Below are 461,373 nucleotides of genomic sequence, written 5' to 3'. Positions count from 1 at the left end.
ACGTGACGTATCGGCCGGTCACTTTCGAAGACTTGCACAAAGGTGCCAGCAGCCCGATTGGCGAGGTGATTCCCGACCTGTCGTGGTACTTGCTCGATGCAGCATTGAACCCGATTCTGCCGGGTTGCACGGGGGAAATGTTGATTGGCCAGGCGGGCCTGGCGCGTGGCTATCATGGCCGCCCCGGGCTGACAGCCGAGCGCTTCGTACCGAACCCGTTCGATGGCAATGGCGGGCGCCTGTACCGCTCGGGCGACCTGGCGCGTTACCGCAGCGATGGCGTCATCGAGTACATCGGGCGAATCGATCATCAAGTGAAGATTCGCGGTTTCCGTATCGAGCTGGGCGAGATCGAAGCACGCCTGATCGAACAACCAGCGGTACGGCAAGTGGCGGTGCTGGCGGTGGATGCCGCCAGTGGCAAGCAACTGGTGGGTTACGTGGTGCCAGTTGAGTCTGAGGTGCTGCAGGACACCGAGCAGCAGGCCAGGCTACGTGACAGCCTGCGAAGCGAACTGAAGGCAAGCCTGCCCGAGCATATGGTGCCCGCGCATTTGCTGTTCCTGGAGCAGCTGCCGCTGACCGGCAACGGCAAGCTCGACCGCAAGGCCTTGCCTGCGCCTGATGCGAGCTTGTTGCAGGGCGAGTACGTGGCACCGCAAACCGAGCTGGAACGAGAGATCGCGGCCATCTGGGCCGACGTGCTCAAGCTGGAAAGAGTCGGCCTTGCCGACAACTTCTTCGAGCTGGGCGGCGATTCGATCATGTCGCTGCAGGTGGTCAGCCGTGCTCGCCAGGTGGACATACAGTTCACGCCCAAAGACCTGTTCCAGCACCAGACCGTGCAAGGTTTGGCTGCGGTTGCTCGGCGTGAGGTGAGTACGTTGATCGACCAGGGACGGGTAGTGGGGAGCATGCCGCTGACGCCGATCCAGCACTGGTTCTTCGAGTCAGATATCGTCGAGCGCCACCACTGGAACCAATCGGTGATGCTGCAAACCAGCGAGGTGTTGGACGAACATCACCTACAAGCGGCCGTGCAGGCGTTGGTGGCGCACCATGATGCCTTGCGCTTGCAGTTTACCCAGGCGCATGGCCGCTGGCAGGCCGAGTTCGGCGATGCAGAGCACGCCCTGTTATGGCGTCGTACGGTGGTAGATTCCGAGGCGTTGACGCAGCTGGCTGACGAGGCGCAACGCAGCTTGAGTCTGACGCATGGGCCGCTGCTGCGCGCCGTTCTGGCCGATTTGCCAGACGGCGGCCAGCGCTTGCTGCTGGTCATCCATCATCTGGTGGTGGACGGTGTGTCGTGGCGTGTGCTGCTGGAAGATCTGCAGCAGGCTTATGAGGCGCTGCGCGATGAGCAGCCGTTGAAACTGCAGCCCAAGACCACCTCGTTCAAGGCCTGGGCCGAGCAGCTGCAGGACTATGCAGCCAGCGCGCAGCTGCAAGCGGAACTGGGGTATTGGCAGGCGCAACTGCAAGGCGCCAGTGATGCCTTGCCGTGCGACCGCCCGCAAGGCAGCAACCTCGAACGCCATGCCGCCTCGGTCAGCACCCAGCTGGACCGCGAACTGACCCGACAACTGCTGCAGGAAGCGCCGGCCGCCTACCGAACGCAGATCAATGACTTGTTGCTGACAGCCCTGGCGCGAGTGATCAGCCGCTGGACCGGTCGTGCCGAGGTACTGGTACGCCTGGAAGGCCATGGCCGTGAAGACCTGTTCGAGGGCGGCGACCTGAGCCGCAGTGTGGGCTGGTTCACCAGCATGTACCCGGTCAGGCTCAGCCCACAGGCCGGGCTGGTCAACTCGCTCAAGACCATCAAGGAGCAGTTGCGCGCGGTACCCAACAAAGGCCTTGGCCATGGCCTGCTGCGCTACTTGGGTAGCCCTGAAGCGCAAGCGACCCTGGCGGCATTGCCACGGGGTGAGGTCGTGTTCAACTACCTCGGCCAGTTCGACGCCAGCTTCGACCAGCAGGCAGGGTTGTTCGTGCCGGCCAAGGAGTACGGCGGTGCCACCCAAGATGAAAGTGCCCCGTTGGGCAGCCTCTTGGCACTGAACGGGCAGGTGTACGGTGGGGAGCTGAAACTGGGTTGGCGCTTCAGCCGGGACATTTTCGATACAGCCACCATCCAGCACCTGGCCGACGATTATGCGCAAGAGCTGGCGCTACTGGTCGATCATTGCCGCCAACCGCAGCACCGTGGCGTGACGCCTTCGGACTTCCCGTTGGCTGACCTTACCCAGGCGCAACTGGACAACCTGCCGATAGAGGCCGAACAGATAGCCGATGTGTACCCGCTGTCGCCGATGCAGCAGGGCATGTTGTTCCATACGCTTTACGAACAGCAGTCCGGCGACTACATCAACCAGTTGCGCGTGGATGTTCAGGGGCTGGACGTGGAACGCTTCCGCCAGGCCTGGCAGGCGGCGGTGGATAAGCACGCGATCCTGCGCAGTGGCTTTATCTGGCAGGGAGAGCTCGACCAGGCTGTGCAAGTGGTACACAAGCAGGTCGTGCAGGCCTTGGCCGAGCACGATTGGCGTGGTCAGCCAGCGTCGGAGCAGCTGCAACGTCTGGCCGAGAGCGACCGACAAACCGGCTTCGCGCTGGACCAGGTTCCGTTGCAGCGGCTGACCCTGGTGCGCACGGCAGATGACAGCCACCACCTGATCTATACCAACCATCACATCCTGATGGATGGCTGGAGCACTTCGCGCCTGCTGGGCGAGGTGTTGCAGCATTACGCCGGGCAGCAAGCAACGGCGCCGGCCGCACCTTATCGTGACTATATCGCTTGGCTCCAACGCCAGGACGCGGCAGCAGCCGAAGCGTTCTGGAAGGACCAACTGGCACCGCTGGAGGAGTCGACCCGGCTGGCTCAGGTAGTACGCCGAAGCACTGCGCCGCAGTCAGGCCAGGGTGAGCACTATCAGTTGTTCGACCACTCGACGACCCAGCGCATCGAAAATTTTGCACGTGCCAACCGGGTCACCGTCAATACCTTGGTGCAATCAGCCTGGTTGCTGCTGCTGCAACGCTATACCGGTCAATCTGCCGTTTGCTTTGGCGCCACTGTGGCTGGGCGTCCGGCGGATCTGCCAGGGGTGGAAGAACACATCGGCCTGTTCATCAATACCCTCCCAGTCGTCGGTGCGCCGCGCAGCGAACAGACCGTTGCCGAATGGGTTGCCCAGGTGCAAGCCTGCAACCTGGCCTTGCGTGACTTCGAGCATACCCCGTTGAATGAGGTACAACGCTGGGCCGGCTTGGGTGGCGAAGCGCTGTTCGACAGCTTGCTGGTGTTCGAGAACTACCCGGTTTCCCAGGCCTTGCAGGAAGGTGCACCCGATGGTTTGCGCTTTGGTCCGGTGGCCAACCTGGAGCAGACCAACTACCCGCTGACCCTGGCGGCCACCTTAAGTGACACCTTGGCCATTCAGTACAGTCACAACCGCGGCAGTTGGGACGACGAGGCTATCCAGCGTTTGGCCGAGCACTTCGGCAACCTGCTGCGGGCGCTGGTAAATGATGCCTCGGTGGCGATCGGCGAGCTGCCGATGCTGGGAGATGCAGAGCGCCAACTTTTGCTGCATGACTGGAGCCAAAGCGAGGCAGTTAGCCCGTCGGGCCTGTGCGCTCACCAGTTGTTCCAGTTGCAGGCCCGAGAGCGCCCCGGTGCGACAGCGCTGGTGTTCGGCGAGCAACAGCTGACTTACCGAGAGTTGGACCTGCGCACCAATCGTCTGGCGCATCTGCTGACTGCGCACGGTGTTACCGCCAACAGCCTGGTTGGGGTTGCCGCCGAGCGTGGGTTGGCGCTGGCCGTGGCCTTGATTGCCATCCACAAAGCCGGGGCGGCATACGTCCCGCTGGATCCGGATTACCCGCAGGACCGCCTGACCTACCTGATCGAGGACAGTGGCATCGGCCTGCTGCTGGGTGACGCCGAGGCGATGGCGCGCATGCCGGTCCCTGCTGAGTTGCCATGTATCGAGCTACAGTCAGGTGAGGACTGGCTGCAAGACTGCAGTGAGCAGCCGCTGTCATGTGAGGTCTCGCTCGACAGCCTGGCCTATGTCATCTACACCTCCGGCTCCACGGGCATGCCGAAAGGGGTGGCCATTGCTCACCAGGCACTGTCAGTCTTCTGTGAAGTTGCCAGTGGTTATTCGCGACTGACGCCGGATGACCGGGTGCTACAGTTCGCCACGTTCAGTTTTGACGGGTTCATCGAGCAGTTCTTCCCGCCATTGTCACGGGGCGCCTGCGTGGTGATGCGCGATCAGCAGCTGTGGGACACAGACACATTCAGCACGCAGGTCATCCGCCACGGCATTACGGTGGCTGACTTGCCGGCAGCCTACTGGCGCTTGTTGGCGCTGGACCGTCGCGCTGCAGCTGCCTATGGCCAGCTGAAGCAGATTCATGTGGGGGGTGAGGCGGTGGCCTTGGACGGGTTGCAGGCCTGGCTGGAGGATGGGCCGGCGCAGGTGCGTCTGCTCAACACCTACGGCCCTACCGAGGCCACCGTGGTGGCGACCACGTACGATTGCTCACGGCTTGCGCAGGTGCCTGCGGCACATAGCGGTGTACCGATTGGCCGCGCGTTGGCCGGGCGTACCCTGCGTGCCTTGGACGACGGCCTGTTGCCTACACCGATTGGCGTGCCGGGTGAGTTGTACATCGGTGGTGACGGCTGCCTGGCACGCTGTTATCACCAGCGCCCGTCGTTGACGGCGGAGCGCTTCATCCCTGACCCGCTGGCCGAAACAGCGGGGGCTCGCTTGTACCGCACCGGCGATTTGGGTTACTTCGATGAGCAGGGTGAACTTGCCTACCGTGGTCGGGCCGACCATCAGGTGAAAGTTCGCGGTTTCCGCATCGAGCTGGGGGAAATCGAGCAGCACTTGCAGGCGCACCCACAGGTTCGCCAGGCTGCAGTGATCGTTGTCGACCACGCCGGCGTCAAGCAGCTGTGCGGCTATGTGGTCGCGGTTGACCAGGGCGCGGATCAGGCGGAGCTGCGGGCAACGCTGAAGCAGTCTCTGAAGGCCGGCTTGCCGGATTACATGGTGCCGACCTACCTGATGCTGCTCGAGCACATGCCCATGACGCCAAGTGGCAAGCTCGACCGCAAACGCCTCCCGGATATCGATCAGACGCAGTCGCAGGGCGAGCATGTGGCTCCGCGCAACGCGCTCGAGCGGCAGTTGGCGGATATCTGGGGTGCCGTATTGAAAGTGGCGCAAGTCGGGGTAACGGACAACTTCTTCGAGCTCGGTGGTGACTCGATCATTTCGATACAAGTGGTGAGTCGCGCGCGCCAGGCGGGTATCCGCTTCACACCCAAGCAATTGTTCCAGTATCAGACCGTTGAGCAATTGGCCGCTGTAGCCGAGGTGGGTGAGCAGGTTGCCGATGACCCGGTGACAAGTAGCCAACAACCTTCGCTGGCCGGCCTGACCCAGACGCAGTTGCAGCACTTGCCGGTGCCGGTGGCGCAGGTTGACGCTATCTACCCTCTGTCGCCGATGCAGCAAGGCATGTTGTTCTACAGCGACCAGGGAGGGGACGCTGCGCTCTATCTCAACCAGACATCGGTTGCGGTCGACGGCCTGGATATCGAACGCTTCACCCAGGCATGGAAGCAGGTGGTGGCGCGTCATGACATTCTGCGCACCAGCTTCTGGTCAGACGCGCAACTGACACAGCCACTGCAAATCGTCCATCGCCATGTCGAGCTGCCGATCCGTGTGCTGGACTGGCGTGCGCGTGATGACCAGGCCGACGCTTTGCAGGCACTGGTCGATGCTGATGCCGAGCTGGCCTTCGACCTGTCGCAGGCACCGTTGATGCGGGTAACGCTGGTGCGCCTGGATGAACAGCGCATGCAACTGATCTGGACCCGCCATCACATCCTGATGGATGGCTGGAGCAACTCGCGGCTGTTGGGTGAAGTGTTCCAGGCTTATCACGGGCAAGCGCTGGATACCCTGGTACCGCGCTTCGGAGACTATATCCGCTGGCTCGAGGCGCAGCCCCAGGATGAGCTGGAGGCGTTCTGGACGCGCAAGCTTGGCAGCCTTGAAAGCTCGACCCTGCTGGAGCAGACGTTGCTGCCACGACCGGATGCCAACTTGCCTGGGCATGCCGCGCTGTACCTGCATTGGGATGCCAGGCGAACCGAGCGCCTGCGCGCCCAGGCTCAACGCTTGCGGGTAACGCCCAATACGCTGGTACAGGCTGCCTGGTTGCTGCTGCTGCAGCGCTATAGCGGGCAGCAGGCTGTCTGTTTTGGCGCCACCGTGGCTGGCCGGCCGGCGAATTTGCCGGGGGTGGACAACATGCTCGGTTTGTTCATCAACACACTGCCTGTCGTCCAGGCGCCTGCTGCACATTGGCGTGTCAACGACTGGTTGCAGCAACTGCAAGCCTACAACCTTGAGCTGCGTGACCATGAACATGCCACGCTGTCGAATGTTCAGCGCTGGGCGGGGCGCCCGGGGCAACCGTTGTTCGATAGCATTATCGTGTTCGAGAACTACCCGCTGGACGAACGCCTGAACGACAGTGGCGACAGTGCGTTGCAGTTTGGTGCAGTGAGCGAGCGCGGCGTCACCAACTATGCGATGGACCTGGCCGTGCACTTGAGCGAGACACTTTCGGTAGAGTTCATGTACCTGCGTGGCAGCTTCAGCGAGGCCGCAGTGGCTGTTATCCGCGGCAGCTTCGAGCGGCTGCTCGAGGGCATGCTGGATAACCCGGATGCCACGCTGGGCAGCCTCGACATGCTGACACTGGAGCAGAGCCAGCAGGCCCGTCAGCGCAACACGCTGGCGGCAGCTACGACGCATGTTGCGCATCTGGCCCGGAGCATTGCCGAGCACGCTCGGTTGCGGCCTGACGCCCTGGCCGTCGTATGTGGTGATCAGCAGTTGAGCTATGCGCAACTCGACCAGCGCGCCAACCGCCTGGCGCACCATCTGATCGCCTTGGGCACCAAGCCGGAGAGTACGGTCGGTATTGCCCTGGAGCGTTCGGTCGAGGTGATCGTTGCCTTCCTTGCCGTGATGAAGACCGGTGCTGCCTATGTACCGCTGGACATTGATTATCCGCAGGACCGTTTGCAATGGATTGTCGAAGACTCGGCCATGCACCTGCTGCTGACCAACAGTGCCTTGAGCCAGCGTTTCGACACGGTTGGGCGAATCGTAGAGCTTGACCGCCTGGCGCTGGCGGGCCTGCCCGACGGTGTGCCACGCGCGCGGGTGGAAGATGACAACCTGGCGTACCTGATCTACACCTCGGGTTCGACTGGCAAGCCCAAGGGGGTGGCCGTCAGCCATGGGCAGATCCGCATGCACTGCCAAGCCATTGCCGAACTTTATGAGATGGACGAAAGCACCCGTGAGCTGCTGTTCATGTCATTCGCTTTCGACGGCGCGCAAGAGCGCTGGCTGTCGACGCTGTCGTCGGGTGGCTGCCTGGTGATCCGTGGCAATCGCCTGTGGACGGCAGAGGAAACCTGGCAGGTGCTGCATGAGCAACGCATCGATATCGCCTGCTTCCCTCCGGCGTATCTGCAGCAGTTGGCCGAGTTCGGCGAGAGCCAGCAACAGGTTGCACCGCCAGTGCGTATCTACTGCTTTGGTGGCGATGCGGTGCCCGATGCGTTGTTCGAGCTGGTCAAGCGCACGCTAAGGCCACAGTACCTGACCAACGGGTACGGGCCTACCGAGACGGTGGTGACACCCCTGCTGTGGAAGGTATCGGCCGATCAGTCCTGTCAGGCGGTGTATGCGCCGATTGGCGATCGTGTGGGCCTGCGGACCTTGCAGGTACTCGACCAGGACCTCAACCCGTTGCCTGATGGCGTGGCGGGTGAGCTCTATATCGGCGGTGAAGGGCTGGCGCGGGGGTATCACCAGCGTGCAGCGCTTACCGCCGAGCGTTTTGTCGCGGACCCGTTCGCGGAAGGCGCGCGTCTTTATCGCACTGGTGACCGCGTACGCCGCCGTGCCGATGGCACCTTGGACTTCATCGGCAGGCTGGACAACCAGTTGAAAATCCGCGGGTTCCGTATCGAGCCGGGCGAGATCGAGGCGCGCTTGCGCAACTTGGCCGATGTCCGTGATGCGGTTGTGGTGGCGCGTGAAGGCGCCACCGGCAAGCAGCTGGTGGGTTATGTGGTCAGTGGCAGCGAGAATACGAACCCGGCACAACTGCGTGAAGCCCTGCGTACCGAGCTGCCGGACTACATGGTCCCGGCGCAACTGGTGGTGCTGGAGGCGATGCCGTTGACGCCCAATGGCAAGGTCGACCGCAAGGCGCTGCCGGCGCCTGATTTTGCCGCGCATCGGCAGCACCGGGCACCGCGCAATGAAGCCGAGTTGGCCTTGGCGCACATCTGGCAAGACGTGCTGGGTGTTGAGTCGATTGGAGTCGACGACAACTTCTTCGAGCTGGGGGGGGATTCGCTTCGGGTGCTGAAAATGCTCTCCAAAGTGCGTGCGCACAGCGATTTGGCGCTGGATCTGAAGTTGCGTGACGTGATGGCCAAACCGACCATTGGTGAGCTGTCAGGTTATTCGGCGGATGAAGCCTGCCTGGATCCTGTGTTGTTGCTCAACACCCGCGTGGCCCATGCCACACCGTTGTTCTGCCTGCATGCAGGTTTCGGCACGGTATTCGATTATGAGCCGCTGGCGCGTCGCCTGGAGGGGCATTGCAGTGTTTATGGCGTGCAGTGCCGAATGCTGCTCGACCGCACGTGGCAAGATGAATCGTTGCAGGCGATGGCCATCGACTATGCCCAATACATCCGCCAGAAGCAGCCGGCAGGCCCATACCGCTTGGCAGGCTGGTCGTTGGGGGGAACCCTGGCGGTGCTGGTAACCAAGGAGCTGGAGCGTCAGGGCCAGACGGTAGCATTGCTCGGCCTGGTGGACAGCTTCGTGCCCTGTGCATTGCACACCGAGGTGGCCGAGGACTGGACGGAGGATTTGCAGGGCTTCCTCAGTGTATTGCTGTGTGTGCCAAAAGACCGCCTGGCAGTCCCTGAGCTGGCCGTGGGGACGGACGTTTCGACGTTGCAGGGTGCCATCGAGGCCGTTCGTGCTGCGCAGACCGAGCCATCGCTTTATGCCGATATCGACAGTTCGGAGCTGGCCCATACCTTTGCGGTGGCGATGCGTCTGAAAGCCTTGTCATTGAACCTGACCAGCCTGCCTCCCACCCAAGCCTTGGCGACATGCTGGTGGGCGGGCCGCAATGGCGACGCGGCCTGGGCTTTCGCAACGAAGGCAAGCCATGCAGTGGAGGCAGGGCACTACGACATTCTCAGGCAGCGTGAAGTTATCGACGGTCTGGCCATGCACTGGTTGAAAGAGGGCTCCATGGTCGAGTAACGGTCACTGTCAGGTTTACAGGGCACCATCACCTCTCGCCCCACGCCGACAGCACACAGGCTGTCGGCGTGGGGCGATGTCGTTTGCTCAGCGCGTAGACGTGACCTTGCTGTCCTGGGTAAACATGCGCAAGGGCAGCGCTTTAGGTGTGCGGCGGGAAGTTGAACGCAGTGACGGGGAGGTGACGCGGGGAGTGCGTGGCCAGACCCAGGACTTGCGTGGGTCTGGCCAGCGCGGCTTAGAAGTCGTAGCGCAGTGACACCGTAGCGTTGCGTGGTGCACCGTAGTGGCCATAACTGCCGGCCATGCCTGCATAGTACTTCTTGTCGAATACGTTGTTGACGTTAAGCGTGGCCGCCAGGTTCTGGTTGATGCGGTAGCGAGCCATCAGGCTGGTGACGAAGTAGTCATCCTGGGTGACGTGGCTGTTATAGCGCGCATATTGCAGTGTGGATTTGGAGTTCCAGTTCACGCCCCCACCCACAGTCAGCTTGTCCCATTCGCCTGGCAGGCGGTAGGTGTTCCAGAGGCGGAAGGTGTCCATTGGCAGTTGGGTGGTCAGCCTGTTGCCGTCAGCATCCTCGGTGCGGGAGTGGCTGTAGCCGGTGAAAACGTTCCAGCCAGGTAGCACTTCGCCCGAGAGCTCCAGATCCACGCCTTTGGTTTGCGCACCATCCACTGCTTTGTAGGCATTACCGCCGTTGGGTGCAGGTTCGGTGGTCTCTTCGGCGAAGTTATCCCTTTGTACCAGGTAGATGGCAACGTTGGCGTTCAAGCGGCCATCCAGGAATTCGCCTTTCCAGCCCATTTCGTAGTTCTTGCCGACTTCCGGGTCAAGTGGTTTGCCGCTGGCGTCGATATTGCTTTGTGGCTTGAAGATGTCGGTGTAGCTGACGTACACCGATTGCTCATGGGTCAGGTCATAGACCAACCCCGCATACGGCGTCACTACACCATGCTCTTTCATGTTGTAGGTGGTCGGCGCATCGGGGCTGTCGATGATGCCAAGGCTGTAGTCGAAGCGGTAGTCGGAAGCTCGCGCGCCCAGAATCAGATGCAGGTCATCGGTGAAGTTGAACCGCCCGGCTAGGTAGTAGCCGCTTTGGCGGTTGAAAATGTCATATTTGATGCTTGGCGAAAGCTCGTCTTTACCGGGTTTTGGGGTCACGTTTTCCCACGTGAAGTAGTTGATATCCTGATCAGGCCCGGCGTATTCGCGATGTTTGTTCTCGTACTCAAGATAGTTGTAGCCAAAAATGAGTTCGTGACTTTGGCCAAACAGTTGAAACGGCCCTTGCAGGGAGGCGTCAACACCTTTTTGGTATTGATCCGCCGAGGCCACGCCAGCACTGATGGTTGTTGAGCCATCCGGTTCCAGGTATGACCTGTTGGTTCTTGTCGAAACGTAGGAAGAGAACGTATTGCGATCAACGTCCATGTACAGGGTCGAGACTTTCAACTGCCAGTCGTTGGCCAGTTGCTGTTCGAGCGTCATGGTGTAGTTGGTGGTTTCGTAGTCGTCATAACCCCAGCGAGCGTCGGAACTTTTCGAACGAGAAAAGTGGGTGGGCTGGCCGTTGGTGAAAATGAGTGGAACACCCGAGGCACCGTTGACCTTGTAAGTTTGCCGGTCAATGCCGAAGCGAACCAGGGTGGTGTCGGTCAGGTCGGCCTCCAGGGCACCGTACAGGATGCTGCGGTCCTGGGTGTACCAGTCCATGAACGTGTGGTTGTTTTGCTGCGCAGCGACAAAACGCCCGCGCACGTTGCCTTCCTTGGTCAGGGGACCAGAAACGTCAGCCTCGGCACGGTAGTAGTCCCAGGAGCCGATATCGCCCTGGATGTAGGACTTGAACTCGCGCGTCGGGCGCTTGCGGATCAGGTTGACCACCGCACTGGGGTCACCGGCACCCGTCATCAGGCCCGTTGCACCACGGACGATCTCCACTCGGTCATAAAGGGCCATGTCCAGCAGGGTGCTGGGCATGTTGCGAGTCTGGTTGTCCTGAAACGTGGTAACACCATCGAACTGGTACGTGTTGATGGCACTGCCACGAGAATAGATGTTGAAGCGCTCACCACCATCCTGGGACATGGTGATGCCAGGTGTCTGCTTCAGCACATCGGTCATGCTGCTCAGGTGCTGGTCATCCATTCGCTGGCGGGTCACCACAGTGATGGTCTGTGGCGTCTCGCGGATCGACAGGTTCATTTTGGTGGCTGTATTGGTCACACCCGTGGTGTAGGAACCAGTGCCTTCGGTAGTGGCGCCAAGGCCAGTGCTATTGACGTTGGTCGCCGAAAGCTCGACCTGACCGTCCTTTCCCGCCGAACTCGCCGTCACGGTCACGGTGTTGCCATCGATCTGATAACGCAGCCCGGTCCCCTGCAGCAGGGTGCGCAGCGAGGACTGCAGGTCATGCCGGCCCTTGAGCGCCGTGGAACGCAGCCCGCTGATGTCCTCCGGGCTATACAGCAATTGCATATCGGTCTGCTTGGCCAGTGCCTGCAACGCCGAATTCATCGACTGTGCCGGAATATCCAGGGTCCACTCCTGTGCCTGCACCTGGGCAACCAGCGCCGTGGACAGCGCCAGGCCCAGACCGACGCGAGACAACGCGTGCCGGGGGCGAAGGGAGTGACGGATCAGTAACGCTTTGGCAAGCGGGTTGAGCGGGCCGGGCAAGGACTTGGACATCTATTGCGGTCTCGTTGGCAGAGGGGTTTTTTTCTATGTCTGGTATGTGACGCAGCAACCGTGAAAAACCGGAACGATTCTTATTGACTGTATTTTTCACCACTGCTGCGTTAACCGCGTCACAACTTCACAATTCGCGTGCTACACGAAAACCGAGGAAGTCGCCGCGGGTGGTCTTGAGGCGGTCGTTGCGGTTGGCTGAGCGCGAGAAGATCGGCGGCTCGCCCCAGTCGTTGCCACGCATGTGCGCGCGGATGCACGTGGGGTCCTGGATCCAGGCGCTGCCGTCGCTTGGGGCGCCTTCGTAGCTTTCGTGGTAGCAGTCGGCAACCCACTCGTAGACGTTGCCGTGCATGTCGTACATGCCGAAGGCATTGGCCGGGTAGCTGCCCACCGGCGCGGTGTAGGTGTAGCCGTCGCGGGGGCCGTAGGTGTTGGCGTGCTTGCTGATCTCATACTTGCCCGGCTCGTCGAAGGGGAAGGGGAACGGCCCGGTGGAACCACCGCGGGCGGCGTATTCGCGCTCGGCCTCGCTGACCATGCGGTAGGGTTTGCCGGTGGTCTTGGCCAGCCACTGGGCGTAGGCCTGCACTTCGTCGTAGTCGACGCACACCGCCGGCTGGCGGGGGCCTTGCTTGTAGGTCGGCTTGCTGGCCTCGCACCAGCGGCCGGGGCGGTCGTCACCGCTTTTGATGACGGTGCCGGTGGCCTTGATATAGGCATCCAGTTCGCCGGCGGTAACCTGGTAGCGGCTCATGGCGAACGGCTTGGCGAAGGTCACGGTGTGCAATGGGCCTTCGTCGGGCTGGCGGCCGACTTCGTCGTCGGGCGCGCCCATCACGTAGCTGCCGGCGGGCAGCACGACCATTTCCGGGCAGTCCCTGCAGTCTTTGAACACGTCGCCGGGCTTGGCGGCGTGGGCGTAGGCGCTGACCAGCAGCAGGCAGGTGATCTGGGCTGGCCGGTAGAGCCAGGTGGATACGTTCATCGGTGATCCTCGAAACGGGTGAATGCGTGCTGCGTTTCGCATTCAGACGAGCCGGGGCGGTGGAAAATTAACCAGCACTGGCGCCGCACCTATACCGACGAGGTTGTCAGCCGTGAGTCGCCGGGCTATAGTCCAACCCATTGTTCTCTTCCCGAAGACCTGTTCATGCCAGCCAGCCCTTCCACCCCATGCTTTGCCATCGCGCCCGTCGCGGGCATGGTCGTGCGTGGTAGCCAGCAGCCGGTCATGATCAGTCATTACCCACCACCTGTCAGTGGCGTTGTAGGCGGCGTAGCTCCGCCTCCTTGCGTGGTCGTGCTGGGCTGATCGGCTTCTGGCCGCCCCCTTTCGCACACGCAACCTACTGAACACGGTCGGCTACTTCCCTCGCTGAAGCGCACGCCGTCCGTTTGGCTTATCTGCCTATATCAGGTGGCAATACATGTCTGTCTTTAACAAAGCATCCGTGGCCTCGGCGGCCACTACCAGCCTGTTCGTCCTGCTGTGGAGCAGCGGGGCGATCGTCTCCAAGCTGGGCCTGGCGCATGCCAGCCCGTTCGCCTTTCTGCTGTTGCGCTCGGCGCTGGCCCTGGCCGGCCTGTTGATGGTCAGCCCGCTGCTGGGGCTGCGCTGGCCGCGTACACGCGGGGGCATTCTGCGCGCCCTGGGTACTGGGTGTGTGCTGCTCGGCGCTTACCAGATCTTCTACTTGCTGGCGCTCAACACCCACGTCACCCCTGGCGTCATGGCCACGGTGATGGGGGTACAACCGATTCTCACCGTGGTGCTGATGGAGCGTCAGCGCTCCTGGAGCCGCCTGTTCGGCCTGGGGTTGGGGCTGGGCGGCTTGATCATGGTGGTCTACCAGGGCATCAACCTGGGCGGGGTGTCGCTGGCGGGGATGCTGTTCGCCCTGCTGGCGCTGGTCAGCATGACCTTTGGCTCGATCCTGCAGAAGCGCATTACCGACAACCCCATGGGCACGCTGCCGCTGCAATACCTGGCGGGCTTCGCCATGTGCGCGCTGTTCGCACCGCTGCAGCCACTGCAGGTGGCGTGGACCGGCGGTTTTGTCGGTGCGCTGCTGTGGATGGGGCTGGTGGTTTCGCTGCTGGCGACCTTGCTGCTGTACCGCTTGATCGCCAAAGGCAACCTGGTCAACGTCACCAGCCTGTTCTACCTGGTGCCAGCGGTAACCGCGGTGATGGACTTCCTGATCTTCGGTAACCGCCTGGCACCGCTCAGCCTGCTGGGCATGGGGCTGATCGTGGTGGGCTTGCTGTTCGTGTTTCGCAAACCCGCCGCGCGCTTGGCAGAGGCGTAGGCCTTAGCGGAACTCTTCGGGGATGGCGTGGTGCAGTACGCCTTCCTCGAAGTCCAACAAGCCGGCCTCGCGCTGGGTGAGCAGGTAATAGAGCAGGGTGTCGAGCGAACGCTGCGGCGGGACCTCGACCGCCAGCATCTTCACTGCCTGCTCGGTTTCGCAGTTGCAGCCGAAGTCCTGCAAGGCGGCGCGCACCTGGTCGAGGGTTTCCGGTGGTTTGACGATCACCCGGAACACCGAGCTGCCGCTGCTGTGGCACAGTTCGGCGAACCAGGTCTCGCCTTGTTCTTCACGGGTAGCGATGACGTCACCCGGGGCGATGCCGTAGACATGGAAGGGAATGTTGTCGACGGCGTAGCCACCTTCCACGGCCTTGGCCCACAGGCCCTCGACCGAGGCCGGTGGGTAGCCGTTTGCGTCCTGCTCCAGGCGGAACAGGACCTTCTTGTTCGCGCTGCTCATCGTATGCTCCGCCTCAACTGCGCGCCGGCCGCAGTACCAGCCACAGTGCCATGCCAATCAGCAAGCCGCCGTACAGGTGTGCCATCGACAGCGGCTCGTCCAGCAACCACGCCCCCCACAATACGCCGAATACCGGGATCAGGAAGGTCACGGTGCTGGCTTTGACCGGGCCGATTTCTTCGAGCAGGCGGAAGTACAGGATGTAGGCGAAGGCGGTGCACAGCAGGCCCAGGCCCAGCAACGACAGCCATACCTGCCAGCCGCCCCAGCTGGCGGGCGGCTGGCTGAGCGCGCTCCAGGCGAACACTGGGCTTAGCAGCAAGGTGGCGCCAAGCATGCTGCCCAGCGCCGACAGGCGGCTGTCCAGGCCGCTGACCCAGCGGCGCGCGAGGAACCCGGCAAAGCCATAGCAGGTGGTGGCCGCCAGGCAGGCGAGGGCGCCTTGCAGCAAGGCCATGTCCAGCTCTACCGGGCCGGCGCCGCTGAGGATGCCGACGCCAAACAGGCCCAAGAAGATGCCGCACAGCTTCGGCAGGGTCATGGGTTCGCGGAAGAACAGCATGCCGATCAGCACGCCCATCAGCGGCGTGGTGGCATTGAAAATCGCCGAGTAACCGGCCGGCAATACCTGAGCGGCGACGGAATAGAAGGTGGCGGGGATACCGGAGTTGATCATGCCCAACACCAGGCAGGCGCCGAGCTTGCCCTGGAAGTCCCAGCGCACGCGGGCGGCGGCAACGATGGCGACCAAGCCGAGGCAGGCGATGGACACACGGAAGAACGCCGTCGGCACCGTGCCGAGTTCGGGGGCGATGATGCGCATGAACAGGAAACTCGCCCCCCAGACGGCGGCAAGGGTCAGCAGGCGGGCTAGGGCGATGGGGCTCACGGCGGTCTCCGGGTACAGGGCAGGGGCGCGAGTGTACGTCAGGGGCAGGGGGATTCTTGTGCTTTCTTGCGGTGCAATTCGGATCCCTCGAACAGGCCGGTGCTGGCGACACTCCCTCGAGAGTGCGGCTAAGCTGTCTATCTCACCCCGCACCGAGGTGTCCCGCATGACTCAGCACTGGCCTGCCGGCGAGATCGCCCGGATGATCCTCGATGGCTTCGACGACTATCGCGAGCACTTCCGCCGCATCACCCTCGGCGCGCGCGAGCGCTTCGAACAGGCGCGTTGGCAAGATATCCAGCGGGCCGCCGCTGCACGGATCAACCTGTACGAACAGAAGGTCGGCGAGGTCAATGGCTGGTTGCGTGATGCATTCGATGATGAGGTGCTGCTGGAGGTGGAGCAGTGGCCTCTGGTGAAAAGTGCCTACATCCGCCTGATCGACCCACGGCTGGACGATGAACTGTCGGAGACCTGGTACAACTCGTTGTTCTGCAGTTTGTTCAGCCATGACCAGATCAGCGACGGCTGCATGTTCATCCACACCACCCGGCCATCGATCCGCAGCCACCAGCGCGCTGCGCAAACCCGTACCTATTGCCTTGATGCCAGCCTCCAGAGCCTGTTGCGGGCAATCTTCGCTGACTACGCGTTCGCTTATGGCGACCTTGAAAGCGACGTGTCACGGCTTGAAGCGCAACTGCGTGAACACCTGCCGGACTGGGTATGCAAGGACTCGACGCTGACGGTTGAGCTGTTTTCGCCTGTGCTGTACCGCAACAAGGGGGCCTACCTGGTCGGCAGGCTGTACAACAGCGATGAGCAGTGGCCGCTGGTGATCCCGCTGCTGCACCGCGAAGGCCATGGGGTGGAGGCCGATGCGTTGATCACCGACGAGGCCGAGGTGTCGATCATCTTTTCCTTCACCCGCTCGTACTTCATGGTCGATGTGCCGGTGCCGGCGGAGTTCGTCAACTTTCTCAAGCGTATCCTGCCGGGCAAGCATATTGCCGAGCTGTACACGTCGATCGGTTTCTACAAGCACGGCAAGTCGGAGTTCTATCGGGCGTTGATCAACCACCTGGCCAACAGCGATGACCGCTTCATCATGGCGCCGGGGGTGCGTGGCATGGTCATGAGCGTATTCACTCTGCCGGGCTTCAATACGGTGTTCAAGATCATCAAGGACCGTTTTTCGCCGTCGAAAACAGTCGACCGGGCCACGGTGATCGACAAGTACCGGCTGGTGAAAAGCGTCGACCGAGTGGGGCGCATGGCCGATACCCAGGAGTTTGCCGATTTTCGCTTCCCACGTGACAAATTCGAGCCGGAGTGCCTGGCCGAACTGCTCGAGGTAGCACCGTCGACGGTGGTGCTGGAGGGCGACACGGTGCTGATCCGACATTGCTGGACCGAGCGGCGCATGACGCCGCTGAACCTGTACCTTGAGCATGCCAGCGAGGGCCAGGTGCTGGAGGCGCTGGAGGATTATGGCCTGGCCATCAAGCAGTTGGCGGCGGCGAACATCTTCCCCGGCGACATGTTGCTGAAGAACTTCGGCGTTACCCGCCATGGCCGGGTGGTGTTCTACGACTATGACGAAATCAGCTTTTTGACCGAGGTGAATTTCCGCCACATCCCGCCGCCGCGTTACCCGGAGGACGAAATGTCGGGCGAGCCGTGGTACTCGATCGGGCCCCATGACGTGTTCCCCGAGGAGTTTCCGCCGTTTCTGTTTGCCGATATGGGCCAGCGGCGGCTGTTCAGCCGTTTGCATGGTGAACTGTATGACGCGGATTACTGGAAGGGGCTGCAGGCGGCGATACGCGAGGGGAAGGTGATCGATGTGTTTCCCTATCGGCGCAAGGGGCGTTAGGCCTCAGCGAGCGTTGGTCCGCCGAGACCTGGGGTGTTGTTACAGCAGCCTGAGTACGAGGTTGGCACCGGCCCGCAGGTACTCGACCTGGGCCATCAATGCATCGCGGACAATCGCTTCGCCAGTATCCGTGAGTTTGGCGTTCTTGGCCTGTAGCGCTGTCAACTGCAGCAGTTGCATGGTGACGTCCATGGAGTTCATGTAGGCTTTCAGCGTGCTGTTGCGTGTGCCGAACAAGCCAATGAGGTTTTCCATGCGTTTGTCCGCTTCTTCGCGGACCTGCTGGTATTCTTCTATTGATATCACACCGTCTGACGCTATGGTCTTCAACAGTTCGTCAAGCGTGCCTGAAATGAAAGGGTTGAACTCTTTTTTGATTGTCGATTCAGCGTTCATGCACCTGATCCTCGCGATAATGGTAGGGGCATGGCCTGGGTTTCAGGCCAAGCCGACAGCGTGCATGAGCCGATCCAATGCTTGTGTTAGATAGCTGCCACACCGCTACCGCATCAAGGTGATAGCTCAGGCGGGTGCACCTTTCAGGCACTTCAAATCACTGAAATCGGTACGTACTTTGCCCAACCGCTCCTGTAAGAACCGCCGCTGCTGCGGGTGCTTTGCTGCACCAGATCCACCAGCAAGCTGCGCGCCTGCCGCTCGGTGTTCTGATAGGCCGCCTGGTATTCGGGTGTCCACAAACTCTCCTTGTGCTGCAACAAGGTCGCCAGGCGCGGCTCGAAGCTCGCGTCGTTGCGTTGGTTCATCGCCAACAGCAATTGCTGCTGCCAGTGGGCCCGGTTGGCGATCCATTCTCGGTTCTGATCGCCCAGCGCTTCGGACCAGGCCCGCACACGTTGTTTTTGCACCGGGGTCAGCTCGCCAAACCACGGTGTCAGGCGTTTTTCCATACGTTCGGTTCGGCGGGCGATCTGCTTCGGCAGAGGGGTATCCACGTATTGCTTCTGCCGCTCACTGATGTCGTCGCGGAAGGCCGCGCGCATCTCCGCTACCTGGCTGTCGCTCATACCACGCAGCAACTCGGTGGCCGAAGGGGTGATTTCCTCGGCCACCCGGCCAATCGCTTCGCGGGCCTCGCGGGTGCGTTGCTGCAGGGCCTGGTCGGTAACCTGGTCGTCGGCGACCATGCCGCGTATCCGGTCCAGCCAGTCGAGGTAGCCGGGCAGCTGAGTCTTGCAATGCCAGGCCAGGTGCTCCTTGAGCCGGTCGTCGAGCAAAGCCTTCTGCTCGCGGTTCATGTCCAGGTAATCACCCAGCGACCATGGCACCAGGCGGTCGAGGTTGCGGTAGGCCAGGTCGATACGGCTGCAGGCGGCCAGGGCCGCAGCGAAGCCGATGGTGATGAGCAGGGCTTTGGACAGGCGTAGGGGCATGTGCTGTTCCTTGCATTGGCAACCAATCGGTAGAGGTAAGGGTAGCCGCAGGGTTCCACCGTATCGTTGCAATGGCGGTTTCCTTCCATCGGCAATCTCACTATTATTGCGACTAATTCTTATCCGCATCGTTACAAGGATGATTGCGTGTACAAGGTCCCGCCTGCACCGCACGATGACATGCACTGCCTGTACCGCGACCACAGCGGCTGGCTGCAAGGCTGGCTGCGCCGGCGTCTGGGCGATCGCGAGCGGGCGGCGGACCTGACCCATGACACGTTCCTGCGCCTGATCGCCAGCACGGTGGCCCACCCGCTGCGCGAGCCGCGTCATTTTCTGGCGACGGTGGCCAAGCGGGTGATGGTCGACCATTTGCGCCGGCGCTCGCTGGAGCAGGCCTATCTGGAAGCCTTGGCGCTGGAGCCAGAACTGGTTGAGGCGTCACCCGAGCAACGGGTGCTGCTGCTGGAAACGCTGTTGCAACTCGATGCCATGCTCGATGGCTTGAACCACAAGGTGCGCCAGGCGCTGTTTCTTTCCCACCTCGAAGGCTTGAGCTACGCCGAAATTGCCGAACGCCTTGGGGTGTCTGTCAGTTCGGTGACCAAATACATCGCCAAGGCCACCGAGCAGTGCCTGCTGTTTGCGCTGGATGCCGAACTGTGAGCCCGGCGCAGCAACGCCAGGCCCTGCGTGATGCGGCGCAGTGGCATGCCCGCTTGAGTGCCGGGGCGGACTATCAGACGCTGTACCAGCGTTGGCAGGCCTGGCATCAGGGCGACCCGATTCATCAGTGGGCCTGGCAGCGCCTGGAGGCCTTTCACGCCGAGTTGAGCAGCGTGCCGTCGACTGTGGCACAACGAACGTTGGCGGTGGAACAGCCGTTGACTGGCCGGCGCACTGTGCTCAAGGGCCTGGTGCTAGGCCTTGGCGTGTCGGGCCTGGCCTGGACCGGCTACCGCCAGACGCCACTGTGGCTGGCCGATGTACGCACCGCTACGGGGGAACGGCGCCAGCTGCGGTTGGAGGATGGCACACAGCTCACGCTTAACACGGCCAGTGCCGTGGACATACGCTATGACCACCAGCAGCGGCTGATCATCCTGCGCGCTGGAGAAATCATGGTGACCACGGCCAAGGATGCACGGCCACTCAGCGTGCGCAGCCAGCAGGGCGAGATGCGTGCGCTGGGCACGCGCTTTGTCGTGCGCCAGTTGGACGGGCAGACCGAACTGGACGTGCTGGAACATGCCGTTGCCGTGCGTAACCGCCCAGAGACCGAGCCGTTGCGGGTGGAGGCGGGCATGAGCCTGCGCTTTGGTTCCGGGCCACTGCCTGCGCCACAAGTGCTCGACCCCAATCGGGATGAGTGGGTGAATGGCCGGCTGGTGATCGACAACTGGCCGCTGGGCCAGGTGCTGGATGAGTTGCAGCGCTATCGCCCCGGCTTTATCGAGTGTGCCAAGGAGGTTGCCCATCTACGCCTGTCTGGGGCCTTCCCGCTGGACGATACCGCGCGCGCGTTGCAGGCGATTGCCCAGGCGCTGCCGGTGCGGATCGAGACCCGCACGCGATTCTGGGTGAGGGTGCGGCTTTTGGCCTGAAACTGTCATTGGGGCAGCAGATCGTTTTTAAAAATATTTCTCGTTTGCATTGTCGGTTTTCCAATTTCACACGACCCCTCCTGCAAACCGCCACCACAGGCCTTTGAAGGAGCCCCTCATGCCACGCCGCGTTACCCCTCACTGCTACCCCAGAAAACCCCTCGTCGTTGCCATGTTCAGTGCCGCCTTGCTGCTGCAGGCCACGGTGATTCATCCGCTGAGTGCGGCAGGGCAGGCCCGTGCCGTCGAAGCCACTCGCAGCTATGCCATTGCCAGCGGGCCATTGGGCGCGGTGCTCAGCCGCTTTGCCAGCGATGCCGGGGTGGTGCTGTCGTTCGAGGCCGAGCTGACCCAGGGTAAGCACAGTACGGGTTTGCAGGGGACATACAGTGTCGACCAAGGGTTTGCCCGGTTGCTGGCAGGGAGCGATCTACAGGTGATGGCCGCCAGTAATGGAAATTACCTGCTTTTGCCGCGTACGAAGGATGGCGCACTCGAGCTGGGCGCAACCAGCATCAATGCCTCGGGCCTGGGGGCTACGACGGAAGGGACGGGGTCTTATACGACCGGGTCGACCAATACGGCGACCAAGATGAACCTGTCGATTCGAGAGACACCGCAGACGATTAGCGTCATTACCCGCCAGCGCATGGATGACCAGCAACTGCATACCATGAGCGAAGTGCTGACACAGGCCCCCGGAATTACCATGTCCCAGGACGGCGGCGAGCGCTTCAATATCTATTCACGCGGCAGCCAGATCAATACTTACCAGATTGATGGGGTGACCACGACGCAGGAAAACCAGACACGCACCATGCCTGGCACCTTGTTGGACATGGCCCTGTACGACCACGTGGAAATTGTGCGTGGTGCTACCGGCCTGATGACCGGTGCAGGCGACCCCAGCGGCGTAGTCAACGTCATTCACAAGCGCCCGACTGCGTATTTTCAATCCTACGTGCAAGGCACAATCGGCTCTTGGGACTACAACCGCCTCGAAGCAGACGTCTCCGGTCCGCTGATCGACAGCGGCAAGCTGCGTGGCCGCTTCGTGGCTGCCAAGCAGGACAACAACACCTTCATGGACTGGTACAGCCAGGATAAGAACATTGCCTATGGCGTCATCGAAGCCGATGTTACCGATACCACCTTGGTGCGTTTCGGCGTCGACTATCAGACCTACAAGGCCACTGGCGCCCCTGGCGTACCCTTGATGTACAACAATGGCCAGCAAACCAACTTCTCGCGCTCGACCAGCGCCGGGGCACGCTGGGCCTACGATGACTATGAAACCTTCAACTACACCATCAATGTCGAACAGCAGCTTGCCAACGATTGGCAGTTGAAAGTGGCCGCAAACTACATGGACGTAGACCGGGACGTCGGCGTAGCCTACTACGCAACCAACAGCCTGACCTCCAGCCTGGACCCGGCAACCAACCGTGCTAACGCTGAGCGAGGGAAATCGTGGGCTGACCAGACCCAAAAAGGGGTGGACGTGACCCTGCAAGGGCCATTTCAAGCGTTTGGACAGACCCACGAGCTGATAATCGGCTACAACTACCAGCAATATGACAACACGCACTTTTCCTACACCGGCGGCACCCAAGGTTTCGATTTCGATACGTGGGATAACGAACTGCCGAAACCGGCCAGCTACACGCCACTGCTGGACTTCAACATCAACTCACGGCAAAGCGGTTACTTTGCGGCAACACGCCTCAACTTCACCGATGATCTCCACGTGATCCTGGGGGCGCGCGGCAGCAACTACGAATACAACTATTACTCTAAGGTGCTCAATGCCATCCCCGAACGGGACCCTACCGTGTATGGAATGCGCGAACGTGGCGTGGTCACACCCTATGCCGGCATCGTCTACGACTTGACGCCTGAGCAATCGGTTTATGTCAGCTACACCGACATTTTCAAACCGCAATCGAACCGGGACATCGACAACAAACCACTGGATCCCGTGGAAGGCACCAACTACGAGGCCGGTTGGAAGGGTGAGTTCTTCGACCGCCGCCTCAATGCCAACGCCGCGATCTACTACATCAAGCGTGACAATCTGGGTGTTGCCACGGGCGAGACGATTCCAGGTACCAGCGACATCGCCTATAAAGCTGTCAGTGGTGCCGAAACCAAAGGTGTCGACCTGGAGCTTTCCGGCGAGGTACTGCCAGGCTGGAGCGTACAATCCAGCTACAGCTGGTCCCGTACCGAAGACTCCGATGGCAACCGCCAGCTGACCCAGTTGCCCACAGACACGTTGCGTTTCTGGACTACCTACCGCCTGCCTGGCGAATGGGACAAGCTCACCGTCGGCGGTGGCGTCAACTGGAACTCGGGTACGTCACTGTACTTTAGCCGCTACCAGACTCGGGCTAAACAGGATGACTACTATGTGGCCAGCCTGATGGCACGCTACCAAGTCACCGATCACCTCAGCACCACCCTCAATATCAACAACCTGTTCGACGAAAAGTACTATGCGGGCTTTGCTGGCAACTACGGGCACTACGGTGCACCGCGTAACGCCATGTTGAACCTGCGCTACGATTTCTGATCCAGCGCCCCAAAAGCTCAAGCGCAAAGGGGCAACCGTCCGGAAGCTTTGACACCACCCCATGTCTATCCGGAAAATAGCCCCCTTGTCTTGAGGATCATCGGAAATGGCTCTGCTTGGGCGTTACAACAGTTTGCAAATCGTGAAACACGTGGACTTCGGTCTGTACCTGGACGGCGGCGCCGATGGCGAGATCCTGCTGCCCGGGCGCTATATCCCGAAAAACGCCGAGACCGAGGTCGATGACTGGCTGAACGTGTTCATCTACCTGGACAGCGAAGACCAGCTGATCGCCACCACCGAGAAGCCCAAGGTGCAGGTGGGCGAGTTCGCCAGCCTCAAGGTCAAGGACATCAACGGTGCCGGTATCTTCCTTGACTGGGGCCTGTCCAAGGACCTGCTGATGCCGTACTCGGAAGAGGCACGGCCGCTGAAGATCGGCGATTACTGCGTGGTGCACGTGTACCTCGACAAGCGCACCCGCCGCATCACCGCCACCTCGCGTCTGGACCGCTACCTCGACGTTACCCCGGCCGACTACAAGGTTGGCCAGCCGGTCGAGTTGCTGGTGGCCGGCGAAACGCCGATGGGCTTCAAGGCCATCATCAACAACCGCCACTGGGGTTTGATCCACAAGAACGAGGTGTTCAAGTGCCTGCGCTCGGGCATGCACGAGAAGGGCTTCATCAAGGAAGTGCGCCCGGACGGCAAGATCTCGCTGAGCCTGCAGCCGGTCGGCGCGGCCCTGGCAGACACCCTGCAAGAGCAGATCATGGCGCGCCTGGAGGCCGAAGGCGGGGTGTTGGGTGTGTGTGACAAGAGCGATCCTGCGTTGATCAGCAAGCTGTTCAACGTCAGCAAGGGCAACTTCAAGAAGGCCATTGGCGGGTTGTTCAAGCAGGGCCTGATCGTCATCCATGACGATCGGATCGAAAAGGCCTGATCAGGCCTGCACGAAGGTACGGAAGTCTAGCTGCTCACCACCGGGACGGGTGTCGCGCAGCAGCGAGTCGCGGTCGGCGCTGAGGGCCAGGCTGATGGTCGAGCGGCGCTTGCCGGGGTTGCGCACTTCCATTTGCTCCTGGTGAGCTTTGAGGAAGTTGGTAGGCACCTTCAGGTGCTGCAGCTCATCGCTTTCTGGGTTGTGCAGCAGCAAGTTGACCCAGTCGGGCTGGCCCTTGCGCAGCAGCGCCACCGGCACTTCGAACCACCACAGGTTGCGCTTGCGGTCGAGGATGGCGAACAGGGTATTGCTGCTGGTCAGCACCGGCCGGGCCAGTGCTTCGTTGCGCCGGGCAATGGCGGCGGGTTTGTCGAGTTTCATGCAGGTTCCTGCGGGTTGACGCTATGAAGGCCTGCATTGTGAGGGGTGGCACCGGGCGGGGCAAGGCTTGTAACGTGCGGTGCGTATGCGGGCCCTTTCGCGGGCAAGCCTGCGAAAGGGCCGGTACTTCACCGGCGAACCGGCAGGCTCAATTCAGACGTTGCCCCATCGGCAGTGGTCACCGTCGCAGTAAAGCTGCGCAACTCGCCCATATTCTCCAACACCTGCGCAAACCGCGCCTCGCCCTGCGGGTCGCTGTTCACCAGCACGTCCCCAAGGTACTGCTGCGCCTCGGTGCCATCGGCCTCGGCATTGCCAAAGAACTCCACCCGCAGCAGGCTCGACGCCGGCCCCTGCACTTCTCCACGCAACACATTGCCTTCCAGCGCTAACAGCCGTGGTGCCTGCTGGTTATGGTTGGGTAGCGGCTGGCAAGGCTTGGGCTCGCCCTTGGCATCGCAGATGATCGCCTGGTCTTGCTTGGCAAGGTCGGCCCCCACCCCACGCGACCCCACATACAGCGCATGCGCCTGGGCCGGCACGCCAAACACGATGGCGCCGGTGTGCTGGTCGGGCACGCATGAACCGCCGGCCTCGCAGCGGCGGATGTCCTGGCTGTTACCCCAGATGCGGTTGGCGCTCAGGCGCGTGGCGGTAATGTCCGGCTCCGGGCGCAGGGCCACGCCGATGCGGTTGCCGTGGATCAGGTTGCCGTCGAGGATGTTGCCCTCGCCGGTGACGCTGACGCCGATCGAGTTACCGCTGAAGGTATTGGCCGCCAGGTAATTGCGCTTGCCCCAGTTGATCTGCAGGCCGTCGGAGTAGTTTTCGAACCGGTTGCGCACCACGCTGTTGTCGTTGCCCAGCAGAATCTCGATGCCTTGGGAGGGCTCAGGGTTGGCTGCGGTGGAGCGGAACAGGTTGTCGGCCACCAGGTTGAACGCCGCACCGCGGGTCAGCTCCAGGCCGTCGCCGTTGTCGATCAGCTGGTTGCGCAGCACCTTGTTGTTGTTCGTGGTGGTGGCGGTGGGGTTACCGGCGCCGTCGTCGCCGGTCAGCATGATGCCCGCGCCGCCCTTGTTGGCGACGATGCGGTTGTCTTCGATCACGTTGTAGCTTGCGCGGTTGACCAGGATGCCGATGCAGAAATTGCGCACTTCCAGGCCGCTCAGGTGCACGCCCTGGGTGTCACGCAGCACCAGCCCGGGGTTGGTGGTGGTGCGCACGTTGGTGCCGAACTGGCCGGGCAGGGCGCCGGGGCAGGTGTGTACGCCCTGGTCCTTGATGTAGGCCGAGCCGTCGATGGCGATGTATTGGCCGTTTTGTGCCCAGGGCAGGCCGGTGATACGTACCGGGCCTTTGATTTCCGGCAGTGCGCGGCTGGGGCGGATGACATAGGGCGGCTTGCCCACGGCCGCAATATCGATGCGGTAGTGGCCTGGGTTCTGGTTGCTGGTTTCGATGGCCCAGCGCAGCGAGCCGGGTTGGCCGTCGTCGGCATAACGCTCGACACGCAGGGTTTCGGGGCTGGCCGGTGCGGCGGCCAGGGTGGGCAAGGGGAGCAGTGGCAGCAAGGCCACCAGCGCAGGCATCAAACGCATGGGTGTGGGTATCCGAAAACATTGTTCTTATCGAGTGTCCGCCTGCTTCGGGCGGACGTTTGCGGGGATTCTAGGGCAGCCGTACTGACTGCGCAGGGGCGCGGTGGCGATTGGGTGCGGTATTCGCCCGCAGATTTACCGCTCGGCTTATGGAAGGAAAATTCGTTGAAACTCCTGATGAAGGCGTTGGGTCCACCTACTGTCGACACGGTCCACGTGTCTCCATTTGCAGGAGTTTTGCCATGAGCGGTACCAAAGACAAAGCGAAAGGCCTGGCCAACGAAGCGATCGGCAACGTGAAGCAGGGAGTCGGCAAGGTGACCGACAACGACAAGCTGCGGGCCGAGGGCAAGGCACAGGAACTCAAAGGCGAGGCGCAGCAAATCAAGGGCAATTTGAAGGATGCGGTGAAAAAGCCTTGATTCGAGGTGGTTTGTGCCGCCCCCTTCGCGGGCAAGCCCGCAAAGGGGGCGGCACTGTCGTAAGCAAATTCTTCAATCATGGCCGGGAGCAGCACAGCAACGACAGGGTCTATTAGACTTGCCTGTTGTAATGATCAAGCGGCGAAAGGAGACGCTATGATTTTCCCCGACCTGCGCGGCCTGCCCCTGCACCGCGTGCTGGTACGCACCGTCAAGGAATTCCTCGACGACGAGATGTCCACCTATGCCTCAGCGCTGGCGTATCAGGCGCTGTTCTCGCTGTTCCCCTTCCTGTTGTTTCTGATTGCCCTGATCGGCTTTCTGCACTTGCCGGACTTCTTCTCCTGGCTGCGCTTGCAGTCGGAACTGGTGTTACCGCCCCAGGCGCTGGAGCAGGTCAACCCGGTAATCGACCAGCTGCAGCAGTCCAAGGGCGGGCTGTTGTCGGTAGGTATCGTGATTGCCTTGTGGACTGCCTCTGCCGGCGTGCGCCTGATGATGAGCGCCATGAACGCCGCCTACGACGTGCCTGAAGGCCGCCCGGTGTGGAAGCGCATCCCGCTGTCCATTTTCTACACCGTGGGCCTGGCCGGTATGCTGCTGGCGGCCGCGGCATTGATGGTGCTGGGCCCTCAGGTGATGGAGTGGATCGCTGCCCAGATCGGTATGCAGGAATTCATCGTCACCCTGTGGACCATCCTGCGCTGGCCGGTGATCATCATCCTGTTGATGGTGGCGGTGGCGCTGATCTACTACGTGATGCCCGACGTGAAACAGAAGTTTCGCTTCATCACCCCAGGCTCGGTGCTGGCGGTGGTGGTGTGGATCGTGGCCTCACTGGGCTTTGCCTATTACGTGAAGACCTTTGCCGACTACAACGCCATGTACGGCAGCATTGGTGCAATCATCGTGCTGTTGCTGTATTTCTATATCTCGGCCGCCGTGCTGCTGCTCGGCGCCGAAATGAATGCGGTGATCGAGCACATGTCAGCCGAAGGCAAGAACCCGGGCGAAAAAGACTTCGACGGGGAAAAGCCCAAGGAAACCTTGACGGTACTGGGCCACGAGCACCCGAACCCGAGCGAGCCTCATACCGTCGAGCCGAACCCCCGATGATCCGTGACATTCTCAAGATGGGCGATGAACGCCTACTGCGCATCGCCCCGCCAGTGCCTGAGCACATGCTCGGCACTGCCGAACTGCAGCAACTGATCGACGACATGTTCGAAACCATGCGCCATGTGGGCGGTGTGGGCCTGGCCGCGCCGCAGATCGGCATCGACCTGCAACTGGTGATTTTCGGCTTCGAGCGCAGCGAGCGTTACCCCGATGCCGAGGCGGTGCCGCAGACCATTTTGCTGAACCCGGTCATCACCCCGACCTCCAGCGAGGTCGAGGACGGTTGGGAAGGTTGCCTCTCGGTGCCCGGCCTGCGTGGCGTGGTGCCGCGCTTCAAGCATATCTGCTACGAAGGCATCGACCCCCAGGGCAACCCGATCAACCGCTTTGCCGACGGCTTCCATGCGCGGGTCGTGCAGCACGAGTGCGACCACTTGATTGGCCGACTGTACCCCTCGCGTATCCAGGACTTTGCCAAGTTTGGTTACACCGAGGTGCTGTTCCCTGGGCTTGAGGTCAGCGACGACTGACCCCGCTGCAAGGCGACAAGGCATTTGCTGCGCTGGTAGCGTTGCAGGCGGCCGGCCAAGGCTTCTGGCAGTTGTTGAGCCAGGTCGAAACCCAGGCGCTGATAGAAGGGGACAAGGTCGGGATGGCAGAACAGCCAGACAGGCCTGCGAGCCTGTACCAGCGCCGCCTCCACCAACCGTGCTGCCACCCCCTGACTGCGCTGCTGTGGGTCGACGAACAGGCCGGTCAGCCAGAAACCCTCACCCACCGCACTCAGGCTCAGCCCGGCAATGATGCCTGGGGCCCTTGCTACCCACAGTTCGGCGTCGCTTGCCGCGCGCATGCGTGAGCCGTGCTGGCGATAAAAGTGGTCCAGTAAACGGCGTTCTATGTCCGAAAGTTTCGAACAGGACATTTTTTCAGAAATGGCGAGCCCTACCCTGAAACGTGGCCAGAGGCTCTGGCCTGATGATTTGCGGCCACTTTGTCGCAGATTGTTGCAAAACCGGCAAGGGTGAATATCCGACTCTGGGGTTCAACTATTGCTGGCCGGGAGTAGAATTTTACTCGTCCCCCCTGGCAGTACGAAGCGGGATCGGTACTTCGTGCCATCTTCACCGTAGATGGCAACTTCTCCGCGCCGGATACGGCAATAGAAGTCAATCGATCAGCTTGAATGCTCAAAAGGCAAACCCACATGAAACCATTACTGATTCTTGCATTGGTCGGTATGTCCTCGTTCGCCCTTGCCGATGAGGTCACACCCGTCTCCAGCCAGCCTGTGGCCCAGCAGTACGACTACTCCATGAACCTGGACATCAAGCGGGTGATCAACTTGTCGACCATCCCCAATGTCTGCGAGGTGGTACCTGCGACCATGACTTACGAAGACCACCAGGGCCAGGTGCACACCATCCAGTACCGAGCCATGGGTGAGGGTTGCCAGCAGGGCTGATCGACAAATATCCATTCTACTAGGTGATGGCTCCATCGCCGGCAAGCCAGCTTGCCGGCGATGGAGCCATCACCTTTCAGAATTTTCTACAAGCCATGTCGATTCCTTCAGACATCGTTCGACAATAGGTGAAGGTACGCTCCACGCCGTGCCCAAACCCATTGTCCTGTCGGAGGAACCCCGATGAGCACCGCAGCCGAAACCGAGATCCGCCAACTGATCGAGCGCTGGATGCAGGCCGTGCGCGATCGCGACATCCCCAACATCACCGCCCCCTATGCCGATGACATTGTCGCCTTCGATGCCATCCAGTCCCTGCAATTCAAAGGCAAGGCCCCCTACACCGCGCACTGGGAAATGTGCATGAACATGTGCACGGGCCCCATGGTCTTCGAGCTTGCCGAACTCACCGTGCACGCCGCTGGCGACCTGGCCCTGGCCCATTGGCTAAACCGCTGCGGGCCGGGGGATGACGAAAGCCAGTGCGGCTTCATGCGCGCCACCGTGGGCTATCGTCGTCAAGGTGGCCAGTGGCAGGTGATCCACGAGCACTGGTCGGCACCGTTCGACATGGAAACGCAAAAAGCCCTGTTCGATCTCAAGCCCTGAGCCGTTATCGCCAAACGCACTTTGCCAATGCTCTGGAGGTGACCATGAAATACCTGTGCCTGGTCTATTGTGACGAGGGGTTGCTGCACAGCCTTCCCGACAGCCCGGAAGACGCCGAATGCATGGCTTACGCCGAAACCATTCACGGTTCTGGGCGCATGCTGGCGGCCGAGGCGTTGAAGCCGGTGCAAACGGCGACCACGGTGCGCGTGCGCAAGGGGCACATGAGCCTGACCGATGGCCCCTTCGCCGAAACCAAGGAGCAACTGGCCGGCTTTTACCTGGTGGAGGCCCGCGACCTCAACGAAGCACTGAATATCGCCAAGGGCATCCCTGCCGCGCGGGTTGGCAGTGTTGAGGTGCGCCCGGTGCGCGAACTGCAACCCTGATAGCCAAGGAGAACAACCAGCATGAGCCTTGCACCCACTGCGCAAGCGCAACACGAGTTGTCCATCAGCCGCCTGATCGACGCACCACCGGCCAAGGTATTCCGTGCCTGGACCGACCCCCAGTGGCTGATGCAGTGGTGGGGGCCGCACGGCATGACCACCCCGGAGTGCGAGATGCAGTTATGGGCCGGCGGCCTGTTTCGCACCCTGATGCGGGCCCCGGATGGCAGCGAGTACCCGAACCAGGGCGTATTTCTGGAAATTGCCGCGCCGCGCCGGTTGGTGTTCACCGATGCCTTCGGCCCCGGTTGGGTGCCGTCGGACAAGGCCTTCATGACTGCCGTGATCAGCTTTGACGAGGAACAAGGCAAAACTCGCTATACCGCCCGTGCCTGGCACTGGACTGCCGCTGACTGCCGTGCCCACGAGGAAATGGGCTTCCACCAGGGCTGGGGAGAAAGCCTGGACCGCCTGGTGGAGGTGGTGACCCAGCGGATGCCCGACTGATGACGGCACTGGCGCAGGTGCGCGCCGAAGTCGAGGCGGTGTACCGGCGTGAGTCGCGGCGCATCCTGGCGACGTTGATCCGCTTGCTGGGTGACTTCGACCTGGCCGAGGAGGCCATGCATGATGCCTTCTTCATCGCCGTCGAGCGCTGGCAGCGCGACGGCATACCCGATAACCCAAGGGCATGGCTGGTTTCCACCGGGCGCTTCAAAGCTATTGATGCGTTGCGCCGACGCGCCCGTTTCGACCGCTCCCAGGCAGACCTGAGCATGCTGCTCGAAGGCCAGGCGCAGGATCCCAGTGATGACGAACTGCTGGCCGATGACCGCCTGCGGCTGATCTTTACCTGCTGCCACCCGGCACTGTCGGCTGACGCCCAGGTGCCATTGACCCTGCGCGAAGTGTGCGACCTGACCACCGAGCAGATCGCCCGTGCCTTCCTGCAAAGCCCGGCCACCATTGCCCAGCGCATCGTCCGCGCCAAGGCCAAGATCCGCGAGGCCGGCATCCCTTATCAAGTGCCGGAACTGAACGAACTGCGCGAGCGCCTGGATAGCGTGTTACGGGTGATCTACCTGGTGTTCAACGAGGGCTATTCGGCGTCATCGGGCGAGGCACTGCTGCAGCAGGACCTCAGTGATGAAGCCATTCGCCTGGCGCGGTTGCTTGTGCAGTTGCTGCCCGACCCGGAAGCGGTCGGCCTGCTGGCCTTGATGTTGCTGCAGGCGTCCCGGCAGCAGGCACGTATCGATGCCCAGGGCAACCTGGTGGTGCTGGAACAGCAGGACCGCAGCCTGTGGGACCGGCCACGCATTGAAGAGGGCTGCGAACTGGTGCGCCAGGCCCTGCAGAGCCGGGCGTTTGGCGCCTATACCGTTCAGGCGGCGATTGCTGCCGTGCATGCCGAAGCGGCAACGGCTGAACAGACAGATTGGGCTGAGATCGTTGGGCTTTATGACGTGTTGCAGCGTCATTGGCCGTCGGCGGTGGTGGAGTTGAACCGGGCGGTGGCGCTGGCGAAGCGAGATGGGCCGGAGGTTGGCCTGCGGGTAGTCGAAGGGATTCTGGCGCGGGGTGAACTGCTGGACTATCACCTGGCGCATGCGGCGCGGGCCGAGCTGCATTATCAGCTGGGGCAAATGGAGGAGGCGCGTGCGGCCTGGCGGCAGGCACTGGCGTTGACCCGACAGGCGCCGGAGCGGCGGCATATCGAGCAGCGGTTGAAACTCATTGAATGATGTTGGCGATACCGGCCTCTTCGCGGGCTTGCCCGCGAAGAGGCCGGTATTGGCTTATCAGTTTTCAGCTAGCCACAAAATTCGGCGGCGACACCAGCTCGACGGTCTGCTGCTTGCGCGGTGCCAGGATCTCGGCTTCACCCTGGACCACCAGCTCATCGTTCTGGTTGTACACATTGGTCGCGATGCGCACCTTGAACTTGGGCAACTTCTCGAGAATTTCCAGCCGCACGGTCAGGGTGTCGCCAATTTTCACCGGTTTCTGGAAGCTCATCTGCTGGCCCAGGTAGATGGTGCCAGGGCCAGGCAGGGTGCAGGCCACTGCAGCACTGATCAGCGCGCCGCTGAACATGCCATGGGCAATCCGCTCGCGGAACATGCTCTTTGCGGCGAACTCGGCATTCAGGTGAACCGGGTTGTGGTCACCGGACATCGCAGCGAACAGCTGGATGTCGCGTTCTTCGACGGACTTCTTGTACTCGGCTTTCTGGCCGACTTCGAGGGCTTCGTAAGGCGTGTTGGTGACCTGGGACATCGGTGCTTCCTTAAGCGTTGGGCGAGGGCGGCTATCATTCACTGCGCACAGGGCGGCCAAGGGCCAGCGCCTGTTCAAGCCAGCCGAGAATATCGGCGGTGACCTCGTCACGGTTGGTTTCGTTGAGTACTTCATGCCGCGCATCAGGATAGACGCGTAGCCGTACATGTCGATTGCCGGTCGCGCGCAGGGCGTCGGCCAGATGGGTAAGACGCTTGCCAGCACTGACCGGATCACATTCGCCACCAATTACCAGTATTGGCAGGTTGGGGTCGATCTGCGCGAGGTTACTCGGCTGGCTGATCTGCGCCAACCCTTGCAGCAGGTCCAACCACAGCTGGTTGCTGCAGCGAAAGCCGCACAACGGGTCGTTGACGTACTGGTCGACCTCGCCGGGGTCGCGGCTGAGCCAGTCGAATGCTGTGCGGTTGGGCTTGAAGGCCTTGTTGAACGAACCAAACGACAACCACTCGATCAGTGCACTTTTACCCAACGGCCCTTGGCGCCAGGCCTCAAGCCGGGCAATCAGCCGTGCCACGCGGTACAGCGCCGCCGGCTGGTAGTTGGAGCCGCTGAGGATCGCCCCGTGCAGGCTGCCACTGTGGTGCAACAGGTAGGCCTGGGCGATATAGCTACCCATGCTGTGGCCAAGCAGGAACAGTGGCGTGCACGGGTATTGCTGGCCGATGTGCTGGGCCACGCGTCCGAGGTCGTTGACCACGGCATTCCAGCCATGATGGCGGGCGAACAGGCCGAGGCTGCCCTGTTCGGCGGTGCGCCCGTGGCCGCGTTGGTCGGCAGCGAACAGGGCAAAGCCGGCCTCGCTCAGGGCATGCCCCAGGCGTTGGTAGCGCCCGGCATGCTCGGCCATGCCATGGGCCAGCAGCACCACGGCCTTTACTGGCGTGGCCGGCAGCCATTGGTGTACGTACAGGCTGCAGTGCTCGCTGGCGGGTAGCCAGAAGGCGTCGTGGGGCATGGCGGGTCCTTGTGCGCGCGGTTACCCGGACAGTGTATGCACAACCGGCCGGATTGCAGGAAGGGCACAAATAAGATTCACAATGTTAATGGCGGCACTTGGCGTATATGCCGCCTTGGGCTTACCTGCTAACGTCGGATCAACGCCTTTTTGCCAGCAGGCAATCGGGTAGAGGACAAAAGGACGCAGTGCAGGTCCAGGCAGAGGAACAATAATAAATGCAAGCCGAATTCTGGAATGACAAGCGCCCGGCGGGCGTGCCTTCCACCATCGACATCAACGCCTACGCCTCGGTCGTCGAGGTGTTCGAACGCTCCTGCAAGCGCTTTGCCGACCGCCCGGCGTTCAGCAATCTGGGCGTGACGCTGAGTTATGCCGAGCTGGAGCGCCATTCGGCAGCCTTCACTGCCTGGTTGCAGCAGCACACCGACCTCAAGCCGGGTGACCGCATCGCGGTGCAGATGCCCAATGTGCTGCAGTACCCCATCGCCGTGTTCGGTGCCATGCGCGCCGGGCTGATCGTGGTCAACACCAACCCGCTGTACACCGAGCGCGAGATGCGCCACCAGTTCAAGGACAGCGGCGCCCGTGCGCTGGTGTACCTGAACATGTTCGGCAAGCGCGTGCAGGAAGTGCTGCCCGATACCGGTATCGAATACCTGATCGAGGCGAAGATGGGCGACCTGCTGCCCACCGCCAAGGGCTGGCTGGTCAACACTGTGGTCGACAAGCTGAAGAAGATGGTGCCGGCCTACAATTTGCCCCAGGCGGTGCCGTTCAAGCAGGTGCTGCGCGAGGGCCGTGGGCTGTCGCCCAAGCCCGTGCCGCTGAACCTCGACGACATCGCCGTGCTGCAGTACACCGGCGGCACCACCGGCCTGGCCAAGGGCGCCATGCTCACCCACGGCAACCTGGTGGCCAACATGCTGCAGGTGCTGGCGTGCTTCTCGCAGCACGGCCCCGATGGGCAGAAGCTGCTCAAGGACGGCCAGGAGGTGATGATCGCGCCCCTGCCGCTTTACCACATCTATGCCTTTACCGCGAACTGCATGTGCATGATGGTCACCGGCAACCACAACGTGCTGATTACCAACCCTCGGGATATTCCCGGCTTCATCAAGGAGCTGGGCAAGTGGCGATTCTCTGCGTTGCTGGGCCTCAACACCCTGTTTGTTGCGCTGATGGACCATCCTGGTTTCCGCCAGCTGGATTTCTCGGCGCTGAAAGTCACCAACTCCGGCGGTACGGCGCTGGTCAAGGCAACCGCCGAGCGCTGGGAAGCCCTTACCGGGTGCCGCATCGTCGAAGGCTACGGCCTGACCGAAACCTCGCCTGTGGCCAGCACCAACCCCTATGGTCAATTGGCGCGCCTGGGCACAGTGGGTATTCCGGTGGCGGGTACGGCATTCAAGGTCATTGATGATGACGGCAACGAAATGCCGCTGGGCGAGCGCGGCGAGTTGTGCATCAAGGGGCCACAGGTGATGAAGGGTTACTGGCAGCAGCCCGAGGCCACGGCCCAGGCCCTGGATGCCGAAGGCTGGTTCAAGACCGGTGACATCGCGGTGATCGACCCGGACGGCTTCACCCGCATCGTCGATCGCAAGAAGGACATGATCATCGTCTCGGGTTTCAACGTGTACCCCAACGAGATCGAGGACGTGGTGATGGGCCACCCCAAGGTCGCCAACTGTGCAGCCATCGGCGTGCCGGACGACCGCTCCGGCGAGGCGGTGAAGCTGTTCGTGGTGCCGCGCGAGGGCGGGCTGAGCGTGGATGAGCTCAAGGCCTACTGCAAGGCCAACTTCACCGGCTACAAAGTACCCAAGCACATCGTGCTGCGCGAGTCGTTGCCGATGACGCCGGTAGGCAAGATTCTGCGACGGGAGTTGCGCGACATCGCTTGAGGTAAGTGTTGGCTACTTTGCGAGCAAGCCCGCTCCTACGTCGGTCTTTGTAGGAGCGGGCTTGCCCGCGATTGCCTCGAACAGCTCTAACAGGCCAATTACAGCCTGATCTGCGACATTTTGGTTAAAAACTCTAAAAATGACCTGTATTGTTCATTGAGTCATTTTTGTGACCGCAAGGCCTGTTTTGGCCTCTAGGCGACCCCAGGCAAAGCTGTTACTCTCGGCCCGCTTTCAGATGATCCGGTTTGCAACGAACCGTCATCTCATATCAATAATAAGCGCATCGACGCGTGAATCGAACTTCGCTGTTGCTGAAGGAGTGGGCTTCCATGATCGAAAATTTTTGGAAGGATAAGTACCCAGCCGGGATTACGGCGGAAATCAATCCTGACGAATTCCCCAATATCCAGGCAGTACTCAAGCAATCCTGCCAACGCTTTGCCGACAAACCGGCCTTTAGCAACCTGGGCAAGACTATCACTTATGGCGAGTTGTATGCGCTGTCGGGGGCGTTTGCCGCCTGGCTGCAGCAGCATACCGACCTCAAGCCGGGTGACCGCATTGCCGTGCAACTGCCCAATGTCCTGCAATACCCGGTCGCGGTCTTCGGCGCCATGCGTGCCGGGCTGATCGTGGTCAATACCAACCCGCTGTATACCGCGCGGGAGATGGAACATCAGTTCAACGACTCCGGCGCCAAGGCCCTGGTGTGCCTGGCCAACATGGCCCACCTGGCCGAAAAGGTGGTACCCAAGACCCAGGTCAAACACGTCATCGTCACTGAAGTGGCCGACCTGCTGCCGCCGCTTAAGCGCCTGTTGATCAACAGCGTGATCAAGTACGTGAAGAAGATGGTGCCGGCCTACAGCCTGCCACAAGCCGTGCGCTTCAACGACGCCCTGGCGTTGGGCAAGGGCCAGCCGGTTACCGAGGCCAACCCGCAGGCCAACGATGTGGCCGTGCTGCAATACACCGGCGGTACGACCGGCGTGGCCAAAGGCGCCATGCTGACCCATCGCAACCTGGTGGCCAACATGCTGCAGTGCCGGGCGCTGATGGGCTCGAACCTGCACGAAGGCTGCGAGATCCTCATCACCCCGCTGCCGCTGTACCACATCTATGCCTTTACCTTCCATTGCATGGCGATGATGCTGATCGGCAACCACAACGTGCTGATCAGCAACCCGCGTGACCTGCCGGCCATGGTCAAGGAACTGGGCAAGTGGAAGTTCAGCGGTTTTGTCGGCCTCAACACACTGTTCGTTGCCCTGTGCAACAACGAGGCGTTCCGTGCCCTGGACTTCTCGGCGCTGAAAATCACCCTGTCGGGTGGTATGGCCCTGCAACTGAGCGTGGCCGAGCGCTGGAAGGCCGTTACTGGTTGCGCCATCTGCGAAGGTTACGGCATGACCGAAACCAGCCCGGTGGCGGCAGTGAACCCGGCGGAGGCCAACCAGGTGGGCACCATCGGTATTCCGGTGCCATCGACCCTGTGCAAGATCATCGACGACGCCGGCAACGAGCTACCGCTGGGCGAAGTGGGCGAGCTGTGTGTGAAGGGCCCGCAGGTGATGAAGGGCTACTGGCAGCGCGAAGACGCCACTGCCGAGATTCTCGACAGCGAAGGCTGGCTGAAGACCGGTGACATCGCCCTGATCCAGGCGGACGGTTACATGCGCATCGTCGACCGCAAGAAGGACATGATCCTGGTTTCTGGCTTCAACGTGTACCCCAACGAGCTGGAAGACGTGCTGGCGGCCCTGCCGGGCGTGCTGCAGTGTGCAGCCATTGGTGTGCCGGACGAGAAGTCGGGTGAAGTGATCAAGGTATTCATCGTGGTCAAGCCGGGCATGACCGTGACCAAGGAGCAGGTGATGGAGCACATGCGTGCCAACGTTACCGGCTACAAGGTGCCGCGCCAGATCGAGTTCCGCGACGCACTGCCGACCACCAACGTGGGCAAGATCCTGCGCCGCGAATTGCGCGATGAAGAACTGAAGAAGCAAGGCTTGAAGAAGATCGCCTGATCAGAAGCCTGCACGGCCAGTGTGGGAGCGGCGCAAGGCCGCTCTCACACTGGCCGAGATACTTCTAGAGAAGGTGAAATCAGCGCAGTTTTTCAAGCATCTGGTAGTACCACATCCCCGCCGCCAGCAGCGGGTTCCCCAACAAGTCCCCCATCGGCACCCGCACATGCTTGCACTGGGCAAAGGTGTCGAACTTCTCCAGCGTCCCGGTCAACGCCTCGGCCATGATCTCGCCCATGATGTGGCTGGTGGCAATGCCATGCCCCGAATAACCCTGGCAATACCACACGTTGTCCGACAGCTTGCCCAACTGCGGGATGCGGTTGACCACGATACCCATGGCGCAGCTCCACTGGAACTCGATCGGCACGCCTTTCAATGCCGGGAAGGTGCGCTCGATGCACGGGCGCAGTTCGCCTTCGATGTCCCGTGAGTCACGGCCGGAATAGTTGGCGCCACCGCCGAACAACAAGCGCTTGTCGGCGGTCAGGCGGTAGTAGTCGAGCACGAAGCGGCAGTCGTACACCGCCAAGTCCTGCGGGTTGATCTGTTCGGCCAGCTCACCCAGCGGCGCAGTGGTGACGATGCCGCCCATGGCCGGGAAGATCTTGCCCTTGAGCTGGCGCTTTTCCAGTTTGTGATACACGTCGCCGGCCAGCATCACCTGGCGTGCCTCGACCCTGCCGTGGGCAGTGACTACCGCCGGGCGCGGGCCATGGACGATGTCCAGCACTTCGGAGTTTTCGAAAATCAGTGCGCCCAGGCTGTGCGCAGCTCGGGCTTCACCCAGGCACAGGTTGAGCGGGTGCAGGTGCAAATTGCGCAGGTTTTTCAACGCGCCCAGGTACAACGGGCTTTGCAGGTGCTCGGCCACGGCAGCGCGGTCGAGCAGTTGCACCTGCTCGCCCATGCCACGCCGACGGGCCTCGGCCTCGAATGCGCGCAGCTCGTTCATGTGCGAGGGCTTCATCGCCGCATGCAGATGGCCGTGCTTGAGGTCGCAATCGATGCCATAGCGCGCCACGCGTTGCTCGATCACCTGGTGCCCGCGCCAGCGCAAGCGCCAGATGAAGTCATCGACTTCGCTGCCCAGGTGGCTGCGCATCTGCGAGCGCATGGCCTCGTCGCCCGACAGGCTGCCGGTGACCTGGCCGCCATTGCGCCCGCTGGCGCCCCAGCCGATGCGGTTGGTTTCGACGATGGCGACCTTCAGGCCTCGCTCGGCCAGCTCTACCGCGGTGGCTACGCCAGTGAAGCCACCGCCGATGATGGCTACATCCACCTGTACGGTACCCTTGAGTTGGGGGTACTCGGTGTGGTCGTTGAGGGTGGCGGTGTAGTAGGACGGCGCGCGCTGCGCCGGGCCGTTGTTCAATGCTGCGTTCATGGGTGTTCCTTGTTATGTAGGGGCTCAGGCCTGGTGCAGGTACCAGCGCCAGTCCTGTTCGCTGACTTCGGCCATGAACTGGCGGTACTCGGCGCGCTTGACCTTCAGGTACACGCCAAGGAAGTCTGCGCCCAATGCTTCACGGGCCCAATGGGAGTTTTGCAGGGCGTCGAGGGCGGTCAGCCAGTCGGTGGGCAGGTGTTCGGTGGCCTGGGCATAGCCGTTGCCTTCGACCGGTGCGCCAGGGTCCAGCTGTTCGCGGATGCCTCGGTGGCTGGCTGCAAGGATCGCGGCTGCAGCCAGGTAAGGGTTGGCATCGGCGCCGCAGATGCGGTGTTCCACATGTCGGCTGTTGGCCGGGCCGCCTGGCACGCGCAGGCTCACGGTGCGGTTGTCCACGCCCCAGGTCGGCGCCAGGGGCGCATAGCTGTTGGCCTGGAAGCGGCGGAACGAGTTGGCGTTGGGGCAGAACAGCAGCAGCGAGTCGCGCAGGTGGCGCAGCATGCCAGCCACCGCCTGGCGCAGCAACGGGGTGCCGGCTTTGTCTTCGCTGGCGAACAGGTTGTTGCCCGCGCTGTCGGCCAGGCTCAGGTGCATGTGCATGCCGGTGCCGGCCAGTTGCGCGAATGGCTTGGCCATGAAACAAGCCTGCATGCCGTGGGCATGGGCCACACCTTTCACCAGGCGCTTGTAGCGCACCGCCTGGTCCATCGCCTGCAGTGCATCGCCGTGCTCGAGGGTGATTTCCACCTGGCCGGGGGCGTACTCGGAGATGGCCGTGCGCGCAGGGATGCCCTGGGCCTTGCAGGCGGCGTACAGGTCGGCGAGAAACGGCTCGATCTGCTCCAGTTCGCGCAAGCCATAGACCTGAGTGCTGCGAGGGCGACCGCCATCGTTGTCCAGCGCCGGTTGCGGGCGGCCCTGGGCATCACGCTGCTGGTCGAGCAGGTAGAACTCCAGTTCGCAGGCCATCACCGGGTGATAGCCGTCGGCCTTCAATGCTTCGATGGTGCGCAGCAGCACATGGCGTGGGTCGGCGATGCTCGCCGGCAGGCCCTCGCTCGGGTGCATGCTCACCTGCACGGCGGCGGTAGGCACCCGGCGCCAGGGCAGGCGCACCAGGCTGCCGTCAAGCGGGTAGGCGCGGCAGTCGATATCGCCGACGTCCCACACAAGGCCTGAGTTTTCCACGTCGTCGCCGTTCAGGGTCAGGCCGAGGATGGTGCTGGGCAGTGGCCGGCCGGTCTGGTACACGGCCAGCAGTTCGTCGCGGTGCAGCAGCTTGCCGCGTGGTGCGCCGTTGGCGTCGAGGATGAACAGCTCGAACAGCTCGATATCGGGGTTGTCGGCCAGGAAACGGGTAGCCTGCTCTACGGGTGCAAAGTGCATGATGGATTCGCTCACGAGCGCACAGGGCCTCCGCGCAAGCAGGCGGCCCAGTTGAGTCAAACGGCCAGGGGGAGGCCGGGTTTGGTCACAATGGCGTCAGCGAAGTGTCCGGTGGGCGTGCGTGGCGGCAGTGCCACAGGGCCCAGAAGGCGAGGATGACATGCACCAGCGGATTTTCCCGGCACGTCTCCGGGCCTTCGCTAGCGAAGGGCGGCACGACGGTGGGGCGATGGGCTGGGCGGGAGTCATGCCTTTGATACTCACATGCGGCGTAAGGTTGATTAAAGCAGTGAATGGCAACCTTTACATCGTACCTGGCTAAACATTGCCTGGAAGGCCGCTCGTTCAATGTGGGAGCGGCCCTTTCGCGACTCAAGGCCGCTCCCACAGGGATCGTGCAGGCAGCAGAAAATCGGCAAATCTGCGACAATCGCCCGACTTACCGAATGCCGATCATGAAAAAGCAGGCTCACCTGCATCACTAAAAAGCCCCATGACTGACCACGCCATCGACAAACTGCTGCAAAACCTCGACCACGCCATGATTGCCGACCGTCATCGTCTGCGCCGGCAACTGCACGAACTGCGCAAGCGTCCCGATGAGGCAAAGCTGGCGCAGTGGGTGGAAAAGGTCCAGGCCTCCTGCGCCCAGGTCACCGCGCGCCAGCAAAGCGTGCCAACCGTGCGCTACGACGACAACCTGCCGATCGCCGCCAAGCGTGAGGAGATCAAGAAGGCCCTGGCCGAACACCAGGTGCTGGTGATTGCCGGTGAAACCGGCTCGGGCAAGACCACCCAGTTGCCGAAGATCTGCCTGGAACTGGGCCGTGGCAGCCATGGGTTGATCGCCCACACCCAGCCACGCCGGATCGCCGCGCGCAGCGTGGCGGCGCGGGTCGCCGAAGAGCTGGGCACACCCTTGGGCGGGCTGGTTGGCTACCAGGTGCGCTTCGAAGACCAGAGCGATGCCAACACCCTGGTCAAGCTGATGACTGATGGCATCCTGCTGGCTGAAACCCAGCATGACCGCTTCCTCGAGCGCTACGACACGATCATCGTCGACGAGGCCCACGAGCGCAGCCTGAACATCGACTTCCTGCTCGGCTACCTGAAGACGCTGCTGCATCGCCGGCCGGACCTGAAACTGATCATCACTTCGGCCACCATCGACCTGGAGCGCTTCTCCAAACACTTTGACGGCGCGCCGATCATCGAGGTGTCCGGGCGCACCTTCCCGGTGGAAACCTGGTACCGCCCGCTGACCAGCGAGCAGGACGAGGAAGGTAACCAGATCGAGGACGACCTCACCGTCGACCAGGCCATCCTCGCCACCCTGGATGAAGTGGCGCAGCATGAGCGCAGCGAGGGCAAAAGCCCCGGCGATGTGCTGATCTTCCTGCCGGGCGAGCGGGAAATCCGCGATGCCGCGGAGATCCTGCGCAAGGCGCAATTGCGCCACACCGAGATTCTGCCGCTGTACGCGCGGCTGTCGCCTGCCGAACAGCAGCGCATTTTCCAGCCGCACACCGGGCGCCGCGTGGTGCTGGCCACCAACGTCGCCGAAACCTCGCTGACCGTACCTGGCATCCGCTATGTGATCGACACCGGTACCGCGCGGATCAGCCGCTACAGCTACCGCGCCAAGGTCCAGCGCCTGCCCATCGAAGCGGTGTCGCAGGCCAGCGCCAACCAGCGCAAGGGCCGTTGCGGCCGGGTCGAACCGGGCATATGCGTGCGGCTGTACAGCGAAGAGGATTTCAACAGCCGGCCAGCGTTCACCGACCCAGAGATCCTGCGCACCAACCTGGCGGCGGTGATCCTGCAGATGCTGCACCTGCGCCTGGGCGCTATCGATGCCTTCCCGTTCATCGAGCCGCCGGATGGCAAGGCCATCAGCGACGGCTTCAACCTGCTGCAGGAGCTTTCGGCGGTCAACCGCGAGAACCAGCTGACGCCTATCGGCCGCCAGCTGGCGCGTTTGCCAATCGACCCAGGTTAGGCCGCATGCTGCTCGAAGGCGCACGCCAGGGCAGCTTGCAGGAAGTGCTGATCGTCACCAGTGCGTTGTCGGTGCAGGACCCGCGCGAACGCCCGCCAGAGCGCCAGCAGGCCGCCGACCAGGCGCACGCACAGTGGAAAGACGTGGACTCCGACTTCGCCGCGCTGGTCAACCTGTGGCGTGGTTTTGAGGAACAGCGCCAGGCATTGACCGCCAACCCGCTGCGCAACTGGTGCCGCAAGCACTTCCTGAACTACTTGCGCCTGCGTGAGTGGCGCGATGCCCATCGTCAGCTGGCGCTGATCTGCCGCGACCTGCAGTTGACGGTGAACAAGGAACCGACCGACTACCAGAAGCTGCACAAGGCGATCCTTAGCGGGCTGCTCAGCCAGATCGGCCAGAAGACCGAAGAAGGCGACTACCAAGGCGCCCGCCAGCGGCGCTTCTGGGTGCACCCGTCGTCGGGCCTGGGGCGCAAGCGCCCGCAGTGGGTAATGGCTGCCGAGCTGGTCGAAACCACCAAGCTGTATGCACGCATGGTGGCCAAGATCGAACCGGACTGGATCGAGCCGCTGGCCGGTCACCTGATCAAGAAGAACCACTTCGAGCCGCACTGGGAGAAGAAGCGCGGGCAGGTGGTGGCCTATGAGCAGATCACCCTCTACGGGCTGATTCTGGTCGGCCGTCGGCCTGTGCATTACGGCCCGATCGACCCGGTCACCGCACGCGAGCTGTTCATCCGTGAAGGCCTGGTGGGCGGCGAGATTCAGTCACGGGCCAAGTGCCTGGCGGCCAACAAACGCCTGCTTGAAGAGCTCGACGAGCTGGAGGCCAAGGCTCGTCGGCGCGACATCCTGGCTGACGAAGAAACGCTTTATGCCTTCTACGAAGCGCGTCTGCCGGCGGAAATCCATCAGACCGCGACCTTCGACAGCTGGTACCGCATGGGCAGCCAGAAGGACGCCAACCTGTTGATCATGCGCGAGGAAGACGTGCTGGCCCGTGAGGCTAGCGAAGTGACCGCCGCGCAGTACCCTGACAGCCTGCAAGTGGGCGAGCTGCGCCTGCCGCTGAGTTACCACTTCGAGCCCGGCCACCCCCGCGATGGCGTTACCGTGCGGGTGCCGGCGCCGCTGCTGCCAAGCTTGCCGGGCGAGCGCCTGGAATGGTTGGTGCCAGGCCTGCTGGAGGCCAAGTGCGTGGCGCTGGTGCGCAACCTGCCCAAGGCCCTGCGCAAGAACTTCGTACCGGTGCCGGACTTCGTCAAGGCGTCGCTGGCGCGCATGACCTTCGGCCAAGGGGCACTGCCGCAGGCCCTGGGCCAGGAGCTGTTGCGCATGACCGGTGCGCGCGTGCCGGACGAGGCCTGGGACGAATCGGTCAACTTGGTCGAAGGCCATCTGCGCATGAACATCGAGGTGGTCGATGGCCAGGGCAAGTTCCTGGGCGAAGGCCGTGACCTGGCCGAACTGACCGCGCGCTTTGCTGCCGCCAGTCAGGCTGCCCTGGCCGTGCCGCGTGATGCGAAAAGCGAACAGCCGGTGCAGGCCAAGGCCTTCAGCGAAGTGAAGCAGACCGCTCAGCAGAAGATCGCCGGCCTGTCGATGACCGTGTACCCGGCGCTGGTGGAAGACAACGGCACTGTACGTGAAGGGCGCTTCTCGACCCAGGCCGAAGCCGAGTTCCAACACCGCCGTGCATTGCAACGGCTGTTGTTGCAGCAATTGGCCGAGCCGGCCAAGTTTCTGCGTGGCAAGCTGCCGGGGCTGACTGAACTGGGCCTGCTGTACCGTGAATTGGGCCGGGTCGAGGCGCTGGTCGAAGACATTCTGCTGGCCAGCCTGGACAGTTGCATCCTCGAAGGCGAGCAACCGTTGCCACGTGATGGTGCGGCCTTGGCCGGGCTGGCCGAGCGTAAGCGCGGTAGCTGGGCCGAGCATGCCGAGCGCCTGGCACGCCAGACGCTGGAGGTGTTGAAACTGTGGCATGGCCTGCAGAAGCGCTTCAAGGGCAAGATCGACCTGAGCCAGGCGGTGGCACTGAACGACATCAAGCAGCAGTTGGGCAACCTGGTTTACCCGGGCTTCGTGCGCGAAACGCCAGGGGCCTGGTTCAAGGAACTGCCGCGTTACCTCAAGGCGGTGGAGCTGCGCCTGGAGAAGCTGGGGTCGCAAGTGCAGAAGGACCGGGTGTGGAGCGGTGAGCTGGCCAACCTGTGGGCGCAGTACAAGGCCCGTGCCGACAAGCATGCCCAGGAAGGCAAGCGCGATGAGCAACTGGCCTTGTACCGCTGGTGGCTGGAGGAATATCGGGTGTCGCTGTTTGCCCAGCAGCTGGGGACCAAGGTGCCGATTTCCGACAAAAGATTGAGCAAACAATGGAGTCAGGTGGAAGGCTAAACTTCCACAGTTGTGGCAATATTGATGCAATTTGGGGCCGCTTTGCGGCCCTTCGCGGGCACGCCCGCTCCCACAGGTACAGCAGTGTTCTCGGGGGCGACGCGATCCTTGAGGAGCGGGCTTGCCCGCGAACGAGGGCGCAGCCCTCGCCTTTAAATTGGTACTAAAGTGCCATTATCCTGTCATGTTTCCAGCCAGCGCCCTGTGGCGATGGCCTTTGACCAGAGGAACGACCGTGCATAACGTCGTGATCAGCGGCACCGGCCTGTACACCCCGGCCCAGAGCATTTCCAACGAAGAACTGGTGGCCTCCTTCAACGCCTGGTCGCAGCAATTCAACCAGGACAACGCCGCCGCCATCGAGCGTGGTGAACTCGAAGCGGCGCCGCTGTCCGATGCGGCATTCATCGAAAAGGCCTCCGGCATCAAAAGCCGCTTTGTCATGGACAAGGCCGGTATCCTCGACCCGCAGCGTATGAAGCCACGCCTGCCAGAGCGCAGCAACGATGAGCCGTCGGTGCTCTGCGAAATGGCCGTGGCTGCTGCCCGCCAGGCCCTGGAGCGCGCTGGGCGCACCGCTGCCGATGTCGACGGGGTGATCGTCGCCTGCTCCAACCTGCAGCGCCCGTACCCGGCCATTGCCATCGAGGTGCAGCAGGCGCTGGGTATCCAGGGCTTTGCCTTCGACATGAACGTGGCGTGTTCGTCGGCCACCTTCGGCATCCAGACCGCCGCCAACAGCGTGGCCCTGGGCCAGGCCCGGGCAGTGCTGATGGTCAACCCGGAGGTGTGCACCGGCCACCTGAACTTCCGTGACCGTGACAGCCATTTCATTTTCGGTGATGCCGCCACCGCGGTACTGATCGAGCGTGCCGACCAGGCCACCTCGGCGCACCAGTTCGACATCGTCAGCAGCAAGCTGTGGACCGAGTTCTCCAACAACATCCGCAACAACTTCGGTTTCCTCAACCGTGCGGCGGAAGAGGGCGAAGGCGCAGCGGACAAGCTGTTCATCCAGGAAGGCCGCAAGGTGTTCCGTGAGGTGTGCCCGAAAGTGGCCGAGCTGATCGGTGAGCACCTGCAGGAAAACGGCCTGCAACCGAGCGATGTGAAGCGTTTCTGGCTGCACCAGGCCAACCTCAGCATGAACCACCTGATCGTCAAGAAACTGCTGGGACGTGAAGTGGCCGAGCAAGATGCACCGGTGATTCTGGACCGTTACGCCAATACCAGTTCGGCCGGGTCGGTGATTGCCTTCCACCTGTACCAGGATGACCTGGCCAAGGGCTCGCTGGGTGTGTTGAGCTCGTTTGGTGCGGGGTATTCGATTGGTAGCGTGATTCTGCGCAAGCGCTGATTGCTTGGGGCCGCTTTGCGGCCCATTCGCAGCACAGTTTCACAGGCAAAAAAAAGCGGGAAACGCCGTATGGGTCGGCGTTTCCCGCTTCAGGTGAAGCAGAGGCGTTTGCAGCTTAGAACTTGGCTTCCAGGTCTACCTGCAGGGTGTCTACGTCAGCATCGCTGTTCGGCAGGTTGGAGTAGTCGGTCTTGGCCATCATGTAGGCCGCGCCCAGGGCGAAGTTCTTGTCGATTTCGTAACCCACTTTGAACTTGTGGCCACGGGAACCGGTGAAACCGTTGCCGAAGTCAGAGTCGGTGAACAGGCTGACGACACCGTTGCGCTGCACGTCGCGGTAGTTGTAGTCCAGGCTCCAGGCACCGATCTTGCTCTTCAGGCCGGCCAGCCATGCCTTGTCCTTGCCATCGGTGCTTTCGGTGTTCTTGACGAACTGGCCGTAAGCCGACAGAGGGATGGCGAAGCCGGTAAAGTCGACCTGACCGAAGCCTTCCACCAGGTTGAATTCGTCGGTGGTGTTGCCCAGCGAGCGCAGGGCTGCCGAGGCCTTGTCGTTGTCGTAGCCGTAGATGCTGCCACCAACGGTAACCTTGACGGTATCCGCCGCGTTGAACTTGGTACCCAGCTGGGCCGCATACAGCTGTGCGTCGTGCTTGAACTGCACGCCGTCGCCGTCGACGTTGTCCTTCAGGTTGTAGTGGCCGATGCTGCCGAACACTTCGGCCGGGCCGAGGTTGGTCTTGTAGGTGGCGGCCACACCTTCCGGGTTGATGTCGCTGTCCCAGATGATGTCGCCCATGCTCACCCATGGCTGCATCATCTTGCCGCCGATCAGGTGCAGGTTCGGCACGGCGGTCGGGTGCCAGTCGAGGTACGCCAGGTCGACCCACAGCGATTTCTTCTCGAAGTAGTTGTCCAGGCTCTGGTTGGTCGAGCGGGCGTCGGCGCTGCTGCCGGTGGCCACACGCACACCGGCGTCGACCTGCGGGTTGATCTCGCTGTAGAAGCCGACACGGGCACGTACGCGCTCACGGTCCTGGTTACCACTGCGGGAGATCGGGTTGTCGACGTTGACGTCTTCGTAGCGCAGGCGCACGTCACCCTTGATCTGGGTCTTGGCGGCCCATGCCACTTTTTGTTCAAAGGAGCTCATACGTTCGGACTGAGCTTTCTGGTCGGCCTTTTCCTTGGTTTCTTTTGCCAGGTCGCCCTGCAGTTCGTTGTACTGCGCCTGGTTGATCGAGCCATTGGCGCGGAGCATTTCGAGCAGCTTGGCGTCGACAGCAGCACTGGCCGGGGCGCTCAGAGCCAGCATCATGCCGGTGAGGCTCACTCCGGTAAGTGTAGAAACAAGACGCATAAGGTTCTCCCTACTGAAAAAAATGGGGGAGGCTCAAGCGCCTGCCCCTGCGTTGGCATGTCTTCGGAAAGGGCCTGAATAGACAGGTTCTGGGGTTCCGGAAAACAGGCGCAAGTATTGCGGGGGCAATGACAGATTAATGTCTAATTAGTGGCACTGTTGTTAAGTAATTGAGAATAAAAGGATCAGCCTGGCGATCGTCATTTGAGTGGCGGGCATTCCTTGGGGATACTGAAGGCCTTCAGACAGCGAGCCGAAACCGTGACCAGCCTGTACAGCCTTGCCCATTTACGTGATCTTCCGGCGACCACCTGGGATGCCCTGGTGCCAGCCGGTCAACCGTTCCTGCGCCATGCATTTCTCAGTGCCATGGAGGACAGCGGCAGCGTGGCGCGCAACACCGGCTGGGCCGCCGAGCACCTGGTGCTGGAGCGTGACGGGCAGGTAAGGGCGCTGTTGCCGGCGTACCGCAAGTGGCACTCGTTTGGCGAGTACGTGTTCGATCATGGCTGGGCCGATGCCTGTGAGCGGGCCGGCATCGCCTACTACCCCAAGTTGCTCGGCGCGGTGCCGTTCAGCCCGGTCAGCGGGCCACGCCTGCTGGCGGCTGACCCGGCTGACGGCTTGCTGATGCTGCAGGCCCTGCCGGAGTATCTGGGCAAGGGCGGGCTATCCGGTGCGCACATCAATTTCACCGACCCGGCACTGGATGCGCAGCTGGCTGGCTTGCCTGGCTGGATGGAACGCCTGGGTTGCCAGTTTCACTGGCAAAACAGAGGGTATCGCGACTTCCAGGACTTTCTCGACAGCCTCAGCTCACGCAAGCGCAAACAGATGCGCAAGGAGCGCGAGCAGGTGGCGGGGCAGGGCATCGACTTTCGCTGGTACCGCGGCGATGAGCTGGACGAGGCGCAGTGGGATTTCGTCTTCCTGTGTTATGCCAACACCTATGCGGTGCGCCGCCGTGCACCTTACCTCACCCGCGATTTTTTCAGCCTGCTGGCCGAGCGCATGCCCGAGGCCGTGCGTGTGGTAATGGCGCGCCAGGGCGGGCGTGATGTGGCGATGGCCTTGAGCCTGGTAGGTGGCGACAGCCTGTTCGGCCGTTACTGGGGCTGCCTGGATGAGTTCGACCGGCTGCATTTCGAGACGTGTTTCTACCAGGGCATGGACTTTGCCATTGCCGAGGGCTATCAGCGTTTCGATGCCGGGGCACAGGGTGAGCACAAGCTGATTCGCGGGTTCGAGCCGGTGTTGACGCGCTCCTGGCACTACCTGCTGCACCCAGGACTACGGCGGGCGGTGGAGGAATTTCTGCAGCAGGAGCGGGAAGGGGTGAAGGGGTATGCCGAGGAGGCCAGGGAGATGTTGCCCTATCGTCGGGACTGAGTTGTTTCAGGCTGTCACCCATCCTGTGGGAGCCTAATCGACCCCGACAAAGCCCCCGGTCTGGTGGTGCCACAAGCGGGCATACAAGCCTTGTTGCTCCAGTAGCTCACTGTGGCTGCCACTTTCGACAATCCGCCCCTTGTCCAGCACCACCAGCCTATCCATGCGGGCAATGGTCGACAGCCGGTGGGCGATGGCAATCACTGTCTTGCCCTGCATCAGCGTCTCCAGGCTTTCCTGAATCGCTGCCTCCACTTCCGAGTCCAGCGCCGACGTGGCTTCGTCCATGATCAGGATCGGCGCATTCTTCAACAGCACCCGGGCGATGGCGATGCGCTGGCGCTGGCCACCCGACAACTTGACCCCGCGTTCACCTACATGGGCATCGAAGCCGGTGCGCCCCTGGGCGTCCGACAGCTGCGGGATGAACTCGTCGGCGCGGGCACGACGCACGGCTTCGAGCAACTCGGCCTCGCTGGCGCCGGGGCGGCCATATAGCAGGTTGTCGCGGATCGAGCGGTGCAGCAACGAGGTGTCCTGGGTGATCATGCCAATTTGTGCGCGCAGGCTGGCCTGGCTCACTTGGGCAATGTCCTGGCCATCGATGAGGATGCGCCCACCCTGCACGTCGTACAGGCGCAGCAGCAGGTTGACCAGGGTCGACTTGCCCGCCCCGGACGGGCCGATCAAGCCGATTTTCTCGCCTGGGCGAATGTTCAGGTCAAGCCCTTCGATAACGTAGGCGGCTTTGCCGTAGTGGAAATCGACGTCCTCGAATCGCACCGCGCCTCGGCTGACCTTGAGTGCCGGCGCATTGGGCAGGTCGGTGACCGTGACTGGCTGGGCGATGGTCTGCAGGCCGTCCTGGACCATGCCGATGTTCTCGAAGATGCCGTTGACCACCCACATGATCCAGCCCGACATGTTGACGATACGGATCACCAGGCCGGTGGCCAGGGCGATGGCGCCGACCGTGATCATTGATTGGCTCCACAGCCACAGCGCAAGCCCCGTGGTGGTGACCACCAGCAGGCCATTGAGGGTGGTGATGACCACGTCCATGCTGGTGACCACGCGCGATGCAAGCTGGGTTTTTTCGGTCTGTTCGCGGATCGCTTCGCGTGCGTATTGCTGTTCGTAATCGGTGTGGGCGAACAGCTTCAGGGTGGCGATGTTGGTGTAGCCATCGACGATGCGCCCCATCAGCTTGGAACGGGCGTCGGAGGAGATCACCGAGCGTTCCTTGACCCTTGGCACGAAGTAGAAGAGCGCGGCGATGTAGCCGACGATCCACAGCAGCAGCGGCAGCATCAGGCGCCAGTCGGCCTCGGCGAACAGCACCAGCGAGGTGATGGCGTAGATCAGCACGTGCCACAGCGCGTCCACGGCCTGCACAGCGGAGTCGCGCAGGGAGTTGCCGGTCTGCATGATGCGCTGGGCGATGCGCCCGGCAAAGTCGCTTTGGAAGAAGTTCAGGCTCTGCTTGAGCACGTAGGTGTGGTTTTGCCAGCGGATCAGGCTGGTCATGCCGGGGTTGATGGTCTGGTGCACCAGCAGGTCGTGCAGGCCGAAAAACACCGGCCGCAGCAGCAGGATCACCACCAGCATCCAGATCAGCTCGCCACTGTGCTCGCTGAAGAAGTTGGCATTGGGCGTGCCCTGGGCCAGGTCGATGATGCGGCTGAGGTAGCTGAACATCGCCACCTCGATCAGCGAGGCGAACAGGCCGACCACCAGCAGGGCCAGGAAGCTAGGCCACACCTGGCGCAGGTAATACAGGTAGAACGGCCACACGGTAGTCGGCGGTGACTCGCTGGGGGCTTCGCGAAAAATGTCGATCAGTTGCTCGAAACGGCGGTACAGCATGGGTAACGGCACTCCTGTTCCATCCTGCCCTCAGGCGGTTTCACGTCCCTGTGAAGCCTGCGGTCAGTCGATGCGTTTGGCCGACTTGATGTACACCGGGTCCGCCGGTACATCGCGCATGCCTTTCTTGATGGTGGTCGGCGAATTGACGATCTGGTCGACCACTTCCATGCCCTTGGTCACCTTGCCGAATACGGCGTAGCCACGGTCACGCCCTGGGTTGAGGAAATCGTTGTCGGCCACGTTGATGAAGAACTGGCTGGTGGCGGAGTTCGGGTCCGAGGTGCGCGCCATCGACAGGGTGCCACGGGTGTTCAGCAGGCCATTGCTGGCTTCGTTCTTGATCGGGTCGTTGGTGTTCTTCTGCACCATCTGGTCAGTGAAGCCGCCGCCCTGCACCATGAAGCCCGGGATCACCCGGTGGAAAATCGTGTTGTTGTAGAAACCGCTGTCGACGTACTGCAGGAAATTCTTCGTGCTGACCGGTGCCTTCTCGGCGTTCAGCTCGATTTCGACCTGGCCGAAGCTGGTGTCCAGCAGAACGTGCGGGGTCTTGTCAGAGGCCATGACGCTGGTGGCGAAGGCGACCGAACAGGCGGTGAGCAGGAGTTTTTTCAGCATGGGCTCAAAGATCCTTGAGAGGTGGAGGCGGCTGCGAGGAACTGCAGCAGGGTCTGGTTGAAGACCTCGGGTTGATCGAGGGGTGTAGCGTGCCGGGAATCGTCGACGACGACCAGCCTGGCATTGGGCATAAGGGCGACGTAGCGTTCTTTCAGTTGTATCGGGGTGTAATCGTGGTCGGCGGCGATGACCAGGGTAGGACAGTGGATCTGCCCGATGCGTTCCTGCACGCCCCAGTCGACAATGGCGTCGAAACTCTTGAGGTAGGCGCGTTTGTCATTGCGTGCCCAGCGCTGGGCCATCGTCTGCCGCAGGTTTGCTTGTCGGGGCTTGGGGAACAGCCGCTCGGCCAGGCCCTTGCCAACGGTTTCGACACTCAGGACACGCGCCAGGCCCCAGCGCTTGAACCACCATACCCAGTCACTGCGGGTGCGGCGCTTGACTTCGGGGGCACTGTTGACGATGCACAAGCTGCGCAGCCATTGCGGGTGGTCGACGGCAAACTGGAAGCCGATCATGCCACCCATGGACAGGCCGACGAAGTGTACGGGGCCTGTGTGCAGGTGTTCGAGCAAGGCCAGCAGGTCGGCACTGAAGGTGGCGATCTGGTAACCGTCGCGGGGTTTGTCGGAACGGCCGTGGCCACGGATGTCCATGAGGATTACCCGGTAGTGGCGGCTGAGCGCCGGCACCTGCAACTCCCAGTCCTGGCAGCTTGAGCCCAGACCGTGCAGCAACACCAGGGGTTCGCCCTGGCCATATTCCTCGTAATGCAGTGCGCATCCTTCGTGTTCGAAATAGGCCATGGGCGCGGTCCTCTCAAGCTTGTGGGGGGGCTGCGAAGGGCACGTCCAGTGGCGCGGTGTCGAAATTGCGCAGCAGGTCGATGAGAATCTGCGTAGCCGGGCCCAGGGTCTTCTCTTTGCTCGAATAAAGGTAGAACAGCGGGTGACGGCTGCCACCCTGATCTAGCGGTAAAGGCTTGAGCACGCCTTCGCGCAGTTCACGCTCGATCATGTGCCGGGGCAGCCAGGCAAAGCCCAGGCCGCTGCTGACGAAGGTGGCAGCGGTGCCCAGGCTGCCGACGGTCCAGCGTTGTTCGGCACCCAGCCAGCCGACGTCGCGTGGCTGGGCGCGGCCGGAGTCGCGGATCACCACCTGCAGTTGGCTTTCCAGGTCCTGGAAGGTCAGTTCGCGGCCCAGGCGGTGCAGGCTGTGTTCGGGGTGAGCGACGGCGACAAACTCGACCGCGCTCAGTTCGGCGCCCAGGTAGCCGCCGATGCTGTAACTGCTGATGGCCAGGTCGGCGATGCCTTCGTGCATCACTTCTTCTACGCCAGACAGCACTTCTTCACGCAGGCGCACCCGGCAGCCGCGGCTCTGTGGCATGAATGCGGCCAGCGCGCGCACCAGGCGGGCACTGGGGTAGGCGGCATCGACCACCAGGCGCACTTCGGCTTCCCAGCCCTGTTCCATGTGGTGGGCAAGGTCTTCGAGCTGGCTGGCCTGCTTGACCAGGTGGCGCGAGCGGCGCAGCAGCACATTGCCGGCCTCGGTCAGCACCGCCTTGCGGCCATCGATGCGCAACAGCGGCACACCCAGTTGCTCTTGCATGCGGGCCACGGTGTAGCTGACCGAGGACTGCGAGCGGTGCAACGCCTCGGCGGCCTGGGCAAACCCGCCGTGATCGACCACTGCTTGCAGGGTTCGCCACTGGTCTAGGGTTACGCGCGGCGCTTTCATCTTTCGCTCCTGTTGTCCTAAGCTGCGCTCTTTCAAGGAGAGCGGCCGATGAAGAAATGTTGTGCGGCAATACTTATGTGCCTGCCCCTCGCGGCCATGGCGTACCCCATCGATGTGGAGAAAGAGCTGACCGGGGTCAAGCTCGACTACACCGCCTATGACACGGCCTACGACATCGGCGCCATCACCCTCAACAACTATGGGCAGGTCCCGGCGGCGTGCAAGGTGACCTTTCGCAATGGCCCGGAGGCACCGCGCGTGCGACGGGTGAACGTACCGGCCGGTAAAAGCGTCGATGTCACCGCCAAATTCAATCGGCAGATCATCAAGCTGCGGATCGCCTTGAGCTGCAGCGCGGAACAAACTGATTAATCGATTGATTGAACCCACTTTTTACGCTTTTTTATCGATAGGTCAAGCCTTAATCTCACCTCCATCGAATCGCAACCCTATTTGCCGATGGAGGCACCCCATGTCCCGCGTACTGATCATCGAAAGCAGCGCCCGCCAGCAGGATTCCGTTTCCCGTCAGCTGACCGCTGATTTCATCCAGCAATGGCAGGCTGCTCACCCGGCCGATCAGATCACGGTGCGCGACCTGGCGGTCAACCCGGTGCCGCATCTGGATGCCAACCTGCTGGGTGGCTGGATGAAACCCGAAGAACAGCGCAGCGCCGCCGAATTGGATGCCCTGGCCCGATCCAACGAATTGACTGATGAGTTGCTGGCAGCCGACGTGCTGGTGATGGCCGCACCGATGTACAACTTCACCATCCCCAGCACCCTCAAGGCCTGGTTGGACCATGTGCTGCGCGCCGGCATCACCTTCAAGTACACGCCTACTGGCCCACAAGGCCTGCTGACCGGCAAGCGCGCCATCGTCCTGACTGCCCGCGGCGGTATCCATGCCGGTGCCAGCAGCGACCACCAGGAACCGTACCTGCGCCAGGTGATGGCCTTCATCGGTATTCATGATGTCGACTTCATCCATGCCGAAGGCCTGAACATGAGCGGCGAATTCCACGAGAAGGGCCTCAACCAGGCCAAGGCCAAGCTGGCGGCGGTAGCCTGAGATTCACTGAATTCCCAACCCTGACACCTGTTGTTGCTCCTTTGGGTGTATCTGCCCGGCCTGCATGGCCGGTTTTTTTTTGCCCGGCATTTTGTGCAGGCCAGTGCAGCCCCTACATTCCTCATGGTTGAACTCATTTGCCGCAACCCGCTAAGGTCGCGGCCTTGATTCACGAGAGGCAACCATGGGCTACCTGATAATCGTCGCGCTGATCCAGGCGTTTTCCTTCAGCCTGATCGGCGAGTACCTGGCCGGGCACGTCGACAGCTACTTCGCTGTGCTCGCACGGGTACTGTTGGCGGGCCTCGTGTTCCTGCCGCTGACCCGCTGGCGCCAGGTCGAGCCGCGCTTCATGCGCTCGATGCTGCTGATCGGCGCGCTGCAGTACGGCATCACCTACGTCTGCCTGTACCTGAGTTTCCGCGTGCTCACGGTGCCAGAGGTGCTGCTGTTCACCATTCTCACGCCGTTGCATGTGACCCTGATCGAAGACGCCATGAACCGGCGCTTCAACCCTTGGGCGCTGCTGGCCGCGCTGGTTGCGGTGGCGGGCGCCGGGGTGATCCGCTTCGACAGCATCAGCGGCGAGTTCTTCATCGGCTTCCTGTTGCTGCAGCTGGCCAACTTCACCTATGCCGCCGGCCAGGTGCTGTACCGCCACCTGGTTGCGCGCTACCCCAGCGACCTACCGCACTACGCCCGCTTTGGCTATTTCTACCTCGGCGCCTTGCTGGTGGTGCTACCGGCCTTTTTGTTGTTCGGCAACACGCAACACCTGCCGAGCACCGATGTGCAATGGCTGGTGCTGCTGTTCCTGGGCCTGTGCCCGACCGCGCTGGGGCTGTACTGGTGGAACAAGGGCGCATGCCTGGTTTCTGGCGGCACACTGGCGGTGATGAACAACCTGCATGTGCCGGTCGGGCTGCTGCTGAACCTGCTGATCTGGAACCAGCACGAGCCGCTGGGGCGGCTGTTCATCGGCGGCGGGATCATCCTGGCGTCGGTGTGGCTGAGCCGCCTGGGTGGCCGTGCGCAGGCGCCGATGGCCGGCAAGGCCTGACATGCACACCATCTTCGTCATCGTCGCACCGATTTTCGCCTTGATTCTGGTCGGCTACTTGTGCCGCAAAACCAACAAGCTGGGCGACAAGGCCGCCGCCGAAATCAACAAGATGGTGGTCTGGCTGTGCCTGCCGGCGTTGCTGTTCAAGGTGACGGCCACTGCCACCTGGAGCGAGATCTGGCACCCGGGGTTCATCGCAGCCTTCGTCGCGGGGGCCCTGGCCATGTTCGTAATCACCTTGCTGTGGCGCTTGACCAGTGGCCATGGCCTGGTGGCGTCGAGCATCGACGGGCTCAGTGCCGGGTATGCCAACACCGGCTATATAGGCATCCCGTTGTGCCTGCTGCTGTTCGGCCAGGCGGGCTTGCAGCCGGCGCTGATCTCCTCTTTGATCGTGGTGTGCCTGGTGTTTGCCATTTCCCTGACGCTGATCGAGGTCGGGCTGCAGGAAGAACGGCAAATCGGCCGCGCCATCGTGGTGGTTGGCAAGGCGCTGGCGAAGAATCCGTTGGTGATCTCGCCATTGGCGGGGGCGGCCTGGGCGGTGTCTGGCTGGGGATTGGCAGAGCCGGTGATGCATTTTCTCGACATGCTGGCGTTGGCGACCACGCCGTGCGCGCTGGTGTCGTTGGGCGCCTTCCTGGCCGAAAAGCGCCCAGGTGCGCAGGCCAGCCCATGGCCGCTGGTGGTCATGAAACTGGTGGGGCAGCCGGCGCTGACCTGGGTGCTGGCGTACAAGGTGTTCAGCCTGCCGAGCATGTGGGCGGCTTCGGCGGTGCTGCTGGCAGCGCTGCCGACCGGGACCGGCCCGTTCATGCTGGCGGAGTATTACAACCGTGAGGCGGGGCTGATTTCGCGCACGATCCTGCTGTCGACGGTGGCGTCGCTGGTGACCTTGACCGGGTTGCTGTACCTGCTGGGGTATGCGGGGTAGCGGCTGCTGTACTATGGCCGCGCGGCGCAGGCTGTGATAATGGGGGCAATCACAGGGGCCTTATCATGCTGACCATCTCCAACAATGTGCATCTGCCGGATGCCGACATCGAACTGACCTACATCCGTGCGCAAGGCGCGGGTGGGCAGAATGTCAACAAGGTGTCCAGCGCCGTGCACCTGCGCTTCGACATTCCGGCCTCGTCACTGCCCGAGTTCTACAAGGAACGGCTGTTGGCGCTGCGTGACAATCGCATCACCGGCGACGGCGTGTTGATCATCAAGGCCCAACAGTACCGCACCCAGGACCAAAACCGCGCTGACGCCCTGGCGCGTCTTGCCGAGTTGATCATCGCGGCCACCAAGACCGAGAAGAAACGCCGCCCCACCAAGCCCACCCTCGGCTCGAAGACCCGCCGCCTTGAAGGGAAAGCCAGGCGGAGCACTGTCAAGGCGGGCAGGGGCAAGGTGGACTTCTAGTGCAGCCCCGGTAATCTCAAGCTTCGCTCAGCTGTTCCAGGCGATGCTGGACAGGCTCTTGCGCCAAACGCCCGCTCAACCCCACCCGCATGTCATTGCCGCTCGGCTGCTGATACAGGCTCAAGCCGAACTCTGGCAACACCGCCAGCAGGTAGTCGAAGATATCCCCCTGGATCCGCTCATACTCCGCCCATGCCGTGGTGGTGGTGAAGCAGTAGATTTCCAGCGGCACGCCTTCGGCGGTGGTCTGCATCTGCCGCACCATGCAGGTCATGTTCGGGTGAACGTTGGGGTGGTTCTTCAGGTAAGCCAGGGCAAACGCGCGGAAGGTGCCGATGTTGGTCAGCTTGCGGCGATTGGCCGACAGCTCGGCGACAGGCCCCAGGGCTTCGTTCCAGTTCTGCAGCTCCTGGCGCTTGCCTGCCAGGTAATCGCCAAGCAACTGAACCTGGCTCAGGCGCTGTTCCTCTTCGCGGGTAAGGAAGCGCACGCCGGCGGCATCGATGAACAGGCTGCGTTTGATTCGCCGGCCCCCGGATTGCTGCATGCCGCGATAGTTGCGGAACGACTCGCTCATCAGGCGCCAGGTGGGGATGGAAACGATGGTCTTGTCGAAGTTCTGCACCTTCACCGTGTGCAGGGTGATATCCACCACGTCACCATCGGCACCTACCTGCGGCATTTCGATCCAGTCACCCACATGCAGCATGTCGTTGCTGGTCAACTGCACGCTGGCGACGAACGACAGCAGGGTGTCCTTGTACACCAACAGCAGCACCGCCGACATGGCACCCAGACCCGACAGCAGCAGCAACGGCGAACGGTCGATCAGGGTGGCGACGATGACGATCGAGGCGAAGATCCACAACATCATCTTGGCCAGTTGCACGTAGCCCTTGATCGAGCGGGTGCGGGCGTGTTCGGTGCGAGCATAGATGTCGAGCAGGGCATCCAGCAGGCACGACAGCGCCATGGTCATGAACAGCAGGGTAAACGCCAGGGCGACATTGCCGAGGAAGTGCTGGGCGGTGTCGGACAGCTCCGGCACCAGCTTCAGGCCGAACTGCAGTACCAGCGACGGGGTGGTTTGCGCCAGGCGGTGGAACACCTTGTTGTGGCGCAGGTCGTCCAGCCACTTCAGCGCTGGCTGGCGGGCCAGCAGGCGCGCGCCGTGCAGCATGAGGAAGCGCGCCAGGCGGCCGACCACCAGAGAAATCAGCAGCAACACCGCCAAGCCGATGGCAGCGTGCAACATGGGATGTTGGTCGAGGGTGCCCCACAGGTCGAGGGAGTCACGCCAGATTCTTTGTATATCCATGGGCTTGCGTACAGTCTTGTTGCGAAACGAAGCATCATTAGAGCGCGGATGGCGACAAAGTTGCCAAAAGAAATTCGGCTAAGGCGGCAGAAAACGTTACCCTATGCAACTGAATTTCCCGCACTTGCCTGAGGTTACCTCCGTGTTCTCCCAATTCGCCCTGCATGAACGCCTGCTTAAAGCCGTGGCCGAGCTTAAATTTGTCGAGCCAACCCCGGTGCAGGCCGCGGCCATCCCCCTGGCCCTGCAAGGGCGTGACCTGCGCGTGACCGCGCAGACCGGCAGCGGCAAGACCGCGGCTTTCGTGCTGCCGCTGCTCAACCGTCTGGTCGACCTGAGCGGCCCGCGTGTCGAAATCCGCGCGCTGATCCTGCTGCCGACCCGCGAACTGGCCCAGCAAACCCTCAAGCAGGTACAGCTGTTCTCGCAGTTCACCTACATCAAGTCGGGCCTGGTCACCGGCGGCGAAGACTTCAAGGAACAGGCCGCCATGCTGCGCAAAGTGCCGGACGTGCTGATCGGCACCCCGGGCCGCCTGCTTGAGCAACTGAATGCCGGCAACCTCGACCTGTCCCATGTGAAGGTGCTGATCCTCGACGAAGCCGACCGCATGCTCGACATGGGCTTTGCCGAAGACATGGAGCGCCTGTGCAAGGAGTGCGAGAACCGCGAGCAGACCCTGCTGTTCTCCGCCACTACCGGTGGCGCGGCCCTGCGCGACATCATCGGCAAAGTGCTGAAAGACCCTGAGCACCTGATGCTCAACAGTGTTTCGCAACTGGCCGAAGGCACCCGCCAGCAGATCATCACCGCCGACCACGACCAGCACAAAGAGCAGATCGCCCAGTGGCTGCTGGCCAACGAAACCTTCGACAAGGCGATTATCTTCACCAACACCCGCGCCATGGCCGACCGCATCTACGGTCACCTGGTGGCCAAGGACGTGAAAGCCTTCGTGCTGCATGGCGAGAAAGACCAGAAGGACCGCAAGTTGGCCATCGAGCGCTTCAAACAGGGCAGCTCCAAGGTACTGGTAGCCACCGACGTGGCAGCCCGTGGCCTGGACATCGACGGCCTGGACCTGGTGATCAACTTCGACATGCCACGCAGCGGTGACGAGTACGTACACCGTGTGGGCCGCACTGGCCGTGCCGGTGGTGAAGGCCTGGCGATCTCGCTGATCACCCACAACGACTGGAACCTGATGTCGAGCATCGAGCGCTACCTCAAGCAGCAGTTCGAGCGCCGGGTGATCAAGGAAGTGAAGGGCACTTACAGCGGGCCGAAGAAGGTCAAGGCTTCGGGCAAGGCTGTTGGGGCCAAGAAGAAGAAAGTTGACAAGAAGACCGGTGACAAGAAGGCTGCCGCCAAGCGCAAGCCAACCGCCAAGCCGAGGGCCAACGCACCGCTGGCCAGCGCTGATGGCCTGGCGCCGCTCAAGAAGCGTAAGCCTGCTGCCGAGTAAATTTCAGTAGGTGTACTGGCTTCTTCGCGGGCAAGCCAGCTCCCACAAGAACATCACGGGTTCTGATGGCTGTGTTGTTCCTGTGGGGGCGGGTTTGCCTGCGAGAGGGGCGCAGGCGGCCACTAATCGGCCTTCTTCTCTGCCGTTTTCAATTCCTTGATCCGCTGATCGATCAGCTGACACTTGTCGGGCAAGTCCTTGCTCGCCGTCTCCAAATCCATCCCCTGAAGCTCGTCATTGATCTCCTTGGCCTTCTGCGGGTTTTGTTCGGTCAATTGCGTGACCAACCCGGCAAGCTCTTCACGTTTTTGCGTTGCTTCTTCCGGTGTGCAGGCCCAGGCGGGCAGGGCGCAGAGCAGGGCTGTGGCGCAGGCAATGGGCAGTAGCGGTTTCATCCTTTCTACCTCCAGCGGTGGCTATGCGCGGTGGAGGGCTAAAGGGGCGTGGTAGTTCAGCGTTAACGACCGATGGCGGAAACAGTCACTCAGCCAGCAAGGTGGGGGCGCGCCGTCATGTCTATGCCTAATGCCTTCATTACGGTCAGGAACGACTTCAGGGTCGGGTTGCCGTGCTCGCTGAAAGAGCGGTAGAGCTGTTCGCGAGACAGGCCAGTTTCTTTGGCCAGTTCGCTCATGCCCTTTGCACGGGCCACCACGCCAACCGCTTTGGCAACATAGCCGGCATCGCCAGTCTCAAGTGCGTCGGTCATGAACTGCGCGATTGCTTCGGGCGTTGTGAGGTACTCGGCGGGGTCGAATTCGGAAAAGGTTTCAGTCATTTTGCATCCTCCACGAACGCAGAATCTGGTGGGCTGCCTTGATGTCACGCTGTTGGCTGCTTTTGTCGCCACTACATAACAGAATGACGAAAGTGTTGCCCGTCTGATGGAAGTACACCCGGTAGCCAGGCCCGTAGTGAATCCTGAGTTCACTGACGCCATGGCCAACCGGAGATACGTCGCCAGGTAAACCCTCCATTAACCGGTTGATCCGAGAAATGATGCGGGCTCTGGCGCTGCTGTCCCGCAGGCCGGTCACCCAATGTCTGAAACTGCTGGATTCGATTTTCTTCATCGAGTGAATGTAGTTTATAAACTACAGGCGGCAAGTCAGCAAATGGTTTCTGCCTGTTGCCGCCTAAGCGGCTTCTAGCAATGGCATTTCTTCCAGCGTTCATTTTTCGGAACACCGTCCTCACCGGCAGGTCCCAACCTGTGTACCCCTTCCGTCTACAGCAGGAGCCCATCAACATGAGCATCGCCTACGACTGGGACCTGATCGAACGCTTGCTGCACGAAGTGCAGAATGGCGCCGGTCACAGCTTCACGCCCCGCCCTTATGCCGAGCAGCATGCCGCAGCGCTGGCCGCCAAGGGTGAGCCACTGGGCGACTTGGACCACCTGAAAACCCGCGCCTGCGAGTATGAAAAGCTGCTGTTCGAGCGTGGCTTTATCGAGAGCCGGCACGAAGACGACGGCGGCAATGGAGAAAACTTCGTGCTGACCGAACGCGGTTCGCGCTTGATGAGCCTGATCGACAGCAGCATCCCCGGCTTCGAGCACCCGCGCCAAGTGCTGGATGAGCAGGAAGATGCCTTGGACGAAGCGACGTTCGAACGGGTATCTGCGAAGGCACAGATTGCTTGATGTCGTTTTAAGGCTGGCAAGTGCGGCGCTGGAAACCCGATAATCGGTAGCTTCTGAACGCTGCCGAGCCTTGCCCATGCCCACGACGACCCCAGAGGCCCGCTTATGAGCGCGGTCCGCAAGAACCCAGACGCCTTTGCATTCCAGGTGATGCTGGGGCTGTGCCTGATCTGGGGTTGCCAGCAGGTGCTGATCAAGACCGCTGCTGTCGACATCGCCCCGGTGATGCAGGCTGCGCTGCGCAACGGTATCGCTGCCGTGCTGGTGGGCCTGATGCTGTGCTGGCGTGGCGGTTGGGAGCAGGTCGGCAGCACCTGGCGCGCCGGGCTGGTGGCAGGCGGGCTGTTCGGCGTGGAGTTCCTGTTCATTGCCGAGGGCCTGAAACTGACTTCGGCGGCGCATATGTCGGTGTTCCTCTATACCGCGCCCGTATTTACCGCATTGGGCCTGCATTTTCGGCTACCCAGCGAACGCCTGCGGCTGCTGCAGTGGGTGGGCATTTTGCTGGCCTTCGGTGGTATCGCCATGGCCTTTGCCGGTGGCATGTCGTTCGAACACATGGATGGCCGTACCCTGTTGGGTGATGCGTTTGGCGTGATCGCCGGGCTGGCCTGGGGCGCGACCACGGTGGTGGTGCGCTGTTCACGGCTTTCGGAGGCGCCAGCCACCTTGACCCTGTTCTATCAGTTGGCGGTCGGTTTTGCCGGGCTGCTGTTGATTGCCCTGCTCAGCGGGCAGATCGGCGCGGTGTCGCTGACGCCGCTGGCGATGGGCAGCGTGCTGTTCCAAGGGATTGTGGTGTCGTTCATCAGCTATCTCACCTGGTTCTGGTTGCTGCGCAAATACCTGGCGTCGAACTTGGCGGTGTTTTCGTTCATTACCCCGCTGTTCGGGGTGACGTTTGGTGTATTGCTGCTCGATGAGCCACTGAGCGTGAATTTTGTGGTTGGGGCGTTGATGGTGCTGCTGGGGGTGATTCTGGTGAGTGCCGAGCCTTGGGTTAAGCAGCAGTTGCGGCGGTTTGTAGGCTAGTACGGGCCATTCGCACTAGCCCCCCGGCCACTACCAACCCGGCTGCAGCCAGCATCAGCGCCGGCTGTAGCCCGCCGCTGTAATGGCTGCTGAGCGCCGCCAGCAACGGCCCGCTCAACTGCCCCAGGGCAAAGCACGCGGTCAGCAGCCCGGCATTGCGCTGGGTGGCATGTGGTGCCAGCTCCCGCGAGCGCTGCATCACCAATTGCATGCAGGCCAGGAATGGCCCGCCGCACAGCACTACACCCAGCGCCAACCCGATGCCTCCGCCCATCAGGCAGGCCAGCACGCCCAGCCCTTGCAACCACAGGGTGGCCGCGAGCCAGCGCGCGGTGCTACTGCCACGGCGCAGGCTCACCAACAGCACACCCAGCGCCGCCGCCAGGCCGAACGCCGGCCAGAACAGGTCGGCCAGCCACTGCCCGCGAAATTGCTGATTGGCCATCTGTGACAGGAAGGTGGCCGGCAGGATGTAACCCACGCCATACAGTGCATACACCAGCCCCAGGCGGCCAATGCCGCCGCTGCGGGTCGGGCCTTGCTGCTCTGGCGACGGAGCTGGCGCGGCTTGCAGCGACCGTGGCAGCCAGGGCCGCACGGCCAGCAGCATCACCAGTGCAGCCACGGCATAGATCAGCCACAGTGCTGCCGAGCCCAGCCCCAACAGATGCGCCACCAGTGCCAACAGCCCCGTCACGGCGATGCCCAGGCCGGGCCCTGCAAACACCAGGGCACCTAGCCGTTGGCGGTTGTGGGCATTGGCCACCTGTTGGCTGAGGCTGGTGATCATCACCAGCACCCAGGCACTGGCCACGCCGGTGCCAAAGCGCAGCAGCAGGTGGCCCCAGAAGCCTTCGGCAGCCCAAGAGGCCAGTGTCAACAGCACGCACAACCACAGCCCGCCATGCAGGCGCAGACGCACCTGGCCTGGCGAGCGAGCGAACATGGCGTCCACCGCGCCTATGAAATAGCCCAGGTAGTTGGCCGCCGCCACCAGCCCTGCGACTGTCAGGTCGAACTGGCCTTCGGCAATCAGTTGTGGCAATTGCGGGGTGAGGGCGAAACGGCCGATGCCCATGGCCATCATCAGCGCCACGGCGCTGGCCAGCAGTTGAATGAGTGGCGACATGACAGGTCTCCTGCACGGATGTAAGCGATGGTTGGCAGGTTAGGGCGATTTCATTTTCAATAAAATTGAATAATGATGATCAAGTTGTTCTGTTTTGGAGAATGCTGTGGAGTTCAGCCAACTGCGTATCTTTCAAGCCGTAGCCGAGGAAGGCTCGGTCACCCGTGCCGCCGAACGCTTGCACCGGGTGCCATCGAACCTCTCGACACGTTTGCGCCAGCTTGAGGAGCAACTGGGTGTCGAGCTGTTCCTGCGCGAACGCCAGCGTTTGCAGCTGTCGCCTGCGGGCAAGGTGCTTCTGGACTATGCCCACCGCATGTCGGCCCTGCGCGACGAGGCGCTGGCTGCCGTGCGAGGCGGTGAGCCGGCCGGGGACTTCGTGCTTGGGACCATGTACAGCACGGCGGCGACCCATCTGCCGGCATTGCTGGCGCGTTATCACCAGGCATACCCGGCAGTGAACCTGCAAGTGCGCGCCGCACCCAGCGGCGAGCTGCTCGAAGGCCTGCTCAGCCACCGCCTGGATGCCGCTCTGGTGGATGGGCCGCTGAACCTGGCGGGGCTGGATGGCGTGCCGCTGTGCGATGAGCAACTGGTGCTGATCACCAGCCCCGAGCACCCGGCGGTGCATACTGCCAAGGACGTGGCAGGCAAGGCGGTGTTCACCTTCCGTCAGGGCTGCTCGTACCGCATGCGTCTGGAGGCGTGGTATGCCCATGCCCATACGCCGATGGGCCGGGTGATGGAGATCGAGTCGTACCAGAGCATGCTGGCCTGTGTAATCGCCGGTGCGGGTGTGGCGATGATGGCCCAGTCGATGCTCGACAGCCTGCCCGGGCGCGACCGGGTGAGGGTACACCCGCTGCAGGCGCCGTTCGACCAGGCGGTTACCTGGCTTATGTGGCGTCAAGGGATGCGCGGGGCTAATCTGCAGGCATGGATCGACCTGCAACAAAGCGAAACGATTAGCCAGTCGTCGGAATGCGCCGCCACGGCTTGATCCGCGTCAAAATGGCCCTTATCTGTAGGAGCAGAGGCATGCGTAATACAGGACATCGGGCTATGATCTGTATGAAGCATCGCAGGATTGATTCGCCGTGAGGTTGACCCGTCAAGGGGGCATTATGAATAAACCACTGTCAAACTGGCTCCACGACCTGGCGGTCGCCTTGGGGCTGATTCCACCACCCTTGCAGCCGGTGCCGATCCCGACTGATGAAGAGCAGCGCAAGCGCCAACCGCGTCGTCGCTGATTAAAGACAAAGGCCGCTGCACCTGGGTGGGTGCAGCGGCCTTTTAGTGTCTGCTGATTGTCTATTGCCAGTGCAGGCGATACCTATCAGGCCAGATTCACTGCACCGACTGGTTTGCGCGACATCAGGCTAACCACCACAAAACTCACCAAGCCAATCGCCAGGCTGTAGTAGATCGGTGTATTGGCCTCCAGCCCGTCCTTGAACATGAACAGCAGCGCAGTGGCAAAGCCCAGCGACATGCTGGCAATCGCACCGGCAGTGGTCGCACGTTTCCAGAAGATTGCCCCGATCAGCGGGATCAGCATGCCGCCGACCAGCAGGTTGTAGGCCAGGGTCAGGGCGTTGATCACATCGTTCACCATCAGCGCGATGCCCAGCACCACCAGGCCGGTGAGCAGGGTGAACAGGCGGCTGAGCCCCAGGCTCGATTGCTTGCCGCCACGCAGCTTGGGCAGCAGGTCTTCGGTCACAGTGGTCGAAGCGGCCAGCAGGCCGGCACTGGCGGTGGACATCATGGCTGCCAGTGCTGCGGCCATCAGCAGGCCACGGATGCCATCGGGCAGGGTGCTCTTGATCATCTCGGCAAAGGCGTTGTTCGGGTTGGCCAGGTCGGGCATCAGCACATGTGCCGCCATGCCGATGGCAGCGCAAGCCAGGCCGTACACCACACAGTACACACCGGCGACGGTGCCGGCACGCTGGCAGACCTTTTCATCGCGAGCAGTGAATACACGCTGCCAGATGTCCTGGCCGATGAGAATGCCGAAGAAGTAGATCAGGAAGTAGGTAACGATGGTGTCCCAGCCAATGGTGGTCAGCTGGAAGCTGGCCGCTGGCAATTTGGCCACCAGGGTGTCCCAGCCACCGGCCTTGTACAGGCACACCGGCAGCAGGATGAACATCAGGCCGACGGTCTTGATCACGAACTGGACGATGTCGGTCAGGGTCAGCGACCACATGCCGCCAATGGTCGAATACAGCACCACCACACCGCCGCCGAGCAGCAGCGAAGCCCAGAACGGCAAGTCCAGCAGCACTTGCAATACGGTGGCCATGGCCAGGGTCGAGGTGACGCCGATCATCAGCGCGTAAGCCAGCATGATCACGGCGCTGGCCTGACGTGCGGTAGGGTTGTAGCGTTGCTCAAGCACCTGGGTCACGGTGAAGATGCGCAGGCGCAGCAACGGTTTGGCCAGGAACAGGTTGATGGCGATGATGCCCAGGCCCAGGGCTGCGCACAGCCAGAAACCGGAAATGCCGTGAACGTAGCCCAGGCGCACAGTGCCAACGGTAGAAGCGCCACCGAGCACGGTGGTGGCCATGGTACCCATGTACAGCACCGGGCCGAGGTTGCGCCCGGCTACCAGGTAGTCTTCATGGGTTTTCGCGCGTCGCATGCCGTACCAGCCCAGCCCGAGCATGCCGGCGGTGTAGATCATTACAACAATGATGTCCAAGGCCATTGGGGGTCTCCCGATTATCTTTATTATGGCGAGATCGACCACGCGGGCGGCTTACGGCGCCCGGCGGTCTTGTCGTGTTGTTGGCGGGCCTCTGTGGCCCTCCCTCATGGCTCCTGCCGGGGTATTGCAAGTACTGCCAGCTCTTTTGTAGGAGCGGCCTTGTGTCGCGATTGGGCCGCAGAGCGGCCCCGGCAATCTATGCATCACGGCCACAAACCGGGGGCCGCTTTGCGGCCCGATCGCGACACAAGGCCGCTCCTACAAAGGGCCGTCGGTCAGCGGCGCACGACGCCTGGTAGCACGCAGAGCATTTCGAACAGCAGGTTGGCACCGAGCAGCGAGGTGTTGCCGGTGGTGTCGTAAGGCGGGGAGACTTCGACGAGGTCACAGCCGATCAGGTCCAGGCCGTGGCAGCCGCGAATGATCTCCATCGCCTGGATGGTGGTCAAGCCGCCAATTTCCGGGGTGCCGGTACCGGGCGCCCAGGCCGGGTCGATGCCGTCGATGTCGAACGACAGGTAAACCGGGCCGCCGCCGACCTTTTCCCGTACTTCGGCCATCAGTGGCTCCAGCGATTTGTGCCAGCACTCTTCGGCCTGAACCACGCGGAAGCCCTGGCGGCGGCTCCAGTTGAAGTCATCGGCGGTGTAGCCCTGGGCGCGCAGGCCGATCTGTACCACGCGGTCGCAATCGAGCAGGCCTTCTTCCACGGCGCGGCGGAAGGTGGTGCCGTGGGCGATCTTCTCGCCGAACATGTGGTCGTTGACGTCGGCGTGGGCGTCGATGTGTACCAGGCCGATCTTGCCGTGCTTCTTGTGCAGCGCACGCAGGATCGGCAGGGTGATGGTGTGGTCGCCACCCAGGGTCATGGGGATGACGTTGTGCTCGACGATCTCGTCATACGCCTCTTCGATGATGCGCACGGCGTCCAGCAGGTTGAAGGTGTTGATTGCCACGTCACCGATGTCGGCTACCGACAGCGAGTCGAACGGGGCGGCACCGGTGGCCATGTTGTAGGGGCGGATCATCACCGACTCGGCGCGGATCTGCCGTGGGCCGAAGCGGGTGCCGGAACGCAGCGAGGTACCGATGTCCAACGGTACGCCGACGAAGGCGGCATCCAGGCCTTTGGCGCTTTGCAGGTGGGGGAGACGGAGCATGGTGGCGATGCCGCCGAAACGCGGCATTTCGTTGCCGCCCAGTGGTTGGTGGAGAGTCTTGTCCACGGTGGGCCTCATCAGTCGGTCGATTGTTCTGTTTGTTCGAACCTGTGCCGCCGCGCGCCTTTCAAGTGTGGTTTTGCCGGCGGGCAGGGACATTTCGGCCAAGTCTGCTCAAGGTAGTGCCCGGGAAGAATCGCTACCGACAAATACTTAGTTCAGGATTTTCTGAACTAAAGGCTGGCGCAGCGGTTAAACTGCGCGCAAATACCCTCGTGGAACCGTTGCACCATGGCCTCGACCCTGCCCGACCTGAAACTGCTGCGCATCTTCATCAGCGTGGTGCGCCACCAGGGCTTTGCCAACGCCCAGCGCGAACTGAACCTGTCCACCTCGGCCATCAGCACCTACATGAGCCAGCTGGAGGGTGCTTTGGGTATCGTGCTGTGCCACCGTGGGCGTGGGGGCTTCAGCCTGACCAGCAAGGGCGAGCTGTTCCATCAGGAAACCCTGCGCCTGCTGGCCGAGCTGGACGGCTTCGAGCAGTATGCCGCCGCCCTCAAAGGCGAGTTGCGCGGCACCCTCAATCTTGGGGTGATCGACTCCACGGTCGGCGACCGTGCCTTGCCGCTGGCCGAGGCCATCGGGGCCTATAGCCAGGAACACCCGGCGGTGCACCTGCATCTGTCGGTGTCCAGCCCTTACGAGCTGCAACTGGGTGTGCAGGACAACCGCCTGGACCTGGCCATCGGCGCGTTTTCTTCGCGCATGAGCGGGCTGCTTTACCAGCCGCTGTACCGTGAACAGCATTGGTTGTACTGCAGCAGCCGCCATCCGCTGTACACCGAGCGGCGCATTCCCGAGCAGGTGGTGACCCAGCAGCGCATGGTCGGGCGCGGCTACTGGAGCCAGGCCGAACTGGCCCGGCATGGCTTCAAGCACAGCGCGGCAACAGTGGAAAGTATGGAGGCGCAGTTGATCCTGATCCTTTCCGGCGCCTACATCGGCTACTTGCCCGAGCACTACGCCCAGGCCTGGGTCGACAAGGGCGACTTGCGCGTGCTGTCGCCGTCGACCTTCGGTTACCAGGCCCCGTTCTCGCTGATCATTCGCCGTGGGCGTAGCCGTGAACCGTTGATCCAGACCTTCCGTGACCTGCTGAAAAGCCAACTCAACGTGGGCTGAGATGCGACGTATTCATGCATTCCGTCGGGAGGCGTTAAATTCTGGCAAAAGCTGACCGCTATCCTGATAGCGCTCTGCTACACATCAACTTGCGCTGATGATTTTCCCTTCATTTCATCCTGCAAGGATCGCCCAAGATGCGCATGAATTTGCCCGTCACTGAGCACGAAAGAACCTTCTCCAGCGATCAACGCCTGATTTCCACCACGGACCTCAACAGCCGCATCACCTACTGCAATGACGCCTTTGTGGCGATCAGCGGTTTTACCTACGACGAGCTGGTCGGCCAACCGCACAACCTGGTACGCCACCCAGATATGCCGCCGGCGGTGTTCGACCATATGTGGGAGACGATCAAGCAGGGCAAGCCGTGGATGGGGGTGGTCAAGAACCGGGCGAAGAATGGCGATTACTACTGGGTCAGCGCCTACGTCACGGCGATTTACGAACAAGGCCGCATCAGTGGCTACGAGTCAGTACGCTCGGTGCCCACAAGGGATCAGATTCGCCGTGCCGAAGCGCTGTACGCGCGCTTGCGCGATGGGCGCGGGCCGGTGCCGTGGGCGGCTCGCCTGGGGCACGGTCTGGGCCATGGCTGGCCACTGATCGGCGCAGGCCTGGTGTCGGCGGCGGGTTACCTATGGCTACCGCCCTATGCGGCGCTTGGTGTACTGATGGCCAGCTTGCTGCTGGCCTGGTACCTGATCGAGCACCGGCAGAACCAGGTCATCCGCCGCACGCTGGCTGAGCACCCCAAGGCCTTTACCAGCCCGTTGGTGGCGTTGACCTACAGCGACAATCCAGGGCTGCAAGGCCAGCTTGACCTGGCCATCATCAGCGAGGAAGCACGCCTGCAAACGGCCCTCACCCGGCTTGTGGATGCCGGGGTCGGGGTGAAGTCGCGGGCGGCGCAATCTTCCGATCTGTCCGATGCCCAGGCGCAGATGCTCGACCGCCAGCGCAGTGAAACCGATCAGTCGGCCACGGCCATTGCGCAAATGGCGGCCACCATCCAGCAGGTTACCCACAACGTGCAGAGCACGGCACATGCGGCGGGTGATGCCGACCAATTGGCGCAGCAGGGTAGCGAGCTGGCGCTGCAGAGCCTGAAGGCCATGGGTAGCATGAGCGATGCGGTCAATGACATTGGCCAGGCAGTGAATGCCCTGGCAGAGCAAACCCAGTCGATAGGCAGCGTGGTCGACGTGATCACCTCGATTGCCGAGCAGACCAACCTGCTGGCGCTTAATGCCGCCATTGAAGCGGCGCGTGCCGGCGAACAGGGGCGCGGGTTTGCCGTGGTGGCTGATGAAGTGCGTTCGCTGGCCCAGCGCACCCGCGCTTCGACCGACGAGATTCACCACATTATCGCCTCCTTGCGGGCCGGGGCAGAGCGGGCAGTGAGCACGGCCAGCCGGGGCGAGCAGATCTCTCGGGACAGCGTGCACAGTGTCGAGGCGGTGCAGGCGGCGCTGAGCGGGATTGCCCAGGCGGTCAGTCGCATCACCGGCATGAGCCAGCAGATGGCGACGGCATCGGAGCAGCAAAGCCATGTGGCCGAGGACATCAACCAGCAGATCGTGAGGATTGCCCAACTGTGTGACCAGAGTGCCGGGCAGGCCAGGCAGGGCGCGCAGATCAGCCAGGACCTGGAGCGCATGGCGGAGTACCTGCATAGCCTGGCGGAGCGGTTCAACCGCTGAGAAGGCCGGGCCCGCCAAGCGGGCCCCGGTTCTGTGGCAAACTGTCTCCGCCAAGGAGAACCCCATGCCCAGACCCCGCTGCGAGCGCTGTCAGCGCCCGCTCGACCACTGCCTATGCCCACTGATCCCCGCACTCGACAGCAATACCCGCGTGATTCTGCTGCAGCACCCCAGTGAAACTGCCCATGCCCTGAATACTGCTCGCCTTGCGGCCCTTGGCTTGAACAATGCCGAGTTGCGGGTGGGTGAGGTTTTCAACGACTTGGGCGATTTGCTCGCGACGCCTGGTTACCGGCCGGCCCTGCTATTTCCGGGCGACGATGCTCGGGTGCTGACGGCTTATGGTGAGGCCGAGGACAAACCGTTGCTGCTTATCGTGCCCGACGGCACCTGGCGCAAGGCGCGCAAGTTGTTGTACATGAACCCGCTATTGGAAGGGTTGCCGCGGGTCACGCTGGGGGCTGTCGCGCCTTCACGTTACCGGCTGCGCAAGGCGCCTGAGGCGGGGGCACTGTCGACTATCGAAGCGGTGGTGGGAGCATTGAACGCGTTGGAGCAACCCGTTTGCTTTGATGCACTGCTGGCGCCGTTCGAAGCGTTGATCGAGGGGCAGATCAGGGCCATGGGCGAGGAGACGTTCCAGCGTAACCATGGCACCGAGTGAGGGCTGGGGGCTGCAATGCAGCCCCGGCTGATTCAAGCCCGATCAGCGCATCTCAGGCAGACGCGCCTCAGTGCGCACTTCGGTAGTCGCCAGCGCCTCTGGTGGCAGCGAAATACGCTGCTTGGTCAGCAACTCACCCATGGTCGCCAGCACGCGGTAGCGCGAGAACTCCTCGGTATAACGCACCTCGGTATAGCGGCGGTCTGCGTTGTACAGCTCGTTCTCACTGTCCAGCACGTCCAGCAAGGTACGCTGGCCCAGGCCGAACTGGTCCTGGTAGGCCGCACGTACGCGCTTGGTGGTCTCGGCGTATTCACGCGCGGTCGGCAGCTGTTTGCTGGCATTGTTCATGGCGTTCCACGCCAGGCTCAGGTTCTCGGTCAACTCACGCAGGGCGTTGTTGCGGATGTCCAGGGCCTGGTTGATCTTGTGCGCGTCGGACTGCAGGCGCGCCTTGTCACTACCGCCGCGGAACAGGTTGTAGTTCATCTCCACGCCAGCTTGCCAGTCGTTGTTGTTGTGGCCTTTTTCGCCGCCGGTGTTGTTGTTGGCACCGGTTGCCAGAATGGCGTCGAAGCGCGGGTAGAAGGTCGACTTGCCCACTTCGTACTGCTGCTCGGCCGCATTGACGTCAGCCTGTGCAGATTTGATGTAAGGGTTGTTCTGGCGCATGCTGTCGCGTGCCCCCTCGAGGCTCTCAGGCACCTCGCCCTTGATGGTTTGCGGGCTTTCCAGCTCGTCCGGCGCGCGGCCGATCACGCTGAAGAAGTTGGCCTCGGCATCGGCCAGGTCGACTTCGGCGGTGTCCAGGTTGTTTTCCGCCAGGGCGCGACGGGCGCGGGACTGGTCAAGGTCGGCGGTGCTGCCAACGCCGCGCTCGTTACGCAGGCCGATCTGGTCGTTGACGCGCAGGTGGGCTTGCAGGTTGTTCTTGGCCAGGGTCACCAGCTCGCGCCGCTTGAGCACTTCCAGGTACACCTCGACCGCACGCAGGGCGACATCCTGGGCAACAGCCTGGGTGTAGTAGGCGCGGGAGGTAGAGACAGCCTCGGTGCGGCCCACTTCATTCGAGGTGTTGAAGCCGTCGAAGATCATCTGCCGCAGGCGCAGCTCGGACTGGGTGTAGCTGAGGGTTTCCTTGTTGTGGTTACCCTCGGCACGGGTGGTGGTGTTGTCCGAACGCTGGCGGCCGTAGCCGGCGACCAGGTCCACGGAAGGGTAGTAGCCACCACGCGCAAACTTCACGTCTTCATCGGCCGACAGCTTGCTGTTACGGTTGGAGCTGACTTGTGGGTGGTAGTCCACGGCGCTTTGGACGGCCTCGGTGATCGACATCGCCTGTACGTTGGCACTCGCCAGGGCCAACAGTAATGCACTGGTGATGGGGTTCAAAACGCGCATGGTACATCTCCCTGATCCTGGAATTTATCCTGCTGTTCGCCAAAAAAATGACGATAAAGTTATCGCGTATAGTGTTGCAGGTTTTTAACAAGACAGCTAAGTACATTCAACGCGATAGATAAGAAGATTTATTCATATCAAATTGCCATATAAGACTTTTATTGTCTAATCAATTTCACTTACAGCCCTCGGAACGATGCTGTTAGTCGCCCTGAAAACCAATGTTTACAAGGCTTGCACACGGTTCCAGAACTATTTCCGATAAAGAAGGTGGCAGTTAGGCGAAAGTGATATTTGGCGACAAAATATTGTCACCTTGGCTTCTGAAGTGTTTTTTGCTTGAGGATATACAGGCTGACGAGTACAGCGCTGGTCAACATGAAGGTACGCGCCCAGAACAGCGGCACCAGGTAGCACGACAGGCCAATGCTGGCCCACATCAGGCCGATGGCGTAAACCTTGCCCTTGAGGGGGATGCCTTCACCACTGAGGTAGTCACGGATCCATGGCCCGAGCTTGGGGTGATGGACCAACCAGTGGTGAAAGCGCGGTGAGCTGCGGGCAAAGCAGGCCGCCGCCAATAGCAGGAACGGGGTGGTGGGCAGTACCGGGAGAAAAATCCCCAACACCCCCAGCGCAACGCTGAGCCAGCCGGTGGCCAGCAGCAGGTAGCGCATAGGCAGCTTAGTGGTGGCGTGGCTTGAGCAGCGCCGGTTTTTCGTCAGGGGCGTGCAGCAGCAGGAACAATGCACTCAGCGCCTCGGGGATCTGTACGATCATGTCGTCCTGCAGGTTGGCGTTGCTGGCAATGTCGGCGAACTCTGGTTGTTCATCGAACAGGCCCGAGCCAACCATGATCGGCAGCAGCATCTCGCTGACTTCTTCCTCGGCGTTCTCGAACCAGGCCTCTTCACGCAGGAACACGCCTTCCATGAAGCCGATGCACCAGCCGCGCAGGTCGGAATCGTCCGGCTCGACGGTCAGGTCGAGTTCGCATGGCAGGTCGAATTCTTCGTCGCTGGCCAGCTGGCGGGCAATGTGCGCTTTCAATGCCACCAGGGTGGCTTCGATTTCGGTGCGCTGGGCGTCGCTGGCGTAGTGCGGCTCTTCGGCGAACAGGGCGTCGATCCATTCGCGCTCGGGCACGTCCTCGGCGTTGATCGACAGGGCGGTGAGGTAGCCGTGTGCGGCGACATAGTCCAGCGCTTCTTCGTGCAGCTCGTCGGCGTCGAGGAAGGCTTGCAGGCGGGTCAGTTGCTCGGCGAAGGACATTACAGGGCTACCTTGGGGAATAAACGATAACGAATTCTAGCACCTTGCAGCGGCAGCGGGGCAAAGGGAACGTCTATCGCCGTGGTGCCTGTGCAGGACGGCGCTGCGGTATACTCCGCGATTTTTCATCCAGGGGCAGGTTTTACCGGTCGCCTGGCAAAAACCGCTTACGCATTTGGCGTGTGCGGGGCGGGTTTTTCGTCCAGCCTGTTGTATTCAGGGTGGTACGGCGATTTGGAGTTGCACATGCTCGAACAGGCTCAGCGCGTTCTCAAGGACATCTTCGGCTACGACAGTTTCCGTGGGCGCCAGGCAGCGATCATCGAATGCGTGGCCAATGGCGGCGATGCCCTGGTGCTGATGCCCACCGGCGGCGGCAAGTCGTTGTGCTTTCAGGTGCCGGGGCTGCTGCGTCCGGGCCTGACGGTGGTGGTCTCGCCACTGATCGCGTTGATGGACGACCAGGTCGCCACGCTTGACGAACTGGGCGTTTCGGCGGCCGCGCTGAATTCCACCCTGAGCGCGGAACAGCAGCGTGAACTGGCCGGGCGCCTGCGCCGTGGCGAGGTAAAAATGCTCTACCTGGCGCCGGAGCGCCTGGTGCAGCCGCGCATGCTGGATTTTCTGCGTGACCTGGACATCTCGCTGTTCGCCATCGACGAGGCCCACTGCGTTTCGCAATGGGGCCACGATTTCCGCCCCGAGTACCTGCAACTGGGCCAACTGGCCGAACTGTTCCCGCATGTGCCGCGCATTGCGCTTACTGCCACTGCCGATATGCGCACCCGCGAAGAAATCGTCCAGCGCCTGCACCTGCAAGGCGCCGAACGCTTCCTCTCGAGCTTCGACCGACCCAACATCTTCTACCGCATCGTGCCCAAGGAAGCGCCGCGCAAGCAGTTGATGGCTTTTCTCGGCGAGCGCCGCGGCAACGCCGGTATCGTTTACTGCCTGTCGCGCAAGAAGGTCGACGAAACCGCCGCATTCCTCTGCCAGCAGGGCTTCCCGGCGCTGCCGTATCACGCCGGCCTGGCTGCCGAGACACGCGCGGCCAACCAGCACCGCTTTCTCAACGAGGAGGGGCTGATCATGGTCGCGACCATTGCCTTCGGCATGGGTATCGACAAGCCCAACGTGCGCTTCGTTGCCCACCTCGACCTGCCTAAATCGCTTGAGGCCTATTACCAGGAAACCGGCCGCGCCGGCCGTGACGGCCTGCCGTCCGATGCCTGGATGGCCTATGGCCTGCAGGACATGGTGATGCTCAAGCAGATGCTGCAGAACTCCGAAGGCGATGAGCGCCACAAGCGCATCGAACAGCACAAGCTCGACGCCATGCTGGCGCTGTGCGAAGAAACCCGCTGCCGCCGCCAGTCGCTGCTGGCCTACTTCGATGAAACCCTCGAACAACCGTGCGGCCACTGCGACAACTGTGTCGACAACATCCAGACCTGGGACGCTACCGAGCCGGCGCGCCAGGCGCTGTCGGCGGTGTTCCGCACCGGCCAGCGCTATGGTGTCGGCCATCTGGTCGATGTACTGCTGGGCAAGGACAACGAGAAGGTGCGCAATTTCGGCCACGAGAAGCTATCGGTATTCGGCGTTGGCAAGGGCCTGGCCGAGGTCGAATGGCGTTCGCTGTTCCGTCAGTTGGTGGCGCGCGGCCTGGTCGACATCGACCTGGAAGGTTACGGCGGCCTGCGCCTGTCCGACAGCTGCCGGCCACTGCTGCGCGGCGAGGTGACCTTGCAACTGCGCCGTGACCTCAAGCCGCAGACCACGGCCAAGGCCTCGTCGTCCAGCGGCGGCAGCCCGGCCAGCCAGCTGGTGCGTGCCGAAGAGCGCGAACTGTGGGAAGCGTTGCGCACGTTGCGGCGCAAGTTGGCCGAGGAGCACAGCGTGCCGCCGTATGTCATCTTCCCCGATTCGACGCTGCTGGAAATGCTGCGCAGCCAGCCGGTTAGCCTCAGCGACATGGCCCAGGTAAGCGGTGTGGGCGCGCGCAAGCTGGAGCGCTATGGCCAGGCGTTCCTCGAAGTACTGAACAACAGTGGCGGCACCGAAGAGGCACCGAAAGTGGTGCTCGACCTGCGCCACGAACTGGTCAGCCTGGCCCGAGCCGGCATGACCCCGGCGCAGATCGCCGGGCAGCTCAACTGCAGCGAGAAGAACGTGTATAGCCTGCTGGCCGAGGCACTGGGCCGCCAGGAGCTGAGCCTGGAGCAAGCCATCGACCTGCCGGAAGACCTGATGATGGAAGTGCAGGACGCGTTCCTGGATGGCGAGGGCGAGTTGCCGCCGGTGTCGGCCATTGCGCCGCAGTTCGGGGCCCGGGTACCGGAGGGCGTGCTGTATTGCGTGCGCGCGGCGCTGGCGGCGGAATTCGAACTGTAAACGCAGGCAGGATCGAAGGCAGAAGCGCCATCTGCTGACCTTTGTCATGCTTTTTGACGATTATCGAACAAGTAAGCAGGACCGAGCCTTGCCTCGTGGGGCAGGGCATGGTTAGCTGCCTAATAATTAGATCTACTCAATGAGTTACTTATGCCCCTGACCGACAACCAACACCGCTTCGGCATGCAGCTGGCCCAGATGTCCCGGGGTTGGCGCGCCGAACTGGACCGCCGCCTGGCCGGGCTCAACCTGTCCCAGGCGCGCTGGCTGGTGTTGCTGCACCTGGCCCGTTTCGAAGAAGCCCCGACCCAGCGTGAGTTGGCCCAGAGCGTGGGCGTTGAAGGCCCGACCCTGGCGCGTCTGCTCGACAGCCTGGAGGCGCAAGGGTTGGTGCGCCGGCAAGCAGTGGTAGAAGACCGGCGGGCCAAGAAGATCTTGCTGTGCCCCCCGGCCAAGCCACTGATCGACCAGATCGAGACCATCGCCAATCAACTGCGGGTGGAACTGTTTACCGGCGTGGATGAGGCGGAATTGCAAGTTTGCATGCGGGTGCATGCGAAGATTCTGGCCAACCTCGAGAAGTCCTGAAGGCCCTTGGGGCTGCAACGCAGCCCCAAAAAATCAGAAGGTATGCCCCAGGTTCAGATACACCGCATGCTCATGCGCACTGTTGGTGCCGTAGGTGAAGTTCAACGGCCCCAACGGCGTCTCCAGCCCCAGGAAGATGCTCGCCGCATTGATGTACCCACTGTCGAACTCGTTGTCGTTGTTCCATGCCCGCCCACGCTCCAGCGACCCGCCGATGTACAACGGGAAGTCCAGCGGCACATAGGCCCTTGGCGTCAAGCGGCGGTAGTAGACCATGCGCAGCAGGCTCACGTTCTGCCCCGACACCGAGTCCTGGCGAAAGCCTGACAGCTCTCGCGCTCCGCCCATCACGAAGCTCGACGTCACCACTTCGGTGTCATCCAGCGTGCGCCCATAGCGACCGCCCAGCACGAAGGTGTTCGGCCCACTGCTGATCGCCTTGTCCAGGTTGAACAGCCACTGCCGGTAATCCTGGTCGGAGTCCAGCGACTTGTCGTATTTGCGCAAGGTCAGGCCGATGTCCTCGCCTCGGTGCGGGAAGTATACGTTGTCGAGGGTGTCGAACGAGTACTTCAGCTCGTAGAAGCCTTCGTTGAAACTGACTTTGGGCAGGTCCTGGTCGCCGATGCGCACCTCGGCCTCGCCCCAGGCCTTGCCCACGCCCAGGCGCACTTCACCGCTGGTGCCGATCTGCCGGCCCACGTTCAGGCCAAAGCCGTAGCGCTCCAGGCGGTATTCGGCGACCGGGTCGTTGTCCAGGGTGGCTTCGATGTTCTGCGAGCTGAAATCCAGGTAAGGCGCGACAAAGTAGCGCGAGCCCACGTCCAGCGGTTGGTAGAACTCGCTGTACAGCTCTTGCTGGTCGCCGATCTGGCCACGGGTCAGCCATTCTGCGCCGAGGCTGTTGATGCCGTTGACCCGGTAGCTGGCACCCAGGTTGAAGGCGCTGTCGCCACGCAGGTCATCGGACAGGTTAAGGCCCAGACGCAGGTAGTCGGTGCCGCCGCGCCGGCCACGGGCGTTGATCACCAGGGTGTTGTCGTCGCCCTTGTGCACCACGCGGTACTGCACCCGGTCGAAGTAATCCAGGCCGTACAGCGTACCCATGTCGGTCTGCAGGCGGTCCAGCTCCAACGGCGCGTCGATCGGTTGGCGGATGTACGAGCGAATCACGTCGTCGCTGACCTTGGAGTCGTTCTCGATTCGGATCGCGGTGATCACCGGTGTGCGCTGGCGCGGCGAGCGGGCCACGGCCAGGCTGCTGTCGCCTTCGGGCTGGCGCAGGGCAGCCAGGCGAGGGTCGAGCAGGCGGGTGGCGCGGTAACCGGCGTCGATCATGTCCCTGGCGCGGCCAAAATCGGTCACGCCGAAGGCAGTCAGCGATGGTTGGATGAGGATGTCGTCGCGGTGCAGGCTGGCCAGTTGTTCTTCCGAGTTGCGCCGGGTCATCAGGGTGATCGACTGGTTGAGCACGTCGACCACGGTCAGTAATTGCTTGCGATCCTTCAGTGGGGTGCCGATGTCGACCACGATGGCCAGGTCCACGCCCATTTCGCGGGCCACGTCGACCGGAATGTTGTCGACCATGCCACCGTCCACCAGCAGTCGGCCGTCCAGCTCGACCGGGGCGAACACGGCAGGGATCGACATGCTGGCGCGAATGACCTGTGGCAGGTGGCCGCGGCGAAACACTACTTTTTCGCCACTGGCGATGTCGGTGGCCACGGCGCGGAAGGGGATAGGCAGCTTGTCGAAGTCGCGGGTGTCGGCGGTGTGCGCCAGTTTGCTTTCCAGCAGCAGTGACAAGTTCTGGCCTTGGATTACCCCCAGTGGCAGGCCCAGGCTGCCGTCGTCACGAAAGCTGAGCTTCTGTTTGACCAGGAAGTCGCGGTCATCCTGCTTGCGCCTAAACGGCACGTCCTTGCGTGGCGGGGCATCGGACAGCGCCTGTTGCCAGTCCAGGGTGGTGGCGAGCTTTTCCAGCTCTTCGACACTGTAGCCCGAGGCGTACAACCCGCCGACCACTGCGCCCATGCTGGTGCCGGCGATGGCGTCGATGCGCACACCCTGTTCTTCCAGCGCCTTGAGCACGCCGATGTGAGCCAGGCCACGGGCCGCACCACCCGACAGTACCAAACCGACCTTGGGCCTGGCAGGTTCGGCGGCGGTTGCCGCAAGCGTGGTGAGGGCAAGCAGAAAACAGAACAGCAAACGGCGCATCGTGAGTCTCAAACCGTGGGCTAAAGACCGCTAGTATAAGCGGCCCCTTACCTGGAGATGTTTCACCATGGCCGACAGCAAGCCGGAAATCGTTATCACCTATTGCACCCAGTGCCAGTGGCTGCTGCGTGCTGCCTGGCTGGCTCAGGAACTGCTCAGCACCTTTGCCGACGACCTGGGCCGGGTAGCGCTGGAGCCGGGCACCGGCGGCATCTTCCGCATCACCTGCAATGGCGTGCAGATCTGGGAGCGCAAGGCCGACGGTGGTTTCCCCGAGGCCAAGGTATTGAAGCAGCGGGTGCGCGACCAGATCGACCCACAGCGTGACCTTGGCCACAACGACCGCTGATCAAGCCCCCTCGGGCAGTGGCCGCTGCCTGGGCGGTTGCTCGGCAGCCAGGCGGCTGGACAGCACGATGGCGAAGATGATCAGTGCGCCGCCCAGCAGCATGCGCACGGTGGGGGTTTCGGCGAACACCGCCCACGCCACGGCAATCCCGTAGACCGGCTCCATGCCGAACACCACGGCGGCCGTGCGCGCCTTGATCACTGCCAGGCTGGCGACGAACAGGCTGTGCGCAACGCCGGTGCAGAAGACGCCGAGCAGGGCGATCCACAGCCAGTCCACGGGGGCTACGCCGCCCAGGCCAGGGGCCGCGAACGGCAGCAGGCACAGGCCCACTACCAGGTTCTGCCACAGCGCTGCCTGTACTGCAGGCAAACGGCCGGAGCCGGCCCGGTTGGTGAGTGACAGCAGCGAGAACAGCAGGCCCGAGAGCAGTGCCCAGAGCAGGCCGCCAGTGGCTTCGCTGGCCAGGTCGAATGCCGGCGTGACCAGTACCAGGCCGAGGCTGACCAGCACGACCAATACGGTTTCGTTGCGGCGGATACGCTCGCGGAACAGCAGGCCTTCGAGGATCACGGTGAAGGCCGGGAAACTGGCGAAACCGAGGGTGGCGATGGCCACGCCGCCGACTTTGACGGCGATGAAGAAACTGACCCAGTGGCCGGCCAGCAGCACACCGCCGAGCAGCAGGCGGCGTGCGTCCTGGCCGCTGAGGCGTTGCCAGCCCGGGCCGGCCAGGCTGGCGAACAGAGCCAGGGCGAGCACGGCGAAGGCGGCGCGGCCAAAGACGATGATTGCCGGGCTGGCGCTGGCGGCCAGCTTGCCGAAGACGCCGGTAAGGCCGAAAAACAGCGCGCCAATGTGCAGGGCGCCTAGGGCTGTGCGGTGGTTCATGGTAGTCCTTGCTCAAGATCTCTATTGGCTGTGCCGGCCTCTTCGCAGCACAGGCAAAGTGTAAAATCACAGGCCAACGATTTCTGTCGCAAGACTGCTGTCAATTGTCGCCGGGCTCTCGCCGCAACGCCAAAGGCGTACAACCGAACGCCCGCAACATCGCTGCCGAAAACGCACTCTGTGAGCTATACCCCACCTGCGCTGCAATCTCACCCATGGGTAACGAAGTCTGCACCACCAGCCGCCGTGCCTTGAGCAAGCGTCGCTGGCGAATGTAGTCCATCGGTGTCATCCCGCACTCGGCGGTAAAGCGCGCATGCAGCCGGGCACTGGACAGCCCGGCAATGCGCGCCAGGTCGGCGACCTGCAACGGGTAGGCAGCCTGTTGCTCGATATGGGTATCGAACGCGGCATAAGGTAAGCGCTGGCTGGCCCGAACGTTGGCAGCCGCCGTTGGATTCAGGCTGGCCAGTAACAGCGCTGCGCCTTGCCGGGCGATCAACGGGTCGTCCATGGGGCTGGCCGCCAGCCAGTCCACCAACTGCTGCTGACGGTCGTCCAGGCCCAGCGCGGCAGGGCGATCGAGCAGGCGGCGGCTGGCATCGGCATGCTCGCCCAGTTGCTCGTGCAGCCAGCGCTCCCCAGGCACATCCAACACCAGGCAGTGGCTGCCGCCATCGCTGGCGCAGGTGTGATGCGCGCCCGCCGGTACCACGATCAGCCCCTGCCGGTCGATCCCGGCGCCTTGCCCCTGGACCTCGAACTCCAGGCGGCCGCGCAGGCCGAACACCAGTTGCGGGTGTTCGTGGCTGTGGGCGATCAGGCTGTCGCGGTAATGGCGCAGCGAGAGGATCGGGCCGGCGGTCATGGGGGCTTCCTCGCAGGGCAGGCGCTCATTGTGCCTCAAACCCCGCACGCCATCACTCGTCACCGTTTTGCCATGGCGCTGTCATGCCTGCCTGCCAGTCTCCAGCAAACTGCGCCGGAGCCTGCCCATGACCCATGCCGAACTGTCTCGTCCCTCGCGCAAGCAACGCGTGCGTACCCTGTGGATCTCCGACGTGCACCTGGGCACCCGCGACTGCCAGGCCGAACACCTGTCGCGGTTCCTCAAGGGCTACCAGGCCGACCGCGTCTATCTGGTGGGCGATATCATCGATGGCTGGAAGCTGCGTGGTGGGATCTACTGGCCGCAGGCCCACACCAACGTGATCCGCCGGCTGCTGACCATGAGCAAGCGCGGCACCGAGGTGATCTACGTCACGGGCAACCATGACGAGTTCCTGCGCCGCTATTCAAAGCTGATTCTGGGCAACATTCAGCTGGTGGACGAGGCCGAACACTTGACCGCCGATGGCCGTCGACTGCTGGTGATCCATGGCGACCAGTTCGACGTGATTACCCGTTACCACCGCTGGTTGGCGTTTCTGGGCGACCGTGCCTACGAGTTCACCCTGGTGCTCAACCGTTGGCTCAACCACTGGCGGGCGCGGTACGGCTATGGGTACTGGTCGCTGTCGGCGTACCTCAAGCACAAGGTGAAAGGTGCGGTGAATTTCATCAGCGACTTCGAGGATGCCATTGCCCACGAGTGCACACGGCGCGGTTTTCATGGGGTGGTGTGTGGGCACATCCACCATGCCGAGATCCGCAAGGTGGGGGAGGTGGACTACCTCAATTGCGGGGATTGGGTGGAGTCATGCACGGCGCTGATCGAACATTGGGATGGCAGTATCGAACTGTACCGGCTGGCTGAGGCTCAGGCGCGCGAGGCGCAGGCGGCTGCGGTGGTGCGCGAGCCGGTGTAGGGCGTGAGGGCCATGGGGCTGCTTTGCAGCCCTTTCGCGGCACAAGGCCGCGCCTACAGCCGGATCTTGCCCAGCAGGATATCCCGGAACATCACGAAATCACCGGCCAGGCTGTACAGCGGATAGGTAAAGGTCGCTGGCCGGTTCTTTTCGAAAAAAAAGTGCCCGACCCAGGCAAAGCCATAGCCGAACACCGGCACGGCCAGCAGCAGCAACCATTTGCCACTGCCAATGGTGTAGGCCAGCAGCGCGATCACCAGGCTGGTGCCGACGAAGTGCAGGCGGCGGCAGGTGGGGTTGCTGTGCTCCCCCAGGTAGTAAGGATAGAACTCGGCAAAACTGCGAAACTGCGCTTTGCTGTTCATGGCGGTGCTCCGGGATTAATACTTCTGGACAAGATGCACGGCGTGGAGCCTGATTCGAGTCTAGAGTGACTGACGGGGCCTACCAGTGACAATAGGCGCCAAATGAGTATCCTTGGGGTTCACCGCAGGAGCGGTCGGTAAAAGAAGCCTGTCATGAGCGAAAGAACCACGTCAGCCAGTTGGGCATCAGGGATTGTGAAGGCACTTGAACTGGAGGGGCTGGATTGCCGGGCCATGTTCAAGCAGCTAGGGCTGGACTTTGCCGCACTCGACGACCCGGATGCACGTTTTCCGCAAGACTCCATGACCCGGCTATGGCAGCTGGCAGTGGAGCTGTCAGGCAACGAGGCCATCGGTCTGAACATGGCGCGGGTGGTGCGCCCGGCGTCGTTCCATGTGGTGGGCTATGCGTTGATGTCCAGCCGCACCTTGGCCGAGGGCTTCGAACGCCTGGTGCGCTACCAGCGCATCATCGCCGAAAGCTCCGACCTCAGTTTTGTCCTTGGCGCCGAGGGCTACTCGCTGATCCTGACCGTCCACGGTGACCACCTGCCGCCGACCCGGCACAGTGCCGAAGCGTCGCTGGCCTGCGCATTGGCGCTGTGCAAATGGCTCAGTGGCCGGCCGGTGCAGCCGCGGCGGGTATTGGTGCAAGGGCCGCAGCCAAAGAACGTCGAGCCGTACAAGGTGGCGTTCCATTCGCCGCTGGTTTTCGGCGCGCCACACGATGCCCTGGTGTTCGAGCGGGCCGACATGGAAGCCCCGCTGCCTACCGCGAACGAGGCCATGGCGGTGCTGCACGACCGGTTTGCCGGGGAGTACCTGGCACGTTTCTCCGAAAGCCGGGTAACCCACCGGGTGCGCCAGGTGTTGTGCCGCATTCTGCCGCAGGGTGAACCGAAGCGTGAAACCCTGGCCCAGGCCCTGCACCTGTCGCAGCGGACCTTGCAGCGGCGGCTGCAGGAGGAGGGCACCAGCTTCCAGACCCTGCTTGACGATACCCGCCGCGAGCTGGCCGAACAGTACCTGGCGCAGCCGGGCATGACTTTGCTTGAGGCCGCCTACCTGCTCGGCTTCGCCGACCCCAGCAACTTCTATCGGGCGTTCCGCCGCTGGTTCGACGCCACACCCAGCGAGTACCGCGCCCGCCTGGGCACCGAAGCCGAAGTGGTCAATGACGCCAGAACGCCGGCATGCACAACACTAGCACCGTGATGATTTCCAGGCGGCCAAGCAGCATGCCGGCCGCCAAGATCCACTTGGCCGCGTCAGGCAGCGTGGCGTAGTTACCCGAAGGGCCGATCACTTCACCCAGGCCCGGCCCCACACCCGAAACCGTGCCAGCGGCGCCGGTCAGTGCAGTCATCCAGTCCACGCCCAGCAACGACAGCAGCAAGGCCATGACGCAGATGGTGATGGCGAAGAAGAACGAGAACGTCAGGATCGAACGCACGATGTCTTCGTCGAGGCGATGGCCGTTGTATTTCTGCTTGATCACCGCACGCGGGTGAATCAGCTGGTTGAGGCTGGCCTTGAGCAGGATATAGGCCACCTGGAAGCGGAAAATCTTGATGCCGCCCGCGGTCGAGCCGGAGCAGCCGCCAACGAAGCCCAGGTAGAAGAACAGCATCAGCGAAAAATTGCCCCACAGGCTGTAGTCACCCAGGGCGAAACCGGTGGTGGTGACCACCGAGGTCACGTTCAGTGCCACGTGGCGCAGGGCGTCGAGCCAGTGCAGGTTGGTGCTGTACCAGTACCAGGTGCCCAACACCAGCCAGGTGACCACCAGCATGCCCAGCAACCCTTGCACCTGCTGGTCGCGGATCAGCGCCTTGCGGTTGCCGCGCAGGGTGGCCACGTAAAGGGTGAACGGCAGGCTGCCCATGATCATCACCACCACCGCAACCCAGTGCACGGCGGGGATATCCCATTTCGCCAAGGATTGGTCGGAGGTGGAGAAACCGCCGGTGGAGATCGCCGACATGGCATGGTTGATCGCATCGAACGGGCTCATGCCTGCCCACCAGAAGGCCAGCGAACCCAGGATGGAGAAACCGACGTAAACCCCCACGATCGATTTGGCGACCATGTGCGAGCGCGGCATGACCTTTTCCGAGCGGTCGGACGATTCGGTCTGGAACAGGCGCATGCCACCGATACGCAGCAGTGGCAGGATTGCCACCGCCATGGCGATGAAGCCGATACCGCCGAGCCAGTGCAGCATCGAGCGCCACATCAGGATACCCGGTGACATGCTATCGAGCCCGCTGAGCACGGTGGCGCCTGTGGCGGTAATGCCTGACATGCTTTCGAAGAAGGCGTCGGTGTAACTGATGTGCTGAGTCAGCAGGAACGGCAGCGCGGCGAACACGCACACCACCAGCCAACTGCTGACCGTCAGCAGGTACATGTCGCGCGGGCGCAGGTGTACATGCTCCGGGCGCCCCGGTATTACCAGGGCAAGGCCTGCGATGAAGGTGATCAGGCTCGACCAGAGGAACGACGGCATGTCACCGGTACGCTCGAAGATCACCAGGGTAGCCATGGGCACGGCCATGCCCACGGCCAGGGTAATCAGGAAGATGCCGATGATGAAACCAATGATCCTTAAGGTCGGCAACGCCATGTGATCTGCTCTGACTCGAAACGGAAGGGCGCCATTCTACCTATGGGTCTGGTGATGTAAACGCTAGAATGGCCGCACATTCAACTGCCAGGAGGGTAGCCGATGGAGGCTCTCGACGCATTGCTCAACCGTGTTTCCGTGCCACGCCTGACCGATCCGGCGCCCAATGCCGCTCAACGCGAGGCGCTGTTCCAGGCCGCCCTGCGTGCTCCGGACCATGGCCAGCTGCGGCCATGGCGTTTCCTTACCATCGAAGGCCAGGGCCGCGAGAAACTCGGCGAGCTGTTCGCCGAAGCCGTGCAGCACAAAGGTGATGCCAGCCAGGCGGCACTGGACAAGGCTCGTGCCATGCCCCTGCGGGCACCGTTGCTGATCGTGGTCATCGCCAAGTTGCAGGACCACTTCAAGGTGCCCAAGTCCGAGCAGCGCCTGGCTGCGGGCTGTGCGGCGCACGGCATTCTGATCGCCGCGCATGCGCAAGGCGTCGGGGCGGTGTGGCGCACCGGGGACATGGCTTTTGATGCCCATGTGCACAAGGGGCTGGGGTTGGCCGAGAATGAAGAGTTGATCGGTTACCTGTATGTCGGTACGCCGTTGACCGAGCCACGCACTGCGCCGGTGCTGGAAACTGCTGATTTTGTCAGTGCCTGGGGCGAATAAACCGCCTTCAGGCAGATTGATTTATTGAGGCTTCCGGCCTCTTCGCGGGTTTACCCGCGAAGAGGTCAGTGGCCTTTACATCACATCAACTGCCAGCCGCATCAGCCAGGGGCAACTCCAGCCGAGCTACAAATCCTTCCTGTGGGTGATTGTCCAGCACCAGGCTCCCGCCATGGCGCTCCGCCGCCTTGCGCGCAATCGCCAGCCCCAGCCCATGCCCCGGCGCGTCCTGCCCCGGTGCGCGGAAGAACGGTTCGCCCAGTTGTGCCAGGTGCTCCGCTGCCGCCCCGGGGCCATGGTCACGCACGCTGATCACAATACGGTCCTGTTCACGCACGGCGCTGACTTCGACCGGCTGCCCTACCGGGTTGAAGCGCAGGGCATTGCGCAGCAGGTTGTCCACGGCCCGCTCGATCAGCGTTGGCCAACCCTGCAAGGTCAACCCCGGTTGCGCCTCCAGGCGCACATCCTGGTCCGGCGCACTGAGCAGGGCGTCCTTGCGCACGCTGCCGAGCAGGGCGTTGAGGTCGACCGGTTCGGCATGAGCCTGTTCGGCATCCACTCGGGCCAGGGCGAGAATTTCGCTGATCAGGTCTTCCAGGCGGTCGCATTCGCGGGTCAGGCGCGGCCACAGGGTCTCCCGCTGCTCGGGCCCTGCGCGCTCGGCCAAGGCCAGGGCGATGCGCAGCCTGGCCAGGGGCGAGCGTAGCTCGTGAGACACGTCGCGCAGCAGCTGGCGCTGGCTGCCGATGGTGCTTTGCAGGCGCGCCCCCATCTTGTTGAAGTCCTTGGCCAGCACGCCGAACTCGTCACGCCGCGCAGCCAGACGCGCCAGGCTGTTCTGCTGGTAGGTGGTCTGGCCCAGGTCGTGTACAGCGCTGCGCAGGCGGCTTAACGGGCGGGTGATGGACAGGGTTACGAGCAGGCTGAACAGGGTCAGCACGACCAGGGCAATGCCCAGTGCACTGAGCGGCCACATCAGGCTCTCGCGGTGCCAGGCATCCAGCGCCGGGTGAGGGATGCGGTAGATCAGCAAGTAGGTATCGCCGGTCTCGGGGCTGGTGTATTCCTCGGTCAGCCGACGCCATGGCAGGCGTCGCTGGTCATTGTGCTGACGCGCCTCGAAGGCGGCCGCACGGCGCGGGAAGGTCCCGGGCACCACGGCCTCGCCACTGTCGTCGAGCACCTGCACGTCGATCTTGTAGCGATCTTTGCGCCTTTCCAGGAAGTGCTGAGCCGAATCCAGGCCTTCCTGCTCGTAATGCTTGGCCCACTTGCTGGCCAGGGTATTCAGGCCCGGATGGCGGCTAAGGATCCAGGCGTCCTGGTTGAGCATGTGGCCCAGCAGGATCGACAGCCCGGCGACCAGGGTGATGGCGAGCCAGAAGCTGGCCAGGATGCGCCAGAACAGTGAACGCAAGTGCACCTCCTAAACGGGAAAAGCCCGGCCCGCAGTGACGCGGGCCGGGCATGGGGTGGACAGCTTACTGGGCCTTGGTGCCTTTTTCAGCTTTCCAGGCCTGGAACTCCTGCCACTCGGCTTTCTTGGCGGCGCGTTCCTTTTGCAGTTCGTCGAACTTCTTCTGCTGGTCAGGCTTGAGCAGGTTGCGTACCGCGCTGTCGGTCTTGTCGCGGTTGGCCTGCAGTTCGTCCTTCATGGCTTTCTGGTCGGCGGCCGGCAGTTTGGCCAGGTAGCGCTCCGTAATGTCGCGGCGCTGTTGCATCTGCTCGCCCATCAGCTTGCCGATCTGCTGGCGCTGGTCGCGGCTCAGGTCCAGTTGGTGGAAAGGCGCATCACCGCGATGATGCGGGCCGTCGTGGCGCGGGCCGCCGTCAGGCATGGCCATGGCCACGGTCGGCAGAGCGGCGGCGAACATCAGGGCGATAAGGGTCTTGCGCATGGTGTCTCTCCTTTCATAGGCCGGTGGTTACCGGATGAGCACAGTCTAGGGAGATCACCGTCAAGCGCAGTCAGGGGATGGTAAAGGCTCGGTAAAGATGCTCAGAGGCAGTAGTAATAACCACGGCTACGCAATGCCACGATGCGTGGCCGGCCATCGGCATGCGGGCCGATCTTCTTGCGCAGGTTGCTGACATGCATGTCCAGGCTGCGGTCATACAGGGTCAATTTGCGGCCCAGGCCGATCTGCGCGAGTTCCTGTTTGTCCAGTGGCTCGCCGGGCTGGCGCAGCAGGGCTTCGAGGATGCGGCTTTCGGACAGGGTCAGGGTCATTTCGCGGCCATCGATACTGGCCACGCCACGTGCAGGGCTGTACACCAGGTCACCCAGCTCCACTTGACTGGTGGTGGCGGTGGGGTGGCTGCGGCGAAGTACCGCGCGCAGGCGAGCGGTGAGCTCACGCGGGTCGCAAGGTTTGGCCAGGTAGTCGTCGGCGCCCAGTTCCAGGCCGAGGATGCGGTCCAGCGGCTCGCCACGGGCTGACAGCATCAGTACCGGCAGCTCGGCATGCTCGCTGCGCAGCTGTTTGAGCAGCTCCAGGCCGCTGCCGTCGGGCAACATCACATCCAGCACCACGGCAGCAGGGGCATGCTCGGCCAGGGCCCGGCGTGCGCTCTGGCCATCGTGGCAGGCACGCACCGTGAACCCTTCCTGGGTCAGCCAGCTGCCGAGCAGCTCGCACAGTTCCTGGTCATCATCAATCAGTAACAGCTCGCTCATGACTCACTCAATTCAACCATTGACGGCGGCTATTCGGCCCGCCAGTGGCAAAGATACCGCAGACTGATGGCAACCGTATAACTGCCAATACCGCATCAGCTTCTTCGCGGGCTTGAGCGCAAAAAAGCTGTGCGGCTTCAGATCAAGGCAGTACTTGCTTGAACGGCTTGACCACTACCTTGTCGTAGACGCCTGCGGCAATGTACGGATCGGCATCGGCCCAGGCCTGCGCCGCCGCCAGCGATTCGAATTCGGCAACGATCAGGCTACCGCTGAACCCTGCTTCGCCCGGGTCGTTGCTGTCGATGGCCGGGTGTGGGCCGGCCAGCACCACGCGGCCTTCGGCCTTGAGCTGCTGCAGGCGTTCGATGTGCGCCGGGCGGGCAGCCAGGCGCTTTTCCAGGGAGTTTGCGACGTCGCTGGCGATAATGGCGTAGAGCATGTCAATCCTTGGGTTTGGAGGTAGAAGGGTCGTCGTGCAGGTGGCGCGACAGGTACACGCCTTGCGCCACCAGGAAGATCACGGTCATGCCCAGGCTGCCGAACACCTTGAAGTCCACCCAGAAGTCCTGGAAGGTGAAGGCGACGAACAGGTTGGCCGCGCCGCAGAACAGGAAGAAAGCGATCCACGCCAGGTTCAAGCGCGACCAGATGGCATCCGGCAGGGTCAGGGCATGGCCCATGATGCGCTTGATCAGCACCCGGTCGCCGATGAAGTGGCTGCCGGCAAAGCCCAGGGCGAACAACCAGTTCACCACGGGTGCTTTCCACTTGAGGAAGGTTTCGCTGTGGAAGGTCAGGGTCAGGCCGCCAAACACCAGGCAGGCGATCAGGGTTAGCCACTGGCCCTTTTCCAGCTTGCGCTGGCGCAGGAACAGCGCACCGTACACCACCAGCGAGCTGATGATCAGCATGGCCGTGGCGCTGTAGATACCGCCGAATTCGAAGCTGTGGCCGGCGACCTCCATGGGGCGCGGGTCGAGCTTGTAGACGATGAAGAACAGCAGCAGCGGGATGAAATCGATGAATTGTTTCACAATGGCAGCCAGAATCGGGATGTGACGGCATAATAACAAACATCGAATCCAGCGAAAGCGCTCCCCCATGAATGTTGATCTGCACTGTCACAGCACGGCCTCCGACGGCGCCCTGTCGCCTTCGGTACTGGTTGCCCGGGCCCATGAGCACGGGGTGCAAACGCTGGCACTGACTGACCATGACACCATCGAAGGCCTGCCTGAAGCGCGCCAGGCCTGCGTTGACCTGGGGATGCGCTGGGTCAGCGGGGTAGAGTTGTCCTGCACCTGGGGTGGTGCGACCATCCATGTGCTGGGCTATGACTTCCCACTCGACGCACCGCCGTTGCTGGCTGCGATCGAGGCATTGCACCGCGGCCGCTGGTTGCGCGCCGAAGAAATAGACAAACGGTTGGCGGGCAAAGGCATGCCCGGCACCCTTGAAGGTGCGCGCGCCGTGCAGCAAGAACTGGGTGACAGCGGCAACGCACCGGCGCGCCCGCATTTTGCCGAGCACCTGGTGCGTGCCGGGCACGTCAAGGACCGGGGCGAAGCGTTTCGCAAGTGGCTGGGCGCCGGTAAGCTGGGCGACGTCAAGCAGCACTGGCCGTCCCTTGACGAAACCGTTGCCACGCTAAGGCAGTCCAACGCTTGGGTAAGCCTGGCGCATCCCATGCATTACGATCTGACCCGCAGCAAGCGCAGACGGCTGATTGCCGACTATATTCAGGCAGGAGGGCAGGCGCTTGAGGTGGTCAATGGGATGATGCCTGCCGAGCAAGTGGGCACCATGTCCATCCTTACCCGTGAGTTCGGCCTGCTGGCAAGCGCTGGCAGTGACTTCCACGGCCCCGGCACCTGGGGCGAGATCGGTGCCTATCGGCCTTTGCCCGAGGACCTGCCACCTTTGTGGCGTCGATTCAGCCATGAACAGCCTTTGGCGCTATGAACAGGACGACTACGTGAGCCAATTTTTCCAGATTCATCCGGAGAACCCACAGGCGCGCTTGATAAAACAGGCCGTCGAGATCATCCGCAAGGGGGGGGTGGTGGTGTATCCGACGGATTCGGCCTATGCCCTGGGTTGCCAGATGGGCGACAAGAACGCCATCGAGCGGGTGCGGCGCCTGCGCGGGCTGGACAAGACGCACAACTTCACCCTGATGTGCTGCGACATGTCGCAACTGGGCTTGTACGCCAAGGTCGATACCGGCACTTTTCGCCTGCTCAAGGCGCATGTACCGGGGCCTTACACGTTCATTCTCAACGGCACGCGTGAAGTGCCGCGCCTGCTGTTGCACGACAAGCGCCGCACCATCGGGCTGCGTGTACCGAACCACGTCATTACCCTGGCCTTGCTGGCCGAGTTGGGCGAGCCACTGATGAGCGTGAGCCTGATCCTGCCGGGCGACAGCGAGCCGATGACCGACCCCTACGAGATCCGTGAGCGGCTGGAGCACCATGTCGACCTGGTGATCGACGGCGGCTTCGGCGATCTCAAGGCGTCGACCATCATCGACCTGTCCGGCGACGAACCGGAACTGATCCGCGAAGGTTGCGGCGACCCCACGCCGTTCCTGGTCAACGCGTGAGCCAGGTGGAAGCGCCCGAGGCACCGGCCGAACAGGCCGAGTTGCCTCGGCAACTGCAACTGGCTTTGGTCTACGGCGAAGCCCTGACCGAACTGCCGCTGGACCTGTACATCCCACCAGACGCCCTGGAAGTCATCCTCGAAGCCTTCGAAGGCCCGCTGGACCTGTTGCTGTACCTGATCCGCAAGCAGAACATCGACATCCTCGACATCCCCGTGGCCGAGATTACCCGGCAGTACATGGGCTACGTGGAATTGATGAAAAGCGTGCGCCTGGAACTGGCCGCCGAGTACCTGGTGATGGCCGCCATGCTCGCCGAGATCAAGTCGCGCATGCTGCTGCCGCGCTCTGCCGACGTCGAGGAGGAAGAGGGCGACCCGCGTGCCGAACTGATTCGCCGCCTGCAGGAGTACGAGCGTTTCAAGGCCGCGGCCGAGGGCATCGATGAACTGCCACGGGTGGGGCGCGATGTCGTGGTGCCGCGCCTGGAAGCACCGCAGGCCAAGGTGCGCAAGCTGTTGCCGCAGGTCAGCCTGGAAGAGTTGCTGATGTCCATGGCCGAGGTGATGCGACGCAACGACCTGTTTGAAAGCCATCAGATCAGCCGTGAGACGCTGTCCACCCGCGAGCGCATGAGCCAGGTACTGGAGCGCCTCAAGGGCGGTGCGTTCGTGCCATTCGTCGAGCTGTTCGCCGCCGAAGAGGGCAAGCTGGGGGTGGTGGTCACCTTCATGGCGGTGCTCGAACTGGTGAAGGAATCGCTGATCGAACTGGTGCAGAATGAACCCTTCGCCGCCATCCATGTGCGGCTTCGCCCGGCGCTTGTTGAAGAACCTGATGAATTTGAATGACCCCCGCGACCTGGCGTCGCTGATCGAAGCTTTTTTGCTGGCATCGGGCAAGCCGCAATCCCTGGAGCGCCTGTACGAGCTGCTCGATGAGGCCGAGCGTCCCGAGCCGCACGTGTTCAAGCAGGCCCTGGAGGTACTGGGCAAGTCGTGCAGCGGCCGTGCCTTCGAGCTCAAGGAAGTGGCCAGCGGTTACCGCCTGCAGATCCGCGAGGACTATGCGCCCTGGGTCGGGCGCCTGTGGGAAGAACGCCCGCAACGCTATTCGCGTGCGTTGCTCGAAACCTTGGCCTTGATCGCCTACCGCCAACCGATCACCCGTGGCGAGATTGAAGACGTGCGGGGTGTTGCAGTGAACAGCAACATCATCAAGACCATGATGGAGCGCGAGTGGATCCGCGTGGTGGGCTATCGGGAAGTACCGGGTCGGCCGGCGATGTTCGCCACCACCAAGGCGTTTCTCGACCATTTCAACCTCAAGAGCCTAGAGGAGCTGCCGGCTTTGGCCGAGTTGCGCGAAATGGAGCCCGAGCCGCTGCTCGACCCGGACGATGCGCCAGTGCCGGCGCACTTGCAGGCGTTGGCGGATGCCAGCCTGGGCGAGGAGGAAGAGGCTGGCGAGCCGAAGGAAGAGACCAGCTTCCGTAGCCTGTTGGTGGAGCTGGATGCCATGGAAGAGGGGCTGAAGACCGATTTTGATGACTTGCGCGAGGATGAGCCTGAGGCTTCCGCGGAAGAAGAGGGCAAGTTGCAGCCCTGACCTGCTGCTGCCTGTGACGGCCTCTTCGCGGGTAAACCCGCTCCCACAGGGATACCACAGGCCTTGAAAGTGATGCAGTACCTGTGGGGGCGGGTTTACCCGCGAAAGGGCCGGCACTGCCAATGCACCACCATTAGGCAGAAACCCCTGCCAAAGCCCATAAAACCCTCTACCCTCCAGTGCGTTATCCCCCTGAACCGCGTATGATGCGCGACCTTTTGGCGCGTTCGTCGCCAAGAACCTGTTTTCATTCCTACACCGGGAGGTGCCCAGATGAGTGAGCAAGACCTGCAAGATACCGAAATCACCCCTCCATCCGGCGAAAAGCTGCAGAAAGTGCTGGCGCGCATTGGCGTGGGCTCGCGCCGTGACGTCGAGGCCTGGATCAGCCAGGGCCGCATCAAGGTCAACGGCGTCGAGGCCACCCTCGGCCAGCGCGTCGACCTGCACGATGCCATTGCCGTTGACGGCAAGCTGATCAAGCGCGAGGAAGCCGCCGAGGCCACCCGCCGGGTGATCATGTACAACAAGCCCGATGGCGAAATCTGCACCCGTGACGACCCGGAAGGCCGCCCGACCGTGTTCGACCGCCTGCCACGGCCAAAAGAAGGCCGCTGGATCAACATCGGCCGCCTCGACATCAACACCACCGGGTTGCTGCTGTTCACCACCGACGGTGAGCTGGCCAACCGCCTGATGCACCCGTCCTACGAGATGGACCGTGAGTACGCGGTGCGTGTGCGTGGTGAAGTCGACGACGAGATGATCGAACGCCTGAAAGCCGGGGTGATGCTGGAAGACGGCCCGGCGAAGTTCACCGACATCCAGAAGGCACCGGGTGGCGAAGGCTTCAACCACTGGTACCACTGCGTGGTGATGGAAGGCCGTAACCGTGAAGTGCGTCGCCTGTGGGAATCCCAGGGCATGGTGGTCAGCCGCCTGAAGCGTGTGCGTTTCGGTCCGGTGTTCCTCAACTCCGACCTGCCGATGGGCCGCTGGCGTGAAATGACCCAGGGTGAAATCGACATCCTCGCCGCCGAAGTGGGCCTGCAGCCAGTCGCGCTGCCTGCCATGAAGCTCAAGGCCAAGGACAAGATGGAGCGCCTGCAGCGCAAGTCGACCCGCCCGCTGGGCCGTGGTGAGCGCGTGCGCAACCTGCGCCCGGCTCACGAAGGTGCAGCCACCGGCGAGCGCCCGGCGCGCCAACCGCGTGAAGAGGCCCCGCGTAAGAACACCCGTGGCAGCACGGTGGCCGAGCGTCCGAGCGAAATGCGCAAGCGTCCGGGCAAGCCGGAGGGTGACAAGCCGGCAGGCCGTGGCCGCGGCAAGCCGCGTGGCTGACAAGCCGGTGTGGTAAACAAGAAACCAGCCTTCGGGCTGGTTTTTTTATGTCTGTGGAAACCTGAGGCTGCGCAGCAGCCCCAAGATATTGAACAAAAAGAATTTTTCTGACGACTGGCAAGTTCTTGAACCGGCCTGTAAAGAAATTTTTACGAATGCAGCCGTTTTCAGTCTGCATTTCAGATCGCATCCGATCCTGTAAACAAACCTTGCCGGCGCCCGCAGGCCAAAGCAGCCGTAGCGGCACTGCTCGCCCTTGCCCAAACCCCCGTCCCCACGGTGTTATAGCCGCCATTGCCGTGTGCAAGAGCCCATCCACAGAGCCGGGCTGACAAAACAACAAATGGAGGCGCCATGTACGCCGATCACTCCGCCTTTCAAGGCCCACACCACAGGATCGCTGCGTTTTTTCCGGATGGAAGGACGCAACGCGTTGACGCCTGCGCGCTTGCAGGGGTATACAGTGCGCCGCGTTTTACCTGTGACCCTTTTGCGTACCGCGCACTCTTGATCACGCCTGGTTGACCCGCCCCGGCGGCACCTGAGGTCAAGAAACCCAAGGTAACCACCTTGCCCATTCCGCTGCGCCACGAGCGCGGTGGGTCCGATTCCGTCACAGATAAAAACAATGCAGGTGACTTCGTTCATGAGTGGACAAAACATGCATTCAGGCGAGCTAAAGCGGGGCCTGAAGAACCGCCATATCCAATTGATCGCCCTGGGTGGTGCGATTGGTACTGGCCTGTTCCTCGGCTCGGCAGGCGTGATGAAATCCGCCGGCCCGTCAATGATTCTTGGCTACGCCATTTGCGGCTTCATCGCCTTCATGATCATGCGCCAGCTTGGCGAAATGATCGTCGAAGAGCCGGTGGCCGGCTCGTTCAGCCATTTCGCCCATACCTACTGGGGTGGTTTCGCCGGCTTCCTGTCGGGCTGGAACTGCTGGGTGCTGTACATCCTGGTGGGCATGTCGGAGCTTTCGGCGGTCGGCAAGTATGTTCACTACTGGTGGCCGGAAATCCCTACCTGGGTCACGGCGGCGGCGTTCTTCGTGCTGATCAACGCCATCAACCTGATGAACGTGAAGTTCTTCGGTGAAGCTGAATTCTGGTTTGCCATCATCAAGGTGGTCGCCATCGTCAGCATGATCGGCCTGGGTGCCTACCTGCTCACCAGCGGCAGCGGCGGCCCGGACGCCACTGTCGCCAACCTGTGGTCCCATGGCGGCTTCTTCCCGAACGGTGTCAGCGGGCTGGTGATGGCCCTGGCGTTCATCATGTTCTCCTTTGGTGGCCTGGAAATGCTCGGCTTTACCGCCGCCGAGGCCGACAAGCCGAAGTCCGTGATCCCCAAAGCGATCAACCAGGTCATCTACCGCATCCTGATCTTCTATGTGGGTGCCTTGGTGGTGCTGCTGTCGCTGACCCCGTGGGACAACCTGGTCGCCAGCATCGATGCCTCGGGTGGCAGCTACGGCAGCAGCCCGTTCGTGCAGGTGTTCTCGCTGCTGGGCAGTGACGTGGCCGCCCACCTGTTGAACTTCGTGGTACTGACCGCTGCGCTGTCGGTGTACAACAGCGGCACCTACTGCAATGCCCGCATGCTGTTGGGCATGGCCGAGCAGGGCGATGCCCCGGCGTCGCTGGCCAAAGTCGACAAGCGTGGCGTGCCAGTGCGTTCGATCCTGGTGTCGGCTGCCTTTACCTTCGTCGCCGTGCTGCTCAACTACCTGATGCCTCAGAACGCCTTGGAGCTGCTGATGTCGCTGGTAGTGGCGACCCTGGTGATCAACTGGGCGATGATCAGCTATTCGCACCTGAAGTTCCGTCAGCACCTCGACCGTACCGGCCAGAAGCCGCTGTTCAAGGCGCTGTGGTACCCCTACGGCAACTACCTGGTACTGGCCTTCGTGGTGCTGATCCTTGGCATCATGCTGATGATCCCGGGTATTCAGGTGTCGGTGTATGCCATTCCGTTCTGGCTGTTCGGGATGTTTGTGATCTACATGGTCAAGCCGCGCCGCAAGCTCAATGCCGGTGGTGCTGCGGGTCACGTGGCCAAGTAACGTAGCTACGGCAGCATGCAGAAACCCCAAGTCTGGTGACCGGCTTGGGGTTTTTCGTTGCCTGTGCTTCAGATTTGCTCCAGCAACCAGCTCCTGAATGCCCGTAGCGAAGGCAAGGCCTCATTCCTGGGCGGGTAGATCAGGTAATAACTGCGCTGGCTGGCAAACGCCACCCCCGGGCTGTACAGCTCACCTTTGGCCAACTCTTCCTCCACCAGAATGCGCGGCACCAGCCCGATACCAATCCCGGCGCGCACCGCCTGGATCAGGTGCGAGGTCAGTTCGAAACTCGGGCCCAGGCGCATCGACCGGTGCGGCAGGCCATGGTGCGAAAACCACTCGCCCCAGGCGTGTGGGTTGTTGGCCACATTCAACAACACCTCTTCACTGATCCTTGTCGGGCTCCAGTTCTGGCTGGCCGCGCCAGCCTCGGGCGGCAGGATCACCACCAGTTCCTCGGCATGCAGGCGATGGCAGATCAGCCCCGGCAGGTCGTGGCTGGCCACGCCGATGGCAGCGTCGATTTCGCTGGTGTCGAAGTTGATGGCTTCGATGCGTGAATGAATGTGTACCAGCATGCCCGGATGGGCACTGTAGAACGCATGCAGCCTCGGCAATAGCCATTTCGAACCGAAGGTAGGCAGGGTGGCCAGGCGCAAGGTGCCCACCCCCGACTGGTAGGCCAGCGCCTGCAGGGTGGCGCTGCGGATGCGCCCCAGCGCCTCGCTGAGCTCACGCTGGTACAGGCGGCCGACATCGGTCAGCTGTACTTGGCGCCCCTCACGGCGGAACAAGGTCAGGCCCAGCTGCTGCTCCAGCGCCTGCACCTGGCGGCTGACCGCGCTCTGGGTCAGTGACAGTTCGGCAGCGGCGCGGGTGTAGCTTTCATGCCGGGCGGCGGCCTCGAAAGCCAGCAGCAACGACATGGATGGGGTCAGGTGGCGGTAATTCATTCATAAAAGTCATTGATAGCGGCAGGATTATCCATTTGCCCCTGAAGCGAAACTACAGGAACATTGGCCTATACGTCATCCCTGCATGCATCAACCCATGCCGGAGCGACAGGAATCCCGTGAATAAGCCAATATCAAGAGGCCATCCTTCGATGATCGCCCAGCTGTCGACCGTTGCACCGAGCGCCAATTACCCCGAATTCCTCGAAGCCCTGCGCAACAGCGGCTTCCGTGGCCAGATCAGTGCTGACTACGCTACCCGCACCGTGCTGGCCACCGACAACTCGATCTACCAGCGCTTGCCGCAAGCGGCGGTGTTTCCGCTGGATGCCGACGATGTGGCGCGGGTCGCCACGCTGATGGGCGAGCCGCGCTTCCAGCAGGTCAAGCTGACCCCGCGCGGCGGTGGCACTGGCACCAACGGGCAGTCGCTGACCGACGGTATCGTCGTCGACTTGTCGCGGCACATGAACAAGATCCTCGAAATCAACGTCGAGGAGCGTTGGGTACGGGTGCAGGCCGGTACGGTCAAGGACCAGCTCAATGCTGCGCTCAAGCCGCACGGGCTGTTCTTCGCCCCTGAGCTGTCCACCTCCAACCGCGCCACGGTTGGCGGCATGATCAACACCGACGCCAGTGGCCAGGGCAGTTGCACCTACGGCAAAACCCGCGATCACGTACTGGAGCTGCACAGCGTGCTGCTCGGTGGTGAGCGCCTGCACAGCCTGCCGATCGACGATGCCGCGCTGGAGCAAGCCTGTGCCGCGCCCGGCCGGGTCGGCGAGGTGTACCGCATGGCCCGGGACATTCAGCAAACCCAGGGCGAATTGATCGAAACCACCTTCCCCAAGCTCAACCGTTGCCTGACCGGCTACGACCTCGCGCACCTGCGCGACGAGCAGGGGCGCTTCAACCTCAACAGCGTGTTGTGTGGCGCCGAGGGCTCGCTGGGCTACGTGGTCGAAGCCAAGCTCAACGTATTGCCGATCCCCAAGTACGCGGTGCTGGTCAACGTACGCTACACCAGCTTCATGGACGCGCTGCGCGACGCTAATGCGCTGATGGCGCACAAGCCGCTGTCGATCGAGACGGTTGATTCCAAGGTGCTGATGCTGGCGATGAAAGACATCGTCTGGCACAGCGTTGCCGAGTACTTCCCGGCCGACCCCGAGCGCCCGACCCTGGGTATCAACCTGGTGGAGTTCTGTGGCGACGAGCCGGCTGAGGTCAACGCCAAGGTGCAGGCGTTCATCCAGCACCTGCAAAGCGATACCAGCGTCGAGCGCCTGGGCCACACCCTTGCCGAGGGGGCGGAGGCAGTCACTCGCGTGTACACCATGCGTAAACGTTCGGTAGGGCTGCTGGGCAACGTCGAAGGCGAGGTACGCCCGCAGCCGTTCGTTGAAGACACCGCCGTACCGCCGGAGCAGTTGGCCGACTACATCGCCGATTTCCGCGCGCTGCTCGATGGCTACGGCCTGGCCTACGGCATGTTCGGCCATGTCGATGCCGGCGTGCTGCACGTGCGCCCGGCACTGGACATGAAAGACCCGGCGCAGGCCGCATTGGTCAAGCCGATTTCCGACGCCGTTGCCGCTCTGACCAAAAGCTACGGCGGCCTGCTGTGGGGCGAGCACGGCAAGGGCCTGCGCTCGGAATACGTGCCGGAGTACTTCGGCGAGCTGTACCCGGCGCTGCAGCGTCTGAAGGGTGCGTTCGACCCGCACAACCAGCTCAATCCCGGCAAGATCTGCACCCCACTGGGCAGCTCAGAGGGCCTGACTCCGGTCGATGGCGTGACCCTGCGCGGCGACCTCGACCGTACCATCGACGAGCGCGTGTGGCAGGACTTCCCCAGTGCCGTGCACTGCAACGGCAACGGCGCCTGCTACAACTACGACCCCAACGACGCCATGTGCCCATCCTGGAAAGCTACCCGCGAACGCCAGCATTCGCCCAAGGGCCGCGCCTCGCTGATGCGCGAGTGGCTGCGCCTGCAGGGCGAGGCGAACATCGACGTGCTGGCGGCGGCGCGTAGCAAGGTGTCGTGGCTCAAGGGCCTGCCGGCGCGCCTGCGCAATAACCGCGCACGCAGCCAGGGCCAGGAAGACTTTTCCCATGAGGTATACGACGCCATGGCCGGCTGCCTGGCGTGCAAGTCGTGCGCCGGGCAGTGCCCGATCAAGGTCAACGTGCCGGACTTCCGCTCGCGCTTCCTCGAGCTGTATCACGGTCGCTACCAGCGCCCGCTGCGTGACTACCTGATTGGCTCGCTGGAGTTCACCATCCCGTACCTGGCCCATGCGCCGGGGCTGTACAACGCCGTGATGGGCTCGAAGTGGGTGAGCAAGCTGCTGGCCGACAAGGTGGGGATGGTCGACAGCCCGCTGATCAGCCGCTTCAACTTCCAGGCCACCCTGACCCGCTGCCGCGTTGGCGTGGCCACGGTGCCGACACTGCGCGAGCTGACCCCGGCCCAGCGCGAGCGCAGCATCGTGCTGGTGCAGGATGCCTTCACTCGCTACTTTGAAACGCCGCTGCTGTCGGCCTTCATCGACCTGGCCCATCGCCTGGGCCACCGGGTGTTCCTGGCGCCTTACAGCGCCAACGGCAAACCGCTGCACGTGCAGGGCTTCCTGGGTGCGTTTGCCAAGGCGGCGATCCGCAACGCCACCCAGCTCAAGGCCCTGGCCGAATGCGGGGTGCCGCTGGTAGGCCTGGACCCGGCGATGACCCTGGTGTATCGCCAGGAGTACCAGAAGGTGCCGGGCCTGGAAGGTTGCCCGCAGGTGCTGTTGCCGCAGGAGTGGCTGATGAATGTGCTGCCTGAGCAGGCGCCGACCGCACCGGGTAACTTCCGCTTGATGGCACACTGCACCGAGAAGACCAACGTGCCGGCCAGTACCAAGCAGTGGGAGCAGGTGTTTGCCCGTTTGGGGCTGAAGCTGGTGACCGAGGCCACGGGGTGCTGCGGCATGTCCGGCACTTATGGGCACGAAGCGCGCAATCAGGAAACCTCGCGGACCATCTTCGAGCAGAGCTGGGCGACCAAGCTGGACAAGGAAGGAGAGCCGCTGGCGACCGGTTATTCGTGCCGTAGTCAGGTCAAGCGCATGACCGAACGCAAGATGCGCCACCCGCTGGAAGTGGTGTTGCAGTACACCCAGCGTTAACCTTCAGGGCCTCGGGGGCGCAAAGCGCCCCCTGCTTTCAATGATCTCGATGCCGCCGCGCTTGTCTGTACAGATACAAGCTCAACACCAGCCCGCAAGCTGCGGCAGTCGCCGCAAACAGAAACATCGAAGCAAACCCGAACCCCGCCGCCACCGCGCCCACCAGTGGTCCGGTCACCCCCAGCGACAAATCGATGAACAGTGAATACGCCCAACCGCGGCCCCACGGTTGGCCGCCGACACCTGGTTCACTGCCTCCACGCCCAGCGCCGGGAACACCAGCGAGAAACCAAACCCGCTCAGTGCTGCACCCGCCAAGGCCATTTCGGCACTGGGGGCCAGCCACAGCATCAGCAGCCCGAGTGTTTCCACCGACAGGCAGGCGATTGCCACCCTGAAGCCGCCGATACGGTTTATCAGGTTGCCGAACAGCAGCCGCGCGCTGATGAAGCTGGCGCCGAACAGGCTCAGGGTCAACGCCGCATCGGACCAGCCTCGGCTGGCGTAGTACAGGGTGATGAAGGTGGCGATGGTGCCGAAGCCGATCGAGCCCAGGGCCAGGCCCGAACCATGCGGGAACACCTTGCCCAGCACCCGCAGGAATGGCAGGCGTACGCCGCTGACGATGGGGGCGGCCTGCTTGGGCCAGGCCAGCAGCAGGCCGATGATGCACAGCAGGATGATGCTCACACCCATGCTCCACAACCCCAGCCCCTTGACCATCAGCACGCCCAGTGGAGCGCCGATGGCCAGTGCGCCATAGCTGGCGATGCCGTTCCAGGAAATGACCTTGGCTGTGTTGGCGGCGCCTACCCGGCCGATACCCCAGCCGATCGCACCCGACCCCACCAAGCTTTCAGCGCTGCCCAGTACCAGGCGGCCGACCAGCAGGCAAGCCAGGCTCAGCCAGGGCAGGTGGGTGAGGAAGGCGCACGCCAGCATGAACACCCCGCTGAGGCCGCAGCCGGCAAGGCCGTACATCACGGCTTTCTTGCTGCCGTGGTTGTCGATGATGCGGCTGGCGGTAGGGCGGCTGAGCAGGGTGGCCAGGTATTGCACGCTGATTACCAGGCCAGCGACCACGGCGCTGAAGCCCAGGTCGTTATGCACATAGCCAGGTAGCACGGCCAGTGGAATGCCGATGTTCACGTAGCCGATGAAGGTGAAGAGAACGATGGAAACGACTTGCAGGGTGACCGCAAGGGGGCGCGGTGAGTCGGGCATGGGGGCCTACATGTGTTCAGGACGGTGTGAAAACGTGATGACGGGGGTGGCCCGCAGGTCAGCCGTTTTCACACAGTCGGGGATGCGCGGTTAGTCCTGGTCAGCGCTGGATTGATCGTCACCATCCTGCTCGACGGCAGTTGCCGGTTCGGCGTGAACGGTCACGGTTGGCTCTTCTGGGTTCAGGCTTGGGAAGGGAAGATTCGGGATCTCATGCATCTCGTCGTTCCTCGCAAGTGTGAGTGAAAAGTCTGCGCCAGGCGCGTTTGGAGCTTCGCAAAGCTGGGCAGGATACACAAGTCTGGATGACAGTTTGGATTTTTTCCCGTTCGTTTGTCGGTTTTGCGGGCGAACAGCGCACATTTCTCTCATGAAAAAAGGGGCCTTTCGGCCCCTTCAGTCAGTGATTACTTACGGCCTTCAGCCGTTTCCGCCACCTTGTCAGTGCGTGCACACATGATGAAGTCGTTGCGGTGCAGGCCTTTGATCGAGTGGCTCCACCAGGTCACGGTAACCTTGCCCCACTCGGTCAGCAGCCCTGGGTGGTGGCCTTCGGCTTCGGCGATTTCGCCACGGCATTGGTGAATGCCAGGGCGTGCTTGAAGTTCTTGAACAGGAATACGCGCTCCAGCTCCATATGGCCGTCGCGTACTTCGATATTCCAGTCCGGGATTTCGCGAATCAGCTCTGCCAGCTCTTCGTCGGTGACTTTCGGCGCATCGGCGCGGCAGGCTTCGCAATGGGCTTGGTTCAAGGCATTCATGAGGTGTTTTCCGGTTCGAGTTGTTATCGGCAAGGTCGCTCAGGCAGCGACCTTGGGTGGAAATTTCGGTGCGTGCAGGCCCAGCTTCATGGCTTCGTGGACCATGCCCATGATGTCTTCATGGGCAAGGTCGAACAGGCGCTTCATGTTCGGCAGCACGAAATACAGCGGCTGCAGGATGTCGATGCGGTACGGCGTACGCATGGCCTCGATCGGGTCGAAGGCCTGGTGCTCGGGCTCGCCAGACAGACTGTAGACGGTCTCTTTAGGCGACGAGAGGATGCCGCCGCCATAGATCTTGCGGCCCTGCGGGGTTTCCATCAGGCCAAACTCGATGGTCATCCAGTACAGGCGCGCCAGGTACACGCGTTGTTCCTTGGTCGCAGCCAGGCCGAGCTTGCCGTAGGTGTGAGTGAATTCGGCGAACCAGGGGTTGGTCAGCAGCGGGCAGTGGCCGAAGATCTCGTGGAAGATATCGGGCTCTTGCAGGTAGTCCAGCTCTTCCGGGGTGCGGATGAACGTGGCGACCGGGAAGCGCTTGCTGGCCAGCAGCTCGAAGAAGGTTTGGAAGGGGATCAGCGCCGGCACCCGGGCAACCTGCCAACCGGTGGTGGCGCCCAGCACCTTGTTGACCTCGCCCAACTGCGGAATGCGGTCATGGGGCAGCTTGAGCTGGTCGATGCCGTCCAGGTATTCCTGGCATGCGCGGCCTTCGATCACTTTCAGCTGGCGGGTGATCAAGGTGTTCCACACCGCATGCTCTTGCTGCGGGTAATCGATAAAACCATGCGCATCGGGCTCGCGTGCCACGTATTGCGTCTGTTTCATGAGGCTCTCCTGGTGAGGGCTTTTCTTGTTATGTGCAGGACATACCCAAGAAATATCCCTTCACCGGCGATTTTGCACGGGGGCTGACCGCTGTCGCGAAGCGTCGCAAACGGGTTTTTCGTAACGATAATTTTACAAAGTTGCGCGGGTGTCGGAAAATCCGAGGCATCTGGCTGATGTTTGCGCAGTTTTTGTCAGCTTATCTTTACGACTTTTCCGCGCGGTGTTGAAAAACATTGGCGCTTCGAGAGCCCTCATGCGTATCAAAGTGCATTGCCAGAACCGCATTGGCATCCTGCGCGACATCCTCAACCTGCTGGTCGAGTACGGCATCAACGTACTGCGTGGCGAGGTGGGCGGTGACCATGGCAACGCCATCTACCTGCACTGCCCGAACCTGATCAATCTGCAGTTCCAAGCCTTGCGACCGAAGTTCGAGGCCATAGCCGGGGTATTTGGCGTGAAGCGCGTGGGCCTGATGCCCAGTGAGCGCCGGCACATGGAGCTGAATGCGCTGCTCGGGGCGCTGGATTTCCCGGTGCTATCGATCGACATGGGCGGCAGCATCGTTGCCGCCAACCGTTCCGCCGCACAGTTGCTAGGGGTGCGGGTAGACGAAGTGCCGGGCATGCCGCTGGCGCGCTATGTAGAAGACTTCGACCTGCCGGAGCTGGTAAGGGCCAACAAGTCACGCATCAATGGCCTGCGTATCAAGGTCAAGGGTGATGTGTTCCTGGCCGATATCGCACCGCTGCAGTCCGAGCACGACGAGAGCGAGGCGCTGGCTGGCGCGGTACTTACCCTGCATCGGGCGGATCGCATCGGCGAGCGTATCTACAATGTGCGCAAGCAGGAGCTACGCGGTTTCGACAGCATCTTCCAGAGCTCACGGGTGATGGCTGCGGTGGTGCGTGAAGCGCGGCGCATGGCGCCGCTGGATGCGCCGTTGCTGATCGAGGGCGAAACCGGTACTGGCAAGGAGCTGCTGGCGCGCGCCTGCCATCTGGCCAGCCCGCGTGGGCAGTCGCCGCTGATGGCGCTCAACTGCGCCGGGTTGCCCGAGTCGATGGCCGAGACAGAGCTGTTCGGTTACGGCCCTGGAGCATTCGAAGGAGCGCGGGCCGAAGGCAAGCTTGGGCTGCTGGAGCTGACCGCAGGTGGCACGCTGTTCCTTGATGGGGTAGGGGAGATGAGCCCGCGCTTGCAGGTGAAGCTGCTGCGCTTTCTGCAGGACGGCTGCTTTCGCCGGGTCGGTAGCGATGAAGAGGTGTACCTGGATGTGCGGGTGATTTGCGCGACCCAAGTGGATTTGTCCGAACTGTGCGCCCGTGGCGAGTTTCGCCAGGACCTTTATCACCGCCTTAACGTATTGTCGCTGCACATTCCGCCTTTGCGTGAATGCATGGATGGGCTGGAGGGGCTGGTGCAGCACTTTCTCGATCAGGCCAGCCGACAGATCGGCTGCGCCATGCCGCGCCTGGCGCCGGCGGCAATGGAAAAACTTGGGCAATACCATTGGCCGGGCAATGTAAGGCAATTGGAAAACGTATTGTTCCAAGCGGTTTCTTTATGCGAAGGCGGCGTGGTCAAAAGCGAGCATATACGCCTGCCGGATTATGGCGTGCGGCAGCCGTTGGGCGAGTTTTCATTGGAAGGGGATCTTTCGCAGATTGTCGGGCGCTTTGAGAAAGCGGTACTGGAAAGTTTGATGGTGGAATTTTCGAGTAGTCGGGCGTTAGGGAAAAGATTGGGTGTTTCGCACACGACAATTGCCAACAAGTTGAGAGATTACGCGCTTAACAAGTCGACGGATTAGTTATTGGCCAAAGAACCTGGGACTGCTTCGCAGTCCTTTCGCGACACAAGGCCGCTCCCACAGGTAATGTGCTGCTCTTCGGTAGAGCACAATACCTGTGGGAGCGGCCTTGTGCCGCGAAAGGGGCCCGCAGGGCCCCTGATTCGGAAGGTATCAGCCGTTAGAGCAGCCGTTCCCCATCACGCGGTATTCGAGAATGTGCTTCTGGCCCTTGGAGTCCTCGTAGGTCATACGGGCTGGCACGACTTCGCACACATTGGGCACTTCGCTCATGGAGATGACACGGGCAATGTCCAGGTGTTGCGAGTAACTGTACTGTTCAACCGGAATCTGCTCGGCATCTTTAGCTTCGCCGGCCATCGCCGCGCCGCAAAGACTGCCAAGTACCAATACCAGTAAAGCTTTCATTTTCTATTTACCTGTCTAAGGTCGTGAGGGGGCACGCGGCGCTTATGGCGCCGCGAGTACTGCTAGTTTTAACTATCGGGATGAGATGGAGATCAACGCTTGCCTTCGTGGGGGCTGTTACCAGTTGTTAATCGCCTTGCCGTTGCTGGCGAGGTGAATTTTATGGCTGTGGCCAAAGCTGAAACAGTGGGTCTTTTGATAAAGTGTTTTGACAGAATCTGTAACAATCCTGTGGCAAAGCCCCTCTTTTCCTCTCTGCCTGGGCTGTAATGCCCGCGCCAGAGCGCTCTGCCGGAACGGGCGTACCAAATTACTACCAACGTCGAATGGCTTTTGTCGCTCTGGTACAGTTACAAACGGTTCCATACAAAAACAACTATTACACCGAGGTAACACAGATGAGTGCGGCTCCACTGTATCCCGTTCGTCCCGAGGTTGCGGCCACTACCCTGACCGACGAGGCCACCTACAAGGCCATGTACCAGCAGTCGGTGATCAACCCGGACGGCTTCTGGCGCGAGCAGGCCCAGCGCATCGACTGGATCAAGCCGTTCACCAAGGTCAAGCAGACCTCCTTCGACGACCACCATGTCGATATCAAATGGTTCGCCGACGGCACTCTGAACGTTTCCTCCAACTGCCTGGACCGCCACCTTGAAGAGCGCGGCGACCAGTTGGCCATCATCTGGGAAGGCGACGACCCTTCCGAACACCGCAACATCACCTACCGCGAACTGCACGAGCAGGTCTGCAAGTTCGCCAACGCCCTGCGCGGCCAGGACGTGCACCGGGGTGACGTAGTCACCATCTATATGCCAATGATCCCCGAGGCTGTGGTTGCCATGCTGGCCTGTGCCCGTATCGGTGCGATTCATTCGGTGGTGTTTGGCGGTTTCTCGCCCGAGGCGCTGGCCGGCCGTATCATCGACTGCAAGTCCAAGGTGGTGATCACCGCCGATGAAGGCGTGCGTGGCGGCCGTCGTACCCCACTCAAGGCCAACGTCGACCTGGCACTGACCAACCCTGAAACCAGCAGTGTGCAGAAAATCATCGTGTGCAAGCGCACCGGTGGCGACATTGCCTGGCACCAACACCGCGACATCTGGTACGAAGACCTGATGAAAGTGGCTTCCAGCCACTGCGCGCCGAAAGAGATGGGTGCCGAAGAAGCGCTGTTCATCCTTTATACCTCCGGCTCCACCGGCAAGCCGAAGGGCGTGCTGCACACCACCGGCGGTTACCTCGTGTACGCGGCACTGACCCATGAGCGCGTTTTCGACTACCGCCCGGGCGAGGTGTACTGGTGCACCGCCGACGTCGGTTGGGTCACCGGCCACAGCTACATCGTCTACGGCCCGCTGGCCAACGGCGCCACTACCTTGCTGTTCGAGGGCGTGCCTAACTACCCGGACATCACCCGCGTGTCGAAGATCGTCGACAAACACAAGGTCAACATCCTCTACACCGCGCCAACTGCCATCCGCGCCATGATGGCCGAAGGGCAAGCGGCTGTAGAGGGAGCAGACGGCTCCAGCCTGCGCCTTCTGGGTTCGGTGGGTGAGCCGATCAACCCAGAAGCCTGGAACTGGTACTACAAGACCGTAGGCAAGGAGCGTTGCCCGATCGTCGACACCTGGTGGCAGACTGAAACCGGTGGCATCCTGATCAGCCCGCTGCCTGGCGCCACGGGCTTGAAACCCGGGTCGGCAACCCGTCCGTTCTTTGGCGTGGTGCCGGCATTGGTTGATAACCTGGGCAACCTGATCGAAGGTGCCACCGAAGGTAACCTGGTTATCCTGGACTCCTGGCCGGGCCAGTCGCGTTCGCTGTACGGCGACCACGACCGCTTCGTCGACACCTACTTCAAGACCTTCCGTGGCATGTACTTCACCGGCGACGGTGCGCGCCGTGACGAGGATGGCTACTACTGGATCACCGGCCGTGTGGACGACGTGCTCAACGTCTCCGGCCACCGCATGGGCACTGCCGAGATCGAAAGTGCCATGGTCGCGCATGCGAAGGTTGCCGAGGCCGCAGTGGTTGGCGTGCCGCACGACATCAAGGGGCAGGGCATCTATGTCTATGTCACCCTCAATGCCGGTATCGAGGCCAGCGAGCAATTGCGTCTGGAGCTGAAGAACTGGGTGCGCAAGGAAATCGGCCCGATCGCTTCGCCGGATGTGATCCAGTGGGCGCCTGGGTTGCCGAAGACTCGCTCGGGCAAGATCATGCGCCGTATCCTGCGCAAGATCGCCACCGGTGAGTACGATGCCTTGGGCGATATTTCGACCCTGGCCGACCCTGGCGTAGTGCAGCACCTGATCGATACTCACAAGGCGATGAACCTGGCTTCGGCCTGATATCAAGGCAGAGCGCGGGCCGCTCCTACAGGGGGTGTGCAGGCATCAGAGAACCCCGCCCGGGCAACCGGCGGGGTTTTTGCTTTACTGTTACCCGACATTCATCGGTAACTCTTCTGTCACCGTTTCCGCACAGGTTCGGGCGCCAGGAAACAAATCCGGGCCATTTCGGTGCATTCCAGTAGCCATTTTGTGCAACACAGCACGCTACACTTGCCGTAGTACAAGGCTTTGCCAATAATAGGCCCAGGAATTGCTAGGTCTAAAGGTTCTATTTCTTGCGCTTTTGCATAATTTGCAATGGCTGTCAACATCGCCCGCAGCGGTTTCAGGCGCTTCTGTAAGTAGTTGTCGCTTTGAAGAAATATCGACTACCGGGCTGTCGTTAAAATGCCACTCACTCGCTCGTGGTATGCGGCCTTGGTCGAACCCTGCGCGGCTCGCGTTGTACTCATTCGCATATCGGGCAGCCGTTACCTGCCTTGTATTGCCCCGTACCGATGGAGTTACCTGATGAAGAAGCTCGCACTGCTTGGCGCCCTGGCGCTGTCTGTGTTTTCCCTGGTGTCGCAGGCCGATGAAAAACCGCTGAAAATCGGCATCGAAGCCGCCTACCCACCCTTCGCCTTCAAGCAACCTGACGGCAGCATCGCAGGTTTTGACTACGACATCGGCAACGCCCTGTGCGAAGAGATGAAAGCCAAGTGCACCTGGGTCGAGCAGGAGTTCGACGGCCTGATCCCGGCGCTGAAAGTACGCAAGATCGACGCCATCCTGTCGTCCATGTCGATCACCGATGACCGCAAGAAATCGGTTGACTTCACCAAGCGCTACTACCTGACCCCGGCGCGCCTGGTCATGAAGGACGGCACCACTGTCAGCGACAGCCTGGATGAACTCAAAGGCAAGAAGATTGGCGTGCAACGCGGCTCGATCCACGATCGCTTCGCCAAGGAAGTGCTGGGCGCCAAAGGTGCCACCGTCGTGCCTTACGGCACCCAGAACGAAATCTACCTCGATGTGGCGGCTGGTCGTCTCGACGGTACCGTGGCCGATGCCACCCTGCTGGAAGACGGTTTCCTCAAGACCGACGCCGGCAAGGGCTTCGCCTTCGTAGGCCCGGCCTTCACCGACGCCAAGTACTTTGGTGACGGCATCGGCATCGCCGTGCGCAAGGGCGACAAGGCCAACGTCGATCGTATCAACGCGGCGATCGACGCCATCCGTGCAAACGGCAAGTACAAAGAAATCGAGAAGAAGTACTTCAACTTCGACATCTACGGTCCAGACTCGAACTAAGACGTCGGGTTTCACCTGTGCAATGGTGCAAACAGCAGAGGCTCTGAGGTTTGCACCATTTTTCATTCTCTAGGTCGAGGACCTCATCATGTTGAAAGGCTACGGGGCAGTCATCCTCGACGGGGCGTGGCTGACGCTGCAGCTCGCCCTGTCGTCGATGGCCCTGGCCATCGTGCTCGGCCTGATCGGCGTAGCGCTGCGCTTGTCGCCGGTGCGCTGGCTGGCCTGGCTGGGCGATCTGTATTCCACGGTGATCCGTGGCATTCCGGACCTGGTCCTGATCCTGCTGATCTTCTACGGCGGGCAAGACATCATCAACCGGGTGGCGCCGCTGCTCGGCTACGAAGACTACATCGACCTGAACCCGCTGATTGCAGGTATCGGTACGCTGGGCTTCATCTTTGGCGCCTATCTGTCGGAAACATTCCGCGGCGCGTTCCTGGGTATTCCCAAGGGCCAGGCCGAAGCGGGCGTGGCCTATGGCATGAGCAATCGTCAGGTATTTTTCCGCATCCAGGTGCCGCAAATGATTCGCCTGGCGATCCCTGGCTTCACCAACAATTGGCTGGTACTGACCAAGGCTACCGCGCTGATCTCGGTGGTCGGTTTGCAGGACATGATGTTCAAGGCCAAGCAGGCGGCGGATGCCACCCGCGAGCCGTTCACCTTCTTCCTGGCGGTGGCGGCCCTGTACCTGGTGCTGACCAGTGTCTCGCTGCTGGCCCTGAAGTATCTGGAGCGCCGCTACTCGGTAGGCGTCAAGGTGGCTGAACTATGATCTTTGACTACAACGTGGTCTGGGAGGCATTGCCGCTGTATTTCGGCGGGCTGCTGACCACCCTCAAGCTGCTGGCGATCTCGCTGTTCTTCGGCCTGCTGGCGGCTATTCCACTGGGCCTGATGCGGGTATCCAAACAGCCTGTGGTCAACCTGGCTGCATGGCTGTACACCTACGTGATCCGCGGCACGCCGATGCTGGTGCAGTTGTTCCTGATCTATTACGGCCTGGCTCAGTTCGAGGCCGTGCGCGAAAGTATTTTCTGGCCGTTGCTGTCCAGTGCCACCTTCTGCGCCTGCCTGGCGTTCGGCATCAATACCAGTGCCTACACCGCCGAAATCATCGCCGGTAGCCTCAAGGCCACGCCGCACGGCGAGATCGAGGCGGCCAAGGCCATGGGCATGTCGCGCATGAAGATGTACCGCCGCATCCTGCTGCCGTCCGCCCTGCGCCGGGCGCTGCCGCAGTACAGCAACGAAGTGATCATGATGCTGCAGACCACCAGCCTGGCGTCGATCGTTACCCTGATCGACATCACCGGTGCCGCACGCACGGTCAATGCCCAGTACTACCTGCCTTTCGAGGCCTATATCACGGCGGGCGTGTTCTACCTGTGCCTGACCTTCATCCTGGTGCGCCTGTTCAAGATGGCCGAACGCCGCTGGCTCGGCTACCTGGCGCCGCGCAAGCACTGACCGCTTTGTGAGAATCGACAGCATGTACAAACTCGAAGTCCAAGACCTGCACAAGCGCTACGGTAGCCACGAAGTGCTCAAGGGCGTTTCTCTGGCGGCCAAGGCCGGCGACGTTATCAGCATCATCGGCTCCAGCGGATCAGGCAAGTCGACCTTCCTGCGCTGCATCAACCTGCTGGAGCAGCCGCACGCCGGCAAGATCCTGCTCAACAACGAAGAGCTCAAGCTGGTCGCCGGCAAGGACGGCGCGCTGAAGGCTGCCGACCCGCGTCAGTTGCAGCGCATGCGTTCGCGCCTTTCGATGGTGTTTCAGCACTTCAACCTGTGGTCGCACATGACCGCGCTGGAGAACATCATCGAAGCCCCAGTGCACGTGCTGGGCGTGAGCCGCAAGGAGGCGCTGGAGAAGGCCGAGCACTACCTGGCCAAGGTCGGTGTCGCTCACCGCAAGGATGCTTTCCCTGGGCATATGTCGGGTGGTGAGCAACAACGTGTGGCAATTGCCCGGGCGCTGGCGATGGAGCCGGAGGTTATGCTGTTCGACGAGCCGACCTCGGCGCTCGACCCCGAGCTGGTAGGTGATGTGCTCAAAGTGATGCAGGCGCTGGCCCAGGAAGGCCGGACCATGGTGGTGGTGACCCACGAAATGGGTTTTGCTCGAGAGGTGTCCAACCAGCTGGTGTTCCTGCACAAAGGCCTGGTGGAAGAAACCGGCTGCCCGCGTGAAGTGTTGGCCAACCCGCAGTCGGAGCGCCTGAAGCAGTTCCTCTCCGGCAGCCTGAAGTAAAAGCTGCATTTTTGCACCAGAATAGGGCATGCTGCGCGGCAAGCGCAGCCTGACCCGGCGCACAGACTCGAACGACCTCAGGTTTCGGACCGCACCCTATGACCACCCAGCGAATCGGTTTTCTCATCTGGCCCAGCACCAGGCCTTTGACCCTGGCGCTGGCCGAGGAAGTGTTGCAGGTGGCGCAGCGGGTGCATCCGGATGTGATCTACGAGTTGTCTTTCCTGCAAGCTGAACCCGCGCAGGATGGCGCCTGGCGTCTACCAGGCGAGCCGTGGACCGGCCGCCTGGAGGGCTGCCACAAGCTGTTTCTGCTGGCTGACGAGCCGCCTGCGGCGATGGGGGCTGCCTTGTCGGCGGCGCTCAAGCAGCTGGCGCGCAGTGGCTGCATGATTGGCAGCCTGTCTGCCGGGGTGTATCCCTTGGCAATGCTGGGGCTGCTCGATGGCTACCGCGCTGCGGTGCACTGGCGCTGGCAAGATGATTTTGCCGAACGCTTCCCTAAAGTGATCGCCACCAGCCACTTGTTCGATTGGGATCGTGACCGCCTGAGCGCCTGCGGCGGCATGGCCGTGACTGACCTGCTGTTGGCGGTGCTGGCGCGCGATCACGGGGCGGAACTGGCCGGGGCGGTGTCGGAAGAGCTGGTGGTCGAGCGCATTCGCGAGGGTGGCGAGCGCCAGCGAATTCCGCTGCAGAACCGCCTGGGTCCAGCCATCCCAAGTTGACTCAGGCAGTGCTGCTGATGGAAGCCAACATCGAAGAGCCGCTGACCACCGACGAAATTGCCCAGCATGTTTGCGTGTCGCGTCGGCAGTTGGAGCGCATTTTCAAGCAGTACCTGAACCGCGTGCCCAGCCAGTACTATTTGGAGCTGCGGCTGAACAAGGCGCGGCAAATGCTGATGCAGACCAGCAAGTCGATCATTCAGATCGGGTTGTCTTGTGGCTTCTCTTCGGGGCCGCATTTTTCCAGCGCCTATCGCAACTTCTTTGGTGCAACGCCACGGGAAGACCGTAACCAGCGGCGCAGCAGCAGCCCGTTCGAGCTGAGTTCGGCGCCTGCCGAAAAAGGCTGATCTTTCGGGGATTCCGGGCGTATGGCTTGGGGGTGAAGGCAGCGCTCGATCTCACAGGCGCCAGACGAACATCGCCGGACATCCTGCCCCTCACAAACCTATGTGAACACCCGTTCACCCAGCCCCCTCTCCCGTACACTGCGCGATTGCGACAGTGTTTGTCGCATTGCCGAAAACCTTGTCCAAACAGGGTTTTGCGCTGTAACAAGTTGTCGCTTGGCCGCAAGGACAGGCGCGGATCAGTCCTTACAATCCCCCCATCGCTCGCCACTTCCAGGCCAGCGTTCCTCTTCAGGAGACTCAGATGTCCGTTGAGCAAGCCCCGGTGCAACGTGCCGATTTCGACCAGGTCATGGTTCCCAATTATTCTCCGGCGGCCTTCATTCCTGTGCGAGGCGAGGGTTCCCGCGTCTGGGACCAGTCGGGTCGCGAGTTGATCGACTTTGCCGGTGGTATCGCGGTAAACGCCCTGGGTCACTGCCATCCGGCACTGGTCAAGGCCCTGACCGAACAGGCCAACACCCTCTGGCATGTATCCAACGTGTTCACCAACGAGCCGGCCCTGCGCCTGGCTCATAAGCTGGTGGACGCTACCTTTGCCGACCGCGCGTTCTTCTGCAACTCTGGCGCCGAGTCCAACGAGGCTGCTTTCAAGCTGGCCCGTCGCGTTGCCCATGATCGCTTCGGCCCTGAAAAGCACGAAATCATCGCCACCGTGAACAGCTTCCACGGTCGCACCCTGTTCACTGTCAGCGTCGGTGGCCAGCCGAAGTACTCCGACGGCTTCGGCCCGAAGATCACCGGTATCAGCCACGTGCCCTACAACGACCTGGAAGCACTGAAGGCGCAGATTTCCGATAAGACCTGCGCCGTGGTGATCGAGCCGATCCAGGGCGAAAGTGGCGTGGTGCCGGCCGACAAGGCCTACCTGGAAGGCGCGCGCAAGCTGTGTGACGAGCACAACGCCCTGCTGATCTTCGACGAAGTGCAGACTGGCGTGGGCCGCACCGGCTCGCTGTATGCCTACCAGCATTACGGCGTGACCCCGGACATCCTGACCAGCGCCAAGAGCCTGGGCGGCGGCTTCCCGATCGGTGCCATGCTGACCACCACCGAGCTGGCCAAGCACCTGGCCGTTGGCACCCACGGCACCACCTATGGCGGCAACCCACTGGGCTGCGCCGTTGCCTGTGCGGTGCTGGACGTTATCAACACCCCGCAAACCCTGGCCGGCATCAAGGCCAAGCACGAACGCTTCAAAACCCGCCTGGAGCAGATCGGCCAGAAGTACAACCTGTTCACCCAGGTGCGTGGTGTCGGCCTGCTGCTGGGTTGCGTGCTGACCGAAGCCTGGCAAGGCAAGGCCAAGGACGTGCTCAACGCGGCCGAGAAAGAAGGCGTAATGGTGCTGCAGGCCGGCCCGGACGTGGTCCGCTTCGCGCCAAGCCTGGTGGTTGAAGACGCCGACATCGATGCAGGCCTGGACCGCTTCGAGCGCGCCGTGGCCACACTGACCCAAGGCTGACCCGCCTGCGGTCCTCTCGCCGGTCCCAGCCATGGCTGAACCGGGCCGGCGATACCCGATTCCAGTGCAGGTGCCCAAGCGCCTGCCGTTTATCCGTGCCGCCGTCAGCGGCCCGTATTCCAAAGGAGTGACACCATGCTGGTGATGCGCCCCGCGCAAATGGCTGATCTGAACGAAGTGCAGCGCATGGCTGCAGACAGCCCCATTGGTGTCACCTCGCTGCCGGACGACACTGCTCGCCTGGGCGACAAGATTGCCGCCTCCGAGACATCCTTCGCCGCCGAGGTCAGCTTCAACGGTGAAGAAAGCTACTTTTTCGTGCTCGAAGACAGTAACACCGGGAAGCTGGTCGGCTGTTCGGCCATCGTCGCTTCGGCCGGCTACTCCGAGCCGTTCTACAGCTTTCGTAACGAGACCTTCGTGCACGCCTCGCGCGAGCTGAAGATCCACAACAAGATCCACGTGCTGTCGCTGTGCCACGATTTGACCGGCAACAGCTTGTTGACCAGCTTCTATGTGTTGCCGGAGTTGGTGAACAGTGGCTGGGCCGAGCTCAACTCGCGCGGTCGCCTGCTGTTCATGGCCGCGCACCCGGAACGCTTCGCCGACTCGGTGGTAACCGAAATCGTCGGTTACAGCGACGAACAGGGCGAATCGCCGTTCTGGGATGCCATCGGCCGCAATTTCTTCGACCTCAACTATGCCCACGCCGAACGCCTGTGCGGGCTCAAGAGCCGTACCTTCCTCGCCGAGCTGATGCCGCACTACCCAATCTACGTGCCGCTGCTGCCTGACCTGGCGCAGGAAGCCATGGGCCAGGTGCACCCGCGCGCGCAAATCACCTTCGACATCCTCATGCGTGAAGGCTTCGAGACCGAGCACTACATCGACATTTTCGACGGCGGCCCGACCTTGCACGCGCGCACCTCGGGTATTCGCTCGATCGCCCAGAGCCGGGTGGCACCGGTGAAAATCGAAGATGCCCCGATCAAGGGCGGGCGCCCGTACCTGGTGTGCAACGGCCAGTTGCAGGACTACCGCGCAGTGCTGCTGGACCTCGACTGGGTGCCCGGCAAGCCGGTCAGCCTGAGCGTGGCTGCAGCCGACGCGCTGGGCGTGGGCGAGGGCGCCAGCGTGCGCCTGGTCGCGGTCTGAGGTCTGGCAACAGACGTTTCGGGATTGATGCGTTAGCAGAGTTTCGCGCCGGCAGATGCCGCCGCACAAGGAGATAGCATGATCGTTCGTCCTGTACGCAGCAGCGATTTGCCTGCGTTGATCGAATTGGCACGCAGCACCGGCACCACCGGGCTGACCACGCTGCCGGCCAACGAAGAACGCCTGGGGCATCGCGTTGGCTGGGCGGAAAAAAGCTTCCGCGGCGAAGCGGAGCGTGGCGACACCGACTACCTGTTCGTGCTGGAAAACGACGAAGGCCTGGTGGTGGGCATCAGTGCCATTGCCGGTGCCGTAGGCCTGCGCGAACCCTGGTACAACTACCGGGTCGGCCTGACGGTCAGTGCCTCGCAGGAACTGAAGATCTACCGCGAAATCCCGACGCTGTTCCTGGCCAACGACCTGACCGGCAATTCCGAGCTGTGCTCGCTGTTCCTGCGCAGCGACTACCGCTCCGGCCTCAATGGCCGCCTGCTATCGCGCGCACGTATGCTGTTCATTGCCGAGTTCCCTGAGCTGTTCGGCAAGAAGATCATTGCCGAAATGCGCGGTATGTCTGACGAACAGGGCCGTTCACCCTTCTGGGAAAGCCTGGGCCGGCACTTCTTCAAGATGGAGTTCAGCCAGGCCGACTACCTGACGGGGGTGGGCAACAAGTCGTTCATTGCCGAACTGATGCCCAAGTTCCCGCTGTATACCTGCTTCCTGTCCGAGGCAGCGCGCAACGTGATCGGCCGCGTGCACAAAGACACCGAGCCGGCGTTGGCGATGCTCAAGCAGGAGGGCTTCAACTACCAGGGCTACGTCGATATCTTCGATGCAGGCCCGGCCATCGAATGCGACACCGCCAAGATCCGCGCCGTGCGCGAGAGCCAGACCCTGGTGCTGGCGGTAGGGACGCCAGGCGATGACGCCACCCCTTTCATCATCCACAACCGCAAGCGCGACGACTGCCGCATCACGGCTGCACCTGCGCGGCTGGCCGCCGGCACCCTGGTGGTCGACCCGCTGACCGCCAAGCGCCTGCGCATGGGCGCTGGCGACAATGTGCGCGCCGTGCCGCTGTCGGCTAGCCGGGAGGCCCAGTAAATGACTACGCATTACATCGCAGGCAATTGGCAGGCCGGCCAGGGCGAAACCCTGCAGTCGCTGAACCCGGTGACGCAAGCCGTGGTCTGGCAAGGGCAGGGTGCTGAGGCTAGCCAGGTGGGTGCTGCCGTGCAGGCAGCGCGGCAAGCCTTCCCGGCCTGGGCGCAATTGAGTCTGGAGGCGCGTATCGATGTGCTGGAGAAGTTTGCCGCGCAGTTGAAAGTGCATGCCGAAGCCATGGCCCAGTGCATTGGCGAGGAAACCGGGAAGCCGCTGTGGGAATCGGCGACAGAAGTCACCAGCATGATCAACAAGGTCGCGATTTCGGTACAAAGCTACCGCGAGCGCACCGGTGAAAAGAGCGGCCCGCTGGCCGATGCCACGGCCGTTCTGCGGCACAAGCCCCACGGTGTGGTGGCGGTGTTCGGCCCCTACAACTTCCCCGGGCACCTGCCCAATGGCCATATCGTGCCGGCGCTTTTGGCAGGTAACTGTGTGGTGTTCAAGCCCAGCGAGCTGACCCCCAAGGTCGCTGAGCTGACCGTCAATTGCTGGATTGCCGCCGGCCTGCCGGCGGGTGTGCTGAACCTGGTACAGGGCGCGCGCGAAACCGGTGTGGCGCTGGCCGCCAACCCGGGTATCGATGGCCTGTTCTTCACCGGCTCCAGCCGCACCGGCAACCTTCTGCATCAACAGTTCGCCGGGCGCCCAGACAAGATCCTGGCCCTGGAAATGGGTGGCAACAACCCGCTGGTGGTGGATGAGGTCAAGGACCTGGACGCGGCGGTGTACACCATTATCCAGTCGGCGTTCATTTCCGCCGGCCAGCGTTGCACCTGCGCGCGTCGCCTGCTGGTGCCGCAAGGGAGCTGGGGCGATGCGCTGATCGCGCGCCTTGTCGACGTGTGCAAAACCATCACGGTGGGGGCGTTCGATGAACAGCCGGCGCCGTTCATGGGGTCGGTGATTTCGCTGCAGGCAGCGCGGGCGCTGATTGCAGCTCAGGCCGAATTGGCCGCCAAAGGTGGCGTGAAGCTGCTGGAAATGACCCAACCACAGGCCGATGCCGCACTGCTGACCCCTGGCATCATCGATGTCACTGCCGTGGATGAGCGCCCGGACGAGGAGTTCTTCGGCCCGCTGCTGCAGGTGATCCGCTACGTCGACTTCGATGCTGCGATCGATGAAGCCAACAACACCCAGTACGGCCTGGCCGCTGGTTTGTTGTCCGATTCGCGCGCCCGCTACCAGTACTTCTGGCTGCGCAGCCGCGCCGGCATCGTCAACTGGAACAAACAGCTGACCGGTGCCGCCAGCAGTGCGCCGTTCGGTGGCGTGGGTGCCAGTGGCAACCATCGCGCCAGTGCCTATTACGCGGCTGACTACTGCGCTTACCCCGTGGCTTCGCTGGAGACTGCCAGCCTTGCCTTGCCGGCGACCCTGACGCCGGGCGTCACCCTATAACAACAGGTCACGGAGCCTAGCCGATGAAATCCTATGAAGTGAATTTTGATGGCCTGGTGGGGCCAACCCACAACTATGGCGGCCTGTCCTACGGCAACGTGGCTTCGCAGAGCAACAGCCAGCAGGGGTCCAACCCGCGTGAGGCGGCGCGCCAGGGCCTGGCGAAGATGAAAGCGCTGGCCGACATGGGCTTCAAGCAAGGTGTGCTGGCGCCGCAGGAGCGCCCGGATGTGGCCGCGCTGCGCCGCCTGGGGTTCAGCGGCAGTGATGCCGAAGTCATCCAGCGCGCCGCCGCCGATGCCATGCCGCTGCTGGTGGCCAGTTGCTCGGCTTCGAGCATGTGGGTGGCCAACGCCGCAACCGTAAGCCCCAGTGCCGACACTGCGGACGGCCGCGTGCACTTCACTGCCGCCAACCTCAACTGCAAATACCACCGCAGCATCGAGCATCCGACCACCAGCCGGGTGCTGGGCGCCATGTTCAACAACGAGAAACACTTTGCCCACCACCCGGCGCTGCCTGCCGTGGCACAGTTCGGTGACGAGGGCGCGGCCAACCACACGCGCTTCTGCAGTGCCTATGGCGAGGCGGGTGTGGAGTTCTTCGTATACGGCCGCAGTGCCTTCGACAGCCGTTACCCGGCGCCGCAGAAGTACCCGGCGCGGCAAACCCTGGAGGCCTCTCAGGCCGTGGCTCGGCTGCACGGCCTGAGCGATGACGGCGTGGTCTACGCTCAACAGAACCCGGCGGTGATTGACCAGGGTGTGTTCCACAATGATGTGATTTCGGTGGGTAACGGCGAAGTGCTGTTCTACCACGAGGACGCGTTCCTCGAGACTGACGCAGTGCTTGGCCAGCTGCGAGCTAAACTGGCCAGCAAGGGTGGCAACTTCCAGGCCATCTGCGTGCCACGGGCAGCGGTGACGGTTGAGGACGCGGTGCGTTCCTACCTGTTCAACAGCCAGCTGCTAAGCCGCGACGATGGTTCCATGCTGCTGGTGGTGCCGGAAGAGTGCCGCAACAACGAGCGGGTCTGGGCCTACCTGGGCCAGTTGACCAGCCAGGGCGGCCCGGTGAATGAGGTCAAGATATTCGACCTCAAGCAGAGCATGCAGAACGGCGGTGGCCCGGCCTGCCTGCGTTTGCGCGTGGCTTTGAAGGAAACGGAACTGGTAGCGGTCAATCAAGGCGTTATCATGACGGCCTCGCTGTATGACACGCTGCTGCAGTGGGTCGACAGGCATTACCGCGATCGCCTTGGCGAAGCAGACCTGGCCGACCCGCAATTGCTGGTGGAATGCCGTACGGCACTGGACGAATTGACCCATCCTGAAGTTGGGCTCGGTGTATCCGTTCCAACGCCAACCTTGAAGAGAGACTTTGTAATGACCGACGCCCTGCGCCTGATCCTTGAAGATGAAGACGGCACCCAGCTGGAAACTTCCTGCACCCGCTTTGCCGTGGTCTGGCAAGGCAAGGAAGTGTGGATTCAGCAAGACGGCCGTGGCCAGTTGCTGATCGGTGTGGATGTCGAGGAAGACGACACCGAATATGCCAACCTGCTGCTGCGCCCGATGGCCACCAACCTGGTCAGCCTGCAGCTGGAAATGGAGCCGGCGGAGCTTGGCGAAGGCGACGATCACGTCCATGGCCCTGACTGCGGCCACCACCACTAAGGAAGTACCTATGCTCGCCCTTGGCAAATTGCTTGAGCTGACCCTCACCGATCACGAACCGGCCGAGAAGACCCAAGTGACACCCAAGGGCGCGCGTTTGCGCTGGCTGGGGGAGGGTGCGCTTGAAGTGCGCCCGGCTGAAAGCGAGGATTGCGGGCTGGATTTGCTGCTGTCCGCCGGCATTCATGGCAACGAGACGGCGCCGATCGAATTGCTGGAGCGGCTGCTGCACGGCGTGGCCAACGGCAAGATCAAACCCAGGGCGCGCCTGCTGTTCCTGTTCGGCAACCCGGTGGCAATCCGCAAGGGCGAGCGCTTCATCGAGCAGGACATCAACCGCCTTTTCAATGGCCGTCACGAGCTTTCCAGCGGTTTCGAGGCGTTGCGCGCCGCTGAGCTGGAACAGTTTGCCAGGGTGTTCTTCAGCAAGCCGGGGCGCAGCCGGCTGCATTACGACCTGCATACGGCCATCCGTGGTTCGAAGATCGAACAATTCGCCTTGTATCCCTATAAAGAAGGGCGCAAGCACTCCCGTCGCGAACTGGCGCGCCTGGCGGCGGCGGGTATGGAAGCGGTGTTGCTGCAAAGCAAGTCGTCCATCACCTTCAGCGCATTCACCTATGAACAGCTGGATGCCGAAGCCTTCACGCTGGAACTGGGCAAGGCCCGCCCGTTCGGCCAGAACGAGCAGGTCAACCTCGACAAGCTGGAAGAGCGGCTGATCCGCATCATCGAGGCGACCGAACCAGAAGGCGAAAGCTCGCTGGATGGCCTGCAACTGTTCAGTGTTTCCCGTGAAATCATCAAGCACAGCGACAGCTTCCACCTGCACCTGCCGGCGGATATCGAAAACTTCTCCGAGCTGAGCAAGGGCTACCTGCTGGCCGAAGACCTGGCCGAGATGCGCTGGGTGGTCGAGGAGGAGGGCGCGCGCATCATCTTCCCCAACCCCAAGGTCAGGAACGGTTTGCGCGCCGGTATCCTGATCGTGCCGGATTCGGGGCAGCGGCTAGGCTGATGCGCTATGGCTGCTGCTGTGGGAGTCGCTTTTTGGGGAGCGGCCTTGCGTGATGATTCCCATGAAACTCTTTTAATTCACCGCCTGTTCCATTTTCCCTTCCCATAAGCGGTAATTGGCTTGCCAGTGGCGAAACACAGGATTTAGCATCCGGTCATGTCATTTTCGTTTGCATAGCCCGAAAAACCGTCCAAACGACAGTTTCTATCGTATAAACACACTGCATCGAGCTTGCAGGACCGATATAATGCGGCCCTTTGCCGTCGTTTCGTCGACGTGTTTGCCCAACAGGGCCGCCGTTTCCGTGGAAGAACCTATGAAAAGCGCAGAAATCCGTGAAGCCTTCCTTCGCTTCTTCGAAGAGCAAGGCCATACCCGAGTCGCCTCCAGTTCGCTGATCCCGAACAACGACCCGACCCTGCTGTTCACCAACGCAGGCATGAACCAGTTCAAGGACTGCTTCCTCGGTGCAGAGAAGCGCGCCTACACCCGCGCCGTCAGCAGCCAGAAGTGCGTGCGCGCCGGTGGCAAGCACAACGACCTGGAAAACGTCGGTTACACCGCGCGTCACCACACCTTCTTCGAAATGCTGGGCAACTTCAGCTTCGGTGACTATTTCAAGCGCGATGCCATCACCTTCGCCTGGACCTTCCTGACCTCGGAGCAGTGGCTGAACCTGCCCAAGGAAAAGCTCTGGGTCACTGTCTACGCCACTGACGACGAAGCCTACGACATCTGGACCAAGGAAGTCGGCGTGCCGGCCGAGCGCATGGTGCGCATCGGCGACAACAAAGGCGCCCCGTACGCCTCCGACAACTTCTGGACCATGGGCGACACTGGCCCGTGCGGCCCATGCACCGAGATCTTCTACGACCACGGCCCGGACATCTGGGGCGGCCCACCCGGCTCGCCAGAAGAAGACGGCGACCGCTACATCGAGATCTGGAACAACGTCTTCATGCAGTTCAACCGCACCGCCGATGGCGTGCTGCACCCGCTGCCAGCGCCGTCGGTGGACACCGGCATGGGCCTGGAGCGCGTCAGCGCCGTGCTGCAGCACGTGCACTCGAACTACGAGATCGACCTGTTCCAGAACCTGCTGGCGGCCGCGGCCAAGGCCATCGGTTGCAGCAATGACGGCCAGGCCTCGCTGAAAGTCGTCGCCGACCACATTCGTTCCTGCGGCTTCCTGATTGCCGACGGTGTGCTGCCGTCCAACGAAGGCCGTGGCTACGTGCTGCGCCGCATCATTCGCCGCGCTTGCCGTCACGGTAACAAGCTGGGCGCCAAGGGCAGCTTCTTCTACCAGATCGTTGCGGCACTGGCTGCTGAAATGGGCGAAGCCTTCCCGGAACTGAAGAGCCAGCAAGCGCACATCGAGCGCGTGCTCAAGGCCGAAGAAGAGCAGTTCGCCAAGACCCTGGAGCAGGGCCTGCGTATCCTCGAGCAAGACCTGGCCCAGCTCAAAGGCGACGTGGTGCCGGGCGACGTGGTGTTCAAGCTGTACGACACCTACGGCTTCCCGATGGACCTGACTGCCGACATTGCCCGTGAGCGTGAGCTGACCATCGACGAAGCCGGCTTCGAGCGCGAGATGGATGCCCAGCGTGAGCGTGCCCGTTCCGCCAGCGCCTTCGGCATGGATTACAACAGCCTGGTTAAAGTCGACAGCGCCACCGAATTCCTCGGTTACGACGCCACCGAAGCCCAAGGCAAGATCATTGCCCTGTACAAGGACGGCCAGGCCGTCGACCAGTTGGGTGAAGGCGAGCAGGGCGTGGTCGTGCTCGACCGCACGCCGTTCTACGCCGAGTCCGGCGGCCAGGTGGGTGATACCGGCTTCCTGCAGGCTGGCGCTGCACGCTTCGACGTGCGCGACACCACCAAAACTGGCGGTGCCTTCCTGCACCACGGTGTGGTCGCCAGCGGTGCGCTGGTGATCGGTTCGCCAGTCGAGGCCAAGGTCGATGCCGACGTGCAGCATGCCACCTCGCTGAACCACTCCGCCACTCACCTGTTGCACGAAGCGCTGCGTCAGGTATTGGGCGAGCACGTGCAGCAGAAGGGCTCGCTGGTCGACAGCCAGCGCCTGCGTTTCGACTTCAGCCATTTCGAAGCGCTGAAGCCAGAGCAGATCAAGCAACTGGAAGACATCGTCAACCGCGAAGTGCGCAAGAACACTGCCGTTGAAACCGAACTGACCGACATCGAAACCGCCAAGGCCAAAGGCGCCATGGCGCTGTTCGGCGAGAAGTACGGCGACACTGTGCGCGTGTTGAGCATGGGCGGCGATTTCTCGGTGGAGCTGTGCGGCGGTATCCACGCCAAGCGCACCGGTGACATCAGCCTGTTCAAGATCATCAGCGAAGGCGGCGTGGCCTCTGGCGTGCGCCGTATCGAAGCGGTGACCGGCGCCGCTGCGCTGGCCTACCTGAACGCTGCCGAAGAGCAGGTCAAGGAAGCCGCGCAACTGGTCAAAGGCAACCGCGACAACCTGATCGACAAGCTGTCGGCTGTGCTTGAGCGCAACCGCCAGCTGGAGAAGCAGCTTGAACAGCTGCAGGCCAAGGCCGCCAGCGCCGCCGGGGACGATCTCTCCAACGCGGCCGTTGAGGTCAAAGGTGCCAAGGTGCTCGCCGCCCGCCTGGATGGGCAGGACGGCAAGGCCCTGCTGGCCCTGGTCGATCAGCTGAAGAACAAGCTCGGCCACGCAGTGATCCTGCTGGGCAGCGAGCATGAGGGCAAGGTCGTGCTGGTGGCCGGCGTGACCAAGGACCTCTCCAGCCAACTCAAGGCTGGCGATCTGATGAAACAAGCCGCTGCGGCGGTGGGTGGCAAGGGCGGTGGCCGTCCGGACATGGCCCAGGGTGGTGGCGTCGACGTCGCCGCGCTGGACCACGCCCTGGCGCTGGCCGTGCCATTCGCAGAGCAGGGACTTTGAGATGAAGGGGCCGGTGGTCTAGTCACCGGCCTCTTCATGTTGGATTGTTTTTTGGGGCCCTGTATGGGCTGAGGCACCATTGAAATGGCGTTGATCGTACAGAAATTTGGCGGCACCTCTGTCGGTTCCATCGAGCGGATCGAGCAGGTAGCCGATAAGGTCAAGAAACACCGTGAGGCGGGCGACGACCTGGTGGTTGTGTTGTCGGCCATGAGCGGTGAAACCAATCGCCTGATCGACCTGGCCAAGCAGATCACCGATCAGCCGGTTCCGCGTGAACTGGATGTGATCGTGTCGACCGGTGAGCAGGTCACCATTGCCTTGCTGACCATGGCCTTGATCAAGCGTGGTGTGCCAGCGGTGTCCTACACCGGCAACCAGGTGCGCATTCTCACCGACAGCGCGCACAACAAGGCGCGCATCCTGCAGATCGACGACCAGAAGATTCGTGCCGACCTCAAGGAAGGCCGCGTGGTCGTGGTAGCGGGCTTCCAGGGCGTCGACGAGCACGGCAGCATCACCACCCTGGGCCGTGGTGGCTCCGACACCACGGGCGTGGCCCTGGCGGCTGCGCTGAAGGCTGACGAGTGCCAGATCTACACCGACGTCGATGGCGTCTACACCACCGACCCGCGCGTTGTGCCACAGGCCCAGCGCCTGGAGAAGATCACCTTCGAAGAGATGCTGGAAATGGCCAGCCTCGGTTCCAAGGTGCTGCAGATCCGTTCGGTGGAGTTCGCCGGCAAGTACAACGTTCCGCTGCGCGTGCTGCACAGCTTCAAGGAGGGTCCGGGTACCCTCATTACCATTGATGAAGAGGAATCCATGGAACAGCCGATCATTTCCGGTATCGCCTTCAACCGTGATGAAGCCAAGCTGACCATTCGCGGCGTGCCGGACACCCCGGGCGTGGCCTTCAAGATCCTCGGCCCGATCAGCGCCTCGAACATCGAGGTCGACATGATCGTGCAGAACGTTGCCCACGATAACACCACCGACTTCACCTTCACCGTACACCGCAACGAGTACGAGAAGGCGCAGAGCGTGCTGGAAAACACTGCCCGCGAAATCGGTGCCCGTGAAGTGATCGGCGATACCAAGATCGCCAAGGTCTCGATCGTCGGCGTCGGCATGCGTTCGCACGCCGGTGTTGCCAGCCGCATGTTCGAAGCCCTGGCCAAGGAGAGCATCAACATCCAGATGATCTCCACCTCCGAGATCAAGGTTTCGGTCGTGATCGAAGAGAAGTACCTGGAGCTGGCCGTACGCGCGCTGCACACCGCGTTCGAGCTCGACGCTCCGGCACGACAGAGCGAGTAATACGCTGCCTGGAAGGGCGCGGCTTGCCGCGCCCTTCGCGTTTCTGCTCGCCACACAGGCCTGTCCTGCCCTGTGTGGCGAGTAACCGGGCCCTGGTCGTCGTCCACGACCAGGCCGCGACACCCAAGACTGTTACCCCTGAATGTTTTGCGTAAGGAGAAAGCTATGTTGATTCTGACTCGTCGGTGCGCCGAGAGCCTGATCATTGGAGACGGCGAGATCACCGTGACGGTGCTTGGCGTCAAAGGCAACCAGGTGCGTATTGGCGTCAGCGCCCCGAAAGAAGTGGCTGTGCACCGCGAGGAAATCTACCTGCGGATCAAGAAAGAGAAGGACGAGGAGCCAAGCCTTTAATTTTTTTGAAGTTTTTTTCAAAAAAAAGGGTTGCAAACGAGGAAGAGCCTGTTTAATATTCGCCTCGTGTTGCGGTGAGGTGGCCGAGTGGCCGAAGGCGCTCCCCTGCTAAGGGAGTATACCTCATAAGGGTATCGGGGGTTCGAATCCCCCCTTCACCGCCATTATTCGCTTAGGGCGCTGTAAACAGTAAGAACGCTAAGTAGTTGATTTTAAACGAAAAAGTTCTTGCAAAAATGTTTCAGCGACCTATAATGCGCGGCAAGACACGGACTCATAGCTCAGCTGGATAGAGTACTCGGCTACGAACCGAGCGGTCGGAGGTTCGAATCCTCCTGAGTCCGCCACTTTTGAAGTGGCTTTGTTTGCAAGGCTGCTTCAAACAACCAGTGGTAATCTGGTCTAAAACTACCATCGCGGACTCATAGCTCAGCTGGATAGAGTACTCGGCTACGAACCGAGCGGTCGCAGGTTCGAATCCTGCTGAGTCCGCCACTTTTTGAAGTGGCTCTGCTTGCAAAGGCACTTCAACCAACCAGTGGTAACCTGGTCTAAAAAATACCACCACGGACTCATAGCTCAGCTGGATAGAGTACTCGGCTACGAACCGAGCGGTCGGAGGTTCGAATCCTCCTGAGTCCGCCACACCAAATCAAGAAGCCCGCTCAAATGAGCGGGCTTTTTGTTTTTCTGCGCCAATGAATTGTTGGTGATGTCGATCTAAGCTCTTCTGTAGATTGAGCCTGTGCCTTTGGGGCCGCTGCGCGACCCTTTCGCGACACAAGGCCGCTCCTACAGAAGTACGCGATCCCTTGTAGGAGCGGCCTTGTGTCGCGATGGGCTGCAAAGCAGCCCCAGTATCGATCAGGCACCGCATACACATCCAGGCACACAACAAATGTAACTTGACCGCCAGACCCACCGTCGCACTGATAGCTTCGAGCGTTGTCCCAGCTTTATCACGCAAACGATTGTTCTGGCCAAAATTTTAAGCGATCTGACAGCTTTAGCAGTGTATGATTGCGCCCGTCAGCCCCGCCGGGGCTTGTGGAAAACCACCATGGACTTACCCAGTAGTTACTCGCTAACAAGATTCATACAGAAAGATCTGACCGATTGATTCTCCCGGCGTGCTCCGCTGCTGGGAGTGGAGTTCGCCTATGACTGAAGTAGAAGTAAAAAAAGCGCAGGAAAGCCTGCAGGACCGCCTGGCCCAGGTGGTCGAACTGCTGCAACGCCAGCGCGTGGTCGAAGACCTGACCCACCGTCAGGAAGGCGCCCACAACGACCTGGTGGAAAACCTGGTCCACCGCCAGAACCTCGTCGAGCTGCAGCGCAAGCTCGATGACCTGCACCCCGCCGACATCGCCTACATCCTCGAAGCCTTGCCTCTGGAAGACCGCCTGACGGTCTGGCAGCTGGTGCGCTCGGATCGCGATGGCGACATCCTGCTGGAAGTGTCCGACGCCGTGCGGCAATCGCTGATCGCCGACATGGACGATCACGAACTGCTCGCCGCCGCCAAGGAAATGGACGCCGACGAGCTGGCCGACCTGGCTCCTGAGCTGCCGCGTGACGTTGTTCACGAGCTGATGGAAACCCTCGATGCCCAGCAACGCGAGCGCGTGCGTTCGGCGCTGAGCTACGACGAGGAGCAGGTTGGTGCGCTGATGGACTTCGAGATGGTAACCATCCGCGAAGACGTCAGCCTGGAAGTGGTGTTGCGCTACCTGCGCCGCCTGAAAGAGCTGCCGAACCACACCGACAAACTGTTCGTGGTCGACTATGACGGCATTCTCAAGGGCGTATTGCCGATCAAGCGCCTGCTGGTCAATGACCCGGAAAAGAAGGTGGCGGAAGTGATGGCGACCGACCCGGTCTCCTTCCACCCCGAGGAAGATGCCTATGATGCGGCGCAGGCCTTCGAGCGTTATGACCTGGTATCTGCGCCGGTCGTGGACAAGAACGAACGCCTGATCGGCCGCTTGACCATCGACGAAATGGTCGACCTGATTCGTGAAGAAAGCGAAAGCGAAGTGCTGAACATGGCCGGTTTGCGCGAGGAAGAAGACATCTTCGCCTCGGTCTGGCGTTCGCTGCGCAACCGCTGGGCCTGGTTGGCCATCAACCTGATTACTGCTTTCGTTGCGTCGCGAGTGATCGGCCTGTTCGAAGGTTCGATCGAGAAGCTGGTGGCCCTGGCTGCGCTGATGCCGATCGTGGCGGGTATTGGTGGCAACTCCGGTAACCAGACCATCACCATGATCGTGCGCGCCATGGCGCTGGACCAAGTGTCGCCGGGCAACACCAGCCGCCTGATGCGCAAGGAGCTGGCGGTATCGCTGCTCAACGGCCTGATCTGGGGCGGGGTGATCGGCGCGGTGGCGTTCTGGCTGTATGGCAGCTGGTCGTTGGGCCTGGTGATGACTGCGGCGATGACCTTGAACCTGCTGTTGGCGGCCTTGATGGGAGTGTTGATCCCGATGACCCTGACGCGCCTGGGACGCGACCCGGCGATGGGCTCCAGCGTGATGATTACCGCGGTGACCGACAGCGGCGGGTTCTTCATCTTCCTCGGGCTGGCCACGCTGTTCCTGCTGTAGCCCGCGGTCCCCAAACAAACGGATCGCGTCTCTTGCAGGATCACCATCCACAAAAAAGCCAGCTTACGCTGGCTTTTTCATGTTCGGCTGCAAACCTCAGGAGGCGTCGGTAGCCATTTCCACATCGTGAGCGATGAGGGCGACCAGCGCGTTCTGCTGGCGGTGCGACAGTTGGCGGAAGCGTTGCAGCAACTCGCGTTCATGCAGGGACAGTTCAGGGCTGTCCAGGCGCATGCTCAACTCGTCACCCAGCGCACCTTCCTGGATAAGGCTCTGTTCCAGGCGCGCGATGATTTCGGAGTTCATGCTGCGGTGATGGTTGCGCGCTACCTCGGCAATGCGCTCACGCATCCCGTCTGGCAGGCGGACGACGAACTTGTCAGCGGTGCGGCTCGAATAAATAGCCTGTTTCATTGGGCGCATATAAATTGACCGGATTTTGGTTCAGGGGAAGCGGTTCTCAAATTGGCCGCACGGGGTGGTAGTACGACCGTGGCGACGACGAAATGTTCAACCGTCTGTGAAAAATGGATGCTCATCTTGCCTCATGGTCGCCGTTTCCTTGGCGTCAATTCTGTGACAAATAGTGAGCCGGATAAAGGCTTTGTGCCAGTACCAATTATCAGAAATGAGTACTGGTTTGAAAAGTTTTACATGTTCCGACTTGTCCAATCGTCAGACTTTTGCCGTCAAAAACTGGTAAAAAGCAGCAAAAGGCTGGGAAAGCCCCTAGAATGTGCCGGTTTCCCTCCATAGAGCATAGTGGCTATGCAACATGACGCAAGCGACCGCCAATCAGGGACAGGTCGGTTGATATATCTGGTAGGACCGTCGGGTTCCGGGAAAGATTCCCTGATCGATGCTTCTCGTGAGCGATTGGCAGCCGCCGGGGTGGAAATCGCCCGTCGCGTCATTACCCGGTCGGCCGAAGCCAAGGGCGAAGCCGCCCATGGAGTCACGGCCGAACAGTTCGAAGCACTGCGCGCGCAAGGCGCGTTCGCCATGCATTGGCGAGCCAATGGCCTGGATTACGGCATTCCACTGCAGGTGGACCAGTGGCTGGCGGAGGGCAGGGCGGTGCTGGTGAATGGTTCGCGGGCTTATCTGGCCGAGGCGCGTCGGCGCTACCCGAACCTGTTGGCAGTGCTGGTCGAGGTCCGGCACGAGGTGCTGCGCGAGCGCTTGGTGGCCCGCGGCCGGGAAAGCGCAGAGGAAGTCGAGCAGCGCCTGGCACGTAATGCTCGCTTGCAGGCGCTGGCCGATCCGTCGCTGCATGTGCTGGACAACTCCACCACCCTGGAAACCGCGGTCGCGGCATTGTTTGCGCTGCTGCGTGATGAAGGCGTGCTGCCGCAGGTGTAGCATTGGCAGAAAAGGATTACGCGAAAAAGCCCGCATGAGGCATGACAAACGCCAGCATGCTGGTTAACATGCTGGCCGTCCTGCTGTGCAGCGTCCGCTGCCGGTACTTGCGTCTCAGTAGCTCAATTGGATAGAGCATCCCCCTCCTAAGGGGAAGGTTGCAGGTTCAATTCCTGCCTGGGACGCCATTTCCTATTCCCTGTCGCGTATCGGTGCCGCCATCGGCACCTACCTGGTGCCCACGTCGCTGTAGTCGCTCGGCATTGCCAACACCATGATCGTGGCGTTTGGCATTTCAATGGTCGGGCTGCTCTGCACCTGGCTGATGGCGCCCGAGACACGCTCGCTGGACCTGGCCAAGGCCAGCGCGGTCTGATACTTCAAGAAGCCGCCGAGCTGACGCTGGCCGTGTAGGAGCGGCCTTGTGTCGCGAAAGGGCTACATCCCCAAATGCTTCAAGGCCCACAGCACTCCCATGCCCACAATCAGCGTCAGCATCGTGCTGCGCGTACGCCACGCCACCAGCGCGGCCAGTATCGCCGCTGGTATCTGCGGGTTCATCCAGTCGAACCCTGCCTGCCGGTCGGGGAATACCACGGCCGGCAGTACCAATGCCGCCAACACGCTGGCCGGCACATACGCCAGGGCGCGGCGAAACAGTGGGGGGATGCGCAGCACCGTGTGCAACTCGATGAACGACAGGCGGATGGCGAAGGTGCCCAGGCCTATCAGAATGAAGGTTATCCACTGGGTCGTTTCGCTCATGATGCTTCCTGCTCGGTATTGGCGTCTGCCACGGTTTGCTGTTTTTGCCAGCTCTCGATGGCCAGCCCGGCGATGATGCCGCCCAGCGCGCCAGCCAGCAGGCCGAGGTTGTAGGGCAGGTTGGCGGCCAGCACGGCGAGCACGCCGCCGGTCAGCGCTGCGCCAAGCGTGGCCGCATTGCGAATGCCGGGTATCAAAAGGGCCAGGAATGACAATGGAATGGCAAAGCCCAGCGACCAGTCTTCAGGAATGCTCGCGCCCAGGTACATGCCCGCCAGCACCGAGAGGTTCCAGCCGAAGAACATGGTGATTGCCGTACCGGCATAGTAGGGGTAGGCATACTGCCCGAGCCCGCCCGAGCCCATCTTCAGCGTGCACAAGGCGAAGGACTGATCTGACAGCATGTACGCCATCGGCCACTTTTGGCGGCGCGGCAGCTGGCCCAGGTGCGGGGCCAGGCTGGCGCTGTACATCAGGAAGCGCAGGTTGATCACCAGCGCGGTGACCACCATGGTCACCGGCAGGGCGGCGCTTTGCATCAACTGCATCACCACCATTTGCGCCGAGCCGGAGTAGAACAGCAAGGTCATGCCGATGGCATCGGTTGGCGACAGGCCCATGCCGATCGCCGTGACCCCGGTGATCAGGCCGAAGGGCACGATGCCGGAGGTCAATGGCAGGGCGCTGTGGGCACCTTGCCTGAACGCTTGGGTCCCGTTTGGATACGGCATTTGAAATCCTTGAAAGAGTGCAGACGGTGCAAGGGCGGTACGTCCACGTTAATGCGCGCGACAGTTGGCCTCAACGTCAGATTTCTGGAATAGTAGGCCTAAAAAAAATAGGCCTTAAACCGTGTACCTCGATACTCCTACCCGGCACTCGCTGCAGCTCAATGCCCTGCGTGCCTTCGAAGCGTCAGCCCGCCTGGGCGGTTTTGCCCGTGCCGCACTCGAGCTGAAGGTGACCCCGGGGGCCATCGCCGCCCTGGTCAAGACCCTGGAAAGCGAATATGGCGCAGCCTTGTTCGAGCGCCATGCCAAAGGCGTGCGCCTGACGCCCTTGGGTGAAAGCGTGAAAGGCCAGTTCACCGAGGCGTTCGACGCGGTCGAAGCCGCTGCACGCACACTGCGCCGCCTGGCCGCACCGCAGCGGGTGCATATCGTCACATCGCCTGCCCTGGCGCAGTTGTGGATAGGGCCACGCCTGCCGGAACTGACCCGGTTGCTGGCACCCATCGAGATCTCGGTGACGGCGGTGGATGAGCCGCCCAACCTGAAACGCAGCCCGTTCGACCTGTGCCTGTTCTACACCGAAAAGCCCGAGCGCTGGCAACGCAGGATAGCCACGGAAGAAGTCCTGCCCGTGTGCGTGCCGGCCCTGGCCGCCAGCATCGCCAAGCCCGAGGACCTTGCCGACGCCCGTTGCATCGCCGATGTGGGCTGGAACGACTGGGCGGTGTGGACGGGGGCGGTGATGCCCGGGCAAGAGTTCGTTGCCCGTGGGCCGGGTTTTTCCCTGTACTCGATCGCCCTGCAGCAAGCCTTGCTGGCCGCCGGGGTGCTGATAGGGCGCAGAAGCCTGGTACAACGCTACCTCGACAGCGGCGAACTGGTCGCCCCCATCGACCGCGCGGTGCCACTGGGCATGACCATCGCCGCATGGCGGCTGCCGGGTGCCAAGGGCAACCAGGTGGTTGCCGCAGTGGAGGAGGCGCTGTTGCAGTTGGCTTGAGCGTCCTCGATCCATGCCTGTCCTCAGCGCCGCAAAAACAGGGCGTCGGGGCTATTCTGTTCGGGTGCGCCAGGAGCCAGGGAGAGCGTCCATGAGTCAGGAAACCCGGCCGGTACCCGCCGGCTTCAGTGAACAGCAGTTGCATACGTTGTTCGATCTGATCAGCGATGGTATCTGGGACTGGAATGCCAATACCGGCTACGTCTATCGCAACCCGGGCTGGTACGCCATGCTCGGCTACCCCAGTCACTCCATGGCCAACTCGGTGCTCACCTGGGAAAGCGTGATCCACCCGGAGGACTACTCGCGGGTGATGGCGCATTTCGAGGCGTACATCAACCAGCGCAACGAGCACTACCTGGTCGAATACCGCTGCCGTTGCCACGATGGCAGCTACCTGTGGATCGAAGACAGCGGCCACATCATCGCCCGTAACGAGGACGGCTCGGTGGCGCGCATGCTCGGTGCCCACCGCAACATCGACGCCAACAAGCGCCTGGTGGCGCAACTGGAGCAGAGGAACCAGTCGCTGGAAAGCCAGGTGGCCGAACGCACCCGCGAGCTGTCCTGGGTGAACCAGCAGTTGCAGCGGCAGCTGGATGAAAACCGCGAGCTGGCCGAGCGCGACGCGTTGACCCGCATTGCCAACCGCTATCGGCTGGAGAAGGCGCTGCAACTGGAGTGCGAGCGTGCCAAGCGCTTTCGCCAGCCGTTGTCGCTGATAGCCATGGACCTGGACGACTTCAAGCCGATCAATGACCGCTATGGCCATGCCCGTGGCGATGCGGCGCTGGTGCGGGTGGTCGACGTTCTGCATACCTGCCTGCGGCAGCAGGACCTGCTGGCGCGCTGGGGTGGGGACGAGTTCGTCATCGTATTGCCGCAGGCCTCGCTGGGCGAGGCGCTGGAGGTGGCAGCACGCTTGCGCCAGGCGATGGTGCAGGTGGAGCCGGTGGGCGATTGCCGGCTGACCATGAGTTACGGCGTGGTGCAATGGCAGGAAGGAGAGGACCAGCATGCACTGCTGGCGCGTGCCGACACGGCGCTGTACCGGGCCAAAGATGCTGGCAAGAACGCGATAGCCGAATAGGCCGCCTGGCGCAGATCCCCTGTAGGAGCGGCCTTGTGTCGCGAAAGGGCTGCGAAGCAGCCCCAGGGTTTCAGCGAGGATGCACAAATTGCCGGGGCTGCTACGCAGCCCTTTCGCGACACAAGGCCGCTCCTACAGCGGTCGCGCGAGCTTCAGCGTCTTGGACCGCCGTAAGGCCCGAATGAAAAAAGACCCGCAACGCCTTGGGCGCTGCGGGCCAAATCGGCCTGGGCCGCTTCAGTGTCAGATATGCAGGGCGTGGCCCAGGGCGCGCAGTGCCGCTTCCTGTACCGCTTCACCCAGTGTCGGGTGGGCATGGATGGTGCCGGCCACATCCTCCAGGCACGCGCCCATCTCCAGCGACTGGGCAAACGCCGTCGACAACTCGGAAACCGCCACGCCAACCGCCTGCCAACCCAGGATCAGGTGGTTGTCACGGCGCGCCACCACCCGCACGAAACCGCTTTTCGATTCCAGGCTCATGGCCCGGCCATTGGCAGCAAACGGGAACTGCGCGACGATGCAATCCAGCCCTTGCTGGCTGGCTTGTTCCGGGGTCTTGCCGACCACCACCACTTCCGGGTCGGTGAAACACACCGCGGCGATCGCGCTGGGTTCGAAACGGCGTGCCTTGCCCGCGATGATCTCGGCGACCATCTCGCCCTGGGCCATGGCCCGGTGCGCCAGCATCGGTTCGCCGGCCACGTCGCCGATGGCCCAGACATTGCGCATGCTGGTCTGGCAGCGCTCGTCGATGGCGACGGCGGCGCCGTTCATCTTCAGGTCCAGGCACTCCAGGTTGAAACCTTGCGTGCGCGGCCGACGGCCCACGGCCACCAGCACCTGGTCGGCTTCCAGGCGCAGTTGCCCAACCTGGCCATCACGGGCCAGCAGGCAGCCGCCTTCGTAACCCTCGACGCTGTGGCCCAGGTGCAGGGTGATGCCCAGTTTCTTCAGCGAATCGGCCACCGGTGCGGTCAGCTCGCTGTCGTAGGTCGGCAGGATGCGCTCGCGCGCTTCCACTACGCTGACCCGTGCGCCCAGCTTGCGGTAGGCGATGCCCAGCTCCAGGCCGATGTAGCCGCCGCCCACCACCACCAGGTGCTGCGGCAGGGTTTTCGGCGCCAGGGCTTCGGTCGAGGAAATGATCGGCCCGCCCAGCGGCAGCATCGGCAGTTCGACACTGCTGGAGCCAGTGGCCAGCAACAGGTGCTCGCACTGGATACGCTGGCCATCGACCTCGACCTGCTTGCCGTCGAGCACCTTCGCCCAGCCATGGATCACCTTGACCCCGTGCTTTTTCAGCAGGGCGGCGACGCCGGTGGTCAGGCGGTCGACGATGCCTTCCTTCCAGGCCACGCTCTGGCCGATGTCGAGGCGCGGCGAGGAGACGCTAATGCCCAGCTCCGACGGGCCGGCAAAGCGCGAGGTCTGGTGGAACTGCTCGGCCACGTGGATCAGCGCCTTGGACGGGATGCAGCCGATGTTCAGGCAGGTACCGCCCAGTGCCTGGCCTTCCACCAGCACGGTGGGTATGCCCAGTTGCCCGGCGCGGATGGCAGCCACGTAGCCGCCAGGGCCGCCGCCGATGATCAACAGGGTAGTCTGGATAGTCTGTTGCATGCTCACTCCACGAACAGGCAGGCGGGTTGTTCGAGCAGGCCACGCACGGCCTGGATGAACAGCGCGGCGTCCATGCCATCGACCACGCGGTGGTCGAACGAGCTGGACAGGTTCATCATCTTGCGCACGACGATCTGGCCGTCGATCACCACAGGCCGCTCGACCATGCGGTTGACGCCGACGATCGCCACTTCCGGGGTGTTGACCACCGGTGTGCTGACGATGCCGCCCAGGGCGCCCAGGCTGGTCAGGGTGATGGTCGAACCGGACAGCTCGTCGCGGCTGGCCTTGTTGTTGCGGGCAGCGTTGGCCAGGCGCGAGATCTCGCCGGCATTGCTCCACAGGCTGCCAGCTTCGGCATGGCGCAGCACCGGTACCATCAGGCCGTTGTCACCCTGGGTGGCGATGCCCACATGCACCGCGCCATGGCGGGTGATGACCTGGGCTTCGTCGTCATAGGTGGCGTTGATCTGCGGGAAGTCGCGCAGTGCCACGACCAGGGCGCGCACCAGGAACGGCAGCAGGGTCAGCTTGCCGCGGCTGTCGCCGTGCTTGCTGTTGAGTTGCTGGCGCAGGGCTTCCAGGGCGGTGACGTCGATTTCTTCCACATAGCTGAAGTGCGCGACCCGGCGCTTGGCGTCCTGCATGCGCTGGGCGATCTTGCGGCGCAGTCCGATCACCGGCACCTGCTCGCTGTCGGTGCGCTTGGCATAGCCGCTCGGCGCTTGTCCGCCAGTGCTGTGCGGCTTGCTCATGAAGGCGTCGAGGTCTTCGTGCAGGATGCGCCCGGCCGGGCCGCTGCCATGCACGTAACGCAGTTCGATACCGGCATCCAGGGCACGCTTGCGCACCGCCGGCGAGGCCAGCGGCTTGTCGCCTGGCTGGCGCGGCACGATCGGGGCTGCCTCGTGGTTGACGGGCGCCTGGCACGCGGCCGGTCTTGCTTCCTTCTGCGGCTCTGGCTTGGCGGCTACCGGGGCAGCGGGAGCCTCGATCTGTTCGCGCTTGGGCACATCCTGGGTGGGCACATCCACATGGTTGCCGCTGCCTTCCACTTCGATGCGGATCAGCTCGCTGCCGACCGCCATCACTTCACCTGGCTGCCCACCCAGGGCCAGCACCTTGCCGCTGACCGGCGAAGGGATTTCAACGGTGGCCTTATCGGTCATGACGTCGGCCACTACCTGGTCTTCGGCGATCATGTCGCCGACCTTGACGAACCACTCGACCAACTCGACCTGCGCGATGCCTTCGCCAATGTCCGGCATCTTGATGACGTGCGTGCCCATTCAGACCTCCATGACCTTTTTCAATGCCGCACCTACCCGCGAAGGCCCTGGGAAGTAAGCCCATTCCTGTGCGTGGGGGTAGGGGGTGTCCCAGCCAGTGACGCGCTCGATCGGCGCCTCCAGGTGGTGGAAGCAGTGTTCCTGCACCAGCGACACCAGTTCGGCGCCGAAGCCGCAGGTGCGGGTGGCCTCGTGTACCACCACGCAGCGGCCGGTCTTTTTCACCGACTCGACGATGGTGTCCAGGTCCAGCGGCCACAGGCTGCGCAGGTCAATCACCTCGGCGTCGACGCCGGTTTCTTCGGCAGCCACCTGGGCCACGTACACCGTGGTGCCGTAGGTCAGCACGGTCACGTCGTTGCCGGGGCGGGTAATGGCCGCCTTGTCCAGCGGCACGCTGTAGTAGCCATCGGGCACGGCGCTTTGCGGGTGCTTCGACCACGGTGTGACAGGGCGGTCGTGGTGGCCGTCGAACGGGCCGTTGTACAGGCGCTTGGGTTCCAGGAAGATCACCGGGTCATCGCATTCGATCGAGGCGATCAGCAGGCCCTTGGCGTCATACGGGTTGGACGGCATGACAGTGCGCAGGCCGCACACCTGGGTGAACATCGCTTCCGGGCTCTGGCTGTGGGTCTGGCCGCCATAGATCCCGCCACCGCAGGGCATGCGCAGGGTCAGCGGGGCGATGAACTCGCCGGCCGAACGGTAACGCAGGCGCGCCATCTCGGAAACGATCTGGTCGGAGGCCGGGTAGAAGTAGTCGGCGAACTGGATTTCCACCACCGGGCGCAGGCCGTAGGCACCCATGCCCACGGCGGTGCCGACGATGCCGCTTTCGGAGATCGGCGCGTCGAACACGCGGGACTTGCCGTACTTGTTCTGCAGGCCTTCGGTGCAGCGGAACACGCCGCCGAAGTAACCGACGTCCTGGCCGTAGATCACCACATTGTCGTCGCGCTCGAGCATGACATCCATGGCCGAGCGCAGGGCCTGGATCATGGTCATGGTAGTGGTGGCCATGGCGGTTTCCGGGTTGATGCTGTTGTTGTGGTCGTTCATGTCAAACCCCCAGTTCCTGGCGTTGACGGCGCAGGTGGTCGGGCATTTCCTTGTACACGTCCTCGAACATCGAGGCGGCACTCGGGATGTGACCGTTGGCCAGGGTGCCGTACTGCTCGGCTTCCTTCTGCGCGGCGATCACCGCGGCTTCCAGCTCGGCAGTGGTGGCCTGGTGTTCTTCCTCGGACCAGTGGCCGATCTTGATCAGGTGCTGCTTCAGGCGGGCGATCGGGTCGCCGAGCGGGAAGTGGCTCCAGTCATCGGCCGGGCGGTACTTGGACGGGTCGTCCGAGGTCGAGTGCGGGCCGGCACGGTAGGTGACCCACTCGATCAGGCATGGGCCCAGGCCGCGACGGGCGCGTTCGGCGGCCCAGCGCGAGGCGGCGTACACGGCGACGAAGTCGTTGCCGTCAACCCGCAGCGAGGCAATGCCGCATCCCACGCCACGGCCGGCGAAGGTGGTCGACTCGCCACCGGCGATGGCCTGGAAGGTGGAAATCGCCCACTGGTTGTTGACCACGTTGAGGATCACCGGGGCGCGGTACACGTGGGCGAAGGTGAGGGCGGTGTGGAAGTCCGACTCGGCGGTTGCGCCGTCGCCGATCCACGCCGAGGCGATCTTGGTATCGCCCTTGATCGCCGAGGCCATGGCCCAGCCGACCGCCTGCACGAACTGGGTCGCCAGGTTGCCGCTGATGGTGAAGAAACCGGCGTCGCGTACCGAATACATGATCGGCAGCTGGCGGCCCTTGAGCGGGTCGCGCTCGTTGGACAGCAGCTGGCAGATCATCTCGACCAGCGACACGTCGCGGGCCATCAGGATGCTTTGCTGGCGGTAGGTGGGGAAGCACATGTCGGTGCGGTTCAGCGCCAGGGCCTGGCCGCTGCCGATGGCTTCTTCACCCAGGCTCTGCATGTAGAAGGACATCTTCTTCTGGCGCTGGGCGACCACCATGCGGCTGTCGAAAATCCGTGTCTTGAGCATGGCGCGCATGCCCTGGCGGAGAACTTGCGGGTCGATGTCTTCGGCCCACGGGCCTTGCGCGTCGCCTTGCTCGTCGAGCACGCGGATCAGGCTGTAGGACAGGTCCGCGGTGTCGGCAGCGTCGACATCGACTGGGGGTTTACGGGCTTGACCTGCATCGTTCAGGCGCAGGTAAGAGAAATCGGTCTGGCAGCCTGGCCGGCCGGTAGGCTCGGGCACATGCAAACGCAGGGGGCGTACTCGTTCATGCTTTTTACGCTCGCTCGGGTATTTGTTTTTGTGAGCTCTGAAGCGGCCGCCGCTGAGTACCGGCTTGTGACTGGTAGGTCAGCGTCCCCTACATCTTAGTGGGCCGGCAGGAGAATTTTTCTCTCAAGTTGATTGCCTTTGCGGAGCAGGGCAGATAAACATTCCGTATAAACACAAAAAACCGGTGATTTTGTCTCATGCGCAAACTCGATCGTACCGATATCGGCATTCTCAACAGCCTGCAGGAAAATGCCCGCATCACCAACGCCGAGCTGGCCCGCTCGGTGAACCTGTCCCCCACACCCTGCTTCAACCGGGTGCGGGCCATGGAAGAACTGGGGGTGATCCGCCAGCAGGTGACCTTGCTGTCGCCCGAGGCGTTGGGGCTGGACGTGAACGTGTTCATCCACGTGAGCCTGGAAAAACAGGTCGAGCAGTCGTTGCACCGTTTCGAGGAAGAAATTGCCGAACGGCCCGAAGTGATGGAGTGCTACCTGATGACGGGCGATCCGGACTACCTGTTGCGCGTACTGCTGCCCAGTATCCAGGCGCTGGAACGGTTCCTGGATTACCTGACGCGGTTGCCAGGGGTGGCCAACATCCGTTCCAGTTTCGCCTTGAAGCAGGTGCGCTACAAGACGGCCTTGCCGCTGCCGGCCAATGGCATGACCTTGCGGGAATAGGTGTGGCCTGACTGATGATTTGGCCTTGGCAACGCCTCATTGATTCCATCAGGCAGGGCACCTCCTGGCAGGGTCTTCGCAGTGATGCTGGGTGTCAGGCTAGCCGGATGTTCTTCAAGTAGAACGTGAGTATCTGTCCCGGCGTTGCGCTTGCATTCAGAAATCTGTCAAAGGTGAGGGACAGGTCTGTGGATGCATCTTCAGGCCTTGTCGATGCCACACGATGGCCGTGTTTGTCGCGCAGGTAGAACGGAACTCTTTCGGCGCTGTTCAGGTCGCCGTTCCAATAATCTTGTGTATCGATTTTCCAGTAGTCGCCAAGGCCTGCCAGTTGCGGCTTGAAGTTTGCCACGGCATCCGTGACTCTGCCGATCACGCCTGTTCCATACAGGCCGAGCCAGCCTCTGGAATTTTGCTCAAGCCTCGCGCCTGCGAATTTCCAGTGGTTGTTGCACGAGATGTAGTAGAGGTCCCGTCCCTTCTCCGATGTGATGTACTTGAAATCGAACGCGATACGTACGATCTCGTTCCGCGCATGCGCCTTTCGGTGATTATCGACACACAACCAGCCGTCCTCATCCAGCCATGTGAATGGGTGTTGCCCGACGGATGATTCTGCAACTACCACTCGGCCTGCATGGGTATGCAGTTCGGCGGTGAAGTCAGCTTTGATCATGTAACCTCCAGTCTCAGTTGCTCCCGGGATGGGAAGAGGCAAGCTAAACCTTCGGCTGGTGAACAATGAGATGGAAACGCTTGGAGCGCAGCTTGGTCCCATGATGCAAGTGCATGATCACGACATGACCGACACTGGACGCGCCCTTGATTCACGATTTGTCAGGCAGGGGACTGCGCCGCAGCAATTTTGCTTTTATGCTTGGCTGCAACCCATCGCCACCTGACCCGGGAGCCGCAAGGGACCTATGCGAAATATCTGGAAGCCGTTTCAGTCGTTGTATTTCGCCGCGCTGATGATGTTGATCGGCTCGGGCCTGCTCAGTACCTACCTGGCCCTGCGCCTGGCAGCCGATCATGTCGACAGCCTGTGGGTGGGTGCCTTGATGGCGGCCAACTACTTTGGCCTGGCGGTAGGCGGCAAGGTCGGCCACCGGTTGATTGGCCGGGTAGGGCACATTCGCGCCTATGCCACTTGCGCCGGCATCGTCGGCGCGGCGGTGCTCGGCCATGGCTTGACCAGTTGGCTGCCGGCCTGGGTCGGGCTGCGGATGATCGTCGGCCTGGGGATGATGTGCCAGTACATGGTCATCGAGAGCTGGCTGAACGAGCAGGCCGACGTGAAGCATCGCGGCGCGGTGTTCAGCGGCTACATGATCGCCTCGTACCTGGGCCTGGTGCTCGGCCAGCTGATCCTGGTGGTGCACCCACAGCTTGGCCTGGAGCTGCTGATGCTGGTGGCCATGTGTTTCACCCTGTGCCTGGTGCCGGTCGCCATGACCCGGCGCATACACCCCGCACCGTTGCGCCCGGCCCCGATGGAGCCGAAGTTCTTCATCAAGCGCGTGCCGCAGTCGCTCAGCACGGTGCTGGGTTCGGGGCTGATCGTCGGCTCGTTCTATGGCCTGGCGCCCTTGTATGCCTCCAGCCAGGGCATGACTACCGAGCAGGTCGGTCTGTTCATGGGTAGCTGCATCTTTGCCGGCCTGCTGGTGCAGTGGCCGCTGGGCTGGTTGTCTGACCGCTACGATCGGGCAGTGCTCATCCGCAGCGTGGCGGTGGGGTTGGCGCTGGCCTCGGCGCCGCTGGCGATGTTGCCCAGCGTGCCGCTGGAGTTGCTGTTCGGCATAGGTTTCGTGATTTCGTTGCTGCAGTTCTGCCTGTACCCGCTGGCGGTGGCGTTTTCCAACGACCATGTGGAAAGCGAACGGCGGGTGTCGCTGACCGCGATGCTGCTGGTGACCTACGGCGTGGGCGCGTGTATCGGGCCGCTGGCGGCAGGCGTGCTGATGAAGGTGCTGGGCCCGCAGATGCTGTATGCCTTCTTCGTGTTCTTTGCCCTGGTGCTGGTGTGGCGCATTCGGCCGAAGGCGGTCACCGGGCTGCACCAGGTGCAGGATGCGCCTTTGGGCCACGTTGCCATGCCGGCTGCCGGTTCGCCACTGTCGGCGGCGCTGGACCCACGGGTGGATGAGCAGACGGTACAGGAGGTGATGCAGGCACCGGTGGCGGCGGAGGATACCGAGGCGGAAGAGAAGGGGGCTGACAAGGAGCCTGAGCCGGAAGGTGAGGTCAGCAAGTCGGTGTAGGCCTGTGCCGGCCTCTTCGCGGGCACGCCCGCTCCCACAGCGACCGCGCCGGGTTCGAAGCATGCGCTGTACCTGTGGGAGAGCTTTCGCGTAGATAACTGGATCTGCAAGCAGTACGCGTACCCTGTGGGAGCGGCTTTAGCCGCGAAGAATCCAACGCGGTGCATGGCACCGGCTGCGCCGGTGTTCGCGGCTAAAGCCGCTCCCACAGAGTCCCTGCTAATTCAATGAGTTATGTGCAGTTCTGTGGGAGCGGGCGTGCCCGCGAAGAGGCCGGCACAGGAGAAGCACAAATGAAAACGCCACCTTGATAGGTGGCGTTTTTGTACTCGACCGACGATCAATAGTCGTCCTTGTCGAACCGCCGCGCTTCACGCTGCAACTGGTACACGAAGCTCTCGACCTTGCGCTGCGCCTGCCCGGTAAAGTTATGGAAGCGCACGCCGGCAAAGGTGGTGTTGATCCGCTCTTCATAGTGCAGGTGGCGCAGCTCGACCATGGTGTCGACCAGGCCCAGCGGGTTGCCCGCCTTGAAACGCTCGTACACCTGGCCCAGTTGCAGGCGATCCTCGACATTGCCTTCGAAGCGCAGTTTGCAGCCGGTGGCGGAGATGTCCAGCAGCTTGCCACGCAGGGCGCCGTTGCCCTTGAGGTGGGCACCATCGAGGATGACATCGACCAGCTGCGACAGCTTCAGCGCGGCGCGGAACGCATTGCGGCGCTGGTGGTAGGTCATCTCCAATGGCATGGCGCCGCGGTAGCAGCGGTTGCCGTCGACTTCGCTGATCTTCAGCTCGTGGTTGCAGTCCCAGGCGATGCGCACGCCATCGTGGAAGCCTTCGACGCGGAAGTGTTCGCCGTTCTCGATGAACTTTTCACCGTCGCGCGGGATCATCTCGTCCAGCGCCAGGGTGTTGCTTTCACGGTCCACGTGCACCACGTAGCTCTGGAAGCGCTGGCTGCGGTCGTGGAAGGTGATGATCAGGGGGTCGTGGCTTTCCTGCAGCTGCCGCAAGTTGGCCGCAATCTCCAAAGGGGTGTTCAGCACCTTTGGCGGCTGCGGGGCATCGGATTCATTGAACACGGCTTATCGTTCTCCAGGCAAAAGCGACACACGCAATTAACGGCATTTTGCCAGTATGTTCCGTGCCTTGATAGAAAAAATCACACTTGGCTGAGCGCCCGTGGCTTGGCCAGTGGCGAGGTGCTGCCGCGGCTGTCGTAGAGCGACGGAGAATCGCCGCCCATGAGGATCCGGATCTGGTTGTTGGTGACGTGTTGCTGCACCTGGATGATCCGGCCATTGGTCTGGTTGACCTGCTGGCAGTTGTCCATCAGCTGCGAGAGCATGTCGAGCCGCTGCAGCATCGCTTCGCCATGGGGCGATTGCGCAGCCACCGCCTGCACACCGGCCCGATCGGCGCTCAGGCCCAGGCTGCCGAGCAACTGGCTGCGGCGCTGGCCGTGCTGCTCGAGCAAGATGATCAACGACTGCTTGCGCGCCAGGATCTGTTCCAGCAGCGGCATGTCGCGGCCATGCAGGGCGATCGCTTCCTTTTGCAGAAGGTCAAGCAGTTCCTGCATGGGGGCAATGTCATCTTCGATCAGTTGCAGCAAGGTGGTGTCGTGCATGGCTAACTCTTGGCTTTTCTAGCGTCCGTGAAGTCAGCGCGCCGAACGGTCAGCGCTGGGCTTCGAAATCGAGCAGTTTGCTGGCGACCCGGCCGGCATCGACCTGGTAGCTGCCGTCGGCGATCGCCTGTTTCAACTGGGCCACACGGGCACTGTTGACCACTGGCTCGTCGCGCAGCTTGTCGCTGATCTTCTGCAACTGCTGGGCCTCTTGGCTGAGGTGTACCGCTTCTCCGCTGGCGCTGGTGGCGGTTGCCGCTTCCTGGCTGGCTGCCGGTTTTTCGGCGCTGCCGTTCGCGGTGTTGCCGCGCACGCCGCCCGTGACGGACGGAGAGTTATTCAAACGACTGAAGTCGATGACCATGATCAGAAACCTCTGGGTATTTGGACGCTTGCCTTGTTTTCGGCCAACCCGAAAGAAACTTTAGGCACAAATGCATAGCCGCCTGTCAGCAAGCTCGCGAACCCGTTTTCTGACACAGTTTAGGAAAAGCGGTTCCTCACCGCCAGCGCAAATCAATGGGCTGGCTACATACTTACTTCGACCTGGCCGGGGCCGGTCACCCTGGCCTTGATCACCCGTTTGGAATTGAGGTTGCGCACCCGGATCTGTTCGCTCAGGCCGCCCTTGCTCAGGGCTTCTCCGGGCATGCGCACACTCAGGCTGCCACTGCGGGCGATGATCACCACGTGGTCGCCCTTGCGCACTACCTCGGCCTGTTCCAGGTGTTGCGGGGTGAGTACCTGGTCGATCACCGTGGGGCGCAGCATCTTCATGCCTATCGCCTGTTCCAGTTCGGTCAAAAAGCCTTGGCCCAGGGTGCCGACATCGCGCTCGCGCAGGGCCACGTCGCCTTCGCCTACCACGTTGTCGCGCTTGAGCGGCCGGGTCACCACCACCACATCGCGGAACAGCCGCACGGTGGCCGGCACGAACACGGTCCAAGGCGCCGTGCCTTCGCAGCGTACCTTTACCGTGACGCGGCCCAACGGCTGGGCCGGGCTTTCCAGCGAGGCGTCCAGCTGCTGGCTGCACAGCGGCATGCGCAGGCGCGGGTCCAGCGGGTTGACCTGGATCTCGTAACGGCCGGCGGTCTGGGTGGTGGCCAGATAATCTTCGACGCTGAATTCAAGAAACCCTTGAGTGACACCGATAAGCTGTTCAGGCAAGGTAAACGCGTCCGCTACCGTGCGAACGCCGGGCACCAGAAGGCACAGCATGGCCAGCGAGCCAGGCAGCAGGCGCGTCAATCGTCGGAAAAATGTCGTTTTCGTGTACATGGCGCTCAAAAAAGCAAAGCCCGTGCCGACTCGCTACCTGAGTTGCAACGAAAGGCTGAAACATAAAGGAGTCTGGCATGGCAGGTGTTATGGATTCGGTCAACCAGCGCACACAGCTGGTGGGGCAGAATCGCCTGGAATTGCTGCTGTTCCGCCTCAATGGCGAGCAGCTTTACGGCATCAACGTATTCAAGGTCAGGGAAGTGCTGCAATGCCCTGCGCTGACCCTGCTGCCCAAGGCGCACCCGGTGGTGCGCGGTGTTGCCAATATTCGCGGGGCGACCATCCCGATCCTCGACCTGTCGATGGCCACCGGGTTGCGGCCGCTGCAGGAAGACACGCGCAACAGTTTCGTGATCATCACCGAGTACAACACCAAGACCCAAGGCTTCCTGGTGCACTCGGTGGAGCGCATCGTCAACATGAACTGGGAAGAAATCCATCCGCCACCCAAGGGCACCGGCCGCGACCACTACCTGACCGCGGTCACCCGGGTGGACAACCGCATGGTCGAGATCATCGATGTGGAGAAGGTGCTGGCCGAAGTGGCGCCGTCGTCCGAGTCGGTGTCGGCCGGGGTGATCGATGCCGAGGTGCAGGACAAGGCCGTGCTGTTGCGGGTGCTCACCGTCGACGATTCGTCGGTGGCGCGCAAGCAGGTCAGCCGCTGCCTGCAGACCGTGGGGGTCGAGGTGGTGGCGCTCAATGACGGCCGTCAGGCCCTGAACTACCTGCGCCAGCTGGTGGATGAGGGCAAGAAGCCGGAGGAAGAGTTCCTGATGATGATCTCGGACATTGAAATGCCGGAAATGGACGGCTATACGCTAACGGCGGAGATCCGCAGCGATCCGCGCATGCAAAAATTGCACATCTGCTTGCATACTTCGCTTTCCGGGGTGTTCAACCAGGCGATGGTCAAGAAGGTCGGTGCCGATGACTTCCTGGCCAAGTTCAAGCCGGACGACCTGGCCCAGCGGGTGGTCGACCGGATCAAGGCAGCGCATTGAAGCAGCCGGGGCAGGCCCCGGCACCAGTGATTTAAAAGAGGCGGCAGTAGTGTCTACGGGTAATTTGGATTTCGAACAGTTCCGGGTCTTCCTGGAGAAAGCCTGTGGCATCCTGCTGGGCGAGAATAAGCAGTACCTGGTTTCCAGCCGTCTCAACAAGCTGATGGAGCAACAGGGTATCAAGAGCCTGGGCGAGCTGGTGCAGCGCATCCAGGCCCAGCCGCGCGGCGGCTTGCGCGAGCAGGTGGTCGATGCCATGACCACCAACGAGACCCTGTGGTTTCGCGATACCTACCCGTTCGAGGTGCTGAAGAACAAGGTCATCCCCGAGTTCATCCGCAACAACCCCGGCCAGCGCCTGCGCATGTGGTCGGCGGCCTGTTCGTCGGGGCAGGAGCCGTATTCCATCTCGATGGCCATCGACGAATTCGAGCGCAGCAACCTCGGCCAGTTGAAGATGGGCGCGCAGATCGTTGCCACCGACCTGTCCGGCACCATGCTGACCAACTGCAAGACTGGCGAGTACGACAGCCTGGCGATTGCCCGTGGCTTGTCCCAGGAGCGCCTGCAGCGCTACTTCGACACCAAGGGGCCGGGGCGTTGGGCGGTCAAGCCGGCGATTCGCAGCCGTGTCGAGTTCCGCTCGTTCAACCTGCTCGACAGCTATGCCAGCCTGGGCAAGTTCGATGTGGTGTTCTGCCGTAACGTGCTGATCTATTTCTCGGCGCAGGTGAAGAAGGACATCCTGTTGCGTATCCACAGTACCTTGAAGCCGGGTGGGTATCTGTTCCTCGGGGCTTCCGAGGCGCTGAACGGGCTGCCGGACCATTACCAGATGGTGCAGTGCAGTCCGGGATCATCTACCAGGCGAAGTAAGCACAAAGGCCGGCAGCGAAAGTTGCCGGCCTTTTTGTTTGCCTGTGCCGGCCTCTTCGCGGGTAAACCCGCTCCCACAGGTACCGCACCGACTTTTAAAGCTGTGCAGAACCCTGTGGGAGGGGGTTTACCCGCGAAGAGGCCGGCGCAGGAAAAATACTGACGTCAATTTTTTGTTTTGCCGCTTTTGCCGCCCGGCAATTGCCGCTTTCGCCGCTCAAGGCGGAAGGCCTTTGCCGCTTTTCTGGCATCACTCTGACAGCACCTTGCCCTGCAAGCCCGTATTTCCGGGCTTTATGTTGGTTGGCACAGCCCTTGCTATACCTTGCCCAACGATATTCCGGCCAACCTCCGAAGGTTTCCCCGACATGAGCATCAGTTTCGACAAGGCGCTTGGTATTCACGAAAAGGCCCTGGGCTTCCGCGCCCAGCGTGCCGAAGTGCTGGCCAACAACATCGCCAACGCCGACACGCCCAACTACAAGGCGCGCGACATGGACTTCGCCTCGGTGCTCGCTGCCGAGAGCGACAAGCAGCAGAGTGGCGGCCGTTTCAGCCTCGATCGTACCAACAGCCGCCATATCGAGGCCGAGGGCCTGGCCATGGCCGACGATACCCTCAAGTACCGCACGCCAACGCAGCCGTCGATCGACCAGAACACCGTGGACGCGCAGATCGAGCAATCGAACTACACCGAAAACGCCATCGGCTTCCAGGCCAGCTTCACCTTGCTCAACAGTAAATTCAAAGGGCTGGTTTCGGCCCTGCGGGGAGAATGACCATGTCCCTTTCCAGTGTCTTCAACATTGCCGGTAGCGGCATGAGTGCGCAGAACACGCGCCTGAACACCGTTGCTTCCAACATCGCCAACGCCGAGACCGTGTCCTCGAGCATCGACCAGACCTACCGCGCCCGTCACCCGGTGTTCGCCACCACCTTCCAGGACGCGCAGGCCGGCGGCAGCCAGTCGCTGTTCGATGACCAGGGCGAGGCAGGGCAGGGCGTGCAGGTAAAAGGCATCGTCGAGGACCAGAGCAACCTGGAGGCGCGCTACGAGCCGAGTAATCCCGCCGCCAACAAGGACGGCTACGTGTACTACCCGAACGTTAACGTGGTCGAGGAGATGGCCGACATGATCTCCGCCAGCCGTGCGTTCCAGACCAACGCCGACATCATGAATACTGCCAAGACCATGATGCAGAAAGTGCTGACCCTGGGTCAGTGAGGGGGATAGCCGATGACCACTACTACCGACGCCACAAGTGCTTCCGCGATCTATTCGCAATATGCGCTGGCCAGTGACACCTCCAGTAGCAGCAGTACCGACACGCTTGGCAAGGACACCTTCCTGCAGTTGTTGGTGACCCAGCTGCAGAACCAAAACCCGCTCGACCCCCAGGACAACTCCGAATTCGTCGCCCAGTTGGCGCAGTTCAGCAGTCTGGAATCGATGCAGACCCTCAACGACACCGTGGACACCCTGCTCGGCAACTATGCCTCGACCCAGGCCTTGCAGGCTTCGTCCCTGGTCGGGCGCTCGGTCATCACCGAGGCGGACGCTGCAACGGTCGCTGCCGGTACCGGCTTGACTGGCCAGATCGACGTCACCTCGTCGACCACCGGCCTGACCGTGAACGTGTATGACGCCGACGGCAATGTAGTGAAGAACATCGACCTGGGTTCGCAAAGTGCCGGCACGGTCAGCTTCAGCTGGGATGGCACCGATAACGATGGGCTGGCGGTGGATGCCGGTACCTATACCTTCGAGGCCAAGGCTACCGTCGATGGCAAGGAGGTCGCGCAGACCACCTACCTGCCGTCGGTGGTCAACAGCGTCACCGTGGGCAGCACTGCAGGTTCGTACACGCTCAATCTGGCAAGTGGCGAGAGCATCGCGCTTTCGGACGTCAAAACTATCGGATCGTAAGCCGGGCATCGGCACAGGAGTCAATCAATGTCGTTCAATATCGGTCTCAGTGGCCTTAACGCAGCCGCCACCAGCCTGGATGTCACGGGTAACAACATCGCCAACGTCGGCACCACCGGTTTCAAATCGGCGCGCGCCGAGTTTGGCGACCTTTACGCCAACTCCCTGTTCCTGGGCGGTTCGCGCTACACCGTCGGTAGTGGTGTAACGACCCAGGCGATTTCCCAGCAGTTCACTCAAGGCAACGTCAGTACCACCGGCGCTAGCCTGGACCTGGCCATCAATGGCAACGGCTTCTTCATCACCAGCAACAACGGTTCGACCACCTACACCCGTGCCGGTGCCTTCGGTACCGACAGCTCGGGTAACATCGTCGATGCCAGTGGCAACCGCCTGCAGGGTTATGGCGTGGATGCCGATGGTAACGTTGTTGAAGGCATTCTTGCCGACCTGACCGTCAGCACTGCAGCGGTGGCGCCCAAGGCCAGTACCAGCCTGAGCGAAACGCTGAACCTCAATTCGTCGGACACGGTGCCCACCGAAACCCCGTTCGATGCCTCGGACACCGACACCTACAACTACACCTTCAGCACCGACATCTACGACAGCCAAGGCAACGCCCACAGCCTGAGCCAGTATTTCGTCAAGACCGACCAGAATACCTGGACCATGTACGTGACCGTCGATGGCGTGAACCCGGCCGATCCGACCTCCACCACGCCTTACACCGCCGACCTGACCTTCAACTCGGCGGGTGTCTTGACCGCTTCGACCAGTTCCGACTTCACCGTCGACAGCCTGGGCAATCTGACCCTGACCGACTGGGTTCCCGCAGTCAAGAGCGCTGCTGGCACCATGGCCAGCAACGGCGCCTCGGCAGCTACCAATGGTGTGACCATCGACATGTCGGCGACCAGTCAATACAACGCCACCTCGGCGGTGACCGCCAAGTCCCAGGACGGCTACGCGCCGGGTAACCTGTCGTCGCTGTCGATCGACTCCGATGGCAATCTGTTCGGCACCTACAGCAACGGTCAGTCGAAAGTCATCGGCCAGGTTGCGCTGGCCAACTTCGCCAACGTCCAGGGCCTGACCCCGGTTGGCGGCACTGGCTGGAAAGAATCGTACGCCTCGGGTGTGCCGGTTGTCGGCGCGCCGAACACCGGTGTAATGGGTTCGTTGACTGCAGGGGCCCTGGAAGACTCCAACGTCGACCTGACCTCCGAGTTGGTCAACCTGATCAAGGCCCAGAGCAACTACCAGGCCAACGCCAAGACCATTTCCACTGAAAGCACCATCATGCAAACCATCCTCCAGATGACCTGATGAAAATGCTGTTCAGGTTGGTGCGGGTATTGTTGCTCGGGCTGCCTCTGGCGGCCCTGGCAGCGCCGGCGCCCTGGTACAAGTATCAGAGCATCGAGACCGGCGTGTTCATCTGCACCCAGGTCGATCCCGGCAAGGCGTTCATCCGCTTTGCCGGGCCTTTTCGTAACGCCGCCTGCCGTTGAGCGCCAGGCGGCGTTTTTTCGAGCGTCAACACGTTGCCGCCTACCGGCAAACAATCGCCGATTTGCCGGCGCGCCTGTGCGTCGCCTGCACCGTTGGCGGCGTGTAAGGCCTATGAATACTGGGGTAGCGCCTTTGCCTCGGTTTTGGCCCGAGACTTGCTAGCACCTCATCAGCATGTCAGTGGCGGCGAAAGTCCGTCGAGGGAGAGTTGAAGTGGACAAGATGCTGTACGTGGCCATGACCGGCGCCAGCCAGAATGCGCTGGCGCAAAAAGCCCATGCCAACAACTTGGCTAACGTTTCGACCAATGGTTTCCAGCGTGACCTAGAGCAGGCCCGCTCAATGCCGGTATTCGGCGAAACCTTGCCCTCGCGCGCTTTCGCCATGACTGAACGGCCGGCCACCGACTTCGACCATGGCCCGTTGATTGAAACCGGGCGTGAACTCGATGTTGCGGTAGATGGCGATGGTTGGATCGCAGTCCAGGCCCCTGACGGCAGCGAGGCCTACACCCGCACCGGCAGCCTCAACATCGACGCCCTGGGCGTGCTGCGCACCGGTAACGGCATGGCCGTGCTTGGCAATGGCGGACCGATCGCGATTCCGCCGGAAGAGCACGTCGAAGTCGGCTCGGACGGCACCATCAGCATTCGTTCCCTGGGCGAGAGCCCATCGGTGATGGCTGAGGTCGACCGGATCAAGATGGTCAAGCCCGACCTCTCTACCCTGAGCAAGGGCACCGATGGCCTGATCCACAGCAACACCGGCCAGCCCCTCGTGGCGGATGCCTCGGTAAAGGTTGTTTCTGGCTTCCTCGAGGGCAGCAACGTCAACGCGGTCGACGAGATGACTTCGATCATGGCGCTGTCCCGGCAGTTCGAGCTGCAGATCAAGATGATGACTGCCGCCAAGGAAAACGACGAATCGATGGCGCGGGTGATGCAGCTCAGCTGACACCCGCCTCAACCCCTGTTCGACAATGACGGCAGTCACGCCGTCGCGTAAGGAGAAGACATATGCTCCCCGCTCTCTGGGTCAGCAAGACCGGCCTCGCCGCTCAGGACACCAATCTGACGACCATTTCCAACAACTTGGCCAACGTCTCGACGACCGGTTTCAAGAAAGACCGCGCCGAGTTCCAGGACCTGCTGTACCAGGTCAAGCGCCAGCCTGGTGCCCAGTCGACCCAGGACAGCGAGTTGCCGACAGGTTTGCAAGTCGGTACTGGTGTGCGCATCGTCGGCACCCAGAAGAATTTCACCGCCGGCAGCCTGCAGACCACCGACCAGCCGCTGGACATGGCCATCAACGGTCGTGGTTTCTTCCAGATCATGCAGCCAGACGGCACCATCTCCTACACGCGGGATGGCACTTTCCACCTGGATTCCGATGGCCAACTGGTGACAGCCAATGGCTTGGCGCTGGAGCCTGCCATAGTCGTCCCTGCCGATGCCCAGACCTTCACCGTCGGCACCGATGGTACCGTGTCGATCACCACTTCCGGCAACGCCGCCAACCAGGTGATCGGCAACCTGCAGACCGCCGACTTCATCAACCCGGCCGGCCTGCAATCCATCGGCAACAACCTGTTCCTGGAAACCGCCTCCAGCGGTGCACCGAACGTCGGTACCCCGGGCCTGAACGGTTTCGGCACCACCCTGCAGAACACCCTGGAAAACTCCAACGTCAGCACGGTGGAGGAGCTGGTGAACATGATCACCACCCAGCGCGCCTACGAGATGAACTCCAAGGTGATCTCGACCGCTGACCAGATGCTGCAGTTCGTTACCCAGAATTTGTAATTCTGAATAGCTGAATCAGCCGACACCTTGAAGCACCCGTAGCACCGTGAGGTCATGAGCATGAATCGTTTGTCCGTTGTTTTCGCCGTAGGTGGCGCTTGCCTGCTGGCCGGTTGCATGGCCCCGCCGGCCAAGCCCAACGATCCGTACTATGCGCCTGTGCTACCGCGTACCCCGTTGCCGGCGGCCGCCAACAACGGTTCGATCTACCAGGCCGGCTTCGACCAGAACCTGTACACCGACCGCAAGGCGTTCCGTGTGGGTGACATCATCACTATCACGCTCAACGAGAAGATGGCGGCCAGCAAGAGCGCTAATTCCTCGTTGGCCAAGGACAGTAACACCAGCCTCGGCCTGAGCTCGCTGTTCGGTGGTGGAGTGAAGACCGACAGCCCGTTCGGCGGTGGCTCTCTGAGCCTGGATGCGAGCTACAGTGGTACGCGTGATACCAAGGGTGATGCCAAGGCGGCCCAGGGCAACAGCCTGACCGGCTCGGTCACCGTGACCGTCGCTGAGGTGCTGCCTAACGGCATCCTCGCGGTGCGCGGCGAGAAGTGGATGACACTCAACACCGGGGAGGAACTGGTACGTATCGCTGGTCTGATTCGCGCCGATGACATCGCCACTGACAACACTGTGTCATCCACCCGCGTGGCGGATGCACGAATCACCTATTCGGGAACCGGCTCGTTCGCCGATGCCAGCCAACCTGGCTGGCTCGATCGGTTCTTCATGAGCCCGTACTGGCCTTTCTGAGTGCGCATCGACATGCTCAAGTTCAAACCGCTGCTGGTGCTGACGGCGCTGGTGTTCGCCTGCTTCGGTGCACATGCCGAGCGCCTCAAGGATATCGCCAGCATTTCTGGCGTGCGGACCAACCAGTTGATCGGCTATGGCCTAGTGGTCGGCCTCAACGGCACGGGTGACCAGACCACCCAGACGCCGTTTACCCTGCAGACCTTCAACAACATGCTGGCGCAGTTCGGCATCAAGGTGCCTAGCAGCACTGGCACCGTACAGTTGAAGAACGTTGCTGCGGTGTCGATCCATGCCGATCTGCCGGCGTTCGCCAAACCGGGTCAGGTCATTGACATCACGGTGTCGTCGATCGGTAACTCCAAGAGTTTGCGCGGCGGCAGTCTGTTGATGACTCCACTCAAGGGTATCGATGGCAACGTTTACGCCATCGCCCAGGGTAACCTGGTGGTCGGCGGCTTCGATGCCGAAGGCAAGGATGGCTCGCGAATTACCGTCAACGTGCCGTCGGCCGGCCGTATTCCCGGTGGCGCCACTGTCGAGCGGGCGGTGCCGAGCGGGTTCAACCAGGGTAATAGCCTTACCCTCAACCTCAATCGTCCCGACTTCACCACCGCCAAGCGCATCGTCGACAAGGTCAACGACATGCTCGGCCCTGGCGTCGCCCAGGCTGTGGATGGTGGCTCGGTACGGGTCACCGCGCCGATGGATCCGAGCCAGCGCGTGGACTACCTGTCAATCCTCGAGAACCTGGAGATCGACCCAGGCCAGGCCGTGGCCAAGGTCATCATCAATTCGCGTACCGGCACCATCGTCATCGGCCAGAACGTCAAGGTATCGCCAGCTGCGGTGACCCACGGCAGTCTCACCGTGACCATCACCGAAGACCCGATCGTCAGTCAGCCGGGGCCATTCTCCAATGGCGAGACCGCCGTGGTGCCGCGCTCTCGGGTCAACGCTCAGCAGGAAGCCAAGCCGATGTTCAAGTTCGGTCCGGGTACCACGCTGGATGAGATCGTCCGCGCGGTGAACCAGGTGGGCGCGGCGCCGAGCGACCTGATGGCGATTCTCGAAGCGCTCAAGCAGGCCGGTGCGCTGCAAGCCGACCTGATCGTGATCTGAGGTCGGCTGAGATGAAAACCGTCGACACCGGCGCCTACACCGACCTCAATCGCCTCAATGCGATGAAGGTCGGTGACAAGGACAGCGAGGCGAACCTGCGCAAGGTCGCCCAGGAATTCGAGTCGTTGTTCGTCAGCGAGATGCTCAAGTCCATGCGTGCGGCCAACAATGTGCTGGCCAAGGACAACCCGCTCAACACCGAGACGACCAAGCAGTACCAGGAAATGTACGACCAGCAACTGGCGGTCAGCCTGTCCCGCGAGGGTGGGGGTATTGGCCTACAGGGCGTGCTGATGCGCCAGTTGTCCAAGGCGGCCTCGACCCAGCGCCCTGGCGGCAACCCGTTCAACCGAGAAGCCGGTACCAGCGGTGCCTTGGGGGCCATACACAACGCGGCGGCAGACGGGCAGGTGGCCGGCTCCGCGCACAATGACGTCGCGGCGCTCAATCAGCGCCGTTTGTCTCTGCCGAGCAAGCTGGCCGACCGCATGCTTGCGGGTATTGTGCCCGGTGCTGGCACCGCCGCACCCGCCAACACCCTGCGCCGTGGCGCTGGCAGCACCGCCACAGCGGTGGGCGCGGCAGGCGAATACGGCGACTGGACCCAGTCGCCTGCCTTCGCCGGGCTGTTGGCCGGCGGCCAGCGCAGCGTGGTTCAGGTGCCGTTGGCGCCGGGCAAGAGCGCGTTCACCAGTGCCGACGAGTTCGTCGCCACTATGCTGCCGATGGCCCAGGAAGCGGCCCAGCGTATTGGTGTGGAGCCGAAGATGCTGGTGGCCCAGGCTGCACTGGAAACCGGCTGGGGGCGGTCGATCCTGCGCCAGAGCGATGGCAGCAGCAGCTACAACCTGTTCAACATCAAGGCCACCGGCAGCTGGAAGGGCGAGCAGGCGAAGGCGCTCACCAGCGAGTTCCGTGACGGCCAGATGGTCAAGGAGTCGGCGGCGTTCCGTGCGTATGGCTCGTACTCCGAGAGTTTCCATGATCTTGCCAACCTGCTGTTGAACAACGATCGCTATCAAGAAGTGGTCAAGTCGGCCGATAACCCAGAACAGTTTGCCACCGAGTTGCAGAAGGCCGGTTACGCCACTGACCCGAACTATGCCCGGAAGATCTCGGCAATCGCCCGGCAGCTCGACAAGTACCAGACCTACGCAGCCAACGGCACACAAACGACTCTATAAGGCTTGAAGCATGTCGAATCTGATCTCTATTGGGCTTTCCGGGCTGTCGGCGAGCCAAAGTGCCCTGACGACCACGAGTAACAACATCACCAACGTTGCGACGTCGGGCTACTCGCGCCAGCAGACGGTGAATTCGGCCGGGGCCTTGCAGAGTATTGGAGGGGCAGGTTACGTCGGCAGTGGCACGACCCTATCGGAAGTGCGGCGCATCTACAGCGCCTACCTGCAGAGCCAGGTCAACGCCAGTACCTCGCTGAGTTCGGAAGCCAGTACCTACTCCACGCAGATCTCGTCACTGGACTCGTTGCTGTCGGACAGCACCACCGGGATCACCAGCGTACTGTCGTCTTTCTTCAGTGCCTTGCAAACGGCGTCGTCCACACCCAGCGATACGGCGGCTCGCCAGCTGCTGTTGACTTCTGCGCAAACCCTGAGCAATCGCTTCAACTCGATTGCCTCGCAGCTGAATCAGCAGAACACCAGCATCAATTCCCAGCTCAGCACGCTGACCGGCCAGGTCAACTCCATCACCTCTTCGATCGCCACGCTGAACCAGCAGATCGTCGCGCTCTCGGCCAACGGCACCGAGCCGACCAGCCTGCTGGATGCCCGCGACGAGGCATTGCGCCAGCTCAACGAGTTAGTGGGTGTGACCGTACAGGAGCGCGATGGCAACTACGACGTCTACTTGGGTACAGGCCAGGCGTTGGTCACCGGCACCACCGCCAACAAACTGACTGCGCAGGCGAGCAGCACGGACCCTTCGCAGTACAGCCTGGTCATCAACTACCAGAACTTCAGCACCGACGTGACCTCGGTCGCCACCGGCGGCGAGATCGGCGGCCTGCTGCGTTACCGCAACGATGTGCTCAACCCGGCCTTGAACGAGCTGGGGCGCATGGCCATCGTGGTCAGCGACACCATCAACAGCCAGCTGGGCCAGGGCCTGGACCTCAACGGCGATTTCGGTTCGATGCTGTTCTCCAGCATCAACAGCGCCTCCGCCATCAGCCAGCGCAGCCTGGCTTCGGCCAGCAATAGCGCAGGCTCCGGCAACCTCGATGTCACCATCACCGACTCCAGCGCACTGACCGCGTACAACTACGAAGTCAAGTTCACCAGCGACAAGGACTACACGGTGGTGCGCTCGGACGGCACCAGCATGGGTTCCTACAGCCTGGATGACGATCCTGCGCCAGAGATCGATGGTTTCACCCTGGCGCTCAACGGTGGTGCCCTTTCCGCTGGCGACAGTTTCCAGGTCATTCCTACCCGTACCGGTGCGACCAATATCAGCACCGTGATGACCGACTACAACAAGTTGGCCTTCGCCAGCGCGCTGACTGGCGTGGCCGGTTCGAGCAACAGTGGCACCGGCACCTTCAGCCTGCCGACGCTGACCACCGACTTGGACATCTACGGCGGCACCGAACTCGCGCAGATGCAAAGCGGCATCGAGAATGCCAGCCCGGTCAAGCTGGTGTTCGACGCCGCAAGCTCGGGTACCCAGGGTTACACGGTCTACAACGCCCAGGGCGTGAGCATCGGTACCGGCACCATCGTGCCGAACCAGGACAACACGCTGAGCATCACCGTGCCGATGCTCGATGACAACGGCAATGCCATGACCGATGCCGATGGCAATGCCATGACTTACACCTTCGAGATGACGGTGAGCGGCTCGCCAGCGGCCAGCGACAGCTACAGTGTTTCTTTCAACACGGATGGCACCACCGACAACCGCAACGCGCAGAGCCTGCTGGAGTTGCAGACTGCAAATACCGTGGGCGTCAGTGGCAGCAACGTCGGTATGAGCATCACCAGCGCCTATGCGACGCTGGTCGAGGGCGTGGGCGCGTTGGCAAGCCAGGCGTCGATCGATGCCACCGCTACCGCCGCGGTGCTGACCTCAGCGACCGACAGCCGCGACTCGGTGTCGGGGGTGAACCTGGATGAAGAAGCCGCTGGTCTGGTCAAGTTCCAGCAGTACTACACCGCCTCCTCGCAGATCATCAAGACTGCGCAGGAAATCTTTCAAACACTGATCAGCAGTCTGTAAGGGAGGCGATCATGCGCATTTCCACCAACCAGTACTTCGCCAATAGCATGACCAGCTATTCGAAGTCGTTCGCTTCGGTCACCAAGACCCAGGAGCAGATCTCGTCGGGTAGCCGCATCCAGACCGCGGCGGATGATCCGGTCGGCGCTGCCAAGTTGCTCAAGTTGCAGCAGCAGAGTGCCTTGCTCGATCAGTACAACAGCAATATCACCACGGCGACCAACGCGTTGAATAACGAGGAGTCGATTCTCAGCAGTATCACCGACTCCCTGCAGCGTGCGCGGGAGCTGACGTTGCGCGCGGGCAGTGGTGGCCTTTCGGACGAGGATCGCGCATCGATCGCCAGTGAACTCGGCCAGATCGAAGAAACCGTGTTCAGCCTGCTCAACAGTAAAGACTCCAACGGCAACTATATCTTCGCGGGCTCCAAGAGTACGACTCAGCCATACGTGCGTAACGCCGACGGTACGTATACCTACCAAGGCGACCAGACCCAGCTGAGTCTGCAGGTGTCCGATACCCTGAGTATCGCGACCAACGACACTGGCTACACTCTTTTCGAGCAAGCCACCAATGTCTCGCGTACCCAGACCACGCAGGTCTCGCCGACGACCGATGACGGTATCCTGACCCTGACCGCTGGCACTCTGACTTCTTCGCGTAGCTACAACAGCACTTACACCGCAGGGGAGCCATACACCGTCACGTTCACCAGTAGCACTGAGTTCACCGTGACCGATGCCTTGGGTAACGACGTAACGTCGGAAACCAGCACTGGCGGGCTGATTGATCCGGATGACGAGGCGGGTACCAACTTCACCTTCCGCGGTGTCGAATACGCCGTCAACGTGACGCTGGATGAAGACCAGGCGGCCGACGCCGACACCTTGGTAAGCCAATACAGCTTCACGCTGTCCAGTACCCCGGACACCATTACTACCAACCGTCTGCCTAGCAATACGTCGACGTCTCAGATCACCGGTGGCACCATCACCGACAACGCGGCGTATGCGGCAGGCTTCCCCGAAGGCGGGGCGGTGATCAAGTTCACCAGCGCGACCGACTACGAGGTGTATGCGTCCCCGCTCACCGATTCGAGCAAGGCCATTGGCACAGGTACGGTGAGCGGCTCGACGATTACCGTGGCGGGTGTCACGCTGGATATTTCGGGCACTCCGGCAACGGGCGACAAGTTCACTGTCTCGGCTGACTCCCACGAGACGCAGAATGTTCTCAACACGATCAATACGCTTAAGAACGCGCTGAATCAGTCCACGTCCGAAAGTGGCGTGTCGCTGGCGATCACTAATGCGGTGGCCTCTGCGATCGGCAACCTCGATTCGGCCAGCGCCCAGATCGACATCGTGCGGGGCTCGATCGGCGCCCGCGGCAACGCCTTGGACATTCAGTCGACCGAAAACTCCAGCCTGGGCCTGGTCAATGCGTCGACCCAATCGTCCATCGCAGACACCGACATGGCCGCAGCCAGCGTGCAGCTCACCCTGCAGCAAACCATGCTGCAAGCCGCGCAGCTGGCCTTCTCGCGCATCTCGCAGCTAAGCCTGTTCGACAAGATCTGACCTTTCAAGCCGAAACGAGCCGCTAACTTTTTGATTAAAAAGAGGCGCTCGTTTTGGCTTTTTTGTATCTTGATGTTCTGATGTGACGTCCCATACCGGTTGTGACCTATGGGTCAAAACGCGCATCTTCACTGTATTGTGTAAACGGGCTCATACAGCCAGGTGTTTCGGGGATATCCGCCCACCCTGCGCGGTCCGGCCCGCCGCCCAGGCACCTCTCCGTCATGGTGAGGGGTGATCTTTAGCTATTCAGTATTGGGAAGCCAGAATGATTGGCATTAAAAGCATCGCGAGCTACGTGCCCTCCGCCGGCCTCGACAACTACGCGCAAGGCGCCAAATTCGGCAAGGATGAGACCTTCATCCTCGGCAAGATCGGCTCGACCTTCCTGCCGCGTAAGGATGACGAACAGGAAACCTCCGACCTATGCGTCGAAGCGGTCAACAAACTGTTCGCCAATCATCCCGAATTGGATCCAGCGTCCATCGACGCCTTGATCGTCGTGACCCAGAACGGCGACGAAGAAGGCTTGCCGCACACCTCGGCGATTGTTCAGAGCAAGCTCGGCCTGCCGACCCATATCGCGGCCTTCGACATCTCCCTGGGCTGCTCCGGCTACGTCTACGGCATCTATGCGATGAAGGGCTTCATGGAAGCGGCGGGGCTGAAGAACGGCCTGCTGATCACCGCTGACCCGTACTCGAAGATCGTCGACCCCGAAGACCGCAACACCACCATGCTGTTCGGCGACGCCGCCACAGTTACGTGGATGGGCGAGGATCCGACCTGGGTGCTAGGCAAATCCAAGTTCGGCACCGACGGCACCGGCGCACCGCATCTCAAGGTCAGCGACGGCACCTTCTTCATGAATGGTCGTCAGGTGTTCAACTTCGCCTTGGTCAAAGTTCCGGCGCACCTGCATGAGTTGTTGGCGGACTCCAATCTGGAATCCACGGATATTGATGCATATTGCATTCACCAGGGCAGTGCGGCGATTGTCGATGCCGTGGCGCGGCGGTTCGAGGAGGGGCAGCCGGAGAAGTTCGTGAAGGATATGGTCGAGACCGGGAATACCGTGTCGTCCAGTATTCCGTTGCTGCTTGAGAAGCGCATGTTCGACTCGAGCTGGAAGCGGGTGGCGATCAGTGGGTTTGGTGTCGGCTTGTCGTGGGGTTCGGCGCTTATCGAGCGGGCTTGAATTGATTCAAGTCATGTGCTGATGGTTTGGACCTGAGGTTCTCTCAAGAAAAAGGCCGTGATCTAGGATCACGGCCTTTTTGCATCTCAGCCTTTCTTGAAGTGGAGCAGAGTGATTCGGCTGTCGAGCTGTTCTCCTGCGCCCAAGGCTGCCTTGTGTGGCAGCTTGTGGTAGTTCTGTAGACGATAGCCACGGCGGGACAACTGACAGATGTACCATTCGGCATCGCGGTAGCGATGGTTGAGCTTGAAGGCGTGATCCCAGCGGGCGTCCATAAGGTCGAAAAGGATAATTTCCTGAGTCGATTTTGCCAGTCCGTCCAGGATATTCGACAGCAAACCGTCGGTGATCTGGCCGAGCACTTCGCCCAACAAGGCGATGCTGCCGGCGAAGCGTCGACCGAAGTCCTGCGTCCCATTGGGTAGGGCTTGAGCGGAACCCTTTGCCAAGTCTAGTGCGACAAGGTGGTCGCCGGAGATCAGGAGTTCCAGTGTCCGGCGGCGTTCGAGATACGTGTTGAGGAACTCACCAATCGACCAACCGCATGGTGCTTGGTGAGGAGCGAGTCCGACTTTGGGCTTCCATTCCCGAGTGGCACTCACGCCTTGTTCGTAAAACCCATCCCTAGGGGTGTGCGGCATCAGCAAGTAGTTCGAGGCGTGAACCAACTCAAATGCTCGATGAACCCGATACTGATGCTTGGTGATCCAGGCTAGGAATTGGCCTTTGTTATCGTTCGCCACCTCTACCAGCAGGACAGGTCGGTTGCGTTTGATAAGTTCGGTTGCGCCTCGCAGGACATCTAGTTCCATGCCCTCTACATCTATCTTTAGCAAGTCGACTACTGCCTCGGGGTAGCGATTATCTAGTGTATCGATCTCGAGATGGCCGTTACTGTCAGGCGTCAGGCTAGTGGCCTCTAAGTTGCTGGGGTCTAGTCGGTCGAAGCGTGCTCGACCTGGTTGAGCGCCTATGCCGACGCGTTCAATGCTGTAACGGTCAGTCGGAATTTCGTTAAGGTTGAAATTGGTTTCAAGCAAATCGGCTGTGATTTGCGCAGGTTCGAAGCAGCGCACATGGGCTGCCTCGCCAATCATGCTGAAAAAGAGAGCGTGGTTGCCAATATTGCTTCCGACGTCAAAAACTCTCGCCTGCTTCGGCAGGACCAACAAGGTTTCCGTCATCTCTTTGACCTCAAAGAAGTGCTCCCGAGCCAAAAAGTTTTGTAAGCTATCCAGCGTATTACTCAGGCGAAACCTTACTGTCTTACCGGCGAATGGAACGGCGGCCACGACTTCATTTGCGGCGCAGAATGCGTTAAACACCTGTGGAATTGCGTTGTTCCATTGTTGGCCTGTAGCCGAGCGTGGTCCAGTGGAGTGCTGGCCGCGAACATTGTAAAACAGCGGCTCGGTGAGCTTGATGCAGCGGTAGCGACTCCATACCCTTAGGTAGTAGTCGACGTCTTCGCCGCAGTCCATATCGGTATCGAACGGTTCGTTAGCGGCAACCGCAGTGCGCACGAAATGGCCAAATTGCAGAGTATTGTAAGGGTGATTCAGCAGGATCTGATCAAAGCTGGTGATCGGGCTGATCTCGCTTTCGCGACGAGTCGTTTCGCCGCTGATCGGTTCGGCAACGGTAATCGACCCCCAAATTCCGTCGTGGTCATCGATAACGCCTTCGACTTGTAAGAAAGCATCTGGGGCCATCAAGTCATCGGCGTCCAAGAAGAAAATCCATTCTGCATCACTGTTAGCCACGCTCTGGACGGCGAGATTGCGTGCTCTGGAGCGGCCTTGGCCGAGGGTGTCATCCTGGATGTGCATGACCACTTCTTGGAATGGACCAATGCCTTTGGCAATGGCCTGCTCGACAGAATAGATGGCACGCTTGCAGATTTCTTGATGTCCCGGTCCAACCGGAATGACAACGCAGCACTTCATGCGAGACCTCCTTGCGAATGTGCCTGATTGGGGATAAGGCCATCGGATTCGAGAGCAGTTATGACTCGCGCCACTGGCTCTCGCCAATCACCAAGTGCGCGGTTACGGAAGACCTGCACGCTCGGGTACCAATGGCTTTGTCCTTCCTCTAACCCCCAGCGCCAGTTCGGATTCAACGGCACCAGAACATAGGTGGGTACGCCCAGGGCGCCTGCGAGGTGGATCGTGGTATTGTCGATGCTGATCACGGCGTCGAGTGCGCTGATCTGCGAGGCTTGTGGGTCCATGTCTAAACGAGCGTCCACGTTGTCATCATGGAACATTGGAACCCCCAGTTCGGCAGCTCGAGCCAATTCCTCCGGGGTACTGTCATATTGCAGATCGATAAGTTGCACCCCGGTGCAGGCGGCAAGCTGTTGCAAGGCTTCGAATCCCACCAGGCGGGTTTGCATTTCGGTATTGACCGTTCGACCGCCACGCCAAGAAACGCCGATTAGTCGTTTGCCTGGGAAAAGCGATTGGTATTGGCTGCGTACTGCCTGGGTTTGCTCGGGGTCGGCCTTCAAGAAGCTCGCCTGTTTTGGGAAGCTCTCCAGGCTTGGGCGGAAAATGCCCATCAAACTACCCGCTGGAATCTGGAGATCGCTGCGCGGCCAGCTCTGTTTGAATAATTTCTTGCCGCCGATTTCCAGTTCCCCGTGCTCTTCGCTTCGGATGAAGTTTACGTTCGGGAAACTTCTTTGGAAGAGTGTATCTAGGCGCGCGTAGATTTCATAATGAAGCTGCTCGGGATTGCCAACTCTATGCTGTAGTTCGTTAAGAGTGCTAGCGAACATGATGTGGTCACCGATCCCTTGCTCTCCCCATACGAGCAGCGTTTTGCCCTGCAGTGGCTCTCCTGCCCAGCGTGGGATATTGAACTGATGATACAGATCGGCTCGTGCAGCTTTCCAGCGCCACTCATAGTGTTCCCAACCAGCTTCGAATTGACCCAGCTTCAGCAGGGTAATCGCGATGTTGTTATGTACGCCCGCATGATCAGGCTCCATCGCCAACAGTTGCTTATAGTATTCCAGGGATTCGCTGTAGCGACCGACCTGCTCTAGAGCGACAGCCATGTTCAGCAGTTGACTGCGATGCTTCGGCGTCATTTGCAGCCCGAGTTGATAGCAGGCGATGGTGTCGTGGAAGCGGCCTTGGGCATAGTAGGCCTGACCCAGCAGAGAAAGTACTTGGGACTGCTCATCGGCCTGGGTAAATCGCTCGAGCGCGCCGTGAAGCATCGCCTCCATATCGGCGTGCGAACTGCCTGCGTAAGTGAGGGCCTGGTGGTAAAGCTTGAATCTCAGGAGGTTTGGCTCTTTAAGGTACCACTCTTTGGCTTGGGTCAGGTTGGTTTTATACCGCTCACGCACATAAAAGTGAGGAAACAGCATGCTGTCGACCTTAACCTGCGGAGCTTGCGCAAGCGCGTCAATCGCGTGCTGATGTGCCTCATCATCCACCCCTTGCTGGAAAAGCAAGTGAGCGAGCTGGGCTGCGACTAGGGGTACATTCGGCGTGATCCGCCGCAGCTTTCTGTACAGCCGGATCTGTGCATCGACATTCCGGTTTTTTTCGGCTTGCTGCAGGGCTTGGCCGATTCGCTGGATCTCGGCTTGATCGGAGTGGCTGTGCATGGAGGACCTTAGTACCTTGCAAATGGGTGGCATTGTTTTGACTGCGCAGAGGTGTCAAAGCAAGAAAGGGGCCACGCAGGCGGTTGGTTAACCTGTGGATGAGGTTGGGTTTTTCTAAAAAGGCAAAAAAAAACTAAAGCCATTGGCCATGACGACGATAACCATTACGAAGGTTCTGTGTGGCAACCCGCTGCGGTGAGCAGCCATCCCGCCGGAGAACCCTTAACATCCATTCGGCCTACTGCAAGGAAATTGTCATGGCTCTTACCGTCAACACCAACATTGCCTCCCTGTCGGTTCAAAAGAACCTGACCAAAGCGTCCGACTCGCTGACCACCTCGATGACTCGTCTGTCTACCGGTCTGCGGATCAATAGTGCCAAGGACGACGCAGCGGGTTCGCAGATTTCCAACCGTCTGACCAGTCAGACCAACGGCTTGAACGTTGCAATCAAGAACGCGCAGGACGCTAACTCCATCGCTACCGCTGCTGAAGGCGCGCTGCAGGAGTCAACCTCGATTCTGCAGCGTATGCGTGAACTGTCCCTGCAGTCGGCCAACGGCTCGAACAGCTCCGAAGACCAGACCGCGCTGAACCAAGAGTTCAAATCCCTGACCGCAGAGCTGACCCGCATCTCCAAGACCACTACCTTCGGTGGCGGTAACTCCGGTATCAACCTGCTGGATGGCACTGCCGGTAACTCTGGTACTTTGACCTTCCAAGTAGGCGCCAACGCCAACGAAACCGTTTCGTTCACCCTGAGCGACATGGGCGCCAAAGCGCTCAAGGGCAATGCTTCGTTGGCAACGCTGTCGATGTCTGGTGTTATCGCAAGCACCGGTGCTGTAATGAGCTCTGCGAACATCACTATCGGTGATGTGGAAATCGTCATCGCCTCCGGTTCGAGCATTTCGGATGTTGTTAGCGCGATCAACACCAACGTCAGTGGCGTGACTGCCGTACTGGATGAAGATGGTACTGGGATCGTACTGACCTCGGGTGACAACATTGCAACTGTTAGCGCCATCGGTTCTGCAACAGCCACTACTGCTGTTACTTCAGTAGATACCACTTCCTTCACCGTTCAGGATCTGAATATCTCCAACGCTGCGTCTGCCCAGCAGTCCACCCAGGTCATCGACGCCGCCCTGAAGCAAATCGACACCCAGCGTTCGGCTCTGGGTGCCATCCAGAACCGTCTGGACAGCACTATTTCCAACCTGCAGAACGTCGCCGAAAGCGCCACTGCTGCGCTCTCGACCATCCAGGACGTCGACTTCGCGGCCGAAACTGCCGAGATGACTAAGCAGCAGACTCTGCAGTCCGCCGCTACCGCTGTTCTGGCCCAGGCCAACCAGCTGCCTTCCGCCGTTCTGAAGCTGCTGCAGTAATACCGGCCTAACGGCTAAAGATGAGAAAGGGCGCCTTGCGCCCTTTCTTGCTTCCGGTTTGAGGGATGTGATCCATGGACATGAATCTCAATGTGAATTCAGCCTCAGGCAATCTGGCCGGCGCGGCTTCGGTCGGCTCCGCTCAAGGGCGAGCAGATACTCCCGTCGCGAACGATGCTGAGAAGGGCGCTTCGGAAGCAGTCATCCAGACACTGGCACAGGCTGTCGAAAGCCTGCAGAAGATGTCTGAGTCATCCCATCGCAACCTCGACTTTTCCATCGATGAAGGCTCAGGCCAAACCGTGGTCAAGGTCGTGGCGAGCGACACGGGTGAGGTGATTCGGCAGATTCCGTCGGAGGTCGCGCTGAAGTTGGCGCAGAGTCTGAAAGAAGCCGACGGATTGTTGTTCAACGACATGGCTTAAGGGAGTGGCGCGGATCTTGTATGTCAACGGGCCATACGTCATGAATCCGCCACTGAGCAGCGCTAAGCGCCAAATTTTAATAGGGAGCCTGAGCAATGGGCACTTCCGTTAACGGAGTCGGGTCCGGCATCGACATCGACTCGATCGTCTCTGCCCTGGTCTCGGCGCAAAAGGCGCCGAAGCAAAGCCAGATCGATAAGGCAACGACCAAGGCCACTACGAGTCTGTCGGCTATCGGTACGCTGAAAAGCGCGCTGGAGAAGTTCCAAAAGTCTATGGAAGACTTGGCTGAGAACAGCTCGTTCACCGGCATGACCGCCAAATCGTCCAATGAGGAAGCGCTCACTGCCAAGGTTGGCGCCGGTGCGGCTTCAGGCACTTACGTCATCAAGACAACTTCGATCGCCACCAGCTCCAAGGTCGCGACGCAGTATGTTTCCACCGGTACTACTTTCGGAGCCGGTACGTTCACGATTACCCAGGGCTCCGGTTCGCCAACGACCATCAAGGTCGCAAGCGGTGCCACCCTGTCGGATATCCGGGACAGCATCAATACTCAGCTCAAAGACAGTGGTATCACTGCCAATATCATCTCTGACTCCGAAGGTCAGCGCCTAGTGCTGAGTTCCGCGACCACGGGTGAAGGTACTGATATAAGTCTCAGCACCAGTTCGACCACGCTTGAGTCGCTGAAGATCGATGGTGTGAACACCCAGGCGTCCGATACTGCTGGCGGCTATGTTGTAGCCCCTGCTGCCGATGCGGTCTACACCATCGACGGCCTGTCGATGAAGAGCTCCACCAACGAAATCACCACCGCCATCAGTGGAGTCGAGTTCACCCTGCTGGAAGACGACAGCAAGGCGACCATCACCGTCGATACCAACACTGACGGCCTAAAAGAGTCGATCACCTCGTTCGTTGACTCATACAACTCCTTGATGTCCACCATCAAGACCTTGACCACCGTGACCTCCAGCACCGATGACGACGGCAATGCCACTACCACGGCGGCCGCGCTGACCAGCGACTCGACCGTACGTAACATCGTCAGCGGTCTGCGTAACCAACTGATCAGTAACTCCGGCGACGGCGGCACCATCAAGCTGTTGTCACAGCTGGGCGTCTCCACCCAGAACGATGGCACGCTGTCCATCGATGATGACGAATTGGAAGCGGCGCTGGAAAAAAACGCAGCCTCTGTCGAGGGCTTCTTCACCGGCACCAATGGCCTGCTGACCCGCATGTCCACGTCGTTGGATATCTATGCCGATGACGACGGCCTGCTGGACCAGCGCACCGACTCGCTGAACGACACCCTGTCGAATCTGAGCAAGCAGCAGACCAATCTCGATCGCCGCATTGAAAAATACGAGGCGACCATGTACGCCAAGTACAACGCGATGGATACCCTCGTAGCGCAGCTAACGGCTACGAGCGACAGTGTGATGACCACCCTGAACGCCTTGAACAATGCTAGCTCCGACGACTGAACGCGGGCATTGACTCCGAGGGGGTAAAGAAAGCCCCCTCGATGTCGATACAATGTTCAGTGGCGACCATCGCCAAAAAATTCCACAGGGGCACTACAATGAATCGTATGGCTGCGCTTCGCCAATACCGCAACGTCAACACCCAGTCAGAAATCCACGACGCATCTCCGCACCGCTTGATCCAGTTGCTGATGGAAGGTGGCTTGAGCCGTATCGCCCAGGCGCGCGGCTGCATGGAACGTGGTGAAATGTTCGAAAAGGCTAAACTGATCAGCAAGGCTTTGGACATCATCGCGGGCCTGCGCGAAGCGTTGGACTTCAAACAGGGTGGCGATTTGGCGATCGACTATGCGCGTTTGTACGATTTCATGACCCGCCATCTGGTCGAGGCTAACCGTTCCAACAGCGTCAAAGCCCTCGATGAGGTGACCAAGGTGCTGCTGGAGTTGAAGATGGGCTGGGATGGCATTGCTCAGCAAGCTGCGGAGGCACCATGAAGCCCTCGGCCGACGAGCCAGGTTTCACTACGCCGGCGCTTGCTGAGCTGAGCATGGCCCAGCGAGTCAGCGCCGCTCGCGTAGCTCTGGCTGATGCCTTGGCCCGCGAAGACTGGGAAGCGGTCGCCGAGTTGGACCTCGAATGCCGGGCTTGTGTCGAGGCGGTGCTGAGCGAGTCTGGCATCGACCGTGATCAGGTGCGCGAGGATCTCGAAGGCCTGCTGGAACTCTATCGATCGTTGGTCGCGGACGTAAGTGAGGCGCGTCAGGCCATCGCCCGGGAAATGTCCGAATACCGTAAAGCGACTAGCCAGGCGAAGGTTTACAGCATATTCTCCGGCTCGCGCCGTTGAACCTGGGTATTAAGCAAGGTAAGGAAGGCGTTCATGGGGGGATGGTGTTGCCATACGTCAACTCTCAGCTGCTCGTCAGCTGATAGAGTCAATGCTCCGGCGCCAAGTGGAGTCAGTTGCGTTTTTTTATGATGAAATGAACCCGTTTGACTAAGCAAAGAGCAGCGCTTCGGTATACCATCTGTTCAGTTAACTCGAAACGCCTCTTTCGGGCGCCATAAAATTGACTTTTACAGATTTTCGACTTAACTAGTGTCTATTTATCCATTTCCGGCATCAGAACATGACCAACCGGTCGGCTTTGAGGTAAATACGCCCTTTTGGCGCCGAGAATTGACTAGGGAAGTTGCTATTGCATGTGGCGTGAAACCAAGATTCTGCTGATCGACGACGACAGCGCGCGTCGCCGCGACTTGGCGGTGGTGCTGAACTTTCTCGGCGAAGAAAACCTCGCTTGCTCCAGTCAGGACTGGCAGCAAATGGTCGAGCCATTGTCTTCGAGTCGCGAAGTGCTGTGCGTGCTCATCGGTGCCGTGAACGCTCCGGGCAACCTCCTTGGGCTCGTTAAGACAGTGGCTGCGTGGGATGAGTTCCTTCCGGTGCTGCTTTTAGGTGAAATTTCTTCTGCGGAGTTCCCGGAAGACCTTCGCCGCCGGGTGCTTTCCAACCTGGAAGTGCCGCCAAGCTATAGCCAGCTGCTGGATTCGCTGCACCGTGCCCAGGTCTACCGCGAGATGTACGACCAGGCGCGCGAGCGCGGCCGCCAGCGCGAGCCCAACCTGTTCCGCAGCCTGGTTGGCACCAGCCGTGCCATCCAGCATGTGCGGCAGATGATGCAGCAGGTGGCTGATACTGACGCCAGTGTGCTGATCCTGGGTGAGTCCGGCACCGGCAAGGAAGTGGTGGCGCGTAACCTGCACTACCATTCCAAGCGCCGCGAAGCGCCGTTCGTGCCGGTGAACTGCGGCGCTATTCCGGCCGAGCTGTTGGAAAGCGAACTGTTCGGCCACGAGAAGGGCGCCTTCACCGGTGCCATCACCAGTCGTGCCGGGCGTTTCGAACTGGCCAACGGCGGCACCCTGTTCCTCGACGAAATCGGCGACATGCCGCTGCCGATGCAGGTCAAGCTGCTGCGTGTGTTGCAGGAGCGTACCTTCGAGCGCGTGGGCAGCAACAAGACCCAGAGCATCGACGTGCGCATCATCGCCGCGACCCACAAGAACCTCGAGACCATGATCGAGGAGGGTACGTTCCGCGAAGACTTGTACTACCGCCTGAACGTGTTCCCCATCGAGATGGCGCCGCTGCGTGAGCGGGTGGAAGACATCCCGCTGCTGATGAATGAGCTGATCTCGCGCATGGAGCACGAGAAGCGCGGGTCCATCCGCTTCAACTCCGCGTCGATCATGTCGCTGTGTCGCCACGGCTGGCCGGGCAACGTTCGCGAGCTGGCCAACCTGGTCGAGCGCATGGCGATCATGCACCCGTACGGGGTGATTGGCGTGTCCGAGCTGCCGAAGAAATTCCGTTACGTCGATGACGAAGATGAGCAGATGGTCGACAGCCTGCGCAGCGACCTGGAAGAGCGCGTCGCAATCAACGGCCATACGCCGAACTTCAGCAACCACGCCATGCTGCCACCTGAAGGCCTGGACCTGAAGGACTACCTGGGTAGCCTGGAGCAGGGCCTGATCCAGCAGGCGCTGGACGATGCCAACGGTATCGTTGCGCGCGCGGCTGAACGTTTGCGCATTCGTCGTACCACCCTGGTCGAGAAGATGCGCAAGTACGGCATGAGCCGCCAAGGTGGGGAGGAACAGGCGGAGGATTGACGGTTGGGGCGGGGTGTTCGGCTTGGCGTTGATGGTGCCTGTTAGATCGAGCGCCGCCCGCGCGGCGCTTCGCGGGGCAAGCCCGCTCCCACATTTGTTGCAACGTGCCGAACCTATCAGGCCATGGTTGTCAGCCTTGTTGCCTTGACGCGGTTTCCCGGCTGGCGCTACCGCCGCCTCGCAGGTCCCAAACACTCCGCCAAAGCGGGCAACGCCTCTCCCACCGGCATGGCCACGTTGCAACAAATGTGGGAGCGGGCTTGTCCCGCGAAGCGCCGCGCGGGCGGCGCTCGGTCTCACAGGCGCAGAAAGTGTCAAGGCGAATACCCGCGAAGCGCCGCGCGGGCGGCGCTCGATCTCACCGGCGCAGAAAGTGTCAAGGCGAATACGCACCCCACCCACCCCACATCCCGCAATACTTTTCAGTGCTCCAATCCGTCGCATGCGCCTATGTTTCCTGAACCTTTGTGCGAGGAAACCACATGGAGCGTGCTCAATCCCATCTCTTGCGCCGTGGCCGCTTCTCCATGCCCGGCGGCATGTATCTGTTAACAACCGTAACGAATAATCGAAAGCGAATCTTCACGGATTTTTGGCTGGCCCGAGCGGTGATTCAGCAACTTCGGCAGGCTGAGCGCGAAGGTGCGTGTCAGTCATTGGCCTGGGTTGTGATGCCGGACCATCTCCATTGGTTGATTCAGCTGAACGACTCGACATTATGTAGCTTGATGCGACGATTTAAGTCGCGCAGCAGTCATGCGTTGTATCACCGAGGAATGAGGCGCGAAAAGTGTGGCAAGCGGGCTATCAGGACCATGCCATTCGGCGAGAGGAAGACATTCGCAGGGTGGCGAAATATGTAATTTGCAACCCATTGCGGGCGGGGTTGGCAAGCAGGGTCGGTGATTATCCACATTGGGACGCCGTATGGGTCTGAGTCATCTGGACGCGGTGAGCGCCGTCCGCGCGGCGCTTCGCGGGACAAGCCCGCTCCCACATTTGTTGCAACGTGGCCATGCCTGTGGGAGAGGCGTTGCCAGCCTTGGTGCAAGGCTTGAGACAAGTGGAGCGGCAGTAGTGCCAACCCAGAAATACAGCCATCCCACCAAGGCTGACAACCATGGCCTGACAGGTTCGGCACGTTGCAACAAATGTGGGAGCGGGCTTGTCCCGCGAAGCGCCGCGCGGGCGGCGCTCGATTTGCGCCCCACCACAAATCTCAAGCCCTGCATTAAACCCCATCTCCGGCACGGCTATTGCTACACCGCTGGCAACACACCGTTTTTATGACGGTCAGCCACGCGAGAGAGCAAGATGCCCCAGGCCGCCCACGTATCCCTAGCCCCCGATCCGCAGGGGCAAACCCCGGTCGAGCAGGACAGCCGCCAGGGTGTCGAACAAGCCTTCGCCCTGTTCAACCAGGTGTCCAGCCAACTGAGCCAGTCCTACAGCCTGCTCGAAGCCCGGGTCAGCGAACTCAAGGGCGAGCTGGCGGTGGTCAGCGCCCAGCGCATCGATGAACTGAGCGAAAAGGAACGCCTGGCCAACCGCCTGCAGAACCTGTTGGACCTGCTGCCTGGCGGGGTGATCGTGATCGATGGTCAGGGCCTGGTGCGCGAGGCCAACCCGGCCGCCTGCGAGCTGCTCGGCGAGCCGCTGGTCGGCCAGTTGTGGCGCCAGGTGATTGCCCGCAGCTTTGCCCCGCGCAAGGATGACGGCCACGAAGTCTCGCTGCGCGACGGCCGTCGCCTGTCCATCGCCACCCGTTCGCTGGATGCCGAGCCTGGCCAGTTGGTGTTGCTCAACGACCTGACCGAAACCCGTCGCCTGCAAGACCAGCTGGCCCGCCACGAGCGCCTGTCTTCGCTGGGGCGCATGGTCGCCTCGCTGGCGCACCAGATCCGCACGCCACTGTCGGCGGCGATGCTCTACGCCAGTCACCTGGCTGATCCCGAGCAAGAGCTGGGCGCGGAAACCCGCCAGCGCTTTGCCGGCACCCTGAAGGAGCGCCTGCACGAGCTGGAACACCAGGTGCGCGACATGCTGGTATTCGCCCGTGGCGAGCTGCCGCTGAATGATCGAGTCACGCCAAAAGCCTTGTTCCAGGCCCTGCAGCAGGCTGCCCAGGCGCATGTGCAAGGGCACGCCGTGCGCTGGCAGTGCGACAGCCACCTGGGTGAGCTGCTGTGCAACCGCGACACCCTGGTTGGTGCATTGCTCAACCTGATCGAAAATGCGCTGCAAGCCAGCGACGGCCCGGCGCGACTGAAGGTGCACCTGTTCCGCCGCGAGCGCAGCCTGCATCTGTGTGTAAGCGATGCCGGCAGTGGTATCGATGGCGACCTGCTCGGCCGCCTGGGCGAGCCGTTCCTGACCACCAAGGCTACCGGTACCGGCTTGGGCCTGGCCGTGGTCAAGGCCGTGGTGCGCGCGCACCAGGGTACGCTGCGCCTGCGCTCGAAGGTTAGCCGTGGTACCTGTGTGCGGGTGGAGCTGCCGTTGATCGACGGGCAACTGGCGGAGGGCATGTAATGGCGATCAAGGTGCTGCTGGTCGAGGACGACCGCGTATTGCGCCAGGCGCTGGGCGATACCCTGGAAATCGGCGGCTTCGCCTACCAGGCGGTGGGCAGTGCCGAAGAAGCGCTGGAAGCAGTACTGGAGGAGGCCTTCAGCCTGGTAGTCAGCGATGTGAACATGCCTGGCATGGATGGGCACCAACTGCTGGCCCAGCTGCGCCGCCAGCAACCGCAACTGCCCGTGCTGCTGATGACCGCGCATGCCGCGGTGGAGCGTGCCGTCGAGGCGATGCGCCAAGGGGCTGCCGACTATCTGGTCAAGCCATTCGAACCCAAGGCCTTGCTCAGCCTGGTCGAGCGGCATGCCGCCGGGCGCGTGGCTGAAGAGGAAGGCCCGGTGGCCTGCGAGCCGGCCAGTCGACAGTTGCTGGAGCTGGCCACGCGGGTGGCGCGCAGTGACTCGACCGTGCTGATTTCCGGCGAATCCGGTACCGGCAAGGAAGTGCTGGCGCGCTTCATTCACCAGCAGTCGCCGCGGGCGGCGCAGCCCTTCGTGGCGATCAATTGTGCTGCCATCCCCGACAACATGCTCGAGGCCACCCTGTTCGGCCACGAGAAGGGTGCCTTCACCGGCGCCATCGCTGCCCAGGCCGGCAAGTTCGAGCAGGCCGAAGGTGGCACCTTGCTGCTCGATGAAATCTCGGAAATGCCAATGGCCTTGCAGGCCAAGCTGCTGCGCGTGCTGCAGGAGCGCGAGGTGGAGCGGGTGGGCGGGCGCAAGCCTATCAGCCTGGATATACGCGTGCTGGCCACCACCAACCGTGACCTGGCTGGCGAAGTGGCGGCCGGGCGTTTCCGTGAAGACTTGTACTACCGCCTGTCGGTGTTCCCCCTGGCCTGGCGCCCGCTGCGCGAACGCCCGGGTGACATCCTGCAACTGGCCGAGCGCCTGTTGGCACGCCACGTGGCGAAGATGAAGCACGCCCCGGTGCAGCTGTCGCCCCAGGCCCGAGCCTGCCTGCAGGCGTATGCCTGGCCGGGCAACGTACGCGAACTGGACAACGCCCTGCAGCGGGCGCTGATCCTGCAGCAGGGCGGGGTGATCGAGGCGGCGGATTTTTGTCTGGCAGGCGCCATTCCATTGTCGGCTGGCATCGAGCCATCACCTGAGGTGGTAGCCGAGCCTGTTGGGCTGGGCGATGACATGCGTCGTCATGAGTACCAGATGATCATCGACACCCTGCGCGCTGAGCGCGGCCGCCGCAAAGAGGCCGCCGAACGCCTGGGGATAAGCCCGCGTACCCTGCGCTACAAGCTGGCGCAGATGCGCGATGCCGGGTTTGACGTCGAGGCCAGCCTGTTCGGCTGATTGACACCGCATCCTGCTGCGCGTGCGCCCCTTGTGGGAGCGGGTTTACCCGCGAACACCGGCGAAGCCGGTGCCATACACCGTGTCGCATTCTTCGCGGGTGAACCCGCTCCCACAGGGCTATGTTGCCTGAACCCTGTAGGCTGGCACCTTTGTTGCTTTAGGTTGGCTATTCGCCGCATCACTGTCAAAAAAATGCGGCCGCAGGAGAGAGAAGGGTCATGAGCCAAGGTGTTGAATTCAATCGTCTGATGCTGGACATGCGGGCCATGCAGGCCGATGCCATGTCGCTGCCAAAGGTGGCCGCCGCCCCCGAGTTGGCACCCGGGCAAAGTACCTTTGCCGACATGCTCGGCCAGGCTATCGGCAAGGTGCATGAGACGCAGCAGGCTTCGACCCAGCTGGCCAACGCCTTCGAGATCGGCAAGAGTGGCGTCGACCTGACCGACGTGATGATCGCTTCGCAAAAGGCCAGCGTGTCGATGCAGGCCCTGACCCAGGTACGCAACAAGCTGGTCCAGGCGTACCAGGACATCATGCAGATGCCGGTTTGAGGACGGACGTAAACCATGGCTGAAGCAGTCGTCGACAACCCCCCTGCCAAAAGCGGCCCGCCCGCGGCCAAGCCGCCGCTGTTCGGCATGGCGTTTCTGGAAAACATCGCGCAGATGCCCATGCTGCGTCAGATCGGCCTTCTGGTCGGCCTGGCCGCCAGCGTGGCGATCGGCTTTGCCGTGGTGCTGTGGTCGCAACAACCCGATTACCGTCCGCTGTACGGCAGCCTGGCGGGCATGGACACCAAGCAGGTCATGGATACCCTGGCCGCCGCCGACATCCCCTACAACGTCGAGCCCAATTCCGGTGCTCTGCTGGTCAAGGCCGACGACCTCTCCCGTGCGCGCCTGAAACTGGCGGCCGCCGGCGTGGCACCGAGCGATGGCAACGTCGGCTTCGAGTTGCTCGACAAGGAGCAGGGCCTGGGCACCAGCCAGTTCATGGAAGCCACCCGTTACCGTCGCAGCCTGGAAGGCGAGCTGGCGCGTACCGTGTCCAGCCTGAACAACGTCAAGGGCGCGCGCGTGCACCTGGCCATTCCGAAAAGCTCGGTGTTCGTGCGTGACGAACGCAAGCCCAGCGCCTCGGTACTGGTCGAACTGTACCCGGGCCGTGCCCTGGAAGCAGGGCAGGTGATGGCCATCGTCAACCTGGTCGCCACCAGCGTGCCGGAACTGGACAAGTCCCAGGTCACAGTAGTCGACCAGAAGGGCAACCTGCTGTCCGAGCAGATCCAGGACACCGCCCTGACCCAGGCAGGCAAGCAGTTCGACTACAGCCGCCGGGTAGAAAGCATGCTCACCCAGCGGGTACACAACATCCTGCAGCCGGTGCTGGGCAATGACCGCTACAAGGCCGAAGTGTCTGCCGACCTGGACTTCAGCGCGGTCGAGTCCACCTCCGAGCAGTTCAACCCCGACCAGCCGGCGCTGCGCAGCGAGCAATCGGTCGACGAACAACGTGCCAGCAGCCAAGGCCCACAAGGTGTGCCTGGCGCGCTGAGCAACCAGCCGCCAGGCGCTGCATCGGCACCGCAGACAACCGGTGGCGCCGCCACGCCGGCTGCTGCCATCCAGCCAGGCCAGCCGCTGGTGGATGCCAATGGTCAGCAGATCATGGACCCGGCCACCGGCCAGCCTATGCTTGCGCCGTATCCGTCGGATAAACGTCAGCAGAGTACCAAGAACTTCGAGCTCGACCGCTCCATCAGCCATACCCGCCAGCAGCAGGGGCGCATGACCCGCCTGTCGGTGGCGGTAGTGGTGGACGATCAGGTCAAGATCGACCCGGCCACCGGCGACACCACCCGTGCGCCTTGGGGCGCCGAGGACCTGGCACGCTTCACGCGCCTGGTACAGGACGCGGTCGGCTTCGATGCCAGCCGTGGCGACAGCGTGACGGTGATCAACGTGCCGTTCGCCGCCGACCGTGGCGAAGAGATCGCCGATATCGCCTTCTACCAGCAGCCGTGGTTCTGGGACATCGTCAAGCAGGTGCTGGGCGTGGTGTTCATCCTGGTACTGGTATTCGGTGTGTTGCGGCCGGTACTGAACAATATTACAGGGGGCGGCAAGCAGGCTGCCCCGGACAGCGACATGGAGCTGGGCGGCATGATGGGTCTGGATGGCGAACTGGCCAACGACCGCGTCACTCTGGGTGGCCCGACAAGCATTCTGCTGCCTAGCCCCAGCGAGGGTTACGAGGCACAGCTCAACGCAATCAAAGGCCTGGTGGCCGAAGACCCGGGCCGCGTTGCCCAGGTCGTGAAAGAGTGGATCAACGCCGATGAGTGACAACCGAGCCGTTACCGCCAAGCTGAGCCGCGTCGACAAGGCGGCAATCCTCCTGCTTTCTTTGGGCGAGACCGACGCGGCCCAGGTGCTGCGGCACATGGGGCCAAAGGAAGTACAGCGGGTGGGTGTGGCCATGGCCCAGATGGGCAATGTGCACCGTGACCAGGTCGAGCAGGTGATGAGCGAGTTCGTCGAAATCGTCGGCGACCAGACCAGCCTGGGCGTGGGCTCCGATGCCTACATCCGCAAGATGCTCAACCAGGCACTGGGCGAGGACAAGGCCAACGGCCTGGTCGACCGCATCCTGCTCGGTGGCAACACCAGTGGCCTGGACAGCCTCAAGTGGATGGAGCCGCGCGCCGTTGCCGATGTGATCCGCTACGAGCACCCGCAGATCCAGGCCATCGTGGTCGCCTACCTCGACCCCGACCAGGCCGGCGAAGTGCTGAGCAACTTCGACCACAAGGTGCGCCTGGACATCGTCCTGCGCGTGTCGTCGCTGAACACTGTGCAACCGGCGGCGTTGAAGGAGCTGAACCAGATCCTCGAGAAGCAGTTCTCGGGCAATTCCAACGCGGCACGTACCACCTTGGGTGGCATCAAGCGCGCCGCCGACATCATGAACTTCCTCGACAGCTCGGTGGAAGGTGCGCTGATGGACGCGATCCGCGAGATCGACAGCGACCTGTCGGAGCAGATCGAAGACCTGATGTTCGTCTTCAACAACCTGGCCGATGTCGACGACCGTGGCATTCAGGCGCTGCTGCGCGAAGTCTCGTCCGACGTGCTGGTGGTATCGCTCAAGGGCGCCGACGAGCGGGTCAAGGACAAGATCTTCAAGAACATGTCCAAACGTGCCTCGGAGCTGTTGCGCGACGACCTGGAGGCCAAGGGGCCGGTGCGGGTCAGCGACGTGGAAACGGCGCAGAAGGAAATCCTCACCATCGCCCGCCGCATGGCCGAGGCCGGCGAGATCGTGCTCGGCGGCAAGGGTGCCGAGGAAATGATCTGACACTGATGGTGAACCCACCGTTGACCTTGTGGGAGCGGGCGTGCCCGCGAAGCAGGCGCCGCGGTGGATGGCACGGGCGTTGCCCGTGTTCGCGGGCATGCCCGCTCCCACAGAGACCCGCGTTGGTCGAACATGCGTTGAGTACCTGAAAACATGTCCACCAAAGAACATCACCCCAGCGACCTGATCCGCGCCCGCGACCTCGAAGGCGTGGACGTATGGGCGCTGCCCAGCTTCGACCCGGAACCCGAGCCTGAGCCCGAACCGGAGCCGGAGCCCGAGGTAGTCGAGGAAGAAGTCGAGGAAGTGCCGCTGGAAGAAGTCCAGCCACTGACCCTGGAAGAACTCGAGGCCATCCGCCAGGAAGCCTACAACGAAGGCTTTGCCACCGGTGAGCGCGAGGGCTTCCATAGCACCCAGCTCAAGGTCCGCCAGGAAGCCGAAGAGGCCCTGAAGACCAAGCTGGAAAGCCTCGACCGGCTGATGACCAACCTGATGGAGCCGATCGCTGAGCAAGACACGCAGATCGAGAAGGCCCTGGTCCACCTGGTTGCTCACATGACCCGCCAGGTAATCGGTCGCGAACTGCGGAGTGATTCCAGCCAGATCACCCAGGTACTGCGCGAAGCGCTCAAGCTGCTGCCCATGGGCGCGGACAATATCCGCATCCATCTCAACCCGCAGGATTTCGAGCTGGCCAAGGCCCTGCGCGAGCGCCATGAGGAAAGCTGGCGGCTGCTCGAGGACAGCGCGCTGCTACCAGGCGGCTGCCGTATCGAGACCGCGCACAGCCGCATCGACGCGACCATGGAAACCCGCATCGAGAAAGCCGTGGCGCAACTGTTCGATCAGTTGCACGACCATTCGCTGCACCCGGCGGCAGCGGATATGTCCATTGATCTGGACAGCCTGGTGGATACCCCGGATGCACCTTGAACGCACCAGCTTCGGCAAACGCCTGGGCAGTTATGCCGAGGCCATCGAACTGCCGGCCCAGCCCATCGTCGAAGGCCGCCTGCTGCGCATGGTTGGCCTCACCCTGGAAGCCGAAGGCCTGCGCGCTGCAGTCGGCAGCCGCTGCCTGGTAATCAACGACGACAGTTATCACCCGGTGCAGGTCGAAGCCGAAGTCATGGGTTTTGCCGGGCCCAAGGTATTCCTCATGCCGGTCGGCAGCATCGTCGGCATCGCTCCCGGCGCCCGGGTGGTGCCGCTGGATGACGGCGGCCGCCTGCCCATGGGCATGAGCATGCTCGGCCGGGTGCTCGACGGCGCCGGCCGTGCGCTGGATGGCAAGGGCGGGATGAAGGCCGAGGACTGGGTGCCGATGGACGGCCCGGTGATCAACCCGTTGAACCGCGACCCCATCAGCAAGCCGCTGGATGTGGGTATCCGCAGCATCAATGGCCTGCTCACCGTCGGTCGCGGCCAGCGCCTGGGCTTGTTCGCCGGTACCGGCGTGGGCAAGTCGGTGTTGCTGGGCATGATGACCCGCTTCACCGAAGCCGAAATCATCGTCGTCGGCCTGATCGGTGAGCGGGGCCGCGAGGTCAAGGAATTCATCGAGCATATCCTTGGTGAGGAAGGCCTCAAGCGCTCGGTTGTGGTCGCTTCGCCAGCCGACGATGCGCCGCTGATGCGCCTGCGCGCCGCCATGTACTGTACACGTATCGCCGAGTACTTCCGCGACAAGGGCAAGAACGTGCTGTTGCTGATGGACTCGCTGACTCGTTTCGCCCAGGCCCAGCGTGAAATTGCCCTCGCCATCGGCGAACCGCCGGCCACCCGGGGTTACCCGCCGTCGGTGTTCGCCAAGCTGCCCAAGCTGGTGGAGCGGGCCGGCAACGGCGAGCCAGGTGGTGGTTCGATCACCGCGTTCTACACTGTGCTGTCCGAGGGTGACGACCAGCAGGACCCGATTGCCGACTCGGCGCGTGGTGTGCTCGATGGCCACTTCGTGCTGTCGCGGCGGTTAGCCGAGGAAGGCCATTACCCGGCTATCGACATCGAAGCCTCGATCAGTCGGGTCATGCCTCAGGTGGTCGATGCAGACCATTTGCGCCAGGCGCAAAAGTTCAAGCAGCTGTGGTCGCGCCTGTCGCAAAGCCGTGACCTGATCAGTGTGGGTGCCTACGTGGCGGGTGGTGACCCGGAAACCGATCTGGCCATCGCCCTGCAGTCGAAGCTGGTGGAGTTTCTGCGCCAGGGCCTGCGCGAGAACGTGGGCATGGCGCAAAGCCGTGACCAGCTGGGGGCGATCTTCACGCCCCCGGCAGGCTGATAAGCCATGGCGCTGCCTGGACGTGCCGCGCGCCTGGCGCCGGTGGTGGACATGGCCGAAGAGGCCGAGCGCAAGGCGGCGCAGCGCCTTGGGCAGTTCCAGCAGCAGGTGGCCACTGCCCAGGCCAAGCTGGCCGAGCTCGAGCGGTTTCGCGAGGATTACCAGCTGCAGTGGATCAACCGCGGCGGGCAGGGGGTAAACGGTAGCTGGCTGGTCAATTACCAGCGCTTCCTCGGGCAGCTGGAAACGGCCATGACTCAGCAGCGCCAGAGCCTGGTCTGGCACCAGAACAACCTCAACAACGCCCGCGGCACCTGGCAGCAGGCCTATGCCCGGGTGGAAGGCCTGCGCAAGCTGGTACAGCGCTATCTGGAGGAAGCCCGGCGGGCCGAAGACAAGCGCGAGCAGCGCCTGCTCGACGAGCTGTCACAACGCCTGCCGCGGCAGAATCACCTATAGCCTGTACTAGCCTCTTCGCGGGTAAACCCGCTCCTACAGGCACGGCGCAGGATTCGAATTTGTGAAGGTCCTGTGGGAGCGGGTTAACCCGCGAAGAGGCCGGGACAGGCAGCCCACATGCTTGCCACCCCCGCCATCGCCTGCTAAACCTTTATGGAGTTGCATCCGCCATCATCGAAGGAATCGCTAGCATGGCAGTCGAGACTGATTTTTCGCAGGACGGGAAAAAGCTGACGATAAAGATCAAGGGGCGCTTCGATTTCGGCAAGCACCAGGAATTTCGCGACGCCTACGAACGCCAGTCCAGCCGGCCAGATTCGGTGGTCGTCGACCTGAAGGACACTACCTACCTCGACAGTTCCGCGCTCGGCATGCTGCTGTTGCTACGTGACCATGCGGGCGGCGATGATTCGGATGTGCGTGTGGTGCATGCCAGCTCCGACGTGCGCAAGATACTCGCCATCTCCAATTTCGAAAAACTCTTCGATATCAGTTGAGCGCCGACATGCCGGCCGAACAGGCGTTGACCGTGCTGGTGGCCGAAGACGGTGCCGCCGACCGCCTGCTGCTGGCGCAGATCGTGCGCCGTCAGGGTCATCAGGTATTTACCGCGGAAAACGGCGAGCAGGCGGTGGCGTTGTTCGTCGAGCGGCGCCCGCAACTGGTGCTGCTGGATGCGCTGATGCCGGTGATGGATGGCTTCGAGGCGGCGCGACAGATCAAGGCCCTGGCCGGCGAAGCGCTGGTGCCGATCATTTCCCTGACTTCATTGAACGAGGAGGAAGGCCTGGTGCGCTGCCTGGAGGCAGGGGGCGACGACTTCATGGCCAAGCCCTACAGTGCGGTGATCCTTGGTGCCAAGATCCGCGCCATGGACCGACTGCGCCGGCTGCAGGCCACCGTGCTGGAGCAGCGTGACCAGATTGCCCGGCACCACCACCACCTGCTCAACGAGCAGCGGGTGGCCAAGGCGGTGTTCGACAAGGTGGCCCACTCCGGCTGCCTTGCCGCGCCTAACATCCGCTACCTGCAATCGCCCTATGCGCTGTTCAATGGCGACCTGATGCTGGCCGCGTTCACCCCGTCCGGCGACATGCGTGTGCTGCTCGGCGACTTTACCGGTCACGGCCTGCCGGCGGCGGTAGGGGCGATGCCGCTGGCCGAAGTGTTCTACGGCATGACTGCCAAGGGCTACGGCATGGCGCAGGTCCTGCGCGAGATGAACGCCAAGCTCAAGCGCATCTTGCCGGTGGACATGTTCTGTTGTGCGCTGCTGCTCAACCTCAGCATGCAGCGCGGTTCGGTGGAGGTGTGGAACGGCGGTATGCCTGATGGCTATCGCCTGGCAGTGGATGGCCAGGTGCTGTCGGCGCTGGGTTCGCGACACCTGCCGCTGGGCATCCTGGACGCCGAGCGTTTCGATGACAGTACCGAAGTGCTGCCGCTGGCGCCGGGTGAGCGCCTGCTGCTGCTTTCGGACGGCGTGCTCGACACGGCCGACGACCAGGAGCGCCTGTTCGGCGTGCAGCGCCTGCGCAGGGTGCTGGCCGACAACCGTGACCCGGCGCGGCTGTTCGACGAAGTGATGCAGGCCCTGGAGCGCTTTGGCGGGCGCCTGCGCGATGACATCAGCCTGTGCGACATTCGTATGTTCTGTGCCGAGGAGCGGGTGCCGGCGCCGATGATCTACTCTGATAGCGGCCGCTCCAGCCCGCTGGACTGGTCGCTGGGGTTCGAGGTGCGTGGCGAGATCCTCAAACGCTTCAACCCGGTGCCGTACCTGGTGCAGTTGTTGCAGGAGATTCACGGCCTGCGTGCGCGCACCGGCAACCTGCACAGTGTGCTCAGCGAGCTTTATTCAAACGCGCTGGAGCATGGCGTGCTGGGCCTGGATTCGCAGCTCAAGCGCGATGGCCAAGGCTTTGCAGACTATTATCAAGAGCGAGCCCGGCGCCTCGGGGTGTTGACCGACGGTTATGTGCGCATCGATTTCAAGGTTGAACCGCATGCCGACGGCGGGCGTCTGATGATCGAGGTCCGTGACAGTGGTGCCGGGTTCGATGTGCAGGGCGTGCTGTCGCGGCCCACGCTGGAGCAGGGGCTGAGCGGGCGTGGCCTGAATCTGGTTCGGCGGCTGGCCAGCAGCGCGTGCTGGAGTGAAGGCGGGCGTTGCGCGCATGTGGAGTTCGTCTGGTGAGCCACGGGTTGGCTCGGGCATAATCTGGCTTGATCAAGGAGTGAACAAGTGACTGACATGCATATTGACCACAAGGTACTCAGCGACCTGCGTGAGGTCATGGAAGATGGCTACCTGCAGTTGGTGCAAACCTTTCTTGACGACTCCGAGCGGCGCCTGGGCCAGTTGCATGCGGCCAAAAATGCCGAAGAGCTCGGTTCTGCGGCCCACAGTTTCAAGGGTAGTAGCAGCAATATGGGCGCGGTTGCACTGGCCAGCCTGTGCCACCAACTGGAGGAGCGCGCACGGCGGCCCCCGCTGTATGGCATCGAAGACCTGATCACCCGCATCGACCAAGAGTTCGTCGAGGTGCAGCGCTTCTACCGAGGTGAGCAACAACGCATTTCGGCGGGTTGATACACGACTTGGCGCGAGTCTTGCCTGTCTCTGGCTGGATGATTTTTTTGTTTCTGGCGCGGAGACCGCTCGATGCCTGTCGCACCCAACCCATTGCTGCAAGGTAACGCCGTTGCCAATACCTCGCGTTCGGCCTCCGCACAGGCCGACAAGCCGCTGCAGGCGCCGGGCGACAAGGGTGACGGCTTCGGCCAGGTGATGGCCAGGCAGGGCCGCGACAAGGCCGCAGGGCAGGACGACAAGGTCGCCCAGGCCAAGCCAGAGGCGGCGCAGGGCGGCAAGAAAGCCGCTGCCGACAAACTCGCAGTTGCCGATGACGGCAAACAATTGCCAGCCGACGACCAGGCCAAGGCTGACACCGGCTTGCGCGATGCCAGCCTGGTGGCCGGCCAGGTAACCGACGCCCAGCCTGGCGCTCAACTGATCCAGGCGCAGGCCGAGGCGGTGGCGCCGGTGTTGCAGGCCGCCGCGGCGCAGGTCACCGCCGAGCTGCCCGAGGAGCCGGCCGCCGAGGAAGCCTTCGATCCCGACGCCGATCCTCTGGCCAACTTGCCGACCTTGCGTCTGGCGCTGGAGCAAAGCGCCCAGGCCAAAGGGGGGACTTCGGCGCATGCCCTGGACGCTTCGCAGGCTCAGGGCGAGGAGGGGCCGATGGCCGTCAATACCTTGGCGAATCTGGTCGAGAATGCCGGGGGTGAAGCGGGCGAGCCCGGCGACAAGGCCTTTGCTGCCTTGCTCGAAGATGGCCTGAAGGACACCAAGGGCGCTGGCAGCGATACGCGCATCGACGATTTCGCCAACCGCCTGGCCAACCTGACCCAGGCCGCCACGGCCAAGACCGCCAATGCCGTGCCGGCCAACGCCAGCCCATTGCACCAACCGCTGCCGATGAGCCAGAACGCCTGGGCCGAGGGCCTGGTCAACCGGGTCATGTACCTGTCCAGCCAGAACCTGAAGTCGGCGGATATCCAGCTGGAGCCGGCTGAACTGGGCCGCCTGGACATTCGCGTCAATGTTGCGACGGACCAGTCGACCCAGGTCACCTTCATCAGCGGCCACGCCGGCGTGCGTGACGCCCTCGACAGCCAGGTGCACCGCCTGCGCGAGCTGTTCGCCCAGCAGGGGCTGGCACAGCCGGATGTCAACGTGGCCGACCAGTCGCGCGGGCAGCAGCAACAGCAGCAGGGTCAGGCGCAGGGCAGCAACCTGTCCGGGGTGGCGGCGCGCCGGGCCGAGCAGGGCGGGGCCGAGGCAGTCGATAGCGCCCGGCCTGTGGAGCAGCAGATGGTTGTTGGCGACAGTGCGGTCGATTATTACGCGTAGATCCCGATTGCCTGTACTGGCCTCTTCGCGGGTAAACCCGCTCCCACAAGTACAGCGCAGGGTTCGAAGCCTGTGGAGGTCCTGTGGGAGCGGGTTCACCCGCGAAGAAGCCAGCCCGGTTGTCCCTGCTGAAAACTCCCTTCTGCAAAATCTGGCATAACACTTGCTCAAGCCAAGCCATTCTCCCTTGAACCCCCGATGGACGACGGATTATTGGCATGGCGAAGAGCGAAGCAGTCAAAGACCCCGCCACTAAAGGCAAACTCAAGCTGATCCTGCTGGCAGTAGTGGGCCTGTTGCTGGCGATCGGCCTGTCGGTGGGCGCTACCTGGTTCATCATGCACAAGAGCGAGCCGGCCCCGGCCGCCGATCCTGCAGCCAGCAACGTCAAGCCAGCGGCTATCTACGAAGCACTGACCCCGGCCTTCGTGGTCAACTTCAACCAGAACGGTCGCCAGCGCTACATGCAGGTGAGCATCACCCTGCAAGCGCGCAACCAGGCCGACCTGGATGCGCTCAAGGTGCACATGCCGGTGATCCGCAACAACCTGGTGATGATGTTCTCCGGGCAAGGCTTCGACACCCTGGCCGGCAGCCCGGTGGGGCAGGAAATGCTGCGTCAGAAGGCCACTGCAGTGGTCCAGGAAGTGGCGCAGAAGGAAGTCGGCAAGCCGGTCGTCGACCAGTTGCTGTTCACCAATTTCGTATTGCAGTAGGAGTCCGCAATGGCCGTACAGGACCTGCTGTCCCAGGATGAAATCGATGCCCTGTTGCATGGCGTCGACGACGGGCTGGTGCAGACCGAGAGTGCATCCGAGCCTGGCAGCATCAAAAGCTACGACCTGACCAGTCAGGACCGTATCGTGCGGGGTCGCATGCCGACCCTGGAAATGATCAACGAGCGCTTCGCCCGCTACACCCGTATCAGCATGTTCAACCTGCTGCGCCGCTCCGCCGACGTGGCGGTGGGTGGCGTGCAGGTGATGAAGTTTGGCGAATACGTGCACTCGCTGTACGTGCCGACCAGCCTCAACCTGGTCAAGATCAAGCCGCTGCGCGGCACTTCGCTGTTCATCCTCGATGCCAAGCTGGTGTTCAAGCTGGTGGACAACTTCTTCGGCGGCGATGGCCGCCATGCCAAGATCGAAGGCCGCGAGTTCACCCCCACCGAGTTGCGCGTGGTGCGCATGGTGCTGGACCAGTGCTTCGTCGACCTCAAGGAAGCCTGGCAGGCAATCATGCCGGTCACCTTCGAGTACATGAACTCCGAGGTCAACCCGGCCATGGCCAACATTGTCGGCCCCAGCGAGGCGGTGGTGGTGTCCACTTTCCACATCGAACTGGACGGCGGTGGCGGCGACCTGCATGTGACCATGCCGTACTCGATGATCGAGCCGGTGCGGGAAATGCTCGACGCCGGTTTCCAGTCCGACCTGGACGACCAGGACGAGCGCTGGGTCAAGGCCCTGCGCGAAGACGTGCTGGATGTTGCCGTGCCGCTGACCGCCACCGTAGCCCGTCGCCAGTTGAAGCTGCGCGACATCCTGCACATGCAGCCTGGCGACGTGATCCCGGTGGAGCTGCCCGAGCACCTGGTGCTGCGTGCCAACGGCGTGCCGTCGTTCAAGGCGCGCCTGGGTTCGCACAAGGGCAACCTGGCGCTGCAGATCATCGACCCGATCGAACGCCGCTGACGGCGTGCCGATCGCACATAACGAATTGAATGCCTGTCGAGGAAACCATGGCTAACGAAAACGAGATTACCTCCGCAGAGGACCAGGCGCTGGCCGATGAGTGGGCTGCGGCACTGGAAGAAACCGGTGCAGCCGGCCAGGCCGACATTGATGCACTGCTGGGTGGTGACACCGGCAGCAGCACCAGCGGGCCGGGACGCCTGCCGATGGAGGAGTTCGCCAGCTCGCCGAAGCCGAACGAAAACGTCAGCCTCGAAGGCCCGAACCTGGACGTGATCCTGGATATCCCGGTGAACATTTCCATGGAAGTGGGCAGCACCGAGATCAACATCCGCAACCTGCTGCAGCTCAACCAGGGCTCGGTGATCGAGCTCGACCGCCTGGCCGGCGAACCGCTCGACGTGCTGGTCAACGGCACGCTGATCGCCCATGGCGAGGTAGTGGTGGTCAACGAGAAGTTCGGCATCCGCCTGACCGACGTGATCAGCCCCAGCGAACGTATCAAGAAGCTGCGCTGAGTGAAGGGCACGATGCGCGCCATCGCGGCGGCTGCCGCGCTGCTCGCCAGCCAGGCTTGCCTGGCCGCTGCCACACCGGCGGCCACACCGGCAACCGCACCTGGCAGCCTCGGTGGGCAGCTGGCGCAGATGGTTTTCGGCCTGCTGCTGGTGGTCGGCCTGATCTTCTTCCTGGCCTGGTTGCTGCGGCGTCTGCAAAGCACGGCGGTGAAGGGCGGGCAGGTGATCGAGATCGTCGGCAGCCGGGCCATCGGCCCGCGTGACCGCCTGCTGCTGGTGCAAGTGGGCAAGGAGCAGATCCTGATCGGCCATACCCCTGGCAGCATCGAGGCCCTGCATGTGCTGGCCGAGCCCGTGGAAGTGCCGGAAAACGCCCGCCAGGCGACGCCGGAGTTTGCCCAGCGGCTGATGGAGCTGATGGGCAAGGACCCTAAGGACAAGAAGTGATGAGTGGCGCGCTGCGTGTGTTGTTGACTCTGGCGCTGCTGCTGGCTGCGCCGCTGGCCCTGGGTGCCGACCCGCTGTCGATCCCGGCCATTACCCTGTCCAATACCCCGGACGGGCAGCAGGAATATTCGGTCAGCCTGCAGATCCTGCTGATCATGACTGCGCTCAGCTTCATCCCTGCGTTCGTCATCCTGATGACCAGCTTCACCCGCATCATCATCGTGTTCTCGATCCTGCGTCAGGCCTTGGGCCTGCAGCAGACGCCGTCGAACCAGTTGCTGACCGGCATGGCGCTGTTCCTGACCATGTTCATCATGGCGCCGGTGTTCGACCGGGTGAACCAGGACGCCCTGCAGCCGTACCTGAAGGAGCAGATGACCGCCCAGCAGGCCATCGACAAGGCCCAGGGGCCGCTCAAGGACTTCATGCTGGCACAAACCCGGCAAAGCGACCTCGACCTGTTCATGCGCCTGTCCAAGCGTACAGACATCGCCGGCCCGGACCAGGTGCCGCTGACGATCCTGGTGCCGGCGTTCGTCACCTCCGAGCTGAAGACCGCGTTCCAGATCGGTTTCATGATTTTCATCCCGTTCCTGATCATCGACATGGTGGTGGCCAGCGTGCTGATGGCCATGGGCATGATGATGCTGTCGCCACTGATCATCTCGCTGCCGTTCAAGATCATGCTGTTCGTGCTGGTCGATGGCTGGGCGCTGATCATGGGTACCCTGGCCAGTAGTTTCGGCGGCGTCTGACGCCGTCAAGGAGAGCCGCCGATGACACCTGAAGTCGCTGTCGACCTGTTCCGTGATGCGTTATGGCTTACCACGCTGATGGTTGCCGTGCTGGTGGTGCCGAGCCTGCTGGTGGGCCTGGTGGTGGCGATGTTCCAGGCCGCCACGCAGATCAACGAACAGACCCTGAGTTTCCTGCCGCGCCTGTTGGTGATGCTGGTGACGTTGATCATCGCCGGGCCGTGGCTGGTGCAGAAGTTCATGGAGTACATCACCAGTCTCTACACCAACATCCCGCAGCTGATCGGTTGACGCGCCGATGCTGGAGCTGACCGACACGCAGATCGGCACCTGGGTCGCGACCTTCATCCTGCCGTTGTTCCGGGTGACGGCGGTGCTGATGACCATGCCCATCCTCGGCACTCGCATGCTGCCGGCGCGGGTGCGCCTGTACGTGGCGGTGGCTATTACCGTGGTAATCGTCCCGGCACTGCCCCCCTGCCTGAGTTCGACCCGCTGAGCCTGCGCGGTTTGCTGCTGTGTGCCGAGCAGATCATTGTCGGCGCGCTGTTCGGCCTGGCGTTGCAGTTGCTGTTCCAGGTGTTCGTGATTGCCGGGCAGATCGTCGCGGTGCAGATGGGTATGGCCTTCGCTTCGATGGTCGACCCAGCCAACGGGGTCAACGTCACGGTGATCAGCCAGTTCATGACCATGCTGGTAAGTGTGTTGTTCCTGCTGATGAATGGCCACCTGGTGGTGTTCGAGGTGCTGACCGAAAGCTTCACCACCTTGCCGGTGGGCAACGCACTGGTAGTCAACCATTTCTGGGAGCTGGCCGGGCGCCTGGGCTGGGTATTTGCCGCAGGCCTGCTGCTGATTCTGCCGGTGATCGCCGCGCTGTTGGTCGTGAACATTGCCTTTGGTGTGATGACCCGCGCCGCGCCGCAACTGAACATTTTCTCCATCGGTTTCCCGCTGACCCTGGTCATGGGCATGTTCATTTTCTGGGTCGGCCTGGCCGATGTGCTGTCCCACTACCAGGCATTGGCCAGCGAAGCGCTGCACTGGCTGCGTGAACTGGCGAGGGCGCGCTGAGCATGGCGGAAAGCGAGAGCGGTCAGGACAAGACAGAAGACCCCACCGAAAAGCGCAAGCGCGATGCTCGCGAGAAAGGCGAGATCGCGCGCTCCAAGGAGCTGAACACGGTGGCGGTGACCCTGGCCGGCGCCGGTGGTCTGCTGGCGTTCGGCGGCCACCTGGCCGAGACGCTGCTGGAGATGATGCGCATGAACTTCAGCCTGACCCGCGACATCATCGTCGACGAGCGGGCTATGAGCGCCTTCCTGTTGGCCTCGGGCAAGATGGCGATTTGGGCGACGCAGCCGGTGCTGATCCTGCTCTTCGTGATCTCCTTCGTGGCACCCATCGCGCTGAGCGGTTTCCTGTTCTCCGGCAGCCTGCTGCAGCCCAAGTTCAGCCGCATGAACCCGCTGTCGGGTATCAAGCGCATGTTCTCGATGCACGCCCTGACCGAGCTGCTCAAGGCGCTGGCCAAGTTCTTCGTGATCCTAGTGGTGGCGGTGGTGGTGCTGGTCAGCGATCGCCAGGCCTTGCTGTCGATCGCCAACGAGCCGCTGGAGCAGGCAATCATCCACAGCTTGCAGGTAGTGGGCTGGAGTGCGTTGTGGATGTCGGCCGGGCTGCTGCTGATCGCGGCGGCGGACGTGCCGTTCCAGCTGTGGCAGACCCACAGGAAAATGAAGATGACCAAGCAGGAAGTGCGCGACGAGTACAAGGACAGCGAAGGCAAGCCTGAGGTCAAGCAGCGTATTCGCCAGCTGCAGCGCGAGGTATCGCAGCGGCGCATGATGGCGGCTGTGCCGCAGGCCGACGTGATCATCACCAACCCGACGCATTATGCGGTGGCCTTGCAGTACGACCCGGAGAAAGGCGGGGCAGCGCCGTTGCTGCTTGCCAAGGGGACGGATTTCATTGCCTTGAAGATTCGCGAGATCGGTGTGGAGCACAAGGTCCAGATCCTCGAATCACCGGCATTGGCGCGGGCGATCTACTACTCCACCGAGCTCGAACAGGAAATCCCTGCCGGGCTTTACCTGGCGGTGGCGCAGGTGCTGGCCTACGTGTTCCAGATCCGCCAGTACCGGGCTGGCAAGGGCAAGCGGCCAGAGCCGCTTAAGGACGACCTGCCGATTCCGCCGGACCTGCGCCGCGACAGTTGACCTTGTGTCAGGGCTTCTGGCCCTTTCGCGGGTGAACCCGCTCCCACAGGTCCTCTGCTGCGGTCCCTGTGGGAGCGGGTTCACCCGCGAAGAGGCCGGAACAGGCAACATAAATCCCCCATCGAGCAAAGTTGGAAAGCTTCTTGCAAAGCCAGCGCCAGGCGCCCCCTGTGCGTCAAAGTTTTGCATCAAGAGGACTCGCGGTGGATCGCACTCAGTTAATCAGCAACGCCCGTAACAACCTGGCCGGGCTCGGTCGGGGCAACCTGGGTGTACCGCTGTTGCTGCTGGTGATGTTGGCAATGATGATGTTGCCGATACCGCCGTTCCTGCTCGATGTGTTCTTCACTTTCAACATCGCCCTGTCGATCGTGGTCCTGCTGGTCTGCGTCTACGCCCTGCGCCCGCTCGACTTCGCTGCGTTCCCTACCATCCTGCTGGTGGCCACGCTGTTGCGCCTGGCCCTGAACGTGGCTTCCACCCGGGTGGTGATGCTGCATGGCCAGGAGGGCCATGGCGCCGCCGGCAAGGTGATCCAGGCCTTCGGCGAGGTGGTGATCGGCGGTAACTACGTGGTCGGTGCCGTGGTGTTCGCCATCCTCATGATCATCAACTTCGTGGTGGTGACCAAGGGTGCCGGGCGTATCTCGGAGGTGAGCGCGCGTTTCACCCTCGACGCCATGCCCGGCAAGCAGATGGCCATCGACGCCGATCTCAACGCAGGCCTGATCGACCAGGCCCAGGCCAAGCACCGTCGTGCCGAAGTGGCGCAGGAGGCCGAGTTCTACGGTTCGATGGACGGTGCCAGCAAGTTCGTTCGCGGTGACGCCATCGCCGGTTTGCTGATCCTGTTCATCAACCTGATCGGCGGCATGCTGATCGGCATGCTGCAGCACGGCATGAGCTTTGGCGATGCCGGCAAGGTGTACGCCTTGCTGACCATCGGTGACGGTTTGGTGGCGCAATTGCCATCACTGCTGCTGTCGACCGCTGCCGCGATCATGGTTACCCGCGCCTCGGGCTCCGAGGACATGGGCAAGCTGATCAACCGGCAGATGTTCGATTCGCCCAAGGCCCTGGCGGTGTCCGGCGCGCTGATGATCGTCATGGGCCTGGTGCCGGGCATGCCGCACGTGGCCTTCCTCAGCCTTGGCCTGCTGGCTGGTGGTGGCGCGTACCTGGTGTGGAAGAAGCAGCAGAAGGCCAAGGCGCAGGCGCTGCAGGAAGCGCAGCGCCAGCAGGACCTGCTGCCATCGCCACAACGCGCGCTGGAAACCAAGGAGCTGGGCTGGGATGACGTCACGCCGATCGACATGATTGGCCTGGAGGTCGGCTACCGGCTGATCCCGCTGGTCGATCGCAACCAGGGTGGCCAATTGCTGGCGCGAATCAAGGGCGTGCGCAAGAAGCTGTCGCAGGACCTGGGCTTCCTCATGCCCACCGTGCACATCCGCGACAACCTTGACCTGCAGCCCAGCGCCTATCGCCTGACCCTGATGGGGGTGATCCTGGCCGAAGCCGAGATCTACCCGGATCGCGAACTGGCAATCAACCCGGGGCAGGTGTTCGGTACTCTCAACGGCATTGCCGCACGCGATCCGGCGTTCGGCCTGGAGGCCGTGTGGATTGATGTCGGCCAGCGTTCCCAGGCGCAGTCGCTGGGCTACACCGTGGTCGATGCCAGTACCGTGGTGGCTACGCACCTGAACCAGATTCTGCAGAAGCACTGCCACGAACTGATCGGCCATGAAGAGGTCCAGCAACTGCTGCAGGTGTTGGCCAAGGCATCGCCTAAACTTGCAGAAGAGCTGGTGCCGGGTGTCATTTCGTTGTCGGGCCTGCTCAAGGTGCTGCAGGCGCTGTTGTCGGAACAGGTGCCCGTACGCGATATCCGCAGTATCGCCGAGGCGATCGCTAACAACGCCGGCAAGAGTCAAGATACCGCCGCGCTGGTGGCGGCGGTGCGCGTCGGATTGTGTCGCGCCATCGTGCAAAGCATTGTCGGCGTTGAGTCGGAGCTGCCAGTGATTACCCTGGAGCCAAGGTTGGAACAGATTTTGCTCAATAGTCTGCAAAGGGCCGGGCAAGGTCAGGAAGACGGTGTTCTTCTGGAACCGAGCATGGCCGAGAAGCTGCAGCGTTCGTTGATCGAGGCGGCCCAGCGCCAGGAAATGCAGGGCCAACCGGCCATCCTCCTGGTCGCCGGCCCGATCCGCGCCATGCTGTCGCGTTTCGGTCGTCTGGCTGTACCGAATTTGCATGTTCTGGCGTATCAGGAAATACCGGACAACAAGCAAGTCACCATCGTTGCCACCGTGGGCCCTAACGGCTGAGGTAGGGGATAATGCAAGTTAAGCGATTTTTCGCCGCCGATATGCGTCAGGCCATGAAGCTGGTCCGTGATGAGCTGGGCGCCGATGCCGCCATCATCGGCAACCGTCGCATCGCCGGCGGTGTCGAACTGACGGCCGCGCTGGACTACAAGCTGTCTGCCCTGGCCCCGCGTGTGCCCAACGCCGAACTGGAAGAAGAGCTGCGCAAGACCCATACGCGCATCGCCACTGCCCAGGCCGAACTGGATCATCGTCAGGACAGCAGCGACAACAACCGCCAATTGTTCGCCGGGCAGTCGCTGACCGCCGCCGAGCCGTTGGTCGAACCGCACATCGATGCGCCCGAGGCCGCTGCGCCAGCCCCTGCGTCGGCGCCGGTCGATCCGCGCCTGTTCGATGCCATGCGCTCCGAGCTTTCGGGCCTGCGCGAGCTGCTGGAAGTGCAGCTCGGCTCGCTGGCCTGGAACCAGCTGCAAGGCAGCAAGCCGCAGCAGGCCACCGTCTGGCGCCGGCTGCAGCGCATCGGTCTGTCCGGGCCGATCGCCCGTGAGCTGCTGGACCTGACCGCCGAGATCGACGAGCCACGTCAGGCCTGGCGCATGTTGCTGGCGCATCTGGCGCGGATGATCGAAATCCCCGAGGTCGAGCCGATCGAAGAGGGTGGGGTGATCGCCATGGTCGGCCCGGCCGGCATGGGCAAGACCACCACCCTGGCCAAGCTGGCCGCCCGCTACGTGCTCAAGTACGGCGCGCAGAACCTGGCGCTGGTGAGCATGGACAGCTTCCGCATCGGCGCCCAGGAGCAGCTCAAGACCCTGGGCCGCATCCTTAACGTGCCTGTGACCTACGTCGACCCGGGCCAGTCGCTGGCCGCGGCGCTGGAGCCGCTGCTGCGCAAGCGCGTGGTGCTGATCGATACCGCTGGCCTGCAGGCCAGTGACCCGGCCCTGCGCATGCAACTTGAAACCCTGGCCGGGCGTGGCATTGCCGCGAAGAACTACCTGGTGCTGGCCACCACCAGCCAGAAGCAGGTGCTGACTGCTGCCTACCACAGCTACAAGCGCTGCGGCCTGGCTGGTTGCATCCTGACCAAACTCGATGAAACGGCGAGCCTTGGCGATGTGCTGAGCCTTGCCATCAGTCATGAACTGCCAGTGGCCTACCTGACCGATGGGCCGCGCATTCCTGACGACCTGCACCTGCCTCGGGGGCACCAGTTGGTCACCCGCGCGGTCAATGTGCAGCAGCAGGACGAGCCCAGCGAAGAGGCCATGGCCGACATGTTCGCTGATCTCTATCACAACCCACGGCGAGCGGGTTGATGATGAAGTGTGTGCAAGGTAGCTATGCCAAAGGGTACGCAGAATTGCCCTACGTGTGGCCTGAGTCCCAGCGAGACAAGGTAAAGAACAGACATGGGTAGCATGCATCCCGTACAGGTGATCGCCGTGACCGGTGGCAAAGGTGGCGTCGGCAAGACTAACGTTTCAGTGAACCTGTCCCTGGCGCTGGCCGAGCTTGGCCGCAGGGTCATGCTGCTCGACGCCGACCTGGGCCTGGCCAATGTCGACGTGCTGCTGGGCCTTACCCCCAAGCGGACCCTGGCCGATGTCATCGAAGGGCGCTGCGAATTGCGCGACGTGATGTTGCAGGGCCCCGGTGGTGTGCGCATCGTACCGGCTGCCTCGGGCACGCAGAGCATGGTGCACCTGGCCCCGGCCCAGCATGCCGGGCTGATCCAGGCGTTCAGCGAAATTGGCGACAACCTCGACGTGCTGGTGATCGACACCGCGGCGGGTATCGGTGATTCGGTGGTCAGCTTCGTCCGCGCGGCACAGGAGGTGCTGCTGGTGGTATGCGACGAACCCACCTCGATCACCGACGCCTACGCCCTGATCAAGCTGCTCAACCGCGACTACGGCATGAACCGTTTCCGCGTGCTGGCCAACATGGCGCAGAGCCCGCAGGAAGGCCGTAACCTGTTCGCCAAGCTGACCAAGGTCACCGACCGTTTCCTCGACGTTGCCCTGCAGTATGTGGGTGCTGTGCCGTATGACGAGTGCGTGCGCAAGGCGGTGCAGAAGCAGCGTGCCGTGTACGAAGCTTTCCCACGGTCCAAGTGCGCGCTGGCCTTCAAGGCGATAGCCCAGAAGGTCGACAGCTGGCCGCTGCCGGCCAACCCGCGTGGCCATCTGGAGTTCTTTGTCGAGCGTCTGGTGCAACCCACCAGCGCGGGTCCAGTGCTATGAACGCCAGCGGTTTCAAGATGTACAGCCGAGCGTCGAAAGACGCCCAGTACGAGCTGATCGAACGCTACGCCCCGCTGGTCAAGCGCATTGCCTACCACCTGCTGGCGCGGTTGCCGGCCAACGTGCAGGTCGAGGACCTGATCCAGGCCGGCATGATCGGCCTGCTGGAAGTAGCCAACAAATACGACGCCAGCAAGGGCGCCAGCTTTGAAACCTACGCCGGCATCCGCATTCGCGGGGCCATGCTCGATGAAGTGCGCAAGGGCGACTGGGCACCGCGTTCGGTGCACCGCAACACCCGCATGGTCAGCGACGCGATGCGTGCGGTTGAAGCCAGAACCGGACGTGACGCTAAAGATCATGAAGTTGCTGCCGAACTCCAATTGAGTCTCGATGATTACTACGGGATCTTGAACGATACCTTGGGCAGCCGCCTGTTCAGCTTCGACGACCTGTTGCAGGACGGCGAGCACGAAGGGCTGCATGAGGATGGTGCCAGTGGCCAGGTAGAACCTGCGCGTGGCCTGGAGGACGAGCGCTTCCAGGTCGCCCTGACCGAGGCCATCGCCAACCTGCCGGAGCGTGAGCGCCTGGTGCTGGCGCTGTACTACGACGAAGAGCTGAACCTCAAGGAAATCGGTGAGGTGCTGGGGGTCAGCGAGTCGCGGGTCAGCCAGTTGCACAGCCAGTGTGCCGCGCGCCTGCGCAGCCGCCTGGGGGAATGGCGGGCGCGTTGAGCCCGCTGTCGTTGCAGTCGTTTTCTACGTTGTACCGAATTGTGAATGCGCGCTCGGGGCCGAGCGCGTTTGAGACTGCTTGGAGGTCTACTTGAACAAAGACATGAAAATCCTCATCGTTGACGACTTTTCGACGATGCGGCGGATCATCAAGAACCTGTTGCGTGACCTGGGCTTCACCAACACCGAAGAAGCCGATGACGGCACCACGGCGCTGCCGATGCTGGAGAACGGCCACTACGACTTCCTGGTGACCGACTGGAACATGCCTGGCATGTCCGGCATCGACCTGCTGCGTAAAGTGCGTGCCAGCGACAAGCTGAAGAGCATGCCGGTACTGATGGTGACCGCCGAAGCCAAGCGCGACCAGATCATCGAAGCGGCCCAGGCCGGCGTCAATGGTTACGTGGTCAAGCCGTTCACCGCCCAGGTGCTCAAAGAAAAGATCGAGAAGATCTTCGAACGCGTCAACGGCTGAGTCACGTCAGGGGGCGCGCCATGGATTCATCACAAACGTCTTTGGGCGAGTTCGAATCGACCCTGAAGAAGCATGCCCAGGAGCTGGTCGAAAGCCTGGAGCGGGGCCGTTTCGGCGAGGCGGTGCAGCTGATTCATGAGCTGAACCAGACCCGCGACCGCGGCCTGTACCAGGAAGTCGGCAAGCTGACCCGCGAGCTGCACAGTGCCATCGTCAGTTTCCAGATCGACCCGACCATGCCGCAGGCCGAGGGGGTGTCGCAGATTACCGACGCCACCGAGCGCCTGTCTTACGTGGTCAGGCTTACCGAGGGCGCGGCCAACCGCACCATGGACCTGGTCGAGGAAAGCACCCCGGTGCTCAACGATTTGGCCAGCGAGGCACATGCACTGAGCGCCGACTGGCAGCGTTTCATGCGCCGTGAAGTGGCTGCGCCGGAGTTCCGTGACCTGGTCAAACGCATCGACAGTTTCCTGACGCACAGCGCCGAGGGCAACCGCAAGGTCGCCGGGCACCTCAACGACATTCTGCTGGCCCAGGACTATCAGGACCTGACCGGCCAGGTGATCAAGCGCGTCACCACCCTGGTCACCGAGGTGGAAAGCAACCTGCTCAAACTGGTGCTGATGGCCAGCCAGGTCGACCGCTTCGCGGGCATCCAGCATGACCACGATCAGCTGCGCGCAGAAAAAGATCGAGAAAAACATCCGACTCGGGGTGAAGGTCCGCAGATTCATGCCGATAAGCGTGAAGACGTTGTGTCCGGTCAGGACGATGTCGATGATCTGCTGTCCAGCCTGGGTTTTTAAGGAGCACGTTTGATGAGCTTCGGCGCCGATGAAGAAATCCTCCAGGATTTCCTGGTAGAAGCCGGCGAAATTCTTGAGCAACTGTCCGAGCAACTGGTCGAGCTGGAAAGCCGGCCCGACGATGCCGACCTGCTCAATGCGATCTTTCGCGGTTTCCACACTGTAAAAGGGGGCGCCGGCTTCCTTCAGCTGAACGAGCTGGTGGAGTGCTGCCATATCGCCGAGAACGTGTTCGATGTCCTGCGCAAAGGTGAGCGCCGGGTCGACGCGGAACTGATGGATGTGGTGCTCGAGGCACTGGATACGGTCAACAGCATGTTTGGCCAGGTGCGCGAGCGCACCGAAGTGACCCCGGCTACCCCCGAGCTTTTGGCGGCGCTGTCGCGCCTGGCCGAGCCGGGGGGCGCCGTGGCCGTTGAAGCGCCTGCCGCCGCAGCACCGGCACCGGTTGCCGAAGCGCCTGCCGAGGAGCAGGACATCACCGACAGCGAGTTCGAACAGCTGCTCGATTCGCTCGATGCGGTCAAGGCGCAAGCTGCGGCCGACGAGCAGATGCAGGGCGAGACCGTGAGCGGTGAAGGTGACGAAATCACCGACGCCGAGTTCGAGTCGCTGCTCGACCAGTTGCACGGCAAAGGCCAGTTCAGCGCCGAGGTTGCCGCGCAGCCGGTTGCCAGCGCGCCGGAAGTGGCCAGCGACGAAATTACCGACGCCGAATTCGAATCACTGCTGGACCAGTTGCATGGCAAGGGTACCTTCCAGGCCGATGCCTTGCCCGCTGCCAAGGCGCCGGCGCCTGCTGCAACTGACACCAGTGCAGCCAGCGATGAAATCAGCGAGCACGAGTTCGAGGCGCTGCTGGACCAGTTGCACGGCAAAGGCAAGTTTGGCGGCGACGTGGCCGCCGTCGAAGCCCCGGCTGCAACCAAGGTGCAAGCGCCGGCAGCGGCCAAGGCCGACAGCCAGCCCGTGGCCAAGCCAGCAGCAGCTGCTGCCCCGGCTCCTGCGCCTGCCAGCAAACCTGCTGCAGCACCCCGCGCCCCTGCCCCGGCCGCCGACAAGCATGGCGCCAGCGAAGCGGAAACCACTGTGCGGGTCGATACCGCGCGCCTGGACGAGATCATGAACATGGTCGGCGAACTGGTGCTGGTGCGTAACCGTCTGGTGCGCCTGGGCCTTAACAGCGGTGACGAGGCCATGTCCAAGGCCGTGTCCAACCTCGACGTGGTCACCGCCGACCTGCAGACCGCGGTGATGAAAACCCGCATGCAGCCGATCAAGAAAGTCTTCGGCCGCTTCCCGCGCCTGGTGCGTGACCTGGCCCGCCAGCTCAAGAAAGAAATCAACCTGGAGCTGGTCGGCGAAGAGACCGACCTCGACAAGAACCTGGTCGAGGCCCTGGCCGACCCGTTGGTGCACCTGGTGCGCAATGCCGTCGACCATGGCGTGGAGATGCCCGAGGAGCGTGAAGCCTCCGGCAAGGCGCGTACCGGCCGCGTGGTGCTGTCGGCCGAGCAGGAAGGCGACCACATCCTGCTGTCGATCTCCGACGACGGCAAGGGCATGGACCCTAACATCCTGCGCGCCAAGGCCGTGGAAAAGGGCCTGATGGACAAGGATGCCGCCGAGCGCCTGAGCGAGTCGGACTGCTACAACCTGATCTTCGCCCCGGGCTTCTCGACCAAGACCGAGATTTCCGACGTGTCCGGTCGTGGTGTGGGCATGGACGTGGTGAAGACCAAGATCTCCCAGCTCAACGGCTCGATCAACATCTTCTCGGCCAAGGGCCAAGGCTCGAAGATCGTCATCAAAGTGCCGCTGACCCTGGCGATCATGCCCACCCTGATGGTGATGCTGGGCAACCAGGCGTTTGCCTTCCCGCTGGTCAACGTCAACGAGATTTTCCACCTCGACCTGTCGCGCACCAACGTGGTCGACGGCCAGGAAGTGGTGATCGTACGCGACAAGGCGCTGCCGCTGTTCTACCTCAAGCGCTGGCTGGTCCAGGGCCAGGTGCACGAAGAGCAGCACGAGGGCCACGTGGTGATCCTGTCGGTCGGCACCCAGCGCATCGGCTTTGTCGTCGATCAACTGGTTGGCCAGGAAGAAGTGGTAATCAAGCCGCTGGGCAAGATGCTGCAGGGCACCCCGGGCATGTCCGGGGCCACCATCACCGGCGACGGTCGCATCGCGTTGATTCTCGACGTCCCGAGCATGCTCAAGCGTTACGCCGCGCGGCGTATTTGATTTCGGTGGCGCACCCTGGCGGGTTGCGCCGCCTAATGGAGTGTTTATGGCAGTCAAGGTCCTGGTGGTGGATGATTCCGGTTTCTTCCGCCGCCGCGTCTCGGAAATCCTCTCGGCGGATCCGACGATCCAGGTAGTGGGTACCGCGACCAACGGCAAGGAAGCAATCGACCAGGCGCTGGCGCTGAAGCCCGATGTCATCACCATGGACTACGAAATGCCCATGATGGACGGCATCACCGCGGTGCGGCACATCATGCAGCGCTGCCCGACGCCGGTGTTGATGTTCTCGTCGCTGACCCATGAAGGCGCCCGTGTCACCCTCGATGCGCTGGATGCCGGTGCGGTGGATTACCTGCCGAAGAACTTCGAGGACATCTCGCGCAACCCCGACAAGGTCAAGCAACTGCTGTGCGAGAAGGTGCATACCATTTCCCGCAGCAACCGCCGTTTTGGCAGCTACGCCAGCCATGCGCCGGTTGCCGCACCCGTACCCGCGCCAGCAGGCAGCGGTCACGCAGCTGCCAGCAGTTTCGCCAGCCCGGCAGCGGCGCGCACGCCTGCGCCTGCCCGTGCAGCGGCCCCGGCAGCGGCGCCAGCGCATTCGCCGGCACCCAAGCGCAAGCCATACAAACTGGTGGCCATCGGTACCTCCACGGGCGGCCCGGTCGCCCTGCAGCGGGTGCTGACCCAGCTGCCGGCCAACTTCCCGGCGCCGATCGTACTGATCCAGCACATGCCGGCGGCGTTCACCAAGGCCTTTGCCGAGCGCCTGGACAAGCTGTGCCGCATCAGCGTCAAGGAAGCCGAGGACGGCGACATGCTGCGCCCGGGCCTGGCCCTGCTGGCCCCAGGTGGCAAGCAGATGATGATCGACGGCCGTGGCGCGGTGAAAATCCTGCCCGGTGACGAGCGTCTGAACTACAAACCGTGCGTGGACATCACCTTCGGCTCGGCGGCCAAGTCGTATGGCGACAAGGTGCTGTCGGTGGTGCTTACCGGCATGGGTGCCGATGGTCGTGAAGGGGCGCGCCTGCTCAAGCAGGGCGGCAGCACGGTCTGGGCCCAGGATGAAGCCAGCTGCGTGATCTATGGCATGCCCATGGCCATCGTCAAGGCCAACCTGGCCGACGCGGTGTACAGCCTGGACGAAATCGGCAAGCACCTGGTGGAGGCGTGCGTCTGATGGACGTGCTCAGCCTGATCGGCCTGATCCTCGCGTTTGTCGCCATCGTCGGTGGCAACTTCCTCGAAGGCGGCCATGTCGGCGCCCTGATCAATGGCCCGGCGGCACTGATCGTGCTGGGCGGCACCCTGGCGGCGGCCTTGCTGCAGTCGCCGCTGTCGTCGTTCAAGCGTGCCTTGCAGATTCTGCGCTGGATCCTGTTTCCGCCACGGGTCGACCTGGCGGGCGGGATCGACCGCGTCGTCAACTGGAGCCTGACCGCGCGCAAGGAAGGCCTGCTGGGCCTGGAAGGGGTGGCTGACAGCGAGCCTGACCCTTATGCGCGCAAGGGCCTGCAGCTGCTGGTGGATGGTGCCGAGCCGGAGGCCATCCGCAGCATCCTCGAAGTCGACTTCCTGACCCAGGAAAGCCGTGATATCCAGGCCGCGAAGGTGTTCGAGAGCATGGGCGGCTACGCGCCGACAATCGGCATCATCGGTGCGGTGATGGGCCTGATTCACGTGATGGGCAACCTGGCCGACCCGTCGCAGTTGGGCAACGGCATTGCCGTGGCCTTTGTCGCGACCATCTACGGCGTGGCCAGCGCCAACCTGGTGCTGCTGCCGATCGCCAGCAAGCTCAAGGCCATCGTCATGCGCCAGTCGCGCTACCGCGAGATGCTGCTCGAGGGCCTGCTGTCGATTGCCGAGGGTGAGAACCCGCGCTCGATCGAGCTGAAGCTGCAAGGCTTCATGGAGTAACCCATGCGTCGCCGTCGTCATACCGAGGAGCACGAAAACCACGAACGCTGGCTGGTGTCGTACGCCGACTTCATTACTCTGCTGTTCGCCTTTTTCGTGGTGATGTACTCGATTTCCTCGATCAACGAGGGCAAGTACAAGGTCATTTCCCAGGCCTTGCTCGGGGTGTTCAACGACCCCGAGCGCAGCATGAAGCCGATCCCCATCGGTGAAGAGCGGCCGCTGAGCGTGCGCCCGGCCGAGCCGTTGGTGAAGGACAGCGAGCAGACCGATGCGGGCCTTGGGGCGACCAGTATTGACCCGCTGAAAACCATCAGCGATGACGTGCGCGATGCCTTTGGCGACCTGATCAAGAGCGACCAGATGACTGTGCGCGGCAATGAACTGTGGATCGAGATCGAGCTCAATTCCTCGTTGCTGTTCGGCAGCGGCGATGCCATGCCCAGCGACAAGGCATTTGCGATCATCGAGAAAGTGGCCGGCATTCTCAAGCCGTTCGCCAACCCGGTTCACGTCGAAGGCTTTACCGATAACTTGCCGATCCGCACTGCGCAGTACCCGACCAACTGGGAGTTGTCTTCGGCTCGGGCGGCAAGCATCGTGCGCCTGCTGGCCATGGAAGGGGTCAACCCGGCACGCATGGCCTCGGTCGGCTATGGCGAGTACCAGCCGGTTGCCAGCAACGACACTGCCGAAGGCCGTGCGCGCAATCGCCGCGTGGTGCTGGTGATTTCGCGCAACCTCGAAGTGCGCCGCAGCCTGACTGGCTCGGGCAGTGCCAATGCCACGCCGGATGCTGCATTGCGCCGGGCTGGCACACAAAGTGCACCGGCAACGCCAGCAACGGTGGCGGGGCAGTGATTCGTCAATTCCCCGACGCTGCCAAGTAGTTGAATGTAGCGGTCCTCTGTGGGAGCGGGTTCACCCGCGAAGAAGGTGACACGGTGCATGGCACCGGCTGCGCCGGTGTTCGCGGGTAAACCCGCTCCTACACTGATCGCGCCAGCTTTCCGATGTTGAGCAAGACAGTTGCCCCAGCAGTGTCCCTGCCAAATCAATAGATAGAGTTTGCTTGATGAGAGTCTGGGCAGTAGCCAATCAAAAAGGTGGCGTCGGCAAGACCACCACTACCATCGCCCTGGCCGGCCTGCTGGCCGAGGCCGGCAAGCGCGTGGTCGTCGTCGACCTCGACCCGCACGGCTCGATGACCAGCTATTTCGGGCACAACCCCGATGCCCTGGAGCACAGCTGCTACGACCTGTTCCTGCACAAGGGCGCGGTGCCCGAGGGCCTACCGGGGCAACTGCTGCTGCCCACCAGTGACGAACGCATCTCGCTGTTGCCGTCGAGTACCGCGCTGGCAGTGCTGGAGCGCCAGTCACCGGGGCAGAACGGCCTGGGCCTGGTAATCGCCAAGAGTCTGGCGCAGCTGTGGCAGGATTTCGACTATGCCCTGATCGACAGCCCACCCTTGCTCGGTGTGCTGATGGTCAATGCCCTGGCAGCCAGCCAGCAGCTGGTGATTCCGGTGCAAACCGAATTTCTCGCGGTCAAGGGCCTGGAGCGCATGGTCGGGACCCTGGCCATGGTCAACCGCTCGCGCAAGCAGGCGCTGCCGTACCAGATAGTGCCGACCTTGTTCGACCGCCGCACCCAGGCCTCGCTGGCCACGCTCAAGCTGCTGCGTGACACCTACGGCCAGCATGTGTGGCAGGGCTACATCCCGGTGGATACGCGCCTGCGCGATGCCAGCCGCAAGGGCGTCACGCCCTCGCAATTCGACAGCAAGAGCCGCGGGCTGGTTGCCTACAGGGCGCTGCTCAAGCACCTGCTGACCTACAAGACTGCAGCGCAGGTGGCCTGATGACCCAGACCCGGCAAACCAGTACGCGGCCACAGATGGCCCTACAGTCGTACCTCGACGGCCTGCTGCAGGAAGCCACCGAAGCCGAAGACCTGTTCGAGGCGCCAGCGGCGGCGGACGAGTTCGCCGAAGCGGTGCGCGAAGAGCAGGTGCGTGATGCCTTGCAGCAAGCCAGGCCGGCGTCAGCCGAAGCAACCGTCAGCCCCGCACCACGGCCGTTCGCCGAGCCCAGGCTGGCGGTGCTGCCACAGGTGATGCCGGTGGAGGCACCGGTAGTGACGGTGGTCGAGCGCGAGGTGGTGGCCGAGGCCAGCATCCCGGTGCTGGTCGAGGAGCAGACCGTGGAGGCGGCCGTGCCGCTGGTGGACGTACACCTGCCGGCGCCGCAGGTACCCGTGCCCCCGGCCACGGTCGATGGCCGCCCGGTCTGGGCCGCCGAGCCGTTCGAATGCCTGCTGTTCGACGTGGCGGGCCTGACCCTGGCGGTGCCGCTGGTGTGCCTGGGCTCGATCTACACCCTGGCCGGCCAGGAACTGACACCACTATTCGGCCAGCCGGATTGGTTTCTCGGCATCCTGACCTGCCAGGCCGGCAACCTGAAGGTGCTGGACACCGCGCGCTGGGTGATGCCCGATCGCTACCGCGATGATTTTCGCCAGGGCCTGCAGTACGTGATTTCCGTGCAGGGCTACGAATGGGGGCTGGCCGTACACCAGGTCAGCCGCTCGCTGCGCCTGGACCCGTCCGAGATCAAGTGGCGCAGCCAGCGTGGCCAGCGCCCGTGGCTGGCCGGCACGGTTATTGAACACATGTGTGCGCTGCTCGACGTCGCTGCACTGGCCGAGCTGATCGCCAGTGGTGCGGTCAAGCAGATGCACGCCAAACAGAAATGACACCGAACACACCGCCTATGGCGGATTTTGAGGGTAGGGGAATGAAAAAGTCGTCTGCACAAGGTTCCGAAGATCCGATCCTGCAATGGGTTACCTTCCGTCTGGACAATGAGTCCTACGGCATCAACGTGATGCAGGTGCAGGAAGTGTTGCGCTACACCGAGATCGCCCCGGTGCCGGGTGCACCAAGCTACGTGCTGGGCATCATCAACCTGCGCGGCAACGTGGTGACCGTGATCGACACCCGCCAGCGCTTTGGCCTTATGCCGACTGAAGTCACCGACAACACCCGTATCGTCATCATCGAGGCCGACAAGCAAGTGGTCGGTATCCTGGTCGACAGCGTGGCCGAGGTGGTCTACCTGCGCCAGTCCGAGATCGAGACCGCGCCGAACGTGGGTAACGAAGAGTCGGCCAAGTTCATCCAGGGCGTGTGCAACAAGAACGGCGAACTGCTGATCCTGGTCGAGCTGGACAAGATGATGACCGAGGAAGAGTGGTCCGAGCTGGAGAACATCTGAGTTGATCCTCGAGGTTGCTGTCATCTTCCTGGCGCTGGTCTGGGCGCTGAGCCTGTGGTTTTTCCTCAACTACAGCAAGCGCCAGCGCGAGCTGGCTGCGCAGCAGGCAGCGGGTGACGCGCTGCGTGACCAGCGCATCAAGGACCTGGCCAAGCGCCTGGATGATTACCAGAACGGTACCGTGCGCATGGGCGAGGCGCTGCATGACTTGCGCGTGGCGGTTGCGCCGCTGCCCGACAAGATCCAGCAACTGGAACAGCGCGACCCGCACAACGTCACCTTCACCCAGGCGGCCAAGCTGGTGGGCATGGGCGCCAGCGTGGCCGAGCTGACCGAAAGCTGCGGCCTGACCCAGGCCGAGGCAGAGCTGATGAGCAAGCTGCATCGCGGCAACTGATTGCCATGAGTCTTGTGCGGCCCCAGGCACAGCGGCCGCGCAAGCCCGTCCGGCCGTCAGTAACCCTGAGCGTTTCCGGCCATTGCGACCTCTTCCAGGGGTAGCAACCGCAGCTCTGCACGCCGTTGTGCTGCTTCATCCAGCAGCGCGTCGTAGTTCAGGGTGTGCATGTTTGCCAGGTCCGCCACCTGCCTGAAGGTGTAGAGCTCAGGTAGACGTTGGTCGATCACATGGTTGAGCACCGCGGGCCCGGTTAGTCTGTTGAGTCTTTCGGTATAGGCCTGGAATGCCGCCGCATGCTGTCGCGGAGGTTTGGGGACTTTGTAGAACGCCTGGCCCTCCGGGGTGAGGTAGCGCGCCAGGATCTCGTCGGAAATGGCGTTCAGCACCGGATTACCAGCGCGGCTACCAATCATGCTGGTGTTGTAGCTTGTATACATGCCCAATTGCGCATTGCACACCGGGCTCCTCAACAGCAGCCCGTCGAGGGGCGTGGTGAGCGGTACGCTGTCGATCTTTGCCCGCAGCTGCCCGGTTGCGTCCGGCTCGACCAGCAGATGGTCGTCAATATCCAGGTAGATGCCGCCTTCGCTGTGCAGGACGCGGTAGCGCAAGATGTCCGAGGCCGAGGAGAAGTTGCTCGCCACACCGCCATTCCCTTCCAGCGCAGCCTGGTACTGGTCGAAGTATTCACTTGCCGCGAATTGATGATAGAAAGTCTGCTGCTCCAGTACTGCAACCTTCAATCCCCTGTCGATGCGGGGCTGCAGCAGGGTCATGTTACGTTCGAATGCCTGAGGGTTGGCGTTGGACAGGTAGAGTTTGAGCGTGAAATCGCTGTTGCGCAGTGCCTGCACGTTGTTGTCGAGCGCAGCCAGGTAATCACCGGCGATCATCCTGTCACCCAGCCAGATGTGTAATACCTGTCTGGGGACGGGTATGCCTGGTGCAGTCCCCAGTGCATCGAGGTCGACGGGCAGCTGCAGATCGATACCCAGTGCCCGCAGCGTGCGCGAGCGCGATGTCGGGCTGATTTCCCGCAACGGGTCCGTATCGGGCAGCAGTCGGCTGATCGAGGACTGCAGCGGATCGGCGCTGGCCACATAGTGCTGGGCGCCGCGTGTGCCGTTGGGGTACTTGAGCACGAAACTGTCCTGTCGGGCGTCGTAGTACAGCGGGTGTGGGCCATTCCCCGCATCGCCGATCAGTTCGTCACCTGTGCCGAATGCCTTGCGCCGCGTTACGCAGCGGGCAACGTGTGAGTCCGCGCCGGGCAAGGTGGTGGCCACTTGGTCACCCGCTACTGCCAAGTCCTGGAAATAGGGTGTCATCGCAGGCCCAGGCCAGCGCGGCGGCGAAACCGGGCTCAGCGGGTAGCCTGTGCGGCCGTTGAGCCTCACCGGTTTGATGAAGCCAATAGGGCGTCGGCCGAACAGCGCCTTGGTCGCCTTGACCCCGCGCGCCAGCCCCGGGGCTGCGTTCAGCAGACCGAACACGGCTTGCTCGGCGCCTTCGAGCTGTTGGTCCGGATCCTTGGCGTGCAGCGCCTGGTCCAAGCCCACTGTAAATTGGGCGACCCCCGCCACAGCAGCCAGCGGTAGCAGTCCGGGGACCACCAGCAGAAACGGTGCGGCGAGGTTCATGGTCAGGTAGAAATAGCGGCGCCATGCGGCCTTGGTCACTTCACTGTCCCGCGTGATCAGGAAGTCGGCGTCAGCCTGGCTGCGTTGACGTTGTGCCACCGTAAATGCCTCGAACAGGTTGTATTCGATGCGCGGGCTGAAGGTGTCCGCCTTGTAGTTGATCAGGGTATGCGGGTTCCATACCCTGGCCAGGCGATACACGCTGGTTGCAGGCAGGATGATCTGGCGGGGTGGGAAATCGCCCATGCCCTGAAGTACCCGACGCAACCCCGACCGGCCAATCCTGTCCGGAATATCGCAGGCCCGGAAGTGGGCAAGCAGGGCCGCCCGTTTGTCGGCGTCGCGGCACTGCCTGGCAAGCCACGCACGCATCGCGCCCGGGTTGGCGAACTCATGCAACGGCGCCGCATTGCCCGGTAGGTACAGCAAGGTCAGGCGGCTGCGCATATCGCTCAGGCAAAGGATGTCGCTTGATGGGTAGCCATTGATGTTCAGCAGCCTGGCGTCTACCCCGTTGGCACTGAGGCTGGCGCCGTGGTGCCAGCGTTCCACGCCTGCCGCCCGCCACGCCAGGCTGCGCCCCTGTTCACTGAGGTTGCCCCGCAATGCCTGCCGGTTGCAGGCAGCGAGGAATGCGATGCACGCGCTGACGCTGTACTGGCTGGCGGCATGGGCCCAGAAGTCATCGAGCTGGCGTTTGAATACACCCTGGAAGTCGAGTTGCCAGATGAAGGACTGGAAGGTCGCGGCGTCGAACTGCACATAAGTGCTGGCGTCGTAGCGCATGGGTGCGGTCTGGCGGAAAAGGCCATGGAATTTGGTGTGCACATCGATGTCGTGGTCCAGGCCACTTCCTGGCAATTCATCGACGATCGTCACCTGACCATTGCTGAAGGCCTGGGCCCAGGGCGCTCGACCGTGTGGCAGGGAAAGCTCTGGCAGTACACCAAGCAGGTCGACGGTGGCCGTCCCGCCTCTTAGCAGCAACTGCGCGGTTTGCTCGGCAACCTTGGAGTAGCCGCTTTGCTGCCAGTTGCCAAGTAGCGCTTCGGTCAGGCTCATTTGTTGGACGATCTTGGCCAGCCAGCCCCGCTTGGGAACGAATTTGCAATGCAAGGTCACTGCAAGCGTGTTGTCGGGTTCCACGTCCAGCCGCTGCTGGCTGGCCCATTCGCGGATGGCTGCACTGGCACTGCGGTCAGGGCGAGGCACGGAACCCAGCATTGCCTTGACGTAGTCTTGGCCGGCTGCGCCGACCACAGGTTGGCGCGGGTTCATGTTCGGCTCCAGGAATGGTTGCCACCGACAGTGGCGAAGCGGTTCAGGGGCAGGAGCGTACGCACGGAATCGCGCATGCGTGGCAGATCGACGAACCGGTAGGCATTGATGCGCGGCATCCCATAGAGATTGGTGAGCTGTCGCAGGATGCGCAGGCTCGGCAGTTGCCGATCGACCACGTCGCTGAGCAGGGCAGGGCCGGTGAGGTAGCTCAGGCGCCTGGCATACTCATAGAAATTCCCCGGGTCTTCAGCCAGGCTGGGCTTGCTGTCGTAGAAGTCGCGATTGAGCTGGTAGCGTGCGCACATCTCTTCGGAAATGGCCTCCAGCGTGGGGTTGCCGGGGTGGCTGCCGATAAGGCTGGAATTGTAGAGGCTGTTCATGCTCATCTTTTCATTGGACATGGGCGGTACCAGCAGCAGCCCTGTGGCGTCCGTGCTCAGTTCGACCTGATCGATGGGTTCACCGGCGGGACCTACCGGTTGCCCGTCGATGATCAATGAGTACTCGCCTGGCGCGAGCAAGGTGTCATCGACATCCATGTACAAGCCACCTTCGTGGTGCAGCATCGGGTAGCGCAGCACATCGCATGCCGATGCATAGTTGCTGGCAACGCCGCCGTTGCCATCCAGGGCAGCGTCGTACTGCGCGTAGTATCTGCTTTGTCGAAAAGCCCTGAAGAAGGCCTGCTCCTCCAGCGGCAGAACTTGCAAGCCCGGAGCATGACTGGCCAGCAGCTCCAGGTTTTCGGCATAGGCGTGCCGGGCAGTGCTGGAAAGGAACAACCGTATGCTGTATTCGCTGTCTTGCAACTGCGCTGCGTTCTGGCCCAGATTGGCCAGCAGCTCCGGGCCGATGACCCGGTCACCGACCCAGATGCAGGAGATGCGTTTGGGTATTGGCCAACTGCCCGGCGCTCTGGCAGGTACCTGTAGCGGCAATGGCAGGTCCACGCCCAGCGCCCGCAGGGTGCGGTTGCGCATTGCATGGGTAACCACGCGCCCTTGCGGCGCGGGGCTCAGGTTCCGGCTGTCGGGTACCGCCACGAAGCCTACAGGGTCGACCTGGTTCAGGTCTTCGGCCCGAATGAAAACATCCCGCTCCATGTCGTAGATCATTCTGGCGTTGTAGCCCTTGATGTTCGCTGCCAGGGTGTCTGGCTCACCATCGTACTGGGGCGTACGAATGACTGCGTCGGCAACCGCCTGGTCACAGTCAGGCAGTGGCTCTATCGGGTCGGTGATATGGAAGTAGCTTGCGCCCTCGGGCTCGGGAAAGCGCGGTGGCGAGAGTGGGCTCAGAGGGTAGCCGATCTGTTCATTCAGCCGCGTCGGCGGCGCGAAACCCTCGACCTTGAATTCGAACAGTGCCTTGCCCCTTGCGGCAGCGCCTGCTGCCAGGGGCAAGGCGTTGAACAGGCCCCAGGTGATGTTGCCGATACCTTCTTGCTGTTGCTGCAGTGACTTGCCGTTGATTGCCTGGTCGAGCCCCAGGCCAAGCTGGGCGATGCCACCGATGGCCAGCAGCGGCCCCAGGCCGGGTACCACCAGGCACAGTGGCGCCAGCAGGTTGAGCGTAGTGGCCAGGTAGCCACGCCACCTGGCCTTGATGACTTCGCTGTCAGCCGTGATCAGAAACGCGGCGTCGTCGTAGCTGCGCTGACGCTGGCGCTCGGCCAATGCCTGGAAAAGGTCGCCCTTGATCCTTGGGTTGTACCTGGTAGGTCGATAGTTGACATAGGTCTGCGGCGGCCAGGTGCCGTCGTCGTTGAAATAGCCGTGTTCGGGAGGCAGCAGGTGCCGTTCAGGGTAGGCGCCCAGCCCCTCCATGGCAGTGTCCAGGCCGCTGAAGTCGAGGCCTTGCGGGCAATCTGCCAGGCGAAAATGCTGTTTCAGGGCCTGGCGTTTGTTCGGGTCTTTGCATTGTTCGCCGACCCAGGCCTTCAATTCTCGTTCGCTGCTGAACGTCAGCAACGGTGAGCTGTTGCCAGGTACGTACAGCACCGTCAGGTCGGTGGCGGGGTCGTTCAGGTACAGCAGGTCGGTCGCTGCATAGCCGTAGATGCTCAAGGTACTGCATCGCAGCCTGTTACGCCGTGGCATCAGCCCGGCCGCTTGCCAGACCAGTTGCCGTGCAGGCTCGCTGAGGCTGCCCTCGCTGACCTGTCTGTTGCAGGCTGCGATGAAGTTGAGCTTCAGCGCCAGCCTGTGACTGTGCAGATGGTCACGCCAGTACACATCCAGCGCCGCCTTGAAAGGCTGCTGGAAGTCCAGGTTGCTGATGAACTGCTGGAAGGCTTCGGCGCTTACCGGCAAATGGGTGGAAGCGTCGTAGCGTTGCGGGGTAGTGCGCCGAAATAGGCCGTTGAATACTTCGAAGGGCGCCCCGTAGTGATTGAAGACGGGTTGCGGGAGGGTTCCCACCAATCGTATCGGGCCTGCGGGTAACGCACCGGCCCACGGTGCTTGCAGCAGCTTGCCGAACATGTCACTGGCAGACTCACCCTGCCAGTTGCCCAGCAGTGCCTGAGTCAGGCTGGTGCGCTGGCTGATTGCGGCCAGATGGCCACCTGCGCCGTCCGGGCAATAGTGAAGGGTAACGACGTCGAGCTGGTCCGGGTCCAGGTCATGGCCTTGCTTTGCGAGCCATTGGCGGATGGCGCGGTTGGCTTCACGATCGGGGCGAGGCACATGGCCGAGGTGGTCTATAACGTAATGCGTGCCCATCACGTTGATGCGAGTCGAATGCATGGGGGTACCTTGCGCTGAGATGAAGCCGGCAAGGTTGAAGCAGGGGCACGAAAAGACGGTGGTAGATATGTCGGTACGGCGCCTGGCCGATCTCGTCACCCCCTGGCCCTCGGGTGCTGATGGCATTTTGGTCGTGGATGTCACTATCCTTCCGCTTCCTGTCCGGTTCCCTTCTTACCCGGCATCGCACTTAAACGTTTAAATCCCAGCTTGTACGCACAAGGGATTTACGCAATGAACACCCTCTCTTCAAAGCAGGTGGCCCCTGGCGAGCCACAGTTGCAGTGGTTGCGTCAGGCCGACAGCGATACCGCGCCGGCCATCATGCAACTGATCAACAGCACGGTTGGCGATGGCGGTGTTCTGGGTTACGAGCATGAGATGTCTGCCGGGCAGAGCGTCGAATTCACGGCCTCGTTGCAAGAGCGCATCCATGGCGGCAATACCCATGTCCTGCTCGGCCAGGCAATGGCGGGGCCGGCCTGCCTGGTCATTGTTTCGCGCAGCAGCATGCCGAACTGCCGGCATATTGCCGACCTGAGCAAGGGCGTGGTGCACCCGGCCTATCGCGGGACCGGCCTGGTGGCACGGGCTTTCAGCGAAGTCGTGCGCCTGTGCCAGGCCCAAGGTATCGAGCTGTTGACCCTGGATGTACGCGAGGGCACCCGTGCACACCGGTTATGGCAAACCTTCGGCTTCCAGACCTACGGCGTGCTGGACGACTACGCACGTGTCGATGGCGTGAAGCATCGCGGCCATTACATGGCCCAGCCCGTGGAAAGCCTTGCGCTGCGACTCAACCTGGACTGAGTTGCCCTTCGTCGACTCTGCCTGTGGCCATCGCAGTCAACGGCACCTGTCTCTCTCACCCAAGGAACACCCTGAATGGCCTTATCTACTGCAGCCTTTCGCGATCAGCTGGAGCAGAAACTGCACCACCATCTGACCCTGTCCCACCCGATATTCAAGGAACTGCTTGCGCCTGAGGGCAACAGGCCGCTGCTGCGCAAGGTCGCGTTGCAAGGCTATCAGCTCACCAAGTACTTCCTGACCTATGTCGAGCACTTGTTCTTTCATTGCCCGTTGCCTGCCCACAAGCGGGCACTGATCACCAATTGTTTCGAAGAAGAAACCGGCCGGCTTTCCCGCACCGACAACCATGTCGTGCTCATGCAGAATTTCCTGAGGGCGCTCGGCATCAGCGATGCCGAGCGTGATGCCGAGCAGCCGCTGCCAGCCACCTGGGAACTGATCGATTTCCGCCTGCAGGCGGTACGTGACCCGGCGCGTTATCACATTGGTGCGGCAGCAGTGATGATCGCCAGCGAAGGGCAAAACCTCGAGACCGTCGCTGGAGATGCACGGCATGTGTTGCTGGGGCGTGCCTATGGCCTGGCCGAACAAGACTTGCTGTTCTTCTCGGTGCACCAGAAGGAAGACGTGGGCCACGTCAATGAAGGCTTGGACCTTGTCTCGCAGTTGTGCAGCACGGCGCAGATGCAAGAAGAGGCGTTGCAGGCTGTAGACCACACCTGCCAGCTGTTCTACGCGATGTACGAAAACATGTACCAGGCGTATTGCCGAGCTCCGCAAGCCGAGGCGGTGTAATGCCCACACGATAAGGATTGGCCATGAAACAGAAATTCAGCTCTACCTTGATCGTCTCGGTGCTGGTCGTCGGCTTCGTGGTGATGTTTCTGTCCAGCGCCTTGAAGGGGTTGTACCAAGTCTACTTCGTCGACCTGGCCTCCCACTTTGGCGAGGGGCGCGCAGCCTTGGCTACCGCAGGATCGCTGTTCGTCCTGACCATTGGCCTGGTATCGCCCGTGGTGGGGTGGCTGAGCGACAGGGTTGGGCCCTTGAGCACGGTGGCCCTGGGCAGTGTCAGCGGCGGGGTGGTGCTGCTGGGCGTGACATTCGCAGGCACGCACCTGCTGGTGTTCACCCTGTTGTACGGCCTGCTCGGCGCCTTTGCCCTCGCTGCGATGACCTATGTACCCATGGGTATTCTGGTCGATCGCCTGGTCGCTGAACGGTTCAAGGCCTTCGCTTTCGCATTCGTCACCAACGGCACCTCCATTGGCTTCATCGTGCTGTCGCCGTTGTGGATCATGCTGCAGCAGAGCGTGCCCTGGCAGTCGGTGTTCTCCTGGGTTGGCCTGATCTTTCTGGTGCCTTTGAGCCTGGCGCTGTATTGGGTATCCCGCACCGTGCCGTTGAAGCCCGACCCGCAGGCGGCAAAGGTCAGGCATCCGGTGATGTTTCTGCTGCGTGACCCGCGCTTCTTCGTGCTGGCCCTCAGTTTCGCCAGTTGTGGTGCCACCATGGCGTTCATCGATGTTCATCTGGTGTCGTTCTGGCAGGGTGAGGCGCTGCCCAGTTCGGTGCAGGCCAGCGGCCTGAGCCTGTTAGGTGTGCTGGAGCTGGTCAGCGGCCTGCTCGCGGGTTGGTTGGCTACCCGCTACAACAAGGGCCTGCTGCTGATGATGTTTTACCTGCTGCGAACCGCTGCGGTCATCGTGCTGCTGACCACGCCCGGGCCCCTCGGAACGTACGTGTTCGCTGTGCTGTTTGGCGCCAGTTACCTTGGAACGGTGGTGCTCACATCTGCCTTCTGCTTCGCGCTGTATGGCGCCGAAATCAAAGGCAAGGTGTTCGGGATGCTGTTCCTGGTACATCAACTTGGCGCGTTGGTGGCCACGCAGCTGGGCGCACTGGATTTCGACCGGCATCAAAGCTATCAGCTGACCTTGGCCGGCCTGGCCACGGCCACGGCGGTGGCTGCCCTGGCATCGTTGTGGCTGATAGCGGTTCGCCCATCAAGCGAAACCCTGGCTGCTCAACTCGCTGAACCTGAATAGTCCACCAATCAATTGCGCATTGTTCAATGCAAACAAGGAGGCGCAAAACCATGCAATCGACCGTGATTGGCCTGGATGATTTCAACGCAACTGATTTCAATGCAACTGGGGCACTGCATGCTAACCGGGTCAGCGACCTGACCGATGTGTTCTGCGAGCCGTTGGCCATGACGTCCGCCTACACCTTCGCTTCAGCGAAAGAGGCTTGCGAGCGCTTCAGCGGGCAACAGCAGGGCAATGTATACAGCCGCTTCACCAACCCGACCGTTCAAGCGTTTGAAAGCCGTGTGGCAGCGTTGGAAAACGCTGAAAGCGCAGTGGCGTTCGCTTCCGGCATGGGCGCTTTCACCGCGCTTTGTCACGCCTTTCTCCAGCAAGGCGACAACATCGTCTGCAGCCGTGACGTGTTCGGCACTACCGTCAATGCCTTCAGCTACTACATGGCCCGTTTCGGGATCGAGGCCCGGTTCGTCGATTTGACAGACCTGGCGCAGTGGAAGTCGGCAATCGACGGCAGGACCCGTCTGGTGGTGTTGGAGTCGCCCTCCAATCCGCTGCTGAAAATCGGTGATATCCGCGCGGTAAGCTCGCTGGCACATGAAAAAGGGGCGTTGCTGGTGGTGGACAACACCTTGCTGACCCCGGTTTTTCAGCGGCCACACACACTGGGAGCGGATTTGGTCATCCACTCCGCTGGCAAGTACATGGATGGCCAAGGGCGTGCATTGGCGGGCGTCGTGACGGGGTCGCAAAGCCTGATGCAGGTGTTGCGGGGTGTTCTGCGTACCTTGGGCATTTCTTGCAGCCCGTTCAACGCCTGGCTGCTGCTCAAAAGCCTGGAAACCCTCGAAGTCAGGATGATGCGGGCACAGCAGAGCGCCTTCGAGCTGGCCCGCTGGCTTAGCCATCAGGAGCTGGTGACCGCGGTGCATTACACCGGCCTGGAGCACCACCCCCAGCATGCATTGGCATGCCGCCAGCAGGACGGCCATGGCGGACTGTTGGCTTTCGAGATCGTCGGGGGCCAGGCCGCAGCTTGGCAATGGATTGACCAACTGCGTTGCGTGGCGCGCTGTACCAACATTGGCGACACCCGCAGCATGGTCACGCATCCAGCTACAACTACACACGGGCGGCTGGACGCACAGGCGCGGCATCAGGCGGGTATCTCGGATGGTTTGATCAGGTTGTGCGTCGGACTGGAGCGTGTGGACGATATCAAGGCCGACCTGCAACAGGCTTTCCAGGCCGTGTCCTTGCAAACATCCATGGCAGCGCCGATCGGCCATAACCGGAACGCGGTATTCAATGGCTGAACTGCTCGCTTCAGGATTCGGCATTGGCGTGTTCGCCGTGGGCGTGCAGATCCTTGCATTGATCGCGGTGTATGGCACGGCCTGCGCGAAGGAAGTGCGTTTCTATGCCGTGGCTTTCGCGCTGGCGAGTTGCGTGATGGCGGGCATGGCGATGCTCGACCCGTTGGCATTCCCCCAATGGCATGTCGACGGCCTGGCAGTAATGGCGATGTGTGGCTGATGCCGGGCGCCGCCAATTTTCTATATCGGGTGCCGGTTCAACACCCGCTCATGACGTTCAGGGGTAACCAGATGTTCAAAGTAATGACCATCAGCTTGGTGCTGGGCTGTGCCCTTCAGTTCGCAACGGCTCGGGCTGAGGTCGCTGCCACCAATAGCGGCACCGTTGCCACGGTCAGCAAACGGCTCGTCTCTTTCTATAGTCAGCCACTGCCATCCGCCGGCAAGGCGATACCGATTCGGGTTCCGGCGGTGTTGTCGTTGCCGGCCAAGGCCGCGGGCCCGGTACCGGCTGTGATCATCCTGCATGGCTCGGCGGGTATGGATTCGCGTGGTCCCTTGCATGGCGGTGACCTCAATGCCCGCGGCATCGCAACGCTGGAGTTGGACATGTGGGGCGCGCGCAGGCTCACTGGCGGTGCACAAGGGCGGCCGCCACGCGTGCACGATACCCTGCCGGACCTGGCAGGCGCCCTGGCTTACCTGGCCAAGCAGCCTGGCGTCGACGGCCAGCGCGTGGGAGTGCTCGGGTTTTCCTGGGGGGGCGTACAGGCCATGCTCGCCGCCTCTGCGCCCATCAACGACGAGCTGGAGCAAGCCTCAGGTATTCGCCCCATCTCGATGGCAGCGTTTTACCCCGTGTGCTGGGGTTACAACCATGTGCCAGGTTATACCTTCAAGCATCTGGCCCCGGCTCGCTTGCTGGTGCTGGTAGGCGAAAACGACCAGTATGACGATGACCCGCGTGCCTGCCCGGCGCTGATTTCAAACCTGCCCAGCGAAGATCAGGCGCGTGCGCAGGTGCTGGTTTACCCCGGCGCAGAGCACGGTTTCAACGGGCTGGAGGCCGCCCAGGAGTATCAGGACCCGTTCCTGCACCGTGGTCAGGGCGGCGTGGGGCGTTCGGCACCTGACCCGGCGGCGCGCGACGCTTCGCGCCAGGCCGTGGTGAAGTTTTTCACCGAAAGCTTCGCCCCGACTGCGATAAGCGAGCGGTAGCAGTCGAAATCTAGGCGCGCTCGTGGGCGAGAGCGTGGCGAAACTGCAGGGGCGGTTGCGGCATTTCCTGGCGCCATGCCAAGCGAAAGGCATGGCTGCTGCCGTAGCCGCAACGTTCGGCAATCTGTTCCACGTTGAGGTGGCTGCTGCGCAAAAGCTCACGGGCCAGGTCGAGGCGTTGGGTGCGCAGGTAGCTCTGCAGCGTTTGACCGGTATTGTCGCGGAACAGTCGCGCCAGGTGCCGGTAGCTGACATTGAACTGGCTGGCCAGTTGTTCGAAGCTGAAGTGGGTGCCCAGGTGTGCATCGATGTAGTCCTGGGCCGCATGCACCAACGGGTGGATGTGATTGCGCGCCAGGTCTGCCGCGCGCAGCTGCACATCTTCGCCAGCGCGGCGCCGGTAGATGACCAGCTCCTGCGCCACCTGGTTGGCCACGACCTTGCCAAATTCCAGGCTGACGATGTGCAGTGCCAGGTCAGTTCCGCTGGACACGCCTGCCGAGGTGAACACGCCATCGTCCTCGACGAACAGGCGGTTCTCCAGCACCTTGGCTGCTGGGTAGCGCATTCGAAGCAAATCGACGTAACGATGGTGCGTGGTGCACTGTCGGCCATCCAGCAAGCCAGCTTCGCCCAGCAGGAACGCACCGGTGCATATGGAGCACAGCTTTATATCCGGCGTTTGCCTGACCACCTTCGCCAGCCACAGGGCGGTGGCGGTCAATATCGCTGTTTCGGCGGGTGTCGCAGAGAGCTTGTTGCCCACCACGAACAGCAAGTCCTGCGGTGCGAGCCGCTCAGGCAACTGGTGCAGGCCACTCAGTGTCACGCCCTGAAAACTGCTGACCTGTTGTCTGGCGGCTATGCAACGTACGTTGACCGGTGCCAGCTGGAGTTCTTCGAGGCTCGCCATGATTTGTAGCGGGCCGCCTAGATCAAGGATGTGGGTGCCCGGGAGCAGCAAGAACCAGATGGTACGCATTACAGTATTCCTTACATCGCCAAGCGCCTGACCTTGAACGGCACGTTACCAACATGGCGCAAAAAGGCAATTTGCATGGATACCATGGCGGTCAGGCGCCTTCGCCTCCGGGCAGCCTTCCGAGCAGCGGTGGGGTAGGCCCTGGGGCGGCAGGTTCGTCATCGAAGCCCGCAGGCACTTTGCCCCGCAGGTGCCAGGCAAAGGCGATGATTTCGGCAATGGTCAGGTACAGCGCCTCCGGTATCTGGTCCCCCAGCTCCAGGCGCGCCAGCAGGCGCACCAGCTCGGCATTTTCGTAGATCGGCACCTCGTGCTCGCGGGCCAATGCCAGGATGACCTCGGCCAGCGCATCGTCGCCCTTGGCGGTGAGGGTAGGGGCTTGCTGCCCGTCGTAGAACAGGGCAATCGCCTGCCGTGCAGGTTGGTGCGTCATGCGTTCTCATCCACCCAGCGTTGTTCAACCCGCGTACGCGGGCCTTGTGGCGGATACCAGGATGGCATTCCAGATCACCCACATCCAGGCCCCGCGCCAACAGGCGTTCGCGCAAGCTGCCGAGCTGGCTGTCGATCAGCCGGGCTGTCGCCTCGCGTTCCGCCCAAAGCTGGCCACCCAGGCGGCCTTGGCTCAGTTGTGCCTGGACCTGCACCGGGCCAAGGGGCGAGAGGTCGAAAGCCAGCTCGATACGCCACAGGGCTTGCAGCGGGTCGGCTGATTCCTGCTGGCGGTCGGCTTGCTGTTGTGGCGTTTCCTCGCGTTGCAGCTTGACCTGCAACGGGATGAACTCCTGGCCGTGACGGATCGGCACTTCGGTTTGCCAGGTGGTCTGCAGGTTGCCGTTTTCCAGGGTACCGGTTTGTTGCAGGCTGCTCATGGCGTGGCTTTGCAGGCGCGACACGGCAGCGGCGGCCAGGCGCAGCAGTTGTTGCAGGTCGCCTTCGTCTTCCATGGCCTTGAGCAGGCGCGACGGCAGCGGGAATGCGCCCGGCTGCGGCTTGGGGCTGACCCGTTCGAGCATGCCCAGCGCGCTGCGGGCCAGGGCCGGCATGGTTACGGCCAGGCTGGCGAGCGCCAGGTTGGGCGCCCCGGGTATGCTGGCCGGCGCGACGGTGATCAGCCGCAGCAAGTGCGCCTTGAGGTCGGTGGCGACGCTGGCCGGGAGACCGCCCAGCAGTTTGGCTTCGAGAAAGGTACCGCTGTTGTTCAGGGCTTGGGCCACTGCCTTGGCATCACCCAGTTGCCGGGCTTCTGGCAGGCCCGCCAGCAGGCGTTCGGCGCTGGCTCGCAGTTCGCCATCGGCGCCCGGGTCGTGGGCCACCTGTTGCAAGGCATTGAGCAGGCCGGGCAGCGAAGCCTGGCGGTTTTGCTGGGTCAGCAGCTGTTGGGCAATGCTGAGCTGGTCCTGGCGGCCGCTGAGCGGTACGAAACGCAGCGACTGGTCGCCCTGCACCAGCGCGCTGAGCAGGCTACCGACGGCCAGCGGTCGCGGGCTTTCCACGCTCAGGGTTGCGCCGGCCTGGGCACTGTTCAGCAGGCTGACCAGCGCCCGGTAGACGGCGGGCTGGCCGGGCGCCTGGGCCAGCGCCTGGTTGGTCAGGACCTTGCCCTGCAGCAGGGTGCCGACCGGCACCTTGCTGGTGTCCAGCTGAGTGAGGGTGGCGACCTGGCTGGCGCTGGCCTGCTGCAGCATGATCGCCAGGCGGTTGCTTTCGGTCTGGCTGACCGTAACCTGGCTACCCTGGGGCAGGGGCTGGCTGGCGCTGGCTTGCAGCTGGGTCTGGGTGCCGTTGGCCTGCATCAGCCGCAGCACCAGCTGAAAGTCCTGGCCCACCTGGCGCAACGACATGACCTCGGCCTGCGCGGTCTCGCCGGGGGCCATCAAGCCGGGCTGCGGTTGCGTCAGGCGCAGCAGTTCGCCGGTCATGCCCGCCTTGATGGCCTGGGGGCTGATCGCGGTTTGTGCGCCGAGACTGTTGATTTCACTCATGTAGGGTCTACAACCTTTCGAGCTCGCCTGGTTCGCAGCGTGGCGCTGCGTGTCGTCATGCAGTCCGCCCGTTGTTGCCAGTATAACGGCAGCGCTGACAGCGACTTGAGGCGGGAGCCCGGAAAGCGTGCCGGCCTGGAGCTATGAGCCCCAGGCCGGCACACGTCCAGCGTTGTCTCAGTGATTCAGGTTCCTCCAGGCGAACCCGTTGTTCACTCGCACAACTCGGTTCACGCGGAACAGTGACTGGAGGCTGGCTTGCAGCTCTTCATCAGACACTGGCCTCAGGTCCGCGCCCAGCAGCGTAGGTGTCTCCAGCAGCGGGCAGCTGAGCAGCTTGTATATCTGTTTCATTTGCCGATAAGCAGGCAAGGCCCGGTCAACGACGTGATTGAACATTTCAATACCGGTCAAGTTACTCAGCGCCTTGGCATAGGTGGCGTACTTGGCGCCCCGGGCTCCTTGGGCCGGCCAGTTCTGTTTCTGGCTGAAGAATCCTGGGCGGGTGTCCAGCCGACGTTCCATTTCGTCTATGACCCTGCGCAAGGACGGGTTGCGGGGATGGCTGCCAATTACGCTGGTATTGTATTGCTGATGCGCGCCTCTGAATGGGTTGGAGCTCGGCTGCTCGAGCAATAGGCCCTCGGGCGATGCCTCCAACGGCACATTGCCGATCCAGTCGCTGGGTGCGTGGGCATTGACGATACCTGCCGCCGCAGGATGATCAGACGGTGCCAGCATGTCATTGTTGATATCCATGTACAAGCCGCCTTCGTGATAGAGCGCATGGTATTTCAATATGTCATTGGCTGCGGTTATGTGTGAGGACCCGCGCTCCGGTCCCTCCATGGCGGCATCGTAATAGCGCTTGGAGTACCCCATTTCGCGGTAGAAACCTTGGTGTTCGAGGGGCAATACCTGCAGGTCGGGAGCGACGCGGGCCAAGGCGCGGCTATTCATGACGAAGGCGTCATAGTTTGCGTTGGACAGGTAAAGAACATGAGCAAAGCCGCTCTCGTTGAGCAGCCTGGAATTGCGGCTGACATGCGCGAGCGACGCCGGCGAGATGGGATCACCGCTGGGCCATAGATGGATCACTCTCTTGGGGATAGGCAGCTGATTTACGTGGGTGACCCTCGGCACTTCGACGGGGAGCGGGAGTTCTATACCGAGACTGCGCAGCGTGCTTTCGCGCATGGCGTTGCTAACGTCGCGAGGGCCGTTGAATGCCGGTTGGTATGTGCGCAACCTAGCGTTCTCGGCGATGAAGCGGGTGGGTGCAGCTTCACCCACATCGCTTGACCTGACAAACGCGTCGGCATTCAGGTCGTAGACAAAGTCCGTTTCCGGATTATGCACATCTATCAGCGTGTCCATGCCCGCATGGGTGGTTTGCCGGCGGATTACTGTTTCGCCTGCATGAGGGGGAGCGGTTCGACCGGCACCGGCTGCTCGAAGTACGCCTGAAAGTTTCTACCACCCCAGCGGGGTCTTGGTGGCCGGGTTGGGCTGAGCGGGTAGCCGATCTGGCCATTTATCCTGCGAGGGGCAACAAAACCGTCGTATTGTGCCCGGAACAGTTGTTGGCTGCCGGCTCTCAGCTCTCCGAGCAGCGGCGCGGCACACAGTGCACCGAATGCAATGTTGGTGACGCCATCCAGTTTCTCTTGCAGGTTCCTGCCATTGATCACTTCATCAAGCCCAACGCCGAACTGCGCGATGCCACCAACAGCAACCAGCCATCCCAGCCCGGGCACCAGAAGCGACAGGGGCGCGAGCAGAGTCAGCGTAAGGTTGAGATAACCTCGCCATTTGGCCTTGATGAGGTCGCTATTGCTGGTGATCAAAAACTGTGCATCTTCGTAGCTGCGCTGTTTGTGCCGCAAGGCGATATGGTCGAACAGGCTGCCCGCTATCACCGGGCTGTAGGTCTCGACCTTGTAGTTGATGTACTGGGGGGACCAGCCGCGCGCTGGCACGATCAGATTGTCAATGTACAGGTAGCGCGTGCCCTGGTAATTGCCCAACCCTTCGAGCGTGGCTTGCAACCCTGAGTAGCTAAGCCCGCTTTGCAGGTCTTCGAGACGGAAATGCGCCATCAACGCCTTGCACTTTTCGGCATCCTTGCACTGCTCTACCAACCAGATTTTCATTGCGCCCTGGTTGGCAAACTCATGCACTGGCGAAGAGTTGCCAGGTATATAGAGCAGGGTCAGGCCTGAGGCCCGATCAGTGAGGCAAGGAATATCCGTAGCGACATAGCCATAGAAGTTGAGCATGCGTGCCTCAACCTGGCCGTCATGCGCGGTTTGCGAGTCATCGTCGTTGGCGATACCGGCCGAGCGCCAGGCCAGCTCGCACCCCGCTTGGCTCAGGCTACCTTCCTCGACCTGCTTGTTGCAGGCGGCGATGAAGTTTACGCGTGCCAGCATGGCGAAATCGTCAAATTGGTGCAGCCAATAGTCGTTCAATTGGGTGATGAACTCGTCATGAAAGCTCAAATTCCAGATGAATTGTTGAAACGCTTGCGTGTCGGTGATGATCTGCGTCTGGCGGTTGTATTGCATGGGCTCGGTCTTCCGGAAGAGCCCTTGATACACCAAATGGTCTTCGATCTCGCCAAAGAGGCCGCCTGGGGGGAGTCGATCGACGATATGCACGTGACCATCGGAAAAGGCCTGAGACCAGCTTTCCTGCGTAAGGCTCCATTCCTTGAAAAGGCCTATGAGGTCAAGGGCGACTAGGGCCGTGGGGCGGAGAAGGGGGGCAAGTGAAATGTTCTCCACGCTATTGGATTGATCTTGCCATTTGGACAACAGGGCCTGACTGAGCGGAATTTGCTCAACCACTTGGGCTAGCCAGCCCCCCTCGGGGTTGGGCTTGTAGTGCAAGGTAACTGCCAATGTGGTGTCGGGATCGAGATCGGTTTCCTGAGTCTTGTACCACTGCCTTATTTTTTCGGCGGCGACTCGATCTGGACGAGGAATCAGGGTGAGGTATTTGCGCGTGTGTTGGGCCGCTGATGGGTGCAAATGAGTTGTCATGTCTTGGACCTGCCATGTGAAGGAGTTGGCATGGTCGAGCCCGGGGCGACAGATCTGGAGGTATGTATTTATTGGCCGGGAGACAGTACACCGGCATGCTCGCCGCGAGGGATTGTGCGGCGAGACTATTGATTTCAGTCATGATTGTATACAACCTGTCGAACCCGCCCTCTTGGCAGCGCGGCGGCGCGTGTAATAATGCCGGCCGTCCGTCGTTGCCAGTATAACGGCAGCGAGGGGGCGACTTGAGATACAGGGCTAGAGGTTGGCGTCGCCTGCTTCGCGGGTGAACCCGCTCCTACAAGGGTTTGCGCAGCTTTCAAACCCTGCGTTGAACCTGTGGGAGCGGGTTTACCCGCGAAGCAGGCGACGCCGACCTCAGCCCTACAAAGATAAGGCGAAACCGTGACCCTTCACCTCCAAGCCGCGGGCCTGGCCTGCGAGCGCGACTGGCGCCTGCTGTTCGAGCACCTCGCTTTCGAGCTGCGGCCCGGCGACATGCTGCAGATCAGCGGCCCCAACGGCAGCGGCAAGACCAGCCTGCTGCGCTTGCTGGCCGGCCTGATGCAGCCGACGGCCGGGCAGATCCTGCTGGGCGGCAAGCCACTGGCCGAACAGCGCCACGCCCTGGCCAGCATCCTGTTGTGGATCGGCCATGCAGCGGGCATCAAGGACCTGCTCACCGCCGAGGAGAACCTCACCTGGCTGTGCGCCCTGCACCAGCCGGCCAGCCGCGAGGCGATCTGGGCGGCACTGGCGGCCGTCGGCCTGCGTGGTTTCGAAGACGTGCCCTGCCACACCCTGTCTGCCGGCCAGCAGCGCCGCGTGGCCCTGGCCCGGCTGTACCTGGCCAGCCCGCCGCTGTGGATCCTCGACGAACCCTTCACCGCCCTCGACAAGCAGGGCGTGGCGCAGCTCGAGGCGCACCTGGCGGCCCACTGCGAGCAGGGCGGCACGGTAGTGCTGACCACCCACCACACGCTGGAACGCAAGCCCTCCGGTTACCGTGAACTGAACCTGGGCAATGGGCGGCATGAGCGTATTCATCCTGTTGTTGCGCCGCGAAGCGCGCCTGCTGTTCCGCCGCCCGGCCGAGCTGGCCAACCCGTTGGTGTTCTTCGCCATAGTGGTTGCACTGTTCCCGCTGGCAGTCGGCCCGGAAAGCCAATTGTTGCAAACCTTGTCGCCAGGCCTGGTCTGGGTGGCGGCACTGCTGGCGGTGCTGTTGTCGCTGGACGGCCTGTTCCGCAGCGATTTCGAGGACGGCTCGCTGGAACAGTGGGTGCTGTCGCCGCACCCGTTGGCGCTGCTGGTGCTGGCCAAGGTGCTGGCGCACTGGATCTTTTCCGGGCTGGCGCTGGTATTGTTGGCGCCGCTGCTGGCACTGATGCTGGGGCTGCCGAGCCATTGCCTGCCGGTGCTGCTCGGTTCCCTGCTGCTGGGCACGCCGGTGCTGAGCCTGCTGGGGGCGGTGGGCGCGGCGCTGACAGTCGGTCTGAAACGCGGCGGTTTGCTGCTGGCATTGCTGATTCTGCCGTTGTATATCCCTGTATTGATCCTGGGCAGTGGTGCGTTGCAAGCGGCGTTGCAGAATATGCCGGCAACCGGCCACCTGCTCTGGCTCGCCAGCCTGACGGCCCTGGCCGTGACCCTGGCACCCTTTGCGATAGCGGCCGGCCTGAAGATCAGCGTCGGCGAATAACGAGTCCCGGGCTTTCAAGCCCGGCCAATACCCTGGATGTACCCTGATGAAAATAAGCTGGACGTGGTTCCACAAGCTGGGCTCCCCCAAATGGTTCTATGCCATCAGCGGCCGCATGCTGCCGTGGCTTGCCGGCGCTGCCGTGCTCCTGCTGCTGGTCGGCATCACCTGGGGCCTGGCCTTCGCCCCCCAGGACTACCAGCAAGGCAACAGCTTCCGCATCATCTACATCCACGTGCCGGCGGCGATGCTGGCGCAGTCCTGCTACGTGCTGCTGGCAGTGGCCGGGGTGGTGGGGCTGGTATGGAAGATGAAACTGGCCGACGTCGCCTTGCAATGCGCCGCCCCCATCGGCGCCTGGATGACCGCGGTGGCGCTGGTCACCGGGGCCATCTGGGCAAGCCCACCTGGGGAAGCTGGTGGGTCTGGGATGCCCGACTGACGTCCATGCTCATCCTGTTGTTCCTGTACTTCGGCATTATTGCGCTGGGCCAGGCAATCAGTAATCGTGACAGTGCAGCCAAGGCCTGTGCGGTACTGGCGATCGTCGGCGTGGTGAACATCCCGATCATCAAGTACTCGGTGGAGTGGTGGAACACCCTGCACCAGGGCGCCACTTTCACCCTCACCGAAAAGCCGGCGATGCCCGCAGAAATGTGGTTGCCGCTGCTGTGCACGGCGCTGGGCTTCTACTGCTTCTTTGGCGCGGTGCTGTTGCTGCGCATGCGCCTTGAAGTGCTCAAGCGCGAAGCGCGCGCCAGTTGGGTCAAGGACGAAGTATTGAACAGCCTGGGGCGGAGGGCCGCACAATGAGTTTCGCCACTTTCGGTGACTTTCTCGCCATGGGCCACCATGGCCTGTACGTGTGGACGGCCTATGGCATCTGCCTGGCAGTGCTGGCGCTGAATGTCGCCGCGCCCGTGCTGGCCCGCCGTCGCTACCTGCAAGATGAGGCGCGCCGTTTGCGCCGGGAGAACAACCAGTGAATCCGCAGCGCAAGAAACGCCTGTTGCTCATCGTCGGCCTGCTGGTCGGCGTCGGGGTTGCCGTCGGCTTTGCCTTGAGCGCATTGCAGCAGAACATCAACCTGTTCTACACCCCGACCCAGATCGCCAACGGCGAAGCGCCGCTGGACACCCGCATCCGCGCCGGCGGCATGGTCGAGAAAGGTTCGGTGCAGCGTTCGTCCGATTCGCTGGACGTGCGCTTCGTGGTCACCGACTTCAACAAGTCGGTGCCGATCACCTACCGTGGCATCCTCCCCGACCTGTTCCGCGAAGGGCAGGGCATCGTCGCCCTCGGCAAGCTCAACGCCGATGGCGTGGTGGTGGCCGATGAAGTACTGGCCAAGCACGACGAGAAGTACATGCCGCCCGAGGTTACCAAGGCCCTGAAGGAAAGCGGCCAGGCCGCCAGCGGCGGGGAGGCCAGGCCATGAACGCGGCGCTGGTGATCCCCGAACTCGGCCAGCTGGCGATGATCCTGGCCATCTGCTTTGCTGCCGTGCAGGCCAGCGTGCCGCTGCTCGGCGCCTGGCGTGGCGACAGCCTGTGGATGAGCCTGGCGCGGCCGGCGGCCTGGGGGCAGTTCGCCTTCCTGGCCTTTGCCTTCGCCTGCCTGACCCATGCCTTCATGACCGACAACTTCTCGGTCGCCTATGTGGCCAGCAACTCCAACAGCGCCTTGCCCTGGTACTACAAGTTCAGTGCCGTGTGGGGGGCGCACGAAGGTTCGCTGTTGCTGTGGGCGCTGATCCTCGGCGGCTGGACCTTCGCCGTATCGGTGTTCTCGCGGCAGTTGCCGCAGGTGATGCTGGCCCGCGTGCTGGCGGTAATGGGCATGATCAGCGTGGGCTTCCTGAGCTTCCTGATCATCACCTCCAACCCGTTCCAGCGCCTGCTGCCGCAGGTGCCGACCGATGGCCGCGACCTCAACCCGCTGTTGCAGGACTTTGGCCTGATCGTCCACCCGCCGATGCTGTACATGGGCTACGTCGGGTTCTCGGTGGCCTTCGCCTTCGCCATCGCCGCCTTGCTCGGTGGCCGCCTGGACGCCGCCTGGGCGCGCTGGTCGCGGCCCTGGACCATCGTTGCCTGGGCCTTCCTCGGTGTCGGCATTACCCTGGGTTCGTGGTGGGCCTGCTATGAACTGGGCTGGGGTGGCTGGTGGTTCTGGGACCCTGTGGAAAACGCCTCGTTCATGCCTTGGCTGGTGGGTACGGCGCTGATCCACTCGCTGGCGGTGACCGAGAAGCGCGGGGTATTCAAGAGCTGGACCGTGCTGCTGGCGATTGCCGCGTTCTCGCTGAGCCTGCTGGGTACCTTCCTGGTGCGCTCCGGTGTCCTGACCTCGGTGCATGCGTTTGCCGCCGACCCGTCGCGGGGCATTTTCATCCTGATCTTCCTGCTGTTCGTGGTCGGTGGTTCGCTCACTCTGTTCGCCTTGCGCGCACCGGTGGTCAAGAGCCAGGTCGGCTTTGCCCTGTGGTCGCGCGAGACGCTGCTGCTGGCCAACAACCTGGTGCTGGTAGTGGCGGCCTCGATGATTCTGCTCGGCACCCTCTACCCGCTGGTGCTCGATGCGTTGACCGGTGCCAAGCTGTCGGTCGGCCCACCGTATTTCGACGCCTTGTTCCTGCCGCTGATGGCACTGCTGATGGTGGTGCTGGGCGTGGGCGTGGTGGTGCGCTGGAAAGACACCCCCGGCAAATGGCTGGCCAGCATGATGACCCCGGTGCTGCTCGGCAGCGCCATCCTCGCGCCGGTGGCAGGCTTTATCGTCGACGACTTCGACTGGCCGACCCTGACCGCCTTCGCCCTGGCCGCCTGGGTGGTGCTTGGCGGGCTGCGCGACATTCTCGACAAGACCCGTCACAAAGGCCTGCTCAAGGGCCTGCCTGGCCTGGGTCGCAGCTACTGGGGCATGCAGCTGGCGCACCTGGGCCTGGCGGTGTGCGCGCTGGGCGTGGTGCTGTCGAGCAACAACAGCGCCGAACGCGACCTGCGCATGGCACCGGGCGAGAGCGTGGAGCTGGGCGGTTACCACTTCCTGTTCCAGGGGGCCCGGCACTTCGAAGGGCCGAACTTCATCTCCGACAAGGGCACCGTGGTGGTCAGCCGCGATGGCCGTGAAGTGACCACCCTGCACCCGGAGAAGCGCCTGTACACCGTGCAGCAGTCGATGATGACCGAAGCCGGCATCGACGCCGGCTTTACCCGCGACCTGTACGTCGCCCTCGGCGAGCCGCTGGAGAACGGCGCCTGGGCAGTACGTGTGCATATCAAGCCTTACGTCCGCTGGATCTGGCTGGGCGGTCTGCTGACCGGCCTGGGCGGGTTGCTGGCGGCCCTCGACCGGCGCTACCGCGTCAAGGTCAAGACCCGGGTGCGTGATGTCCTGGGCGTGTCTGGAGCAGCTGCATGAAGCGTTGGATCATGGTTGTGCCCCTTGCAGTATTCCTGCTGGTGGCGGTGTTCCTCTACAAGGGGCTTTTCCTCAAGCCCGACGAGCTGCCTTCGGCAATGATCGGCAAACCGTTCCCGGCGTTTTCCCTGGCGTCGACACAGGGGGACCGCACCTGACTCAGGCCGACTTGCAGGGGCGCCCGGCACTGGTCAACGTGTGGGCCACCTGGTGCCCGTCGTGCAAGGTCGAGCACCCGTACCTGAACCAGCTGGCACAGCAGGGGGTGGTGATCCATGGGGTCAACTACAAGGATGACAACGCCGCCGCGCAGAAGTGGTTGGCCGAGTTCCACAACCCCTATCAGCTGGATATTCGTGACGAACAGGGCAGCCTGGGCCTGGACCTTGGGGTGTATGGGGCGCCGGAAACCTTCCTGATCGATGCCAAGGGCATCATCCGCTACAAGCACGTCGGCATCGTCGATGCCACGGTCTGGCGTGAACAGCTGGCGCCGTTGTACCAGGGCCTGATTGACGAGGCCAAGCCATGAGGCGTTGGCTGGCAGCTGCGGTGCTGGGCATGAGCCTGGCCGGTGTGGCCAAGGCGGCTATCGACACCTACCAGTTTCGCGACGAGGCAGAGCGCGAGCGTTACCAACAGTTGACCAAGGAACTGCGCTGCCCCAAGTGCCAGAACCAGGATATTGCCGACTCCAACGCGCCGATTGCTGCCGACCTGCGCCGAGAAATCTTCCGCATGCTTGGCGAAGGCCAGAGCAACCAGCAGATCATCGACTTCATGGTCGACCGCTATGGCGACTTCGTGCGCTACAAGCCGGCGCTCAGCGGGCGTACCTGGCTGCTGTGGTTTGGCCCGGGGATCTTGCTGGCCGGTGGCTTCGTGGTGCTGGCGGTGATCGTACGCCGGCGCCGTGCTACGGCCGTGCAGGGCGCCGATGAGTTGTCTGCCGAAGAACGCGAGCGTCTCGCCAAACTGCTGGAAAAAGAACAGACCCATGATTGAATTCTGGCTTAGCGCGGGCCTTCTGCTGCTCGCTGCCCTCAGCTTTTTGCTGCTCCCGATCTTGCGTGGCCGCCGTCGCCAGCAGGAAGAAGACCGCACGGCCTTGAACGTGGCCCTTTACCAGGAACGTGTCGCCGAGCTGGCGGCCCAACAAGCCGCCGGTGTGCTCGATGAGGCGCAGATGGCCAAGGGCCGGGACGAGGCTGCCCGCGAGCTGCTGGCCGATACCGAAGGCGCCGAGGCCCCGCGCCAGGGGCATTTGGGCAAGGCCCTGCCGCTGCTGGCTGCGGTACTGGTACCGCTGATGGCGCTGGGGCTGTACCTGCATTTCGGGGCGGCCGACAAGGTGGCGCTGACCCAGGAGTTTGCCGAGGCTCCCAAGTCGATGGAAGAAATGACCACGCGCCTTGAACGCGTGGTGCAGGCCCAGCCGGATTCGGCCGAGGCCATGTATTTCCTTGGCCGGGCCTACATGGCCGAGCAGCGCCCGGCCGACGCCGCGCGTACGTTCGAACGGGCCGTGACCCTGGCTGGCCGCCAGCCCGAGCTGCTGGGGCAGTGGGCCCAGGCCCAGTACTTTGCCGCCAACAAGCAGTGGAGCCCGCAATTGCAGGCGCTGACTGACGAAGCGCTGAAGGCGGACCCCAACGAGGTGACCAGCCTGGGCCTGCGCGGTATTGCCGCGTTTGAAGGCGAGCGCTATCAGGAAGCCATCGACTACTGGAAGCGCTTGCTGGCGCAGTTGCCAGAAGGTGATGCATCGCGAGCGGCGTTGCAGGGGGGATCGACCGTGCCGCCGAGCGCGTGGGTGGCGCGCCAGTGCAGGCTACTGAGCCTGCACCTGTGGCGGCTCGCCTGAAAGTGCGGGTGGAACTGGCGGCTGCCTTGAAGGACAAGGTTCAGCCGGACGACACGGTGTTTATCTTCGCTCGCGCCAGCAATGGCCCGCCGATGCCGCTGGCGGCCAAGCGGGTGACCGTGGCGCAGTTGCCGATCGAGGTGGAGTTGTCTGATGCTGATGCGATGATGCCGCAGATGAAACTGTCGCAGTATGCCGAAGTCCAACTGGTTGCACGTGTTTCACGCGCGGGTCAGCCTACCCAGGGTGAGTGGATTGGCCAGGGGGCGCCGTTGTCTAGCGCCACCCAGGCTACCCAGCGCCTGACCATCGACACTCCAGACCAGTAAGAGAGCAATGCCATGCACAGCACCGTCCGCCTGACCCTGATTACCTTGGCCCTGGGTTTGTCTGCGTGTACGGTGCATGAGCCGTACGAGCAGCCCGCGCCACCGATCGAGCGTGTGCCGCCTTCGGGGCCGGTGGTCAAGCCCTTGCCGGGCAGGCAGCCTGCCACTTCGCCGAGCAAGCCGGCGGCGATACCCAAGCCCATGCCGCGCACCTCGGCCAGCTTTGCGCCACCGCCTGGCGGGGCAAGTCACTGGGATCCCAAGCTGGGTGTATATGTGTTGGAGAAGCAGCCCAATACCTTCTACCGGCAGCGTACGTACTATCGGTTTGATAACGGCTGGAGCTGGTCGTTGAGCCCGAATGGGCCTTGGCAGGAAACTGACAGCAGTGGTGTACCCGGTGGGTTAGGGCGCGCGTTCGCGCAGTAACGCTGTTTCTGTATCTGCTTATTCTGCTTCTGCTTCTGCTTCTGCTTCTGCTTTTGCTTGTAAGCGCGCGGTAGTTCAGGCGACGCAGATTGCGACTTCAGGAGGCCGAGCGCAGGGCTTGCGAAGGGAGGTGACGGGCATGGATGCCCGTCAAGCGCTGAGGCCCCATGGATGGGGCCTGCAGCGCGTACTCCCGGGAGCAAGACCGTAGCGAGGGAACCCCGGAGCGTAGCGCAGGGGCCGGATGATAGGAGCCAGCGTTTTTTGGTTACTTTTTGTCGCGTTTGACAAAAAGTGACCCGCCGTAAGGGCGGAAAGGTGACTATGCGCCACGTGCGTGAATGAATACCTACTCGATGTGAATGCCCACATCCAAGAAGCAAGAAGCAAGAAGCAAGAAGCAAGAAGCAAGAAGCAAGAAGCAAGAAGCAAATTCGTCTGTTTTGACTCAGCGAACAGTCCATTCGCGATGGCGACGCTGACTCACCTTTTCGCCCTTACGGCGAGTCACTTTTTGTCAAACGCGACAAAAAGTAACCAAAAAACGCTGCGCTCCCATCATCCGGCCCCTGCGCTGCGCTCCGGGTCCCCTCTCTCGGCCTCGCTCCCGGGAGGACCGCGCTGCAGGCCCCATCCTGGGGCCCAGCGCTTGACGGGCATCCATGCCCGTCACCTCCCTCCGCAAGGCCTACGTTCGGCCTCCTGAAGTCGCGAAGATCAAGATCAAGATCAAGATCAACAGCAACAGCAACAGCAACAGCAACAGCACAGTACAGTTTTGCCTTGTTATTTCCATTGACTGTACCGGCCGGTGACTCCGCATAATGACGCCTCGAATTCACCCGGAGGTGGCATGAGCAAGACAGTCCTGGTACTGGTGGAAACCGTCGACGATTACCTGCCCATGCTGGAGCAGGCCGGTTACCACCTGATCCGTGCCCCTTCGCCGCAACTGCGCGCCGATGCCATTCATCGCCACGCCGAAGAAATCGATGCGGTACTCACCCGTGGGCCGCTGGGGCTATCCGCCACCGAAATTGATGCATTACCCAGATTGCAGATCATCTGCGTGATCGGCGCCGGCTACGAGCAGGTCGACCTGGCCGCCGCCGCCGCACGCGGCATAACCGTCACCAATGGCGCCGGGGCCAATGCCGCAGCCGTCGCCGACCACACCCTGGCCCTGCTGCTGGCGCTGCTGCGCGACATTCCTCGTGCCGATGCCAGCACGCGGCGCGGTGAATGGAACCGGGTGATCAGCCCCTCGGTGAGTGGCAAACGCCTGGGCATTCTCGGCCTCGGCGCAGTGGGGCTGGCGATCGCCAAGCGGGCCCACTTGGGCTTCGACATGCCCGTCAGCTACCACAGCCGCACACCACGCCAGGATGTGCCCTATGCCTGGTACGACAGCCCTCGGCACTTGGCTGAAGCCGTCGACATCCTGGTGGTGGCCACCCCCGGTGGCGCCAACACCCGGCATCTGGTCGATGCCCACGTCCTTCAGGCCCTGGGCGCTGAAGGCTATCTGGTGAACATCGCCCGTGCCAGCGTGGTCGACACGCAGGCCCTGATTGCCGTATTGCAGCGTGGCCAGCTGGCTGGCGCCGCGCTGGATGTTTTCGATGACGAGCCAGCAGTGCCCGATGCACTCAAGGCCTTGCCCAACACTGTGCTCACACCCCACGTGGCTGGCCAATCGCCAGAAGCTGCGCGCGACACGGTGGCCTTGGTGCTGCGCAACCTGCAGGCGTTCTTTGCCGGTGAGCCAGTTTTGACCCCGGTACGCCCGTAGCCCTTTTCCAGATATCTGCCTGGCAGCGCCCAGGTAACAAGGAGTGTGTGCATGCAACTCGAAATCTTCCAGGTCGATGCCTTTTCCACTGAACCGTTCGGTGGCAACCCGGCCGCAGTGATCCCGCTGGAAAGCTGGCTGCCGGACGATGTGCTGCAGCGCATCGCTGAAGAAAACAACCTGTCAGAAACAGCCTACTTCGTGCGCAAAGGCGAAACGTTCGACCTGCGTTGGTTCACCCCCACCGTGGAAGTCGACCTGTGCGGCCATGCTACCTTGGCCTCGGCTTACGTGCTGTTCGAGCAACTGGGTGAGCAGGCGCAAGTACTGCGCTTCAACACCCGCAGTGGCGAGCTGCGCGTCAGCCGCGGCACTGATGGCCTGCTGGCCATGGACTTCCCGGCCAAACAACCCGTAGCGGTGGACACGCCGGCGGGCCTACTGCAGGCGCTGGGCTTGAGCCAGGCGAAGGCGGTGTACCGTAGCGACGATTATGTGGTGGTGATCGATGACGCCATGCTGCTCGAAACGTTGAAACCCGACTTTGTTGCGCTGTCGGCCTTCGACGTCCGTGGCATTGCCGTGACCGCGGCAGGGCGTGGCTTTGACTTCGTCACCCGCTGGTTCGGCCCGCGGGTTGGGGTGAATGAAGACCCGGTAACCGGCTCGGCGCACACTTCGCTGGCACCGGTATGGGCCCAGAGGCTGGGCAAGAACGTGCTGAGCTGCGAGCAGGGCGGGGCACGCAAAGGGCAGTTGCAGTGCGAAGTGCCGGGCAATGGCCGCGTAATCATCAGTGGGCGGGCGGCGTTGTACCTGCGTGGTACGGCGTACATCTAGCCGTGAGTGCGATGCCCTGTAGCAGACAGCCAGCCCTTTTGGGCTGCGCTGTCTTGCAGAGTACAAAAGCAGCAAGCAAGCGGCTTTCGCGGCGGGCTTCTATAATTGCAGGCCCATCTTTGCATTCGAGGAGCCACCCATGGCCCTGGAAAAACAAGGCACCTGCCTGTGCGGCGACACGCGGCTGACGGTCACCGTCGACAATACCCATATCAGCGCTTGTCATTGCAGCATGTGCCGCAAGTGGACCGGCGGCCCGCTGCTGGTGGTGCACTGCAGCAAGCCTCCGCTGATCGAAGGGCGTGCGCCCAGCGTCTATGATTCGTCCGACTGGGCCCAGCGTGCTTTCTGTGGCCGCTGTGGTACGCACCTGTACTACCGGCTCAAGGCCAACGACTTCCATGCCGTGCCGGTCGGCCTGCTCGATGGCGACCAAGCCTGGGATTTCGACCTGCAGATCTTCGTCGAACAGAAGCCCGCGTGGTACTGCTTCGCCAATCAGACCAAGGAGCTGTCCGGCCAAGAGGTGTTCGAGCAGAACAGCTGATTCAACGTCATGTTTGTCCGGAGGCATTCCGTGGTGAATGCCTCCGGACATTTCTGCCTGAACTTGCCAAACCGGTGCATTCCTGAGAAAAGGGCGGTTTTGTTTTTCAGCGTTTGGAGTGTACCCGTGAGCCAAGAACTGCAGATCATCGACCTGGTCGAGGGTGATGGCAAAGCCGCCGTCAAAGGTGCCCTGATCACCACCCAGTACACCGGCTGGCTGGCCGATGGCAGCGAGTTCGACTCGTCCTGGTCGCGCGGTAAGCCGTTCCAGTGCGTGATCGGTACCGGCAGGGTAATCAAAGGCTGGGATCAAGGCCTGATGGGCATGCGCGTAGGTGGCAAGCGCAAGCTGCTGGTACCGGCGCACCTGGGGTATGGCGAACGCAGCGTGGGGGCGATCCCGCCGAATTCGGACCTGACCTTCGAGATTGAACTGCTGGAAGTGCTCACGCGGGATGATTGAGTGGGCACGTTGCAACCCGAGGTTCTTGCACCTTACACAATTGCGCAACACCCAGCCCCTAATCTAGGCCTTGCCTAGGGAACGGCATCCACCTCCAGGGAGGAACCAAACGGGTTCGGGGCACTCTGACCCTGACGCGTTGCCAGGGATGGCATTCACTACACGGGCGCCCTGCAACTGGCCGGGCGATGTGGCGGGTAAACCCGATTTTCTCTGCCACACGAGCCTGCCTTGATGAAGTTGCCAACATTCTTCCGTCGTCGCCGCCACTTGCTGCTGAGCCTGGTGCTCACAGCCGTCGCCGTACCATTGGCGCTGGAGGCTGTCGAAAGCCGGGCACGACCGGTGGATGGCACCCAGACCCTGGTGTTTCTGCGTCATGGCGAGAAGCCGGGCGAGGGGCTCGGGCAGTTGAATTGCCAGGGCCTCAACCGTGCGCTGGACCTGGCCACTGTACTGCCCGAGCGCTTCGGCAAGGCCGACTATGTGTTTGCCGCCAACCCCACGCGGCATGTCGAGGAAGGCAGCCGGGATGAAAGCTACAGCTACATCCGCCCATTGATGACCATCACCCCCAGTGCCATCCGCCTCGGCTTACCGGTGAATATCGACTACGGCGCCAACGACACCGCTGAACTGGCCGATGAGTTGCTGAGCGACAAATACCGCAATGCGACCATCTATACCGCCTGGTCCCACGGCTACCTGCCGGAACTGATCAACACGGTGGCCGGCAAGGCCTTGGGGGAGGAGCGGGTGATCACCGAGGACTGGAGCGGCGAAGACTTCGACACCCTCTACGTACTGACCCTGACCTGGCACGATGGCAAGGCCAGCCTGCTGAGCCGCAATGTGCGTCAGGGCCTGAATGACGGTGCGCATAGCTGCCCGACCTGATCCGCTGGTACTGTTTGGCAAGGAAGCCGGAACAGGGATGAGCGATGAAGCAGCAGGTAACGGTGGTCGGTGGCGGAGTGGTGGGCCTGGCGACGGCTTACGCGCTGGTTCGGGAAGGGCGGTCGGTTGACCTGATCGAGGCCCGCGACAGCCTGGCGTCGGCCACCAGCTTTGCCAATGGCGGGCAATTGTCCTATCGCTATGTGGCGCCGCTGGCTGATGCCGGGGTGCCGTGGCAGGCGCTGGGCTGGCTGTTGCAGGGCGAGTCGCCATTGCGCTTGCGCTTGCGCATGGACCCGGCCCAGTGGCGCTGGCTGCTGGCATTCACCCTGGCTTGCAGGCGTAGCGTCAATCGCCGTAATGCCGGGCACTTGCTTGAGCTGGCGCTGTACAGCCAGGCCGTTTTGGCGCAGTGGCGCGAACACCAGAACCTGGGGGATTTCGCCTGGCGGCGCAATGGCAAGCTGGTGGCTTTTCGCAGTGAACGGGCCTATGCCAAAGGCCGGGAACAGTTGACGGACCCAGCCAGTCAGCAGGTGCTGGCGGCTGCCGAGCTGCGCGGGCTGGAGCCTGCCCTGGATGGCGCACCGTTTGTGGGGGGCGTGTTCACGGCGGGCGAAGAGGTTGGCGATTGCCACGTGTTTTGCTTGCGGCTGGAGGCGCTGTTGCGTGCGTCGGGCCAGTGCCGTTTCCTGCTTGGCCGGCCAGTGACGCAATTGGTTCAGCGCCAGGGCCAGGTCGTGGCACTGCAACTGGGCGATCAGCAGCTGGACGTGGAGCAGTTGGTGCTGTGTGCTGGGCATCGCGGCCCAGGCTTGGCATTACCGGGGGTGCAGATACCGGTTTACCCGCTGAAGGGCTACAGCCTGACCGCACCGATCAGCGCCGGGCACCTGCCCCCGGAGGTGAGCCTTACCGACTATGAGCGCAAAATCGTCTATGCACGCCTGGGGCAGCAGCTGCGGGTAGCGGCGATGGTGGACATTGTCGGCTTCGACGAGTCGGTGGACATGCGCCGTTTGCAGAGCATGCGGCGGCTGGCGCTGGAGACGCTGCCGAGGGCGGCGGATTATGGCCAGGCGGTGGAGTGGGCGGGGATGCGACCAGCGACACCTACCGGCGTGCCGATCATAGGTGGGACGGTGTACCGCAACCTGTGGCTGAACCTGGGCATGGGGCGTTGGGGTTCACCTTGGCCTGTGGCAGTGCGCAGCGTTTGGCCGGGATGATGCGTTAAGCGGGCCGGCCTCTTCGCGGCTAAAGCCGCTCCTACGAGGACCCCACGGTATTCAGGCTTGCGCTGGTCCGGTAGGAGCGGCTTTAGCCGCGAAGAGGCCGGTACAGGCGAAGGATGTCTAGCGGCCGAAGCGCATCGGCCAGCCCACCACTTTCTTCGCCCGTGGCGTCGCATAGGTGCGCACTTTGGACGTGCTCAAACCCATGCGCACCAGCGATTCGGCAATGGTCACCGCTGCACTCACACCATCCACCACCGGCACGCCGGTGCGTTGGCGAATCTGCTCGTCCAGCCCGGCCATGCCGCCACAACCCAGGCAAATCACCTCGGCCTTGTCGTCACGCACGGCGCGTTCGGCCTGCTCGACAATCGCCTCCACGGCCCGCAGCGGGTCGGCTTCCAGTTCCAGCACCGCCAGCCCGCTGGCTCGCACCGAGGCGCAGCGGTCATACAGGCCCGAGAGCTTCAGGCGGTCCTCGATCAATGGCACGGTGCGGTCAAGCGTGGTTACTACGGAATAGGCGTGGCCCAGGTACATTGCCGTGCTGGCGGCGGCGTCAGTAATGTCCACCACAGGCACGTTGAGCAGTTCCTGCAGGCCTTCGCGGCCATGTTCGCCATAACCGGCCTGGATCACGGCATCGTAGGGCCCTTCAAAGGCCAGGACCCGGTCCATCACCGCGATGGCCGCCAGGTAGCTCTCGAAGTTGCCCTCCACCGATTCGGCGCCGAACCAGGGCGTGAGGCCGACGATTTCGGTACCGGTGCGGCCACCGCACGGGCCTGCTCGGCAATGGCCTGGGTAATGGCTTCGGTGGTGTTGACGTTGGCGATCAGAATACGCATGGGCAGTCCTCCTTGATTAATGGCCGCTGTGGTCGACGGCGATGCACTCGCCGCTGACGTCGTGGTAGTGGCGGTTACGTGGCGCGATCAGCAGGTACAGGGCGGCGGCGATGCCGGCACCGATCAGCCAGGAGAACGGCGCGATACCCTGGAAGTTGGGCACCAGGGCCAGCACGATGGCCAGCAGTGCGGCCGGCACGAAGGCGGCCACGGCGCGCAGGTTGATGCCCTTGCTGTAGTGATAGGCACCGGCCGGGTGCTCGGTATACAGCTCTGGCACGTTGATGCAGCCTTTGCGCAGCAACCAGTAGTCGGACATGATCACGCCGTACAGCGGGCCGAGCAGGGCGCCCAGGCCCGACAGGAAGTACACGATCACCAGCGGGCTGTTGTACAGGTTCCAGGGCAGGATCAGCACCGCCAGGGTGGCACTGATCAGCCCGGCACGGCGGAAGTTCAGGTGGCGCGGTGCCAGGTTGCTGAGTACGAAGGCCGGGGCGACGAAGTTGGCCATGATGTTCACCGCCACGGTGACGATCAGGAAGGCCAGGCAGCCGAGCACCAGGAATGGCGTGCTGGGTATGGCGGCGACGATCTGCGTAGGGCTGTCGATGATGTGGCCGTTGATCTGGAATTGCGCGCCGCACAGCACCACGGTGATCACGGCGAACACCAGGATGTTCACCGGCAGGCCCCAGAAGTTGCCGACGCGGATGGTCTTGCGGCAAGGCGAGGAGCGGGCGAAGTCACAGAAGTTCAGCACCAGGGTGCCGTAGATCGCCAGCCACAGTGCGCCGCCGGCAAAGATGTTGCGCCACATCTCGTAGCCGGTCAGCGGGGTAGCCACCGACCAGGCAATGCGCGCGTCGGCCTTGAAGTACATGAACACCGCCAGGGCGGCGACGGTCAGCAGGATCACAGGCCCGGCAAAGGCCTCGTAACGGCGCACCATCTCCATGCCGTAGGCCAGGATCACCAGCTGCACCAGCCAGATCGACACGAAACACACCCAGCCCAGGCTCGACAGGCCGAGGATGCTGTCGTGGTCGTAGGCTGCCAGTTGCGGCCACACGGCGGTGAGCAGCACCCGCAGCACCACCGATGCCAGGTAGGTCTGGATGCCGAACCAGGCGATGGCGATGATGGCACGTATCAGCGCCGGGATCTGCGCGCCGTGGATGCCGAAGGCAATGCGGCTGATGACCGGGAACGGTACCCCGGTTTTCTGCCCATGTAACCCGACAGGTTCATGAAGAAGTACACCAGTGCCGCGCCGATGGCCAGCGACAGCAGAATTTGCCAGCCGCCCAGGCCGAGGGCGAACAAGCCCATGGCGAACGAATAGTTGGCGATATTGTGCACATCGTTGGTCCACAGCGCGAAGATGCTGTAGCCGCCCCAGCGACGGCCTTCCATACGCGTGGGCGCCAGGTCGCGGTTATGCAGGCGCGGGCTGAGAACAAGGTCCGGCTGGTGGCCGGCAAGCGTGGACGCGGGGTGTGTGCTGGCGACGGATTGTTCAGGGGCAAGGTCGAGGCTGCTACTCATTCCGGCGGGCTCCTGATGCACATGGACTGCGATGAGCGGGCATGCGCACGGGCTCGCCATCTCGTCGGTGCAGCGTTGGCATCACAGGGTTGTGGGCGCGGCGGCTGACATTGGGTCGGCGTCGCGGATTCTTGTGTATCTATGTTTTGTTTAAGTTGTATACAAAACACGAACACACAAAAGCGAGTTCCATGCCAAGGGAAGAGCAGGTTTCAATAGGTGATCATTTCGAACTTATCTTTTTCAAAGGTAAGTTAATGAAATACAGAGAATATAAGTTGACCAAATGAACAAGTTATATTTTTTGAAAGATTGATTAGTTGATCATTTGGTCAAAATAGAGGGTGGAAAGTGTGTAACGAATTGGGGCGCTACTGAAGAAAGTGCACACAAAAATGGCACCTATGGTTACGTTTTTGTGTACAAAAATAGTCAGCTTTTCCTGTGCTGGCCTCTTCGCGGGCACGCCTGCGAAGAGGCCAGCACAGGAGACAATCAATCCATTGGCGGCAACCGCCGCTTGACCGGGGTCTTCTTGATGATCGCGGTATTGGTCTCAGCCAGCACATTCATGAGGTCGAGCAGGGTGTCCAGCTGCTCCATCGAGCGCACATGCAGTCGGGCGACGAAGCAGTCTTCGCCAATGACCTTGTCGCATTCGGTGAACTCAGGGATGGCAATGATCTGGCGCTCCACCTCCTGCAGCTTCCCCGGTAGCGGACGGATGCGCACGATCGCCTGCAACTGGTAGCCAAAGGCGCGCGGGTCGACCTCCACGGTATAGCCGCGCAGCACGCCACGCTCTTCCAGCCGGCGCAGGCGCTCGCTGACGCTGGGTGCGGACAGCCCGCTGACCTGCGCCAGCGCCTTGAGCGAGCGGCGCGAGTCCTCCATCAGTGCATTGATCAATAATTGGTCGATGGCATCGGTCATACCCACCTCATCAGGTGATTCGTGTTGTTTGCCTTGATAGTAAAGGCAGGTTGGCGAAATTGCCTTGGTTATCCGCTGGATGGCCAGGCTGCCGCCTTTGCATACTGTGGCCATCATCAACGGGAGGTTTGAGATGGACAGTTCATTGCGCCGTGGCTCGCTGGAAATGGTCGCTGCCATGCTGATTTCCGGGACCATTGGCTGGTTCGTGCTGGTGTCCGGCCAGCCGGTGCTGGATGTGGTGTTCTGGCGCTGCGTGTTCGGTGCCGTGACCTTGCTGGCGATTTGCGCCGCGTTTGGCTTTCTGCACCCGGGCGTGATCAGCCGCACGGCATTTTTGCTGGCGATAGCCAGCGGGGTGGCCATTGTCGGCAACTGGCTGCTGTTGTTCGCTTCATACGCCCGGGCGTCGATTGCCATCGGCACGGCGGTGTACAACGTGCAGCCGTTCATGCTGGTGGGGCTGGCGGCGCTGTTTCTGGGCGAAAAGATCACCTTGGCCAAGGTGACCTGGCTGAGTGTGGCGTTCCTCGGCATGCTGGCCATCGTCAGTGCCCATGGCGCTGGGCAAAGTAATGGCGAGGACTATCTGCTGGGGATTGCCCTGGCGCTTGGGGCGGCGTTTCTGTATGCAATCGCGGCCTTGATCATCAAGCGCCTGAGTGGCACGCCCCCGCACCTGATTGCGTTGATTCAGGTAACCACGGGTGTGTTGCTGCTGGCGCCATGGGTCACGCTTGGTGGGTTGCCGGTTGAAGTGCCGGCGTTGGCCAGCTTGTTGACACTGGGCATGGTGCACACCGGCCTGATGTATGTGCTGTTGTACAGCGCCATCCAGCGTTTGCCCACGGCCTTGACCGGTGCGCTGTCGTTCATTTACCCGATTGCGGCAATTCTGGTGGACTGGGTGGCGTTCGGGCACCGCCTGGCGCCGCTGCAGTGGCTGGGGGTGGGGTTGATCCTGCTGGCGGCGGCGGGGATGCAGCAGGGGTGGTGGTTCCGCTCGGCGCGGCATCCTGTAGGCGCGGGTTTACCCGCGAAGAGGCCCGCAAGGTAGAATGCCGCTTTTTGCCAGCCTGCGATCCGCCATGACCTCGCCCATCGACACCCTTGAGCAACACCTGCTTGCCGCCCTCGACCCTGCCCCACAGGAAACCCGCCGCCTGTTTCACGGCCGCGGCCGCTGCTGGCAGGGCCTGGAGCAGGTCACCGTCGACTGGCTGCAGGGCGTGTTGTCGGTCGCCTTGTTCCGTGAGCCGCCCGAAGGCCAGCTCGCCGAACTGGAAGCCATGCTGCGCAGCTTGGCCGCGCGTCCGCAGTGGACGGGGCAGGCGGTCATCATCCAGCACCGCTACCTGCCCGACAGCCCGGGCCAGTGGCTGCTGGGCGAGCCGTGCCAGCAACGCGAAATGATCGAGGACGGCCTGACCTACCTGCTGGACTTGGGCGTGCGGCAAAACAATGGCCTGTTCCTCGACATGCGCTATGGCCGCCGTTGGGTGCGCGAGCAGGCGGCGGGCAAGCGCGTGCTGAACCTGTTCGCTTATACCTGCGGCTTTTCCGTGGCAGCGATTGCCGGTGGCGCTGAGCAGGTGGTGAACCTGGACATGGCCAAGTCGGCCCTGTCGCGGGGCCGGGACAACCATCGCCTCAATGGCCACGATGCATCACGGGTGGCGTACCTGGGGCATGAACTGTTCAAGTCGTGGGGCAAGGTGCGCAAGTACGGGCCTTATGACCTGATCATCATCGACCCGCCAACCTTCCAGCGTGGCAGCTTTGTGCTGACCCAGGATTACGCAAAGATCCTGCGGCGTTTGCCGGAGTTGTTGAATGCGGGGGAACGGTGCTGGCGTGTGTCAACGATCCGGGCATCGGGCCGGAATTCCTGATTGAAGGCATGGCAGAGCAGGCGCCTTCGCTGGCTTATGTCGAACGCCTGGAAAACCCGCCGGAGTTTCCGGACGTTGACCCGGCTGGCGGGCTGAAGGCCTTGGTATTCCGTCAGGTTTGATGCTGCCCTTGCTGGAAGCTTCGCGGGCGAGCCCGCGAAAGGGCCGGTGCAGGCGAATTCAAGCCCCCAGGGCCTGCAGCGGCAGCGGGTACACCTGGGCAAAGCGGTCCACCCCGGATACCTGTAACGGCCCTTGCAGGTTGATGCGCAGCAGCGGGTCTTCGCTGATCGACTTGCCCACCTCATGGATCAGCGCGAGTGACGCATCCACATCACTGTCGTAAGTGAACTGCACCGAGAAGAACGCATAGGCGAACTGCCGCGACTGGTTGGTAACCGCCTTGATCTGGCCAAACGGCACCGAGTGCACGAAGCCTTTGCCATCGCGCAGCCGCTACGGATCGTCAGGCTTTCGACTGTACCGGTATGGCCGGAATCGAGCACTACCCAGTCGCCGATGGAAATGGAATCCTCGATGAGGATGAACAACCCGGTAATCACATCGTGCACCAGCTGCTGCGAGCCGAAGCCGATGGCCAGGCTGATCACCCCGGCACCGGCCAGGAACGGCGTGACGTTGGTGCCCAGGTTGGCCATGGTGGTGATGGTGTAGATGACGATCAGGACCACTTTGATCGCATTGTGCAGCATCGGCAGGATGGTCCGCACCCGGGTGCTCGGCTGACGCGCGCTGCGGCGGCCGACGGGGGGCTTGAGTGCTTCCTGGATGGCCGTATCGAGTACCACCCACAGCAGCCAGGTGACCAGCAGGATCAAGCCAATGCTCGACAGCGAGTTGCTGATCGCCTGGCCCAGGCTGTTGCTCAGGGCGAAATCGACCACCGAGAAGCCCCAGATGCGCCCCAGCAGCTCGATGAAGGTGACGGCCATGTCGATGCGCAGTAGCGCGTGGGCGAGGCTGCGCATCCCTTGTAGGAGCCGAGGTGAACGGCACGCTGTTGTCCGGCAGGCGGGTTACCAGTTGTTCGGCACCTTACTGGCCTGTGCCAACGACCCAGGCATCGGGCTGCAGTTCCTTATCGAAGAGTTGTCCTTGCATGCCCCGGCGCTGGTGTTCGCCGAGCGGCTGGCGAGTCCGCCAATTTTTCGGATGCGGGCGTGGAGGAGCACTCAAGGTGATGAAGTTCTATTTTAAATACGTCATTATTCATCCGTTAATGTAGGATTTATCTTACGGATATGATTTATTTATACTCATTGTGTGGGGATTAATTGTTTTGACAATTTTTAATATTTGCAATGAAGTTGGCCGTCTACTAGGGTCCGAGTTCCTATTTGGATGCGGCGCCGACAATCAGTGATCGGCTTGATCAAGGCAGGGAGAATGCCAATGTTCAACACTTACCAGCGATGGCTCGTATTGGCCGTCCTGTCCTTCGCCTTGCTATTGGTTGCGATCGACATGACGGTCCTTTACATCGCCTTGCCCACACTTACCCATGCGCTCGGGGCATCTACCTCCGAAAAGCTGTGGATCATCAACATGTATCCTCTGGTCGTCGCCGGCCTGTTGCTGGGTGCTGGCACCTTCGGTGATCGCATCGGCCACCAGCGATTGTTCGTGATCGGCCTTGTGCTGTTCGGTGCGGCGTCGCTTCTGGCTGCATTCGCGCCATCTTCCGTGCTGCTAATCCTGGCTAGGGGCGCGCTGGGCGTCGGTGCGGCGGCCATGATGCCGGCCACGCTGGCGATCATCAGCCTGACCTTCGAGGATGAGCGTGAGCGTGGTTTTGCCATCGGCGTCTGGACGGCCGTGGCTTCAGGTGGTGCAGCGATTGGTCCGCTGATAGGGGGGGCGCTGCTCGAGCATTTCTGGTGGGGTTCCGTGTTTCTGATCAACGTGCCCATCGTGCTGGTGGCCCTGGTGTTGTCCTTGCTGCTGATCAGGAACACGCAACAGGCCAACGCCGGGCCATGGGACTTGCTTGGCTCCCTTCAGGCGATGGTAGGGCTCATCAGCCTGGCGTACCTGATCAAGGAATTCGCCAAGCCCGAGCCCTCGCTGGTGGCGGCGCTGGGGGCGTTGGCCATCTGCGCGGGCTTCGGCTGGATGTTCGTGCGCGGGCAGCGCAAGCGTGGTTTTCCGTTGATCGACCTGCAGATTTTCCGCAGCCCCGCGTTCTCCTCTGCGGTCATCGCCAGCCTGGCCGCGGCCGGCTGCCTGATGGGCATCAACCTGGTACTGAGCCAGCGCCTGCAACTGGTTGTCGGGCTATCCCCGCTCGAGACCGGCCTTTATTTCCTGCCCCTTTCCGTGGGAGCGATCGTGGCCGGTCCGTTAAGCGGCTGGTTGCTGCCCAAGGTTCGTTGTGATCGGTTCCTGGTGCTCGCACTGTTGATCTACGCCGGTGCCATTGGCCTGTTCATGTACAGTTTCAGCCAGTCGGTCGCCCTGCAACTGCTGCTGCTGTTCGTCATGGGTGCTTGCGTAGGGGCGAGTATGACCGGGGCGTCCACCACCATCATGGCCAGCGCGCCGCCGGAGCGAGCGGGGATGGCCGCTTCGGCCGAGGAAATTTCCTACGAGCTGGGAGGAGGGTTGGGCATCGCCTTCATGGGTAGCCTGATGTCGGTGGTGTACAGCCGCTCGCTGGTCGTGCCCGAGCAGGCCGCCGACGCGGCGCGCCTGCAGGACGGGATCGACAGCGCGCTGGCCGCTGCCGCGCAAATGCCCGCCCCGCTGGGGCAGGAAATCGCTGTGAATGCGCGATTGGCGTTCGACCAAGCGGTGTCCTCGGTAATGATGGCCACCGTGGGGGTACTCGTGGTCATCGCACTGTTGGTGTTTGTGAACTTTCGAAGGTATTCGACAGTTTCTGCCGAACAGCAAGTTTCTTCTTGATTTAGTCAAATAATGCTCGGCCGGAACTGTTCAGTTGAATAGTTCCGGGTCTGGATTTGTGCTGCTTTAAATTTGGAGAGGTGGCTTGCGCCTACTATTGGGGCAATTGTATGATCAGCGTGCGGCCTTGCATCTGGAACAGCGTTATGTCGGCGAAGTCCTGATACCGCAGGAGCATCTTTGTGCTCATCATCTGCGTGAGGCCGTGCGGTTTGTCGTGAGGAAGTATCCGGCACTTCGTGGCTGTTTCACGCGCAGCGAAGGCGAATGGCGCATGGACTTTGTTGCCGTTGACGCGTTTCCCGTGGACCAGGCATTGCATGTAGTTGCCGCCGCCCCCGGGGTGTTGCCTGGTGCACAGGTTCAGGCCAGCGTCTAAGCACTGCTCACGACCTTTCCTTTGACGGTTTTGCTCAATAGCCGCGCTTTAATCTCTAATGTGGTGTTTCAGAGAGAGGGCTTTTGACAGGCGCATAAAAAATCCGATGCTCGTTTCCAAGCGTCGGATTTTGCGGCCTACAGGCTAAAGGTCAATGAGTCTGTCTTAACTGACTGGCATTAGGCCAGATGCCCCCTTACGGCTATTGGTTGGTATAGATCTGGTCAAACACCCCACCATCATTGAAGTGGGTCTTCTGCACGGTACGCCAGTCACCGAAGGTTTTCTCCACCGACAGGAAGTCCACTTTCGGGAAGCGGTCGGTGTACTTGGCCAGTACCGTCGCATCACGCGGGCGCAGGTAGTTGTTGGCGGCGATCTCCTGGGCTGCGGGTGACCACAGGTACTTCAGGTATTCCTCGGCCACGGCCTGGGTGCCTTTTCTGGCCACCACCTTGTCGACCACCGTCACCGGTGGCTCGGCTTCGGCCGATACGCTTGGGTAGACCACTTCGAACTGGTCGCGGCCGAACTCGCGGGCGATCATCTCGGCTTCGTTCTCGAAGGTGACCAGCACGTCACCGATCTGGTTGGTCATGAACGTGGTGGTGGCGGCACGGCCACCGGTGTCCAGCACGGGTGCCTGTTTGAACAGCTTGCCGACGAAGTCGCGGGCTTTGCTTTCATCGCCGCCTTGCTTGAGTACGTAGCCCCAGGCCGACAGGTAGGTATAGCGGCCATTACCCGAGGTTTTCGGGTTGGGCACGATCACCTGGACACCGTCCTTGAGCAGGTCGGGCCAGTCTTTGAGGGCTTTCGGGTTGCCCTTGCGCACGATGAACACAGTGGCCGAGGTGAACGGCGCGCTGTTGTTCGGCAGGCGGGTTACCCAGTTGTCGGGCACCAGCTTGCCATTGTCGGCCAGGGCGTTGATGTCGGTGGCCATGTTCATGGTGATGACATCGGCCGGCAGGCCATCGATCACTGCACGGGCCTGCTTGCTCGAGCCGCCGAAGGACATCTGCACGTTGACCTTCTCGTTGTGCTCGGCTTCCCAGTGCTTCTGGAAGGCCGGGTTGTAGTCCTTGTAGAAGTCGCGCATCACGTCGTAGGAAACGTTGAGCAGGGTGGGGGCGGCCTGGGCGAGGTTGCCCAGGGCCAGGCCTGCGGCGAGCAGCGAGGCGGTGAAGAGTTTTTTCACGTTGCTTCCTTGTTCTTGAAGGGTGTTGGGGCAGATTGCCAGCGACTATAGCGGGTGGGTTTATACGGGTTAAAGAACAAAAAATGCTTTGGTTATGCTTCTGCCTGTGCCGGCCTCTTCGCGGGTGAACCCGCTCCTACAGGGACCGCGCACGGTCCGGGCCTGTTGTAGGGGCGGGCTCACCCGCGAAGAGGCCGGCGCAGGCGCTGTCACGCTTTGGGAAACAACCCATTCCCACAGCGAGAACAGAACGCCGCCCCATGCTCGTGGGTCTTCTTGTGGCAGGTCGGGCAATCATGCTGCAGCTGCTCCCCTCGCATGGCATTGGCCAGCTCGGCGGTGAAGATGCCGGTCGGCACGGCAATGATCGAGTAACCGGTAATCATCACCAGCGACGACAGCACCTGCCCCAGCGGGGTCTTCGGCACGATGTCGCCAAAGCCCACGGTGGTCAGGGTAACGATGGCCCAGTAGATGCCTTTGGGGATGCTGGTAAAACCATGCTCAGGCCCTTCGATCACGTACATCAGCGTGCCGAACACTGTCACCAGCGTCGATACCGTCACCAGGAACACGATGATCTTCTGCTTGCTGCCGCGTAGCGCCTCCATCAGGTAATGGGCCTGCTTGAGGTACGGGCTGAGCTTGAGTACACGGAAGATCCGCAGCATCCGGATGACCCGGATGATGAGCAGGTACTGGGCGTCGCTGTAGTACAGCGCGAGGATCCCCGGCACGATCGCCAGTAAATCGACCAGGCCGTAGAAACTGAAGGCATAGCGCAGCGGCTTGGGCGAGCAGTACAGGCGGGTGATGTATTCGGCCAGGAAGATCGCGGTAAAGCCCCACTCGATGCCGGCCAGCAGGCCGGCGTAGCCTTGGTGCACCTCGTCGATGCTGTCGAGGATCACCGTGACCAGGCTGGCCAGGATGATCAGCAACAGGATCTTGTCGAAGCGGCGACCGGCTACGGTGTCGGTCTGGAAGACGATGACGAAGAGCCGCTCGCGCAGGCTCGCTGGGTTGTTCATTGGCTCGTTCCACAAAAGCGATGGGCTGAGCCTAGGGGTTGCGTATCAGCCGTGCAAGCGGCTGGCGTTGCGCTGCCTGGGTTGCGCCAGGTGACTGCCCAAGTGCATCAGCCAGCAGGCGGCAACGAAGGGGGCGGTCAGGCCAGGCACTGGCAGCAGCTTGAACAGCGGTTGCAACAGCAGGGCCAACGCTATCGCCAGCAGCGTTACCCAAGGTTTTTCACCTTGCCTGCTGAAGGCCAGTGCCGCCAGTGCGCCATTGAAGCCATACAAACCCAGCCACGCTCCCTGTGCCTGGTCGGCGAGCAACGCCACCCCGCCGCCAATGGCCGAGCCGATCACCGCCCACAGCGCCGCATAGGGATTGGCGATGAACATGCCGACGATGATCAGCAACCCGGCCAAGGGCTGGTCGAGCAGGAAGATCTGGCCCACGCCGCGGGCCAACGCGTACAGCGGGTCAGCTTCGACGAAGCCGCTGGGCGAGGGGCTGACGACTAGCAGTGTGCCCCAGCCCAGCAGCACGAATGGCGCGGTATAGGCGACCAGCAACTTGCCGCCTCGCTTGCGCCACTGGTGGGTGATGATGCTGGACAGGCCGCCGGCGGCGATGATCAGTGGTGGAAGGATGGCCGACCAGGGCAGTACGGCGCTGATCAGAATGCCGATCAGTACGCCGTTGTAGCAGTAAAGCCCGGCCTGGCGATCGGCACGGTCATAGCCGCGTGCCTGGGCGGTGAGCAGGCCGGCCAGGGCGCCAAGCAGCGCGCCGCCGACCAGGTTGGGTGCGGTCAGCAAGATGGCCAGCAGGCAGCACAGGCCGCACAGGGGGTTGCGCAGCAGCAGCACCTGGCTGAAGCCGTTGAGTAACGCCGTGGCCCAGTCGGGGCACGGGTTGACGAAATTTTTGGTGTACATGGGGCAGTCAGTGAGGTTGATGGGGGAGCGGTGGGCCTCTTTGGGCCTCGGTTTTCCGCGGTCGGGTAGAGCGGTATTCGGGGAGGGCTTTGCCCTCCAATCGCGACACAAGGCCGCTCCCACAGGGATTGCATTCCCTTGTGCCAGCGTGGCCCTGTGGGAGCGGCCTTGTGTCGCGAAAGGGGCGCAACGCGCCCCCGGCAATCTCAGATCAAAGTCTCGATCCGCAGCGTGTTAGTCGTACCCGGCTTGCCGAAAGGCACGCCAGCGGTGATCAGCAGCGTGTCGCCACGGTTGGCCATGCCTTGCGCCTGGGCAATCTCCAGGGCAGTGGAAACCACCTCGTCCACCTGACGCAGGCGGTCGTTGACCACCGAATGCACACCCCAAGCCACGCTGAGGCGGCGTGCGGTGTTCAGGTTCGGCGTCAGGTTGAGGATCGGTGCCCGTGGCCGCTCGCGTGCCGCGCGCAGGGTCGAGGCACCCGACTCGCTGTAGTTGACCAGCACCGCCACTGGCAGGATGCCGCTGATGCGGCGGATCGCGCAGCTGATGGCGTCCGACACGGTGGCCTCGGCCTTTGGCCGGCCGACGTCGAGCTGGGCCTGGTAGTCCGGGCCGTTCTCAACCTGGCGGATGATCTTGCTCATCATCTGCACGGCTTCCAGCGGGTAATCACCCGAGGCGGTTTCGGCCGACAGCATCACTGCATCGGCACCTTCGGCCACCGCGTTGGCCACGTCGGTGACTTCGGCACGGGTTGGCGCTGGCGAGAAACGCATCGACTCGAGCATCTGCGTGGCCACCACCACGGGTTTGCCCAGCTGGCGGCAGGTGCCGATGATGCGCTTCTGGATCTGCGGCACGCTCTCGGCCGGTACTTCCACGCCCAGGTCACCACGGGCCACCATGATCGCGTCTGCCAGCTCGGCGATGGCTTGCAGTTGCTCGACGGCCGATGGTTTCTCGATCTTGGCCATCAGGTAGGCGCGGTCGCCAATCAGCTGGCGCGCTTCGACGATGTCCTCAGGGCGCTGCACGAACGACAGGGCGACCCAGTCCACACCCAGCTCCAGGCCAAAGGCCAGGTCGCGGCGGTCTTTTTCGGTGAGCGGGGAGAGGTCGAGCACCGCTTGCGGTACGTTGACGCCCTTACGGTCGGAAAGCTCGCCACCGTTCAGCACCTCGGTGTCAATCGCGTCGCTGTGCTTGGCGGTCACGCGCAGGCGCAGTTTGCCGTCGTCCAGCAGCAGGTCCATGCCGGGCTCGAGGGCGGCGATGATTTCGGGGTGCGGCAGGTTGACCCGGCGGCTGTCGCCCGGGGTTTTGTCCAGGTCCAGGCGCAGGGCCTGCCCGCGTTGCAACTGCACTTTGCCTTCGGCGAAGCGGCCAACGCGCAGCTTCGGCCCTTGCAGGTCCATGAGGATGCCCAGCGGGTAGTTCAGTTGCTGCTCGACTTCGCGGATCCACTGGTAGCGCAGGGCGTGGTCGGCATGCTCGCCATGGCTGAAGTTGAGGCGAAAGATGTTCACCCCGGCTTCGACCAGCTGGCGGATATCGTCGATGCCGTTTATCGCAGGGCCAAGGGTGGCGAGGATCTTAACTTTTTTATCAGGCGTCATGATTGGGCAGTCTCGAGGATCAGGATGGCGCGGAAGTCGTTGACGTTGGTGCGGGTCGGTTCGGTGACGATCAGCGCCTCCAGCGCGGCGAAGTAGCCGTAGCCGTTGTTGTTGTCCAGCTCGTCGCTGGCCGACAGGCCCAAGGCTTCGGCGCTGGCGTAGCTGGCCGGGGTCATGAAGGCGCCGGCGTTTTCTTCCGAGCCATCGATGCCGTCGGTGTCACCGGCCAGGGCGTACACGCCCGGCAGGCCTTTCAGGCTTTCGGTGAGGCTGAGCAGGAACTCGGCGTTGCGCCCGCCACGGCCATTGCCGCGCACGGTCACGGTGGTTTCGCCACCCGACAGGATCACGCAGGGCGCTTTGAGCGGCTGGCCGTGCTGAACGATTTGCCGGGCGATACCGGCATGCACCTTGGCCACTTCGCGCGATTCACCTTCCAGGTCGCCGAGGATCAGCGGGCTGAAACCGGCCTGACGGGCTTTGACCGCGGCGGCCTCGAGCGACTGCTGGGGTTTGGCGATCAACTGGAAGTGGCTGCGGGCCAGGGCCGGATCATCGGCCTTGACGGTTTCCGAGGCCGGGTTGTTCAGCCAGTCGATGACCGCTTTGGGCGCTTCGATGTTGTAGCGTTTGAGGATGGCCAGGGCGTCGGCCGAGGTGCTCGGGTCGGCCACGGTGGGGCCGGAAGCGATGACCGTGGCGAGGTCGCCCGGTACATCGGAAATGGCATAGGTGTAGACCGTGGCCGGCCAGCAGGCCTTGGCCAGGCGCCCGCCCTTGATCGCCGAGAGGTGCTTGCGCACACAGTTCATCTCGCCGATGGTGGCGCCGGATTTCAGCAGTGCCTTGTTGATCTGCTGCTTGTCGGCCAGGGTCAGGCCTTCGGCAGGCAGGGCCAGCAGCGCCGAGCCACCGCCAGACAGCAGGAAGATGACGCGGTCTTCTTCGTTGAGGTTGCTGACCAGTTCCAGCACGCGCTTGGCCACAGCCAGGCCGGCAGCGTCCGGGACCGGGTGGGCGGCTTCGACCACCTCGATCTTCTGGCAGTTGGCGCCGTGGCCGTAACGGGTCACGACCAGGCCGGAGACTTCGCCCTGCCAGCTTTTCTCGACCACTTCGGCCATGGCAGCTGCGGCCTTGCCGGCGCCGATGACGATAACCCGGCCGCTGCGATCGGCGGGCAGGTAGGGTTCGAGGACTTGACGGGGGTGGGCGGCGGCGATGGCTGTGTCGAACAGTTCGCGGAGAAGTTTTTGCGGATCGACCGACATGGCAGGCTCCCAATTATTGTTGTTCTGCAGAATCAAAAACGCCCCTGGAACTGCCTCCGTGCAGGCCGAACCAGGGGCGGGTGTTGCTCGATGCCACCATTGGGCCTGTGGTCGCAGGTTCAACGGCGTTGGCTTCTTCGCGGACAAGCCCCGCTCCTACATGCACAGCTCTGAGCGATTGTGCGGTCTTTGGTAGGAGCGGGTTTACCCGCGAAGAGGCCAGTGAAGGCTAAAAACGACTTATTTGTCGTCGCGGATCGAGAAGTTGGCCATGTGCTCCAGGCCTTTGATCAGCGCCGAGTGGTCCCAGTTGCCGCCACCCAGTGCCTGGCAGGTGTTGAACACTTGCTGGGCATTGGAGGTGTTGGGCAGGTTGATGCCCAGTTCCTTGGCGCCTTGCAGGGCCAGGTTCAGGTCCTTCTGGTGCAGGTTGATGCGGAAGCCTGGGTCGAAGGTGCCCTTGATCATGCGCTCGGCGTGCACTTCGAGGATTTTCGACGAAGCAAAGCCGCCCATCAGTGCTTCACGCACCTTGGCAGGGTCGGCGCCGTTCTTGGCGGCGAACAGCAGGGCTTCGGCCACGGCCTGGATGTTCAGGGCGACAATGATCTGGTTGGCGACCTTGGCGGTCTGGCCGTCACCGTTGCCACCGACCCGGGTAATGTTCTTGCCCATGGCTTCGAACAGCGGCAGGGTGCGCTCGAAGGCGTTCGGGCAGCCACCGACCATGATGCTCAGGGTCGCGGCCTTGGCGCCGACTTCACCACCGGACACTGGGGCGTCCAGGTAGGCGGCACCGGTAGCCTTGATTTTTTCGGCGAAGGCTTTGGTAGCGGTAGGGGAGATCGAGCTCATGTCGATCACCACCTTGTTCGGGCCAACACCTTCGGCCACGCCGTTTTCACCGAACAGGACGCTTTCGACCTGCGGGGTGTCGGGAACCATGACGATGATGAATTCGGCTTCCTGGGCAACTTCTTTCGGGTTGGCCAGGGCCACGGCACCGGCGGCGATCAGGTCGGCTGGCGCGGCGTCGTGGTGGGTGGAAACGAAGATGCTGTGACCTGCTTTTTGCAGGTTCTGGGCCATGGGCTTGCCCATGATGCCGGTGCCGATGAAACCGATTTTAGCCATGAGAGATTACCTCGTTGTATTTGTTGAATCTCGATGGAGCAGGCTGCACAGGCCCGTTGTTGGACACAGAATTCTGTGGGAGCGGGCTTACCCGCGAAAGCGGCAGTGAAGCCAACGTCGCATTCGCGGGTGAACCCGCTCCTACAGGGTCAGGCATGTGTCACAGGACCTCGATCAGCCTTAGATTGCGTTGTGGGTTTTCAGCCAGCCCAGGCCTGCTTCGGTAGTAGTCTTGGGCTTGTACTCCGCGCCCACCCAGCCCTGGTAGCCAATGCGGTCCAGGTGTTCGAACAGGAAGCGGTAGTTGATCTCGCCGGTGCCTGGTTCATTGCGGCCGGGGTTGTCGGCCAGCTGGATGTGGTTGATCAGTTTCAGGTTGGCTTCCATGGTGCGAGCCAGGTCACCTTCCATGATCTGCATGTGGTAGATGTCGTATTGCAGGAACAGGTTGTCGCTGCCCACCTCGGCCTGGATTTCCAGGGCCTGCTGGGTGGTGTTCAGGTAGAAGCCTGGGATGTCGCGGGTGTTGATCATTTCCATGACCAGGCGAATACCGGCGCCCTTGAGCTTGTCAGCGGCGTAGCGCAGGTTCTCGACGAAGGTCTTGCGCACGGTAGCGCAGTCCGGGCCTTGTGGGCGGATGCCGGCCAGGGCGTTGACCTGGGTGTTGCCCAGCACCTTGGCGTATTCGATGGCCTTGTCGACACCCGCGCGGAATTCCTCGACGCGGTCAGGGTGGCAGGTGATACCGCGCTCACCTTTGGCCCAGTCGCCGGCCGGCAGGTTGAACAGCACCTGGGTCAGGCCGTTGGCCTCCAGCTGCTGCTTGATTTCAGCTGCGCTGAAGTCATAGGGGAACAGGTATTCGACGCCGCTGAAACCAGCATCGGCGGCAGCCTTGAAGCGGGCCAGGAAGTCCTGTTCGGTGAACAGCATGGACAGGTTGGCAGCGAAGCGAGGCATGAGTTGTCTCCTTGCGATGAAGGCCCCCAGAGCGTGCCTGGGGGCGTCAGGCGATCAGTCCAGCAGCGAGATGGCGGTTGGCGCGTCGTTGCCGACCAGGGCCAGGTCTTCGAACTCGTTGACCGCGTTGATCTCGGTGCCCATGGAAATGTTGGTCACACGCTCGAGAATCACTTCAACCACCACCGGCACGCGGAACTCTTCGGCCATCTTCTGTGCCTTGATCAGGGCAGGGGCGATTTCTGCTGGCTCGAACACACGGATGGCCTTGCAACCCAGGCCTTCGACCACGGCGACGTGGTCGACACCGTAGGTGGCAGCGTCGGTCGAGTTGATGTTCTCGAACGCCAGTTGTACACAGTAATCCATGTCGAAGCCACGCTGCGCCTGGCGGATCAGGCCCAGGTAGGCGTTGTTGACCAGCACGTGCACGTACGGCAGGTTGAACTGTGCACCCACCGCCAGTTCTTCGATCATGAACTGGAAGTCGTAGTCACCGGACAGCGCCACAACCTTGCGCTTCGGATCGGCTTTGACCACGCCCAGCGCAGCAGGGATGGTCCAGCCCAGCGGGCCGGCCTGGCCGCAGTTGATCCAGTGGCGAGGCTTGTACACATGCAGGAACTGCGCGCCGGCAATCTGCGACAGGCCGATGGTGCTGACGTAGCAGGTGTCCTTGCCGAATACCTGGTTCATTTCTTCGTAGACGCGCTGCGGCTTGACCGGCACGTTGTCGAAGTGGGTCTTGCGCTGCAGGCTCGACTTGCGCTCCTGGCACTCTTCCAGCCAGGCCTTGCGGCACTTGAGCTTGCCGGCCGCTTTCCACTCGCGGGCCACTTCCAGGAACACGTCCAGTGCCTTGCCAGCATCGGAAACGATGCCCAGGTCCGGGGTGAACACGCGGCCGATCTGGGTCGGTTCGATATCGACATGCACGAACTTGCGGCCTTCGGTGTAGACATCGACGGAACCGGTGTGGCGGTTGGCCCAGCGGTTACCGATACCGAATACCAGGTCGGACTTCAGCAGGGTTGCGTTGCCATAGCGGTGCGAGGTCTGCAGGCCAACCATGCCGACCATCTGGGCGTGGTCGTCCGGGATGGTGCCCCAGCCCATCAGGGTCGGGATCACGGGTACGCCGGTCAGTTCGGCGAATTCGACCAGCTTGTCGCTGGCGTCGGCGTTGATGATGCCGCCACCGGCTACCAGCAGTGGGCGCTCGGCGTCATTGAGCAGGGCCAGGGCTTTCTCGGCCTGTACGCGGGTGGCGGATGGCTTGTTGACTGCCAGTGGTTCGTAGGCATCGATGTCGAATTCGATTTCGGCCATCTGCACGTCGAACGGCAGGTCGATCAGCACCGGGCCTGGGCGGCCGGTACGCATTTCATAGAAGGCCTTCTGGAAGGCGTAAGGCACCTGGCCTGGCTCCAGAACGGTGGTCGCCCACTTGGTCACTGGCTTGACGATGTTGGTGATGTCGACAGCCTGGAAGTCTTCCTTGTGCAGGCGGGCACGTGGCGCCTGGCCAGTGATGCACAGAATCGGGATGGAGTCGGCCGAGGCGCTGTACAGGCCGGTGACCATGTCGGTGCCGGCAGGGCCGGAAGTGCCGATGCACACACCGATGTTGCCCGGGTTGGCGCGGGTGTAGCCCTCGGCCATGTGCGAGGCACCTTCGACGTGACGAGCGAGGACGTGATCGATGCCACCGACTTTCTTCAGGGCCGAATACAACGGGTTGATGGCAGCCCCCGGGATGCCGAACGCGGTATCTACACCTTCACGGCGCATGACCAGAACGGCTGCATCGATTGCTCTCATTTTGCTCATGGTTTGTGCCTCATCGATTTTGTAATTGTATACAACTTGCTTTGCGACAGAGTGTATTCACGCCTGGCGGCTCAGGTCAATGGGTTTTCATCGGGTGGGCTCGCTTTCGTCAAAGCGGCCGTGAAAACGGCTATTTGCGCCATCGCATACGATCGTTTCAAAATATTGTATACAAAAATACATCTCGTTGTGTTCTATTTGCTCTATCGGTTTTCAACTGCCCTTAGGGCTTCTCACAACAAGAAGAGGACCTTTCCATGAACGTCTTGAACCTGAAAATCGCTGTCAGCCTGGTAAACGCCGCACTGGCGGCAGGCCGCAAGATCAACGCCGCGCCACTGACCGTTGCGGTGCTGGATGCCGGCGGGCACCTGCTGGCGTTGCAGCGTGAGGATGGCGCGAGCCTGATTCGGCCTGAAGTGGCCACTGGCAAAGCCTGGGGTGCGATTGCCTTGGGCAAGGGGTCGCGCTTGCTGGCGCTGGATGCGCAGCAGCGGCCGGCTTTTTTTGCCGCGTTGAACGGGATGGGTGAGCGGCCGGTGGTGCCGGCGCCAGGTGGGGTGCTGATTCGTGATCAGGACGGCAAGGTGCTGGGTGCCGTGGGGATCAGCGGCGATACGTCGGATATCGACGAGCAGTGTGCGATCAGTGCGATCGAGGAGGTGGGGTTGCGGGCAGATGCCGGGGTAGCGGCGTAAGGCTCAAGTCAGCTGGGGCCGCTTTGCGGCCCATTCGCGACACAAGGCCCCACAAGGACTGCGCCAGGCTTTAGATGTGTACGGCGACTTTCAGGGCTTCCAGCGCCGGCTCGACCTTGATGCCCAGCGCTGCACCCAGCTCCATTACCCAGGGTTGATGGGCGGGTTTGCGGTGATGATGTTTCTCGACACTGCGCTGGGCTGAGGCTGAACACCGGCCTGTGGGAGCGGCCTTGTGTCGCGAAAGGGCCGCGAAGCGGCCCCGGCATTATTTGCATCGACGCTGAAACCCCGGGGCTGCTGTGCAGCCCTTTCGCGACGCAAGGCCGCTCCCACAGGGATCGCGCCAGCTTTCAGAAACTGAGCAAGACAGTTGCTCCCACAGGGGCGTGCGACCCCAGTGGAATGCGGTCCCCATTGGCCATGTCAGGCCACCTCTGGCTCACAACCCTTGAGCACCATGCGGATAATGGTTTCGGCCGCCGCGTCATAATCACTGTCGGCCAGCTTGGCCTTGCCGGTCACCGCAGAAATCTGCCAGTCGAAGTCGGCATAGGTCTGGGTCGCCGCCCAGATGCTGAACATCAGGTGGTGCGCATCCACATGGGCGATCTGCCCGCGGTCGATCCAGCGCTGGATGCACTCGATGTTGTGCCGGGCCTGCTCGTTCAACTGCTCTACCTGGTTTGCTGACAGGTGCGGCGCGCCATGCATGATCTCGCTGGCGAACACCTTGGACGCATGGGGCAGGTCACGCGAAATGCGAATTTTCGAACGAATGTACGCACTCAGCACTTCCTTCGGGTCGCCGTCTGCATTGAACGGCGTGGATGCCTGCATGATCGGCGCGATGATGCTTTCCAGGACCTCGCGGTAAAGGTTGTCCTTGGACTTGAAGTAGTAGTACACGTTCGGCTTGGGCAGGCCGGCCTTGGCCGCGATATCGCTGGTCTTGGTGGCGGCGAAGCCCTTGTCGGCGAATTCCTCGCTGGCCGCGCGCAGGATCAATTCCTTGTTGCGCTCGCGAATGGTGCTCATGGTCAGGGATCTTCCTCGTGTCTGGCCACCTCTAAGGGGGATCGGGCATGGTAGCACCGGGGTCGACGGGCGCTCAAGGCAGCGGCTTTGGGCTAGAATCCGGCACATTGACTTATTTGGATACAAGCAAACATGGCAGGAAGCAGTCTACTGGTACTGATCGACGACATCGCCACGCTGCTGGATGACGTCTCGCTAATGACCAAAGTCGCGGCGAAAAAGACAGCGGGTGTGCTGGGTGATGACCTGGCGCTGAATGCCCAGCAGGTCACCGGCGTGCGCGCCGATCGCGAACTTCCGGTCGTGTGGGCGGTGGCCAAGGGGTCGTTCGTCAACAAGGCGATCCTGGTTCCGGCCGCGCTGCTGATCAGTGCGTTCATACCGTGGGCGGTTACGCCGTTGTTGATGCTGGGTGGCGCGTTCCTGTGCTTCGAGGGTTTCGAGAAGCTGGCGCACAAGTTCCTGCACAGCAAGGATGAGGACGACGCGCAGCACAAGGCTCGACAGCAAGCCGTGGCGGACGCCAATGTCGACCTGGTGGCCTTCGAGAAGGCCAAGATCAAGGGCGCGGTGCGCACCGACTTCATCCTGTCGGCCGAGATCATTGCCATTACCTTGGGGATAGTGGCGGATACGCCGCTGCCGCAACAGATCATCGTGCTCTCGGGCATAGCCATTGTCATGACCATCGGGGTATACGGGCTGGTCGGCGGCATCGTCAAGCTCGACGACCTGGGGCTGTGGATGACCACGAAGGCCTCGCGTCTGGCTCAGTTGGTTGGCAACGGCATCCTCCGGGCTGCGCCCTACATGATGAAGAGCCTGTCGGTGATTGGTACTGCGGCGATGTTCCTGGTAGGGGGTGGGATCCTGGTGCATGGCATCGAGCCGCTGCATCATGCCATCGAGGCGTTCAGCGAAGGGCGTGGCGGGGCGTTGACCGGGGCGTTGCTCAACGGCGGGGCCGGAGTCATCGCAGGTGCTGTGGTGCTGGCGGTGGTAAGCGTTGCGGGGAAATTGTGGCGGGCGGTTCGGCCAGCCAATTGAGGCGTGTGGCCGGGGCTTTGCCCCGGTTCGCAGGTGAACCCGCTCCTACAGGGAATTGCTTGTTTCTGCAGGAACGGGCTTGCCCGTGAGCACCGGCAACGCCGGTGCCATCGCCGGATTGCAGGTCTACTGTTCGGCCACCGCCCCTTCCTCCTGCGGCTTCCAGGCCAGCAACCCCTTGCTGAAATCGTTGGCAGCACTTTGGTAATAGGCAATCGCCCGGCGGATCAGCGGGTTGTCACTGTCTGCACTCATTTCCCGGCTGTTGCCCAGGGCATCCTGGTGCACCCGCATGCCGCCGCGTGGGCTGAGGATCGCCAGGTCCTTGCCGTCGAACAGCCCCAGATGCTGGTAGTTGCCGATCAGTACCCGGGGTGGCAACTGGTTATCGCGCAGCAGGTCGCGGCCGAAGAAGGTCGAGGTATAGCTCAGGTTGAGCAGGCCGAGCAGGGTGGGTGCCAGGTCGATCTGGCTTGCCAGTTGCGCATCCTCGCGCGGGGCGATCAGCTTGGGTGCATAGATCCACAGCGGAATCTGGTAATTGCGCACCGGCAGGTCTTCCACCCCGGCGCTACCGGCGGTGTGGTCGGCGACAAACACGAACAGGGTATTGTCGAACCATGGCTTGCCCTTGGCTTCCTGCAGGAACTGCGCAATGGCATGGTCAGTGTATTTCACCGCACCTTCGCGGCCATCGCCCGAAGGAATGTCGATGCGGCCGTCCGGGTAGGTGTAGGGGCGGTGGTTGGAGGTGGTCATCAGTTGCAGAAAGAATGGCTGCTGCCTGGCGTGGCCGGCATCGGCCAGCCTGAGGGTCTGCCGGTACAGGTCCTCGTCGGCCATGCCCCAGGCGTTCTTGAAGCTGATTTCGTTCTCGGGGACGCTGCTCTGGTCGACGATGCGATAGCCGTTGCCGCTGAAGAAGGCGTTCATGTTGTCGAAGTAGCCACGCCCGCCATAGACGAACACTGCGTCATAGCCGACAGCCTTCAACTGCTGACCAAGGCTGGCATAGCCGCTTTCGCGGCCGATGCGCTTGACGATCGAGCGGCCGGGGGTAGGGGGGATTGACAGTGTGATGGCTTCCAGGCCCCGGTCGGTACGGGTACCGGTGGCATAGAAGTTGTTGAAGTACAGGCTCTGCGTGCGCAGTACGTCCAGGTTGGGCGTGAGGTTGCGCGGGTCGCCGTTGCTGCCCATGTACTTGGCGCTGAAGCTCTCGATGGTGACCAGGATGATGTTGGGCTTGCGTGGTGCGCCGCTGGCGTTGATATGACGGCGAATGTCCTCAGGTTCGCTGGCTTTGAACTGCGTGTTGGGCTCGGCCAGCTCTTGATGCATCTGCGCTCCGACTTCGCTGGCGTTGAGGCTGGCGTAGAACTGGGTGTAGTCCAGCTCGTTGTTCCGGAACGCGGCAAAGAACTGGTACGGGCCGTTGCTTGCCAGTTCGCGCTGATAGGCGTTACCGCCCTGCCCGCGGGGGAACTGCTGGTCGATCAGGAGTACGCTGAGCCCGCCCAGCACTGCCAGCAGGGCAAGGCCGCCAAGGCGCTGGCGCAGGTTGGCGCTGGGCGCAGCGAGTGCACGGGAGAGCGGTTTGCGCAGAATCAGTGCGAGCAGCACGGCCACCAAGGCAATGCTACCCAGCAGGGTCGGTAGCGGGTACGACTCGCGTATATTGTCCAGCACTTCTTTGGAGTAGACCAGGTAGTCGACGGCGATGAAGTTGAAACGCACACCGAATTCGTCCCAGAACAGCCACTCGGCCACGGCGACGAACAGCATCACGAACAGGCTGACGATGAGTGCGCCGCCCATCAGCCTGCGATGTAAGGCCGTGCGCCACAGTGCGGCCGGGCATATCGCCAGGTACAGCCCCAACGGCAGTGCAGCGTAGGTGAGGAAGCTCAGGTCGTACACGGCACCACTCAAGAATAATGAGAAGTAGTCGCCATGTACTTCATCAAGATGGGTGACCAGCAATACCAGGCGGGTCAGCAGGAAGATGCCGAACCAGAGTGAGCAAACTAGCATAAGATACCGCCACGGGGCGGCGAGGTGGGTGCGCATTAAGTAGGCCTGTTTTCTTTTTGGAGTGGTGCGAAGAAAAGCAGATTAGTTCAGGCTATGCAAAAAAAATGTCAAAAGTTTGAGCGGTGGCCATGAGGCGTTCTGTGCGTGGCCAGCAGACGCCACCACAGGGCTGCGTCGCCGCTGCCAGGCAAAACGTCGCGCCAGTGGATAAATGCCTGTGAGCGTGTAAGTTAAAGCTGATTTTTTACTGCGTAACAGCGCCGCTACATAACGGCGCTGTTAACTTTTCAGTGCGTCAGAAGTGCACTTTCACCAAGAAGCTCATGGTGTTCTGGTCGGTAGTGAAGGCATCGCTGTCCTTGATGCCGTACTTGTTCTTCCAGTAGTCATACTCCACACCCACATACAGCTGTTTCTCACCCAGGTGCAATGCCTTGCCCAGGTCATACTTGATCTGCGGGTTGAAGTGCAGGTTGGCCTGGTAGGTGCCGCGGCGGTTCTCGTCGTTGTCCACCACCCAGTCCATGAAGCCGTCGATCAGCACGTCGGAATCGCCGACCGGAATGGTGTACGACCACACCGGGGTGATCTGCCACACGTTGTCGCCGGCGCGGCTGCCGTCGGTGGTGCGGTTGTAGAAGTTCAGCTGGAAGTAGTCGAAGCCCGGGATGGCCAGGTCGAAGCCCGGGCCGATCAGGTAAGACTCGGTGTCACCCTCGCCAAACTCGTAGGTCATCGCCAGCAGCACGTCCTTGACCGGGCCCAACTCCAGCTTCTGGTCGAAGATCTTGCCGAACGACAGGCGTGGGCTGAACTCGCCATAGTAGGTGTTGGGGCCGTTGCTGGCGTCCTTCTTGCCTTGGTAGAAGATCTTGTCGACGAAGAAGAAGTTATCGCCGTACTTCCACGCGTCGGCGTGTTCGAAGGTGAATGTTTGCTGGGTCTCGGGGTTGACCTTGAAGTTCTTGCCCCACAGGTAGGTCAGGCTGTTGTTCTGCCATTGCAGCAGGTCGCTGCCGAAGGTGGTGCCGCAGGCCAGCAGGCCGCCGGCAAGGATCAGGCTGTTGATGGTACGCATTGCGAGTGTCGCTCCCTTGATTGATCTGTTGTCAGCGCTCGTTGTCGGCGCTTTTTTGTCTTTTAAGTCAGCTTTTTTCGATAGGCCACAGCTGTTTGGCAAGGGTCGAGCCAACTTTTCCGGGTTGGCAAAACCTTCCTGCTCGACTTCGTTCTGAACGGATGAAAAGGGTCTTTCAGGCTGGCAACACGTTGGCCAACCGCCCATATTCATTGACTGAGCGGTCAGTAAACGCAGGCAGAATCCGTTCTGCCCTGATCGAGGGGGCGCGCAGATTACTGGCTTGCGCGCCGCGCCTCAAGTGCTCCGTCCTGGAGCGGGGTGATTCAAACTTGTGCGTTTGGTCAACTTCCTAGAAGTGCACCTTGATCAGCGCACTGGCCACGCTCTGGTTGCTGTCCAGGTTGCCGCGGCTGTCAATGCCGTACTTGTCTTTCCAGTAGCTGTATTCAAAGCCGACGTAGAGCTGCTTGGCGCCCAGGTTCAGCGCCTTGCCCAGGTCGTATTTAACCTGCGGGTTGAAGTGCAGGTTGGCGTGATAGGTGCCACGGCGGGTCTGGTCGTTGTCGGTAACCCAGTCCATGTAACCGTCGATCAGAATGTCTGACCGGCCGACAGGGAGGGTGTACGACCAGCCGGGGGTAATCTGCCAGACATTGTCACCGGGGCGGCTGCCTTCGGTGTTACGCACGTAGAAATTGAGGGTGAAATAGTTGAAGCCGGGGATGTTCAAGTCAAAGCCTGGGCCGATCAGGTAGGCCTCGTTGTCGCCTTCACCGCGCTCGTAGGTCATGGCCAGCAGCACGTCCTTGATCGGACCGAAGGCAAGCTTGCGGTCGAAGATCTTGCCCAATGACAGGCGTGGGCTGAACTCGCCGTAGTAGGTGGTCACACCTTTGCCGGGGTCGGCCTTGCCGTTGTAGAAGATCTTGTCGACGAACATGAAGGTGTCGCCGTACTTCCATTTGTTGGCGTGCTCGAAGGTGATGGTCTGCTGGATATCAGGGTTGACCTTGAAGTCCTTGCCGTACAGGTAGGTCAGGCTTTCGCCGTGCCATTGCAGCCATTCGCCTGCGTGCGAGGGTAGGGTGGCCAGCAGGCTGCTGCCCAACAACAGGGACGTGGTGATGCGCTTCATGTTGTGATTCCCGGACTTATTGTTTTTGTTGGCGGTTTTTTTGGCGCGCAGGCGCCCCGGGCGACCCATTCCGGCGGGTCGACGGCGTAGCGGTTACTGCAGAGGTGATGAGGGGCGGTCATGCACCGCCCCTTTGGCTCAATGCTGGTGACAGACGTCGTTGTGCATTGCGCGGTCGGCACCGCCAAGGATGTTGAACAGAACGTTCAACACCAGGGCACAGACCGTGGCCATGGCGATACCGCTGTGGGTGATGGGTTCCATCCACTGTGGCATCTGGGCAAAGAACTCCGGACGCACCACGGGGATCAACCCGAAGCCGACGCTCACGGCAACCAACAGCTGGTTGCGGCGGTCGCCGATGTCCGCCTCCTGAAGAATCTTGATCCCGGTGGCGGTGACCATGCCGAACATGGCGATGGACGCGCCGCCCAGTACCGCAGGCGGGATCGAGGCAATCAGGAAGGCCGCCTTGGGCAGCAGGCTGAGCAGGATCAGCAGTGCACCGGCCACGATGGTGACATAGCGGCAGCGCACCCCGGTCATCTGCACCAGGCCGATGTTCTGGGCGAACGAGGAGTGGGTGAAGGTGTTGAAGAAGCCCGCAATGAACGACGCACCGGCATCGCACAGCAGGCCGCGACGCAGCATGCCAGGGGTGACTTCGCGATCGGTCACCTTGCCCAGGGCCAGGAACATGCCGGTGGACTCGACGAAGATGATCACCACTACCAGGCACATGGACAGAATCGGCGCCAGGCTGAAGGTCGGCATGCCAAAGTGCAGCGGGGTGACCACCTGCAACCACGGTGCTTCATTCAGACCCGACAGGTCGACCATGCCGATGGAGCCGGCCAGGATGTAGCCAAGGCCCATGCCCACCAGTACCGACACGTTGACCCAGAAACCGCGCATGAAGCGGTTGATCAGCAGGATAACGGCCAGTACCAGGCCGGCCACCAGCAGGTAGATCGGCGAGCCGAACGTTTGAGCGTCTTGGCCGCCACCGGCCCAGTTGACGGCCACCGGGAACAGCGACAGGCCAATCGAGGTGATCACCGTACCGGTGACCAGTGGGGGGAAGAAGCGGACAACCTTGGACATGAACGGCGCGATCAGCATGCCGAAGAACCCGGCAGCGATGGTCGCGCCGAAGATCCCCTGCAGGCCCACGCCGGGCATGCCGGCCATGGCCACCATGCTGCCGACGGCAGCGAAACTGGCACCCATCATCACCGGCATGCGGATGCCCACCGGGCCGATACCGAACGACTGGATGATGGTAGCGACGCCAGCGACCAGCAGGTCGGCGTTGATCAGGAAAGCGACTTCTTCACGGGACAACCCGGCGGCCTGGCCGATGATCAACGGCACGGCGATCGCGCCACCGTACATCAGCAGAACGTGTTGCAGGCCAACCAGGAACAGTTGGAACAGGGGCAAGGGTTCTCGCGGCGGCGCAATGGGGATATACGCCTTGCGTGACTCGGACATGCAGCACCTCGAGTTTTGTTTTTATTCTCGGATCCAAGCGGCAGGCCTCATGCCTGCGCGCTCGATGCTTGCTTGTTGCGTAACACATGGAGCTTGAGGCCGGGGCTTCCGGCCTCTTCGCGGGCAAGCCCGCTCCTACAGGGGAAGGTGATTCCCTTGGGAGGCGGGTTGCCTGGCGAGGTGCTGTCAGTTGACCTGGGCGCCTTTGGCGATCCAGTCGCCGACGAGCTTGCGCTCTTCGGTGGTCATCTGGGTGATGTTGCCCAGCGGCATGATCTGGCTGGCAACCGCTTGCGCCTGAATGCGCGCGGCCTGGGCCTGGATCTGCTGCGGAGTGTCGAACATCACGCCGGCAGGAGCGGCGCTGAACAGTGGGCTGGTCGGCTTGGACGAGTGGCACACGGTGCAGCGTTCCTGGATGACATTGTGGATCTTGTCGAAGTCGCCACCACCGGCCTGGGCAGCGGCCTGGGCCGGTGCTTGCGCAGGTGCGGCGGGTGCTTCGGCAGCCTTGGCGGCGTCCTCGGCACGCTGCTCGGCAGCGGTCTTGCCGCCTACGGCAGTTGCCGGCAGCGGTTGGTACTCGATCTTCGCTGCGGCTTGCTCAGGGCTTACGGCCATCGGTTTCGGGCCGGTAACGTAGGCCAGGCAGATCATTGCCAAGGCGCCGACGGGCAGGGTCCAGGCGTACTTGTTGCTGTCGTGGCGGGTGTTGAAGTAGTGGCGGATCAGAACCGCGGCTACTGCGATACCGGCCAGGATCAGCCAGTTGTACTGGCTACCGTAGGTGCTCGGGAAATGGTTGCTGATCATGATGAACAGCACCGGCAGGGTGAAGTAGTTGTTGTGACGCGAGCGCAGCAGGCCCTTGGCCGGCAGTACCGGGTCGGGCGTCTGATTGTTCTCGATCGCCGCCACCAGCTGGCGTTGGGCCGGCATGATGATGCGGAACACGTTACCGACCATGATGGTGCCGATGATCGCGCCGGTGTGCAGGTAGGCACCACGGCCGCTGAACACCAGGCTGAAGCCCCAGCAGGCAGCGATGATCAGCACGAACAGCACACCACCGAGCAGCGCTGGCTTCTTGCCCAAGGGCGAGTCGCACAGGAAGTCATAGATGAACCAGCCAGCGATCAGCGAACCGATACCGATAGCCACGCCTTCGGCACCGCTCAGGGTGCTGCCAGGCGCCAGCAGGTACAGCGCCGGGTTCCAGTAGAACACCACGCACAGCAGGGCGATACCGGACATCCAGGTGAAGTAGGCTTCCCATTTGAACCAGTGCAGGTTCTCGGGCATTTTCGGGGGGGCGAGCTTGTATTTCTCCAGGTGGTAGATACCACCGCCGTGAATCGCCCAGAGATCACCCGACAACCCATCGCGCGGGTTGCTTCGGTTCAGGTGGTTCTCCAGCCAGACGAAGTAGAACGATGCACCGATCCAGGCAACGCCGGTGATCATGTGAACCCAGCGAATGCTCAGGTTCAGCCATTCGTGAAGGTGTGCTTCCACAGTATGTACCTCTGCCAGTCACCGAGAAGATGACTGACCTTTTCTTATTGGTGGGGATTGAGGATCAGCATCTGTTCCTCGGTGAAGTAATGCTCATCGCAGTTGTTGCCAGAACCACTGCGATCAACCACCAGGAAATCATCCCGCTTTTCGATCGTCAGCACCGGGTGGTGCCAGACGCCGCGATGGTAATTAACGCCCTGCCTGCCATTACTGCGGAAGGCTCGGACCAAGCCTGATACAGGTGCATCGCCAACGGGCGCGACCACGATCAGAAAGGGGTTGCCGAGCAGCGGGATAAAAGCCTGGCTGCCCAGCGGATGGCGTTCCAGCATGCGCACGGTCAGCGGCATGTCCTGCGCGTCGGCGCGGAAGATGCTGATGATCGCCTTGTCTTCAGGCTCGGCGGTTTCGACCGTGGCGAGCTTGTGAAAGCGCATGGTCGAGCCGTTGTTGATCATGAAGTGGTCGCTGCCGTCGGTTTCGATCACGTCTCCGAACTGGGCGAAGGCTTCTTTGGTCAAGGGCTCGATCATCAGGGTGCGCATGCGGTTATCTCTTCTATTGTTCGTTTTCTGAATAAGGTTCGGCTGTTGCTTACAGCTGCAGCAGGCGGAACAGGGCGATCAGGTTGATCTGCGCCAGGGCTTCCTTGAATTCGGCATCGGCATCGTTGTGGATGCGTTTTTCAAAGGCGGCGAGAATCTGGTGCCGGTTGCTGCCCTTCACCGCCATGATGAACGGGAACTGGAACTTGGCCTTGTAGGCATCGTTCAGTTCGGTGAACCGGGCGAACTCTTCGGCGGTGCACTGGTGGATACCGGCACCGGCCTGTTCGTTGGTGCTCGATTCGGTCAGTTCGCCCTGGATGGCGGCCTTGCCTGCCAGGTCCGGGTGAGCATTGATCAGCGCGAGCTGGTCAGCGTGGTTGGCGCTGAGCAGGATGTCGCTCATGCGCTGGTGCAGCGCCTCGATCTCGTCCAGCTCGCCCAGTTGGCCCAGGTCATAGGCTTTTTCGGCAACCCACGGCGAGTGCTCGTAGATGTCGGCGAAGGCCTTGACGAAGGCGTCGCGGTCCAGGGCGGATGGTTTGAGGGTATTGAAGGCGGTCATCAGGCGTTCTCTTTCTTGTACGGGTGGGTGGTGTGCCAGTGGCGGGCGATATCCACGCGACGGGCGAACCAGACCTGGTCATGACTTTTTGCGTAATCGACGAAGCGCTTGAGTGCAGCCAGGCGTGCCGGGCGGCCGACCAGGCGGCAGTGCAGGCCGATGGAAAGCATTTTCGGTGCTTCGGCGCCTTCGGCGTACAGCACATCAAAGGCGTCTTTCAGGTACTGGAAGAACTGCTCGCCGCAGTTGAAGCCCTGTACCTGGGTGAAGCGCATGTCGTTGGTATCCAGGGTGTAGGGGATCACCAGGTGCGGCTTGCCGGTGGGGTTGTTCGGCTCCCAGTAGGGCAGGTCGTCGTCGTAGGTGTCGCTGTCATAGAGGAAGCCACCTTCCTCCATCACCAGCCGGCGGGTGTTCGGGCCGGTACGGCCGGTGTACCAGCCCAGCGGGCGCTCGCCGGTGAGTTCGGTGAGGATACGGATGGCTTCGAGCATGTGCTCGCGCTCCTGGGCCTCGTCCATGTTCTGGTAGTCGATCCAGCGGTAGCCGTGGCTGCAGATCTCGTGGCCGGCTTCGACCATGGCGCGGATCACGTCGGGGTGGCGCTGGGCGGCCATGGCCACGGCGAAGACGGTGAGTGGCACGCCGCTGTCCTTGAACAGCTTCAGCAGGCGCCACACACCGGCACGGCTGCCGTATTCATACAGCGACTCCATGCTCATGTTGCGCTGGCCCTGCAGGGGTTGGGCAGCGACCATCTCGGACAGGAAGGCTTCGGATTCCTTGTCACCGTGCAGGATGTTGCGTTCGCCACCTTCCTCGTAATTGAGGACGAAAGACAGCGCGATGCGGGCGTTACCCGGCCATTGCGGGTGAGGAGGGTTGTTGCCGTAACCGATCAGGTCGCGAGGGTAATCAGCGCTCACTGCAGTCTTCCTTCTTGTGCGTTAGTGCGGGGGTGGGCGGGCCGCGTCGGTATGTCGCACCACCGGATGGGCTGATTGTATACAACTTCTGAAATCTTTTGTAAGCCTGTTTTTCCGCATTTCTTCCCTTTTGTCGCCTGACAGCGACCTGGAAATACAGTGCAAGAAACCTGCCTGTTTGGTCAGCTAATGAGGTTGGCATCGTTATGGTGCGTGTATTTGCGACCGATGGGGCGTTTATGGGCAGCAAAGGGAGGGTGTGACAGAGGGGATCAAAAAATTGTGTACAATCCTTGGATGGAATGTCTTAATAACGTCATTCCCGCCTGCCGCAGGCGCTAAGCTGGTGCGATGGCTGAGTATTTTTTGCCCACAGATTGAACAAGAGGCGACACGCAATGGGACGTTTGACCACACACGTACTGGATGCCGCGCATGGCTGCCCGGGTAGCTCGATCAAGGTCGAGCTGTACCGCGTCGAAGGCCAGCAGCTGGAGCTGGTGAACACCGCCCTGACCAACAGCGATGGCCGCGTCGACGCGCCGCTGCTGCAGGGGGACGATTACCGCACTGGCGTTTACCAGTTGCAGTTCAGCGCAGGGGATTACTACCGCGCCCGTGGCGTGCAATTGCCGGCCCAGGCGTTTCTGGATGTTGTCGTGCTGCGCTTTGGCATCGACGAGTCGCAGGAGCACTACCACGTGCCGCTGCTGATTTCGCCGTACAGCTATTCGACCTATCGTGGAAGCTAGTTGGTCGCTAGAAGAATCTTCGTAGGTCCTTTGGCCCGCTCTCACACTGGCGGGCTTTTTTTCGTCTGCTGTTTTTGTGTGGCCTGTGCCGGCCTCTTCGCGGGTGAACCCGCTCCTACGACGGCCTGCGCTCAATCACCGATGTGTGTCCACCCCCAATCAGGTGTAGGAGCGGGTTTACCCGCGAATACGGTAGCGGCGGCAACGGTGAACGGCGGGTGGAGATTGGCCAGCAGGCCCGGCCCTTTCGCGGGTGAACCCGCTCCTACGCGACGGCCTGTGTCCAATCACCCATGCGTGTCCATCCCCGATCAGGCGTAGGAGCGGGTTTACCCGCGAATACGGTGGTGGCGGCAACGCTGAGCGGCGGGTGGAGATAGGCCAGCAGGGCCGGCCCTTTCGCGGGTAAACCCGCTCCTACGGGCGACCGCGCAGGCCTTTCAAATGTTGAGCAAGGGCGCCATATCGCGGCGTACCAACTAGGCGTTCGCGCGCGTACCTCGCAGGCATTAATGGCCCGAAACAAGCGTAGGAACGACCTTGGTCGCGACGCGCCGCGCAGGCGGCGCTCGATTTCGAGAACACTGGAAATGTAAAGCCAAGCGCCCTCGGTCAGAGGAACACGAACTTGGCAATGAAGATCGCGCACAGCACCCACAGGCTGGCCGAGATTTCCTTGTATTTGCCGGTACCCGCCTTCAGTGCCACATAGCTGATGAAGCCCAGGGCAATACCATCGGCGACCGAGAACGTCAGCGGCATCATGATCACTGTGACGATCGCCGGAATGCTGTCGGTGGCCTCATCCCAATGAATGTGCGCCATGCTGCCCATCATCAGCATTGCAACGTAGATCAGCGCACCTGCTGTCGCATAGGCCGGAATCATCCCGGCCAGCGGCGCGAAGAACATCGCGGCGATGAACAGCAGGCCTACCACCACAGCCGTCAGGCCAGTTCGGCCACCTGCGGCAACCCCCGCAGCACTCTCCACATAGCTGGTCACCGGCGGTACACCGACCACCGCGCCGAACACACTCGAGGCACTGTCAGCCTTCAACGCCTTCGACAGGTTCTCGATCCGCCCGTCCGGCGCCACCAGGTTGGCCCGTTGCGCTACGCCCATCAGCGTGCCGGCAGTGTCGAACATGTGCACGAACAGGAACGCCAGCACCACGCTGATCATGCTGACATTGAACACGCCAGCCACGTCCATGGCCATCCAGGTCGGTGCCAGGCTTGGGGGCATCGACATCACCCCGCCAAACTTGACCAGGCCCAGGCCCCAGCCCGCCAGGGTGACACCAATGATGCTGATCAGGATCGCGCCGAATACCCGCTTGTAGCTGAGGATGGCAATCAGCAGGAAGCACACGGCCGCCAGCAGCGGCCCCGGCTCATGCAACGAGCCCAGCTTGATCAGGGTGGCGGGGCTGTCGACGATGATGCCTGCGGTCTTCAGGCCGATCAGCCCGAGAAACAATCCGACGCCGGCCCCCATGGCATGGCGCAGGCTGACCGGGATGCTGTTGAGCAGCCATTCGCGCACTTTCGACAAGGTCAGGAACATGAACAACACGCCGGAGACGAATACCGCCCCCAGCGCCGTTTCCCAGTTGTAGCCCATGGTGCCGACCACGGTGTAGGTAAAGAAAGCATTGAGCCCCATGCCCGGCGCCAGGCCCACCGGCCAGTTGGCGTACAGGCCCATCAGCAGGCAGCCCAGCGCGGCGGCGATGCAGGTGGCGACAAAAGCGGCACCATGGTCGATGCCGGCGTCGGCCATGATGTTGGGGTTGACGAAGATGATGTAGGCCATGGTGATGAAGGTGGTCACCCCAGCGATCATTTCGGTTTTGACAGTGCTGCCGTGTTGCTTGAGTTTGAAAATCCGCTCCAGCCAGCTCGTTTCGAGCGGCGGAGCAAGATCCAGCGTAGGGGCTTCGGATTTGCGGCTTTCCACAGCGGGTACTCCTCAAGTCTTTCTTGTTGTTATGGAGCCAGTTTCCTGCGCAATGCACTTGGCGGCTCCGCGAGGGAAGGCAGACGTCTGACCTTTTTGTTGACTCAAGGGTCAAGAAGTTGCTCGATGGATTATGCTTTTGTGTACAAATAAAGCAAATAATGTTTTATGTTTTGTATGCGCAATGCGTCGTACAACGGCTATATAGGTAAAACGCCCCCTGCGGAATCGCCTCAGCCTGTGTACAATGGCGCCATACTTTCTCTTCGTGCCTCGAGAGCCCATGAACGAACAGCTGCAACCTCTGAAAAAACCTGCACGAGTCGGCAAGGCCGGCCGCAGCGGTACCCAGGACGACATCGTCTACGCGCATATTTTCGAGGCGATCCTCGAGCAGCGTCTGGCTCCGGGCACCAAGTTGAGCGAGGAAGCGCTGGGCGAGATCTTTGGCGTCAGCCGCACCATCATCCGCCGCGCCTTGTCGCGCCTGGCCCACGAAAGCGTGGTGCTGCTGCGGCCGAACCGCGGCGCGGTGGTGGCCAGCCCGACTGTAGAAGAGGCGCGCCAGGTGTTCTTCTCGCGGCGCATGGTCGAACGCGCCATCACCGAGCTGGCGGTGCAGCATGCCACCCCCGATCAGCTTAACGAGCTGCGGCAGATGGTGCGTGAGGAGCGCGACAGCTTTTCGCGCGGTGACCGGGGTGCCGGCATTCGCCTGTCCGGTGAGTTCCACCTCAAGCTGGCCGAAGCGGCGGGCAATGCACCGCTGGTAAGTTTCCAGCGCAGCCTGGTATCGCAGACTTCGCTGATCATTGCCCAGTACGAAAGCGGCAACCGCTCGCACTGCTCTTACGATGAGCACATGCAGCTCATCGATGCCATCGAGGCGCGCGATGCCGAGCAGGCCGTGAGCCTGATGATGCATCACATGGACCACATCGACAGCAAGCTGAACCTGGACGAGGAGAGCGCCTCGGACGATTTGCATGCGGTGTTCTCGCATTTGCTGAAAAAGCCCAAGGTTTCCGTCAAGGGTTGAACGTTTGCCGGTGTGATCGAGGGGCTGCAAATCAGCCCCTAGCCACTACTGGCCATAACCCAAAGGTCTGCTAAATTCTTGTGAGCAAACCTTCATCAAGCAGTTGGGCTTGCGCATTCGTTGCGTTCAACTTCTTGAGGAATGGGTTCATGAGCATGTCCCTCGGTAAACGCATGGGTGCCGAACTGATCGGCACCTTCTGGCTGGTCCTTGGTGGCTGTGGCAGTGCGGTACTCGCAGCCAGTTCCCCTCTCGGCATCGGTGTGCTCGGTGTCGCCTTCGCCTTCGGCCTCACCGTACTGACCATGGCCTTTGCCATCGGCCATATCTCGGGTTGCCATCTAAACCCTGCCGTGTCGTTCGGGCTGGTGGTCGGCGGGCGCTTCCCGGCCAAAGAGCTGCTGCCTTATGTGATCGCCCAGGTGATCGGTGCCATCCTGGCGGCCGGGGTGATCTACCTCATCGCCAGCGGCAAGGCCGGGTTCGAGCTGTCTTCGGGGTTGGCTTCAAACGGCTACGCCGACCATTCGCCCGGTGGCTATACGCTGGGTGCAGGCTTTGTCAGTGAAGTGGTGATGACGGCGATGTTCCTGGTGGTCATCATGGGGGCGACCGACGCCCGCGCACCGGCAGGTTTCGCACCCATCGCCATCGGCCTGGCCCTTACCCTGATCCACCTGATCTCGATCCCGATCACCAATACTTCGGTCAACCCCGCGCGTAGCACGGGGCCGGCCTTGTTCGTCGGTGGCTGGGCCCTGCAGCAGCTGTGGCTGTTCTGGGTGGCGCCGCTGATCGGTGCTGCAATCGGCGGCGCGCTGTATCGGGGCCTGGCGAAAGAACCTTAGCGCTGGTGCACGCAGCGCCCGGCGGCGTAGGTTTCACGCACGGTACGGTCATCGCCCAGGGTAGTGAGCACGAACAAGGTTTCTTCGATGCTGTTGGACTGCTGGATGCGGTAGTCCAGCAGTGGTGTGGCCTTGTAGTCCAGCACCACGAAGTCGGCATCGTTGCCTGGGCGCAGGCTACCGATACGGTCGTCCAGGCGCAGTGCGCGGGCGCCGCCGAGGGTGGCCAGGTACAGCGATTTGTACGGATGCAGGCGCGCGCCTTGCAGCTGCATCACCTTGTATGCCTCGTTCAGGGTGTTAAGCAGAGAGAAGCTGGTGCCGGCGCCAACGTCGGTACCCAGGCCCACGTTGACCTTGAACCGCTCGGCCTGGGGCAGGTTGAACAGGCCACTGCCGAGGAACAGGTTGGAGGTGGGGCAGAAGGCCACGGCCGAGCCGGTTTCGGCCAGGCGCTGGCACTCGTCGTCGCACAGGTGCACGCCGTGGGCGAACACCGAGCGCTCGCCCAGCAGCTCGAAGTGGTCGTAGACGTCCAGGTAACCCTTCTGCTCGGGGAACAGCGACTTGACCCAGTCGATTTCCTTGAGGTTTTCCGACAGGTGCGTGTGCATGTACACGCCGGGGTGTTCCTTGAGCAGTTGGCCGGCCAGGGTCAACTGTTGCGGCGTGCTGGTCGGGGCGAAGCGCGGGGTGACTGCATAGTGCAGGCGGCCTTTGCCGTGCCAGCGCTCGATCAGTGCCTTGCTTTCGGCATAGCCGGACTCGGCGGTGTCGGTCAGGTAGTCTGGGGCATTGCGGTCCATCATCACTTTGCCGGCGATCAGGCGCAGGTCCAGGCGCTCGGCCTCTTCGAACAGGGCGTTGACCGATTCCGGGTGCACGCTGCCGAATACCAGCGCAGTGGTGGTGCCGTTGCGCAGCAGTTCCTTGAGGAAGATCTTCGCCACCTGGTCGGCGTGGCCTTTGTCGGCGAACTGCTTTTCGCACGGGAAGGTGTAGGTGTTCAGCCAGTCCAGCAACTGCTCGCCGTACGAACCGATCATGCCGGTCTGCGGGAAGTGGATGTGGGTATCGATAAACCCCGGGGTGATCAGCGCGTCCTGGTAGTGCTCGACCGGGATGCCGGCATCCAGCGTCGGGAGCAGTTCACTGGCGTGCCCAACGGCGCTGATGCGGCCATCGTCGACCACCAGCAGGCCGTCTTCGTAGTATTCATGGGAAGCCTCCAGGCCCACCTCGGCCGGGTCGGCAATGCTGTGCAGGATGGCGGCACGGTAGGCTTTGCGGGTAACGGTCATAACACACTCGTCAAATGGCTTGGCTGCGGCGGGAGGGCGGCAGCAATTGGGCAATGGGGCCGGCATTGGCGGCAGCGTCGTGCTGGCCGAAGCAGGCGTTGTAAGTGGCAATGATTTCACCGGCGATAGACACGGCGATCTCGATGGGCAGCTTGCCCTTGACCTCGGCCAGGCCCATCGGGCAGCGCATGCGTGCCATGACGGCCTCGTCGAAGCCTCGCTCGCGCAGGCGGTGCTCGAACTTGACCCGTTTGGTCTTCGAGCCGATCAGGCCGAACCAGGTGAAATCGTTGCGCTTGAGAATGGCGGCGGTCAGTTCCAGGTCGAGCTGGTGGTTGTGGGTCATGACGATGCAGTAGCTGCCGGGCGGCAGGTCTGCGACTTCATCGACCGGCTCTTCACTGACCACCTTGGTCACCCCGTTGGGGATGAGCTCGGGGAATTCCTGTTCACGCGAGTCGATCCAGCGCACCCGGCAGGGGAGCGCCGCGAGCAAGGGTACCAGAGCCCTGCCGACATGGCCCGCGCCGAACACGGCGATCTGAGCCTGCACGGCGGCCATGGGTTCGAACAGCAGCACGGTCACGCCGCCGCAGCACTGGCCCAGGCTGGCGCCGAGGCTGAAGCGCTCAAGGTGCGGCGTGGTGCGCTGCGCTTCGAGCATTTGCCGGGCGATGTGCAGCGCCTTGTATTCCAGGTGGCCGCCGCCGATGGTGTCGAACAGACCGCTGGCGCTGACCACCATCTTCGAGCCTGCGTTACGCGGGGTCGAGCCGCGCTCCTCGATGATGGTCACCAGCACGCACGCTTCGCCACGGGACTGGTGGTCGGCGAGGGCGTTGATCCATTGGTGCATGATGCAGATCCTCTTCAGGTCAACGCGGTCCGCTTCTTTGTGGGAGCGGCCTTGTGTCGCGATAGGGGCGCGAAGCGGCCCCAGAATACTTAAAGCAACATACATATTTGGGGCTGCTGCGCAGCCCTTTCGCGACACAAGGCCGCTCCCACAGAAAAAGCGGAGCGCGGCGTTACTGGGTGACGGTTTCCAGCTCCGGTTCTGCGGACTGAGTGGCAGCCACCGCCTTGCGCATCTGCTCACAGCCCCACAGCACCCGCTCCGGTGTTGCCGGCGCGTCCACCTGTGGCTGCACGCGGTAGTTGGCGAGGCTGGCCACGGCATCCTTGATCGCGCACCAGGCGGCAATGCCCAGCATGAACGGCGGCTCGCCCACGGCCTTGGAGTGGAACACGGTGTCCTCCGGGTTCTTGCGGTTTTCCACCAGCTTCACCCGCAAGTCCAGTGGCATGTCGGCCACGGCCGGGATCTTGTAGCTGGCCGGGCCGTTGGTCATCAGCTTGCCTTTGGCGTTCCACACCAGCTCTTCGGTGGTCAGCCAGCCCATGCCCTGGATGAAACCGCCTTCCACCTGGCCGATGTCGATCGCAGGGTTCAGCGAATCGCCCACGTCGTGCAGGATGTCGGCGCGCAACATCTTGTATTCGCCGGTCAGCGTATCGACGATCACTTCCACGCAGGCAGCGCCAAAGGCGAAGTAGTAGAACGGCCGGCCGCGTGCCTGGCTGCGGTCGTAGAAGATCTTCGGTGTGCGGTAGAACCCGGTGCTGGACAGCGACACCTGAGCGAAGTAAGCCTGCTGCACCAGTTGCTCAAAGCTGACGATCTGGTCGCGCACCCGCACATGGCCGTTACGGAATTCGACGTCTTCCTCGGTCACCTGATAGTGCCGTGCGGCAAACTCGGTCAGGCGCCGCTTGAGGATTTCGGCCGCGTTCTGCGCCGCCTTGCCGTTCAGGTCGGCACCACTCGACGCTGCGGTTGGCGAGGTGTTGGGTACCTTGTCGGTGTTGGTGGCGGTGATCTGGATGCGGCTGAAGTCCACCTGGAAGATCTGCGCCACCACCTGGGCCACCTTGGTGTTCAGGCCTTGGCCCATTTCGGTGCCGCCGTGGTTCAGGTGAATGCTGCCGTCGGTGTAGATATGGATCAGTGCACCGGCCTGGTTGAGGAAGGTGGCGGTGAACGAAATGCCGAACTTGACCGGTGTCAGTGCCAGGCCTTTCTTCAGGATCGGGCTGTTGGCGTTGAAGCGGCGGATCGACTCGCGGCGTTCGGCGTAGTCGCTGCTGGCTTCCAGTTCGGCGGTCATCTCCTCGAGCATGTTGTGCTCGACGGTCTGGTAGTAGTGGGTGACGTTGCGTTCGGTCTTGCCGTAATAGTTGGCCTTGCGCACGGCCAGTGGGTCACGGCCCAGATGACGGGCGATATGGTCCATCACCTGCTCGATGGCGACCATACCCTGTGGGCCGCCAAAGCCGCGGTAGGCGGTGTTGGAGGCGGTATTGGTCTTGCAGCGGTGCCCGTGGACGGTGGCATCGCCCAAGTAGTAAGCGTTGTCGGAGTGGAACATGGCACGGTCGACGATCGAACCGGACAGGTCGGGCGAATAGCCGCAGTTGCCGGCCAGGTCGAAATTGATACCGTGCAGCCGGCCGTTGTCGTCGAAGCCCACGTCATACTCGACGTAGAACGGGTGGCGCTTGCCGGTCATGGTCATGTCTTCGACCCGCGGCAGGCGCATCTTGGTTGGCTGGCCGGTCAGGCGCGCGACTACCGCGCACAGGCATGCCGGGCTGGCGGCCTGGGTTTCCTTGCCGCCAAAACCGCCACCCATGCGGCGCATGTCCAGCACCACCTTGTTCATCGGCACGTCGAGCACTTCGGCGACCAGTTTCTGCACTTCGGTGGGGTTCTGCGTGGAGCAGTAGACGATCATGCCGCCGTCTTCGGTGGGCATGACCGAGGAAATCTGCGTTTCGAGGTAGAAGTGCTCCTGGCCGCCGATGTGCAGGGTGCCCTGAATGCGGTGCGGGGCGCTGGCCAGGGCGGCAGCCGAATCGCCGCGCTGGTGGGTGTGGCTGTCGAGCACGAAGTGCTTCTTGCGCAGTGCATCGACCACATCCAGCACCGGCTCCAGGTCTTCGTACTCGACGATGGCGGCCATGGCCGCTTTACGTGCGGTTTCAAGATCGCGGGCAGCGACAGCGAGCACCGGCTGGCCGAAGAACTCGACCTTGTCGATGGCCAGCAATGGGTCGCCGGCCACCACCGGGCCGATGTCTTTCAGGCCGGGGATGTCTTCGTGGGTGATGGCAATGCGCACACCCTCGAAGGCATAGCACGGCGTGGTGTCGATGCGCAGGATGCGCGCATGGGCGCGGTCGGCGGTGCGGGCGTAGACGTGCAACTGGTTGGGGAATTCCAGGCGGTCGTCGATGTACACAGCCTCGCCGGATACATGCTTGTCGGCGCTGTCGTGCTTGACGCTGCGGCCGACCCCGGTGGTCAGGTCCTGGCTGAACAGTTCGGCCATCTCGGCCTGGCTTTTGGCTACGTGATGGTTAGACATAAGCGGTCACCCGGGTTTCGATGTGCGGCGTTTGCTGTTCGATGAAGTACTTGCGCAGCAGGTTCTGCGCGGTCAGCAGGCGGTATTCCTTGCTGGCGCGGAAGTCGCTGAGTGGGGTGAAGTCCTCGGCCAAGGCCTGGCAGGCGCGCTCGATGGCGGCCTGGTTCCACGGCTTGCCGCGCAACGCTGCCTCGCAGGCACGGGCGCGCTTGGGTATCGCCGCCATGCCGCCGAAGGCGATCCGCACACCGCTGACCACACCGTCTTCGATGCTCAGGTTGAAGGCTGCGCACACGGCGGAGATGTCGTCGTCCAGGCGCTTAGACACTTTATAGGCGCGGAACGCCCAGTCACTGGAGGCGCGCGGTACGATGATCTTCTCGATGAACTCGCTGTCCTGGCGAGCCGTGATGCGGTAGTCGATGAAGTAGTCTTCCAGTGGCATCACCCGTTGGCGTTCACCCTGGCGCAGCACCACCTGCGCGTCCAGGGCGATAAGCAGGGGTGGCGAGTCGCCGATTGGCGAGGCGTTGCCGATGTTGCCGCCGAGGGTGCCCTGGTTGCGTATCTGCAGCGAGGCAAAGCGGTGCAGCAGGGCGCCGAAGTCGGGATATTCCTCGTTAAGCGCGCCATAGCAGTCGGTGAGCGGGGTGGCGGCGCCGATTTCCAGGTGGCTGGCGGTTTTCTCGATGCGCTTGAGCTCGGCCACGTGGCCGACGTAGATCATCACGGGCAAGGTCTTGTGGAACTGGGTGACTTCCAGCGCCAGGTCGGTACCACCGGCCAGCAGCCGCGCTTCGGGGTGCGAGCTGTACAGGTCGGCCAGATCCGCCACGGTCAGCGGCACCAGGCAGCGCTTGTCGCCGCTGTTCAGCTCGCCGGTCTGCGTCGGGGCAATGGCCTTGAGGCGGCTGATGGTTTGCGCCTGCTGGGCATCGAACTGGTCGCGGCAGGGCTGGCGGCAGCTCTGCTCGGCGGCGTCGAGGATCGGCCGGTAACCGGTGCAGCGGCACAGGTTGCCAGCCAGGGCTTCCTGGGCCTGGTGCAGGTCAGGGCCGCTGCTGTTCTTTTGCAGGGCGAACAGCGACATGACAAAGCCGGGGGTGCAGAAGCCGCACTGCGATCCATGGCAATCGGCCATGGCCTGTTGCACGCTGTGCAGCTGGCCTTGGTGCTTGAGCCCCTCGACGCTGATCAGTTGCTTGCCGTGCAGCGACGACACAAAGGTCAGGCACGAATTGAGGCTGCGGTAGCGCAGGCTGTCGTTGCCTTGGTCGTCCTGGCTCAGTTCACCGACCACCACGGTGCACGCACCGCAGTCACCACTGGCGCAGCCCTCCTTTGTGCCGGGTTTGCCCAGGTGCTCGCGCAGGTACTGCAGCACTGTCATGTTAGGGTCCAGGGCGTGCTCACTACGCAGCTCCTGGTTGACGAGAAACTGGATCACGGGGATGGCCTCGCAATGGTTTTATTGTTGTTGGGCGGACTCTAAGCAAGACCTGTCTGGCAGGTCAATATTTTTCTGACTCAAAGGTCAAGAAAATGCACGTATCCATGCCCAGCCGCACACACTGCCTCTATTCCAAGCATAGATCGCGCCGGGCGCGTGGCTGTCTGAAAGGTCAAATAAACCACCTGGCCCCTCTGCGCGATTACCGCCCAAGTACGCTACAATTCGCCCCTTGTGCCCAGTTCAATGATTTTGAAGGAAAACCATGACGTTCAAGGCCCCGGACAGCCTCTCCGAGCAGATTGCCGATTACCTGGCCGAACGCATCATCCGCGGCGAGCTGGCGCCGGGCGAACGTATCCAGGAGCAGAAGGTTACCCAGGCGCTCAACGTCAGCCGCGGCTCGGTGCGCGAAGCACTGCTGATCCTCGAACGCCGCCATCTGGTGGCGATCCTGCCGCGACGTGGTGCCCATGTCACCGAACTGGACGAACGCAGCGTTCGTAGCCTGTGCTCGCTGATGGGCGAGTTCTACATCCTGCTGGGCAATGCGGTTGCGCAAAAATGGCGCACCGAAGCCGACCTGCGCCCGTTTCTGGAGATCCAGCAGCGGCTGCAGCGTGCCCATGACCAGCTCGATATCAAGACCTTCATCGCCGACAGTTTTGCGGTCATGCGTGCGGCCTATCCGTTCGCCGACAACCCGTTCCTGCAGGAAACCGTGGAAAACCTGCAACCGGCCATGAGCCGTGCCTATTACCTGTCGCTGGACCAGCGCCAGGCCAACATGATCGACTATCTCGACCTGTTCGCCCGCCTGCTCGAAGCCGTGGTCTCCCGCGACCTGCCGCGCATTCGCGAGGTGCTCACCGCCTATGGCCAGCGCAGCTGCGAACTGGTGCTGGCGGCACTGGCCAGAGGCTGACCGATGCGCCTGAAGTGCATTCGCCTGGCCGGGTTCAAGTCGTTCGTCGACCCGACCACGGTCAACTTCCCCAGCAACATGGCGGCCGTGGTCGGCCCAAACGGCTGCGGCAAGTCCAATATCATCGACGCGGTGCGTTGGGTGATGGGCGAAAGTTCGGCGAAAAACCTGCGCGGCGAGGCGATGACCGACGTCATCTTCAACGGCTCCAGTGGCCGCAAGCCGGTCAGCCAGGCCAGTATCGAACTGGTGTTCGACAACAGCGAAACCACCCTGGTCGGCGAGTATGCCGCCTACGCCGAGATTTCGATCCGCCGCAAGGTTACCCGCGACGGGCAGAACAGCTATTACCTCAACGGCACCAAGTGCCGCCGGCGTGACATCACCGATATCTTCCTCGGAACGGGTCTGGGGCCGCGCAGTTACTCGATCATCGAGCAGGGCATGATCTCCAAGCTGATCGAGGCCAAGCCCGAGGAGCTGCGCAACTTCATCGAGGAAGCGGCGGGCATTTCCAAATACAAGGAGCGCCGCCGCGAAACCGAGAACCGCATCCGCCGCACCCAGGAAAACCTGGCGCGTCTGACCGACCTGCGCGAAGAGCTCGAGCGCCAGCTGGAGCGTCTGCATCGCCAGGCCCAGGCCGCCGAGAAGTACCGTGAGTACAAGGCTCAGGAGCGGCAGATGAAAGCGCGCCTGTCTGCCTTGCGCTGGCGAGGCCTGGACGAACAAGTCCGCCAGCGCGAATCGGTGATCGGCGACCAGGGCGTTTCTCACGAGGCGCTGGTGGCCGAGCAGCGCAATGCCGATGCCAGTATCGAACGCCTGCGCGACGGTCATCACGAACTGTCCGAACGCTTCAACCAGGTGCAGGGCCGTTTCTACTCGGTGGCCGGTGACATCGCCCGGGTCGAGCAGAGCATTCAGCACGGCCAGCAGCGCCTGCGCCAGTTGCAGGACGACTTCAAGGAAGCCGAGCGCACACGCCTGGAAACCGAATCGCACCTGGGGCACGACCGTACCTTGCTGGCAACCCTGAGCGAAGAGCTGGTCATGCTCGAACCCGAGCAGGAAATGACCCTGGCGGCTGCCGAGGAAGCCGCTGCCGCGCTTGAAGAGGCCGAGCTGGGCATGCACGGTTGGCAGGAACAGTGGGACAGCTTCAACAGCCGCTCCGCCGAACCGCGCCGCCAGGCCGAAGTGCAGCAGGCGCGCCTGCAGCAGCTGGAAACCAGCCTTGAGCGCCAGGCCGAGCGCCAGCGCAAGTTGGTCGAGGAGCGCGAGCAGCTGGGCAGCGACCCGCAGGATGCCGCCATGTTCGAACTGGCCGAGCAACTGGCCAGCAGCGAAATGCTGCTGGAGGAACTGCAGCTCTGCGAAGAGCAGGTGATCGAGCGCCTGGAAAGCGCGCGCGAGCAACTGCAGCAGGCCACCCGGGCGCAACAGCAGGCACAGGGCGACCTGCAGCGCCTGGGCGGGCGCCTGGCCTCGCTTGAAGCCTTGCAGCAGGCCGCCCTGGAGCCGGGCGCAGGTGCTGCGCAATGGCTGCACGGCCAAGGGCTGGAGCAACAGCCGCGGCTGGCCGAAGGCTTGCGGGTGGAGCCGGGTTGGGAGCTGGCGGTAGAGACGGTGCTTGGCGCCGATCTGCAGGCTGTGCTGGTGGACGATTTCAACGACCTCGATTTTGCGGGCCTGGAACAGGGTGAGCTGCGTTTGCTGCTGGCCGTCGGCGCGGGGGCGACGTTGCCCGGCAGCTTGCTGGAGAAGGTTGAGGGCCGTATCGACCTGGCGCCCTGGCTGGGCCAGGTCAGGCCTGTGGAAGACCTGGCTCAGGCACTGGAGCAGCGCGCGTCGCTCGGCGAAGGGCAGAGCCTGGTCAGTCGTGATGGCTACTGGGTCGGCCGGCACTTCCTGCGGGTACGCCGAGGTGGCGAGGCCGAAGGCGGCGTGCTGGCGCGCGGCCAGGAAATCGAACGCCTGGGCCAGGAACAACTGGAGCAGGAAGCGGCGCTGGAACAGCTCGATCAACAGTTGCAGGCCCTGCGCGAGCAGCAACTGGACCTGGAGGAGCAGCGCGAACAGTTGCGCCGCCGCACACAGGATGAAAACCGCCTGCACGGCGAGCTGAAGGCCAGTCTTTCGGCCAGCCGCGCGCGCGCCGAGCAGGTCGAGCTGCGCCGCCGCCGCCTGCACGAAGAGCTGGGCGAGCTGGAAGAGCAGCGCGCCCTGGAACACGAGCAACTGGGCGAAGCACGCCTGCTGCTGCAAGAGGCTCTGGAGCTCATGGCCCAGGACACCGAGCAGCGCGAACAGTTGATGGCCCGCCGCGACACCCTGCGCGAAAGCCTTGACCGGGTGCGTCAGGAGGCCCGCCAGCACAAGGACCACGCTCACCAGCTGGCGGTGCGCCTGGGGTCGTTGCGTGCCCAGCACGACTCTACCCGCCAGGCGCTGGAGCGCCTGGAACTGCAAGCTGCGCGCCTGACCGAGCGCCAGGAACAACTGAGCCTGAACCTGGAGGAGGGTGAAGCCCCGCAGGAAGAACTGCGCCTGAAGCTGGAGGAGCTGCTGGAGCGGCGCATGAGCGTCGACGAGGAAATGCGCCTGGCTCGCCTGCACATGGACGAAGCCGACCGCGAACTGCGCGATGCCGAAAAACGCCGCACCCAGGCCGAGCAGCAGGCCCAGCTGCTGCGTGGTCAACTGGAGCAGCTGCGCCTGGAGTGCCAGGGCCTGGATGTGCGGCGCAAGACCCTGCAAGAGCAGTTGCTGGCCGACGGCTATGACTTGCAAGGTGTGCTCGCCACCCTGGAAACCGAGGCCAGCGAGCAGGGTACCGAACAGGAACTGGAGCAGCTTGAAGCGCGCATCCAGCGCCTGGGGGCGATCAACCTGGCGGCCATCGAAGAATACGAGCAGCAGTCCGAGCGCAAACGATACCTGGACGCTCAGGACGCCGACCTGGTCGAAGCGCTGGAGACCCTCGAAAACGTCATCCGCAAAATCGACAAGGAAACCCGCAACCGCTTCAAGGATACCTTTGATCAGATAAATGCCGGATTACAGGCACTTTTCCCAAAAGTTTTCGGTGGTGGCAGCGCTTATCTGGAACTGACGGGCGAAGATCTACTCGATACAGGGGTAACGATCATGGCGCGACCGCCGGGCAAGAAGAACAGCACCATCCATCTGCTGTCCGGCGGCGAGAAGGCACTGACCGCCTTGGCGCTGGTGTTTGCCATCTTCAAGTTGAACCCCGCACCGTTCTGCATGCTCGACGAGGTCGATGCACCGCTGGACGATGCCAACGTCGGGCGCTACGCGCGTCTGGTCAAGGAAATGAGTGAAAGCGTGCAGTTCATCTACATCACCCATAACAAGATTGCCATGGAGATGGCGGACCAATTGATGGGGGTAACCATGCATGAGCCGGGTTGTTCACGCCTTGTTGCAGTCGATGTGGAGGCGGCCATGGCCATGGTCGACGCTTGATGCACGACGATAGGGGCACATTCTGCAGCGAAATGCCCCCGCCGTGTGCGACAGACGGTGTAAAGTTGTCTTTGGTCGTGCTAGCTTAATGTCACTCGTTTTTTGCGTGGGTAAAACGCCTGTCAGAACATAGAGTTGGCGCCACGTGTTAAAGGGCTTTGAACCCTTTGTTTTCAAGCATATTTTTATAGAGGCACGGGATTACATGGAAATCGGTCTGCGCGAGTGGCTGATCCTCATCGGCATCATTGTTATCGCCGGGATTCTTTTCGACGGCTGGCGCCGCATGCGCGGCGGGAAAGGCAAATTGAAATTCCGTCTGGATCGCAGTTATTCCAACCTGCCGGACGAAGAGGGTGGCAGTGCCGAGGTGCTCGGCCCGTCGCGCGTGCTCGATACCCACAAGGAGCCTGAGCTGGACGAAAGCGACCTGCCGTCGCTCAGCGCATCTGCGCGTGATCGCGAGCGTGAGCCCAAGCCGGTCAAGGCCAGCAAGCGCGGCAAGCGTGCCAGTGCGGCTGCCGATGTGCAGCAGGGTGACCTGAACCTGAGCGCCGAGCAGCGCGAGCCCGACCTGTTTGCCGACAGCGATGACGACTTTGCCGCCGACAACAACCGTAGCAGCGGCGCAGCGCCTGCCAGCAGCAGCGTCAAGGAGTTGCCACCCGCCGAAGAGGTGCTGGTCATCAGCGTGATCTCCCGCGACGAGGGTGGCTTCAAGGGCCCGGCGCTGCTGCAGAACATCCTGGAAAGCGGCTTGCGCTTCGGCGAAATGGACATCTTCCACCGCCACGAGAGCATGGCCGGTCACGGCGAGGTGCTGTTCTCGATGGCCAACGCAGTCAAGCCTGGCGTGTTCGACCTGGACGACATCGATCACTTCAGCACTCGCGCTGTGAGCTTCTTCCTCGGCTTGCCGGGCCCGCGTCATCCGAAGCAGGCTTTCGACGTGATGGTTGCCGCGGCACGCAAGCTGGCCCATGAACTGAACGGTGAGCTCAAGGATGACCAGCGCAGCGTGCTGACTGCCCAGACCATCGAGCACTACCGCCAGCGTATCGTCGAGTTCGAGCGCCGTGCGCTGACCCAGAAACGCTGATGTGCCCAAGTGGGCAGGCCTAGCCTGGTTCTGCCCACCCTGTTTCAAGTGCAAGAGCAGCCCAGTGCTGCTCTTTTGCTTTGCAAGAGATCCTGAAAGATGACCGCCGAAACCCGTATCCTCGAACTGCGTGCTCAGCTTCGCGAGCATAATCGCCTCTATTACCAGCTTGATGAGCCCATTATCTCGGATGCTGAGTACGACCTTTTATTCAGTGAGCTGCAAAAACTCGAAGCCGAGCATCCAGAGTTTCGGAGCGACGACTCTCCTACACAGATGGTCGGCTCCGATGTCTTGCCGGGTTTCAAGCAGGTTACTCATGATGTCCCGATGCTCAGTATCCAGAGCGTTTTTGACGTGGTCGCGGTAGAGGACTTTGATCGGCGTGTTGCAGAAGGTCTAAAGGTAGGTGGGGGAGACCTTTTCTCGCCGACATTACCAATTCGCTATGCGTGTGAGCCGAAGCTTGATGGTTTGGCTGTCAGCATCACTTATCGAAACGGGCTGTTGGTGAAAGCTGGTACGCGCGGTGATGGAACGACGGGAGAGGACGTGCTCGACAACGTGAAAACGATCGCGTCCATACCAAAAAAATTGAAAGGGGAGGGCTGGCCGGATTCTCTTGAGGTAAGGGGCGAGGTCTACATGACCAAGGCTGGCTTGGAGCAGTTGAATGTGTCTCAGGAAGAGGCAGGAAAAAAAACCTTTGCCAACCCTAGGAATGCAGCAGCTGGGAGCTTACGCCAGCTTGACTCAAAGATAACCAGGACACGCCCATTGGAGTTCTGTGCTTACGGTGTGCCTGAGAAGCAGCCAGGTATGCCGCGTACGCATGAAGAAGTTTTGAACGCTCTGTCCTCATGGGGGTTCCCGTGAGCGATAAGCTTAGAGTAGTGGAGGGGGTCGAGGGCTGCTTGAGTTTTCATCGAGAAATTGGGGAGCTCCGCGACGAGTTGCCTTATGACATTGATGGAGTCGTTTATAAAGTCAATGATGTTCAAGCCCAAGAGCTGCTTGGCTTCCGTTCTCGGGAGCCCAGATGGGCACTGGCTCACAAGTATCCACCTGTTGAACGAGAAACACAGGTTTTGGGTGTGGATTTCCAAGTCGGAAGAACTGGAGCCGTTACCCCCGTTGCTCGGCTGGAGCCGGTACAAGTCGCAGGAGTAATGGTTTCAAATGCGACGCTCCACAACATGGGCGAAATTCGTCGCCTGGGAGTGCGCATTGGAGATACGATTCTCGTTAGGCGTGCAGGGGATGTGATTCCGCAGGTTGTGAGGGTGCAGACCGAGAAAAGACCGGTGATAACGACCGAAATTCAAATACCCTCAAAGTGCCCGGTTTGTGGCTCTCCAGTGGAGCCGACCCAGCTCAGAAAACGAGGAAAAGGTCGCGTAAGTGTTACAGAAGGCGCGGTTTATCGCTGCACTGGTCGTTTGGCATGCTCAGCGCAGCTGAAACAGGCGATAGCCCATTTTGTGTCCCGCCGGGCCATGGATATTGATGGTTTGGGTGACAAAACCGTAGAGCAGTTGGTTGACGAGGGCTTGGTTGGTTCTCCTGCCGATCTCTACAAGCTTGATCGGGATCTGATTATCGGGCTTGAAGGTTTCGCCGAGATTTCTACTGAAAAGCTAGTGGTAGCGATTCAGGAAAGCAAGAGTCCGGCTTTGGCGCGACTGATTTTTGCTTTGGGGGTGCCCGGTATTGGGGAGGAGACCGCCAAGGTTCTCGCGAAATCGCTTGGCTCCTTAGATCGAATTGGTAACGCAAGGCCTGAAGTACTGACCTTCCTTCCCGATGTGGGTCTTGAGGCTGCACATGAAATCCATGCATTTTTTTCTGAGGAGCACAACGCTCAGGTGATTCAAGATCTGGCGACTCAAGGTGTTTACGCAACAGAGAGTGTGAGCTTGCGTATTTCGGCAACGCTTAAAGATTTGATTGTGAAGCTTGATATTGCTGGCATTGCCGCAACCGGGGCAGCAAAGCTAGCTGAGTATGCAGTTGATGTGGCAGGGTTGATAAGGCTGAGTAGAGACTGGCTTGAGCTGAGTTCGCTGAAAGGTATCAATAGAGGTGCGAAGGATGCGTTAAGGGCGTTTTTCGCCGATGGACAAAACGAAAACGTGGCTAAGGCAAAAGCGATAGAGAGCCAGCTGATTGAATTTGGCATGTATGGGGCTGACGAGCCTCTAGGTGTAGATGAAGCCCCGCTTGCAGGGCAGACCTGGGTGTTGACTGGCAGCTTGGAGCGTATGAATCGCGATATCGCCAAGGAGAAGCTGGAAAGCCTGGGTGCGAAAGTATCCGGTTCGGTCTCCGGTAAGACCTACTGTGTTGTTGCCGGTCCCGGCGCCGGTTCGAAATTGACCAAGGCCAGTGATTTGGGGGTGAAGGTACTGGATGAAGAAGCCTTCATCGCGTTTCTGGAGGATCGGGGCATCGTTATTTAAACAGGCTTGACCGAGAGGGCGTGCAGCCTGGCACCGCGATAGCGTTGCGTAGCAGCCCTGTGAGTCTTGGGATTTTGATGAAGGAACCATGCTTGCGAGGGCTAACAACTCGAATGAGGGCTCCGTCGCATTTTAAGTACGTCGCCTTAGGTCGGGCGCACAAGCTTTCGGCAGAGATCGCAATGTGCCATTATCTACTGGTGTTCGCACAACGCAATTTTTGAGCCTGTCGCCCATCTGAGGGCTTTACTCGCAAAACTGCTGATGGCCCTCCACTACGTCAAGCCTACCTTTCGGCTTTTGTGACCAGCGTCGTCAGCTTCTACGCGGGCAGGCCTTAACTTGACTACTCGGAGCTAGAGAAATGGATTTCACAGTCATCGATGTTGAGACGGCAAACCCGAATCTTGCCAGCATCTGCCAGGTCGGAGTGGCTGTTTTTCGGGATGGAAAGCTCAGTGAAACATGGGGGTCGTTAGTCAATCCACAGGACTATTTCCATCCTATGAATTCTTCGGTTCATGGGATAAATGAAAGTATGGTTACGTCAGCGCCCTCGTGGTCGGAGGTGTACGCCCATATTTTGCCATTTGTGACAGGGCGGATTGTAGCGAGTCACATGCCTTTCGACCGAATAGCAACGCAGCGTGCTTGTCTTAAAGCCGGGCTCGACCATTTTGACTGTTCTTGGCTCGATACTGCCAAGGTTGCTCGCCGAGCGTGGAGTGAGTTTTCTCGGTCTGGCTATGGACTAAAGAATCTAGCCTCAAATTTCGGAGTATCCTTCGCGCACCATGATGCTGTAGAGGATGCGCGCGCGGCTGGCGAGATACTGGTTCACGCCATCAGGCATACGGGCTCGACCGTTGATGAGTGGTGCACATTGGTCAACATACCTCTGCAGGCGCAGAAGAAGCCGCTTTCCGTAGTCGCCGATGTTTCAGAAGGGCCCCTTGGAGGCGACATTGTCGTATTCACGGGGGCTCTTTCCATGTCGCGCCAGCAGGCTTCAGAGTTGGCGTCTCAAAACGGATGTGAAGTCGGATCGAGCGTGACCAAGGTCACCACTTTGTTGGTAGTTGGCGATCAGGACATCAGCAGGCTGGCAGGCCAGGATAAGAGCTCGAAGCATCGCAAAGCTGAGGAACTCTTAGCCAAAGGGCAAAATATTCGAATTCTAGGGGAGAGTGATTTTCTTGCCCTTCTGCAACCGCTTTAAATTTGATTGCTGTATTTACTTTGAATCGGGGTGAAGGTCACGATCATTCCCGTCTTAGTGCAGGTTAGGGTTCGTTCCTCTTCTAGATCGAGGTTGAGGTCCTCACCACGTAGGCCCTGCCATTGAGCCAGATAGTTTAGTGTGCCAAATTTCTCCAGCTTGACGAGGGTACGGCTCACACCGCCTTTCCATCCTAGGGGGGGGAGTTCGCCTTGCAGGCATTTTTCAACGACATCTGGGTTTGTTTCGGCCATAGCGCGGCCGATCTCCCAGCATTTTATTAGCCCCTTGTCCGCAGCTCTCCAGGTTTGGTCGTGGGTTAGGTGGGTTCTGAGCGGTGCATCGATGGAGCGCTGGACTTTCGTAGTCATGCATGGTCCTTTAGTCGTGCTGCTTGCCAACGAGTAGGATACTGCTGAGGATACGTGCCGCCAAGACACCTTCCTGATGTCACCGCTGGGCTGTGGCGTGCTCCTATTATACTGGGCAACATCCAACGCAGTGCCTCCTTCGTGGGCAAGCCGCGGCACCACAGATCATATGCAGGTTTGGCCTGGGATGTCGCCCCTATAAGTGCCCTCACCAGGAAACAGACCAGCACAACCCTGACAAGTCATTGAGAAATGATGACTTTTTCTGCCGCAGTGGTTGTATCTGCCCCAAAGACCGGTACAATGGCGCCACTCGCTGCTCAGCGAGGCATGTAGTGGTGGCCCCATCGGTCCCCCCGCATTGATTACCCGTTAACCTGGTCAGGCCCGGAAGGGAGCAGCCATAGCGGGAACATCGAGTGCCGGGGTGTGGCTGGTGGGGCCGCCTCCATTACGAAGGTCCTTGAATTCTCAAGGATTTCTCTCTCAAAAATCTCGAAGTGTGACAGCATTTAGGTACACCTGAGTGGTGTTCCACAAAGTCATTCTATCGTTCATCCTCCGGATTTCTCAATCCGACCAGCAGTCTGTTTTCTTGAAATGTTTTTGCTGATGTCCATACCCAATGGTGCATGAGCGCTGACGTATGGGGTCGCAGATTGAGAGCTTGAGACTGCTGTGGGGCCATCAAAACGTGAGGAATGATGGCTGAGCCTTGGTCTTCAATCCGTGTATTGGCTGCCCCTATGGCAGCTCGATGAGCCGCAAGGTCAGGATTGCGCCCCTCGATAATGTCATCGGCGATTACAGGGTTATTAATGAGCATGGCCCAAGGCTGGCGGGAGGTACATCTTAGATCTGGCAAACCCGTTTACCTCTAAGTGCTTAGGGGTTATCTGCTCAAACGTTACCAAATCGACTAGCATCCGCTTACGATACGAAGCCATCCCTAGCCTTAGCCCTAGACGTCAGGCCGATGCTGGGAATTTGACGCGCATAGAGAAAAATGGCCCTTTCAGCGATGGCATATGGAAACCGCATCTGGATAGAATGTGTGTATACCAAGTCCGATTATTTGCAAGGATCCAAAAGTGTCGGAACAGCATAAAGTGTTAAGCGATCTTCCTACTCTCACTGATGGCCTACATTGGGTGTCCGAGGTCGCCAGGATGAGGGAGAGAGTCGAGAATTGCCCTACACCTCATGTTATGGGAGTGCATGGGAATTGGGGGAGCGGCAAGACAAGTTTTATGCGGCAGCTACAGCGCGAGTTGGGTGGGATTTGCACGGATATCTGCGGTGTGCAAGGTGGAGACGACAGAGTTATAGGGAATAGCAAAGTAGTGACAATCTGGTTTGATGCTTGGCGATACCAGAATGAACCTAATCCTGTTGTTGCGTTGATTCAGGAAATGAGGCGGCAGTTTTCAGTAATTCCATCTGTAATCCAGAAGTTTAAGAAAATTGGTGAGATATCTTTAAGGTATACATTAGATGGTTTGAGTAATATCGGAAAGGCCATCGGTTATGAGACATTGCCTGATGTTAGTAAAATTCAAAAGCTTGGTGAGGAGTGGGAGAAATCGCACTTCGCTCAAAGCTTATCTTCGGATTCTATCCGGGATTGTTTGCACGGGACTATCGATTCTTTGCTCCCTGATGAGACGGGAAGTAGAGTCGTTGTCTTCGTAGATGATCTTGATCGTTGTAGCCCTAAATCAGCGTTTAAGCTCCTAGAAGGTTTGAAAATATACTTCAATATACCAAGCTGTGTTTTTGTCTTGGGTATGAATGAGGATATTCTGACCGAAGCTATTAGTTCGGAGGTTTTCTCGGGGTTGAAGACAGAGTCGGGTGAAAAACACTTACTCGCAAGTCACTATCTAGAGAAAATCTGCACTGATGTTTACAGATTGCCTCTGCCGAGCAACGCGGTCTCGATGTTTTCAAATCTGCTCTATACGGCAGGGGACAAAGATCAGGTTGATAGTTTTAACCTCGCAGTGGGAGATGGTTTTTTCTTGCCGCCTAATCCTAGGAGGCTAAAGGCTCTGGCTAACCAATGGGTGCGATTTGCTGGGTGTGTACCGTTTCCTGAATCTGAGGAAGAAAGAAAAGTTTGGTGCGTTAGAGTGTTAATAGCTGCATATATACATCAATTCCACAGAGATATGTGGGAGAGGTGGCATTTTGATCCAAATTTCTGGGTCGAATGCTCAGCTTGGTGTAATGGTGAGCGTAGTTTTAATGCTGAAGGGTTAGATATCTCCCCTGCTTGGGCTAGTCATCTTAAGTTGACTGCGAGAGAGTATGCTGGAGATGTTGAGTCAAAACCAGCTTGGTCATTAGAGTACCCGAACCCGGGAAGTATTAATATTTTTTGGATAGATGGATTGATCAGGCAATATCGCGACCATCTATTGCCCCGAGACTTTATCCCTCTGTTGGAAGGTCGTCAATATAGGAGTGGAGAGTGAATATGAGCGACATTTCTAAACTAAACGTTTGGGATGATTCTCGTCTTAGGGGGTATCTAGGGGCGATAAATCGTCGTTGTGGCGTGGTTGAGACTCTGGCATTACCAACCATGCGAGATCTGCCTCCTGTTAAAATCGAAACCCTCTTCGTGCCTCCTTTGCTGTCCACAGAGGCGGTTGATGCGGATATACAACCTGAAGACTGGCCGCAAGGGAAAAGCTTATTTGAGGAAATTGAAACGAGCCCTCGGCTTGTTGTTCTTGGCGATCCGGGAGGTGGTAAAACTACGCTGAGTAATTGGGTCGCTTGGCGTTTAACATCAGGATTGGCTTCCCCGCTACCGGCACGGCTGGCAAATGTGATTCCGCTGACTTGCGTGCTTCGGGAAATGCCTGCGGACTTTCTAAAAGAAGAATGTAACATCAATGGTCTCGCGACGTATCTGGCAAGAAAGCTTCTAGGCGAGGCAAAGTCCGAGAGTGTTGAACCAGTTTTGCACGAGTGGATCGCTTGCGGTAAGTTTATTTTGATTCTTGATGGTATTGATGAAATACCTGTGCAAAGCCGAGCGGCGGTTGCTAAGTGGATCAGAGAAGCGAGAGAGAAAGATGCTTGTGTGCTCGCAACGTCAAGAATTATTGGGTATCAAGACTTTCCCGTTGACTCTCCTGTTGTGGATGGTGCCTCTAGGAAAGAAAAAAAAGACCTCTTTATAAAGCGACTTCTTAAACCATTGGCTGAACCGGCTTCTGAGGTAGAAAAGGTCAGCGGAGCTTGGGCGGAAATTCGCTATCTCATGCCCTTTGATAAAGGTCAGATTTCGGACTTTGTCCGAAACTGGTATCGCCAGCGTTGCACTAGTGATGGCGAGGCTAAGTCAAGAACCTTAGATTTGCTGGGAGCTCTTAATGATTCGTCTGTAACATCCAAGCTAGCTCGCACACCCAATCTTCTGAGCTTAATGGCTGTGGTGCATCGGGAAAGAGCGCATTTGCCAGATGGAAAGGCGCTACTTTATGAAGAGATAGTCAATGCCTATTTGAATACCATCGATAGTCAGCGAAAAATTCTTCAATATGACGCACTTGGTAATCATACATGGCGGGATAAGAAAAGCTGGTTGTCATATGTTGGCTTCATGATGCAATCTACTAGGCTTAGCTATTCGCAAGAAGGAATTTTGGTATCAGAAAAGAAGGTAATATCTTGGTTGGTTAAAGCTATGCGAAAAAGCAAGGTGTCCAATCCAGAAGCCATGGCCGTCGAGTTTTTAGCGTGGGTAGCTCGGCGAAGTGGTTTGTTATTGCCGCGAGGGGAAGGTTTTTATGCATTCGTTCATTTGAGCTTTCAAGAGTATTTTTGTGCCTGTTATATTGAGACGGCTGTAGTATCGCCAGACTTTTTCAATTCGAATAACCGCACTAATTCAGCTGTGACGCCCGAACTTGTTTCTGAGTGGGCCATGAAATCTTCTTGGCTAGAAACCCTGATTTTCGTTTTTGAAATCTTATCTAACGAACGAAACGATTGTTGGGTAAACAGCCTAGTTCGCTCGCTTTTTCCTGCGTATCCAAAATATTCTCCAGTGCAGGGGTCGATTGGTTTTTTGGCTGCGCGGTTATTAACAAATAAACACGTTAAATTAGAGCGAGGCTGGGTCGAGTACTTGGCTGATATATCTTGTTTGATGGTTCATGGTGTTGCGTCTGATCCCTTAACTAATGGTGTCATAAATTCCTTTGCTGCTCTTGGTTTTGCTTATATTGTCAATGATGTTGAGGGCGAGTTTATTGAGGGGGAGGTTAGAAATCTTTCTGTGAGAGATGGTTTTGACCTGTCTAATGTAAGGATTCTAATTGTCAGGTCAACTGCCAAGGTTACAGCTGATTTTATAAGTAAATTTGAACGGATCTTTGTTATTGATTGCGAGGGTACTGACTCCGTTGACCTTTCGGGGTGCTGTTCAAAGTACATAAGCGTTATTTCTGTTCAGGATTCAGCTTTAAGAGGCTGTGAAGTAATAAGTGGTTTTAAGCGACTTGAGACCCTAAATCTGGTAAGTGTTGATCAATCAGGTCTTGAGCTGTGCAATGGCTCGTTGAATGTCCAGAATGTTATTTTCTGTGATGTTAATCTTGCATCTATTAAATTTGTTGAAGGTTGGAAAAAGTTAGACAATATCGATTTGACAAGATTGAATTTTGCTGATTTTTCCCCGTTGAAGTCGGCGAAGAAGTTGACTTATCTCAGTCTCGACAGATGCTCGGCGCTTAGTGACGTTGAGTTTCTATCCTCCTTAAAGAATTTGCAGTATTTGTCAATACATAACTGTCCGGTAGAGTTTATCCCAATTCTGAAATGCCAAGTTCCTCTAAGCATTGGGTTGATGGGGTTGCAGATCAAAGATTTCTCATTCCTGAGTAAACTCAGTTTCTTCGGTGGTGGAATGATTGAGGATTGCCCTATAACTACTTTGGAGGGTTTGAAGTCGACTGCGAATTATCTGCATTTAACTAATTTGCCGTTGAATAGTCTAGAAGGTCTACAAAATTTTGCATCGCTTCGATCAATGGCTTTGCAAAGTATTGACGTCAGCGATCTTACTCCAGTATCAAAGTTGAAAAACTTAACCACCGTAAAGCTGGATGATGTGCCTGTCTCAGATTTTAACTGGATAACAGGGTTAAATAAGTTGACCACCTTGCTTTTTTCTCGTACAAAAATCAAGGACATTACGCCGCTCTTGAGGCTTAAGAGTTTGCATGAGGTTTATGTATCTGAAGCTGAAGGCTTGGATTTTTCGGCCTTAGAAGATAAATCTAAAATTTCGATTTGGCGAAGCGATGAGTATTTTGGGTGAGGTTTCACAAATTTAGATGATGATGGGGTTATTTTATCCCATGTTTAAGTGGGTGCTGCCGTATTAAGCGGTGGCCCCCAGCTTTTAATTTATGAATATAATTTTTAGTATGTGAGTTAAAGTTCCCGCAGAGAAAGCCTGTCGGTTTACCTTGAGTAAACCTCACTACGGTGGTATCTAGATCGAGATGTTATGTTCGAATTAAGGAAGGTATTTTATCATGATGCGGTGTAAGTGCTATAATTGAGATGTGTGATTCTGCTCCCGTATTTTTAGGAGCTAATACTAGGTCTACTACCCACCGCCAAATATTTTAGAGCGTTATAAGAGCTAATCTGATAGTCCGTCTAAAGATAATGTCGTGAAACGCCCGCGCCTCTTAGCATTACGCGGCGTAGGTTAATTAAAACGGTTTATTTTTTAAAATAACCTTTGGTGCCTCGGGCAACTCGGTTAATAACAAAACGCCACAGCCCTGAAAGAGCCATGGTAAGGCGATTGAGTGGTTAACATTGGGTGGTTACGGGTTACTAAATGAGGCTTCCTAGTCCTGCTCTGGTCACGCTGCTGCTTTGTTCCAATGGCGCTTGGTGGTGGCCAAACTGATACCAAGCCTCTCAGCTGTCTGGCTCTGACTCAGACCGTTAGTCTTGCACTCCTGCACAGCCTTGGTGGTGTCTATCGCCTCAGGGCGTCCCAGCTTCTTGCCTTCTGCCTTCGCACGGTTGATGCCAGCGTGGGTGCGTTCGATCAACAGGTCACGTTCAAATTCAGCCACGGCACTCAACACCTGCATTGTCATCTTGCCTGCTGCACTGGTGAGGTCTACACCGCCCAAGGCGAGACAATGAACACGGATGCCAGTTGAATCCAGCTTCTCTACGGTTTGACGCACGTCGATAGCGTTACGCCCAGGCGGTCAAGCTTTGTGACAATCAGCACATCACCAGCCTCCATGCGATCGAGCAGCTTTTGGAATCCAACACGCTCGCTTGCTTGGGTGGAGCCTGAGACGGTTTCTGCGATAACCCTTTGGGCTTGCACATCGAAGCCAGCAGCACGGATTTCAAGAATCTGGTTGTCTGTGGTTTGGTCAATGGTGGAAACACGGCAGTAAGCGAAGGTGCGGGACATGACAGAATCCTAACTGGTGTCATTTAGTATGGTGTCAGTATGCGGCTAGTGTCATTTAATCGCAAGCACACTTGTTGATACCAGATGCGCACCTTCTGAGCTGGTGTCGTATAACGTCCGTTTGATGAGCTAGCTGGTTTGTTCTATCTGCTTTAGAGCCACGACCTTGTAAACCACCATCTGCTCCTGACGCCTTCTATCCAGTCGCAACATTGCAAGGTCATGGATGAGGTAGCGAATCACTCTGGCCGCATATCGGTAGAGCGTAGAGACTCGATGCCAGAGGCGATGGCTTCGGCATTGGTGTCGAGGGTATGCATGATGCTCAATACATTGTCGTGCACGTTCGTTGACCCTCGCTGACTGATCCACAGTGACAACTCTTCAAGACCAGCTCTCAGGGCTTGCTGGTTGAGCAACAGGAGTTCGAGGGTGTCAGCGGTGAGGGCTTTGTCATCCATGATGGGTTTATCCTGTGTGGGTTAGTCCGGTCTTACTGGCTTGTCGTGATCGCGTTCTCAAGCTCTACTACCAGCTCTGGGAGGCTGACTCCCAGCACCTTGCATAAATCGCGTAGCTGCACAATGTCCAGTCTACGTGTTCCGTTCTCTACGTCACTCATGAACGACTGAGGGCGATTCAGCGCCTTTGAGCATTCCACTTGCGTGAGTCCTGCCGCTTTTCGGTAGGTCTTCAAAAGGTGCAGAAGGGCCGTGTGCTCTGGTCGATAGATCGTCTTGGGCATAGTCGCTAGCTACTTGAGGGTAGCTGCCCAACCTATATCTGCTTTTCGGATATCTGAATTTCAGATAAATTCTGCTGATTGCCGCTCTCTGCGGTCTATCGCTGATGGAGAATTTATGAACGAGAAGCTTTTTGTATTGGCTAGTCAGAAGAAGACGACCAACCACATCCTGCATCTACTGCTCTGCATACCGACTTTCGGGCTGTGGATCATCGTCTGGTTGTTGGTGGCGAGCAGTAACGGCAAGCACAATGCCCGCATACAAAAGCAGATGAGCCATGTGCTCGACTACAAGGTGCAGGGTCTGAGCGATGTTGAAACCTATCACCGGGTAGCGGCTGACGAAGCAGCCAGCAAACGTAGAAACGACCAGATTTTCGTCCTCACAGTTATTGCGGTGACTGTGGGGTTGTTCCTGCTCATGAAGTAGCTTTTACCTAATGAGGTGTAGCCGATGCTCCGCACCGAAAGCGGCAGCTTTCAGCTGATTGCACTGTGCATGACCGTAGGTCAGGATGGTGATCACTTAACGGTGTAGAGGGGGTGAAACAACCAACACCCCCAAGCCTATTAATCCGTACTATCCACAGCTGACGCTGTTCCCGTGCACAATATCCGATCCGCAGGATTGAGTTCTGCACGATCAGAGCGTAGCTCAGGTAGCTGCTCGCATTCTTGCTGTCCAACCATGTTATTGATTGGTTGGACTAGTACGCTTGGCCGTTAGCGTCAGCTAGCAATGATAGTTGTTTTCATTTAAGGCAACCTAGTTGTTTGTTGTCCCTGTGTACGACTCATTGCTTGCGCAATAGGGGAAGGGGATTTACACCTGAGCCAACGCATACAGCTTAGACTTGACGGTCTAATGAATGTTTATGATCGGTGCAAGAAAATCCTTGTATATAATAGGAGTTTCCTCAACCCCTTGAATTTCGTGGCTTGTAGCGAGATTCTTGCGTAGTTTTTTTAAAAAAGTGATGTGAAACTACGCAAGGTCAACAACCAGCATTTCGGGTCAAGCGGCAAGTGCTGCTGCGGAAATGGTACTGTCATCCCACCCCTTTTTATTCATGCTCGATGCCGATTGAGGGTGGAGAGTTGTCCATTCACGATACCAATGCCCGATGTACTCATCCCGTTTGGCATCATCACCCCGGAAGATCAGCCGTGGATTTACTGTCAGCTTGATTTCACCCGTGCGAATGCCACCCTGCCTTGATGTGCTCACGCGCACCATATTGCTGTTGATCAACGTGCCCAGCTTCTTCATCAGGTTTGACTCCGTCGTGCCCAATGCCTTCGCCAGTTCGGCTTGAGGCATGATGATCATGTTCCGGTACTGAACCAGCCGGTGCAGTTTGCTCAGGGTGTTCATCATCGGGACAGTGATACGGCAGTCCACGCCTGTCCGGCGCCATAGGCCATGGGCGTAGTCCTGTGCGTCGGTCAGTGAGTGCAGCGTATGCGTTGGCAGCTTGCGGCGGTCGACGTGCTTCAGATGCGTGTGCAGGTCGTCAGCACTGCGGCACTTGCTCAGTTCTGGCTGGTAGTCAGGGCGTTTGCTGAAGACAGAAGACTTGTCATCGTAGCCAAAGATCTCGCCGGTTGTTGGGCTGATCAGCAGTCCATCGATGTTAAGGAAGGGTGATGCGGTAAAAACTGGGCACTCGTAGGCCATTGTACGTTCTCCTCTTCAAGTTCAGTTAATAGGCAGTTCCTCTCGGTTGTGCCGGGTTGTTGTTAAGTTGGTACTCCGCAGGCTTGGACGTTGGCCTGCGGTGGTGTGAAGTCAGTTTGTCAGTCGTGAATGTGAAGCTGGCAAGTGCGAAGTTTATCAATTACACGTTGATCAATCTTACCCTCATACTCGTCAGCAACCTCGCAGCAGTAGGTCGAGTATGCTGCCTTCAAGGCCGCGAAGGCACTGAATACGTCACCAAATGTTCCAAGATGAACTTTTTTGCCATATTTGGAAATGCGAGCTGTGAACCCTTTTTGCCTTGGTCCTTCCTTCACGCCGATGGGCAGTTTACCGCGTTGGCTGCGGGTGTCGCGATGCATTTGATTTATCAACCTTGGCACGAGCGAGCAGTGCTCAGGTGAGTAGACAGTATTCAGCGGATCAAGAATGTCTTTGTCGAGTTCCATGTCTTCAGCGTTCGCATAAGGCTGAGCGACGAACCAGTTGGCAAATTCTTGGAAGTCATGCCATTTCCTACACACTGTACAGCCCGCGTAGGCTGGGCGTCTGATCCGTAGCACCGATTCAGCATGTATTTCCAGTGGGAGTAGGCGCGTGCTGTTTTTTCGTGATAAGGCAAGGCCAGTGCCTTCCGTCTCTGAATCGAGTTATAACCGACACCGCACAGCAATGTCTCACCGATCATTGGGCCGAACAGCGGAAGTTCTTCCCCGAGGCTGTAGTCAAGGTGAATTCCGGCCACGCAGGGTGCTACAAGGATGGTCCGAGTGATGTCGTTGATTCTGTGTTGATGCATTTTGTTACCTCCGTTCAGTTGAAAAATGGGCAAAAAAAATACCGACTCATTGGTCGGCATCGGGCTCTTCATTCTTCTCGTGATGGAGTGGGAATTCAGTTATGCGATGTCATCGACCTCAAAAGTAGGTGTTACTTCGTTTGCGTTGGTCATGGGTATTCTCATGATCTGTATTGACCGTCAGATGGTGGTCAGCCAAAACGCGGGTACTAAAAAGCCTCCTGCAATTTCTGAGCGATTTGATCGCACCATAGTTGCGTAGAGGCTTCAAAGCTGTATGTCTGCTTACTGGCAGATTTGTATAGTCTCATATTGGACGACCGCTTGTCAATAGCTGTTGACAGGGCGTGCTAGGGTTGATCTATCTCTTGCCTGCCGCAATCATGGCGAAAAGTGTGAAAAACCTTTTGCATGGATAGAGAAGGGCTTTGTTTAGTTCAGACCTCCCTTTCGCCCCGTAAACATTGGGTTTGGCGTGAAAAGCGGCTGGCTATCATCCCGCTGAAGGGAAGGTTTACCGAGGTTATTGGTGGGTTATCCGAGGTTATTTGACGTGCTTCATGGCCTCGACCATCGCCTTGATTGGCGTCCTGCTGCCGTAGATGCCAAAGGTCACGGAGCTGTCTTCATGGCCCACCATCCGCTTGATCAATGAATCTTGAACGCCAGCATCACGCAAATCATCAATGAAAGTATGGCGGAAGCTGTGGAAGGTTTTGCGTGGGTCGGTGATGCCATGCTTCGCCTTGTAGCGTCCAAACCATTTTGAGGCGGCGTGGCCACGCTTGCCTCGTACTGCTTCAAGCTCGGGGAAAAGTCGATCAGCCCCAGTGCTTTTGACTGATTCTGCGTACTGCAACATACCCTGTTCAACGAGTGACGGATGGAGGGGAAGAACACGGCGGCTGCTCGCACTCTTGAGGTTCTGGCCTTCATGGCTGTCATCAATACGAAAGCACGGGACACCTTGTTGCTCAATGAAATCATCCACACGCAATTGGCACAGTTCTTCAAGTCGTGCACCAGTGAACCGTCCAAGGAGTGGCAGCCAGTAGCGCCATGGATGCTTCCGGGACTCTTTTCGCAGTGCCTCATGGTTCAGTAGCGCAGCTAGGTCGTGTCGTTCAAAGGACAAACGAGCTTCCTTTGCTGATCCTGTCATGACCTTCATGCCCGCAAGCGGGTTTTCTGCCACGTACCCGTTCGCCTTGCACCAGTTGAGGAAGGCGGTGAGTTTGCGTAGCCGGTTGTTCACTGTGACAGCAGTAATGGTCTTGTAGGTGCTGCCTGAGTCGACCACCTGCCTTAGAGTCTTCCCCTTGAACTCGGGGCGTAAGCCGAAATATTGCGGGCATAGGCTGAGCCGTTCCTTTAGCAGGCGTGCTTGGTGCGCATCGAAGGCTTTGGCGGGCATGTCACCCACCAACTCGAGAAGGTCTGATAAGGCTCGCTCAACTTCCTCGGTGCTGACCTGTCGCCATGTGCCTCCCCGTTTCCCTTCCTCTATATAAAGCTTGGAGAGTGCGGCGAGGGTAGGGCTGTCGCTATTCCGTTTCGCTGAGACTGCCTTAGCGATCCGTGGAGCGGTTTGGATAGCGGGCGTGGGTGTAGAGTCCCGCCACTGTGAACAAAGCGTACGAAGCGTCTGGAGGTCTGCAAGAGGGTGCTCGCTAAGGTGGTGATGCAACCGCTGCACCAGTGATGTGGCAATGAACACGGCGCTTTGACGATGCCGTATGTTCAGACTCAAACGCAAAGTGGTACACCTCGGGAATAGGTGCTTTGGCAGCTTGAGATTCAGGTAGTAGAGCGCCCCGCGCTTGATGATGTAGGCCATGGGTGTGACACCAAAGTGTTACAGCAAAGTGTGACAGTGCTGGCTACACCCCAAGTCTTGAGCACCCATGCTGGGTGTGCGTACCGGTAGAACTCTGGTTGCCTCATCAGCCTGAAACCCTTGCCCCATAAGGTCTGCATTGATTACCAGCATGCTTGCATGCGACCTAGGCATGGCCCGGAAGGGAGCAGCCATAGCGGGAACATCGAGTGCCGGGGTGTGGCTGGTGGGGCCGCCTCCATTTCTGGGGTCGGAAACCTCAATCTGCAACGAACGTCTTCGTTCTTTTCTGCTTTTCGCCCAATGCTCCCGTCGCCGACAGCTTCATCAGCCGCTGGAATTTCGGGCATGCCAGATGATCTTTCTCAGGGCATTGCGCGGCATGCCGCAAGCCTTTGCTCATCGCTTGCAATCGTTTGATTCTTGCATCCAGTTCATCAGCTTTGGCATTCAGCATCTGCCGGTCTACCTGCAGGTCCACCAGCATCGCCCCCACTTCATCCAGCGAAAACCCCGCGGCCTGCCCCAAGGCGATCAGCGCTAGCCTGTCCGCCACGTCGGCTGCAAACTGTCGACGCTGACCGTGCCCGGCAAGCGACTTGAGCAAGCCTTTCTTCTCGTAGTAACGCAGTGTCGATGCGGGTACGCCTGTGCGTTTGGCGACGTCGGCAATGTCCATTTCGGGCCCTTGACTTGAAGTTGACTTCAACTTCTATGCTGCGCGGCATGGTAATGACCGTCAACCTTCGAGGGCTTGTTCAAATGACGTTTACTGCGATGTTTTTAGCTGCATTGCCGATTGGCATAGCTGCCACTGTAGTGATGGACCTGTGGGGGCTGCTGCTGAGGCGGTTGGGTGTGGCAACGCTGAACTTTGCCATGGTCGGGCGTTGGGCGGGGCACTTGCTAGGTGGGCGTGTTTCGCACCAAGCGATTTCCAAAGCGGAACCGGTGCGAAATGAGTTGGCGTGGGGATGGGTGATTCACTACGCCACCGGCGTGCTTTTCGCGATGCTGCTGCTTGTGATCGTAGGGGAGGGCTGGTTGCGGTCGCCTACTCTTTTACCTGCAGTAGTTGTGGGTGTGGGTACAGTCGTGGCGCCGTTTTGCCTCATGCAGCCGGCGATGGGGGCAGGGTTCTTTGCGTCCAGAACGCCGACACCTGCGCGGAACTGTCTGAAGAGCCTGGCCACGCATTTTGTGTTTGGTGTGGGGTTGTTCTTGAGTGCGTATTTACGGGCTTTGGTGTGAAGACAGTGATCCCGATTACAGTAAGCACATGATCAGAGTGCCCGCTTTTAAGATAGGTCTGATAACAGTCTAGGAAAGCCCCTACACGTCAGGCAGGCATAGCGAATTATCCTACGTGTTCCGTCGACTCCCGTCTGATTGTCCCGGTCAACCTCGCCCACTAGGCTTTCGCGGTCGCTGTCAGTTCAGCGATCGGGTGTGGAAGCCTGGGTGGTTTGGCGGCTGTCGATATGACAGTTGTGCGTGGGAGGCCTTCGGGCCTGCCGGGTTTGCCATACCCCTGGTCTTCCACCCCGCGTACAACTGTCACCCTAAGGGTGGAAGCGAAAGGGTGCTCTCAGCCCGGTATGGTGAACTCATGAAAAAAATGGTCCCCGATCCGCCCCACGTCTTTGATCTTCCCCAAGGCAAATCCCTTTCCCGCGCGATCAGCGAAGGCATCGTCCCGATGGAGTTCGCGTTGATGAATGTTTCCCACTACCTGATGTTCGCCTACAGCGATAGCCGGCGGGCGCTTGAGCGTATTCAGGACGAAGAAACCAGGCAGTTGTTGGAGCATGGTTTGCGGGCCATGCAGATTGCCTAGGGGCAGGCGGATGCTGTGGCATTGGCGTTTGAGCGGAGAAGCCATTGATTCCGGCCTTGGAGCAAGTAGAGATTGCAGGGATAGCGAATAACCCTGTGGGAGCGGATTCACCCGCGAAGCAGGCGACGCGGTGGATGGCACCGGCTTCGCCGGTGTTCGCGGGTGAACCCGCTCCCACAAGGGGCGCGCAAGCTTTGCGAGGGTTTGCCTTCCATCAGGCTACTGGCTAGGGCTGGGTCAGCGACATAGAGCCGGAGTCGCTCACCCTTCCATGCCGCTGCAAAATCCGCTCGATCTCCCCCGACTGCTTCATCCTTACCAACGCCCGCAACAGCCCTTGTGTCGGTATCGCCGGATCGTTGCGCACTATGCACCCCAAATCCTGTTCGTCCAGCACCGCCAGCGCTTGCAATTGCTGCTCCGCTGGCAACCCTTGGTTGAACCACTGCAACGACAACTGGTTGCTCACCGCATGGCGATACCGGCCTGCCTGCAGCTTTTGCAGCACCAGCAACTGGCTGCGGCTGTCCTCACGGTGCAGCTGGCCGTGGTCCAGCAGCGGTTGCAGGGTTGAATAGGTGTAGCCAAGCACCGTGCCGATCGCCTGGGGTGGCAGTTGCTCCGGGGATATCGGGTTGCTGTCGCCGGCGCGGCCAACCAGTACGTCGCGCTGATGAATCAGCGGGATACTCCACACAAAATCCCTTGGACGGTCGTTGAGCCATTGGGTACTGACGTAGCAACGGACATCAATGTCGCCGCTGCTCATGGCCTCCTCCAGGCGCAGGCGGGCCATGACGTGGAACTCGGGGCGAGCGCCCACTTGCCTGGCAACGGCTTGCATCAGGTCGTAAAGCAATCCCTCCACTGGCTGATCGCCTTCGATGCGTACCAGCGGCATGCTCCAGCTCTCGGCGACGGAAAAGCGCAGCACCGGCTGGTCAGCCAGGCTGTTTGTAGACCACAGCAGTAACAGGGCCAGCAGTCTTCGCAAAGGCAATCCTCCCTGGACAATGCGCCATTCCAAGCTTAGACGAGTTGCGCAGGGTGCAATTTTGCCCCCGCTCCGCTAGCATTAGCGATCTTCCGCTCGATCAGGCTACGATGGTTTTTCGATGAGTTATCAGGTTCTTGCACGAAAATGGCGTCCGCGCTCGTTCCGCGAAATGGTCGGCCAGACCCATGTGCTCAAGGCCTTGATCAATGCCTTGGACAACCAGCGCCTGCACCATGCCTACCTGTTCACCGGTACCCGCGGCGTGGGCAAGACGACCATCGCCCGTATTATCGCCAAGTGCCTGAACTGTGAAACCGGCATCACCTCCACGCCCTGTGGCACCTGTTCGGTGTGCCGGGAAATCGACGAAGGCCGTTTTGTCGACCTGATCGAGATTGACGCCGCCAGCCGTACCAAGGTCGAGGACACCCGCGAACTGCTCGATAACGTGCAGTACGCCCCTAGCCGTGGGCGCTTCAAGGTCTACCTGATCGACGAAGTGCACATGCTCTCGACCCACTCGTTCAACGCCTTGCTCAAGACGCTGGAAGAGCCACCGCCCTACGTCAAGTTCATCCTCGCCACCACCGACCCGCAGAAGCTGCCGGCCACCATCCTGTCGCGCTGCCTGCAATTCTCGTTGAAGAACATGAGCCCGGAGCGGGTGGTGGAGCACCTCAGCCACGTACTGGCCGCCGAGAACGTGCCGTTCGAGGAAGATGCCCTGTGGCTGCTGGGCCGTGCGGCCGATGGTTCCATGCGTGATGCCATGAGCCTGACCGACCAGGCCATCGCCTTCGGTGAAGGCAAGGTACTGGCCGCCGATGTACGTGCCATGTTGGGTAGCCTCGACCATGGCCAGGTGTATGGGGTCTTGCAGGCACTGCTCGAAGGCGATGCCAGGGCTTTGCTGGAGGCCGTGCGTAATCTGGCCGAGCAAGGGCCGGACTGGTCGGGCGTTCTGGCCGAAATGCTCAATGTGCTGCACCGTGTAGCCATTGCCCAGGCGCTGCCCGAAGCGGTAGACAACGGCCAGGGTGATCGCGAGCGGGTATTGGCGCTGGCTTCGGCGCTGCCGGCCGAGGATGTGCAGTTCTATTATCAGATGGGCCTGATAGGCCGCCGTGACCTGCCCCTTGCACCGGACCCGCGCGGTGGCTTCGAGATGGTGCTGCTGCGTATGCTGGCGTTCCGCCCGGCAGACACGGACGACGCACCGAAGCCGGTGCTAAAGCCAACGGGGATCAGCCAGGCCACAGCTGATCCTGCAGGGCAGGTGGCAGCCGCGGCGCCGGTCGCGCTTTCATCGCCTGTCGCGGCTGTGCCGGCGGAGCCTGTAGCGCAAGCCCCGCAGCTGGAGGTGCCTGCACCCGCGACGGCTGATCATGAGCCGGAGGCCGAGGCAGATGTTGAGCTGAAGGCCGAAGCCGAGGCCATCTCCGTACCTGAGCCTGTTGCCGAAGTGGTCGACTTGCCGTGGGAAGAGCGTGCCGTTGCGCCCGCGCCGTTAGCGGCTGAACTCGCGCCCGAACCGGCACCCGCGCCCGAGCCCGAGCCCGAGCCTGTTGCCCCGGTGGCGCCCCCACAGGCCACCCCGGCACACGACGAGCCGCCTTTCGACCCGTCTGCCTACGCTGCCGTGGGGATGGAGCGCGACGATGAGCCGCCGCTTGACGAAGACTATTACGGCGGCGAAAGCGATCCGGCAGGCTTCAGCTACCTGGACGAGCTGGCCGAACATGTTCAGGAAGACGTGTCCAAACCGGCGGCCGAACCGTTGCCGGCAGCCAAGCCGGCCACCGGCCTGGCCCTGCAATGGCTGGAATTATTCCCACAGTTGCCTGTGTCCGGGATGACAGGCAACATCGCGGCAAACTGTACGCTGATTGCCGCCGATGGCGACGACTGGTTGCTGCATCTGGACCCGGGCCAGGGTGCGTTGTTCAACGCCACCCAGCAGCGGCGCCTGAACGAAGCGCTCAACCAGCACTTGGGGCGCACGCTGAACCTGCGTATCGAGCTGATCCTGCCCGAGCAGGAAACCCCGGCTCAGGCCGCAGCGCGCAAGCGTGCCGAGCGTCAGCAGGACGCCGTCGCGTCGATCGAGCAGGATCCGTTGATCCAGCAGATGATCAAGTTGTTCGGCGCCAAGGTGCGGCAGGATACTATTGAGCCTGTAGAAGCCCTGGCCAGTCAGGGCCAGTAACGGATAACCATGCGGCCGGCCCGGTGCCGGGCCGCATCACACGACCCAATCGAGGTATACCCCATGATGAAAGGTGGCATGGCCGGCCTGATGAAGCAGGCCCAGCAGATGCAGGAAAAAATGCAGAAGATGCAGGAAGAACTGGCCAACGCCGAAGTCACCGGTCAGTCCGGTGGCGGTCTGGTGAGCGTGGTGATGACCGGTCGTCACGACGTCAAACGCGTCAGCATCGACCAGAGCCTGATGTCGACTGATGAAGACGACAAGGAAGTTCTGGAGGACCTCATTGCCGCTGCGCTGAACGACGCCGTGCGCAAGGTTGAGCAAAGCAGCCAGGAAAAGATGGGCGGCATGACCGCCGGCATGCAGCTGCCGCCAGGCTTCAAGATGCCGTTCTAAGGCATTGAGGTACTCAAAAACGCCGCTGATTTCAGCGGCGTTTTTTTTTTGCGTAGATTTCACCCGGCTGCGGTCTGCTCTTTATGTGGGGGCGGCCTTGTGTCGCGAAAGGGGCGCGAAGCGGCCCCCGGATTCCAGCTTTGCAGCATAGAGTGCCGGGGCTGCTTAGCAGCCCTTTCGCGACACAAGGCCGCTCCCACAAAAAAGCAGACCTTGCAGGCTTTGGGCGAGGTGATTTGACGCCACCGCCCCCGCTGGGTATAAACCGCCTCTTATTGAATTGTCAGGCCTTTCCCATGAGCTTCAGCCCTCTCATCCGCCAACTGATCGACGGCCTGCGCATCTTGCCAGGCGTTGGCCAGAAAACCGCCCAGCGCATGGCCCTGCAACTGCTCGAGCGCGACCGCAGTGGCGGGCTGCGCCTGGCTCAGGCCTTGACCCAGGCCATGGAAGGGGTAGGGCATTGCCGCCAGTGTCGCACCCTCACCGAGCAGGAACTGTGCCCGCAGTGCGCCGACCCGCGCCGTGACGACACCCAGTTGTGCGTGGTCGAGGGGCCGACCGATGTGTATGCGGTGGAGCAGACGGGCTACCGTGGCCGTTACTTCGTGCTCAAGGGGCACCTGTCGCCGCTGGATGGCCTGGGGCCTGAGGCGATCGGTATTCCGCAGCTGATGGCGCGGATCGAAGAGCAGGGCACCTTTACCGAGGTGATCCTGGCGACCAACCCGACGGTGGAGGGGGAGGCGACGGCGCATTACATTGCCCAGTTGCTGAGCGAGAAAGGCTTGGTGGCGTCTCGCATTGCCCATGGTGTGCCGCTGGGCGGTGAGCTGGAGATGGTGGACGGTGGTACCTTGGCCCATGCCTTTGCAGGGCGCCGGCCCATTTCGCTCTGATTCATTGGGGTCGCTTGGCGGCCCATTCGCGGGTAAACCCGCGCCTACAAAAAATATGCGGCCTTTGTAGGCGCGGGTTTACCCGCGAATGGGCTGCAAAGCAGCCCCAACAGCCCGCTCAGTACTCGCTGAGGGAAAACTCGGTCAGGCAGAAGGTAGGCACCCCGGCCGCCTGCAACCGGCGCGAACCGTCCAGTTCCGGCAGGTCGATGATCGCTGCCGCCTCGAACACCTGCGCCCCAGTACGACGCACCAGGTTGGCCGCCGCCAGCAGCGTACCGCCAGTAGCAATCAGGTCATCGAAGATCAGCACCGAGTCGCCTTCACACAGGCTGTCGGCATGCACTTCCAGGAAGGCCTCGCCGTACTCGGTCTGGTAACCCTCGCTCAACACGTCGGCCGGCAGCTTGCCCTGCTTGCGGAACAGGATCAGCGGCTTGTTCAGCTGGTGGGCGATGATCGAGCCGATCAGGAAACCCCGCGCGTCCATGGCGCCGATGTGGCTGAATTCAGCCTCGACATAGCGCTCGATGAACTGATCGGCCACATAGCGCAGCCCGCGTGGCGACTGGAACAACGGGGTAATGTCGCGGAAGATCACACCCGGTTTGGGGAAGTCCACTACCGGGCGGATCAGGGCTTTGAGGTCGAAGGCTTCGCTGTGCATTGTTGCGGGTATCCTGGGAAAACGAATGCCCAAGTATACCCGCTAAAGACCAGCGTCAGGCCTCGATTGCACCACCGGCCAGCGCGCACAGCTGGATCGGGTCGAGGATGTGCACTTCCTTGCCCTCGGCGCGCAGCAGGCCGTTCTGCTGGAAGCGGGTGAACACCCGCGACACGGTTTCTACCGCCAGGCCAAGGTAATTGCCGATTTCGTTGCGCGACATGCTCAGGCGGAACTGATTGGCCGAATAGCCGCGGGCGCGGAAGCGCGCCGACAGGTTGACCAGGAAAGTGGCAATGCGCTCGTCCGCGGTTTTTTTCGACAGCAGCAGCATCATTTGCTGGTCGTCGCGGATTTCGCGGCTCATTACCCGCATCAGCTGGCGGCGTAGCTGTGGCAGTTGTACCGACAGCTCGTCCAGCCGCTCGAAGGGGATTTCACACACCGAAGTGGTTTCCTGGGCCTGGGCCGATACCGGGTAGGCCTCGGTATCCATGCCTGACAGGCCGACCAGTTCGCTGGGCAGGTGAAAGCCTGTGATCTGCTCTTCGCCGCTGTCGCTGAGGCTGAAGGTTTTCAGGGCCCCGGACCGTACTGCGTAGACCGAGCCAAAACTGTCACCCTGGCGGAACAGAAACTCGCCTTTCTTGAGCGGCCGCCCGCGTTTGACGATTTCATCCAGTGCGTCCATGTCTTCCAGGTTCAGCGAAAGAGGCAGGCACAGGGGGGCCAGGCTGCAATCCTTGCAATGGGCCTGGTTGTGTGGGCGCAGTTTGACTGGCTCGGACATTTGAATCGATCCTTGTGGGAAAGCACACATAAGTCGTAAGGGTAACTCACGACACAGGGTGTAGGCCAGTGTGCGCGGTGATGGTGCGCGCTGGCGAAACCCCGGCAGGTGGCCTGCCGGGAGTCCTTGTGTGCTCATAGTGTGCCTGACAAGGAAGCTTGTCCATGCGGTTGAACGCCTTGTTTTTCAGATCACTCGCGAGAAGCGCTGGCGGTTGTGCATCGCCAGATAGGCGTCGAACACCATGCATACCGAGCGCGCCAGCAGCCGGCCGGCGGGCAGGATGCGAATGCCCTTGTCGTCCAGGCTGATCAGGCCGTCGCGCTGCAAGGTCAGCAGCTCGGGCCAGAGGTCGTTGAAGTAACCGCGAAAATCCAGGGTGAAAGCCTGTTCGATGGGTTCGAAATCCAGCTCGAAATGGCAGATCAGTTGCTGGATCACTGCCCGGCGTATGCGGTCGTCGTGGTTGCACAGCAAGCCGCGCTGGGTGGCCAGCTGGGCGTTGGACAGGCTGTCCTGGTAGGTGTTGAGGTCACTGCTGTTCTGGCAGTACAGGTCGCCGATCTGGCTGATCGCCGACACGCCCAGGCCAATCAGGTCGCAGTGCCCGTGGGTGGTGTAGCCCTGGAAGTTGCGCTGCAAGGTACCTTCTTCCTGGGCAATGGCCAGTTCGTCGTCGGGCAGGGCGAAGTGGTCCATGCCGATGTAGCGGTAACCGGCGGCGGTCAGTTGGTCGATGGTGGCGTGCAGCATCTCAAGCTTGGCGGCGGCGCTGGGCAGGTCGTTGCTGTCGATGCGCCGTTGCGGCATGAAGCGTTCGGGAAGGTGAGCGTAGTTGAACACCGACAGGCGGTCGGGCTGCAGGCGGATCACCTCTTCGACAGTGCGGGCAAAGCCTTCCGGGGTTTGCTTGGGCAGGCCGTAGATCAAGTCGAGGTTGACCGAGCGAAACTGCAGCGTGCGCGCAGCCTCGATCAAGGTGCGGGTCTGCTCCAGGCTCTGCAGGCGGTTGATCGCGCGCTGCACGGCCGGGTCGAGGTCCTGTACACCCAGGCTGACGCGGTTGAAGCCCAGTTCGCGAAGCAGGCCCATGGTCGACCAGTCGGCTTCGCGAGGGTCGATCTCGATGCCGTAGTCGCCGGAATCGTCGTCCAGCAGGTGGAAGTGCTGGCGCAGGGTGGCCATCAGCTGGCGCAGTTCCACATGGCTGAGGAAGGTCGGTGTGCCGCCGCCAAAATGCAGCTGTTCAACACGTTGTTTAGGGTCCAGGTGGCAGGCGATCAGCTGGATTTCCTGCTCCAGGCGCTGCAGGTAGGGCGCAGCGCGCGCACGGTCTTTGGTGATGACCTTGTTGCAGGCGCAGTAGTAGCAGATGTTGGCGCAGAACGGCACATGCACGTACAGCGACAGCGGGCGCACGGCCCGTCGGCTCTCGCGCAGGGCGTTGAGCAGGTCGAACGAACCCACCTCGCTGTGCAGTTGCACGGCGGTTGGGTAAGAGGTGTAGCGTGGCCCGGCGAGATCGTAGCGGCGGATCAGGTCGGTATCCCAACGGAGGTCGTCGAGCATGAGGGTAGTCCCGGAAAGAGCAGCAGTGCACCGGAGTCTATGGCCGTCTGTAGGAAACTGTGTTGATTTGTATCAAGGGCATTGGGGCTGCTTTGCAGCCCCCGTCAATGCCCCATCAGCCAGTGCTGGTGTGGGCCCGGCAGAGTCCAGACACCGAATAGCATCACCAGCACACCGCCCGCCACGCGCACGCTGCGTCGCCGCAACAGGGCGTTTACCCGTTCGGCAGCCAGCCCGGTTGCCAGCAACACCGGCCAGGTGCCCAACCCGAACGCGAGCATCAATACCGCGCTGTACCCGGCGTTGCCCTGGCTGGCGGCCCACAGCAGGGTGCTGTACACCAAACCGCACGGCAGCCAGCCCCACAAGGCGCCCAGCAGCAACGCCCGGGGCAGGCTGGACACCGGCAGCAAGCGCGACGCCATCGGCTGGATATGCCGCCACAACCCGCGGCCCAGCGCCTCGATACGGGTCAGCCCGCTCCACCAGCCGGCCAGGTACAGGCCCATGGCAATCAGCAGCAGCGCTGCAGCCACCCGCAGCGCCAGCGCTGCCGGGCTGCTGGCCACGGCCCAGCCGGCCAGGCCCAGCAACAGGCCGGCGCAGGCATAGCTGAAAATGCGCCCCAGGTTGTACGCCAGCAACAGGCGCAAGCGCTTGCCGCGTTGTTCGGGGGGGATGGCCAAGGTCAGTGCGCCCATCAGGCCACCGCACATGCCCAGGCAGTGACCGCCCCCTAGCAGGCCAAGGACCAGTGCCGAGCCCAGCAGCGCAAGCAGGTCAGGCACGGGGCGGTGGTTCCTTGTCGGTGTCGGCCGGGGCATCGTCAAGCTTCACTGCCGCCTGGTGGCGCGGGTCCTGATCGTCGAACAGGATGCTGTGGGCGGGGCCTTCAAGGTCATCGTACTGACCGCTGTCGACCGCCCAGAAGAAGATGTACACGGCCACGCCGACCAGCAGCAGGGCTGCCGGGATCATGACATAGAGGGCGGGCATGGCGACTTCCTCCCGGGTAAAGGGGCTTCGTGGGGCAGCGGGCCCGAGGCCACTGGCATACGGGTCAGGCGCAAGGCATTGAGCACCACGATCAGCGAGCTGACCGACATGCCGATGGCGGCCCACACCGGCGTGATCCAGCCGAGCGCGGCGAACGGCAACATCAGGCCATTATACAGGGTCGCCCACAGCAGGTTCTCGAGGATGTTGCGGCGGGTGCGGCGGGCCAGCTCGAACGCCTGCACCAGCGCTTGCAGGCGGTTGGACAGCAAGACGGCGTCGGCACTGGTCTTGGCCAGGTCGGTGGCGCTGCCCATGGCGATGCTGATATCGGCGGCGGCCAGTACCGGTACATCGTTGACCCCGTCGCCGAGCATCAGCACCTTGCGCCCGTCAGCCTGCAGGGCTTTCAGGCGGTCCAGTTTGTCATCCGGGCGCAGGCCGCCAATGGCCTGCTCGATACCCAGCTGCGCGGCCACTTCGGCAACCATCGGCGAGCTGTCGCCCGACAGCAGCAGGGTGTGCCAGCCGCGCGCCTTGCAGGCAGCGAGCAGGGCCGGGGCATCGTCGCGCAGACGGTCATCCAGGCCGAACCAGGCCAGTGGCCCCTGGCGGTCGCCCAGCAGCAGCCACTGGCCGCGAGGCGCGGGCACAGCGGGGATTTCCGCACCACTCAAGGCGCAGACGAAGGTAGCCTGACCAATGCGCAGGCGCTGGCCGTCGACCAGCCCCTCCAGGCCCAGGCCGGGTACGCTCTGTACGTCATCGGCAGGCGTGGCGGTACGACCAAAGGCGCGAGCGATGGGGTGTTCGGAGCGGTTTTCCAGCGCCGCGGCCAGGGCCAGGCAGCGGTCGGCGGCCTGGCTGCCGAGCGGGCGGATGCTGCGCAAGGTCAGGCGGCCTTCGGTCAGTGTGCCGGTCTTGTCGAAAATCACCGTGTCGATGTGGTTCAGGCCTTCCAGCACGTGGCCGCGGGTGACCAGCAGACCAAGCTTGTGCAGGGTTCCGGTGGCGGCGGTCAGTGCGGTTGGCGTAGCCAAAGACAGGGCACAAGGGCAGGTGGCCACGAGCATGGCCAGCACGATCCAGAACGCCCGTGCCGGATCCAGGTGCCACCACCACAGGCCGATGGCTACCGAGGCCAGTAGCGAGAACAGCAGGAACCACTGCGAGGCGCGGTCGGCAATTTCCGCCAGGCGCGGTTTTTCGGTCTGGGCGCGTTCCAGCAGGCGGACGATGGCCGACAAGCGTGAGTCATGGCCGAGGGCTTCCACTTCCACATTCAGCGCGCTTTCAACGTTCAGCGTACCGCCAGTGACCCGCTCACCCACCCGGCGTGGTTGCGGCAGATACTCGCCGGTCAGCAGCGATTCGTCGACGCTGGAGCGGCCCTCGACGATGCGCCCGTCGGCAGGGATGACCGCGCCGGGCAGCACCTGCACGGTGTCGCCGCACTGTAACTCGCTGAGCAGGATGCGTTCGCTGCGCCCGATGGCGTCCAGGCGCAGGCATGAGGCGGGCAGCAGGTTGACCAGCTGCGCAGTGGCCGCCGCTGTGCGCTCGCGGGCGCGGCGCTCCAGGTAGCGGCCGGTCAGCAGGAACAGGGCGAACATGCCCACCGTGTCGAAATAAAGCTCGCCGCTGCCAGTGATGGCTGTCCAGATGCCGGCGCCGAACGCCAGGCCAATGGCCAGCGACACCGAAACGTCCATGGTCAGGTGGCGCGTTCGCAAGTCGCGCGCCGCGCCCTTGAAGAAGGGCGCGCAGCTGTAGAACACGATGGGAATGGTCAGGAACAGCGCCACCCAGCGCAGGATCGTGTGCAACTCGGGTGTCAGGTCGATGTTGAATTCCGGCCAAGTGGCCATGGTCGCCATCATCGCCTGGAACCACAGCAGCCCGGCCACGCCCAGGCGGCGTAGGGCGCTGCGGTTTTCCCGGGCCAATTGCTCGGCGGCTTGGTCAGGCTGGTAGGGGTGGGCGGCGTAGCCGATCTGGCGAAGTTCGGCGAGCAAGCGTGACAGCGGCAGCTGCTTGTCGTCCCAGTTCAGCGCCAGGCGGTGGTTGGACAGGTTCAACCGGGCTTCGGCGACACCGGGCAGGTTGCGCAAGTGCTTTTCGATCAGCCAGCCGCAGGCGGCGCAGCTGATGCCCTCGACAAGCAAGGTGGTTTCGGCCAGCTCGCCCTGGTGGCGGACGAAGGTTTGCTGCACGTCGCTGCGGTCGTATAGGGCCAGTTCGTCCTGCAGTTGCTTGGGCAGGGCTTCGGGGTTGGCGCTGTTGTCGCTGCGGTGCTGGTAGTAATGTTCCAGGCCACCCGCGACGATCGACTCAGCCACCGCCTGGCAACCGGGGCAGCAGAACTGTCGCGGCTGGCCGAGGACCACGGCGGTGAAGCGGCTGCCGGCCGGGACGGGCAGGGCGCAGTGGTAGCAGGGGGTGGGCTGGGTCATTTTGGAACAGTCTTATGTCGTGAGATCGCCGGGGCTGCTTCGCCGCCCTTTCGCGACGCAAGGCCGCTCCCACAGAAGCATGCGTTCTCCTGTGGGAGCGGCCTTGCGTCGCGAAAGGGGCGCAAAGCGCCCCCATTCATACCAGGAATCATTACTGGTGTTCGGCGCCTTGAAGGGCTTCGTCACCCAACTGCAAGGTCACACCATGCGCCACTTTTTCCTCTTCGAACAGGCGCCACACCTGGCCCCCTTCGCTGCCCAGCAGTTCCACAAAGCGCCGCCCGTCGACCTTGTCCTCCAGTTGTCCCACATAGCGCCCTGCTTCGACACGGCTCAGCAGCACCTTGCGGTCCTTCTCTGGCTGGGTCGGCGAAATCAGGTTCAGCTCCAGGTTTTGCGGGCCACTGCTACCGGTCAGGCGCAGGTCCACTTCGCCGGTCAGTTCGTCCAGATGCACGCTGGCTTTCAGGCCCAGCTGCTGCGCCAGCAGCTCGCGGTCCAGCGAGCGGTTGATGCCCTTGCCGGCCTCGTAGTAGTTGTCATTCACCAGGTTGTCCGGGTTGTGCACAGCGATGCTGACCATGGTCAGGCTCAGGCACACCGAGGTGGTGAGAATGCCGATGATGATCCAGGGCCAGAGGTGCTTGTACCAGGGGCTGGCGGCGGTGGCGGCAGGCATTGTGCGTTATCTCTCTTAGCGGATCTGTGGGCCGATGAAACGGCTCTTGGCTTCAACCTGGGCGTCGCTGTCGTCGGCGCTCTTGAGGATGAAGGTGATTTCGTTGGTGGTCGATGGCAGCTTCTCGGGGGCAACCGACAGCTGCACGGGAAGGCTGACGATGTCACCGGCGGCCACGCGGATCTCGCGCTGGCCTTCGAGCTTGAGGTCTGGCAGGCCGGCGGCGTCCAGCACGTAGACGTGATCGCGCTGATCCTTGTTCATTACCTTCAGGCTGTACACGTTCTCGATCCGGCCCTGGGCGTTTTCGCGGTACAGCACGCGGTCTTTGCTGACGTCGAAACCGACCAGCGAACGGGTGGCGAAGGCCGTCGCCAGCCCGATCATCATCACCAGCAGTACCACGGCATAGCCGATCAGACGCGGGCGCAGCAGGTGGGTCTTTTGCCCGGACAGGTTGTGCTCGGTGGTGTAGCTGATCAGCCCTTTGGGGTAGTTCATCTTGTCCATGATGCTGTCGCAGGCGTCGATGCAGGCTGCGCAGCCGATGCACTCGATTTGCAGGCCGTCACGGATGTCGATGCCGGTCGGGCAGACCTGCACGCACATGGTGCAGTCGATGCAGTCACCCAGGCCCTGGGCTTTGTAGTCGGTATCTTTCTTGCGCGGGCCGCGGGTTTCGCCACGGCGCGGGTCGTAGGACACGATCAGTGTGTCCTTGTCGAACATCACACTCTGGAAACGTGCATACGGGCACATGTACACACACACCTGTTCGCGCAGCCAGCCGGCGTTGCCGTAGGTGGCGAGGGTGAAGAAACCGACCCAGAAGTAGGCCCAGCCATCGGCCTGGCCCGTGAAGAATTCGACCACCAGCTCACGGATCGGCGAAAAGTAGCCGACAAAGGTCATGCCGGTGACAAAGCCGATCAGCAGCCACAGGCTGTGCTTGGTGAATTTGCGCAGGAACTTGTTGCCGCTCATGGGGGCTTTGTCGAGCTTCATGCGCTGGTTGCGGTCACCCTCGGTGACCTTTTCGCACCACATGAAAATCCAGGTCCACACGCTTTGCGGGCAGGTGTAGCCACACCACACCCGGCCGGCGAACACAGTGATGAAGAACAGGCCGAAGGCGGCGACGATGAGAATGCCCGAGAGCAGGATGAAGTCTTGCGGCCAGATGGTGGCGCCGAAGATGTAGAACTTGCGTTCGGGCAGGTTCCACCACACGGCCTGGTGCCCTCCCCAGTTCAGCCACACGGTGCCGAAGTACAGCAGGAACAGTGCGGCACCCCCAACCATGCGTAGGCGACGGAACAGGCCGGTGAAGGCGCGGGTGTAGATCTTTTCCCGGGAAGCGTAGAGGTCGACGGAATCCTTCCCTTTGCTGGCAGGCGGGGTGACATCATGTACCGGAATTTGCTTGCTCATCATCAAGTCCCACGGCAGTGGAGAAACGCCGCGGCCTGTGCGTGCGGGCCGCAGTCTCGCGCAATCTGCTAGCGCTCTGCGGTCCATGATACGCCGCTGAGGGCGGTATGGGATCGCACTGCGACCTTTAGTCGCGTTGGGTTCGTGGTATGAAACGTGTTATGGCGGGTGTCAATTGATCCAGGTCATCAGCCTGCGAGAAATGCTGTGCCAGTACCGGCCTGTTCGCGGGTAAACCCGCTCCTACACAGGATCCTTGTAGGAGCGGGTTTACCCGCGAACAGGCCAGGCCTGCCTTACTCAGCCTTGGCCGGCTCAGCCTGGTGCGACAGGCTGTACACATAAGCCGCCAGCAAGTGCACCTTGTCGTTGCCCTGCAGCTGTTCCTGGGCCGGCATCTGCCCCTGGCGGCCATAACGGATAGTCTGCTGCAATTGGGCAAAGCTCGAGCCGTAGATGAACGCCTGCGGGTGGGTCAGGTTCGGTGCGCCCATGGCGGGCGTGCCTTTGCCTTCCGGCCCGTGGCAGGCCACGCAGTTGGCTGCGAAGATCTTCTGCCCGTTCTCCACATCGGCCTTCGCACCCTCAGGCAGTGTGCGGCCATCGAGTTTGCTGACCACGAATGCAGCCACGTCGGCCACGCCCTGGTCACCGATCACTTCGGCCCAGGCCGGCATCACGCCATGGCGACCGCCCATGATGGTGGTCTTGATGGTGTCCGGTTCGCCGCCCCAGCGCCAGTCGTTGTCGGTCAGGTTGGGGAAGCCGAAGGCGCCCTTGGCGTCGGAGCCGTGGCACACCGAACAGTTGGAGGCGAACAGCCGCGCACCCATTTTCAATGCCTGTGGGTCCTTGGCTACGTCTTCGATCGGCATCGCCGCGAACTTGGCGAAGATCGGCCCGAAACGGGCGTCGGCCTTGGCCATTTCCTTTTCCCATTCGTGCACGCCGGTCCAGCCCGGCTGGCCGTTGGAAAACTCGGTCTGCTTGTCGTTATCCAGGTACGAATAGCCCGGCAGGACGCCTTTCCAGTTGCCCAGGCCCGGGTACAGCACCAGGTAGCCGAGGGCGAAGATGATGGTGCCGACGAACAGCCAGAACCACCATTTCGGCAGCGGGTTGTCGTATTCCTCGATGCCATCGAAGGCATGCCCGACGGTTTCGTCGGTAACCTCTTCGCGCTGGCCCTTGCGGGTCGACAGCAGCAGCCAGGTCAACGAGAAGATGGTGCCCAGGGTCAGGACGGTAACGTACAGACTCCAGAAGGTTGTCATTGTTGTTTGCTCCCAGAAGCTTTTGCTTGCTCGACGTGCCGAGTGGCCTCGGGGTCATCCGCGAAGGGCAGTTGGGTCGCTTCGTCGAAGTCCTTTTTACGCCGTGGGTTGAACACCCACAGCGCCAGGCCCACGAAGGCCACCATCACCACGACGGTGCCCAGGCCGCGAATCATCCCGATATCCATCAGCGTCACCGTTTGCTCTTGATGATGGTGCCAAGACCCTGCAGGTACGCGACGATGGCGTCCATTTCGGTCTTGCCCTTGACCGCGTCACGTGCGCCGGCAATGTCGGCGTCGGTGTACGGGGTGCCGAGTGTGCGCAGCACTTCCATCTTTTTCGCGGTGTCTTTGCCGTCGAGCTTGTTCTCGACCAGCCACGGGTAGGACGGCATCTTCGATTCCGGTACCACGTTGCGCGGGTTGTACAGGTGCGCACGGTGCCAGTCATCGGAGTAGCGGCCGCCGACGCGGGCCAAGTCCGGCCCGGTACGCTTGGAGCCCCACAGGAACGGGTGATCCCACACGCTTTCACCGGCTACCGAGTAATGGCCGTACCGCTCGGTTTCGGCACGGAACGGGCGGATCATCTGCGAGTGACAGCCTACGCAGCCTTCGCGGATGTAGATATCGCGGCCTTCCAGCTCCAGCGCGGTGCGCGGCTTCATGCCCTCGACCGGCTTGTTGGTGACGTCCTGGAAAAACAGCGGGACGATCTGGGTCAGGCCACCGACGCTCACGGCGATGACCATGAAGAAGGCCAGCAGGCCTATGTTCTTCTCGACGGCTTCATGCTTCATCAGTGCGCTCCCACAACGACGATCTTGGCGGCCTCTTCAGCCTGTGCCGGGTTGGCGGCACGTACGGTACGGAACACGTTGTAGGCCATCAGCAGCATGCCGCTGGCGAAGAACGCACCGCCCAGGGCGCGGACGATGTAGCCGGGGTGGCTGGCCTGCAGGGCTTCGACGAAGGAGTAGGTGAGGGTGCCGTCATCGTTGATGGCGCGCCACATCAGGCCCTGGGTGATGCCGTTGACCCACATCGAGGCGATGTACAGTACGGTGCCGATGGTGGCCAGCCAGAAGTGCGCGTTGATCAGGCCGATGCTGTGCATCTGCTCGCGGCCGTAGAGTTTCGGGATCATGTGGTACACGGCGCCGATCGAAATCATTGCCACCCAGCCGAGGGCGCCGGCGTGGACGTGGCCGATGGTCCAGTCGGTGTAGTGCGACAGTGAGTTCACGGTCTTGATGGCCATCATCGGGCCTTCGAAGGTGGACATGCCGTAGAACGCCAGCGACACCACCAGGAAGCGCAGGATCGGGTCGGTGCGCAGTTTGTGCCAGGCGCCCGACAGGGTCATCATGCCGTTGATCATGCCGCCCCAGCTTGGCGCCAGCAGGATGATCGACATCACCATGCCCAACGACTGCGCCCAGTCAGGCAGGGCGGTGTAGTGCAGGTGGTGCGGGCCGGCCCAGATGTACAGGGTGATCAGCGCCCAGAAGTGCACGATCGACAAGCGATACGAGTAGATCGGCCGCTCGGCCTGCTTGGGCACGAAGTAGTACATCATCCCCAGGAAACCGGTGGTGAGGAAAAAGCCCACGGCGTTGTGGCCGTACCACCACTGGATCATCGCGTCGGTGGCGCCGGAGTAGGCCGAGTACGACTTGAACAGGCTCACCGGCAGCGAGATGTGGTTGACGATGTGCAGCATCGCGGTGACCACGATGAACGCACCGTAGAACCAGTTGCCGACATAGATGTGCTTGGTCTTGCGCTTGACGATGGTGCCGAAGAACACCAGGCCGTAGGTAACCCAGACGATCGCCAGCAGGATCGCCAGCGGCCACTCGAGCTCGGCGTATTCCTTGGTGGTGGTGTAGCCCATCGGCAGGGTGATCAGCGCGCCGACGATCACGGCTTGCCAACCCCAGAAGGTGAAGGCGGCCATGCTGTCGGAGATCAGCCGGGTCTGGCAGGTGCGCTGCACCACGTAGTAGCTGGTGCCGAACAGCGCACAGCCCCCGAAGGCGAAGATCACCAGGTTGGTGTGCAGCGGGCGCAGGCGGCCGAAGCTGGTCCAGGGAAGGTCCAGGTTCAGCTGCGGCCACACCAGCTGCGAGGCGATGAAGACGCCGAGGCCCATGCCAAGGATCCCCCAGACCACCGTCATGATGGCGAACTGGCGGACGACCTTATAGTTATAAGCAGTCGGACTGATTGCTGTGCTCATTCTAAGGTTCCACGGTTTTGATGTTCTTGTTGGTCGAAAAATCGGCGCCAGTATTGATAACCAGCAAGGTTACCGCAACGCAACTTTGGTACGCCGACCCGTGTCCAGGTCCGATCACTGATGTCCCGCAGTGATCAGGTCTGGACGATTGTACACAAATAAATATTTGTAATGTGTACCGTTTTTCACCTTTTTCTGATCGATCGGTCAAGCTTTTTCGGGGCGGCGTCAGGCTACGCGCCGTGTCTGCATCGGTCCTTTCGGAGCGAAGCCCACTGAGGCAACAAGCTTAGTTCTGTTCGGTGGGGGTGCAAGGGAAGGGGACTGAGGCTGGTAGTGGGCGGGGGAGTGTAAGGCTTGAGGGTTATGGGGGCGGGGGGGTAAGGATTGGGTGTTGTGGTGGGGCGGGGGTGTAAGGATTGAGTGTTGTGGTGGGGCAGAGATCGAGCGCCGCCCGCGCGGCGCTTCGCGGGTAAACCCGCTCCTACGTTTGTTTCGGGCCAATTATTCCTGTGAGATTTGCGCGCGACCGCCTTGGCGCATGTCTCGATATCGCGTCGTACAAACAAGGCGGTCGCGCGCGACTGGTGCAGGAGGGACTGGCCCGAAACAAACGTAGGAGCGGGTTTACCCGCGAAGCGCCGCGCGGGCGGCGCTCGATCTCACAGGCGGCAAATGCCTTTCGGCGGACTCACTTGGCAAATCCCTTTCGGCGAACTCACTTGGCCGTCACGGTCTCAGCCGAACCACCCTGCGACAGGCTATACACGTAAGCCGCCAGCAGGTGCACCTTGTCATTCCCTTGGATCTCGGCCTGCGCCGGCATTTGCCCCTGGCGACCATAACGAATGGTCTGCTGCAGCTGGGCAAAGCTCGAGCCATAGATGAACGCCTGCGGGTGGGTCAGGTTCGGTGCGCCCATGGCAGGCGTACCTTTACCTTCCGGCCCGTGGCAGGCCACGCAGTTGGCTGCGAAGATCTTCTGCCCGTTCTCCACATCGGCCTTTGCCCCCTCAGGCAGTGTGCGGCCGTCGAGTTTGCTGACCACGAACGCAGCCACGTCGGCCACGCCCTGGTCACCGATCACTTCGGCCCAGGCCGGCATCACGCCATGGCGACCGCTCATGATGGTGGTCTTGATGGTTTCCGGATCGCCGCCCCAGCGCCAGTCATTGTCGGTGAGGTTGGGGAAGCCGAAGGCGCCCTTGGCGTCGGAACCGTGGCACACCGAGCAGTTGGAGGCGAACAGGCGGCTGCCCATTTTCAGCGCCTGCGGGTCCTTCGCCACTTCTTCTACGGGCATGGCGGCGTATTTGGCGAAGATCGGACCGAACCTGGCATCGGCCTTGTCCATTTCCTTCTGCCATTCGTTGGCGCCAGTCCAGCCATTTTCATAGCCCGGCAGGATGCCTTTCCAGTTGCCCAGGCCCGGGTAGAGGATCAGGTAGCCGACCGAGAACGCCAAGGTGCCCACGAACAGCCAGAACCACCACTTGGGCAGCGGGTTGTCGTACTCCTCGATGCCGTCGAAGCTGTGGCCCATGGTCTCGTCGGTGGTGTTGTTGCTCTGGCCCTTGCGCGTGGCGAGCAGTAGCCAGGTCAGGCCAATCAGGCTACCGATGGTCAGTACGCTGATGTACGTACTCCAGAAGGTGGTCATTGCCCGTTACTCCTTTTTGCAGCAGGCTCCTGCCCGGCAGGGGGCAGGCGGTCGTCGACGAAGGGCAGCAGGCGCGCTTCGGCGAAATCACGGTCGCGGCGGCGGTTGAAGACCCACAGGGTGAGGCCGATAAAGGCAATCATCACCACCAGGGTGCCCACACCGCGGATCATGCCGATGTCCATTTCCATCGCACTCACCTCTTGTTCTTGATCGCGGTGCCGAGCACCTGCAGGTAGGCGACCAGTGCGTCCATCTCGGTCTTGCCTTTGACCGCTTCACGGGCGCCGGCAATGTCGTCGTCGGTGTACGGCACGCCCAGGGTGCGCAGGGTGCGCATCTTGACGTCGGTGTGGCTGTTGTCGACCTGCTGGGCAACCAGCCACGGGTAGGACGGCATCTTCGACTCCGGTACCACGTTGCGCGGGTTGTACAGGTGCGCACGGTGCCAGTCGTCCGAGTAGCGGCCACCGACCCGGGCCAGGTCCGGCCCGGTGCGCTTGGAGCCCCACAGGAACGGGTGGTCCCACACGCTTTCACCGGCCACCGAGTAGTGGCCGTACCGCTCGGTTTCGGCACGGAACGGGCGGATCATCTGCGAGTGGCAGCCCACGCAACCTTCGCGGATGTAGACATCGCGGCCTTCCAGTTGCAGCGCGGTATAGGGCTTCATGCCTTCGACCGGTTTGTTGGTGACGTCCTGGAAGAACAGCGGGACGATCTGGGTCAGGCCGCCGATGCTGACGGCAAATACCATCAGCAGGGCCATCAGGCCGACGTTTTTCTCGATGACTTCATGTTTCATCAGGCGTTTCTCCTCAAGCCAACTGGGCGTTCGCAGGGGCGACGTCAAGCGCTGGCGAACGCACGGTGCGCCAGGTGTTCCAGGCCATCAGGAACATGCCGCTGAGGAAGATCGCGCCGCCGACGAAGCGCACGACGAAGCCTGGGTGGCTGGCCACCAAGGTTTCCACGAACGAGTAGGTGAGCGTGCCGTCGCTGTTGACCGCGCGCCACATCAGGCCCTGGGCGATGCCGTTGACCCACATCGAGGCGATGTACAGCACGGTACCAATGGTGGCCAGCCAGAAGTGCGCATTGATCAGGCCGAGGCTGTACATGCGTTCTTTGCCGAACACTTTGGGAATGGTGTGGTACAGCGCGCCGATCGAGATCATCGCTACCCAGCCGAGGGCGCCGGCGTGGACGTGGCCGATGGTCCAGTCGGTGTAGTGGGACAGGGCGTTGACCGTCTTGATGGCCATCATTGGCCCTTCGAAGGTGGACATGCCGTAGAACGCCAGCGACACCACCAGGAAGCGCAGGATCGGGTCGCTGCGCAGTTTGTGCCAGGCGCCCGACAGGGTCATCATGCCGTTGATCATGCCGCCCCAGCTTGGCGCCAGCAGGATCAGCGACATCACCATGCCCAGCGACTGCGCCCAATCGGGCAGGGCGGTGTAGTGCAGGTGGTGCGGGCCGGCCCAGATGTACAGGGTGATCAGCGCCCAGAAGTGCACGATCGACAAGCGATACGAATACACCGGCCGTTCGGCCTGCTTGGGCACGTAGTAGTACATCATCCCCAGGAAGCCTGCGGTCAGGAAGAAGCCCACCGCGTTATGGCCGTACCACCACTGCACCATGGCATCGGTGGCGCCTGCGTAGACCGAATAGGATTTGGTCAGGCTGACCGGCAGCTCCAGGTTGTTGACGATGTGCAGCAGCGCCACGGTCAGGATGAAGGCGCCGAAGAACCAGTTGCCGACGTAGATGTGTTTGGTGTTGCGCTTCATCAGCGTGCCAAAGAACACGATGGCGTAGCCCACCCAGACGATGGTGATCAGAATGTCGATCGGCCATTCCAGTTCGGCGTATTCCTTGGAGCTGGTGTAGCCCAGCGGCAGGCTGATGGCCGCCAGCAGGATAACCAGTTGCCAGCCCCAGAACGTAAACGCGGCCAGGCCCGGTGCGAACAGGGTGGTCTGGCAGGTGCGTTGCACCGAATAATAGGAGGTGGCGAACAGTGCGCAGCCGCCGAACGCGAAGATCACCGCATTGGTATGCAGGGGGCGCAGGCGGCCGAAACTGGTCCAGGGGAGGTCGAAGTTGAGGGACGGCCAGGCGAGCTGGGCGGCGATGAAGACGCCGAGCCCCATCCCGACGATTCCCCACACCACCGTCATGATGGCGAATTGGCGGACCACCTTGTAGTTATAGGCGGTACTGCTGGTTGTGTTCATGTATGGGTTCCCATCCACGGTTATTTGGCAGGCTTTACAGCGAGGCAAGCATGATTAATGGGCAAAGTGCCGGTATTGACGGGGATCAATGGGCGAAGGTCGCAAATGTCCCAGGCTTGCGCTGCGATCCTCCGCGGGTTGCAGGTCAGGATGACTACAAGGGGTGCCTGATTCTGGCCCATGGCGCGGGCGCGCCGATGGACAGCGGGTTCATGGACGAAATGGCGCAAAGGCTTGCGGCGCTTGGGGTAGCGGTAGTGCGCTTCGAGTTCCCGTACATGGCCGAGCGCAGGGTTACCGGTGGCAAGCGGCCGCCGAACCCGCAGAAGGTGTTGCTTGAATGCTGGCGCGAGGCGTACCGGCAAGTGCGACCTTTGGTCGCGGGCAAGCTGGCCGTGGGTGGCAAGTCCATGGGCGGGCGCATGGCGAGCCTGCTGGCCGACGAATTGGGCGCGGATGCGCTGGTGTGCCTGGGCTATCCGTTCTACGCGGTGGGTAAACCCGAGAAGCCACGGGTAGAGCACCTGGCCGAGTTGAAAACACCGACGTTGATCGTGCAGGGCGAGCGGGATGCGCTGGGTAACCGCGAGGCGGTGGCGGGGTATGCGTTGTCGCCGGCGATCGAGGTGAGCTGGCTAGTGGCGGGGGACCATGACCTGAAGCCGTTGAAGGCTTCGGGGTTCAGCCATGAGCAGCATTTGCAGGCGGCGGCTGAACGTGTTGCTGATTTCCTGAAGGATTAGTGCTGGATTCTTCGCGGGTAAACCCGCACCTACAAGGACCGCACACCATCGAAGGTCGGCTCAGCACCCTGTAGGAGCGGGTTTACCCGCGAAGAGGCCGGAACAGGCCGGCGCTTAGTCGCGGTATTCGCACAGGTAAGCGGTATCCACCTTCACCTGCAGCTGGAACTTGCTGTCAGCCGGCACGTTGAACTTGTCACCGGTGTTGAAGGTTTCCCAGTTGTCGCTACCTGGCAGTTTCACGGTCAGCGCGCCCGATACCACATGCATGATCTCACGCTTGGCAGTGCCGAATTCGTATTCGCCCGGAGCCATGACGCCGACAGTGGCCGGGCCTTCTTCGCCCGAGAATGCGATCGACTTGACGGTGCCGTTGAAGTACTCGTTGACCTGGAACATGGGCGACTCCTGAAAAGAGGTGCTGAAAAAGGGCTGGCCAGTATGCCCAAGGCCACAGGCCTCGTCATCTGCTTTCAGGGGCTGTGGGCGGGCAGGGTCAACGGTAATAGCCGCGCCGTGTTGCGCGCATCTTCCAGGGCCCTGTGCTGTTGCCCGCAAAAGTGCATGCCGGCCAGTTGCAGGGCGCCGTTCAGGCCGGTGGGGCGCTGCAGGTGGCGGGCCTTGGCAAAGCGTTGCTTGAGGTTGATATGCGGCAATGTGCGCAGCAGGCTGTCGAGGCCGTGCTGCTGCCACTCCTGGTGCAATTGCTGGCGGTCGTAGTCGCCCCAGCTGACCCAGGCCTGAAGCTGCCCGCGGTGGTGCTCCAGCCAGCGCTCGAAGCTTGCCCACACCTCGCGAAACGGCGCGGCGTTGTCCACGTCGGCCTGGCTGATGTGGGTCAGCTCACGGCAGAACGGGGTCAGCTGCGGCCGCCGCCGTGGCTTTACAAAACGCTGGAAATGGTCGACCTCGCGGCCTTCGCGGGTCACCAGGCTTGCGCCGATTTCAATGATTTCCATCTCTGTGACCGGCCACCCACCATCGTCGGTGGTGGCTTCCAGGTCGATCACCAACCAATGGCCCATACCAGGCTCCCATGCAGATCCTGCTAGAGCGTAGCCAATGTACGGGCATACGGCATCCTATGGCATTTTGCCGCCTGCTTTGGCACAAAGAGCAGACGCCAGTAGTTGTGCCGCCCCTGGAAAACGCCTAGCTTAAGCGCATACAGGCATAAACCGTGATGAGTGTCCGTCTTGACTCCAGCGCCCGGCCTCAAGGCCTTGTCCACCCTGATGCTGCTGGCCGTGTTCTGGTTGGCGGCACCGGTATGGGCTGGCGAAGCGGTTGAAGTGAAGATTGGCGCAGCCCATTTCCCGCCTTACACAGTGCGCCCCGAGCAAGGTGCCGATACCGGTTTGCTGCCGCAGTTGGTCGATGCACTCAACCGGGCGCAGCAGCACTATCACTTCGTTCTGGTACCTACGTCTATCCAGCGGCGCTTCGGTGACTTCCAGCAAGGCCGCACCGACATGGCCATTTTCGAGAACCCACAATGGGGCTGGGAGCAGATTGCCCATCAGACCGTGGACATGGGCCTGGAAGATGCCGAAGTGTTCGTCGCCCGCAAGGAAAACGGCAGTGATCCGCGTTACTTCGACGACCTGCGTGGCAAACGCCTGGCCTTGTTCAACGGCTACCACTACGCGTTCGCCAGCTTCAACGCTGACCCCGATTACCTGCGCAAGACATACAACGCGACCCTGACCTATTCCCACGACAGCAACCTGCTGATGGTGCAGGCCGGCCGCGCCGATATCGCCCTGGTCACGCGTTCCTACCTCAGCGATTTCCTGGCACGCAACCCGGCGAGCAAGGCGCAGCTGGTGCCTTCGCAACGCATTGACCAGGTCTATCACCACTACGCCTTGCTGCGCCCGGGGGCGCCTATCGGCGAGCAGACGTTCGCTGCACTGCTGCGTGGCCTGCGTGACAGCGGTGAACTGGCGCGGATTTTCGAGCCCTACCGCATCACAGTCAGCACGCGCAGGCCTTGATTCCCGCCCGACGGCCTCGCCAATGTTCTCGAAGAATGACTCAGACCTGCCGGTTGGCGGTCTTGCGGCAATGCACCAGTGCATCGCGGATCATGAAGTTGACCAAAGTCGGCGACACCCCCAGTTCCTTGGCAATGTCCTTTTGCGGTACCCCATGCAGGCGGTACATCTCGAACGCATAGCGGGTACGTTGCGGCAGCTCGTTCAGCGCTTCGGCAATGTCGTCCAGCGCGGCAAGGTTGATATGGGTGGCTTCGGGCGAGGCGTTCTGGATAACCACATTCAGGCCTTCCTCCTCGCTGCCGGAGTACTTCAGCTCCATCGTCTGCTTGCGGTAGTGGTCGATCGCAAGGTTGCGCACGATCTGGAACAGGTAGCTTAGTTGCGCCTTGAACGACGAAGTGATCTGCGGGGCAGCGCCGAGCCGGAAGAAGGCGTCTTGCACCACATCCTCGGCGCGGGAGCGGCAGCCAGTGATGCGGGCAGCAATCTTGACCAGGATGCTGCGGTTGTCGACGAAGGCCTGCAGTAATGGTGAATCGCACTTACTTGTGGATAGTTGTTCCGCCATGGAAATCACCTTGTCACAGAGGGGAAAGGAGGCGCCCAGGGGTGGGTCGCTTCCTACGACGTGCGACAAGCTATTCAGAATGATAATGATTGTCAAATGCGAAACTAAATTATTATTGGGTGTTTCTGTTCTAAGGGGGCATACCTCAAGGTATGCCCCCAACCTTGACGCAGCGCAAAACCCTCACCCCCGCTAATTTCTGCCCCGTCCATCCGTTCCCCTGTGTACATCCCCGGTCGCCGCTCGCTGCCCGCCCATGTTCGCGGCGTAGCCGGCACGCCCTAACAGACACTGGCAGGAACACCCCATGACGGACGCCTTCGAACTCCCGCTCTCGCTGGTCCAGGCCCTGGCGCAACGCGCCGCGCAGACCCCGGACAGGATTGCCCTGCGCTTTCTCGCCGACACCCCCGGCGAGCAGGCCGTGCTCAGCTACCGGGACCTCGACCAGCGTGCACGCACCATCGCCGCTGCCTTGCAGGCGCGCGCCAGCTTCGGTGACCGTGCCGTGTTGCTGTTCCCTAGTGGGCCAGACTACGTGGCGGCGTTTTTTGGCTGCCTGTATGCGGGCGTGATCGCAGTGCCGGCTTACCCGCCGGAGTCCGCGCGGCAGCATCACCAGGCGCGTTTGCTGTCGATCATCGCCGATGCCGAGCCGCGCCTGCTGCTGACCGTGGCGGCACTGCACGACAACCTGAACGGCCTGGAGGCACTGGCGGCAGATAACGCGCCCGAGCTGCTTGCCGTGGATGGCCTGGACCCGTTGCTGGCCTCGAGCTGGCACGCGCCCGAGCTCCAACGCGATGACATCGCCTTCCTGCAGTACACCTCCGGCTCCACCGCGCTGCCCAAGGGGGTTCAGGTCAGCCATGGCAACCTGGTGGCCAACGAGCAGCTGATCCGCCATGGCTTTGGCATCGACCTCAACCCCGACGACGTGATCGTCAGCTGGCTACCGCTGTACCATGACATGGGCCTGATCGGCGGCCTGCTGCAGCCAATCTTCAGTGGCGTGCCTTGCGTGCTGATGTCGCCGGGGTACTTCCTGGCCCGGCCATTGCGCTGGTTGCAGGCCATCAGCGAATACGGTGGCACCATCAGCGGCGGCCCCGACTTCGCTTATCGCCTGTGCAGCGAGCGGGTCAGCGAGGCTTCGCTGGCCGGGCTCGACCTGAGCCGCTGGCGCGTCGCCTATTCCGGCTCCGAGCCGATCCGCCAGGACAGCCTGGCCACCTTTGCCGACAAATTCCAGGCCTGCGGCTTCGACCCGCAGAGCTTCTTCGCCAGTTATGGCCTGGCCGAAGCCACCCTGTTCGTCAGCGGCAGCCGTCGTGGCCAGGGCATCGCTGCACTGGAGCTGGACGCCGAAGCCTTCGCTGGCAACCGTGCCGAGCTGGGCAAGGGCAGTGTGCTGATGAGCTGCGGCTACCCACAGCCGGGGCATGCCGTACGCATCGTCGAACCAGAACGCCTGCAAGTGCTGGATGACAACCAGGTTGGCGAGATCTGGGCCGGCGGCCCGAGCATCGCATTGGGTTACTGGCGCAACCCCGAAGCCAGCGCTCGAACATTCGTCGAAATGGACGGCCAGACCTGGCTGCGTACCGGCGACCTGGGTTTCATGCGTGAGGGCGAGGTGTTCGTTACCGGGCGCCTGAAAGACATGCTGATCGTGCGCGGACAGAACCTGTACCCACAGGACCTGGAAAAAAACCTCGAGCGCGAAGTTCAGGTGCTGCGCAAAGGCCGTGTGGCGGTGTTCGCCGTCGAGCACCAAGGCGAGGAGGGCATCGGTGTCGCGGTGGAGATCAGCCGCAACGTGCAAAAGGCAATCAAGCCCCAGGACCTGATCAAGACCCTGCGCCAGGTCATTGCCGACGCCTGCCGACAGGCCCCGGCCGTGGTCCTGCTGTTGAACCCCGGCGCGCTGCCGAAGACCTCCAGCGGCAAGTTGCAGCGCTCTGCCTGCCGCCTGCGCATGGACGATGGCAGCCTGGACTGCTATGCCCGTTTCCCTGAGGTGAGCGAAGCCGGTACCCGTGCAACCGCTGGCGATGAGCTGCAAGCACGCATCGCCGCTGTGTGGCGCGACATCCTCAAGGTAGAGGCGGTGGCCGCGGACGACCACTTCCTGCTGCTGGGCGGTAACTCCATCGCCGCCACCCAGGCCACAGCGCGCCTGGCCGATGAGTTGGGTATCGACCTGAGCCTGCGTACCCTGTTCGAGGCGCCGGTACTGGCCGACTACAGCAAGGCCGTGGCACAGATCATCGCCGATGGCGCCGCAGCCACCGCAGCCATCACCACGCTGGCGCGCGCCCAGGCATTGCCCCAGTCGCTGGCGCAAAACCGCTTGTGGCTGCTGTGGCAGCTGGAACCGCAATCAGCGGCCTACAACATTCCTGCCGGCTTGCACCTGCGTGGCGAGCTGGATATCAACGCTCTGCACGTGGCCTTCGAGGCACTGGTGGCGCGCCATGAATCGCTGCGTACCGTGTTCAGCGAAGAGAATGGCCAGGCGCTGCAGCGTATCCTGCCGCAGCAGCCATTCAGCCTGCACCGCCTGGACCTTGAAGGGCACTCGCCCGAGCAGGTTGCCGCGCAGCGTGAAACCGAGGCCCGCCAGCCGTTCGACCTCACCCAGGGGCCGCTGCTGCGGGTAACCCTGGTGCGCCTGGGCGACGAAGAGCATCAGCTGTGGGTGACCCTGCACCACATCGTTGCCGACGGCTGGTCGCTGAACATCCTGCTCGAAGAGTTCGCCAAGCTGTATGCCGCTCGCTGCCAAGGCCTGGAGGCCAACCTGGCGCCGCTGCCCCTGGGTTACGCCGACTACGGCAGCTGGCAGCGGCAATGGCTGGCTGACGGTGAAGCCGAGCGCCAGTTGCAGTACTGGAAGGCACACCTTGGTGGTGAGCTGCCGGCGCTCGACCTGTGCACTGACCATCCGCGCACCAGCCAGCGCGAGCACAGCGCTGCGCGCTTCAACCTCAAGGTGCCGACCAGGCTTGGCGAAGCGCTCAAGGGCCTTGCCCACCAGCAGCAGGCCAGCCTGTTCATGGTCCTGCTGGCCGGTTGGCAGGCGCTGCTGCAGCGCTACAGCGGCCAGGCCGATATCCGCGTCGGCGTGCCCAACGCCAACCGCCCGCGCCTGGAAACCCAAGGCATGGTCGGTTTCTTCATCAATACGCAGGTGCTGCGCGCGCAATTCGATGGCCGTCACTCGTTTACCCAGTTGCTGACCCAGGTACGTCAGGCCACCTTGCAAGCCCAGGCTAATCAGGATCTGCCCTTCGAACAGCTTGTCGAAGCCCTGCCCGATGCGCGCGAGCAGGGCCTGTTCCAGGTCATGTTCAACCACCAGCAACGCGACCTGTCAGCCCTGCGGCGCCTGCCAGGGCTGTTGGCCGAAGAGCTGGCGTGGCACAGCCGCGAAGCCAAGTTCGACTTGCAGTTGCACAGTGAGGAGGACCATCTGGGCCGCCTGAGCCTGGCCTTCGACTATGCCGCGGAGCTGTTCGAAGCCAGCACCGTCGAACGTCTGGCCCATCACCTGCTGGCGTTGCTGGAACAGGTGTGTGCCGCGCCGCAGCAGGCGCTGGGCGACGTGCAACTGCTGGATGAGCCCGGCCGTGCGCAGCTGCTGGGTTGGGGCCAGGCACCGGCCGCCGCAGCGCAGCACCTGTTGGTCGAACAACTCAATGAGCAGGCACGCCTGACGCCGCAGCGCACCGCCCTGGTTTGGGACGGGGCAGCCTGGATTACGCCGGGCTGCACCAGCAAGCCAACCGCCTGGCCCACTACTTGCGCGACAAAGGCGTCGGCCCCGATACCTGTGTGGCCATTGCCATCGAGCGCTCACCGCAATTGCTGGTCGGCCTGCTAGCCATTCTCAAGGCTGGCGGTGCCTACGTGCCGCTGGATGTCGATTACCCTGCCGAACGCCTGGCCTACATGCTGGCCGACTGCGACGCCCGTTTGCTATTGAGCCACAGCAGCCTGCTGGGCAAGCTGCCGCAGGTCGACGGTGTCAGCGCCATTGCCCTCGACCAGTTGCACCTGGACAGCTGGCCCAGCCATGCCCCCGGCCTGCACCTGCACGGCGACAACCTGGCCTACGTTATCTATACCTCCGGCTCCACCGGGCAGCCCAAGGGCGTAGGCAATACCCATGCGGCGCTGGCCGAGCGCCTGCAGTGGATGCAGACGACCTATGCGCTGAATGACAGCGACGTGCTGATGCAGAAGGCGCCGATCAGTTTCGACGTCTCGGTGTGGGAATGCTTCTGGCCGTTGGTCACCGGCTGCAAGCTGGTGCTCGCCGGCCCCGGTGAACACCGCGACCCACAGCGTATCGCTGCCCTGGTGCAGGCTTATGGGGTGACTACGCTGCACTTTGTACCGCCGCTGTTGCAGGTGTTCGTCCAGGAGCCGCAGGCAGGTGCCTGCAGTAGCTTGCGCCGGGTGTTCTCGGGTGGCGAAGCGTTGTCCGCCGCGCTGCGTGACCGCTTGCTGCAGGTGCTGCCGCAGGTGCAGCTGCACAACCGGTACGGCCCGACCGAAACCGCCATCAACGTCACCCACTGGCACTGCCAGGTGGCGGACGGCGAGCGCTCGCCCATCGGCCGCCCGCTGGGCAATGTGCTGTGCCGCGTGCTGGACGATGAGCTGGAACTGAGCGCCCCCGGTGTGCCGGGCGAGCTGTACCTCGGTGGCGCGGGCCTGGCCCGTGGTTACTTGGGCCGCCCCGGCCTCACTGCCGAGCGCTTCGTACCCCAGGCCGACGGCAACGGTCAGCGTCTGTACCGCAGTGGCGATCGCGCCCGCTGGCAGGTTCAGCTGGAGGCCCTGGAATACCTTGGCCGCCTCGACCAGCAGGTAAAGGTGCGTGGTTTCCGCGTCGAGCCCGAGGAAGTGCAGGCCTGCCTGCTGGCACAGGTGGGTGTGGAACAGGCGCTGGTGCTGATACACAAGGACGCCGTTGGCGCGCAACTGGTCGGCTATTACAGTGGCAGCGCTCAGCCTGCCGAGGTGCTGGCCGTGCTGGCTGAGCAATTGTCAGCCTACATGGTGCCGGCGCAACTCATCCCTTTGGCACAGATGCCACTGGGCCCCAGCGGCAAGGTCGACCGCAAGGCACTGCCTGCCCCAGTGTGGCAGCAGCGTGAGCATGTCGAGCCACGAACCGAGCTGCAACAACAGGTCGCGGCCATCTGGCGCGACGTGTTGAATCTGCCGCGCATTGGCCTGCAGGACGACTTCTTCGCCCTCGGTGGCCACTCGTTGCTGGCGACTCAGATCGTTTCGCGCACCCGTCAGGCCTGCGATGTCGAGCTGCCGCTCAAGGCCCTGTTCGAAACCAGCGAGCTGGGCGCCTTCTGTGCCGAGATCGCCCGCCTGCGCGCGGCCGGCGAGCGCAATCTGCAAGGTGCAATCGCCCGTGTCGACCGCCGTCAGGCGGTGCCGCTGTCGTACTCGCAGCAGCGAATGTGGTTCCTCTGGCAGATGGAGCCGGACAGCCCGGCGTACAACGTCGGCGGCATGGCACGCCTGCGCGGCACCTTGCATGTGGACGCTTTCGAGCGTGCGCTGCAGGCGCTGGTCGTGCGCCACGAAACCTTGCGCACCACGTTCCCCAGCATCGACGGCGTGCCGTACCAGTGCGTGGCCGAAGACAGCGGCCTGCATCTGGACTGGCAAGACTTCAGCGCTTTGTCAGACGATGCCTGCCAGCAACGTTTGCAACAACTGGCCGACGACCAGGCGCACCAGCCCTTCGACTTGGAGCGGGGGCCGCTGCTGCGCGCCTGCCTGGTCAAGGCCAACGAGCGCGAGCACTTCTTTGTGCTGACGCTGCACCACATCGTCACCGAAGGCTGGGCCATGGACATCTTCGCCCGCGAGCTGGGCGAGCTGTACGAAGCCTTTGTCGATGACCGCGAGTCGCCACTGGCGCCGCTGCCAGTGCAGTACCTGGACTACAGCGTGTGGCAACGGCAATGGCTGGAAAGCGGCGAGGGCGCTCGTCAACTGGCCTACTGGAAGCACCGCTTGGGCGACGAGCACCCGGTGCTGGCGTTGCCTGCCGACCGCCCGCGTCCGGCAGTCCAGAGCCACCGTGGCGCGCTGTACCGCTTCGAACTCGATCCGGCACTGGTGGCCCGCGTGCATGCTTTCAATAGCCAGCGCGGCCTGACCCTGTTCATGACCATGACCGCCACCCTGGCCGCCTTGCTGCACCGCTACAGTGGCCAGCGCGACCTGCGTATCGGCGCGCCGGTGGCCAACCGCATCCGCCCGGAAAGCGAAGGCCTGATCGGCGCTTTCCTCAACACCCAGGTGCTGCGCTGCGAGCTGGACGGCCAGATGACCGCCAGCGCGCTGCTGGAGCAGATTCGCCAGGTTGCCATCGAAGGCCAGTCGCACCAGGACCTGCCGTTCGACCAACTGGTAGAGGCCCTGCAGCCACCGCGCAGCAGTGCCTACAACCCGTTGTTCCAGGTGATGTGCAACGTGCAGCGCTGGGCCTTCCAGCAAAGCCGCACGCTGGCCGGCATGCAGGTGGACTACCTGGTCAACGATGCCAGCGCCACCAAGTTCGACCTGTACCTGGAGGTGACCGACCTGGACGGCCGGCTGGGCTGCTGCCTGACCTACAGCCGCGACCTGTTCGACGCGCCGCGCATCGCGCGCATGGCCGAGCACTGGCAACAACTGCTGGTCGGTTTGCTCGACAACCCGCACCACCGCCTGTGCGAACTGCCGATGCTGAGCAGTGCCGAGCAACAAGTGCTTACAGGCCAATTGCAGGGCGAACACGATTTCGACCTTGGCCAGACCCTCCACGGTCTGTTCGCCGCCCAGGCCGCGCGCACGCCACAGGCGGGCGCGTTGACCTTCGCCGGCCAGCACTTGACCTACGCCGAGCTCGACCAGCAGGCCAACCGCCTGGCGCGTGCCCTGCGCGAACGGGGTGTCGGCCCGCAGGTGCGGGTGGGCCTGGCGCTGGAGCGCTCGCTGGAAATGGTCGTCGGCCTGCTGGCCATCCTCAAGGCCGGCGGCGCCTATGTACCGCTCGACCCCGAGTACCCGCTCGACCGCCTGCGCTACATGATCGAAGACAGCCGCATCGGCTTGCTGCTCAGCCAGCGTGCGCTACTGCACACCCTGGGCGAGTTGCCTGAAGGCGTGGCCAGCTGGAGCCTGGAAGATGATGCCGCCAGCCTGGCGGCGTACAGCGATGCGCCGCTGGACAACCTCAGCCTGCCGCAGCACCAGGCTTACCTGATCTACACCTCAGGCTCTACCGGCAAACCCAAGGGCGTGGTGGTCAGCCATGGCGAGTTCGCCATGCACTGCCAGGCGGTGATCGCTGCATTCGGCATGCGCAGCGATGACTGCGAGCTGCACTTCTATTCCATCAACTTCGACGCTGCCAGCGAGCGCCTGTGGGTGCCGCTGTTGTGTGGTGCGCGCGTGGTATTGCGCGCCCAGGGGCAGTGGGGCGCCGAGGACATCTGCCAGTTGGTGCGCGAGCAGCAGGTGAGCATTCTGGGCTTTACCCCCAGCTACGGCAGCCAGCTGGCGCAGTACCTGGGCGGGCGGGGCGAACAATTGCCGGTACGCCTGGTGATTACCGGGGGCGAGGCGCTGACCGGCGAGCACCTGCAACGCATCCGCCAGGCCTTTGCACCGCAGCAGTGCTTCAATGCCTACGGCCCGACCGAAACCGTGGTCATGCCGCTGGCGTGCCTGGCCCCAGAGGCCTTGCCAACAGACCTTGGCAGCGTACCGATCGGCCGCGTCATCGGTAGCCGTACGGCCTACATCCTCGACGAGGATCTGGCCTTGTTGCCGCAAGGCGGTATTGGCGAACTGTACGTCGGCGGTGCCGGCCTGGCCCAGGGTTACCACGACCGGCCAGGCCTCACTGCCGAGCGCTTTGTCGCCGACCCGTTCAGTGCCGAAGGCGGGCGCCTGTACCGTACCGGCGACCTGGTACGCCTGGGTACTGATGGCCTGGTGGAGTATGTCGGCCGTGCCGACCAGCAGGTGAAGATCCGCGGCTTCCGCATCGAACTGGGCGAAATCGAGAGCCGCCTGCTAGCGCACGAGGATGTCGACGAGGCCGTCGTGCTGGCGCTGGACTTGCCGGGCGGCAAGCAACTGGTGGGCTATCTGGTGTGCAGGCAGGCCACCGCCGGTAACGACGTGCAACAACTGCTGCGCGAAGCGGTGAAAGCCGATGCCCGCCAGCACCTGCCCGACTACATGGTGCCTGCGCACCTGGTGCTGCTCGATAGCCTGCCGCTGATGGGCAACGGCAAGCTCGACCGCCGTGCGCTGCCGCTGCCGGACCTTGAGCAGGCGCGGCAGCAATACCAGGCTCCTGGCAATGAGGTGGAAGCACAGTTGGCGCAGATCTGGCGCGATGTGCTCAACGTTGCCCGGGTCGGCGTGCAGGACAACTTCTTCGAGCTGGGGGGCGACTCGATCCTGTCGATTCAGGTGGTCAGCCGCGCCCGGCAGGCCGGCTTGCAATTCACCCCACGCGACCTGTTCCAGCATCAGACCATCCAGACCCTGGCAACTGTGGTTCAGCTCAGCGAAGCCGCGAGCACCGTCGAGCAGGGCCTGCGCCAGGGCCAGGCCGGGCTGACGCCGATCCAGCACTGGTTCTTCGACAGTGACGTGCCACAGCCGCAACACTGGAACCAGGCCGTGCTGCTGGAGGTGCGCCAACCCTTGGTTGAGGCCACCCTTGGACAGGCATTGGCTGCGCTGGTGCAGCACCATGACAGCCTGCGCCTGCGCTTCAGCGACGCCCAGGGCCGCTGGCAGGCCCAGTACGCGCAGCCTGGCGCCGAGCAGCTGCTGTGGAGCGCCACTGTCGCCGATTTCAATGATTGTCAGGCCCTCTACACTGACGTGCAGCGCAGCCTGGACCTGCAACAGGGGCCGCTGCTGCGCGCCTTGCTGGTGCGTGACGGGCAGGGCACCCAGCGGTTGCTGCTGGCGATTCATCACCTGGTGGTTGATGGCGTGTCCTGGCGGGTGCTGCTGGAAGACCTGCAGGCGCTGTACCGTGGCCAGCCTCTGCCGGCCAAGACCCACGCCGTCGGCGACTGGGCGGCGCGCCTGGTCAGCTACGCCGGCAGCGATTCGCTGCGTGACGAACTGGCCTGGTGGCAAGGCCAGCTGGGCGGTGTGCGTCGCGAATTGCCGTGCGACCATCCGCAGGGCGGCAATTTGCATCGCCATGCTCAAACCCTGGCCATCGGCCTGGACGTGGAGCAAACCCGGCAGCTGTTGCAACTGGCCCCGGCGGCTTACCACACCCAGGTCAACGACCTGCTGTTGACTGCACTGGCGCGGGCCTTGTGCCGGTGGAGCGGCGATGAAGAAGTGCTCGTGCAGCTCGAAGGCCATGGCCGTGACGGGTTGTTCGAAGACATGGACCTGACCCGCAGCGTCGGCTGGTTCACCAATGCCTACCCACTGAGCCTGCGTCCGCTGCCAGGTGAAGACGACGCGGCGCGGGCCGGTTCGATCAAGCGCATCAAGGAACAACTGCGCCATGTACCGCACAAGGGCCTGGGCTACGGCGTACTGCGCTACCTGGCGGATGCCGCCGGGCGCGAGCAGATGGCGGCTTTGCCGCAGGCGCGCATCACCTTCAACTACCTGGGCCAGTTCGACCAGCAGTTCGACAGTGCGGCCTTGTTCCAGCCCCTGGAAGCCCCGGCCGGGTTGGCGCATGACCTCGATGCGCCGTTGCCCAACTGGTTGAGCGTCGATGGCCAGGTGTATGGCGGTGCTCTGCAACTGCGCTGGACCTTCAGCGCCGAGCGCTACGACCAGCAGACCATCGCGGGTCTGGCTGAGGCCTATCGTCAGGAGCTGCTGGCGCTGGTCGCGCATTGCCTGGCCGATGGCAATGGCAGCTTCACCCCATCGGACTTCCCGCTGGCGCACCTGACTCAGGAGCAGATCGACGCATTGCCGGTCCCGGCCGCGCAGATCGAGGACGTTTACCCGCTGACGCCGATGCAGGAAGGCATGCTGCTGCACACCCTGCTGGAGCCGGGCACTGGCCTGTACTACATGCAGGACCGCTACCGCATCAACAGCGCCCTCGACCCCGAGCGTTTCGCCCAGGCCTGGCAGGCCGTGGTGGCGCGCCACGAAGCGTTGCGCGCCTCGTTCAGCTGGAACAGCGGCGAGGCGATGCTGCAGATCATCCACAAGCCGGGCAACCTGGCGGTGGACTACCAGGACTGGCGCGGCCTGGCCGACGATGCCCAGGAGCAGCGCCTGCAGGCCCTGCACAAGCAGGAGCGCGAGGCCGGCTTTGCCTTGCTCAGCGAGGCACCGTTCCACCTGCGCCTGGTGCGCGTGGCCGATGAACGCTACTGGTTCATGATGAGCAACCACCACATCCTTATCGATGCCTGGTGCCGCTCGCTGTTGATGAACGATTTCTTCGAGGTCTACCAGGCCCTTGGCGAAGGCCGTCAGGCCCAACTGCCGGTGCCACCGCGTTACCGCGATTACATCGGTTGGCTGCAACGCCAGGGCCTGGACGACGCACGTGCCTGGTGGCAGGCCAACCTGGCCGGCTTCGAACGTGCCACAGCCATCCCGAGCGACCGCCCGCTGCGCCATGACCACGCCGGTAGCGGCATGGTCGTCGGCGATTGTTATACCCGCCTTGAGGTGAATGATGGCGTGCGTCTGCGCGAACTGGCCCAGGCCCATCAGCTCACCGTCAACACTTTCGCCCAGGCGGCCTGGGCCCTGGTGCTGTCGCGCTACAGCGGCGACCGCGACGTGGCCTTTGGCGTAACCGTGGCCGGGCGCCCGGTGAGCATGCCGCAGATGCAGCGCACCGTCGGCCTGTTCATCAACAGCGTGGCCCTGCGCGTGCAGTTGCCTGCGGCGGGTGAGCGCTGCAGTGTGCGCCAGTGGCTGCAAGGCCTGCTGCAAAGCAACATGGAGCTGCGCGAGTACGAATACCTGCCGCTGGTGGCGATCCAGGCGTGCAGCGAGCTGCCCAAGGGCCAGCCGCTGTTCGACAGCCTGTTCGTGTTCGAGAATGCGCCGGTTGAAACCGCCGTGCTCGATCACGCCCAGCACCTGAACGCCAGCTCCGACTCGGGCCGTACCCACACCAACTTCCCGCTGACGGCGGTGTGTTACCCGGGTGATGACCTGGGCCTGCACCTGTCGTTTGACCAGCGTTACTTCGATTACCCGACCGTCGAGCGCCTGCTGGCCGAGTTCAAGCGCCTGCTGCTGGCGCTGGTACAAGGTTTTGAAGGGGAGGTGAGCGAGCTAGCGCTGCTGAGCGCCCAGGAGCAAGGCTTCCTGCTGGAGGACTGCAACCGGACCGAGCGGGTTTATCCGCTGGAACAAAGCTATATCGCGCAGTTCGAAGCGCAGGTCGTGGCGCATCCACAGCGTACCGTGGCCCGCTGCCTGGAGGCATCCTATGATTACGCCGGGCTGAACCTGGCGGCCAACCGCCTGGGCCATGCGCTGGTGGCTGCCGGCGTCTGCGTGGACCAGCCAGTGGCACTGCTTGCCGAGCGTGGGTTGCCGCTGCTGGGCATGATTGTCGGCAGCTTCAAGGCCGGCGCCGGCTACCTGCCGCTGGACCCGGGCCTGCCAGCGGCGCGCCTGCAAAGCATCATCCAGCTCAGCCGCACGCCAGTGCTGGTGTGCAGCGCGGCCTGCGCCGAGCAGGGGCGGCAGTTGCTCGGTGAGCTGGAGGCTGCGCTGCGGCCGCAACTGCTGGTCTGGGAAGACGTCCAGGCCAACCCGATCGCAAGCCACAACCCGGGTATCCACAGTGGCCCGGACAACCTCGCCTACGTGATCTACACCTCAGGCTCGACTGGTCTGCCGAAAGGGGTGATGGTCGAGCAGCGCGGCATGCTCAACAACCAGCTGAGCAAGGTGCCTTACCTGGCGCTGAGCGAGCAGGACGTGATCGCCCAGACCGCCTCGCAAAGCTTCGACATCTCGGTCTGGCAGTTCCTGGCTGCGCCGCTGTTCGGCGCCAAGGTTGAGATCGTGCCTAACGCCATCGCCCACGACCCGCAAGGCCTGCTGGCGCACGTGCAGGCCACCGGCATCACCGTGCTGGAGAGCGTGCCGTCCCTGATCCAGGGCATGCTGGCCAGCGACCACCAGGCCCTCGACGGCCTGCGCTGGATGCTGCCGACCGGCGAGGCCATGCCACCGGAGCTGGCGGCGCAGTGGCTGCAGCGCTACCCTCAGATCGGCCTGGTCAATGCCTATGGCCCGGCGGAGTGCTCGGATGACGTGGCGTTCTTCCGCGTCGATGCCGCCTCGACCCAAGGCAGCTACCTGCCCATCGGTACGCCAACCGATAACAACCGCCTGTACTTGTTCGGCGAGGACCAGGCGCTGGTGCCGCTGGGGGCGGTGGGCGAACTGTGCGTGGCGGGTACGGGTGTAGGCCGTGGCTACGTCGGTGACCCGGTGCGCACGGCACTGGCGTTCATTCCTCACCCTTACGGGGCACCGGGAGAGCGCCTGTACCGTACCGGTGACCTGGCGCGGCAACGCCCGGACGGCGTGCTGGAATATGTCGGGCGCATCGACCACCAGGTGAAGATTCGCGGCTATCGCATCGAACTGGGCGAAATCGAGGCCCGGCTGCATGAGCAGGCGGAAATTCGCGATGCCGCTGTGGCGGTGCAGGAGGGCGTGAACGGCAAGCATCTGGTTGGTTACCTGGTAGCGCACCAGGGCGTCAGTGCCGATGCCGCGTTGCTGGAGCAGGTCAAGCAACGACTGCGTGCCGAGTTGCCGGAGTACATGGTGCCGTTGCATTGGAGCTGGTTCGACAGCTTGCCGCACAACGCCAACGGCAAGCTCGACCGCAAGGCCCTGCCAGCCATCGACATCGGCGGCCATTACAGTCAGGCCTATCAGGCGCCACGCAACGAATTGGAGGACGTGTTGGCGGGTATTTGGGCCGATGTGCTCAAAGCCGAGCGGGTGGGGGTGCACGACAACTTCTTCGAGCTGGGCGGGCATTCGCTGCTGGCCACGCAGATCGCTTCGCGGGTGCAGAAGCAGCTACAGCTGAACGTGCCGCTGCGGGCGATGTTCGAGTGCAGCACGGTGGAGGCGTTGGCCGAGTATGTCCAGGGGCTGCAGGGCAGTGCGCTGGATGATGACAAGGTCGACCGGCTCAGTGACCTGATGGCGGAACTGGAGGGGCTGTGATGGGCAGGGGCGCTTGGCGCCCCCTCTCGATGGCCACGGTACTTAGACCGAAGCATTGATAAAGGCTTCATCCAGCGATTTGGCACGGTGGCGTTCCATGAACTGTCCACCACTGTCAAACGCTTCCAGTTGTTTGTTTGCGAGCATATAAAAGCGCTGGCAGTTTTTCGTGATTTCCTCTGTGTAATGAGAAGATATCAGCACGCTCGCACCTTCCGCGCACGCGCTTTTTATACCGAGCCATATATAATGTCGAAATTCAGGGTCTACGCCAGCCGTTGGCTCGTCAAGAATGATCAAGTCACTGTTTAAAAGCAGCAAGGTCAGCGTGAAGTAGCTGCGAATTTCACCGTAGCTGCAATTGGCGGCTTTTTTCTTGGCGATTTCTGCATATCGCTTGGACAGTGATGGGGACCATTTGGCTAGTTTCGAGAGAATCTCTGTGTGATCTGGGGAAGCGTTGGGGGTCAGGCTGGTGATAAGCTTGCCCGCTTCGTTCATACGCAGTAATGGGGGCGGTGTAAGGGTTTGGGTCAAATAGGCCTGACTTCTGGATAAATTGGAAATGGCACCTTTTGCCGGTTTCTTTATTTTACAGATGAGGTCGAAAAGTGTTGTCTTTCCGGCCCCGTTGTTGCCCAGAATGCCAACCAGTTCCCCCGCTTTTATAGTGAGTTCAATGTCGTTCAGCAGCGGGTTTCCGCTGTATCCGAAGTGAAGGTTATTTATAGTTAAAATGTCCATCAGTATCGGCTCCATATGGGTTGGATTCTGAAATACCTTCCGGTCAGGTATGTCGAGGCTGCAGAGGCCGAAAGTGCAATCAGGAAACTGTTGAGAAGGGGCATTTCGCCATGGAAGATCTGCGCGCTTAGAAAGAGCGGGTTGATCAGCGTTAGCGTATGCGAAGCATCGTGCCCCAGCGTGGCGCCGGTGTATCCGGAGACCAGCATGAGAAATGACATGAGTGAGAAAAGTGTGCTGGCTGTGCTGAATTTTATCGGTAGCGCAGCGATCCCCAGGCCGATACAGGTGAACATGAGGTAGCTGGTGTAAAAGCATGCCATCAGATAGAGGTATTCAGGAAGTGAGTAGTGACCTCGTAAGGGTTTGGTCAAGAGGTAGAATAGTGTGGCGTAAAGAGAGCTCAATAAAAAATAACTGAGTGTGTGGGCCGTCAGGAATAGCTTGATTGCGCTGTGTTGGTAGATGAAGGACCGCGTGAAGCCACTTTCCCTCCTGCCGATGAGGTAGAAGCTGAATCCAAAGAACGCGAGGGTGGCAGAGATGTATGAGTAGAACCAGGCGGCTGAAGCGGTATAGGTCGAGGCTGCATGCGTTGGCTGGGTGATGATGAAGAGTATGCAAGGGGCCAGCGCTGACCAAAGAAGCGATGTGGGCTCCCTCAAGTGCTCAGTGGTCAAGATTTTTGTGATTGTCGTGATTTTTTTTGCGCTGCGGATACAGTGGTTTGGGTTCATGAGTAGACCATTTTGGTGTCATGGTTGCGTGTTGTTTGATTTCGCAGTGAGTGTCGAGGCCAATGCCATGAGGCTAATGCCATATTGATTTTTCATGAGTGTCTCCTGGTTTTTGGCGTGGTCTGAAATGTATGGGTATGGAGGTTTAGGCGTTCGGCTGTTTCAAGTCAATCTTTCGGTGGGGATGGCGTGGTTGGACGTGATATTGGAGTGTTCGGTTTAAAGCTATTTTTGTGGGAAAATTCTTCAGAAGGGTCTTACTTAAACCTGATAATGTTTTTGGGGACTTGTTTTTTCTTCTAATTGTGTAAGAAGTTTCTGTTTTTGATGCTCGAACGCTCTGTTGTGAGCGCCCGAGTGTTCTTTGTTGTGCGTGTGTGTGGGATTTGAGTAAGGGAAGCAAGCAGACGATGTTTAACGACAGGGGGTGCCGAATAATTGTTGCTAGATTTGTTGAGTGGCAGATTGAAATCTGCGCTGGGTAGATTTGCCGGGCCGGGAGATTTACTGCTTGCGAAAGAACGGCCTGCGTCCAATCACCAATGTGTCTCCACCCCCGATCAGCGTAGGAGCGGGTTTACCCGCGAATACAGTGGCGGCGGCAACGGTGAACGGCTGGTGGAAATTGGCCAGCAGGTCCGGCCCTTTCGCGGGTAAACCCGCTCCTACGCCCGACCGCGCAGGCCTTGCGATCACATGCCTGGCGCAAAATCCAGCCGTTAGCGCGCGCCCCGTAGGAGCGGGTTCACCCGCGAACACCGGCGTAGCCGGTGCCATGCCCCGCGTCACCTGCTTCGTGGTGCTCGATCTGTGCCCCACAACATGCACTAGCGCTTGCCCAGAATCTTCCCAAGCATCTCCGGCCGTGGTGCCCCTTGCTGGCTTTGCAGGTTGCCTTGCTCATCCTGGTAGAAAATGGCCGGGTCGCCTGCAACCCCATCTCTTCCATCAACGCCATGTTCGCCGCCAGCTTCTGTTGCACAGCCTCTGGCACCTGTTCCAGCGCCTTCAGGGTACTGGCCTTGCCGGCCTTTTCATGCTGCTGCAGGGCCTTGACCGGGTCTTTCGCTGCCAGCAGCGCCGCCGATTTGCCCGGGCTGTCTTCGCGGATGATGCCGACCATGATATGGCGTAACTGCACCTTGCCCGACTCCACCCATGGCCGCGCCTGTTCCCAGAACATGTTGCAGTAGGGGCAGTTCGGGTCGCTGAACAGGTACACCTTGCGCGGCGCGTCGGCCTTGCCGTCGGCGATCCACGCGGTCTTTTCCATTTTCGCCCAGATTTCCTTGCTCATCGGCGCGTATACCAGCTTTTGCAGCGGCTCGGCGCTCAGGTCCTTGCCCTGCTCGTCGAACAGGCTGCCGACCAGCACGTGCTTGCCGTCGGGGGTCAGGTACAGGGCAAGGGCGTTGTTCTGGTACTCGGCGGCATAACCGCGCAGGCCGTTGGGCGCATCGAAGCTGCCCTTGATCACGGCCCCTTTGGCTTGCAGTTGCTGAACCGCCTTGGGCAGTTCTTCGGCCTGCAGGGCAGGGGCGGCCAGCAGGGCCAGGGACAGGGGCAGCAGTGCAGTCAATCGCATGTCAGTTTCCTTGTGCGGCAGGGGCGGGCGCAAGGGCCCGGTCGAAAGGTTCCAGGGCGTGGCGCAGGCTGGCCCGGGACAGCTCGCCCAGGTGGCTGCCAACCAGCCGCCCGTTGGCGTCGTAGAACAGGGTGGTGGGCAAGGCCATTGAGCCGACGCGCTGGGCCAGCAGGCCGGTGCCGTCGAACAGCACGTGGGTCAGGCTCAGGCCGGTGGTGGCGAGGAAGGTGCTGACGTTTTCCGGGGTTTCGCCCTGGTTGACGAACAGGAAGGTCACGTGCGGGTAATCGCTTTGTGCCTGTTGCAGCACGGGCATCTCACGCCGACAGGGCGGGCACCAGGTGGCCCAGATGTTGATGACCAGCGGCTTGCCGCGGTAGCTGTGCAATGCCACGGCCTGGCCGCCGGCGTTGCGCAGGCTCAGGTCGGGCAACTCGGTGCCTTTGCTGTACAGGTGGCCGCCGAGGCTGGCCAGACCCCAGAACAGTGCGCCGCTGAACAGCGCCCAGCCTAGCGGGCGGCGCAGGCCGGGGTGGCGCCAGCCCTGCCACAGGGCTCCGAGCACGATGCCGGCAAGGCCCGACCAGAACAGGAAGCCGCCGTCACGGATGTCGATGATTTGCAGCGGGTCGTCCCGGTACATCGGCCAGTAGGCCAGTACGAAGCCGGCGCGGGCACACAGCAGGCCGATCAGGAACAGGTTGAACAGCGCCGATTCCGGGCTCTCGCCGCCACGTCGGGCGACCCACCAGCCGACCACGCTGGCGATCACCAGGGCGGTGAGCATCAGCAGGTGGTTGAGGGCCATGGTCAGTGGCCCGAGTGTTACGGTCAGCATCAGCCTTGGCTCCTGGTCTGGACCCAGTGTTGCTGGAACGCTGCTGCGTCCACCTCACCGGTGATGCGCCGCGCGCGGCGTTCTTCGCCTTCCGGGCCGATCCAGATGATGCTGGGCGGGCCGGGTACTTGGTAGCGCTGCAGCAGGGCTTTGCTGGCCGGGCTGTCGGCGGTCACGTCCAGGCGCAGCAGGTGCACGCCGGCCAGGCCGGTCTGCACGTCGCTGCGGGCGAACACCTGTTTTTCCATGACTTTGCACGACACACACCAGTCGGCATAGTAGTCGAGCATCACCCACTGGCCACGGGCTTTGGCGGCGTCCAGTTCACGTTGCAGGTCTTCGGGGCGGCTGACAGTGACGAAGCTGTCCTCGGTATGCTGGCTCTGGGCTGGCGCGGCGGCACCGCCGGCGAAGGGGCGTAGTGGCTGCCAGAGGTCGTCGCCACCGGCTGCCGCGCCTACCAGCAGCAGGCCGCCCCACAGCGCGCCGAGCAACGGTACTGCACGCAACGCCGGCAGCCGTTGCAGGGCCGGCCAGGCAGCCCAGGCCAGGGCGATCAGCCAGGCGCCGCTCAGTGCCAGCAGCAAGGTCGCAGGCAGCAGGCTGCGCACGGTGTACAGCGCCATGGCCAGGAACACGAAACCGAACACACCCTTGACCCGGTTCATCCACGCACCCGGGCGCGGCAGATAACGGTTGCCCAGGGTTACCAGCAACAGCAGCGGCACGCCCATGCCCAGGCCGAGGCTGAACAGCACCAGCGCGCCTTGCAGCACGTCGCCGCTCTGCGCGATGTACAGCAGCGCACCGGCCAACGGCGCAGTCATGCACGGGCCGAGTAACAGGCCGGACAACGCCCCGAGCAATGCCGCGCCATACAGGTTGCCGCCACGGGTACCTTGCCCGGCGCGGTCCAGGCGGTCGCGCAGGGCGGCAGGCAGTTGCAGTTCGAAGGCGCCGAACATCGGCAGTGCCAGCAGCACGAACAGCCCCGCCAGGCTGCCCAGCAGCCAGGGTTGCTGCAGCCAGGCTTGCAGGCTGGCACCCAGCAGGGCAGCAACCACCCCCAGCCCGGCGTACACCAGGGCCATGCTCAGCACATAGACCCCGGCCAGCAGCCAGCCACGGCGGGCGCTGGCGCCATTGCCCAGCACCAGCCCGGCCAGGATCGGCAGCATCGGCAGCGAGCAGGGGGTAAACGCCAGCAGCAGGCCAAGGCCGAAGAACGCCAACAGGCTCCAGGCCAGGTGGCCTTGCTGAAGGCCGCTGGCCAGGGCCTGGTCGCTGGCTTGCTCGGCGGCGGGCGTTACGCTGCCGCCCAAGTCGATCGAGGTGGTTTGCGGCGGGTAGCACAGGCCGGCATCGGCACAGCCCTGCCAGCCCAGGCGCAACTGACCCTGGGCGTTGGCAGGCAATAGCAGTTCAAGCTGGTCGCGGTACACCGCGCTGTCGCCGAAGAACTCGTCGTGATGGTTGAGTGCCGGTGGCAGTTGCGGGTGTTGCTCGGTGGGCAGGCCATCGAACTTCAGGCGCTTCTGGTACAGGTAGTAGCCCGGCTTGATCTGGAAGTACAGGCGCATCTGGCCGTCGGCCTGGCGGTCGTGGGTGAGCACGAAGGCTTGGTCAACCGGCAGGAAGTCTGGTTTCACATCGAACGGGTTGGCTTGCAACGGGCCGGCCAGTAGGAGTGTGAGGAAGAGCAGGAGAACGCGCATGTCTTCGCCTTGGCAGATCTGGGAATGGGGCCATGCTGGCTGGGGTTGATTAAATGAAGGTTAACGCGGGTGTTGGGGTTGGGGTGGTCAGGGAGTAGTAAGAGTTTGGTTCTGGATTTGCAGGGTCTTCGTTGTTGGATTTTCGAGGGGGCGGCGTTGGAATTTTGAGGTGTTTGCCGGGAGATTTTCAGCGCCTGTGAGATCGAGCGCCGCCCGCGCGGCGCTCGATCTCACAGGCGCTGAAACTCTCCCGGCGAACACCTACCGGGCGCTGAAACTCTCCCGGCGAACACCTACCGGGCGCTGAAACTCTCCCGGCGAACACCTACCGGGCGCTGAAACTCTCCCGGCGAACACCTACCGGGCGCTGAAACTCTCCCGGCGAACACCTACCGGGCGCTGAAACTCTCCCGGCGAACACCTACCGGGCGCTGAAACTCTCCCGGCGAACACCTACCGGGCGCTGAAACTCTCCCGGCGAACACCTACCGGGCGCTGAAACTCTCCCGGCGAACACCTACCGGGCGCTGAAACTCTCCCGGCGAACACCTACCGGGCGCTGAAACTCTCCCGGCGAACACCTACCAGGCGCTGAAAATCTCCCGTCAAACACCTACCCGCCAAAGCGCGAATTCCGCCTCTTGCCCTATACACACCGCGACACATTGTCGGCTTGACTTTGCCTATATCCACCCAATTGCTGTAAAGTTGACGCCAAGGTCAGCTTTTATCAAGCCAGGCCAAGAATCAAAAGAAAGGGCAGGCCCCAACTGCCCAGAGGATCAAGCATGTCCAACCGTGATATTTCCCGGCGCGCCTTCCTGCAAGGCGGCCTGATCGCTGGTGTCGGCGTGACCATGGCGCCACTTGGCAGCCAGGCCTTCGCCGCGTTGATGGAGGAGCGCGTTACCACTTCGCCGCAGAAGTGGATGAACCACGACGGCAAGGCGCGTTTCCGTAACGATGCCTTGTCCAAGGTCTGCGGCGACAAAGTGTTCGCCCGCGACATCCGCGCCAAGGACATGCCCGGGTGGCCCGCGCAGCAGGGCCATGCGCTGCTGCTCAAGGCCACCACGGTTGATCGTATCTATGCCGGGCATGACCTCAGCCTGCTCGGCACCGACCTGCAGCCGGACCGCATCGTCACAGCCGCCGACCTCGAACAGGACGGCATTGCCTGGCCCGAGGCCCATTCGCCCGACCCGCTGCTGCCGCCCGGCAAGGTGCCGATGTTCATCGGCCACCCGGTGGCGATCCTGATCTGGCACGACTTCGAGCGCTTCCGCCAGGCCAAGCGCAAGCTGCAGTTCAATCAGCAGGCGATCCGTTACGGTGCCCAGGCGCCGCTGTACCAGCGCGACCCTTATGGCAGCTTCCGCTTCGTGCGGGTGGGCGGCGCCACGCCGTTCGACGACGATGAGTTCTCCAGCCTGAAGAACTCAATGCTGTTCCCCACCATTCTCAACCGCAAGCCGGTGTGGTCGAAGCAGCCCAACCAGCACGGCGACCTGACCGAGCAGGGGTTGTTCTACGCCAAGCGCATGGCCGAGCAGCTGGACAACCCGCCCGAGGACTGGCTGGTGTTCGACGAGCGCTACAAGACGCCGTCCATCGAACCTGCCGCGCTGGAGCCGGACAACGGTAACGGCTGGTATGACCCGGCCACGGGCACGCTGCACTTCGTGGTCGCCACCCAGTGCCCGTTCGAAGTGGCGCAGGAATGCGTGCACATGATCAAGCCGTCGCGCTTTGCCCTGAACACGCTGAACATGCATCCGGGCTATACCGTGGGCTATGGCTCAAAAGACAACAACATCTTCGTCTTCTATGCCGCGGTGGCTGCGCTTTACGGCGCCGGCGTGCCGATCCGCCTGGCCAACGACCGCTACGAGCAGTTCCAGAGCGGTATCAAGCGCCATGCCTTCGATATCCGCTACCAGCTGGCGGTGGACAAGAAGGACAACAGCTTCAAGATCTTCCGCGCCGACATGAGCTGCGACGGCGGCGGGCGCATCAACTACAGCCCGTCGGTGGCAGCCGTGGGCGCCACGGCAGCGCAGTCGATCTACTACATGCCACAGAACGACCTGTCGGTGACCGCCTACTATTCCCGTGGCGTCGAGGCCGGCTCCATGCGCGGTTACGGCACCCTGCAGAGCATGGCGGCCACCGAGATGATGGTGGATGAGATCGCCGGCCGCCTGGGCGTCGATGCCATCGACCTGCGCCGCGCCAACGCGCTGAAGTCGGGCATGAAGAACACCCAGGGTGCGGTCCCGGCCGGCGCCCTGCGCCTGTACGAGATCCTCGACAAGGCCGCTGTGCACGAGTGGTGGCGCAACCGCGATGCACGCAAGCAACAGATGGACGCCAAGGACCCGGACCACTGGTACGGCGTCGGCTTCGCCATCTGCCAGAAGGACTTCGGCACAGGTTCCGAGGCGCCGATGGCCAGTGTCGAGTTCAGCGCCGATGGCCGCATCAGCCTGCGCCATATCGGCACCGAGCTGGGCACCGGCATGTCCACCTCCCAGGCTTTGGTGGTCAGCGATTTCCTCGGCCGTTCGGCCGACGAGGTGAAGACTGCAGTCACCGAATGGCCAGAGCTGCAATTGAGCACCAGCGGAAACCCGTACCTGATCAGCCAGCCGGAGCAGGACGCCGCGCTGCGCAACCCGCGCTGGGTCGGCAAGCTGGCGTCGCCATCGTCGGCGACCAACTCGGCGTTCTACTTCAGCCATGCCACCCGCGAAGCGGCGCGTGTGCTGTTCAATCATGGGTTGTGGCCGGCGGCCATGGCGATCTGGAGCCAGGGCCCGCACGGCGGCCAGGCCAACCCGCTGGTGGTGCGCCGTGAAAATGCGGTGTGGGTCAACGGTGAGCTGACCGGCAACGGCCTGGCGCCGATTCCGTTTGCCCAGCTGGCGCAGAAGGCCCACGACATGGGGCTGGTTACTGGCGTGAGCGTGCACGGCTTCAACCGCTGGAGCTGGGCCGAGGCCGACTTTGTCATCGATGGCGTGCGCGAGCGCTTCCCGCTCGATGCCATGGCGGTGAAGTACGGCGATGGTGCGGTGAATGCCAAGAAGGCGCAGATGGGCAGCCATGGCTATCACCTGCTCGACCGGCAGAATGCGGCCTACCCCGACACCCAGCTGAACAACGCCATGGTCACCTACTACAGCCCGGTGGCGACCATCGTCGAGGTCAAGGTCAACAAAGGCACCTTGGAGACGCAGGTGCTCAACCACCACAGTTGGGTCGAGTGTGGCCGGGTGCTGGTGCCGGAACTGGTCAAGGGCCAGCTCGAAGGCGGTATCGCCATGGGCATTGGCCATGCACTGACCGAAGAAATGCCGTTGTACGAGGGTGGGCCCGGGGAGGGCGACTGGAACTTCAACCGCTACCGCCTGCCGCATGCGCGCGATGTGGCGGTGTGGCAGCAGACCAGCGAAATCCTCCCGCCGCTGTCACCGACCGACCCCTCCAAGGGCATCGCCGAAGTGGTGATGATCCCGGTCGTCGGTGCCATCGGCAATGCCGTCGCGCATGCCATCGGCAAGCGCGTGCGCGATCTCCCCATCACCCCAGCCCGTATCAAGGAGGCCCTCAATGGCTAACCGTCCACTGCAACTGACGCTCAACGGTCAACCGGTCGGGCCGGTCGAGGTCCCCGCGGACCTGGCGATGATCGACTACCTGCACGAACACCAGAACCTCACCGGCTCGCGCCTGGGTTGCGGCCAGGGCATCTGCCACGCCTGCGTGGTGATCGTCGACAACCCCGACGGCACCAGCGAAGAAGTGCGCACCTGCATCACCGGTGCGCATTACTTCGAAGGCAAGAAGGTTCGCACCATCGAAGGCCATGCCAAAAAAGACGAGGCCGGCAACCTGACGCTCAACCCGATCCAGCAGAAGTTCGTCGACCTGTTCGCCTTCCAGTGCAGCTACTGCGCACCAGGCTTCGTCAACGCCGCAACCGTGCTGGTGGAAACGGCCCAGCGCCAGCCGCTGAAGAAGAGCGAAGTGGAAGACCGCATCGAGGCCAGCCTTGGTCACCACATCTGCCGCTGCACAGGCTACGTGCGTTATTACGATGCCACCCGCAAGGTGCTCAACGATCTCGGCCTGGTCAAGGAGGGTTGAACATGGGCTTCGTACGTAGCGCCTCGGCATTGGCCCTCGGGTTGGCGGTCAGTTCGTTTGCCTTGGCGGCCGACGATGCGCAGGTCAAGCGCGGTGAATACCTGGCCCGCGCGGCCGACTGCATGGCCTGCCATACCGCCGAAGGCGGCGCGCCGTATGCGGGCGGCTTGCCGATCCATTCGCCGTTCGGCACCATTTATGGCAGCAATATCACCCCGGACAAACAGTACGGCATCGGTAACTACAGCGCCGACGAGTTCTTCGCCGCAGTCACCGAGGGCAAGCGCAAGGACGGCGCCAACCTTTATCCTGCGATGCCTTACACCTCGTACCACCTGATCAAGCGTGAAGACTCGGACGCGATCCTCGCCTACCTGATGACCATACCGCCGATCAACCGCCCGGCACCGCAGACCGCGTTGCGCTTCCCGTTCAATGTGCGCATGGGGCTCAGCGGCTGGAACATGCTGTATGGCAAGAGCGTGCAACTGCAGCCGACCGAGGGTAAAAGCCCGGCCTGGCAGCGCGGCCAGTACATGGTCGAGGTCATGGGCCATTGTGGCGAATGCCATACCCCGCGCAACCCGATCGGTGCGCTGCAGCAGGACCAACGCCTGAGCGGCGGCCTGCTGGGTGGCTACCTGGCGCCAAGCCTGCTGGCCCAGGACCTGGCCGAGCGCGGCTGGACCCAGCCGGACCTGACCACCTTCCTCAAGCACGGCATCAGCGCCCAAGGCAGCATGTTCAACGAGATGTTCCCGGTGGTGCACCACAGCACCCAGCACCTTGAAGATGCAGACCTTGCGGCCATGGCCACCTACCTGCTGGGTGACCAGCCGCCGCCGGCCAAGGCTATCGAGGCCGTTGCCCTGGAGCAGATGAGCGACAGTGCCAAGCGGGGCCACCAGCAGTACCTGAACGTCTGCGCCGGCTGCCATGGGATCGACGGCGAGGGCAAGCCGCACATCGCCGTGGCCATGCGCGGCAACACCGTGCTGCGCCAGGCCGACTCGCGCAATCTGGTCAAGGTGGTCCTCGAGGGCATCCGTGAACAGCAGTTCACCGGCTTCGAGCGCATGCAGCCGATGCCGGGCTTTGCCGACAAGCTTGATGACCAACAGGTGACGGATATGGTCAACTACCTGCGCCAGGCCTGGGGTGGATTGCCCGGCGACCTGAACGTACAGCAGCTCGCCGAGCTGAAGGCGGAGTAAAGCGTGCAGCATCTCGATCTCCAGGTGGTCCGTCAGGCTTTGCAGTGGTCCTGCAACGGCCAGCGGGTATGGTTGTGCACGGTGCTCGCCACCTACGGCTCGGCGCCGCGTGCGCCGGGTTCGCTGCTGGCGGTGAACGCCAGCGGCCAGTGGCTGGGCTCGCTGTCCGGTGGCTGTGTCGAAGACGACTTTCTCGAACGCGTGGCCCTCGGGGAATTCCCGGAGCCGGTTGCCATCGTGCGTTATGGCGACGGCAGCGACCCGCGTTCGCGCGTTCGCCTGCCGTGTGGCGGTGTGCTTGAAGTACTGGTGGAGAACCTGCCGGTTGAATGCGAGGTGCAGGCGCATCTGCGTGAGTTGGAACGTGCGCTGCTGGGCCAGCGCCGGGTACTGCGTGAGGTGAGCCTGCCAACGGGTACCCGCCAGCTGCTCGATGACCATAGTCAGGGGCCACGGGTCGAACGGGAAAATGCCCGGGTGCGCTTGCGTGTCGGCGCCGCCCAGCGGCTGCTGCTGGCCGGCTATTCCAGCGTGGCGCATTTTTGCGCCGAATTCGGCAGGGGGCTGGGTTTTGAGGTCATCCTTTGCGAGCCGCGTGACGAAGTACTCGACGGCGTAGTGCTGAATGGCATAGAGGTGCGCCGCGAGCTGCCGTCGGAATTCATCGCCAATGGCGGTTGCCATGCCGATACGGCAGTGGTGGCATTGACCCATGATCCAAAAATCGATGACTTGGCCATGCTTGAAGCCGTGCGGACCGAAGCGTTCTACATCGGCGTGATGGGCTCCAAGGCCACCTCCGACAAGCGTCGCGAACGCTTGCAGCGAATTGGTGGCCTGGGTTGCGACGAGCTGGCGCGCATCCATGCGCCGATTGGCCTGAACCTGGGCAGCAAGACCCCGGCCGAGATCGCCCTGGCGGTACTGGCCGATATCCTTCGTGCGCGCAATGGCATCGAGCGGGCGGCGCTGTGAGCGTGGTTGCGTTGGTATTGGCGGCAGGCAGCAGTGTGCGTTTCGGCGCTGACAAGCGCCGTTCGCTGCTGGCTGACGGTCGAAGCTTGCTGGTACACAGCGTAGAGAGCGCCTGCGCAGTGTTCGATGATGTGCGGGTGGTGTTGCGTGAAGGGGAGCGAGGCGTGGACTTGGGGTTGCCTGCGCGGTGCAGGGTGGTCTCCAGTCCGGATTTCACATTGGGCATGGGCCATAGCCTGGCGGCCGGTGCCGCTTCGCTGGCTGACAGCGAGGCGCAGGCAGTAGCGATTCTGTTGGGTGATATGCCCTGGGTGGCGTCCGCGACCCTGGATTTGCTTGCACGTGAGGCCAGTGGGTCAACGATAGTCCTGCCTTGTCATGCTGGACGACAGGGCCATCCGGTGTTGTTCGGGCGCGATTTCTGGCCGGCGCTTGCCCGGCTGAAGGGTGATGAAGGGGCGCGTTCGGTGGTCAAGGCCAACCCAGCGGTTTGCGTCAGGCTAGAGGTGCAGGATGCCGGTGTGTTGCAGGATGTCGATAGGCCGGATGCGGTGCGCCCTTGAATGCGTTCGTCAAAGGCTATTCATCTTCTTCGCCAGTGAGTTCATAGGGTTCGAGTTCGCTCAGTTGGGAAAGCAGCACCAGATGCTCCACTGCCTTCAGCTTTTCAAGACGCTCAAGGCTGTCTGGGCCTCCCAGCATCAAGGCGGGGACAAAGCCATACATTTCGTCTGAGCCCAGGGTGCCGAGCCGTTCCCTGGCAGGTTCGAACAGGTCGTCGAAGTAGACGCACTCGGTCATCAGCCACATGAGCAAACCGTGGATCTTGTTGTCCCGTTCTTCGTCGCCTGAGCTGTGAGCGCCATCGAGGTAACGGGAATGGTAGGCCGCGATGGTCAGCACCGAACCGGTTTTCTCACCCCATAGGTACAGGTCGCCAAAAGCGCTGCGGGCGATGAGGTGATAAGTGTCGCATGCTTCGAAGTGCGTACCTGCCAACCAAGAGGCCACTACACCCTGGTATTCCTGAGGATTTACAAGCCAGAACAAGCCGCCGCCGTAGCCGCACCAGCCGTGGTCTTGCCAGTATTCAAGGAGGCGATTGGGGAGTTTGCCTTGGTAATGATCGACAGCGGCAGGTGGTACGGGTTGCTGGCCGATGGGTTCGCCGAAGGTTTCCAGGAAAATGCTGAAGATGACATCCATTCGTTTAGGTCCTTTTGTGTGCTCAGAAGTCAGAGAAGCTGTAGGGTTCGAGTTCGGTGATTTGAGACAGCAAAATTAAATGCTCTATTGCTTTAAGTTTTTCCAGGTATTTGAGGTCGGGGCGCCCTCCCAGCATCAATGCAGGAACAAATGCATATATCTCATCTTCTTTCAAGATGCCCAGCTTTTTCTTCGCGGGCTCAAAAAGGCTTTCAAAGTCGTTGTGTTCTTTTTTTCTTGATAGAAAGAAGCTTTGGACCTCTCTGGTTGCTTCCGTTTCAGTGAGTGTGCAGTTTTCACCTGTGTAACGGGACAGAAGACTTGTGATTTTTACTGAAAAGCCACTGTTCTCTCCCCAAAGATACAGGTCGCCGAAAGCGCTTCTGGCAATCAAGTGGTAAGTGTCCCGGTTTTCAAGGAGGGTGCCCTCGGTCCAGGATGAGACCACGCCCTCATACTCCTGTGGATTAACCAGCCAGAATATACCTTCGCCAAAACCACACCATCCATGCTCTTTCCAGTATGCAAGTAACAACGCTGGAAGTTTTCCGTTATAGCGATCAATGCTGGAGGGGGCACCTCTCGACGCGAAAAAGGCGCGCCTATATTGTCAAGGAATATGGAGAATACCTCATCCATTTGCGATGCCTCTTGTCGTTAGCACTTATGAAGTCTTACATTCATGTAAGTCGAGTGGGTGCCGAATTTCGGCGATTTTTCCGCAGCCTCTTTTATGCTGGCTAGTCTGTTTCGCCATTGAGCACCAATGCTGGAGTTGACGTGCCTGTCGCCAAAGTCTGAGATCATGTCTCTGCCACCCGCGCTTAAGTCGGGATTGTGTAGCGCGGCCAAGGTGGCCATCGTCTCTTTCGCCTTTATGGTCGACAGTCTAGTTGCTTCTGCTGGGCTCATTTCGGCGAGCAGCTCCTTGTTGATTCTTTTTTCCAACCGGTCTTGTAGATCCCTGCGTGCAGCGCGTGCGACCGCAGGGTCACGCTTTACAGGATTGGCAACGTTCTCCAAAAACTCCTCAACCGTCAGCCGATTCAACCCATCCTGTTGTTCCTTTTACTGCCGCTCAAACTCGCCATGCTTCGACGCTGGCAATTTATCCGCCTTGAAACACGCCACCGTATGCAACGGCATGCTACCGGGCTTCCCTGTGGGGTGCTCCTTGTCTTTTCCCGCCTGCCGATTCGGCTGAACTGGCTGCGGATCATCCATCGCCCCTTTGCGCCGCTCCGGCACCTGCAGATCCGGCCGTTTCTTCAACCCCTCTTCATGCTGGAGCATCCATTGCCCCAACCGCGCGCCTTTGCGGCTGGCCGCCATCTCCTGGGCCAGCACTCGGGCATCGCCGCGCCCGCGGGTGAGGTACGACACGATCGCCCCCAACAACAGCACCACGACTTCCACATGGCCTTGGGCAATCTGATGCGTGGCCCGAGATATCGCATAGGGGGCGTCCCGGCAGAACGGGCCGGTGCCTTCATTGCCGCAGGTGCCTTCCCAGGCGAAGCGGATGCCATCGACGTAGTACTCGCCGATACGCGGTAAGCCCTCGACGAAGAACTCGGCAATGGAGGCCAGCCCCAGCGCTCCGAGGATCCAGCCGCTGACCTTGAGGCCCATGGCCGCGCCTGCGCCAGCGAACGGAATGGTTCCGGCGCCGCCAGTGAATGCGCCAACCCCCGCTCCAAGCAGGCCGCCGGTAACGGTGCTGCCGATGACGATCATCGCCATCTGCTGCACAACCCTCAGCAGTTCGTCGACGATGCTGTTGATGTCGAGGTCGGCGAAGCGCTGGCGTAGCAGGTGCGCCGCCTGCCATTCGGCGTGGTAGAAGGCTGTGCGGACAGCTTCGATCCGGCGCAGGTTGAGGCCCAGCGAGGCGACCTCTTCATTGAGGCTGGTGCGGAACTGGCCACCGCTTTGATAGCCCACCATGGCGATGACACGTGACTCGATCTCGTGCCACGAGGGCACGAGGTAATCCAGGTACATGAGGTGTCTCCCTGACAACGTGTGCAGGGGGAAATCCCATCATGGATTCGGATCAGAGGTTTCTGGGTCAGTTGTAGGAAAAGGCGACTTCGTTTCTGTTGTGTTCGAGAAGCTCGGGAATTGGCGTTGAGGCTGCGAGGGGCAGGGTGGCGACCCGCGCGGCGCTCGATCTCCCCCCAACCCTCCCCAAAAGGTCCATAATCCCCCCTTAATCCGCCGAAGGTGCAATACCAGCCACACCACTCCGGGAGCCCCACCATGCACGTTCTGCTCTGCGAGGACGACGACCTGATCGCCGCCGGCATCTGCGCCGGCCTCACCGCTCAGGGCCTGACCGTGGACCGGGTGGGCAACGCCGCCGCTGCGCGGGCGATGTTGCAGGCCGCGCAGTTCGACGTGATGATCCTCGACCTTGGCCTGCCCGACGAAGACGGCCTCAAGCTGCTGCGCCGCCTGCGCGAAAAAGGCGAGACCCTGCCGGTACTGGTGCTCACCGCCCGCGATGCCGTCACCGATCGTGTCGATGGCCTGCAGGCCGGTGCCGACGATTACCTGCTCAAGCCCTTCGATCTGCGCGAGCTGGCCGCACGCCTGCATACCTTGCTGCGGCGGGTGGCCGGGCGGGCGGTGAACGTGATCGAGCACGGCCCGCTGCGCTATGACCCGAGTAGCTGCGAGGCGACCCTGGCCGGCCAGCATGTCGACCTGTCCCGCCGTGAGCAGGCCCTGCTCCAGGCGCTGCTGCAGAACCCCGGGCGCGTGCTGTCCAGCGAGCAACTGAAGGACTGCGTATACGGTTTCAGCGACGAGGTCGAGAGCAACGCCCTGAATGTGCACATCCACCACCTGCGTCGCAAGCTGGGTAACGGCATTGTCGAGACCGTGCGTGGCCTGGGCTACCGGCTGGGCCCGGCGCAGGCACCGCAAGAGGCCGCATCATGAGCCTTCGGGTACGCCTGAGCCTGATCCTCGGCAGCGCCTTCGTGATCATCTGGGCGCTGGCCGCGGCGTGGATGCTGCGTGACCTGCGCCAGCAGATGATGTTCTCCCTCGACCAGCGCCTGGTGGCGTCGGCGCGTATGGTCGCCGGGTTGATCGACCAGTTGCCGCAGCCGCTGACCGCCAAGGGCGGGGAGGCGCATTTTTCTGCCGACCAGTTCAGCGTACCGGATGGCATGGCCTGCCAGGTCAGCTCGCTGCGTGGCGAGATCCTCGCCAGCAACCACAAGCACGATGGCGCCATGGACGACGAGCGCAGCGGGTTCCGTGACCAGACCATCGACGATGCGCTTTGGCGCACCTTTACCTACAACCACGGCGATGTGCGCATCACCACGGCCGACCGGCACATGGAGCGCGAGGCACTGAACCAGTCGATTCTGCTGGCGGCATCGGCGCCGGTATTGATGGCCCTGCTTGGCAGCCTGGGGCTGTTGTGGATCGGCCTTGGCAAGGGCCTGGAGCCGCTCAACCGCATGCGTGATGCCTTGCGCCGCAGGCGTGCGGACAGTGTCGAGCCGCTGCAGGTGGCGGGCATGCCCAGCGAGTTACAGCCGTTGCTGGAGACCCAGAACCAGCTGTTCCTGCGCATTGCTCAGACCCTCGAGCGTGAGCGGCGCCTGACCGACGATGCCGCGCATGAACTGCGCAGCCCGTTGACCGCGATCAAGACCCACCTGCAGGTGGCGCGCATGACCGACGGTGCAGTGCGCGAGCAGGCGCTGGAACATGCCGAGCAGGGCACCGACCGCATGCACCGCACGCTTGAGCAGTTGCTGATGCTGGCGCGGGTAGAAGGCAGCCTGTCGTTCGAGGATGGCGTGCAGTGCAGCGCCGAGCAGGTGGCGCGGCAGGCGATGCAGGATGCGGGCGGCGGCGACAACCGGCGTATCGTGCTGCGTCTGCCTGAGGAGGCTACGCAAATCTACCTGGGCATGCCGGCACCGTTGGCGGTGGCAGCACTGCGCAACCTGCTGGACAACGCCTTGCGTCATGGCGGTGATGAAGCTGTAGAGCTGGACGTGCAGATGGCAGACGGCCAAGTGGGCTTCATGGTGCGTGACCATGGGCCAGGGATTGCCGAAGCGGACCTGGAGCACCTGACCGAGCGCTTCTGGCGTAATGGGCAGAGTGGTGGTTGCGGATTGGGGCTGGCGATAGTGCAGGCAATCGTGCAGCGGTGTGCCGGTAGCCTGCGTTTTGACAGCCGTAGTGACGGCTTGCGGGTCTTGTTGCGGGTACCGGCGCGTCCGGTGCATTGATGTTTATTGCCTGTGCTGGCCTCTTCGCGGGTGAACCCGCTCCTACGGGGGGTGCGGTCTGTGGGGCGGGTTTGTCTGTGCTGGCCTCTTCGCGGGTGAACCCGCTCCTACGGGCGGTGCGGTCTGTGGGGGCGGGTTTGTCTGTGCTGGCCTCTTCGCGGGTGAACCCGCTCCTACGGGCGGTGCGGTCTGTGGGGGCGGGTTTGTCTGTGCTGGCCTCTTCGCGGGTGAACCCGCTCCTACGGGCGGTGCGGTCTGTGGGGGCGGGTTTGTCTGTGCTGGCCTCTTCGCGGGTGAACCCGCTCTTACGGGCGGTGCGGTCCTTGTAGGAGCGGGTTTACCCGCGAAAGGGCCGGCACAGACAAAAATAAAATCCAGTAACAACCGCTAAATCCTCCCCCCACTCAAGCGTTTCCAAAGCGATAACCGCCCATCCGCTTGCTTGCGAGGATTCACCCATGTCCACCGCTTCCAGCCTTGCCCAGGTTGCACCGGCCAGCTTGCCGCAACCCTTGTACGAATTCACCGATTCGCCTTTGCTGCAACGCCAGCAACAGCAAGAGTCCAACGCCCGCAGCTACCCGCGGCGCATCCCGCTGGCGCTCAAGCGCGCCCGGGGCATCCATGTTGAAGACGTCGAAGGCCGCCAGTTCATCGACTGCCTGGCCGGCGCTGGCACCTTGGCGCTGGGTCATAATCACCCGGTCGTAGTCGAGGCAATCCAGCGCGTGCTGGCTGACGAACTGCCGCTGCATACACTCGACCTGACCACACCGGTCAAGGACCGTTTCGTCCAGGACCTGTTCGGCATCCTGCCCGAGGCGCTGCGTCGCGAGGCCAAGGTGCAGTTCTGCGGCCCAACCGGTACCGACGCCGTTGAAGCGGCGCTCAAACTGGTGCGTGGCGCAACCGGGCGCAGCACCGTGTTGGCCTTCCATGGCGCCTACCATGGCATGAGCCAGGGCGCGTTGAGTCTGATGGGTAGCCTTGGCCCCAAGCAGCCACTGGGTGCGTTGCTGAGCAGCGGCGTGCAGTTCATGCCGTACCCCTACGACTACCGCTGCCCGTTCGGCCTGGGTGGTGAGGCCGGGGTCAAGGCCAACCTGCATTACCTGGAAAACCTGCTGCTCGATCCGGAAAGCGGCGTGCCGCTGCCCGCCGCCGTGATCCTCGAAGTGGTACAGGGTGAGGGCGGGGTAATTCCGGCCGACATCGAATGGCTCAAGGGCGTGCGGCGCATTACCGAGCAGGCGGGCGTGGCGTTGATCGTCGATGAGATCCAGAGCGGCTTCGCCCGTACCGGGCGCATGTTCGCCTTCGAGCACGCCGGCATCGTGCCCGATGTGGTCACCTTGTCCAAAGCCATCGGTGGCAGCCTGCCGCTGGCGGTAGTCGTCTATCGCGACTGGCTGGACACCTGGAAGCCGGGCGCCCATGCCGGTACCTTCCGTGGCAACCAGATGGCCATGGCGGCGGGTTCGGCGGTGATCCACTACCTGGTCGAGCATCGCCTGGCCGAGCATGCCGAGGCCATGGGGCTGCGCCTGCGTCAGCACTTGCAGCAATTACAACGTGACTATCCGCAATTGGGTGATGTGCGCGGGCGTGGCTTGATGCTTGGGGTCGAACTGGTGGAGCCGCAGGGCGAGCGGGATGCCTTGGGGTATCCACAGGCCAACCGAGAGCTGGCGGCCAAGGTGCAGCGCGAGTGCCTCAAGCGCGGGTTGATCCTGGAACTGGGCGGGCGGCATGGCGCGGTGGTGCGCTTCCTGCCGCCATTGATCATCAGCGCTGAGCAGATCGATGACGTGGCGCAGCGCTTTGCAGAGGCGTTGATCGCGGCAGTCTGAACCATTGTCAGGGCCGCGTTGCGGCCCATCGCCTGCGCCAATGGCCCATCAAGATCAGGTTGCCGTCACGCCGGTTACCAGCCGCGTCCGGAGTCTACCCAGAAGTTCACGGACAGCGACGTGGACACTGACTCTACCTGGTGGAACCAGCCCTCGGGCAGGAACAGCAAGTCGCCGGCCTGCAATACCACACGCAGGAAGGGCACCTTGAGGGCTTCGGGGAAGCGCTCGTAGTCGGGGGCATCGGGGTTGAAATCGCAGCCGTCCAGGCCGCCCTTCGGGCTGGTTGACCAGGTGCCCAATGCGGCGCGATGGTGCGGTGCTGCCAGAATGAACGATTTCTGCCCCCAGACCTGGGCGAACAGGTTGTCGGTGTCATCCCGGTGCAGGGGTGTAAGGGTGCCTTTGGGACCGATCCAGATGCGCGGTGGAATGAAGCGCTGGCGATCGAAGTAGTCCGGGTAGCGGATCAGAGCCTGCAGCTTTTCCGGCACGATATTGTTGCCCATGTAGGCGGGCGGCTCGCCGGGCTTGGCCGGCTTGTCGAGCGAAGCGATGAAGTCGGCCATGGGGGTGGCGCGGAAGTCGCGGTCGGTAGAGAAGGTCTTCTTCACGTAGTCACCATGCCGGGTGATGCCCTGCAGCTCGGCAAAGTGGGCCAGCGAAGCGTCACGGCCCATGGTGAACAGCGGCCAGTCGCCAAGGGCATCGCTCAGCACCACTGGCACGCCCGTTGAAAGGTGTTCATGGTGAAACCGCGACGGCGGCATTTCGGCCCGTGACAGGCGTTGTACCTCATACAGCACGGGTTGGGCTGCCGAGACCTCCTCGCTGTAGCGTCCTGGCGTGGGGTAGCGCTGGTTCATTGCTGCCTTGCTGGTGGTCGCGCCTTGCCGCGCGCTGCTGATAACCTGCGGCAGTAGGGTCGCCAGGCCCATGTTGCCGGTTATTTTCAGGCGTCCACTGGCGAACAGCTCCTCTACGTCGACAGCGCCCGCCATGATGCCGAGGAAGTCATCTTGAGCCACTTCGATCGTGACGTCCGGAGCCTCATGCCAGCCACCCCCCGTGCAGAGGTTGGTGCATACCTCGGACCAGTAGGCGAGTCCCTGGCCGAAGTTGAACTGGAACACGCCTTCGATGCCGACGGCATGGGCATTGACGAACAGTTTTTCGAGTATGCGCTGAAGGTCCACGGTAAGCCTCGTCGGTTGTCGTTGTGCAGGGTTGGCATGGGCGCGTGTGGCCGGGCCCGGGTTGTCAGGCGCGCGGGCGCTGGCGCAGTACGTCGACCAAGCGGTCGATTTCCGCTTCGGTATTCAGCAAACCCGGCGCAGTGCGCACCACTGGCCCGGCATCGCGCGAGACGGCGTCGACGATGATGCGTTGGCTAGTCAGGTACCTGGCCAGCGCGTCGGCATCCTGGCCTTTGCCGCGAAAGAAGGTGAAGCCCGCCGAATGGGTGCTGCTGCGTGGCGTCACCAGTTCGATGGCAGGCAGGCTTTCCAGCTGTTGCTTCAGGTAGTCGTTGAGGGCGTGGATGCGTGCCTGCACGGCAGCCTTGCCGGTTTGCAGGTGCAGTTCGAACGCCTTGCCCAGGGCCCAGCGGTGCTCGAAGGCGTGGTAGCCGCCCGGGCTCATGATGGTGGCGAAGTCTTCGTTTTCCGAGAAGGTGGCGATGCTCGGTTGCAGCTGCCCCAGTGCCGAGGATGCGGCGCAGATGATGCCTGTCCCGCGGGGGCCGAACATCCACTTGTGGGTCCCGGATATGAAGTAGTCGCAGTTCAGGTCGGCGAAGCGCATGTCCTCGACGCCAAAACCGTGAACCCCGTCGATGACATACAGGATATGGTCGCGTTCGTCCCTGTTCTGATTGACCTCGCGTACGAGCGCACCGATTTCGCCAACCGGCAGTTTCACCCCGCTGCCCGAATGTACCCAGGTCATGCCCAGCACGCGCGTTTGTGGGGAAATGGCGGCCCGCACGGTACCCAGCACCTGGTCGGTGCTCACCTGCCAGGGTTGCTCGAACAGGCGTAGCCTGCGTACCGGGTTGCCATCGCGGGCGCTGCGGTAGTTCATGGTCTGCCGTGCGGCGGAATGCTCGTGCACCGTGGTCAGGATTTCCTGGCCGGGCGCCAGCTTGATGCCGCCATAAATCAAACCCAGGCCCTCGGTAGTGCTGCCCGTCAGGGCAATCTGGCGTGGCGCCACCTCCAGGTAGCGTGCCGCCCATTGGCGCACCTCAGCCTCGTGCTTCCACTCCGACTGGGCATCCCAGTCGACCATCAGCGCCGGGTGACGGTCGAAACGTGCACGCAGGGCCTCGATGGCTTCGCGTACCGGCCTTGGATGAGAGGTGATCAGGAAGTTGGCGAAGTGCGCATAGTTTGGGTCGAGTTCGAACAGGCGGCGAAAATCGGCCCATCGTTGGTTGCCGGCGCTCGGTATCGGCGTGGCGGCCTCGGCAACGGGTAGCAGATGGCTGGCGAGGGGCAGGCCAGCGGCGAGGATGCCGGCCCTTTTGAGAAAATTGCGGCGGTCGTTCATAAAGGTGCCCAATGGCTTAGCGCAGTGAAGTGTCGGTACCGCGGGCGGCGCTCTGTACCTGTGCCCAGACGCGCAGGAAGTTGCCACTCCAAAGCTTGGCGATGTCGGCTTCGGAGTAGCCGCGGGTAAGGAGTTCGGCCGTTACGTTGCGTGCTTGGCTGGCGTCGTGCCAGCCGTCGATGCCGCCGCCTTCGTTGAAGTCCGAGCTGATGCCTACGTGGTCTATGCCGAGCTTGCGCACGGTGTAATCGATGGCATCACCGTAGTCCTTCAGGGTCGCTGGCGGCTCCTGTTCGAGGATTGCATAGAGTTCGTTGGCATATTGCCCGACCTTCTGCTCGGGCCAGCCGGCTATGACCGGGTCGCCAGGCATCAGCGCGTAGTTCAGGTCAGCCAGTGGCGGCAGCGCGTAGCGGGCACGCAAGGCATTGAGCTTTTCCTGGGTCTGCGCGCTGAGCGGCTTGAGGTAGCTGGAGAACGCGACCAGTTGCACGACCCCGCCGCTTTCCTTGATCAACTGCATTTCCTTGTCGGACAGGTTACGGTTGATATCGACCATGGCCCGTGGTGCCGAGTGCGACGCCACCACCGGAGTACGGCTGAGCTGAATGACCTGGTTCAGCGCCTTGCTGGACATCTGCGAGACATCGATGATCACACCCAGGTCATTGAGCCGTTGTACGGCGCGCTTGCCGATGGGGGACAGACCCTCGAGCGCATCGACAGTGTCATTGAAGAACGGTAAGGGGCGAGACGAGTCGGCCCAGCTGTTGTTGCCGACGTAGCTGAAGCCGAACATGCGCACCCCGCGTGCCGCCCAGCGGTCGAGCTGGTCGATATCGTCCCCCAGCGCATACGCGTTGAGCATGCTCAGGAACACCGCGAACTTGCCTTCGCCGTGCAAGCGCCGCATGTCCTGTGGGGTGTAGGCGATGGCGACGCGTTCGGGGAAGTCGCGCACCATTGCGGTGATGGCGTTGTAGCGCACTTCCTGGGTGTGGTGGGCGGCCTCGACGAAACCTGGCGTGGGGCGATGCGGGCTGTTTGCGCCCGTCCAGGATTCGGGCCAGGCAAAGATGGTCAGCGCCGCGCCAGACAACCGCCCTTGGGCAGCCTTGGCCAGGTCGAAGCGGCCCGGTCCGTCCTTGTCGGCTTCGCTGCCTTCGTTGCCGAAGTCCAGCGGCAAGGTGACATGGCTGTCGAACGAGATGATGCGTTCCTGCAAGTCGTTGGCTTGACGAACGACTTCCCGGGAGTAGCCGCCAGGGGCCGCGAAATGGTACCAGGCAGCCAGACCGGCACCCGCGGCGACTGCCGCAGCCAGGCTGATGTACAGGGCTTTTTTCCAGCGTGGTGTCGTCATCTTGGTCTCGGTAGGTTCGCCGTCGAGGGAGGGCACAGAGGCCGTCGCTACCTGGGGTGAACGAGTCGACACGGAGGAAATTTAGCCGCCCCGGCCGCGGCGTTAAATTTCAGTGCAGGTACAACGTTCTAGCCTTGGACGGGCCGTGCTCCATGGCCGCAATGAAGGCGCAGGTAGTTGCAATGACGATTTCTCGACGCGGGTTCATCGCTGCTGTGGCATTGACGGGCGTAGCGGTACCCGGAGCGCTGTATTTACAGCGCCAGCGGGATGCCGAGGCGTTTCCGGAAACGCCTGGCGAGGCTGTTGTCGAGTTGGCCGATACCCGCCTGCAGCAGCTGGGCGACATCCTGCGGGGCATCTGGCGCTGGACTGCACATGGCAAGGATGCCCAACTGCTGGGTTTGCCCGACGGGGAGCTGGAATTGTTTCTGGATGTCGCCAGCAATGGCCGGGGGCTGCGAGGTTACCTGGACACCGCCGAACGCCTGCGCAGTGAGCAGGAACCCCGTTATCGGGTCATGGGTGACTTGCTGACGGACAAGCCCGGGATGTTGCGCTGGCGGCTGTTTTCAACCGAGCCCGGTGCAGGGCAGGCGCGCTATGAATGCCATGTGGTGCTCGATGAGGTCTGGGGCGCCTATGGCAATGCCGGGCCGGCAACGCTCAATGGTCGTATCTCGGCCCTGGACCGCGCCCTGTCTCTGCCTGTTCTGGACAATGGCTTCCTGGCCTTGAAGCGGCCTTTCCCGGAGGCTCGCGAACGTACGCCGCTGTCGCCACAGCTGCTGGCGTGGCTCATTTCGCCGGAGCATCGGCTGTTCCACCAGCTATGGCACGCATCGCGGGACAAGTGGCACAAGCTGGAAGAGGACAAGCAATCCGCCCTGCGTGGCTTGGGCTGGCAACCCGGGCCGCGTGGCCAGGAGCGTGATGCGCGTGGCCGGCACAAGGATCGCAACGGTTCCGGAGAGGACTTCCTGTTCATGCACCGGCACATGCTCGGCAGTGCCAGGGCCCTGCAGGACCTGCCTTCGTGGACGCGGTTCCCGCTGCCTCAGCCGGAGCTCGAGCGTGACCGCATCGGTTTTGCCCGTTACTTCGACAACCACGACGGCAATGCCTTGCCACCGACCTGGCTGGCCCATGACGACCAGGAGTACACCCAGTGGGTACGCGACATCAAAAGCCCGGATACCTTCCACGGCAACTTTCAGGTCTGGGAGTCGCGCTACAGTGATCCGGAATATCTGAGCAAGCTGACCTTGGGGCAGTTCGGCTCAGAACTGGAGCTGGGCCTGCATGACTGGTTGCACATGCGTTGGGCGGCGGTGCCGCGCGACCCGTCCAACGGTATGCCGGTGCCTGCTGCACGTACCCCGGGTGATTTCGCTGAGCGCTGGTTCGAAGCACGCAACGATTTTCTCGGCGACCCGTTCTCGTCACATGTAAACCCGGTGTTCTGGCATTTTCATGGCTGGATCGACGACCGAGTCGACGATTGGTTCCGAGCCCATGAGCGGGTCCACCCGGGTGAGATCCGCCGCTTGCAGGTGAACGGCGTGCCCTGGTTCGCACCCGGGCGTTGGGTGGCGGTGGCTGACCCGTGGCTGGGTCCCGATACCCATGGCTGTTCGACGGTGCCGGGCTTGCGGCCCGGTCGAAGCGTCGAAATGGACCCGGAAACCATGAAGCTGGCGTTGCGCATCATTTATGGCAACGAAGACCTCTTTGCCCGGCTGCAACCACGGGTGCCGCAGCGCCCCTGGTATGCCCGCAATCTCAAGGTTGTACGGGCGTCGGGTTGACGGTAAGCACAGCGCAGGTGTGCGTTGCTGAGAATCATTATATTTTGTAAGATCGCACGCTGATATCACTCAGTTCTGCATCTGCCCCAGCGTGGGTGTGCAGACGATTCCAGGTGTGTTTGTGGAACGTTACTATCGTGAGTTGGTGAGTTTCCTGTCCGCGCGCTTGGGTAACCGTCAGGCGGCAGAGGATGTTGCCCACGATGCCTACCTGCGGGTACTGGAGCGAACGGACAACGGGCAGATCGAGCATCCGCGCGCATTCCTGTACCGTATCGCCCTGAACCTGGTGATCGACCGTCATCGTCGCCATCTGGTGCGTCAGGCCGAACCGCTTGAGATACTCGACAGTGATGAGGGCGGGCATGTGCCGGCGCTGGCGCAGGAACTGCAGCTCAACCAACGCCTGGCCCTCATGCAGCGGGCGCTTGACGAACTGACCGGCCCCTGCCGCGAATGCTTCCTGCTGCGCAAGATCGAAGGCCTTTCACATCTGCAGATCGCCGAGCGGCTGGGCATCTCCCGCAGCCTGGTGGAAAAGCACATCGTCAATGCCATGAAGCACTGCCGGGTGCGCATGCGGCAATGGGAATCCTGATTGCCAGGTTAAAGGCAAATGCAAATTCCGTCAGTCAATCACTTGATTTATGCGGCTTTCCCGACTTCTATCAAAGAAGACCGTTGCCGGGCATGGCCTTGGCATTAGCCGTTATTGGCGCAGTATGGTCATGGAGCGTGCCCATTACCCAATGGCCTAGGTCCGACCATGGTAAACAAGACCCTGCGCATTCTCATCGCCGATACACACCCGTGCCAGCGCCTGCAGCTGGAGCGGTTGCTCAATGGTTTGGGCTATTACCGGATAGCCCCAGTGGCCAGCTTCGAGGAGCTGCAGCGCCTGGTGCAGTGCGCCTTGCAGCCCTTTCACCTGTTGCTGGGCAATATCGAGCTGGCCAGCCATTGTGGCGTCGATCTAGAGCGCTTCTGCCGTGTCAGCACACAGATCCAGCATGCACTGCTTTACCATTCCAGCCAGTTGAAAGTGCCAGCAGTGCCGCAGGCCGAGCGCCAGGCGGTCAGCCTGAGCCTGCCTCAGGCGCCCGATAACGAGGCGCTGGAGACGTTCATGGCAATCATCGACGCACCGATGGTGGTCGGCAGACTACCGCTGCCGGGCACCCTGCCGGCCAATACAGCGCGGCCACGGCCGCGAGCCAACTTTGCGCATACGGTGTTCAACCGCTAGCGGTACCACCGGCGGGGCAATCGGGCAGCTATTTGTTATGCTCTTGCCCTTTGCCGATCTGCGGACCCTGCCATGACTGCCATCGATACCGCTCGCCCGCCCCGGTTCAGCCGCGGCGACCATCGGACCCTGGGCCTGGCGGCGCTGGGTGGCGCGCTGGAAATCTACGACTTCATCATTTTCGTGTTCTTCGCGCTGACCCTCAGCCAGCTGTTCTTCCCGCCCGAGATGCCCGAATGGCTGCGCTTGCTGCAAAGCTTCGGAATCTTCGTCACCGGCTATCTGGCGCGGCCGCTGGGCGGCATCCTGATGGCGCACTTCGCCGACCACCTGGGGCGCAAGCGGGTATTCAGCCTGAGCATCCTGATGATGGCCCTGCCGTGTCTGCTGATCGGGGTGATGCCGACCTATGCCGACATCGGCTATGCCGCCCCGCTGATCCTGTTGGCCTTGCGCATCCTCCAGGGGGCTGCCGTAGGCGGTGAAGTGCCAAGCGCCTGGACGTTCGTTGCCGAGCACGCGCCCAACGGGCGGCGCGGTTATGCCCTGGGCTTTCTGCAGGCCGGGCTGACTTTCGGCTACCTGCTGGGGGCGCTGACCGCCACCTTGCTGGCGCAACTGTTCACCCCGCAGGAAATCCTCGATTACGCCTGGCGCTACCCGTTCCTGTTGGGTGGGGTGTTCGGTGTGGTGGGTGTGTGGCTGCGCCGCTGGCTCAGTGAAACACCGGTGTTCCTCGCCCTGCGCGCGCGCCAGGAGCAACCTGTGAGTTTTCCGCTGCGGCGAGTGCTGGGTGAACACCGCCGGGCATTGATCCCTGCCGCGTTGCTGACCTGTGTGCTGACCTCGGCGGTGGTGGTGCTGGTGGTGATCACGCCGACGGTGATGCAGCAGCGCTTCGGCATGACTGCCGGGCATACCTTCGCCCTCAGCAGTGTGGGCATCGTCTTCCTCAACATGGGCTGCGTGCTGGCCGGGCTGCTGGTCGACCGTGTGGGTGCCTGGCGCGCGCTGATGCTGTATAGCCTGTTGCTGCCGCTGGGTATTGGCGCGTTGTACGCCAGCCTGGTGGGGCAGTGGGGCATGACCTGGCTGGCCTATGCGCTGGCGGGGTTGAGCTGTGGCGTGGTGGGGGTGGTGCCCTCGGTGATGGTGGGGCTGTTCCCGGCGCAGATCCGCGTATCGGGCATTTCCTTCACCTACAACGTAGCCTACGCAGTGTGGGCCAGTACCACGCCGCTGGCACTGATTGCGCTGATGCCGTGGAGCCCGTGGGTGTGTGTCGGGTTTTGTCTGATCATGGGCGCGGTGGGGCTGCTGACGGCCTTGTATTTCGGGCGTCGTGAGCCATTGGTGTTTGCGGCGGAGCCGATGCCGGTCATGTGTGGCGACAAATGATCGGGTAACGCGCATGGGGCATTGAGTCATCCTTCCGGGCGGGGGTTATTGGAATAACCTATTGGCCAGATTTAACCTGGAAGGTTAATTTCTCATGGAAAAGAGAACGCCTCACTGCCCTTTGCATCGGCTGCAAGTGCTATTGAGCCAAGGGAAGGTACGTACCACCCAGGCGGCGACCCTGGGAGCGCGGTCGCTTGGGCTAGGTCCCTATGACATGTTGGATGTTGTCCGCGGGCTATCGCCAGGTGACTTCCATAAAAGTATGACGAGCTACAACGATCATCGTATTTGGCAGGATGTCTATCGGGCGCAAACCGCCGTAGGCAGGGTTTACCTCAAGCTGACGGTGGTCGACGATCTGCTCATCCTATCTTTCAAGGAGCTTTGAAATGAAATGTCCCCTATGTGGAGGAGCGGAGTTGGTTGCGCAGTCGCGAGACATGCCGTATCGCTACAAAGGTGAGGCGACCGTCATCCCGGACATCTTTGGTGACTACTGCCCGACGTGTGGCGAGGCGGTACTGGGCATGGACGAGGCCCAGCGTATGAGTGATCTGATGACGGCGTTTGAGCGCAAGGTCAATGCAGCCGTTGTCGATCCCGGCTTCATTGCTGCCATGCGCAGAAAGTTCGACCTCGACCAGCGTGAAGCGGGGGAAATCTTCGGTGGTGGGGTCAATGCGTTCTCCCGTTATGAAAACGGCAAGACCACCCCGCCAGTGGCGTTGGTGAAACTGCTCAAGCTGCTGGATCGCCATCCAGAACTCTTTGAGGAAGTGCGTACTGCCTGATAATGGCAGCCAACAAAAAGCCCCCGGCTCATGAGGACCGGGGGCTTTTTGTTGCCGCAAGGGCAGGGGCCTTACATGTTCGGGTAGTTCGGCCCGCCAGCGCCTTCAGGGGTGACCCAGGTGATGTTCTGGGCCGGGTCCTTGATGTCGCAGGTCTTGCAGTGCACGCAGTTCTGCGCGTTGATCTGGAAACGCTTGTTGCCGTCTTCCTGGGTGACCACTTCGTACACACCTGCCGGGCAGTAGCGCTGGGCAGGCTCGTCGTACAGCGGCAGGTTGCTGGCGATCGGTACGCTCGGATCGGTCAGCTTCAGGTGGCAGGGTTGTTCCTCTTCGTGGTTGGTGCTGGAGAGGAATACCGAGCTGAGCTTGTCGAAGCTGAGCTTGCCGTCCGGTTTCGGGTAGTCGATCTTTTTCGAGTCGGCGGCCAGCTTGAGGCAGGCATAGTCCGGCTTGGTGTCGTGCAGGGTGAACGGCAGCTTGCCACCGAACCAGTTCTGGTCGACATAGTTGAACGCCGCGCCCAGCAGCGGGCCGAACTTGTGCATGGCCGGGCCGAAGTTGCGGCTGGCGAACAGTTCTTCGTACAGCCAGCTGGCCTTGAAGGCGCTGACATAGCTGTTCAACTGATCACCGCCTTCGCTACCGGCGATCAATGCGTCGGCCACTGCTTCGGCAGCAAGCATGCCGGACTTCATCGCGGTATGGCTGCCCTTGATCTTGGCCACGTTCATGGTGCCCAGGTCGCAACCGATCAGCGCGCCACCATTGAAGACCATTTTCGGCAGCGAGTTGATGCCGCCCTTGGCCAAGGCGCGGGCGCCGTAGCTGATGCGCTTGCCGCCCTCGAGGTACTGGCTGATCACCGGGTGGTGCTTGAGGCGCTGGAATTCGTCGAACGGCGACAGGTAGGGGTTGGCGTAGGACAGGTCGACGATCAGGCCGACCACCACTTGGTTGTTTTCCAGGTGATAAAGGAACGAGCCACCGGTGTTTTCCTTGGCCACCACGTCCAGCGGCCAGCCGGCGGTGTGAACCACCAGGCCCTGTTCGTGCTTGGCCGGGTCGATTTCCCAGATTTCCTTCAGACCGATGCCGTAGTGCTGGACGTCGGACTCGCTGTCGAGGTTGAAGCGCTTGATCAGCTGCTTGCCAATATGGCCACGGCAGCCTTCGGCGAACAGGGTGTACTTGGCGCGCAGTTCCATGCCCGGGGTGTACAGGCCGTCCTTGGGGTTGCCTTCACGGTCGACACCGAGGTCGCCGGTAACGATGCCGCGGACCACGCCGTTGTCGTCGAACAGCGCTTCCTGGGCGGCGAAGCCCGGGTAGATCTCTACACCGAGGTTTTCGGCCTGCTGCGCCAGCCAGCGGCACAGGTTGCCCAGCGAGATGATGTAGTTGCCATGGTTGTGCATGGTCTTGGGCACGAACAGGTCAGGCACCTTGGTCGCGCTGCCGGCATCCTTGAGCACGTAGATGTCGTCGCGCTTCACTTCGGTGTTCAGCGGTGCACCGAGTGCTTTCCAGTCGGGGAACAGCTCGTTCAGGGCGCGGGGCTCGAACACTGCGCCAGAGAGGATGTGGGCGCCGACTTCAGAGCCTTTCTCCACCACGCAGACGCTGATTTCGCTACCGGCTTCGGCGGCCTTCTGCTTCAGGCGGCAGGCGGCGGACAGGCCCGCCGGGCCGGCGCCGACGATGACCACGTCGAATTCCATGTATTCGCGTTCCACTGGTTCTCTCCTACTCATCAAGGCTCGTGCTGTTGCTTTGTCTTATGGGTGCGGGGCATTCGCAGCGGTTCTACGCAACGGCGGAACTGTAGCTGGGCAAATGACGGACTACACCGTTTTGTCTTGGCCGCGCATTATATCTACACCACTTGGCGGGTCCAATACAAACGTTTGTTTGAATTTGCCGCAGGCCAGTAAAATCACAGGAACGCGGCTGGAGGGTGACCGATTTGCCGTATTGACCGGAATGGGTGTTACGGTCAAGATACGAGCGGTTTTACGTTCGCCGTAGGCTTGCAGCCGGGCGCAGGTACACCTCTAAAGACCAGGTGTGGAGCAGGGTTTTGCGGGCTTAGGCCGGTTTGTAGTGGAGTTTACACGCCACGACAGGAAATGACCCGTGAGGATTTGTCGCAAGAGTCCGAACAAGACTGTTTGGTCACTGTGAAGTTGCTGCCTCCCGATACGTCTTTAGAGGTGCCCTTGTACCCACGCGCATCGCAGGGCTCTGCCCCAGGCGACTATCTATTCACCGGAGAGTAACGAGGAATCCATGAAGGTTCTTGTAGCTGTCAAACGAGTGGTCGACTACAACGTCAAGGTTCGCGTCAAAGCGGACAACTCCGGCGTCGACCTTGCTAACGTCAAGATGTCCATGAACCCCTTCTGCGAAATCGCCGTCGAAGAAGCCGTGCGCCTGAAGGAAAAAGGCGTTGCGACCGAGATCGTCGTCGTTTCCGTCGGCCCGACCACTGCCCAGGAGCAACTGCGTACCGCCCTGGCCCTGGGTGCCGACCGTGCCATCCTGGTAGAAGCCGCTGACGAACTGAACTCCCTGGCCGTGGCCAAGGCGCTGAAGGCCGTTGTCGACAAGGAGCAGCCGCAGCTGGTCATCCTCGGCAAACAGGCCATCGACAGTGACAACAACCAGACCGGCCAGATGCTGGCCGCGCTGACTGGCTTCGCCCAGGGCACCTTCGCTTCCAAGGTCGAAGTCGCTGGCGACAAGCTGAATGTCACCCGTGAAATCGATGGCGGCCTGCAGACCGTTGCGCTGAACCTGCCCGCGATCGTCACCACCGACCTGCGCCTGAACGAGCCACGCTACGCGTCGCTGCCGAACATCATGAAGGCCAAGAAGAAGCCGCTGGAGACTGTTACTCCAGACGCACTGGGCGTTTCCCTCGCCTCCACCAACAAGACCGTGAAGGTTGAAGCCCCGGCTGCCCGCAGCGCGGGCATCAAGGTCAAATCGGTGGCCGAACTGGTCGAGAAGCTGAAGAACGAAGCGAAGGTAATCTGATATGACTATCCTGGTTGTCGCTGACCTTCTACAAGGTCCGGAGAACGGTGCCGTAGCCCCGGCCACCCTGAACACTGTCGCCGCAGCCGCCAAGATCGGTGGTGATGTGCACGTGCTGGTCGCAGGCCAGAACGTCGGTGGCGTTGCTGAAGCCGCTGCCAAAATCGCTGGCGTTGCCAAGGTGCTGGTGGCTGATAACGCCGCCTACGCCCACGTCCTGCCGGAAAACGTCGCGCCGCTGATCGTCGAGCTGGCCAAGGGTTACAGCCATGTGCTGGCCCCGGCTACCACCAACGGCAAGAACATCCTGCCACGTGTTGCCGCGCTGCTGGACGTGGACCAGATCTCCGAGATCATCTCGGTCGAGTCCGCCGACACCTTCAAGCGCCCGATCTATGCGGGTAACGCCATTGCTACCGTGCAATCGAGCGCGGCCATCAAGGTGATCACCGTGCGTACCACCGGCTTCGACGCCGTGGCCGCCGAAGGTGGTTCGGCTGCCGTCGAGGCTGTTGGCGCTGCGCACAACGCCGGCATTTCGGCTTTCGTTGGCGAAGAGCTGGCCAAGTCCGATCGCCCAGAGCTGACCGCAGCCAAGATCGTCGTTTCCGGCGGCCGTGGCATGGGCAACGGTGACAACTTCAAGCACCTGTACAGCCTGGCCGACAAGCTCGGCGCCGCCGTCGGTGCTTCGCGCGCCGCGGTCGACGCAGGCTTTGTGCCGAACGACATGCAGGTCGGCCAGACCGGCAAGATCGTTGCGCCACAGCTGTACATCGCCGTCGGTATCTCCGGCGCGATCCAGCACCTGGCCGGCATGAAAGACTCCAAAGTGATCGTGGCGATCAACAAGGATGAAGAAGCGCCGATCTTCCAGGTGGCTGATTACGGCCTGGTTGCTGACCTGTTCGAAGCGGTGCCGGAGCTGGAAAAGCTGGTCTGATCCGCCTGCTTCACTTATAAAGAACCCGGCCCTCGTTTTGAGGGTCGGGTTTTTTTATGGCTTGAGGGGTGAGGGATGACGTTGCGCGGAACGGGCAGGGTGCTGGCATGTGTGGCGCTGTTGGTGTCACCACTGGCCATGGCTGCAGGCAAGTGCGAGCGCCTGGTGGCGACCGGCAGCCCTGATGCGCCGCCCTATTCGTGGCAGGACCCGAAAGACCCGAAGCACCTGGTCGGCGCCAACGTTGACCTGTTGCGCCAGGTGGCGGAAGAGCTGGGTGTGAAGGTCGAGGTGCTGAGTGCCGGTCGCCGTGATCAGGCGCTGGAAGAGGTGCGCAGCGGGCGCATGGACCTGCTGCTCGACACCCCCATGCAGGTGGAGCAACTGACCGCGCTGGACTACATCCATCCGCCGTTGCAGCTCAATGAGTACCTGGTGTGGACCCGCCATGATGCAGCGGTGACCTTTGATGGCCCGGCCGATCTGGCCAGGTACCAGGGCAGTTTGTCCGAGCGTGCGCGCCTGACCCCGGCCTTTACTGCGTTCGCCAAGGCCCAGCTCAAGCTGGTGCCGGCGCAGAACCTGACCCAGGCGTTCCAGAAACTGGTACTCGGCCAGGTGGATTATGTGCTGGCTGGCCGTTACTCCGGTATGGCCATGGCCCAGAGCCTGGGTATGAGCAATGACCTGATAGCCCGCGGCTTGCCGGTGGACAGGCCGGGCCTGTACCTGGCGCTGTCGCACAACTCGGCGTGCAATGACAGCTGGTTGCGTGGGCAATTGGCAAAAAAACTGACAGAATTGCCGATCTCTGGTGCATCCGAAGCTGTGCTGCAACGTAATGTCGAGCGCTGGAAAGCGCAGTTGCACGTGCCTGCGGACGCCCCCAAACACTAGGAAGATTGCGTGAGAACCCAACCACTAATCCTCGCCCTGGCCGTGCTCGGCCTGGCTGGCTGCGCCAATGATCCGGCCCCTGACGAGCAGATGCGCATTTCCGAACAGGCTCTGGACCAGGCCAAGGCCGTCGGCGCCACTGAGCAGGTAGAAACGCTGAAACTGGCTGAAGACAAGCTGGCCCGCGCCAAGGCCAACATGCTTACCCAGGACTATCGCGATGCGCGCATGCGCGCCGAGCAGGCCGAGCTGGATGCGCGCCTGGCCGAGGCCCAGGTGCTGAACCAGAAGAGCGAAGAGCAGCTGCAGGTGCTGCAGTCGCGGGTCAAGCGCTTGCGCAAGCAACTGGAGGTGCAGCCATGATCCGTCGTACGCCTTTGGCTGCATTGGCATTGTTGGCGCTGACGGCAGGTTTGCAAGGTTGTGCCAGCCAGCGCAGCAGTGCCGCGTTGGATGAGGCCACCGTCGCCTTCCAGGGTGTCAAAGATGATTCCGATGTGCTGCGCAGCGCGCCGCGTGACGTGATTCGGGCGGGTGAATCGCTGGCTCGCGCCGAGCGCCTGTCCAGTTACATCGGCACCGGTTCTGATGTGCGGCATTATGCTTACCTCAGCCAGCGCTACAGCGAGATTGCCCGCGAGCATGCCAAGCTGGCGCTGAACCAGGAGCGCCAGGCCAAGCTCGACCTGGAGCGCCAGCGCCTGCAGCTGGCCTTGCGTGAGGCCAAGCTGGCCAGCGTGCAGCAGCAGGGCAAGTGGGTCGAGTCGCAGATTGCTGCGTTGGCTTCGGAGCAGACCGACCGTGGCTTGGTGATGACCTTGGGCGATGTGCTGTTCGATACCGGCAGTGCCGACCTGAAGAACTCGGCCAGCCGGACTGTGCTCAAGCTGGTGCAGTTCCTGCAGCTCAACCCGCGCCGGGTAGTGCGTATCGAGGGCTATACCGACAGTACTGGCGCGGGCGAGGAAAATCTCAAGCTGTCGCGCGACAGGGCGCAGTCCGTGGCCGACATGCTTGTGGACCTGGGCATCGATGAAAAGCGCCTGCAGGTCGAGGGCTATGGCGACCAGTACCCGATCGAGGCCAATGCTTCGGAGCGGGGCAGGGCGCAAAACCGACGAGTGGAGATCGTATTCTCCGATGACAAGGGTCGGCTCGCGCCAGCGCGCTGAGTCTTGTCGAAACGGGCCGCTTTGCGGCCCGTTTTATGTCGGTTTAATCGTTTCGATAGCGGTCACGCTGTTGTATTGTCGACTATGTTGCAATCTGTCCCAGTACACTTTGCAACTGTTACGGTATTCTCTACCGTCAGTGACCCGTACAAGAATAACGAGCATGTCGACATGACCAACCTGCTGCTGTACCAGCGTATCGCCCAGCAACTGGCCGATGATATCCGTCGCGGTGTCTACCAGCCAGGCGAGCGGGTACCTTCCGTGCGCAAGATGAGCGCCCAGCTCAACGTCAGCCATGCCACGGTGTTGCAGGCCTATGCCAATCTTGAGGACCAAGGGCTTATCCGGGCGCGGCCGCAGTCTGGCTATTACGTGCACCAGACCCCTGCCTTGACCGCGCAAACCCCGGACATCGCCCGGGTGGAACGCCCCGGCCTGGTCACGCGCGCCAGCATCATCCAGCAGGTGCTGACTGAGGCGCGCCGCGATGGTGTGTTCCCGTTTGGCGCTGCAGTGCCGCATGTCGACTACCTGCCAGTGCGCGCCCTGCATCAGCAAATCGCCAAGGTGACGCGCTTCCACAGCCCGCGCGCCTTCAGCTACATGTTCAGCCCCGGTTTCGAGCCGCTGCGCCGACAGATTGCCATACGCATGCGCGATGCCGGCGTGCTGGTCGACCCGCGCGAAGTGATCGTGACCCATGGGTGTGTCGATGCCCTGCAGATGTCGCTGCGGGTGCTCACCCGCCCAGGTGACCTGATTGCCGCCGAGTCGCCGACCTATTACGGCTTGCTGCAGCTGGCTGACCTGCTGGGTTTGAAAGTGATCGAAATCCCCAGTGACCCGTCCACCGGTATCAGCCTCGAAGCCTTGCAACTGGCGGCTAACCAATGGTCGATCAAGGCGCTGGTGCTCACTGCGCGCTTGAGCAACCCGCTGGGCGGCACCGTTCCCGAAGAGCGGCAAAAGCAATTGCTGCGCCTGGCCTCGGACTTCGATATCCAGATCATCGAGGATGACATCTACGGTGAGCTGATGTTCGAGCAGGGCAAGACCAAGGCGCTGAAGGCGTTCGACCGGCTGGACCGGGTAATCTACTGTTCGAGCTTCTCCAAGACCCTGTCCCCTGGCGTGCGGGTGGGCTGGATGATCGCCGGGCGTTACCAGGACGAGATTCAGCGCCTGCAGACGTTTACCACCCACTCGGCCTGTAGCGTGACGCAGATGGGCGTGGCAGCCTACCTGGAGAATGGCGGCTACGACCGGCATCTGCGCTACATACGCCAGGAATATCGCAAGAACCTCAGTGCCTATCAGTTGGCAGTGCAGCAGCACTTCCCCGAGGGTACCCAGATGACCCGGCCGACAGGCGGCTTCATTCTCTGGGTGAGCCTGCCGGGTCGGGTCAATACCCAGGAGCTGCATGTGCGCGCGCTGGAGCAGGGCATCAGCATTGCGCCAGGACTTATATTCAGTAACACAGAGCAGTTCAACCACTGTGTGCGACTCAACTGCGGCATTCCTTGGAATAAGGAGGCCGAGCGGGCTGTGATTACGCTCGGTTTGCTGGCGCAGCAGTTGTGCAGGGAGACTGCGGTTACGCTTTTGTAAGGCTTGCAAGCTGCCTGTGGAACAGGGAGCATACGCATTTTTCCTGCCAGTCTGTCCATTTGCCATGAACGTTTTGCGCTGCTTTGTTCTGATCGTGTGCCTTTTGCCGTTTTGCTGCCCGGTCGCCCCTGCCTTGGCTGCGCAACCGGCAAACGAGGTTCAGGCGGCTCAGGGTAAGCACGTGCCAAAAAGGCGACAGCCAAGCCCGCGCACAAGCCGGTCAGCAAAGCGGTTGCCAAGCCATTGCCCAAGACAGGGCTGGACCTTAGCTTGCCCGTCGAGATGGTCAACAACCTTGAGCCGAATGTGGGCACGCTTTCCCCAATCCAGCGGCGCAAACCTTTGTTGCCGCCCATGTTCACAGAAAAGCCAGAGACCAATGACAGCCCGTTCCAGCTCAATGGCCGGCTGATCAACAACGAAATGCAGCTGCAACTGCGCAATGATAGCCGTCGTGAGGTGGAGGGCGCTGCCATCGATTTCGAGTATCGCCAATAGGCGAGAACTGACTGCTGGGTCACAGCAGATTTCATCGTGCCAGCAATTTCAAACGACTGTTTGAGCGGTTACTATCCAGGGACGTTCGTCCCGTTTTGTTCCAGGGAGTCCTGATTTTGGTGAATAGCCATGAAATGCCGTGAGGGCTGTGGTGCCTGCTGCATCGCCCCGTCCATCACTTCTGCGATGCCGCGAATGCCCAATGGCAAGCCGGCGGGTGAGCGCTGCCTGCACCTGACTGCGGCCAACCTTTGCGACCTGTTCGGCAAGCCCGAGCGGCCGGCGGTGTGCGGTGGCTTCAAGGCGGATGCCGAGGTGTGCGGCAGTGATCGTGACGAGGCAATCAGGATTCTTGGCTGGTGGGAGCAGATGACGGCGGCGTGACAGGCTGGATCTTCGACAACAAGGATAAACATGATGAGATCGTTCAAGCGTATTGCACTGCTGTGTGGCGTGGGTGTTCTGCTGTCGCCTGTGGCCTGGGCTGAAAACTGGCAAGTGGCCAAGAACGAGGACGGGATCAAGGTATCCCTCAGCGAAGTGGCGGGTTCCAAGTACAAGGCCTATCAGGGCGTTACCGTGATCAAGGCGCCGCTGGCCAAGGTGCAGGCGTTGCAGGAAGATGTGGTGGGTGCCTGCGCATGGATTCATGAGTGCAAGTTGCAGAAATTGCTCAAGCAAGAAGGTGACCAGACCTGGACCTACACCCAGTTCAATACACCCTGGCCGGTGACGCCGCGTGATTCGGTTTTGCATGTGACCACGGTCAAGGAGACGGACGGCAGCCTGGTGCGTAACCTGAAGGAAGAGCCGACCTATTTGCCGGAAGAGAAGGGCTTTGTGCGGGTGGCCAAGGTTGAGGGCTTCTGGAAGCTGGTGCCCAAGGGCGACAGCACGGAGGTGACCTACCAGGTGCACACCGAGCCGGGCGGCAGCGTGCCGGCGATGGTGGCCAACAAGTTCGTGGTGGATGCGCCGTTCAATACCCTGAAAGCTCTGCGCGAGCGGGCTGAGAAAAACTGAGGTTTAACGCGGCGCGCGGTCTGTGGGAGCGGCCTTGCGTCGCGAATGGGGCGCGCAGCGGCCCCCGAATCTTAGGCTTGGCGCAATATTGCGTGGGCTGCTTTGCAGCCCTTTCGCGACGCAAGGTCGCCCCCGCAAAGGCCGCACTGCGACCGGCAGGATTTACAATAAAAAAGGCTGCCCGAGGGCAGCCTTTTACGTTCAGCGATCAACGCTTACTTGCGGTCTTTCAGAGCAACGATGTCACGCTTCTGCTCACCGGTGTACAGCTGGCGCGGACGGCCGATCTTGTACGGGCTGGAGAGCATTTCTTTCCAGTGCGAGATCCAGCCCACGGTACGTGCCAGGGCGAAGATCACGGTGAACATGCTGGTCGGAATGCCGATCGCCTTGAGGATGATCCCCGAGTAGAAGTCGACGTTCGGGTACAGCGAACGCTCGATGAAGTAAGGATCGGTCAGGGCGATCTCTTCCAGGCGCATGGCCAGTTCCAGCTGCGGGTCGTTCTTGATGCCCAGCTCGCGCAGGACTTCGTCGCAGGTCTGCTTCATCACGGTGGCGCGCGGGTCGCGGTTCTTGTACACGCGGTGACCGAAGCCCATCAGCTTGAACGGGTCGTTCTTGTCCTTGGCCTTGGCGATGAATTTGTCGATGTTCGAAACATCGCCGATTTCATCCAGCATGGTCAGTACGGCTTCGTTCGCACCGCCGTGGGCCGGGCCCCACAGTGCAGCGATACCGGCGGCGATACAGGCGAACGGGTTGGCACCCGACGAGCCGGCCAGACGAACGGTGGAGGTGGAGGCGTTCTGCTCGTGGTCGGCGTGGAGGATGAAGATCCGGTCCATTGCCTTGGCCAGCACCGGGCTGATCGGTTTGATCTCGCACGGGGTGTTGAACATCATGTGCAGGAAGTTTTCCGCGTACGACAGGTCGTTGCGCGGGTACATCATCGGCTGGCCCATGGAGTACTTGTAAACCATCGCAGCCAGGGTCGGCATCTTGGCGACCAGGCGCACCGCGGAGATTTCGCGGTGTTGCGGGTTATTGATGTCCAGGGAGTCGTGATAGAACGCCGACAGGGCGCCGACCACGCCGCACATCACCGCCATCGGGTGAGCGTCGCGGCGGAAGCCGTTGAAGAAGGACTTCAGCTGCTCGTGAACCATGGTGTGGTTCTTGACGGTGCTGACGAACTGGGCCTTCTGCTCGGCATTCGGCAGTTCGCCGTTGAGCAGCAGGTAGCAGGTTTCGAGGTAGTCGGACTGTTCGGCGAGTTGCTCGATCGGGTAGCCGCGGTGCAGCAGGATACCTTTGTCGCCGTCAATATAGGTGATCTTCGACTCGCACGAGGCAGTCGCCATGAAACCTGGGTCGAAGGTGAAGTGACCAGTGGCCCCTAACCCGCGGACGTCGATTACATCAGGACCAACGGTGCCGGTTAAAATGGGCAGCTCGACGGGGGCAGCGCCCTCGATGACCAACTGCGCTTTTTTGTCAGCCATGTGGCCTCCTATTAATGCTTGAAATCATCAGACAGACCCCCCACGCAGGGCCCGCACCACTATAGAGGGATAAATTCAGATGTCAATTTGCCTAAAGGCTTGTTGAATCAGGCATTCAAGCCTGATTTTTCCCGAAATTCTCGCCCATTTACGCCTTTTGTTCATTAAAGGCAATGCGCTATTTGGGCTACCCCGTCACGTTGTCATAAGCAGCCTAACTGTCTATACTCGGCACCCGACCGCCAGGGGCTTGCAAGCCCGAACTGCTGGGGGTCGCCGTTCCCTGGGTGGTGGGTACCTGACCAGTACACTTACCAACAACTTTGCCCTGATTCGCTAGGGGCTCTTCAGTGTGAAAAAAGCCGTGAAAAGCCAACGACCTGTAAACCTAGACCTAAGGACCATCAAGCTCCCCGTCACTGCGTACACGTCCATCCTGCACCGTATCTCCGGCGTCATCCTGTTCATCGGCCTTGCCATCATGCTTTATGCACTGGGCAAGTCGCTGGGTTCCGAGGAAGGCTTCGGTGAGGTGAAGGCGTGTCTGACCAGCCCGCTGGCCAAGTTCGTGACCTGGGGTCTGCTGTCCGCCCTGCTTTATCACCTCGTGGCAGGTGTTCGTCACCTGATCATGGACATGGGTATCGGTGAGACGCTGGAAGGCGGCAAGCTGGGCTCGAAAATCGTGATCGTCATCTCCGTGGTGCTGATCGTTCTGGTGGGAGTTTGGGTATGGTAACCAATGTCACGAACCTGTCGCGTTCGGGCCTCTATGACTGGATGGCGCAGCGCGTTTCTGCGGTCGTTCTCGCGGCTTACTTCCTCTTCCTGATCGGCTACGTGGTCGCCCACCCAGGCATTGACTACACCCAGTGGCATGGTCTGTTCTCCAACAACGCGATGCGGATCTTCAGTCTGCTGGCCCTCGTTGCCCTGGGCGCTCACGCCTGGGTTGGCATGTGGACCATTGCAACCGACTACCTGACGCCTATGTCGTTCGGCAAGTCGGCAACTGCGATTCGTTTCCTGTTCCAGGCGGTATGCGGCGTTGCGATGTTCGCTTACTTCGTCTGGGGTGTGCAGATTCTCTGGGGTATCTGATCCATGGCTAGCATTCCAACCATTTCCTTCGACGCCATCATCATCGGTGGCGGCGGTGCCGGCATGCGCGCAGCGCTGCAACTGGCTCAAGGCGGCCACAAGACTGCCGTAGTCACCAAGGTCTTCCCGACCCGTTCGCACACCGTATCCGCCCAGGGCGGCATCACCTGCGCCATCGCTTCGGCCGACCCGAACGACGACTGGCGCTGGCACATGTACGATACCGTCAAGGGTTCCGACTACATCGGTGACCAGGACGCTATCGAGTACATGTGTCAGGAAGGCCCGGCTGCGGTCTTCGAACTGGACCACATGGGTCTGCCGTTCTCGCGCACCGAAACCGGCCGCATCTATCAGCGCCCGTTCGGTGGTCAGTCCAAGGACTTCGGTAAAGGTGGCCAGGCCGCCCGTACCTGTGCCGCTTCGGACCGTACCGGTCACGCGCTGCTGCACACCCTGTACCAGGGCAACCTGAAAGCGGGCACCACGTTCCTCAACGAGTACTACGCAGTTGACCTGGTGAAGAACCAGGACGGCGCATTCGTGGGTGTGATCGCCATCTGCATCGAAACCGGCGAAACCCTGTACATCAAGTCCAAGGCCACCGTACTGGCCACTGGCGGTGCAGGCCGTATCTACGCGTCCACCACCAACGCCCTGATCAATACCGGTGACGGTATCGGCATGGCCCTGCGTGCAGGCGTGCCGGTGCAGGACATTGAAATGTGGCAGTTCCACCCGACCGGTATCGCCGGCGCCGGTGTACTGGTCACCGAAGGTTGCCGTGGTGAAGGTGGCTACCTGATCAACGCCCACGGCGAGCGCTTCATGGAGCGTTACGCGCCGAACGCGAAAGACCTGGCCGGCCGCGACGTGGTTGCCCGTTCCATGGTCAAGGAAATCATCGCCGGCAATGGCGTGGGCCCGAACAAGGACCACGTACTGCTGAAGCTGGACCACCTGGGCGAGGAAGTGCTGCACAGCCGCCTGCCAGGTATCTGCGAACTGTCCAAGACCTTCGCCCACGTCGACCCTGTGGTCGCGCCGGTGCCGGTGGTTCCAACCTGCCACTACATGATGGGCGGCGTTGCCACCAACATTCATGGCCAGGCCATCACCATGGACGCCGACGGTCAGGATCACATCATCCCGGGCCTGTTCGCCGTAGGTGAAGTGGCGTGCGTATCGGTTCACGGTGCCAACCGCCTGGGCGGCAACTCGCTGCTCGACCTGGTGGTGTTCGGCCGTGCTGCCGGCCTGCACCTGGAGAAGGCGCTGAGCGAAGGCGTGGAATACCGCGACGCCAGCGACACCGACGTCGATGTTGCCCTGAACCGCCTGAACAAGCTCAACGAGCGTACCAGCGGTGAAGACGTTGCCAGCCTGAAGCGCGAGCTGCAGAGCTGCATGCAGAACTACTTCGGTGTATTCCGTACTGGCGAATACATGCAGAAGGGTATCGAGCAACTGGCCGGTCTGCGTGACCGTATCGCCAACGTCAAGATCAACGACAAGTCCCAGGCCTTCAACACCGCGCGTATCGAAGCGCTGGAGCTGCAGAACCTGCTGGAAGTTGCCGAAGCTACCGCCATCGCGGCGGAAGCCCGTAAAGAGTCCCGCGGCGCTCACGCCCGTGAAGACTTCGAAGACCGTGACGACGAAAACTGGCTGTGCCACACCCTGTACTACCCGGGTGAGAAGCGCGTTGCCAAGCGCGGCGTCAACTTTGCGCCGAAGACTGTTCCAGCCTTCGAACCAAAAGTCCGGACTTACTAAGGGTGGCTGCTATGTTGAAAGTCGAAGTTTATCGTTACAACCCGGACACCGACTCGGCGCCAAAAATGGAGTCGTTCGACGTCGATACCGGCGGCAAGGACCTGATGGTGCTGGATGTATTGGCACTGATCAAGGAAAAGGACGAGGGTTTCTCGTACCGTCGCTCCTGCCGTGAAGGCGTTTGCGGTTCCGACGGCATGAACATGAACGGCAAGAACGGCCTGGCCTGCATCACCCCGCTGTCGGCGGTGGTGAAGGGCGGCAAGCTGGTTCTGCGTCCTCTGCCAGGCCTGCCGGTCATTCGTGACCTGGTGGTCGATATGAGCATCTTCTACAAGCAGTACGAGAAGGTGAAGCCGTTCCTGCAGAACGACACCCCGGCCCCGGCCATCGAGCGCCTGCAGTCGCCGGAAGACCGTGACAAGCTGGACGGCCTGTACGAGTGCATCCTGTGCGCGTGCTGCTCGACTTCCTGCCCGTCGTTCTGGTGGAACCCGGACAAGTTCCTGGGCCCGGCAGCCTTGCTGCAAGCCTACCGCTTCCTTGCCGACAGCCGCGATACCAAGACTCAGGAGCGCCTGGCGTCCCTGGATGACCCGTTCAGCGTATTCCGCTGCCGCGGGATCATGAACTGCGTAAACGTTTGCCCGAAAGGTCTGAACCCGACCAAGGCAATCGGTCACGTACGTAACATGCTGCTGCAAAGCGGCACCTGATACAAAGCGTTGTACCTGCAGTAAGCCGAGGTGCGGGTGGTGAGCCCGCACTGAGGTAAAACCCGAACAAGGGCCCACAAAGCCCGCGTTCATTACCTATGAAGATATGAGACCAGCAGGGGCTTTCCGGGCTGGTACCCGGAAAATCAGCAGGATCCAAGTGGCGTGGTTCAGTCGCTGTTTTCGGACTTTTCCAGGTTTGCTGTGGCTCTCGCCGATCAGTCCCCTAATCGAGGGTGACCAAGCATGCAAGAAAGCGTGATGCAGCGCATGTGGGATAGCGCCCACCTTTCAGGTGGTAACGCTGCATATGTGGAAGAGCTCTACGAGCTCTACCTGCACGACCCTAACGCTGTGCCAGAAGAGTGGCGCACTTACTTCCAGAAGTTGCCAGCCGACGGCAGCACCGCTACTGATGTATCGCACTCGACAATCCGCGACCATTTCGTACTGCTGGCAAAGAACCAGCGCCGCGCCCAACCGGTTTCCGCCGGGAGCGTGAGCAGTGAACACGAGAAGAAGCAGGTTGAAGTTCTGCGACTGATCCAGGCCTATCGTATGCGCGGCCATCAGGCTGCCAAGCTCGACCCGTTGGGGTTGTGGCAGCGCCCTGCGCCCGTAGACCTGTCGATCAATCACTACGGCTTGACCAATGCCGATCTTGATACGACCTTCCGTGCCGGCGACCTGTTCATCGGCAAAGAGGAGGCGAGCCTACGCGACATCTTCGATGCACTCCAGAAGACATATTGTCGCACCATTGGCGCCGAATTCACCCACATCGTCGATTCCGAGCAGCGCAGCTGGTTCCAGCAGCGCCTGGAAAGCGTGCGCGGCCGTCCGGAGTTTTCCGCTGACGTGCAGGCCCACCTGCTCGAGCGCGTGACCGCCGGTGAGGGCCTGGAAAAGTACCTGGGCACCAAGTACCCGGGCACCAAGCGTTTCGGCCTTGAAGGCGGCGAGAGCCTGATTCCGATGCTGGATGAAATGATCCAGCGTTCCGGCTCTTACGGCGCCAAGGAGGTCGTGATCGGCATGGCCCACCGTGGCCGCCTGAACGTGCTGGTGAACACCTTCGGCAAGAACCCGCGCGAGCTGTTCGACGAGTTCGAAGGCAAGAAGATGAACGAGCTGGGCTCCGGTGACGTGAAGTATCACCAGGGCTTCTCCTCGAACGTGATGACCCCGGGTGGCGAAGTGCACCTGGCCATGGCGTTCAACCCGTCCCACCTGGAAATCGTTTCGCCGGTGGTCGAGGGGTCGGTGCGCGCCCGTCAGGACCGCCGCAACGACACCGTTGGCGACAAGGTGCTGCCGATCTCGATCCACGGCGACGCTGCGTTCGCTGGCCAGGGCGTGGTCATGGAAACCTTCCAGATGTCGCAGACCCGCGGTTTCAAGACCGGCGGTACCGTGCACATCGTGATCAACAACCAGGTTGGTTTCACCATCAGCAACCCACTGGATGCGCGCTCCACCGAGTACGCGACCGACGTTGCCAAGATGATCCAGGCACCGATCCTGCACGTGAACGGCGATGACCCGGAAGCCGTGCTGTTCGTCACCCAGCTGGCCATCGACTACCGCATGCAGTTCAAGCGTGACGTGGTCATCGACCTGGTCTGCTACCGTCGCCGTGGTCACAACGAGGCTGACGAGCCGAACGGCACCCAGCCGCTGATGTACCAGCAAATCAGCAAGCAGCGCACTACCCGTGAGCTGTATGCCGAGCAGCTGATCCAGGCCGGTCGCATCGACGCCGAGCGCGCTCAGGCCAAGATCGACGAGTACCGCAACGCGCTGGACAATGGCCTGCACGTGGTGAAAAGCCTGGTCAAGGAGCCGAACCGCGAGCTGTTCGTCGACTGGCGTCCGTACCTGGGCCATGCCTGGACCGCGCGTCACGACACCCGTTTCGACCTCAAGACCCTGCAGGATCTGTCGGCCAAGCTGCTCGAGCTGCCGGAAGGTTTCGTGGTCCAGCGTCAGGTGTCGAAGATCTACGAAGACCGTCAGAAGATGCAGGCCGGTGGCTTGCCGATCAACTGGGGTTATGCAGAGACCATGGCTTACGCCACCCTGCAGTTCGAAGGTCACCCGATCCGCATGACCGGCCAGGACATCGGCCGTGGCACCTTCTCGCACCGTCACGCGGTGCTGCACAACCAGAAGGACGCCAGCACCTACATTCCGTTGCAGAACCTGTTCCCTGGCCAGCCACGTTTCGATCTGTACGATTCGTTCCTGTCCGAGGAGGCGGTACTGGCCTTCGAATACGGCTACTCCACCACCATGCCGAACGCGCTGGTGATCTGGGAAGCCCAGTTCGGCGACTTCGCCAACGGTGCGCAAGTGGTGATCGACCAGTTCATCACCAGTGGTGAGCACAAGTGGGGCCGCCTGTGTGGCCTGACCATGCTGCTGCCACACGGCTATGAAGGGCAGGGGCCGGAGCACTCCTCCGCGCGTCTGGAGCGTTACCTGCAGCTGTGCGCCGAGCACAACATCCAGGTCTGCGTACCGACGACGCCGGCACAGATTTACCACCTGCTGCGTCGCCAGGTCATTCGCCCGCTGCGCAAGCCGCTGGTCGTCCTGACGCCGAAGTCGCTGCTGCGCCACAAACTGGCCATCTCGACGCTGGAAGACCTGGCAGAAGGCTCGTTCCAGACCGTGATCCCGGAAATCGACGCAATCGATCCGGCCAAGGTCGAGCGCCTGGTGCTGTGCAGCGGCAAGGTCTACTACGACCTGCTGGAAAAACGCCGTGCCGAAGGCCGTGAAGACATCGCCATCCTGCGTCTCGAGCAGCTGTACCCGTTCCCGGAGGACGACCTGGTCGAAATCCTGGCGCAATACAGCAACCTCAAGCACGCCGTATGGTGCCAGGAAGAGCCGATGAACCAGGGCGCCTGGTACAGCAGTCAGCATCACATGCGCCGTATCCTGGGCCGCCACAACAAGGCATTGGTCCTGGAGTACGCCGGTCGCGACGCTTCTGCCGCGCCAGCCTGTGGTTACGCTTCGAAGCACGCCGAACAGCAGGAAAAACTGCTGCAAGACGCCTTCACTGTCTAACGCCTTCGCGCACCTGAAACCGAATTTAAGGAAACACTGATAATGGCTATCGAGATCAAAGCCCCAACCTTCCCGGAATCGGTTGCCGATGGCACCGTTGCCACCTGGCACAAGAAGCCGGGCGAAGCCGTCAAGCGTGACGAGCTGATCGTCGACATCGAGACCGACAAGGTTGTCCTGGAAGTTCTGGCTACCGCCGATGGCGTGCTGGGCGACATCGTCAAGGGCGAGGGCGACACCGTCCTGTCCGACGAAGTGCTGGGTTCGATCGTTGAAGGCGGTGCTGCCGCCGCTCCAGCCGCAGCTGCCGCGCCTGCTGCTGCTCCGGCTGATGCTGGCGAAGATGACCCGGTTGCTGCCCCGGCCGCGCGCAAGCTGGCTGAAGAAAACGGCATCGACCTGGCTACCGTTGCCGGTACTGGCAAAGGCGGTCGCGTCACCAAGGAAGACGTGGTGGCTGCTGTTGCCAACAAGAAGTCGGCCCCTGCCGCTGCACCGGCTGCCAAGCCTGCTGCCGCTGCTGCACCGGTTGTCGTCGCCGCTGGCGACCGCACCGAGAAGCGCGTGCCGATGACTCGCCTGCGTGCCAAGATCGCCGAGCGTCTGGTCGAAGCCCAGTCGAACATGGCCATGCTGACCACCTTCAACGAAGTCGACATGACCGAAGTCATGGCCCTGCGTTCGAAGTACAAGGACCTGTTCGAGAAGACCCATAACGGCGTACGCCTGGGCTTCATGTCGTTCTTCGTCAAGGCCGCCACCGAAGCCCTGAAGCGCTTCCCGGCTGTCAACGCCTCGATCGACGGTAACGACATTGTCTACCACGGCTTCGCTGACGTGGGTGTTGCGGTTTCCAGCGACCGTGGCCTGGTGGTCCCGGTACTGCGCAACGCCGAGTCGATGAGCCTGGCTGAAATCGAGAACGGCATTGCCACCTTCGGCAAGAAAGCCCGTGACGGCAAACTGTCGATCGAAGAAATGACCGGCGGTACCTTCACCATCACCAACGGCGGTACCTTCGGTTCGATGATGTCGACCCCGATCGTCAACCCGCCGCAGGCCGCGATCCTCGGCATGCACAACATCATCCAGCGCCCGATGGCCGTCAATGGTCAGGTCGTGATTCGCCCGATGATGTACCTGGCACTGTCCTACGATCACCGCCTGATCGATGGTAAGGAAGCGGTAACCTTCCTGGTCACCATCAAGAACCTGCTGGAAGATCCGTCTCGCCTGCTGCTGGACATCTAACCCTCTGGCTGCGTACCGTGCCGGCCTTGGCTTCGCAAGAAGCCATGCCGCGCGGTTCGCGGCTTGTAGCTTGTAGCTGATAAGGAATCTTTTATGACCCAGAAATTCGACGTAGTGGTGATTGGTGCAGGTCCTGGCGGCTATGTGGCTGCCATCAAGGCAGCCCAACTTGGTCTGAAGACTGCCTGTATCGAGAAGTACACCGACGCCGAGGGCAAGCTGGCCCTGGGCGGCACCTGCCTGAACGTAGGTTGCATTCCTTCCAAGGCGCTGCTGGACAGCTCCTGGAAATACAAGGAAGCCAAAGAGAGCTTCAACGTCCACGGTATCTCCACTGGCGAAGTGAAGATGGACGTCGCCGCGATGGTTGGCCGCAAGGCTGGCATCGTCAAGAACCTGACCGGTGGCGTTGCCACCCTGTTCAAGGCCAACGGCGTTACTTCGATCCAGGGCCACGGCAAGCTGCTGGCGGGCAAAAAAGTCGAAGTCACCAAGGCTGACGGCACCACCGAAGTCATCGAAGCCGAGAACGTGATCCTGGCTTCCGGCTCGCGCCCGATCGACATTCCACCGGCCCCGGTCGACCAGAACGTCATCGTCGACTCCACCGGCGCCCTGGAATTCCAGACCGTACCGAAGCGCCTGGGCGTTATCGGTGCTGGCGTGATCGGCCTGGAGCTGGGTTCGGTATGGGCTCGTCTGGGTGCTGAAGTCACTGTCCTGGAAGCCCTGGACACCTTCCTGATGGCTGCCGACACCGCTGTGTCGAAAGAAGCCCAGAAGACCCTGACCAAGCAAGGCCTGGACATCAAGCTGGGCGCTCGCGTCACCGGCTCGAAAGTCAACGGCAACGAAGTCGAAGTCACCTACACCAACGCCGAAGGCGAGCAGAAGATCACCTTCGACAAGCTGATCGTCGCGGTCGGCCGTCGCCCGGTGACCACCGATCTGCTGGCTGCCGACAGCGGCGTGACCATCGACGAGCGTGGCTACATCTTCGTCGACGATCACTGTGCCACCAGCGTTCCGGGCGTGTTCGCCATCGGTGACGTGGTACGCGGCATGATGCTGGCCCACAAGGCGTCGGAAGAGGGCATCATGGTGGTCGAGCGCATCAAAGGCCACAAGGCCCAGATGAACTACGACCTGATCCCGTCGGTTATCTACACCCACCCGGAAATCGCATGGGTCGGCAAGACCGAACAGGCCTTGAAGGCCGAGGGCGTTGAGGTTAACGTGGGCACCTTCCCGTTCGCGGCCAGCGGCCGTGCGATGGCTGCCAACGACACCGGTGGTTTCGTCAAGGTCATCGCCGATGCCAAGACCGACCGCGTCCTGGGTGTACACGTGATTGGCCCATCGGCTGCCGAACTGGTGCAGCAGGGCGCAATCGCAATGGAATTCGGCACCAGTGCCGAGGATCTGGGCATGATGGTCTTCAGCCATCCGACCCTGTCCGAAGCGTTGCATGAAGCAGCGCTGGCAGTGAATGGCGGCGCCATTCACGTGGCCAACCGTAAGAAGCGTTAATTATAAGAAACCACGGCGGGCAGCCCGTCGTGAGTCTTGCGTGCATGACTCACCGCGGAACGTCCGCCGGACCGGATCACATGGGAAAACCCGGGGTCAACGGTCACAGGTGGTGCGGCGCCAGTAATGGCGCAGCGCCGAAGCGCAGTACCTAACGAAGACGGTAAAAAGCATGAATCTTCACGAGTATCAGGGTAAGCAGCTGTTCGCTGAATACGGCCTGCCAGTTTCCAAGGGTTTCGCAGTCGATACCCCTGAAGCTGCAGCAGAAGCTTGCGACAAGATCGGCGGTTCCGAGTGGGTTGTAAAAGCTCAGGTTCACGCGGGTGGTCGCGGCAAAGCGGGCGGCGTCAAGCTGGTTCGCAGCAAGGAAGACGCCAAGGCGTTCGCTGCGCAATGGTTGGGCAAGCGCCTGGTAACCTACCAGACCGATGCCAACGGTCAGCCAGTGACCAAGATCCTGGTCGAATCCTGCACTGACATCGCCAAAGAGCTGTACCTGGGCGCTGTAGTCGATCGCTCGAGCCGCCGTATCGTGTTCATGGCCTCCACCGAAGGTGGCGTGGACATCGAGAAAGTCGCTCACGAAACTCCTGAGAAGATCATCAAGGCTACTATCGATCCGCTGGTCGGCGCTCAGCCGTTCCAGGGTCGTGAACTGGCATTCCAGCTGGGTCTGGAAGGCAAGCAAGTTGCACAGTTCGCCAAGATTTTCGTAGGCCTGGCCAAGCTGTTCAAAGAACATGACCTGGCCCTGCTGGAAGTCAACCCGCTGGTCATCAAGGCCGACGGCGACCTGCACTGCCTGGATGCGAAGATCAACATCGACGCAAACGCCATGTACCGTCAGCCTAAGCTGAAAACCTTCCACGACCCGTCTCAGGACGACCCTCGTGAAGCCCACGCTGCCAGCTTCGAGCTGAACTACGTGGCCCTGGAAGGCAACATCGGCTGCATGGTCAACGGTGCTGGCCTGGCCATGGGTACCATGGACATCGTCAACCTGCACGGCGGCAAGCCGGCCAACTTCCTCGACGTTGGCGGTGGTGCTACCAAAGAGCGCGTTACCGAAGCGTTCAAGATCATTCTGTCCGACAGCAATGTCGCGGCCGTTCTGGTCAACATCTTCGGCGGCATCGTTCGCTGCGACATGATTGCCGAAGGCATCATCGGTGCAGTGAAAGAAGTCGGCGTTAAAGTTCCGGTTGTGGTTCGCCTCGAAGGCAACAACGCCGAACTGGGCGCTAAAGTACTGGCAGAAAGCGGTTTGAACATCATTGCGGCAACCAGCCTGACCGACGCTGCTCAACAAGTTGTCAAAGCTGCGGAGGGCAAGTAATGAGCGTCCTGATCAATAAAGACACCAAAGTCATCTGCCAGGGCTTCACCGGCTCGCAAGGTACTTTCCACTCCGAACAGGCCATCGCCTACGGCACCAAGATGGTCGGCGGCGTAACCCCAGGCAAGGGTGGCACCACCCACCTGGGCCTGCCGGTGTTCAACACCGTCAAGGAAGCCGTGGAAGCTACCGGCGCTGACGCTTCGGTCATCTACGTACCGGCTCCGTTCTGCAAAGACTCGATCCTGGAAGCTGCCTTCGGCGGCATCAAGCTGATCGTCTGCATCACCGAAGGCATTCCTACCCTGGACATGCTGGATGCCAAGGTCAAGTGCGACGAGCTGGGCGTGACCCTGATCGGCCCTAACTGCCCAGGTGTCATCACCCCGGGCGAGTGCAAGATCGGCATCATGCCAGGCCACATCCACCTGCCAGGCAAGGTCGGTATCGTTTCGCGTTCCGGCACCCTGACCTACGAAGCTGTGAAGCAGACCACCGACGCCGGCTTCGGCCAGTCGACCTGCGTCGGCATCGGCGGTGACCCGATCCCGGGCTCCAACTTCATCGACATCCTGAAGCTGTTCCAGGAAGACCCGAAGACCGAAGCGATCGTCATGATCGGTGAGATCGGCGGTTCGGCTGAAGAAGAAGCTGCGGCCTACATCAAGGCCCACGTGACCAAGCCAGTCGTTTCCTACATCGCTGGTGTTACCGCACCTGCGGGCAAGCGCATGGGCCACGCTGGCGCCATCATCTCCGGCGGCAAGGGCACTGCGGACGAGAAGTTCGCCGCCCTGCAGGACGCTGGTGTGAAGACCGTGCGTTCCCTGGCTGACATCGGCAAGGCCCTGGCCGAGCTGACTGGCTGGGAAGCCAAGAAGTAATACTGCTACACCCCCCACGCGCACAGAGGCCACCTTCGGGTGGCCTTTGTCGTTTCTGGGGGCATCACGGGCGGCGAGGAAACTTGATGAGTTTGATAGGAATTTTCGTACAGACGAAGTTTTCAAGTGGAGGATAATTCTTACTGTCTTCGGTCGCACAGACGACAAACATGTACGCACATCGGACAAGCAGCACTGTGCCAGTGCGTTTAACTGACAAAACAGTTACATTACGCGTTCACTCTGTGCCCGTACCCCAAAAGGGAACGACACGCTAAACGGGTCTGGCCTATCAAGCCGGGCAGCATTTCCCCTCATCCAAAGGGAAATCCCCTCTCGAATCCCGATTTCAGCAGTGTGGTACTACCTTAAATGAAAGTTCTCAAAGGCCAGGATATCCTGGCGCTTGGCTTTATGACGTTTGCGCTTTTCGTTGGCGCAGGCAATATCATCTTCCCGCCTATCGTCGGTCTGCAGTCTGGTCCGCACGTGTGGATGGCAGCCCTGGGCTTCCTGGTCACTGCCGTGGGCCTGCCAGTCATCACCGTGGTCGCGCTGGCCAAGGTCGGTGGCGGCATGGATGCCCTGAGCAGCCCGATCGGCAAGTTCTTCGGCGGCCTGCTGGCAGCCGTGTGCTACCTGTCGGTCGGTCCGCTGTTCGCCACCCCGCGCACCGCGACCGTGTCGTTCGAAGTGGGTGTTGCACCGCTGACCGGTGAAAGCCCGCTGGCGCTGTTCATCTACAGCCTGGTGTACTTCGCCGTGGTACTGGCCGTGTCCATGTACCCTGGCAAGTTGCTCGACACCGTGGGCCGCTTCCTGGCGCCGTTGAAGATCATCGCTCTGGCCGTGCTGGGCATCGCTGCCTTCGCGCTGCCGGCCGGGACCATTGGTGAGGCACAGCCTGCCTATGCTGCGGCTGCGTTCTCCAAGGGCTTCTCCGATGGCTACCTGACCATGGACACCCTGGGTGCCTTGGTGTTCGGTATCGTCATCGTCAACGCCATCCGCTCGCGCGGTGTCGAGTCGCCGAAGTTGATCACCCGCTACGCCATCATCGCCGGCCTGATCGCAGGTGTTGGCCTGGCGCTGGTGTATGTCAGCTTGTTCCGTCTGGGTGCCGGCAGCCATGACATCGCGGCTGATGCCACCAACGGTGCTGCGGTTCTGCATGCTTACGTGCAGCACACCTTCGGCTCGCTGGGCAGCGGCTTCCTGGCCGTGTTGATCGCACTGGCCTGTCTGGTGACCGCAGTTGGCCTGACCTGTGCCTGCGCCGAGTATTTCAGCCAGATCCTGCCGCTGTCGTACCGTGCATTGGTGGTGATCCTGGCCGGCTTCTCGTTGCTGATCTCCAACCTTGGCCTGACCAAGCTGATCATGTTCTCGATCCCGGTGCTTACCGCCATTTACCCGCCTTGCATCGTGGTGGTTGGCCTGAGCTTCGTGAAGGACCTGTGGAACTCGCCGACCCGCATCCTGGCGCCGGTGATGCTGGTGTCGCTGGTGTTCGGCATGGTTGACGCAATCAAGGGCAGCAGCATTGCCCATGTGCTGCCGGACTTCATGGCGCATCTGCCGTTGAGCGACCAGGGCCTGGCCTGGCTTGTGCCTTCCGTGGTGACCCTGGTTGGCGCCGTGGCTTGCGACCGCATGCTCGGCAAGCCGCGCGAGGCGCTGGCCTGACCTGTTAAGTCGAAGCCTGAGGGCGGCGCCGGCCACAAGCCGAAAGGTGCTCGCCAAGGGCCTAGGCAGGAAAGCCCCGTATCCGCAAGGATGCGGGGCTTTTTGTTTGCCGGCATGATCAGTGGAAAATTCAGGACGGTGTGTGCCTTTTGCCGCTTGCCAGCGTCGAAACCCGGTCCCTATTCTCTAGGCACCTGGCCCTCTCGGGAACCCTGCATGAACTTTATCCAAAGCAACCTCAACAACCTGCTGGCCGTGGCCTGGTTCGCCCTGTGCTGGGGGGGTTATACCCGCTATGCCATCTGGAAGGGCCGTGACACCGCATGCCTGGCCAGCGTGCTGCACCTGTACCGCGAAGACTGGATGCGCCGCATGCTGCTGCGCGACAACCGCATTGCCGATGCCAGCGTAATCGGTAACCTCGAGCGCAACGCGTCGTTCTTTGCGTCCAGTACCCTGATCATTCTCGCCGGTATCCTTACCGTGCTTGGGGCGTCCGACCGGGCGCTGTCGTTGCTGGCCGACTTGCCGCTGGTGCAGCAGACCTCTCAAGGCATGTCGGAGATCAAGTTGCTGTGCCTGGCCACGGTGTTTGTCTACGCCTTCTTCACCTTCAGCTGGTGCATGCGCCAATACAACTTCGCCGCCGTACTGGTGGGTTCGGCACCGATGATCGGCGAGCGGCTGGTCAATGAGCTGGAGCGCAAGGCATTCGCTTCACGGGCGGCTCGGGTATTGTCGTTGGCAGCTAACCAATTCAACCTGGGTTTGCGTTCGTATTACTTCGGCATGGCCATGTTGAGCTGGTTCATCAGCCCATGGCTGTTCATGGCCATGAGTGTCGGGGTAGTGCTTATTCTGTACCGGCGAGAGTTCCATTCGGATGTGCTGGATGTGATGGTGTTCACACCTACCGAAAGTGTCACCAACGAGCCGGTCAAAGAAAGTACTGCTGCCAGCAACTGAAACGATTAATCCAAATGTTGTAGATACAAAAAAACCCGACAAAGTCGGGTTTTTTGTTTTAGCCAATTACTGCTTGGCAGGTTCGGCTGGAGTAGCTTCTGGTGCCGGGGTGGCTGGCGCGGCTTCTGGAGCCGGAGTAGCCGGAGCGGCTTCTTCGGCAGCCTTCTGCTCGGCTTCGGCCTGATCTTTGGCGGCTTCGGCGTTTTCCTTAGCGGCTTCGTTCATTTTATCCTGAGCTTCGCCCGCTTTTTCCTGGGCTTGCTCGGCGTGTTGCTGTGCGTCCTGGGCTTTGTCTTCGCTCGCTTTATCGCAAGCGGCCAGGCCCATGGCAGCAGCCAGCATCAGAGCAAAAGCAAAAGGTTTACGCATGGGGGTGTTTCTCCTTGGTGGAATAAGTGACTTGTTCCTTCGAGTGCAACTACGCGGAATAAGTTCCGCGAAGGTTACAGATATATAACGCCGTGTTCTATATAGACTTTTTAACGAATTTATGCCGCTGCAGCGCAGCCAGTGGGAAGCGCCAATGAGTGATTCAACCTTGATGGCCATGGCCGAGCGTTTTCTTTCGGCATTGAAACATTGTCAGCTGTTGCAGATGCGCGTGGCGCAAGCCGATGGCGATGGCATGACCCTGATCCTGCCCTGGTCACCGGCCATTGTCGGCAACCCGCAAACCGGCGCCGTGCATGGCGGTGCGCTGACCACACTGATGGACACCACCTGCGGCATGGCCACGCTGTGCGTGCTGCCGCGCTTCGAAGTGTGCCCGACGCTGGACCTGCGCATCGACTACATGCACCCGGCCGAGGCCGGCAAGGACATCTACGGCCATGCACAATGCTATCGGGTTACCCGTGACGTGATCTTCACCCGTGGCACCGCCTATCAGGATGACCCCGCACAGCCAATCTGCCAGGTGGTGGGTACGTTCATGCGCCTGGGTCAGGAGATCAAGGGTGGCATCCGTTTTGGCAACAGCCTGAAGGAGGGCGAGGCATGATTCCGCATGCGGTTCGTCAGCAACTGAACGCTGCCCATGCGGTGGGCGACTACAGGCCATTGCTGGCGCTGATTCCCTATGCCGGGCTGATCGGCATCGAATGTGAACGCCAGGGCGATGACTTGTTGTTCCGCCTGCCCGCCAGTGCGGACAACATCGGCAACCCGTTATTGCCGGCCATCCATGGCGGCGTGATCGCCGGCTTCATGGAGTTGTCGGCAGCGCTGTACCTGCTGATCTACAGCGAGAGCGCCAGCATTCCAAAGATCATCGACTTTTCCATCGACTACCTGCGCGCCGGGCATTTTCGTGACACTTACGCCCAGTGCCAACTGTGGCGCCAGGGCCGCCGAGTGACCAACGTGGCCATTACCGCCTGGCAAGGCGACAAGCAGACGCCGATTGCCACAGCCCGTGCGCATTTCAAGATCGAACCGGAAAAGCCCTTGAAATCATCTGGGCAGCCCCCATCTGAATGACATCCGCCGTTAACGCTGGCCGAACTGGCCGCCAGGCGCCAACTGTCATCAGATCGGAGTTTCGAAGACCATGACTGTGGAAACACAAAAGGAAACGTTGGGCTTCCAGACTGAGGTGAAGCAGCTGCTGCACCTCATGATTCACTCGTTGTACTCCAACAAGGAAATCTTCCTGCGGGAGCTGATTTCCAACGCCTCCGACGCCGCTGACAAGCTGCGTTTCGAAGCCCTGGGCAAGCCAGAGCTGCTCGAAGGCGACGCCGACCTGAAAATTCGCCTGAGCTTCGACAAGGACGCCGGTACCGTGACCCTCGAGGACAACGGCATCGGCATGAGCCGCGAAGACGTCATCGCCCACCTGGGTACCATCGCCAAGTCCGGCACCGCCGACTTCATGAAGAACCTCACCGGTGACCAGAAGAAGGACTCGCACCTGATCGGTCAGTTCGGCGTGGGCTTCTACTCCGCGTTCATCGTTGCCGACAAGGTTGACGTGTACAGTCGCCGTGCTGGCCAGCCAGCGGCCGAGGGTGTGCACTGGTCGTCGAAAGGCGAGGGCGAGTTCGAAGTCGCCACCATCGACAAGCCACAGCGCGGCACCCGCATCGTCCTGCACCTGAAGAAGGACGAACTGGAATTCGCTGATGGCTGGCGCCTGCGCAACGTGGTCAAGAAATACTCCGACCACATCGCTCTGCCGATCCAGTTGCCCAAAGAGCAGGCTGGCGCTGAAGGTGAAGAACAGCCGGCCGAAGAGTGGGAAACCGTCAACCGCGCCAGCGCCCTGTGGACCCGTTCGCGCACCGAGGTGAAGGACGAGGAGTACCAGGAGTTCTACAAGCACATCGGCCATGACTTCGAAAACCCGCTGGCCTGGAGCCACAACAAGGTCGAAGGCAAGCTCGAATACAACTCGCTGCTGTACGTGCCGGCCCGTGCGCCGTTCGACCTGTACCAGCGCGAAGCACCGCGCGGCCTGAAGCTGTACGTGCAGCGTGTGTTCATCATGGACCAGGCCGAGTCGTTCCTGCCGCTGTACCTGCGCTTCATCAAGGGTGTGGTCGATTCCAACGACCTGTCGCTGAACGTGTCGCGTGAAATCCTGCAGAAAGACCCGATCATCGATTCGATGAAGACCGCGCTCACCAAGCGCGTGCTGGACATGCTGGAGAAACTGGCGAAGAACGAACCCGAGCAGTACAAGGGCTTCTGGAAGAACTTCGGCCAAGTGTTGAAAGAAGGCCCGGCCGAAGACTTCGCCAACAAGGAGAAAATCGCCGGCCTGCTGCGCTTCGCTTCCACCCAGGACGACAGCGGCGAGCAGAGCGTCGCCCTGGCCGACTACCTGGCCCGTGCGAAGGAAGGCCAGGACAAGATCTACTACCTCACCGGCGAGTCGTACGCGCAGGTCAAGAACAGCCCGCACCTGGAAGTCTTCCGCAAGAAAGGCATCGAAGTGCTGCTGCTGACCGACCGTATCGACGAGTGGCTGATGAGCTACCTCAACGAATTCGACGGCAAGGCCTTCGTTGACATCGCCCGTGGCGATCTGGACCTGGGCAAGCTGGATTCGGAAGAAGACAAGAAAGCCCAGGAAGAAGTCGCCAAGGACAAGGAAGGCCTGGTCGAGCGCCTGAAAGGCGCGCTGGGTGACAGCGTGGCCGAAGTGCGCGTGTCGCACCGCCTGACCGACTCGCCGGCAATCCTGGCCATTGGCGAGCAGGACCTGGGCCTGCAGATGCGTCAGATTCTGGAAGCCAGCGGGCAGAAGGTGCCGGAGTCCAAGCCGATCTTCGAGTTCAACCCGAGCCACCCGCTGATCGAGAAGTTGGACAACGAGCAGAGCGAAGACCGCTTCGCCGAGCTGTCGCACATCCTGTTCGATCAGGCGGCCCTGGCGGCCGGTGACAGCCTGAAGGACCCGGCGGCGTACGTTCGTCGCCTGAACAAGCTGCTGGTCGAGCTGTCTGCTTGAGTTGATGCACAGGAAAGCCCGCTTCGGCGGGCTTTTTTCATGGTGAGCTAAGGAGTGCTTGATGAGCAAGGTAATCGTCGAATCGTTGGTTTATCACCTGTCCGGCAAAACCTATGAAAGCCGCCTGGTCTATGAGCCAGGTGCGCTGCCGAAGCCCGGCCTGGTGATGGCGCCGAACTGGATGGGCATTGGCGAAGGCGCCGAGCGTATCGCCAAGGAAGTGGCCGAGAAGGGCTACGTGGTGTTGATTGCCGACCTGTACGGTCAATCGGTGCGCCCGTCCAACGCCGACGAGGCGGGTGCGGCGATGATGCCGTTGAAGAATGATCGCAGCGAGCTGCGCAAGCGCATGCAGGAAGCCCTGGCGCAGTTGCTGGGGCAGTCGAAGGCGCTACTGGAGCCGGGCAAGGTCGCAACCTTCGGCTTTTGCTTCGGTGGCTGCTGTGCGCTGGAGCTGGCGCGTACCGGCGCCGACCTGCGTGCGGCGGTGTCGTTCCACGGCACCCTGGACACGCCGAACCCGGAGGATGCCAAGCGCATCAAGGGCTCGGTGCTGGTGCTGCATGGCGCTGCCGACCCATTGGTGCCGAAAGAGCAGCTGCCGGCGTTCGAGGACGAGATGAACGCCGCCAAGGTGGACTGGCAGTTGCTGAGCTATGGCGGGGCAGTGCACTCGTTCACCGACCCGAATGCCAATGTGCCGGGTAAGATGCAGTACGACCGCCGTACCTCGGAGCGGGCGTTCCGGTCGATGCATAACCTGCTGACGGAAGTGTTCCAGCGTTGAGATCGCAGGGGGCCGTAACGCGGCCCCCAACATTACCGTGGCAGCTCGATCCTGGAGGTTTCCCCGGGCACCACTGGCCAATCCCTCGCCGCCCAGCGTGCCCTGGCCTGCTCGATCAGCTCCGGGTCACTGGCCACGAAGTTCCAGTTCATCCGCCGTGGACCATCCAGCGGCTCCCCGCCAATCAGCACCAGCTGGCACTCACCCTCCGCGTACAGTGTCACGTCTTCGCCCTCTGGCAGTACCACCAGGCTGCACGGCTCCACGTCCGCGTCGTTCATCTGCAACTCGCCATCCAGCAGGTACAGTGCTCGCTGCGCATGCTCGGTGGGTATCGGCAAGGTGGTTGCCGGCTGCATCCGTACATGGGCATAAAGGGTAGGGGAGAGCACCGGTACCGGTGACTCCAGGCAGAACCCGCTGCCTGCAATCATGCAGATGCGCACCCCCAGGCTGTCACTGACGGGCAGGCTCGCGGCCGGGTGATGGCTGTAGCTTGCCGGGCCTTGCTCATGCTCGCGCGGCGATGCCAGCCATACCTGCAGCCCATGCAGGCGCGAGCCATGGGCCAGGGCATCTTCTGGGGTGCGCTCGACGTGGGCCACGCCGCTGCCTGCGGTCATCCAGCTGACATCACCCGGCAGCACACGCTGTGCCGAGCCGAGGCTGTCCTTGTGCAGGATCGCCCCTTCAAACAGGTAGGTGAGGGTCGACAAGCCGATATGCGGGTGTTGGCGGATGTCCATGCCATGCCCGGGGGCATAGTCGGTTTCGAGCATATGGTCGAAGAACACGAACGGGCCGACGCTGCGGCACTGGGCCGAAGGCAGCGGGCGCAGGATCGGCTGGCCCTCGACCGATTCGGCGCGCGGGCGGATGATCAGGGGGCTGCTCATGGGGTGTGTTCCAGGCGAGGTGGGTGTGCACCCAGCATAGCGGTTTGCCCGCTTCGGCTGAACCGTCTCGTTTGCCGGCCGGTCTACTGTTCTCGTATTTGTAGAAGGAAGCAGCCCATGATTGCCAGAGCGCTGGCCTGCGTAATGTTGTCTGCCTCGCTTTGCCAGGCGGCACACGCGCGCGACTACCGCTACAGCGACGCCCACCTGCACTACGTCGACTTCTTTCAGGAAAGCGAAGGCATGCCGGCGTTGCTCAAGGCCATGGACGCCGCAGGCATCGAGCAGTCGATGATTTCCGGCATTCCAGTGGCCAAGAAATGGCACGAAGACGAACCCAAGCGCCCACGCTATTACGCCGGTGACGACGCCGATGCCTATTGGTACAGCGCCACCGACACCTATGTGGCAGCGGCCCTGGAGCAGTTGCCGATTGAGCAACGAAAACGCTTTCATCCGTTTTTGACCGGCTTCAACCCGGTGGACAAGAACGCTGTCAGCCACATCGAGCGTATGCTCGAAATGAACCCGGGGTTATGGCAGGGCATTGGCGAGGTGTTCACCCGCCACGATGACCTGACCGCGCTGACCAGTGGCGACACACCGCGCGCCAACAACGAGGCCATGACGCGTATCTACCATTTGGCGGCCGAGCGTGACCTGCCGGTGCTCCTGCATTCCAACATCACCTCCAAGCGCGAGCGCAACCCGCTGTACCTGGCGGAGATTGAAGAGCCACTGCGCAATCACCCGCATACACGGTTCATCTGGGCGCATGCGGGCAGCAGCATGGAGATACACCGCCACCAGACGCAGATGGGTTTTCTGTTGCCGGTGCTCACGCGATTGCTGGAGGACTACCCGAACTTGTATGTCGACCTGTCGTGGAGTGTGCTGCAGCCTTATCTGCTGGATGACAAAGGCGTGCCGCGCAAGGAATGGCTGGCGCTGGTCGAGCGCTATCCAGAGCGGTTCATGCTGGGGTCGGATGTGGTGGGGCGGTTTGGCAGCCTGGGTGAGCAGATGCACGGGTTCAAGCCGTTTCTGGATGCCTTGCCGATAGAGGTGGCCAACAAAGTGGTCCGCGATAACTTTCTGGCTGTACTGCCCAGGCAGAAATAAGTGCGACAGGTTAAAAATAAAAACGCCCCGAACCAGTCGGGGCGTTTTCATTTACCGCAGTAGCGTCTTACTTGCCTTCCCAGCGCTTGAGCACCAGGGTGGCGTTTGTGCCGCCGAAGCCGAAGCTGTTGCTCATGACCGTGTCGATCTTGGCGTTTTCTTCGGTGTTACGCAGGATTGGCAGGTCGGCGACCTCTGGGTCCAGCTCATCGATGTTGGCGGAGCCGGCGATGAAGTTGTTTTCCATCATCAGCAGGCAGTAGATCGCCTCGTGCACGCCGGCGGCGCCCAGCGAGTGGCCCGACAGGCTCTTGGTCGAGCTGATCTTCGGTGCCTTGTCGCCGAACACGGCGCGAACACCTTTGATCTCGGCCACGTCACCGACCGGAGTCGAAGTACCGTGGGTGTTCAGGTAGTCGATCGGGGTGTCGACGGTAGCCAGCGCCTGCTGCATGCAGCGGATGGCACCTTCGCCGCTCGGGGCAACCATGTCATAGCCGTCGGAAGTTGCACCGTAGCCAACGATTTCGGCGTAGATCTTGGCGCCACGGGCCAGGGCGTGTTCCAGCTCCTCGACCACCACCATGCCGCCGCCACCTGCGATGACGAAGCCATCACGGTCGGCGTCATAGGCGCGCGAAGCCAGTTCCGGGGTTTCGTTGCGTTTGGTCGACAGGGCGCCCATGGCATCGAACAGGAACGACTGGCTCCAGTGCTCTTCTTCACCACCACCGGCGAAGACGATGTCTTGCTTGCCCCACTGGATCTGCTCCAGGGCGGTGCCGATGCAGTGTGCCGAAGTGGCGCAGGCCGACGAGATCGAGTAGTTCAGGCCCTTGATCTTGAACGGAGTGGCCAGGCACGCCGAAACGGTGCTGCCCATGGTGCGGGTAACGCGGTACGGGCCGACGCGCTTGACGCCTTTCTCGCGCAGGGTGTCCAGCGCTTCCATCTGGTTCAGGGTCGAGGCGCCGCCGGAGCCAGCCACCAGGCCAGTACGCGGGTTGGAAACCTGCTCTTCGGTCAGGCCAGCGTCCTTGATCGCGTCCTGCATCGCCAGATAGGCGTAGGCCGCGGCGTGGCCGACGAAGCGGTAGACCTTGCGGTCGATCAGTTCTTCGAGGTTGAGGTCGATGGACCCGGAAACCTGGCTGCGCAGCCCCATTTCCTTGTATTCCGGGTTGAAACGGATACCCGGACGGCTGTTACGCAGGTTTTCGGTGACGGTCTCTTTGTCATTGCCCAGGCACGATACGATGCCCAGACCAGTGATAACGACGCGGCGCATGCGAATAACCCTTAGAAATTGTCAGTGGAGGTGAACACGCCGACCCGCAGGCCTTCGGCAGTGTAGATCTCGCGGCCGTCGACGCTGACCGAGCCATCGGCGATGGCCATGTTCAGCTTGCCCTTCAGGACGCGCTTGATGTGAATGTTGTAGGTGACTTTCTTGGCGCTAGGCAATACCTGGCCAAAGAACTTCACTTCGCCCGAACCCAGCGCGCGGCCACGGCCTGGCAGACCCTGCCAGCCCAGGAAGAAGCCGACCAGCTGCCACATGGCGTCAAGGCCCAGGCAGCCCGGCATGACCGGATCGCCTTCGAAATGGCAGGCGAAGAACCACAGGTCCGGGGTGATATCCAGCTCGGCGACCAATTCACCTTTGCCGTACTTGCCGCCTTCTTCGCTGATATGGGTGATGCGATCGACCATCAGCATGTTCGGCGCGGGCAGTTGCGCATTACCTGGGCCGAACAGCTCACCGCGACTGCAGCGCAGCAGGTCTTCCCGAGTAAAGGCGTGTTGTTTGGTCATGCGAGCTCCTCAATAACCCCCTGTGGCAGGGGATGAATCTTCCCGGCCGGCCCGAAAACCAATGGCTTCGAGACGGCAGCCTACAGGTAGACTATTGCGTTGTGGTGAAAGTCACAGCGCACCTGCCGAAAGAAGTACAGGTGTGCACTGAAACGTCTATTTTCAGGTCCGATGAAGGTCCTGTCCAGTGTTTAAGACTGCCGCACTTTAGCATTTATCGCCAGTCGCGGTTGTCCGACCGGGTAACCAGCGCTGCAGCACCCGCTGCAGTTCGGTGCGGCGCAAGGGTTTGCTCAGGTAGTCGTCCATGCCAGCGGCCATGCAACGCTCGCGGTCGCCCTGCAAGGCGTTGGCGGTCAGGGCGATGATCGGTAGCCCGGCGCCGTTGGGCAACTGGCGGATGCGCCGGGTGGCTTCATAGCCGTCCAGGTGTGGCAGGCGGCAATCCATCAGCACGGCGGCGAAGCGCTGCTGGCCAACCAGGTCGACCGCCTCAAGGCCATCCTCGGCCGTGCATACCACAAGCCCCAGGCTGCGCAGCATGGCCTCGATGACGCTTTGGTTGACCGGGTTGTCCTCTACCAGCAGTACCTGATCATTGTCGGGCACTATCGTTGGCGCAGTGGTGGGCGGCTTCAGTGGGACGGGGGCAGGGGTGGCGAGGGCCAGTGGCATTTCCAGGGTGAAAGTCGACCCCAGGCCCTCACGGCTTTCACCGCGCAGCTTGCCGCCCATGCGCTCGGCCAAGGTGCGGGCGATCGAAAGCCCCAGCCCGGTGCCGCCATAACGGCGGGAAATCGAGCTGTCGGCCTGCTGGAAAGCGATGAACATCATTTCCAGGCGGTCGCTGTCGATGCCGATGCCGGTGTCGCGCACGCTGCAGGTCAGCCAGATCAGTTGCCGATCGAGTACCTGCCAACGTGCTTCGACCTGTACCTGCCCGCGTTCTGTGAATTTCAGGGCGTTGCCTATCAGGTTCAGCAGGATTTGGCGGATGCGCGTGGGGTCGCCGTTCACCTGCAGTTGCTCGAAGCCGGCCGGCAGTTGCAGGTGCAGGCCCAGGCCGCGCTGCTGGGCGCTGTGCTGGAACGACTGGACACTGCTGGTGATCAACTCGCCGAGATTGAAGTCGATGTGCTCCAGTTGCAGCGCGGCGCGCTCGATACGCGAAAAGTCGAGGATGTCGTTGATGACCTTCAGCAAATGCCCGGTGGACTCGCTGGCCACTGCCGTGTAATCGGCCTGCTCGCTGCTCAGCGGTGTGGTTTCCAGCAACTGCAGCATGCCTAGCACGCCATTCATCGGTGTGCGCAGCTCATGGCTCATCATGGCCAGGAAGTCCGATTTCGCGCGGTTGGCCTGTTCAGCCTCCTCGCGAGCCTGGATCAATTCGGCAATGGCCTGCTTCTGTTCATCGCTGGCCTGTTCCAGGGCGCTGGCCAGGTTGTTGATGTGACGCGCCAGGTGGCCCAGTTCGCTGTCGTCCACCACCGGCAAGGGGGTGTTGTACTCGCCCTGCTGAATGGCCTTGACCGCATGCCCCATGTCGCTGATCGGCTTGGCCAGGCTCAGGGCCAGGCGGCGAGCCAGCAAAAAGGTGAACAGCAGGGCGAACAGTGCAAGGATCCCGGCCTTGATCACGATTTCCTGTTGCCGCTGGCTGAAGGCATCATCGGACATGCCGACTATCACCCGGCCCAGGTAGTCGTCACCAATGGCCGGGGTGGTGGCCTTGCCCTGTTGCAGGAAATCGTTGTCCAGGCGGATCTGTTGCAGGCGGATGGGCGCCTGGAACACTTCTACCTGTTGTGCGCGGTTGGCGCTTTCGTCGGACTGCTCCACGTACACGAGGATGTGGTTGCGGCTGTCCTGCACTTCCAGAAAACGCACATGCGGGATGCTGAGGGTGGCGCGCATCAGCCCTTCAAGTACTTCGTTGTTGCCCGAAATCACCCCGTACTCCGACGCCGGTGCCAACTGGTTGGCGATCAGTTGCCCGGTGTGGTTGAGTTCCTGGCGCAGGTCCTGGATACGCACGAAGGTAAAGAAGCTGATCAACAGCAAGGTCAGCAGCAGGGCAGGGCCGAGGCTGATGATCTGGGTGCGGGTATGAATGTCCCAGCTCAAGCGCTTGGTCATGGGGTGGGGTCTCCTGCGGCCAGGGCCTTGGCGGCGGCGTTCGGATCGATCGGTTCAAGGCCCAGGGCGCGGGCCACCTGCTGGTTGCCACTGACGCCATAGCGTGTCGGGTACAGGCTGCGCGGCCAGCGCGCAGGCGGCTGATCGAGCAACTGGTCGAGCTCCGCCAGCCAGTCGTCCTGATCGCTGTAGGTGCTGGCCAGGGCGCCGGCGCGAACAAAACCGGCGTTCGGCCCGATCAGGGCCATCTGTCGACCATAGCTGCTCAGCAGCAGGTTCTTCGCGGTCTTGGAGTTGTACAGGTTGGGTCGTCCAGGCCCAGCAGCACATCGCTGCTACCCAGCAGATGCTGCAGCGGCCGGCTGTCACGCGGGTCGGACCAGTCCTGGGCGATGATCTCCAGGCCTAGGGGGCGTGCGGCATGGCGCAACTCGTCGAGCAGAAAACTGCTGTGCTCACCGTACAACACCCCAATGCGCTGGGCCTGCGGCAGCAGGTAGCGCGTCAGGCGCAATTGCCGGCCCAACGGCGCGTCACTCCACAGCAAGGTGAGAAACGCGGGGCGCGACTTTCCCAGGCGCTGTTCAGCCTGTACCCGGCTGACCCGCATGGCCAGGGCCGGTGGGCCGGCGGTTTCGCCCAGCCGCCACTCCAGTGCGGAGCTGTCGAGCAGGATCAAACGCTGGTCGGCTTTGAGCTTGCTCGGGCGCGGCAGGTCGGCTGTGGTCTGGAAATGCACATGATCGTGGGGCCGACGGCTTTCCAGCGCGGCGACGAAACTGCGGATACCGGGCTGGTCCTCAGCCCCCACCAGCAGGATTTCACTGGCCGACAGTGGCCCCAGCGGCCACAGGCACAGCAGCAACAGGCGCAGCAACAGGGCCATCAGAACTCCAGCTCCGCGCTGACGCTCAGGCGGTGGCGGCTGTCGAAGCGGTTCTGGACTGCCGTGGTTGGCTCGTCGTCCAGGCGCTGCTGCCACAGCGCTGCCAGCTCCAGGTTGCTGCCAACCACTCGAAAGCGCTTGGCCAGGCGTAGGTCCAGGCGTTCATAGCGGTACTGGTTGAGAGCATCGTCGCCGTAGTAGAACAGTGCACTCGACCAGCCGGCACCCCATTCGCGCATCCACCCGGCCGAGCCGCTGTTGTGGGCGCTGAGGCGGCGGTCGTCGGGGTTGCTGGCCCAGGCATCGACGTAGGCGTAAGTCAGGCGCAGGCGGTCGCGCAGGGTCGGGCGCCAATCCAATTGTGCCTCGCTGCCGCTGAACCGGGCCTTGTTGGCGTTGCTGGCGATGTACTGGTTGTTCTTCAGCGGTTCACTGATCATGCCGGTGATCTCGTCGTAGAACAGCTTCACATCCATGTTCAAGCCAATGTCGCTGAAAAAGCCGTTGTAGCCCAGCTCGCGCGAGCGCATGCGTTCCTGGTCGAGGTCGCCGGGGCCACGGGTCTTGACGAAGTATTCACCGTGCTGCTGGCCGAACGCGTTGGTGCTGAGGTTCTTGACCGTGTAGCTCCAGTTGACGTTGTTCTCGAACATGTCGGGCGAGCGCACTGCCTCGGAATACACCGCACGCAGGCCATGGCGTGGGGTGATCAGGTAGTTGACCGCGACACGTGGCGTCAGCGAGCTGCCAGACAGGCGCGAGTCTTCGAACATGGCCCCGCCCTGAAGGATCCAGTGCTCGTCGGCGCGCCACTCCAGCTGGCCGAACAGGCGCCAGGTCTGGTCGTCGAGGCTGCCGTTGAAGTAGGTCTGCGAGTCGGCACGGTCATAGCGGTAGTTCATGCCACTGAGCAGGCGAAGGCTGTCGGTCAGGCTCAGGGTATCCTGGATCTCCAGGTCGTAGCGGGTTTCGCGGGTGCTCTGGTCGACATCGCCGCAGACCGGCTGGTTGCCGCCGGCCTTCCATTGCTCCTGCACTTTGTTCGAGAGGGCACTCAACACCGGGTCGCTGGTCGTTGGCAGGTCGCCCAGGGCGACACCGCGCGCTACTTTTTCGGCAAAGTCGGGGTTCATTTGCCAGAGCTGGGTCAGTTCGGCGCTGAACGATTCTAGGGCATCACAGGCGCGCCATACCTGCTGGCGATCGAAATGCTGCGCCGAACCCTGAATATAGAGGCTGTGCTCGGAACTGAAATCCTTGGTCCAGCGCAACGAGCCGGCATAGTCCTTGGCATTGACGTCTGCGTTGTTGCCTGCCTCGTACTTGGCGAACACCGGCTGATAGGTATAAGGCCGCTGGTTGCTACCTTCCTTTGCCGCCAGTTGCCATTCCAGGGTCTGGTCAACCGCCAGGTTGTGGCTGGCACTGAGGTTGAAGCGGGTCAGGCGGCGGCTGTCGCGGTAGTCCTGGCCGAACTGGTTTTCATCGAAGCCGTCGTCTTGCTGGCCCGACACCGACAGGCGCATGTCACCGCCGTCCCAGCCAAAGCCGTGGCTGGCGTAGAAATCGTTGATGCCATCCTGGCCGCGGGTCACCTTCAGCCGCGTGCCATGGCTGTCGGCGGGGTTGCGGGTGAGGATGTTCACCACCGCCATCAGGGCGTTGGCGCCGTAGCTGACGGTGTTTGGGCCGCGGAACACCTCGATGCGCTCGATATCCTCCATGGCCAGGGGAATGTCGCTCCAGTCAACCGTGGCCAGGCCTGCGCGGTACACCGAGCGGCCATCGATCAAAACCTGCATGCGGCGTGCGTCGTTGACGTTGCTGCCGTGGTAGTTGACCGTGGGCTGGTTGCCGGCACCGTAGCCGATCATCATGCCGGGTACCAGGCGCAGCAGCTCAGGGATGTCACGGGCACCGCTGGCGCGGATCAGCTCGCTGTCGAGGACCGTCATGCTGCCCGGGACCGCCGCCGGGGATTGTTTCAGGCGTGTGGCGGTCAGAACCTGTGGCAGGTCGGACGTGTCGATGAACAGGTCGTCGGCCACGGCTGGGCCACCGAGCAGGGCAGTCAGTATGAGCAGGCGCGGGTACGGGGGCGTGCCAGGGAACACGGAGCAGCCTTGTATCAGAGTTGAAACAGGCATGGTAACTGACCTTGGCGTATTTGCCAGTGATCTGGGTTACCTGTACTGGTTCTGTAGCAGGCGAGCCGTATAATGGCGGGGTCGCCACTTAACTTTTGGCTTTAACGGATTGGATATGACTGAACAGCAACCTGTTGCAGTTCTGGGAGGCGGCAGCTTCGGCACCGCCGTGGCGAACCTGCTGGCGGAAAACGGTGTGCCAGTGCGCCAATGGATGCGCGACCCGGCGCAGGCCGAGGCCATGCGCGTCAATCGCGAGAATCCGCGCTACCTCAAGGGCATCCGCCTGCACGATGGCGTCGAACCGGTCAACGACCTGCTCGCTACCCTGCAGGCCAGCGAGTTGGTCTTCGTGGCCCTGCCATCGAGCGCGTTGCGCAGCGTGCTGGCACCGCATGCCGAGTTGCTGCGCGGCAAGGGCCTGGTCAGCCTGACCAAAGGCATCGAAGCGCAAAGCTTCAAACTGATGAGCCAGATACTTGAAGAAATCGCCCCCCAGGCGCGTATTGGCGTGTTGTCGGGGCCCAACCTGGCGCGCGAGATCGCCGAACACGCACTGACTGCCACAGTGGTGGCCAGTGAAGACGAAAAGCTGTGCCAGCAGGTGCAGGCCGTGCTGCACGGGCGTACCTTCCGCGTCTACGCCAGTGCCGACCGTTTTGGCGTCGAACTGGGCGGGGCGCTGAAGAACGTCTACGCGATCATTGCCGGCATGGCCGTGGCCTTGGGGATGGGCGAGAACACCAAGAGCATGCTGATTACCCGGGCCTTGGCTGAAATGACGCGCTTTGCTGTCAGCCAAGGTGCCAACCCCATGACCTTCCTCGGCCTGGCCGGTGTCGGTGACCTGATCGTCACCTGCTCCTCGCCCAAGAGCCGCAACTATCAGGTTGGCTACGCGCTGGGCGAGGGGCACAGCCTGGAAGAGGCGGTCAACCGCCTGGGCGAAGTGGCCGAAGGGGTCAACACGCTCAAGGTGCTCAAGGCCAAGGCTCAGGAAGTGCAGGTGTACATGCCGCTGGTGGCTGGCCTGCATGCCATTCTGTTCGAAGGGCGCACCTTGAACCAAGTGATCGAGCACCTGATGCGTGCCGAGCCCAAAACCGATGTCGACTTCATTTCCATCAGCGGTTTCAACTGAGCCCTTGGTGGCTCTGACACAAGCAAGGAGCAACACATGAACGATACGCCCGAACGCGCCCAGCGCGAGTCGATCATCCTGCGGGTCCTGTGGATGCTGGTGTTCCTGGTGGTCTGGCAACTGGCCGAACTGCTGCTGGGTGGCCTGGTGCTGGTCCAGCTGATCTACCGTCTGGTGTACGGCGCGCCCAGTGCCAGCCTGATGAACTTCGGCGATAGCTTGAGCCAGTACCTGGCGCAAATCGGCCGTTTTGGCAGCTTCCACAGCGACCAGAAGCCCTGGCCGTTCGCGGACTGGCCGGCCCCGCGTGCGCCCGAAGGTGAAGCCGCCCATGCCGTGGCCCCGGCCCCACACCCGGTGCGTGACGAGGAACCCAAGCTGTGAAACTGTGGGTGCTGCGCCACGGGGAAGCGGAGCCACGGGCCAATACCGATGCCGAGCGCCGGCTGACCGCCCATGGCCGCGAGCAGGTGCTGCACAGCGCCGCTCGCCTGCTGGGGCAACCGTTGCAGGCCATCATCGCCAGCCCTTACGTGCGCGCACAGCAGACGGCGGTGCTGGTGCATGACACCCTGGGCTTCGCCGAGCCGGTGCGCACCGTGCCTTGGCTGACGCCCGAGAGTGATGTGCAGCAGGTCATCGGCGAGCTCGAACGCCTGGGGCTTGAGCATGTACTGCTGGTCAGCCACCAGCCGTTGGTGGGCACCTTGGTCGGAGTGCTGGAGCATGGTCACAAGCAGCAGCCGGCAGCCATGAGCACTGCCAGCCTGGCGGAGCTGGAAGGGGATTGGCCACTGGCAGGGCTCATGACGCTTCGGGTGATCAGCTCACCGGGTTGAGCTTGGTGTTGCACGGTGGCCCTGGCCATCAAGAAGGCAACTGGTATTTTTGCCAGTTGCCGCGCTTTATGGCCTCTTGCTAGCGTTGCTCAAAGTCAATCAGGCAGGGAGCAGCGAATGAGCGGTGTGATGCGGGAGCTATTGAGCTCCCTGGACCTGCAACCCACCATAGACCAGGTTGATCAGGGTACTTCGCTGGATTTCGCGCAATACAGCCTGCTGCGCGAATCGGCCGACGCCAAGCTTTACCACCTGATGCACACGGTAAACGGCAACCTCGAACTGGAACCTGCTGTCAGGCAGCAAAGCGAGCTGGACCTGCGCGCCCTGCAGGACGCCTGCATACGTGTCTCCCACCTGTTGCAAACCAGTTGCCTGGCCTTGCGCCGGCTGCAACTGGACTATCACGACCAGCGCCTGGCCCGCGAAGCGCTGGAGAGCCAACTGGCCTACATGCAAGCCTGCCTGCGCCGTTCGCTGAGCAGCTTCGACCGCTCGGCATGACCTGATAGCCCTCGCCGATGACCTTTACGGACATTGCCGAACCGCACCGGGATGCCGACAATAGGCCATCACTCCCGTGCGGACCTGGCGCCATGTCGCAGCAGATCTTCTTCGCCCATGCCAATGGTTTCCCCTCGGCCACCTACGGCAAGCTGTTCGCAGCGCTGGCGCCGGACTATCAGGTGCAGCACCTGGCCCAGCACGCGCATGATCCTCGTTTTCCGGTGGACGAAAACTGGCAAAGCCTGGTCGATGAGCTGTTGCATCACCTGGCGCAACAGGATCAGCCCATCTGGGGCGTCGGCCATTCGCTGGGTGGGGTGCTGCACCTGCACGCCGCCTTGCGCTGCCCCGAGTACTACCGTGGGGTGGTGATGCTCGATTCCCCCGTGCTCACCCGTGCCGACCAGTGGCTGCTGCGCACTGCCAAGCGCTTGGGCTTCATCGACCGAATCACCCCCGCCGGGCGCACCTTGGGGCGCCGCGAAACCTTCAAGGACCGTGACAGCGCCCGGGACTATTTCGCCGGCAAGTCACTGTTCCGCCATTTCGATCCCGACTGCCTCGACGCTTATGTAGAGCACGGCCTGCAGTTGCGCTTCGACCCGGCTACGGAAATCAGCATCTACCGCAGCATCCCTCATACCAGCCCAGCCCCCGCACGGCAGTTGCAGGTGCCGCTGGCCATGGTGCGTGGCGACCGTAGCAATGTCATTCGCCGCCACCATACCCTGGCAGTGCGCGGCATGCTCAAAGGTGAATACCACAGCGTACCGGGTGGGCACATGTTCCCGCTGGAGCGCCCGGCCGACACCGCCAGCCTGATCAAGGGGCTGTTCGACCGCTGGAGCCAGGCATGAGCGCGCAGGTCGAGGAAATCCGCCTGAGCCTGGGCCATATCGAACTGGCTGCGCACTTGTTCGGCCCTGAAGACGGGCTGCCAGTGATTGCCTTGCATGGCTGGTTGGACAACGCCAATAGCTTCGCCCGCCTGGCGCCGCGACTGAAAGGGCTGCGCATCGTCGCCCTGGACCTGGCCGGGCACGGTTACTCGGAGCACCGCCCGCTTGGCGCCGGTTACGCCCTGGCCGACTATGCCCATGATGTGCTGCGCGTTGCCGAGCAGTTGGGTTGGCAGCGTTTCGCCCTGCTGGGCCATTCGCTTGGCGCAATCATTTCGGTACAACTGGCCGGTGCCTTGCCCGACCGGGTCAGCCACCTGGCGTTGATCGACGGTGTCATCCCCCCGACCGGCGCCGAGCAGGATGCAGGCGAGCGCTTGGGGATGGCACTGCAGGCCCAGTTGCGGCTGGATGGCAAGCGCAAGTCGGTGTACGCGACACTGGAGGATGGTGTGCATGCCCGGATGAAAGGCATGGTCGCGGTCAGCCGTGAGGCGGCCGAGCTGCTGGCCCAGCGTGGCCTTATGCCGGTGCCCGGTGGCTACAGCTGGCGTAGCGACAGCCGCCTGACACTGCCATCACCGGTGCGCCTGAGTGAAGCACAGGCCATGGCCCATGTGCGTCGGGTGAGCTGCCCGGCGCAGTTGCTGGTGGCTGCCGACGGCATGCTGGCGCGCCACACGGCGCTACTGGAGCAGCTACCCTTTGAGCAGGTGACGCTGCCCGGCGGCCATCACCTGCACCTGAACGATGAGCAGGGCGCGGCCCTTGTCGCAGACTGTATCAATCGCTTCTTTGGCTTTGCTTGACTTGCACCGGACAAGTGTCGAGGCTTGGCGGGTTGAACAGGGAGACAACCATGCAACTGCCAGACATCCTGGAGCTTCTTTCCGGCGCTAAGCGCCGCCTGGTTCGCCAATGAGCGCGCCTGTTGCCATCCGTAACGCCATCACCGCCTGCCTGGCGTTCGCCAGCCCCCTATTGTGGGCCGGCGGCTTGCCGGTACCGCAGGACGCCAAGGTTGTCGACCAGCGTCCGGCCGTGGAGCAGGAGCGCGTCTACCCGATGGGCCCGCTACGCAAGATCAGTGGTCGCCTGCGGGTCGACGACAAGGTCGAGAGCCGTGGCCAAGTCAGCTCGGTGACCTACGAGTTGCCCGTCGAGCGTACTGCCCGCGAAGCCTTCACCAGTGCCCGCGAAGAACTGCAGCGCGACGGTGGCTACCCATTGTTCTGGTGCCAGGGGCGCGATTGCGGTGAGGCTAGCCTGTGGGCCAACGACGTGTTCGCCAATGCCCGCCTCAACGGTGGCGACGAGCAGCAGGCGTTCATCCTGCTACGCCGCTCCGCGGACGAGGCCGACACCCTGGTTGCGCTGTACAGCGTTACCCGTGGCAACCGCCGTGCCTACCTGCATGTGGAAGAGTTCGTCGCCGGCAGCCCGCTGGGCGAGCTGCTGCCCACCGCCGCCACGGTGCTGCGCGAAATGCGCGACACCGGCAAGCTCGACTACCCTGACCTTGCTGCGCCGCAAGACACCTGGGTGAACCTGCTGGCCCGCAGCCTGAACCTCGACAGCACCTTGCGCGCCAGCCTCAGCGGCGCCCAGGCCGAAGCCTGGCGCGAGGCGCTGATCAAGGCCGGGGTGCGCAATGGCCGTCTTGAAGTCGGCAGTGCGCCTACAGACGGCCTGCACCTTGAACTGATCCGTTGAACGAGCGCCACCATGGTTAACAATGATCGCCTGCTGGTCCAGATTCTGCTGCTGGCGTTGCTGGGTGCCGGCCTTTGGGTGATGGCGCCCTTCATTTCGGCGTTGCTGTGGGGGGCCATCCTGGCCTTTGCCAGTTGGCCGTTGATGCGCCTGCTGACGCGCTTGCTGGGCGGACGTGAGACGCTGGCGGCCAGCCTGCTGACCACGGCCTGGATCCTGATCGTGGCACTGCCGTTGGTGTGGCTAGGGTTCAACCTGGCCGATCATATTCGCGATGCCACGGCGTTTGTACGTGACGTGCAGGTCGACGGCTTGCCCGAAGCGCCGGCCTGGCTGGGAGGCATTCCGTTCGTCGGTGAGCGCCTGGTCAACTGGTGGCAATCGCTCGACCAACAGGGCGCGGCCTTGCTCGCTTCGGCCAAGCCATACTTCGGGCAGGTGGGCAACTGGTTGCTGGCGCGCAGCGCACAGATCGGCAGCGGTGTGCTGGAACTGACCCTGAGCCTGGTGTTCGTGTTCTTCTTCTACCGCGACGGGCCACGCCTGGCGGCCTTCGTATTGCGCTTGCTGCACCGGCTGATGGGCGAGCGTGCCGAGTATTACCTGCAACTGGTTGCCGGCACCGTGCAGCGGGTGGTCAACGGGGTGATCGGCACGGCGGCCGCACAGGGCCTGCTGGCGCTCATCGGCTTCCTGATCGCCGGGGTGCCCGGGGCGATCGTGCTGGGCCTGGTGACCTTCATGCTCAGCCTGATCCCCATGGGCCCACCACTGGCCTGGATCCCGGCCACCGGTTGGCTGGTGTGGAAGGGCGAGTACGGCATGGCAGTGTTCCTGGGTATCTGGGGTACCTTCGTCATCAGCGGCGTGGACAACGTGCTCAAGCCCTACCTGATCAGCCGTGGCGGCAACCTGCCGCTGGTGATCGTGTTGCTGGGCGTGTTCGGTGGCTTGCTTGCCTTTGGCTTCATTGGCTTGTTCATCGGGCCGACCTTGCTGGCGGTCGGTTACAGCCTGCTGCTGGACTGGAGCCGTAACGCCGCACAGCAGCCACCCCAGCAGTAAGCTTGTACCGGCCCCTTCGTGGATAACCCCGCGAAGAGGCCGGTACAGGTAGCCCAAAGAAGCTGATCTTTACGCATTCTTTATACCCACCCTTACCCCTCGATCTCGCCCCTTTACACCCCTCCCACGGACAATTTCCCCAAAGCGGCCCAAGCCGCATACGGGGAGAACGACACATGAACATGCTCGACGGGCTGTCACTGCTGCTGGCGGTGGCATTGGCGTTTTACCTGCTGGTGGCGCTGCTGCGCGCCGATCGCAGCTAGGGAGCGGCCATGCACAGTTACGATTTCGCCTTGCTCCTGGCATTCTTCGCCATCGTGCTGCTACCGGCACCTTGGCTCGGGCGGTTCTACTTCAAGGTCATGGAAGGCCAGCGTACCTGGCTTTCGCCGCTGCTGGGCCCGGTCGAACAGGTCTGTTATCGGCTGGCGGGTGTGAACGCCAGCCAGGAGCAGAACTGGCGGCAGTACACCCTGGCCCTGCTGGTGTTCAACCTGGCCGGCTTCCTGCTGTTGTTCGCCGTGCTGCTGTTGCAGGGCTACCTGCCATTAAACCCGCAGCACCTGCCTGGCCAGGAATGGTCGCTGGCGTTCAACACCGCAGTCAGCTTCGTCACCAACACCAACTGGCAAGCCTACAGCGGTGAGGCGTCGGTCAGCTACTTGAGCCAGATGCTTGGCCTGACCGTGCAGAACTTCGTCAGTGCCGCCACCGGCCTAGCCGTGCTGGTTGCCTTATGTCGTGGTATTGCCCGGCGCAGCGCAACGACGCTGGGCAATTTCTGGGTCGACATGACCCGCGCTACCCTGTACGGCTTGCTGCCGCTGTGCCTGTTGTTGGCGCTGTTGCTGGTATGGCAGGGTGTGCCACAGACCTTTGCCGATTACGCCCACGCGCTGACCTTGCAAGGTGCTGACCAGACCATTCCGTTGGGCCCTGCCGCCAGCCAGATCGCCATCAAGCAACTGGGCACCAATGGTGGCGGCTTCTTCGGTGTCAACTCGGCGCACCCCTTCGAGAACCCCACGGCCTGGAGCAACCTGTTCGAAGTGGCGTCGATCATCCTCATTCCGGTGGCCTTGGTGTTCACCTTCGGCCATTACGTGAAGGACCTGCGCCAAAGCCGTGCCATCCTCGCCTGCATGCTGGCGCTGTTTCTGATCGGCGGCGGCACGGCGCTGTGGTCCGAGCACCAACCCAACCCGGCGCTGGAAAGCGCCCAGGTGCAGCAGGCAGCACCCATGGAGGGTAAGGAAAGCCGCTTCGGCACCACCGGTTCGGTGTTGTGGACGGTAACCACCACCGCTGCCTCCAACGGCTCGGTCAACGCCATGCATGACAGCCTCAACCCGCTGACCGGCATGGTGGCCATGGTCAACATGATGGTTGGCGAGGTGATTTTCGGCGGTGTTGGCGCCGGGTTGTACGGCATGCTGCTGTTTGTGCTGATTGCAGTGTTTCTGGCCGGGCTGATGATTGGCCGTACCCCGGAGTACCTGGGCAAGAAGCTGCAGGCCCGTGAGGTGCAGTTGCTGGTGGCAACCCTGCTGGTGATGCCGGTCGGCGTGCTGGTGCTCGGCGCCATCGCCGCCAGCCTGCCTGGCCCTGCGGGGGCGGTCAGCAACCCAGGCGCGCATGGCTTCAGCCAGCTGCTGTATGCCTACACCTCGGGCACCGCCAACAACGGCTCGGCCTTCGCCGGCTTTGCTGCCAACACGGTGTACCACAACCTGATGATCGGCCTGGCCATGCTCATCGGCCGCTTTGGCTACATCCTGCCAATCCTGGCTTTGGCCGGCAGCCTGGCGGCAAAAAAAAGCGCGCCGCAGGGGCAGAACAGCTTCCCCACCCACGGCCCGCTGTTCACCGGCCTGCTGCTGGTGACCATCCTGCTGGTCGGTGGCCTGACCTTCCTGCCGACCCTGGCCCTTGGGCCAATCGCCGAACACCTGAGCCTGGGTTTTTGAGGACCGATCATGAACATGCCCATTCCTGAAGTGAACACCCGGCACAGTGCCAAGGACCAGACCCGCTTCGCCGCGCTATGGCGCCCGGCGCTGGTGCAGGCATTCGTCAAGCTCGACCCGCGCCAGCTAAAACGTTCGCCGGTGATGCTGGTGGTGGCCCTGACTGCGGTGCTGACCACCGTGCTGTGCTTCGCCCCCGGTGGTGGCGTGAGTACTGGCGTTGCCGTGCAGATTGCCCTGTGGTTGTGGTTTACCGTGCTGTTCGCCAACTTCGCCGAAGCCCTCGCCGAAGGCCGGGGCAAGGCCCGCGCTGACAGCCTCAAGGCTGGCAGCCAAGGCCTGACCGCTCAGCGACGCCAGCGTGCTGGCAGCTTTGAGACGGTCGCTGCCAGCGCGCTGCGCAAGGACGACGTGGTACGTGTGGTGGCCGGCGAGATGATCCCCGGTGACGGCGAAGTGCTTGAAGGCATCGCGGCCGTCAACGAGGCCGCCATTACCGGCGAGTCCGCGCCCGTGATCCGCGAATCCGGCGGCGACCGCTCGGCGGTGACCGGCAATACGCGGCTGGTCTCCGACTGGCTGCTGATTCGCATCACCAGCAACCCGGGCGAGTCGACCCTGGACCGCATGATCGCCCTGGTCGAAGGCGCCAAGCGGCAGAAGACCCCGAACGAAATCGCCCTCGACATCCTGCTGATCGGCCTGACCCTGATCTTCCTGATCGTGGTGGTGACCTTGCAGCCGTTCGCTCACTTCGTGGGTGGCAGCCTGCCGCTGATCTTCCTGGCCGCGCTGCTGGTGACGCTGATCCCCACCACCATCGGCGGCCTGCTATCGGCCATCGGCATCGCCGGCATGGACCGGCTGGTGCGGCTGAACGTCATCGCCCGCTCGGGCCGCGCGGTCGAGGCGGCCGGTGACGTGCACACGCTGATGCTCGACAAGACCGGCACCATCACCTTCGGCAACCGCCGCTGCAGCGCGTTGCATGCTGCACCGGGCATTACCGCTCGCGAGCTGGGGGAGGGCGCTTTGCTGGCCTCGCTGGCCGACGACACTGCCGAAGGCAAGTCGATTGTCGAATACCTGCGCCAGTTGCATGACTTTGTCGAACCGCCTGCCGGGCAGTTCGAAGCCGTGGCCTTCAGTGCCGAGACCCGCCTGTCGGGCATCGACTTCCAGCAGCATCGCTACCGCAAGGGCGCCGTCGATGCGGTGCTGGCATTCGTTGGCATGCAACGCCTAGAAATACCCCCGGCGCTGGCCCGCGAAGTGGAGCGCATCGCCCAAAGCGGCGGTACGCCATTGCTGGTGTGCATCGATAAACGCCTGCTGGGTGTCATTCACCTCAAGGACGTGGTCAAGCCTGGTATCCGCGAGCGCTTCGCCGAGCTGCGCAAGCTGGGCATTCGCACGGTGATGGTGACAGGCGACAACCCGCTGACCGCCGCAGCCATCGCCGCCGAAGCGGGGGTGGATGATGTGTTGGCCGAGGCCACGCCCGAGAAGAAGCTGGCGCGCATTCGCCAGGAGCAGAATGACGGCCGCCTGGTGGCCATGTGCGGTGACGGCGCCAACGACGCCCCGGCACTGGCCCAGGCTGATGTCGGCATGGCCATGAACGATGGCACCCAGGCCGCGCGTGAGGCGGCGAACATGGTCGACCTGGACAGCGACCCGACCAAGCTGCTGGACGTGGTGCAGGTTGGCAAGGAGTTGCTGGTCACCCGTGGTGCGTTGACCACGTTCTCCATTGCCAACGACGTGGCCAAGTACTTCGCCATCCTACCGGCGCTGTTCGCTGCCATTTACCCACAGCTGGGCGTGCTCAACCTGATGCACCTGGCCAGCCCGCAGAGCGCGATCCTGTCGGCCATCGTGTTCAACGCACTGATCATCATCGTGCTGATTCCACTGGCGCTGCGAGGTGTGCGGGTGCAGGCCGCCAGTGCGGCGCACCTGCTGCGGCGCAACCTGCTGGTCTACGGGCTGGGCGGCATCGTGGTGCCGTTTGCCGGCATCAAGCTGATCGACCTGCTGCTCAATGCACTGAACCTGGTCTGAGGAGGCCGCCATGAATGCTTATGTTCGCCCGGCGTTGAGCTTGGCTTTGTTGATGACGTTGCTGACTGGCGTGCTGTATCCGCTGGCGGTGACGGGTGTTGCCCAGGTCGCCTTCCCGAACCAGGCCAACGGTAGCCTGGTGCGCGATGAGCATGGCCAGGTGCGGGGGTCGGCACTGATCGCCCAGGATTTCCAGGGCGATGGCTGGTTCCATTCGCGGCCTTCGGCAGGTGCTTACGCTACCGTCGCCAGCAGCGCCAGCAACTTGTCGCCAAGCAACCCGGCGCTGGCTGAGCGGGTGAAGGGCGATGCGGCTACGTTGTTCCAGGCACAGCAGGGGCCCGTGCCGCAGGCGCTGCTCACCACCTCGGGCAGCGGCCTTGATCCACACCTGCCGCCGGAGGCTGTGGCCTACCAGATCCCGCGTGTGGCGGCGGCACGGCAGCTGCCGGTGGAGCGCTTGCAAGCCTTGCAGGAAGAGGCCACCCTCCACCCATTGATCGGCCCGCCGGTGGTCAATGTGCTGGCGTTGAACCAGAAGATCGAGCAACTGAGCCACTGATATTTGGGCCGCTTTGCGGCCCGGTTTTGGTCGACTGTGGCAAATCCTGAAGGATGAAACATGAGTGATTCCGCCCGCGCAGACGCGCTGTTGGCTAACCTTGCGCGAACCGGCCGGGGCCGGCTGAAGGTGTTCCTTGGCGCCGCCCCCGGTGTCGGCAAGACGTTTGCCATGCTCCAGGCCGCACACGCCCAGCAGCGTCAGGGCGTGCAAGTGCTGGCTGGCGTTGTCGAAACCCACGGCCGCGCCGAAACCGAAGCGCTGCTTGCCGGCCTTCAGCAACAGCCCTTGCTGCGCAGCCAGTACCGTGGCGTCACCCTTGAGGAAATGGACCTCGACGGCCTGCTCCAAGCCTCACCGGCCTTGGCCCTGGTCGACGAACTGGCCCACACCAACGCCCCCGGCAGCCGCCACGCCAAGCGCTGGCAGGACGTGCAGGAGTTGCTGGCCGCCGGTATCGACGTGTACACCACGGTCAACGTCCAGCACCTGGAAAGCCTCAACGACAAGGTGCGCGACATTACGGGCGTGCAAGTGCGCGAAACGCTACCGGACTGGGTGCTGCAGGAAGCCTTCGAGTTGGTGCTGATCGACCTGCCCCCGCGCGAGCTGCTCGAACGCCTGCGCGAAGGCAAGGTGTATGTGCCCGAGCAAGCGCGTGCGGCCATCGACGCGTACTTCTCGCAAACCAACCTCACCGCCCTGCGCGAACTGGCCATGCAGACCGCCGCTGCTCAGGTCGACGCTGACCTGGCCCACGGCTATCGCCAGCGCGGCCAGGAAGCCCCGGCCTTGCGCGGGCGGTTACTGGTAGGCGTGGACGGCGATGACCAGGCCGAACGCCTGGTGCGTCATGCCAGCCGTGTGGCTCAGCGCCGCCACCTGCCCTGGAGCCTGGTGCATGTGGACAACGGCCGCCTGCGTGACGAAACCGCGCGGCATCGTTTGCAGGCCGCGCAGCAACTGGCCGAACGTCTGGGTGGGGAGGTGGTGCTGCTGCGTGCTGGCGAAGTGGCGCGCACGTTGATCCAGCATGCTGCCGAGCGGCGGGCCAGTCTGGTGCTGGTCGGGCAGTCCCGCGACCGCCTGCGTCGGCGGCTGTTCGGGGCCGGTGTGGCGGCGCGGCTGCTGCGTGAAAGCCATGGCCTGGAAGTCAACGTGCTGGACCGCGACATGCAGCCGCCAGCGCCGCGTTCGGCGGTGCGGCGGGTATGGGTGTGGCGCCATTATCTGCTGGCGCTGCTGGCCACCGTGATGGCGGCGGGCCTGGCCTGGGCAGTGTCGAGCGTACTGGCGCTGCCCAACATCTCACTGGTGTTCCTGGCGGCAGTGTTGCTGGTGGCGGTGCGCAGCAGCCTGGGGCCTGCGTTGGCCTGCGCCGCGCTGTCGTTCCTGACTTACGATTTTCTGTTCATCCCGCCCAACTTCTCGTTCAGCATCCAGCGCGAAGAAGATGTGCTGACCCTGGTGTTCTTCCTGCTGATGGCCGCGCTCACCGGCAACCTGGCCGCGCGCCAGCGCCGCCAGTTGCAGGCACTGCGCGAGACCCAGGCGCAGACCAGCCAGTTGCTCGACCTGTCGCGTCGGCTGACGGTGGCCACCGATCGCCAAGCCGTGTTCAATGCCGCCGGCCAACATCTGGACGGCTGGCAGGACATGCAGGTGTGCCTACTTGAGCGCAATGCCGAAGGCCAGCTGGAAGTGGCCAGCGGCGAAGCCCACGCCCTCAGTGACACCGAACGGGCTGCCGCCGACTGGGCCTGGCAGCACGGCCAGGCCGCTGGCCATGGCAGCGACACCTTGCCCAATGGCCGCTGGTGGTGGTGGCCGCTGGCGGTGGACGAACAACCTCTGGCGCTGCTGGGCGTGCGCCCGCGCAACGGGCAGCCGCTCAGCGACCCACGCCGGCGCCTGCTCACCGCCCTTGGCCAGCCACTGGCCCAGGCCCTGGCCCGCGCTCGCCTGGCCGAACAACTGGAGGCCGCGCGCCTGCACGGCGAAACCGAGCAACTGCGCAGCGCCTTGCTGGCCTCGGTATCCCATGACTTGCGTACACCGTTGACCGCCATGCGTGGCAGCATCGACAGCCTGCTGGCGTTGGGCGAGGCGATCCCGGCTGAAGACCGCCGCGAGCTGTTGGAAGGCACCCGTAACGAGGCCGAACGCCTTGACCGCTACATCCAGAACCTACTGGACATGACCCGCCTGGGCCACGGTGGCCTCAAGCTGGCCCGCGACTGGGTAGCCCCGGCGGACATCGTCGGTAGCGCGCTTAACCGCCTGCGCGTGGTGCTGGCACCGCTGCGGGTGCACACCGACGTACCGGCCGAGCTGCCGTTGCTGTTCGTACATGCGGCGCTGATCGAACAGGCGCTGGTCAACGTGCTGGAAAACGCCGCACGCTTCTCCCCGACCCAGGGTCGCCTTGAGCTGCAGGTGGCCGTGCAGGATGACCAGTTGCGCTTTACCGTCCGCGATCAGGGCCCCGGCATTCCCGTCGCCGACCGCGAGAAGATCTTCGACATGTTCTACACCGCTGCTCGGGGCGACCGAGGCGGGCAGGGCACCGGGCTGGGCCTGGCGATCTGTCAGGGCATGATCGGCGCGCATGGCGGGCAGATTCTGGTGGGCGAAGGCATCGATGGCCAGGGCACCGGCATCACTCTATGCTTGCCGCTACCTCCTCAACCTGAAGCCGAAAGCGAAACCCCATGAGCCAGTCCGCCACGCTGTTGGTCATCGACGATGAACCGCAGATCCGCAAGTTCCTGCGCATCAGCCTGGCTTCGCAAGGCTACAAAGTGCTCGAAGCCGCTACCGGCGAGGAAGGGCTGGCCCAGGCAGCTTTGGGCAAGCCGGACCTGGTGGTGCTCGACCTGGGGCTGCCGGACATGGACGGCCAGCAGGTGCTGCGTGAACTGCGCGAGTGGAGCGCGGTGCCGGTGATGGTGCTGTCGGTGCGTGCCAGTGAAGTGCAGAAGGTCGATGCGCTGGATGGCGGTGCCAATGACTACGTGACCAAGCCGTTCGGCATCCAGGAGTTTCTCGCGCGGGTGCGGGCCTTGCTGCGCCAGGTGCCACAGGCCGGCGGCTCTGAGGTGGCGGCCAGCTTTGGGCCGCTGACCGTGAACTTCGCCTTTCGCCGGGTGACTATTGACGGTGTGGAAGTGGCGTTGACGCGCAAGGAGTATGCCTTGCTGGCGCTGTTGGCCGGTCACCCTGGGCGGGTGATCACCCAGCAGCAACTGCTCAAGGATATCTGGGGGCCGACGCATGTGGAGGACACTCATTACTTGCGGATCGTCGTAGGGCATTTACGGCAGAAGCTGGGGATGACCCCACGGCGCCAAGGTTTATCATCACCGAAGCGGGAGTGGGGTACAGGTTGGTGGCGCCGGCCGCATAAACCGAAATTATACGGACAGTGCCAATTCAGGGCGCTGTTCTCGACTCCAGGGCCAAGGAGCATCGGCTTCCTAACGAGTTGTAGGATATTTCGCTTTAGCACGAGGCAACCCCTGGCAGGCGCTACGCGAACAACTCGTTCACCGCACGTGACGCTTCATCAATAGCCGCATGCGCATAGGCCTCCCAGGCCGCATCAGAGTTGGCTATGGCCACATTGCCGACCTTCTGGCGGGCGAGGTTCATCAGCTTTTCACTCTCTTCTTCGTCATCGAACAGGCTGTTGGCGAAGTACGAGTAACCGTGTGGCCAACGGTTGATGGTAATGGCCTGAACATCCTTGTGATAGTCAAAGCCGGCCGGCCCTAGCATGGCCTGTAGCTGGTCTCGCACCATGGCCTCCATCTGCTCGAAGTTCATGGCGTACAACTTGCTGCGGCCGACGCGGGCCTGGCTGCGAGCATCCATGCCCGCGTTGGGCGTGGTCGGTACGTAGACCATGTGCAAGCCTATGGGCTGGTCGGGGTCGCGTGGATGGCTGTAGCCGCCGATGTCCACCGGATAATCCAGCTTGACGCGGCTGTAGGGCTGGTTCGGTGCGTAGATTTCGTGCACACCCAATTTCATAAAGCTGTGCCAATTGCGAATCACCACTTTGGTGTACACCAGCGGGAACTTCACGTTCTGCGCCAAGGCGTGGGCCTGCTCGGCGGTGAGGTCGCGCAGCAGGTAGGGGATCATCATGTTGTAGCAGGCCAGTATGCAGTGCTTGCCGTGTACACGGTGCAGCTGGCCGGCCCGGCTGTAGCCGATGTCGACGCCACCGTTGCGGTTGCCGACGCTGACTGCGGTGCTGTTCAGGCGCAGGCGTACCGGGCTTTGTGCCACGTCCAGCCTGGCGTAATCGAAGGGCGCCAGGACAATGTCGTTCATGTCGTTGCCGGGTGCTACAGCGGGGATCAGGCTACGCACCAGTAGCCGTGCCAGCGAGGCGTTGCCGTCGGGGAAGTGATAGATGTAGGGCTCTTCCATTTCTGCTTTCAGCGCTTCGCTGACCGGCGCAAGGCCCATGGCGGCAAAGCCGGGGAAGCCCACGCCATAGGCGTCGGCGGCGGCCACGGCATCGATGCTCAGCGCGGAAAAGTCGTTGGTGCGGCTGAGGAAGTAGCGCGCTGCCGCTTCGCTCAGGCCGACGTCTTTGCGCAGGAAGTCCTGATAGCTGGTCTTGGCCAGATAGGCCTCTTTCTGTTCCAGGGTTTTGCCCGCCAGGTAGTCTCTGGGTGCTTCGTGCAGATCGATCAATGCCTGGCGGTCGGCCTCGGGCAGTGGGAAGTCGCCAATGAACGCACGCCAGCTGCGCGCGTTGAGTTTGTCCGGGGCAATGTCGTCGGCGACCATGGGCGTCGGATCGCCACTGACCAGCTTCGCTTCGCCGAAGCCGGCCTTGTCGAAGAATACGCCACGAGACAAGCTGAGGTTGGGGTAAAAGTTGCGGTCGAAGGCGGTCTGGAAGCGGTCCATGTCCACGTTCAGTCGTTTGAGCAGGCCGTTCACCGTAGCGCTGTAAAGGTGCTTGGGCGACTGGAAGGCTTCGCTGCCGCCGTAGCCAAGGATCATCTGGCTTCCCGCCTGGAATTCGTTGCGCTTGGCATGGCCGCCGAAGTCGTCGTGGTTCTCGATGATCAGCACGCGCGCGGTTGGGTGCTGCTGCCGATAGAACCAGGCTGCGGACAAGCCGCTGATGCCCGCGCCGACCACCACCAGATCGTACTGCTCCTCAATCTTCAGGCTGCTGGTGTCGAATACTTTCTTTTCCCAGCCCATCTGGTGCGCAACTTCGAATGCACCGGGGTGGCTGCCGCGCAGCCCGGTGAGGGCGGGCGGGTAGTAGCGGCCGGAAGGCGCGGCCTGGAGTATTTGCAATGGGGTGAGCCCGGCACCGATGGTGAGGGCTACGCCATTGAGGAAGTCGCGTCGAGTGATGGTCATGTCAGTGTCCTTACTGGGTAACCTTTGGTTTGCTCGAAGCGTAGTTGGGTATGGCTCAGGACCTTGGGGATTCTGTTTCAAAGCATTGGCGCATGACGTCCAGGTAACGCCTGGCGCCCAGGCCCAACGGCCGCGACTTTATCCAGATGATGTCCACCCACAAGCGCAGGCGGCTGGCCATGTTGTCAAAGCGTACCTCGGCCAGTGCGCCCGAAGCGATCAGCGGTTCAACCAGTGGCTGCGGCAGGTAGGCCCAGCCCAGCCCTGACTGCACCAGGTCCAGCGTGGCCAGGTAGCTGTCGGTCAGCCAGATGCGCCGCGACAGCACCATGCGCGGGTCTGACCCGGTGGCCTTGCCCGAGGCCACGATGATCTGCCGTTGTTCGGCGAAGGCCTCTTCAGGCAGAGGCGTACCGCTGTTTTGCCCGGCAGGATGGCGCGGTGAGGCGACGGCCACCAGCAATTGGCTGCCGGCTTCGAGGAATGACTCGCGCTCGTCGATGCCGGGCCGTTCGAACACCAGCGCCAACTGCACACTGCCGTCATGCAGCAGGCGAATGGCTTCGGTCTGGGTGGCGGAGCGCACTTCGATTTCCAGGCTGGGGAATTCCTGGGCGAGGACTTCCAGCGGCTGGCTCCAGCGGCCGGTCTGCAACTCGGGCGCCATGGCGATGGTCAGGCGTTTTTCCAGGCCCTTGTGCAATTGCAGGGCTTGGGCGTCGAGCAGGTTGAGTTGGCAGATCACCTGCCTGGCTTGGGGTTCCAGTGCCAGGGCGGCACTGGTGGGTAAGGCTTTGCGTGTGGCGCGGTCGAACAATGGCAGGTCCAGCTCCGCTTCCAGCTGGGCGATCGCCATGCTCACGGCCGAAGGTACACGGCCCAATTTGCGGGCGGCGGCGGAGAACGAGCCGGCATCCAGCACCGCGAGGAATATTGCCAGGGAGTCGCTGCTAAAGGCCATTGTCAGTAAACCTGATGATGATCATCTTTTATTGCTAGAAATTATGAACATTAATGCACATTCAGGACAGTCCCCTCATGGAGAAGCGCGTGCACAGACCAACCGCTTGGCATGTCACTCACTGGAGTACAGACCCGTTCAGCCTCGGTGCCTACAGTGCCCTGTTGCCTGGGGGGACGCCGCAGCATCGGAGTGCCTTGGGCCAAGTGCTGAACGAGCGCTTGGTCATTGCCGGAGAAGCCTGTAACGCCACTGCGCCGGCGATGACACATGGCGCTTGGGATGATGGGCTGCGTGCCGCCGAGGCAGCCTTGAGGGCCGGCGCGCGCAAGGTGATCGTGATTGGTGCGGGCTGTGCAGGCCTGGCCGCCGCGCAACGCTTGCGGGCGTGGGGTATCGATTGCACGGTGCTGGAGGCACGTGGGCGAACAGGTGGGCGCACGCACACGGTCGAGTTGGGCGGCGTGAAAGCGGATGAAGGTGCGGCATGGCTTCAGCATTTCGCCGAGAATCCATTGGCCGCCGTTGCGCAGCAACATGGGTTGGCTTGTGTCGAGACCGACTTCAGTTTCCCGCTTGCAGCAGCAAGCGGTGGAGAGTTGCCGGATGTCGACGCGGCCTGGGACGCCTTGACCCAGCAGCTTGACCGGCGACTGCCTTTGTCTGAGGCGATCAACCGCTACATGGCCACACTCGACCCTGTGCACGCGCGCGCCGCTCAGTTCGCCATCGACGCCAACCTTGTACTGGAAGCATGTTTGCCCGTGGAGCAACTGTCGGTCAGTGCCCTGGACGAGGAGGGTGTCGGGCATGGCGATTGGATGCTGCCAGGTGGTTACAGCGAGCTTGTCGACTTGCTGGCGAAGGATCTGGATATCCGTCTGAACACGCCGGTCACGCAGATAGACTGGTCGAGCGCGCGCGTCAAGGTGAACGATGAGGTATGCGATTTCTGCATTTGCACAGTCCCTGTAGGGGTATTGAAAGCGTTGCATTTCATTCCCGCGCTACCTGTAACTCAGCGACAAGCGCTGGCTCATCTGGGGATGGGCATGCTGGAAAAGGTGATTTTGCAGTTCGAAGAGCGCTGGTGGCCATGCTCACCCTCCGGCTACCTGCGCTGGTACGACGTACCTGCCAGCTGGGGCGAATGGCTTGACCTGACCGATGCCGTGGGCAAGCCTGCCATTGCCGGGCTGATTGCCGCCGATGCGATCGAGCGGCAGTTCAGTGGGCGTACTGATGAGCAGATTGCCATTGCAGCAACTGAGGCGTTGCAGGCGTGGGCCGCGGCGATTCGGTCCACGCCTTGATACTTACAGCCCTTCGCCCAGCACCCTGTCGATGCAGTCGACAAAGTAGTCCACACTCGCTCGGCTGGTGCACATCGGTGGCTTGATCTTGAGAATGTTCAGGTAGTCGCCGGTCGGTTGCATGAAGATGCCAAGGTCACGCAGCCGATTGCACAGCGTCATGGTTTCTTCGGTGGCCGGTTCCAGGGTTGCGCGGTCGCGCACCAGCTCCAGTCCCAGGTAGAAACCCGAGCCATGTGCCGCGCCGGCCAGCGGGTACTTGTCGACCAGGGCCTGCAGACGGGCCTTGAAGTAGCGCCCGGTGTCGCGGGCGTTGTCCCACAGGCCTTCCTCCTGCATCACGTCCAGTACCGCCATGCCTATGCGGCAGCTGACCGGGCTGCCACCGGCCGAGGAGAAGAAGTAACCCTCGGCCTCCAGCGCCTCGGCGATTTCACGGCGGGTGATGACCACGCCCAGCGGCTGGCCGTTGCCCATGCCCTTGGCCATGGTAATGATGTCGGGCACCACGCCTTGTTCTTCGAACCCCCAGAAGTACTCGCCCAGGCGGCCATAGCCCACCTGCACTTCGTCGGCGATGCACACGCCACCTCGGGCGCGGACCTTGGCATAGGCGTCGCGCAGGTAGCCTGCGGGCAACGAGATGCCGCCGGCATTGCCGTACACCGGTTCGCAGATGATACCCGCCAACTGGCGGCCTCGGGCGTCCAGGGCAGCCAGCTTGGCGTCGACGTCCTGCAGGTAGTCGGCGGCGCTGTCGGCACCGCGGAAACGCCCCCGGAACGTGTTCGGCGCCTCGACCGGGTGTACCCAGTCCGGGCGGGTTTCCAGGGCTTGCGGGTTGTCGGCGATGGAGGTGGAAATGGCATCGGTGGCCACCGACCAGCCGTGGTAGGCCTCCAGTACGCTGAGCAGGTCACGCCCGCCGCTGTAGGCCCAGGCCAGGCGAATCGCCAGGTCGTTGGCTTCGGTGCCGCTGTTGACCATGAAGACCCTGTCGAAACCGTCGGGGGCCAGGTCCAGCAGGCGTTCGGAGAATTCGGTGATCGCCGCGTAGTGGAAGCGTGAGTTGGTGTTCAGCAGCGACCACTGCCGCGCCGACTCGGCGGCCATGCGCGGGTGGCCGTGGCCCAGTACCGCGACATTGTTGAGCATGTCCAGGTACGAGCGGCCCTGCATGTCGATCAAGTAGTTGCGCCAGCCGCGCTCGATGTGTGGAGGTTGCGCGTAGTAGTGCTTCTGCGAGCGGGCGAAGCTGGCATCGCGGCGGGCCAATAGTGCTTGTGGGTCGGGCAGCGGACCGGCATCGCAATCGAAGCCTAGCAGCGCGGCTGGCGACGGGCACAGGGCCAGCCAGGCAGTAGCTTGGGACGGTGTGGCGAAGAACGACGGCTGGACGCCGTTGTCCAGGCACAATTGCACGCTGAGGAAGCCACAACTGCGGCCCAGGGACTGGCCTTTTTCTACGGCCTGGCCGTCTGCCGGAGCGTCCTCCAGGCCCTGCAGCCACAAAGCCCAGTGCGTGGTGCGCAGGCAGCCACGGCCGTCGCCATGGCGCTGCCAGATGCCGGTTTCCGGCGCCTGCACCTGGGAGCCGTTGGCCACGTGCAGCTCAACGCCGAGGGCGCAGGTGGCGGGCTCTTCAGGGCGATCAATATGGGTTTGCGAAAGGCGATATTGCCCGTGCAGGCTGCAGGCCGGAGCGGCCTGCAACGTCAGCAGGTGCTGGTCGAAACCGGGTTGCTCCCAGTTTCCGGCCTCGCAATATGTGCTGAGCACCCCCAGGTCTACCCGTGTTACAGCCTGCCCGGCCAGTTCGGGGAGCAAGGGGGCGCAACCGCTCAAGTCCGGCGCCTTGGGTTGCAGGCCCGCAGCCTGCAGGATAGCGGCTTCCATCAGCGCGAAAGGCACAGCGGTGGCGGTGTCGAAGATTTCCCATTCATGGGCGACGTTGTCGCGGGTGTATTGGTTGCCCGGGTCCACGGCAAGTTGTTGCGCGCTGCTCAGCACCAGCACTGCGGCGCGATTGAGCACCAGTGGCCAGAGGGCACGTACTTCGGCTTCGGTCAGTGGGTTGAGCGCCTGGTAGGCACTGATTGCCGGCAGGATCCGCAGCGGGTCGCCTCCGGCGTGGTGCAGCAGCGCCGCGCAAGTCACCGACAGGTCGGCGATGCGCCAGGTGTGCAGCAGGTCGCCGAAGTCGATCACCCCTTGCAACTGCCACTGGCGTTCGCCATCGCGGGCCCACACGGTGTTGTCGTCGGTGATGTCCAGGTGCACGGCCTGGCTTGGCAGTTGATTGACCAGGGGCGCCAGATGCTCGGCTGCCAGCTGGGTAGCCTGTTCGATGCGGGCGCGTTGCTCGGTATTCTGCAGCACGGGCAACAGGTGCTGGATCAGCGCCTGGGCATGTTGCGGGTCCCATTGCAGTGTGCGTGCAAGGCCGGGGTGGTCGAAGTCGACCAAGGCCTTGTCCAGCTTCGCGCAAAGCCCGCCCAGTTCAGCCATCAGACGTGGCGCCATGTGCTTGAGGCGGGTCAGCGGCTGACCTTCGATGTACTCGAGCAGGCGTATGCGCAGTGGTTGCCCGTCCAAGTCCAGTGTCAGCAACCCCTGGTCATCGAGGGCTGGGCGTACGGCCGGCACCGGCAAGCCCTGATTGCGCAGGAAGGCCAGGGCGGCGTGCTGCGCCTCCAGCTCCAGTTGCGCGTAGCTGCCATGGCAAGCCTTGAGTACAAAGCCGCCTTGTGGCGTGGTCACGCGGAAATTCAGGTCTTGCTGGCTGCCTAGCGCGGTCAGGTTGCCGGCAATGCCATAGTGCTTCTGTAGCACGGCGTGTGCCTGGGTTTCGCTGAGCGAAGGGCTGGGCAGGCCAGAACGCTGGATCAGCGTGGCCAGGGCAGGGGAGGCGGGCGGGTGCTGTGGGCTGGACATTAGGCTCTACCGTTGCTGCTGGGGGTTGACGGTGGAGAATTTATGCCCGATTCGGCTGACGATGGAAGACGATTGTTTTCAGAATTTCTGACAATTGGGGCTCAGCCAGTGACGCGCCTTAAGTCCGGCCCCGCCAACACGTCAGCTATTCAGGCGTTTGCGTGTTTCCTCATCGATTACTCGCCTCAGCGAGGCCAGGAACGGTATGGCATCGGTATAGCGTCGGCCATACTCAAGATTGAACGCATAGTCGAAACCGGGCGGGTTATCGCCTTGGGTGTGTTGCAGCAGGGTCTCGATTTTGTCCAAGGCCTTGACCACTTTGGCCTCTGGCGTACTGGCCGCTTCGTACTCATCGAACAAGCCAACGATGCTGTCCTGCATCGAGGGTTCCAGCATTGAAGTCATGGCAACCAGGTCCTGCCGCTCATTCGTCCCTTTGTCTGGAACCGCATGCGCTTGCGGCGCAGGTACATCACCACTCAGCGCTTCCCCAAGGTCATGGACCAGGCATAGCTTGAGCACCTTGCAGATATCGACATCACCCAGTTCTTGTTCGAACACCAGCGCCAGCAACGCCAGCCGCCAACTGTGCTCGGCGGTGCTTTCACGCCGGCCTGTCGAGGTGTGGGCACTGCGGGTTACGTTCTTGAGCTTTTCTGCCTGGCGCAGGAAGTCCAGTTTTCCATGAAGGTTGTGGTTTGGCATGGTGCGAGACCTCTGATTAGTGCAGAGGTAAATCTTCTGCTCGCCCTGGTCCTGCGTCCACGCATTAAATATGCGCGAGGGTTTCGACCAGCCTGGCGGTCGAGCCATCCGACAGGGTGAACCGCGTCCAACGGCATAGGCTGTGTTGGATGGGCACCAGTGCCGAGTCATTCGTGCCAGTAGTGAACTCCAGCGCCGGGGAGGCCTGGTTGTCGTGCCAGCCGATGCCTGCCAAGCGCTGTTCCTGGCTGGCGATTTCCTCTGTCGCGAATGGCCACAGCGAGACACCCAGCAAATCACTGATGGGCACACTGAACTCAGCTTCGCGGGAAGGCGAGCAGGCCAGCAGGCGGTGGGTAAGGTCGCACACCAAGTGCACCGGTTGCGAGCTGCCCGACACAAGGCGCGCCAACGCGTGATCCGCGGCGCTGCTGAGCTTGGCTTTGAGCAAGGCTTCGATACGCGCCCGTTGCTCGGGCTCGGCGTCCTGCGCGCCTGACTCCCAGCGAGAAATGGTCGACTGGCACACCCCGAACATCTGCGCGGCATGCAGCTGTTTGACCCGGTTCAACAGGCGCCAGTGCTTTAGCAGGGGGCCGATGGGGGTGCTGCGAAGTGAAGGTGAGGTATTCATTGCTACGAAGCCTCAACCTCCAGGAACGCCGCTTCCAGCAGCTGCCGCGTATACGGATGTTGCGGCGCATGGAATATCGCCTGCGCATCACCTTGTTCAACAACATGCCCATGTTTGATCACCATCAACTGGTGGCTCAGCGCCTTCACCACCGCCAGGTCATGGCTGATGAACAGGTACGTCAGGTTGTACTTCTGCTGCAGATTGCGTAGTAGCTCCACCACCTGCCGCTGCACCGTGCGGTCCAGCGCGGAGGTAGGCTCATCCAGCAGAATCAGCGCCGGCTTCAACACCAGCGCCCGGGCAATGGCAATACGCTGGCGCTGCCCACCGGAAAACTCATGCGGGTAGCGATGCCGAGTCCTTGGGTCTAGCCCCACTTCCTCCAGCGCCGCAATAATCGCCGTTTCCTGTTCCTGCGCGTTGCCAATACCGTGAATGCGCAGCCCTTCACCGACAATGTCCGCCACGCACATGCGCGGACTAAGGCTGCCGAATGGGTCCTGGAACACCACCTGCATCTCACGCCGCAGCGGGCGCACGGCTTTCTGGTTCAGCCCTTCGAGGTTCTGCCCATGGAAGCGAATGCCGCCCTGGCTGGAAATCAGCCGCAAGATCGCCAGGCCCAACGTGGACTTGCCCGACCCGGACTCGCCGACAATGCCCAGTGTCTGCCCCTGCGGCAAGCTGAAGTTGACCCCGTCCACCGCCTTCACATGGTCGACCGTACGCCGCAAAAAGCCCTTTTTGATCGGGAACCATACCTTGAGGTCATCCACCTCCAGCAGCGGCGCCCCGACCGGGTTGTGCGCTGGCAGCCCGCTGGGCTCGGCATTGATCAGCATCTGCGTGTAGTGGTGCTGCGGGGCGCTGAACAGTGTGGCGCATTCAGCCTGTTCCACGATCTGCCCGCGCTGCATCACGCACACGCGGTGGGCGATGCGGCGTACCAGGTTCAGGTCATGGCTGATCAGTAGCAGCGCCATGCCCAGGCGTGCCTGCAGTTCCTTGAGCAGGTCGAGAATCTTCAACTGCACGGTCACATCCAGCGCCGTGGTCGGTTCGTCGGCAATCAGCAGCTCCGGCTCGTTGGCCAACGCCATGGCAATCATCACCCGCTGGCGCTGCCCGCCAGACAGTTCGTGGGGCAGGGCCTTGAGGCGCTTGCGCGGCTCGGGGATGCCGACCAGCTCCAGCAGCTCCAGGGTGCGGGCAGTCGCTTCCTTGCCGGTCAGGCCCTTGTGCAGCAGGAGGATTTCGTTGATCTGCTTCTCGATGCAATGCAGCGGGTTCAGCGAGGTCATCGGCTCTTGGAAGATCATCGCAATGCGGTTGCCGCGAATGCGCTGCAGGGTCTTCTCGTTTTGCTGCAGCAGGTCCTTGCCCTCGTAGCGGATGCTGCCGCTGGGGTGACGGGCCAGCGGGTAGGGCAGCAGGCGCAGGATCGAGTGCGCGGTGACCGATTTGCCCGAGCCACTCTCGCCCACCAGGGCCAGTGTCTCGCCCTTGCGGATGTCGAAGCTGATGCCGTCCACCACCCGGTTGACCTGGTCGCCGGTGACAAACTCCACCGCCAGATCGCGCACTTCGATCAGGTTCTGTTCACTCATGTCACTTCCTCGGGTCGAAGGCATCGCGGGCGGATTCACCAATGAACACCAGTAGGCTCAGCATCAACGCCAGCACGGCAAAGGCGCTGATGCCCAACCATGGGGCCTGCAGGTTGGATTTGCCCTGGGCCACCAGCTCGCCCAGCGAGGGCGAGCCCGCGGGCAGGCCGAAGCCGAGGAAATCCAGGGCGGTGAGGGTGCCGATGGCGCCGGTGAGAATGAACGGCATGAAGGTCATGGTCGAGATCATGGCATTGGGCAGGATGTGCCGGTACATGATCGCGCCGTTGCGCATGCCTAGCGCGCGGGCGGCGCGTACGTATTCCAGGTTGCGCCCGCGCAGGAACTCGGCGCGTACCACGTCCACCAGGCTCATCCACGAAAACAGCAGCATGATGCCCAGCAGCCACCAGAAGTTTGGTTGCACGAAGCTGGCCAGGATGATCAGCAGGTACAGCACCGGCAGGCCCGACCAGACTTCCAGGAAGCGCTGCCCGGCCAGGTCGACCCAGCCGCCATAGAAGCCTTGCAAGGCGCCGGCGATGACGCCGACGATGGAGCTGGCCACGGTCAGGGTGAGGGCGAACAGTACCGAAATGCGGAAGCCGTAGATCACCCGTGCCAGCACGTCGCGGCCCTGGTCGTCGGTGCCCAGCCAGTTGTCCGCCGAGGGCGGCGCCGGGGCAGGTACGCGCAGGTCGTAGTTGATGCTTTGGTAGCTGAACGGGATGGGCGCCCACAGCACGAAGCTGTCTTTCTTGGCCAACAGCTCGCGGATGTAGGGGCTCTTGTAGTTGGCTTCCAGCGGGAATTCGCCGCCGAAGGTGGTTTCCGGGTAGCGCTTGAATGCCGGGAAATACCATTCGCCGTCGTAGCGCACAGCAACCGGTTTGTCGTTGGCGATCAGCTCGGCGCCCAGGCTCAAGCCGAACAGGACCAGGAACAGCCACAGCGACCACCAGCCACGGCGGTTGGCCTTGAAGCGCTCGAAGCGCCGGCGGTTGAGGGGGGACAAGGCCATGTCAGTGCTCCCGGCTGGCGAAGTCGATGCGTGGATCGACCAGGGTGTAGGTCAGGTCGCCGATCAGTTTCACCACCAGCCCCAGCAGGGTGAAGATGAACAGGGTGCCGAAGACCACCGGGTAGTCGCGGTTGATGGCCGCCTCGAAACTCATCAGGCCCAGGCCGTCAAGGCTGAAGATCACCTCGATCAGCAAGGAGCCGGTGAAGAAGATGCCGATGAACGCCGAGGGGAAACCGGCGATCACCAACAGCATGGCGTTGCGGAACACGTGGCCGTACAGCACCCGTGACCGGCTTAGGCCCTTGGCCTTGGCGGTGACCACGTATTGTTTGTTGATTTCGTCGAGGAAGCTGTTCTTGGTCAGCAGGGTCATGGTGGCGAAGTTGCCAATGACTAGCGCGGTGATCGGCAACACCAGGTGCCAGAAGTAATCCAGTACTTTACCGGTGGTACTCAGCTCATCGAAATTGTTGGAGGTGAGGCCACGCAGCGGGAACCAGTCGAAGTAGCTGCCGCCGGCGAACAGCACGATCAGCAGGATGGCGAACAGGAACGCCGGGATGGCGTAGCCGACGATGATCGCCGAACTGGTCCACACGTCGAAGTGGCTGCCATGGCGCACCGCCTTGGCGATGCCCAGCGGGATCGACACCAGGTACATGATCAGCGTGCTCCACAGCCCTAGCGAGATCGACACTGGCATCTTCTCCATGATCAGGTCGATGACCTTGGCATCGCGGAAGAAGCTGTCGCCAAAGTCGAGCTGGGCGTAGTTCTTGATCATGATCCACAGGCGCTCGGGCGGCGACTTGTCGAAGCCGTACATGCGCTCGATTTCAGCGATCAGCGCCGGGTCCAGGCCCTGTGCACCGCGGTAGTTGGAACCGGCAACGGAAACCTCGGCGCCGCCACCGGCGATGCGGCTGGTCGCGCCTTCGAAGCCTTCGAGCTTGGCGATCATCTGCTCGACCGGGCCGCCGGGGGCGGCCTGAACGATGATGAAGTTGATGATGAGGATGCCGAATAGGGTCGGGATGATCAGCAGCAGGCGGCGCAGGATGTAGGCCAGCATCTTAGTTGGCCTCGTCCGCAGGGGCTTCGCTGACCGCCGGGGTTACCCCGGGCTTGATCCACCAGGTATCGATGCCGATGTCGTACTTGGGCGACACTTTCGGATGGCCGATGTGGTTCCAGTAGGCCACGCGCCAGGTTTTGATATGCCAGTTGGGTATCACGTAGTAGCCCCACAGCAACACACGGTCGAGGGCGCGGCAGTGGTCGACCAGGCTCTGGCGCGAGTCGGCGTTGATCAGCTCTTCCACCAACTGGTCGATGGCCGGGTCGCGCAGGCCGATGAAGTTGCGGCTTCCGGGGTTGTCGGCGGCGGCACTTGACCAGAACTCGCGTTGTTCATTGCCCGGCGAGTTGGACTGCGGGTAGCCGCCGACGATCATGTCGTAGTCCCGAGATCGCAGGCGGGTAATGTATTGCGAAACATCGACCCGGCGGATGTTCAGCTCGATACCGAGGTCGGCGAGGTTGCGCTTGAACGGCAGCAGGATGCGCTCGAACTCGGTCTGCGCCAATAGAAACTCGATGCTTACCGGCTTGCCTTGGGCGTCGACCATCTTGTCGTCGACGATTTTCCAGCCGGCTTCCTGTAGCAGCTTGTAGGCCTGGCGCTGCTGCTCGCGGATCATCCCGCTGCCGTCGCTGACCGGGTTGTGGAAGGCCTCGGTAAATACCTGCTCGGGCACTTTGCCGCGCAATGGTTCGAGGATTTTAAACTCGCTGGGGCTGGGTAGGCCGTGGGCGGCCATTTCCGAATTGTCGAAGTAGCTGCCGGTGCGGGTGTAGGCGCCGTTGAACAGCTGCTTGTTGGTCCATTCGTAGTCCAGCAGCAGGCTCAGTGCCTGGCGCACACGCACATCCTGGAACACCGGGCGGCGGATATTGAAGATGAAACCCTGCATGCCGGTGGGGTTGCCGTTGGGCAGTTCTTCCTTGATCAGACGGCCGTCACGCACGGCGGGCACGTTGTAGGCGGTGGCCCAGTTCTTGGCGCTGACTTCCAGGGCATAGTCGAACGCGCCGGCCTTGAGTGCTTCCAGGGCGACAGTGGTGTCCCGGTAGGAGTCGAAGGTCATGACATCGAAATTATAGAAGCCACGGTTGATCGGCAGGTCTTTGGCCCAGTAATCCTTGACCCGCTCGTAACGCACCGAGCGCCCGGCTTTGACCTCGGCGACCTTGTACGGGCCGCTACCCAGCGGGATCTCCAGGTTGCCGCGGTTGAAGTCGCGGTTTTCGTACCAGTGTTTGGGCAGTACTGGCAATTGGCCGAGAATCAGCGGCAGCTCGCGGTTGTTGGTGTGCTTGAACTTGAACAGCACCTTCAGTGGGTCTTCGGCGACTACCTCGGCGACGTCGGCGTAGTACTGCCGGTACAGTGGGGCGCCGTCCTTGATCAGGGCGTTGAAGGTGAACACCACGTCGTCGGCGCGCATCGGGTGGCCGTCATGGAAGCGTGCTTCGGGGCGCAGGTAGAAGCGCACCCAGCTGTTGTCCGGGGCCTTTTCGATCTTGCCGGCGACCAGGCCGTACTCGGTGAACGGCTCATCCTGGCTCTGGCGCATCAGGGTGTCGTAGATGCTACCGATGTTCTCGGCCGCCACGCCTTTGTTGATGAACGGGTTGAGGCTGTCGAAGCCGCCAAAGCTGGACTGGCGGAAGGTGCCGCCCTTGGGCGCGTCCGGGTTGACGTAGTCGAAGTGCTTGAAGTTGGCGGGGTACTTGGGTGGCTCATCGTACAAGGTAAGCGCGTGTTGCGGTGCGGCCAGGGCGGGAAGGCTCAGGCAGGCGAGCAACAGGCTGCCTGCCAGCCGGCGCAGACGGTGCGTTGGCGTCATTGGGCTTTCTCCGAAGTCTTGATCCACCAGCTGTTCAGCCCAAGGGTGTAGGGCGGCGTGGTGACGAAGGCGAACCGGTTGCGGTAGGCCAGGCGGTGATTGTCGAGGTACCAGTTGGGGATCATGTAGTACTGCCATGAGAGCACGCGGTCCAGGGCACGGGCGGCGGCGACCTGGTCATCGCGGGTGCGGGCGGCGAGCAAGGTGTCGAGCAGGTGGTCGACCACCGGGTCCTTGACCCCAGCATAGTTCTTGCTGCCCTTGGTCGCGGCCTGGCTGGAATGGAAGTACAGCCATTGTTCGAGGCCGGGGCTCAGGGTTTGGTTCAGGGTCATCAGAATCATGTCGAAATCGAACTGGTCCAGGCGTTGTTTGTACTGGGCACGGTCCACGGTGCGCAAGCGCGCATCGATGCCGATGCTGGACAGATTTTCGACATAAGGTTGCAGGATGCGTTCAAGGTTGGGGTTTACCAGCAGCAGCTCCATGCGCAGTTGCTGGCCTTTGCTGTCGACCAGGCGCTGGCCGTTCAGCTTCCAGCCGGCCTCGGCGAGCAGGCCCAGGGCCTGGCGTAGGGTCTGGCGGCTGATGCCACGGCCATCGGTGTGGCTGACCTTGTAGGGTTCGCTGAACAGTTTGGCGGGCAACTGGTCCCGGAATGGCGCCAGCAGCAGCCACTCTTTGCCGGTGGGCAGGCCGCTGGCGGCGAATTCGCTGTTGGGGTAGTAGCTGGTTGAGCGGCGGTAGGCGCTGCTGAACAGTGCGCGGTTGGTCCATTCGAAGTCGAGCATCAGCCCCAACGCCTGGCGTACCCGCGGGTCGCTGAATGTGACCCGGCGGCTGTTCATGAACAGGCCCTGGGTTTGCGTGGGGATGCTGTGCGGGATTTGTGCTTTGATCACCTCGCCACGGCGCACGGCGGGGAAGTTGTAACCGTTGGCCCAGTTTTTTGCCTGGTGCTCGATGTAGATGTCGAATTCACCAGCCTTGAACGCTTCGAAGGCCACGGTGGCGTCGCGGTAGAACTCGTATTCCACCCGCTTGAAATTGTACTTGCCACGGTTGACCGCCAGGTCCTTGCCCCAGTAGTTCTTCACCCGTTCGAACACCAGCCGGCGCCCGGGTTGTACCTGGGTGATGCGGTAGGGGCCGCTGCCCAGGGGGGCTCGAAGGTGGTGGCCTTGAAGTCGCGCTTTTGCCAATAGTGTTTGGGCAGCACCGGCATTTCGCCCAGGCGCAGGATCAGCAGCGGGTTGCCGGCGCGTTTGAACACGAAGCGGATGCGCAGCGGGCCCAGGATGTCCACCCGTTGTACTTCCTGCAGGTTGGTGCGGTAGATCGGGTGGCCGTCCTTGAGCAGCGTGCGGTAGGAGAAGGCCACGTCGGCCGAGGTTATCGGCTGGCCGTCATGCCAGCGGGCTTCCGGGCGCAGGTTGAACACCACCCAGCTGCGGTCCTCGCTGTACTCCACCGAGCGGGCGATCAGGCCATAACTGGAGGTGGGCTCGTCACCGGACGGGTCGTACAGGCCGGTGCCGACCATCAGCGGCTCGTTAAGCTCGCTGATGCCGTACTGCTGGAAATTGGGCGTGGTTATAGGGCTCGACCCCTTGAAGGTGTAGGGGTTGAGGGTATCGAAGGTGCCAAAAGCCATGGCCCGCAAGGTGCCGCCCTTGGGCGCTTGCGGGTTGACCCAGTCGAAGTGGGTGAAGGTGGCTGGGTACTTGAGCGTGCCGAACTGCGCGTATCCGTGGCTTTCGCTCACCATCGCGGCTGCGGGAAAGCTCAAGGCCAGGCTGAGTGATAGCAGGAGGGGACGTATCAAGTCGGCATCCGATCCAGAGGCGTTGGGCTTTGACCGGGTACAGTAACAGCTTGGTGGGGTTGGAAAAAGAGAGGTTTTGAGGGAGGGGTTGGTGGTACAGGTCGGCGTGAGCGGCGTGGTACCTGTGGGAGCGGCCTTTTGTCGCGAAAGGGGCGCTTAGCGGCCCCAGGGTCTCAGCTTCGCAGCTTGCATTGCCGGGGCTGCGAAGCAGCCCTGTCGCGAAACAAGGCCGCCCCACAGGGCCGCGCAATGGCCCTGAGCGTTATATCAATGCGAGAGGTAGACGGTCAGGGTTTGGCCCGGCTTGAGGGCGTGGCCGCTGCGTGGGTTCCAGCGTTTGAGGTGCTGCATTTCCACGTTGAAGCGCTTGGCCACCAGGTACAGCGAGTCGCCCTTGCGTACCTTGTACTGGGTGGAGCGCTTGCCGGACGCCGCTACCCGGTTGCCGGCGGCGCTCGGTCCGCTGCCACCGCGAAGTGCCAGCACCTGGCCGGCACGCAGGTTGTTGCCGGACAGACGGTTCCAGCGTTTGATGTCATTGACCGAAACACGGTTGGCCTTGGCGATGGCGCCCAGGTTGTCGCCGCGTTTGACCCGGTAGCTGCGCGCGGCCACCGGTGCCTTGGCTTCGGCCACGGCGCGGGCGAACACGGCCTTGTTCGGTTGCAGGCTGACCAGCTGTTCTGGCTTGAGGTTGGACAGGCTGTCGCTCAGCAATTGCGCCTTGGCGGTCGGTACCAGCAACTGCTGCGGGCCGTCCACGGTCATGCGTTTCTTGAAGGCTGGGTTGAGTTGGATCAACTCGTCTTCGTCGATGTTGGCAAATGCCGCCACCCGCGACAGGTCGAGGCGGTCGTTGATGGCCACCGCTTCGAAATAGGGCTCGTTGGCGATCGGGTTCAGGTTCACGCCGTAGGCTTCAGGCGTGAGCACCACCTGCGACAGGGCCAGCAACTTGGGTACGTAGTCGCGGGTTTCCTGTGGCAGCGGCAGGTTCCAGTAGTCGGTTGGCAGCCCGAGCCGTTCGTTGCGTTCCATGGCGCGGCTGACCGTGCCTTCTCCGGCGTTGTAGGCGGCCAGGGCCAGCAGCCAGTCACCGTTGAACATGTCGTGCAGGCGGGTCAGGTAATCCAGCGCAGCGTTGGTCGACGCGGTGATGTCGCGGCGGCCATCGTAGAAGTTGGTCTGGCGCAGGTTGAAGTGACGGCCTGTGGCTGGCATGAACTGCCACATGCCGGCAGCACTGGCGCGTGAGTAGGCCATCGGGTTGTAGGCGCTTTCAATGGCGGGGAGCAGGGCCAGCTCCAGCGGCATGTCGCGTTCTTCAAGACGCTCGACGATGTAATGCAGGTAGAGGCTGCCACGCTCGCCAGCGCTTTCGATGAAGGTCGGGTTGCTGGCGAACCACAGGCGCTGTTGTTCGATGCGCGGGTTGACGTCGATGCTGTCCTGCAGGGCAAAGCCCTGGCGCATGCGCTCCCAGACATCCTGTGGTGCTTGCTCGGCCGGCTTGGCCAGCAGCGGTGAAGGTTTGTGCTTGATCCGCGCCTGGTAGTTGTGCGCGCGAACGCTTTCGGATTCGTCGAGCTGACGGGTGCTCTGGCAGCCCACCAAGGTGGCGGCCAGGGCCAGCGCACTGATTTGGGCCAGGCGCGTCAGGGCGACGGAATGAGAGGTTCTGCGGCTACGGGAAGACATCGGCTGACACAGGTATCCGGGCGAAAAATTTCGGCGATTCTAGAAACCGCTCCGGGCCTGGTCAACCTTTGACCATCACTTGCGATATATCTTGCGGTTATCAGAAGGTGTCCTTCCAAGACCTCAAGGCAGCAAAAACAGCGACATGCGAGGTGTTTGAATGTCCCTTCCATTCGTCTGCTTTTTGTTTAACTAATGTTTCAGAGGTACGTAAGAAGGGGTTGGTCAGACGCTCCAGGCCAATCGTTGATGGCAAGCTGATGCGATTTTCGGCGCGTAAACGGGTAACGTCCTCGAAGCGTTGCTGAACGTGCGTATTGGTCGGCTCTACCGCCTTGGCGAAGCGCAGGTTGCTGAGGGTATATTCGTGGGCGCAATACACTTCGGTCTGCTCTGGCAGTGCCGCCAGGCGGGCGAGGGCGGGCTGCATCTGTTCGGGTGTACCCTCGAACATGCGCCCGCAACCGGCGGCGAACAGTGTGTCGCCACTGAACAGAACGGGGGTTGGCGGCCCGTCGCTGAAGAAGGCAATGTGCCCCAGGGTGTGGCCGGGCACCGCCAGAACCTGGAAGGTCACGCCCAGCACGTCGACCTTGTCGCCTTCGTCCAGGGCCAGGTCGCGGGCGGGAATACGCTCGTTGGCGGGGCCGCAGACTCGCGCGCCGCTCAGTTGCTTCAGCCGTTCCACACCGCCGACGTGGTCGTTGTGGTGGTGGGTGACGAGGATGTCGCTCAGCACCCACTCCGGGTTGGCGGCCAGCCAGCGTTCCACCGGGGCGGCATCACCCGGATCGACCACCGCACAACGGCGTTTGGCAGTATCCTGTAACAACCAGATGTAGTTGTCGGAGAAAGCGGGGAGAGCATCGATCTGTATCATGGTGCGGATCCGATTCGCCTAGCGTGGCACATGAGGGCATCTTAGCCGCGATGGCGCGGTGGGAGAACCTTCGAGGGAGAGCGCAATGACCGACCAAGCCTTTGCCCAGGCCGACCCGGACTGGGTCGAGCTGATCAGCCTGGCCCGTGAGTGGTTCAATGGGCCACTCGGCCAGCTGATGCTCAAGGAGGAAGAAAAACTGCTGAAAGAAGAGCTTGGGCGCTTCTTCGGCGGTTACCTGGTGCACTACGGGCCTTGCGCCGAGCCGCCACCGAGCGCGCCCCAGGTGCAGCGCAACGTGCGCCTCGGCGCGCCGCTGCCTGGGGTGGAGATCGTCTGCGAGGAGCAGGCCTGGCCGCTGAGCGAGCATGCTGCCGACGTGGTCGTGCTGCAGCATGGCCTGGATTTCTGCCTGTCACCCCATGGCCTGCTGCGCGAGGCCGCCAGTGCCGTGCGCCCGGGCGGGCACCTGCTGATTGTCGGCATCAACCCGTGGAGCAGCTGGGGCATGCGCCATTTCTTCAGCCATGGCGCGCTGCGCAAGGCGCGCTGCATCTCGCCGTCGCGGGTGGGCGACTGGCTCAACCTGCTGGGCTTCGCGCTGGAGAAACGCCGCTTCGGGTGCTATCGTCCGCCGCTTGCTTCACCGGCCTGGCAGCAACGCCTGGAGGGCTGGGAACGGCTGGCCGGCGGTTGGCAGGGCTCCGGTGGCGGGGTGTACCTGCTGGTGGCGCGCAAGATGGTGGTAGGGTTGCGGCCACTGCGCCGGAGCGCCGCGAGCCGATGGGCAAATTCCTGCCGCTGCCACTGGCCAAGGTCAACCGCACGGCGGCCAACCCCGAAACTGACAAGCACTGAATTCAAGAGTGGTACATGAGCGATAGCGTCGAGATGTTTACTGATGGTGCCTGCAAGGGCAACCCAGGCCCTGGTGGCTGGGGCGTCCTGATGATCTACAAGGGCGTCGAGAAGGAACTGTGGGGCGGCGAACGTGAGACCACCAACAACCGCATGGAGCTGATGGCCGCGATTCAGGGCCTGATGTCGCTGAAGCGCGAATGCGAGGTGGTGCTGACCACCGACTCGCAGTACGTGATGAAGGGCATCAACGAGTGGATGGTGAACTGGAAGAAGCGCGGCTGGAAGACGGCGGCCAAGGAGCCGGTGAAGAACGCCGACCTGTGGCAGCAGCTTGATGAGCAGGTCAACCGCCACAAGGTGACCTGGAAGTGGGTGCGCGGCCACATCGGCCACCCCGGCAACGAGCGCGCCGACCAGCTGGCCAACCGTGGGGTCGATGAGGTACGCGCCCAGCGTTGAGCTGGGGTACAATCGCGGCCTTCGTAACTGATGCAAGTTGGAGCGCCCCGCGTGGAGCAGCAGCAAGATAAACGGTTCGTCATTCTCGATACCGAAACCACGGGTATGCCAGTTGGCGAAGGCCACCGGATCATCGAGATCGGCTGTGTCGAGGTCATCGGCCGGCGTCTGACCGGGCGGCACTTCCACGTCTACCTGCAGCCAGACCGCGAGAGTGACGAGGGCGCGATCAACGTCCACGGTATCACCGATGCCTTCCTGGTCGGCAAGCCACGCTTTGGCGATGTCGCCGAGGAGTTCTTCGAATTCATCCAGGGCGCCACGCTGGTCATCCACAACGCGGCGTTCGACGTTGGCTTCATCAACAACGAATTTGCCTTGATTGGCCAGCAGGACCGCGCCGACGTTTCGCAGCACTGCACCATCCTCGATACCCTGCTGCTGGCACGTTCGCGCCATCCGGGGCAGCGCAACAGCCTGGATGCGCTGTGCAAACGCTACGACATCGACAACTCCGGCCGTGAACTGCACGGTGCGCTGCTCGACTCGGAACTGCTGGCAGACGTTTACCTGGCCATGACCGGTGGCCAGACCAGCCTGTCGTTGGCTGGGCATGGCGCAGACGCCGAGGGTGAAGGGAGTGAGGCTGGCGGCAGCGAGATCCGCCGTATTACCGGGCGTACGCCGGGGCGGGTGATCATGGCCAGTGCCGAGGAACTGGAGGCACATGCCGAGCGCCTGGCGGCCATCGCCAAGTCGGCGGGTGGGCCTTCGATGTGGCAGGCCTTGACCGAGACGCCAGCGGGCTGATCGTTCGGCTGCCCCGGTCTGTTCGCGGGCACTGACAACACAGGTTCTACTACCCTGAGAAGGACGCCATGTCCTTCGGAGGTAGCCACCTGATGTACAAGGACCTCAAGTTCCCGATCCTCATCGTCCACCGTGCTATCAAGGCTGACAGTGTCGCCGGGGAGCGCGTGCGGGGCATCGCCGAGGAACTGCGCCAGGACGGTTTCGCCATTCTGGCCGCCGCCGACCACGCCGAAGCGCGCCTGGTTGCCGCCACTCACCACGGCCTGGCCTGCATGCTGATTGCCGCCGAAGGAGTTGGCGAAAACACCCACCTGCTGCAGAACATGGCCGAGCTGATCCGCCTGGCGCGCATGCGCGCGCCCGACTTGCCGATCTTCGCCTTGGGCGAGCAGGTGACCCTGGAAAACGCCCCTGCCGAAGCCATGAGCGAGCTCAACCAGCTGCGTGGCATCCTTTACCTGTTCGAAGACACCGTGCCGTTTCTCGCCCGCCAGGTGGCGCGTGCCGCACACACCTACCTTGACGGTCTGCTGCCACCGTTCTTCAAGGCCCTGGTGCAGCATACCGCGCAGTCCAACTATTCCTGGCATACCCCGGGCCATGGCGGTGGCGTGGCCTATCATAAAAGCCCGGTAGGCCAGGCCTTCCACCAGTTCTTCGGGGAAAACACCCTGCGCTCGGACCTGTCTGTTTCAGTGCCGGAGCTGGGCTCGCTGCTCGACCACACAGGCCCCTTGGCCGAAGCCGAGGCCAGGGCGGCGCGCAACTTCGGTGCCGACCACACCTTCTTCGTCATCAATGGCACCTCCACAGCCAACAAGATTGTCTGGCACGCCATGGTCGGTCGCGACGACCTGGTGTTGGTGGACCGCAACTGCCATAAGTCAGTGGTGCACGCGATCATCATGACCGGCGCCATTCCGCTGTACCTGTGCCCAGAGCGCAACGAGCTGGGCATCATCGGCCGATCCCGCTCAGCGAGTTCAGCCCCGAGGCAATCGAGGCGAAGATCCAGGCCAACCCCCTTGCCCATGGCCGTGGGCAACGTATCAAGCTGGCGGTAGTGACCAACTCCACCTATGACGGGCTGTGCTACCACGCCGGGATGATCAAGCAGGCCCTGGGTGCCAGCGTGGAAGTACTGCACTTCGACGAGGCCTGGTTCGCTTATGCGGCGTTTCACGGCTTCTTCACCGGGCGCTATGCCATGGGCACTGCCTGCGCAGCCGACAGCCCGCTGGTGTTCAGCACCCATTCCACCCACAAGCTGCTGGCGGCGTTCAGCCAGGCCTCGATGATCCATGTGCAGGACGGGGCCAGGCGGCAGCTGGACCGGGACCGCTTCAACGAAGCGTTCATGATGCATATCTCGACTTCGCCGCAGTACAGCATCCTTGCCTCGCTGGACGTGGCCTCGACCATGATGGAAGGGCAGGCCGGGCATTCGCTGTTGCAAGAAATGTTCGATGAGGCGCTGAGTTTTCGTCGTGCCCTGGCCAACCTGCGCGAGCACATTGCTGCGGATGACTGGTGGTTCAGTATTTGGCAGCCGCCCAGCACTGAAGGCATCCAGCCCTTGGCCGCGCAGGACTGGCTGCTGCAGCCGGGGGCGCAGTGGCATGGCTTTGGTGAGGTGGCGGACGGCTACGTGTTGCTCGACCCTCTGAAGGTGACCCTGGTAATGCCGGGGCTGAGTGCGGGCGGTGTGCTGGGTGAGCATGGCATCCCGGCGGCGGTGGTCAGCAAGTTTCTCTGGGAGCGCGGGCTGGTGGTGGAAAAAACCGGCTTGTACAGCTTCCTGGTGCTGTTTTCCATGGGCATCACCAAGGGCAAGTGGAGCACCTTGCTCACCGAACTGCTGGAGTTCAAGCGCCACTATGACGGCAATACACCGCTGAGCAGTTGCCTGCCGAGTGTGGGGGTTGCCGATGCCTCACGCTACCGGGGCATGGGCCTGCGCGACCTGTGTGAACAGTTGCATGACTGCTACCGTGCCAATGCCACGGCCAAGCAGCTGAAGCGGGTGTTCACGCGTTTGCCGGAGGTGGCCGTGAGCCCCGCTCGGGCTTATGACCAGATGGTACGTGGCGAGGTGGAAGCGGTGCCGATCGAAGCTTTGCTGGGCCGTGTGGCCGCGGTGATGCTGGTGCCGTACCCGCCCGGTATTCCGTTGATCATGCCGGGAGAGCGGTTCACCGAGGCGACCCGCTCGATACTTGACTACTTGGCCTTCGCCCGAGCCTTCAACCAAGGCTTTCCGGGGTTTGTCGCGGATGTTCACGGCCTGCAGAACGAAAATGGCCGCTACACCGTGGATTGCATCATGGAATGCGAGTGATCTCGACGCCGGAGCGCGCCAGTTCGAAACGGTTTTCGCCCAAGTGGTTGACCTTGTCGCCGATGGCAAGGCGGTAGGTGGTGATGGGGGCGCCCAGCGTGCTGCCGTCGAGTTGCAGGGTGGACTCCTGGAACTCGTGCACGGGGTAGATGCGGCCTTCGGCGTCACGGGCGTGGAATTGGCCGACCATTACTGCTGCCATTTGGGTGGAAACCTCTGAATTACGTAGGAAATGTCTAAAGGCATAGACCGTGAAACAGCCTCGGAAGTTTTCGCCCTGCGGAAAAAAAACCAAAGTGCCGAGGAACGGTCATCTATAACTACAACGTCTCTTTACCCCGCAAAGGTTGGAATTGCCATGAGCCAGGTGTATTCGGTAGCAGTCGTCGTTGGTAGCTTGCGCAAGGAGTCCTACAACCGCAAGGTCGCCCGCGCACTTTCAGAGCTGGCGCCGTCCAGCCTTGCCCTGAAAATCGTCGAGATTGGTGATTTGCCGTTGTACAACGAAGATGTCGAGGCCGATGCGCCGCCAGAGGCCTGGAAGCGTTTTCGCGAGGAGATCCGCCGCAGCGATGCGGTGCTGTTCGTCACGCCGGAATACAACCGCTCGGTGCCGGGCTGCCTGAAAAACGCCATCGATGTGGGCTCGCGCCCCTATGGACAAAGCGCCTGGAGTGGCAAGCCGACAGCGGTGGTGAGTGTGTCGCCGGGGGCTATTGGTGGCTTTGGCGCCAACCATGCCGTGCGTCAGTCGCTGGTGTTTCTCGATATGCCTTGCATGCAGATGCCAGAGGCTTATATCGGCGGTGCGGCGAGCCTGTTCGAGGATTCGGGCAAGCTCAACGACAAGACCCGGCCATTCTTGCAGGCGTTTGTCGACAAGTTCGCTTCGTGGGTGAAGTTGAACAGGGCGGTCTGATCCGCAGTCGTTGGGTAGGTGCTTTGCAGGAGCAGCCTTGTGCTGCGAAGAGGCTGCTCCTACATAAAGCGTGCGCGGTGAGTTCTAGCGGAAGCTATAGGAAACCCCGGCGTATACGCCAAACCCTTCGCCCGGCGTCGAGCGGGCGTTGTCCTTGCCGGCGTCGTTGTAGGCCGGCGTCACCGTGGCCGCATAGCGCTTGTTGGTCAGGTTGCGTAAATCCAGCCAGGTCTGCCAGTCCTGCTTAGGTGAGTCCCAGCCCAGCCGCGCGCCGAGCAAGGCATATTCGTCGGCGTGGTAGCTATTGGCATAGTCCACTTGCACCTTCGACGCCATCTGCGTGTTGAGCCCGGCGTAGAAGCCGCTCGGCCAGTCATAGCGCAGCTCGGCCTGGTAGTAGTGCATAGGGATGCCAGGCAGGCGGTTATCACCGAACGTGTCGTCATCACGGTAGTGGAAATCGCTGAACGTGTAGGCCTGGCGCAGGCTCAGTTTGCCGGTACCGGCGCGTTCCCACAGGGTGCTGTCAAGGCCGGCTTCGACGCCTTGGTGCACGGTGTCACTGGCGTTGAATTCCGAGGTGAAGTTCGGCACTACCTCAACGGCCAGCAATTCGTGGCGCACCTGCGAGTAGTACCAGGCCAGGTCCCAGCGGCCAACCGCCGAATCGCCACGGGCGCCCAGCTCCAGGGTGGTGGCGGTCTGGTTCTGCATTTCGATCGGCTGGATCTGCTTGCCGCCTGTGCTGGGGGCGCTCCAGATCAGTGACCACGGGTGCGGCGGTTCTACCGAGCGGCTCAGGTTACCGTACACCTGCAGGTCCGGGCGAATGTCGTAGCGCAGCCCCAGGCGTGGTGCATAGTCCCAGTCATGCATGCTCACCTTGCCGCCTTCGGCGGGGTAGGTCACGTCACTTTCCCGGCGGGTGTAAATCATTGCCAGGCCGGTGGTAAGCCACAGGTTAGGGGCCAGCTCCAGGTCGTTGCCGAGATGCAGTACGGTGTCCGAGCCCTGGTAGGTGAAGTCGCGGGTGCGCTCGCCGAACACATCGCCAATGCGGGTAAATTGTGAGGCGCCGCTGTTGGGCAGGTGCTTGGTGGTGCGCCAGCCAATGGTGGTCTTGCTTTCGTGGCCAAGCAGCGTGTCGCGACGGAAATAGTTCAGCGTGCCGCTGACATCGGTGTAGGCGACCTTCAGGCGCATCGGGCCTTCACGCAGGTCCATCGGGTAATCGTGATATACCAGGCCGGCTTCCAGGCGCGCATCGTCGTCGAGGTAGAAGGTGGTCTTGTTGCCCACCCAGGTGCTGCCTGGCTGCGGGCGGCTGTCGTCGCGGGCCAGATAGGCCGGGTTGGCCGCGCGCGGGTGGTGCTTGATCTGGTCTTTGGTCAGGCGCCCGGCCAGTTCGTTTTCGGTTTCCCGGTAACGCAGGTAGAAGCGGGTTTCCAGGTTCGGGTTGAAGCGGTAACCGACATTGGCGGCAACACCCTTGGCGCTGCCGCTGCTGTGCGTCTGGTAGCCGTCGTATTCCGAATCGGTCAGGGCCACGTAGTAGTCGAGGTTGCCCAGCACTTGGCCCGAGCTGATGTGCCGGTGCTGGTAACCACGGCTGCCAACCTCATAGCGTACTTGCAGCGGTGCGGCGTCGTAGCCAGTGTGCGTGACATAGTTGATCGCGCCACCCAAGGCCAGGGAGCCTTGGTCGAAGCCATTGGCGCCGCGCAACACCTCGGCTCGGCTGAGCCATAGCGGCTCGAACAGCTCGTAAGGGGTGCCGCCCGGGCCGGTCAGCGGCAGGCCGTCGAACATTGTGTACACCCCAGAGCCGTGCGCACCCGGCGCACGGTTGATGCCCGAGCCGCGGATCGACAGCTTGATGCCGTCGTTGCCTGCCGATTGGGCGAACACCCCAGGCTGGTAGGCCAGCACGTCCTGGTTGCTGGCCACTCGGCCTTGCCCCACGCGCTGCATGTCCACCAGGTTGCTGGCCCCCGGTATTTCACGCAGGCGCTCGCTGGCTGCCGTCAGCTCGTTCTGCTCCTCGTCGGTGATCAGGACCTGGCCCAATTCGACCGAAGACGCCCCCAGGGCGGGCTGGCTGGCGGCCAAGGCAGCCAGCAGACCGAGGCAGGGCGAGAGGGGTAAATCGGCACGCATTGTACGACTCCAGGCGAAAGGCGAATGGACAACGGCGTTGAGACGAGCGAAATGCGGCTTGGAGCACGAGGAAGTAAGCAAATCTTTTGTAACCATCGTCAGACGGTTTTGTACGAAAGTTCTTTACAAACCACGCAAGTGGAAGCGGATGGCCTGCGCTTCGTAAGGTGACTGCAGATCGGCAGCGATGCCTTGTTCAATCACCTGTGGAGTTCATACATGACTGACAACGCTCGATACTCGCAGCAACCCCCGGCGGACGCCCCGGTGCGTCTGACGCCTCGTGAACGGCAGGTCCTGTTGTGGTGTGCCTACGGCAAGAGTTCGTGGGAGATCGGCCGGATTCTTGACTGCAAGGAGTCGACGGTGAACTTCCACGTGTCCAACATCCTGCGCAAATTCGATGTGCCTACCCGCGTGGTAGCGGTGATCAAAGCCATTCGCTACGGCTTGCTGGCCGAGCAATGAGGGGGACGCATGACCAACGATCTGCGGTTACCGCGCTTTGCCGATTGCCATGACCCTTTCTGGCCACGGGTAGACCTGGACAGGTTGCGTGAGCGCCTGCAATTGCAGCGGTCTGTCAGTGAAGCTGTGCTGGAACTTGCCGCGCGCTGCGCCGCCATCGACGCAGCACGTGAATTCGCCCGTTGGCGGGCAGTATTACGAGACCGGGGTTACAAGCGCCTCGAGGATGTGGCCGGGCACGAGCATGGGCGCGCGTTACGGGTGTGCTACATCCGTTTTGTCGAGGCTGCTGTCATGCATAGCCTAGGTTCTACAGCCTACCTGCCAGTGTCGCGCCGAGGGCTTGCCCATGCCTGAGCAATTTGTTTTCGACCAATTGCCCGCGGCAATGGTGGCGTTGCTGGGTGTGGATGGCTATGTACTGTTCGCCGCGCTACTGGGGGCTTTGCTGGTGAGTGCCGCGCGCGACCGCTTGATCACCAACATGACCAAGCGCCTGAAACTGGGCAAGAAACTGTTGCTGGTCTTCGTGACCGTGGGAGTGGGCCACTTGTTCGAACCGCTGGTTTCGTCATTGGTGCCTTTGCTGACCCGGGGGATGGCTGGATTCGTCGCGGCAGTGGTGGTGATTCCCATCAGCCTCAAAGTCATGGTCCTGGTGGATACGCTGGACCCGCGAGAACTGCTGCAGCGTTGGCGTCGTCGGAGTTAACCATTGGCCACTGCACCAAGCGCATTCAGTTGCTGTTCCAGTTGCTGGATACGCTGCTTGTCCTTGACGAACAACAAGATGGCTTGACGATCGCAGGGCGATAACGTGCGCAGCCGTTCAAGCATATCGCACTCCCAGCCTGCGTCATCCGGGCCGGCGGTGTTGTGCTCGGCCTGGCCTAGCAATAGCCAGTCCAGTGAACACGCATGCTGCCGGGCAATTTCTATGCAAAGTGAGTATGGGACGCTGTCGCGAACCTTCCAACTGCTCAGTGTCTGTGGGCTGATGGACAGCGCGCGTGACAGCTCGGCATCTGTCTGGGCGCCAGTGAGAAGCTTAAGGCGCGTGAGCACCGCAGCAAGTACGTGAGTACTCATAACAAATATCCATGACTGGTTTATTAATATTCCATGGGCTTAAACTACTCGTTATGAATACAGCCCTGCGTTTTAAGGAGCATTCCTGAAATGAGACACATCGAGTTAAAGAATACACTAGCAGTTGCAGTCAATTCTGACAGAAAGGTTGGCCTGAGCAATGCTAGTAGGTACTTGCCGTGAGTACTTACAAATTGGTTTGCCCGCACTGCCACAGCCGGATGCGCATACGTACAAGTGAAGGGCGCCATATTTTCCTGCGAATTGCTTATTTGCAATGCACCACCGAAGTGTGTGGCTGGTCAGTGCGCGCCGAATTCGAAATGACCCATGAACTCTCCCCTAGCGGTATGCCCAACCCGGAAGTGTACCTGCCTTCGGCCAATGGTGATTTGCGCAAAGCCGCCCTGCCGGGCGCGGGCCAGGGCAGCCCGATTGATTAGGCACTCTTGGGTGCAGGCAGTAGAACGTGCAGATAAAAAAACACCCCGCCTAGGCGGGGTGTTTTGTTTTACCGAGGCTGCCGGGGCGATCAGCCGATCAGTTGCAGGCCCGCTTGCTGAACCAGTTCCAGCAGTGGCTGCGGGTATACGCCCAGCACGAAAGCAAGAATGGCGATGGCCAGCAGCATGACGCCGCCGGTGCGCTGTTCCCACTTCAGTGGGGCGTCGTGGCGACGCAGGTTTGGCTCGACCAGGTACAGGGTCACCATGACACGCAGGTAGTAGTAAACGCCGATGGCGCTACCGATCACCAGCGCACCGACCAGCCACCACAGGTGCGACTCGACGCCGGTGGCGATGATGTAGAACTTGCCGATGAAACCAGCGGTCAGCGGGATGCCCGCCAGCGACAGCATCATCACGGTCAGTACCGCGGTCAGGTACGGACGGCGCCAGAACAGGCCGCGGTACTCGTACAGTGCATCGGCGTCACGGCCGCCGTAGGGCGAGGACATCAGGGTGATGACACCGAAGGCGCCCAGGCTGGTGATCACGTAGGTGACCAGGTACACGCCCATGGCTTCCAGGGCCAGGCCCTTGCTGGCGACCAGCGCGATGATCAGGTAACCGAAGTGGGCGATGGACGAGTAACCCAGCAGACGCTTGAGGTTGCTCTGGGTCAGCGCCAGCAGGTTACCAATCAGGATCGAGGCCACGGCGATCACCGCCAGCACGGTGCTCAACACGCCGCTGCTGGCAGCAGGGGAGAGCATGAACAGGCGCACGACCACGGCGAATACTGCCACCTTGCTGGCGGTTGCCAGGAACGCGGCGACAGGTGCCGGGGCGCCTTCGTATACGTCCGGGGTCCACAGGTGGAACGGTACCAGCGACAGCTTGAAGGCCAGGCCGACCAGCATCATGCCCAGGCCCAGCTGGGCCACCAGGCTTGGCATGCTGGTGGTAGCCAGGGCCTTGCCGATCTGGTCGAAGCTGAGGCTGCCGGCGTCGGCGTACAGCAGGGCCATGCCGAACAGCAGGAACGCCGAGCCTGCGGCCGACAGCACCATGTACTTGATGCCGGCTTCCAGCGAGCGTTTGTTGAAGAACGCATAGGCCACCAGGCCATAGACCGGTACCGACAGCAGCTCCAGGCCAATGAACAGGCCGGCCAGGTGGTTGGCGCTGACCAGCACCAGGCCACCGAGGGCCGACATCAGCAGCAGCAGGTACAGTTCTTCACGGTTGCCCGGGAAACCTTTGGAGCCTTCGCCGAGGTAGGCGTGAGCGAGGGTGACGCAGGCCAGCGTGGCGACCAGGATGATCGCCATGTACAAGCAGGCGAACTTGTCGATGGTGATCAGCGGGGTGACCGCCAGCGGCGCAACCTTCAGCGCCGGCAGGATCGACAGCAGGGCCAGGTTCAGGCCCACGGTGGACAGCAGGAAGGTCTGCGAGTGGTTGCGCTTCCAGGCGATCGCCAGCATCACCACCACCGTGGTGATGGTGGTGATCAGCATCGGCGCCAATGCGATGAAGTGTTGAGTGGTGAATTCCATAGCGCTCTTACCGGGCCGAAGCGAGTTGAGTGAAAGCGGAACCGAGCCACTGCTGCACACCACTCATGGTGGCGGCAGAGGTGTCGAGGAACGGCTGCGGATACACGCCCAGCAGGATCAGCAATACCGCCAGACCCAGGACCATGATCAGTTCGCGACCGTCCATGCCGGCCAGCACGGTATCGCTCTTGGCCGGGCCGAAGTAGGCGCGGTGGATCATGATCAGCGAGTACACCGAACCGAACACCAAACCTGTGGTGGCAATCACGGTGATCCACGGTACATGCACGAAGCTGCCGATCAGGATCAGGAACTCGCCGACGAAGTTACCGGTGCCAGGCAGGCCCAGCGATGCGGCGGCGAAGAACAGGCTGATAGCCGGCAGGTAAGCGATGCGGTGCCACAGGCCGCCCATTGACGCATGTCACGGGTGTGCAGGCGCTCGTACAGCTGGCCGGACAGGATGAACAGCGCGGCAGCCGACAGGCCGTGGGCCAGCATCTGGATCACCGCGCCTTGCAGGGCCTGCTGGCTGCCGGAGTAGATGCCGATCAGCACGAAGCCCATGTGCGAGACGCTGGAGAACGCGATCAGGCGCTTGATGTCGGTTTGTGCGAAGGCCAGGAAAGCACCGTAGAAGATACCGATCAGGCCCAGGGTCATGGCGATGGGCGCAAACTCGGCCGAGGCATTCGGGAACAGCGGCAGGGCGAAGCGCAGCAGGCCGTAGGCCGCAGTCTTCAGCAAGATACCCGCCAGGTCCACGGAACCTGCGGTCGGTGCCTGGGCGTGAGCATCAGGCAGCCAGGAGTGGAACGGCACGACCGGCAGCTTCACCGCGAAGGCAATGAAGAAGCCCAGCATCAGCACGTACTCGACGCCGGCTGGCAGCTCGGCCTTCAGCAGGTCGCTGTAGTTGAACGTGAGCACGCCGGTGGTGTTGTAGTTGACCAGCACCAGGCCCAGGATCGCCACCAGCATGATCAGGCCGCTGGCCTGGGTGAAGATGAAGAACTTGGTCGCCGCGTAGATCCGGGTTTTCTTGCCGTCTGCCGAGCTGTGACCCCAGAGCGCGATGAGGAAGTACATCGGCACCAGCATCATTTCCCAGAAGAAGAAGAACAGGAACAGGTCCAGGGCCAGGAACACACCGACCACGCCGCCGAGGATCCACATCAGGTTGAGGTGGAAGAAGCCGACGTGGCGCTGGATCTCTTTCCAGGAACACAGTACCGACAGCACACCGAGCAGGCCGGTGAGCAGGATCATCAGCAGCGACAGGCCGTCGAGGGCCAAGTGGATGCTGATACCGAAGCGCTTGATCCACTCGACTTTGTATTCGAGTGCCCAGGCAGGTTCGGCGCCCGGAGCAGGGGCCAGGGTGTAGTCGCCGGTGCCCCACAGCCACAGGCCGATGCCAAGCAGCAGGGACATGGTCAGCAGCGCGATCCAGCGCGGCAGGGTGGCGCCGAAGCGCTCACCCAGCCAGCACAGGAAGCCGCCGATGAAGGGGATCAGGATCAGCCAAGGCAAAATCATGACGGGTTGGTTTCCTTTGGCAAAGTCGCAAGATTCAGAGTCATACCGCAGCCACTACCACGGCACCGAGCACCAGCACGGCACCCACGGCGATAGAGGCGGTGTACCAGCGCAGTTGGCCAGTCTCGGTCTTGCTCATGGCGACGTGGCCGCCACGCGCCATCCGAGGAATCAGGCCGATGGTGCGGTCAACCGGGTCCTTGCGCAGGATGTGGCTGATCAGCAGGTACGGTTTGACGAAAAGCTTGTCGTAGATCCAGTCGAAGCCCCAGGCGGCGAACCACCAGGCCGACAGGACACGACCGATGCCGCTGTTGGCAACTGCGCTGACAAAGGTGCGCTTGCCCAGGAACAGCAGGGCCGACAGCAGGATACCGGCGATGGCGATGGCACCGGAGGTGATCTCCAGCGCATGCTTGGCTTCGCCACCGGCGTGGCCGGCGCTTTCAGGCAGCACGCCTGCCAGCGGCGGGTGAATCCAGGCGCCAACGGCGGTCGACAGCACGATCAGCACGCCCAGTGGCAGCCAGTGGCTGATGCCGTGGCCGGCGTGGGCTTCGGTCTTGGCTTCGCCGTGGAAGGCGATGAAGATCAGGCGGAAGGTGTACAGCGAGGTCATGAACGCGCCCACCAGGCCGGCGTACAGCAGGCCGGTGTTGCCGCTGGCGAAGGCTTCCCAGAGGATCTCGTCCTTGGAGTAGAAGCCCACGGTCACGATCGGCAGGGCAGCCAGGGCTGCGCCACCGACCACGAAGCTGGCGTAGGCCAGTGGCAGTTTCTTCCACAGGCCGCCCATCTTGAAGATGTTCTGCTCGTGGTGGCAGGCAACGATCACCGCACCGGAGGCTAGGAACAGCAGGGCCTTGAAGAAGGCGTGGGTCATCAGGTGGAAGATCGCCGCGTCCCAGGCACCTACGCCCAGGGCCAGGAACATGTAGCCGATCTGGCTCATGGTCGAGTAGGCGAGGATACGCTTGATGTCGGTTTGCACCAGCGCGGCGAAGCCGGCCAGTACCAGGGTCACGCCACCGACCACGCCTACCAGGTGCAGGATGTCCGGCGCCAGCAGGAACAGGCCGTTGGTACGGGCGATCAGGTAGACGCCCGCGGTCACCATGGTCGCGGCGTGGATCAGTGCCGAAACCGGGGTCGGGCCCGCCATCGCGTCGGCCAGCCAGGTCTGCAGTGGCAGCTGGGCCGATTTACCGACCGCGCCGCCCAGCAGCATCAGGGTTGCCAGCACCATCCAGGTGTCGCCAGCCTGGAACTTCTGCGGTGCCAGCACCAGCAGTTCCTGCACGTTCAGGGTACCCAGCTGGGCGAACAGGATGAACAGGCCGATGGCCATGAACACGTCGCCGATACGGGTGACGATGAAGGCCTTGAGTGCCGCGTTACCGTTGTTGCGGTTGCTGTAGTAGAAACCGATCAACAGGTACGAGCACAGGCCCACGCCTTCCCAGCCGAAGTAGATGAACAGCAGGTTATCGCCCAGGATCAGGAACAGCATGCTGGCGATGAACAGGTTGGTGTACGAGAAGAAGCGCGAGTAACCGGCTTCGCCACGCATGTACCAGGAGGCGAACAGGTGGATCAGGAAGCCCACACCGGTGACCACACCCAGCATGGTGACCGACAGGCCATCCACATACAGGGTGAAGTTCGGCGCGAAGCCGTCCACCGACATCCACTGCCACAGCAGCTGGCTGTACGCACCGCCTTCAGGCGGGGCGACGTTGAACTGCCAGATGACATAGGCGGCTGTGGCGGCCGACAGGCCGACCGAACCGACGCCGATCAGGGCGGACAGGTTCTCCGAGAACCGCCCGCGCGAGAACGACAGCAGCAGGAAGCCGACGAGGGGGAAGACGAAAGTCAGGAAGATAAGGTTCATCCGCGCATCTCACTGGCAGCATCGATGTCGAGAGTGTGGAAGCGGCGATACAGCTGCAGCAGGATGGCCAGGCCAATACTGGCCTCGGCGGCTGCCAGGCTGATCACCAGAATGAACATCACCTGGCCGTCGGGCTGGACCCAACGGGCACCGGCGACGACGAACGCCAGGGCAGAGGCGTTCATCATGACTTCCAGGCTCATGAGCACGAAGAGGATGTTGCGGCGGACCATCAGGCCAACCAGACCTAAGCAGAACAGGATACCGGCGACCGCCAGACCATGCTCGAGAGGGATAGCACCCATGATTTACTCCTTCGCCTCGTTGCGGCCCAGGTGGAAGGCGGTGACGGCTGCAGCCAGCAGCAGCATCGAAGCCAGTTCGACCACCAGCAGGTACGGGCCGAACAGGCTGATGCCCACTTCTTTCGGGCCCACGGTGGTGCCACTGATGCCAGCGCCGCTCGGGGTGACGAACAGCACGTACAGCAGCTCTGCCAGCAGCAGGGTGCCCAGGATTACCGGCCCTGCCCAGATACCGGGCTTGAGCCAGCCGCGTTCCTGGGCGACCGAAGCCGGCCCGAGGTTGAGCATCATCACGACGAACACGAACAGCACCATGATGGCGCCGGCGTAGGCGATCACTTCCAGGGCGCCGGCGAACGGCGCACCCAGGGAGAAGAAGATCATGGCCACGGAAATCAGCGAAATGATCAGGTAAAGCAAGGCGTGCACGGGGTTGGTGCCGGTAACCACCCGAAGGGTGGAGACCACGGCGATCCCGGATGCGAAGTAGAAAGCGAATTCCATCTTTCTGTCCTTATGGGAGCAAGCTCTTCACGTTGATCGGCTCGGCTTCGTTCTGTGCAGAGCCCTTCGGCTTGCCAGCGATCGCCATACCCGCAACACGGTAGAAGTTGTAGTCAGGGTTCTTGCCGGGGCCGGAGATCAGCAGATCTTCTTTCTCGTACACCAGGTCCTGACGCTTGAACTCGGCCATTTCGAAATCCGGGGTCAGCTGGATCGCGGTGGTCGGGCACGCTTCTTCACACAGGCCGCAGAAAATGCAACGCGAGAAGTTGATGCGGAAGAACTCCGGGTACCAGCGGCCGTCCTCGGTCTCGGCCTTCTGCAGCGAAATGCAGCCAACCGGGCAGGCCACCGCGCAGAGGTTGCACGCTACGCAGCGCTCCTCGCCATCGGGGTCGCGGGTAAGGACGATGCGGCCGCGGTAGCGCGGCGGCAGGTACACGGGCTCTTCGGGGTACTGCAGGGTGTCGCGCTTGCGAAACCCGTGGGAGAACACCATGGCCAGGCTGCGCAGCTGTGTGCCGGTGCCCTTAACGATGTCGCCGATATACTTGAACATGGGTCAAATCCTCACTGGGCCGCGACGGCTGGCGTGTTGTAGAGCACGATCGCAGCGGTCACCAGCAAATTGATCAGGGTCAGCGGCAGGCAGAACTTCCAGCTGAAGTCCATCACCTGGTCATAGCGCGGGCGCGGGATCGAGGCGCGCAGCAGGATGAACAGCATGATGAAGAACGCGGTCTTCAAGGCGAACCACAGGAACGGCACTTGCGGCAGAATGCCGAACGGGCCGTGCCAGCCGCCGAAGAACAGGGTTACCAGCAGCGCCGAGATGAGGATGATGCCGATGTACTCACCGACGAAGAACATGCCCCATTTCATGCCGGCATACTCGATGTGGTAGCCGTCGGCCAGTTCCTGTTCTGCTTCTGGCTGGTCGAACGGGTGACGGTGAGTCACGGCGACGCCAGCGATGAAGAAGGTGCAGAAGCCGAAGAACTGCGGAATGATGAACCACAGGTTCTGCGCCTGGTACTCGACGATGTCGCGCATGTTGAAGGAGCCTACCTGTACCACCACGCCCATCAGCGCCAGGCCCAGGAACACTTCGTACGACACGGTCTGTGCCGAAGCACGCAAGCTGCCCAGCAGGGCGTACTTGTTGTTCGACGACCAGCCAGCGAACAGTACCGCGTAGACCGACAGGCCGGCCATGGCGAAGAAGAACAGCAGGCCGATGTTCAGGTCGGCAACGCCCCAGCCCGGTGTGATCGGGATGATCGAGAAGCCGATCAGCAGGGCGCTCATGGCCACGACCGGCGCCAGGGTGAAGATCATCTTGTCGACGAAGGGCGGGTTCCAGTCTTCCTTAAAGAACATCTTCAGCATGTCGGCGGCGATCTGGAACATGCCGAACGGGCCGACACGGTTCGGACCGTAGCGGTCCTGCCACCAGCCCAGCAGACGGCGCTCGACGAAGCTGAGCAGGGCGCCGCAGACCACCACGGCCAGCAGCACCACGATAGCCTTGACGACCTGGATGATCACATCGATCACTTCGGGGGTGAACCAGCTCATTGTGCTGCCTCCTGCAGGCCTTCGACGGATGCACCGAAGATGGCAGGCGGGATGCCGGCCAGGCCTTTCGGCAACGCGACCAGGCCAGCGCCCAGCTCTTCATTGATACGCAGCGGCAGGCGCAGGGCCACACCGGCCACGTTCAGGCTCAGCATCGCGCCGTCGTTGACACCCAGGCGGTCGGCTTCGGACTTGGCCAGGGCCACGTAGGCAGCCGGGATGCGCTGTTGCACCGGGGCTGCGCGCGACGAGCTTTCTTCGCTGCCGAACAGGTGGAAGAACGGCACGGCAGTCCAGGTGCCACGGGCCGGGTTGAAAGCACCCGGAATGGCGTTGAACCAGTTCAGACGGTCGCCTTGCGATTCGATCAGGCGCACACCTGGGTCACCGGCGCGCAGGTGGCCACCGACTTCGTCCTGGAACTTGTTCCAGGCTTGCGGCGAGTTCCAGCCCGGCGACCAGGCGAACGGCACCTGCTGGCGCGGTTCGGCCGAGCCCGAGTAGCCTTCCATGGAGAAGGCGAACGCGGTGTCCTTGTCTTGCGGGGTACGTGGCTCGTGCACGCTGATGTTGGCGCGCATGGCGGTACGACCGGAGTAGCGCAGCGGCTCACGGGCCAGTTTCATGCCCTTGATGCGGAATGCGGCGCTTGGTGCGGCGTTGACGATGCCGGCCAGTTGCGGGGCGGCTTCGGCGCAGGCGCTGGTAACGTGGTCCAGCTGGGTCCAGTCGACCGGCTTGTTCAGCAGGGTGGCACGCAGGGCGTGCATCCAGCGCCAGCCTTCGTGGATCTGGATGCTGCTGTCCAGGTACTGCGGGTCGAACACCTGGAAGAAGCGCTGGGCACGGCCTTCCTGGCTGACCAGGGTGCCGTCGCCTTCGGCGAACGAGGCGGCCGGCAGCACCAGGTGGGCGCGGTCGACAGTGGCGGTTTTGGAGTGGTCGGCAACGATCACCACCTTGGCGGCAGCCAGGGCTGCATCAACCTTGGCGGCCGGTACGCGGGCGTACAGGTCGTTTTCCAGCACGACGATGGCGTCGGCCTTGCCGCTGATGACCGCATCCAGGGCAGCATCGACGGACTCGCCACCAAGCATGGCCAGGCCGATGCTGTTGGCCTCAGGCACCACCAGGCTCAGCGAGCCGTTTTTCTCGCGCAGTTTCAGGGCCTTGGCGATGTTGGCGGCGGCTTCGATCAGCGCCGGGTCGGCCAGGGAAGTACCGGCAACCACCAGTGGGCGCTTGGCGGCCACCAGGGCGTCGGCGATGCGCTGGGCCAGGGCCTTGGCTTCGTCGTCCAGGCCGGCGACTGCCGGTGCGCTCGGGTCGATGGCGTGGGCCACGGCGAAACCGATGCGGGCGAGGTCGGCCGGGGCTGCGTGTACGCACTCTTCGGCGACGTCGTCGAGCTTGGTTTCAGCCAGGGAGGCGATGAACAGCGGGTACAGTGCGTGCTGGCCGATGTTCTTGACCGCAGCGTCGAGCCAAGGCTGGACCTTCATGGCTTCGGCCATGGCCTCGGCCTTGCCTTTGGTGGCCTGGCGCACGGCCAGGGCAACGCGGGCAGCGGTCTGGGTCAGGTCTTCACCGAGCACGAACACCGCGTCGTGGTCTTCGATGTCGCGCAGGGTCGGCACTGGCAGCGGGCTGTTGTTCAGCACGTTCAGGGCCAGGCGTACGCGTGCCAGTTCGCCAGCTTCCATGCCGGAGTAGAAATACTCGGCGCCGACCAGCTCACGCAGGCCGTAGTTGCTTTCGAGGCTGGCGCGTGGCGAGCCGATACCAACGATGGTGCGGCCGCGCAGCAGGTCGGCGGCTTTGTCCAGGGCGGCGTCCAGGCCCAGCTTGGTGCCATCGGCCAGGTGTGGCTGGCGTGGGCGGTCCTTGCGGTTGACATAGCCGTAGCCGAAGCGGCCACGGTCGCACAGGAAGTACTGGTTGACCGAGCCGTTGAAGCGGTTTTCGATACGGCGCAGCTCGCCGTAGCGTTCACCCGGGCTGATGTTGCAGCCGCTGGAGCAGCCATGGCAGATGCTTGGGGCGAACTGCATGTCCCACTTGCGGTTGTAGCGCTCGGAGTGGGTCTTGTCGGTGAACACGCCGGTTGGGCAGACCTCGGTCAGGTTGCCGGAGAATTCGCTTTCCAGCACGCCGTCTTCGACGCGGCCGAAGTACACGTTGTCGTGGGCACCGTATACGCCCAGGTCGGTGCCACCGGCGTAGTCCTTGTAGTAGCGCACGCAGCGGTAGCAGGCGATGCAGCGGTTCATCTCATGGGCGATGAACGGGCCGAGGTCCTGGTTCTGGTGGGTACGCTTGGTGAAACGGTAGCGGCGCTCGTTGTGGCCGGTCATTACCGTCATGTCCTGCAGGTGGCAGTGACCGCCTTCCTCGCACACTGGGCAGTCGTGCGGGTGGTTGGTCATCAGCCATTCGACGACGCTGGCGCGAAACGCCTTGGATTCTTCGTCTTCGATGGAGATCCAGGTGCCGTCGGAAGCAGGGGTCATGCAGGACATGACGATACGACCACGGGTGTCGTTCTCGTCGGTGTACTGCTTGACCGCGCACTGCCGGCAGGCGCCAACGCTACCGAGCGCCGGGTGCCAGCAGAAATAAGGGATGTCGAGGCCTAGCGACAGACATGCCTGTAACAGGTTGTCTGCACCGTTGACTTCGAGCGCTTTGCCGTCTACGTGGATAGTGGCCATTGTTCAAAGTTCTTCGTTGGCCCGCGTGAGCGGGCGTGGCTAATGGAAATCGGTGAGCTTGCGACACGCCGCGAATGAATCGGGCCTGCCGGCAAGCTGGCGAGTGGCACGGACCACCCGCCTAATCATCTTGTTATGCGCCGACCACGATCGGCTTGGCCAGGTTAGGGCGCAGGGTGTCACCAGCGGAGGCTGGCGCGACACCGGCTTCGAACTCGGACCGGAAGTATTTGATGGCACTGCCCAGCGGCTCGACGGCACCTGGTGCGTGAGCACAGAAGGTACGGCCAGGGCCGAGGAAGTTGACCAGCCCCAGCAGTGTCTCGATGTCTTCGGCGCGGCCCTGACCTTTCTCCAGCGCACGCAGCATCTTCACGCTCCACGGCAGGCCGTCACGGCAGGGTGTGCACCAGCCGCACGACTCACGGGCGAAGAACTCTTCCATGTTGCGCAGCAGCGAAACCATGTTGATGCTGTCGTCCACCGCCATGGCCAAGCCAGTACCCATACGGGTGCCGACCTTGGCGATGCCGCCGGCGTACATTTGTGCGTCGAGGTGCTCGGGCAGCAGGAAACCAGTACCGGCGCCGCCTGGCTGCCAGCACTTGAGCTTGAAGCCGTCGCGCATGCCGCCGGCGTAGTCTTCGAACAACTCGCGAGCGGTGACGCCGAATGGCAATTCCCACAGGCCTGGGTTCTTCACCTTGCCGGAGAAGCCCATCAGCTTGGTACCGTGGTCTTCGCTGCCTTCACGGGCCAGCGACTTGTACCAGTCGTTGCCATTGGCGACGATGGCCGGCACGTTGCACAGGGTTTCGACGTTGTTCACGCACGTCGGCTTGCCCCATACGCCCACGGCGGCAGGGAAGGGCGGCTTGGAACGCGGGTTGGCGCGGCGGCCTTCCAGCGAGTTGATCAGCGCGGTTTCTTCACCGCAGATGTAGCGGCCGGCACCGGTGTGCACGAACAGCTCGAAATCGAAACCAGAGCCCAGGATGTTCTTGCCCAAGAGGCCTGCGGCCTTGGCTTCATCGATGGCACGGTTGAGGTTTTTCGCTGCGGTGGTGTATTCGCCACGCAGGAAGATGTAGCCACGGTAGGCCTTCAGGGCGCGGGCGCTGATCAGCATGCCCTCGACCAGCAGATGGGGCTGTTGCTCCATCAGCATGCGGTCCTTCCAGGTGTTGGGCTCCATTTCGTCCGCGTTGCACAGCAGGTAGCGGATGTTCATGGATTCGTCTTTGGGCATCAGGCCCCACTTCACACCCGTGGGGAAGCCTGCGCCACCACGGCCCTTGAGGCCGGAGTCCTTGACCGCTTGCACGATATCGTCCTGCGACATCTGCGCCAGCGCCTTGCGGGCTGCGGCGTAGCCGTTTTTCGATTCGTACTCGGCCAGCCATACTGGCTCGCCATCGTCACGCAGGCGCCAGGTCAGCGGATGAGTTTTCGGCCGAACGCGCGATGCGGTTGGCCGGGCCGAAGGAAGTGATGGTCATACGTAACCCTCCAGCAGTTTGGTGACGCCAGCGGGCTGCACGTCGCCAAAGGTGTCATCGTCGATCATCAGCGCCGGGGCCTTGTCGCAGTTGCCCAGGCAGCACACTGGCAGCAGGGTGAAGCGGCCGTCGGCGGTAGTCTGGCCGAGGCCGATGCCCAGCTCGCTCTGGATCTGGCTGACGACCGACTCGTGGCCGCCGATGTAGCAGACCATGCTGTCGCACACGCGGATGATGTGGCGGCCGACCGGCTGGCGGAAGATCTGGCTGTAGAAGGTGGCCACGCCCTCGACGTCGCTGGCCGGGATGCCCAGCACTTCGCCGATGGCGTGGATGGCGCCGTCCGGCACCCAGCCACGTTCCTTCTGGACGATCTTCAGGGCTTCGATGGACGCCGCGCGCGGGTCCTCGTAGTGATGCATCTCGTGCTCGATGGCCGAGCGCTCTGTTTCGCTCAGGGCGAAACGGTCTGTCTGGATAAGCGTGCTGTTCATGCTTAGCGGTCCACGTCAGCCATAACGAAGTCGATACTGCCCAGGTACGCAATGAGGTCGGCGACCATGCTGCCTTTGATCACCGAAGGGATCTGCTGCAGGTGCGGGTAGCTCGGGGTACGGATCCGGGTGCGGTAGCTCATGGTGCCGCCATCGCTCGTCAGGTAGTAACTGTTGATGCCCTTGGTCGCCTCGATCATCTGGAACGACTCGTTGGCCGGCATGACCGGGCCCCACGAGACTTGCAGGAAGTGCGTGATCAAGGTTTCGATGTGCTGCAGGGTGCGCTCTTTCGGCGGCGGCGTGGTCAGCGGGTGATCCGCCTTGTACGGGCCTTCCGGCATGTTGCGCAGGCACTGGTCGATGATGCGGATACTCTGGCGCATCTCCTCGACACGGACCATGCAGCGATCGTAGGCATCGCCGTTGTGGGCCAGCGGTACTTCGAACTCGAAGTTCTCGTAGCCGGAGTACGGGCGGGCTTTACGCAGGTCGAAGTCGCAACCGGTGGAGCGCAGGCCGGCACCGGTGGTGCCCCATTCCAGCGCTTCTTTGGTGTTGTACGCGGCAACGCCAATGGTACGGCCCTTGAGGATGCTGTTCTGCAGGGCAGCCTTGGTGTATTCGTCGAGGCGCTTGGGCAGCCATTCGACGAAGTCCTTGACCAGCTTGTCCCAGCCGCGTGGCAGGTCGTGGGCGACGCCACCGATGCGGTACCAGGCCGGGTGCAGGCGGAAACCGGTGATCGCTTCGATCACGGTGTAGGCGCGCTGGCGGTCGGTGAAGGTGAAGAACACCGGGGTCATGGCGCCCACGTCCTGGATATAGGTACCCAGGAACAGCAGGTGGCTGGTGATGCGGAAGAACTCGGCGAGCATGATGCGAATCACGTCGACTTTTTGCGGCACTTTGATGCCGGCGAGTTTTTCCACTGCCAGTACGTACGGCAGGTTGTTCATCACCCCGCCGAGGTAGTCGATGCGGTCGGTGTAGGGGATGAAACTGTGCCAGGACTGGCGCTCGGCCATTTTCTCGGCGCCACGGTGGTGGTAGCCGATGTCCGGTACGCAGTCGACGATCTCTTCACCGTCCAGCTGCAGGACGATACGGAACGCACCGTGCGCCGAGGGGTGGTTGGGGCCGAGGTTGAGGAACATGTAGTCCTCGTTGGCGCCCTGACGCTTCATGCCCAGGCTTCCGGGTTGAAACGCGCCGATTCCTCTTCAAGCTGCTGCTTGGCCAGGGTCAGGCTGTAGGGGTCGAACTCGGTGGCGCGGGCTGGGTAGTCCTTGCGCAGCGGGTGACCTTCCCAGGTCGGCGGCATCATGATGCGGCTGAGGTGCGGGTGGCCGGCAAAGTCGATGCCGAACATGTCCCACACTTCGCGCTCGTACCAGTTGGCGTTTGGCCAGATACCGGTCACGGTCGGCAGGTTCAGGTCGCCTTCGCTGAGCGACACCTTGATCATCACGTCGCTGTTACGCTCGACCGACAACAGGTGGTAGAACACGCTGAAGTCGGCGGCCGGCAGGCCACGGCGCTGGGTGCGCAGGCGTTCGTCCACGCCGTGCAGGTCGTACAGCATGCTGTAAGGCTTGGCGACACCGCGCAGGAAGCTGAGCACCTCTTTGAGCTGGGCGCGTTTGACCCACAGCACGGGCATGCCGGTGCGGGTTTCCTGGGCGACGAATGCTTCGGCGCCAAAACGGTTGTTCAGTTCGACGACCACATCTTGGTCGTCAGCCTTGTAGGGCGGAATGAAAATAGCGTTGTCCGCTGTCATGGTCTCGGTCGCTTTGGGTCAACGTTAAGAATGAAGCCAGGCCGCCGGCTCCCTCGGGAGCGGGCGGCAGGTCGCTGGATCAGACTTCGTCGGGGCTGCGCAGGTTGGTTACTGCAATGCGCTGCTCACGACGCAGGTCTTTCTGGGCTGGCATCTCGGCACGGTAAATACCTTGATCACCAACAACCCAGGAAAGCGGGCGTCGTTCTTGGCCGATCGACTCCTGCAACAGCATCAAGCCTTGCAGGAAAGCCTCAGGGCGTGGCGGGCAGCCAGGCACATAGACGTCCACGGGGAGGAACTTGTCGACCCCCTGAACGACCGAGTAGATGTCGTACATGCCGCCGGAGTTGGCGCACGAACCCATGGAGATGACCCACTTCGGCTCGAGCATCTGCTCATACAGGCGCTGAATGATCGGCGCCATTTTGACGAAGCAGGTACCGGCGATGACCATGAAGTCGGCCTGACGCGGCGAGGCCCGGATGACTTCGGCGCCGAAGCGGGCGATGTCGTGGGGTGCCGTGAAGGCCGTGGTCATTTCCACGTAGCAGCAGGACAGGCCGAAGTTGTACGGCCAGAGGGAGTTCTTGCGACCCCAGTTGACCGCGCCACGCAGCACATCTTCGAGTTTCCCCATGTAGATGTTCTTGTGGACCTGGTCCTCCAGCAGTTGGTCGGTGACGGTTTCCCGTTCACCTACCGGGTACTGCTCGTTAGGCGCATCCGGATCGATTCTGGTGAGATTGTATTGCATTGCCAAAGCCTCATTGTTTCAGCTTCGCTTGCCGCTTGCGGCGACCTTCGGGAGCCCAATCAAGAGCACCGACGCGCCATAGGTAGACAAGACCTGCCAACAGAATTGCTATGAAAACGAGAGCTTCGACGAACCCGGTCCAGCCGCTTTCGCGGACGGACACAGACCATGCAAAGAGAAAGAGGGCTTCGATATCGAAGATCACGAACAGCATCGCGACCAGATAGAATTTGGCGGACAGGCGCAGGCGGGCGCTGCCGACGGGCAGCATGCCGGATTCGAAGGGTTCGTTCTTGGCGCGGCCCCAGGCCTTGCTACCGAGCAGGCTGGACAGGCCGAGCATGAAGGCACACAGGCCGACGACACCCAGGAGGAAGATGGCAAAGCCCCAGTTGTGGGCGATGAGTCCTGCCGAATCGGACATGCTAGAGATCCTTATACAGAGACCCAGCTCTGCAGTCTGAAATAAGTAAAGCGGCGACGTGGTGTCGCAGGTGCAGTGACCAAATGTCGCAGCTGAATCAATCGCGCTGATTTTATGGGTAAACCCGGTGCAAGTAAAATTTCTGTCGCAAATTTATTCGTAGGATTAAGAACAAAACACGCGTGTAACTGGCTGAAAGCCTTGATATTGGGCATTGCGTGCGCTTTTGTTAATTATGTTTCTTGCGACTGGTAACGAATTACAAGTTTCGTAATGATAATTAATATCATTTGGCCTGATGCCTTTTAATTTGGCTGTACTGTGCCTTGTAAAGTTCATCTGGCAGTTCCCTCTACTTGCAAATGCGAAAGCCTCCTGTTCTAGCAGCTGCTGGCGTCGTGCGCACCGCTCTGGGTCAATACTTTATCGTTTGAGCGATGACTGGCTGATGAAGCAATCGCCCACTGACCGAGCCAGTAGGTGAGGATGATCAGGTAGGGCGCGGCGGCGAACGGGCTGACGAAGCGGTCGATGCCGATCAGGCTGTCGGAGAGCACGAACAGGCAGGCCCCCAGCGCGGCCATTCCACCACATGCCAAGGCGCGCCAAAGCATGGCGCTGATGGCTATCGCGTATAGTGCGACCGGGATCAGCAGCGGGCCAAGGCCATGGGCGGCCAGTACGCCCAGTAACGTGATGCCAATGATGGCGCTGAATGCGAGTGCGGGCAGGGCGGGGCGCAAGGTAATGCCGCAATAGGCGCGTAGATAGGCAAGGTGGGCGCAAAGGAAGGCGGCCAGGCCGAAAACGAACAGGTCCGCAGGGGTGGCCAGCAGGATATCGCCGAGCACCGAGAAGCCCAGGCCGATAGAGATCCACCTGGCATAAGGTGAGGGTGGTGCGCCGCGCAGCCAGGCAATAAGTGCCAAGACGGGAATGGGCTTGGCCAGAAGGGCGAGCAGCGTATTGTCGCTGGCCAGTGCATATATATAGAGGGCCGCGGCGGTCAGGGCGAGAATCATCAGGTGGCTTGGACGAGGCATGGGGCGGTCCTTGCTACTGTGCTGCCCCAAGCATAGACCTGATCCTGGGTTTTGCCGTTCTCGGATGTTTGTCGCTCCTACTGGAGGCGCGCAGGCAAAAAAAGAAAGGCCCGAGGCTTTCACAAGTCTCGGGCCTTTCTTCAGTAGCAACCCACCATCAGTGGAACTGCTCTTCCTCGGTGGAGCCGGTCAGTGCAGTCACCGACGATGCGCCACCCTGGATCACGGTGGTCATGTCGTCGAAGTAGCCGGTGCCCACTTCCTGCTGGTGCGCCACGAAGGTGTAGCCTTTGCTGGCGTCAGCGAACTCCTGCTCTTGCAGTTTCACGTAGGCGGTCATGTCGTTGCGGGCGTAGTCGTGCGCCAGGTTGAACATGCCGTGCCACATGTTGTGGATGCCAGCCAGGGTGATGAACTGGTGTTTGTAGCCCATGGCCGACAGCTCGCGCTGGAATTTGGCGATGGTGGCATCGTCCAGGTTCTTCTTCCAGTTGAAGGACGGCGAGCAGTTGTACGACAGGATCTGGTCCGGGTATTCCTTCTTGATCGCTTCGGCGAAGCGGCGGGCTTCGTCCAGGTCCGGCTTGGCGGTTTCACACCAGATCAGGTCGGCGTACGGCGCGTAGGCCAGGCCGCGGGAAATTGCCTGGTCGAGGCCGGCACGTACCTTGTAGAAGCCTTCACGGGTACGCTCGCCAATCACGAACGGCTGGTCGTACGGGTCGCAGTCGCTGGTCAGCAGGTCGGCGGCGTTGGCGTCGGTGCGGGCCAGGATGATGGTCGGTACGCCCGACACGTCAGCTGCCAGGCGCGCGGCCACCAGCTTCTGTACGGCTTCCTGGGTGGGTACCAGTACCTTGCCGCCCATGTGGCCGCATTTTTTCACCGAGGCCAGCTGGTCTTCGAAGTGCACGCCGGCGGCGCCTGCTTCGATCATGTTCTTCATCAGCTCGTAGGCGTTCAGTACGCCGCCGAAACCGGCTTCAGCGTCGGCCACGATTGGTGCGAAGTAGTCGATGTAGCCTTCGTCGCCTGGGTTCTTGCCGGCTTTCCACTGGATCTGGTCGGCGCGGCGGAACGAGTTGTTGATGCGCTTGACCACGGTCGGTACCGAGTCGACCGGGTACAACGACTGGTCAGGGTACATCGACTCGGCCGAGTTGTTGTCGGCGGCAACCTGCCAGCCGGACAGGTAGATGGCCTGGATGCCGGCCTTGACCTGCTGCACTGCCTGGCCACCGGTCAGGGCGCCCATGCAGTTGACGAAATCTTTTTCTGGGCGGAAGGATGGGTGGGCACCTTGGGTGACCAGCTTCCACAGTTTTTCTGCACCCTGACGGGCCAGGGTGTGCTCTGGCTGCAGGAGCCACGCAGGCGAACGACATCAGCGGCGGTGTAGGTACGGGTCACGCCTTTCCAGCGCGGGTTCTCGGCCCAGTCTTTCTCGAGGGCTGCAATTTGCTGTTCGCGTGTCAGTGCCATGGAAATAAACCTCGTCGCATCGATCTTGGGTTAATTGTGCTGATGCTCGGGTGCAGATCAGGGCGCTTGGCGGCTGTCCTGTTCGCAGGAGTGCGGCGGCGAACGCGAAGGCTCGAAGGGGAAGGGTGGGCAGGCCAGGCGAAGGTGTGCTCCGGCAGGTCGGCTCGTGGTTGCCTTGCTGCGGTGCTACGCGATTGCCAGTACTGCGGTGATGCGCTTCCGTCCCTCGGGACAACTTCTTCGTTGCAGTCGCAATCCCGTCGAACCGCCTTGTGGGCCGTATAGACACGAGACGCCTCCAGGGGTGGGGAGGAGCACGCCTCGAAGGCCCTTGCCAGGGCCCCTGATTAGCGGGAGCGAGGCCATCATGCCCTTGGGAAAAAGACCCTGTCAAATGTTTTGTAGTGGTTTTTTCTACTTACTACATCTTTGGTCTAATGCGACTTGGCAGTCAGTTTCAAGGCCTTTGGTCGAGGCCTTGAATTGCCTGGGATCCGTCGAGAAGGTCGACTTTGACACGTAATGTCATGTTTTCCCCGCGCTGGGTGCTGTAACTACGGCTTGACGTACTCCGGTCGGCTTGGCTCTGCTGGTTGTAGCCTGCCAGGGTGATCCATTCACCCAGCCTGCCGGTGACTGTCGTGTCGGTACTTTGAACTTTCACTACATCTGCACGTTCCTGGCTGATGCGGTCGTTATTGGTGCTTATTTGCAGACGAACCGTATCGCCGCTCAGGCTTGGTGTGACGTAGAAACCTTGGGTCACGTTGCGGTATTCGGTGTTGCTCTGGATGCGCCCGTAGCCGTCGGTGCTGGTGCTGGTGATCGGGATGCTCTGGCCAACCTGGATCAGCGCTGGCTGGCCTTCGCTGGCTTGCACTTGCTGCATGCCGCCGTCGCGGTTGCTGGTGCCGTAGTGGATGACGCGTGCATTGCCACGGTTATCCTGGAAGTTGCTGTCGTTGTTGTCGACGCTGATCAGCAGGCGCTTGGGGGCGGTGTCCAGCTGTTGCAGCAGGGCGCGCAGGTCGTCGATGCGCTCGGGGCTGGCGTTGACGATCAGTTTGTTCTCGAAGGCGCTGACCGTACCGTCCTTGCCGATGAATGCCTGTGCGGCAGGTAGCAGTTCGGCGCTGGCGCGGTGCTGCAGCGGCACCACCTCGGTGGCGGCCTGGGCGGCGTAGCTGGCAACGAGCAGCAGGGAAGCGAAAAGGGGGCGTAGCGGCATGTCCATGATCTCCGCAGGTGGAATGATCATGATGGCAAATTTGCCTGGGTTGTGCCGGTTCCAGATCACAAGTTGTCTTTTGTCTACGTTTGCCCAGCGCGCCAGGCGAGCATGGGTGCCTGACGCTGCAAAGCCGAGAGCGGTGGCCGCTGTCAGACAAATTCCGTAACATCGCGCCCCTCGTTTTTGTAACGTCCGCCCGGACCGCACCACAGGATGTCCATGAAGCCCGCCCGACTACGCGCCGACCTGCTCGCCGGCCTGACCACCGCGTTCGCCCTTGTGCCCGAATGCATCGCTTTTGCCCTGGTGGCCCACCTCAACCCGCTGATGGGCCTGTATGGCGCGTTCATCATCTGTACCCTGACTGCGCTGTTCGGCGGTCGACCCGGAATGATCTCCGGCGCCGCTGGCTCGATGG

At 61.9% G+C, this 461,373-nt stretch carries 373 protein-coding genes, 5 tRNA genes, 1 other RNA gene and 37 pseudogenes (2 of these 416 running past the window's edge); 246 read left to right on the top strand and 170 right to left on the bottom strand.

Annotated elements, in window-relative coordinates:
• Positions 1–9,416, top strand: partial view of a non-ribosomal peptide synthetase gene (locus tag AB5975_02350; protein ID XDR20817.1) — the 3' portion only. Its footprint begins 2,413 nt before the window's first position; only the last 9,416 of its 11,829 coding nucleotides appear in the window; its start codon lies off the left edge, out of view; its stop codon occupies positions 9,414–9,416.
• 238 nt (positions 9,417–9,654) lie between these two features.
• Here the strand turns inward: AB5975_02350 and AB5975_02345 are convergent, their stop codons facing one another.
• Both AB5975_02345 and AB5975_02340 read right to left on the bottom strand, forming a co-directional pair.
• Positions 9,655–12,114: a TonB-dependent siderophore receptor gene (locus tag AB5975_02345; protein ID XDR20816.1), complete on the bottom strand. Its 2,460-nt coding sequence runs from the start codon at positions 12,112–12,114 to the stop codon at positions 9,655–9,657.
• Positions 12,115–12,241: 127 nt separating this feature from the next.
• On the bottom strand, positions 12,242–13,102 hold the full coding sequence (locus AB5975_02340) for a formylglycine-generating enzyme family protein (protein XDR20815.1): 861 nt from the start codon (positions 13,100–13,102) through the stop codon (positions 12,242–12,244).
• Between the two features lie 165 nt (positions 13,103–13,267).
• Here AB5975_02340 and AB5975_02335 point away from each other — a divergent pair, with 165 nt between their 5' ends.
• A complete protein-coding gene (locus tag AB5975_02335; protein XDR20814.1) occupies positions 13,268–13,429 on the top strand; it encodes a hypothetical protein in 162 nt (53 codons plus the stop codon).
• A 115-nt stretch (positions 13,430–13,544) separates the two neighbouring features.
• Positions 13,545–14,426, top strand: coding sequence for a DMT family transporter (locus AB5975_02330; protein ID XDR20813.1), 882 nt, complete (start codon positions 13,545–13,547; stop codon positions 14,424–14,426).
• 3 nt (positions 14,427–14,429) lie between these two features.
• Here AB5975_02330 and AB5975_02325 read toward each other — a convergent pair whose 3' ends face one another.
• A complete protein-coding gene (locus AB5975_02325) occupies positions 14,430–14,888 on the bottom strand; it encodes a DUF4265 domain-containing protein (protein XDR20812.1) in 459 nt (152 codons plus the stop codon).
• 13 nt (positions 14,889–14,901) lie between these two features.
• Complete coding sequence (locus AB5975_02320) at positions 14,902–15,777, bottom strand: DMT family transporter (GenBank protein XDR20811.1); 876 nt, start codon at positions 15,775–15,777, stop codon at positions 14,902–14,904.
• A 166-nt stretch (positions 15,778–15,943) separates the two neighbouring features.
• Here AB5975_02320 and aceK point away from each other — a divergent pair, with 166 nt between their 5' ends.
• Positions 15,944–17,653, top strand: coding sequence for a bifunctional isocitrate dehydrogenase kinase/phosphatase (gene aceK, locus AB5975_02315; GenBank protein XDR20810.1), 1,710 nt, complete (start codon positions 15,944–15,946; stop codon positions 17,651–17,653).
• A 39-nt stretch (positions 17,654–17,692) separates the two neighbouring features.
• Here the strand turns inward: aceK and AB5975_02310 are convergent, their stop codons facing one another.
• Positions 17,693–18,049, bottom strand: a complete 357-nt coding sequence (locus tag AB5975_02310) for a hypothetical protein (protein XDR20809.1) — start codon at positions 18,047–18,049, stop codon at positions 17,693–17,695.
• Between the two features lie 126 nt (positions 18,050–18,175).
• Positions 18,176–19,044: pseudogene (locus AB5975_02305) on the bottom strand (DUF6279 family lipoprotein).
• Between the two features lie 147 nt (positions 19,045–19,191).
• Here AB5975_02305 and AB5975_02300 point away from each other — a divergent pair.
• The 4 genes from AB5975_02300 to AB5975_02285 all read left to right on the top strand — a co-directional run bounded on the left by AB5975_02300 (position 19,192) and on the right by AB5975_02285 (position 24,163).
• Positions 19,192–19,710, top strand: coding sequence for a sigma-70 family RNA polymerase sigma factor (locus AB5975_02300; GenBank protein ID XDR20808.1), 519 nt, complete (start codon positions 19,192–19,194; stop codon positions 19,708–19,710).
• Positions 19,707–20,648 carry a FecR domain-containing protein gene (locus AB5975_02295; GenBank protein ID XDR20807.1) on the top strand — a complete coding sequence of 314 codons (942 nt, stop codon included), beginning with the start codon at positions 19,707–19,709 and terminating at the stop codon, positions 20,646–20,648. Before AB5975_02300 ends, AB5975_02295 begins: the two co-directional genes overlap by 4 nt.
• A gap of 118 nt (positions 20,649–20,766) precedes the next feature.
• Positions 20,767–23,220 carry a TonB-dependent siderophore receptor gene (locus AB5975_02290; protein ID XDR20806.1) on the top strand — a complete coding sequence of 818 codons (2,454 nt, stop codon included), beginning with the start codon at positions 20,767–20,769 and terminating at the stop codon, positions 23,218–23,220.
• 106 nt (positions 23,221–23,326) lie between these two features.
• On the top strand, positions 23,327–24,163 hold the full coding sequence (locus tag AB5975_02285; GenBank protein ID XDR20805.1) for a S1 RNA-binding domain-containing protein: 837 nt from the start codon (positions 23,327–23,329) through the stop codon (positions 24,161–24,163).
• Here the strand turns inward: AB5975_02285 and AB5975_02280 are convergent, their stop codons facing one another.
• Together AB5975_02280 and AB5975_02275 are read right to left on the bottom strand one after the other, a co-directional pair.
• Positions 24,164–24,544, bottom strand: a complete 381-nt coding sequence (locus tag AB5975_02280; protein ID XDR20804.1) for a hypothetical protein — start codon at positions 24,542–24,544, stop codon at positions 24,164–24,166.
• Between the two features lie 128 nt (positions 24,545–24,672).
• The gene (locus tag AB5975_02275) at positions 24,673–26,145 is read right to left on the bottom strand and encodes a nitrous oxide reductase family maturation protein NosD (protein ID XDR20803.1); all 1,473 of its coding nucleotides are present in this window, start codon (positions 26,143–26,145) and stop codon (positions 24,673–24,675) included.
• 242 nt (positions 26,146–26,387) lie between these two features.
• Between AB5975_02275 and AB5975_02270 the strand changes: the two genes are divergently transcribed.
• The 3 genes from AB5975_02270 to def all read left to right on the top strand — a co-directional run bounded on the left by AB5975_02270 (position 26,388) and on the right by def (position 28,216).
• Complete coding sequence (locus tag AB5975_02270; protein ID XDR20802.1) at positions 26,388–26,567, top strand: CsbD family protein; 180 nt, start codon at positions 26,388–26,390, stop codon at positions 26,565–26,567.
• Positions 26,568–26,723: 156 nt separating this feature from the next.
• The gene (locus tag AB5975_02265) at positions 26,724–27,683 is read left to right on the top strand and encodes a YihY/virulence factor BrkB family protein (GenBank protein ID XDR20801.1); all 960 of its coding nucleotides are present in this window, start codon (positions 26,724–26,726) and stop codon (positions 27,681–27,683) included.
• A complete protein-coding gene (gene def, locus AB5975_02260) occupies positions 27,680–28,216 on the top strand; it encodes a peptide deformylase (protein ID XDR20800.1) in 537 nt (178 codons plus the stop codon). The genes AB5975_02265 and def overlap by 4 nt, the downstream gene beginning before the upstream one ends.
• Here def and AB5975_02255 read toward each other — a convergent pair.
• The gene (locus AB5975_02255; protein ID XDR20799.1) at positions 28,171–28,539 is read right to left on the bottom strand and encodes a GNAT family N-acetyltransferase; all 369 of its coding nucleotides are present in this window, start codon (positions 28,537–28,539) and stop codon (positions 28,171–28,173) included. The two genes, def and AB5975_02255, sit on opposite strands and share 46 nt — an antisense overlap.
• 354 nt (positions 28,540–28,893) lie before the next feature.
• On the opposite strand from AB5975_02255, the gene AB5975_02250 reads away from it, so the two are divergent.
• The 5 genes from AB5975_02250 (at position 28,894) to AB5975_02230 (ending at position 31,894) form a co-directional block, all read left to right on the top strand.
• Positions 28,894–29,151 (top strand): DUF2790 domain-containing protein, encoded by a 258-nt coding sequence (locus AB5975_02250; protein ID XDR20798.1) that lies wholly within the window; start codon positions 28,894–28,896, stop codon positions 29,149–29,151.
• Positions 29,152–29,334: 183 nt separating this feature from the next.
• On the top strand, positions 29,335–29,760 hold the full coding sequence (locus AB5975_02245) for a nuclear transport factor 2 family protein (GenBank protein ID XDR20797.1): 426 nt from the start codon (positions 29,335–29,337) through the stop codon (positions 29,758–29,760).
• A 44-nt stretch (positions 29,761–29,804) separates the two neighbouring features.
• Positions 29,805–30,149 (top strand): YciI family protein, encoded by a 345-nt coding sequence (locus tag AB5975_02240; protein XDR20796.1) that lies wholly within the window; start codon positions 29,805–29,807, stop codon positions 30,147–30,149.
• 21 nt (positions 30,150–30,170) lie between these two features.
• The gene (locus AB5975_02235; protein ID XDR20795.1) at positions 30,171–30,656 is read left to right on the top strand and encodes an SRPBCC family protein; all 486 of its coding nucleotides are present in this window, start codon (positions 30,171–30,173) and stop codon (positions 30,654–30,656) included.
• The gene (locus tag AB5975_02230) at positions 30,656–31,894 is read left to right on the top strand and encodes an RNA polymerase sigma factor (protein ID XDR20794.1); all 1,239 of its coding nucleotides are present in this window, start codon (positions 30,656–30,658) and stop codon (positions 31,892–31,894) included. The genes AB5975_02235 and AB5975_02230 overlap by 1 nt, the downstream gene beginning before the upstream one ends.
• A 64-nt stretch (positions 31,895–31,958) precedes the next feature.
• Here AB5975_02230 and AB5975_02225 read toward each other — a convergent pair whose 3' ends face one another.
• Together AB5975_02225 and AB5975_02220 are read right to left on the bottom strand one after the other, a co-directional pair.
• Positions 31,959–32,429 carry a MaoC family dehydratase gene (locus AB5975_02225; GenBank protein XDR20793.1) on the bottom strand — a complete coding sequence of 157 codons (471 nt, stop codon included), beginning with the start codon at positions 32,427–32,429 and terminating at the stop codon, positions 31,959–31,961.
• Positions 32,430–32,463: 34 nt separating this feature from the next.
• The gene (locus tag AB5975_02220) at positions 32,464–33,408 is read right to left on the bottom strand and encodes a lysophospholipase (GenBank protein ID XDR20792.1); all 945 of its coding nucleotides are present in this window, start codon (positions 33,406–33,408) and stop codon (positions 32,464–32,466) included.
• A gap of 218 nt (positions 33,409–33,626) precedes the next feature.
• Here AB5975_02220 and fadD2 point away from each other — a divergent pair, with 218 nt between their 5' ends.
• The gene (gene fadD2 / locus AB5975_02215; protein XDR20791.1) at positions 33,627–35,315 is read left to right on the top strand and encodes a long-chain-fatty-acid--CoA ligase FadD2; all 1,689 of its coding nucleotides are present in this window, start codon (positions 33,627–33,629) and stop codon (positions 35,313–35,315) included.
• A 332-nt stretch (positions 35,316–35,647) separates the two neighbouring features.
• The gene (gene fadD1 / locus AB5975_02210; protein XDR20790.1) at positions 35,648–37,345 is read left to right on the top strand and encodes a long-chain-fatty-acid--CoA ligase FadD1; all 1,698 of its coding nucleotides are present in this window, start codon (positions 35,648–35,650) and stop codon (positions 37,343–37,345) included.
• Between the two features lie 79 nt (positions 37,346–37,424).
• Here fadD1 and AB5975_02205 read toward each other — a convergent pair whose 3' ends face one another.
• Together AB5975_02205 and AB5975_02200 are read right to left on the bottom strand one after the other, a co-directional pair.
• Positions 37,425–38,732, bottom strand: coding sequence for an NAD(P)/FAD-dependent oxidoreductase (locus AB5975_02205; protein XDR20789.1), 1,308 nt, complete (start codon positions 38,730–38,732; stop codon positions 37,425–37,427).
• Between the two features lie 24 nt (positions 38,733–38,756).
• Positions 38,757–40,121, bottom strand: a complete 1,365-nt coding sequence (locus tag AB5975_02200) for a glutamine synthetase family protein (protein ID XDR20788.1) — start codon at positions 40,119–40,121, stop codon at positions 38,757–38,759.
• Positions 40,122–40,614: 493 nt separating this feature from the next.
• Here AB5975_02200 and hrpA point away from each other — a divergent pair.
• Together hrpA and AB5975_02190 are read left to right on the top strand one after the other, a co-directional pair.
• A pseudogene (gene hrpA, locus AB5975_02195) lies at positions 40,615–44,519 on the top strand (ATP-dependent RNA helicase HrpA).
• A 235-nt stretch (positions 44,520–44,754) separates the two neighbouring features.
• The gene (locus AB5975_02190; GenBank protein XDR20787.1) at positions 44,755–45,876 is read left to right on the top strand and encodes a beta-ketoacyl-ACP synthase III; all 1,122 of its coding nucleotides are present in this window, start codon (positions 44,755–44,757) and stop codon (positions 45,874–45,876) included.
• A 115-nt stretch (positions 45,877–45,991) separates the two neighbouring features.
• On the opposite strand, the gene AB5975_02185 is transcribed toward AB5975_02190, so the two are convergent.
• Positions 45,992–47,236, bottom strand: coding sequence for a putative porin (locus AB5975_02185; GenBank protein ID XDR20786.1), 1,245 nt, complete (start codon positions 47,234–47,236; stop codon positions 45,992–45,994).
• A gap of 261 nt (positions 47,237–47,497) precedes the next feature.
• On the opposite strand from AB5975_02185, the gene AB5975_02180 reads away from it, so the two are divergent.
• Positions 47,498–48,625, top strand: coding sequence for a GNAT family N-acetyltransferase (locus AB5975_02180; GenBank protein XDR20785.1), 1,128 nt, complete (start codon positions 47,498–47,500; stop codon positions 48,623–48,625).
• A 33-nt stretch (positions 48,626–48,658) separates the two neighbouring features.
• Here AB5975_02180 and AB5975_02175 read toward each other — a convergent pair whose 3' ends face one another.
• The 4 genes from AB5975_02175 to AB5975_02160 all read right to left on the bottom strand — a co-directional run bounded on the left by AB5975_02175 (position 48,659) and on the right by AB5975_02160 (position 52,855).
• Positions 48,659–50,491 carry an ABC transporter ATP-binding protein gene (locus AB5975_02175; GenBank protein XDR20784.1) on the bottom strand — a complete coding sequence of 611 codons (1,833 nt, stop codon included), beginning with the start codon at positions 50,489–50,491 and terminating at the stop codon, positions 48,659–48,661.
• 63 nt (positions 50,492–50,554) lie between these two features.
• Positions 50,555–51,112 carry a peptidylprolyl isomerase A gene (locus AB5975_02170; protein XDR20783.1) on the bottom strand — a complete coding sequence of 186 codons (558 nt, stop codon included), beginning with the start codon at positions 51,110–51,112 and terminating at the stop codon, positions 50,555–50,557.
• Positions 51,106–51,918, bottom strand: a complete 813-nt coding sequence (locus AB5975_02165; GenBank protein XDR20782.1) for an alpha/beta fold hydrolase — start codon at positions 51,916–51,918, stop codon at positions 51,106–51,108. The genes AB5975_02170 and AB5975_02165 overlap by 7 nt, the downstream gene beginning before the upstream one ends.
• Positions 51,919–51,931: 13 nt before the next feature.
• A complete protein-coding gene (locus AB5975_02160) occupies positions 51,932–52,855 on the bottom strand; it encodes a LysR family transcriptional regulator (GenBank protein ID XDR20781.1) in 924 nt (307 codons plus the stop codon).
• A 48-nt stretch (positions 52,856–52,903) separates the two neighbouring features.
• Here AB5975_02160 and AB5975_02155 point away from each other — a divergent pair, with 48 nt between their 5' ends.
• The 5 genes from AB5975_02155 (at position 52,904) to arfB (ending at position 56,403) form a co-directional block, all read left to right on the top strand.
• Positions 52,904–53,227 carry a 3-phosphoglycerate kinase gene (locus AB5975_02155; GenBank protein ID XDR20780.1) on the top strand — a complete coding sequence of 108 codons (324 nt, stop codon included), beginning with the start codon at positions 52,904–52,906 and terminating at the stop codon, positions 53,225–53,227.
• Positions 53,228–53,327: 100 nt separating this feature from the next.
• Positions 53,328–53,927, top strand: a complete 600-nt coding sequence (locus tag AB5975_02150) for an FMN-dependent NADH-azoreductase (protein XDR20779.1) — start codon at positions 53,328–53,330, stop codon at positions 53,925–53,927.
• 184 nt (positions 53,928–54,111) lie between these two features.
• A complete protein-coding gene (locus tag AB5975_02145) occupies positions 54,112–54,987 on the top strand; it encodes a carboxylate/amino acid/amine transporter (protein ID XDR20778.1) in 876 nt (291 codons plus the stop codon).
• 1 nt (position 54,988) lies between these two features.
• Positions 54,989–55,924 (top strand): AEC family transporter, encoded by a 936-nt coding sequence (locus AB5975_02140; GenBank protein XDR20777.1) that lies wholly within the window; start codon positions 54,989–54,991, stop codon positions 55,922–55,924.
• Positions 55,925–55,989: 65 nt separating this feature from the next.
• On the top strand, positions 55,990–56,403 hold the full coding sequence (arfB, locus tag AB5975_02135) for an alternative ribosome rescue aminoacyl-tRNA hydrolase ArfB (protein ID XDR20776.1): 414 nt from the start codon (positions 55,990–55,992) through the stop codon (positions 56,401–56,403).
• A gap of 16 nt (positions 56,404–56,419) precedes the next feature.
• Here the strand turns inward: arfB and AB5975_02130 are convergent, their stop codons facing one another.
• Positions 56,420–57,721: a mechanosensitive ion channel family protein gene (locus tag AB5975_02130; GenBank protein XDR20775.1), complete on the bottom strand. Its 1,302-nt coding sequence runs from the start codon at positions 57,719–57,721 to the stop codon at positions 56,420–56,422.
• Positions 57,722–57,824: 103 nt separating this feature from the next.
• On the opposite strand from AB5975_02130, the gene AB5975_02125 reads away from it, so the two are divergent.
• Positions 57,825–59,186 carry a DEAD/DEAH box helicase gene (locus AB5975_02125; GenBank protein XDR20774.1) on the top strand — a complete coding sequence of 454 codons (1,362 nt, stop codon included), beginning with the start codon at positions 57,825–57,827 and terminating at the stop codon, positions 59,184–59,186.
• 122 nt (positions 59,187–59,308) lie between these two features.
• Here AB5975_02125 and AB5975_02120 read toward each other — a convergent pair whose 3' ends face one another.
• The 3 genes from AB5975_02120 to AB5975_02110 form a co-directional block, all read right to left on the bottom strand.
• Positions 59,309–59,581 carry a hypothetical protein gene (locus AB5975_02120; GenBank protein XDR20773.1) on the bottom strand — a complete coding sequence of 91 codons (273 nt, stop codon included), beginning with the start codon at positions 59,579–59,581 and terminating at the stop codon, positions 59,309–59,311.
• Positions 59,582–59,670: 89 nt separating this feature from the next.
• Positions 59,671–59,964 (bottom strand): addiction module antidote protein, encoded by a 294-nt coding sequence (locus AB5975_02115; protein XDR20772.1) that lies wholly within the window; start codon positions 59,962–59,964, stop codon positions 59,671–59,673.
• Positions 59,957–60,259 (bottom strand): type II toxin-antitoxin system RelE/ParE family toxin, encoded by a 303-nt coding sequence (locus tag AB5975_02110; protein ID XDR20771.1) that lies wholly within the window; start codon positions 60,257–60,259, stop codon positions 59,957–59,959. Before AB5975_02110 ends, AB5975_02115 begins: the two co-directional genes overlap by 8 nt.
• A gap of 176 nt (positions 60,260–60,435) precedes the next feature.
• Here AB5975_02110 and AB5975_02105 point away from each other — a divergent pair, with 176 nt between their 5' ends.
• Positions 60,436–60,831 (top strand): transcriptional regulator, encoded by a 396-nt coding sequence (locus AB5975_02105; protein ID XDR20770.1) that lies wholly within the window; start codon positions 60,436–60,438, stop codon positions 60,829–60,831.
• 105 nt (positions 60,832–60,936) lie between these two features.
• Complete coding sequence (locus AB5975_02100; GenBank protein XDR20769.1) at positions 60,937–61,863, top strand: DMT family transporter; 927 nt, start codon at positions 60,937–60,939, stop codon at positions 61,861–61,863.
• Here AB5975_02100 and AB5975_02095 read toward each other — a convergent pair.
• Positions 61,832–62,992: an MFS transporter gene (locus AB5975_02095; protein ID XDR20768.1), complete on the bottom strand. Its 1,161-nt coding sequence runs from the start codon at positions 62,990–62,992 to the stop codon at positions 61,832–61,834. The two genes, AB5975_02100 and AB5975_02095, sit on opposite strands and share 32 nt — an antisense overlap.
• A gap of 106 nt (positions 62,993–63,098) precedes the next feature.
• On the opposite strand from AB5975_02095, the gene AB5975_02090 reads away from it, so the two are divergent.
• Positions 63,099–63,992 (top strand): LysR substrate-binding domain-containing protein, encoded by an 894-nt coding sequence (locus AB5975_02090; protein XDR20767.1) that lies wholly within the window; start codon positions 63,099–63,101, stop codon positions 63,990–63,992.
• A gap of 124 nt (positions 63,993–64,116) precedes the next feature.
• Positions 64,117–64,245, top strand: coding sequence for a PA1414 family protein (locus AB5975_02085; protein ID XDR20766.1), 129 nt, complete (start codon positions 64,117–64,119; stop codon positions 64,243–64,245).
• Positions 64,246–64,331: 86 nt separating this feature from the next.
• Here AB5975_02085 and AB5975_02080 read toward each other — a convergent pair whose 3' ends face one another.
• Positions 64,332–65,711: a sodium:solute symporter gene (locus AB5975_02080; protein XDR20765.1), complete on the bottom strand. Its 1,380-nt coding sequence runs from the start codon at positions 65,709–65,711 to the stop codon at positions 64,332–64,334.
• Positions 65,712–65,986: 275 nt separating this feature from the next.
• A complete protein-coding gene (speB, locus tag AB5975_02075; protein XDR20764.1) occupies positions 65,987–66,937 on the bottom strand; it encodes an agmatinase in 951 nt (316 codons plus the stop codon).
• A gap of 225 nt (positions 66,938–67,162) precedes the next feature.
• Between speB and AB5975_02070 the strand changes: the two genes are divergently transcribed.
• The 3 genes from AB5975_02070 (at position 67,163) to AB5975_02060 (ending at position 70,423) form a co-directional block, all read left to right on the top strand.
• Positions 67,163–68,056, top strand: a complete 894-nt coding sequence (locus tag AB5975_02070; protein ID XDR20763.1) for a LysR family transcriptional regulator — start codon at positions 67,163–67,165, stop codon at positions 68,054–68,056.
• A 137-nt stretch (positions 68,057–68,193) separates the two neighbouring features.
• Entirely contained in the window at positions 68,194–69,759 is a 1,566-nt protein-coding gene (locus AB5975_02065; protein XDR20762.1) for a methyl-accepting chemotaxis protein, read from the top strand.
• 64 nt (positions 69,760–69,823) lie between these two features.
• Positions 69,824–70,423 (top strand): tRNA-uridine aminocarboxypropyltransferase, encoded by a 600-nt coding sequence (locus tag AB5975_02060; GenBank protein XDR20761.1) that lies wholly within the window; start codon positions 69,824–69,826, stop codon positions 70,421–70,423.
• 42 nt (positions 70,424–70,465) lie between these two features.
• Here AB5975_02060 and AB5975_02055 read toward each other — a convergent pair whose 3' ends face one another.
• The 3 genes from AB5975_02055 to AB5975_02045 all read right to left on the bottom strand — a co-directional run bounded on the left by AB5975_02055 (position 70,466) and on the right by AB5975_02045 (position 73,096).
• Positions 70,466–71,824 carry a TolC family outer membrane protein gene (locus AB5975_02055; GenBank protein ID XDR20760.1) on the bottom strand — a complete coding sequence of 453 codons (1,359 nt, stop codon included), beginning with the start codon at positions 71,822–71,824 and terminating at the stop codon, positions 70,466–70,468.
• Positions 71,825–72,135: 311 nt separating this feature from the next.
• The gene (locus AB5975_02050) at positions 72,136–72,501 is read right to left on the bottom strand and encodes a YbaN family protein (protein ID XDR20759.1); all 366 of its coding nucleotides are present in this window, start codon (positions 72,499–72,501) and stop codon (positions 72,136–72,138) included.
• Between the two features lie 7 nt (positions 72,502–72,508).
• Positions 72,509–73,096 (bottom strand): YecA family protein, encoded by a 588-nt coding sequence (locus tag AB5975_02045; protein ID XDR20758.1) that lies wholly within the window; start codon positions 73,094–73,096, stop codon positions 72,509–72,511.
• A gap of 246 nt (positions 73,097–73,342) precedes the next feature.
• Between AB5975_02045 and recQ the strand changes: the two genes are divergently transcribed.
• Both recQ and AB5975_02035 read left to right on the top strand, forming a co-directional pair.
• Positions 73,343–75,490, top strand: coding sequence for a DNA helicase RecQ (gene recQ / locus AB5975_02040; protein ID XDR20757.1), 2,148 nt, complete (start codon positions 73,343–73,345; stop codon positions 75,488–75,490).
• A 150-nt stretch (positions 75,491–75,640) separates the two neighbouring features.
• A complete protein-coding gene (locus AB5975_02035; GenBank protein XDR20756.1) occupies positions 75,641–76,078 on the top strand; it encodes a MarR family transcriptional regulator in 438 nt (145 codons plus the stop codon).
• A 33-nt stretch (positions 76,079–76,111) separates the two neighbouring features.
• Here AB5975_02035 and AB5975_02030 read toward each other — a convergent pair whose 3' ends face one another.
• Positions 76,112–78,298 carry a patatin-like phospholipase family protein gene (locus AB5975_02030; protein XDR20755.1) on the bottom strand — a complete coding sequence of 729 codons (2,187 nt, stop codon included), beginning with the start codon at positions 78,296–78,298 and terminating at the stop codon, positions 76,112–76,114.
• 67 nt (positions 78,299–78,365) lie between these two features.
• On the opposite strand from AB5975_02030, the gene AB5975_02025 reads away from it, so the two are divergent.
• Complete coding sequence (locus tag AB5975_02025; GenBank protein XDR20754.1) at positions 78,366–78,647, top strand: SelT/SelW/SelH family protein; 282 nt, start codon at positions 78,366–78,368, stop codon at positions 78,645–78,647.
• Here AB5975_02025 and AB5975_02020 read toward each other — a convergent pair whose 3' ends face one another.
• Complete coding sequence (locus AB5975_02020) at positions 78,648–79,538, bottom strand: DMT family transporter (protein XDR20753.1); 891 nt, start codon at positions 79,536–79,538, stop codon at positions 78,648–78,650.
• Between the two features lie 100 nt (positions 79,539–79,638).
• A complete protein-coding gene (locus tag AB5975_02015) occupies positions 79,639–80,406 on the bottom strand; it encodes an AraC family transcriptional regulator (protein XDR20752.1) in 768 nt (255 codons plus the stop codon).
• Positions 80,407–80,533: 127 nt separating this feature from the next.
• Between AB5975_02015 and AB5975_02010 the strand changes: the two genes are divergently transcribed.
• Positions 80,534–81,346 carry a UDP-2,3-diacylglucosamine diphosphatase gene (locus AB5975_02010; protein XDR20751.1) on the top strand — a complete coding sequence of 271 codons (813 nt, stop codon included), beginning with the start codon at positions 80,534–80,536 and terminating at the stop codon, positions 81,344–81,346.
• A 53-nt stretch (positions 81,347–81,399) separates the two neighbouring features.
• Here the strand turns inward: AB5975_02010 and AB5975_02005 are convergent, their stop codons facing one another.
• The gene (locus AB5975_02005; protein XDR20750.1) at positions 81,400–81,711 is read right to left on the bottom strand and encodes an Mpo1-like protein; all 312 of its coding nucleotides are present in this window, start codon (positions 81,709–81,711) and stop codon (positions 81,400–81,402) included.
• A gap of 153 nt (positions 81,712–81,864) precedes the next feature.
• Between AB5975_02005 and AB5975_02000 the strand changes: the two genes are divergently transcribed.
• Positions 81,865–82,926 (top strand): AraC family transcriptional regulator, encoded by a 1,062-nt coding sequence (locus AB5975_02000; GenBank protein XDR20749.1) that lies wholly within the window; start codon positions 81,865–81,867, stop codon positions 82,924–82,926.
• On the opposite strand, the gene AB5975_01995 is transcribed toward AB5975_02000, so the two are convergent.
• Positions 82,883–84,337 (bottom strand): TrkH family potassium uptake protein, encoded by a 1,455-nt coding sequence (locus AB5975_01995; protein ID XDR20748.1) that lies wholly within the window; start codon positions 84,335–84,337, stop codon positions 82,883–82,885. The genes AB5975_02000 and AB5975_01995 overlap by 44 nt on opposite strands.
• 102 nt (positions 84,338–84,439) lie before the next feature.
• On the opposite strand from AB5975_01995, the gene AB5975_01990 reads away from it, so the two are divergent.
• Positions 84,440–84,997, top strand: coding sequence for an NAD(P)H nitroreductase (locus tag AB5975_01990; GenBank protein ID XDR20747.1), 558 nt, complete (start codon positions 84,440–84,442; stop codon positions 84,995–84,997).
• Between the two features lie 85 nt (positions 84,998–85,082).
• On the opposite strand, the gene AB5975_01985 is transcribed toward AB5975_01990, so the two are convergent.
• The 5 genes from AB5975_01985 to AB5975_01965 form a co-directional block, all read right to left on the bottom strand.
• The gene (locus AB5975_01985) at positions 85,083–86,423 is read right to left on the bottom strand and encodes an ATP-binding protein (GenBank protein XDR20746.1); all 1,341 of its coding nucleotides are present in this window, start codon (positions 86,421–86,423) and stop codon (positions 85,083–85,085) included.
• Between the two features lie 58 nt (positions 86,424–86,481).
• Positions 86,482–86,898: a Spy/CpxP family protein refolding chaperone gene (locus AB5975_01980; GenBank protein XDR20745.1), complete on the bottom strand. Its 417-nt coding sequence runs from the start codon at positions 86,896–86,898 to the stop codon at positions 86,482–86,484.
• A gap of 101 nt (positions 86,899–86,999) precedes the next feature.
• A complete protein-coding gene (locus tag AB5975_01975; GenBank protein XDR20744.1) occupies positions 87,000–87,677 on the bottom strand; it encodes a response regulator transcription factor in 678 nt (225 codons plus the stop codon).
• Positions 87,678–87,819: 142 nt separating this feature from the next.
• A complete protein-coding gene (locus tag AB5975_01970) occupies positions 87,820–88,119 on the bottom strand; it encodes a YciI family protein (GenBank protein XDR20743.1) in 300 nt (99 codons plus the stop codon).
• Position 88,120: 1 nt separating this feature from the next.
• The gene (locus tag AB5975_01965; protein ID XDR20742.1) at positions 88,121–88,714 is read right to left on the bottom strand and encodes a septation protein A; all 594 of its coding nucleotides are present in this window, start codon (positions 88,712–88,714) and stop codon (positions 88,121–88,123) included.
• Between the two features lie 67 nt (positions 88,715–88,781).
• Between AB5975_01965 and AB5975_01960 the strand changes: the two genes are divergently transcribed.
• From AB5975_01960 to AB5975_01935, 6 genes are all read left to right on the top strand, one after another.
• Positions 88,782–89,642, top strand: a complete 861-nt coding sequence (locus tag AB5975_01960) for a PHP domain-containing protein (protein ID XDR20741.1) — start codon at positions 88,782–88,784, stop codon at positions 89,640–89,642.
• A gap of 13 nt (positions 89,643–89,655) precedes the next feature.
• Complete coding sequence (locus AB5975_01955; GenBank protein XDR22898.1) at positions 89,656–90,285, top strand: L-threonylcarbamoyladenylate synthase; 630 nt, start codon at positions 89,656–89,658, stop codon at positions 90,283–90,285.
• Positions 90,286–90,410: 125 nt separating this feature from the next.
• Positions 90,411–91,136: a ScpA family protein gene (locus AB5975_01950; protein ID XDR22897.1), complete on the top strand. Its 726-nt coding sequence runs from the start codon at positions 90,411–90,413 to the stop codon at positions 91,134–91,136.
• The gene (scpB, locus tag AB5975_01945) at positions 91,123–91,893 is read left to right on the top strand and encodes an SMC-Scp complex subunit ScpB (GenBank protein ID XDR20740.1); all 771 of its coding nucleotides are present in this window, start codon (positions 91,123–91,125) and stop codon (positions 91,891–91,893) included. The genes AB5975_01950 and scpB overlap by 14 nt, the downstream gene beginning before the upstream one ends.
• A gap of 273 nt (positions 91,894–92,166) precedes the next feature.
• A complete protein-coding gene (rluB, locus tag AB5975_01940; protein XDR20739.1) occupies positions 92,167–93,234 on the top strand; it encodes a 23S rRNA pseudouridine(2605) synthase RluB in 1,068 nt (355 codons plus the stop codon).
• A 646-nt stretch (positions 93,235–93,880) separates the two neighbouring features.
• The gene (locus AB5975_01935; protein XDR20738.1) at positions 93,881–95,299 is read left to right on the top strand and encodes an amino acid permease; all 1,419 of its coding nucleotides are present in this window, start codon (positions 93,881–93,883) and stop codon (positions 95,297–95,299) included.
• A gap of 68 nt (positions 95,300–95,367) precedes the next feature.
• Here the strand turns inward: AB5975_01935 and AB5975_01930 are convergent, their stop codons facing one another.
• A complete protein-coding gene (locus AB5975_01930; GenBank protein ID XDR20737.1) occupies positions 95,368–96,252 on the bottom strand; it encodes a LysR substrate-binding domain-containing protein in 885 nt (294 codons plus the stop codon).
• A 152-nt stretch (positions 96,253–96,404) separates the two neighbouring features.
• Between AB5975_01930 and AB5975_01925 the strand changes: the two genes are divergently transcribed.
• Entirely contained in the window at positions 96,405–99,425 is a 3,021-nt protein-coding gene (locus tag AB5975_01925; GenBank protein XDR20736.1) for an FAD-binding and (Fe-S)-binding domain-containing protein, read from the top strand.
• 37 nt (positions 99,426–99,462) lie between these two features.
• Here the strand turns inward: AB5975_01925 and AB5975_01920 are convergent.
• From AB5975_01920 to phhA, 4 genes and pseudogenes are all read right to left on the bottom strand, one after another.
• Positions 99,463–100,649 (bottom strand): annotated as a pseudogene (locus AB5975_01920) (MFS transporter).
• A 90-nt stretch (positions 100,650–100,739) separates the two neighbouring features.
• A complete protein-coding gene (locus AB5975_01915; protein ID XDR20735.1) occupies positions 100,740–100,868 on the bottom strand; it encodes a hypothetical protein in 129 nt (42 codons plus the stop codon).
• 188 nt (positions 100,869–101,056) lie between these two features.
• A pseudogene (locus tag AB5975_01910) lies at positions 101,057–101,412 on the bottom strand (4a-hydroxytetrahydrobiopterin dehydratase).
• Positions 101,413–101,451: 39 nt separating this feature from the next.
• Positions 101,452–102,240 carry a phenylalanine 4-monooxygenase gene (gene phhA / locus AB5975_01905; protein ID XDR20734.1) on the bottom strand — a complete coding sequence of 263 codons (789 nt, stop codon included), beginning with the start codon at positions 102,238–102,240 and terminating at the stop codon, positions 101,452–101,454.
• Positions 102,241–102,496: 256 nt separating this feature from the next.
• On the opposite strand from phhA, the gene AB5975_01900 reads away from it, so the two are divergent.
• Positions 102,497–104,056 (top strand): sigma-54-dependent transcriptional regulator, encoded by a 1,560-nt coding sequence (locus tag AB5975_01900; protein ID XDR20733.1) that lies wholly within the window; start codon positions 102,497–102,499, stop codon positions 104,054–104,056.
• Between the two features lie 153 nt (positions 104,057–104,209).
• Here the strand turns inward: AB5975_01900 and AB5975_01895 are convergent, their stop codons facing one another.
• A complete protein-coding gene (locus tag AB5975_01895) occupies positions 104,210–104,464 on the bottom strand; it encodes a DUF2790 domain-containing protein (GenBank protein XDR20732.1) in 255 nt (84 codons plus the stop codon).
• Positions 104,465–104,862: 398 nt separating this feature from the next.
• Here AB5975_01895 and acs point away from each other — a divergent pair, with 398 nt between their 5' ends.
• The 21 genes and pseudogenes from acs (at position 104,863) to mgtE (ending at position 126,624) form a co-directional block, all read left to right on the top strand.
• Complete coding sequence (gene acs / locus AB5975_01890) at positions 104,863–106,824, top strand: acetate--CoA ligase (protein XDR20731.1); 1,962 nt, start codon at positions 104,863–104,865, stop codon at positions 106,822–106,824.
• A 513-nt stretch (positions 106,825–107,337) separates the two neighbouring features.
• Positions 107,338–108,123, top strand: a complete 786-nt coding sequence (locus AB5975_01885; protein XDR20730.1) for an ABC transporter substrate-binding protein — start codon at positions 107,338–107,340, stop codon at positions 108,121–108,123.
• Positions 108,124–108,211: 88 nt separating this feature from the next.
• Positions 108,212–108,901, top strand: coding sequence for an ABC transporter permease (locus tag AB5975_01880; protein ID XDR20729.1), 690 nt, complete (start codon positions 108,212–108,214; stop codon positions 108,899–108,901).
• Positions 108,898–109,596: an ABC transporter permease gene (locus AB5975_01875; GenBank protein ID XDR20728.1), complete on the top strand. Its 699-nt coding sequence runs from the start codon at positions 108,898–108,900 to the stop codon at positions 109,594–109,596. Before AB5975_01880 ends, AB5975_01875 begins: the two co-directional genes overlap by 4 nt.
• Before the next feature lie 22 nt (positions 109,597–109,618).
• Positions 109,619–110,383 (top strand): ABC transporter ATP-binding protein, encoded by a 765-nt coding sequence (locus AB5975_01870; protein ID XDR20727.1) that lies wholly within the window; start codon positions 109,619–109,621, stop codon positions 110,381–110,383.
• Positions 110,384–110,481: 98 nt separating this feature from the next.
• Positions 110,482–111,461 (top strand): annotated as a pseudogene (argR, locus tag AB5975_01865) (transcriptional regulator ArgR).
• A 304-nt stretch (positions 111,462–111,765) separates the two neighbouring features.
• Positions 111,766–112,986, top strand: coding sequence for an aspartate aminotransferase family protein (locus AB5975_01860; GenBank protein XDR20726.1), 1,221 nt, complete (start codon positions 111,766–111,768; stop codon positions 112,984–112,986).
• Between the two features lie 135 nt (positions 112,987–113,121).
• Positions 113,122–114,141, top strand: a complete 1,020-nt coding sequence (gene aruF / locus AB5975_01855; protein XDR20725.1) for an arginine/ornithine succinyltransferase subunit alpha — start codon at positions 113,122–113,124, stop codon at positions 114,139–114,141.
• Between the two features lie 78 nt (positions 114,142–114,219).
• Complete coding sequence (gene astA / locus AB5975_01850; GenBank protein ID XDR20724.1) at positions 114,220–115,248, top strand: arginine N-succinyltransferase; 1,029 nt, start codon at positions 114,220–114,222, stop codon at positions 115,246–115,248.
• Positions 115,249–116,712, top strand: coding sequence for a succinylglutamate-semialdehyde dehydrogenase (gene astD, locus AB5975_01845; protein XDR20723.1), 1,464 nt, complete (start codon positions 115,249–115,251; stop codon positions 116,710–116,712).
• Between the two features lie 23 nt (positions 116,713–116,735).
• A pseudogene (gene astB / locus AB5975_01840) lies at positions 116,736–118,083 on the top strand (N-succinylarginine dihydrolase).
• Between the two features lie 14 nt (positions 118,084–118,097).
• Positions 118,098–118,388 carry a topoisomerase II gene (locus AB5975_01835; protein XDR20722.1) on the top strand — a complete coding sequence of 97 codons (291 nt, stop codon included), beginning with the start codon at positions 118,098–118,100 and terminating at the stop codon, positions 118,386–118,388.
• A 10-nt stretch (positions 118,389–118,398) separates the two neighbouring features.
• The gene (gene astE / locus AB5975_01830; GenBank protein ID XDR22896.1) at positions 118,399–119,406 is read left to right on the top strand and encodes a succinylglutamate desuccinylase; all 1,008 of its coding nucleotides are present in this window, start codon (positions 118,399–118,401) and stop codon (positions 119,404–119,406) included.
• 316 nt (positions 119,407–119,722) lie between these two features.
• Complete coding sequence (alaS, locus tag AB5975_01825; protein XDR20721.1) at positions 119,723–122,347, top strand: alanine--tRNA ligase; 2,625 nt, start codon at positions 119,723–119,725, stop codon at positions 122,345–122,347.
• An 84-nt stretch (positions 122,348–122,431) separates the two neighbouring features.
• Positions 122,432–123,667, top strand: a complete 1,236-nt coding sequence (locus AB5975_01820; GenBank protein ID XDR20720.1) for an aspartate kinase — start codon at positions 122,432–122,434, stop codon at positions 123,665–123,667.
• A gap of 165 nt (positions 123,668–123,832) precedes the next feature.
• The gene (gene csrA / locus AB5975_01815) at positions 123,833–124,021 is read left to right on the top strand and encodes a carbon storage regulator CsrA (GenBank protein ID XDR20719.1); all 189 of its coding nucleotides are present in this window, start codon (positions 123,833–123,835) and stop codon (positions 124,019–124,021) included.
• Between the two features lie 73 nt (positions 124,022–124,094).
• A tRNA-Ser gene (locus tag AB5975_01810) sits at positions 124,095–124,185 on the top strand.
• A 106-nt stretch (positions 124,186–124,291) separates the two neighbouring features.
• A tRNA-Arg gene (locus tag AB5975_01805) sits at positions 124,292–124,368 on the top strand.
• Between the two features lie 71 nt (positions 124,369–124,439).
• A tRNA-Arg gene (locus AB5975_01800) sits at positions 124,440–124,516 on the top strand.
• Between the two features lie 73 nt (positions 124,517–124,589).
• A tRNA-Arg gene (locus tag AB5975_01795) sits at positions 124,590–124,666 on the top strand.
• A gap of 515 nt (positions 124,667–125,181) precedes the next feature.
• The gene (mgtE, locus tag AB5975_01790; protein XDR20718.1) at positions 125,182–126,624 is read left to right on the top strand and encodes a magnesium transporter; all 1,443 of its coding nucleotides are present in this window, start codon (positions 125,182–125,184) and stop codon (positions 126,622–126,624) included.
• Between the two features lie 96 nt (positions 126,625–126,720).
• Here the strand turns inward: mgtE and AB5975_01785 are convergent, their stop codons facing one another.
• Entirely contained in the window at positions 126,721–127,047 is a 327-nt protein-coding gene (locus AB5975_01785) for an Arc family DNA-binding protein (GenBank protein XDR20717.1), read from the bottom strand.
• Positions 127,048–127,392: 345 nt separating this feature from the next.
• Between AB5975_01785 and phnN the strand changes: the two genes are divergently transcribed.
• The 3 genes and pseudogenes from phnN to AB5975_01770 all read left to right on the top strand — a co-directional run bounded on the left by phnN (position 127,393) and on the right by AB5975_01770 (position 128,362).
• A complete protein-coding gene (phnN, locus tag AB5975_01780) occupies positions 127,393–127,986 on the top strand; it encodes a phosphonate metabolism protein/1,5-bisphosphokinase (PRPP-forming) PhnN (GenBank protein ID XDR20716.1) in 594 nt (197 codons plus the stop codon).
• 111 nt (positions 127,987–128,097) lie between these two features.
• Positions 128,098–128,174, top strand: a tRNA-Arg gene (locus tag AB5975_01775).
• Between the two features lie 8 nt (positions 128,175–128,182).
• Positions 128,183–128,362, top strand: a pseudogene (locus tag AB5975_01770) (MFS transporter).
• 62 nt (positions 128,363–128,424) lie between these two features.
• On the opposite strand, the gene AB5975_01765 reads toward AB5975_01770, so the two are convergent.
• Positions 128,425–128,751: an AzlD domain-containing protein gene (locus AB5975_01765; GenBank protein XDR20715.1), complete on the bottom strand. Its 327-nt coding sequence runs from the start codon at positions 128,749–128,751 to the stop codon at positions 128,425–128,427.
• A complete protein-coding gene (locus AB5975_01760) occupies positions 128,748–129,482 on the bottom strand; it encodes an AzlC family ABC transporter permease (GenBank protein ID XDR20714.1) in 735 nt (244 codons plus the stop codon). Before AB5975_01760 ends, AB5975_01765 begins: the two co-directional genes overlap by 4 nt.
• Before the next feature lie 121 nt (positions 129,483–129,603).
• Between AB5975_01760 and AB5975_01755 the strand changes: the two genes are divergently transcribed.
• Entirely contained in the window at positions 129,604–130,482 is an 879-nt protein-coding gene (locus tag AB5975_01755) for a LysR family transcriptional regulator (protein XDR20713.1), read from the top strand.
• Positions 130,483–130,573: 91 nt separating this feature from the next.
• Positions 130,574–131,572: a diguanylate cyclase gene (locus AB5975_01750; GenBank protein ID XDR20712.1), complete on the top strand. Its 999-nt coding sequence runs from the start codon at positions 130,574–130,576 to the stop codon at positions 131,570–131,572.
• 243 nt (positions 131,573–131,815) lie between these two features.
• Here AB5975_01750 and lpdA (AB5975_01745) read toward each other — a convergent pair whose 3' ends face one another.
• The 4 genes from lpdA (AB5975_01745) to AB5975_01730 are packed head-to-tail and all read right to left on the bottom strand — an operon-like array spanning position 131,816 to position 136,759.
• On the bottom strand, positions 131,816–133,195 hold the full coding sequence (lpdA, locus tag AB5975_01745; GenBank protein ID XDR20711.1) for a dihydrolipoyl dehydrogenase: 1,380 nt from the start codon (positions 133,193–133,195) through the stop codon (positions 131,816–131,818).
• Positions 133,196–133,197: 2 nt separating this feature from the next.
• A complete protein-coding gene (locus AB5975_01740; protein ID XDR20710.1) occupies positions 133,198–134,484 on the bottom strand; it encodes a dihydrolipoamide acetyltransferase family protein in 1,287 nt (428 codons plus the stop codon).
• On the bottom strand, positions 134,485–135,543 hold the full coding sequence (locus tag AB5975_01735) for an alpha-ketoacid dehydrogenase subunit beta (protein ID XDR20709.1): 1,059 nt from the start codon (positions 135,541–135,543) through the stop codon (positions 134,485–134,487).
• Between the two features lies 1 nt (position 135,544).
• Complete coding sequence (locus tag AB5975_01730; GenBank protein XDR22895.1) at positions 135,545–136,759, bottom strand: 3-methyl-2-oxobutanoate dehydrogenase (2-methylpropanoyl-transferring) subunit alpha; 1,215 nt, start codon at positions 136,757–136,759, stop codon at positions 135,545–135,547.
• A 215-nt stretch (positions 136,760–136,974) separates the two neighbouring features.
• Here AB5975_01730 and bkdR point away from each other — a divergent pair, with 215 nt between their 5' ends.
• Positions 136,975–137,460: a Bkd operon transcriptional regulator BkdR gene (gene bkdR / locus AB5975_01725; GenBank protein XDR20708.1), complete on the top strand. Its 486-nt coding sequence runs from the start codon at positions 136,975–136,977 to the stop codon at positions 137,458–137,460.
• A gap of 94 nt (positions 137,461–137,554) precedes the next feature.
• On the opposite strand, the gene AB5975_01720 is transcribed toward bkdR, so the two are convergent.
• Positions 137,555–138,136 carry a hypothetical protein gene (locus AB5975_01720; GenBank protein ID XDR20707.1) on the bottom strand — a complete coding sequence of 194 codons (582 nt, stop codon included), beginning with the start codon at positions 138,134–138,136 and terminating at the stop codon, positions 137,555–137,557.
• Positions 138,137–138,383: 247 nt separating this feature from the next.
• Between AB5975_01720 and AB5975_01715 the strand changes: the two genes are divergently transcribed.
• Positions 138,384–139,724 carry an MFS transporter gene (locus AB5975_01715; protein XDR20706.1) on the top strand — a complete coding sequence of 447 codons (1,341 nt, stop codon included), beginning with the start codon at positions 138,384–138,386 and terminating at the stop codon, positions 139,722–139,724.
• Between the two features lie 340 nt (positions 139,725–140,064).
• Here AB5975_01715 and AB5975_01710 read toward each other — a convergent pair whose 3' ends face one another.
• The 4 genes from AB5975_01710 to flgA all read right to left on the bottom strand — a co-directional run bounded on the left by AB5975_01710 (position 140,065) and on the right by flgA (position 142,637).
• Positions 140,065–140,808 (bottom strand): flagellar brake protein, encoded by a 744-nt coding sequence (locus AB5975_01710; GenBank protein ID XDR20705.1) that lies wholly within the window; start codon positions 140,806–140,808, stop codon positions 140,065–140,067.
• A gap of 80 nt (positions 140,809–140,888) precedes the next feature.
• Positions 140,889–141,356: a flagella synthesis protein FlgN gene (locus AB5975_01705; protein ID XDR20704.1), complete on the bottom strand. Its 468-nt coding sequence runs from the start codon at positions 141,354–141,356 to the stop codon at positions 140,889–140,891.
• 49 nt (positions 141,357–141,405) lie between these two features.
• Positions 141,406–141,720 carry a flagellar biosynthesis anti-sigma factor FlgM gene (flgM, locus tag AB5975_01700; protein XDR20703.1) on the bottom strand — a complete coding sequence of 105 codons (315 nt, stop codon included), beginning with the start codon at positions 141,718–141,720 and terminating at the stop codon, positions 141,406–141,408.
• A gap of 164 nt (positions 141,721–141,884) precedes the next feature.
• Entirely contained in the window at positions 141,885–142,637 is a 753-nt protein-coding gene (gene flgA / locus AB5975_01695; GenBank protein XDR20702.1) for a flagellar basal body P-ring formation chaperone FlgA, read from the bottom strand.
• Positions 142,638–142,714: 77 nt separating this feature from the next.
• Here flgA and AB5975_01690 point away from each other — a divergent pair, with 77 nt between their 5' ends.
• From AB5975_01690 to AB5975_01620, 15 genes and pseudogenes are all read left to right on the top strand, one after another.
• Entirely contained in the window at positions 142,715–143,644 is a 930-nt protein-coding gene (locus tag AB5975_01690) for a chemotaxis protein CheV (GenBank protein XDR20701.1), read from the top strand.
• 49 nt (positions 143,645–143,693) lie between these two features.
• A pseudogene (gene cheR / locus AB5975_01685) lies at positions 143,694–144,520 on the top strand (protein-glutamate O-methyltransferase CheR).
• 368 nt (positions 144,521–144,888) lie between these two features.
• Complete coding sequence (flgB, locus tag AB5975_01680; protein ID XDR20700.1) at positions 144,889–145,299, top strand: flagellar basal body rod protein FlgB; 411 nt, start codon at positions 144,889–144,891, stop codon at positions 145,297–145,299.
• Between the two features lie 2 nt (positions 145,300–145,301).
• Positions 145,302–145,745, top strand: a complete 444-nt coding sequence (gene flgC / locus AB5975_01675; protein ID XDR20699.1) for a flagellar basal body rod protein FlgC — start codon at positions 145,302–145,304, stop codon at positions 145,743–145,745.
• A 12-nt stretch (positions 145,746–145,757) separates the two neighbouring features.
• Positions 145,758–146,447, top strand: a complete 690-nt coding sequence (locus AB5975_01670; protein XDR20698.1) for a flagellar hook assembly protein FlgD — start codon at positions 145,758–145,760, stop codon at positions 146,445–146,447.
• 27 nt (positions 146,448–146,474) lie between these two features.
• On the top strand, positions 146,475–147,773 hold the full coding sequence (flgE, locus tag AB5975_01665; protein XDR20697.1) for a flagellar hook protein FlgE: 1,299 nt from the start codon (positions 146,475–146,477) through the stop codon (positions 147,771–147,773).
• Entirely contained in the window at positions 147,773–147,958 is a 186-nt protein-coding gene (locus AB5975_01660; GenBank protein ID XDR20696.1) for a hypothetical protein, read from the top strand. Before flgE ends, AB5975_01660 begins: the two co-directional genes overlap by 1 nt.
• Positions 147,959–148,172: 214 nt before the next feature.
• Positions 148,173–148,913 (top strand): flagellar basal-body rod protein FlgF, encoded by a 741-nt coding sequence (gene flgF, locus AB5975_01655; GenBank protein XDR20695.1) that lies wholly within the window; start codon positions 148,173–148,175, stop codon positions 148,911–148,913.
• A 62-nt stretch (positions 148,914–148,975) separates the two neighbouring features.
• Positions 148,976–149,761: a flagellar basal-body rod protein FlgG gene (gene flgG / locus AB5975_01650; GenBank protein XDR20694.1), complete on the top strand. Its 786-nt coding sequence runs from the start codon at positions 148,976–148,978 to the stop codon at positions 149,759–149,761.
• A 60-nt stretch (positions 149,762–149,821) separates the two neighbouring features.
• On the top strand, positions 149,822–150,517 hold the full coding sequence (gene flgH, locus AB5975_01645) for a flagellar basal body L-ring protein FlgH (protein XDR20693.1): 696 nt from the start codon (positions 149,822–149,824) through the stop codon (positions 150,515–150,517).
• A gap of 12 nt (positions 150,518–150,529) precedes the next feature.
• Entirely contained in the window at positions 150,530–151,639 is a 1,110-nt protein-coding gene (locus AB5975_01640) for a flagellar basal body P-ring protein FlgI (protein ID XDR20692.1), read from the top strand.
• A gap of 11 nt (positions 151,640–151,650) precedes the next feature.
• On the top strand, positions 151,651–152,823 hold the full coding sequence (gene flgJ / locus AB5975_01635) for a flagellar assembly peptidoglycan hydrolase FlgJ (protein XDR20691.1): 1,173 nt from the start codon (positions 151,651–151,653) through the stop codon (positions 152,821–152,823).
• A gap of 10 nt (positions 152,824–152,833) precedes the next feature.
• On the top strand, positions 152,834–154,882 hold the full coding sequence (flgK, locus tag AB5975_01630) for a flagellar hook-associated protein FlgK (protein ID XDR20690.1): 2,049 nt from the start codon (positions 152,834–152,836) through the stop codon (positions 154,880–154,882).
• Between the two features lie 11 nt (positions 154,883–154,893).
• The gene (locus tag AB5975_01625) at positions 154,894–156,462 is read left to right on the top strand and encodes a flagellar hook-associated protein 3 (protein ID XDR20689.1); all 1,569 of its coding nucleotides are present in this window, start codon (positions 154,894–154,896) and stop codon (positions 156,460–156,462) included.
• Positions 156,463–156,730: 268 nt separating this feature from the next.
• The gene (locus AB5975_01620; protein ID XDR20688.1) at positions 156,731–157,660 is read left to right on the top strand and encodes a ketoacyl-ACP synthase III; all 930 of its coding nucleotides are present in this window, start codon (positions 156,731–156,733) and stop codon (positions 157,658–157,660) included.
• A gap of 86 nt (positions 157,661–157,746) precedes the next feature.
• On the opposite strand, the gene AB5975_01615 is transcribed toward AB5975_01620, so the two are convergent.
• Both AB5975_01615 and AB5975_01610 read right to left on the bottom strand, forming a co-directional pair.
• Positions 157,747–159,606, bottom strand: coding sequence for an FkbM family methyltransferase (locus tag AB5975_01615; protein ID XDR20687.1), 1,860 nt, complete (start codon positions 159,604–159,606; stop codon positions 157,747–157,749).
• Positions 159,603–161,285: a tetratricopeptide repeat-containing glycosyltransferase family protein gene (locus tag AB5975_01610; GenBank protein XDR20686.1), complete on the bottom strand. Its 1,683-nt coding sequence runs from the start codon at positions 161,283–161,285 to the stop codon at positions 159,603–159,605. Before AB5975_01610 ends, AB5975_01615 begins: the two co-directional genes overlap by 4 nt.
• A gap of 257 nt (positions 161,286–161,542) precedes the next feature.
• Between AB5975_01610 and AB5975_01605 the strand changes: the two genes are divergently transcribed.
• From AB5975_01605 to AB5975_01405, 41 genes and pseudogenes are all read left to right on the top strand, one after another.
• Complete coding sequence (locus AB5975_01605) at positions 161,543–162,676, top strand: flagellin (GenBank protein ID XDR20685.1); 1,134 nt, start codon at positions 161,543–161,545, stop codon at positions 162,674–162,676.
• 74 nt (positions 162,677–162,750) lie between these two features.
• Complete coding sequence (locus tag AB5975_01600) at positions 162,751–163,101, top strand: flagellar protein FlaG (protein XDR20684.1); 351 nt, start codon at positions 162,751–162,753, stop codon at positions 163,099–163,101.
• A gap of 95 nt (positions 163,102–163,196) precedes the next feature.
• The gene (fliD, locus tag AB5975_01595) at positions 163,197–164,594 is read left to right on the top strand and encodes a flagellar filament capping protein FliD (protein XDR20683.1); all 1,398 of its coding nucleotides are present in this window, start codon (positions 163,197–163,199) and stop codon (positions 164,592–164,594) included.
• A gap of 98 nt (positions 164,595–164,692) precedes the next feature.
• Positions 164,693–165,091 (top strand): flagellar export chaperone FliS, encoded by a 399-nt coding sequence (gene fliS, locus AB5975_01590; protein XDR20682.1) that lies wholly within the window; start codon positions 164,693–164,695, stop codon positions 165,089–165,091.
• Positions 165,088–165,444, top strand: coding sequence for a flagellar protein FliT (locus tag AB5975_01585; GenBank protein ID XDR20681.1), 357 nt, complete (start codon positions 165,088–165,090; stop codon positions 165,442–165,444). The genes fliS and AB5975_01585 overlap by 4 nt, the downstream gene beginning before the upstream one ends.
• A gap of 356 nt (positions 165,445–165,800) precedes the next feature.
• Positions 165,801–167,276, top strand: a complete 1,476-nt coding sequence (gene fleQ, locus AB5975_01580; protein XDR20680.1) for a transcriptional regulator FleQ — start codon at positions 165,801–165,803, stop codon at positions 167,274–167,276.
• Positions 167,277–167,758: 482 nt separating this feature from the next.
• Positions 167,759–168,213: pseudogene (locus AB5975_01575) on the top strand (transposase).
• A 377-nt stretch (positions 168,214–168,590) separates the two neighbouring features.
• Complete coding sequence (locus tag AB5975_01570) at positions 168,591–169,808, top strand: PAS domain-containing sensor histidine kinase (protein ID XDR20679.1); 1,218 nt, start codon at positions 168,591–168,593, stop codon at positions 169,806–169,808.
• Entirely contained in the window at positions 169,808–171,163 is a 1,356-nt protein-coding gene (locus AB5975_01565) for a sigma-54-dependent transcriptional regulator (protein XDR20678.1), read from the top strand. The genes AB5975_01570 and AB5975_01565 overlap by 1 nt, the downstream gene beginning before the upstream one ends.
• Positions 171,164–171,384: 221 nt before the next feature.
• Positions 171,385–171,717 (top strand): flagellar hook-basal body complex protein FliE, encoded by a 333-nt coding sequence (gene fliE / locus AB5975_01560; protein ID XDR20677.1) that lies wholly within the window; start codon positions 171,385–171,387, stop codon positions 171,715–171,717.
• A gap of 15 nt (positions 171,718–171,732) precedes the next feature.
• Entirely contained in the window at positions 171,733–173,511 is a 1,779-nt protein-coding gene (fliF, locus tag AB5975_01555; protein ID XDR20676.1) for a flagellar basal-body MS-ring/collar protein FliF, read from the top strand.
• A complete protein-coding gene (gene fliG, locus AB5975_01550; GenBank protein XDR20675.1) occupies positions 173,504–174,523 on the top strand; it encodes a flagellar motor switch protein FliG in 1,020 nt (339 codons plus the stop codon). Before fliF ends, fliG begins: the two co-directional genes overlap by 8 nt.
• 153 nt (positions 174,524–174,676) lie before the next feature.
• Positions 174,677–175,459, top strand: a complete 783-nt coding sequence (gene fliH, locus AB5975_01545; protein XDR20674.1) for a flagellar assembly protein FliH — start codon at positions 174,677–174,679, stop codon at positions 175,457–175,459.
• Positions 175,449–176,804: a flagellar protein export ATPase FliI gene (gene fliI, locus AB5975_01540; GenBank protein ID XDR20673.1), complete on the top strand. Its 1,356-nt coding sequence runs from the start codon at positions 175,449–175,451 to the stop codon at positions 176,802–176,804. The genes fliH and fliI overlap by 11 nt, the downstream gene beginning before the upstream one ends.
• 6 nt (positions 176,805–176,810) lie before the next feature.
• Positions 176,811–177,263: a flagellar export protein FliJ gene (fliJ, locus tag AB5975_01535; GenBank protein XDR20672.1), complete on the top strand. Its 453-nt coding sequence runs from the start codon at positions 176,811–176,813 to the stop codon at positions 177,261–177,263.
• Between the two features lie 191 nt (positions 177,264–177,454).
• Complete coding sequence (locus AB5975_01530; protein ID XDR20671.1) at positions 177,455–177,760, top strand: STAS domain-containing protein; 306 nt, start codon at positions 177,455–177,457, stop codon at positions 177,758–177,760.
• Between the two features lie 8 nt (positions 177,761–177,768).
• Complete coding sequence (locus AB5975_01525; GenBank protein XDR20670.1) at positions 177,769–179,460, top strand: SpoIIE family protein phosphatase; 1,692 nt, start codon at positions 177,769–177,771, stop codon at positions 179,458–179,460.
• Between the two features lie 48 nt (positions 179,461–179,508).
• Positions 179,509–179,856, top strand: a complete 348-nt coding sequence (locus tag AB5975_01520) for an Hpt domain-containing protein (protein ID XDR20669.1) — start codon at positions 179,509–179,511, stop codon at positions 179,854–179,856.
• A gap of 72 nt (positions 179,857–179,928) precedes the next feature.
• Positions 179,929–181,179: a flagellar hook-length control protein FliK gene (locus AB5975_01515; GenBank protein XDR20668.1), complete on the top strand. Its 1,251-nt coding sequence runs from the start codon at positions 179,929–179,931 to the stop codon at positions 181,177–181,179.
• 218 nt (positions 181,180–181,397) lie between these two features.
• On the top strand, positions 181,398–181,895 hold the full coding sequence (fliL, locus tag AB5975_01510; GenBank protein XDR20667.1) for a flagellar basal body-associated protein FliL: 498 nt from the start codon (positions 181,398–181,400) through the stop codon (positions 181,893–181,895).
• Between the two features lie 9 nt (positions 181,896–181,904).
• Entirely contained in the window at positions 181,905–182,873 is a 969-nt protein-coding gene (gene fliM / locus AB5975_01505) for a flagellar motor switch protein FliM (protein XDR20666.1), read from the top strand.
• Between the two features lie 47 nt (positions 182,874–182,920).
• Positions 182,921–183,391, top strand: coding sequence for a flagellar motor switch protein FliN (gene fliN, locus AB5975_01500; protein ID XDR20665.1), 471 nt, complete (start codon positions 182,921–182,923; stop codon positions 183,389–183,391).
• Complete coding sequence (gene fliO, locus AB5975_01495; protein ID XDR20664.1) at positions 183,392–183,838, top strand: flagellar biosynthetic protein FliO; 447 nt, start codon at positions 183,392–183,394, stop codon at positions 183,836–183,838.
• A complete protein-coding gene (fliP, locus tag AB5975_01490; protein ID XDR20663.1) occupies positions 183,838–184,593 on the top strand; it encodes a flagellar type III secretion system pore protein FliP in 756 nt (251 codons plus the stop codon). The genes fliO and fliP overlap by 1 nt, the downstream gene beginning before the upstream one ends.
• A gap of 21 nt (positions 184,594–184,614) precedes the next feature.
• Positions 184,615–184,884, top strand: a complete 270-nt coding sequence (gene fliQ, locus AB5975_01485; GenBank protein XDR20662.1) for a flagellar biosynthesis protein FliQ — start codon at positions 184,615–184,617, stop codon at positions 184,882–184,884.
• A 7-nt stretch (positions 184,885–184,891) separates the two neighbouring features.
• Positions 184,892–185,667 (top strand): annotated as a pseudogene (gene fliR / locus AB5975_01480) (flagellar biosynthetic protein FliR).
• A gap of 2 nt (positions 185,668–185,669) precedes the next feature.
• The gene (gene flhB, locus AB5975_01475; GenBank protein ID XDR20661.1) at positions 185,670–186,812 is read left to right on the top strand and encodes a flagellar biosynthesis protein FlhB; all 1,143 of its coding nucleotides are present in this window, start codon (positions 185,670–185,672) and stop codon (positions 186,810–186,812) included.
• A 203-nt stretch (positions 186,813–187,015) separates the two neighbouring features.
• A complete protein-coding gene (gene flhA / locus AB5975_01470) occupies positions 187,016–189,145 on the top strand; it encodes a flagellar biosynthesis protein FlhA (GenBank protein XDR20660.1) in 2,130 nt (709 codons plus the stop codon).
• 11 nt (positions 189,146–189,156) lie between these two features.
• Positions 189,157–190,467, top strand: coding sequence for a flagellar biosynthesis protein FlhF (gene flhF / locus AB5975_01465; GenBank protein ID XDR20659.1), 1,311 nt, complete (start codon positions 189,157–189,159; stop codon positions 190,465–190,467).
• Positions 190,468–190,560: 93 nt separating this feature from the next.
• Positions 190,561–191,394, top strand: coding sequence for a flagellar synthesis regulator FleN (gene fleN, locus AB5975_01460; GenBank protein ID XDR20658.1), 834 nt, complete (start codon positions 190,561–190,563; stop codon positions 191,392–191,394).
• Entirely contained in the window at positions 191,391–192,131 is a 741-nt protein-coding gene (gene fliA / locus AB5975_01455) for an RNA polymerase sigma factor FliA (GenBank protein XDR20657.1), read from the top strand. Before fleN ends, fliA begins: the two co-directional genes overlap by 4 nt.
• A 103-nt stretch (positions 192,132–192,234) precedes the next feature.
• Positions 192,235–192,609, top strand: coding sequence for a chemotaxis response regulator CheY (locus tag AB5975_01450; GenBank protein XDR20656.1), 375 nt, complete (start codon positions 192,235–192,237; stop codon positions 192,607–192,609).
• Between the two features lie 20 nt (positions 192,610–192,629).
• Entirely contained in the window at positions 192,630–193,418 is a 789-nt protein-coding gene (locus AB5975_01445; GenBank protein XDR20655.1) for a protein phosphatase CheZ, read from the top strand.
• Between the two features lie 12 nt (positions 193,419–193,430).
• Entirely contained in the window at positions 193,431–195,665 is a 2,235-nt protein-coding gene (locus tag AB5975_01440) for a chemotaxis protein CheA (GenBank protein ID XDR20654.1), read from the top strand.
• A gap of 46 nt (positions 195,666–195,711) precedes the next feature.
• Complete coding sequence (locus AB5975_01435; protein ID XDR20653.1) at positions 195,712–196,851, top strand: chemotaxis response regulator protein-glutamate methylesterase; 1,140 nt, start codon at positions 195,712–195,714, stop codon at positions 196,849–196,851.
• Complete coding sequence (locus tag AB5975_01430) at positions 196,851–197,591, top strand: flagellar motor protein (GenBank protein XDR20652.1); 741 nt, start codon at positions 196,851–196,853, stop codon at positions 197,589–197,591. The genes AB5975_01435 and AB5975_01430 overlap by 1 nt, the downstream gene beginning before the upstream one ends.
• Positions 197,592–197,594: 3 nt before the next feature.
• Complete coding sequence (gene motD, locus AB5975_01425; GenBank protein XDR20651.1) at positions 197,595–198,452, top strand: flagellar motor protein MotD; 858 nt, start codon at positions 197,595–197,597, stop codon at positions 198,450–198,452.
• Positions 198,453–198,666: 214 nt separating this feature from the next.
• Complete coding sequence (locus tag AB5975_01420) at positions 198,667–199,455, top strand: ParA family protein (GenBank protein XDR20650.1); 789 nt, start codon at positions 198,667–198,669, stop codon at positions 199,453–199,455.
• Positions 199,455–200,348, top strand: a complete 894-nt coding sequence (locus tag AB5975_01415; GenBank protein XDR20649.1) for a CheW domain-containing protein — start codon at positions 199,455–199,457, stop codon at positions 200,346–200,348. The genes AB5975_01420 and AB5975_01415 overlap by 1 nt, the downstream gene beginning before the upstream one ends.
• A 41-nt stretch (positions 200,349–200,389) precedes the next feature.
• A complete protein-coding gene (locus AB5975_01410) occupies positions 200,390–200,869 on the top strand; it encodes a chemotaxis protein CheW (protein ID XDR20648.1) in 480 nt (159 codons plus the stop codon).
• A 1-nt stretch (position 200,870) separates the two neighbouring features.
• The gene (locus AB5975_01405) at positions 200,871–201,266 is read left to right on the top strand and encodes a DUF2802 domain-containing protein (GenBank protein XDR20647.1); all 396 of its coding nucleotides are present in this window, start codon (positions 200,871–200,873) and stop codon (positions 201,264–201,266) included.
• A 56-nt stretch (positions 201,267–201,322) separates the two neighbouring features.
• Here AB5975_01405 and AB5975_01400 read toward each other — a convergent pair whose 3' ends face one another.
• Both AB5975_01400 and AB5975_01395 read right to left on the bottom strand, forming a co-directional pair.
• Positions 201,323–204,187 (bottom strand): DUF6543 domain-containing protein, encoded by a 2,865-nt coding sequence (locus tag AB5975_01400; protein XDR20646.1) that lies wholly within the window; start codon positions 204,185–204,187, stop codon positions 201,323–201,325.
• Positions 204,184–206,937, bottom strand: a complete 2,754-nt coding sequence (locus tag AB5975_01395) for a DUF6543 domain-containing protein (GenBank protein XDR20645.1) — start codon at positions 206,935–206,937, stop codon at positions 204,184–204,186. Before AB5975_01395 ends, AB5975_01400 begins: the two co-directional genes overlap by 4 nt.
• Positions 206,938–207,171: 234 nt before the next feature.
• On the opposite strand from AB5975_01395, the gene AB5975_01390 reads away from it, so the two are divergent.
• The 6 genes from AB5975_01390 (at position 207,172) to AB5975_01365 (ending at position 212,332) form a co-directional block, all read left to right on the top strand.
• Entirely contained in the window at positions 207,172–207,747 is a 576-nt protein-coding gene (locus AB5975_01390) for a GNAT family N-acetyltransferase (GenBank protein ID XDR20644.1), read from the top strand.
• A gap of 75 nt (positions 207,748–207,822) precedes the next feature.
• The gene (locus AB5975_01385) at positions 207,823–208,545 is read left to right on the top strand and encodes a TenA family transcriptional regulator (protein ID XDR20643.1); all 723 of its coding nucleotides are present in this window, start codon (positions 207,823–207,825) and stop codon (positions 208,543–208,545) included.
• A 23-nt stretch (positions 208,546–208,568) separates the two neighbouring features.
• The gene (locus tag AB5975_01380) at positions 208,569–209,798 is read left to right on the top strand and encodes an MFS transporter (protein XDR20642.1); all 1,230 of its coding nucleotides are present in this window, start codon (positions 208,569–208,571) and stop codon (positions 209,796–209,798) included.
• Between the two features lie 50 nt (positions 209,799–209,848).
• Entirely contained in the window at positions 209,849–211,114 is a 1,266-nt protein-coding gene (locus AB5975_01375) for an aminotransferase class I/II-fold pyridoxal phosphate-dependent enzyme (GenBank protein XDR20641.1), read from the top strand.
• On the top strand, positions 211,107–211,334 hold the full coding sequence (locus AB5975_01370; protein ID XDR20640.1) for a hypothetical protein: 228 nt from the start codon (positions 211,107–211,109) through the stop codon (positions 211,332–211,334). Before AB5975_01375 ends, AB5975_01370 begins: the two co-directional genes overlap by 8 nt.
• A 71-nt stretch (positions 211,335–211,405) precedes the next feature.
• Positions 211,406–212,332 carry a dienelactone hydrolase family protein gene (locus AB5975_01365; GenBank protein ID XDR20639.1) on the top strand — a complete coding sequence of 309 codons (927 nt, stop codon included), beginning with the start codon at positions 211,406–211,408 and terminating at the stop codon, positions 212,330–212,332.
• A gap of 10 nt (positions 212,333–212,342) precedes the next feature.
• On the opposite strand, the gene AB5975_01360 is transcribed toward AB5975_01365, so the two are convergent.
• The 5 genes and pseudogenes from AB5975_01360 to AB5975_01340 form a co-directional block, all read right to left on the bottom strand.
• A complete protein-coding gene (locus AB5975_01360; GenBank protein ID XDR20638.1) occupies positions 212,343–213,314 on the bottom strand; it encodes a GlxA family transcriptional regulator in 972 nt (323 codons plus the stop codon).
• A gap of 91 nt (positions 213,315–213,405) precedes the next feature.
• Positions 213,406–213,747, bottom strand: coding sequence for an EscU/YscU/HrcU family type III secretion system export apparatus switch protein (locus AB5975_01355; GenBank protein ID XDR20637.1), 342 nt, complete (start codon positions 213,745–213,747; stop codon positions 213,406–213,408).
• Positions 213,744–215,299: pseudogene (locus tag AB5975_01350) on the bottom strand (flagellar hook-length control protein FliK). Before AB5975_01350 ends, AB5975_01355 begins: the two are co-directional and overlap by 4 nt.
• A 177-nt stretch (positions 215,300–215,476) precedes the next feature.
• Positions 215,477–216,676, bottom strand: coding sequence for a hypothetical protein (locus tag AB5975_01345; GenBank protein ID XDR20636.1), 1,200 nt, complete (start codon positions 216,674–216,676; stop codon positions 215,477–215,479).
• Between the two features lie 26 nt (positions 216,677–216,702).
• On the bottom strand, positions 216,703–218,343 hold the full coding sequence (locus tag AB5975_01340; GenBank protein XDR20635.1) for a DUF6543 domain-containing protein: 1,641 nt from the start codon (positions 218,341–218,343) through the stop codon (positions 216,703–216,705).
• A 405-nt stretch (positions 218,344–218,748) separates the two neighbouring features.
• On the opposite strand from AB5975_01340, the pseudogene ccmA reads away from it, so the two are divergent.
• From ccmA to AB5975_01260, 16 genes and pseudogenes are all read left to right on the top strand, one after another.
• Positions 218,749–219,366: pseudogene (ccmA, locus tag AB5975_01335) on the top strand (cytochrome c biogenesis heme-transporting ATPase CcmA).
• A gap of 10 nt (positions 219,367–219,376) precedes the next feature.
• On the top strand, positions 219,377–220,045 hold the full coding sequence (gene ccmB / locus AB5975_01330; protein ID XDR20634.1) for a heme exporter protein CcmB: 669 nt from the start codon (positions 219,377–219,379) through the stop codon (positions 220,043–220,045).
• Positions 220,046–220,091: 46 nt separating this feature from the next.
• Positions 220,092–220,858: pseudogene (locus AB5975_01325) on the top strand (heme ABC transporter permease).
• Positions 220,855–221,031 carry a heme exporter protein CcmD gene (ccmD, locus tag AB5975_01320; GenBank protein XDR20633.1) on the top strand — a complete coding sequence of 59 codons (177 nt, stop codon included), beginning with the start codon at positions 220,855–220,857 and terminating at the stop codon, positions 221,029–221,031. The pseudogene AB5975_01325 and the gene ccmD overlap by 4 nt, the downstream one beginning before the upstream one ends.
• On the top strand, positions 221,028–221,483 hold the full coding sequence (gene ccmE, locus AB5975_01315) for a cytochrome c maturation protein CcmE (GenBank protein XDR20632.1): 456 nt from the start codon (positions 221,028–221,030) through the stop codon (positions 221,481–221,483). Before ccmD ends, ccmE begins: the two co-directional genes overlap by 4 nt.
• Positions 221,484–221,494: 11 nt before the next feature.
• Complete coding sequence (locus tag AB5975_01310) at positions 221,495–223,468, top strand: heme lyase CcmF/NrfE family subunit (protein XDR22894.1); 1,974 nt, start codon at positions 221,495–221,497, stop codon at positions 223,466–223,468.
• Positions 223,465–224,000, top strand: a pseudogene (locus AB5975_01305) (DsbE family thiol:disulfide interchange protein). The gene AB5975_01310 and the pseudogene AB5975_01305 overlap by 4 nt, the downstream one beginning before the upstream one ends.
• Positions 223,997–224,473 (top strand): cytochrome c-type biogenesis protein, encoded by a 477-nt coding sequence (locus AB5975_01300; protein ID XDR20631.1) that lies wholly within the window; start codon positions 223,997–223,999, stop codon positions 224,471–224,473. Before AB5975_01305 ends, AB5975_01300 begins: the two are co-directional and overlap by 4 nt.
• Positions 224,466–225,661 (top strand): annotated as a pseudogene (ccmI, locus tag AB5975_01295) (c-type cytochrome biogenesis protein CcmI). The gene AB5975_01300 and the pseudogene ccmI overlap by 8 nt, the downstream one beginning before the upstream one ends.
• Before the next feature lie 12 nt (positions 225,662–225,673).
• Positions 225,674–226,090: a hypothetical protein gene (locus AB5975_01290; protein XDR20630.1), complete on the top strand. Its 417-nt coding sequence runs from the start codon at positions 225,674–225,676 to the stop codon at positions 226,088–226,090.
• A gap of 853 nt (positions 226,091–226,943) precedes the next feature.
• Entirely contained in the window at positions 226,944–227,882 is a 939-nt protein-coding gene (locus AB5975_01285; protein XDR20629.1) for a 2-hydroxyacid dehydrogenase, read from the top strand.
• 51 nt (positions 227,883–227,933) lie between these two features.
• The gene (locus tag AB5975_01280; protein ID XDR20628.1) at positions 227,934–228,722 is read left to right on the top strand and encodes a PhzF family phenazine biosynthesis protein; all 789 of its coding nucleotides are present in this window, start codon (positions 227,934–227,936) and stop codon (positions 228,720–228,722) included.
• Between the two features lie 139 nt (positions 228,723–228,861).
• Complete coding sequence (locus AB5975_01275; GenBank protein ID XDR20627.1) at positions 228,862–229,269, top strand: GFA family protein; 408 nt, start codon at positions 228,862–228,864, stop codon at positions 229,267–229,269.
• A gap of 126 nt (positions 229,270–229,395) precedes the next feature.
• Positions 229,396–229,734: an FKBP-type peptidyl-prolyl cis-trans isomerase gene (locus AB5975_01270; protein XDR20626.1), complete on the top strand. Its 339-nt coding sequence runs from the start codon at positions 229,396–229,398 to the stop codon at positions 229,732–229,734.
• A 234-nt stretch (positions 229,735–229,968) separates the two neighbouring features.
• Positions 229,969–230,631 carry a histidine phosphatase family protein gene (locus AB5975_01265; GenBank protein XDR20625.1) on the top strand — a complete coding sequence of 221 codons (663 nt, stop codon included), beginning with the start codon at positions 229,969–229,971 and terminating at the stop codon, positions 230,629–230,631.
• Between the two features lie 44 nt (positions 230,632–230,675).
• A pseudogene (locus AB5975_01260) lies at positions 230,676–231,868 on the top strand (D-amino acid dehydrogenase).
• A 118-nt stretch (positions 231,869–231,986) separates the two neighbouring features.
• On the opposite strand, the pseudogene AB5975_01255 reads toward AB5975_01260, so the two are convergent.
• The 3 genes and pseudogenes from AB5975_01255 to AB5975_01245 all read right to left on the bottom strand — a co-directional run bounded on the left by AB5975_01255 (position 231,987) and on the right by AB5975_01245 (position 235,195).
• Positions 231,987–232,714: pseudogene (locus tag AB5975_01255) on the bottom strand (aspartate/glutamate racemase family protein).
• 16 nt (positions 232,715–232,730) lie between these two features.
• Positions 232,731–234,262: pseudogene (locus AB5975_01250) on the bottom strand (NCS1 family nucleobase:cation symporter-1).
• Between the two features lie 495 nt (positions 234,263–234,757).
• Positions 234,758–235,195: an Lrp/AsnC family transcriptional regulator gene (locus AB5975_01245; GenBank protein XDR20624.1), complete on the bottom strand. Its 438-nt coding sequence runs from the start codon at positions 235,193–235,195 to the stop codon at positions 234,758–234,760.
• A 133-nt stretch (positions 235,196–235,328) separates the two neighbouring features.
• Between AB5975_01245 and AB5975_01240 the strand changes: the two genes are divergently transcribed.
• Both AB5975_01240 and AB5975_01235 read left to right on the top strand, forming a co-directional pair.
• A complete protein-coding gene (locus tag AB5975_01240; GenBank protein ID XDR20623.1) occupies positions 235,329–236,252 on the top strand; it encodes a DMT family transporter in 924 nt (307 codons plus the stop codon).
• 1 nt (position 236,253) lies between these two features.
• A pseudogene (locus tag AB5975_01235) lies at positions 236,254–237,209 on the top strand (class I SAM-dependent methyltransferase).
• A gap of 58 nt (positions 237,210–237,267) precedes the next feature.
• Here AB5975_01235 and AB5975_01230 read toward each other — a convergent pair.
• Positions 237,268–238,070: pseudogene (locus AB5975_01230) on the bottom strand (mechanosensitive ion channel family protein).
• 67 nt (positions 238,071–238,137) lie between these two features.
• Here AB5975_01230 and AB5975_01225 point away from each other — a divergent pair.
• From AB5975_01225 to AB5975_01215, 3 genes and pseudogenes are all read left to right on the top strand, one after another.
• Positions 238,138–238,305: pseudogene (locus tag AB5975_01225) on the top strand (class I SAM-dependent methyltransferase).
• Positions 238,306–238,500: 195 nt separating this feature from the next.
• Positions 238,501–240,012 carry an MFS transporter gene (locus tag AB5975_01220; GenBank protein ID XDR20622.1) on the top strand — a complete coding sequence of 504 codons (1,512 nt, stop codon included), beginning with the start codon at positions 238,501–238,503 and terminating at the stop codon, positions 240,010–240,012.
• Positions 240,013–240,097: 85 nt separating this feature from the next.
• On the top strand, positions 240,098–240,391 hold the full coding sequence (locus AB5975_01215; protein XDR20621.1) for a hypothetical protein: 294 nt from the start codon (positions 240,098–240,100) through the stop codon (positions 240,389–240,391).
• A gap of 202 nt (positions 240,392–240,593) precedes the next feature.
• Here AB5975_01215 and AB5975_01210 read toward each other — a convergent pair whose 3' ends face one another.
• The 8 genes from AB5975_01210 to gcl form a co-directional block, all read right to left on the bottom strand.
• Positions 240,594–241,592 carry a sulfate ABC transporter substrate-binding protein gene (locus AB5975_01210; protein ID XDR20620.1) on the bottom strand — a complete coding sequence of 333 codons (999 nt, stop codon included), beginning with the start codon at positions 241,590–241,592 and terminating at the stop codon, positions 240,594–240,596.
• A 209-nt stretch (positions 241,593–241,801) separates the two neighbouring features.
• A complete protein-coding gene (locus tag AB5975_01205; protein ID XDR20619.1) occupies positions 241,802–242,623 on the bottom strand; it encodes an ion transporter in 822 nt (273 codons plus the stop codon).
• A gap of 45 nt (positions 242,624–242,668) precedes the next feature.
• Positions 242,669–243,541, bottom strand: a complete 873-nt coding sequence (locus tag AB5975_01200; protein XDR20618.1) for an urea transporter — start codon at positions 243,539–243,541, stop codon at positions 242,669–242,671.
• A 206-nt stretch (positions 243,542–243,747) separates the two neighbouring features.
• Entirely contained in the window at positions 243,748–245,163 is a 1,416-nt protein-coding gene (gene pyk, locus AB5975_01195; GenBank protein XDR20617.1) for a pyruvate kinase, read from the bottom strand.
• Entirely contained in the window at positions 245,160–246,434 is a 1,275-nt protein-coding gene (locus AB5975_01190) for a glycerate kinase (protein XDR20616.1), read from the bottom strand. Before AB5975_01190 ends, pyk begins: the two co-directional genes overlap by 4 nt.
• A 240-nt stretch (positions 246,435–246,674) precedes the next feature.
• Entirely contained in the window at positions 246,675–247,568 is an 894-nt protein-coding gene (locus tag AB5975_01185; GenBank protein XDR20615.1) for a 2-hydroxy-3-oxopropionate reductase, read from the bottom strand.
• Between the two features lie 180 nt (positions 247,569–247,748).
• Positions 247,749–248,531 (bottom strand): hydroxypyruvate isomerase, encoded by a 783-nt coding sequence (gene hyi / locus AB5975_01180; GenBank protein XDR20614.1) that lies wholly within the window; start codon positions 248,529–248,531, stop codon positions 247,749–247,751.
• Positions 248,532–248,585: 54 nt separating this feature from the next.
• Complete coding sequence (gcl, locus tag AB5975_01175) at positions 248,586–250,361, bottom strand: glyoxylate carboligase (GenBank protein ID XDR20613.1); 1,776 nt, start codon at positions 250,359–250,361, stop codon at positions 248,586–248,588.
• Between the two features lie 257 nt (positions 250,362–250,618).
• Here gcl and AB5975_01170 point away from each other — a divergent pair, with 257 nt between their 5' ends.
• On the top strand, positions 250,619–251,059 hold the full coding sequence (locus tag AB5975_01170) for a heme-binding protein (GenBank protein ID XDR20612.1): 441 nt from the start codon (positions 250,619–250,621) through the stop codon (positions 251,057–251,059).
• Between the two features lie 76 nt (positions 251,060–251,135).
• On the top strand, positions 251,136–251,264 hold the full coding sequence (locus AB5975_01165) for a hypothetical protein (protein XDR20611.1): 129 nt from the start codon (positions 251,136–251,138) through the stop codon (positions 251,262–251,264).
• Positions 251,265–251,485: 221 nt separating this feature from the next.
• Here AB5975_01165 and AB5975_01160 read toward each other — a convergent pair whose 3' ends face one another.
• Complete coding sequence (locus AB5975_01160) at positions 251,486–252,097, bottom strand: TetR/AcrR family transcriptional regulator (protein ID XDR20610.1); 612 nt, start codon at positions 252,095–252,097, stop codon at positions 251,486–251,488.
• Positions 252,098–252,229: 132 nt separating this feature from the next.
• On the opposite strand from AB5975_01160, the gene AB5975_01155 reads away from it, so the two are divergent.
• Positions 252,230–253,144: a DUF808 domain-containing protein gene (locus tag AB5975_01155; protein ID XDR20609.1), complete on the top strand. Its 915-nt coding sequence runs from the start codon at positions 252,230–252,232 to the stop codon at positions 253,142–253,144.
• A 126-nt stretch (positions 253,145–253,270) separates the two neighbouring features.
• Here the strand turns inward: AB5975_01155 and AB5975_01150 are convergent, their stop codons facing one another.
• From AB5975_01150 to puuE, 8 genes are all read right to left on the bottom strand, one after another.
• Positions 253,271–255,178 carry an LTA synthase family protein gene (locus tag AB5975_01150; protein ID XDR20608.1) on the bottom strand — a complete coding sequence of 636 codons (1,908 nt, stop codon included), beginning with the start codon at positions 255,176–255,178 and terminating at the stop codon, positions 253,271–253,273.
• A gap of 295 nt (positions 255,179–255,473) precedes the next feature.
• Positions 255,474–256,256 carry an outer membrane protein OmpK gene (locus tag AB5975_01145; protein ID XDR20607.1) on the bottom strand — a complete coding sequence of 261 codons (783 nt, stop codon included), beginning with the start codon at positions 256,254–256,256 and terminating at the stop codon, positions 255,474–255,476.
• Positions 256,257–256,608: 352 nt separating this feature from the next.
• Positions 256,609–257,394 (bottom strand): outer membrane protein OmpK, encoded by a 786-nt coding sequence (locus AB5975_01140; protein ID XDR20606.1) that lies wholly within the window; start codon positions 257,392–257,394, stop codon positions 256,609–256,611.
• A 138-nt stretch (positions 257,395–257,532) separates the two neighbouring features.
• Positions 257,533–258,888, bottom strand: coding sequence for a nucleobase:cation symporter-2 family protein (locus AB5975_01135; GenBank protein XDR20605.1), 1,356 nt, complete (start codon positions 258,886–258,888; stop codon positions 257,533–257,535).
• A gap of 186 nt (positions 258,889–259,074) precedes the next feature.
• A complete protein-coding gene (locus tag AB5975_01130; GenBank protein ID XDR20604.1) occupies positions 259,075–260,403 on the bottom strand; it encodes a urate hydroxylase PuuD in 1,329 nt (442 codons plus the stop codon).
• Positions 260,404–260,447: 44 nt separating this feature from the next.
• Positions 260,448–260,951, bottom strand: a complete 504-nt coding sequence (locus tag AB5975_01125; protein ID XDR20603.1) for an ureidoglycolate lyase — start codon at positions 260,949–260,951, stop codon at positions 260,448–260,450.
• Positions 260,952–261,000: 49 nt separating this feature from the next.
• The gene (gene uraD, locus AB5975_01120) at positions 261,001–261,516 is read right to left on the bottom strand and encodes a 2-oxo-4-hydroxy-4-carboxy-5-ureidoimidazoline decarboxylase (GenBank protein XDR20602.1); all 516 of its coding nucleotides are present in this window, start codon (positions 261,514–261,516) and stop codon (positions 261,001–261,003) included.
• Positions 261,516–262,442, bottom strand: a complete 927-nt coding sequence (gene puuE, locus AB5975_01115; GenBank protein ID XDR20601.1) for an allantoinase PuuE — start codon at positions 262,440–262,442, stop codon at positions 261,516–261,518. Before puuE ends, uraD begins: the two co-directional genes overlap by 1 nt.
• 398 nt (positions 262,443–262,840) lie before the next feature.
• Between puuE and uraH the strand changes: the two genes are divergently transcribed.
• On the top strand, positions 262,841–263,194 hold the full coding sequence (gene uraH / locus AB5975_01110) for a hydroxyisourate hydrolase (GenBank protein ID XDR20600.1): 354 nt from the start codon (positions 262,841–262,843) through the stop codon (positions 263,192–263,194).
• A gap of 612 nt (positions 263,195–263,806) precedes the next feature.
• Here uraH and AB5975_01105 read toward each other — a convergent pair.
• Positions 263,807–265,126, bottom strand: coding sequence for an NCS2 family permease (locus tag AB5975_01105; GenBank protein XDR22893.1), 1,320 nt, complete (start codon positions 265,124–265,126; stop codon positions 263,807–263,809).
• Positions 265,127–265,439: 313 nt separating this feature from the next.
• On the opposite strand from AB5975_01105, the gene AB5975_01100 reads away from it, so the two are divergent.
• Both AB5975_01100 and aqpZ read left to right on the top strand, forming a co-directional pair.
• On the top strand, positions 265,440–266,195 hold the full coding sequence (locus tag AB5975_01100) for a GntR family transcriptional regulator (protein XDR20599.1): 756 nt from the start codon (positions 265,440–265,442) through the stop codon (positions 266,193–266,195).
• A 149-nt stretch (positions 266,196–266,344) separates the two neighbouring features.
• Positions 266,345–267,043 carry an aquaporin Z gene (aqpZ, locus tag AB5975_01095; GenBank protein XDR20598.1) on the top strand — a complete coding sequence of 233 codons (699 nt, stop codon included), beginning with the start codon at positions 266,345–266,347 and terminating at the stop codon, positions 267,041–267,043.
• Here the strand turns inward: aqpZ and guaD are convergent.
• From guaD to xdhA, 4 genes are all read right to left on the bottom strand, one after another.
• Positions 267,040–268,344 (bottom strand): guanine deaminase, encoded by a 1,305-nt coding sequence (gene guaD / locus AB5975_01090; GenBank protein XDR20597.1) that lies wholly within the window; start codon positions 268,342–268,344, stop codon positions 267,040–267,042. The two genes, aqpZ and guaD, sit on opposite strands and share 4 nt — an antisense overlap.
• A 10-nt stretch (positions 268,345–268,354) precedes the next feature.
• Positions 268,355–269,200 (bottom strand): xanthine dehydrogenase accessory protein XdhC, encoded by an 846-nt coding sequence (xdhC, locus tag AB5975_01085; GenBank protein XDR20596.1) that lies wholly within the window; start codon positions 269,198–269,200, stop codon positions 268,355–268,357.
• A gap of 172 nt (positions 269,201–269,372) precedes the next feature.
• Entirely contained in the window at positions 269,373–271,772 is a 2,400-nt protein-coding gene (xdhB, locus tag AB5975_01080) for a xanthine dehydrogenase molybdopterin binding subunit (protein XDR20595.1), read from the bottom strand.
• The gene (gene xdhA / locus AB5975_01075; GenBank protein XDR20594.1) at positions 271,765–273,219 is read right to left on the bottom strand and encodes a xanthine dehydrogenase small subunit; all 1,455 of its coding nucleotides are present in this window, start codon (positions 273,217–273,219) and stop codon (positions 271,765–271,767) included. Before xdhA ends, xdhB begins: the two co-directional genes overlap by 8 nt.
• A 268-nt stretch (positions 273,220–273,487) precedes the next feature.
• On the opposite strand from xdhA, the gene AB5975_01070 reads away from it, so the two are divergent.
• The 5 genes and pseudogenes from AB5975_01070 to AB5975_01050 all read left to right on the top strand — a co-directional run bounded on the left by AB5975_01070 (position 273,488) and on the right by AB5975_01050 (position 282,416).
• Complete coding sequence (locus tag AB5975_01070; GenBank protein ID XDR20593.1) at positions 273,488–274,147, top strand: GntR family transcriptional regulator; 660 nt, start codon at positions 273,488–273,490, stop codon at positions 274,145–274,147.
• Between the two features lie 3 nt (positions 274,148–274,150).
• Complete coding sequence (gene smc / locus AB5975_01065) at positions 274,151–277,639, top strand: chromosome segregation protein SMC (GenBank protein ID XDR20592.1); 3,489 nt, start codon at positions 274,151–274,153, stop codon at positions 277,637–277,639.
• A gap of 205 nt (positions 277,640–277,844) precedes the next feature.
• The gene (gene zipA, locus AB5975_01060) at positions 277,845–278,738 is read left to right on the top strand and encodes a cell division protein ZipA (protein XDR20591.1); all 894 of its coding nucleotides are present in this window, start codon (positions 277,845–277,847) and stop codon (positions 278,736–278,738) included.
• A gap of 99 nt (positions 278,739–278,837) precedes the next feature.
• Positions 278,838–281,197: pseudogene (gene ligA, locus AB5975_01055) on the top strand (NAD-dependent DNA ligase LigA).
• A gap of 364 nt (positions 281,198–281,561) precedes the next feature.
• Positions 281,562–282,416 carry an exonuclease domain-containing protein gene (locus AB5975_01050; protein XDR20590.1) on the top strand — a complete coding sequence of 285 codons (855 nt, stop codon included), beginning with the start codon at positions 281,562–281,564 and terminating at the stop codon, positions 282,414–282,416.
• Here AB5975_01050 and AB5975_01045 read toward each other — a convergent pair.
• Positions 282,413–282,787 (bottom strand): hypothetical protein, encoded by a 375-nt coding sequence (locus AB5975_01045; protein XDR20589.1) that lies wholly within the window; start codon positions 282,785–282,787, stop codon positions 282,413–282,415. The genes AB5975_01050 and AB5975_01045 overlap by 4 nt on opposite strands.
• Before the next feature lie 345 nt (positions 282,788–283,132).
• On the opposite strand from AB5975_01045, the gene ffs reads away from it, so the two are divergent.
• The 3 genes from ffs to AB5975_01030 all read left to right on the top strand — a co-directional run bounded on the left by ffs (position 283,133) and on the right by AB5975_01030 (position 288,125).
• An RNA gene (gene ffs / locus AB5975_01040) (signal recognition particle sRNA small type) lies at positions 283,133–283,229 on the top strand.
• Between the two features lie 727 nt (positions 283,230–283,956).
• Positions 283,957–285,264 (top strand): KAP family NTPase, encoded by a 1,308-nt coding sequence (locus AB5975_01035; protein ID XDR23060.1) that lies wholly within the window; start codon positions 283,957–283,959, stop codon positions 285,262–285,264.
• Between the two features lie 2 nt (positions 285,265–285,266).
• The gene (locus AB5975_01030) at positions 285,267–288,125 is read left to right on the top strand and encodes an NACHT domain-containing protein (protein XDR20588.1); all 2,859 of its coding nucleotides are present in this window, start codon (positions 285,267–285,269) and stop codon (positions 288,123–288,125) included.
• 559 nt (positions 288,126–288,684) lie between these two features.
• Here AB5975_01030 and AB5975_01025 read toward each other — a convergent pair.
• The 3 genes and pseudogenes from AB5975_01025 to AB5975_01015 all read right to left on the bottom strand — a co-directional run bounded on the left by AB5975_01025 (position 288,685) and on the right by AB5975_01015 (position 290,004).
• Positions 288,685–289,259: pseudogene (locus tag AB5975_01025) on the bottom strand (recombinase family protein).
• Between the two features lie 239 nt (positions 289,260–289,498).
• Positions 289,499–289,720, bottom strand: a complete 222-nt coding sequence (locus AB5975_01020; GenBank protein ID XDR20587.1) for a hypothetical protein — start codon at positions 289,718–289,720, stop codon at positions 289,499–289,501.
• Positions 289,721–289,752: 32 nt separating this feature from the next.
• Positions 289,753–290,004 (bottom strand): helix-turn-helix domain-containing protein, encoded by a 252-nt coding sequence (locus tag AB5975_01015; GenBank protein XDR20586.1) that lies wholly within the window; start codon positions 290,002–290,004, stop codon positions 289,753–289,755.
• Between the two features lie 115 nt (positions 290,005–290,119).
• Between AB5975_01015 and AB5975_01010 the strand changes: the two genes are divergently transcribed.
• A complete protein-coding gene (locus tag AB5975_01010) occupies positions 290,120–290,434 on the top strand; it encodes a hypothetical protein (GenBank protein XDR20585.1) in 315 nt (104 codons plus the stop codon).
• A 585-nt stretch (positions 290,435–291,019) separates the two neighbouring features.
• Here AB5975_01010 and AB5975_01005 read toward each other — a convergent pair.
• The 4 genes from AB5975_01005 to AB5975_00990 form a co-directional block, all read right to left on the bottom strand.
• Entirely contained in the window at positions 291,020–291,682 is a 663-nt protein-coding gene (locus AB5975_01005; protein ID XDR20584.1) for a replication/maintenance protein RepL, read from the bottom strand.
• Positions 291,683–291,801: 119 nt separating this feature from the next.
• On the bottom strand, positions 291,802–292,152 hold the full coding sequence (locus AB5975_01000; GenBank protein ID XDR20583.1) for a hypothetical protein: 351 nt from the start codon (positions 292,150–292,152) through the stop codon (positions 291,802–291,804).
• A gap of 894 nt (positions 292,153–293,046) precedes the next feature.
• Positions 293,047–294,339 (bottom strand): site-specific integrase, encoded by a 1,293-nt coding sequence (locus tag AB5975_00995; GenBank protein XDR20582.1) that lies wholly within the window; start codon positions 294,337–294,339, stop codon positions 293,047–293,049.
• A 259-nt stretch (positions 294,340–294,598) separates the two neighbouring features.
• On the bottom strand, positions 294,599–295,018 hold the full coding sequence (locus AB5975_00990) for a helix-turn-helix domain-containing protein (GenBank protein ID XDR20581.1): 420 nt from the start codon (positions 295,016–295,018) through the stop codon (positions 294,599–294,601).
• Between the two features lie 83 nt (positions 295,019–295,101).
• Here AB5975_00990 and AB5975_00985 point away from each other — a divergent pair, with 83 nt between their 5' ends.
• Positions 295,102–295,590 (top strand): DUF2938 domain-containing protein, encoded by a 489-nt coding sequence (locus AB5975_00985; GenBank protein XDR23059.1) that lies wholly within the window; start codon positions 295,102–295,104, stop codon positions 295,588–295,590.
• Positions 295,591–295,948: 358 nt separating this feature from the next.
• Positions 295,949–296,176, top strand: a complete 228-nt coding sequence (locus tag AB5975_00980) for a hypothetical protein (protein XDR20580.1) — start codon at positions 295,949–295,951, stop codon at positions 296,174–296,176.
• Positions 296,177–296,402: 226 nt separating this feature from the next.
• Here AB5975_00980 and AB5975_00975 read toward each other — a convergent pair whose 3' ends face one another.
• A complete protein-coding gene (locus AB5975_00975; GenBank protein XDR20579.1) occupies positions 296,403–297,170 on the bottom strand; it encodes a substrate-binding periplasmic protein in 768 nt (255 codons plus the stop codon).
• A gap of 121 nt (positions 297,171–297,291) precedes the next feature.
• Between AB5975_00975 and dnaX the strand changes: the two genes are divergently transcribed.
• From dnaX to recR, 3 genes are all read left to right on the top strand, one after another.
• On the top strand, positions 297,292–299,379 hold the full coding sequence (gene dnaX / locus AB5975_00970; GenBank protein ID XDR20578.1) for a DNA polymerase III subunit gamma/tau: 2,088 nt from the start codon (positions 297,292–297,294) through the stop codon (positions 299,377–299,379).
• Between the two features lie 63 nt (positions 299,380–299,442).
• The gene (locus AB5975_00965; GenBank protein ID XDR20577.1) at positions 299,443–299,778 is read left to right on the top strand and encodes a YbaB/EbfC family nucleoid-associated protein; all 336 of its coding nucleotides are present in this window, start codon (positions 299,443–299,445) and stop codon (positions 299,776–299,778) included.
• A 296-nt stretch (positions 299,779–300,074) separates the two neighbouring features.
• Entirely contained in the window at positions 300,075–300,677 is a 603-nt protein-coding gene (gene recR, locus AB5975_00960) for a recombination mediator RecR (protein ID XDR20576.1), read from the top strand.
• A gap of 118 nt (positions 300,678–300,795) precedes the next feature.
• Here the strand turns inward: recR and AB5975_00955 are convergent, their stop codons facing one another.
• The 16 genes from AB5975_00955 to ccoN (AB5975_00880) all read right to left on the bottom strand — a co-directional run bounded on the left by AB5975_00955 (position 300,796) and on the right by ccoN (AB5975_00880) (position 316,683).
• Entirely contained in the window at positions 300,796–301,344 is a 549-nt protein-coding gene (locus AB5975_00955; protein XDR20575.1) for an adenine phosphoribosyltransferase, read from the bottom strand.
• 55 nt (positions 301,345–301,399) lie between these two features.
• Positions 301,400–302,134: a Crp/Fnr family transcriptional regulator FnrA gene (gene fnrA / locus AB5975_00950; protein ID XDR20574.1), complete on the bottom strand. Its 735-nt coding sequence runs from the start codon at positions 302,132–302,134 to the stop codon at positions 301,400–301,402.
• A gap of 186 nt (positions 302,135–302,320) precedes the next feature.
• Complete coding sequence (gene hemN / locus AB5975_00945; protein XDR20573.1) at positions 302,321–303,703, bottom strand: oxygen-independent coproporphyrinogen III oxidase; 1,383 nt, start codon at positions 303,701–303,703, stop codon at positions 302,321–302,323.
• Between the two features lie 104 nt (positions 303,704–303,807).
• The gene (locus AB5975_00940) at positions 303,808–304,491 is read right to left on the bottom strand and encodes a sulfite exporter TauE/SafE family protein (GenBank protein ID XDR20572.1); all 684 of its coding nucleotides are present in this window, start codon (positions 304,489–304,491) and stop codon (positions 303,808–303,810) included.
• Positions 304,484–304,699: a cbb3-type cytochrome oxidase assembly protein CcoS gene (ccoS, locus tag AB5975_00935; GenBank protein XDR20571.1), complete on the bottom strand. Its 216-nt coding sequence runs from the start codon at positions 304,697–304,699 to the stop codon at positions 304,484–304,486. The genes AB5975_00940 and ccoS overlap by 8 nt, the downstream gene beginning before the upstream one ends.
• Positions 304,678–307,152, bottom strand: a complete 2,475-nt coding sequence (locus AB5975_00930; GenBank protein XDR20570.1) for a heavy metal translocating P-type ATPase — start codon at positions 307,150–307,152, stop codon at positions 304,678–304,680. Before AB5975_00930 ends, ccoS begins: the two co-directional genes overlap by 22 nt.
• A gap of 151 nt (positions 307,153–307,303) precedes the next feature.
• On the bottom strand, positions 307,304–307,831 hold the full coding sequence (locus tag AB5975_00925; protein XDR20569.1) for a FixH family protein: 528 nt from the start codon (positions 307,829–307,831) through the stop codon (positions 307,304–307,306).
• Positions 307,832–307,846: 15 nt separating this feature from the next.
• On the bottom strand, positions 307,847–309,262 hold the full coding sequence (gene ccoG / locus AB5975_00920; GenBank protein ID XDR20568.1) for a cytochrome c oxidase accessory protein CcoG: 1,416 nt from the start codon (positions 309,260–309,262) through the stop codon (positions 307,847–307,849).
• A 296-nt stretch (positions 309,263–309,558) separates the two neighbouring features.
• Positions 309,559–310,536, bottom strand: coding sequence for a cytochrome-c oxidase, cbb3-type subunit III (ccoP, locus tag AB5975_00915; GenBank protein ID XDR20567.1), 978 nt, complete (start codon positions 310,534–310,536; stop codon positions 309,559–309,561).
• Positions 310,533–310,724: a CcoQ/FixQ family Cbb3-type cytochrome c oxidase assembly chaperone gene (locus AB5975_00910; GenBank protein ID XDR20566.1), complete on the bottom strand. Its 192-nt coding sequence runs from the start codon at positions 310,722–310,724 to the stop codon at positions 310,533–310,535. The genes ccoP (AB5975_00915) and AB5975_00910 overlap by 4 nt, the downstream gene beginning before the upstream one ends.
• Positions 310,725–310,729: 5 nt before the next feature.
• The gene (ccoO, locus tag AB5975_00905; protein ID XDR20565.1) at positions 310,730–311,338 is read right to left on the bottom strand and encodes a cytochrome-c oxidase, cbb3-type subunit II; all 609 of its coding nucleotides are present in this window, start codon (positions 311,336–311,338) and stop codon (positions 310,730–310,732) included.
• The gene (gene ccoN / locus AB5975_00900; GenBank protein XDR20564.1) at positions 311,338–312,780 is read right to left on the bottom strand and encodes a cytochrome-c oxidase, cbb3-type subunit I; all 1,443 of its coding nucleotides are present in this window, start codon (positions 312,778–312,780) and stop codon (positions 311,338–311,340) included. Before ccoN (AB5975_00900) ends, ccoO (AB5975_00905) begins: the two co-directional genes overlap by 1 nt.
• A 718-nt stretch (positions 312,781–313,498) precedes the next feature.
• On the bottom strand, positions 313,499–314,440 hold the full coding sequence (gene ccoP, locus AB5975_00895) for a cytochrome-c oxidase, cbb3-type subunit III (GenBank protein ID XDR20563.1): 942 nt from the start codon (positions 314,438–314,440) through the stop codon (positions 313,499–313,501).
• Positions 314,437–314,631 (bottom strand): cbb3-type cytochrome c oxidase subunit 3, encoded by a 195-nt coding sequence (locus tag AB5975_00890; protein ID XDR20562.1) that lies wholly within the window; start codon positions 314,629–314,631, stop codon positions 314,437–314,439. Before AB5975_00890 ends, ccoP (AB5975_00895) begins: the two co-directional genes overlap by 4 nt.
• A 5-nt stretch (positions 314,632–314,636) precedes the next feature.
• Positions 314,637–315,245: a cytochrome-c oxidase, cbb3-type subunit II gene (ccoO, locus tag AB5975_00885; GenBank protein ID XDR20561.1), complete on the bottom strand. Its 609-nt coding sequence runs from the start codon at positions 315,243–315,245 to the stop codon at positions 314,637–314,639.
• Positions 315,246–315,258: 13 nt separating this feature from the next.
• Complete coding sequence (gene ccoN / locus AB5975_00880) at positions 315,259–316,683, bottom strand: cytochrome-c oxidase, cbb3-type subunit I (GenBank protein XDR20560.1); 1,425 nt, start codon at positions 316,681–316,683, stop codon at positions 315,259–315,261.
• A 50-nt stretch (positions 316,684–316,733) separates the two neighbouring features.
• Here ccoN (AB5975_00880) and AB5975_00875 point away from each other — a divergent pair, with 50 nt between their 5' ends.
• Positions 316,734–317,426 (top strand): alpha/beta family hydrolase, encoded by a 693-nt coding sequence (locus tag AB5975_00875; GenBank protein XDR20559.1) that lies wholly within the window; start codon positions 316,734–316,736, stop codon positions 317,424–317,426.
• A 114-nt stretch (positions 317,427–317,540) separates the two neighbouring features.
• Here AB5975_00875 and AB5975_00870 read toward each other — a convergent pair whose 3' ends face one another.
• Together AB5975_00870 and AB5975_00865 are read right to left on the bottom strand one after the other, a co-directional pair.
• Positions 317,541–317,825, bottom strand: a complete 285-nt coding sequence (locus AB5975_00870; GenBank protein ID XDR20558.1) for a pyrimidine/purine nucleoside phosphorylase — start codon at positions 317,823–317,825, stop codon at positions 317,541–317,543.
• Positions 317,826–317,899: 74 nt separating this feature from the next.
• Complete coding sequence (locus AB5975_00865) at positions 317,900–318,451, bottom strand: exonuclease domain-containing protein (GenBank protein XDR20557.1); 552 nt, start codon at positions 318,449–318,451, stop codon at positions 317,900–317,902.
• Positions 318,452–318,622: 171 nt separating this feature from the next.
• Between AB5975_00865 and AB5975_00860 the strand changes: the two genes are divergently transcribed.
• Entirely contained in the window at positions 318,623–319,423 is an 801-nt protein-coding gene (locus AB5975_00860) for a substrate-binding periplasmic protein (protein XDR20556.1), read from the top strand.
• 40 nt (positions 319,424–319,463) lie between these two features.
• On the opposite strand, the gene AB5975_00855 is transcribed toward AB5975_00860, so the two are convergent.
• Complete coding sequence (locus tag AB5975_00855) at positions 319,464–319,994, bottom strand: RNA polymerase factor sigma-70 (GenBank protein XDR20555.1); 531 nt, start codon at positions 319,992–319,994, stop codon at positions 319,464–319,466.
• Between the two features lie 307 nt (positions 319,995–320,301).
• Between AB5975_00855 and AB5975_00850 the strand changes: the two are divergent.
• Positions 320,302–333,254: pseudogene (locus AB5975_00850) on the top strand (non-ribosomal peptide synthetase).
• 42 nt (positions 333,255–333,296) lie between these two features.
• Here the strand turns inward: AB5975_00850 and AB5975_00845 are convergent.
• The 5 genes and pseudogenes from AB5975_00845 to dsbD all read right to left on the bottom strand — a co-directional run bounded on the left by AB5975_00845 (position 333,297) and on the right by dsbD (position 338,873).
• Positions 333,297–333,998, bottom strand: coding sequence for an ATP-binding cassette domain-containing protein (locus AB5975_00845; protein ID XDR20554.1), 702 nt, complete (start codon positions 333,996–333,998; stop codon positions 333,297–333,299).
• Positions 333,998–334,735: a hypothetical protein gene (locus tag AB5975_00840; protein ID XDR20553.1), complete on the bottom strand. Its 738-nt coding sequence runs from the start codon at positions 334,733–334,735 to the stop codon at positions 333,998–334,000. Before AB5975_00840 ends, AB5975_00845 begins: the two co-directional genes overlap by 1 nt.
• Positions 334,736–335,562: 827 nt before the next feature.
• Positions 335,563–336,320, bottom strand: a pseudogene (gene dsbG / locus AB5975_00835) (thiol:disulfide interchange protein DsbG).
• A gap of 1 nt (position 336,321) precedes the next feature.
• Positions 336,322–337,158 (bottom strand): prolipoprotein diacylglyceryl transferase family protein, encoded by an 837-nt coding sequence (locus AB5975_00830; protein XDR20552.1) that lies wholly within the window; start codon positions 337,156–337,158, stop codon positions 336,322–336,324.
• Positions 337,158–338,873, bottom strand: a complete 1,716-nt coding sequence (dsbD, locus tag AB5975_00825; protein ID XDR20551.1) for a protein-disulfide reductase DsbD — start codon at positions 338,871–338,873, stop codon at positions 337,158–337,160. Before dsbD ends, AB5975_00830 begins: the two co-directional genes overlap by 1 nt.
• Before the next feature lie 788 nt (positions 338,874–339,661).
• On the opposite strand from dsbD, the gene AB5975_00820 reads away from it, so the two are divergent.
• Genes AB5975_00820 through AB5975_00800 form a run of 5 tightly spaced genes read left to right on the top strand, consistent with a single transcriptional unit; the run spans position 339,662 to position 345,774 of the window.
• On the top strand, positions 339,662–342,493 hold the full coding sequence (locus tag AB5975_00820) for a xanthine dehydrogenase family protein molybdopterin-binding subunit (protein XDR20550.1): 2,832 nt from the start codon (positions 339,662–339,664) through the stop codon (positions 342,491–342,493).
• Entirely contained in the window at positions 342,486–343,022 is a 537-nt protein-coding gene (locus AB5975_00815) for a (2Fe-2S)-binding protein (protein ID XDR20549.1), read from the top strand. Before AB5975_00820 ends, AB5975_00815 begins: the two co-directional genes overlap by 8 nt.
• Before the next feature lie 2 nt (positions 343,023–343,024).
• Entirely contained in the window at positions 343,025–344,236 is a 1,212-nt protein-coding gene (locus tag AB5975_00810) for a cytochrome c (protein ID XDR20548.1), read from the top strand.
• A gap of 3 nt (positions 344,237–344,239) precedes the next feature.
• Complete coding sequence (locus tag AB5975_00805; GenBank protein ID XDR20547.1) at positions 344,240–345,211, top strand: XdhC family protein; 972 nt, start codon at positions 344,240–344,242, stop codon at positions 345,209–345,211.
• On the top strand, positions 345,208–345,774 hold the full coding sequence (locus tag AB5975_00800) for a nucleotidyltransferase family protein (protein XDR20546.1): 567 nt from the start codon (positions 345,208–345,210) through the stop codon (positions 345,772–345,774). Before AB5975_00805 ends, AB5975_00800 begins: the two co-directional genes overlap by 4 nt.
• A 16-nt stretch (positions 345,775–345,790) precedes the next feature.
• Here AB5975_00800 and AB5975_00795 read toward each other — a convergent pair whose 3' ends face one another.
• The 3 genes and pseudogenes from AB5975_00795 to AB5975_00785 all read right to left on the bottom strand — a co-directional run bounded on the left by AB5975_00795 (position 345,791) and on the right by AB5975_00785 (position 348,421).
• On the bottom strand, positions 345,791–346,417 hold the full coding sequence (locus AB5975_00795; protein ID XDR20545.1) for a GAD-like domain-containing protein: 627 nt from the start codon (positions 346,415–346,417) through the stop codon (positions 345,791–345,793).
• A gap of 22 nt (positions 346,418–346,439) precedes the next feature.
• Positions 346,440–347,056: pseudogene (locus AB5975_00790) on the bottom strand (GAD-like domain-containing protein).
• 18 nt (positions 347,057–347,074) lie between these two features.
• A pseudogene (locus AB5975_00785) lies at positions 347,075–348,421 on the bottom strand (DUF6861 domain-containing protein).
• A 258-nt stretch (positions 348,422–348,679) separates the two neighbouring features.
• On the opposite strand from AB5975_00785, the gene AB5975_00780 reads away from it, so the two are divergent.
• The 3 genes from AB5975_00780 (at position 348,680) to AB5975_00770 (ending at position 352,532) form a co-directional block, all read left to right on the top strand.
• Entirely contained in the window at positions 348,680–349,363 is a 684-nt protein-coding gene (locus AB5975_00780) for a response regulator (protein XDR20544.1), read from the top strand.
• Positions 349,360–350,682, top strand: a complete 1,323-nt coding sequence (locus AB5975_00775; GenBank protein XDR20543.1) for an ATP-binding protein — start codon at positions 349,360–349,362, stop codon at positions 350,680–350,682. Before AB5975_00780 ends, AB5975_00775 begins: the two co-directional genes overlap by 4 nt.
• 458 nt (positions 350,683–351,140) lie before the next feature.
• Complete coding sequence (locus AB5975_00770; protein ID XDR20542.1) at positions 351,141–352,532, top strand: aspartate aminotransferase family protein; 1,392 nt, start codon at positions 351,141–351,143, stop codon at positions 352,530–352,532.
• A 74-nt stretch (positions 352,533–352,606) separates the two neighbouring features.
• On the opposite strand, the gene AB5975_00765 is transcribed toward AB5975_00770, so the two are convergent.
• From AB5975_00765 to AB5975_00755, 3 genes are all read right to left on the bottom strand, one after another.
• Positions 352,607–353,728: a cupin-like domain-containing protein gene (locus AB5975_00765; protein XDR20541.1), complete on the bottom strand. Its 1,122-nt coding sequence runs from the start codon at positions 353,726–353,728 to the stop codon at positions 352,607–352,609.
• A gap of 64 nt (positions 353,729–353,792) precedes the next feature.
• Positions 353,793–355,082: an aminotransferase class V-fold PLP-dependent enzyme gene (locus tag AB5975_00760; protein XDR20540.1), complete on the bottom strand. Its 1,290-nt coding sequence runs from the start codon at positions 355,080–355,082 to the stop codon at positions 353,793–353,795.
• 16 nt (positions 355,083–355,098) lie between these two features.
• Positions 355,099–356,445 (bottom strand): dipeptidase, encoded by a 1,347-nt coding sequence (locus tag AB5975_00755; GenBank protein ID XDR20539.1) that lies wholly within the window; start codon positions 356,443–356,445, stop codon positions 355,099–355,101.
• Between the two features lie 182 nt (positions 356,446–356,627).
• On the opposite strand from AB5975_00755, the gene AB5975_00750 reads away from it, so the two are divergent.
• The 6 genes from AB5975_00750 to AB5975_00725 all read left to right on the top strand — a co-directional run bounded on the left by AB5975_00750 (position 356,628) and on the right by AB5975_00725 (position 361,691).
• On the top strand, positions 356,628–358,253 hold the full coding sequence (locus AB5975_00750) for a twin-arginine translocation signal domain-containing protein (protein ID XDR20538.1): 1,626 nt from the start codon (positions 356,628–356,630) through the stop codon (positions 358,251–358,253).
• Positions 358,254–358,374: 121 nt separating this feature from the next.
• Positions 358,375–358,851 carry a sigma-70 family RNA polymerase sigma factor gene (locus tag AB5975_00745; GenBank protein ID XDR20537.1) on the top strand — a complete coding sequence of 159 codons (477 nt, stop codon included), beginning with the start codon at positions 358,375–358,377 and terminating at the stop codon, positions 358,849–358,851.
• 168 nt (positions 358,852–359,019) lie between these two features.
• Entirely contained in the window at positions 359,020–359,499 is a 480-nt protein-coding gene (locus AB5975_00740; protein ID XDR20536.1) for a histidine kinase, read from the top strand.
• Positions 359,500–359,571: 72 nt separating this feature from the next.
• A complete protein-coding gene (locus tag AB5975_00735) occupies positions 359,572–360,897 on the top strand; it encodes an MFS transporter (GenBank protein XDR20535.1) in 1,326 nt (441 codons plus the stop codon).
• 94 nt (positions 360,898–360,991) lie between these two features.
• Entirely contained in the window at positions 360,992–361,288 is a 297-nt protein-coding gene (locus AB5975_00730) for a type II toxin-antitoxin system MqsR family toxin (protein XDR20534.1), read from the top strand.
• Between the two features lies 1 nt (position 361,289).
• On the top strand, positions 361,290–361,691 hold the full coding sequence (locus AB5975_00725) for a type II TA system antitoxin MqsA family protein (GenBank protein ID XDR20533.1): 402 nt from the start codon (positions 361,290–361,292) through the stop codon (positions 361,689–361,691).
• Between the two features lie 71 nt (positions 361,692–361,762).
• On the opposite strand, the gene AB5975_00720 is transcribed toward AB5975_00725, so the two are convergent.
• Positions 361,763–363,445 carry an electron transfer flavoprotein-ubiquinone oxidoreductase gene (locus tag AB5975_00720; GenBank protein ID XDR20532.1) on the bottom strand — a complete coding sequence of 561 codons (1,683 nt, stop codon included), beginning with the start codon at positions 363,443–363,445 and terminating at the stop codon, positions 361,763–361,765.
• 535 nt (positions 363,446–363,980) lie between these two features.
• Here AB5975_00720 and AB5975_00715 point away from each other — a divergent pair.
• The 9 genes and pseudogenes from AB5975_00715 to AB5975_00675 all read left to right on the top strand — a co-directional run bounded on the left by AB5975_00715 (position 363,981) and on the right by AB5975_00675 (position 370,877).
• Positions 363,981–364,730: an electron transfer flavoprotein subunit beta/FixA family protein gene (locus AB5975_00715; protein ID XDR20531.1), complete on the top strand. Its 750-nt coding sequence runs from the start codon at positions 363,981–363,983 to the stop codon at positions 364,728–364,730.
• Position 364,731: 1 nt separating this feature from the next.
• The gene (locus AB5975_00710) at positions 364,732–365,673 is read left to right on the top strand and encodes an electron transfer flavoprotein subunit alpha/FixB family protein (protein XDR20530.1); all 942 of its coding nucleotides are present in this window, start codon (positions 364,732–364,734) and stop codon (positions 365,671–365,673) included.
• A gap of 75 nt (positions 365,674–365,748) precedes the next feature.
• A complete protein-coding gene (locus AB5975_00705) occupies positions 365,749–366,570 on the top strand; it encodes a substrate-binding periplasmic protein (GenBank protein ID XDR20529.1) in 822 nt (273 codons plus the stop codon).
• A gap of 9 nt (positions 366,571–366,579) precedes the next feature.
• Positions 366,580–366,933, top strand: a complete 354-nt coding sequence (locus AB5975_00700; protein ID XDR20528.1) for a DUF4398 domain-containing protein — start codon at positions 366,580–366,582, stop codon at positions 366,931–366,933.
• The gene (locus tag AB5975_00695; protein XDR20527.1) at positions 366,930–367,742 is read left to right on the top strand and encodes an OmpA family protein; all 813 of its coding nucleotides are present in this window, start codon (positions 366,930–366,932) and stop codon (positions 367,740–367,742) included. Before AB5975_00700 ends, AB5975_00695 begins: the two co-directional genes overlap by 4 nt.
• A gap of 171 nt (positions 367,743–367,913) precedes the next feature.
• Positions 367,914–369,356 carry a PLP-dependent aminotransferase family protein gene (locus AB5975_00690; GenBank protein ID XDR20526.1) on the top strand — a complete coding sequence of 481 codons (1,443 nt, stop codon included), beginning with the start codon at positions 367,914–367,916 and terminating at the stop codon, positions 369,354–369,356.
• A 64-nt stretch (positions 369,357–369,420) separates the two neighbouring features.
• Positions 369,421–369,854, top strand: a pseudogene (locus tag AB5975_00685) (hypothetical protein).
• A 129-nt stretch (positions 369,855–369,983) separates the two neighbouring features.
• Positions 369,984–370,238, top strand: a complete 255-nt coding sequence (locus tag AB5975_00680) for a YkgJ family cysteine cluster protein (GenBank protein ID XDR20525.1) — start codon at positions 369,984–369,986, stop codon at positions 370,236–370,238.
• Between the two features lie 33 nt (positions 370,239–370,271).
• Positions 370,272–370,877, top strand: coding sequence for an START domain-containing protein (locus AB5975_00675; GenBank protein XDR20524.1), 606 nt, complete (start codon positions 370,272–370,274; stop codon positions 370,875–370,877).
• A 215-nt stretch (positions 370,878–371,092) separates the two neighbouring features.
• Here the strand turns inward: AB5975_00675 and gltA are convergent, their stop codons facing one another.
• Positions 371,093–372,382 (bottom strand): citrate synthase, encoded by a 1,290-nt coding sequence (gene gltA / locus AB5975_00670; GenBank protein XDR20523.1) that lies wholly within the window; start codon positions 372,380–372,382, stop codon positions 371,093–371,095.
• Between the two features lie 352 nt (positions 372,383–372,734).
• Here gltA and sdhC point away from each other — a divergent pair, with 352 nt between their 5' ends.
• The 11 genes from sdhC (at position 372,735) to AB5975_00615 (ending at position 386,709) form a co-directional block, all read left to right on the top strand.
• Complete coding sequence (sdhC, locus tag AB5975_00665; GenBank protein ID XDR20522.1) at positions 372,735–373,121, top strand: succinate dehydrogenase, cytochrome b556 subunit; 387 nt, start codon at positions 372,735–372,737, stop codon at positions 373,119–373,121.
• Complete coding sequence (sdhD, locus tag AB5975_00660; GenBank protein ID XDR20521.1) at positions 373,115–373,483, top strand: succinate dehydrogenase, hydrophobic membrane anchor protein; 369 nt, start codon at positions 373,115–373,117, stop codon at positions 373,481–373,483. Before sdhC ends, sdhD begins: the two co-directional genes overlap by 7 nt.
• Before the next feature lie 3 nt (positions 373,484–373,486).
• Complete coding sequence (gene sdhA / locus AB5975_00655) at positions 373,487–375,259, top strand: succinate dehydrogenase flavoprotein subunit (GenBank protein ID XDR20520.1); 1,773 nt, start codon at positions 373,487–373,489, stop codon at positions 375,257–375,259.
• An 11-nt stretch (positions 375,260–375,270) separates the two neighbouring features.
• Positions 375,271–375,975, top strand: a complete 705-nt coding sequence (locus AB5975_00650; protein ID XDR20519.1) for a succinate dehydrogenase iron-sulfur subunit — start codon at positions 375,271–375,273, stop codon at positions 375,973–375,975.
• Positions 375,976–376,221: 246 nt separating this feature from the next.
• Positions 376,222–379,053: a 2-oxoglutarate dehydrogenase E1 component gene (locus AB5975_00645; GenBank protein XDR20518.1), complete on the top strand. Its 2,832-nt coding sequence runs from the start codon at positions 376,222–376,224 to the stop codon at positions 379,051–379,053.
• A gap of 42 nt (positions 379,054–379,095) precedes the next feature.
• A complete protein-coding gene (gene odhB, locus AB5975_00640; GenBank protein ID XDR20517.1) occupies positions 379,096–380,304 on the top strand; it encodes a 2-oxoglutarate dehydrogenase complex dihydrolipoyllysine-residue succinyltransferase in 1,209 nt (402 codons plus the stop codon).
• Positions 380,305–380,397: 93 nt separating this feature from the next.
• On the top strand, positions 380,398–381,834 hold the full coding sequence (gene lpdA / locus AB5975_00635) for a dihydrolipoyl dehydrogenase (protein ID XDR20516.1): 1,437 nt from the start codon (positions 380,398–380,400) through the stop codon (positions 381,832–381,834).
• Between the two features lie 172 nt (positions 381,835–382,006).
• Positions 382,007–383,173 (top strand): ADP-forming succinate--CoA ligase subunit beta, encoded by a 1,167-nt coding sequence (gene sucC, locus AB5975_00630; protein XDR20515.1) that lies wholly within the window; start codon positions 382,007–382,009, stop codon positions 383,171–383,173.
• Positions 383,173–384,057, top strand: a complete 885-nt coding sequence (sucD, locus tag AB5975_00625; GenBank protein XDR20514.1) for a succinate--CoA ligase subunit alpha — start codon at positions 383,173–383,175, stop codon at positions 384,055–384,057. The genes sucC and sucD overlap by 1 nt, the downstream gene beginning before the upstream one ends.
• A gap of 372 nt (positions 384,058–384,429) precedes the next feature.
• Entirely contained in the window at positions 384,430–385,743 is a 1,314-nt protein-coding gene (brnQ, locus tag AB5975_00620; GenBank protein XDR20513.1) for a branched-chain amino acid transport system II carrier protein, read from the top strand.
• Positions 385,744–385,959: 216 nt separating this feature from the next.
• Positions 385,960–386,709 (top strand): DUF599 domain-containing protein, encoded by a 750-nt coding sequence (locus AB5975_00615; protein XDR20512.1) that lies wholly within the window; start codon positions 385,960–385,962, stop codon positions 386,707–386,709.
• Between the two features lie 66 nt (positions 386,710–386,775).
• Here the strand turns inward: AB5975_00615 and AB5975_00610 are convergent, their stop codons facing one another.
• The gene (locus AB5975_00610) at positions 386,776–387,078 is read right to left on the bottom strand and encodes a hypothetical protein (GenBank protein ID XDR23058.1); all 303 of its coding nucleotides are present in this window, start codon (positions 387,076–387,078) and stop codon (positions 386,776–386,778) included.
• A 154-nt stretch (positions 387,079–387,232) separates the two neighbouring features.
• On the opposite strand from AB5975_00610, the gene AB5975_00605 reads away from it, so the two are divergent.
• The 4 genes from AB5975_00605 (at position 387,233) to AB5975_00590 (ending at position 390,950) form a co-directional block, all read left to right on the top strand.
• Complete coding sequence (locus AB5975_00605) at positions 387,233–387,709, top strand: PaaI family thioesterase (GenBank protein XDR20511.1); 477 nt, start codon at positions 387,233–387,235, stop codon at positions 387,707–387,709.
• Positions 387,706–388,188: a PaaI family thioesterase gene (locus AB5975_00600; GenBank protein ID XDR20510.1), complete on the top strand. Its 483-nt coding sequence runs from the start codon at positions 387,706–387,708 to the stop codon at positions 388,186–388,188. Before AB5975_00605 ends, AB5975_00600 begins: the two co-directional genes overlap by 4 nt.
• Before the next feature lie 70 nt (positions 388,189–388,258).
• Positions 388,259–390,163, top strand: coding sequence for a molecular chaperone HtpG (gene htpG, locus AB5975_00595; protein ID XDR20509.1), 1,905 nt, complete (start codon positions 388,259–388,261; stop codon positions 390,161–390,163).
• Between the two features lie 61 nt (positions 390,164–390,224).
• Positions 390,225–390,950 (top strand): dienelactone hydrolase family protein, encoded by a 726-nt coding sequence (locus tag AB5975_00590; protein XDR20508.1) that lies wholly within the window; start codon positions 390,225–390,227, stop codon positions 390,948–390,950.
• A gap of 32 nt (positions 390,951–390,982) precedes the next feature.
• On the opposite strand, the gene AB5975_00585 is transcribed toward AB5975_00590, so the two are convergent.
• Positions 390,983–391,846: a pirin family protein gene (locus AB5975_00585; GenBank protein ID XDR20507.1), complete on the bottom strand. Its 864-nt coding sequence runs from the start codon at positions 391,844–391,846 to the stop codon at positions 390,983–390,985.
• A gap of 117 nt (positions 391,847–391,963) precedes the next feature.
• Between AB5975_00585 and AB5975_00580 the strand changes: the two genes are divergently transcribed.
• Positions 391,964–392,968 carry an amidohydrolase family protein gene (locus tag AB5975_00580; GenBank protein ID XDR20506.1) on the top strand — a complete coding sequence of 335 codons (1,005 nt, stop codon included), beginning with the start codon at positions 391,964–391,966 and terminating at the stop codon, positions 392,966–392,968.
• Between the two features lie 67 nt (positions 392,969–393,035).
• Here AB5975_00580 and fabB read toward each other — a convergent pair whose 3' ends face one another.
• The 5 genes and pseudogenes from fabB to AB5975_00555 form a co-directional block, all read right to left on the bottom strand.
• A complete protein-coding gene (fabB, locus tag AB5975_00575) occupies positions 393,036–394,256 on the bottom strand; it encodes a beta-ketoacyl-ACP synthase I (protein XDR20505.1) in 1,221 nt (406 codons plus the stop codon).
• An 11-nt stretch (positions 394,257–394,267) separates the two neighbouring features.
• Complete coding sequence (gene fabA, locus AB5975_00570) at positions 394,268–394,783, bottom strand: 3-hydroxyacyl-[acyl-carrier-protein] dehydratase FabA (protein XDR20504.1); 516 nt, start codon at positions 394,781–394,783, stop codon at positions 394,268–394,270.
• 207 nt (positions 394,784–394,990) lie between these two features.
• Positions 394,991–396,922, bottom strand: coding sequence for an ATP-binding protein (locus AB5975_00565; GenBank protein ID XDR20503.1), 1,932 nt, complete (start codon positions 396,920–396,922; stop codon positions 394,991–394,993).
• Positions 396,919–397,808: pseudogene (locus AB5975_00560) on the bottom strand (ABC transporter substrate-binding protein). Before AB5975_00560 ends, AB5975_00565 begins: the two are co-directional and overlap by 4 nt.
• The gene (locus AB5975_00555; GenBank protein ID XDR20502.1) at positions 397,808–399,955 is read right to left on the bottom strand and encodes a TonB-dependent receptor plug domain-containing protein; all 2,148 of its coding nucleotides are present in this window, start codon (positions 399,953–399,955) and stop codon (positions 397,808–397,810) included. The pseudogene AB5975_00560 and the gene AB5975_00555 overlap by 1 nt, the downstream one beginning before the upstream one ends.
• Positions 399,956–400,070: 115 nt before the next feature.
• Between AB5975_00555 and AB5975_00550 the strand changes: the two genes are divergently transcribed.
• The 14 genes and pseudogenes from AB5975_00550 (at position 400,071) to AB5975_00485 (ending at position 414,121) form a co-directional block, all read left to right on the top strand.
• The gene (locus AB5975_00550; protein XDR20501.1) at positions 400,071–401,096 is read left to right on the top strand and encodes an NAD(P)H-dependent glycerol-3-phosphate dehydrogenase; all 1,026 of its coding nucleotides are present in this window, start codon (positions 400,071–400,073) and stop codon (positions 401,094–401,096) included.
• A gap of 36 nt (positions 401,097–401,132) precedes the next feature.
• Positions 401,133–401,480 (top strand): DUF4389 domain-containing protein, encoded by a 348-nt coding sequence (locus AB5975_00545; GenBank protein XDR20500.1) that lies wholly within the window; start codon positions 401,133–401,135, stop codon positions 401,478–401,480.
• Positions 401,477–401,935, top strand: a complete 459-nt coding sequence (gene sixA / locus AB5975_00540; GenBank protein ID XDR20499.1) for a phosphohistidine phosphatase SixA — start codon at positions 401,477–401,479, stop codon at positions 401,933–401,935. Before AB5975_00545 ends, sixA begins: the two co-directional genes overlap by 4 nt.
• 129 nt (positions 401,936–402,064) lie before the next feature.
• The gene (locus AB5975_00535) at positions 402,065–402,439 is read left to right on the top strand and encodes a hypothetical protein (protein XDR23057.1); all 375 of its coding nucleotides are present in this window, start codon (positions 402,065–402,067) and stop codon (positions 402,437–402,439) included.
• A 92-nt stretch (positions 402,440–402,531) separates the two neighbouring features.
• Positions 402,532–403,299, top strand: coding sequence for an alpha/beta fold hydrolase (locus tag AB5975_00530; GenBank protein ID XDR20498.1), 768 nt, complete (start codon positions 402,532–402,534; stop codon positions 403,297–403,299).
• Entirely contained in the window at positions 403,296–404,150 is an 855-nt protein-coding gene (locus AB5975_00525) for an alpha/beta hydrolase (GenBank protein XDR20497.1), read from the top strand. Before AB5975_00530 ends, AB5975_00525 begins: the two co-directional genes overlap by 4 nt.
• Positions 404,151–404,259: 109 nt before the next feature.
• Positions 404,260–405,054 carry a DUF4892 domain-containing protein gene (locus AB5975_00520; protein XDR20496.1) on the top strand — a complete coding sequence of 265 codons (795 nt, stop codon included), beginning with the start codon at positions 404,260–404,262 and terminating at the stop codon, positions 405,052–405,054.
• 12 nt (positions 405,055–405,066) lie between these two features.
• Positions 405,067–406,119, top strand: a complete 1,053-nt coding sequence (locus AB5975_00515; protein ID XDR20495.1) for an AI-2E family transporter — start codon at positions 405,067–405,069, stop codon at positions 406,117–406,119.
• A gap of 176 nt (positions 406,120–406,295) precedes the next feature.
• Positions 406,296–406,385: a K(+)-transporting ATPase subunit F gene (gene kdpF, locus AB5975_00510; protein ID XDR20494.1), complete on the top strand. Its 90-nt coding sequence runs from the start codon at positions 406,296–406,298 to the stop codon at positions 406,383–406,385.
• Between the two features lie 9 nt (positions 406,386–406,394).
• On the top strand, positions 406,395–408,089 hold the full coding sequence (gene kdpA / locus AB5975_00505) for a potassium-transporting ATPase subunit KdpA (GenBank protein XDR20493.1): 1,695 nt from the start codon (positions 406,395–406,397) through the stop codon (positions 408,087–408,089).
• 9 nt (positions 408,090–408,098) lie between these two features.
• The gene (gene kdpB / locus AB5975_00500; protein XDR20492.1) at positions 408,099–410,153 is read left to right on the top strand and encodes a potassium-transporting ATPase subunit KdpB; all 2,055 of its coding nucleotides are present in this window, start codon (positions 408,099–408,101) and stop codon (positions 410,151–410,153) included.
• Positions 410,154–410,163: 10 nt separating this feature from the next.
• Positions 410,164–410,715 (top strand): potassium-transporting ATPase subunit KdpC, encoded by a 552-nt coding sequence (gene kdpC / locus AB5975_00495; GenBank protein XDR20491.1) that lies wholly within the window; start codon positions 410,164–410,166, stop codon positions 410,713–410,715.
• Positions 410,716–410,775: 60 nt separating this feature from the next.
• Complete coding sequence (locus AB5975_00490) at positions 410,776–413,430, top strand: DUF4118 domain-containing protein (GenBank protein ID XDR20490.1); 2,655 nt, start codon at positions 410,776–410,778, stop codon at positions 413,428–413,430.
• A pseudogene (locus AB5975_00485) lies at positions 413,427–414,121 on the top strand (response regulator). Before AB5975_00490 ends, AB5975_00485 begins: the two are co-directional and overlap by 4 nt.
• 122 nt (positions 414,122–414,243) lie before the next feature.
• On the opposite strand, the gene AB5975_00480 reads toward AB5975_00485, so the two are convergent.
• Together AB5975_00480 and AB5975_00475 are read right to left on the bottom strand one after the other, a co-directional pair.
• Positions 414,244–416,109, bottom strand: a complete 1,866-nt coding sequence (locus AB5975_00480; protein XDR20489.1) for an FAD-dependent oxidoreductase — start codon at positions 416,107–416,109, stop codon at positions 414,244–414,246.
• Between the two features lie 55 nt (positions 416,110–416,164).
• A complete protein-coding gene (locus AB5975_00475; GenBank protein XDR20488.1) occupies positions 416,165–417,070 on the bottom strand; it encodes a LysR family transcriptional regulator in 906 nt (301 codons plus the stop codon).
• Positions 417,071–417,147: 77 nt separating this feature from the next.
• Here AB5975_00475 and AB5975_00470 point away from each other — a divergent pair, with 77 nt between their 5' ends.
• A complete protein-coding gene (locus AB5975_00470; GenBank protein ID XDR20487.1) occupies positions 417,148–418,383 on the top strand; it encodes an FAD-dependent oxidoreductase in 1,236 nt (411 codons plus the stop codon).
• A 3-nt stretch (positions 418,384–418,386) separates the two neighbouring features.
• Here the strand turns inward: AB5975_00470 and AB5975_00465 are convergent, their stop codons facing one another.
• From AB5975_00465 to gloB, 10 genes and pseudogenes are all read right to left on the bottom strand, one after another.
• The gene (locus AB5975_00465; protein ID XDR20486.1) at positions 418,387–421,317 is read right to left on the bottom strand and encodes an aminotransferase; all 2,931 of its coding nucleotides are present in this window, start codon (positions 421,315–421,317) and stop codon (positions 418,387–418,389) included.
• Positions 421,318–421,458: 141 nt separating this feature from the next.
• The gene (locus tag AB5975_00460; GenBank protein XDR20485.1) at positions 421,459–422,025 is read right to left on the bottom strand and encodes an HD family hydrolase; all 567 of its coding nucleotides are present in this window, start codon (positions 422,023–422,025) and stop codon (positions 421,459–421,461) included.
• A gap of 64 nt (positions 422,026–422,089) precedes the next feature.
• Positions 422,090–422,659, bottom strand: coding sequence for a helix-turn-helix domain-containing protein (locus AB5975_00455; GenBank protein XDR20484.1), 570 nt, complete (start codon positions 422,657–422,659; stop codon positions 422,090–422,092).
• A gap of 2 nt (positions 422,660–422,661) precedes the next feature.
• Complete coding sequence (locus AB5975_00450; GenBank protein ID XDR20483.1) at positions 422,662–424,269, bottom strand: ABC transporter ATP-binding protein; 1,608 nt, start codon at positions 424,267–424,269, stop codon at positions 422,662–422,664.
• 1 nt (position 424,270) lies between these two features.
• Positions 424,271–425,290, bottom strand: a complete 1,020-nt coding sequence (locus AB5975_00445) for an ABC transporter permease (GenBank protein XDR20482.1) — start codon at positions 425,288–425,290, stop codon at positions 424,271–424,273.
• A 1-nt stretch (position 425,291) separates the two neighbouring features.
• Positions 425,292–426,365 carry a microcin C ABC transporter permease YejB gene (locus AB5975_00440; protein XDR20481.1) on the bottom strand — a complete coding sequence of 358 codons (1,074 nt, stop codon included), beginning with the start codon at positions 426,363–426,365 and terminating at the stop codon, positions 425,292–425,294.
• Position 426,366: 1 nt separating this feature from the next.
• Positions 426,367–428,202, bottom strand: coding sequence for an extracellular solute-binding protein (locus AB5975_00435; GenBank protein ID XDR20480.1), 1,836 nt, complete (start codon positions 428,200–428,202; stop codon positions 426,367–426,369).
• Positions 428,199–429,745 (bottom strand): annotated as a pseudogene (locus AB5975_00430) (extracellular solute-binding protein). Before AB5975_00430 ends, AB5975_00435 begins: the two are co-directional and overlap by 4 nt.
• Before the next feature lie 549 nt (positions 429,746–430,294).
• On the bottom strand, positions 430,295–431,725 hold the full coding sequence (locus AB5975_00425) for a LysM peptidoglycan-binding domain-containing protein (GenBank protein XDR20479.1): 1,431 nt from the start codon (positions 431,723–431,725) through the stop codon (positions 430,295–430,297).
• Between the two features lie 100 nt (positions 431,726–431,825).
• The gene (gene gloB / locus AB5975_00420) at positions 431,826–432,605 is read right to left on the bottom strand and encodes a hydroxyacylglutathione hydrolase (GenBank protein XDR20478.1); all 780 of its coding nucleotides are present in this window, start codon (positions 432,603–432,605) and stop codon (positions 431,826–431,828) included.
• Positions 432,606–432,690: 85 nt separating this feature from the next.
• On the opposite strand from gloB, the pseudogene AB5975_00415 reads away from it, so the two are divergent.
• From AB5975_00415 to AB5975_00400, 4 genes and pseudogenes are all read left to right on the top strand, one after another.
• Positions 432,691–433,463: pseudogene (locus tag AB5975_00415) on the top strand (class I SAM-dependent methyltransferase).
• A gap of 15 nt (positions 433,464–433,478) precedes the next feature.
• Positions 433,479–433,925: a ribonuclease HI gene (rnhA, locus tag AB5975_00410; protein ID XDR20477.1), complete on the top strand. Its 447-nt coding sequence runs from the start codon at positions 433,479–433,481 to the stop codon at positions 433,923–433,925.
• Positions 433,926–433,976: 51 nt separating this feature from the next.
• Positions 433,977–434,735 (top strand): DNA polymerase III subunit epsilon, encoded by a 759-nt coding sequence (gene dnaQ, locus AB5975_00405; GenBank protein XDR20476.1) that lies wholly within the window; start codon positions 433,977–433,979, stop codon positions 434,733–434,735.
• Positions 434,736–434,827: 92 nt separating this feature from the next.
• Positions 434,828–437,076, top strand: a pseudogene (locus AB5975_00400) (Orn/Lys/Arg decarboxylase N-terminal domain-containing protein).
• Here the strand turns inward: AB5975_00400 and AB5975_00395 are convergent.
• Complete coding sequence (locus AB5975_00395; GenBank protein ID XDR20475.1) at positions 437,060–437,278, bottom strand: hypothetical protein; 219 nt, start codon at positions 437,276–437,278, stop codon at positions 437,060–437,062. The pseudogene AB5975_00400 and the gene AB5975_00395 overlap by 17 nt on opposite strands.
• Before the next feature lie 156 nt (positions 437,279–437,434).
• Between AB5975_00395 and chrR the strand changes: the two genes are divergently transcribed.
• Entirely contained in the window at positions 437,435–437,995 is a 561-nt protein-coding gene (gene chrR / locus AB5975_00390) for a class I chromate reductase ChrR (protein XDR20474.1), read from the top strand.
• Between the two features lie 84 nt (positions 437,996–438,079).
• Here the strand turns inward: chrR and AB5975_00385 are convergent, their stop codons facing one another.
• The gene (locus AB5975_00385; protein XDR20473.1) at positions 438,080–440,152 is read right to left on the bottom strand and encodes a TonB-dependent receptor family protein; all 2,073 of its coding nucleotides are present in this window, start codon (positions 440,150–440,152) and stop codon (positions 438,080–438,082) included.
• Positions 440,153–440,371: 219 nt separating this feature from the next.
• On the opposite strand from AB5975_00385, the gene AB5975_00380 reads away from it, so the two are divergent.
• Genes AB5975_00380 through AB5975_00370 form a run of 3 tightly spaced genes read left to right on the top strand, consistent with a single transcriptional unit; the run spans position 440,372 to position 441,332 of the window.
• A complete protein-coding gene (locus tag AB5975_00380) occupies positions 440,372–440,620 on the top strand; it encodes a LuxR family transcriptional regulator (protein XDR20472.1) in 249 nt (82 codons plus the stop codon).
• Positions 440,621–440,629: 9 nt separating this feature from the next.
• Positions 440,630–440,977 (top strand): head completion/stabilization protein, encoded by a 348-nt coding sequence (locus AB5975_00375; GenBank protein ID XDR20471.1) that lies wholly within the window; start codon positions 440,630–440,632, stop codon positions 440,975–440,977.
• Entirely contained in the window at positions 440,970–441,332 is a 363-nt protein-coding gene (locus tag AB5975_00370) for a hypothetical protein (GenBank protein ID XDR20470.1), read from the top strand. Before AB5975_00375 ends, AB5975_00370 begins: the two co-directional genes overlap by 8 nt.
• Here AB5975_00370 and AB5975_00365 read toward each other — a convergent pair.
• A complete protein-coding gene (locus AB5975_00365) occupies positions 441,329–441,709 on the bottom strand; it encodes a helix-turn-helix domain-containing protein (protein ID XDR20469.1) in 381 nt (126 codons plus the stop codon). The two genes, AB5975_00370 and AB5975_00365, sit on opposite strands and share 4 nt — an antisense overlap.
• A 179-nt stretch (positions 441,710–441,888) precedes the next feature.
• Here AB5975_00365 and AB5975_00360 point away from each other — a divergent pair, with 179 nt between their 5' ends.
• Positions 441,889–442,152 carry an ogr/Delta-like zinc finger family protein gene (locus AB5975_00360; GenBank protein ID XDR20468.1) on the top strand — a complete coding sequence of 88 codons (264 nt, stop codon included), beginning with the start codon at positions 441,889–441,891 and terminating at the stop codon, positions 442,150–442,152.
• Positions 442,153–442,241: 89 nt separating this feature from the next.
• Here AB5975_00360 and nuoN read toward each other — a convergent pair whose 3' ends face one another.
• The 16 genes and pseudogenes from nuoN to AB5975_00280 form a co-directional block, all read right to left on the bottom strand.
• Positions 442,242–443,711, bottom strand: a complete 1,470-nt coding sequence (gene nuoN, locus AB5975_00355) for an NADH-quinone oxidoreductase subunit NuoN (GenBank protein XDR20467.1) — start codon at positions 443,709–443,711, stop codon at positions 442,242–442,244.
• 7 nt (positions 443,712–443,718) lie between these two features.
• Positions 443,719–445,250: pseudogene (gene nuoM, locus AB5975_00350) on the bottom strand (NADH-quinone oxidoreductase subunit M).
• A gap of 40 nt (positions 445,251–445,290) precedes the next feature.
• Entirely contained in the window at positions 445,291–447,144 is a 1,854-nt protein-coding gene (gene nuoL, locus AB5975_00345) for an NADH-quinone oxidoreductase subunit L (GenBank protein ID XDR20466.1), read from the bottom strand.
• On the bottom strand, positions 447,141–447,449 hold the full coding sequence (gene nuoK, locus AB5975_00340) for an NADH-quinone oxidoreductase subunit NuoK (protein ID XDR20465.1): 309 nt from the start codon (positions 447,447–447,449) through the stop codon (positions 447,141–447,143). The genes nuoL and nuoK overlap by 4 nt, the downstream gene beginning before the upstream one ends.
• Before the next feature lie 3 nt (positions 447,450–447,452).
• A complete protein-coding gene (gene nuoJ / locus AB5975_00335) occupies positions 447,453–447,953 on the bottom strand; it encodes an NADH-quinone oxidoreductase subunit J (protein ID XDR20464.1) in 501 nt (166 codons plus the stop codon).
• Positions 447,954–447,963: 10 nt separating this feature from the next.
• Positions 447,964–448,512: an NADH-quinone oxidoreductase subunit NuoI gene (nuoI, locus tag AB5975_00330; GenBank protein XDR20463.1), complete on the bottom strand. Its 549-nt coding sequence runs from the start codon at positions 448,510–448,512 to the stop codon at positions 447,964–447,966.
• Positions 448,513–448,523: 11 nt separating this feature from the next.
• Positions 448,524–449,531: an NADH-quinone oxidoreductase subunit NuoH gene (gene nuoH, locus AB5975_00325; protein XDR20462.1), complete on the bottom strand. Its 1,008-nt coding sequence runs from the start codon at positions 449,529–449,531 to the stop codon at positions 448,524–448,526.
• Entirely contained in the window at positions 449,528–452,242 is a 2,715-nt protein-coding gene (gene nuoG, locus AB5975_00320) for an NADH-quinone oxidoreductase subunit NuoG (GenBank protein ID XDR20461.1), read from the bottom strand. The genes nuoH and nuoG overlap by 4 nt, the downstream gene beginning before the upstream one ends.
• 133 nt (positions 452,243–452,375) lie before the next feature.
• A pseudogene (gene nuoF / locus AB5975_00315) lies at positions 452,376–453,741 on the bottom strand (NADH-quinone oxidoreductase subunit NuoF).
• Positions 453,738–454,235: an NADH-quinone oxidoreductase subunit NuoE gene (gene nuoE, locus AB5975_00310; protein XDR20460.1), complete on the bottom strand. Its 498-nt coding sequence runs from the start codon at positions 454,233–454,235 to the stop codon at positions 453,738–453,740. The pseudogene nuoF and the gene nuoE overlap by 4 nt, the downstream one beginning before the upstream one ends.
• A gap of 2 nt (positions 454,236–454,237) precedes the next feature.
• Positions 454,238–456,018, bottom strand: a pseudogene (nuoC, locus tag AB5975_00305) (NADH-quinone oxidoreductase subunit C/D).
• Positions 456,019–456,097: 79 nt separating this feature from the next.
• Positions 456,098–456,775 (bottom strand): NADH-quinone oxidoreductase subunit B family protein, encoded by a 678-nt coding sequence (locus AB5975_00300; GenBank protein XDR20459.1) that lies wholly within the window; start codon positions 456,773–456,775, stop codon positions 456,098–456,100.
• Positions 456,776–456,785: 10 nt separating this feature from the next.
• On the bottom strand, positions 456,786–457,199 hold the full coding sequence (locus AB5975_00295; GenBank protein ID XDR20458.1) for an NADH-quinone oxidoreductase subunit A: 414 nt from the start codon (positions 457,197–457,199) through the stop codon (positions 456,786–456,788).
• A gap of 380 nt (positions 457,200–457,579) precedes the next feature.
• Positions 457,580–458,242, bottom strand: coding sequence for a lysoplasmalogenase (locus tag AB5975_00290; protein XDR20457.1), 663 nt, complete (start codon positions 458,240–458,242; stop codon positions 457,580–457,582).
• 157 nt (positions 458,243–458,399) lie between these two features.
• Positions 458,400–459,724, bottom strand: a pseudogene (gene aceA, locus AB5975_00285) (isocitrate lyase).
• A gap of 457 nt (positions 459,725–460,181) precedes the next feature.
• The gene (locus AB5975_00280; GenBank protein ID XDR20456.1) at positions 460,182–460,952 is read right to left on the bottom strand and encodes a secretin N-terminal domain-containing protein; all 771 of its coding nucleotides are present in this window, start codon (positions 460,950–460,952) and stop codon (positions 460,182–460,184) included.
• Positions 460,953–461,174: 222 nt separating this feature from the next.
• Here AB5975_00280 and AB5975_00275 point away from each other — a divergent pair, with 222 nt between their 5' ends.
• Positions 461,175–461,373, top strand: partial view of a SulP family inorganic anion transporter gene (locus tag AB5975_00275; GenBank protein ID XDR20455.1) — the beginning only. 1,244 nt of this gene lie beyond the right edge of the window; 199 of the gene's 1,443 nt are visible here — the first part of the coding sequence; the start codon lies at positions 461,175–461,177; the stop codon falls past the right edge of the window.

Origin of the sequence: Pseudomonas putida (genome assembly GCA_041071465.1) — a bacterium.
GTDB lineage: Bacteria > Pseudomonadota > Gammaproteobacteria > Pseudomonadales > Pseudomonadaceae > Aquipseudomonas > Aquipseudomonas putida_P.
This window is presented reverse-complemented; position numbering and strand designations above follow the sequence as displayed.

What these genes read in the sequence shown, in the direction of transcription:
- AB5975_02345 (XDR20816.1), bottom strand. Translation starts at nt 12,114, where the DNA reads ATGTCCAAGTCCTTGCCCGGCCCGCTCAACCCGCTTGCCAAAGCGTTA.
- AB5975_02340 (XDR20815.1), bottom strand. Translation starts at nt 13,102, where the DNA reads ATGAACGTATCCACCTGGCTCTACCGGCCAGCCCAGATCACCTGCCTG.
- AB5975_02335 (XDR20814.1), top strand. Translation starts at nt 13,268, where the DNA reads ATGCCAGCCAGCCCTTCCACCCCATGCTTTGCCATCGCGCCCGTCGCG.
- AB5975_02330 (XDR20813.1), top strand. Translation starts at nt 13,545, where the DNA reads ATGTCTGTCTTTAACAAAGCATCCGTGGCCTCGGCGGCCACTACCAGC.
- AB5975_02325 (XDR20812.1), bottom strand. Translation starts at nt 14,888, where the DNA reads ATGAGCAGCGCGAACAAGAAGGTCCTGTTCCGCCTGGAGCAGGACGCA.
- aceK (XDR20810.1), top strand. Translation starts at nt 15,944, where the DNA reads ATGACTCAGCACTGGCCTGCCGGCGAGATCGCCCGGATGATCCTCGAT.
- AB5975_02310 (XDR20809.1), bottom strand. Translation starts at nt 18,049, where the DNA reads ATGAACGCTGAATCGACAATCAAAAAAGAGTTCAACCCTTTCATTTCA.
- AB5975_02290 (XDR20806.1), top strand. Translation starts at nt 20,767, where the DNA reads ATGCCACGCCGCGTTACCCCTCACTGCTACCCCAGAAAACCCCTCGTC.
- AB5975_02285 (XDR20805.1), top strand. Translation starts at nt 23,327, where the DNA reads ATGGCTCTGCTTGGGCGTTACAACAGTTTGCAAATCGTGAAACACGTG.
- AB5975_02280 (XDR20804.1), bottom strand. Translation starts at nt 24,544, where the DNA reads ATGAAACTCGACAAACCCGCCGCCATTGCCCGGCGCAACGAAGCACTG.
- AB5975_02275 (XDR20803.1), bottom strand. Translation starts at nt 26,145, where the DNA reads ATGCGTTTGATGCCTGCGCTGGTGGCCTTGCTGCCACTGCTCCCCTTG.
- AB5975_02270 (XDR20802.1), top strand. Translation starts at nt 26,388, where the DNA reads ATGAGCGGTACCAAAGACAAAGCGAAAGGCCTGGCCAACGAAGCGATC.
- AB5975_02265 (XDR20801.1), top strand. Translation starts at nt 26,724, where the DNA reads ATGATTTTCCCCGACCTGCGCGGCCTGCCCCTGCACCGCGTGCTGGTA.
- def (XDR20800.1), top strand. Translation starts at nt 27,680, where the DNA reads ATGATCCGTGACATTCTCAAGATGGGCGATGAACGCCTACTGCGCATC.
- AB5975_02255 (XDR20799.1), bottom strand. Translation starts at nt 28,539, where the DNA reads ATGCGCGCGGCAAGCGACGCCGAACTGTGGGTAGCAAGGGCCCCAGGC.
- AB5975_02250 (XDR20798.1), top strand. Translation starts at nt 28,894, where the DNA reads ATGAAACCATTACTGATTCTTGCATTGGTCGGTATGTCCTCGTTCGCC.
- AB5975_02245 (XDR20797.1), top strand. Translation starts at nt 29,335, where the DNA reads ATGAGCACCGCAGCCGAAACCGAGATCCGCCAACTGATCGAGCGCTGG.
- AB5975_02240 (XDR20796.1), top strand. Translation starts at nt 29,805, where the DNA reads ATGAAATACCTGTGCCTGGTCTATTGTGACGAGGGGTTGCTGCACAGC.
- AB5975_02235 (XDR20795.1), top strand. Translation starts at nt 30,171, where the DNA reads ATGAGCCTTGCACCCACTGCGCAAGCGCAACACGAGTTGTCCATCAGC.
- AB5975_02230 (XDR20794.1), top strand. Translation starts at nt 30,656, where the DNA reads ATGACGGCACTGGCGCAGGTGCGCGCCGAAGTCGAGGCGGTGTACCGG.
- AB5975_02225 (XDR20793.1), bottom strand. Translation starts at nt 32,429, where the DNA reads ATGTCCCAGGTCACCAACACGCCTTACGAAGCCCTCGAAGTCGGCCAG.
- AB5975_02220 (XDR20792.1), bottom strand. Translation starts at nt 33,408, where the DNA reads ATGCCCCACGACGCCTTCTGGCTACCCGCCAGCGAGCACTGCAGCCTG.
- fadD2 (XDR20791.1), top strand. Translation starts at nt 33,627, where the DNA reads ATGCAAGCCGAATTCTGGAATGACAAGCGCCCGGCGGGCGTGCCTTCC.
- fadD1 (XDR20790.1), top strand. Translation starts at nt 35,648, where the DNA reads ATGATCGAAAATTTTTGGAAGGATAAGTACCCAGCCGGGATTACGGCG.
- AB5975_02205 (XDR20789.1), bottom strand. Translation starts at nt 38,732, where the DNA reads ATGAACGCAGCATTGAACAACGGCCCGGCGCAGCGCGCGCCGTCCTAC.
- AB5975_02200 (XDR20788.1), bottom strand. Translation starts at nt 40,121, where the DNA reads ATGCACTTTGCACCCGTAGAGCAGGCTACCCGTTTCCTGGCCGACAAC.
- AB5975_02185 (XDR20786.1), bottom strand. Translation starts at nt 47,236, where the DNA reads ATGCGTCTTGTTTCTACACTTACCGGAGTGAGCCTCACCGGCATGATG.
- AB5975_02175 (XDR20784.1), bottom strand. Translation starts at nt 50,491, where the DNA reads ATGCTGTACCGCCGTTTCGAGCAACTGATCGACATTTTTCGCGAAGCC.
- AB5975_02170 (XDR20783.1), bottom strand. Translation starts at nt 51,112, where the DNA reads ATGCTGAAAAAACTCCTGCTCACCGCCTGTTCGGTCGCCTTCGCCACC.
- AB5975_02165 (XDR20782.1), bottom strand. Translation starts at nt 51,918, where the DNA reads ATGGCCTATTTCGAACACGAAGGATGCGCACTGCATTACGAGGAATAT.
- AB5975_02160 (XDR20781.1), bottom strand. Translation starts at nt 52,855, where the DNA reads ATGAAAGCGCCGCGCGTAACCCTAGACCAGTGGCGAACCCTGCAAGCA.
- AB5975_02155 (XDR20780.1), top strand. Translation starts at nt 52,904, where the DNA reads ATGAAGAAATGTTGTGCGGCAATACTTATGTGCCTGCCCCTCGCGGCC.
- AB5975_02150 (XDR20779.1), top strand. Translation starts at nt 53,328, where the DNA reads ATGTCCCGCGTACTGATCATCGAAAGCAGCGCCCGCCAGCAGGATTCC.
- AB5975_02145 (XDR20778.1), top strand. Translation starts at nt 54,112, where the DNA reads ATGGGCTACCTGATAATCGTCGCGCTGATCCAGGCGTTTTCCTTCAGC.
- AB5975_02140 (XDR20777.1), top strand. Translation starts at nt 54,989, where the DNA reads ATGCACACCATCTTCGTCATCGTCGCACCGATTTTCGCCTTGATTCTG.
- arfB (XDR20776.1), top strand. Translation starts at nt 55,990, where the DNA reads ATGCTGACCATCTCCAACAATGTGCATCTGCCGGATGCCGACATCGAA.
- AB5975_02130 (XDR20775.1), bottom strand. Translation starts at nt 57,721, where the DNA reads ATGGATATACAAAGAATCTGGCGTGACTCCCTCGACCTGTGGGGCACC.
- AB5975_02125 (XDR20774.1), top strand. Translation starts at nt 57,825, where the DNA reads ATGCAACTGAATTTCCCGCACTTGCCTGAGGTTACCTCCGTGTTCTCC.
- AB5975_02120 (XDR20773.1), bottom strand. Translation starts at nt 59,581, where the DNA reads ATGAAACCGCTACTGCCCATTGCCTGCGCCACAGCCCTGCTCTGCGCC.
- AB5975_02115 (XDR20772.1), bottom strand. Translation starts at nt 59,964, where the DNA reads ATGACTGAAACCTTTTCCGAATTCGACCCCGCCGAGTACCTCACAACG.
- AB5975_02110 (XDR20771.1), bottom strand. Translation starts at nt 60,259, where the DNA reads ATGAAGAAAATCGAATCCAGCAGTTTCAGACATTGGGTGACCGGCCTG.
- AB5975_02105 (XDR20770.1), top strand. Translation starts at nt 60,436, where the DNA reads ATGAGCATCGCCTACGACTGGGACCTGATCGAACGCTTGCTGCACGAA.
- AB5975_02100 (XDR20769.1), top strand. Translation starts at nt 60,937, where the DNA reads ATGAGCGCGGTCCGCAAGAACCCAGACGCCTTTGCATTCCAGGTGATG.
- AB5975_02095 (XDR20768.1), bottom strand. Translation starts at nt 62,992, where the DNA reads ATGTCGCCACTCATTCAACTGCTGGCCAGCGCCGTGGCGCTGATGATG.
- AB5975_02085 (XDR20766.1), top strand. Translation starts at nt 64,117, where the DNA reads ATGAATAAACCACTGTCAAACTGGCTCCACGACCTGGCGGTCGCCTTG.
- AB5975_02080 (XDR20765.1), bottom strand. Translation starts at nt 65,711, where the DNA reads ATGGCCTTGGACATCATTGTTGTAATGATCTACACCGCCGGCATGCTC.
- AB5975_02070 (XDR20763.1), top strand. Translation starts at nt 67,163, where the DNA reads ATGGCCTCGACCCTGCCCGACCTGAAACTGCTGCGCATCTTCATCAGC.
- AB5975_02065 (XDR20762.1), top strand. Translation starts at nt 68,194, where the DNA reads ATGCGCATGAATTTGCCCGTCACTGAGCACGAAAGAACCTTCTCCAGC.
- AB5975_02060 (XDR20761.1), top strand. Translation starts at nt 69,824, where the DNA reads ATGCCCAGACCCCGCTGCGAGCGCTGTCAGCGCCCGCTCGACCACTGC.
- AB5975_02055 (XDR20760.1), bottom strand. Translation starts at nt 71,824, where the DNA reads ATGCGCGTTTTGAACCCCATCACCAGTGCATTACTGTTGGCCCTGGCG.
- AB5975_02050 (XDR20759.1), bottom strand. Translation starts at nt 72,501, where the DNA reads ATGCGCTACCTGCTGCTGGCCACCGGCTGGCTCAGCGTTGCGCTGGGG.
- AB5975_02045 (XDR20758.1), bottom strand. Translation starts at nt 73,096, where the DNA reads ATGTCCTTCGCCGAGCAACTGACCCGCCTGCAAGCCTTCCTCGACGCC.
- recQ (XDR20757.1), top strand. Translation starts at nt 73,343, where the DNA reads ATGCTCGAACAGGCTCAGCGCGTTCTCAAGGACATCTTCGGCTACGAC.
- AB5975_02035 (XDR20756.1), top strand. Translation starts at nt 75,641, where the DNA reads ATGCCCCTGACCGACAACCAACACCGCTTCGGCATGCAGCTGGCCCAG.
- AB5975_02030 (XDR20755.1), bottom strand. Translation starts at nt 78,298, where the DNA reads ATGCGCCGTTTGCTGTTCTGTTTTCTGCTTGCCCTCACCACGCTTGCG.
- AB5975_02025 (XDR20754.1), top strand. Translation starts at nt 78,366, where the DNA reads ATGGCCGACAGCAAGCCGGAAATCGTTATCACCTATTGCACCCAGTGC.
- AB5975_02020 (XDR20753.1), bottom strand. Translation starts at nt 79,538, where the DNA reads ATGAACCACCGCACAGCCCTAGGCGCCCTGCACATTGGCGCGCTGTTT.
- AB5975_02015 (XDR20752.1), bottom strand. Translation starts at nt 80,406, where the DNA reads ATGACCGCCGGCCCGATCCTCTCGCTGCGCCATTACCGCGACAGCCTG.
- AB5975_02010 (XDR20751.1), top strand. Translation starts at nt 80,534, where the DNA reads ATGACCCATGCCGAACTGTCTCGTCCCTCGCGCAAGCAACGCGTGCGT.
- AB5975_02005 (XDR20750.1), bottom strand. Translation starts at nt 81,711, where the DNA reads ATGAACAGCAAAGCGCAGTTTCGCAGTTTTGCCGAGTTCTATCCTTAC.
- AB5975_02000 (XDR20749.1), top strand. Translation starts at nt 81,865, where the DNA reads ATGAGCGAAAGAACCACGTCAGCCAGTTGGGCATCAGGGATTGTGAAG.
- AB5975_01995 (XDR20748.1), bottom strand. Translation starts at nt 84,337, where the DNA reads ATGGCGTTGCCGACCTTAAGGATCATTGGTTTCATCATCGGCATCTTC.
- AB5975_01990 (XDR20747.1), top strand. Translation starts at nt 84,440, where the DNA reads ATGGAGGCTCTCGACGCATTGCTCAACCGTGTTTCCGTGCCACGCCTG.
- AB5975_01980 (XDR20745.1), bottom strand. Translation starts at nt 86,898, where the DNA reads ATGCGCAAGACCCTTATCGCCCTGATGTTCGCCGCCGCTCTGCCGACC.
- AB5975_01975 (XDR20744.1), bottom strand. Translation starts at nt 87,677, where the DNA reads ATGAGCGAGCTGTTACTGATTGATGATGACCAGGAACTGTGCGAGCTG.
- AB5975_01970 (XDR20743.1), bottom strand. Translation starts at nt 88,119, where the DNA reads ATGCTCTACGCCATTATCGCCAGCGACGTCGCAAACTCCCTGGAAAAG.
- AB5975_01960 (XDR20741.1), top strand. Translation starts at nt 88,782, where the DNA reads ATGAATGTTGATCTGCACTGTCACAGCACGGCCTCCGACGGCGCCCTG.
- scpB (XDR20740.1), top strand. Translation starts at nt 91,123, where the DNA reads ATGAATTTGAATGACCCCCGCGACCTGGCGTCGCTGATCGAAGCTTTT.
- rluB (XDR20739.1), top strand. Translation starts at nt 92,167, where the DNA reads ATGAGTGAGCAAGACCTGCAAGATACCGAAATCACCCCTCCATCCGGC.
- AB5975_01935 (XDR20738.1), top strand. Translation starts at nt 93,881, where the DNA reads ATGAGTGGACAAAACATGCATTCAGGCGAGCTAAAGCGGGGCCTGAAG.
- AB5975_01930 (XDR20737.1), bottom strand. Translation starts at nt 96,252, where the DNA reads ATGAATTACCGCCACCTGACCCCATCCATGTCGTTGCTGCTGGCTTTC.
- AB5975_01925 (XDR20736.1), top strand. Translation starts at nt 96,405, where the DNA reads ATGATCGCCCAGCTGTCGACCGTTGCACCGAGCGCCAATTACCCCGAA.
- AB5975_01915 (XDR20735.1), bottom strand. Translation starts at nt 100,868, where the DNA reads ATGCATGAGATCCCGAATCTTCCCTTCCCAAGCCTGAACCCAGAAGAG.
- phhA (XDR20734.1), bottom strand. Translation starts at nt 102,240, where the DNA reads ATGAAACAGACGCAATACGTGGCACGCGAGCCCGATGCGCATGGTTTT.
- AB5975_01900 (XDR20733.1), top strand. Translation starts at nt 102,497, where the DNA reads ATGCGTATCAAAGTGCATTGCCAGAACCGCATTGGCATCCTGCGCGAC.
- AB5975_01895 (XDR20732.1), bottom strand. Translation starts at nt 104,464, where the DNA reads ATGAAAGCTTTACTGGTATTGGTACTTGGCAGTCTTTGCGGCGCGGCG.
- acs (XDR20731.1), top strand. Translation starts at nt 104,863, where the DNA reads ATGAGTGCGGCTCCACTGTATCCCGTTCGTCCCGAGGTTGCGGCCACT.
- AB5975_01885 (XDR20730.1), top strand. Translation starts at nt 107,338, where the DNA reads ATGAAGAAGCTCGCACTGCTTGGCGCCCTGGCGCTGTCTGTGTTTTCC.
- AB5975_01880 (XDR20729.1), top strand. Translation starts at nt 108,212, where the DNA reads ATGTTGAAAGGCTACGGGGCAGTCATCCTCGACGGGGCGTGGCTGACG.
- AB5975_01875 (XDR20728.1), top strand. Translation starts at nt 108,898, where the DNA reads ATGATCTTTGACTACAACGTGGTCTGGGAGGCATTGCCGCTGTATTTC.
- AB5975_01870 (XDR20727.1), top strand. Translation starts at nt 109,619, where the DNA reads ATGTACAAACTCGAAGTCCAAGACCTGCACAAGCGCTACGGTAGCCAC.
- AB5975_01860 (XDR20726.1), top strand. Translation starts at nt 111,766, where the DNA reads ATGTCCGTTGAGCAAGCCCCGGTGCAACGTGCCGATTTCGACCAGGTC.
- aruF (XDR20725.1), top strand. Translation starts at nt 113,122, where the DNA reads ATGCTGGTGATGCGCCCCGCGCAAATGGCTGATCTGAACGAAGTGCAG.
- astA (XDR20724.1), top strand. Translation starts at nt 114,220, where the DNA reads ATGATCGTTCGTCCTGTACGCAGCAGCGATTTGCCTGCGTTGATCGAA.
- astD (XDR20723.1), top strand. Translation starts at nt 115,249, where the DNA reads ATGACTACGCATTACATCGCAGGCAATTGGCAGGCCGGCCAGGGCGAA.
- AB5975_01835 (XDR20722.1), top strand. Translation starts at nt 118,098, where the DNA reads ATGACCGACGCCCTGCGCCTGATCCTTGAAGATGAAGACGGCACCCAG.
- astE (XDR22896.1), top strand. Translation starts at nt 118,399, where the DNA reads ATGCTCGCCCTTGGCAAATTGCTTGAGCTGACCCTCACCGATCACGAA.
- alaS (XDR20721.1), top strand. Translation starts at nt 119,723, where the DNA reads ATGAAAAGCGCAGAAATCCGTGAAGCCTTCCTTCGCTTCTTCGAAGAG.
- AB5975_01820 (XDR20720.1), top strand. Translation starts at nt 122,432, where the DNA reads ATGGCGTTGATCGTACAGAAATTTGGCGGCACCTCTGTCGGTTCCATC.
- csrA (XDR20719.1), top strand. Translation starts at nt 123,833, where the DNA reads ATGTTGATTCTGACTCGTCGGTGCGCCGAGAGCCTGATCATTGGAGAC.
- mgtE (XDR20718.1), top strand. Translation starts at nt 125,182, where the DNA reads ATGACTGAAGTAGAAGTAAAAAAAGCGCAGGAAAGCCTGCAGGACCGC.
- AB5975_01785 (XDR20717.1), bottom strand. Translation starts at nt 127,047, where the DNA reads ATGCGCCCAATGAAACAGGCTATTTATTCGAGCCGCACCGCTGACAAG.
- phnN (XDR20716.1), top strand. Translation starts at nt 127,393, where the DNA reads ATGCAACATGACGCAAGCGACCGCCAATCAGGGACAGGTCGGTTGATA.
- AB5975_01765 (XDR20715.1), bottom strand. Translation starts at nt 128,751, where the DNA reads ATGAGCGAAACGACCCAGTGGATAACCTTCATTCTGATAGGCCTGGGC.
- AB5975_01760 (XDR20714.1), bottom strand. Translation starts at nt 129,482, where the DNA reads ATGCCGTATCCAAACGGGACCCAAGCGTTCAGGCAAGGTGCCCACAGC.
- AB5975_01750 (XDR20712.1), top strand. Translation starts at nt 130,574, where the DNA reads ATGAGTCAGGAAACCCGGCCGGTACCCGCCGGCTTCAGTGAACAGCAG.
- lpdA (XDR20711.1), bottom strand. Translation starts at nt 133,195, where the DNA reads ATGCAACAGACTATCCAGACTACCCTGTTGATCATCGGCGGCGGCCCT.
- AB5975_01740 (XDR20710.1), bottom strand. Translation starts at nt 134,484, where the DNA reads ATGGGCACGCACGTCATCAAGATGCCGGACATTGGCGAAGGCATCGCG.
- AB5975_01735 (XDR20709.1), bottom strand. Translation starts at nt 135,543, where the DNA reads ATGAACGACCACAACAACAGCATCAACCCGGAAACCGCCATGGCCACC.
- bkdR (XDR20708.1), top strand. Translation starts at nt 136,975, where the DNA reads ATGCGCAAACTCGATCGTACCGATATCGGCATTCTCAACAGCCTGCAG.
- AB5975_01720 (XDR20707.1), bottom strand. Translation starts at nt 138,136, where the DNA reads ATGATCAAAGCTGACTTCACCGCCGAACTGCATACCCATGCAGGCCGA.
- AB5975_01715 (XDR20706.1), top strand. Translation starts at nt 138,384, where the DNA reads ATGCGAAATATCTGGAAGCCGTTTCAGTCGTTGTATTTCGCCGCGCTG.
- AB5975_01705 (XDR20704.1), bottom strand. Translation starts at nt 141,356, where the DNA reads ATGCACGACACCACCTTGCTGCAACTGATCGAAGATGACATTGCCCCC.
- flgM (XDR20703.1), bottom strand. Translation starts at nt 141,720, where the DNA reads ATGGTCATCGACTTCAGTCGTTTGAATAACTCTCCGTCCGTCACGGGC.
- flgA (XDR20702.1), bottom strand. Translation starts at nt 142,637, where the DNA reads ATGTACACGAAAACGACATTTTTCCGACGATTGACGCGCCTGCTGCCT.
- AB5975_01690 (XDR20701.1), top strand. Translation starts at nt 142,715, where the DNA reads ATGGCAGGTGTTATGGATTCGGTCAACCAGCGCACACAGCTGGTGGGG.
- flgB (XDR20700.1), top strand. Translation starts at nt 144,889, where the DNA reads ATGAGCATCAGTTTCGACAAGGCGCTTGGTATTCACGAAAAGGCCCTG.
- flgC (XDR20699.1), top strand. Translation starts at nt 145,302, where the DNA reads ATGTCCCTTTCCAGTGTCTTCAACATTGCCGGTAGCGGCATGAGTGCG.
- AB5975_01670 (XDR20698.1), top strand. Translation starts at nt 145,758, where the DNA reads ATGACCACTACTACCGACGCCACAAGTGCTTCCGCGATCTATTCGCAA.
- flgE (XDR20697.1), top strand. Translation starts at nt 146,475, where the DNA reads ATGTCGTTCAATATCGGTCTCAGTGGCCTTAACGCAGCCGCCACCAGC.
- AB5975_01660 (XDR20696.1), top strand. Translation starts at nt 147,773, where the DNA reads ATGAAAATGCTGTTCAGGTTGGTGCGGGTATTGTTGCTCGGGCTGCCT.
- flgG (XDR20694.1), top strand. Translation starts at nt 148,976, where the DNA reads ATGCTCCCCGCTCTCTGGGTCAGCAAGACCGGCCTCGCCGCTCAGGAC.
- flgH (XDR20693.1), top strand. Translation starts at nt 149,822, where the DNA reads ATGAATCGTTTGTCCGTTGTTTTCGCCGTAGGTGGCGCTTGCCTGCTG.
- AB5975_01640 (XDR20692.1), top strand. Translation starts at nt 150,530, where the DNA reads ATGCTCAAGTTCAAACCGCTGCTGGTGCTGACGGCGCTGGTGTTCGCC.
- flgJ (XDR20691.1), top strand. Translation starts at nt 151,651, where the DNA reads ATGAAAACCGTCGACACCGGCGCCTACACCGACCTCAATCGCCTCAAT.
- flgK (XDR20690.1), top strand. Translation starts at nt 152,834, where the DNA reads ATGTCGAATCTGATCTCTATTGGGCTTTCCGGGCTGTCGGCGAGCCAA.
- AB5975_01625 (XDR20689.1), top strand. Translation starts at nt 154,894, where the DNA reads ATGCGCATTTCCACCAACCAGTACTTCGCCAATAGCATGACCAGCTAT.
- AB5975_01620 (XDR20688.1), top strand. Translation starts at nt 156,731, where the DNA reads ATGATTGGCATTAAAAGCATCGCGAGCTACGTGCCCTCCGCCGGCCTC.
- AB5975_01615 (XDR20687.1), bottom strand. Translation starts at nt 159,606, where the DNA reads ATGAAGTGCTGCGTTGTCATTCCGGTTGGACCGGGACATCAAGAAATC.
- AB5975_01610 (XDR20686.1), bottom strand. Translation starts at nt 161,285, where the DNA reads ATGCACAGCCACTCCGATCAAGCCGAGATCCAGCGAATCGGCCAAGCC.
- AB5975_01605 (XDR20685.1), top strand. Translation starts at nt 161,543, where the DNA reads ATGGCTCTTACCGTCAACACCAACATTGCCTCCCTGTCGGTTCAAAAG.
- AB5975_01600 (XDR20684.1), top strand. Translation starts at nt 162,751, where the DNA reads ATGGACATGAATCTCAATGTGAATTCAGCCTCAGGCAATCTGGCCGGC.
- fliD (XDR20683.1), top strand. Translation starts at nt 163,197, where the DNA reads ATGGGCACTTCCGTTAACGGAGTCGGGTCCGGCATCGACATCGACTCG.
- fliS (XDR20682.1), top strand. Translation starts at nt 164,693, where the DNA reads ATGAATCGTATGGCTGCGCTTCGCCAATACCGCAACGTCAACACCCAG.
- AB5975_01585 (XDR20681.1), top strand. Translation starts at nt 165,088, where the DNA reads ATGAAGCCCTCGGCCGACGAGCCAGGTTTCACTACGCCGGCGCTTGCT.
- fleQ (XDR20680.1), top strand. Translation starts at nt 165,801, where the DNA reads ATGTGGCGTGAAACCAAGATTCTGCTGATCGACGACGACAGCGCGCGT.
- AB5975_01570 (XDR20679.1), top strand. Translation starts at nt 168,591, where the DNA reads ATGCCCCAGGCCGCCCACGTATCCCTAGCCCCCGATCCGCAGGGGCAA.
- AB5975_01565 (XDR20678.1), top strand. Translation starts at nt 169,808, where the DNA reads ATGGCGATCAAGGTGCTGCTGGTCGAGGACGACCGCGTATTGCGCCAG.
- fliE (XDR20677.1), top strand. Translation starts at nt 171,385, where the DNA reads ATGAGCCAAGGTGTTGAATTCAATCGTCTGATGCTGGACATGCGGGCC.
- fliF (XDR20676.1), top strand. Translation starts at nt 171,733, where the DNA reads ATGGCTGAAGCAGTCGTCGACAACCCCCCTGCCAAAAGCGGCCCGCCC.
- fliG (XDR20675.1), top strand. Translation starts at nt 173,504, where the DNA reads ATGAGTGACAACCGAGCCGTTACCGCCAAGCTGAGCCGCGTCGACAAG.
- fliH (XDR20674.1), top strand. Translation starts at nt 174,677, where the DNA reads ATGTCCACCAAAGAACATCACCCCAGCGACCTGATCCGCGCCCGCGAC.
- fliI (XDR20673.1), top strand. Translation starts at nt 175,449, where the DNA reads ATGCACCTTGAACGCACCAGCTTCGGCAAACGCCTGGGCAGTTATGCC.
- fliJ (XDR20672.1), top strand. Translation starts at nt 176,811, where the DNA reads ATGGCGCTGCCTGGACGTGCCGCGCGCCTGGCGCCGGTGGTGGACATG.
- AB5975_01530 (XDR20671.1), top strand. Translation starts at nt 177,455, where the DNA reads ATGGCAGTCGAGACTGATTTTTCGCAGGACGGGAAAAAGCTGACGATA.
- AB5975_01525 (XDR20670.1), top strand. Translation starts at nt 177,769, where the DNA reads ATGCCGGCCGAACAGGCGTTGACCGTGCTGGTGGCCGAAGACGGTGCC.
- AB5975_01515 (XDR20668.1), top strand. Translation starts at nt 179,929, where the DNA reads ATGCCTGTCGCACCCAACCCATTGCTGCAAGGTAACGCCGTTGCCAAT.
- fliL (XDR20667.1), top strand. Translation starts at nt 181,398, where the DNA reads ATGGCGAAGAGCGAAGCAGTCAAAGACCCCGCCACTAAAGGCAAACTC.
- fliM (XDR20666.1), top strand. Translation starts at nt 181,905, where the DNA reads ATGGCCGTACAGGACCTGCTGTCCCAGGATGAAATCGATGCCCTGTTG.
- fliN (XDR20665.1), top strand. Translation starts at nt 182,921, where the DNA reads ATGGCTAACGAAAACGAGATTACCTCCGCAGAGGACCAGGCGCTGGCC.
- fliP (XDR20663.1), top strand. Translation starts at nt 183,838, where the DNA reads ATGAGTGGCGCGCTGCGTGTGTTGTTGACTCTGGCGCTGCTGCTGGCT.
- fliQ (XDR20662.1), top strand. Translation starts at nt 184,615, where the DNA reads ATGACACCTGAAGTCGCTGTCGACCTGTTCCGTGATGCGTTATGGCTT.
- flhB (XDR20661.1), top strand. Translation starts at nt 185,670, where the DNA reads ATGGCGGAAAGCGAGAGCGGTCAGGACAAGACAGAAGACCCCACCGAA.
- flhF (XDR20659.1), top strand. Translation starts at nt 189,157, where the DNA reads ATGCAAGTTAAGCGATTTTTCGCCGCCGATATGCGTCAGGCCATGAAG.
- fleN (XDR20658.1), top strand. Translation starts at nt 190,561, where the DNA reads ATGGGTAGCATGCATCCCGTACAGGTGATCGCCGTGACCGGTGGCAAA.
- fliA (XDR20657.1), top strand. Translation starts at nt 191,391, where the DNA reads ATGAACGCCAGCGGTTTCAAGATGTACAGCCGAGCGTCGAAAGACGCC.
- AB5975_01450 (XDR20656.1), top strand. Translation starts at nt 192,235, where the DNA reads ATGAAAATCCTCATCGTTGACGACTTTTCGACGATGCGGCGGATCATC.
- AB5975_01445 (XDR20655.1), top strand. Translation starts at nt 192,630, where the DNA reads ATGGATTCATCACAAACGTCTTTGGGCGAGTTCGAATCGACCCTGAAG.
- AB5975_01440 (XDR20654.1), top strand. Translation starts at nt 193,431, where the DNA reads ATGAGCTTCGGCGCCGATGAAGAAATCCTCCAGGATTTCCTGGTAGAA.
- AB5975_01435 (XDR20653.1), top strand. Translation starts at nt 195,712, where the DNA reads ATGGCAGTCAAGGTCCTGGTGGTGGATGATTCCGGTTTCTTCCGCCGC.
- AB5975_01430 (XDR20652.1), top strand. Translation starts at nt 196,851, where the DNA reads ATGGACGTGCTCAGCCTGATCGGCCTGATCCTCGCGTTTGTCGCCATC.
- motD (XDR20651.1), top strand. Translation starts at nt 197,595, where the DNA reads ATGCGTCGCCGTCGTCATACCGAGGAGCACGAAAACCACGAACGCTGG.
- AB5975_01420 (XDR20650.1), top strand. Translation starts at nt 198,667, where the DNA reads ATGAGAGTCTGGGCAGTAGCCAATCAAAAAGGTGGCGTCGGCAAGACC.
- AB5975_01415 (XDR20649.1), top strand. Translation starts at nt 199,455, where the DNA reads ATGACCCAGACCCGGCAAACCAGTACGCGGCCACAGATGGCCCTACAG.
- AB5975_01410 (XDR20648.1), top strand. Translation starts at nt 200,390, where the DNA reads ATGAAAAAGTCGTCTGCACAAGGTTCCGAAGATCCGATCCTGCAATGG.
- AB5975_01400 (XDR20646.1), bottom strand. Translation starts at nt 204,187, where the DNA reads ATGAACCCGCGCCAACCTGTGGTCGGCGCAGCCGGCCAAGACTACGTC.
- AB5975_01395 (XDR20645.1), bottom strand. Translation starts at nt 206,937, where the DNA reads ATGCATTCGACTCGCATCAACGTGATGGGCACGCATTACGTTATAGAC.
- AB5975_01390 (XDR20644.1), top strand. Translation starts at nt 207,172, where the DNA reads ATGAACACCCTCTCTTCAAAGCAGGTGGCCCCTGGCGAGCCACAGTTG.
- AB5975_01385 (XDR20643.1), top strand. Translation starts at nt 207,823, where the DNA reads ATGGCCTTATCTACTGCAGCCTTTCGCGATCAGCTGGAGCAGAAACTG.
- AB5975_01380 (XDR20642.1), top strand. Translation starts at nt 208,569, where the DNA reads ATGAAACAGAAATTCAGCTCTACCTTGATCGTCTCGGTGCTGGTCGTC.
- AB5975_01375 (XDR20641.1), top strand. Translation starts at nt 209,849, where the DNA reads ATGCAATCGACCGTGATTGGCCTGGATGATTTCAACGCAACTGATTTC.
- AB5975_01370 (XDR20640.1), top strand. Translation starts at nt 211,107, where the DNA reads ATGGCTGAACTGCTCGCTTCAGGATTCGGCATTGGCGTGTTCGCCGTG.
- AB5975_01365 (XDR20639.1), top strand. Translation starts at nt 211,406, where the DNA reads ATGTTCAAAGTAATGACCATCAGCTTGGTGCTGGGCTGTGCCCTTCAG.
- AB5975_01360 (XDR20638.1), bottom strand. Translation starts at nt 213,314, where the DNA reads ATGCGTACCATCTGGTTCTTGCTGCTCCCGGGCACCCACATCCTTGAT.
- AB5975_01355 (XDR20637.1), bottom strand. Translation starts at nt 213,747, where the DNA reads ATGACGCACCAACCTGCACGGCAGGCGATTGCCCTGTTCTACGACGGG.
- AB5975_01345 (XDR20636.1), bottom strand. Translation starts at nt 216,676, where the DNA reads ATGGACACGCTGATAGATGTGCATAATCCGGAAACGGACTTTGTCTAC.
- AB5975_01340 (XDR20635.1), bottom strand. Translation starts at nt 218,343, where the DNA reads ATGACAACTCATTTGCACCCATCAGCGGCCCAACACACGCGCAAATAC.
- ccmB (XDR20634.1), top strand. Translation starts at nt 219,377, where the DNA reads ATGAGCGTATTCATCCTGTTGTTGCGCCGCGAAGCGCGCCTGCTGTTC.
- ccmD (XDR20633.1), top strand. Translation starts at nt 220,855, where the DNA reads ATGAGTTTCGCCACTTTCGGTGACTTTCTCGCCATGGGCCACCATGGC.
- AB5975_01300 (XDR20631.1), top strand. Translation starts at nt 223,997, where the DNA reads ATGAGGCGTTGGCTGGCAGCTGCGGTGCTGGGCATGAGCCTGGCCGGT.
- AB5975_01290 (XDR20630.1), top strand. Translation starts at nt 225,674, where the DNA reads ATGCACAGCACCGTCCGCCTGACCCTGATTACCTTGGCCCTGGGTTTG.
- AB5975_01285 (XDR20629.1), top strand. Translation starts at nt 226,944, where the DNA reads ATGAGCAAGACAGTCCTGGTACTGGTGGAAACCGTCGACGATTACCTG.
- AB5975_01280 (XDR20628.1), top strand. Translation starts at nt 227,934, where the DNA reads ATGCAACTCGAAATCTTCCAGGTCGATGCCTTTTCCACTGAACCGTTC.
- AB5975_01275 (XDR20627.1), top strand. Translation starts at nt 228,862, where the DNA reads ATGGCCCTGGAAAAACAAGGCACCTGCCTGTGCGGCGACACGCGGCTG.
- AB5975_01265 (XDR20625.1), top strand. Translation starts at nt 229,969, where the DNA reads ATGAAGTTGCCAACATTCTTCCGTCGTCGCCGCCACTTGCTGCTGAGC.
- AB5975_01245 (XDR20624.1), bottom strand. Translation starts at nt 235,195, where the DNA reads ATGACCGATGCCATCGACCAATTATTGATCAATGCACTGATGGAGGAC.
- AB5975_01240 (XDR20623.1), top strand. Translation starts at nt 235,329, where the DNA reads ATGGACAGTTCATTGCGCCGTGGCTCGCTGGAAATGGTCGCTGCCATG.
- AB5975_01220 (XDR20622.1), top strand. Translation starts at nt 238,501, where the DNA reads ATGTTCAACACTTACCAGCGATGGCTCGTATTGGCCGTCCTGTCCTTC.
- AB5975_01205 (XDR20619.1), bottom strand. Translation starts at nt 242,623, where the DNA reads ATGAACAACCCAGCGAGCCTGCGCGAGCGGCTCTTCGTCATCGTCTTC.
- AB5975_01200 (XDR20618.1), bottom strand. Translation starts at nt 243,541, where the DNA reads ATGTACACCAAAAATTTCGTCAACCCGTGCCCCGACTGGGCCACGGCG.
- pyk (XDR20617.1), bottom strand. Translation starts at nt 245,163, where the DNA reads ATGACGCCTGATAAAAAAGTTAAGATCCTCGCCACCCTTGGCCCTGCG.
- AB5975_01190 (XDR20616.1), bottom strand. Translation starts at nt 246,434, where the DNA reads ATGTCGGTCGATCCGCAAAAACTTCTCCGCGAACTGTTCGACACAGCC.
- AB5975_01185 (XDR20615.1), bottom strand. Translation starts at nt 247,568, where the DNA reads ATGGCTAAAATCGGTTTCATCGGCACCGGCATCATGGGCAAGCCCATG.
- hyi (XDR20614.1), bottom strand. Translation starts at nt 248,531, where the DNA reads ATGCCTCGCTTCGCTGCCAACCTGTCCATGCTGTTCACCGAACAGGAC.
- gcl (XDR20613.1), bottom strand. Translation starts at nt 250,361, where the DNA reads ATGAGCAAAATGAGAGCAATCGATGCAGCCGTTCTGGTCATGCGCCGT.
- AB5975_01170 (XDR20612.1), top strand. Translation starts at nt 250,619, where the DNA reads ATGAACGTCTTGAACCTGAAAATCGCTGTCAGCCTGGTAAACGCCGCA.
- AB5975_01160 (XDR20610.1), bottom strand. Translation starts at nt 252,097, where the DNA reads ATGAGCACCATTCGCGAGCGCAACAAGGAATTGATCCTGCGCGCGGCC.
- AB5975_01155 (XDR20609.1), top strand. Translation starts at nt 252,230, where the DNA reads ATGGCAGGAAGCAGTCTACTGGTACTGATCGACGACATCGCCACGCTG.
- AB5975_01150 (XDR20608.1), bottom strand. Translation starts at nt 255,178, where the DNA reads ATGCTAGTTTGCTCACTCTGGTTCGGCATCTTCCTGCTGACCCGCCTG.
- AB5975_01145 (XDR20607.1), bottom strand. Translation starts at nt 256,256, where the DNA reads ATGCGTACCATCAACAGCCTGATCCTTGCCGGCGGCCTGCTGGCCTGC.
- AB5975_01140 (XDR20606.1), bottom strand. Translation starts at nt 257,394, where the DNA reads ATGAAGCGCATCACCACGTCCCTGTTGTTGGGCAGCAGCCTGCTGGCC.
- AB5975_01135 (XDR20605.1), bottom strand. Translation starts at nt 258,888, where the DNA reads ATGTCCGAGTCACGCAAGGCGTATATCCCCATTGCGCCGCCGCGAGAA.
- AB5975_01125 (XDR20603.1), bottom strand. Translation starts at nt 260,951, where the DNA reads ATGCGCACCCTGATGATCGAGCCCTTGACCAAAGAAGCCTTCGCCCAG.
- uraD (XDR20602.1), bottom strand. Translation starts at nt 261,516, where the DNA reads ATGACCGCCTTCAATACCCTCAAACCATCCGCCCTGGACCGCGACGCC.
- uraH (XDR20600.1), top strand. Translation starts at nt 262,841, where the DNA reads ATGGGACGTTTGACCACACACGTACTGGATGCCGCGCATGGCTGCCCG.
- AB5975_01100 (XDR20599.1), top strand. Translation starts at nt 265,440, where the DNA reads ATGAACGAACAGCTGCAACCTCTGAAAAAACCTGCACGAGTCGGCAAG.
- aqpZ (XDR20598.1), top strand. Translation starts at nt 266,345, where the DNA reads ATGAGCATGTCCCTCGGTAAACGCATGGGTGCCGAACTGATCGGCACC.
- guaD (XDR20597.1), bottom strand. Translation starts at nt 268,344, where the DNA reads ATGACCGTTACCCGCAAAGCCTACCGTGCCGCCATCCTGCACAGCATT.
- xdhC (XDR20596.1), bottom strand. Translation starts at nt 269,200, where the DNA reads ATGCACCAATGGATCAACGCCCTCGCCGACCACCAGTCCCGTGGCGAA.
- xdhB (XDR20595.1), bottom strand. Translation starts at nt 271,772, where the DNA reads ATGTCTAACCATCACGTAGCCAAAAGCCAGGCCGAGATGGCCGAACTG.
- AB5975_01070 (XDR20593.1), top strand. Translation starts at nt 273,488, where the DNA reads ATGACGTTCAAGGCCCCGGACAGCCTCTCCGAGCAGATTGCCGATTAC.
- smc (XDR20592.1), top strand. Translation starts at nt 274,151, where the DNA reads ATGCGCCTGAAGTGCATTCGCCTGGCCGGGTTCAAGTCGTTCGTCGAC.
- zipA (XDR20591.1), top strand. Translation starts at nt 277,845, where the DNA reads ATGGAAATCGGTCTGCGCGAGTGGCTGATCCTCATCGGCATCATTGTT.
- AB5975_01050 (XDR20590.1), top strand. Translation starts at nt 281,562, where the DNA reads ATGGATTTCACAGTCATCGATGTTGAGACGGCAAACCCGAATCTTGCC.
- AB5975_01045 (XDR20589.1), bottom strand. Translation starts at nt 282,787, where the DNA reads ATGACTACGAAAGTCCAGCGCTCCATCGATGCACCGCTCAGAACCCAC.
- AB5975_01035 (XDR23060.1), top strand. Translation starts at nt 283,957, where the DNA reads ATGAGGGAGAGAGTCGAGAATTGCCCTACACCTCATGTTATGGGAGTG.
- AB5975_01030 (XDR20588.1), top strand. Translation starts at nt 285,267, where the DNA reads ATGAGCGACATTTCTAAACTAAACGTTTGGGATGATTCTCGTCTTAGG.
- AB5975_01020 (XDR20587.1), bottom strand. Translation starts at nt 289,720, where the DNA reads ATGGATGACAAAGCCCTCACCGCTGACACCCTCGAACTCCTGTTGCTC.
- AB5975_01015 (XDR20586.1), bottom strand. Translation starts at nt 290,004, where the DNA reads ATGCCCAAGACGATCTATCGACCAGAGCACACGGCCCTTCTGCACCTT.
- AB5975_01010 (XDR20585.1), top strand. Translation starts at nt 290,120, where the DNA reads ATGAACGAGAAGCTTTTTGTATTGGCTAGTCAGAAGAAGACGACCAAC.
- AB5975_01005 (XDR20584.1), bottom strand. Translation starts at nt 291,682, where the DNA reads ATGGCCTACGAGTGCCCAGTTTTTACCGCATCACCCTTCCTTAACATC.
- AB5975_01000 (XDR20583.1), bottom strand. Translation starts at nt 292,152, where the DNA reads ATGGAACTCGACAAAGACATTCTTGATCCGCTGAATACTGTCTACTCA.
- AB5975_00995 (XDR20582.1), bottom strand. Translation starts at nt 294,339, where the DNA reads ATGGCCTACATCATCAAGCGCGGGGCGCTCTACTACCTGAATCTCAAG.
- AB5975_00990 (XDR20581.1), bottom strand. Translation starts at nt 295,018, where the DNA reads ATGGACATTGCCGACGTCGCCAAACGCACAGGCGTACCCGCATCGACA.
- AB5975_00985 (XDR23059.1), top strand. Translation starts at nt 295,102, where the DNA reads ATGACGTTTACTGCGATGTTTTTAGCTGCATTGCCGATTGGCATAGCT.
- AB5975_00980 (XDR20580.1), top strand. Translation starts at nt 295,949, where the DNA reads ATGAAAAAAATGGTCCCCGATCCGCCCCACGTCTTTGATCTTCCCCAA.
- dnaX (XDR20578.1), top strand. Translation starts at nt 297,292, where the DNA reads ATGAGTTATCAGGTTCTTGCACGAAAATGGCGTCCGCGCTCGTTCCGC.
- AB5975_00965 (XDR20577.1), top strand. Translation starts at nt 299,443, where the DNA reads ATGATGAAAGGTGGCATGGCCGGCCTGATGAAGCAGGCCCAGCAGATG.
- recR (XDR20576.1), top strand. Translation starts at nt 300,075, where the DNA reads ATGAGCTTCAGCCCTCTCATCCGCCAACTGATCGACGGCCTGCGCATC.
- AB5975_00955 (XDR20575.1), bottom strand. Translation starts at nt 301,344, where the DNA reads ATGCACAGCGAAGCCTTCGACCTCAAAGCCCTGATCCGCCCGGTAGTG.
- fnrA (XDR20574.1), bottom strand. Translation starts at nt 302,134, where the DNA reads ATGTCCGAGCCAGTCAAACTGCGCCCACACAACCAGGCCCATTGCAAG.
- hemN (XDR20573.1), bottom strand. Translation starts at nt 303,703, where the DNA reads ATGCTCGACGACCTCCGTTGGGATACCGACCTGATCCGCCGCTACGAT.
- ccoS (XDR20571.1), bottom strand. Translation starts at nt 304,699, where the DNA reads ATGCCCGCCCTCTATGTCATGATCCCGGCAGCCCTGCTGCTGGTCGGC.
- AB5975_00930 (XDR20570.1), bottom strand. Translation starts at nt 307,152, where the DNA reads ATGACCCAGCCCACCCCCTGCTACCACTGCGCCCTGCCCGTCCCGGCC.
- AB5975_00925 (XDR20569.1), bottom strand. Translation starts at nt 307,831, where the DNA reads ATGCCTGCCGCCACCGCCGCCAGCCCCTGGTACAAGCACCTCTGGCCC.
- ccoG (XDR20568.1), bottom strand. Translation starts at nt 309,262, where the DNA reads ATGAGCAAGCAAATTCCGGTACATGATGTCACCCCGCCTGCCAGCAAA.
- ccoP (XDR20567.1), bottom strand. Translation starts at nt 310,536, where the DNA reads ATGACAACCTTCTGGAGTCTGTACGTTACCGTCCTGACCCTGGGCACC.
- AB5975_00910 (XDR20566.1), bottom strand. Translation starts at nt 310,724, where the DNA reads ATGGATATCGGGATGATTCGCGGCCTGGGCACCGTCGTGGTGATGGTG.
- ccoO (XDR20565.1), bottom strand. Translation starts at nt 311,338, where the DNA reads ATGAAGCATGAAGCCGTCGAGAAGAACATAGGCCTGCTGGCCTTCTTC.
- ccoN (XDR20564.1), bottom strand. Translation starts at nt 312,780, where the DNA reads ATGAGCACAGCAATCAGTCCGACTGCTTATAACTATAAGGTCGTCCGC.
- ccoP (XDR20563.1), bottom strand. Translation starts at nt 314,440, where the DNA reads ATGACCACCTTCTGGAGTACGTACATCAGCGTACTGACCATCGGTAGC.
- AB5975_00890 (XDR20562.1), bottom strand. Translation starts at nt 314,631, where the DNA reads ATGGAAATGGACATCGGCATGATCCGCGGTGTGGGCACCCTGGTGGTG.
- ccoO (XDR20561.1), bottom strand. Translation starts at nt 315,245, where the DNA reads ATGAAACATGAAGTCATCGAGAAAAACGTCGGCCTGATGGCCCTGCTG.
- ccoN (XDR20560.1), bottom strand. Translation starts at nt 316,683, where the DNA reads ATGAACACAACCAGCAGTACCGCCTATAACTACAAGGTGGTCCGCCAA.
- AB5975_00875 (XDR20559.1), top strand. Translation starts at nt 316,734, where the DNA reads ATGATTAATGGGCAAAGTGCCGGTATTGACGGGGATCAATGGGCGAAG.
- AB5975_00870 (XDR20558.1), bottom strand. Translation starts at nt 317,825, where the DNA reads ATGTTCCAGGTCAACGAGTACTTCAACGGCACCGTCAAGTCGATCGCA.
- AB5975_00865 (XDR20557.1), bottom strand. Translation starts at nt 318,451, where the DNA reads ATGGGCCATTGGTTGGTGATCGACCTGGAAGCCACCACCGACGATGGT.
- AB5975_00855 (XDR20555.1), bottom strand. Translation starts at nt 319,994, where the DNA reads ATGGCGGAACAACTATCCACAAGTAAGTGCGATTCACCATTACTGCAG.
- AB5975_00845 (XDR20554.1), bottom strand. Translation starts at nt 333,998, where the DNA reads ATGGACATTTTAACTATAAATAACCTTCACTTCGGATACAGCGGAAAC.
- AB5975_00840 (XDR20553.1), bottom strand. Translation starts at nt 334,735, where the DNA reads ATGAACCCAAACCACTGTATCCGCAGCGCAAAAAAAATCACGACAATC.
- AB5975_00830 (XDR20552.1), bottom strand. Translation starts at nt 337,158, where the DNA reads ATGCTGACCGTAACACTCGGGCCACTGACCATGGCCCTCAACCACCTG.
- dsbD (XDR20551.1), bottom strand. Translation starts at nt 338,873, where the DNA reads ATGCGCGTTCTCCTGCTCTTCCTCACACTCCTACTGGCCGGCCCGTTG.
- AB5975_00820 (XDR20550.1), top strand. Translation starts at nt 339,662, where the DNA reads ATGTCCAACCGTGATATTTCCCGGCGCGCCTTCCTGCAAGGCGGCCTG.
- AB5975_00815 (XDR20549.1), top strand. Translation starts at nt 342,486, where the DNA reads ATGGCTAACCGTCCACTGCAACTGACGCTCAACGGTCAACCGGTCGGG.
- AB5975_00810 (XDR20548.1), top strand. Translation starts at nt 343,025, where the DNA reads ATGGGCTTCGTACGTAGCGCCTCGGCATTGGCCCTCGGGTTGGCGGTC.
- AB5975_00795 (XDR20545.1), bottom strand. Translation starts at nt 346,417, where the DNA reads ATGGATGTCATCTTCAGCATTTTCCTGGAAACCTTCGGCGAACCCATC.
- AB5975_00780 (XDR20544.1), top strand. Translation starts at nt 348,680, where the DNA reads ATGCACGTTCTGCTCTGCGAGGACGACGACCTGATCGCCGCCGGCATC.
- AB5975_00775 (XDR20543.1), top strand. Translation starts at nt 349,360, where the DNA reads ATGAGCCTTCGGGTACGCCTGAGCCTGATCCTCGGCAGCGCCTTCGTG.
- AB5975_00770 (XDR20542.1), top strand. Translation starts at nt 351,141, where the DNA reads ATGTCCACCGCTTCCAGCCTTGCCCAGGTTGCACCGGCCAGCTTGCCG.
- AB5975_00760 (XDR20540.1), bottom strand. Translation starts at nt 355,082, where the DNA reads ATGAACGACCGCCGCAATTTTCTCAAAAGGGCCGGCATCCTCGCCGCT.
- AB5975_00755 (XDR20539.1), bottom strand. Translation starts at nt 356,445, where the DNA reads ATGACGACACCACGCTGGAAAAAAGCCCTGTACATCAGCCTGGCTGCG.
- AB5975_00750 (XDR20538.1), top strand. Translation starts at nt 356,628, where the DNA reads ATGACGATTTCTCGACGCGGGTTCATCGCTGCTGTGGCATTGACGGGC.
- AB5975_00740 (XDR20536.1), top strand. Translation starts at nt 359,020, where the DNA reads ATGGTAAACAAGACCCTGCGCATTCTCATCGCCGATACACACCCGTGC.
- AB5975_00735 (XDR20535.1), top strand. Translation starts at nt 359,572, where the DNA reads ATGACTGCCATCGATACCGCTCGCCCGCCCCGGTTCAGCCGCGGCGAC.
- AB5975_00730 (XDR20534.1), top strand. Translation starts at nt 360,992, where the DNA reads ATGGAAAAGAGAACGCCTCACTGCCCTTTGCATCGGCTGCAAGTGCTA.
- AB5975_00725 (XDR20533.1), top strand. Translation starts at nt 361,290, where the DNA reads ATGAAATGTCCCCTATGTGGAGGAGCGGAGTTGGTTGCGCAGTCGCGA.
- AB5975_00720 (XDR20532.1), bottom strand. Translation starts at nt 363,445, where the DNA reads ATGAGTAGGAGAGAACCAGTGGAACGCGAATACATGGAATTCGACGTG.
- AB5975_00715 (XDR20531.1), top strand. Translation starts at nt 363,981, where the DNA reads ATGAAGGTTCTTGTAGCTGTCAAACGAGTGGTCGACTACAACGTCAAG.
- AB5975_00710 (XDR20530.1), top strand. Translation starts at nt 364,732, where the DNA reads ATGACTATCCTGGTTGTCGCTGACCTTCTACAAGGTCCGGAGAACGGT.
- AB5975_00705 (XDR20529.1), top strand. Translation starts at nt 365,749, where the DNA reads ATGACGTTGCGCGGAACGGGCAGGGTGCTGGCATGTGTGGCGCTGTTG.
- AB5975_00695 (XDR20527.1), top strand. Translation starts at nt 366,930, where the DNA reads ATGATCCGTCGTACGCCTTTGGCTGCATTGGCATTGTTGGCGCTGACG.
- AB5975_00690 (XDR20526.1), top strand. Translation starts at nt 367,914, where the DNA reads ATGACCAACCTGCTGCTGTACCAGCGTATCGCCCAGCAACTGGCCGAT.
- AB5975_00680 (XDR20525.1), top strand. Translation starts at nt 369,984, where the DNA reads ATGAAATGCCGTGAGGGCTGTGGTGCCTGCTGCATCGCCCCGTCCATC.
- AB5975_00675 (XDR20524.1), top strand. Translation starts at nt 370,272, where the DNA reads ATGAGATCGTTCAAGCGTATTGCACTGCTGTGTGGCGTGGGTGTTCTG.
- gltA (XDR20523.1), bottom strand. Translation starts at nt 372,382, where the DNA reads ATGGCTGACAAAAAAGCGCAGTTGGTCATCGAGGGCGCTGCCCCCGTC.
- sdhD (XDR20521.1), top strand. Translation starts at nt 373,115, where the DNA reads ATGGTAACCAATGTCACGAACCTGTCGCGTTCGGGCCTCTATGACTGG.
- sdhA (XDR20520.1), top strand. Translation starts at nt 373,487, where the DNA reads ATGGCTAGCATTCCAACCATTTCCTTCGACGCCATCATCATCGGTGGC.
- AB5975_00650 (XDR20519.1), top strand. Translation starts at nt 375,271, where the DNA reads ATGTTGAAAGTCGAAGTTTATCGTTACAACCCGGACACCGACTCGGCG.
- AB5975_00645 (XDR20518.1), top strand. Translation starts at nt 376,222, where the DNA reads ATGCAAGAAAGCGTGATGCAGCGCATGTGGGATAGCGCCCACCTTTCA.
- odhB (XDR20517.1), top strand. Translation starts at nt 379,096, where the DNA reads ATGGCTATCGAGATCAAAGCCCCAACCTTCCCGGAATCGGTTGCCGAT.
- lpdA (XDR20516.1), top strand. Translation starts at nt 380,398, where the DNA reads ATGACCCAGAAATTCGACGTAGTGGTGATTGGTGCAGGTCCTGGCGGC.
- sucC (XDR20515.1), top strand. Translation starts at nt 382,007, where the DNA reads ATGAATCTTCACGAGTATCAGGGTAAGCAGCTGTTCGCTGAATACGGC.
- sucD (XDR20514.1), top strand. Translation starts at nt 383,173, where the DNA reads ATGAGCGTCCTGATCAATAAAGACACCAAAGTCATCTGCCAGGGCTTC.
- brnQ (XDR20513.1), top strand. Translation starts at nt 384,430, where the DNA reads ATGAAAGTTCTCAAAGGCCAGGATATCCTGGCGCTTGGCTTTATGACG.
- AB5975_00615 (XDR20512.1), top strand. Translation starts at nt 385,960, where the DNA reads ATGAACTTTATCCAAAGCAACCTCAACAACCTGCTGGCCGTGGCCTGG.
- AB5975_00610 (XDR23058.1), bottom strand. Translation starts at nt 387,078, where the DNA reads ATGCGTAAACCTTTTGCTTTTGCTCTGATGCTGGCTGCTGCCATGGGC.
- AB5975_00605 (XDR20511.1), top strand. Translation starts at nt 387,233, where the DNA reads ATGAGTGATTCAACCTTGATGGCCATGGCCGAGCGTTTTCTTTCGGCA.
- AB5975_00600 (XDR20510.1), top strand. Translation starts at nt 387,706, where the DNA reads ATGATTCCGCATGCGGTTCGTCAGCAACTGAACGCTGCCCATGCGGTG.
- htpG (XDR20509.1), top strand. Translation starts at nt 388,259, where the DNA reads ATGACTGTGGAAACACAAAAGGAAACGTTGGGCTTCCAGACTGAGGTG.
- AB5975_00590 (XDR20508.1), top strand. Translation starts at nt 390,225, where the DNA reads ATGAGCAAGGTAATCGTCGAATCGTTGGTTTATCACCTGTCCGGCAAA.
- AB5975_00585 (XDR20507.1), bottom strand. Translation starts at nt 391,846, where the DNA reads ATGAGCAGCCCCCTGATCATCCGCCCGCGCGCCGAATCGGTCGAGGGC.
- AB5975_00580 (XDR20506.1), top strand. Translation starts at nt 391,964, where the DNA reads ATGATTGCCAGAGCGCTGGCCTGCGTAATGTTGTCTGCCTCGCTTTGC.
- fabB (XDR20505.1), bottom strand. Translation starts at nt 394,256, where the DNA reads ATGCGCCGCGTCGTTATCACTGGTCTGGGCATCGTATCGTGCCTGGGC.
- fabA (XDR20504.1), bottom strand. Translation starts at nt 394,783, where the DNA reads ATGACCAAACAACACGCCTTTACTCGGGAAGACCTGCTGCGCTGCAGT.
- AB5975_00565 (XDR20503.1), bottom strand. Translation starts at nt 396,922, where the DNA reads ATGACCAAGCGCTTGAGCTGGGACATTCATACCCGCACCCAGATCATC.
- AB5975_00555 (XDR20502.1), bottom strand. Translation starts at nt 399,955, where the DNA reads ATGCCTGTTTCAACTCTGATACAAGGCTGCTCCGTGTTCCCTGGCACG.
- AB5975_00550 (XDR20501.1), top strand. Translation starts at nt 400,071, where the DNA reads ATGACTGAACAGCAACCTGTTGCAGTTCTGGGAGGCGGCAGCTTCGGC.
- AB5975_00545 (XDR20500.1), top strand. Translation starts at nt 401,133, where the DNA reads ATGAACGATACGCCCGAACGCGCCCAGCGCGAGTCGATCATCCTGCGG.
- AB5975_00535 (XDR23057.1), top strand. Translation starts at nt 402,065, where the DNA reads ATGCGGGAGCTATTGAGCTCCCTGGACCTGCAACCCACCATAGACCAG.
- AB5975_00530 (XDR20498.1), top strand. Translation starts at nt 402,532, where the DNA reads ATGTCGCAGCAGATCTTCTTCGCCCATGCCAATGGTTTCCCCTCGGCC.
- AB5975_00525 (XDR20497.1), top strand. Translation starts at nt 403,296, where the DNA reads ATGAGCGCGCAGGTCGAGGAAATCCGCCTGAGCCTGGGCCATATCGAA.
- AB5975_00520 (XDR20496.1), top strand. Translation starts at nt 404,260, where the DNA reads ATGAGCGCGCCTGTTGCCATCCGTAACGCCATCACCGCCTGCCTGGCG.
- AB5975_00515 (XDR20495.1), top strand. Translation starts at nt 405,067, where the DNA reads ATGGTTAACAATGATCGCCTGCTGGTCCAGATTCTGCTGCTGGCGTTG.
- kdpF (XDR20494.1), top strand. Translation starts at nt 406,296, where the DNA reads ATGAACATGCTCGACGGGCTGTCACTGCTGCTGGCGGTGGCATTGGCG.
- kdpA (XDR20493.1), top strand. Translation starts at nt 406,395, where the DNA reads ATGCACAGTTACGATTTCGCCTTGCTCCTGGCATTCTTCGCCATCGTG.
- kdpB (XDR20492.1), top strand. Translation starts at nt 408,099, where the DNA reads ATGAACATGCCCATTCCTGAAGTGAACACCCGGCACAGTGCCAAGGAC.
- kdpC (XDR20491.1), top strand. Translation starts at nt 410,164, where the DNA reads ATGAATGCTTATGTTCGCCCGGCGTTGAGCTTGGCTTTGTTGATGACG.
- AB5975_00490 (XDR20490.1), top strand. Translation starts at nt 410,776, where the DNA reads ATGAGTGATTCCGCCCGCGCAGACGCGCTGTTGGCTAACCTTGCGCGA.
- AB5975_00480 (XDR20489.1), bottom strand. Translation starts at nt 416,109, where the DNA reads ATGACCATCACTCGACGCGACTTCCTCAATGGCGTAGCCCTCACCATC.
- AB5975_00475 (XDR20488.1), bottom strand. Translation starts at nt 417,070, where the DNA reads ATGGCCTTTAGCAGCGACTCCCTGGCAATATTCCTCGCGGTGCTGGAT.
- AB5975_00470 (XDR20487.1), top strand. Translation starts at nt 417,148, where the DNA reads ATGGAGAAGCGCGTGCACAGACCAACCGCTTGGCATGTCACTCACTGG.
- AB5975_00465 (XDR20486.1), bottom strand. Translation starts at nt 421,317, where the DNA reads ATGTCCAGCCCACAGCACCCGCCCGCCTCCCCTGCCCTGGCCACGCTG.
- AB5975_00460 (XDR20485.1), bottom strand. Translation starts at nt 422,025, where the DNA reads ATGCCAAACCACAACCTTCATGGAAAACTGGACTTCCTGCGCCAGGCA.
- AB5975_00455 (XDR20484.1), bottom strand. Translation starts at nt 422,659, where the DNA reads ATGAATACCTCACCTTCACTTCGCAGCACCCCCATCGGCCCCCTGCTA.
- AB5975_00450 (XDR20483.1), bottom strand. Translation starts at nt 424,269, where the DNA reads ATGAGTGAACAGAACCTGATCGAAGTGCGCGATCTGGCGGTGGAGTTT.
- AB5975_00445 (XDR20482.1), bottom strand. Translation starts at nt 425,290, where the DNA reads ATGGCCTTGTCCCCCCTCAACCGCCGGCGCTTCGAGCGCTTCAAGGCC.
- AB5975_00440 (XDR20481.1), bottom strand. Translation starts at nt 426,365, where the DNA reads ATGCTGGCCTACATCCTGCGCCGCCTGCTGCTGATCATCCCGACCCTA.
- AB5975_00435 (XDR20480.1), bottom strand. Translation starts at nt 428,202, where the DNA reads ATGACGCCAACGCACCGTCTGCGCCGGCTGGCAGGCAGCCTGTTGCTC.
- AB5975_00425 (XDR20479.1), bottom strand. Translation starts at nt 431,725, where the DNA reads ATGTCTTCCCGTAGCCGCAGAACCTCTCATTCCGTCGCCCTGACGCGC.
- gloB (XDR20478.1), bottom strand. Translation starts at nt 432,605, where the DNA reads ATGATACAGATCGATGCTCTCCCCGCTTTCTCCGACAACTACATCTGG.
- rnhA (XDR20477.1), top strand. Translation starts at nt 433,479, where the DNA reads ATGAGCGATAGCGTCGAGATGTTTACTGATGGTGCCTGCAAGGGCAAC.
- AB5975_00395 (XDR20475.1), bottom strand. Translation starts at nt 437,278, where the DNA reads ATGGCAGCAGTAATGGTCGGCCAATTCCACGCCCGTGACGCCGAAGGC.
- chrR (XDR20474.1), top strand. Translation starts at nt 437,435, where the DNA reads ATGAGCCAGGTGTATTCGGTAGCAGTCGTCGTTGGTAGCTTGCGCAAG.
- AB5975_00385 (XDR20473.1), bottom strand. Translation starts at nt 440,152, where the DNA reads ATGCGTGCCGATTTACCCCTCTCGCCCTGCCTCGGTCTGCTGGCTGCC.
- AB5975_00380 (XDR20472.1), top strand. Translation starts at nt 440,372, where the DNA reads ATGACTGACAACGCTCGATACTCGCAGCAACCCCCGGCGGACGCCCCG.
- AB5975_00375 (XDR20471.1), top strand. Translation starts at nt 440,630, where the DNA reads ATGACCAACGATCTGCGGTTACCGCGCTTTGCCGATTGCCATGACCCT.
- AB5975_00370 (XDR20470.1), top strand. Translation starts at nt 440,970, where the DNA reads ATGCCTGAGCAATTTGTTTTCGACCAATTGCCCGCGGCAATGGTGGCG.
- AB5975_00365 (XDR20469.1), bottom strand. Translation starts at nt 441,709, where the DNA reads ATGAGTACTCACGTACTTGCTGCGGTGCTCACGCGCCTTAAGCTTCTC.
- nuoN (XDR20467.1), bottom strand. Translation starts at nt 443,711, where the DNA reads ATGGAATTCACCACTCAACACTTCATCGCATTGGCGCCGATGCTGATC.
- nuoL (XDR20466.1), bottom strand. Translation starts at nt 447,144, where the DNA reads ATGAACCTTATCTTCCTGACTTTCGTCTTCCCCCTCGTCGGCTTCCTG.
- nuoK (XDR20465.1), bottom strand. Translation starts at nt 447,449, where the DNA reads ATGGGTGCTATCCCTCTCGAGCATGGTCTGGCGGTCGCCGGTATCCTG.
- nuoJ (XDR20464.1), bottom strand. Translation starts at nt 447,953, where the DNA reads ATGGAATTCGCTTTCTACTTCGCATCCGGGATCGCCGTGGTCTCCACC.
- nuoI (XDR20463.1), bottom strand. Translation starts at nt 448,512, where the DNA reads ATGTTCAAGTATATCGGCGACATCGTTAAGGGCACCGGCACACAGCTG.
- nuoH (XDR20462.1), bottom strand. Translation starts at nt 449,531, where the DNA reads ATGAGCTGGTTCACCCCCGAAGTGATCGATGTGATCATCCAGGTCGTC.
- nuoG (XDR20461.1), bottom strand. Translation starts at nt 452,242, where the DNA reads ATGGCCACTATCCACGTAGACGGCAAAGCGCTCGAAGTCAACGGTGCA.
- nuoE (XDR20460.1), bottom strand. Translation starts at nt 454,235, where the DNA reads ATGAACAGCACGCTTATCCAGACAGACCGTTTCGCCCTGAGCGAAACA.
- AB5975_00300 (XDR20459.1), bottom strand. Translation starts at nt 456,775, where the DNA reads ATGCAATACAATCTCACCAGAATCGATCCGGATGCGCCTAACGAGCAG.
- AB5975_00295 (XDR20458.1), bottom strand. Translation starts at nt 457,199, where the DNA reads ATGTCCGATTCGGCAGGACTCATCGCCCACAACTGGGGCTTTGCCATC.
- AB5975_00290 (XDR20457.1), bottom strand. Translation starts at nt 458,242, where the DNA reads ATGCCTCGTCCAAGCCACCTGATGATTCTCGCCCTGACCGCCGCGGCC.
- AB5975_00280 (XDR20456.1), bottom strand. Translation starts at nt 460,952, where the DNA reads ATGCCGCTACGCCCCCTTTTCGCTTCCCTGCTGCTCGTTGCCAGCTAC.